The sequence below is a fragment of the Paenibacillus montanisoli genome (genome assembly GCF_003268025.1).
Classification (GTDB): Bacteria; Bacillota; Bacilli; order Paenibacillales; family Paenibacillaceae; genus Paenibacillus_Z; species Paenibacillus_Z montanisoli.
On record NZ_QLUW01000001.1, the window covers coordinates 805,970 to 1,267,342 of the forward strand.

Consider the following 461,373-nt stretch of genomic DNA (forward strand, 5'->3'; position numbering starts at 1 on the left):
CAGGCGTTTATTACGAAGGAAGCGACGCCAAAATTCAGCTGGAAACGCTTGATGCGCCGATCGTTTCTCCCGGTGAGAAGCGGATGCTGCGGTTCGACCAGCGCTTTGCTCCGCTCGAAGGAGGCATGCATTTTAATCTGCATAACAATGTCTGGGGAACGAATTTCCGGATGTGGTTCGAGGAAAATATGACGTATCGCTTTGTGCTTCGTATCGAGGATAAATAATGAACATCAAAAAAGGCGGCCCTTATATAAGGGCCACCTTTTACACGATCGCTTACAGCAATTCGCGGCGAAGCTGCTCCGCCGATTTCGGCGACAAGTAGCCGATCGGGAGATCGAAGATCGTTTTCGCGCCTTTGCTGCCTTCTTGGCTCAAGCGGTGGCCTGCGCGTGCGCATGCGACCAGAACGCTTGCCGTAAACTCAGGGTTGCTTTCCAGCTTCAAGCCGAACTCGATGATTTGCTTCGTGCCTTCGCCGGTGATGCCGCTGCGGATGACGAAGCCGCCATGCGGCATGCCTTGGTGTTCGGCAGCTAGCTGCTCTTCGGTGATGAAGGTTACAGTCGTATCGTAATCGGAGAAATAGTTCGGCATATTCACGATTGTGCTTGTGATTTCTTCCTTATTCGCGCCCTCTTCGGCGACGACGAAGCATTGTCTCAAATGCTTCTCGCGCGTAGCCAGCTCTGGCGTCTCGCCCGCGCGGATGCGGTCGATGACCTCTTCAACCGGCACCGTATATTGAACGCCCGCTTTGACGCCCGGTACGCGGCGGATGGCATCGGAGTGGCCTTGGCTGACGCCTTTGCCCCAGAACGTATAGTCCGTTCCTACCGGCAGGATCGCTTCCGCGAGCAAGCGATTCAGCGAGAAGAGACCTGGATCCCAGCCTGTCGAAATGATGCTAAGCGTGCCGGCTTCAACGGAAGCCGCATTCACCGCTTCATAAAATTCCGGAATTTTCGCATGCGTATCGAAGCTGTCAACGGTGTTGAACATGCGCGCGATAACCGGCGTTTGCTCAGGCAGATCGGTAGCCGAGCCGCCGCACAGAATCATCACATCGATAATGCCTTTGTACTGCTCGATTGCCGAAATATGCTCGAAGCGTACGCCTTCCGCGCCGCTCATTTGCTCGGGCTGTCTGCGCGTAAAGATCGCGGTAAGCTCCATGTCCGGATTTTGACGAATCGCTTTCTCTACGCCTCTGCCGAGGTTTCCATAGCCTACAATGCCTAGTTTGATCGTTTGCTGCACTTCAAAGTCCTCCCGAATTTGGATTCACATACTTATTTAAGATGTCTGATTTTCAGTATAAAGATATTACATAGAATGTAAACTAAAAGATTTGGAAAAAGTCGATTTTCATCGAAAAAGAGAGGTTCAGAGCCGCTCATATATTTCCCAGTTATCAGCACATAATACGTGTGAAAGGAGGATGGCTATGCTGCTCCAAGCTTCATGCGAAGATAACGTGAACGCCATACGCAAGGCGCTGCATGAATCGGACGATCTGCTCGTCCACGATGTATTGCTCCCGACTATCACCGGAAAGCTTCTCTTTTTAGATACGATCACCGATGCAAAGTTAATCCATGCGCATGTGCTTGATCCGATCAGCCGCAACACGGATCGGCCCGTGCTCGAACGCATAACGGCACGCGAAGTCCATACGAGAGAACGAATGGATGAGGTTCTCGAGGATCTGATCATGGCTATGCGGTGCTGCTCCTGCCCGGCGAGAGGAACGCCATATCCGTCGCGGCTAAATCGCATTTTCTCCGGTCGGTGGATGAGCCCGATAACGAGAAAATCGTCCGCGGCGCGCATGACGGCTTCATCGAGAACCTGAACGTCAACTTGAACCTGATTCGTTCGCGCATCCGAGCAAGCAGCTTGTCATCCGTACCTTCATGGTAGGTACCGAAGTGAAAACGAAGGTTGCCATTCTCTATATGAACGACATCGCCAATCCCGAATTGGTCAAGGAAATCACTAAGCGAATTAGCGCCATCAAGACGGACTTGGTCATGTCCCCTGGCTTCATTGAAGAATTTGTCGAGGATGCGCCGTTCTCGCCGTTTCCCCAACTGCTGAATACGGATCGTCCGGACCGGGCTGCGTATAACCTCATGGAAGGCCGCGTCGTCATGTTTTCGAACGAAAGTCCGACCGCGCTTGTGCTTCCCGTCACCTTCTTCGCGTTCTACCAATCGCCGGACGATTACAATAGCCGGTTCTTCGTCGGCTCGTTTTATCGTTTCGTACGGCTCGTGTGCTTTACGATTGCCATCACGCTGCCCGCCATCTATATCGGCGTCGTGGCTTTTCATTTCGAAACGCTGCCTATCAAGCTGCTTATACCGATTAAAGAATCGATTGAACAGATTCCGTTTCAGCCGCTGGTCGAGGCGCTGATCATGGAGCTGACGATCGAGCTGATCCGGGAAGCGGGCGTCCGGCTGCCGACCTCCATCGGTCCGGTCATCGGCATCGTCGGCGGTTTGGTCATCGGACAAGCCGTCGTCGAAGCAAATTTGGTTTCCAATGTCATGGTTATTATCGTCGCGATTACGATTACGGCTACGGCTTCCTTCGTCGTGACGTCGAACGAGATGGTGACGTCGCTGCGGCTGCTCCGGTTCCCGCTCATGATCTTGGCGGCTACGTTCGGCTTCATCGGCATCGTGCTCGGCCTATCCGTTCTGTTCATGCATCTGTGCGCGCTGGAATCGTTCGGCACGCCGTACTTTGCGCCTTGGTCGACCGGCCGCTGGGCGGATTTCAAGGATACGATTTTTCGGTTCCCGCTGTGGCTGATGGATAAGCGGCCGAAGGACAGCAGGTCAATCAAGCGGGTGCGCGAAACTTACTCCCGGGGATGGAAAACGGATGAAACGGAATAGAAGCCGCATCTCCCAGCTCCAGCTGTTTACGATGGTGGCGCAAATCATGATCGGCACGGAAGTGATTTCGCTTCCCCACAGCGTCCATGAGAATGCCAGGCAGGACAGCTGGATGGCCATTCTCATTGCCGGCGCGATCGTCCAGTTGGTCGTCCTGCTGCAATGGGGGGTTATGAGGAGGCATCCCGGGCTTACCTTCTTCGAGATCAGCGAGCATGTGCTGGGAAAATGGATCAGCCGCGGTATCGCGCTTCTCTATACGGGCTATTTCATGTTCGTCAATATGCTGTCTATGCTGAACACCTTTTCGGTACTCTACAAATGGGCCTATCCCCAAACGCCGAAATGGGTTACGCTCGGGCTTGTTCTGCTCGTTGGCGTCTATATGGGCAGGCAAAGCGTGCAGGCGATCGCGCGGTTCTTCTTTCTCGTGACGATTTTGCATCTATTTTTCATATTGATCCTGCTGCTATCGCACGGCCATGGTGATTGGCTGAATCTGCTGCCGGTAGGCCGTACGCCTGTTCCGTCCATCTTGCTTGGCGCCAAATCGACCCTGCTGGCGCTGCTCGGATTTGAAGTGCTGCTTATCGTACAACCGAAGGTGAAAGGGCAGCCGTCCAAGAAGCTTCGAAACGTATCGCTTTCGATCTGGTACGTCATTGCGATGTACATCCTGATCACGATGACCTGCCTCTTCTATTTATCCTCCGAGAGGCTCGATCAAGTACCGGAGCCAGTCATGTATATGCTTAGCCGTTTTACGGTCGTCGTGATTGAACGGCTGGATATGATCTTCCTGTCTTTCTGGATCGTATCGGCGGTTACCTCATTCGTAGGCTTCTTGTATATGGGTTCTGAGAGCGCGAAATTCGTTTGCGGCGGAACTAGCCGCCATAAATTCGTACTATGGGTAGGACTGGTGCCGTTCGTGCTTGCATTGGTGCAAAACAATCCGTTCGCGGTTGCGAATTGGACGCCTTACTTGGAGCTCTATGCCCTGGTAACGCTGGCACTGCTGCCGCTTGTGATCTTGGTCGGCTCGTTATTGAAGCAAGGCGGGGGAAGGGGGAAAGCGGCATGAAAAGAAGCCGGATTCCGTTTCTGCTTGTTTTGTCATTGTCAGTCCTGGCCGGCTGCTGGGATCAGCGCCTGCTGAAGGACAACCATTTGGTCATGTGCGGGGGGATCGATCCAGGGGAGGAGGGGGCGATCGAGCTATCGATGTCCACGTTCACTGGGAAGGCGGCTAAGGAGAAAGGGATCATCGAAACAGCCATCGGACATACCGTCCGCAATGCCCGTGCCGGGATCGACTTTAAAATCGAGAAGACCGCCGATAACTCGGAGCTCCAGATGATTCTATTGAATGAAGAGCTGGCAAGACAGAGCATCTTGGGTCCGTTAAATATATTGTACCGTGACCGGCTTTCGAACTTCGGGGCCAAAATCGCCATCGTAAAGGGATCAGCGAAAGCCGTCATGGAAGCCGTCGCGAAGAGGGATCCTTTGGTCGGGCCTTATTTGGCCGAGCTCGTAGTCAGTTTGGAGAAGGACTCCATCCTGCCGAGAGAGAACGTCGGCACGATCGGCGATATCATTCCGCAGCCCGGCAAGGATCTGCTTCTTCCTTATATAGAGCTTAAAGAGGGCGAAAGCCAGTTCAGCGGCACCGCTATTATCCACGATGACCGGATGACAGGGACGCTCCGTTCGGAAGAGTCGCTGCTTGCCGTGCTGTTCACGAAGGACAAGCCGAAAGTCGCCAAATTGACGCTAAAGGTAAAAGAAAATCAAACCCTTAAGTCGAACAACTACATGACGTTGGGTATCTTGAACGCGGATACGAAGATAAAGATAGGGGTCAAGGACAGGCGTCATATCACGGTTAAGCTTGACAATGCGGTGACTGCTTACGTACAGGAATATAACGGCAAAGACTTGAATGCCGAAACCAAGATAGCGGAATGGAACCGGAAGCTGTCGGAGCTCGTGACGGAGAAGGCGACAGCGGTCATCGAGAAGCTGCGGCAAGGCAACTGCGATTTGTACGGCATAGGGGCGCGGATTCGGGCCTTTCATCCGGAGGTATGGAAGAGCCTCGATTGGGAGAAGGATTTCCCCGATGTCCGGTTTGTAGTCAGCGTGAAGGTGAAAATCAATCATACGGGAAGCATTAATTAAGGCTGCCGATCCAGGCAGCCTTCATTGTTTAGATCAGCCGCATCAGCTCGATAAACTTGCCCGCGCTGCTCGACAGCGGCATGTTGCGCATGGTCATGATGCCGACGTGAGAAGGCGGCAGCGCCACGTCCAGCTGAATTTCGAAGAGCGAACCGTTCTCGAGCTCCTTGGATACGAACTCCCGGGTCACGTAAGAGATGCCGAGTCCTTTGCGCGCGAGCTCGATGAGCAAATCCACGCTGCCGACCTCGATCTCAGGCTTCAAGGTGATTCCGTAGCTCTGGAATAATTCCGTAATCGCCATTCGCGCACGACTGTTTCGCGAGAACAGGATGACGGGGTACTCCAACAGCTTATCCAGCGATAATACCATTCCCCTTAGCTCGGCGTAATGAGCCCCCGCAACGAAGCAGTCCTGCAGCTGGAGGCTCTCCCTTACCTCGAGCTGGGGATCCACGATCGGCATCCGCACGACGCCGAGATCGATGCGACCTTCCTTCAAGAACGAGATGACCTCCGGCGTCGTTCCGTGATTCAGATGCAGCCTTACGCCGGGATAGAGCCGGTGATAGTCCTCCAGATAAGGCAGAATATAGTGCTTGAACAGCGAATCGCTGCCGCCGATCCGCAGCTCGCCGCTGTCCAGATTTTTAAGCGCGGCCATCTTTTCCTCCGCCGTTGAAATCAGTATTTGCGACTGCTCGATATAGGAGTAGAGGATGGCGCCTTCCTGCGTAAGCGCAACGCCCTTCGGATTCCGGTAAAACAGCGTCAGGCCGAAGCTGTCCTCCAGCTGCTTGATGGCGTGGCTGACGCTCGGCTGCGTAATATACAGCGCTTTGGCCGCTTGGGTCAGGCTGCCGGTCTTCGCCGCCCAATAAAAAACCTTGTACAATTCGTAGTTATTGTTCATAGACGTGGTCTATAGCTCCTGTTAAATATATTGATTACTTATATGGATGCTAATCGTATTATAGTGGATCTAAGGCAATCAGGGAAGGAGCAAAGCAGATGGAAGCTATGTCACTTGTCTTATTTGGAGCAACGGGAGATTTGGCTAAACGGAAAATTTACCCGGCTTTATATAATCTATTCATCGACGGAAAGCTGCCGCGATCGTTCTCTGTCTTCGGCTTGGGCAGAAGAGAGCTGACCGACGAGACGTTCCGCTCGCATGTCGAGCAATCGCTGCGCGCCTTTTCGAGACGCGAGCCGCAAGATGAGGCGGTTACGCAGCAATTTTTGAACGCGTTCCGCTACAATGTGCTCCATATCGGCCGCTTGGAAGACTACGGGAAGCTGCTGTCGCGGATTGAGCGGCGGGAGGAAGCGCTCGGAGCGGCGCCGAACCGGATGTTCTACTTGTCCGTATCGCCGGAGTTCTTCGAGCCGATCGCAGCGAATCTCATGGAAAGCGGACTTGGCTCCGCGAAGGGCTGGAAGCGGCTCGTCATCGAGAAGCCGTTCGGCCACGATCTGCAGTCCGCCCGGGTGCTGAACGAGAAGCTAGGCAAAGCTTTTGCGGAGCATGAAATTTACCGGATCGACCATTATCTCGGCAAGCCGATGGTCCAGCGGCTGGAGACGCTGCAGCAGTCCAACCCGGTGCTGCATGCGCTATGGACGAACCGCCACATCGCCAATGTGCAAATTACGGCGAATGAGACGGTCGGCGTCGAGGAACGGGCCGCCTATTACGATCAGGCTGGCGCCGTGCGGGATATGTTCCAGAACCACATGCTGCAGCTCCTGACGATGCTGGCGATTCACCTGCCGAGCAACAGCTCCTCGGAAGAGGTGCGGCTGAAGAAGAAGAAGGTGATGGAGGCTTTGGTTCCGCTTCAGCAGGAAGATCTCGCTTCCTTGGTCGTCCGCGGGCAATATGCCTCCGGCGAGATTCAAGGGAAGCCGGTCATTGGCTACGCGGCCGAGCCGGGCATACCGGAAGGCTCCATGAACGATACGTTTATCGCCGCAAAGCTGCAGATCGACGATTACTTTTGGCGGGGCGTACCGTTCTATATTCGGACCGGCAAGCGCATGAAGGAGAAGTCGACGCGTCTCGTCATCGAATTCAAAGAGCCGCTAGCGAATCAGGCCGGCCATAAGGATGAACGGAAGCGGCCGAATTTGCTCGTCATTGAGATCAGCCCGAATGAAGGCATCACGCTGCAATTGAATATGAAGGATACGGGGCGGACGGGCGAGCTTCAGCCGATCCGCATCGACTTTCATGCGAACCAGCAGGATGTCCCCGAAGCGTATGAGAACTTGATCCGCGATGCGATGCTCGGCGATCCGACGTTCTTCGCGCATTGGGATGAGGTGGAGCTGGCTTGGAAATGGACGCAGCCGATTCTGGACGCATTCCAAGCGAATCAAGTTCCGCTTCACGCTTATGAAGCGGGGTCTTACGGACCGGCCGCGTCCGATGAATTGCTGGCGAAGGACGGCTTCCGTTGGCACTTCGATACCAAGCAAGAGCAAGAGCAAGAGCAAGACGATACCGAAACGAAAGCAGGAACGCACTATGCCTATAACGCAAACCATTGATCAGTTGGCTGTCGATACGATCCGGACGTTGTCCATCGACGCCATTAACGCCGCAAATTCCGGCCATCCCGGGCTGCCGATGGGGGCCGCGCCGATGGCGTACGCCCTATGGGCGAAGCAGCTGAGCCACAATCCGGGCCATTCACGCTGGTTCAATCGCGACCGTTTCGTCCTATCCGCGGGCCATGGCTCAGCCTTGTTGTACAGCCTGCTGCATCTGACGGGCTACCAGGTGTCGCTGGACGATCTCAAGCAGTTCCGCAAGCTGAACAGCAAGACGCCGGGGCATCCTGAGTTCGGGCATACGGACGGCGTGGATGCGACGACCGGACCGCTCGGCCAAGGGGTCGCGATGGCTGCCGGCATGGCGATGGCCGAAGCGCATCTGGCCGCGAAATTCAACCGCGACGGATTCCCGGTCATCGATCATTACACTTACGCGCTTGTCGGAGACGGCTGCCTCATGGAAGGCATTTCCTACGAGGCGATGTCGATGGCAGGGCATATGAAGCTGGGCAAGTTGATCGTGCTGTACGATTCCAACGACATCTCCTTGGATGGGGACCTGAACCTTTCATTCGGGGAAAACATGCGGAAGCGGGCGGAATCGGCGCAATGGCAATACCTCCGGGTCGAGGACGGCAACGATATCGAGCTCATCTCTGCGGCGATCTCTGCGGCGAAGCAGAATCTTGAACAACCGACGCTGATCGAAGTACGTACGGTCATTGGCTACGGCAGCAAGAAGGTGCAGGGCACGAACAAAGCGCACGGCGCGCCCCTCGGCAAGGAAGAGGCCAAGGCGACCAAAGAAGTGTACGGTTGGCCGCATGAAGAGGAGTTTACGGTTCCGGCTGACGTTAGAGCTCACTTCGACGAGCTGAAGCGGCAAGGAGCAGCCAAAGAAGAAGCGTGGAACGGCCTGCTGGCAGCTTATCAAGCGCAGCACCATGAGCTCGGCAATGAGCTTGTGGCCGTCATCGGGGGCGAGGTGTCCATCGACGCAGCGGACATGTTGACGTTCGATGCCGGCAAATCGATCTCGACGCGCGTAGCCAGCGGCAACGCCATCAATCATTACGTGAAGCTCGTCCCTTCGCTGTTCGGCGGAAGCGCGGATTTATCGCATTCCACTATGACGGATATTAGCGGCGAGCAGACGTTTGCCGTCAATGACTACGCGGGACGGAATGTCTATTTCGGCGTCCGCGAGCATGCGATGGGCGCTGCCGGCAACGGGATGGCGCTGCATGGCGGGGTTAAGCCGTTCGTGAGCACCTTCTTCGTATTCAGCGATTACTTGCGCCCTGCCATTCGTCTTGCAGCGCTGCAGAAGCTGCCAGTCGTCTACGTCTTCACGCACGACTCGATCGCGGTCGGGGAAGACGGGCCGACGCATGAGCCGATCGAGCATCTGGCTGCGTTGCGTACGATTCCGGGACTCACGGTCATCCGGCCGACCGACGCCAACGAAACGGCAAGCGCATGGGCCTACGCCTTGCAGCAGCAAGAAGGTCCGGTCGCGCTGGTACTGAGCAGACAGAACCTGCCGGTATTTGAAGCAACGAAGCGCAATGTCGAAGCGGTGGCCAAAGGCGGATACGTGCTGACGGAAACGAACGGCCAGCCGGATCTCATTCTGATCGGAACGGGTTCCGAGGTTTCGCTCGCCGCGGATGCTAAAGCGGAGCTGGAGCAAGAAGGCTTCTCCGTACGGGTGGTAGCAATGCCGAGCAGAGAGCTGTTCGACCGCCAGCCTGAGGATTACAAGCAAGCGGTGCTGCCGGCTTCCGTCACGAAACGGGTAGCCATCGAAGCGGGCATCTCGCTCGGCTGGGAGCGCTATGCGGGTCCAAGCGGCAAGACGCTGTCGATCGACACCTTCGGCGCTTCGGGTCCAGGTACGGAGGTTATGGCGTATTTCGGCTTCTCGGTAAGCAATGTCGTTCGTTTGGCGAAAGAGCTGCTGTAATCATAGGTGTTCATTCATTTCGATTCGGAGGTTGAGAGCGATGAAGTTTTTTATCGATACGGCAAACCTGGAGGACATCAAGAAGGCTTACAAGATCGGCATTCTGTCCGGCGTCACGACAAACCCATCCTTAGTGGCCAAGGAGGGCGTGAAATTCGAGGACCGCATTGCCGAGATTCTGCGCGCGGTGCCTGAAGTGGAATCCGTATCCGCCGAAGTGACTCCCGACGCGGTAACAGCCGAAGAGATGATCGCGCAAGCGGATGAGCTGATCAAGATCAACAATTACGACAAAAACATTACGATTAAGCTCCCGATGACGATCGCAGGCCTGGAAGCATGCCGCTACCTGGCGAATAAAGGCGTGAAGACGAACGTGACGCTGATCTTCACCGTCAATCAGGCTCTCTTGGCCGCCCGCGCAGGCGCTTCCTATGTTTCGCCTTTCCTGGGACGCTTGGACGATATTTCCGAAGACGGCGTGCAGTTGGTCGCGAAGGTTGCGGAGCTGTTCCGGATCCATCGTCTGGACGCGCAGATCATCGCGGCGTCCGTCCGCCATCCGGATCATGTCACGCGCGTCGCCATGGCCGGCGCGCATATCGCTACGGTTCCTTGGTCGGTGATCGAGCAAATTTCCAAGCATCCGCTGACCGATCAAGGGATCGACAAATTCGCGGCCGACTGGAAAAAAGCAGCGAAATAATAGTTGCCCTTGATGGGTGCAACACATTCCAAAAGAGGAAGTCCCGAACCTAATGGCACGGGACTTCCTCTTTTTTTCATGCGCAAGTAGGATATCGTTCGGACTATATACAAGCGCAATCCGCGGCGATATACTATGCTTGCGATACGAATTGTATCTAATTTCCAGAAGGAGTGATCTTCTTGAAGAAGCTTCTTACGGCTATTTTGCTCGCCTGTTTACTGGCCCTGACCTTAAGTATCGTTCCGGCGAATGCAGCTGCGGCTGCGGCGAACAAAGGTAAAATTTTGCTGCAGCTCGATGGAATTAACGGGGAATCCACGCTCAAGGGGTATGAGCGCTGGATCGAACTTACCGGCTCCTCCTTCTCGATCGTCAATCAAGGCACAGCTGCTCCCGGAGCTGGGAACGGAAGCGGCAAAGCGACGCTGTCGGACATTTATTTTACGAAAGCGACGGATGCTTCTTCGATTCCGATCATGATGAACTCGCTGAATGGGGTTCATATCCCGAAAGGCAAGCTGGTTTATCTCCGTACGGTGGCAGATGGGAAGCAAGTGCCTTACATGACGATATCGCTGGAAGACATCGTGATCAGCAGCTACTCCTTCAATGATACGAACGAATCGGTCTCGCTGCGCTTTAACAAGATCAAGTGGACCTTCTGGGCGACCGATGCCAAAGGCAAGTCCGTTCCGATCACGGGCGGCTGGGATTTGAAGCAAAACAAGGCTGCATAAGCAAGCATCATGAAACGAGCTGGACATGAACGGACAGGGGCTGCGGCTTCTGTCCTTTTTGCCATGCCATAAATTTCATGCTCATCCATAAATACGCGTCATTCTGCACATAATATCGGCAAAACATCAGCGGGTGGTGATCGCGTGTACCGCATCAAGAAAGGAAGTTATGAACCAGGCAAGCAGGATCAAGCCGAGGAATTGGCTGTCGGAACGATCGAGCAGCGGATCTCCCAGATTCAAACCTATTTCTCCAACACGGAAGATCTAATCGTACAGAAGTTTGATAATCAGATCTGTTCGATCGTATATGTCGAGTCTCTCGTGAAGCATGAATCCCTTCAAGCCTATTTTATGACGCCGATGCTGGAATCCGGCGACCGTGCGCTAGAGCAGCTCGTGCGCTCAACCACGGCGAAGCTGACGAACATCTATCAAATCGGCAAATGTATGCTGGAAGGCTGCTGCGTCCTTTTAACGGAAAACGAGCAAGCCGCTATTATCATACGTGTCCCGCAATCGTACGAACGTTCGATCCAGGAGCCCAAAGACGAGCAAGTGATTAAGGGGCCGCATGACGGCTTCATCGAGAACCCGGTCACGAATCTGTATTTGCTCCGAAAGCGGTTGAGAAATCCCAAGCTGAAGGTGAAGTACTTCACCATGGGCAAGTTGACGAATACGAAAGTGACGATGGTCTATATGGATCAGATCGCGCTGCCCAAGCTTGTAGCGGAGGCGGAGAAGAGGCTTTCATCCGTCGATTCGGACTACTTGTATTCCGTGGGCAATATCAATGAATTGCTTGAGGAGCATCCGATGTCGCTCTTTCCGCAGACCCTGCAGACAGAGCGGCCGGATCGGGCGGTATCGTACTTAATGGAGGGCAAAATCATCATTTTCGTGGCAGGCAATCCGAGAGCGCTGATTCTTCCCATCACGTTCTTCGCCTTCTATCAATCGCCGGACGATTACAACACCCGCTGGATTATCGGATCGTTCTACAGAATTATCCGGCTGATCAGCTTTGTGATCGCGATCTGCTTGCCGGCAATCTACATCGCGATCGTTACGTACCATTCGGAGGTGCTGCCGATCGGCATCCTCTACTCCGTCAAAGTTTCGCTAACGTATGTTCCGCTGCCGCCTCTCCTCGAGGCGCTTGTGATGCAGACGATTCTGGAACTGCTGAAAGAAGCGGCGATCCGGCTGCCCTCTCCAATTTCCCAAACCATCGGCATTGTAGGGGGGCTAGTCATCGGGACAGCCGTCGTAGAAGCACAGTTGGTATCGCATACGATGATTGTCGTCATCGGTTTGACGGCCATCGCCTCATTCGCTACGCCGATCAACGAGTTTGGGACGAGCCTGCGGGTGCTCGGCTTCCCGATCATGCTGGCGGCCTCGGCGTTCGGCTTCTTCGGCATCGCCATTATGCTGATGCTGGTCTTTATCCACCTGTGCAAGATCGAAACGTTGGGAATCCCCTATTTTGCTCCGTTCGGTCCGTTTGAAGGCAAAGAGAGCATCAAAGATATTTTTCTGCGGCTGCCATTATGGATGGTCACGCGTACTTCGCGAGATAAGGGGCAAGGCGGCACCAAACACTCATTGTTCGGAAGGTGGAAGCGTCCTTGAACAGTACGATCGACAGAACCCAGTTGCTATTCCTGATCATCAAGACGCAAATCGGAATCGGTCTATTGTCGCTGCCGGCTGAGATTCAAAGCTCGGCTAAAAGCGACTCTTGGATATCGGTTCTAGTTGCAGGCACAGTCATTCAGTTCATCCTTCTCGTCTATTGGCTGCTCCTCCGGAAATTCCCCAATGACAATTTAAGCGCTATTACGGTACGCATGCTTGGCCCCTATATAGGGAGAGCGATAAATGCCGTTTATTATGCGTTCTTCGTTTTCATCGCCGCGTATGCGAGCACGCTGTACGTCGAGCTCGTCAAAAATTGGATGCTTCCGCTTACGCCGGGGTGGATTCTGCTGCTGCTCATCATCGGGACGAGCCTTTACTTGGCCTACGATAACCTGCGCGTCATTGCGAGGTTCTTCGTTCTCTCGTCGGCGCTGTTCATCGTGCTGATAATGATTAGTATTTTGACCTTCTCCAATAACGTACATGTGTCGAACATTATGCCGATCGGCCAAACCGGCGTGCTGCAGATCTTGAACGGAAGCGAGAAAACGTTCTTCTCCATGCTGGGCTTTGAAGTGACGCTGTTCTATTTCTCGCAGGTTCAAGGCAATCGGAAGGGCATGTTCAAGGTTATTTCGTTGGCCAATCTCTTTGTGACCTTGTTCTATACTTACTTCGTCTTTATCTGCTTAATCGGGTTTAGCCCGGATGCGCTGGGGCATATGAACGAGCCGGTTCTGTATATTCTGAAAGGGCTGTCCTATCAGCTGTTCGACCGGATCGACCTGATCTTCCTGACGATCTGGATCATCCCGATGACGGTTACGATCGTATCGTATTTATGCGTAGCCGGCAAAAGCTTAACGACAAGCCAGTCTGCCTATCAAAAGCTGGTGCTCTTCAGCGGTGCGGCGGTTTTCGCAATCGGGTGGTATCTTTCGAAATTGGAAAGTTTGGAACCGTTTAATAAATGGCTGGAAAAAGCCTACTTCATTATGATCGCGGCGGTACCTTTACTGCTGTGGTTAGGGTCTTTCCTGACAACTGCCGGCGCGAAGGCGGAGTCGACATGAAGAGGGGGATTAAATTTGCGGCTTGTTTGAGCTTATTGCCGATGCTTCTGACAGGCTGCTGGGATATCCAGAATTTAACGAACAAGAAGCTGGTGAACGGGCTCAGCTTGGACTTAGTAGGAAATGATCAAATGATGGGGACGATCCGAACGATCGTTCTGGAGAGTAAGGGCGGCGGCCAGTTCGATGCGAAAGACGAGGTGATAAAGGCGGTCGGCGCTTCAGTCTATCTCATTGGCTATAAAATAGATAACATGCTGCCCGGCACCTTGGAAGCGAGCAAGACGCATGTCGTTATAATCGGGGAAGAGCTTGCGAAGAAAGGCGTCATGGCTCCGCTCGAGCCGTTTTACCGCAATCCGAAGTTTTTTCTGAAAGCGGATCTCATCATCAGCAAGGGAATGGCTTCCGAGGTGTTGTCCTTCAATAAAATCGATAACAGCCCGGTGGCCTTCGGCATCAAGCAAATCCTCCACAGTGCGGCACGCAAAACCGTAGTTCCTAAGCAGACGTTATATTCGCTCTGGAGCGAGGTCTCGACACAGGGCGAGGATGCAATCGTGCCGATGATTCGCAAGGTGAACGAGACAGCGTTGACCGTTGACGGCATTTGCTTGTTCGACGGAGATCGCTATTCAGGCGTAACGCTTGAGCGGGCGGACAGCACGATCTTGCTGCTCATGGACGGCACGCTGAATGCCCAAGCGACGATGAATATTCCGATTGAACAGGGAATGAGTACGATTCTTGTGCGGAAATTAAAGCGATCGATCCATGTGACCGCGAATGGATCTACGGGAAAGATTGAATGCTCGGTTCATGTTGACCTCTACGGGGCGATCGCAAGCTTGCCGAGCAGGATGGATCGTGAAATCGACCGTAAACAAGTGAACCAAGAAATGGCCGATTGGCTGAATAAGGAATCATCCGTCGTGACGGCCAAATTGCGTCAAGCGAATTGCGATGCGCTCGGCATCGGCAGAAGGTTGAGAGTGAAGTATCCGGAGCTATGGAGAAGCATGGACCGGGAGCAAAAGTATCAGAATGTCGTGATCAAGCCGAGCTTTACGGTTCATATCAACAGCACGGGAGTGTTGAACTGAGCTTTGCTATGCTTAATCCAGCGCCTTGACGGGATGCCGGGTTAAGCTTTTTTGGTGTGAGCGAATTTGCTTTTTTCAGCCTCCTTTCATCTTTTGCAGGTATAATCGCTTAATTACGACAAAAATGGAGGAGTAGACGTTGCGCATTCTATTGGCGGAAGATGACGAGACGCTTGGGGAGTTGACGGAGCACCAGCTTCGGCGGCGGTATCATGTCGTAGATTGGCTGAAGGACGGCCGAGAAGCGCGGGATGCGATGGGCCCGGGCCGCTATGACGCCTATGTGCTGGATTGGATGCTTCCCGGCGCTACGGGCATGGAGCTGATTCGGAACGCGAGGAGACTGGACGACCACACGCCGATCTTGCTGCTTACCGCGCGGGATGCGGTGCAGGATCGGGTGGAAGGCCTGCATGCGGGCGCGGACGATTATATGATCAAGCCGTTTGCTTTCGAAGAGCTGGAAGCGCGCCTGCTGGCTTTATTCCGGCGGCAAGAGCGAGCCATACAGTCCGAGACGCTTCAGGTCGGGGAGCTGGCCGTCCATTTGAACCGTCACGAGGTAACGCGCGGCGGTCAGCCGATTACGCTGACAAGGCGCGAATTTCAACTGCTTGCCTGCCTGGTGCGGCATGCCGGGCATTTGCTCTCGCGCGAGCAGCTGCTGGACCAGGTGTGGGGAGTCGGCGCTGAAGTCACGCTGAATACGGTGGATGCGACCGTCAAGCTGCTGCGCAAAAAAGTGGACGGGCCTCATCCGATCAAATACATTCATAGCATTTATGGCGCAGGCTACCGCCTGTCGCCGGCCGGCGGTGAGGAGCATGTTTAAACGGACGCAGGCTGCGCTGACGCGCCGGTTTTCCATGACGATCGGCATCATTTTGGCGCTTACGGTTTTGTTTGCGCTTTGGATGGTGCAGCACATGATCACCTCTTCTCAGAACAGCCAGCTACTGTCGATCACCAAGCAGTATGCCTCGGAGCTGAAGGGCTTGATAGACTCCCCCAAATGGGAGCTGTTGTACCAGGAGATGGGTAACCGTAATAAAATTAGCGCATCCTTCGCTCCGAGCGGGCTGCAATTGAACCAAATGGCTTGGCTGGTCAGCCCCGAAGGGGAGATTCTGCTCCAATCGTCCGGCAAGGACAGAGAAGTGATCCCGGATTTTCCGCTGATGCCCCTGCTTCCAAGCTTGCTTGGCAAGCCGGATAACACGTATGACAACGTGAATGCCGGCGATCGATCATTCCGGATCGGCGGCATGGCGATGAATGGCGCGTCCGCGGGCGAAGTTTACCGCATCATCGTCGCGCAGGAGGTCACAAGCGACGTCGCCTTATTGGCTCAATTACGTTGGGCGTTCATCGGCTTTGCCGCCGCCATGTTGATCTTAGGCGCCGCTGCCGGCTATGTGCTGGCCGGTCGTGCCATGGTTCCGATCGTGCAAGCCTATCGGCGGCAGGAGCAATTCACGGCGGATGCGTCCCATGAGCTGCGTACGCCGCTAAGCATTTTGCGCTCTTCCGTTGAAGTGCTGAACGAGCAGAGGGAAGCGCTGCCTGCTTTTCACCGGAAGGTGCTGGCCAAAACCGGCAAGGAGATCCATCATTTGATACGCTTAGTCGATAACCTGCTTACATTGGCACGGAGCGATAACGGCCGGATCGAGCTGATGAAGACAACCTTTTCGCTTCGGAATACGGTTAGGCAGGTTCTGGAGCAGCTGGAGCCTCTGGCCCAAAGCAGAGGGATACGAGTCAGGTGGAGCGCCGGATCCGATGAAGTATTCGTCTTTGGCGATGAAGTGCGGATCAGGCAGCTTGTCTTCATCCTCGCGGAAAATGCGATGCAGTACAACCGGGAAGGCGGAACGGTCACGATCGACTTCGCCGCCAGATCGAACGAAACTTCATTTATCGTTAACGATACCGGCATCGGCATATCGAAAGCGCATCTGAACGGCATTTTCGAACGGTTCTACCGGCTCGATCAAGCGCGCACGCGCCGCTCGGAAGGCACGGGCTTGGGACTTGCCATCGCAAAGCAGATCGTGCTTGCTCATCAGGGCAAGCTTCGCGTCGAAAGCGAGGAAGGGACAGGGACAACCTTTTATGTCACGCTGCCGATCGTTTCAGAGTCGTTTCAGAATGTGCCGTTACAATGAATTTGACCGCAAGAAGGCGGAATCTCAATGAAGGAGGTGTTGAAGTGATATGAAGAGGATGGGCTGGAAGTTAACCGCGGCAGCCATTGCGCTCGCCGTTGCCATTCCGGTGTCGGCGTACGCGGCGGACGGCTACGGCAGCAAGAAGCCGAGACAAACGGATATCGCCGCCGCTAAGGCCGGCAAGCTCGAGTTGGCCAAGAAGGAGAAGGCGGCAGGCAAAGAAGCCGGCTTTGACCCTTACAGGCTGGCGGAGCAGCTGGGGCTGGACAAAACAGCAATCGAGCAGGCCATGAAGGCGGGCAAATCGCTTGATGACATTGCAAGAGAGAGAGGCATCGAGGTGCAGCCGCTGATCGACCGGTTGGCCGCGGATTTGCTTGCCGCGATTAATGTGAAGCTGAGTTCGGAGCAGCTGACGGATGAAGAGAAGGCGAATATCCAGAAGAAGGTCAGCTTGGAAGCGCAGCGCATCTATACCACGCCGCTTGCAGAGCAGATGTCCAAAGGGAATCAATTGGAGCTGAACATGAAAGCGGTTCTCGATCTGCTCGGACTTGAGAAGCCCGAATTCGGCGAGCTGATGGACGCCGGCAAATCGATTAGCGCCATTGCGGCAGAGCGCGGGATTACGCGCGAGCAGCTCCTTGACGTCATCTCAGCCGATCTTGACCGGCAGGCCCAGTCGCTCATCGAGAGCAAACAATTGACGCAAGCGGATGTAGACAAAATGAAGCAGGTTGCGCTCAAGAAGATCGAAAGCTTTATAGACGGGGCGTCTACGGCAGAGAAGAAAAGATAGCGGGGCTTAACGACAAGTCCGGACTCATGAACTCCAGGCGTTATGAAGCGGTTGAATGGTGGGCATTTGGCTGCAATAACGCGTCCTTGGTTCGTGAGTTCCGGCATCCTCTTGGAGACTTATGCCATGCAAACAAGCTTAATCCGCCGCCCCGATCGGGCGGACTGGGTTAAGCTTGTTTTTGTGCCTCTAAATAATAAGTGCCGAGAGTCCAGAGGACATCATCGGCACGTTTGAAGCTAATTTTGTTTGCGCCCGCCGACATGGAGAATGGATGCGACGATAGCGTCATAATCAGTCTCCTGCAAGCCGTCTTTATAGCCGCAGGATTGACGGACGACCAGCTGCGTCGGCAGGATGATCTCGTTCTCATGCTTGCGCGCATTGAATACGAGCTGGGTGGCGATTGCCCCCATCTCGTATTTGGAATGGCTGATCGTCGTCAGCGCCGGCCGGATAATCGGCGAGATGTTGATATTGTCGAAGCCGACGATCGCAACATCCTCAGGCACCCGAATGCCGCTTTCGTGCAAGGCGCGAATGGCGCCGATCGCCATCTCGTCATTAGCCGCGAATATCGCGTCCGGCAGCTGTTTGCTGGCAATCATCAGCTTTACGGCTTGATAGCCTCCGGCTTCCACAAATCGGCCGAACATGCTGATTTTATTGGGTATGGGCAAATTGTGCTCCATAAGCGCGCGTTTGTAGCCGTCAAAACGGAGCGAATTGTCGAAAGCAACTGTAGGTCCGCTCAGAAATTCGATCTTGCTCCGGCCAAGCTTGATTAAGTGGGATACGGCATCATAGGCGCCTTGCTCATTGGTAATGAGAACATTGTGCACATAATCGCCTCTAAGCGCACGGTCAAGCACGACGATCGGAAAGGATTCCGATGCAACCTGAAGGATCAGACTGTCGCTGATCGCCGTTCCCATGATAATGGCGCCGTCGACGAATTGCTCCCGAAGGAAACGATGCGCAGAGCTGTTCTCTCCGCCGTAAGTGCTGCAGACGATTAAGTTATACCCGTTTGAAGCAACGACTTCCTGAACGCCTTCAATGACCTGGCTGTAGAACGGACCGCCGAGATCATTCAAGAAGAGGCCGATCGTTTCGCTTTTGCGTTTCTTTAAATTGCGCGCAGCGCCGCTTGGCCGAAAGCACAGCTCTTCGGCAGCCCGAAGCACTTTTCGCTTGGTCTCTTCGCTAATCTTCGTTGAGTTGTTCAATGCGTAAGAGACGGTCGAAACGGCGACTCCGGCCAGCTTCGCTACATCTTTTATTGTAGCAGACACATGTTACCCTCCCAGGAACAATCGCAAACTTATATCCAAATAGATAGATAAAGACGAATCATTTATTGCTGTCAATTATAAACGATCTGATGGCTTGTGTGCGGACGATCTATGCAAATTCTTTAATAATCAAACCTAAAACTTTAATTATTTCAAAAAGGTTGGAAAACAGTGTGTGTATAGTTAGCTTTATACAACCATTTATTAGCAAATTGCGCCTAAATATTCCCAAGCCTATAAATCTGGCATTTATTTCATTATACTAGAGTAGACAGCTAAAGACTAGCTTACAGGACGGAATGCATCTAATCAGCGTTTACGAGGAGGCCGACATGGAAGAGAATCGCAAATGGCAGGCTAAATGGATTTGGCCGCATCACCCGGGTCATGGTCCAAGCACACGGGTGAATGAACCGCAAATTGCCTATTTTCGCCGCAGCTTTACGGTATCCGATCCAAAGGACGCCCGTCTGACCGTAAGGGTTTCCGCTGACAGCCGCTACAGGCTCTGGTTAAACGGGGAGCCGGTTTCGAGCGGTCCGCTGAAAGGCGACATGAACACGCATTACTACGAGGTCATCGAGGTCACGGACAAGCTGAAGGCCGGCGAAAATATTTGGGCTGCCCAAGTGATCTACTATGCAGGCCGAACGGGTCCGGCATCGGTATGGCGTTCGGATATGGGCGCTTTTCTGCTGGACGGTCAGCTGATGGACACCGGCGGGCGGCTGCTTGAGGAGCTCAGCACGGACAGCCGTTGGCGGGCTTTGCGTCTCGGTGCGGAAGCATTCTTGTTCGAGAAAGAAACCTTCACGCTGTTCATAGGCGGCGGAGAACGCGTGAATGGCGGCATGCTGCCGATCGGTTTTGCAAGAAAGGATTTCGATGAACGGAATTGGACGAATGCGGAGATCGTCAGCCAAGTGCTTGACCCGATGTTTGGGCAATTGACCCGTTGGCAGCTGACCGAGAGAAGCATTCCGCCGATGAGGGAGACCGTCCGGCCCTTTACAAGAATAATGCAAGGACAGTGCGGGGCGCGGACGTGGGGGACAGGCGAATCTCCGGACAGCTTGATCGGCATGGAGCTGGCTCCGGGCGAGAAGCTGACGGTGGAGCTCGATACGTCGCGGATGACGAGCGGTTATCCCAGGGTCTCCTTTTACGGAGGCAAAGGAGCGCAGGCTGCCATTCTTTATGCCGAGTGCTATGAGTTCCCGCAGACCGGCAGAGGCCATGCACGGAACAAAGGGGTTCGCGACGAAATGGAAGGCAAGGCGTTGGTTGGCTTTGAAGATTATTATACGCTAGCGGGCGCGGGCGACTCTGGAGCGGCTATCCCTGAGAGCTATGAGCCGATTCACCGCAGAGGGTTCCGTTTTATCAGGGTGACGGTGCAAGCCGGGGACGAACCGGTCACACTGGCCGGAATCGACTATCGCCAAAGCGGCTATCCTCTGCAGGAACTTGCTGATTTCGACGGCTCGGACCCGACGTTCCGTCCGCTGTGGGAGATCAGTTTGAACACGCTGAGAGGCTGCATGCATGAAACGTACGAGGATACCCCATATTACGAGCAGATGCAATATGAGCTGGACAGCCGTCTGCAGGCACTGTTTACCTATACCGTCAGCGGCGATGACAGGCTCGGACGCAAAACGATCCGCGATTTCCACAGTTCGCTTCTGCCGAGCGGGATACTGCAAAGCCGCTATCCATCCGTCGACAGACAAGTGATACCTGGGTTCGCTTTATTTTGGCTCATGATGGTTTATGACCATTACAAGCATTTTGGAGATGCGTCGCTGGTCAAAGCTTACCGGCCTTCAATGGATGCCGTGCTCGGCTGGTTCGAGAACCGCAGAGAGGATAGCGGTCTTGTCGGGCAAATGCCGGATAGCTTCTGGTCGTTCGTCGACTGGACGGAAGCCTGGAAGGATAATGCAGGCGCGCCGCACGCCGCTCGTAAAGGTCCGATGACGGTATACAATCTGATGTATGCCGATGCGCTCGTGAAGGCGGCCGAGCTGAACGAATGGACCGGACGCAAGGAAACGGGAGCGGAGTACCGGGAACGGGCCGCTTCAATTCGGGATGCCGTGCGCCGCAGCTGTTGGTCGGAAACGCGGGGATTGTTCCGTGACGGTCCGAATGCGGAGGCCTACAGCCAGCATGCGCAGATGTGGGCCGTGCTGACGGGAACGGTGCAGGGAAGCGAAGCGAAGGAGCTGACCGAGCGGATGCTCGGCGATGCGGAGCTCGCGAAGATTTCGACGGCCATGTCCTACTATCTGTTCCGTACGCTTGCGTTAACGGGACTATATGAGAAGACGTTCAAGCTATGGGATGCATGGCGCGCGCAGGTCGATTTGCATCTAACCGCTTGGGTAGAGGACCCCGTTTCGGAACGAAGCGACTGCCACGCGTGGGGCGCGCTCCCGCTCTATGAATTCCCGGCGGAGCTGCTTGGCATTAAGCCGCTTAAACCTGGCTTCGCCGAAATCGGCATCGAGCCGATGCTTGGACCGCTTACCTGGGCGAAGGGGCGCGCTTCGACGCCTCAAGGTTTAGTGTACGTCCATTGGCGATGGGAAGACAGCCGGTTTACGATTGAGATCGATGCACCGGCCGGTGTACCCGTTACGGTTACGTTGCCGAATTGCGAGAACCGGGCTTTGCCAGAGGCGAGAGGGATTAAGCTCTCATGGGAAGCGGCGCTGTCATCGGGTACGAAGAACAGCTGATCAAACAGAAGCCTCCGGAACCGTGTAAACTGCGGTGCCGGAGGCTTTATTTATGCAGGCTAGGTTAGGTTCGCGGCCGGTGGTGCAGGGAAACGAAGCGTAAACGTCGTTTCCCTGCTGTTCGTTTCGAACGTGATGTTCCCGTCGTTCCGTTCCACAATCTGCTTGCAGATGGCTAGCCCAAGACCGGTCCCTTCAGCTTTGCCCGTAACGAACGGATCAAATAGGCTGGTTTGAATGACAGACGGGATTTCGGGCCCGGTGTTGCTGATGCGCACATAGACATGGCCGCCGTCAGCAAACGCCCGAATGGTAATCAACCGCTGGCGGCCACCCGAGTCACGCAGTGCGTCTATCGCATTATTAATCAAGTTGGAGAACACTTGGATTAGGGCGATTTTCTGGATATGGGCTTGCAGGCCGTCCTCCACATGTGCCAAGAGCTCGATGTTCTCATTGAGCAGCAGAGGATTGACAAGGAGCAGTGTTTTCTCAATCAAGCAGTTGATCGCTGTCAACTCGGGCGTTTCATCGGCGATAGGCTTGCGGGAGAAGCTGAGGAAGCCGGTAATTTGCATTTCGATGTTGCGGAACTCGTTGTCGATAATATCCAGATACTTCTCGATCGATTGGAGCTCGTTGGGCGAGAGCACTTTGCGGATAAGTACGATAAACCCTTTGATGGATGTTAGGGGGTTGCGGATTTCATGCGCCATGCTGGAGGCCATTTTGCCGATCAGGTTCAGCTTGTCCGCATGCATATCCTCGATCAGTTTATCCTGCTGCTCGATTCTTCCGCGCGCTTGATCGTAGAAATACCCGAGATCATTCAAGAAGAGGCCGATCGTTTCGCTTTTGCGTTTCTTTATATTGCGCGCAGTTTCGCTAGGCCGAAAGCTGAGCTCTTCGGCAGCCTGATGCACCCTCCGCTTGGTCCCTTCGCTAATCTTCGCTGAGTTGTTTAATGCGCCAGAGTCGGTCGGAACGGCGAGTCCGGCCGGCTTCGCTGCATTTTTGATTGTAGCAGACACATGCTACCCTCCCAGGAACATTCGCTAATTTATATCAAATAGATAGATAAAAAGACGAACTTTTATTTTGGTTGTCACTTATTATAAACGATCTGATGAGTTGTGTGCGGATGATCGATACAAGTTCTTGAATAATTAAACCATAAAACTTAAATTTTTCCGGAAATGGTTGGGGGGATAAAACAGAAGCCTCCGGAACCGTGTAAGCTGCGGTGCCGGAGGCTTTAAGTGTTTATGTAGGCTGAGCTAGGTTCGCGGCCGGTGGTGCAGGGAATCGAAGCGTAAACGTCGTTTCCCTGTTGTTCGTTTCGAACGTGATGTCCCCGTCGTTCCGTTCCACAATCTGCTTGCAGATGGCAAGCCCTAGGCCGGTGCCTTCAGCTTTGCCCGTAACGAACGGATCAAATAGGCTGGCTTGAATGACAGCCGGGATTTCGGGGCCGGTGTTGCTAATGCGCACATAGATATGGTCGCCGTCAGCAATCGCCCGAATGGTAATCAACCGCTGGCGGCCATCCGATTCGCGCAGCGCGTCGATCGCATTATTCATCAAGTTGGAGAACACTTGGATAAGGGCGATTTTCTGGATATGGGCTTGCAGATCTTCCTCCACATGCGCGGAGAACTCGATGTTCTCATTGAGCAGCAGCGGATTGACGAGGAGCATTGTCTTCTCGATCAAAGCGTTGATCGGCGTCAACTCGGGCGTTTCATCGGCGATAGGCTTACGCGAGAAGCTGAGAAAGCCGGTAATTTGCATTTCGATGTTGCGGAACTCGTTGTCGATAATATCCAAATACTTCTCGATCGTTTGGAGCGCGACGGGCGGAAGCATTTTGCGGATGAGTACGAAAAACCCTTTGATGGACGTTAAGGGGTTGCGGATTTCATGCGCCATGCTGGAGGCCATTTTGCCGATCAGGTTCAGCTTGTCCGCATGCATATCTTCGATCAGTTTATCCTGCTGCTCGATTTTTCCGCGCGCATGGTCGAAGAAATAGGAATATACAACCGTTTGGAACTGATCGATTCTGTAGACGACATCCGCGATCACGGACACCAATTCAGCGCGTTCCGCCTGAAAATCAGCGACGCTCTCAAAGAAAGCTTCCCTGAAGTATAACGAGCTTTGTAAAATATGTTCAATCGGCACTCGCTTTGCAAACAGGTGATCACACCACTTTTTATAGTCGTTAAACACCTCATGCTGCTCGATAGGTATATGTATGTCCGCGATTAGAATCACATAACGGGCGCACTGCTGACGAAGTTTCTCGGGATTGTAATATCCCGGAAAGGCATTCTCCATCCTTCTGATCCAGCTGTCGATTATGCAGCACGTGTGCGTTTCGAAGAATCGGATGATATCGCTCATGAATTCGCTCCAATGGTTTCTAATTCAACATGATATTAAGGCTATGTTTATTATTATTATTTAATCATGAATGCGCCGATTGCATCAATAGAATTAAATTCCATCTATTAGGGGTATTGTTTTACTCCCATTAGCTCAAGCCCTGTCTGGACCTGCGATAATCGCCAGGCGTCTGGCCGGCCGTCTCCCGGAACATGCGGATAAAATAATTATAGTCTTCGATGCCGATCGACTCCGCCACAACCGGAACGGGCAGCTCGCTCGCGGCCAGCAGCCTCTTGGCTTCCTCTACCTTCAAATGGCGGATATATTGAACCGGCGTTTTGCCGGTATGCTTCTTCAGGCAGCGGGACAGATACTCCGGGTTGAAATGAAACTCCTCCTCCAGAGACTCGGAGCGGAACGGCTCCTTCACGAATCGGGCCAAAAACGCCTCGAGCTTCCGGCTTAGCATTAGCGAGCGCGAGGCTTTCGTCGATTGTACGGTCAGCTGCTGCAGCTGTTCCAGCAAGCGGACGAGCAGTCCGTGCAGCCTGGTGGCGTTTTCCAAATTCAGCTTGCGCTGGATGTCCAGCATGTCGCGCAGAATCGGCAGCAGCGGCTTGGGGTCGACATTCGCCCACTTCGGCAGGAACATGAGCTGCCGGCGCGGCAGGAAGTCGGCGTCGGTGCCCGGCTCCAGAATCGAGGTCCACGGGATTTGCTGGCCTGCAATCGGGGCAGCCTGCAGCGGATGATAGAAGTGGACCCAGTAGATTTCCGAATCCTCCGTGCAGGGCCGATGGCCTACATGGGTGCGGCCGGGCTCCAGCAGCAGCAGATCTCCGGCTCCGATCGTATACGGCACCTGATCCTCCGTAATATAAATGGTTCCCTTCACGACGAGCAGCAGATCGTACATCGGGAAACTCCGCTCGAAATGCTGATTGCCCGGCCGCCAGACGGAATGGCCGACGGTGACGAATTGAGGCAAGGGCGGGATCGGAAGCTGCAAGCAGTCCATAAAGGCAGGTTCACTCCTGATTAGATCGATTTTGTGCTATAACAAGTCTATTCGATCTCTATCCGCATGCGCAATTCCTATGTAATAGTGTAGGAGATGAATGTTGAAAATAGGAGGAAACGTATGCGGTTCAGACAGGTCCATCTAGATTTTCATACGTCGGAAGCAATTCCCGGCATCGGCAGCCGGTTCTCCAAGGAACAATTTCAAGCGATGCTCCGCAAGGGGCATGTCGATTCCGTTACGGTCTTCTCGAAATGCCATCACGGCTGGGCCTACCATCCTTCGGAGGCAAACGAGCAGCATCCTGGCCTCGATTTTGACCTGCTTGGCGCGATGATTGATGCTGCGCATGAAATCGGCGTAAAGACGCCGGTCTATATTTCGGCCGGCCTTGACGAGAAGCTGGCTAGGCGCCATCCGGAATGGCTGTATCGGGATAAGGAGGAGCGTACAAGCTGGGCGAAAAACTTCATGCAGCCCGGCTATCATGAGTTTTGCATGAATACTCCGTATCTAGGCGTGCTGCTGAAGCAAATCGAGGAGGTCGTGCGCAATTACGATGCGGACGGCATCTTTCTCGATATCGTAGGCGTCCGTCAATGCTACTGCCAATACTGCGTAGCCGCGCTTCGCAGCGAAGGAAAGGATCCGCGGAGCGAAAAGGATGTGCTGGCGCTTGGCGAGCGGACCTACGCCCATTACGGCAGGGCGGTGAAAGAGCTGATCCACGGCATTAAACCGGACATGCCGATCTTCCACAACGGCGGCCATATCCGCCGCGGCCGGCGAGACTTGGCGCAGATGAACACGCATCTGGAGCTGGAATCGCTGCCTACGGGCGGGTGGGGATATGACCATTTTCCGCTGTCGGCCCGTTATTCCCAGACGCTTGGATTGCCGTTTCTCGGCATGACCGGCAAATTCCATACTTCATGGGGAGAGTTCGGCGGTTACAAACATCCGAATGCGCTGCGGTACGAGACTGCGCTCAGCATCGCAAACGGCGCGCGCTGCTCCATCGGCGACCAGCTTCATCCGGACGGCTTGATGGACGAAGCCACCTATGAGCTGATCGGGCAAGCTTACCGCGAAGTGGAAGAGAAGGAGCCTTGGTGCGCGGGTGCGGTTGGCGTTTCCGATGTGGCGCTTCTGTCGCTCGAGGCGGCAGGCGTGCATAATACGACAGGCCAGGCCGATTTCACGGGCCATTCCGATGCCGGGGCCGTTCGGATATTGCTGGAAGGCAAGATCCTGTTTGACGTGATCGATTTAGAAGCCGATTTCTCCCGTTATAAAGTGATTATATTGCCGGACGAGGTGCTGCTTGGGGACGCGCTGGCCGCTAGCTTGAAAAGCTATATCGCAGGCGGCGGCAAGGTGCTGGCTTCCGGACGGTCCGGCTTGATGAAGGACGGAAGCGGCTTTGGCCTTGATTTCGGCGTGGAATGGCTGGGCGAAAACCCTTACCAGCCGGATTATTTCCGGCCGGGTTTCGAGCTGAACAGCCTTGGCGGCGCCGCATTCATCTGTTACGGCAAGGGCCAGCGGATCGGCCTGCAAGGCGGGACAGCGCTGGGAAGACGGGAAGATCCTTATTTTAACCGGGATGTCTTCACGTTCTGTTCTCATCAGCATACGCCAAGCTCGCGCCAAGACGGCGGACCTGGCATGGCGGAAGGACCGGACGGCATCTATATCGCATGGAACGTGTTCGAGGATTACGGCACGAAGGGCAGCTTGATGTTGAAGGAGACGGTGCTCCACGCCTTGAACCGGCTGCTCGGCAGCGGCAAAACGCTTGAAACCTCGCTTCCGGCACAAGGCATTGTGACGCTGCAGAAGCAGCCGGCGGAAGGCCGTTATATCAACCATCTGCTATACGCTTCGCCGGTGAAGCGCGGTAACGGCATTGAAGTCATCGAGGATATATTGCCGGTGTACGATACGAAGGTGACGCTTCAATTGAAGGAAGAAGCGACGGCGGTTTATCTGGCTCCGCAGCGGACGGAAATCCCGTTTGCCCAGCAGGACGGCAAGCTAACCTATTCGCTCGAACGGCTCGATGGCCACCAGATGGTGATTATCGAAGTTGCGACCATGAATTAAGCATGGCTGCGACGGATGACAGCAGCGGGAACAGGCCGGCGGGCCTGTCCCTGCTGCTTTTTTTCATTTTCTGCGGGACGAGGGAAGGAATTCGCTTTGCGTGAAAGAAATAGATGCTTCAGGTAAAAAATGCAGAAGGGAATGAATCCGCATGAGGCTCGGAGGTCCGATCATCGCTAGTGAAACGCCGGATCCGCAGAGATGGGTCGCGGCGCACGCTGAGCGCGGCTATACGGCCGCTTATTTTCCGGATATTGAGGCTTCGTCGCATATCGAAGACTATGTTCGCGCTGCCGCCGGCGCTGACCTTCTCATAGCCGAGGTCGGCGCGTGGAGCAATCCGCTTAGCCGGGATTCAGAGGTTAGGGAGCAGGCGATTCGCTACTGCAAGAAGAAGCTGGAAACGGCGGAGCTTGCCGGGGCGCTGTGCTGCGTGAATATCGCCGGCTCGCGGGGCGAGCAGTGGGACGGTCACGATCCGGCTAATTTGACGAAAGATACCTTTGAGATGATCGTCGAAACCGTGCGCGACATTATCGATCATGTGAAGCCGGAACGCACCCGCTATACGCTGGAAATGATGCCTTGGATGTATCCGGACACCGTCGATAGCTATCTCCAGCTCATTCGCGCGATTGACCGCAAGGCTTTCGCTGTCCATCTAGATCCGGTCAATATTGTGACGAGTCCGCAGCTCTTCTACAGGAACGGAGCGCTCATCGAGGAATGCTTCGCTAAGCTCGGCCCTTATATTCGAAGCTGTCATGCCAAAGATATCGTGCTTGGCTCATCCATGGTTGTTCACTTGGATGAAACGCGTCCGGGACTTGGCAAGCTGGATTATGCGCAGTATTTGCGCCAGCTGGCGAAGCTGGACCGCGATGTGCCGCTCATGCTGGAGCATCTGGACAGCGAGGAGGAGTACCGGCAGGCCGCTAGCTATATCCGTTCCATCGCAGATGAGATTGGGGTGCGCTTCGGATGAGCTATAGGCACCGGAATTTGAGGCTTGTCCTATACTAGAGAGCTTGCCTGCGCTGATGTCCGTTACGATGTCAGCGCTTCTTTGATTTCGGCTTGGCGCCATTCTTCTTTCTTTTCTTCCGATTGGCGGACACCGGTTCATCGACAACGACGTCTTCGCCGTCGATTTCTTCTTCCGCTTCCTGCTCGGCCTCGTCATCATCTCCGATGATCGGCAGAATATCGGCGTTGCCGAACAGAATGGTGCCATTGTTGCGAATAATAATGACTTTCCCGATCCAGCAAGCCATCCCGATGTTCCGCCTCCTCCGATCCATACTGCTGGTCTATGATATGTAGGGTTCAGCCGGCCCGTATTGGCGCATGTCCGGTAGGCGCGAGAAAGGCTGCCCCCGGAGCCGCGGAGCGCGACCCGAAAGACAGCCTTATCTTACAACACCAATATCCGTGCGCCGTACTCCAGATGCTCCACCATGCGCCGGCTTGCTTCCTCAGCATCGCCCGCAAGAATGAGCTCAAAAATCTCCAAGTGATCGCGGTACGAATTCTCGATCCGGTTCGTATCCTTACGAAGCACCTTCAGTGCGATCTGAAACAGCCGGTCCTGCAAATTGTCCATCATTTGGACCATCTCCGTATTGTCATAGACAAGGGCGAGACGCCGGTGATACTCAGAGTCAGCATGCGTAAACTTCAAATAATCGTGCTGCGCGGCCGTCTGTTCTTGAATTTGCAGATTGGCACGGAACCATGCGATTTCATCCGGAGGCAGCTTGCGGCCGCTCAGCTTCCGAACGATATGTCCCTCCAGCGCGATGCGAAAATCGAAGAAATCCGCCACACGCTGCAGCGATAGTTCCGGCAGACTGAGCCCTTTGTTCGGAGCGATGTTGAGCAAGCCTTCAGCCGCAAGCTTCTCCAACGCGGAACGGATCGGCGTGCGGCTCATCTGCAGCAGCTCCACCAAATATTTCTCCGTCAACTGCTCGTTGGAGATGATCGTTCCTTCTAATATATAAGCGCGCAGCTGCTCATACGCTTTCTCCTTCAACGTTACTGATGCCATGGCCATTATCCTTTTCTTCTATAAAATGAATGGATTTCAAATAGGCGACGCTCTGCTCCATCCAGCTTCTCTCCAGCTCTGCTGTCCGTTCCACCGTTTCCGTGAACGGTGTCCACAGCTCAAGAATTGCCGAGGCGTCCGACTTCCCGTTCGCGGCGATCGATTCCCTCAGGAGCTCATAGTCGAGCCGCCCTGCGCCAGCCGGCGCCCCCAGAATCGTAAAGCCCAGCTGATGATCGACGCGTTTGATCTCGAAATCCTTGATATGCAAATTTGCAAGATAGGGGACAAGCCGCTGAATGACAACATCGGGACTCTCCAGCGCGCCGAAAGAGTTCACCGTGTCCAGGCAGCAGCCGACATGGGAGTGGTTTAAGCTCTCAAACAATTGTACCAGCTGCCGTGTGGTATGCAAGCCATGATTTTCAATCGCCAGCGTGATATCCGCTTCTTCGAATGCAGGAAGCACCTGGCGGATCTGCCGCTCCGCTTCTGCCAGATCCGGCGTCGTAATGATGGTCCGCACAATCGGCGAGTGCAGAGTTTGGGCGATTTCAAGGTAGGCAATAAGTAGCTCAGGCTCCGTTCCCCGCGTCCCTACTTCAATGGAAACCCGCTGTTCATCGGCGATTTGCTTTAGGCCTAGAAGCTCTTCTTCATGGAGCCGATGAAGCGGCAAATTGTCGGCGATTTGAACGAGGTCAAGCCCGCAGCTGCGGGTCAATTTCACGAGCCCTTCATGCGTAAGCGGATCTGCCGGACGTTCGTAACCGGGAATGCCGATAGCCCACGTGAAAGTGAAGGAGCTAAGTCCGAGTCTCATGCATACCATCCCCCTTAGCAGTAGTGAGCTTAGAATAACAGGAATTTTAAGCAGCGGCAATAAATATATATATATATTGTATACATTTTGTATTGAAATGCTGCGGGCCATTCCGTTATGCTGGTTATAGCTACTAATCTATGAGATCGAGGTGCAGGTGTTATGGCAATTCAACCGAATGAAGTAACGATTGCTATTATCGGTGCGGGCGGGAAAATGGGCTGCCGGATTACGGACAACCTGATTAAGACGGATTATCGGCTGTTGCTGTGCGAGCATGCGGAGAACGGCAAAGCCCGGATCGCCCAGCGGGGACTATCCATTTCTCCGAACGAAGAGGCGTTAGCCGCTGCCGATTTTGTCATTCTAGCCGTACCGGATGCCGTCATCGGCCCGCTGAGCGAGAAGATCGTGCCGCAGCTGCAGCCCGGCGCAACCGTGATTTTGCTTGACCCGGCCGCTGCCTACGCAGGCCAGGTGAAGCTGCGCGAGGATTGCACGTTTGTCGTGACGCATCCTTGCCATCCGGCTCTGTTCGAGGAGCAGGAGACGCCAGAAGCTCGCAAAGACATGTTCGGCGGCATTGCGGCGAAGCAGGATATCGTCATCGCGCTGCAGCAGGGCGACGAGGAGCGGTTCGCGCTGGCGGAGCAAATCTGCATCCGCATGTTCGCTCCGGTTGTCCAATGCCACCGGATTACGGTCGAGCAGATGGCGCTGCTCGAGCCGGCGGCAGCCGAAGTCGTAGCGGCTGCGGCAGCGTGCATTATGAAAGAAGCAATGGAAGAGGTGATCCGCATGGGCGTACCGGAAGCAGCGGCGAGGTCGTTTATGCTGGGTCATATCCAAATCCCGCTTGCTATCGCCTTCAATAATGTCAATCCGTTCTCCGATGCGGCGAAGATCGCGATTGGCTACGGGTATGACAAGATATTCAAACCGGATTGGAAGCAAGTGTTCACGAAGGAATCGCTTGATGAGGTGCTGCGACTGATGCTGCATCTGGATGAGAAGCCTGCCTTGAACTAATTCCTTCATATATATAGCATTTTATAGCATTTTTCTTGCATGCGGAAAATTGCACGAAACCCGCGTTCGAATACAACCTATTATCGGGTCTGTTGGACTCGAGCGTCGACGATAGGCTGGCCGATGCTTCATGAGGAAGGCATTACCGGCTTAGATCTTATTTTATTGGATGCTCTTAACCAGCAGGAGCCGCGTAAAACCAGCAGCGAGAATAACTTGATTAAGCTGAGTTTGACGTTCTTGGGCAAGAAGAGAGCGAAGAAGCATAAGTCGATTGAGCACTTCCGATTCGACATGCGTGCCGTACCATTTTTGTCGAATATATTTCCGGGGAAATGAAATGAATTTAACTTGACTTGACTTGAGATCAGCAGCGAGTTAGCGCGAGTTACGATGAACGGCCCGTCAGGAGAGAGGGACTCTTCTGACGGGTTTTTAGGTTGGCGATGAGAACGGGACCACGGGCACCTCTTCGCCGATATACCGGTGGGAGGAGCGAAAGAGGAGCTCCACAAGCACCTCTTGGCCGATAAACCGGCGGAATGATCGAAAGAGGGGCTCTACGGGCACCTCTTGGCCGATAAACCGGCGGGAGAAGCGAAAGAGGAGCTTCACGGGCACCACTTGGCCGCAAAACCGGCGGGAGGAGCGAAAGAGGAGCTCAACGGGCGCCTCTTGGCCGATAAACCGGCAGAAGGAGCGAAAGAGGAGCTCTTCAAACACCTCTTGGCCGATAAACCGGCAGAAGGAGCGAAAGAGGAGCTCCACGGGCACCACTTGGCCGCAAAACGGCGGAATGATCAAAGGAGGAGCTCCACGGGCACCACTTGGCCGCAAAACCGGCGGAATGATCGAAAGAGGGGCTCTATGGGCACCTCTTGGCCGATAAACCGGCGGAGTGATCGAAAGAGGAGCTCTACAAGCACCTCTTGGCCGATAAACCGGCGGAATGATCGAAAGAGGGGCTCTACGGGCACCTCTTGGCCGATAAACCGGCAGAAGGAGCGAAAGAGGAGCTTCACGGGCACCACTTGGCCGCAAAACCGGCGGGAGGATCGAAAGAGGAGCTTCACGGGCACCACATGGCCGCAAAACCGGCGTAATGATCGAAAGAGGAGCTCCACGGGCACCTCTTGGCCGCAAAACCGGCAGAAGGAGCGAAAGAGGAGCTTCACGGGCACCACATGGCCGCAAAACCGGCGGAATGATCGAAGGAGGAGCTCCACGGGCACCACTTGGCCGCAAAACCGGCGGGAGAAGCGAAAGAGGAGCTTCACGGGCACCACTTGGCCTCAAAACGGCGGAATGATCGAAAGAGGAGCTCCACGGGCACCTCTTGGCCGCAAAACCGGCGGGAGAAGCGAAAGAGGAGCTCCACAAGCACCTCTTGGCCGATAAACCGGCGGAATGAGAGAAAAGGATTGACGGACCATGCGGAGTTCAATACGATATTGTTGTATACAACATACAACAATATTAACTCGCAGGAGGCCAGGTCCATGAAGGTTCCGGAAGAACGACCGTCCCAGCAGCAGCGGCTATCCAAGCTCATCGTCACCAATGTTTGGGACCAAACCTATCAGGTGCTTAAAGAGCGGATTCTCGCGCGGCATTTCGGCGCAAACGAGAAGCTGTTGATTCCGGAGCTGGCCGAGCAGCTTGGCGTCAGCCGGACGCCGATCCGCGATGCGCTGAACCGGCTCGAAATGGAAGGGCTTGTCCGCACCGTATCCAAGGTAGGTACATTCGTCAATCCCGTGCTCGAGGACAATGTCAATGACATTATGGACAGCCGGCTCATGATTGACTGCTGGACGATCGACCGGCTCAGTGCCATGGAAGAGGATCAGCTTGCGTCGCAATTCGGCGCGCTGGATGAGATTATTCAACAAGCGTCGGATTCCTTTTCCGGCGGGAAAGCCGGCAATGTCGATCTGGAGCTGCAATCCAGCCTGGACCTGAGGTTTCATCTGGAGCTTGTCCGCATGAGCGGCAACTCGAAGAACGTGGAGATCTATAAGTCGCTCATGAATTATCGGTATTTGAATTTAGGGGTGCCGCATGTGACGCCGGACATGGCGAAGCAGGCCTTTCGGCAGCATCTGGCTATCTACGATGCGCTCCGAGCACGCCGTTTCGCGGCGGCGAAGTCGGCCGTTACGGCCCATCTGGCGTACTCGAAGCAAAATATTTTAAACGTTATTATCGAAAGTGGCGGGGAGATCTAGGCCCGGTCACGGCTGGCAGGCCGGAACAATTTTGTAAGCGCTACCGAAAACGGACAAAGGATGTGTTTCTCATGTTTGAAAATCCGCTCCCGCCTACCCAAACGAAACAGCCGCTGACGAGCTTGAAAGCGACCCGCCGCAGCACGGCGCCGGGCTGGGCTGTCAAGCAGCGGCAATTATTCGACCTTCTGAACGAATCTGCCAAACGGTTCATTGCAAAATATACGAGGCCGGACGGTACACTGATTTGGCGCTCCGATTGGCCAGGCATGGACGGCTCCGACGATCCGTACGAAGGGTTCATGAATCTGGCGCTGCTTCATGCGCTTGGCGGAGATGACTTCCTGCACGAGGCATCGCGCCGCATTTGGGAGGGCATTACGTGGCAGTGGACGGAGTACGGCCAAATTCACCGGGAGTTTGACGCTTATTACGACTGGATGCATCATGGCGAAGGCTATCTTTACGTCTACTTCCTTGGGCTCTCGGGTCCTGCCCAGCTGAAAGACAGGCAGCGCGCCGTGCGTTTTGCGAACATGTACATAGGCGAAGATCCCGAGGCACCGAATTACGATAAGGAGAAGAAGCTGATTCGATCGCCGCTGAACGGAAGCAAAGGCCCCCGGTTTACCGTTTCGGCCGAGGACTGGTCAACGCACCGCGGGATTCTGGACCATTATCTGGCCCCCTATGAGGATATCCCAGGCGTCGAATTCGCATCGCGCAAATGCCCTTGGAGCAACGACACCGTATATGCCCGTTTGATTGACATGATGAATGAGCGGATGAACCGCGGCGATGTGCCGCTCAATTTGAATGCGACCGGTCTGGTGGCGAATGCGTTCCTGCACACGGCTGACGACAAATACAAGCAGTGGGTGCTGGATTATTTGGCCGCATGGTGCGAACGGGCCGAGCGCAACGGCGGTTTCATTCCCGACAATGTCGGACTGAATGACGTGATCGGCGAATACAACGAAGGCAAATGGTGGGGCGGCTATTACGGCTACCGGTGGCCGCATGGCTTCGCGACCGTCATCGAGCCGATCGTGAATGCGGCCATGAATGCGGTGCTGCTTTCCGGCGATCGGGAGAAGCTCGGCCTCGCACGGCAGCAGCTGGACTTGAATTGGTCGCTTAGCAAGCAGGAAGGCGATAAAACGGTCGTTCCTTACAAGCGCTTCGACGCGGGCTGGACCGATTATCGCGAGGCGAGCGCCAGGTACCCGATCTATCTGTGGACCGTATCGATGGCGGCCGAAGACTTGGAGAGGATCAACCGCATTCCGAAGAGCTATAACTGGGATGAAGTGGTCATTCCGAACGTGTCCGGCAAGGATGCGTTGACGGGTCGGGACACGAAGCATTTTATCAGCAATACGGAGCCGTGGTTCCGGTATATGACGGGCGAGCTGCCCGACTACCCGGACCGGATCCTGGATGCGAATTTCAAGCTCATTGCGAAGCAGCTTGACCGGATGGATTCGCCGATGGGAGATCCTGCGCAGTGGTCGGCGAACTACAATGACGATGACTTCTCCAGCATTCATATTTGGCAGGAGCTGTGCCCGGTCTACATGGAAAGCCTTGTGCAGCTGACGCTCGGCGCGCCGATGCATATTTCGCACGGCGGCTTCCAGCACGGCAGGTTCCGCTACTTCGATGCGGACCGCAAGCAGGTCGGGCTTCCGCAGCATACGGCAGCGCTTGTCGAGCAGCTCAGCGACACCGCCGCCACGCTGCAGCTTGTGAACACTTCGTTGCTCGAGTCTCACACCGTCATTATCCAAGGAGGTACTTTCGGGGAACACGAGATTGCGACAGCTGAAGTGCTAGGAGGAGATGACGGCCCGGAGATCGTGGCGGTAGGCAGCAAATGGCTTCAGGTCGAGCTTGCCCCTGGCGCTTCGATCCGACTGGAATTAGGCATGAACCGTTATGTCAACCAGCCAACTTACGGTGGGCCATGGACGGAGCAGCCGGAGCCGCTGCTTTCGGGACGGAGCTTGTAGGACAGGAGAAATCGCAACGTATCGTAGCGTTATTCACCGGGTTTCGCAAGCAAATCACCTGATTTTTGCCCAAGAATGCCGCTGGAGTACGTTAGCCGCAAAATATCGCCGATTTCAGCCGAATAAGCGCTATTCAATTCGTTATTAGCCCAGCCGACAGCGGGGGATCTGTAATCAGCAAACGAAACGGACGGCCCGTACCGTCCGTTTTTTACGTTTTTCGGGACAGGCGTGATATAATAAGTAGGTCCACCATTTTTTGGAGGTTAACTAGACGATGAACATTACGATCACTCATGCAGCCATGACGCATGACAAAGAGAACGGCTACCGCGGCATTGTCCAATTCGATGCGGAAGGCCACAAGCACCCGTACGAGGTGACGCTGCAGTTGAACAGCATCCGCGGCACGACGTGGGATTACAGTCTGCGCTTTGCCAAGGATCCGGGATCTGAAGAAGAAATCAATCAAGTCGAAGCGGCGATCGAGCAGGACGATGATTTGTTCGACAGCTTAATCGACGCGGCGGCTCAAACGCTGCCGGAAGAAGAGGAGGAGCTATCATGATCGCACTAAATTTAACGGGACGCATCGCACTCGTCACCGGCGCAACGGGCGAGCTGGGCCGGGTCATGGCCCGCACGCTCGCCGCTTGCGGAGCGGACGTCGCTATTCACTACAACAGCAACGAGGCTAAAGCGTCGGAGCTGCAAGCGGAAATTACGGCAACCGGCAGACGCGCGGTCATCGTGAAGGCCGACATCACGAACCAAGCCTCCGTGCTCGCCATGAAAGACACGGTAACCTCAGCGCTCGGCGATGTCGATATCGTTGTCGCCAACGCCGTCATTCAATACGATTGGACGTCTGTCCTGGAACAATCGCCGGAGGACTACCGCAGCCAATTCGAATCGTGCGTCATGCAAAGCGTGTACCTGGCCAAAGCGTTCGCCCCGGCGATGATCGAGAAGAAGGCGGGCCGCTTCATCGGAATCAACACCGAGTGCTCGATGCAAAATTTCGAATCCCAATCCGCGTATGTCTCCGGCAAACGGGGCATGGACGGCGTTTACCGCGTGCTCGCCAAGGAAATCGGCAAGCATCAAATAACGGTCAATCAGGTCGCTCCGGGCTGGACGATTTCGGATATCGACCGCGCAAACGGAACCGAGCGCAACGAGGGCTACGAAAAGAGCGTCGCTTTGAAGCGTCGCGGAACCGACCAGGACATCGCGAATACAGTCGCGTTTCTGGCTTCCGATCTGGCCGGCTTCATTACCGGCGCCTATATCCCGGTATGCGGCGGAAATGTCATGCCGAGCATTTAGCACTTATTAGTCCCAATCGCGAAGAAGAGACCCTCCGGGGTCTCTTTTATTTTTAAGTTGCCAATTCTTCGAAACATGAAGTAAGCTTCCTCATGGATACTTCAGCGGGACTTTTTGACGATCTCGTGAACGGATCCGGCAGGGGATTCGCATTTTGTGCTTATCGAAACGTTTCACTTCTCGTAAAAAACATGTATATTAAAGATTAAGCAGAGGGGATCGTGTCTATGAACGCCAATGAAATGCTGCTGTTCTCGATCTTGCTTGTCATCGCCTCCGGCATGATTAATGCGATTTGCGGCTTCTTCACGAAGCGAAGCGGCGACAAGAACGTGTTTCTCGGCTCGATGATTGCGATAGCCTCGATTCCGCTCACGCCGCATCTGCTGATGGAGCTGTCGGCGAAACGTCTGCCTGCTGCCGCATATCTGCTCTTCGCGTTGTCGATGCTAATCGAGGGTATTAATGGCCTGCTGCTTGCAAGAGCGTACAAGTTCGGCGATTTGTCCCAGGTTTATCCGATCATGCGGGGAACCGGCGTTACGTTTACTCCAATTGTCGGCGTTCTGTTTTTAGGGGAGTCGCTCACGGTTTGGGGCTGGCTCGGAATCGCCGGCATCGTTGCGGGAATTTTCTTGCTAAGCGGCTGGAAGCCGCGCTCGAAAGCGGAGCCGTTATCCTTGAAGCCGGTGCTGTTCGCGTTCCTCGTCGGCTTGTGTATTACCGGCTACACCATCGTGGACAAAATGGCGCTGAAGTACATATCGCCGCTTTCGCTGCTGCAAATCGGTAATTTCGGCTTCGTGCTCGTTTTTTTGCCCACGCTGTTCAGGTGGAAACTGGTGAGGGCTGAATTTGCGGTCAACTGGAAATTCATAGCCCTAGCGGCATTATTCGCGCCATCCTCATATTTGCTGTTTCTGTTTGCCATGGATATGGCGCCCGTCTCGCATCTGGCACCGATCCGCGAAATCGGGACGGTATTCGCCGCGCTTCTAGGCGTTTGGCTGCTGAAGGAACGGCAAGGCTGGAAACGGATCGCAAGCGCCGCAATGATCGTAGGCGGCATTTGCCTCATCGGAATCGTTGGCTAACCGCCATTGATAATATGACTACCAAAGGAGTCGATTGAATCATGAAAATCAAATTGACCGAGCAAGAATTGGCCAGCGGCCAGCTTAGCCCGGAAATGCTGGAGCTTGCGGCCGAGCAAGTTCGCGTAAACGGCTATATCGTTTTCGAGAAAGTGCTTAGCGACGAGAAAATCAAAACGATTCGCGACGCATTCGACCCGGTCTTTGATGAGTTTATCGAGAAGCGCGGCTACAACACAGGTACGAACCGCGCGCAAATGTTCCTCCCGTTCATGGAGCCTTTCAACGACAGCGAAGTTATTGCTCATCCGATCGCGATGCAGGTTATCGGCAAAGTGCTTGGCAATGGCTTCCACTGCTCGTACTTCGCTTCGGATACGCCGATGCCAGGTTCGGATTACCAAGCGGTACACTGCGACATTATGCCGCTGTTCCCGGAACTGACTGTTCCGCTGCCGCCGTTCAGCCTTGTCTTGAACATTCCGCTGGTTGACGTGAACGAAGAGAACGGTCCGCTTGAAGTTTGGCCGGGCGGCACGCACTTGAACCCGGACAACGCGAACCACGATACGCTTGACGGCAGCATCAACCCGAACCTGCATATCGTACGCGCTGCGGAAGGCATGCTGTCGGAGAAAGTATTCATGCAAGCAGGCTCCATCGTCATCCGCGACATCCGCATGTGGCACCGCGGCACGCCGAACCGTTCGGACTACCGCCGTACGAACCTGGCGATGATCTTCAACCGGCACTGGTACAACAGCAGCTGCCATACGCCGATCCCGCGCGAGACATATGACAAGCTGTCGAAGAAAGAACAAGAAATTTACCGTAACTTCCGCATTGGCCAACCAGCAGCCATGCCTTGGGAATAAGAGAGGAGATTATTGATATGAGATTTTATTTGATCGGTGCAGGTGTCATCAACCGCACGCACGCAGAAGCGATTAACAAAATCGAAGGCGAGCAAGACATCGTCATTAAAGTAGCGGATCCGAACCCGGCGGCGCTTGCCGCGTTCGCGGAGCTTTTTCCGAATGCCATTACGTTCACGGACGCTAAAGAAATGCTGAGCGAAGAGCCGAAGGAAGATGACATCGTCATCGTCGGCACGCCTCCGTTCACGCACTTCCCATTGTCCAAGTTGGGACTGGAATCCGGGCGCCACACGCTTTGCGAGAAGCCGCTTGTCATGAACCGCGAAGAAGCGGAAGCGCTTCTTGAAATCGCAAAAGCGAATAACCGTTTGCTCGGCTGCTGCAGCGTTCGTTTCCTAGACGTGCCGAAGACCGAAGAAGTGAAGAGCATTTTGAACTCCGGCGACCTTGGCGAAGTGTACAAAATCTCGTTCGTATTCCGCGGGCAACGCGGCCGTCCTGGCGTGGAGTGGCAGCCGCAAAGCCGTTGGTTCCTGGATAAATCCAAGGCGGCAGGCGGTATCGTGATGGACTGGGGGCCGTACGACTTCACCATTCTGAACGATCTGCTTCAGCCTGAAAGCATTGAGGTTGCCGCTGCTTGGACAGCGAAGCCGGAAACGGAAATCGACCCGACGGATGTTGTTTACGACATCGAAGGCGCTGTCGGCGCTATGCTGAAATACCAGCAAGCAAACGGCAAATCGGTTTGGGTTCAATACGAGCGCGCGTCCTGCACGCACGGCGAGCCGTACTTCACCGTTGAGATTGAAGGCACGAAGGGCGCCGTGAAGTGGTCGCCGTATTTTGAAACCGATCAAGTATTGGTTAAATCCGATAAAAATGGTGAAGTTATTACGAAAGAGCAAACGATCGCTTACCCTGGTCCGATCGGCTACATGGATCACCCGGTTCACTTCTTCTACAAGAAAGTGAAGGGCCAAGAGTCCCCGGCTATCGTGAACGAGCAAGCCGTATTCAACTTCTCCGTCCTGGATTCGATCTATGAAAGCGCGAAGAACGAGCAACCCGTCGTGCTTAGGAGGAAATAAGCATGATCAAGAGCAAAGGGTTCTCCACCGGCCTTTACGGCTATCAGGTTGAATACTGGAAAAACAGCCAAGATCCGAACCTCGACGAAATCCTTCGCGCCGTTGCCGAAGCCGGCATGAATGCGGTCGAGCTCGACCCGACGCCGGACATGCTGGAGCTTGCGAAAAAGCATGGCTTGGCCATCTCCGGCGCCTATGTCGGCCTGCAGCTGCATGAGCCATTCGAGACGCTGAACATCGAAGAAACGGTCGTTCCAGTAGCGAAGCGAGTAGCGGAAGCCGGCGGTACTGATCTGGTCATCAACGCCGACCCGAAGGGCGGCTGGAATGAGCCGCAGCCGAAGACGGAAGAAGAATTCAAGCTCATCGGCGACAATCTGTCCCGCATCGCGGCTGCCGTCAGCGGTCTTGGCTTGAAAGTGAGCCTGCACAACCACGCATCGGATAAACATAACGCGGATGGCGACTTGCGCGCCGTCATCGAATATGCAAGCAAAGAAGTCGGCCTCTGCGTCGACACTGGCTGGGCGCATGTCGCCGGCTTGGATCCTGTGGAAATGCTGCGCATCTATCCGGACCGGATTTACGCGTTCCACTTCCGTAACCAATTCGGCCGCGTGCCGAGCGAAGATTTGACGGTCGGCGAAATCGACATGAAGCAAGTGATGCAAGCGGCATCCGATATCGGCTATGAAGGCTGGCTTACATTCGAGCTGTTGCATGAAGAAGGCACGGGCGCCAAGGGCACGCTGGCGGAGGCTACGGCGACTTCCATTGCATTCTTGAAGACCTGCATCTAAGATGATTGGTTTGAGTAGACCTTCGGTCGACTCAGCATTCATCTAGGAACTCGGATAGAAAGGCGGCTTTACGATGGATAGCAAACAAGCGAAAAAACCGTTCAAACTGGATGCGGAAACGGAATCCGCAGTAGAAGCGCTGCTTGCGCAAATGACGCTGCAGGAAAAGATCGGCCAGCTGACGCAGCTTGGCACCTTCGACGAAGAGTCCGACGGCGAGCTGATCGAAGAGGGCATGGTCGGCTCCATCCTGGGCGTTCGGGGCGCGGATACGGTCAACGAGCTGCAGCGAATTGCGGTTGAGGAGTCCAGACTCGGCATTCCGCTGCTGTTTGCGGATGACGTCATCCACGGCTACCGGTCGACGTTCCCGATTCCGCTGGCGGAATCGAGCAGCTGGAATCTGGAGCTGCTGGAGGAAACGGCCGCCATCGCGGCGCGCGAAGCTTCTTCGGACGGCATCAACTGGATTCTTGCGCCAATGGTCGACATAGCGCGAGATGCCAGATGGGGACGGATTGCCGAAGGCGCCGGGGAAGATACGTTCCTCGGCTCCGCGGTTGCCGCTGCCCGCGTAAGAGGGATTCAGCGCAACGATTGGACGGACCGTCCGCACATTATGGCGTGTCCGAAGCATTTTGCCGCATATGGCCTTGCCGAAGGCGGTCGCGACTACAACACGGTCGACGTATCGGAGACGCGCATGCGCGAAACGTATTTTCCTCCGTTTCAAGCGGCGCTCGACGCCGGAGCAGGCACGATTATGGCGGCGTTCAACGAAATTAACGGCGTGCCGGCTTCAGGCAACGGCTGGCTGCTCAAGGACGTGCTGCAGGGCGAGTGGGGCTTTAACGGCGTCGTCGTCAGCGACTGGGAGTCGGTCGACGAGCTCGTTCAGCACGGTTTCGCGGCGGACCGCGAACAGGCAGGCAAGCTTGCGGCGAACGCGGGCATGCATATGGACATGCACTCCCTGATTTTCCACGAGCACCTCGCCAACCTGATCGATAAAGGCGACGTCAAGCTTGAAGTCATCGACGATGCGGTGCGCCGGATCCTGCGCGTAAAGCATGCGCTTGGTCTGTTCAAGCATCCGTACGTAGACAACAAGCTGGCTGGCGAGTTCATGCTGCATGAAGAGCACGTTGCGTCGGCGCGCGAAATGGCGCGTCAATCGATCGTGCTCCTGAAAAATGAGAACGGCACGCTGCCGCTCCGTCAAGGCCTGAAGAAGCTGGCTGTCATCGGTCCGCTCGCGGATAATGGCGAGGCGCAGCTTGGCTGCTGGCGCGGACAAGGCAGACCGGAGGATACCGTTTCGGTATTGGCGGGCATCCAGTCGCTTGCTCATGAGCGTCAAGCCGAGGTTGTTTATGCGCCAGGCTCCGGCGTGCATGACGGAACGGCCGAAGCGTTAGAGAAAGCGGTTGAAGCGGCGAAAGCAAGCGAAGTCGCGGTGCTCGTGCTGGGCGAAACCGCGGACATGAGCGGCGAGAACAACAGCCGCGTGTCGCTTGAGCTGCCGGCAGCGCAGCAGCGACTGCTTGAAGCGATCCATGCGACCGGCGTTCCGGTGGTACTGGCTGTCGTTAATGGCCGGCCGCTAACGCTGGAGTGGGCGGATGCGCATATACCGGCGATCGTGAATGGCTGGCAGCTCGGCATCCAGGCGGGTCCGGCAATCGCGGACATCCTGTTCGGCGAAGCGAGCCCGAGCGGAAAGCTGACGGTTACGTTCCCTCGTCATACGGGACAGGTACCGATCTATTACAACGCGAAGAAAACCGGTCGACCGCATATGCGCCGTTACGCCGACAGCGATATTGCGCCGCTCTATCCGTTCGGCCACGGTCTGACCTATACGAGCTTCGGCTACGATGAGCTTCAGATCGAGCAGGCCGAGATTAAATTCGGACAATCGGTCAGCGTCTCCGCGAAGGTGACGAATACCGGCGATCGCGACGGCGTGGAAATCGTACAGCTGTACATTTGCGACGAAGCGGCAAGCGTAACGAGACCGGTGAAGGAGCTTAAGGGCTTCAGCCGAATTTCGCTGAAGGCCGGCGAGAGTGCGACCGTGTCGTTTACTTTGTCCGAAGAACAGCTCGGTTTCATTAACCAAGCGCAACAATTCGTCGTCGAGCCGGGCAAATTCAAAGTGTGGATCGGCCCGAGCAGCGCCGAAGGCTTGGAAGGCAGCTTCGAAATCATAGCATAGCGGAATCAAAAAAACCCCGTAAACACGGGGTTTTTTGCTGTTTTTATAGAATCGTTTCACTATTTCGGTCATTCGACAAAATATGCACAATACAAAGAAAAAATAAAAAAATGATATTTTCCGTGATGAAAGCCTTTTCACCTAGAAATGTTTATGCTATTATGTGTTTGTGAAACGTTTCTATTGCAGATATCACGAAGTCAGCTAAGGGATCATCTACAGCAAGATTATAACTGGAAAAGATACGTCAAGCAATGATGAAAGCGTTTCAAACGCGGGAAATGTGCACCATATTTTTGAAACGTTTCAAAAGCAAATAAGGTGGATTGATGATGGCTGCTACGATCAAAGATGTTGCTAAGATGGCCGGAGTTGCCGTATCAACCGTTTCTTACGCGCTGAATAACTCTCCTAAGATCAGCGAGGAGACGCGCAGAAAAGTGGTAAAGGCTGCAGAAGCGCTCAGTTATAGGCCAAGCGGCGCGGCACGGAACTTGAAGAAACGCAAGAGCGAAACGATCGGTCTTTTCTTGAACGATTTGGGCGGTCCTTTCTACAGTCAAGTCATAGAAGGTGTACAAGAGGTCGTTGCCTCCCATGATTACAATTTGATTGTTTGCAGTACATACGGCGGCGAGAACAGTTCCGCGAACCGTTTCCTGCGAGAGAAATTCGTAGATGGCGCCATCATCATGGGCTCAGCCATTCCGGATAGCTTGATTCTCCAGGTTGCGGCGGAATCGTTTCCGATCGTCGTGCTCGACAGGGAGCTGAAGGCGGATTACGTGCACAGCGTGCTTATCATGAATGAGCAGGGCGCATACGACGCCGTCAAGCATCTCATCAAGCTCGGGCGCCGCAAGATAGAATTTTTGAGCGGACCGCTTGCCGCTTACGATAACTCCAAACGGTATGAGGGATATAAGCGGGCACTAAAGGAACACAACCTGCCGGTCCCGGCGAAAATCAGCATGCAGGGACGGTACCTCGAAGCAGGCGGGTATCAAGCGGTAAAGGTCATGTTGGCAGGCAACCGGCTGCCGGATGCGATATTCGCAGCGAATGACGAGATGGCGATCGGCGCCATACGCGCTTTGCGCGAAGGCGGCGTCCGAGTGCCGGAGGATATCGCAGTAGTCGGCTTTGACAACATTAGTCTTGGACCGTTCGTCAGGCCAACGCTTACGACGATCGGCCATTCTAAATATGAAATGGGAGCGATTGCAACGCAGCTGGTGTTCAATGTGCAGAAGGATGAGAATTCCATTATGCTTCCGACGCAACTGGTCATTCGCCAGTCATGCGGCTTCAAACAACAGAACGACGATCAAGATGAAACGTCCATACTCCATGAAGGGAGGCGAGGGCTAGGCTAACATTCAACTGAAGCGGCGATTTTTGGCTGGTTGTGCTACTTGAGGTTTTACAACAAATTCATGAGCTGGGGGACAAGTCGAATGAAAATGAAAAAGAGTATGTCGCTTATGATGGTTCTGGCTTTATCGACTGCGCTGGCTGCTTGCGGCGGCGGCAACAATGCCAACAACACAGCGGAAACTAACACTGGCAACGCAACTACAACGAACGAAGCAAATACAGGCACTAATACTACGACTAATGAGCCGGCTGCGGAAGAGCCTGCAAAAACGGATGAAGTCGTTACGATCAAGTATGCAACTTGGGGCGATAAAGCGGATAACGGCGCAGAGATGAAGCGTATCAAAGCGTTTGAAGCGGCTCACCCGAACATTAAAGTCGAAATCGACAAATCGATGGACTGGCCTTGGGACGAGAAGCTGGCGGCGGCAGCGGCGGCTAACAAGCTTCCGGACGTAACGTGGCTGTTCAACGTGCCGCTCGCAGTAGGCAGCGGCTGGTTGGAAGATTTGACACCTTACTTAGAGCAAGATCCTGACTTCAGCTCGGACAAAATCTACGGCAATCTGAGCGACACAGGTAAATATAACGGCAAACAATTCGCATTGCCACATGGTCTCTTCTCGTGGGTAATCGTCATCAACAAAGATTTGTTTGCAAAAGCGAACATCCCGATTCCAGGTCCAAACTGGACGCTGTCCGAATTGGAAGAAATCTCCAAGAAACTGACGAACTTCAATGAGCAGCAATTCGGCATCGACGGCGCAGCAGGCATGGGCGACGTGCTGATCCCTAACTTCAACCCTTCCCTTGGCGCATCGACATGGGATGGAACGAAGTACAACTACACGGATCCAGCATGGGCTGAAGCTATTAACTGGGCGAACAACTTCGGCATGAAGGACAAATCGTCCCTGCAAAGCTATACGAAAGAGCAAAGAGACAAATGGTACGGCAAAGACATCAGCGGCTTCAACATCGGTAAAGTCGGCATGGTGTTCGACGCAACTTGGAGCTTGGGCTGGTACAAAGACAACCTGAAATTCAACTGGGACGTTCTGCCTGTTCCGGGCGTAAACGGTCAAAAAGCAGGTCTGGTAACAGACTACGCCGGCGTAACGAAGAGCTCGCAGCACAAGAAAGAAGCAGTTGAGTTCCTGAAGTGGATGACTTACTCCAAAGACGGCTGGTTGAACCGCATTAAAGACGAAGCGCCGCTTGCATCCATGCCGCTTGTCAACGATCCGGCAGTATGGGATGCATGGTTGAATCAAAAATTCGTAACGCCTGGTATTAAAGAAATCGTTAAAGCGATTCCGAACGGCGTACTTGAAACATTCAAATATCAACCTGGCTTTGCGGACTTCACTTCGAAAGTAAAAGACAAGTACAACGAGAAGTTCCAAAAAGGCGAAGCAAGACCTGAAGACGTTGCTGCTGAGCTTCAAGAGCAATCGATGAAGTACTATAACGAAGCGATGGAAAAAATCAACGAAGCAACAAAATAATTGCAAGTAATCACAATTTTTCCTCCCCATTCCCATGGGGAGGAAAAGTTGTTCTACTGGGGTGAAATCATGAAGTTCAAACCATTGTTAGCGATGATGACAGTACTATCTCTTTTGGCTTCCGCAGTAGTCCCTGCTGCTTTCGGAGGTCACTCCGTTGCGGCTGCCGAAGGGAATGCGGCGCCTGACAAAGAGAAGTCGGACAATGATGATATTTTGGGTGGACTGTTCGGCGGCGATAAGGGAGGCATTTCGTCCGGCGGCGGCACGACAGAGGACGGCGGAAACGGTCAAGCGGCCGATGAGGAAGAGGATTCTCCGGTCAAGAGGGTCGTTGAAGATTCCTACCGCGATATTTTGAAGGGCTGGAATGACCAAGGCATTAAAGACGCAAAGTCAAGCGACATTGTGATTCATCCAGATCAGTTCGTAACATCGGCCGGGCAAACCGCGCTGACGACGGATTCGAATGGCTATGACGAGCCTGTGTTTTCTTGGGGCGACGATATACCGTCCATTGAATTGAAAGTAACGGCTCCGCAAGAGGGCCTGTATCAAATTCGGATCGATTACTACTCGACCTCGGATAAAATTATCCCGGTTGAACGCGCGATCGAAGTAAACGGCAAGTACCCGTTCTTCGAAGCAAGACGTGTGGTGCTTCCTAAATTGTGGAAGGACGAGAACGAGAAATTCGATCGAGATGCGCTTGGCAATGAAACGCCTGCCACGCAAAAGCAAATCAAGCAATGGCAAACCGCTTCATTAATGGATGCAAGTTATTTTTCTGCGGAACCGTTGAGGTTTCATTTGAAGCAAGGTCTAAACAGCATTAAATTAACTAATTTGCGGGAATCGGCGCTCATCGGCAAAATTGTCATCAGCCCGCCTGCTATGCTGCCCTCGTATGAACAGTATGAGAAAGACCATCGTTTGCCTAAAGCGGACGAAACGTTGATCGTTGTGGAAGCTGAGCATCCACAATCGAAATCCGAGCCATCCATCCGCGCGATTGCCAGCGGCGATGCGAACGTCATTCCTCACCGTGACGGCAAAGTAACGCTGAATACGCTCGGCGGAGAAACGGTTGCTACGAGCGGAAATCCCGAAGAAAACGAGCAATCGTGGCAAATTCCCGGACAACGTGCGACATGGAAAGTGAAAGTCGATAAGGCAGGCTCCTACCAACTGGCCTTTAAGTATAAGCAAAACGCGAAGACGAGCATGCCTGTTTATCGAACTTTGATGATAGATGGTAAAGTGCCATTTAAAGAAGCAAATGAGTACGCGTTCCCTTATTCCAATGAATGGCGCAATGAAGTATTGACGGATAAAGACGGCAATCCGTATATGTTCGCGCTTGAGGAAGGCGAGCATGAAATTTCACTGATTTCCGACGCCGCTCCTTACGGCGGAGTCGTGCAAACGATCCGTAACGTTATGTGGGATATCAACACATTGGCGCTGGAAATCAAGATGGCGACAGGCAATACGATGGACGTGAACCGCGACTGGGACATCACCTCCCAAATGCCTGATTTGCCGAAGAAGCTTGAAGGCTTCGCCGATACGATTCGCAAACAGTACGATGAGCTCAAAGCATTGGCGGGGAGAAACCCGGACCAAGCGAGCAACTTCCTTGTAGCAGCAGAAACGCTGGATAATCTGGCTAAAGAACCGGAAAAAATCCCGTATCAATTTAACAGGTTGTCGGAAGGTTCCGGCTCCGTACTGCAAACGCTCGGCGTCATTAACGCGAAGCTGCCGAATCAGCCGCTTCAGCTTGACCGGTTCTTCGTATACTCGGACAGCAAACTGCCGAGCGAGAAGTCTAGCTTTTTCAAATCGTTCTGGAACAGCATTACTGCATTCTTCAAATCCTTCTCGACGGATTACTCGCAAGTAACCGCCGACGATAAGGAATCCTTGCAAATTTGGGTTAACCGCTCGCGTCAGAACGTCATGCAGATGCAGCAGTTGGTTAACTCGGAATTCACGAAGAAAACAGGCATTAAAGTAACGCTTTCCATTATGCCGGACGAAGGTAAGCTCGTGCTTGCCAGCGCCGCGGGCAATGCGCCTGACGCCGCGCTTGGCGTCAGCAACTATATCCCGTTCCGTCTGGCGGCGCGTGGAGCGCTTGCGGACATGAACCAGTTCCAAGGGTACGACGATGTGAAGAAACGGTTCTCCCCGGGGGCGCTGGTTCCGGTCACTTTCAACGACAAGGTTTACGCTTTGCCGGAAACGCAAAGCTTCTGGGTATTGTTCTACCGGAAGGACATTCTGGACGCGCTTAACATTCCCGTGCCGGATACGATGGAAGAAGTGAAGCAAATTTTGCCGGAGCTTCAGCGCTTCGGGATGAACTTCTATCTTCCGCTCTCGGCAACAGGCGGCTTTAAGCCATATAACAATACCATTCCGTTCATTTACCAGCATGGCGGCAAGCTGTACACGGACGACGGCACTCGTACTGCGATCGACCAGGACGAGGCGCTCGCCGGACTGAAGCAAATGACCGACATGTTTACGGTTTACAGCGTACCGCTGCAAGTGCCGAGCTTCTACAACCAGTTCCGCGACGGAAGCTTGCCGATCGGTATCGCCGATGCCGGTACGTACATTCAATTGACAGCCGCTGCTCCCGAGCTTGCCGGCTGGTGGAAAATCGCCCCTTACCCGGGCGTAAAAGGCAAGGATGGCGTCGTTAACCGGACAGCTCCGGGAACAGGCGCAACCGCAATTATGTTCAACAGCAGCAAGAAGAAGGATGATACGTGGAAATTCATTGAATGGTGGACATCTGAAGAGGCTCAGGTTCGTTTCGGTAACGACCTGGAAGCCATTTATGGTCCTACGTATAAATGGAATACGGCAAACCTTGCCGCGTTCAACCAATTGTCCTGGCCGAAGGAAGATATCGAAGTCATTCAAGAACAATGGAAGTGGCTGTGGGATATTCCGCGTTTCTTCGGTGACTACATGGTTGAGCGTGAAATCAGCGACGCATGGAACAAAGTCGTCTTCGATGGCTTCAATGCCCGCCGCGCGATGGAAGACGCCGTCATTAACGGCAATCGCGAAATTAAGAAGCAGCTTACGGATTTCGGCTATATGAAGAACGGGAAAGTGACGAAACCGCTCACAGTGCCGATCATGCCGAAGATGTCTGAAATGGCCAAAGAAGGTGAACAGAAATGAAGCCGGCAACAGTGAAAGCCATAAAAAATGAACTGAGCGCTTATGCGTTTATCAGTCCGTTTCTCATTATTTTTACGCTGCTCGTCGTCGTACCGGTCGTGTCTGCCATCTACCTGTCGTTTACGGATTTCAACTCGATCCAGACGCCGAAGTTTATCGGCCTGTCCAACTATGTAAACCTGATTACGCAGGACAACGCCTTTATGATGTACGTGCTTCCGAATACGCTTAAGTTCGCGCTACTGGTCGGACCGGGAGGATACTTGCTATCCTTCTGGCTTGCCTGGCTATTGGCGCAAATTCCGCGCAGATCGCGGACGGTGCTTGCTTTGGCGATTTACTCGCCTTCACTGACAGCCGCCGTGGCAATGGCGGTCGTTTGGCTCGTTATTTTCAGCGGTAACGCATCGGGCTATTTGAACAACTTCTTGATGAGCCTGTCCATCATAAACGAACCGATTCAATGGACTCAGTCGCCGCACTATCTGATGCCGATCATGGTTACCGTATCGCTCTGGAACAGTATGGGCGTCGGCTTCCTGGCGATGCTTGCCGGTATTCTCAACATTAACGGCGAGATGTATGAAGCAGGCTATATCGATGGCATTCGTAACCGTCTCCAAGAGGTGTGGTATATTACGATTCCGAGCATGAAGCCGCAGATGCTGTTCGGGGCCGTTATGGCCGTCGTCGGTACGTTCCAAGCCGGGGCGATCGGCGTACAGCTTTCGGGCGCGAACCCGACGCCGCAAAATGCCGGCCAGCTGATGATCAACCATATCGAGGACTACGGGTTCCTGCGTTACGATATGGGCTACGCTTCAGCGGTTTCCGTCGTATTGCTCATCATTGTTTACGGTTTTTCCAAGCTGTGCTGGCGTTTGTTCGGTGAAAACGACTAACCCCGCAGTGGATCACGAATTGGGAGAAGGTGACTTCGAGAATGGCTTCTTTTCATAGCAATAAAATCAATCCGGACCGGTTCAGTTTCGGGCAATGGAAGTTTTTTGCGTTTTTGATTTCGCTGTCGGTATTTATGATTTTGCCGATTATCTTTATCTTCTCGCAGGCTTTAAAGCCGGTAGACGAGCTGTTCCTCTACCCGCCTAAGCTATTCGTTAATCATCCGACATGGAGCAACTTTGCGCAGCTGTTTAGCGTCAGCAACGTCGCGGCCGTGCCGAAAACGAAATATTTGTTCAACAGCATTATCGTGACGGGGGCGGTCGTGTTCCTGTCCATCGTGCTCTGTTCGATGACAGGCTTCGCGCTGTCGAAGAAAGAGTTCAAGCTGAAAAAAGTCGTGTTCGAAGTGAACATCATCGCACTGATGTTCGTTCCGGCGGCTGTTACGATCCCTCGTTACCTGGTCATCGAGAAGCTCGGCCTTACGGACAACTTCTTGGGCCACATTCTGCCGATGCTGTCCTTGCCGGTCGGCGTCTTCCTGGTCAAGCAATTCGTCGACCAGATTCCGAATGCGCTCATTGAGGCGGCGCAGCTGGACGGAGCGAACGATTACTACGTGTTCCGCAAATTGGTTATTCCGATGATTATGCCGGCGCTTGCGACGGTATCGATTCTCGCCTTCCAATTGGCTTGGAACAATGCGGAGACGTCCTCGCTTTTCATGAGTAAAGAAACGCTGAAGACGTTCGCGTTCTACATGAGTACGCTAACGACGACGACCGCGATGGAAAACAATATCGCAGGTCAAGGTATGGCGGCCGCGGCCGCGCTTCTAATGTTTATTCCGAACTTGCTCATCTTCATCTTTATGCAAAGTAAAGTTATGGATACGATGGCGCATTCCGGTCTGAAATGAGGAGGAGAACAATGTCTAGATTCAGATGGCTCACACTTCTCGTTGCGGCTGCGCTATTGTTTGGTTCGACTACTGCTTATGCGGACTCGCCATATCCTACCTTCACGATCGATGAAGAAGGCCATGGCATTATGATGCAGAACGCCTATCTGCCGGTAGGCGCCATCGACGGGTATAGCATTTTTGGCGAAAATGAAGCGCTAAGCAACGGGAAAGTGGAATTGAAAAACCCGCAGGATATTTTTGTGGACAACCAAGACCATGTGTACGTTGCCGACACCGGCAACGCGCGAATTGTAGAATTGGATTCATGGGGGAACTTCATCCGCATCATCGGCGATGGGGATCTGAAGCAGCCGAAGGGCGTATTCGTAACGGATGAGAAAGAAATTTACGTTGCGGATTACGGCAAGCAAAGCGTCGTCGTATTTGATAAGGACGGCAAATTGAAACAGACCATCGGAAAGCCGAAGTCGAAGCTGTACGGCAAAGATACGCCGTTCAAGCCGCAAAAGGTTATCGTTGATAAACGCGGCAGCATTTACATTATCGGCGAAGGTCTCATCCAAGGTCTCGTCCGGCTGGACAAGGAAGGCAAGTTCCTTGGTTACTTCGGCGGTAACCGGGCAGGGTTCAACCTGCTGAAGACGCTGCAGCGCATGTTCTACACGAAGAAGCAGCTGAGCAAAATGACGCGCGAGATGCCGATCTCGCCGACGAACATTTCGGTTGACCAAGAAGGACTCATTTATACGAGTACGGCCGGCATTAACGGCGGAGCAATCAAGAAGCTGAACGTGGCGGGTAAGGATTTGCTGGGAGGCGCATTTTCCCTCAATCAGATTTCCGATATCACGACCGACTCGATGGGCAATATCTATGCGGTAGATGCCGGCGAGGGCATGATCCTGGAATATAACCGTGACGGCAACCTGATGTTCCTCTTCAGCTACAACGACACGGGCGAACAACGTCTCGGCTTGCTGCGTGCTCCGACAGGCGTTTCCGTGACGTCTGACGGCAGACTGCTCGTCTTGAGCGGCGAGCGCGGCAACATTCAGGTGTTCCAGCCGACGGCGTTTACGAAGCTGGTTCATGAAGCGCTTGGGCTTTACTTGGACGGCAAATATGTACAGAGCCGCGAGCCTTGGAACGAAGTGCTGCGCCAGAACAGCTTGTTCTCGCTCGCACACACGGGTATCGGCCTGGCTTACTTTAAAGAAGGCAAATACCAGGAAGCATTTGAGAAATTTAAGTTCTCCAAAAACAAGAAAGAATATTCCAACGCATACTGGGAACTCCGCCGCGAATGGATTATGAAACACGCGGTCGACGTTGCGGTTGGCTTTGCGATTGCCATTGCGGCTTGGATAGCGATTCGTTTCGCTTATCGCCGTTATCAATTCGGCAAGCCGGTCGTGGTCGCTTGGCTTAAGGTGACAAGACAGTGGTTTGTGGCGCAGCTGCTTCATATTTTCCGAATGCTGCGGCATCCGATCGAAGGCTACTATGAGCTGGAGCACAACAACAAAGCTTCAGTGGCATCGGCAACCGTCTTGCTTGCGATTTTGTTCGGCGTCCGGATGTTTGAGCTCTATACGACGAACTTCCTGTTCGCTTCCATGGAGCCGATACAAATCAACTTCGTCACCGAGCTGCTCAAGCTGCTCATTCCGCTGTTCGCGTGGATGATTTCCAACTATCTCGTCAGCGTTATCAATGATGGCGAAGGCAGCTTCAAGAACATTTATAAAGGGACCATCTATGCGCTGTCCCCTTACATTATTTTTGCAATTCCGCTGGCGATTTTGTCGCGGGCGCTTACCCTTATGGAAGGCGTCATTTATAACTACTCCTACAACTTCGTGATCCTGTGGTGCGTTCTTCTCATGTTCATCATGGTGAAGGAGATCCACGGCTACGAAATTAAGGAGACTGTCCGGAACATCGTTCTCACGCTGGTCGGCATGATCATTATGGCATTCGTCGCATTCATTCTGTTCGGCTTGTCGAACCAGGTGTGGGAATTTGTTTACTCGTTATTCCAAGAGGTGAATTTGCGTGTCCAATAAAAAGAAACCGATTGTCCTGGTCGCGGGTGCTGCTCTCGCAGCGTTTGGATTGTATCAGTTTGCATACGGAGCTACGGTAGAACATCAGTCCACCGAAGGTCAGAGCAAGATCGTTCTCAATAAAGAGGAAGGCTCATTCCCTTATCGCTCGAACAACTATACGATGCCGGAGAAACCTGCCGGCGTCATCGCAAGCCGCACCATTCCGTCCGACTATAAGAAGATCGGCGAGTCCGGCTCGCTGGAGCTTTATATGTCGAACGCATCGCTAGCCATCATGGTGAAAAACAAAGCGACCGGCTATGTCTGGGCTTCCACGCCAAACGACGCTGATCTGGAATCGGCCCAGCTGAACGAAGATTGGCAAACAGCCATCAAGTCGCCGGTTTTGCTCGAATACTACAATGCCGATGAGATGCTAAGCACTGGCAACTATTTGTCGCTCGGCGGCAAAGTCGACGGCATTGAGCCGATCGAGCAAGGGGTGCGCGTGAAGCTTTCGTTCGAATCCTTGAATGCGGGCGTCGCGCTCGAGGTCAAAATCGAGAACGACTCGCTCGTCGTCACGATCCCGCAGGAATCGATGTGGGAGAAGGGCGATAACAAGCTGGCATCGATCCAAGCCTTTCCTTTCCTCGGAGCGGTGCATAAGGCGGATATTCCGGGCTACATGTTCATTCCGGACCGCTCTGGCGCACTTATCCGTTTCAACAAAGCGCATTCCCGGTTTGACGAGCCTTATGTCGGCAAGATCTACGGCATGGACTACACGTCGGACAACCTGTCCGGGAATTCGGGCCGTACGTCGGTTCCGGTATTCGGGATCGTGCATGGCGCTGGACAAAACGGCGTCCTCGGCATCGTCGAGGACGGCCGCTTCAATGCCAAGGTCGTTGCATACCCAAGCGGTCTAAGCACGGACTTCTATTGGATAGCGCCGAAATTTGAAATTCGTTACGGCTACTTCCAACCGACGAGTAAAACGATGGGCGGCTACAATACGTTCCAGAAAGAGTCGCTGAAGACGAACCGTCAAGTCCGCTATAAGTTCCTGGGCGGCAATGAAGCGGACTATGTGGGCATGGCCAAGACGTACAGAACCTACCTGCAGGAAAAAGGCGAGCTTGTCAAAGAGAAGAAGACGAAGAGCAAAGAAGACGTTCCAATGCAGCTCAGGCTGCTGGGCGGAGAGACGGAAGCGAGCGCATTCGGCTCTAACGTCGTTGCGATGACGACGTTTGATCAAGCGAAGACGATCGTTGAGAGTTTGGAGAAGAACGGCATCAAGAACTTAAAGACGACGCTGGAGGGCTGGAATGACGGCGGCTTGAACGGCCAGCGTCCTGCCGAGTTCCCGGTCGAGTCCAAGCTTGGCGGCGCTTCGGGATTGAAGGATCTGAAGAAGTACTTGGAAAGCAAAGACGTTCCGCTTTACTTGACCAATAACTATACGATTGCCTTTGAAAATTCCGATTTGATCAATTTCAAGAAAGATGCGGTTCGGTCGATCAACAACGAAATTAACGAGTTCCCGTTCTTCGGCTGGGGTGACAGCGATTTCTTCGACGATATCATGGCGCGGGATATTAACCCGGCCAAATCGGTTGAATTCGCGAAAGACGATGCCGAGGATATGAAGAAGCTTGGCGTAGACGGTATGGCGCTCGACATTACGGGCAACGTTCTCGTATCGGACTATAACAAGAAGCAGCCGTTCACGCGTGAGCAAACCGCTAATGCGTACCGCGAGCTTGCCGCAAACTTCAAGGACAACTTGAACGAGCTAGCGGTTAATCAGGCGAACGACTATCTATGGAAATACACCGATACGCTGTTCGGAATGGGTTCGGGGTCTTCGCAGTACATGTATGAGACGGACACGGTTCCGTTCTTGCAAATCGTGCTGCACGGCTATATCGATTATTTCAGCTACTCATCGAATGCGGCTTCCAGTCCGCGCGAAGATACGCTGCGCATGATCGATTTCGGTCAATATCCGTCGTTCTTGCTGACGCATGAGCCGTATTGGAAGCTTAGAGACACGCCTTCGGTTGATTTGCTTACAACGCAATATACCGATTTGGAGCAACCGATCAAGGAAACGTACAATGCCGTGAACCAAGCGCTTAAGAAAGTGCAAGATGCTACGATCGAAGCGCGAGTCGTGCCGGATTACGGCATCTCGGCGGTCAAATATTCAAACGGTGTGGAAATCGTTGTTAACTATACGTCCAGCGACTACACATACAACGAAGTCAGCGTCAAGGCGAAGAGCTTCGCTGTCATCGGGGGGTGAGTAAGTTGAAGGTGAACAAAAAAATGCGGGAAGCGCTGACCGGATACGCGCTCGTGCTTCCTTGGGTGATCGGCTTCATCCTGTTTATGGCTTATCCGATCTACTACTCAGTATTTCTGAGCTTTCATAAGGTAACCATCAGCGCAGAAGGGATTGTTACCGAATATACCAAAGGGGACAATTACAAGTATGCGTTCTTGTCCGATCCGGAGTTCGTGGAGAAGCTGCTGCTGTTTATTAAATCGGCAGTAGGGATGATCCCGATCATTATCGTATTCTCGATGCTGGTCGCTCTTCTGATCAACCAGCCGATCAAGATGAAGGGACTGTTCAGGGCCATCTTCTTCCTGCCGGTCGTCATCACGAGCGGCGAGGTCGTCAACGAGCTCTTCAGCCAAGGGGCGACAGCGATTCCGCTCGTCGAGAAATACGGCATTATCGAGATCATTAAGGATAATTTAAGTCCGGCATGGTCGACGCCGATCATTGATCTCATTCAACAGCTCATCCTGATTCTGTGGTTCTCCGGCGTTCAAATCCTGATCTTCCTGGCGGGCCTGCAGAAGGTGAACAAACAAGTGTACGAAGCGGCTTCCATCGACGGCGCTTCGCCTTGGGTCAGCTTCTGGAAGGTAACGCTGCCGGCGATCAAACCGTTTATCGCGGTAAACATGATTTATACGACGGTCGACCTCTTCACGAACTCGTTCAGCGATGTCATTGAACTGATCAAGGCGAACATGTTCAACTTGACGACAGGCTTTGGCTATGCAACGGCGCTGGCTTGGATTTACTTCGGTGTCATATTTGTTTTCTTGCTGTTCATTTTGCTGCTGTTCCGCAACAACGACGAAGTGACCGTAAGAAGGAAGAGGAGGAGCGCTTAATGGAACAGATCAGAAAGCTGCAAAAATCCAACCTAATCGGCGCTTATCACTACGTCAAACGCATTTTGCTCGGAAGGCAGGGCAATGACGGCTTCGTATTCAAGTTGTTTGTTTACGGCCTCTTGATCAGCGTCGGGTTCGTCTATCTGTACCCGATCCTGTATCTCGTTTCGCAAAGCTTCAAGAGCTTGCAGGATTTGCTGGATCCGACCGTACTGTGGCTCCCGCAGAAGCTGTTCTTGGAGAACTTCACGCAGGCGTGGCACGTGCTTGATTACATGGATACCTTCTGGAATTCGGTCATGAACTCGGTTTTGCCGGCAATCGGACAAACCGTTTCCTGCGCAATCGTCGGCTACGGGCTTGCGAAATTCCGCTTCCCGGGCAAATCCATCGTATTTGCCTTGATGATGATTACGTTCATCGTTCCGAACCAGGTCGTTATGATTCCGCTTTACCTGATGTTCAACGAGTACCATATGCTCGGTTCCTCGCTTCCGTTTATCGTTCCGACGATTTTCGCGCAAGGGATCAAGGGCGTTCTGTTCATCCTGATCTATACGCAGTTTTTCCGGACGATTCCGGTATCGCTCGAAGAAGCGGCTCAGATGGACGGAGCGGGCTTTATCCGCACGTTCTTCACGGTCATCCTGCCGATCTCGACGCCTGCTATCGTCGTCGTTATGCTATTCTCGACAGTATGGCACTGGAACGAGACCTATTTGACCTCGCTGTACTTGGGCGATAGCATGACGACGCTCCCGCTGCAGCTGAAGACGTTTAACGACTCCTTCGCAAGGCTGTACGGAGGCGGGCAAACGGTCGGCGGTCAGCATCAAAACATTAATGAATCGATCCGCATGGCGGGCACGCTCCTTATCGTGCTTCCGCTGCTCATTCTGTATTTGTTCGCTCAACGCCGCTTCGTCGAAGTCGTTGATAAAACAGGCATCACGGGGGAATAAGCTTCGGCTGTTCTCCCTCCCCAATTAGATTAGTTAGGATGGTACTCCAACGTGGCTAATAAGTTGAAAGTCGCCGTTATCGGCGCAGGCGGTATTTTCCAATGGGCGCACTCCGAACCGTTGAAGAACCACCCGGAGCTTGAAATCGCAGCGATCTGCGATATCGACTTTGAAAAAGCGAAGGCGGCTGCAGAGCAGCACGGCATTCCGCAAGCATTCGCGGATTACCGCGAAGTGATCGCGATTCCTGAGATCGACATCATCGACATCTGCACGCCGAACCTGTTCCACTCCGAAATCGCGGTTGCCGCTCTTGAAGCCGGCAAGCACGTATTCTGCGAGAAGCCGGATGCGGTTAATCCTGAAGAAGCGATCCGCATGAAGGAAGCGATGGAGAAGAGCGGCAAGAAGCTGATGGTCATGCGCAACAACCGTTTCCGTCCGGCTTCGCAGTACATCAAGAAGTGGATCGAAGGCGGCAATCTTGGCCAAGCTTACGCAGGACGCTGCGGTTGGACGCGCCGCCGCGGCATTCCGGGCAAGGGCGGCTGGTTCACGACGAAGGAACTGTCCGGCGGCGGTCCGCTGATCGACCTGGGCGTACACTTCATCGACCTCGCGATGTGGTTCATGGGCAATCCGAAGCCGGTTTCGGTTTCCGGCGCAACCTACACGAAATTCGCGGACGCTGAAGACATCGCTGGCTCCGAGCACAGCAAATTCGGTTCGAAATCCGAAGACGAGGGCACGTTCGACGTTGAAGATTTGGCGATCGGCTTTATCCGTTTCGACAACGGCGCATCGCTGCAAATCGAGTTCAGCTGGGCATCGAACATCGAGCAGGAAGAGAACTTCGTCGAGCTGCGCGGCACGAAAGCCGGCTTCCGTTTCAGCAACGGCAAGCTGGGTCTCTATGGCGAAGACCATGGCGTCGTAACGGATACGGTTCCTCACCTGGGCCAAGACACAGGCGGTCACGGCGAGAACCTGTCGCACTTCATTGACGTCGTTCAAGGCCGTGTCGAGCCGATCTTCACGATCGACCAAGGCGTGGATATGATCAAAATTTTATCTGCTATCTATGAATCCGCCCGTACAGGTTCCGAAGTCAAACTGTAAGGGAATGCGTTGTACATGAGCGTACGGGACTGCCCTCGATGCAGAGGGCGGCTCCCGCTCATATGCGCATTAGGGATTCTTTTTTTTTTTATATTTGGGAATAGGGAATAGGGAATAGGGACGGTAGAAGCGAATAGGGATAATTAGAGTACAAAGGCTTGTCTGTATAAGGCATCTGCGAGAAACAGCATTCCATATACGTTAATCGGGAGGCTATGGGCATGAACATGAAATATTCCATTCCATCGTATTCGTTTCACGGGCTGCACAGCGAAGGCAAGATCGACCTCTTTGGCTATTTCGAAACGGTAAGGTACCGGTATCACCTGGATTCGGCGGATATTTGGAACATGATGTTTGAAAGCTACGACGAGGATTATATGCGCAAGCTGAGAGAAGCGTTGGATGAGAAGGGCATGTACGTAGCCAACCTTTGCGTGGATGCGGCGGAGGTCTGGGATGTGGACCCCGTAAAGCGCGAGCAATTTTACCAGAACGGCTTGAAAAACCTGCGTGCTGCGGTCATTTTGGGCGCGCAGACGGTACGGATCGACATGGGCGGCCGGGAACGCGAGATGAGCCCGGAGCAGTTCGACTACACCGTCATGCGGTACAAGGAATACGCGAAGTTTGCGGCGGAGCACGGCTTCATGGTCGGCCCGGAGAATCATTGGGGCTCCTCGCGGGTGCCCGAAAATATCCGCAAAGTGTACGAAGCGGTGGATCACCCGAATTTCGGCATCCTGCTTCACTTAGACAATTGGGAAGTTGACAAGGAGAACGGCGACCGTCTGTGCGCGAAGTATGCATTCCACACCCATCTGGCAGCCGGGGTGATCCCGGCCTGCGAAGAGAAGATTACCATTCTGCAGGAAGCCGGATATAAGGGGCATCTCGGCATCGAACACCATTCTGGCAAAAACGAATATTCGCAAGTGGCGTGGCAGTTCGCGGCGGCACGCAACACCTGGGCGCTCATGCAGGCGAAGCAAGTGGAGGTGCGTCAGGCGTGAGCAAGATCAGAATCGGTATTATCGGGGCAGGGCTGATCGGCAAGGATCATTTGGAGAAGTACGAGAATATCGAGGACGCAGAAGTGATTGCGCTCTGCGACACCAATGAGACGCAGCTGAAGAAGATGGCAGAGCAGTTCCGCGTTCAGCATACGTATACCGATTTCCGCGAGCTCATAGCGCGCGACGATCTTGACGCGATTGACGTCTGCTTGCACAACAACCTTCACGCGCCGATAACGATCGCCGCCTTGGAGGCAGGCAAGCATGTTTATTGCGAGAAGCCGATTGCCGGCTCCTACGCGGACGGTAAGCGCATGGTCGATGCTGCAAAGGAAGCAGGCAAAATGCTGCACGTGCAGCTCGCTTTCCTCTATCAGACCGAGACGAAAGCCGCCAATCTGCTAATCGAGGAAGGCAAGCTGGGCAAGCTCTATCATGCGCGCTCTACCGGGCACCGCCGCCGCGGCCGTCCGTTCGTGGACGGGTATGCGACGAAGGAATTCAACCGCAAAGCGACCGCTTCGGGCGGCGCGCTGTTCGATATGGGCGTGTACCGCATTTCTCAGCTGCTTTACTTGATGGGTTTGCCAAAGGTGAAGACCGTGACCGGCAAGACGTATCAGGAGGTACCGATGGATGAGGAGCGCCGGGCGATAAGCGGGTTCGACGTAGAGGAGCTGGGCGTCGGCTTCGTCCGGTTCGAAGGCGGGCTGACGCTCGATATCATCGAAGCCTGGGCCATCCATTTGAATGGCTTCGAGGGCAGCAGCCTAGTCGGCAATGCGGGCGGCATCCGGCTTCCGGGACATACGAGCCAAGGCAAAACCCCGTTCAGCTACCACACGCTGCTCAGCGATATGGACATGGATGCGACATTTGATCTTGGCTATGCGAATTACCGCTGGCACCAGCTCCGCGAAAATACGGATGCTTACGACTCATCGCAGCAGCACTGGGTTGCAGCGCTGCAGGGCCGGGTCGAGCTGATGCCGACGGCCGAAATCGCGCTGCAAACGATTCTGGTCAGCGAAGGCATCTATTTGTCCGACCAGCTGGAACGTGAAGTAACGGTAGAGGAAATCATGGCGGCGTCTAAGTCCGTTGCCATTAAGCTATAATGCAAACCACTATAAAACCAGTCACAGTCAGGAGAATCGAAATTCCACATGATTGAAATCATCAATAAACAAATCGTCATCGACGGCACTCCGCAGTTAATCATGTGCGGCGAGGTCCACTATTATCGGCTGCAGAAACACGAATGGCAGGACCGGATCGACAAACTGAAGGATGCTGGATGCAACGCGGTTGCTTCTTACGTTCCGTGGCTGTGCCACGAGCCGGAGGAAGGGCAGTTCGATCTGGACGGCAGAACGCGTCCGGAGCTGGATCTGGCGGGCTTCATCGACCTGTGCCAAGCGAACGGCCTTTACTTCTTCGTCCGTCCGGGTCCGTTCATTATGGCGGAAATGAAGAACGAAGGCATTCCTTTCTGGGTATACGAGAAATACCCGGAAGTGATCCCATATGGCTGGGACGGCGCTCAAGCGACGACACGCACGCTCGATTATATGGCGCCGAACTTCCTTGCGGCGGCACGGAATTGGTATGCCGCCGTCATGGCGGTTATCGCACCGCGCTTGCATGGCAAAGGCGGCAGCATCATCGGCGTACAGCTGGACAATGAAATCGGCATGCTCTCATGGGTCAGCAACTGCCCGGATTTGACGGAGCATGTCGTCGCGGATTTCGCCGCGTGGCTGGGCCGCACTTATGGGGAAGCGGAGCTGAAGCAGCGTTATCCGTTCAGCCTGGAGGAAGGCGCAGAACGGCTGAAAGCGATTCGCTCGCCTGAGGAATCCTATTCGGCGGAGCTGCTGCATGACCTAGGCTACTACATGCGCAACCGGTTTGCCCGTTATGTGGCGGCGCTTCGCGAGTATGCAGAAGAGTTTGGCGTGACTGGCGTACCGTTCATCGTGAACATTCACGGCACAGGCGGCGGCCGCGGCTTTACGTTTCCGATCGGCATAAGCCAGCTGTATGAGTCGTATACGCAAGGGCCGGGCTACTTGTCGGGATCCGATATCTATTTCGGCGATCTAACGATGAGCAATTTTCAGGACTTGTACCTCATCAACGGATTCATGGATGCCGTTCATCTGCCGGATCAGCCGCTTACCTCCTTGGAATTCGAATGCGGCGACGGCAACTACGGCAACAATTATGGCGGACGCTACGACGTATCGGCTGCCGATTTCAAGACACGGATGTGCATCGCGCAAGGCAACCGGATGATCAACTACTACCTGATGACCGGCGGCATCAATTATCGCATGGACCAGAAGATCGGCGACGGCAACGACCGCGTCGCATTTACCGGCGAGCGTCACGGCTTCGCGGCTCCGGTCAGCCCCGAAGGGGAGCTGAATTACACGTATCCGCGCATGCAGCGTGCAATCAAGACAATGATGGCCGTAAAGGATAAGCTCGCCGTCATGAACGAGGAGCGCGATGGCGTAGCATTCGCGTTCATTCCGGACTACTACATGACGGAATACCGCTATCCGAAGAGCGGCAGAACGAAAGAAATCGTTCAAAATATCGAAGCGAACCGTGCGTACGGCGGCTGGGAAATTATGGCCCGCGGCATGCTGCTGGCAGGCTACCGGTTCGGCTCCGTCGACATTCAGAATAAGCCGCTTGATCCGTCGGCGACGCCCGTGCTTGCATTGCCATGCGCCCGTTACTTGAGCGCAGCGATTCAGCGCAAGCTGGCAGACTACTTGAATGCGGGCGGCGGGCTGCTGCTGTACGGAGAGGTGCCGCAGTTCGATATGGAAGGGAAGCCGTGCACGATCCTGAGCGATGCGCTCGGTATCCAAGTAGAAGGCTTCATCCATAATGGACCGCACTCCTGGCCGTCCATCATGACGGAGGGCTGGGCAGCGGGCCGTCCGGAGGTGCACACGGGCTTCGCGCAGCGCCTTGCGCCGGGCGACGGCGAAGTGTTTATGCGCTTGTACGATTCAGGCGCTGTCTGCGGTGTGGAAGCGAAGGCCGGCCGCGGCCGCGCAATCGTCATTGCGGCGTCTTACAGCGGCGACGTGCCGCTGTTCAAGACCGCGCTTGAGCGTTTGGGAGTTGAGGCCGGCTTGACGCATGACAACCGTCATTATGGCATATTTACGACCTCGACCGCGAACGCCGAGGGAGAGCGGTTCCTGCATGTGCTTAATTTAGACGGCTTCGAGAAAGAGCTGAGCCTGTCGGAGCGCGGCACGAAGCTATTCGGCGGCCGCAAGCTTGCTGTCGGAAGCAAGGACGGCTATATGCTGCCGCTTGGCGTGTCGTTCGGCGATGTGCGAATCTCATATGCAACCGCTGAGATTAACGCCGTTTCTTCTGATGCGATTTCCTTCAGGCTGACGCAGCCGGAAGATGTAATCGCGGTTGAAACGGAGCGCGGCATTGCGCCGAGCGAGGATTACATCGTTGACGAGCAGGACGGTATCAAGCTTGTCGTTTCCCGCAAGCATGCGAAGATCGACGACAAACTGACTTTAAAATTTGTTTAATGATTGGCTGAAGATTGATCAACTTCGAAAACCCCGTGAAAACGGGGTTTTTTCGCGCTTTTTTGTTGAATCGTTTCACCGACATCACCCTTGAATATGAAAATAGTATCATATAAACCAGGCGGTTTTTCGAAAAAAATGGTGGTCAATCCTTTTCACCACCGAGACAATGTGCTAAGATGTTTTTTGTGAAACGTTTCAATTGAAAAAGCCTCTATAAGAAACGCTTGTCGCTACTTTGATGTGAAAATGAGTCAGAATACGTTTTTTGGTCATGAAAGCGGTTCATTTGGATCGTTTTTTTTACAAAAGTTTATCGAATCGTTTCAACAGTTAACTGCCAAATATTGAATGAATCGTCAATCTTGAGGATTTGGACATAATAACGGTGGTTAATACGCAACTGAACTAGGAGGATTTACCGATGGCAACGACAACAAGCAAACAAAACGCAAGGCGCGTAAAGCGCGGCGGATTAGAGAAGCAAAACATCATGATTCTGTATGTTTTCCTAGTCCCTGCGCTTGTCCTTACTTTCATCTTCGCGTATCTGCCGATGTTCTCCAACTACATCGCGTTTCTGGACTATGATTTCAATAAAGGCTGGTTCGGCTTCGGAAGTGAATTCGTCGGCTTCGACAATTTCGAGAAGTTTCTGACGGACGAGAAATTCTATAAGCTCATCGGCCGTACGCTTCTTTATAGCGTGACCATGATGGTCGCGACGTTCCCGGCCCCGCTTATTTTCGCGCTGCTGCTAAACGAGCTTCGCGGCGACCGGTTCAAGAAGATCGTGCAGACGACATCGTATATTCCCCACTTCGTATCGTGGGTTACGGTTGCCGGCCTGTTCTATATGTTCCTTACCGTTGATCCGACGGGTATCATCAATAACATTCGCCAAATGTTCGATCCGGCGGCAGAGCGCATTTCTTACATGCAGGATGCCAAGAACTTCCTGCCGGTGCTTGTTATCTCGGAAGTTTGGAAAGAAACTGGCTGGGGGACGATCCTCTACCTTGCTGCGCTGACGAGCATTGATCCACAGCAATATGAAGCGGCTCAAGTGGACGGCGCAAGCCGCTGGCAGCGTCTTATTTATGTCACTTTGCCTGGCCTCGTGCCAACGATGTGCATCCTGTTGATTTTCTCGCTGAGCGGTTTGCTGGCGACGAACTTCGACCAAGTGTTCAACCTGCAAAATAAAATGATCCGGATGGAGACCGATACGATCGGCGTGTACACGTACTATCAAGGTCTTGTAAGCGGACAGTATTCCTATTCGGCTGCTGTCGGTCTATTCCAAGGCATCGTGGCCTTCATACTGATCATGCTTACGAACTACACCACGAAGCGGCTTAGCAACGTAGGCATCATTTAAAGGAAGGGGTTTACCGGAAGTGAGAGTTAGAGCAAACAAAATTAAACGTACTGCTGGTGAGCGGTCCTTCGATTTTTTTAACGCCTTGATTATGGTCATTTGGGCCTTAACCGCGATTTACCCGTTCTGGTACATCCTGGTGATGTCCTTCAATACGGGAGCCGACGCGGCCTCAGGCCCGATCTGGTTCTTCCCGCGCGTCTTCACGCTGGAGAACTATGCTTTCGTATTCCAATATGACAGGCTCCATTCCGCGTTTATCGTCACGACGCTGCGCTGTATTATCGGTCCTGTGCTTTCCGTTATCGTAACGATGCTGGCAGCCTTCGCGCTTTCGAAGCGTTTCCTGCCTGGCCGCAAAACCATTTTGTTCTTCTTTATGATTCCGATGTTTATCGGCGGAACGATCATTTCCAACTATGTCGTTATTTCCAAGCTGGATTTGATCAATAACTTCTTGGTTTACGTGCTTCCGGGTGCGTTCGGATTTTTCAGCATGGTCATCATGCGCACGCATATCGAGGAGCTGCCGGCTGAGCTGCAGGAATCGGCGTTCATCGACGGCGCAGGGTATTTCCGGATTTTCGCGCAAATCATTTTCCCGCTTTGTATGCCGGTCGTTGCCGCATTCGCGTTCTTTGCCGTTGTAGGCAACTGGCTGGACTACTACACGAACCTGATTTACGTCACCGATCGCAGCTTGAGTACGCTTCAGTTCGTACTGTATGAAATCATTAACCGTGCTGAGGCTAATACGGTTATCGACTTTACGAAGACATCGGGGGCCGCGGCTCGCCGGCTTATGGCTCAGAAGAACAATACGGTTCCGACGCCTGAGGTTATCAAGATGACGGTCATGGTTGTCGTTACGTTCCCGCTGCTTTTCGTTTATCCGTTTTTCCAAAAGTACTTCGTTAAAGGGATGTTAACTGGGGCAGTTAAGGCTTAATCAGCCGCTGCCTTTCCATAGTTAAGCTTATCAACATCAAAGGGAGGCTTTACGGTTTTATGAAAAAACTAGTCATGCTAATGCTGGCTGTCCTGCTGGCAGTTTCGCTCGCCGGATGCGGCGGCAAAAACACTAACAACGCACCGACCACTGAGGGCGGCAAAGCGCCTGCGCCTGTGGATCCATCAACTTTCAAAGAGATGCACCTGGAAGTTCTTAGCCAATTGCCAACGAACCCGCGTAAGCCGGTTGAAGACAAACTGACGCCGATCTGGCGCGAGAAAACGAAGGTTATTCCGGATTTCGTTGAAATTCCGGCGAACACGGACTACAAGAGCTGGCTCCAAATGCAAATTCTTGCGGACACCGTTCCGGCTGTAATCGCGAACCAAAACGGTATCGCGGATGACTCCGACAACATGGAAATGTTGAAAAAAGCAGGCATGGCGCGTGAAATCACGCTTGACGAGATCAAAGCTTACATGCCGCTGACGGCAAAACGTCTGGAAGAATTGGGCGTTACGGTTGAGCAATGGTATAAAGCTTCCGTCGATCCGATCGATGGCAAGCTGTGGGCAATCCCGTCGCTGCCAAGCCCGCTGCTCAAAGATGAATATCGCAAAACGCCTTACGGTGATGCCCGTCTGGGTAACGGCGGTTACGGCGTTTGGTTCCGTGACGATATCCTGAAGAAAATCTATCCGAATGCCATGAGCGCGGATGAATTTAAAAAGCTTGCCGTTGCGAACAAAGGCAAATTGACGCTTGAGCAAGTCATGGATTTCCCGATGAATTCGCTTGACGATTTGTATGGCTACTTGAAGAAAGTTCAAGATTTGAACATCAAGGAAAACGGTAAAGTCATTACGCCGGGTCACCTGCAGCTGGATAACACTCGCGGCGCACTGCAATGGTCCCTGTTTACGGCTTCCGGTTTGTCGCTGAGCCAATCTTATCCGCTTGTCATCAATGAATCCAAGAACCTGTATGCGGACTACCAGTTGACGCCGGAGTGGAAAAACTATATCTCGTTCATGAATAAAGGCTTCAAAGAAGGCTTGTTTGGTAAAGAATTCTACATCCAGAAGAACGAACAGCGTGACGCGAAGGTGATCAACGGCGAATACGCGGTCGTAAATATGTGGGCTCCAATCGCCGCCAACCAAGAGAAAGTGAAGAAGGAAGGCAAAACATACGGCTGGAGATTCTACCCGATCTTTGCCCAAGAGCTTGATCCGAACAATCAAGACTCTGCGAACCAATACTTCCCGCTGACAACAAGATGGAACTCGAAAGCGATCAACCCGAAAAAAGTTACGGACGCTATGATTCCGCAAGTCCTGAATTGGATCGACTGGAACAACTCGCTTGAAGCTGCCGACCTGCGTGCTTGGGGTACGCCTGACATGTATACGGGCGATGGCATGGAGCGCCGTTACAAGCCGGAATTCAAGAAGGTTGAAGAATACAAGCTGATTGGTAAGCAAGATGAAACAGGCGACGGATGGTACTACGGCATCCAAGGTCAAGACAGCACAATGACGAACCCTGAAGTTTACGGTCTAGCGATGGCGGACGAAATGGGCTTTGTGTACACGCCGCAAATCGTTTATCCGTTCAGCGAAAGCAACTACGACCAAGCAACGATCGTGAACACGGCATGGCAGCAGCACAACATGAAGAACATGACGTTGCTTGCGGAGCTTCCGGTTGACGATGCTACGCAGCAAGCACGAGCTGAGTACGATCAGATCGCGAATGATGTGAACAACAACCTCGTATCTCCGCACAATGACGAGCTGGACAACCTGATCGTCAAAGCGATCACAAGCCCGGTCGCGGACTTCGAGAAAAACTACAAAGCTTACACGGATGTTCTATCGAGCAGCGATATCGCTGACGGTATCACGAAACAAAAAGATGCTTGGTTGAAGTATTACAAGCTTCGCGAAGGCTTCCTGAAGAAGCTGAACTAGTGTAAGAATGGGTCACGGCTCTAACCGATCGGTTAGAGCCGCAGCCTTGCCATCATACATGAATCTGAGAGGATGTTAACGATGACGAAGAAACTGAAAGTTGGCGTAATCGGCGCAGGCGGCATTTTCCAATGGGCGCACTCCGAACCGTTGAAGAACCACCCGGAGCTTGAAATCGCAGCGATCTGCGATATCGACTTTGAGAAAGCGAAAGCGGCCGCGGAGCAGCACGGCATTCCGCAAGCGTTCGCGGATTACCGCGAAGTGATCGCGATTCCTGAGATCGACATCATCGACATCTGCACGCCGAACCTGTTCCACTCCGAAATCGCGGTTGCCGCTCTTGAAGCCGGCAAGCACGTATTCTGCGAGAAGCCGGATGCGGTTAGTCCTGAAGAAGCGATCCGCATGAAGGAAGCGGAAGAGAAGAGCGGCAAGAAGCTGATGGTCATGCGCAACAACCGTTTCCGTCCGGCTTCGCAGTACATCAAGAAGTGGATCGAAGGCGGCAATCTTGGCCAAGCTTACGCAGGACGCTGCGGTTGGACGCGCCGCCGCGGCATTCCGGGCAAGGGCGGCTGGTTCACGACGAAGGAACTATCCGGCGGCGGTCCGCTGATCGACCTGGGCGTACACTTCATCGACCTCGCGATGTGGTTCATGGGCAATCCGAAGCCGGTTTCGGTTTCCGGCGCAACCTACACGAAATTCGCGGACGCAGAAGACATCGCTGGCTCCGAGCACAGCAAATTCGGTTCGAAATCCGAAGACGAAGGCACGTTCGACGTTGAAGATTTGGCGATCGGCTTTATCCGTTTCGACAACGGCGCATCGCTGCAAATCGAGTTCAGCTGGGCATCGAACATCGAGCAGGAAGAGAACTTCGTCGAGCTGCGCGGCACGAAAGCCGGCTTCCGTTTCAGCAACGGCAAGCTGGGTCTCTATGGCGAAGACCATGGCGTCGTAACGGATACGGTTCCTCACCTGGGCCAAGACACAGGCGGTCACGGCGAGAACCTGTCGCACTTCATTGACGTCGTTCAAGGCCGTGTCGAGCCGATCTTCACGATCGACCAAGGCGTGGATATGATCAAAATTCTTTCCGCGATTTACGAATCCGCTCGTACTGGCTCGGAAGTTAAACTGTAAGGCATGCTTCGGCATGAGCCCATATCGGCCGTTTAGGCTGGTATGGGCTTTTTCTATGGTATAGTAAGGAAAGGATGGCGAGGAGGAACGATGCGATGAGAAAGCTTGTATGCGTATATGATTTGGAGGAGAAGCACCGGCAGCGGATCCGCGAGGCCGCGCCGGGGTTTGAAGTGGTTTTTGGCGGTGACGCCGATGAAGCGGGGATGGCGGAGCATTTCGCCGACGCGGAAATTCTCGCGGGCTGGGATGACGCCGCTGCGGCCGCCGCGCTTCGGCCGGGGACGCCGCTGCGCTGGGTACAAGCATGGGGCGCCGGCGTGGAGCAAATGCCGTTCGCTTCCTTCGCGGAGCATGGCGTGCTGTTGACGAACGCTAGCGGCGTACATGCCAACGGAATTTCCGAGACGGTGCTCGGCATGATGCTGGGCTTTACCCGCAAGTTGCATTTGACGATGCGCAACCAGGTGGAGAAGAAGTGGGACTGGCTCGGCGGCCTCGGCGAAATTCACGGCAAGGTACTCGGCATCGTAGGCGTCGGCGCGATCGGCGAAGAGCTGGCAAGACTCGCGCAGGCGTTCCATATGCGCGTGCTTGGCGTGCGCAATTCCGTTAAGCCTTCGCCGTATGTGAATCAGATGTACGGTGCGGACGGACTGGACACGCTGCTCGCGGAAAGCGACTACGTCGTCGTCACGCTGCCGATCACGAAGGATACCCATCACCTATTTAATAGGTCGAAGTTCGCGTTGATGAAACCGAGCGCTTTCTTTGTGAATATTGGCCGGGGTGCGACGACCGTCACCGACGATTTGGTTGAAGCGCTTCGGACGGGAGTCATCGCGGGAGCCGGGCTTGATGTATTCGAGCAAGAGCCGCTGCCGTCCTCGCATCCGCTGTGGGAGCTGGAGAATGTGATTCTTACGCCGCACAATTCCGGCAACTCCATCTATTACACCGACCGCGCGGTCGCTATTCTTGTGCACAATTTAGCTTCTTATCTGAGCGGCGGCCGCCAGCCGATGCGCAATGAAGTGAGCTTGACCCATCAATACTAAGAAGTAACGGAGAGCTGGATGCAGCCATAATGCGAAAAGGAAAACGGTGGAAGGCGGTCGGTATCGTTGAACACGGTGGACATTTTTCAAGCCGAGCATCTTAGAACGCCATATAAGTTGGGGCGGCCGGTGCTGCAGGGCTCCGGCGTGCAGGGGAGATTCGATGAACGGGCGGTGGATTGCCCGTTTATGTTCGAGCATCGGGGCCAGTTTTATATGATGTATGTCGGCTTTGACGGCATCGGTTACCAAACGGGGCTTGCGGTCAGCGATAACTTGCTCGATTGGTTGCCGAAAGGGCTGATGCTGGAAAGGCTGGCGGACTCGTCGCGCTGGGATCATGTCGGCGCCGCCGGGTCATGGATGCTGCTCGAGTCGGCTTCGCTGGATGAGCCGCCGCGGCTGAAGAAACTGGACGGCAAGTATTGGATGATTTATCACGCCTATCCTGAGGCCGGGTACGAAGCCGGAGGCGCCGTCATGGGGCTGGCATGGTGCGAGGATGAAGAACTGCTGCAGTGGCACCGCTTGGAGGAGCCCGTTTTTACCTACAAAGATGGCGGCGCATGGGAGCAGGGCGGATTGTATAAATGCTGCGTCGTGGAAGCGGGCGGCAAGTACTGGATGTTCTACAACGCCAAAGGAAGCGGAGAGTGGCCATGGCTGGAGGAGACGGGCGCGGCTTATTCGGAGGATCTGGTCCATTGGACGCGCTATGACGGCAATCCGGTCATTGAGGTAAAGGAAGGCAGCTTCTACGGGCAATTTTTCAGCGATCCGTGCATCAAGTATGAGGGCGGCCGATGGGTCAATTTCGGCTTCGGCTTCGATGGCAAGCATGCTCAGGGTGCGCTCGCGGTTTCGGCGGATCTGCTGAGCTGGACGGTTTATCCGGAGCCTTGGATTCCGCGAGGAAAGCCGGGCGAGCTGGATGCGTCGCATGCGCACAAGTCATCGGTCATCCGCTGGAACGGCATGCTTTACCATTTCTATTGCGCTTGCCGGCCTGCGGCGGCGGGCGATCGCACGCTCATCGCGTATAGCGAGGAAGAGCGCGAGTTCCGCTGCATCACGGTTGCGACTAGCCGGCCGCTGTGAAAGGCAATTGGGCGAACAACGCAAAAGCAGCTGTCCCTCACGGGACAGCTGCTTTTTCTGCTACATATTCGCTCGCTGCGCGATTGGCTTTGCCTTGCGGAAAGAAGCCGTGCGCTCTGCGCGCATCACGAGCCGATAGACGATATCGGCCAGAATGATGCCGCCAAGGGCGTCAAAAATAACATGCTGTTTGATAAAGAACGTTGAGATAATAATAAGCGAAGACATGCCGTAAATCAGCGTCTGATTCAGACGGTTGCGGAAGTTGCTGCTGTGCAGAGCCTTCATCACCATGTAGCTGGAGAAGCAATGAATGCTCGGGAAGCAGTTGAACGGCTGATCTCTGCCCCACACATAGCCAAGCAGGCGTGTAAACGGATCCGTTCCATCGATCGGCGGCCGCGGGACCGTCGTCTGGAAGACGAGGTAGATGCCATAGCACATGAGCGCGCAGATGGCGTACGTAATGAGCGAGCGCCGATACACGGCCGGATCTTTGATGAAGAAGTAGATTAAACATATATAAATATAAAAAATCCATACGGAGTAAGGAAGCACGAACGCTTTGACGAGCGGAATCGCCCGGTCCAGATCCGTTACCAAGCTGTATACTTGGGCTCCGGGCCTATTCGTTAAAGCATATAGCCAGCCTAACACCGGAAAAATAAGCATGCTGGTCAATGGCAGAAAACGTTTCATTTGAACCCCCCATGTGAAAAAAACACGATGTACTCTAGCAACTCTTCTAGCAATCTTGTAATAATAAGATATTGTGAATACAGTTGCAAGCACCAAAAGCAAACAAATTTCGAGGCGGTTAGACAAAATGGCGAAAATTATGCTAGTAGATGATGACATTCATATCCGGGAGCTGGTTCGGCTTTATTTGAGCGACGAAGGGTACGACATCGTGGAGTTCGAGAACGGCGAGAGCGCTTGGCTCTATATCCAGTCGAATGCCGCGGACCTGATCATCATGGACATCATGATGCCGCGCATGGACGGCTACGAGCTGTGCAAGAGGCTGCGCGCAGCCGGCGACATGCCGATTCTGATGATCACGGCCAAGGGCGAATCGGAAGACAAAATCAAAGGCTTCCAGCTCGGTACCGACGACTATCTGACGAAGCCGTTCGATCCGATGGAGCTGGTGGTCCGGGTGAAGGCGCTGCTCAAGAGATATCGGATTACCGCATCACAAATGGTCACGATCGGAGACATCGTCCTTGACCGGATCGGATATCAGGTCATCTATAAAAACACGGATACTGCGGTTACCATCCCATTGAAGGAGTTTGAGCTGCTGTACAAACTGGCAAGCTATCCTGGTCAATTATTTACAAGGGCAGCGCTGATCGAACAGATATGGGGTTTCGAGTATGAGGGTGATGAGCGGACGGTGGACGTACATATTAAACGGTTAAGGGAACGTTTTGCAGAATATGAAACATCGTTTCGAATTGTGACACTTCGAGGGCTCGGTTACCGGCTTGAGGTGCTGAATGATTAAGTCGCTGTATGTCCGCACGGTGCTCGTATTTATCGCGGTCGTCATTGTCAGTCTGTTGTTTGCTTTTTTTCTCGCGACTTGGCTGTACAGCAACAGCATTAAATCGCTGGGGGAGGAGCAGCTGATCGCAACCGGCAAGCGCATCATCGAAATGATCCGGAAGGAGCCGGGAACCGGCGATTCCGCTCGTCTTGAAGAAGTGAAGAGCGACATTTTGCTGCCTGGATTAAAGGTCAACATCGTCGATGAGCACGGTGCTGTCGTGAAATTCAGCAGTGAAGTAAGCAGAGTCGCGCAAATTCCGATTACTTCCGAGCAATACGAGCATGTCATCAAAGGCGGCATTTACAGGGGCTTGGTGAAAGCCAAGGCCGAAGACCGGCATGGTCCGGACCAGCTCTTGATCGGCCTGCCGTTCGAATACCGTGACCGGTCATATGCCTTGTTCATATCTCCGGAAATTAACGAGCTGCTTGACGTATTCCGAAGAGTCATGCTGACCGTACTGGGCAGCGTGCTTGCGATGGGCAGCCTGCTGATCCTGCTCGCTTCGCGCTTTATCGTCAAGCCGCTTCAGCGGCTCACGCGCGCGACCAAACGGATGGCCCAAGGCGATTTCGGGATCGTGCTGCAATCGAAACGAAAGGATGAGCTCGGCGTGCTGACCGCCAGCTTCAATGAGATGGCCCGATCGCTACGAATGCTGGATGAGATGAGGTCTGATTTCGTTAATAATGTGGCCCATGAATTCCAATCGCCGCTCACGTCGATCACCGGATTTACGAAAGCGCTGCGGACGAAGCCGATGAATGAAGCGGAACGCCGGCATTATTTGACGATCATTGAAGAGGAAAGCCAGCGGCTGGCCAGGCTGTGCGCCAACCTGCTGCGCTTGTCGGTGCTCCAACAGGATCTACGTCCGGCGCATCCCGCATCCTACAGGCTTGATGAGCAAATCCGCAGGATCATTATCGCGAGCGAGCCGCAGTGGAGCGCCAAACAGCTCGAATTCGACCTGGAGCTGCCGGATATGACCATTTACGCCGACGAGGATAGTTTGGACCAGGTGTGGCATAATTTGATTAGCAATAGCATTAAGTTTTCAAAGGACAAAGGCAGCATTGGGATCACGCTTGAAGAACGGGACGGGATGGCCGTCGTTACGGTCCGCGACCATGGCAAAGGGATTCCGCCGGAGGAGCAGCAGCATATCTTCACCCCTTTTTACAAAGTCGATAAATCAAGGGATTATGCTGTCAAAGGGAATGGATTGGGACTGTCGATCGTGAAACGGATCGTCCAGCTTCATCATGGTAAAATCGGCGTAACGAGCGTACCGGATCAGGAAACGGCGTTCAGCGTGAAGCTTCCGCTGCATCCGGCCTGGCTTGGTTCGTAATTTTGTAACGCCCAGTACATATTCAGTTCAAATTTCTCCTGTATAGTAGCCTCTAGAAAGAGAAGAGGAGAGATCGCATCATGAGTTGGTTAAGTCGTGTCAGTCTGAAAAATAGCGTAGCGGTGGTTATTCTCTGCATTCTAGTGCTAGGGTTTGGCTTCTTCTCCGCAACGCAAATTAAGCAGCAAACGTTCCCGGACGTGGATTTCCCGGCTGTCGTCGTACAAGCCGTTTATCCGGGCGCCTCGACGGAAGAAATCGAATCCGAAGTGACGGTGCCCGTAGAAGAAAGCTTACAGGGGCTTAAGGGCTACGAGGCCTTGACGAGCACGACATCGGAAAATGTCGCGAGCATCATTCTCCAATATCCGTTCGGCTCGAATATGGGCGATAAGGTGAAAGATGTCGAGACAGCCATCGCCAAGCTCGACACCCCGGAGAAAGCGAAAGTGACGATCCAGCGGCTGAATATCAATGCGGCACCGATTTACGAAGCGGGCGTTTTCTCGTCGAAGGATGATCCGGCGGCGCTGCAGAAGGTGCTGGAGGAGCAAGTGGTGCCAAAGCTCAAGAAGGTAGCCGGCGTTAGCACGGTTAACTTGAAGGGCGTTGTTTCGCAAGAGCTTCGAATTGACGTGGATAAAGATAAAGCCGCGCAGCGCGGCATTTCGTTGAACGCGATCCAAACGGCGATTCAGCAGCTGGACTATGCGATGCCTCTTGGTTCGGTGACCACCCAGGACAGCACGTCGATTCCGATTCGGCTTGTCGGCAAATTAACGACGCTGAAGCAAATCGAAGATCTCGAGCTCGGCGGCGCAGGCGCGGGACAAGCGGCAGGCGCGGCTGGAATGCCTGGTGCGGGCGTAGGTGCTGGAGCGGGTGCAGGAGCTGTCGGTCAAGCCGCTGCGCCGAAGGTCAAGCTGTCGGATATCGCGAAGATTACAACGGTTTCGACGCAAAACGAAATAACCCGTTTCGACGGACAAGCCAGCTTCGTCGTACAGGTTGTGAAGACGCAGGACGCCAATACGGCGGAAGTATCCGATAAGGTGAAGGAAGCGCTGGATTCCTATAAGGGAAAAGCTGACCTGGACATTCACCTGATCCAGGACCAAGGCGCTGAAATCAAGAAATCGGTCTCCTCGCTGATTAAGGAAGGGCTGTATGGCGCGCTCTTTTGTGTCATCATTATATTCCTGTTTTTGCGCAATATACGGGCTACGCTGATTTCGATCCTCTCGCTGCCGATCTCGATATTCGCAACGATCGCGCTGATGAACGAAATGGGCTATACGCTCAATATCATGACGCTCGGCGGGATCGCGGTGTCGATCGGCCGGATCGTCGACGACAGTATCGTCGTCATCGAGAACATTTACAGATGGCGCCAAGAGAAGGGCCGCGAGATGAACGGCAAGGAGCTTGCGTACAAAGCGACTAAGGAAGTGATCGGCGCTGTAGGCTCCTCGACGATCGCAACGGTTGTCGTATTCCTGCCGCTAGCCTTCGTAACGGGCATTATCGGCGAGTTTTTCCGACCGTTCGCGATAGCGGTCGTGATCTCGATCGTCGCTTCCCTGCTTGTTGCCATGATGCTTATTCCGGTGCTTGGCGCGAAGTTCTTCAACCACATCAAGCCGCATAAAGAAGGCGGCAAATTTATGACCTTCTACGAAAAGCTGATTCGCGGCGCCCTGAACCGCAGAGCGCTGGTGCTTGTTCTCTCGATCGTGATTCTGATCGGATCGTTCGGTACGATTCCGCTGCTCGGCGTAGCGTTCCTGCCCGCGGGAGAGGTTCCTTCGATCGGCGTCGATTTGAAGCTGCCGACGCAAAGCACGATTGAGGAAACGAACGAAACGGCCCAGAAAGTGGAAAACTACTTGAAGGATTTGAAGGGCGTCGACAATTACCAGGCGTCGATCGGCGGCGCGGATAATCCGTTCGTCCAAATCGGCTCCAATGCCAACCGGGCGACGTTCACCGTTCAATTCAAAGAAGGAACGGTCATGGACACGATGATCGATGACGTCGGCGCCGATTTGAAGTCGCTGCTGGCTAAAGAAGCGCCGGATGCGACCGTGAATGTCCGTGAAGGCGTGCAGAACGGCCCGCCGGCAGGCAATAGCATTGACGTCAGCTTGTACTCCGACGATATGGCTTCGCTATCCACGGCATCGCAGCAGGTCGAGAAGCTGATGAGCTCGAATGCCGATATGAAGGATATCTCGAACAACTTGAAAGAAATTACGCCGAAATGGGTTATCTCATTGAACCAGACGGCTAAAGATTTGAATGTCTCGTATTTCCAAATCATGGCCGCCGTAAACGAGCAGCTGCGTCCGACCGATGTCGGTACGTACGAGCTGGATAATAAGAGCTGGGATATCACGATGTCGTATGCGCAGCAAATTACGTCGAAGGAACAGCTTGAAGCGATTACGATCCCTACGATGGCCGGCATGAAGCAGCTGAAGGAGCTCATAACTCTGACCGAGTCCAGCGCGCCGGTAGCCATCAACCATGAAGACGGCAAAATGTCGGCGAAGGTAACCGGCAACGTGAAGGATGCGAGCAAGACGGCAGCTGTTACCAAATCGATTACCGAAGATATTGACAGCTTGTCGCTGCCAAGCAACGTCGAAGTGAAAATCGGCGGCGGCTCGGATATGATCAACAGCGGCTTCCAAAGCATCGGCATAGCGATGGCGGCTGCAGTCGGGCTTGTGTTCCTCGTGATGAGCATGACCTTCGGCGGTTTGCGGACTCCGCTCATTATTCTTTCTTCGCTGCTCTTCGTACCGGTCGGTTCCCTGGGCGCGCTTCTGATCACGGGCCAATCGCTCACGATGAGTTCGATGATCGGGATGCTGATGCTTGTCGGCATCGTCGTCACGAACGCCGTCGTCCTGCTCGACCGCGTAGAGAAGAACCGCAAGGAAGGCATTCCGCTTCGCGAATCGCTTGTTGAAGCATCCAAGACAAGGCTGAGACCGATTCTGATGACGGCATGCGCAACGATTCTCGCGCTTGTGCCGCTTGCGCTGTCCGAATCGTCGACAAGCTTGATCTCCGGCGGTCTTGCGATTACCGTAATCGGCGGCTTGACGACGTCGACCATTCTGACGCTGATCGTTGTGCCGGTCATCTATGAAATTACGGGCAAACGCCGCAAGTTCGAAAAGGAATTGGATTTCTAAAATAAACAAAAAGAAAGCCTCCGGCTCTCCATTCTAACGCAAGGGAGAACCGGAGGCTTCTTTCGATTATTGCGGCGTTGCGGCCGCCGTTTCCGCATGTGCTTGCAGGGCGGCTTGGCGAATCCGATAGCGCCGGTTCACGAGCGAGTGAACGACGAAGAACATCGTTGATACCGCGGCCGTAATGACGGCAAGCCAAGCGACCGGCGTCAATTGGCCGATATCGTACAGATGGCCCATCAGGTAGGGACCGAGGACGCGGCCCGCGGATCCGATTCCGCCGGCAAGCCCGAGATAGAATGGTGCCTGCTTGCCGCCGTTCTCGCTGAGGAAGGCCGGAATGGCCGGGGCAATCAGCATCTCGCCGAATGTAGTGAGTACCATGCCGAGCACCATGCCCGGAAAGCTGTGCATCGTTAGGATGACGACGTAGCCAGCCAGGTAGAACAGCGCGCTTGCAGTCAGCTGGGCGGTGATCGTGCGTGCGCTCAAACGCTTGATCAGCGTAATAAGCGGCTGCGCGACGAAGATGAGGATGCCGTTCAGCGTCCAGAGGTAGCCGAACATTTGCTTAGGCAGTCCTTCGCTGATAATGAACGGCGAGACGCCGGTATTCCAAATGCTGTTCCCCAAGTTGATCAGCATGGTGCCAAGCGCCATGAACAGATAGATGCGCACATCGAGCAGCAGCGACCAAACGCTTGCGTTTTGCGGCGAGAGCTTTTTCAGCTTAACGGCGGAGGAGGAGTCGCCGCCCGTTCCGACGCGCTGCAAATAAAAGAGGAAGAAGATTGCAAATACCGCCGAGGTGACACCGTTCATCGAGAAGCTGAGCGAGTAGGAAATATCGGCCAGGAAGCCGCTGAGCGCGGTGCCGATGGCGACGCCGATATTGTTGGCGACATAGACGATATTGAACAGCTCGCCGCGCCGGTCAGCGAAGCGAAAGCCGATGAAGGCCTGGATCGCTGGCATGGACAGCGCGTTGAACAGCCCGATCAGCCCCATCATCGCGATGAAGATTGGCCACGAGTGGCTGAGCAAGGGAAGCAGCAGCAGTCCGGCGGCGTTGAGTCCGAGCGCGCCGATGATCAGCCGCTTCACGCCGAGGCGGTGGTATAGCGCGCCGCCAAGCAGCTGGCCGGCGATGCCGCCGAGCGATTGCACGAGAATGACGAAGCCGGCGTCGGCCATGCTTCGGCCGAGCTCGTCGAAGACGAACATCGTCACAAGCGGCCACATCAGCGCGCTGCCGACCGCATTAATCAGGCTTGCCGCCAGAAAAACTTTTATTTCTTTCGGATATTGACTAAGGATACGCATTGGTGTGTTCTCCTGTTGGGTATGATGAAATAGGGCAAGCTTCTATTATACGTCATTGCCGGCTGCCAGGGCACCAACGAAATTTACCACTTAAATCTGCTAAGGCGCAGCCCGCCAGCGTGACGGAGACATGCCGATATATTTCTTGAACACCGTTGCAAAATGCTGGCTCGTTTTGTAGCCGAGATCAAGCGCGACCGCAGTCACGTTGGCTCCAGGCTCCCGAAGCAGCTCGCAGGCGCGGTTGATCCGTATCCGGTCGATGTAGCTGGCCGGCGATTGGCCGTGCAGACTCTGAAACAGCCGGTAGAAATGCGACTCGCTGACACCGGCTAACGCAGCAAGCTCTTTATTGCTCCAGCGCTGCTCCGGCGCGGCTTCGATGCGGGCGGTGAGCGCGAGCATCACTTCCTTGAGATCGAGCGGCAGCTGACGGGCGTCAGCCGGCGGATAAAGCAGCTGCAGCAATATATCGACCAGATGGTGGCGTATCCGAAATGTCTCTGCGCCTTCTTCGAACAAGCTGCGGAGCCTCTGAAACTGTTCGCGCACGCGGCTGTCGACGGAAACCAGCCGGGGCAGCCGCTGCAGGGCTTGATGGATTTGCAGGCGTTCTTCATCCTGGAAGGACAGCCAGCTGGGCTCGAGCGCGGGGTCGATCAAAATAAACCACCAGATCGTGCAAGGCTCAATGAAATTCAGCTTCGGCCGGTGCCACTCCCCGGGACGCGTATGGAAGAACTGGCCTGTATAGGAGGGATAATCCACCTCGCCGACCTCCCAGGTCACCCTTCCATTCTCGACATACACGAATTCATAGCAGCCGTCATGCTGATGATCGGCCAGCGGGGAGGCTTCGTGAAACCGGTCGTAGCCCAGCATGACCAGCTCCGGGAGGATGTCGGCCCGGGCGGGGTAATAGCTGTGCGATTCCCAGCGGATCGGTTCGTTTTTCAGTTTAGGCATGGGGTTCAGCAGCTCCCTTCGTGTCTATTTGTCTCTATGTTTCTTATCCTATTTGATAGGTTTCAGGAAGTCAACGATGCCGCCAAGCGCTACAATGTAAACAGTTCCAATTATTTCGATGAGACTGAAAGAGGTGTTGACAGCAATGAACACTGTTATTGACTACACGATCACTGAAGAAGATAAAAAACGATTTGATACCGACGGTTATTGGATTAGTCCAAAGCTGATCGATGACGATACGATCGAAAGGCTCCGCGCGGCGCACGAACGTGTCTGGACCCGCAAATACGACGGCTTCGGCCTTCCGATGCACCACTATCACCCGTCCGATAATCCGCTTGCCATTCGCAAATTCGATAACGGCTGGTGGATCAACGATGAAGTCCGCTCCGTCGTCACCGACCGCAATTTAGGAAAAATGGCGTCCGAACTGCTCGGCGAGGACCATATCCGCCTTTGGCACGATCAGGTCATCTACAAGCCAGGCACGAACGGGCAGGAGACGACGGCAGGCAATGTCGGCTGGCACCAGGACTATGGGTATTGGCGCGTCAGCAGCACGCCTAATATGGTTACGGTATGGATTGCGCTGCAGGACACGGACCTTTCGAATGGCGCCATGATGACGATCCTCGGATCGCACAAATGGGGAGCGGTAGAAGGCAGCGATACCTTTTTCGAGCAGGATATGGGCAAGCTGAAAGCGAAATTCGCGACGCGGGACTGGGTAGAGGAGCCTTGCATCCTGAAAGCCGGCCAAGCCAGCTTCCACCACGCGCTTACGTTCCATGGCTCCGGCCCTAACGTGTCGAGCGATCCAAGACTGTCCGTTGTCGCGCATCTCATGCCAGGTCACACGTATTACCGCGAAAGCAGACAGCGCCATGACAACCTGCGGTACTTGAGCGCACGGCCAGTACCTGGGATGAAGTTCGACAACGAAGAATATTTCCCAACGCTGTATTCCAAATAACCGTCGTTCTTATTAACGACCGGAGCCTCCTTCGCAGGGCGGAGGAGCCCGGTCTTTTTTTGTTATATAATGAGCTGGCGAATTGTTCATATTCGGTTCATAAAGCTCGATTACAATGACTTCAGCAAAGGAGGCTGTGCAGTTTGAAACAGAAAGAAAGCAACAAGACATTAATCTTGATCGGCTTGATGATCGGGGTTATTTTCGCGGAGCTGGACGAAACGGTCGTTTCGACGGCGATGCCCACGATCATTCGCGATCTCGGCGGCTTAGCGCTGTACGGCTGGGTGGGCGGGGTTTACATGCTCGCCATGACGTCATTCATGGCGGTGCTCGGCAAGCTTGCCGATCTTTACGGACGTAAGCGGATTTATTTGCTCAGCATGGGCTTATTTATCGGCGGATCGATCATAAGCGGTCTGGCGCCGTCGATGGAGGTGCTCCTGATCGGCCGGGGCATCCAAGGAATCGGCGCAGGGGGCCTTATGCCCCTTGCGATGGTTATCTTCGGCGATTCGTTCCCCGTAGAGCAGCGGGCGAAGATCCAGGGGATATTCGGTGCGGTCATGTTTATCCCGCAGCTGGTCGGCCCGCTCGTTGGCGGCTATTTCGCCGAGCATATTTCGTGGCACTGGATCTTCCTCGTCAACATACCGGTCGGCATTTTGGCCGCGGTCATTCTATCGATGGGACTTCAGGAAACGAAAGCGGAGCGGAAGGTAAGCGTCGACTGGTACGGCGCGATTCTGCTTGTGACCGCGCTGATCAGCTTGCTGCTGACGCCGGTGCTGCACCAAACCGAAGGCTACGGCTGGACGGAGCCGATTATGCTGGCCCTCATAGCTGTCGGTCTTGTGCTGCTCGTGCTGTTCGTCTTCGTGGAATCCAAGGCCAAGGAGCCGATCGTTCCGCTTCACCTGTTTAAGAACCGCAATTTCGTCGTTCTCTCGTCGCTCGTATTCGTCTTTATTCTCGCGGCCATGGGCGCGCTCTCGTCATTCCCGTTCTTCGCGCAGAACGTGCTTGGTTTGACGCCGACAGCCGCAGGCTATCTCACGCTGCCGCTCATGGCAGGCGCCATTGCGTCCAGCGTTGTCGCGGGAAGGCTCATGACCAAGATGCCATACCGCACGATTTACGGGATATCGTTTATTTTGCCGATCGTTAGCTTCTACTTGTTCTCGACAACGCACGTGGATACGCCGATCTGGACGTTCATCCTATACTTCGTCATTCTCGGCCTCGGCTTCGGCACCTTGTTCGGCAATCAGCTCATCGTGCAGGAATCGGTTGAGAAAGAGCACAGCGGCATTGCGCTTTCGTCCGTCACCTTGTTCCAATCCATCGGAATGACAATCGGCTTCAGCCTGTTCGGCTCCGTGCTTGCGGCGAAAGTGACGTCCGGCCTGAAGGGACTGTCCGGCACCATGACGGATGAGCAGGCTTCGAAGCTTGGCGAAATCTCGACAGGCGCGATTCCGGCAGATATGGATCCGTCGCTGGTTGAACAGATCAAGGAAGTCTTCGCCGATTCCTTTACGCACCTCTACTGGATTTCATTCGTGCTTGCCATCGTGTCCTTCCTCATCTGTTGGGGCTTGAAGAAAGAAATCCTCGTTTCTAAGAAAGAGAATGAAGTGGTGAAAGGCAGCGAAAGCGCTGCTGAAGCGACAACCGTATGATGGAAGCGGCAGTGAAGAAGCTTGACCTGACGGACCACCGGCAAGCAGAGCAGCTGCTGGAGGTACAACTGCCCGCTTACCGGATCGAAGCCGAGCTGATCGGCTTCGACGGGATTCCCGGGCTGCGGGATACGGCCGATACATTGCGCGTGTGCGACGAAGTGTTCTACGGCTGCTTTGAAGATGGCGTTCTGGCAGGAGCGATCTCTTATAAGGCGGAGGACGGCATTGTCGATATACACCGCCTCGTCGTTCATCCGTCCTATCATCGCAGAGGGATTGGCGAGCGGCTGGTACGGTTCGTACTCGAGCAGTTCCGGGGACGCGTCACGGCGTTTATCGTCTCTACCGGTGCGGCGAATTTGCCGGCAAAGCGGCTCTATGCCAAACTGGGCTTCGAGGAGGTCCGCGATGTGGAAGCGGCGCCCGGCCTATTTATAACGGAGTTTCGAAGAAGAGGAGATTGCTGAGCTGATGCGGCCCGGCAGTCTTTTTTTCTCATTCTTAACTAAACGCTAACGTTCTGAACTGGGTGATGAAGTAAACACAGATGGCTGTATGGATGGCGAATATAAATAGCGCGCTCAGTTTAACAGAATATTTCATTAGATAGCGACGATACATAAAGGATAATAAGGTCATCAGCACACCGTAGACGATAGGGACAACAAAACTATAAAATACCTTTTCGGTATCGCTAATGTCACCAGGAGGGGCATCGGCTGCCGTGAAGCGTCCCATGGAAATCCATATCTTAAACACCCAGTAGAAAACGAATGAAGTCGTCAACGATACGGCGAGATAGGCTGCATGATTAACAAAACTTCTCAACATTTGACCTCCTTTATTGACCGTATTTCCATACCGCCAACTATTCTCTATCGCTGTCCAACTATCCTGCCTTATTTGTATAACGCGTGTTTCTGTGGCCGTAAGCCTTTGATTTGTGCTCTTATGAAAAAGTATTTATGGATAAGCCGTTTTTTTGTCTCTTTTTGGGTTTCGGTAAAGCGTACCGTCCTTTATACTGGTCTTAGTCTGCTCGTAACGGTGCTGGTGCCGTACCCGTGCAGACGTATATGCAGCAGGTCGTGCTGACCATCGTTCCGACGAAAATCACGACTGAGAACGTGAGCCAAATGACGAAGATGTCGGATGAAACGCTCAATTCATCAAAGGAATAACGCTCGGTTCTGTCAAAGAATAATTCCAAACAGTGAGGCGAAGATATTCATGGCTGTCAGTACGATTTCATTAATAACAAGAGTCGACGACTATGGGAATTGCGAGTCGCACAACCTGGCCATCGCGGAAAGCGTGAGGCACGGCATCGTGCGCAACGTCTCCGTGATGGCGACAGGCCCGGCGCTCGAGCACGCGGCGGCTTTGCTGGCCGGAGACCAGAGCATCTGCTTCGGTCTTCATGCTACGATGAACGCGGAATGGGATACATTCCGCTGGAAGCCGCTGCTTGCGGCGGAGGAAGTGCCCACGCTTGTGGACGAGAACGGCTATTTCAAGCAGCATCCGGGTCTGTGGCTGGCTGCTCAGCCGGATATCGGGCAGATTCTGAATGAAATGAAGGAGCAGCTGGACAAGCTTCGTGCGACGGGCTTCTTGATTTCGTATGCGGATACCCATATGGTATTCGAGTGGGCCGTTCCGGGACTTGACGCAGCAATCGACGAGTGGTGCGCGAAGGAAGGGCTGCTCAGCTACAGGCCTTACAGCGGCAGCCGGTTGCCGCAAACAGAGGCGGCGGGCGATCCGGTCGACCGGTTCGTTGACGCGCTGAAGCAAGCCCAGCCGGGTCAGTACTTGATCGTCGGCCATCCGGGCTATGACGACGAAGAGACAAGAGGCTGGGGCAACCGGGATTATCCGGGCGAGAAGGTCGCGCAGGACCGGCATTGGGAGCGGCTGATGTTTACGGATTCGCGCGCGCTGGAGGCCGTGCGGAGCGGCGGCGTAAAGCTGCTGCGCTATGATGAAGCTAACGCCGAAGGATAATAGAACAATAGAACGACCATACAGGAGGAGATTCGGGAAATGGCTGTAATTCATATGACTTTCTTTTCAAACGTACTTGGGATGACGTCCCCGGTTACCATTGTGATGCCGCAGGACGTGCAGCCGGGCGAGAAGCTGCCGGTGCTTTACCTGCTTCACGGCCTCAGCGACGACGATACGACGTGGCTCCGCCAAACGACGCTGGAATACCAGCTGGCGAAATACCGCATGGCGGTCGTCATGCCGAACGTGCACCGCAGCTTCTACTCCGATATGGCGCACGGCCGCAAGTATTGGACGTATATTAGCGAAGAGCTGCCGAAAATCGTCAAAGCGATGTTCCCGGTCTCGGACCGCAGGGAGGATACCTTCGCGGCGGGCTTATCGATGGGCGGCTACGGCGCGATGAAGCTGGCGCTAGCTTATCCGGAGCGTTTCGCGGCTGCGGCCAGCTTCTCCGGCGCGCTCGATGTCCGCGCGCTCGGGAATCTGTTCGAGGGCAGCGAATTCACCGATATTTTCGGCGATTTGGAAGGCGCGAAGGAGCATCGGGACGATCTGTTCCACCTGGCGAACGCTGCGGCGAAGTCCGGCAAAGAGCTGCCGGCGCTTTATCAATGCTGCGGAACGGAAGACTTCTTATACAATGACAATATCCGCTTCCTGAATCACATCAAATCGCTCGGCATCGAGCTGACGTATGAAGAAGAGCCAGGCCTGCACGAGTGGGGCTATTGGAACATGAAGCTTCCGCGCGTGCTGGAGTTTCTTACGACGGCGGCCGTGAAGAAGGATGCTGCAGTTTCGAAATAAACGATAGAAATCCCGCCTCCGGCGCATGCCGGGGCGGGATTTTTTAGCTAAGCGGGGTGGCGGTGACACATATCCAGATTTAACGAACCCAATCGTCCTTATTTGAGCAATATCAACGTTAATGAAGGGCCAACGCACCTCAGAAACGTTATTCCCGTCAATGAGTTCCCCAATCGCACCATTTTGGAGAAATAGCGTTGTTGGAGTTCGTTAGACCGCAGAATGCGGTGATTTGGCCGAAATAGCGTTACTGGAGTTCGTTAGCCAACCGAACGATAAAAACCCGCGTTTGAGATTCATACGCGGGTTTTTATTGTTTCGCCAAAAGACTATTGGAACAATATCTCCACAAGCAAGCCGGTTCCGGTTCCGCACGCGATCGAGTAGAACCCTTCTTCGGCGCGGATTTCGACCTGCAGGCCGTTTACCCGAGCCGATACTGGCGCGGTCTGCGAAGCAAATCCGTAGGTGCCGCCTTCAGGAAGCAGGATGACGGCACGGTCCGGTTGAACGTTCTGCCAGGTGACGGCTGCAGCGGAGACATACTTGTCTACCAGCCCGAAACCTGCGAATCCGTTGCGATACGGAGCGGCAGTGAACATCCGAGGCTTGCCGCGCTCGACTGTAAAACGGTGCGGCTCTTCCTCCGTCAGCGTCGTTGCCGTGCGGCCGAAATGCTCGTAAACGGCATACGCCTCATCCTCCAAACCCGTTATATCCGCCAAGCGGAGTTCGCCTTCAAGCGGCGCCGCATCCGCATGGATATGGAAAGCGGCGAGCAAGCCGCAATCGCCGGTGCGGCTCTGTATTTTAAGCGGCACCGCCGTCTCCGCCGGATTGACGAGCAGCACATCCTCTGTCGGCACGCCCGGCTTATCGGCGCGGAGCACGCGGCCGTCGGAGAGAATCAGAGGCAGCAGCGCGCTGGCGTTCGTCTCGCCGACCCGATCGCTGACATAAACCGGACCGCCGCTGATCGCGCGCAGCACGGCATGGTCGGTGCTGTCCTGGTGCGTCGTCCACCAAATATCCCAATCGCCCCAATAGAGCGTGCTGTGGTAGAACGAGTTGTACGCGTTCTACAGCGCATGCTCCCGGAACCATTCCGGCTTGCCCGGGTAGAAGTCGTCGCTATTGCGAGAAATGGCGGAGTTGACGCGGCTCCATACATTTTCCTGCGCCATGCCCATGCAGTTGATCAGGCGGCCGTCAAAGTGAAGCGAAGCCGACGCTTCAAGCGCCTCATGCAAGCCCTTGGCCGCCTGGCCGAGCGGCACTTGTCCCCGAACGAACTCGATGAGCGAGCTCTGGCTGTCGACCTTCAGCATATCGATGCCTTGCGCGGACAACCAGCCATGCCATTCCTTCCAGAAGCCGAAGCCGCGCTTCGCGTCCGTGCTTGGCAGCAAGCGGCCCGCGTGATCGGCCTGCAGCAGATCCTTATGCTTCAAGCTGATTTCGCCTTCGGGATCGACGCCATGCCAATAGCCGGTAAACGCATGCCACACGCCGACCCACATCACGTCATAGTCGTTCTTCAGCTTTCTTACCGTGCCGGCCAGCCCATCAGGAAATTTCGAGAGGTCCTCCCGGAACGAGACGAGCGCCTTCTCGCGCACCGGCGACCAGCCGTCGTCAATCATGACCCATTTGACAGGGACCTGTTTCGCTTTGAGTTCGTCGGCTTTCTCTTCGATTCCTTGCTGGGAGACATCATGATAGAACGCGTCCCATGTGCACCAGCCCAAGTATTCGAACACTTCCGGATAGCGTTTCGACTCGCGAAGGCGTATCGGTTCTCTCCGGGCGGCGAACACGGCTTCGGCCGCCTTCTCGACAACGGCGTACGGGTTTTCGCCCCGATGCGCGACAAACAGCAGCTCGCGGCCGGTGCGGAAGCCTTGATGAAGCGGGGAGACGACAAACTCAAACCCTTCCCCGTTGCCGCGCAGCGTCGTTTTGAACACATTGGAGCATTGCGGGAACAGCTGCGTGTAGCGGCCGTCCGCCTTCCAGAGCAGAGCTTGCGTCTTCTCGGGAAGCGCAGAAGTGCTTTTTGCAAAATAAGGCCTTGTCCACCACCATTTGTACCCGTTGTAATGGGCGAGGACGCCTTCAAGAGCGCCGGCCGGCTCGCCGACGGACAGCCGGATGCCGGCATCCGGCGCTAGCGTATGCGTGATGCCGAAAATATCCTGTTTGAGCTTTACGGACATATACGCGCTGACCGTATGCTCGTAGCAAACAAGCTCGAGCGTCAAGCTGCTTGTCCCTTCTTCATCTTGGAACGGCAGAAGGCAGGTCTCGTAATGGCCGAGCTCGTCCCGGCCGCGCTCGCCTTGGAGCCAGCCTTTCGTTTCATATATAGGGGTTATGCCGCTCTCATAAGCGACGGTTAATTCATACCGGTCGAATAACTGTTGTGGTTTCATCGGTTCGTCTCCTTTGGGCCGCTTCAATCGCGCACTGCAGTACGCAGCGTACATTGTAATCATAACGGATTGGCGCGGCGGCACAGGAGGGAAATAGGTCCGGCAAAGGTGGAAAATCGTCTGTTTTTGGCGATAACAAGGCGTGATTTTAGAGTATACAGCCACAATGAAGGATTTTATAATGAAATCAAATTGGTCGACCAATCGTCCAATTCGATGAGGCGAAGGAGAGGATGACGCGCAATGAGGCTTGTGACAGTCGAATTTGAAGGCGTACCCCGGGTAGGCGTCAGGAGCGGCAGCGAAGGCGTGGTTCTGACCGACTATGCAGACATGAAGGATCTCATTAAAGATGGCGAAGCGGGGCTTGCACGCGCGAGAGCCGCATTGGAAAGCGGTTTGCCGCGGCAAGGGCTGAAGCTGCTTGCACCCCTAACTGCGCCGAGCAAAATATTATGTTCCGGCATCAACTATGCCGCTCATTCCGATGAGGACGCCCATGCCAAGCTGCCAGCAGAGCCATCCGTGTTCTCCAAGCTGCCTTCGTCGATTATCGGGCCGAATGAAGCGATCATGATTCCGGCTCCGGACTGCCAGGCGGATTATGAAGTCGAGCTGGCTTTTATCATTGGCAAAACAGCGAAACATGTGCCGAAGGAACGGGCATTTGATTATATTTTCGGCTACACCGTTATGAACGATGTCAGCGAGCGGGCACGTCAATTCCGGCTGCAGCACGAGACGATCGGCAAAGGCGTGGATACCTTCTGCCCGATCGGACCCGAGATCGTGCTTCCGGACGAACTTGCGGACCCTTCGCAGCTGCGCATAAGCGCATACGTCAACGGGGAGCTTAGGCAGGACGCCCACACGTCGCAGCAAATTTTCAGCATTCCAGTCATGATCGAGTATTTGACAAGCATGTTCACTCTGAATCCAGGCGACATTATTTCGACCGGAACGCCTGCGGGGTGCGGCGCATTCATGAACCCTCCGCAATATTTGCAGCCGGGCGATCACGTCACCGTCGAGGTTGAAGGCGTCGGCCGGCTAAGCAATCCGGTTGCCGCTGGCTGGAAGGCATAACGAGAGGAGCTGCCCGAACATGATCCGAAATGTCGATCATATAGCAATCGCCGTATGGGATATTGACGAAGCTCTGCCTTATTATACCGATGTGCTCGGGCTTCCCCTCGTGCATGATGAACGGCTTCCGTCCGCCGGCGTGCGGCTTGCTTACGTGCAAGCGGGCAATGTCATGCTGCAGCTCGTGCAGCCGATCGGCGAGACCGCCATCCGCAAGCATTTGGAGGAGAAGGGCGAAGGCTTGCACCATATTTGCTTCGGCGTCGAGGATATTCCTCGGACGCTCGGCAGCTTGCCGGGAGAGCAGCATGCGCAGGTGAAGATGGGCGGCAGGAGCCGCCGGGCTTGCTTTATCGGCGCAAAGCCGAATGGCGTTCCGATCGAGCTGTCGGAGCTTGAGCCGTATGAAAGATAGCGACGAAAGTAGGCTTTTACGATGACAACGAATAACCCAAACGAATTGAGCTTCGAACCGATCGAGCGCAAGACGATGGTAATGGAAATAACCGATCGACTGCTTAGCTACTTGCTTTCCGGCAAAATAAGACCCGGCGCCAAGCTGCCGGCCGAGCGCCAGCTCTCCGAAGCGATCGGCGTCGGCCGCTCCTCGCTGCGGGAAGCGCTGAAGGCGCTGACCGTGCTAGGCCTGCTTGAGGTGCGGCACGGAGACGGCACCTATTTGAAACGGGCCGATTCCGAGCTGCTCCCGCGGGTGATCGAATGGGGGCTGCTGCTAGGCGAGAAGCGGACGATGGATCTGATCGAAGCACGCCAGACGATCGAAGCGGCGGTAGCGAGGCTGGCCGCGGCCAGACGGGATGAGAGGCAGCTGGCGGAGCTGAAGGAGATCGTCGAGCGGCTTGACACGACGGGCAATTCGAACAGCGTATTCGAAGCCTTTACCGAGTCGGATATCGCGTTTCACATGAAGCTGGCGGAGATTGCCGGCAATACGGTGCTGCGCGACATGCTGACGAGCATCCGCTCGCTGCTCCGCGTCTGGATCAAGAGCGTCGTCGCCTCAGAAGGCAGCACGAAGTTTTCTTATGAGGAGCATTTGGCCGTGTACCGCGCAATCGAGCAAGGCGATGCGGAAGCGGCTGCCCGCGCGATGGACGCGCATATGGATTCGGCATCATCGCGCCTAAAGCAGTTGATCGAGGCATGGAACGAGGAGCAATAAAGACGCTTTAAAGCGAGGTGCAGACGCGGTGAGCGAGATACGGGAGGAAGAGAAGGAGTTGGCGCCGGTCACGATCGTGTTGGATGACGATCCGACCGGGACGCAAACGGTTTCGGGCGTCACGGTGCTGTTGAAACCGGATTTCGAAGCGATCCGCGCGCAGCTGGCGGGGAAGCCGCAAGGCCATGCTCTCTATGTGCTGACGAATTCAAGGTCGCTGCCGGAAGCCGAGGCGGTCCGTCTCATTCGCCGAATTAAGACGGATGCGGAGCGGGCGGCGGCCGAAGCGCATACCGCCATTCGGTTTCTGCTGCGGGGCGACTCCACGCTGCGGGGGCATGTGTTTGCCGAGATCGAGGCGCTGGGCGGCGGCCTTGGGACGGCGCTGTTCGTGCCCGCATTCCCGGAATGCGGCAGAGTGACGCGCTGCGGCGTGCATTATTTGTTGACGGGCGAGACGTGGACGCCGGTTGCGGAGACGGAGTTTGCGCGGGACCCCGTTTTTGGCTATAAAAGCGCGACTTTGCAGGAATGGGTGCAGGAAGCTAGCGGGGGCCGGCGGCATTTGAAAGCGGTTACGGAACGTGAATATGCTGAGTCCGGAATTGCAGCCGCCATATGCCGCGCGCTTCGAGAAGCTGAGCCCGGTACTATTGTTATTCCCGATGCGGAATCGGTTGAGGACCGCTCCAAGTTGCGGAAGGGCTGCGAATGGCGGAAAAAGAAGGCGCCCGGGTCGTCGTGCGCAGCGCGTCAACGTTCGCCTCGATTCGCTGCGGCTTGAAGCCGCTGGCGCTGGATGCGGCAGGCATGCCGGGAAGCGGGCGGCTGCTGGTCGTTTGCGGCTCCCACACCGAGGCCTCCTCCAGGCAGCTGGAGCAGCTGGAGCGGCATACGGGCGAGAAGCCGATCGTGCTGCCGACGAAGCGGCTGCTTGCCGGGGAGCAGGCTGCCGTTGCGGAGGAGATCGCGGCTCGTGCCGTTACCCGGCTCAATGACGGGAAGCTGGCGATCATCGCAACGGAACGCGTGCGGCTCGCGGAGCATGGTGATTTGTCCGTCGGAGCGCTTGTGATGAAGGCGCTGACCAGCGTCGTTCGTCTGCTCGCACCGCATTGCGACGGCGTCATATCCAAAGGCGGCATTACCTCGGCGGATGTAGCGACGTCGGGACTTGGAGCGGACAGCGCGTTTGTAGCCGGCCAGTTGGAGCCTGGCATCTCGCTGTGGCGGCTAAGGCCGAAGCCCCAGAGGAGGATCGGCAGCGGCGAGCGGGAAATTCCTTATTGCGTTGTACCCGGAAATGTCGGAGATGATGGGACGCTGGTGCGGCTTACTCAGAAATATAAAAGTACCGGAGGTGCTTCACAATGAAAATCGCCGTAGTCGGGGCGGGAGCGATGGGCGGCATGCTGGCTGCCAAATTTGCCGCTGCCGGAAACGAAGTGACGCTGATTGACGTATCCGAACCGTTGATTCGGCAGGTCAATGAGCACGGACTTATAATCGATACGAAAGGGCAGGGCTGCGCCGCCCATATGCTGCGCGTCACGGCTTGTCCGGGAGATCTCGGCATCCAAGATGCCGTCTTCTTCTTCATTAAAGCGCATCATACCGCATCGGCGGCAGAGAACGCGAGGCCGATGATCGGGCAGAACACGGTTATTGTCAGCCTTCAGAACGGCTGGGGCAACGCGGATGTATTATCGAACGCATTTCCTGAAGGAGACATCGTCGTCGGCGTTACTTATCACAGCGCGACCGTGCTCGAGCTAGGAAAGGTCGGCCATACCGGCTTCGGTGCCACCTTTGTCGGTCCATATAGCGAAGGAGCGGGCATGGCTTCGGCAGAGAGAATCGGCACGCTGCTGAACGAAGCGGGCATCGAAACGGAAGCGACGCCGAACGTGAAGACGGAAATTTGGAAAAAGCTGATTTTGAACGCGGCGACGCTGCCGACCTCGGCGTTAACCGGCCTATGCGCCGGCATCCAAGGCGAGGAGGGACCGCTGCTTGAGCTGGTCGATGATCTTGCCGCCGAAGCGGTCGCTGTCGCGCAAGCGCTTGGCTATGACATCGACCGAGAGGAACGGATTGAGCGCATCCATACGGTGCTGCGGAATGCGGGCAAGGGGAAATCGTCCATGCTCCAGGATGCGGAAGCTAAGCGCAAAACCGAGGTAGAGGTCGTGAACGGCGCCATCGTTCGCGCCGCGGCTCAAACCGGCGTCCCGGTGCCGCTGAATATGGCGATGGCGGCCTTGGTTGCAGGACTCGAAAGGAGCTGGAGAGCGTGACGACAAGCATCCGATTCCTAGGCATGGCCGGCTATGAAATCGTCGGGCCGGATAAACGGATTTTGATCGATCCGTATCTATCCGGCAGCCCCAATGCCCCGATCAGTCATGAAGAACTAGAAACGCCGGATGTTATCCTCGTGACGCATGCCGCTTTCGATCATCTTGGCGATACGGCTGCCATCGCGATGCGGACCGGCGCCCCCGTCGTGTGCGGCGGCGATGTACGGGCTGCGCTATTCGAAGCCGGCATCCCGCCGGAGCAAGTGCAAGCGACGGTGTGGGGCATCGTCGTCGAAGTGAACGGCGTAATCGTGCGTCCGGTCGAAAGCCACCATTGGTCGCAGACCAGGCTGAAGGACGGACAGTACGTTTCCGGCGTCCCGATGGGCTTCATCGTGGAGCCGGAGCCTGGCATCCGCATTTATCATTGCGGCGACACCGCCATCTTCGGCGATATGAAGCTCATCCGCGACCTCTATGCCCCGACGATCGGCTTGATGGGCTGCAGCAATTCGCAGGCGCTGCTGGCGCGGGCGGTTCAGGCAGGGAAGCTGCTGACCGGCGAAATGTCGCCGAAGGAAGCGGCGATCGCTTCGGAATTCCTCGGGCTGAGGTATGCAATCGCGTCCCACTACTTGGATCTGACGAACGAGCAGGAGAAGCGGGAAGTCGATGACTTCCTGGCGCTTGTGCCGGAGCACGATACGACAGGCCAGCGGGAAGCAATGTATATGGAGGTTGGAGAGACGTTGTTTTTTGACGGCAAGGCTATTTGATTCTGATGGACGTCATCGAAAGCATCATAAGCGGTCAGCCGCTCCGGCTGCATGCTGATGCTTGATCCCCAAACGCGCCGGGCCGGCTGCTTGGTAACGAACAGCCAGAAGCTGCATGCGGATTGGACCTATTACCGGAAACTCTGGAACCTATATGCCGGACTGCCTGCCGAAGGAGGCCAAACAGGAGGATGACCTTGTGTTTAAAGTCGGATTAATCGGAACGGGATTTTGGTCGGAGAAGCATTTGAGAGCATGGCAGCGCATTCCGAATGCGCAAATCGCCGCGCTCTGCAACCGGAGCAAGGAGAAGCTGCTGCGCAAGGCGGACGAATACGGCGTACCGCATGACCAGCTTTACTCCTCCTTGGAAGAGATGCTGGAGCGCGCCGATATCGATATCGTCGATATCGTCACGCCGCCCGAAACGCATCTCGAGCTTGTGAAGCTGGCGGCCAAAGCGGGGAAACACATCATGTGCCAGAAGCCGTTCGCGCCGTCCTATGAGGAAGCGGAGGCGATCGTCGCCGCGGCGCGCCAGCACGGAGCCAGGCTGATGGTCACGGAAAATTGGCGCTGGCTGCAGCCGATCCAATTGATTAAACAGGTGATGGAATCGGGGGTGCTCGGTTCCATTCGGGTGGCCAGGTTTATCCATTCGGACTATTTTACAGAACGGATGAAGCCCGGAGCGAACTTGCCGCAGCCGTTCCTTACGAAGATGCCGAAGCTGATGTTCTACGAGATGGGCGTCCACTGGTACGATACGTGGCGCTTCCTGTTCGGCGACCCGAAGCGGCTGTATGCGGAAACGAGATCGTTCAGCCCGAATGTCGTCGGCGACGACTCCGGCGTCGTGACGCTTGGCTATGACGATTTTTACGGGTTGATGGACATTTGCTGGGTGACGAGGCGCGAGCTGACCGGGCCGATTATCGAGGAGCAGGTGGACGCAAGGTTCGTGGAACATTTCGTCATCGACGGAGACCGTGCGACCTTGAAAATGTACGGCAGCGAAGGAAAGATCGTCCTGATCGATAACGATGGCCAAGAGTCCGTCGTGGCCGAGCGGACGGAGCTCGATCACGAGGAGAGCCACTACCGGCTGCAGTCTCATTTTGTCGATTGCTTGACATCCGGACGGCCTTTTCAGACAAGCGGCGAAGATAATCTGCTTACGCTGCGGCTAGCGTTTGCTACTTACGAAAGCTCGGAGAAGCGGCAAGTGGTTCATTTCGACTGAAATTGGCCGGTTTGAAAGGCGAGAGGAGATTGCATGACGATGAAAGCCGCGGTATTCCGTAAACCTTATGAAATTGAACTGAGCGAAGTGGCAAAGCCGCAGCCGGGGGCGGGCGAGGTAATCGTCTCCGTGCGGGCGGCCGGCATTTGCGGCAGCGATTTGCACAATTATGACGGCTCGCATCCGTACGTCGTTTTTCCGGCGATCTACGGGCACGAGCTGTCAGGCATCGTCGCGGAGGTCGGCGGGCAAGTAAAACGCGTGAAGCCGGGCGACCGGGTCATTATCGAGCCCTCCATCCCCTGCGGCAGCTGCTACCCGTGCCGAAGCGGGAAATACAACTGCTGCGTCGCGATGAAATTCGTCGGTTCTTTCGGCGGGCAAGGCGGCTTTGCCGACTATGTCGCGGTGCCGGAGCGCTGCGTCCACTCTATGCCGGATGACATGGATTACCGGATCGGGGCGCTCTGCGAGCCGTTCACGATCGGGGCGCAGGCTGTGAAGCAGGCCGGCGTGCAGGACGGGATGACCGTGACCATCCTCGGCATGGGGCCGATCGGGCTGACGATCTTGATGCTGCTTAAACAGCTCTATGCCGTGCGCGTATTCGCCGTCGACGTCGTGCCGGAGCGCCTTCAGACCGCGCAGCGGTTCGGCGCCGACGTGCTGATTAATCCGCTGCACGAGGACCCGGTCGAGCGGATCGAAGAACTAACGGGAGGCGAGTACTCCAATGCCGTCATCGAGGTGGCGGGACTGAAGCGGACGATGGAGCAGACGATTCATTTGGTCAGCGCCGGAGGCCATATCGTAATTGTAGGGCTGACCTCCGACGACGTCAGCATGCCGGGCATCCTGTTTACGAAGAAGGAAGTCCAAATTCGCGGCAGCCGCAACAGCGTGGATCAATTCCCGTTCATTATCGATTTCCTGAACCGCAACCGCGAGCTGGCGGAGGCGTTCATCTCGGCGACGATGCCGTTTTCGGACATTGCCCGCGCGTTTCATGAAGCGAAAACGAAGCCGAACGCGTTTAATAAGATCATCCTTACGTTTGATGAAGAATAGCCGCCTGCGAGGCGAGCAAAAAGAACACGAATAAGCCCGGAAACTCGGCATGCTTAGAAGCATGCTCTTGGTTTCCGGTTTTTTTGTTTTTGTTTGAATTTCTGTATTCAAAAATAAACAAACATGCTACACTGGTTGTAATCGTACTCATCAAATCTATTCGGAGGTATTCACAATGGTACAAAGCTTGTGGGATCAACAGAAAGCATCGGAGCTGCAAGACGGGCTTTCTCAGCTGGTTTATCGTTCGAACATTATCGGCACGGATCGCCGCGTGTGCAATTGGGGAGGAGGCAACACATCGAGCAAGACGACGGTGAAAGATTTCCGCGGCCGCGACGTTGAAGTGATGTACGTCAAGGGCAGCGGCTCCGACCTTGCCACGATGAAAGCGGGCAACTTCACGGGTCTGCGCATGGACGATATCCGTCCGCTGTTCGAGCGCGACGAAATGTCCGACGAGGAAATGGTCGGCTACCTGGCGCACTGCATGATCGACAGCAAGCATCCGCGCGCTTCGATCGAGACGCTGCTGCATGCTTTCCTGCCGTTCAAGCACGTCGATCATACGCATCCGGATGCCATCATCAGCCTGTGCTGCGCGGATAACGGCAAGCAGCTGGCGAAAGAAATTTTCGGCGACCGATTCGTTTGGGTGCCGTACGTGCGCCCAGGCTTCACGCTCTCCAAAATGATCGCCCAAGGCGTGCTCGAGAATCCGAGAGCGGAGCTTGTTTTAATGGAAAAGCATGGGCTAGTCACATGGGGCGAAACGTCCGAAGAAGCCTACGCGCAAACGATCAAAATCATCAATGAAGCGGAAGCGTACATCGAAGCGCGCGTGAACGAAGAGAAGCTGTTCGGCGGCGTGAAGCATGCGGCGCTTGAAGCGGACGCGCGCAGAAGCATCGCGGCCCAAATTATGCCGGCGATCCGCGGCGCAGTCAGCGATGCGAAGAAAATGATCCTCACCTTCGACGACGCGGACGATGTACTCGCATTCGTAGGCGGCGCACGCTCGGCCGAGCTGTCCCAAGTCGGCGCGGCTTGCCCGGACCATCTCGTGCACACGAAGGTTGTCCCGCTCTTCATCGACTGGACGCCTGATGTCAACGACATCGACGGTCTCAAAGCCATCCTTAAAGAAAGCATCGCAGCGTATAAGAATCAATACAAAGCCTACTTTGAGCGCAACAAGAACGAAGGCGACGTCATGTTCGAAGCGGCTCCTCGCGTCATCCTGATTCCGGGCGTCGGCATGATCAACACCGGCAAGAGCTGGGCTAACTCCAAAGTCAGCGGTGCGCTCTATCACCGGGCGATCGCGGTTATGCGCGGCGCGACGGCGCTCGGCGAGTTCGTTTCTCTGAGCGAGAACGAATCGTACAACGTGGAATACTGGCCGCTTGAGCTGTACAAATTGTCGCTCGCTCCGGCAGAAGCCGAGTTCTCGCGCAAAGTGGCGTTCATTACGGGCGGCGCCGGCGGCATCGGCAGCGAAACGGCTCGCCGCCTCGTATCCGAAGGCGCGCATGTCGTGCTGGCTGATCTGAATTTGGAAGGTGCGGAGCGGGTAGTCGGCGAAATTAATACGAAGTACGGCGAAGGCCGCGCGCTGGCCGTGAAAATGGACGTGACGAGCGAGGAAGCGGTCATGGCGGCCATCGCGGAAACGTCGCTCACGTACGGCGGGCTCGACATCATCGTGAACAACGCGGGCCTGGCCACGTCCAGTCCGTTTGACCAAACCTCCTTGAAAGAGTGGAACCTGAACATGAACGTGCTTGGCACGGGCTATTTCCTCGTGGCGCGCGAAGGGTTCAAGCTGTTGAAGGAGCAGGCGGTCGGCGGCAACATGGTGTTCATCGCTTCCAAAAACGCAGTCTATGCGGGCAAGAGCGCATCCGCTTACAGCTCGGCGAAAGCGTTGGAAGCACACCTGGCGCGCTGCGTGGCGGCGGAAGGCGGGGAGTTCGGCATCCGCTGCAATACGATTTTGCCGGATGCGATTTTGCAAGGCTCCACGATTTGGAACGGCAGCTGGCGCAATGAGCGGGCAGTCGCTTACGGCATCGAGCCGGACCAGCTGGAGGAGTACTACCGCAAACGGACGACGCTGCTCGTCAACATTTACCCGCGCGATATCGCCGAGGGCGTTGCGTTCTTCGCATCATCCAAAGCCGAGAAGACGACGGGCTGCATGTTGACGATCGACGGCGGCGTGCCGGCGGCATTCACACGATAAGAGAGGTTGGTGCGGACATGTATCAAGCTAGAGGCGAGAAGCACTGGATTATTCCGGACGGCTATATTCCGCCGACGAGCAAAGGTTCACTTGAAAGCCACGAATCGATTTGCGTGCTGAACTGCGCATCCGAAGAAGCGCTGCTGCGCATGACGATCTTTTTCGAAGACCGTAATCCGCTGGAAAATATTTTGGTTGTTGTACCGGGCAGACGAACCAAGCATATCCGTACCACCACTCTCTCCTCGGGCGGCGCGTTCATTCCGGTGGGCGTGCCTTATGCGATCGAGGTTCAGAGCGATATTCCGATTATCGTCCAATACAGCCGCTTGGATGCGACCCAGGCGGAGAATGCGTTAATGTCAGTCATGGCTCATCCGCTAAAATAACCAAATAAAGGAGCAGGTGAAGATGGACCAAACGATACGCTCGAATTACGAAGCAGCCAAGGCGCTGTATGCAAAGCACGGCGTGGATGTGGATGCGGCGCTGGAGAAGCTGTCGCAAATCAAAATCTCGATGCACTGCTGGCAGGGCGACGACGTGCGCGGCTTCCTGAACAAAGACCAGGCGCTGACCGGCGGCATTTCGGTAACCGGCAACTATCCGGGCGCCGCGGGCACGCCAGAGGAGCTTCGCTCGGATCTGGAACTGGCGTTCTCGCTCATTCCCGGCAAGCACAAGCTCAATTTGCATGCGATTTACGTCGATACGGACGAGAAGGTGGAGCTCGATAAAATCGAGCCGAAGCATTTTCAGAAATGGGTCGATTGGGCGAAGGAGCAAGGACTTGGCCTCGATTTCAATCCGACCTGCTTCTCGCACGAGAAATCCAAGGACGGCTTCACGCTGAGCCATCCCGATCCGGAAATCCGGCAGTTCTGGATCGATCACTGCAAAGCCTCCCGCAAGATCGGCGCTTATTTCGGCGAGCAGCTCGGCCAAACCTGCGTCACGAACGTATGGATTCCGGACGGCTTCAAGGATACGCCGGCTGACCGGCTGGCGCCGCGCAAACGGCTGAAGGAAGCGCTCGATCAAGTATTCGAGGAAGAATTGAACCCGGCCCACAACCTGGACGCCGTCGAGAGCAAGCTGTTCGGCCTCGGCTCCGAAGCGTACGTGGTCGGATCGCATGAATTTTACATGGGCTACGGCATTCAGAACAACAAGCTGATTTGCTTGGATGCCGGCCATTTCCATCCGACGGAAGTCATTTCGAATAAATTGTCCGCGATTTCGCTCTTCACCGACGGCATCCTGCTGCATGTGAGCCGCCCGATGCGCTGGGACAGCGACCACGTCGTGACGATGGACGACGAGCTGATCGATATCGGGCGCGAGCTGGTACGCGGCGACCTGCTCGGCAAGACGCACATCGGCCTCGACTTCTTCGATGCGAGCATCAACCGCGTCGCGGCATGGGTCATCGGCACGCGCAACACGATCAAGGCGCTGATGAGAGCGCTGCTGGATCCGGTTGAGGCGCTTCGCCAAGCGGAGCTTGAGGGCGACTATACGACTCGTCTTGCTTTGACGGAGGAGTTCAAGTCGTACCCGTTCGGCGCTGTGTGGGACTACTACTGTTCGAAAAACGGAGTACCGGTGCGCGAAGAGTGGCTCGCGGAAGTGAAAGCGTACGAGCAAGCCGTGCTGCTGAAGCGGGGCGAAGCCGCAGCAGCGCCGGTTGAAGCCGAAACTAACGTATAGGAGGATGCCGCTTGCCAAGCATTCTGGCTTATGACCTTGGCGCGAGCAGCGGGCGGGCGCTGCTCGGCCGATTGAACGACCGCGCCATCGAAGTGGAAGAACTGCACCGCTTCGGCAACGACCCCGTCGCTGTCGGCGACCGCTTGCAGTGGGACATTCTCCGCTTGTTTCATGAGATCAAGCAGGCGCTGCTGAAGGCGAAGCTTGCCGGCGAAACGCCGGCAAGCCTCGCCATCGATTCCTGGGCGGTCGACTTCGGCCTGATCGGCCGCGGCGGCGAGCTGCTCGGCAATCCGTATCATTACCGCGATCATCATACGGATGGCGTCATGGAGCGGCTGAAGGCGAGCCTGACGACGGAGAAGATTTTCAGCCGGACCGGCATTCAATTTCTGCCGTTCAATACGATCTATCAGCTTGCGGCGCTGAACGAAGCGAACTCCCCGCTGCTCGAGGGTGCGGAGCGCTTCCTGATGATTCCGGACTTGCTTCGCTACTTCTTGACCGGCGAGATGCACAATGAATTTTCCAACGCGACGACGACGCAGCTGTACAATCCGCTTGATGGCGGGTGGGACAGGGAGCTGCTTGTGGCGATTGGAGTGTCGCCTTCGCTGTTCGGCGACGTTGTGCAGCCAGGCACGCGGGTCGGTCAGATTCGGGCTTCGCTTATGGATGAGCTCGGAATCGGTGCTATTCCAGTGTACGCTGCCGCAGAACACGACACGGGCTCGGCGGTTGCGGCGGTGCCGGCGCTGGAGGGGGATTTTGCCTATCTGAGCTGCGGCACTTGGTCGCTTATGGGTACCGAGGTCGATCGACCGATTATCAACGAGCTTGCGCAGGAGCTGAATTTCACGAATGAGGGCGGCGCGTACGGCACGTTCCGCTTGCTGAAGAACATCATGGGACTGTGGATTTTGCAGGAAAGCCGCAGAGCCTGGGAGCGTGCCGGCCAGTCGTACAGCTTTCCCGAGCTGGTCGCCATGGCGGAGAAGGAGCCGGCCTTCGGCGCGCTGATCGAACCGGACGACCCCATGTTTCTGCATGCGGGCGATATGCCTTCGCGAATCCGCCAGTATTGCGCGTCGACGGGACAGACCGCGCCGGAATCGCCGGGCGCGATCGTTCGCTGCATTCTGGAAAGTCTTGCGCTCAAATACCGTTATGTGCTTGAATTAACAGAGCGGCTGTCGGGCAAAACGTTCTCCGGCCTGCATATGGTTGGCGGCGGCATTCAGAATGCGCTGCTCTGCCAATGGTCGGCGAATGCGCTCGGCAAGCCGGTCTGGGCCGGTCCGGTCGAAGGCAGCGCGCTCGGCAACCTTGTCGTGCAGTGGATCGCGCAAGGCGAGCTGTCCGATATTTGGGAAGCGCGAAAGGTGATCCGGGATTCGTTCCCGGTTGTTAATTACGAGCCGCAGGAGCGGCAGCTGTGGGAAGAGGCTTATGGTAAATTCCGCGGGCTGACAGGACTGTAGCAATGAGGCGGAATTGACGGCCCGTGAATAGGGCCATCGTTTCCGATTACGTAAACGAATGTCCCGGGGATTGTGCCATCGTTTATGTTGCGTAACCGGAAGGTACGTTTCACGCTGCCTCCCGATTAAGCATTATAGAAGCAATTCGCGAGAAGAGGATGACTATGCTGGTTGCAGAGCGTTATGAGAAAATCGTAGGACTGGTAAACGAACGGGGGAGCATCCGGGTAACGGAGCTGAGCGAGCTGTGTCAGGTGACGGAGGAGACGATCCGCCGGGATCTGGACAGGCTTGAGCAAGCCGGACGGCTTCGCCGCTCGCACGGCGGCGCGGTAAGCGTGAAGGATTTGCCGCAGATGCAGCCGGAAATACCGTATGCGGAACGGGAAATTATGCACGAGGAGGAGAAACGGCGCATTGCGCAGGAGGCGGTCAAGCTCATACGCCCGAATGACCGCATTCTGCTCGACGCCAGCTCCACCGCATGGTATATGGCTTCGTATGTGCCGGATTTCCCGCTAACGGTGCTGACCAATTCGATCAAAGTGGCGATAGAGCTGAGCAGCAAGGAGCGCATCGAGGTCATCTCCACGGGCGGCCTGCTGGCGCAGCGCTCTTTGTCCTACGTCGGGCCGCTGGCGGAACGGTCGCTTGACCTTTACCACGTCGATAAAGTATTTCTCTCCTGCAAGGGCGTTCACTTGGACCGCGGAATCAGCGAGTCCAATGAGCTGCAGGCGCGCATCAAGCAGAAAATGATCGGCATGGCCGACGAAGTGATCCTGCTCGCCGACGCCAGCAAGTTCGGCGTACAGGCGTTCACGCATGTCGCGGAGCTAAGCGAGATCGACGCGATCATTACGGATCAGCGGCTCTCGCAGGACATGCGGGCACAACTAACGGAGCGGACGTTGATTGCGTTGTCGACGGTTTGAGCGTTATGGAAAAGGCTGTTTACCCGCTGGATGGCAGGTAAGCAGCCTTTTTATTGTGTTGCGTTTGGCACGAATTGCAGCATTTCTAGCTTGCCTGAAAGCCAGATCGCATGTTGCGGTGCTCTCTCGGTCACCACTATCTAGACAACCCTAGGCATTTTCCCATTGTCAACATGTCTGACAACCTGATAAAATGATATCACAACTATTTTGTAAGCGAGGTGCCTTCGAACGTGAAAGTGTCCTTATTTATTACTTGTTTAAGCGATGCCTTGTTTCCGCCGGTCGGCGAAGCGATGGTTCGGCTGCTGGCGAGATACGGCGTAACGCTCGAGTTTCCGGCCGTGCAAACCTGCTGCGGCCAGCCCGCGTTCAACAGCGGCTACTGGAACGAAGCGAGGGAGACGGCGAGCACGATTTTGGCTGCATTCGAGGATTGCGATTTCGTGATCTCTCCATCCGGCTCCTGCACGAGCATGATCCATCATTATCCGAAGCTGTTCGAGAACGACCCTGTCATGCTGGGGAAAGCGATCAAGCTCCAGCAGAAATCCTATGAGTTTACGCAGTTTCTCGTCCAGGTGCTCGGCGTGACCGACGTCGGCGCGAAGTTCCCGCATAAGGTTACGTACCACCCGTCCTGCCACGGAAGCCGGCTGCTCGGCGTGAAGGAAGAACCGCTCCTGCTGATGGAGCAGGTGAAGGGGATGGAGCTTGTCCCGCTTCCTTTTGCCAACGATTGCTGCGGGTTCGGGGGAACGTTCGCGGTGAAAATGTCGGATATTTCCGGCGCGATGGTCACCGAGAAGACCGATCACGTGCTGGAGACCGAAGCCGAGGTGCTCGTCGGGCTCGACATGGCCTGCCTGATGAACATTGCGGGCAATTTGCGGTACCGGAATAAGCCAGTGCGCGTCATGCACTTGGCGGAGCTTCTTTACGAAGGGGTGAAAGGCGCATGAGCGGAGCGGCACCTGCAGGCGGCAATACCGTAAAAGAGCGGGCGGATTTGGCGCTCAATAACGATTTTTTGCGAAAAGCGGTTCGGTTTACGACGGAACGGCTGCGTACGGGCAAGGAGAAAGCGGCCGAGGATCACGGCAACTGGGACGAATGGCGGGAGCGTGGGCGGCAAATCCGGCTTCATACGATCGCGCACCTCGATTATTATTTGAATCTGTTCGCGAACAACGCGCGGGCGAACGGCGTCCATGTGCATTTTGCCGAGACGGCGGCCGAAGCCGTTCGGATTTCGCTCGATATCGCCAAGCATGTTGAGGCGCGTTCGGTGGTGAAGTCCAAGTCGATGGTGACGGAGGAGCTCCATCTGAACACGGCGCTGGAATCGATCGGCGTCGAGGCGATCGAGACCGACCTTGGCGAATACATCATTCAACTGGCGGGGGAAACGCCGTCGCATATCATCATTCCGGCGATTCATAAGAACCGGTATCAAATCGCGGAACTTCTCTCGGTCGATGCCGGGGAAACGCTCGCGCCTGATACGCAGATTTTGGCGGGCTTCGTCCGCAGGAAACTGCGCGAGAAGTTTCTGGAAGCGGATATCGGCATGACGGGCTGCAACTTTGCCATCGCCGAGACGGGCTCGATGGTGCTGTTCGAGAACGAAGGCAACGCGCGGATGGTAACGACCGTTCCGAAGACGCAAATAACGCTGATGGGGATGGAGCGCATCATTCCGTCGTTCGCGGATTTGGAAGTCATGGCTACGCTGCTGCCGCGATCGGCAACCGGGCAGAAGCTTACCGTCTATATGTCCGGCATTTCCGGACCCCGGCGATCTGCAGACGCGGATGGACCGGAGGAAATGCACATAATCATCGTCGATAACGGCCGTTCCTTGCAGCTTGGCGATCCGGAGTTCCAGGAGCTGCTCAACTGCATTCGCTGCGGCGCTTGCTTGAACGCTTGCCCGGTATATCGCCATATCGGCGGCCATGCTTACGGCGGCACCTATAGCGGACCGATCGGCGCGGTGCTGACGCCAGCGCTGAAGAAGAACGTCGCGGAGTGGGACGATATCGCCAATGCGTCCAGCTTGTGCGGCGCGTGTTACGAAGCTTGTCCGGTGAAGATTCCGTTGCACGAAATGCTGGTCTACCTGCGCAGGCGGAAGCTAGAAGCCGGCCGCGGCGACAAGCTGGAAGCGCTCGGCATGAAGGGCTTCGCGAAGGTGATGAGAAGCTCGAAGCGGTTCAAGGCGGTATTGAAGCTAGGCCAACTCGGGCAAAAGCTTGTCGTGCGAGACGGCGGCATCTCACTGAAGGTCGGCCCGCTGAAGGGCTGGAACACGTACCGCGTCGCCCCTTCTCTCGCCGGCCAATCATTCCGCGAGAAATGGCCGACGATGGAGCAGGAGATACGGAATGGCTTGAAGGAAATGGACCCTGCCCTGAAGAGCCGCATGGAAGCGATTGTGCGGGACCGGGAAAATGGCGGCGGCGGTAAAGGAGGACACGGGCATCATGGCTAAATCAGAGCAGCATCAGGCATGGCTGGACGGACTGGATGCGCAGTCCCGCGCGAAGCAGGGCGGCTTCATCGACGGCATTTCGGCAAAGCTGAGACGTTCGCGGCCGGTAGAACCGCCGGCGCATCCGTTCCGGGGCGCACCGGATTTTTGGAACGCCTTCGAATGGCCTCTCGAGGAGCGGATCACCCGGTTTATGGATAATTTCAAGGCGGTTGGCGGGCATCCCGTCCGGCTGGCCGATATGGAAGCGGTGAAGTCGTTCATCGCCGGGAAAGCTTCGGAGATGAGCGCGAAGTATATCATTCGCCAGAACCAGCCGGAACTGAACGAGCTTGGCTTGGAAGCGGCGCTCCCGGATGCTAAAATCTCGGTATGGAACAGCGACCCTAATGAGCACTGGAAAGCGCGAGCCGCCGAAGCCGATTTTGGCGTCGTCGTTGCCGATTACGCGGCTGCGTATACGGGCTCCATTACCGTATTGTCCTCAAAGGATAAAGGACGTTCGGTCAGCCTGCTGCCGACCGTGCTCATGGCAATCATTCCTGCGGAGCGGCTTCATACTCGCCTTGGCCAAGTCTTGGTTAATTTTGATCGTATAGGACGCGAGAATTTGCCTGCCGGCATTCATTTTATTTCCGGCCCTTCGCGGTCGGCCGATATCGAGAACGACTTAACGATCGGCGTGCATGGGCCGGGCGTTGTCTACGCCATCATCGTCGGATAATCGTTCGGATCGAAAAAGAAGGGAAGCAATGCGATGGAAGTCACCCGTTTATCGAAACGCAACCATTATGAGGAAATCGCCGAACAGCTGAAGCGGCTTATAATCGAGGGGAAATTGAAGGTGGGCGACAAGCTGCCTTCGACGAAGGAGATGTCGGAGCAGTTCGGCGTCGGACGCTCGACCATGCGCGAAGCGTTAAGCGCGCTGAAAGCGATGGGCTACATCGAGATCAAGCAGGGCGGCGGCTGTACCGTCATCAGCAGTTCTCCGGCAGAGGTAGAACTGCCGGAGCTCCAATCGCTGCGGATGAACCGCGAGACGCTGCTGGAGCTGCTGGAGGCGCGTCAGTCGCTCGAGGTTTCGAATGCGGCCATCGCGGCTGTGAAGGCGACGGATGATGATTTGGCTGCGCTGCACCGGATCATGCAGGAGATGAAAGCCTCAGTAGGCAATGACAGCGAGGGAGAGCGGACTGACGTGCTTTTTCATGCCGCGCTTGCCAATGCGACGCATAACTCCATTTTGGTGCGGATGTTCGATTCCATCGTAAGCCAGCTCGAAATGACGATCCGCGAAATTCGCCGGGTCGAAATCTATGCGAACCGTTCGGTGGCGGAACGTTTATACCTTGAGCATCTCGCCATTTACGAAGCGGTGTCCAGCCGAAATGCCGATATGGCCGGCGAACGGATGAAGCAGCACCTGGAGCATGTTGTAAGCAATTTGATGAAGCACTTGTAGTGTGGGGGCCAGCTCGAACGGCTGTCCGGCGCGCTCCATCGGCGTGTCGGTGCCGTAACGGGAGGCGTAGTCGGCCATAGCTGGAAACGGTCAGCGGCGTCCAGATTGGGCCTGGCGCAACGCCGTAGAATCGGTACATTAGCGGAGTTGCTGGTGGAATATGGGGGGCCTGTAGTATGATGAAACAAAATAACGCCTATGCTCAAAAAGGAGCCCGATACCCATGTGCCGAAATATAAAGACGCTGTTCAATTTCGACCCGCCCGCAACCGAGGATGAAATCCACGCGGCCGCGCTGCAGTTTGTCCGCAAGCTATCCGGCTTTAACACCCCTTCGAAAGCGAACGAAGCTGCATTCAATACCGCCATCGACGAGGTTGCTGCGGTCGCTCAGAAGCTGCTTAGCTCGCTCGTCACGAACGCCGAACCGCGCAACCGCCAAATCGAAATCGAGCGCGCCCGCATTCGGTCGATTAAGAGGTTCGGTCCTAGCGCGAAGTAACCGAATAAACTATAATGGATCCATCTAGGTATAGTCCTGAAGCACAGGCTGTCCGTTCTCGAACATGACGTTCGAGCGGGCAGCCTATTTTATTTTGGAGGTGGGGTAACGATGTCTGTACAGGGGTTTGAGCAAGCATATAGTCGTATGATGGAGCAGGCAATGGAATGCGGGAGCGCAGAGCGCCGCCGCAAGCTGCAGGAGCAAGGCGGAGCGGAGAAAGCGCTGCTTGAGCAGGTATGGTGGCCTGCAGTTGGAAGCTTGTAGCATCTTCATCCGGAGTATGAGCTGTTGGATTTGCAGGGAGCGACGCGCTTCGCTGATTTTGCCTATCTGCCGCCGCTGCCTTATCGGGTTGCGCTGGAGGCCGACGGCTTCGGCCCTCACGCTCGGGATGTGAGCAGATGGCGGTTTGCGGATGATCTGAGACGTCAAAACCATCTGCTCATCGACGGCTGGCACCTGCTTCGTTTTGCTTACGATGACATCATGGAGAAGCCGCGCCGTTGCCAACAAACGGTGCTTATGGGACTGGCCAAATGGGGCGGCATCACCCATCAAGCCGAGCTGAGCCTGGACGTGTACGAGCGTGCGCTGCTTCATGTGATGCAGGAACTGTGGGGTGAAGTTACGCCGGCTGTTGCTGCGAAAAGGTTGGGAGTTACTAGAAGAACGGCAACCTCAAGCCTAAAATCACTTGAAAAGAAAGGGTTTCTACAAGCATTTGCTTCCCCCACAGGAAGGATTATGCGGTATAGATTAGCGGGCTCATTGTGGAACAACATGAAATAATCAATCTTCTTGATCCCTGGGAGCGAGAGAAGAGCCCGGAGGAAGCTACATAGACGAGAAAGGAGCGAATGGAGCTAAAGAAGAGCTTGGAGGGAGCTACATAGATGAGAAAGGAGCGACTGGAGCGAAAGAAGAGCTTGGAGGGAGCTACATTTACGCGAAAGGAGCGACTGGAGCGAAAGAAGAGCTCGGAGGGAGCTACATAGACGAGAAAGGAGCGACTGGAGCGAAAGAAGAGCTCGGAGGGAGCTACATAGACGAGAAAGGAGTGACTCGAGCGAAAAGAAGAGTTCGGAGATAGCTACATAGACGAGAAAGGAGCGACTCGAGCGAAAGAAGAGCTCGGAGGGAGCTACATTGATGAAAAAGGAGCGACTGGAGCGAAAGAAGAGCTCGGAGGGAGCTACATTGATGAGAAAGGAGCGACTGGAGCGAAAGAAGAGCTCGGAGGGAGCTACATAGACGAGAAAGGAGTGACTCGAGCGAAAAGAAGAGTTCGGAGATAGCTACATAGACGAGAAAGGAGCGACTGGAGCGAAAGAAGAGCTCGGAGGGAGCTACATTGATGAAAAAGGAGCGACTGGAGCGAAAGAAGAGCTCGGAGGGAGCTACATTGATGAGAAAGGAGCGACTGGATCAAAAGAAGAGCTCGGAGGGAGCTACATAGATGAGAAAGGAGCGACTGGAGCGAAAGAAGAGTTCGGAGGGAGCTACATTGACGCGAAAGGAGCGACTGGAGCGAAAGAAGAGCTCGGAGGGAGCTAACAGTGGTCCATCTCCCCCCCATTTTTGGTACCGCGACAAAAATGGTTTATACTGTATAAGAAACAAGCGATTATATGGCGCCAGCATTCGAGGAGATGCATGCCGATGCTCATTTATAACAACTTACTTACATTTTTGATGGTGGTCAACATCCCGCTCGCGATTGCGGTTATTTTCATGGAACGGCGAAATGTCGGCGTTACGTGGGCGTGGCTGATGGTGCTGCTCTTTCTGCCTGCGGTCGGATTCGTGGTGTACCTGATTCTCGGTCAGAACCTCAGCAAGAAAAAAATTTACAAGTTAAACAAACGGACGAAGGAAACGATCAACGCCTTGATCGAGAGGCAGCGGCAGGAGTTTCGCGACAACCAGATTGTGTTTAATGATCCGGCGGCAGCTAATTATGCGGATTTGATCTACATGAATCTGACCAGCGGCTTTGCGCTGTACACGCAGAACAATAAAGTAGAGATTTACACGGACGGCAATGCCAAGTTCGGTGCGCTGTTTGCGGATATCGAGCGTGCAAGCAACCATATTCATCTCATGTATTACATCGTGCAAAATGACGCGTTAGGCAACAGGTTGGTCGATGCGCTCACCGAGAAAGCCAAGCAAGGGATAAAGGTGCGCTTTCTGGTGGATGATATCGGGTGCTCCGCGCTGCCGCGCTATTTTTTCGATCGATTGAGGGCTGCGGGCGGAGAGGTCGCTTATTTTTTTCCGTCGAGAATTCCTTATCTCAACATCCGCGTCAATTACCGAAACCACCGGAAGCTGGTTATCATTGACGGGCAAATCGGATACATCGGCGGCTTCAATGTCGGAGACGAATATCTAGGCGTGGACAAAAGGTTCGGCAGCTGGCGCGACTCGCATCTGCGCATTACCGGCCATGCCGTCCTCCAAATGCAGGCACACTACATGCTGGATTGGAACATGGCTGCTTCGCGGCCGATCACGCGCGATGTGCTGGGGCTTTTTCCGCCGAGCGCGGGCATCGGGAACGCCGGCATCCAAATCGTATCCAGCGGGCCGGATCAGACACTGGAGCAGATCAAGAACGCCTATATTAAAATGATCAATGCGGCGAAGGAAACGGTTTACATCCAAACGCCTTATTTTATCCCGGACGAAAGTCTCTTGACCGCGCTGAAGATGGCCGTTCTCTCCGGGATCGACGTGCGCATGATGATTCCGAGCAGGCCGGATCACAAAATGGTCTACTGGGCCTCATACTCGTACCTTGGCGATTTGCTCAGCGAGGGCATGAAGTGCTACCTTTACGAGAAAGGCTTCCTGCATGCCAAAACGATCGTGGTCGACGGGCATGTCGCCTCAGTCGGTACGGCTAACGTCGATATCCGCAGCTTCAAGCTGAATTTTGAAGTGAATGCGATTTTATATGATACGGCGACTGCGGCGGAATTGAAGCGGATTTTTGAGGCGGATATGGCCGACAGTACCGAGCTAACCTATGAAGTTTACAAGAAGCGTTCGACGCTCCAGCGGTTCAAGGAGTCTTGCGTGCGCTTATTGTCCCCGATTCTATAAGTGGAACAGGCTATAAAAACAGGAGTGGATGGAGCCATGATGGACAAGGAAATGGTCATGCAATGGGCAAAAATGCTGATGAGCTACAAATTTGCTCTTGACGAAGTCAGCACGAAGCTAACGATTTTGAATGAAGAGCTTCAATTTATCCAACACTACAACCCGATCGAGCATGTGAAAACGAGGATCAAATCACCGGAGAGCATCGTCGAGAAGCTGCAGCGCAAGGGGCTGGAGGTATCCAGAGAGAACGCGGCAGAACATATCCGCGACATCGCGGGGGTGCGCGTCATTTGCTCTTTCACGACTGATGTTTACCGCGTCTACGATATGATTCGCAGCCAAGGCGACGTGAAGGTGTTGGAAGTCAAAGATTACATAAGATCGCCTAAACCGAACGGCTATCAGAGCCTGCACTTAATTATTGAAATCCCGGTGTTTTTGTCCGATCGCATCGAGCATGTGAAGGTGGAGATTCAACTGCGGACGATCGCGATGGATTTCTGGGCGAGCCTGGAGCATAAAATCTACTATCAATTCCACGAGGCCATGCCGACGTCTATCCGCGAACAGCTGAAGGAAACGGCCGATATGATCGGCGCGCTGGATAAGCGCATGCTCGGCCTCAAGGAAGAGGTGCAGCGCTACAGCGAATCAACGTTCCCGAAAGCATCGGCTATGACGCTGTCACCTCCGGCCCCGGTGCCGAATTTGAAGTGAATGTTAGTGTTGGATGAGGAACAAGCGGTACCCATGGGGGGCCGCTTGTTCTTTTTTGAGTTGTCTTGAAACTAGGCCGAACCCGTGCGGCAAAGCGGCGAAAGCGAGCCCAAGAGAGGTAACCGTTACCGCAAATTAGCGGCAAAGCGGAGAAAGCGAGCCCAAGAGAGGTAACAGCTACCGCACATGTGCGGCAAAGTCGCGAAGGCGAGGCCAAGAGAGGTAACCGTTACCGCACATGTGCGGTAAAGCGGTGAAAGCGAGGCCAAGAGAGGTAACCGTTACCGCACATGTGCGGCAAAGCGGCGAAAGCGAGGCCAAGAGAGGTAACCGTTACCGCACATGAACGGCAAAGCGGCGAAAGCAAGCCCAAGAGAGGTAACAGCTACCGCACATGTGCGGCAAAGCGGCGAAAGCGAGGCCAAGTGAGGTAACAGCTACCGCACATGCGCGGCAAAGTCGCGAAGGCGAGGCCAAGAGAGGTAACCGTTACCGCACATGTGCGGCAAAGTCGCGAAGGCGAGCCCAAGAGAGCCGTTACCGCACATGTGCGGCAAATCGGCGATAGCGAGCCCAAGTGAAGCTACCCCACATGAGCGGCAAAGCGGCGACAGGCTTAATCCAGTTTCAAGTTTAGTTTGGCCGAGCAACCCAAAATCACTAATTATTACATGAAAAACATAGAAATTGCCGCCTGTCTTTCAGGTACAACATGAGATAGAATGAAGGGAACGTTTGCACAGTCGCCAAACGAACCTAGCCGTAACTTGCAAGCGCTTCCAAATATTGTATTCGCATAATTTTCTATACTAAATTGTAACCGCTTTATTATAACTGTTTATTTGAAGGGAGGGCCGCAGCTATGTTTCGATGGTTGATTCGCACCATGAACGATTTGCAGCTGAGAACGAAGCTGATTTTATCGTGCATCGTCGTGGCATTCGTGCCCGTGATGATGGTCGGGCTGTTCTTAACCAGCGAGCTGCGCCAAATGTCGCTCGATAACGCGCTGGAGCAGACGGCGGCGAACGTCGAGCGGGTGAAGAAGCGAACTGCCGAGGTCATCAATGTCTCCTACGACATCTCCTACCGCATGTCCAATGACAGCCGGCTTGAAGGCATCGCAGGCAGCCAGTACGAGACCGTCTACGACGTGGTAAAAGCCTACAAGACATACCCGGATATCAAAGAGTATCTCCGCTTGTATAAGGAGATATCCAACATCCGGCTTTATATCGACAATAAAACGCTGCTCAACAACTGGGAGTTTATCCAGCCCACGCCGGCAATTGTCCGGACCCACTGGTACCAAACCGCGATTAACAGCAGCGGCTTGATCGGCTGGAACTACATCGAGGATGAGCGCGATCAAAAAAACTACTTGAGCCTGATCCGCAAGATCGATTTTCTCACTCAGCACAACACAGGCGTTCTCGTCATCAACGTCAACGGGCAAATGCTGAATTCGATCCTGAACCAGGAAACCTTCGAGACGATGCTCGTCGACAAGGATAACAATATCGTAGCTGCAAACCGCCCGGACCGGGTCGGCAAAACGCTGGCGGACATCCGGTTCGACCCGAACGTCATCGACCAGCAGAACGGGAGCTTCCAAGCGATCCTCGGCGGCCAGTCGTCACAGATCCAAATCGAGCCGCTCATTCCGGAGTCGAGCTTAAACGGCATCCGCATTATTTCCGTCTTCTCCATCGACAGCATCACGAAGGATGCTAACGAAATCATCGTGCTAGCGCTAATCGTCATCTCCATCGGTCTGGTTGTGGCAATCGGCCTCATCTACGGCTTCTCGATGCTGCTGTCCAAACGGATGCTGCGCCTCAGCAAGCAGATTGCGAAGGTCGCGACCGGCAATCTAGACATCGCGCTGGAGATCGACGGCAATGACGAGATCGGCCAGCTGTCCAGGCAATTTAACGCGATGGTGGTAAGCATCAACGAGCTGATCGGCGAGGTGCAGGAATCAAACCGCCAAAAGGTTCAAATACAATCCAGGCAGAACGAAATCAAATTTAAAATGATGGCGAGCCAAATCAATCCCCATTTTCTATTCAACGCGCTCGAGTCGATTCGGATGAAGGCACATTTGAAAGGCGAGAAGGAGATTTCCAACGTCGTCAGGCTGCTTGGCAAAATGATGCGCAAAAATCTCGAAGCCGGCAACCGGACCGTCCCGCTTCGCAATGAAATCGATATGGTCCGCTGCTACCTGGACATTCAGAAGTTCCGCTACGAGGACCGGCTGAATTATGAATTGCTTATCGATCCAACCGCCGAGCAAGAGCTGATCTTGCCGCTCATCATACAGCCGCTCGTTGAGAATGCCGTCATTCATGGCCTAGAGAACCGGGAGGAAGGAGGGCTTGTCCGGATCAAGGCTGTGCTGCTGGAAGGCATGATTCATGTGGAGGTCATCGACAACGGCGAGGGCATGTCCCGTGAGAAGCTGAAGGAACTGGATCGTACCTTCCAGGAACATGAGGACGGAGAGCGGGAAGGCAACCGCATCGGACTTAACAATGTGCATATGAGACTCAAGCTGTTGTACGGCGCGGATTACGGACTTGAGATTTGGAGCGAGCCCGGCATCGGCACAAGGGTACAATTTACGATTCCTATAGGAGGCGACAAATCGCATGCTGTTTAAAGTGCTGATTACAGATGATGAACCGACGATTCGCGAAGGCCTGAAAACGTTGATTGATTGGGAAGAGCTCGGCTTCGAGGTGGTCGGCACAGCGGCGAACGGCAAGGATGCGCTTGGCAAATTCGAAGGCTTAGCGCCAGATCTCATGATCGTCGACATCCGCATGCCCGGCATGAGCGGGCTTGAGCTGATCGAGCAGCTGCGAAAAAACGGCCATGCCGTCCATGTGATGATTTTGAGCGGCTACGCGGATTTCGAGTATGCGAAGAAAGCGATCACGCTGGATACAGACGGCTACCTGCTAAAGCCTGTCGATGAAGACGAGCTCGTTGACTATTTAAAGAAGCTGCGCGTGACGCTGGCCAGTGAGTCGGAAGCCAAGCAGAAGAGCAGCATGCAAGAGCAGCTGAACCGCGAATGGGTCGTGCAGTCGCTTCTGACGCCGGGGGGTCAAGTGCCGGAGGAAGATGCGCTAGCACGCGCAGACCTGATCTGGGACAGCTATGCCGTCCTGCTGTTCAAGCCGCTTAACGGGCAGGGCCAATTGCCCGCGCTCCGCAGCCGGATCGTCAGCCAATACGAAGAAACCGGCAAAGGTGTCGTTTTTATGTTCGAGTCCTGCGTCGGGCTTTTGCTCAAGGATAATCCGAAGCTGGAGCCGGTTCGAAAAGGGCTGCAGATATCGCTGCTGCAACTGAGCGATATCGAGTTTGCGGCTGCAGCAGGCTCAGCCGTGAAGAAGCTGGCTGATCTGCAGAGCTCCTTCGATGAGGCTGTGAAACTGCTGGAACAGCGATTCTTTTATGAAGAAGATCAGCTTTTGACAGGCAGCAGTGTGCCGATTAAAGCCCGCATGACAGCGGCAGATGGAGCGGCCATGGCCGAGCCGGAAGGAGAAGACTTCATCGTATACTGCGATGAAACAGCCGAGAAGCTGTATCTCGCCGTCGATATCGGAAATAAGGAGGCGTACGCCAGTTTGGTAGGCGCAGCCGGCAAGCATTTGCTGGAGCACGGCAGTAGTGAGCAGGAGCTGAAGGCGGCGATGGCCCATATTGTGACGGGCGTCATCAGCAAGCTGTCGCAGCGCGATCCGGAGCTGCAGTCGAGAAGCGGGGAGCTCTCGGCCGGTATTTTGGCGATCCATCAGACCGTGACCTATCGTGCGCTGGAGCGGCATGTGATCGATTTTGTCAGCAGGTTGAATCCGGGCGTGATCTCTGCAGGGACCGACAAGCAGGTGAAGAAGCTGCTCGATCTCATTCAGCGGAACTATGCGGAAAATTTGAAGCTCGAATCTCTGGCTGACGTCTTTAACTACAACAGCGCGTATCTTGGCAAACTATTCAAGAGCGCTACAGGCGAATATTTCAATACGTACGTCGATAAAGTGCGGGTGGAGAAGGCGAAGGAGCTGCTGGGACAAGGGATGAAGGTGTACCAGGTCGCGGAGATGGTCGGGTACTCCAACGTCGATTATTTTCACAGCAAATTCCGCAAATATGTCGGCAGCGCGCCTTCCGCGTATCGGAAGAGATGAGATTTTTACATGATTTTAAGAAAAATTGTTAGGGTATTGTAAACGCTTTAATTGGCTTAATATTAGGTCATACAGCAAGGGGGAGTTGCAAATGAACGTCCGTAAGTCAAGCTTCTGGCACAATTTAAAGCAATCGAAGTACTTGTATCTGATGTCGCTTCCATTCGTGGCTTGGGTGTTTGTTTTCAGCTACCTGCCGCTCTGGGGCTGGACCATGGCCTTCCAGAAATACAAACCCGCCAAATCGTTTTTCGAACAGGACTGGGTAGGCTTCTACTACTTCAAAGAATTGTTTCATGATGACATGTTCATCCAGGTCCTGCGCAATACGATTGCGATGAGCGTGATGGGGCTGATCGCCGGCTTCACCATTCCGATCATCTTCGCCATTTTGTTGAATGAGTTGAGGCAGCAGCTGTTCAAAAGATTCGTCCAAACGATCTCGTATCTGCCGCACTTCGTATCGTGGATCGTCGCCGCGGGTATCGTTACCAAAATGCTTTCGACCGATAACGGCGCAGTCAACGAGTTGCTGTTAAGCCTGCATATTATCAACGAGCCGATCCAATTCATGGCAAAAGGCAATTTGTTCTGGGGCATCGTAACGGCCTCGGATGTGTGGAAAGAAACCGGCTGGAATACGATCATTTACCTGGCGGCTATCGCCGGCATCGGGCCGGAGCTGTACGAAGCGGCAAGGGTGGACGGAGCAAGCAGGCTGCAGCAGGTATGGCACATTACGCTGCCGGGCATTCGCTCGACGATCATCATTCTCATCATTATCTCGATCGGCCACTTGATCAGCATCGGCTTCGAAAAGCAATTCCTGCTAGGAAACAATTTGGTTCGCGATTATTCCCAAACGCTGGATTTGTATGCGCTTAACTACGGCTTAGGGACGGGACGCTACTCATTCGGTACGGCGATCAATATTTTCAACTCCGTCGTCAGCGTCTTCCTGCTCTTTACGGCCAATGGCATTTTCAAAAAAATTACGAAAGAAAGCATTATATAAGGAGGCCGCAGCATATGAGAGCTCGTTCACTTTCCGGCAGCGGTACGCCTTGGTCAGACCGCATTTTCGATGTCGTCGTCTACGTTGCCGTCATATTCGTCACGATCTGCACTTTGTATCCGTTTCTAAACGTGCTTGCCCTGTCGCTTAACGATTCGACCGACAGCGTCCGCGGCGGCATTACGATCTTCCCAAGGGAGTTCACGCTTAAGAATTACTCGACGATCTTCGCTTTCTCGGGCCTGATCACCGGTCTTAAAATATCGATTCTGCGCACTATCGTTGGCACGCTGCTCGGACTTCTCAGCGCATCGATGCTCGCGTTCACGCTTAGCCGGGTTGATTTTCAAGGGAGAAAATTCGTATCGACGTTTCTGGCGCTTACGATGTACGTCTCCGGAGGCCTTATTCCATTCTATGTTCTGATCAAGGACCTGCACATGATGGGCACCTTCGCCGTCTACGTACTTCCCGGGTTGGTCAGCGCGTTCAACGTGTTCGTGATCCGCTCGTTCATCGACGGCATCCCGTATGCGCTGCAGGAATCGGCCAAGCTGGACGGAGCCAACGATTTTACGATCTACTGGCGCGTCATTCTGCCGCTCACGAAACCGGCACTGGCGACGATCGCGCTCTTCCTTGCGGTAGGCCAGTGGAATTCATGGTTTGATACGTACCTCTACAACGGTTCGAAGGACCATCTCACCACGCTCCAGTACGAGCTGATGAAGGTCATTCAGAGCACGACGACGAACGTCGATAACTTCCGCGGCCGCAACATGGTCGAGGTAATGGCGCAAATTTCGCCGGAATCGGTTAAGATGGCGATCACGATCATCGTAACGGTCCCGATTCTGATTGTGTATCCGTTCCTGCAGCGTTATTTTGTCAAAGGGATGACGCTTGGCGCGGTCAAGAGCTAACGGTATCAGCAGGTTTCCTGTTCATACAATAGATGCTTACTTTTCATTCAAAACGGGAGGGTTTGTAACATGCAAAGAAAGAAAGCCAAAACAGCTTCTATTCTCATGTCTCTGACACTGCTTGCCGGATTGCTGGCTGGCTGCGGAAGTACGAACAACAACGAGTCTGGTAACAATGCGGCGGCAACGGAAGGGAATGGGAATTCCACGAACGCCGAAGGCAGCAATACTGCAGCGGAAGACACGAAACCGATCACGTTCAGCTTCTTTGCCGAAGACCCGAATCCGAACTGGAACAACATGCAGGATGAAGTCAGCAAAGAGCTGACGAAGAAAACCGGCGTAACGCTGGATGCGGAGTTCGCGGTTGGCGACCCTGCGCAGAAGGTAGCGCTCATGGCGACAAGCGGCGAGTATCCGGACATCATCTCGGCAAAAGGCGATGTCGGCAAACTGGTCGATGCCGGCGCCGTAATCGATCTGACGGAACTGATCGACAAGTATGCGCCGAACATCAAGAAAGTATTGGGCGACTCCCTGGTCCGCGCTAAATATACGAATGAAGACCAAGCCATCTATGCGATCCCGACATGGGCGGCTGCCGACGAGCAGCGTTTCGTGGCAGGCGGCGGCTTCGAGCTGCAGCACCGCGTAGTAAAAGAAGCGGGCTATCCTGAAATCCGCACGGTTCAAGATTACGAGAACGTTATTAAAGCGTACTTGGACAAGCACCCGACGGACGAGAACGGCAACAAAAACATCGGCGTTTCGCTGAACGCGGACGACTGGCATATGTACATTTCCGTGACGAACCCGGCAGTTGCGACAACGGGCGGCTCCGATGACGGGGAATATTATGTCGATCAGAACACGCATGAAGCGATTTACCATTTCCGCCGTCCGGAAGAGAAGGAATACTTCCGCTGGCTGAACCACATGAACGATATCGGCTTGCTGGATAAAGAAAGCTTCGTTCAGAAGTACGACCAATATAAAGCGAAAGTGGCAACCGGCCGCGTGCTCGGTCTGATCGACCAAGACTGGGATTACAACGATGCTCAGCAAGCGCTGAAAACGGCAGGCAAATTCGATCAAACGTATGGCCACTATCCGGTTACGATGTCCAAAGACATCAAGGAAGCGTCGTTCTGGCCGACTGGCTTCATGGGCGGCTACGGCATCTCGATTTCCAGCACGAACCCGGACCCGGTGCGCACGATCAAGTTCCTGGATTACCTCGCTTCCGACGAGTTCCAAGTCCTGAACAACTGGGGTATTGAAGGCAAGCACTACAACGTCGTAGACGGCAAGCGCGTCGTTCCGCAAGAGGTGCAAGACCGCATCAACAACGATAACACGGCATTCACGAAGGAAACCGGTATCGGCTTCTATTGGAACATGATGGTTCACTACGGCGACGGCGCCAAAGACCCATCGGGCAACTACTACACGAAGAACTATCCCGAGCAGCTCGTCCAAGGCTACAGCGATGCGGAGAAAGAAACGCTGGCGGCTTACAAAGCGACGACGTGGAAGGATCTGTTCCCGAAAGAAGACGAGTTCCAAGTGAAAGCTTACGGTGCAGCATGGAATATTTCCGTACCGGGCGAAGATGAAGTTTCGATCCTGGCCAACAAGATGAAAGATATTACGTGGAAGCGGATCCCTGAAGCGATCCTGGCAAAACCAGCCGACTTCGACAAGATTTGGGACGCTTACATGGCGGATCTCGAAAAAGCAGGCGTGAAGAAGATGGAAGAAGGCTTTACGAAGTATGTGCAAGACCGCGTTGCTCTGTGGACCACGAAATAAGAGCAAGATGGAAGAAGCCTCTCGGTGCCAGGTTGGCGCGGGGAGGCTTTTTCTCTGTTCTTCTATGCAGTCAATCGTTCGTGGTTGGCTGCTCCCGGCGGCGGTATTCCTTCGGCGTTTGGCCGATATGCTTGCGGAACATCCGGTTGAAGAAGCTGACGTCATTGAACCCGACTTCGAGCGCGATATCGAGCACCTTGCTGTTCGACGTTCGGAGCAATTGCGCGGCATGTCGGATTTGGACCATATGCTTGTAGTCGAGCAGGCTGAGGCCGGTCGTCTCCTTGAACTTCGCCGTGAAGGAGGATATGCTCATCCCGCATAGCTGGCTCAGCTGCTGCAGGGTTAGCGGCTGGTAGTAGTGCGTCTCTACGAAATGGATGATGGAATCCATCCATTCCTTGTCGGAGACGGCGGAGGACTGCATCGATTTGCGGTTCTCATGATGAAACCGGCTGAGCCAAACCAAGCATTCGATCCAGCGCGTCTTGATGACCAGCTGATAGCCCTCCCGGCGCTGCCGGTATTCGTCGTAGATCGTTTGCAGATGCGATTGGATCTGGAGCTTCTGGCTCGGCTGGAGCGGGTGGAAGGGCACGAACGATTGGCTTTTTCTTAGAAAAGGCACCAGATAGAAGAAATTGACGAAGGAGGGCATTTGCTGCAGCACCTCCATCTCGCGCTGGAGAAACGACGCGTCGAACAGCACGTTATACACGGTCACTTCCTGCTCCTGAGAGCAGGTGTAGCTGTGATAGACCTGCGGCTCCAGCACGAATACGTCGCCTGCCGACAGCTTGTATGTGTGTCCGGTCATTTCGTGAATCGCGCTGCCCTCCAGCACAAACACCAGCTCGACGAAGTCATGCGTATGGGACGGAATGTGCTCGCCCTTCTGGATGGTGTACCTATGAATATGGAAAGGGAAATCATTCTGTTGAAAAAAATTCGCGCCTTTGTAAATCGTCATGAAGAGCCTCCTGTCGGAAGTTGCTTGCGACAACCGCTGTCGGACATGACTTTATTGTAGTCGATGAAGCGGGTGGAGGGAACTAGAGAGAGCAAAGCATCAGATGCCTACCGTCCGGTACGCCTTTTGTAGAGCATAGTGCCTGTGGCCGCGAGGACAAGCAAGGCACAGCCGCCAATGACATACAACCAGGTACGCTCGCTGCTTTCAGGGGCAGCGTCTTTCGCGGCTTCCGCAGGCGCTGCAGCGGCCGGCTCCGAGGCAGGTTCTTCTTCCGTCGCAGCTTCAGCTCCGGCGTCGTCGATATTCTCCTCGTCCGCAGGCTCAGCCGGCGCCGTTTGGGTAGAGACGCCTGTCAGCGCGGATGCCTGCTTCGTCAGCTTATAAGGGATAACCTCTCCGCTCCAAAAGTGCATCTTCAGCGTTACTTCTTCGCCTTCCTTGAGCTCATCCAGAAATTCCGGCTTGAGCTGGATAAGTCCTGCTTCATAGTTGGGCGTGAAGGCCACATTGAACTCCTTGAACGGTGTCCAGTCATTAGGGCCTGCATGGCTGCCGTCCGCGTACGTCGCTTCCATTGTCGCCAGGCGATCGCCGCTGAACTGCGTCGGAATGCCGAAGAGGGAGGCCGCTCCTTCCGAGCTTTGCATAATCGGCGTTTCGTAGCTAATGATACTCAACTTCCAGTCGGCGCCTGCGGAGAACGAGCAGTTCAAGATGGCGTTGATGCCGTTCGTTCCCTTCATCAAGCCGTTAAGCAGGTCCGCTTTCAAAATTAAATTATCGCCGTCAAGCTCATAATCCTTCCCTTGCTCAAGCGTATCCGCGCCATTCTTCAAGGCGGCGAAGGTATTGCCGTTCAGGTTCAGCGGTATGCGCGCGTCTTCGACCGCGGCATCCTTCTTGATGAAGACGGCGTCGGTCCCGGCCGTGGACGAGCGGCTCTTCAAACCCGCCATGATCGTGCGGTACAGGTCTTCATCCGACCACCGGTATCCCCGCCGGTCGTAGTGCTGGCCGTTATCCCACAGCAAGAGCGCAAAGCCTTTTTCCTTTCCGGCATGCACCGTCTGTTCAAAAAATTTTAGCACCTCGCCGTGCTCGATCGTCTCCAGCGATTTATCGAAGCCGAGCAGCCCGAATTCGCCGACGACGACCGGAATGCCTTTGACGGATAACGTGTTGTACACCCGATCGAAGGTGTTGGCAAGATCGGCTTTCGCCTCGTCGTTAAACGTCGTCGCGCCGGCGATGTTGACGCTGAACTGCCAGTAGCCGTAATAGTGGAACGTCGCGATAAGGTTCTTATCGTTCAGCTTCTCAATGGTCTTGAGCAGCTCGTCCAGCCTGTCGTTCTGCGCGGCAGAGGCTGCGATGGTCGGGAGCACGAGCGGGCGCTTCGCATTAAGGCCGCCCGATTTCCGCAATAAATGAACGAATGTCGTATTCAGCTCATCCAGCATCTCAAAATAGACCGGCGAATCCTTGTTCCAGTCTTCGGAGAAGCGAGGCTCATTCACGCTCTCGAACATGAGCTTCTCGGGATAATCCTTGAAGTGCGCGGCTACCTGCGTCCAGATCGCCGTGAAGCGGGCCAGCACCTCGTCATGCTGCGTCTCCATGCCCATCACCCAGCTGGAATCGTGATGGATGTTGACCATGACGTACAGTCCGGCATCCAGCGACCAGTCCACGACCTCTTGGATCCGTTGCATGAAGGCGGGGTCGATCGCATAGTCCGGCGCTGCACCTAAACGATGCTGCCAGGTTACGGGAATTCGAATGCTTTTGAAGCCCGCGGCAGCTATGGCATCGATCAATTCTTTTGTTACGGCCGGGTTGCCCCAGGAAGTCTCGTCGCCGCCTGTCGCGTCGAACGTATTGCCTAAATTCCAGCCGGGCTGCATGGCATCTACGACCTTTTGCAGAGCGCTCGGCTTCGCAGGAGCGGCTGCCGACGCGATTAAAGATGGGTTCAAACTTAGGGGGAGCATTGCAGAGAACAGAACAAACGCAACAAAGAGGCTTGATAGACGTTTCATGGCGACTCCCTTCGCAAATGAGCTTGTATTCGCTTTCAACCTATAGGAATAGTGTATAGCTTGTATGTAAATATTGGAAGGAAATCCTGTCCGGGAACGAAAAAAGAGACCGAGCTGCCTCGGTCCCATCGCTTGCCGCGCGTACTCTAACGGTTGCCACGCACGCTATTTAGCCTCAAAAGGCCCTTTTGAAAGGCTAACGGTTCTGAGCAACGCTATTTGGCGATTGGGGCAGCGAATTCTTCCGATTTGGGCCAAATAACGCCTCTGACGACCGTTAGATGTTAAGAAAGGATATTTTTGCGCAAATAAGCGCTGGAGCATCCGTTAGAATTTTTCGGGCGTTCTCTCATGCTACCGCGCTCACGCTATCAGTATAAAGACAAGCCCGCCAATTAAACGATGGCGGGATTCACAGCAATCTGAGACCGAGCTGCCTCGGTCCCAGGCTTTCTTTTAGATAAACACATCGAGCATTAAATCAATGGCCCGTTCTCCGTCGACGTCGAGACAAACCTGCACGGGCGAGCCGACGGCCGGCTTCCGCCGCAGATCGGCTACGGTCATCCCCAAGGTGTGCTCGCCTCTGCATTCCACCCTCATGTTCATTTGCTGGGTTTGCACGATGCCGGGCTCGATGGCAACGAGCACGGCCAGCGGGTCATGCATCGGCGCGCATTGGTGGAGTGCGTCCGATTGGCGGTAGAATTGAAAGTAATAGGACATGGAGCGGTTAAGAAAGCTCACAATCTCCTGGTTTTCCGCCGAACACGTTTGCTGCAGCATATCGAGATGCGACTGGTGAAGCAGTGTTTTCAGCGTTACGTCCAGACCTACCAAGGTGATGTTTAGGCCGGATTGGATGACAAAGTCCGCCGCTTCCGGGTCTCCCCATATATTCGCTTCGGAAGCGGGCGTGACATTGCCGGGTACGTGGACCGCGCCGCCCATGACATATAAGTGCTTGATTTTGGCGGGAAGCCCGGGATCGATTTTCAAGGCTTGGGCGACATTCGTAAGCCGCCCAAGCGCGACGACGATCAGCTCGCCCTCATGCTCGCTTGCGGATCGAACGATGAAATCGCCCGCCGCTTCCGGGATCGGACGCTGGACAGACTTCGGCAGCTCCACATCGCCGATTCCATTGACGCCATGCACATGCGTCGGAAATACGTCGACTTTGCGAACCAGCGGCTGAGCCGCACCTTGGCTGACTGGAATTTCGTTCTCCTTCCCGGCCAGCTTCAGGACGCGCATCGTATTTTCGGTCGCCTGCTCCACGGGGATGTTGCCGAAGATCGTCGTAATGCCGATGATGTCCGCTTTCCCGGACTTAATGCCGTACAAAATGGCAAATGCATCGTCGATGCCGGTATCGGCGTCGATGAGGATTGTCGGTTTGCTCAATCTAGTGTCCCTCATTCTAATAAAATTTTCCAACACTATATTTTACTGCACGATTTGATGTTTGTTCAACATAGTGTTTGAACATTGCGAGAATAACATACGGGATTGAACTTTTCGCTTAGGAACTCTACACTTATACGTATCTCTTCCATGCCTATTAAGGAGCTGAACTTTCGATGCCGCTTGATCGTGCTCAATTAAAACCCGAAGTCATCGCCTACCTCGACCGGATCGGCTATCAAGGTCCGTTGGACGGAAGCGCTTCGGCGCTGGCCGGATTGCAGGAGTGCCATCTGCACGCCGTGCCGTACGAGAATCTGGATATTGTTAACGGAATCCCTCTATCCCTTGAAGTCGATGCGCTGCATGACAAAATCGTCCGCCGCGGCCGCGGCGGTTACTGCTTCGAGCTGAATGCCTTGTTCGGCTGGCTGCTGCGGGAACTTGGTTATCCGGTCACCGATCTTGTCGCCCGGTTCTGGCGCGATGTTGAAGTGGTGCCGCCTAAACGCCGCCACCAAGTATTGAAGGTGGATGCGGAGGGCAGCGTCTACTTGTGCGATGTAGGCGTCGGCGGCATTGTGCCTCGCAGGCCAATTGAGATGGCTGAGCTCTTGGAGCAGGTACAGGGCGATGAATGCTACCGCCTGGAGCGGGATGCCGAATTCGGATGGTTCCTTTGCGAGCTGAAGCGCGGGGAATGGGTACGTATTTATTCGTTTACCGAGGAGCCGCAGCTTAAGGGAGACTTTACATTCGCAACCTACTGGTGCGAGAACGCTCCGGATTCGATATTTAGGCAAACCGCTATCGTGGCGATCCGAACCAAGGAAGGGCGCAACACCGTATGGGGCGGAGAGTTTAGAATATTCAACGGGGAAAACGTAACGGTTCATACGCCGGAAACGAAAGAAGCGTATAACGAAGCGCTTGCGCGCTATTTTGGCATCAAACTTTAATCATAGGAATGAAAGAAGGCCTCTGCCGGAGTCGATCGATTCTGCCGGAGGCCTTTTGTCGTCGTGTGCTAGAGGCGATGCTGGGCTTTCACTTTCCGCATGGCGATGAACCTGCGCAGGATGTAAAAAGCAAGCGCAGCGATGCCGCCGTAAAGCAGGATTGCGAACCCGTAATGATGAACGTAATGTTTGACCTGCAGCCAGCGGTCGCCGAGGATGAAGCCGATATAAATAAAAAGAACGCTCCAGGACAGCGCGCCTGTATAAGCGTAGAACATGAAGGTTCCGATTTTCAGCCTCGACATGCCGGCCATATAGGCGGTCACATGGCGCAGGCCGGGGACGAAGAAGCCGAGAATGAGAAGCAGATTACCGAATTTAGTCATCCAGCCTTGCGCGCGCTCGATTCTGGCATGGGATAGGTGCAGCTTCGGTCCGTATTTGAGCAGGAACGGATGTCCGAAGCGAAGGCCGATGAGGTAGCTGGCGGTGATGCCGGCTGCGGAACCTAGGAACGCGCAGACCACGACCAGCAGCGGATGAAGCGTTCCGTTGCCGGCGAGATAGCCGGAATAGGTCAAGAGAACTTCATCGGGGACGGGGACGCCTATGATACCGAGCGCGAGCGCTATCGATAATCCGATATAGCCATACCGGAAAATGAGCAATTCCAATAAATATTCCATGCTGCAAGCCTACTTTCTTACGCGGGTGACGCTTTTGTTATATGAAAATGAAGTTGTTTTATATTTCTTCCCTTCTCATTATGGACTATACTAGGGTCGAATCCATTTTATCGAAAAAGGTGGCTATCACAGTGACACGTAAATTGCGTTGGGGCGTTATCGGCTGTGCCGGTATTGCCGTCCATTCCGTTATTCCGGGCACGAAACAATCCGAAACCGGAGAAGTGACAGCGATTGCAAGCCGCGATCTGGCCAAAGCGGAAGAAACCGCTGCCAAGCTCGGCATCGCCAAAGCTTACGGAAGCTATGAAGAGATTCTAAACGATGCGGATATTGACGCGATCTATATTCCGCTTCCGAATCATTTGCATATGGAATGGTCTATCCGTGCTATGGAAGCCGGCAAGCACGTCCTGTGCGAGAAGCCGATCGCGCTGAACGCGGAGGAAGCGCAGCGTATGGCGGACACGGCGGCGAAATGCGGTGTTCATCTGGCGGAAGCGTTCATGTACCGCCAGCACCCGCGCTACCAGGACATCGCCGATATTATCGCTTCCGGCGAAATCGGCGAGCTGCGCGGCATTCACGGCACGTTTACGTTCAATAATGCGGCGGATTCGAAGAACGTCCGCTATCGCAGAGATTGGGGAGGCGGCTCGATCTATGACGTTGGCTGCTATCCGATCAGCGCGGCGAGACTGCTGCTTGGCGCGGAGCCGGAAGCGGCGACGGTGCACGCTCTGATTTCGCCTGAGCACGACAACGTGGATATGATGGCATCCGGCATTCTCGAATTCCCGAACAGCGTGGCGCTGACCTTCGACTGCGGCATGTGGGCTGCTTTCCGCAATACGCTCGAAGTCATCGGCACGAACGGGCGAATCGAAGTGCCTGAAGCTTACATTGGCAATCCGACATTCTATGTTCATTCCAAAGAAGGCAAGCGCGAGGTGACGCAGCCTGTCTTGAACCAATATGCGCTGCAAGCGGATGATTTTGCCCGCGTAGTATGGGGCGAGAAGGAAGCAACATTTACCCCTGCGGACGCAGTGGCCAACATGAAAGCTATCGATGCTTGCTTGAAATCCGCTTACTCGCGCACGCGCGTAAGCATCTAATTCTAATCATCGGCAATACGGCACTCATTTTTCACTTCCAGGAGGTTATTCGGCTATGAAACATATTTCGCTGCCAGGCGTTAAGCAAGGCATTTCCCAGCTCATCATGGGCTCGGACTATTTTGCGCCAGAAAATTACGAGCTTGTCTGCACCAATTTGGATGCGTTTACGGCAATCGGCGGCAATACGATCGATTCCGCGTTCATTTATTGCGGCGGCAAGAGCGAGCAGGCGATCGGCATGTGGATGGAAGACCGCAAAAACCGCGAATCCATCAATATTTGGACAAAAGGCGGCCATCCGAACCAACACGGGCCGCAAGTGAACCGGGAGGCGATCTATAACGAGCTGATGATCAGCTTGGAGCGTCTGCGCACGGATTACATCGATATTTATGCGCTGCACCGGGATGATGTCAACGTGCCGGTCGGCGAGATCGTTGAAATTTTGAACGAGCACATTGAAGCGGGACGCATCCGCACGTTCGGGGGCTCGAACTGGACGACTGCGCGTCTGCAGGAAGCGAATGCGTATGCGGCGGATCACGGCCTTCGCGGCTTCGAATTCAGCAGCCCGAACCTGAGTCTTGCGAAAGCGAAAGAACCTTATTGGGCAGACTGCATCAGCGTCGACGAGGAGATTCTCAGATGGCATGAGCGCACGGAGCTTCCGGTGCTCTCTTGGTCTTCGCAGGCGCGCGGCTTCTTTACGGGCCGATTTACGCCGGAGGACCATTCGGATCAAGACCTGGTGCGCGTGTTCTACAATGACGATAACTGGGAGCGTTACCGCCGTGCGGAGCAGCTGGGCAAAGAGAAGGGTTACTCGACGATCCAAATCGCGCTTGCGTACGTGCTGAACCAATCCTTCCAGACGGCTGCGATCATCGGTCCGCGCAACGAAGCTGAGATGAAATCCTGCCTGGAAGCGACGACGATCCCGCTTACGCAGGAGGAGATCAAATGGCTGGATCTGCGGACGCGCTAATCGAGCTGTGGCCGGAAGGAGCCCCGCTAGCCGCGGGGACTTCCGACGAAGACCGTCCTGCGCTAACGCCTTACCTGGTTGCGGGCAGCAAAAGCGCCGTGATCGTTTGCCCCGGCGGCGGTTACGGCATGCGGGCGGATCATGAAGGGGAGCCGATCGCGCTCTGGCTGAACAGCCTCGGCATTTCGTCCTTCGTCTTGCGGTATCGGGTCGCGCCGTACAAGTATCCGAGCGCGCTGCTGGATGCGCAGCGGGCGATCCGGTATGTACGTCTGCACGCAGGCGAATACGGCATTGACGCAGGACGGATCGGGATCCTCGGCTTCTCCGCCGGCGGTCATCTCGTTTCAACGGCAGGCACGCATTACGACGGAGGCAACCCGGAGGCGGCCGATCCGGTCGAGCGCATGTCGAGCCGGCCGGATTTGCTCATTCTATGCTATCCGGTCATTTCGATGCAGCCGCCATTCATGCATGAGGGATCGCGGATAAATTTGCTCGGCTCGGTACCGGACGCCGAACGGGTTCAGCTGCTCAGCAATGAGCTGCAGGTGACGCCTGATACGCCGCCTGCCTTTCTGTGGCATACGTCGGATGATGCTCCGGTGCCGGTCGAGAACAGCCTGCTGTTTGCGATGGCGCTGCGCCGTGAAGGCGTCCCGTTCGATCTGCATGTGTACGAGCATGGGCCGCACGGCATGGGGCTGGCGGCGGACGATCCGCATGTGTCCAACTGGACGACGGTTTGCGGTTTGTGGCTGAAACGGAACGGGTTTTAATCGATGGTGCCGTGTTCCTCTCCTGCCGTAAGGCGGGAGGGGAATTATTTTTTGCGGCGTGCAGGTGATTATCCCGCGAGGGCTATGGTAATCTAATGAAGAAGTCACCGCGTGTAAAGGAGAGTAGAAATAACGATGAGCGAGAATCAAGCTTTTCAAGGTACATATCAAGGGGAGCCGGCGGTATGGCTGCGATTCGGCCGATATGAGGCCGCGCTGCTGCCTGAGGTCGGCGGCAATCTGATCGCGTTTCGCGATGCGGAAAGCGGCATCGCCTATCTCCATGAGCCAACTATGGAAGAGATGGAGTCGTTTAAGGCGAGGCCATTCATTCACGGCATTCCGGTCTTGGTTCCGCCGAACCGCTTCGAGGACGGCAAGTTCCCGTGGAACGGACGCACCTACCAGTTCCCGGTCAACGAGCCTGCTACGGGCAACCATTTGCATGGCTTCGTGCATAGCGAGACATGGACGGTGGACGAATTCGGCACGACCGGCAGCGAAAGCTACGTGACCGTTTCGCTTCGCGTGGACGAGCAGAGCGCCGTCTATGCGTACTTGCCGCACAAATTCACGATGAAGCTCCGTTATTCGATCAGCGCGGACGGCTTGCACCAGCATGTGCTCGTACGCAACGACGGCGACGATGTAATGCCTTGCTTGTTCGCATTCCACACTTCCGTGAACGCGCCATTCGTACCGGGCGGATCGGCGAAAGATTATCGCTTGAAGCTGACGATCGGCGAGCGGTGGGAGATGAGCGAACGGATGCTGCCGACGGGCAATCACCAGCCTCTGACCGCGAACGAAGAGCTGATGAAGGGCGAGGGCGTGTACCCGTTCTTCGAATCGCTGGACAACCACTACACGGCAGTGGCGCAGAACGGACGCAATCGGATGGAGCTGACGGATACGAAGCATGGCCTCACGCTCGTATACGATGTTGGAACTTCCTACAAGCAGTGGATGATTTGGAATAACGGCGCGACGGAAGGCTTCTTCTGTCCGGAGCCGCAAATCAACCTCGTCAACGCGCCGAATGTGGACATGCCTGCCGATGAGATCGGCTTGTTCAGCTTAGCGCCGGGCGAGATTTGGGAAGAAACGGGACGCCTCTACGTGCGTCGTTAATTGGATTATGGCCCGCCTCGGCGGTCCAAGCCGTCTCATTGTCGGGGGCTTGGACGCTTGGGGCGGGCTTTGTTTGTTGGCCGGTGGCGTTGGTGGGGAGGTGGAGGCGGGAGTAATATGCAGCCGGGAGCACGAAAACGAGTTCTCACCACCAAAAATAATAGAAGCCAAGAGCACGAAAATGCGCTCTCAGCTTCGGATTAACTAGATATGTAACGGTGCTGCCACCGTCGCCTCTCCTTTGCGGACTGCAGACGGCGCCTTGTTGCGGACCTTCTTGAACACGCGGCCGAAGTAGGTCATGTTGGAGAAGCCCGCGCGCTCGGCGATTTCGGCCACCGGGTAGTCGGTTTCAAGCAGCAGGCGCTCGGCTTCCTGCACGCGGAGCAGCTGGATATATTCGACCAGCGTTTTGCCGGTAACCTGCTTGAAGATTTTGCAGAAATGATTCGGGCTCAAGTTGACCAAGCGCGCCGCCTCGCTTACGGTGATGGTTTCCCTGTAGCGGTCGCGCAGCGTCTGGAGCAGATGCGACAAGTCATGCGGCTTCTGCGTCCTTGGCGGCGATCCCGCGCTGCATTGCTGCGCATAGCGGAAATAGAGGCCGAAGATCCGCAGCAGCTCGGCCTTTACCAACAGCTCGTAGCCCGGCCGCTTGCTTTGAAACTCCTCAACCAGCCTTGCGAAGGAGAAATTCATTTCCTTGATGAACGGGTCGGACAACCGCATGGAGCTCGGCCATTTCAACTGCTGCTGCAGGTAAGGCACAAAATAATGATGCTCCGTAATATCCAGCCCGCTTCCGCGCACAAGCGCCTCATTGAACACGATGCTGACGAGCTCGGTCCCCGGCTCGAGCGGCACGGCCCCATGCAGCTGCTTCGCATTGACGAAAGCCAGCTCGCCTTTACTCAAGTGCAGGAACGATGCGTCGACCTGAACCTTCGCGCGCCCATCTTTAACATAGATCCATTCCATGTGGTCATGCCAGTGCAGATACACGTCCGTTGAGAAAAACACATTGATCGGAAACGTTTGATCGGGAATAAACGTCTTTTCTTTAAGCGGACTAACGGTCATACAGGCAAGCCTCCCATCTATACATACGATTCTACGTTAAAAGCAGCGTTCTGCGCCATTAGAATTAGTTAAGAATCCTATAAGAATCGTCTAATAATCGTAAGATCGTATGAATAGTTCGCAATTTCGTTTCTAGCCGCCCCCGCATTCTTTCGGTACGATATTGTCTAGTAAGCAAACCACCTCAAAGGAGGCGAGGAACCGACATGAACAATATACGCATTGGCACGCTAGTGAACGGCAGCACGGCGGCATCGGTCATACCGCAAATCATGCCGCATGGCTTCGAATCGTTCGGATTGACGTTTTGGCAAACGACGCAGGGGACGGATCTATCGGAACTCGCCAAGCGGGTACGTGAGCAGCTCGCAGGAAGCGATATCGTTATTTCCACGCTAGGCATATTTGGAAACCCGCTGACCGGTGCGGGCAAAAACGAAGATACGCTCGCCAGCTGGGAGCGCCTCATCGATGCGGCCGATGCCTTCGGTACGGATCTCGTGACGGGCTTCACCGGCCGCATGCCGGGCAGCATCGATGCATCCATGGCAAAGTTCGGCGAAGTGTTCGGCGAGCTTGCGAAACGGGCCGAAGCCCGCGGTGTCCGGCTCGCATTCGAGAATTGCGACATGGGCGGCACATGGGGTAATGGCGATTGGAATATCGCGCATAACCCGACCGCATGGGAAAAGATGTTCAACACGGTCCAAGCCGACAATATCGGTCTGCAGTGGGAGCCTTGCCATCAGATGGTCAGCCTGATCGACCCGATCCCTCAGCTCCGCAAATGGGTGGGGAAGATTTTCAACGTGCACGGCAAAGACGTCACAATTGCATGGGATGTCATTCGCGAGTACGGCATTCACGGGCCGCGTGAGTTCGTATGGCACCGTACGCCGGGCTTCGGCGATTCCAATTGGACCGACATCATTTCGATCCTGCGTCAGGCCGGCTACAAGGGCAGCATCGACATCGAGGGCTGGCACGATCCGGTCTATAGGGACGAGCTTGAGATGACGGGCCAGGTGCACGGCTTGAATTATTTGAAGCGCTGCCGCGGCGGCGATTTTATTCCAAATCCGGTTTAGAAGGAGCGCGAAATGTCGATGAAGCATCGTATTGTTGTAGCAGGCTGCGGGGGCATGTCCAACACGTGGCTGGATTACGCGATTCAGCGTGAAAATGCCGAAGTGGTCGGACTCGTGGACATCTATGAGGAAACCGCGAAGGCACAGGCGGCGAAGCGGGGCTTGCAGGTGCCGACGTTCACGGACCTGGCTGCCGCACTGGCCGAGACGCAGGCCAATCTCGTCTTCGACGTCACGATTCCGGCGAGCCATAAGGGGATCGTAACGACCGCCATGCGCGCGGGCTGCAATGTACTCGGCGAGAAGCCGATGGCGGAATCGTATGCCGATGCCGAGGAAATCGTAGCGGCCAGCAAGGAGACGGGCAGAAGCTACGCCGTTATGCAGAACCGCCGCTACATGAAGCAAATCCGCTCGTACCGCGACCTTCTGCAATCGGGGGCAATCGGAACGGTCGGCTCCTTGCACGCGGAATTTTTTCTCGGGCCGCATTTCGGCGGCTTCCGCGACCTGATGGACAATCCGCTCATCGTCGATATGGCTATCCATACGTTCGATCAAGCCCGCTTCCTAACCGGCGCCGACCCGGTATCGGTGTATTGCCACGAATATAACCCGCCGGGCTCGTGGTACAAAGGTAACGCATCGGCCATCTGCATCTTCGAGATGAGCGACGGCTCGGTATTCAGCTACAACGGCTCGTGGTGCGCAGAGGGGCTCAATACGTCATGGGAGTCCAGCTGGCGCGCGACCGGGAGCGAAGGCAGCGCGATTTGGGACGGATTCGCGATGCCATATGGCGAATGCGTCGACCGTACGCAGCCGGAGGCGTTCACCCTTGCGAAGAAGCGCGTCGAAGGGAAGCTGGAGTGGAACGGGCGCGAGGGCCATTTCGGCTGCTTCGACGAGATGTTCGCAGCCTTGGAGGAGAATCGTCCGGCCGAAACGGATTGCCGCGATAATATTAAGAGCGTCGCCATGGTGTTCGGAGCTGTGGAGAGCGCGAAATCCGGACAGAAAATCAAGCTTTAACCAACGAGAAATTCGATGCAGAGAGTCGGCCATTGGGCCGGCTCTCTTTTTGCTGCCTAGCGGTTAGCCAACGCCTATTCGATACATAATAATGGAAAATCATCCAGTCTGAGAGGTTCGCATGACTTCAGCTCAAGAGATTACGCCGCCGATGCTTGCCCGCACGCTGCACGAGTTCGAGGATTGCTGTGATTTAGTTCATCGGGTTATGCCCGGGCATGGCATTGATCTTCTCTATTTCGGTAACTTAATATCCGGCGATAGATTGAACCGGGATCTGCTAAGCCTGATCGAGACCTCGGATCAGGAGCAGCTGGACCGGTTTTTTCGCCAATCGCAATTCGTGCGCATGACCGACAGCAAGGAGCTCGTGCTAGGCATTCTCGCCGGACACGCCGCCTTTTTCTACAAAGGAGCGGCGTATACGGTCGACGTTGCGGGGGATGAGGGCAGGTCCGTCACGCCATCGGAAGTGGAAACCACGATTACCGGCCCGCACGACGCGTTCACGGAGCAGGCTAGCGTTAGCCTCGCGATGATCCGCAAGCGCATCAAGAGCCCTCATCTGAAGGTCATTCGGCTTTCGGTTGGGGAAGTGACCAAAGCGGATGTTTTCGTGCTGTACATCAAGGATATCGCGAATATGGACTATGTCAACGAGTTGAAGAAACGGATTGCGGATATTGAAGTCGACGCCGTGCTGGACACGAATATGCTCATCCAGCTGATCGACGACAATGCGTACGCGCTCTTCCCGCAAATGCTGACGAGCGAGAGGCCCGATGCCATCGCGTCCAAGCTGGTTGCCGGCCGCGTGGTCGGGATGATGGACGGGAGTCCGACGGCGTTCAGCATTCCGGCCTCCTTCGTGGAGTTTTTCTCTTCCTCGGACGATTATTACATGCGCTGGCTCATCGGTTCCTCTACGCGGATCTTAAGGTTTATCGCACTCTTCATTACGGTCATTTTTACGGCTCTTTACGTATCGGTCACAACCTATCATTACGAAATGATCCCGCAAAATCTCATTTTGACGTTGGCCGAGTCCCGCAGCCGCGTGCCGTTTCCGCCCGTATACGAGGCGCTGATCATGGAACTGACCATCGAGCTGCTGCGCGAAGCGGGCGCGAGGCTGCCGTCGAAAATCGGACAAACGATCGGTATCGTTGGCGGTATCGTCATCGGGCAAGCCGCCGTGCAAGCCGGTTTAACGAGTAACATTCTGATCATTGCCGTCGCATCGTCTACGATTGCGTCCTTCGTCATTCCGAACTACACGATGAGCGCATCGATCCGTCTGATCCGTTTCGGGCTTATCCTATTAGCGGGCCTCTGGGGAAATATGGGGCTTGCCATGGGACTGGCCGCCGTCATTATCCATTTATGCGGGATGACCAGCTTCGGCTCCTCCTATGTGACGCCGCTTGCGCCGAATCAGCCGGCCGAATGGAAGGACGTCTTCATCCGCGCGCCGTTTAGCAAGCTGAAATACCGTCCAACCCAGCAGCGAACAAAGAATAGGTTAAGATCCCAAATGAAGAGGTGAGCCGCTTGAATGTGAATGGGAACGGGATCATAACGGAGAAGCTTTCTTCTTTTCATCTCTCTGTTTTAGTGTTTATGACGCAGTTTGGCGTCGTCATCTTCGCGCTTCCGCAGATGCTCAGCAAAACCTTCGGGACAAACGGATGGGTCATGCTGCCTGCGTACGGAATCATGGTTATCCTCAATTTGCTGCTCGTCGGAGCGGTCTATAGACTTGGCAACGGACGGTCCATCTTCGCCATCCTGGAGCAGGCTATTCCCCGAGTTCTGTTAATGCCGCTTTATTTGTTTCTGGTAGCCGTATGGGCGATGCTGGGCTGTTTGGTCGCGAAGCAGTATGTGCTAATCTTCCAAATGATCGCATTTCCGACAACCAATCCGATGCTCTTTAAGCTCGTGATGGATATGCTGCTGATCTGGCTGATGCTCAAAGGGCTGTATAACATCTCGAAAGCGGCGACGCTGTTCTTCTGGTTCTCCGTGTGGATGATTTTGCTTGTCTTCTTCTTCTACGGGGAATTCAAGTTCTCGCGGTTGACGCCGTTTATTTTAAAAGGCGGAGAAGGGGGCTTGAGGGACTATGTTGGCATCTTTGCCGCCTTTCTTGGCTACGAGCTTTCCATCCTAACCTTTCAGTACACGGATGCCAAAACGAAATTTCTCCGTTCCACGATATACGGGAGTCTATTGACGACGGTGTTCTATACCTATATTTGTTTTGTCGCGTTCGGCTTCTTTAGTTTCCAGCAATTGAACAAAATGCTCTATCCGATACTGGATCTCATGGCCTTTATTAGATTTCCGTTTATTGAGCGGCTGGAAAACTTATTTTACGGCTTCTTTCTCTTTACCGTGCTGCTTACGGTCGTCATGTATCTATGGTCGGCGAAGGAAGCTTGCCAACGAATCGTTCCTAAGATCAAAGAAGGCGTTCTTGCGCCCGCGATCGTACTGACTGCCTACGTGATGGCCTTCTTTCCCGAGACGCTCAGCGAAGTTCAGGCGTGGCTCCAAGTGTTCAGCGAATTGGAATGTATCATCGCGATGGGCTTGCCGATGCTGCTGCTGCTCGTATTAGGTCTGACTAGGAAGAAGGCTTCGGGCACATGATGAAAGCATCAGCAAAGCTATTACCGGCATTGGTGCTTGCGGTAGTTATGACGGGGTGCGGTGATCAGCGCGTACTGGAGAAGCTCGGCTTCTCGCAAACGAGCAGCTATGATATTGCGGATCATGATTTGACGGAGTTTGCCGTTTCGATCCCAAGGGCGGAGCCCCAGGCGCAGACGAAGCGCGAAGTGTTAAGCGCCGTCGCGCCTAGCGGCAAAGAGGCCAGAATCAAGCTGGCCAGGCAGACGAATCTGCTGCTGGTCAGCGGTCAGCTGCGAAATACGTTATTTAGCGTAGCGATTGCCAGAAACGGCATGGAGAAGCTTCTGGATACGCTCGTACGCGATCCTTCCGTCTCCCCGCGTCTTAAAATATCGATCGTAAACGGGAACGCCAAAAAGCTTTTGGAGAAGGAATATAAACAGCATCCCGTTACAGGCAAATATATCGACGGGCTTCTCGAAAAGGAAGCGATTGGTCGTACGATTCCGCTAACAACGTTGTACTCGTTCACGCGCGATCTTTATGATGACGGCATCGATCCGGTAGCGCCCGTCCTGAAGGATGAGGGCGATCATATAAAAATCGACGGCATCGGGTTGTTTCGGGACGACCGGTATATGACGAAGATTCCTCCGAGCGAAGGGCTAGTATTCGCCTTCCTGCGCGGCAGCTTCAAACAAGGAGAAGTGAGCGTGCATCTAACGGAGGAGAAAAACAGCGCGAAGAGCGCCATCATGTTCAGCTCGATCCTGAGCCGCAGGAGCGTCAAGGTTCGCCGCGACGCGTCCGGAACGCCATCCATCCATTATCATATCAAGATGAAAGGCGCAGTACTGGAGTACACCGGTAACGCCTCATTGGCGGAGGATAGCGAGCGGGAACAAATCGAACGGCAAGTGGCGAAGGAACTGACAAGACGGGGAGAGGCGATCATCAAACACATGCAGCAAAATCGCGTTGACAGCCTGGGTATGGGCATTGCGGTGCGCAACCGGATGAGCTACGCCGCTTGGAAGAAGCTGAATTGGCCGGAAGTCTATCCAGAGGTTAAGGCTACATGCAGCTTTAACGTTTTGATCAACAATATAGGCAAGGTGGAGTAAATAGAAAAAGGCCGGATTCCTCGTTTCACTACGAGTACCCGGCCTTCGTCAATTAGTAGATATTCGGCGCTTCGACGACCGGATCGGTGTCCGCTTCATAGTCGACGCCTTCGGTTTCGAAGCCGAACAGCTGGAAAAACTCCTTGCGGTACCCTTCGAGGTCCGACAGCTGCTCGATGTTCTCGGTCGTAATCGCCTCCCAAATCCTCTCGACCTCCGCCTGCACGTCCTCGCGCAGCTCCCAATCGTCGATCCGGATGCGGCCTTCGTCATCAACCGGTACTGCGCCGCCCGCATACAAGCGCTCCGTGAACAGACGGTACGTTTGCTCGATGCAGCCTTCGTGCAGCCCTTTCTCTTTCATCACCTTGTACAGCGCGGAGATGTAAAGCGGCACGACCGGGATCGCGGAGCTGGACTGCGTAACCAGCGCTTTGCTGACCGTGACGAATGCGCGGCCGCCGATGGCTTGAAGCTGCTCATTGAGGTGCTTGGCCGTTGCCTCAAGGTGGTCCTTCGCTTGGCCGATGCTGCCTTCGCGGTAGATGGCTTGCGTAATTTGCGAGCCGATGTAGGAATAAGAGATCGTCGTTGCGCCTTCGGCCAGCACGCCGCCCTGCAACAGTGCGTCCATCCACAGCTGCCAGTCGTCGCCGCCCATGACGGTCACCGTTTCCTTGATTTCCTGCTCGGTTGCCGGCTCGATCGAAATGGACGTCACTTCGCCGGTATGGAAGTTGACCGTTTTGTTCGTGTAGGCGGAGCCGATCGGCTTGAGCACGGAGTTCGCCGTTTCGCCGGTCTTCGGATCCGTTCTGCGCGCGGATGCAACGCTGTATACGACCAGATCGACCTGACCCAGCTCCTTGCGGATCAGCTCGACCGTTTTCTGTTTCGTTTCGTCCATGAAGGCATCGCCGGTCACGCTGAACGATTTCAGCCCCGCTTGCTGCGCGGCCTTCTCGAATGCGGCCGAGTTGTACCAGCCTGCCGATGCCGTGCGGTTCGCCTTGCTTTCGCTTTGGCGGTACACGCCGACCGTATTGGCGCCCGCGCCGAATGCCGCGACGATGCGCGCCGCGAGGCCGTAGCCTTGGGATGCGCCGATGACGAGCACGTTCCGCGGCCCATTGATGGCCGAACGATCTTTTACATATTGGATTTGTTCCTGCACTTGGAGGGCGCAGCCCGTCGGGTGAGCGGTCGTGCAGATGAAACCGCGCGTTCTTGGTTTGATAATCATGGGAGTCGGTTCAGTTCCTCTCATACATAGGTATCGCATTTTTTGCAATGCTCAATGTTCTGATAGTACCCTTATTGAAGCGAAACCGCAACCTATCCGGTAATTTCTGAGAATTTTAAGCTAGTTGAAACGGTGCCCTCTGCTATAATAGCGATAGGAAGCTCAATATAAGGAGATGAATCCGATGGAGAAGCTAGTCAGTCCGATCGAAAACGCGGTGGACAGCGTTTTTGTCCATGTCACGGACCTTAGGCGCGCAGCTGAATGGTACAGCATGGTCATGGGGCTGCCGGTATTGGAAGAAAGGCTGAACGGCGGCAATGTCTACTGGCTGAAGCTGCAAGGCGGGACAGGCCTTATTCTGGACGATAACCGCAGCAATGCGGCGGATACGCCTCATGTCCGCTTTATGTACAAGACCGATGATATCGATGCGGCTCTCCGGTATTTGGAGGGGAAGGGGATCAGCACGCTGGGCGGCATAGAACGTCCGCACCCCGGCTTAGCGTTTATGCGGTTCATCGACCCGGACGGCAACGCCTTAATGGTGACGCAGTCCGATTACGTATCGGACGTCGTTGAACGGCTTCCGGATACGGACAGTCCGATTCAGAACCGATTCGGCGGCATCTTCCTGAACGTGACGGATATGAACCGGGCGATCCGGTTTCACAGTGAAGCGTTAGGGCTTCCTTATTCGGAAGTATCGGATCGGCAAGAGGACTCCATCTACGATCTGGAGATGAAGCAGGGCAGCGGCGTCCTGTTGGACAACAACCGCTATAGGCAAGGTGATACGTACGAAACGCTGTTTATGTTCGTAACGAAAGACGTGGACCGGTCTAAAGATTATTTGGCGGCGCATGGCGTGCCGGTGTTTACCGATATCGAACGGCACGGCGAGCTCGCTTTCTTCACCGTGAAGGACCCGGACGGCAATTTCATCATGATCTGCAGCGAAGTGAACGAATAATAGAAAGGCTGAGTTTGGGACCTTCTGTCCCTAGAACTCAGCCTTTTTTAGGTTTTCGAGCCTCCGCATGGATGGACAGAACCATAGATGAAAGCGCTTTTTTGTTATATATTTGTTATATGCATAAAAACTGGCTGATTCCAAGACTTGCACGATCGGAAAAGGGGACCTTCATCATGACGCTCTTTAGACGGATTCTTCAATATCGAGTATACCGGCGGCTCGTACTTTCGTATCTATTGCTTTCCATCGTAACGATCGCATTGTTGACTTCCATTCTGTACGCCATGTTCTCCTCAAGGGCGGTAGATGAGGTGGATTCCTCTTCGAAGCAAATGCTGGCGCAGGTCAGCTATACGTCGAACGTCGTGTATGACCAAGTCACGGATATTACGAGTCAATTGCTGAGCGATAATGAGATTATTTCCTTCCTCTACGCGAAGGAAGACAATAAGAAAACCAACTATACCGCTTACTTGTTCTTGAACCGGCTGCAGGGCATTTATCCTTTCATCAAGAACATCGGCTTGTACAATTTCACAACCGGCGAATACATCGATTTTCTAGGATTAACGCCCGATCCAAACATCTTAAAGCAGCTGGAGGGCAATTCAATCGGTTTCATTCCGCGCCATGGAGAAACGGTGACGAAAGCTCCGCTTCGCCTGCTTACCTTCCGAATTACTCCGGAAATTTCGTTCGCGGACAAGCCGAAGGGCGCGATTGTCGTGGATCTGGATGAAGCGTACATTCGCAATACGATGCAGGGCATAAGCGCTTCCACGCATGATGCGTTAACGCTGGTTATGGATGCAAAGGGGACCATTATCTCCCATTCCGATCCGCAGCATTTTATGGAAAATTTCAGCGGCAAGCCGTATATTCATCGCATCTTGAGCGATCAGAAGCAATCCGGCGGCTTCGTCGAGAAGATCGAAGGGCAGAAGCAGCTGGTCACGTACGTGAAATCAGCGAATCTGGACTGGTTTTTCGTTACTGTGCGTCCTTATGGGGAAATGATCTCGAACATCGAGGAGCTGCGCAACTGGACGATCTTGATCGCGGTGCTGCTCATTATTGCCGGAGCCGCGTTTTCGCTCCTGATTACGGGCAATATGTATAACCCGGTGAAGGCGCTGCTGGATAAAGTAAACACGACGGGGGCGGCCGCCGCGAAGCCGCCGCTTCGCGTCGATGAATATGAACTGCTGACCGATGCGTTCACGAATACGATCGAAACGGCCAAGTCGATGGAATATACGATTCAGACGTCATCGCAGGCATTGAAGGACAGCTACATCGCGCACTTGCTGAGCGGCAATACGAAGCAGCTGGCTGTCTCCGCCGAAATGAAGCGGGAGTGGGAGAGCCGGTTCTGCGGTCCGTTCCTTACGGTCATCCTGTTCAAAATAGACAGCTATCTGACCTTCCATGAACAGCATAACGCGATGGATCGCGGACTGATCCGGTTTGCTATCGGCAATATTGCCGGAGAGCTGCTCGGCAAACAGTATCGCGCCGATCCCGCTAATATCGATGGGGATGAGGTCACGTTGATCTTGCAAACGGATTCTCCCGATATCGAGGACCAGCTGGTATTGATTTTCGGCGAGATTCAAGATGCTTTGCGCCGCTACTACGCGATTAGCCTCTCGATCAGCATCGGCGACTCCTGCGCGTCACTAAGCGAAATTCGGCATTCCTATGAAACGGCGCGCACGTATATGACGTCGCGATTGTTCCTGGGCCACGGCTGCATGGTGGATGCCAAATCGGCACAGAAGCAGGCTGAGCGGCAGGATCGTTACCCTACCCACATCGAGAAACGGCTCCTCGACTCGTTAAAGCAGAGCCAGTCGGCAAAAATGAAGCGCGAAATCGAATCCTTCCTCGAGGTCTTAAGGGGCTGCACCTATTCCAGCGCGATGCAATACACGCATTTCATCGTGCTTGGCGTCATTAAGGAGTTCGAATATGTGACCGAATGGTGGAACGTCGATGCCGAGCAATTGTATCGTGCGACGCGTCAAATTCAAACGATGGAGACGATCGGTGATATCGAGCGGCTGTTGTTAAGCCTCTGCCAGCAAATTGTGGAGATTCTGGAGGAGAATAAGAAGAACACCTACGTCGTAAAAAATGCGAAAATCATTGAAGCGATCCAGCAGTTCGTCCAAGAGCGTTATGCAGAGCACGGATTGTCGCTTGAAGCGGCTGCAGACTATGTCGGCTTTTCAACGGGCTACATCGGCAAGCTGTTCAAAAATATGACCGGCACCACATTCAACGATTATGTTACGCATATCCGGTTAGAGCAGGCCAAAGTGCTGCTTGCAACGACGAGCGATACGATTGCAGGCGTAGGCGAAGCGGTAGGCGTCTATAATGTTTCGTACTTCACGACGCTGTTCAAGAAGAAATACGGCATTACGCCGTCGGTTTATAAGGAGCAGGCCTCCAACGTGGGTGCATAAGCGATAAAGCCCGGTTTTACTGGGCTTTATCGCTTTTTTGCTGCTTTTCAATATCGGTTTTTCAATAGCGAGTGCGCGATTTTGAAAGCTGTTTTTGGATTAGTGAAAGCAGAGCCGATAGTCGAAATTTACAGGCTCCATACGAAATGTTTATGATGTGGTCAGGAAATCGCTTCAGCAACGAATCAGGCAAGGGGGGCTATTCATGACAGGCTTTATACGCGAGCTCATAAGAAATAAATACGCCTATTTGCTGGTTCTGCCGGCAGTCGTGTACGTATTCATATTCTCTTATGCGTCCTATCCGTATCTGCTCGTCGCATTTCAGCATTTTGATTACAATAAAGGGTTATTCAACAGCGATTGGGCGGGCTTGGCCAACTTTCAATTCTTCTTTAAATCCAATGACGCGATGAGGGTAACCTGGAACACGATCAAGCTGAACGTACTGTTTCTTATATTCGTTACGTTTTTTGCGCTCATGCTTGCGATTCTCTTCAATGAGATCCGCAATAAGCTCTACATCAGACTAGCGCAGACGACGCTGATCTTCCCGAGCTTCTTATCCTGGATCATTGTCAGCTATATGATGTACAGCTTGTTTGCGACGGAATACGGCATCATCAATCAGACGCTTAAAGGGCTAGGCATCGAGCAGATGAACTGGTATTCCAATCCGAATCCGTGGCCGACGATTCTGGTCAGCATGAAAGTATGGAAGGATGCTGGAATGGCTTCCATCATCTACTTGGCGGCGATCACGGGAATTGACGGTTCCTTATATGAATCCGCTGATCTGGACGGTGCAACGAGATGGCAGAAAATGACGCGGATTACGCTGCCGCTCATCATGCCGACCGTTACGATTCTAACGCTGCTGAATCTAGGTAAAATCTTCTATGCGGATTTCGGCATGATCTACGCGATTATCGGCGATAACGGCGTTCTCTATCCCACGACGGACGTTATCGATACCTATGTATTCCGGGCGCTGCGCATGGTTGGCGATCCTTCGAATGCGGCTGCGGTAGGGTTATTCCAGTCGACCGTCGGGCTCTTGCTTGTCTTTGTGGCTAACTGGATCACCCGCAGATATTTCAAGGAAGGAGCGCTCTACTAAGATGACGACAATCGGCAGACGTTTCAGTCCAGGCGTAATCGGGATTTACTTGCTGCTTACGATATTCGCGCTCGCTTGCTTGCTGCCTATGGTGATGACCCTCGTCGTCTCGTTCTCGGATGAGAACAGCATCGTCAATAAAGGCTACAGTCTGTTTCCCGACGCATTTTCCCTGGACGGGTACCGGGCGATCTTCGCCAATAGTGAAATCATATTCAAAGGCTATGGCATCTCGCTCTTCATAACGGCCGTCGGCACGGTGCTGGCCCTTTTTTTAACGGCGATTGGCGCCTATACGCTGGCTAATCCGCAAGTCAAATACCGCAACCATCTGGCGCTTTTCTTCTTCATTACGACGCTGTTCAACGCCGGAATCGTGCCGTGGTATCTGATGGTGAAGAAGCTGGGGCTGCTGGACAACATTCTCGCTCTTATCATACCGTCTCTGCTCTTCAGTGCGTTTAATATGTTTCTCATTCGCAATTTCATGGAAAGCTTGCCCGATGCGCTTCGGGAATCGGCTTATATTGACGGCGCGAATGATTTGACCATCGCGTTCCGCATCTATATGCCGCTCAGTCTGCCGGCGCTTGCGACCATTTCGCTGTTCTACGCCATCGGGTACTGGAACGATTGGTGGAACGCCATCATGCTCGTCGACAACAAAGATTTGTATCCGCTGCAGTATATTCTGTTCCAGCTCCGTTCCAACATTCAAATGCTGGAAATGCTGCCGAAAGGCGCGGGCAATGAGTATACGATGCCGGCGGAATCGGTCAAGATGGCAACGGTAATCATAACAATCGGGCCGATTGCGCTCCTCTATCCGTATTTGCAGCGGTATTTTGTCAAAGGGCTTGTCGTTGGTTCCGTGAAAGGGTAGGGATGATATTTTCCTTGCAAAAGGTAAATATACAAGGCAATTTTCAAAAAAAAGGAGAGGGCAAAGATGAAAAAAGCTTCACTACTATTGTTGTCCTGCGTCATGTCTGTTGCTATGCTGGCGGGTTGCGGCAACAATTCGAATGATGACAGCGCAGCCGGCGATACAAGCAGCAATGCCGGCACCGATTCGGGCAACGCAAGTACGGACGACGGCAACAAAGCCAAAGACGAATCATCTGCAGAGCCTGTTACGATTAAATATGTGCTTCCCGGAACAGAGCCTAAAGAATGGCCGGCCGTTAAAGAAGAAGTCAACAAGAAGCTGCTGGCTGACGGCGTAGGCGTTCAAATCGAGAAGGAATACATCGATTGGGGCGCTTGGGAGCAAAAAATCAACCTGAAGCTGTCCACGAACGAAAATTTCGATATGTTCCACGTCATGAATGACTGGGTCGGTCTTGCAAACTATGCAGGCCGCGGCGCATTGAAGGATATTACGAAGGAAGTCGAAGAGTTCGGTCCGAACTTGAAGAAGCTGATTCCGGCATCCGTTTGGACCGGCGTAACGAAAGAAGGCAAAATCTACGGCATTCCTGCCTATTGGTATGAGTCGGCGATTGACGGATCGATCACCCTCAATAAATACTTGCTGAACAAAGCAGGCGTAAGCGCGGACATTCAAAACCGCGACCAATTGCTTGATGCGCTGGAGCAAGTGAACACGAAGCTGAATATGAAGCTAACCATTCCGATTCGCGGCGGCCAAGCGGGGCCGGCCGATATTTTCCAACGCACTTATGATGCTTATCCGTTCACGGTCCGCGATAACGTGGCGTTCATCGGTCAAGACGGCGTCGTGAAGAACTGGGTGGAAACCGAAGAGTTCAAGCAGGATGCGGAATGGTTCCGCAAGGCGTACGAGAAGAAGCTCATCAACCCGGACGTGCTCACCGTGAAACAAGAGCAAGTTCAAGATCAAATCAAATACGGCAAATACGCGTTCGTATTCGGAACGCCGGGTTCGCTCACCGATGCTCAGAAAACGTATCCGGATATTAAAGACGAAGATTTCTCGCTGTTCCGCCTGAACCCTGAGAAAGAGAATTTCCGCATGGTCAACGCGAAGAACGTCAACGTTGTTGCCGCGAACAGCAAGCACCCGGCGGAAGTGGTGAAGTTCCTGAACTGGCTGTACGACAAACAAGAGAACTATGACCTGTTCATGTACGGAATCGAAGGCAAAACGTATAACAAAGTCGGCGACAAAGGTCTTGATCTGATCTTGGATCCGAAAACCAATTCGCCGATTTATCTCCAGGATGACTGGATGATCGGGAACCTTAACCTCATCCGCGTGAACCAAACCTTGCTGGATGCAAACAAACAGCTGTATCGAGAGGATAAAAACGCGAAGACATTCTTCGCGGCAAACTTCTTCTTCGATCCGGCACCGGTTAAAGCCGAGATGGGGAACGTGCAAGCGGTGTATACATCCGACGTCACGCCGATTTATCGCGGCGTTGTAGACTACGATTCGCACATCCAAGCTGCGCTGGATAAGCTGAAAGCAGCGGGGATCGATAAAGTGCTGGCGGAATACCAGAAGCAGCTGGATGCCTTCAAAGCAACGGCGCCTGCAGAATAAGTTGAGTTAACGGATGGCTCCTATCCGCATTGGATGGGAGCCATTTAGTTTACATGCGGATGGAGGAGTCGACATGATCCGGCTAGTGAAAAGAGAATTGAAAACGTGCTGCGAGCTGCTCTCGGAATATGAAGACAGCGGCAAAACGGCTGCGAATCCGGTCAAGCTGCAGTTCGAAGGCGTAGGCAGCCGCGATGTATACAATATTGCCGCGCCTTTCGAGGATGAGGGCGAGCACGTTATCGCGGGCCGTGTGGAAGCCAGAGACAGCGAGCATGCGCAGCTTATGTTCTTTGTGGAGCGGGCAGGCGTGTGGACGCCCCGGGCAGGCGCGCCGGTATTCGCGCTGCAGGACCCGTTCCATACGCGCATTCATGGCGAGCTTGTGGTCGGAGGCGTGCAAATTTATCCGCATCCCGAGCGGCCGGATGCGCTCGCGTGGCGCACCGTCTTCTATAAAGGCGCCTCGATCGCAGATTTGCAGCTGTTTTTTACAGGGCCTAACGGAATGAAGGATTTGCGGCTTGTAGAGCTGAAGGATGGCTCGGTCGGCGTGTTTACCCGTCCACAGGGCGAGAAGGGCGGCCGCGGCAAGATCGGTTACGCCTGCGTGTCATCATTGAGCGGGCTGACGGTGGGGATCGTTGAGGGAGCTCCTCTGCTAGACGGCCAATTCGTCGACGCGGAATGGGGCGGAGCCAACGAGCTTCACCTGCTCGCGAACGGCATTGTCGGCGTGCTTGGTCATATTGCCTGCTTCGATGACCGAGGTGATCGCCACTATTATCCGATGGCATTCGGATTTGATCCCGTTTCCGGACGATTCACCGATATCGAGCTGATTGCCGTCCGAAACCGGTTCTTGGCCGGCGCGGCCAAGCGAACAGATCTGGTTGATGTGGTATTTAGCGGCGGTATAATCCGTAAGCCGGACGGAACGGCCGATCTGTATGCCGGCATTAGCGATGCGGAGGCACATCGGCTGACGATTGATGATCCTTTTGCGAAATATGAAGCGTTGGAGAAGACGTAAACCGAAAGAAAGCGGCAGCCTGGGACGAGATGCTCAAGTCCCTGGCTGCCGCGTTTTATTCCCATTATTTCTTCTGGACGACCGGCATCATCATGCCGTTGTCCATTCCCATCATGCTGACGCTGCTGCCATCGGCATCGTCGCCTTCGTACAGGTACACCTCGGTGCCGAATACAGGCTCCGCATAAGGGAGGTGCGTGCGGCCCCGGGCGAGAATTTGGCGGTAGTTGCCGGAATCGCCCTCGAAGCCGTCATGGTCCCATGGCACCCAGGAGCGGGCGTTGCAATAGTGGCACACATACGAGCGGCGGAAGCGGTCCGTCGTCTTGTTCGGATAGGACCGGTGAAGCAGATGCGAGTGGAAGAACAGCACGTCGCCCGGCTGCAGCGGCACGGAAATAGGCGGCGGATAGTTCGCGACCACCTTCGAAAGCGTGTTCACCTCGTCGTCGAGATGGCTGACGTTGCTCACGCTGTTTAAATTCGAGAAGGCATCCAGCGCGTGCACGTTGCCGCCGCCGATCTCGGCCGGCGGATAGATCGGCTCATGGTTGGAGCCCGGCACGACCCAGAGGCAGCCATTCTCTTCATCGGCATCTTCAAGGGCGATCCATGCGCCGATAAGCGTATCGGGATGCGTCTTGATATAGCATGCATCCTGATGCCAGCCTTGGCCGCCGCGGCCCGGCGGATTCAGGAACATCATCGATTGCACGGCATAGACATCCGGCCCGATGAGCGCCTCGGTGACGTCCAGGATGCGCGGGTTCAGCATGCCGCGCTCGGCGGCCGGCTCTTTGCGGGAAAGCATGTGCACGCGCGTCGCTTGTTTAAACTCTTCGCTCAACGGATCGTCACCGCCGAAATTGATGCCCGGATTTTTGTTCTGGTTACGCGTTTTTTCAGCAAGCTCATAGAGCTCGGCGATGTCTTCTTTTGACACAAGACCTTTGACGATCAAATAGCCATTGCGCTGGTAATGCGCATATTCTTCAACACTGACCAAGTAGCGGTCATCCCGTTCGCGGGACTTAGGCGTATAGTAGGTTGCCATCGTGTATATTCCTCCAGTAGAGAAGTTGATATGCTTTCATTTTGCTATAGTCCGAGAACGGTTTCAATGGAGCGAACACGATAATCGGTGTGTTTATTTGATATCCGGATTCACGACGACATGGCGGTTGACGAACGAACGGCCCGGATCGGCGCCAATGTCGGCATGCCGGAAGATCGGTTCCTTGCAGCGCTCCATATATTCAGTCGCGGTCATGCCGCGAATGCGTTTATACATTTTCGAAAAATGATGCTCGTCTCCGAAGCCGGCCAAGTACGCGATTTGCTTCACGGTCCCCGCCCCCTTCATCATCAGCTCCTCCGCGCGGTGCAGCCTGCGTTCGAGCAGCATACGCTTCGGAGAAATACCCACCGCAGCCACGAACATGCGAGTAAAATGCTCATGCGACCAGCCGGATTGCCTCGCGATGCTCTCGATCGTCAACGGCTCGGCCAGATGCTCCTCGATATACGCGATGCTGTTGGCGATTTGAACGGGGTAGCTGCTGACCGCGAACTCAGGCGTTTTGTCGGCGTAGGCGGCCAGCTCTTCCAGCGCGGCGGCGAGAAGCGCCGTCAGCCTGCGCCGCCAGTGGTGGGATTGATGGTTCGCCACGACGACGATCTGGCTCATGAGCGCGGCAACCAGGCTGATGTGCTTGGCCGGTACGATGTCATGGCTCCCGAGCAGCGCGGCAAATCGAGGATCCTTGTTTCGCAGCGAGTCATAGTCGAAATGGACGAATTGGTGCCGGACGTTACGCTCGCGGTCAAAGAGATAGCGGTGGGAGACGCCCGGCTGCGTCAGCAGGAAGCAAGGCGAATCGAGCAGCTGCGCCGTGCCTTCCACCTCGTAAACCGTATCAGTCCCCTCCGGAAAATAGACCAGCTCAAAGTCGTCGATCTTACGCGGACCGAGCGTGTGACCGCCGGCCTGCAAGATAATATCGCCGATGCTGTTGATGACCGGCCATCCGCTCTGATTAGGCGGCATGCGGAGCACATCCTTCCTTCGCTCACGCGCGGCTTGGCGCGCTAGCGGGCTCTTTGGGTTTATTATTGCCGAGACGCGGGGGGCGGCGCAATAGAATCCTTCTCGCGTATAGCTGCCTTTCTACGAATTTTGGAGTTGAAATTGTACACCGGGCGAGCTATAGTGAAAGTAGAGTAGGTTTATTATACAGAAGTTGGTTTACTATACAGAACTAGATGAGGCGATCAGCGTGTCTGAGGAACGCAAATACTGGGTGCCGGCCTTGGAAAAGGCGGATAAGGTGCTGGCTATGATTGCGAAGGATCCGGCCAAGCATAAGCTGATCGATTTATCGAAACGGCTTGAGATCAACAAGAGCTCGATGTTTTCGCTGCTCGGCACGATGGAGGCGCTCGGTTGGGTGAAGCGGGCGGCGGCAGGCGATACGTACGCGCTCGGTCACGCATTTGCCGAATTCGGCTCCTCGTACCTGAAGCAGTATGACCTGCATCAGCACTTCCAGGACGAAGCGGCTCCGGTTCGCGACCGGCTGCAGGAGACGGTTCAGCTGGCGAGGCTTGCAGGCGATCAAGTGCTGTACTTGGGCAAAATGGAAGCGGTATCGCCAGTTCGGCTGCATTCCGAGCCGGGCATGCGGCTGCCGGCCTATGTAACGGCGCTCGGCAAAACGATGCTCGCCCAGCTAAGCCGGGAAGAGCTGCTGGCACTCTATCCGCAGCCCGAGCTGACGAAGCTGACGCCCTATACGATCGGCCACCGCGACGAATTGTTCGCGCAGCTGGACGCGATCCGCGAGCAAGGCTATGCCATGGACGACCAGGAGTCCGTCATGGGCTTCCGCTGCGTGGCGGCGCCGATCCGTTCAGGCGGGGGCGAAATGGCTGCTGTCAGCTGTTCCATGCTGCTGCACCAGTGGGAAGTCAAAGCCGCGGAGGCAAGGGACGAGATGATCGGCCTGGCGGAGCGGCTATCGGTACCAACCAACACATAGGGAGATGAGAGAATGCGTCTGCAAAACAAAGTAATTCTCATTACAGGTTCGGGCTCCGGCATCGGCAAGAGCACGGCGCTGCTGTTTGCGCGCGAAGGCGCGAAGCTTGTGATCAACGATCTGTCCGAGCAGCATGGAACGGAAACGGTTCGTGAAATCCAAGAAGCGGGCGGGGAAGCGATCTTCATTCGCGCGGACGTCACGAATCCGGCTGAAGTTTCCGCGATGGTCGATCGAGTTATCGCGACATACGGCGTCATCGACGTCCTCTTCAACAATGCGGGCATCAGCGGCGTCGGCGTGCTGCATGAAATCGAGCCGGAAACGTGGGACCGCGTCATGAACGTCAATATCCGCGGCGTCTTCCTGCCAAGCAAATACGTCATCCCGCACATGATCGAACGCCGTTCGGGCTCCATCATCAATATGTCTTCCTGCATCGCGGAGATCGGACTTGCCCGCCGCGCCTCTTATGCCGCAACGAAAGGCGCCGTGCTTGCGCTTACGAAGTCCATGCAAGTGGATTACGCGCAATACAACATCCGCGTTAACGCGCTTCTGCCAGGAACCATCATGACCCCGTTCGTCGAAAATTACTTGAAAACGTCCTATGCCGACCCGGCTGCAGCCATCGAAGGGCTGAAGAAGCGCCAGCTGAGTGAAGAACTCGGTTTGCCGGAGGATGTCGCCAAGGCCGCCCTGTTCCTTGCATCGGACGAATCGTCGTTCGTGATGGGTGCGCCTCTCTACGTAGACGGCGGCGTCGTATTTGGGAAGAACGCTTAACAGCGGCATTATTTTCACAATAAACCATATTGGAGGGCTATCGAACTCATGAAACTCATTAGCATTTCTAAGCAAGGCCGCAACGCGCTTGGCGTCGTAACGGAAAGAGGAGTCGTGGATGTAGAGGCAGCGCTGCAAGCAGGAGCTGGCGGCCATAACGCTGAAGTGCCGTCGACTGTGACGGCCGTCATCGAAGGCGGAGACGCTGCATTGGCGTCGCTGCGCGGTTATATAGGTTCCCTGCAGCTCGCAGGCGGGGAATCGTTTCTTCGCCAGGAAAGCGAAATCGAATGGGGACCGTGCGTCACGCATCCGAACAAAATCATCTGCATCGGCCTGAACTACCGGAAGCATGCGGAGGAAACGAACGCGCCGATCCCGGCTTATCCGATTCTGTTCAACAAATTCAACAATACGTTGACTGGCCACCTCAAGGATATCGCGGTGCCTAAGGTGACGGAGAAGCTTGATTATGAAGCGGAGCTCGTCATCGTGATCGGCAAGAAAGCAAAATACGTGGCTAAAGAAGATGCGCTCAGCCACGTATTCGGTTACTGCGCCGTTAACGACCTGTCGGCGCGCGACCTGCAGCTTCGCACGCAGCAATGGCTGCTTGGCAAGTCGTGCGACGATTTCAGCCCGCTCGGGCCGTATCTGGTAACGGCGGACGAAGTCGGCAACCCGAACGACCTGTGGATCAAGTCGACCGTGAACGGCGAAGTGCGTCAATCGTCCAACACGTCGGATATGATTTTCCGCTGTGACGAGATCGTCAGCTATGTGTCGCAGCATATGACGCTCGTGCCTGGCGATATCATTCTGACGGGAACGCCGGAAGGGGTCGTGCTCGGTTTGCCGCCGGAGCAGCAGGTCTACCTGAAGCCGGGCGACGAAGTGACGATTGAGATCGAGAAGCTTGGCGCATTGACGAACCGTTTTGTCGCGGATGTGCAATAAACGAGAAAAGGAGTGCGCATGCACTCCTTTTCTCGTGGATTAACGAGGGGAAATCTCCGCCGTAACCGGATAATGGTCGGAAGGATAGCGGCCGTTATACGTCCGGCGGTCGACTTGAACCGATGCGACCGATGCGTTTGGGGTAACCCAGATATAGTCGATCGGTTCGCCTTCTTCGCCGCCTTGAAAGGCGTGGAATGTTCTTCCGATGTCCGCCGGATCTTCAAGTGATGCGTAAGCGTTAACGAGCCCCAGCTCATTCAGGCATGCGACGACATCGCTGTCCGGCTCGCAATTGAAATCGCCCGTCAAAACGGCGGGAATGATGCCGCCGAGCGCTGCGGATTGCTTCATCCGGTCGGCGATCAGCCGGACCCCGCTCGTTCTCGCTTCGGCGCTGACGTGATCCAGATGGGTATTGTAAACGATCCATTCCTGGCCATTCGCTTCGCGCAGCTTCACCCAAGTGCACATCCGGGGACATGCGGTATTCCAGCTCATATGCCCGAGCTGCTCCGGCTGTTCGGACAGACCGAAATGGCCGCTTTCCACCGGCTTCAGCTTGTCCGTGCGATAGAAGACGGCGCAGTATTCGCCGTCGAGCTCTCCTGTTCGGCTAATGCCCACCCAGCTGTAAGCCGGCAGCTGCGCATGCAGATCCTGCAGCATCGCATTCGTGCCTTCCTGTGTTCCGACGACGTCGGCATTCGCCTGCTTAATGGCTTCTGCCGCCTCCTGAATCCGGTACGGCCAAGCGTTGTCGCCGTCGCTTGCGACGTGGACGCGCAGGTTGAACGTCATGATTTTCATCGTTTCATATCCTCCAATCGGTATTGGCATGAATAAGGAATCGAACCAAAATATAACATGCAAGCGCTTCAGCCCACAACCGTTTTCATTCATTTAAATTGAGAGGTGCAGAAAAGCCATGATCAAAATCGATGCCCATCAGCATTATTGGAAGCTGGACCGCGGCGATTACGGCTGGTTGACGCCGAAGGCCGGCCCGGTTCTTTACCGCGATTATGCGCCGGAGGATTTGGAGCCCGCGCTGGCGCAAGCCGGCGTCGCGCGCACGATCGTCGTCCAAGCGGCGGCGACTCACGAGGAAACAGCCTACATGCTGCAGCTTAGCGATACGACGGAATCGATTGCCGGGGTCGTAGGCTGGTTAGATGTTCACGATCCGAATTGGCGGAGCGTCCTGGAAGGCTTCCGCAAGCATCCGAAGTTTGCCGGCATTCGCATCATGATTCAAGATATGCAGGATCCTTACGAGAGCCATCACCCGAATTCGCTGGAGGCGCTTCGTTACTTAGCGGAGATCATGCTGCCTGTCGATCTGCTCATCACGAGCGGTCAGCTGCCGGCTACGATCGAGCTGCTCCGGCAGGTGCCTGGGCTGCACGCCGTTATTGACCATATCGGCAAGCCGCAAATCCGCGAAGGCATCTTCGAGCCTTGGGCCAGCCTGATCAGCGAGATCGCGAAGTCGCATCCCGGCGTGTACTGCAAGCTGTCCGGCATGCTGACCGAAGCGGCGCACGACGATTGGAAGCCGGAGCAGTTTACGGCCTACGTGAGGCATATCGTCGAGGCGTTCGGGACGGAGCGCATCATGTTCGGAAGCGACTGGCCGGTCTGCCTGTTGGCGGGAAGCTATCAGGACGTATGCGACGTGTTGGAAGCGGCGCTGCCGTCATCGCTCAGCGAACGGGAGCGAGAGGCTCTATACGGCGGCAATGCGGCTTCATTCTACAAGCTGGCTTTGTAATAAGAATCGCAAAACCTTGGGGCAGCTAAAATCTTGATGACTAGCCTCCCAAGGTTTTTTTTCGTTTATCGGGCTGTGGGCGGTTGACAGTATCTCCTCTACTTCGTATAGTCGAAATGGACTATACGAGTATGAATCGGTTTTAAGGAGTGGTGAGGGATGGCCAAACGAAAAGTGACGAACATGCTGGCATTGGCGGTCCTGTCGCTGCTTAACGAACGGCCCATGCATCCGTATGAGATCGCCGCAACGATGAAGCAGCGCGGCATCCCTGACGTGATCAAGCTCAATAACGGATCGCTTTACTCGGTGGTGGAATCGCTGCTCAAGCACAAGTGGATCGTGCCGATCGAGACGCAGCGGGAAGGAAAGCATCCGGAAAGGACGATTTACGCGCCGACGGATGCAGGGGTTGCCGAGTTTCACGATTGGATCCGGGAGCTGATCGATTCGCCGGTGAAGGAGTATCCGCAGTTTCCTGCGGCGCTTTCGTTCATCGGACATATTTCGCCGAAGGAAACGGTGGCGCTGCTCGAGCAGCGGAGGGCCTTCCTGCAGAAGGACGTGGTGCAGCGCCGGGCCGGCAATGCGTTCGCGGTATCGAAAGGGCTTGCCCGCATTTTCATTATCGAGCAGGAGTATATCGTGAACCAGCTGGAAGCGGAGTTGGCATGGCTTGAGGCGTTCATTCGCGACATCAAGGGGGGCGGCCTCACCAAGCTTCAGGAGGGGGCGCAGGTATGGATCGATACGACGCCTGGTTCGGAAGACGGCAATCAAACATGACAGACTGGAAGTCTGGAAAGAGCAAAGACGATTCTAATGTGGAGGGAAAACGTCAAAATGATGGCACAACGAAACAATGTGGGAGTTGTCGTGGCAGGCTTGCTGCTTAGCATTCTCATGGCTAGCATGGACAACACGATCGTAGCCACGGCTATGGGGACGATCGTCCATGACCTTGGCGGCATGGACAAATTCGTCTGGGTCACTTCGGCTTATATGGTCGCCGAAATGGCCTGCATGCCGATCTTCGGCAAGCTGTCCGACATGTACGGACGGAAACGGTTTTTTATTTTCGGGATTCTCATGTTTATGCTCGGCTCCATACTTTGCGGTACCGCAAATACGATTATAGAGCTCAGCATTTACCGTGCGATTCAAGGGATTGGCGGCGGCGCGCTAGTTCCGATCGCGTTCACGATCATGTTCGACGCCGTGCCGCTTGAGAGCCGAGGCAAGCTGGGCGGCCTGTTCGGCGCCGTATTCGGCATGTCGAGTATTTTTGGTCCCCTGCTCGGCGCCTATATTACGGACTATATCGCATGGGAATGGATTTTCTACATCAATTTGCCGCTTGGCCTGATTGCCTTCGCCATGATCGCGTTCTTCTATAAAGAATCGGTCGAGCATACGAAGCAGCGGATCGACTGGGGCGGCGCAGCCACGCTCGTAGCAGCCATCATCTGCCTCATGTTCGCGCTTGAGCTTGGCGGCAAGGAGTATGCATGGGATTCGGCGATGATTCTCGGCTTGTTCGGAAGCTTCGCCGTCCTGCTCATCGCCTTCGTTCTTATTGAACGCAAGGTGGCGGAGCCGATTATTTCGTTCGGCATGTTCCGCAAACGGCTGTACTGGTCCAGCAATGCGATGGCGATGTTCAGCGGGGCGGCGTTCATTACCGCGTCGGTCTATATTCCGATCTTTATTCAGGGCGTGCTCGGAGGGAAAGCGACCAACGCGGGACTTGTTCTGCTGCCGATGATGCTTGCCTCCGTCGTAACGGCGACCGGCGGCGGTTTCCTCATGACCAAGATCACGTTCCGCTCCATCATGATCCCGACGCTAGCGATCCTTGCGGTCGGCAATACGCTTCTGACTACGCTAGGCGTCGATTCGAGCCGCTTTATCGTCACGGTGTTCATGATTTTGGTCGGTCTTGGCATCGGCGCTTCTTTTTCCGTCCTAAGCAATGCCGCAATCTATTCGTTCTCGCCAAGAGAACGCGGAGCGGCGAGCGCGACGCTGAACTTCCTTCGCTCGCTCGGCATGACCGTAGGCATTACCGTTTTCGGGATTATCCAAAGCCACGTGATGACGAACAAGCTGACGGCTGCGTTTTCAGGTGCAGAAGGCGGCGCGGCTCAGCTCCCGCCGGAGCTTGATCTAAGCGACCCGCGCGCGATTCTGACACCGGAGACCAGGAAGCTGATCCCGGCCGATGTGCTCGATAAGATCGTTACCGCGCTGTCCTCCTCGATCACATACACCTTTATGTGGGCGATCATCCCGTCTGTGCTGGCTCTCGTCTTCGCGTTCTTCATGGGCCGCGAGAAATTGGATGAGATGGCGCAGAGCAGTGAGTACGGCTCCCATTAATTTGTCAGTGCCGCCCGGCTTGGGCGGCATTTTTTTACCCCCGCAACAGCGGGCACACGATTAAGCCCGCCCATTCTTGTTCATATTGGATAGCATAAGGAGGATGCAATCCACTATGACAAAACGTTTGGCGGTCTTAATCATGGCCCTCGCCATAGCCGCCGCAGTTCCGAATCAGCGCGCGCTGGCCGATCCGGCGCCAGAGACCGTCTTTATCGATGAAAGCGGCTATGAAGGCGATCTGCTGGCATGCGTAAAGCTGATCAATTTACATCTCAACTACTTGAACGCCGGGGACAGTGCCGCAAGCAAACAAATACTGACCTCGGACTATAGGGCGACCTTCAGCGCATTTACGCCCGGCTACACCGTTTCGGATGCCAAATTGCGTAAAGTCGGGAAGACGGAATCCGGCGGATATGTCGCCTACGTCGATGTCGACAGCAAATTGAAGAAGAAGCCGATGATCGAAACGATCACCTATGAATTTAAACGCGAAAACGATGTCTGGCTGATCGACAAATCCGGCGGTTAACCCGCTTAATCGACGCCGGCGACCGACAGCTTAATCCCCCTCCATCTGGTACAGTAGGACTATCTGAGGAGGGGGAACTATGAAATCCGATTTGAAGGTATCGCTGAATGGCGGCATCCATCCGCTGCCGAATTCACCGCATTGGAATTCCTTCAAGGTGGCGGTGCATTTGGTCATCGCCATCGCTCTGGCATTCCTTGGCGCGTGGTTTCTGCCGAAGGGCTACAACCTGTCGGCCGTTATCGTCATGGAGCTGTACATGATCGCCGTCATCGGCAAAGGCAAGCTGGACCATCCGCTCGGCATTCTCATCAACGAACGGAACCTCATGAGTCTTTCCCGGCTGCAGATGACGCTTTGGACGGTGCTGTTTACATCGGCCTATTTTACGCTTCTCATCGAGAACATTTCACTGCATCCCGGCGAGCAGCTGCAGCTGCAATTCGATTCGACCGTGCTGGCGCTGATGGGCATCAGCAGCGTGTCGGCGATTCTAAGTCCGATGATCCAGGGCACGAAGAAGAACCGGGAGATCGACGCTAATTTGAAAGCGCAGCTCATTCAGGGCGCAGCCAATTGCTACAACAAGAGCACGGAAGAGATCGAATCGAGCATGCAGGGGACGCTGTACGCAAATCCGTCTTATAAGGACGCGCGGTTCAGCGATATTTTCGAAGGGGAAGAGATGCAGAACCACGCGTACATCGATGTGGCGAAGGTGCAAATGTTTCTGTTTACGATGATGGCGTTCCTTGTGTACGGGGCGACAATTTTCTCGCTTGTCATTACCCGCGATCCGGGAACGATTACAAGCTTTCCGGAACTGCCGGAGGAGTTCATTGGTCTCATCGGCATCAGCAACGGCGGATATTTAACGAGCAAGATCATCAATTTCACTAAATCGACCCCTACCTAAAAGCCTAACAGGATTACCTATGCGATATAACGAATCGAAGCCGTTTCTCCTATGCCTAGCAGGCGGGAGAGACGGCTTTTTGTCGTTTACAAGAGTCACATGGCACATTTTAACAATATGTTCACAAATCATTAACGGCTGGTTAACATTACCTGCTTCCTACTTTAACGGCTGCTTTACAATGTCTTCCTATAATCAAAACTGTACATAACAGGTTGACCACAAACCAATTTCAGAAGGGGATACGAGCTACATGTCCATGAAAAAAACGCTTATGATTTCCGCCCTGGCAGCGGCACTCGGCACATCGGCGGCAGGCGCGGCATCGGCTGCTGCAGCGCCGAATGCGACAACAGTCGACCTCATGATCAACGATCAAGCGATTCATGTTCGTTCGATTCAAGCGGGCAGCCAAGCGCTGTACTCGTTGCGCGATCTGGGAGCGGCGGCAGGCGCGCTGTTCGAAGTCAACGTCAAAGCTGGCGTAACGGCCTACTTCAACAACCAAGCGATTGAGCTTCACGCGGGCTCTAACGCAGCGCTCGTCGATGGTGAGCCTCTTGACCTGCTTCAAGCCGTGCAAAGCGTAAACGGCAGCTACTATGTATCGCTTGAAGATTTCGTGAGCGCATTCGGTCTTGACGCGTTCCAAGATGCCTCCGGCAAAATCTCCATCGACGCGATCGGGAAAGTCCATGCCGACAACATCCGCTGGTTGAACGCAGATCACCTGCTGGCGGCTCAACTGACGGAAGAAGGACGCATCGACTACATCGTGGACGCGCGTACGGGAGCATACAAGAAGCTGATTAACGCTGGCGATGCTTCCGAACTGACGGTTGCTCCGAATGGCCAAGCTGCAGCTTACACGAATAATGACGGTATCGTGTTCGTAATCGACCTAACGAAGAAGTTTTTGACGCCTAAAGCGATTTCGTCCGATAACTCGATCAAGCCTGAACTGGTCTGGTCGGCTGACAGCAAATCGATTTTCTTCCTGCAAGGCGATAAAGGCAGCGTCATCGCGAAGATGAACGTCGCTGACGGAAAGATCTCGAAAGTGCTGGATGATAAAGTCGATTACAAAGCCGGTTTGGCGGTTTCAGCGGACGGCACTAAATTCTATTACACGGTTACTAAGCCGGGCGCAGTAACGGCTGACGCTAATAAGCCGGTCGAGGAAGACGATGTTAATATCGACAATACGGGTACGGAGCCGCAAATCTACTACTTCGATGCTTCGGCAATGAAGGATGGCAAAGCTGTAAAGCTGACGTCTCTGACGGACGACAAAGTATTCGTAGGCGCAGCTGCAGATGGCAGCAAGGCTTACTATGTGAGCGTAGAAGAAAACAAGCCGTCCTCGCTCGTTGCCGTAGCGGCAGACAAAACGGTTACGAAAGTCATTGGCAATAAAGACGTGCTGCAAGCGACAATCGCCGGCGACAAGATCTATGCGCTGACGGATGCCGCCAACGGTGTGGAAGTCGTTGAAGTGACGCTCGCAACCGGCGCGGTTGCCAGCCTTGGCAGCGTGGAAGGCAACGTTAGCGAAGTCGTTGCAGCGGCAGGCACGCCGACTGCATTCGTGATCGATGATGCGGTGTATGTCAACTGGAACGGCACGCTTAAGAAAGTAACGATCTAATTCATACTTTTGTCCCAAAATGAGAGGAGATCTTACACAGATGAAAAGAAAATGGCTAAAAGGCATGGCACTGACTCTTATGGCGCTTGCAGTAGCGTTCGGAACGGTATCCTCCGCTGGCGCGGCAAGCAAATTGAGCGGCCGCATCGTAATTAACGGCTCCTCGGCGCTGCTTCCGCTGACGCTGCAAGCGGCGAACGAGTTCAAGAAGCTGAACCCGAAGGTCCGCATTTCCGCTTCGGCGGCAGGCTCGATCACAGGCCCGCAATCGGTTCGCAAAGGCATCGCGGACATCGGCGCCGTAGACTGGGATGCATCGAAGGATGTACCGGGCTTCAAGAAGTTTGACGGTCAAGTAGCTCACAAGGTAGCGGTAATTCCTTTCGCAGCGGTCGTAAATAGCGGCGTGGGCGTGAGCGGCCTGACGACTTCTCAACTGCAGGGCATTTTCTCCGGCAAAATCACCAACTGGAAGGATGTCGGCGGCTCCGACGCGGATATCATCGTCGTCAACCGCGCTTTCGGTTCCGGCACGCGCGTCAACTTCCAAATGAAGGCGCTGGCAGGCAAAGACTTCATGACGAAAGGCTCCAACTACAAAGAAGTCAAATCGAGCGGCGACATGAAAACGGCCATCGAAACGACGCCGAACGCGATCGGCTACATCGACCTCGTTTATGTAACCAGCAAAATGAAAGCCGTCAAAATCAACAACGTGGCACCGACGGAAGCGAACGTCATTAACGGCAGCTACAAGGTTTGGGGTTATGGCTACTACATGACCAAAGAACAGCCGACAGGCGCAACGAAAGCGTTCATCGACTATGTCCAAAGCAAGAAGTTCCAAACCGGATCGTTGAAGAAGCTTAAATTTATTCCGATCTCGGCCATGAAATAGAGGGTACAGCGGAGCCGGCTTATCGCAACCGAACTTGCGAGGCCGGCTCTGCGTTTGAACAATCGAAAGGAGAGCAGCGTCATGAGCATGATTGATATCCCGACTTCAGGCAAGGCGTCCGCATCAAGCGAACTTGGACGGAGCCTCGAAGCTTCGTCCGGCCGGATATTCAGCCGCAAATCGCGGCTTTCGTTCTACAACCGCACTTTCCGCATCATCTGCATCGCCAGCGCGGTCTTCGTCTGCATGATTTTATTCTCGATCCTGTTCCTGATGGGACGCACCGGCATTCTGACCTTTGACACCGTATCCGTGAAGGATTTCTTCTTATCGACGGAATGGGTACCGGAAAATGACCAGTACGGCGCATTTATCTTTATCTTCGGCACCTTCGCCTTAACGCTGCTGACCATGGCGATCTCCGTACCGCTTTCGGTCATTATCGCGATTTTCCTATCGGAAATGACGCCGGGTTGGCTGAAAACCGCGCTGCGTCCCGTGCTTGACCTGCTCGTCGGCATTCCTTCCGTCGTATACGGGTTTCTCGGCCTGACGGTGCTGATCCCGATGCTTCGCACGGTGACGGGCACGAATATGGGCGACGGCATCCTGGCGGCGGCGATCGTGCTGACGATCATGGTGCTGCCGACCATCAGCCGGATTACGGACGATTCCATCGTCGCCGTTCCGAAGAAATACCGGGACGCTTCGTATGCGCTGGGGGCCACGAGATTTCAAACGATCCTGAAGGTCGTTCTTCCCGCTGCCCGAAGCGGCATTATGTATGCGGTCATTCTCGGGATGGCCCACGCGATCGGCGAAACGATGGCGGTCGTCATGGTCATCGGCAATACGCCGCAGCTAGCGGATGCCCTATTCAAGCCGACATCCGTGTTGACGAGCAACATCGTCATGCAAATCGCGAACGTGCCTTTCGATTCGACGTGGAATGATGCGCTCTACTTGATGGGCTTTATTTTGCTCGTCATCTCGCTTCTTATGATCGTGATCGTACGCTTAATCCAAGGCAGAGGGGTAAAAGCATGAGCAAAGTGACCACCGCGGCTAATCAGTTTGCGGCTCGCAGAGGTTTTAACCAAATTGCTAACCGGCTGTTCACCGGCATCGTATGGCTGATCGGCATTTGCACGATCGTGTTTATTTGCGGCTTGCTGTTTCTGATCTTGAAAAAAGGGCTTCCGGAGCTCGACTGGAGCTTCCTCTACGGACTGCCGAGCGAAATGGAGGAGGGCGGGGGCATTGGACCGTTGATCTTCAACTCATTCTACGTGCTCGTCATCTCGCTCGTCATTTCGATTCCGCTTGGCATGGCGGCAGGCATCTATTTAGCGGAATTTGCGCCGGCTACGAAGTTCATTGCTTTTATCCGCATTTGCGTGGAAGGGCTCGCATCTGTGCCCTCGATTATTTTCGGTTTGTTCGGCATCGCCTTGTTCGTTGAGGCGCTCGATATAGGACTTACGATTATCGGCGGCGCGGTGAGCCTGGCGTTCTTGAACCTGCCGGTTCTGACCCGGGTAACGGAGGAATCGATCAAGGCGGTTCCGAAGGAACTGAAGCATGCTTCGTTCGCGCTTGGCAGCACGCATCTGCAAACCATCCGCCGCGTTCTTATTCCGGTTGCTCTGAACGGAATCATAACGGGGATCTGCTTGACGGCTGGGCGCGCTTTCGGCGAAAGCGCCGTGATTATTTTGACGGCCGGCGTATCCTCGTCGGGTGAAATGTGGGATTTCAGCTTGTACTCCCCAGGCGCGACGCTTGCCGTGCACTTGTGGTATGTGCAATCGGAGGCGATCGTTCCTGACGCGCAATTGATTGCCGAGAAGTCGGCAGCCGTGCTTGTGTTTGTCGTCCTGCTCATCAATATCGTCTTCCGCGTTCCGCTCTGGCTGAACGAGCGCAAAACGCGTTAACTATAGAATGCTTCGGCTTGAAAGGAGAGAGATCTATGTCGGTTTCTGTGTTGGAGCGGGAGATCGTTTCCGCCAGGGAGGAACAGGCTCAAGACCATGCTTTGCTGGCGCGGTTGATCCGGGAGGCAGCCATCGTGCGCGTGGCTCATACTTGCGAGGAAGTCATTGAACAATTCGCGCTAACGCCGGACCACGAGTGCGTTGTCGTATGCGATGAGGCCGATATGCCGATCGGGCTTGTGATGCGCGGCAAATTGACCATCATCCAGACGCACCGGTTCGGCAGAGAAATCTATTACGGCCGGTCCATTTCGAAGCTGATGGATGAGCAGCCGCTCGTCGTCAATGAAGGGATCTCACCGCAGGAACTGCTTGATCAGGCGCTGAGCCGCGAGGAGAAAACGCTCTACGACTGCGTTATCGTGACGGAGAACGACCGGTTCGCAGGTATTTTGACCATGGCGGACTTGTTGAAGCTGTCGCGGCTGCTGCAGAAGCAAATCGCTTGCGCGCAGATAAACATGATCCGCGGGGCGGAAGCGATGATCGGGGAGATCGACCGCTCGATCGTTTATGTGCAAGAAGCTTCGCAGAATGGCGAAACGATGTCCAAAGAAATGCTTGATTTAACGTTAAAAGGCAAGAACGAGCTTGATAAAGTCTCGCTCGCTTTTCATAATCTGACGAAGCGGACGGATGTGCAGGAAAGCCAGATCAGCGAGCTGCAGGAGCGAGCCGGATCCATCGACAAGGTATCGAAGCTTATTCGCGCGCTTGCGGACCAGTGTAACCTGCTCGCCGTGAATGCCTCAATCGAGGCTGCGCGCGCGGGTGAGCATGGGCGCGGCTTCGCGGTCGTCGCGGAAGAGGTACGTAAATTGGCTGCGCAGACGAAGCAATCGGCCGAAGATATTAATAGAATGATCAGCTCGATCATGGAGGCGGTTAAAGAAACCGTACATCTGGTCGGGCTCGGCAAGACGGAGACTGACGTCAGTCAGACCTATCTTAATGAAGCGGCGGACGTGTTCCGGCAGCTTTTTCAAGCGGCGGCGGGGAGCAGCAAGAGCTCCGCGGAAATCGGCCGGCTGGCGGATCAAGCTTGCTCGCAATCACAGAGCGTTACTATGCAGATGAAGCAGCTAATGGAAGATTTGCAGATGAAAGATTAACAATTTTAATACTGCGTTTACAAAACGAACATATTCGATAAACAAATTCGAGCTATCCTGTTCAAGGTAAGCCTGAATCGGACGAACGCGTCCACCAAGATGGAGGAAAATGCCATGCAATCCGTAGCATCTCAAACTTTGATTGATATTCATAAATTAAACCTGTACTACGGTCAATTCCATGCCTTGAAGGACGTCACGATGGACATTCCGGAGAAGGCGATCACGGCTTTCATCGGACCATCGGGATGCGGCAAATCGACGCTGCTTCGGACGTTAAACCGAATGAACGACATGATTCCCGGGACTCGGATCGAGGGCAAGGTTGCGATCGGCGGCGCAGATATTTACTCGAAGGAAGTCGATGTGGAGACGCTCCGCAAGAAAGTCGGCATGGTGTTTCAGCAGCCGAATCCTTTCCCGAAATCGATCTACGATAATATCGCGTACGGCCCGCGCCTCCATGGCATCCGCGGCAAGCAGAAGCTGGACGAAATCGTGGAAACGAGCCTTCGTTCCGCAGCGCTGTGGGATGAAGTGAAAGACTATTTGAAGCGTTCCGCGCTCAGCTTCTCCGGCGGTCAGCAGCAGCGCCTGTGCATCGCGCGCGCGATTGCCGTGAACCCGGATATTTTGCTTATGGACGAAGCGACTTCCGCGCTTGATCCGATCTCGACGCTGAAGATCGAAGAGCTGGCGCAGGAGCTGAAGGATAAATATACGATCGTGATGGTTACGCACAACATGCATCAAGCCGCGCGCGTTTCGAACCAGACGGTATTTTTCTTAAACGGCGAAGTCGTCGAGTTTGCCGAAACGGAGAAACTGTTCTCCAACCCGCGTGACCAACGTACCGAAGATTACATCAGCGGCCGATTCGGCTAATCTTGAAATTTAGAGGAGCGCATTTAAAGTCATGATGACGAAACGCAAAGAGTTTGACCATGGACTTGAAGAGCTGAATGAGCTCATCGTCGAGATGGGCCAGCGCGTCGAAACGGCGATCGCGAGGGCAATGGACGCCTTGGAAACGATTGATGTGGCGGCCGCGAAGCAAATCATCTCTGACGACAAAACACTGAATAAAATCGAAGAAAAGATATCCGAGCTCGGCGCGATGCTCATTGCCACTCAGCAGCCGGTCGCGAAGGATCTCAGACGCATCCTTGTTGCATTCCGCATTGCCTCCGATCTGGAGCGCATGGGCGATTTGGCTGTCGACGTAGCGAAGGCCGTCTTGCGGTTGGAAGGCCAAACGCTCATCAAGCCTTTGATCGATTTGCCGCGCATGACCCAAGTCGTAAAAATGATGACATACGAAGCGATTCAGTCTTTTGTTCAGGAAAATGTCAACATGGCCTACAAGATGGCCAAGGACGACGATCTAGTCGACGCTCTGTATTCGCAAATCATCCGCGAGCTGTTCTCGCTCATGATGGAAAATCCGAAAACGATCTCCCAGGCCACGCTGTTAAGCTTCGTTGGACGCTATATCGAACGTTTCGCGGATCACGCGACCAACATTGGCGAGTCCGTCGTTTATCTGGTAACAGGCACAAGGCCGGATTTGAATTCCTAACGAGCGGCAATCTTATTCCAAGCACTCGTTCCTTAAATAGCATGCCCCATGCAGCCGATTTGAAGCAGAGCATTACTTGCTTCAGGTCGGCTGTTTTGTTGATGTGGGTTGCTAAGGGGCAAAGCTTGCCTCTTATGTCGGCGAAACAGCCGAATATCGGAGCAAGAGAGGACGCAGTTACCTCTCATGTCGGCGAATCCGCCGAAAATCGAAGCAAGAGAGGAACCAGTTACCTCTCATGTCGGCGAAACAGCCGAATATCGGAGCAAGAGAGGACGCAGTTACATCTCAAGTCGGCGAAACCGCCGAATACCGGAGCAAGAGAGGAACTAGTTGCGGCGATCTGTGGCAGAGGGGGCAGCAAGTGCTCCTCTGTAAGCTCAATAACCGCCCAATTTGCAACCCTATGGCCGCAATGTTTTCGCTTCGTTTCAAAGTGTTAATAGAAGCCTTATTTTTTTACAATGCGTTTACAATCAGAAAATATCAAATTAATACGCAGCCTCTATTATAAGTCTTGTAAAACAAATAAACCGCGGTGGGGCGGAAGGAGAAATCAACTGAAATGAAAAAAGGATTGCTTATCGTAGTTGCACTAATGTTGACAATCGGTTTGGCGGCTTGCGGCTCGAAAAACACGGGAGAGAGCACCAACTCGCAAAATAGCGGTTCGACTAACGAAGCGGCAGCATTGAGCGGATCGCTTCTGGCAACAGGCTCCTCGGCGCTTCAACCGCTAGTTGAGCAAGTATCGAAAAAGTTCATGGAAGACGCTAAATTCGCAGGCATCACCGTTCAAGTTCAAGGCGGCGGCAGCGGCACGGGCCTTACGCAAGTAAGCGGCGGCCAAGCGGACATCGGTAACTCCGATATTTTCGCGGAAGAGAAGTTTACGGATGCCGATGCAGACAAAGCTAAAGAACTGGTTGACCATCAAGTTGCAGTAGTTGCGATGGCAACAGTTATCAATAAAGACGTAGCAGTTGACAACCTGACTAAGCAACAACTGGTTGATATCTTCACAGGTAAAGTAACGAACTGGAAAGAAGTTGGCGGCGCAGACGAGAAAATTACGATCGTTAACCGCCCAAGCAGCTCCGGTACGCGCAAAACGTTCGAGAAATACGCGCTTGGCACGAAATCCGAAGACGTTCAAGGTTCGATCCAAGAAGATTCCTCCGGTACAGTTAAGAAGCTCGTTTCCGAAACACCTGGCGCGATCGGTTACCTGGCGCTGTCCTACCTCGACGACACGGTTAAAACCGTGAAGTACGAAGGCGTTGATCCAACTGAAGAAAATATTGTAACAGGCACTTATCCGGTATGGGCTTACGAGCACATGTACACGAAAGGCGAGCCTAGCGAAATCGAAAAAGCATTCCTTGATTACATTACAAGCGATGCGGTCCAAAATGCAGACGTAGTAGAACTGGGTTACATTCCAGTAGGTAAAATGCAAGTGAAACGCGACGTGGACGGCAACATCACGAAGTAAGCAATAAAATAGCAACAGTCATTAGAGGTGGATGCGCTCCGCCTCTAATTGATTGTCAAGATACTGTTAGTCGAAGGAGAGATCAAGCATGGAGCAGCCCGCTGTTATGAATAAGAAACGTGTTCAGACGGGAAGTACAACTAGAGCATTCGCAAAACCGCATGTTATTGAAGAGTGGGTAGGCAAGGTCTATACGGCGCTTTGTATTTTGGTCCTCGTGATCACGATCGGCGCGATCGTCTATTTCGTTTCTTCCCGTGGTCTGGCTACGTTTTTTGTAGATGGCGTCAGCCTCGGCGGGCTGCTTGGCGGCTTGAAGTGGGAACCGGAAGGCGATATACCGCTTTACGGCGCATTGCCGTTTATTTTTGGCTCTTTCAGCACCTCTGTGCTGGCCGCTCTGATGGCCGCGCCGCTTGGCATGTGCGCAGCCGTGTTCATGACGCAAATCATGCCTGGCTTTGGTAAAAAAGTGCTTCAGCCGGTAATTGAATTGCTGGCCGGCATTCCATCCGTCGTATTCGGATTTGTCGGTTTGAGCGTAGTCGTTCCTGTATTGCGCGCTATATTCCCGGGTCAAGGGATCGGGATCGCGGCAGGCTCGATCGTACTGTCGCTCATGATTTTGCCTACGATTACGACGATTGCGACCGATGCGCTTGCCGCATTGCCGCGCGGTCTGAAGGAAGGCTCTTTTGCGCTTGGCGCCACGCGCTGGCAAACGATTTATCGCATCGTGCTGCCGACGACGCTGCCTTCTTTGTTAACCGGCGTCGTGCTGGGGATGTCCCGCGCATTCGGTGAAGCGCTGGCCGTTCAAATGGTCATCGGTAACTCGCCGCATATTCCGCACTCGCTGTTCGAATCGGCTTCTACGTTAACAAGCGCAATTACGCTTGACATGGGCAATACCGTAATGGGCTCCACGCATAACAATGCGCTGTGGTCGCTTGCGCTTATCTTGCTTAGCATGACGTTCGTGTTCGTATTCGTCGTCCGCTTTCTGGAAAGGAGAAATAAACGATGAACGCCAAAACTGCAGATCGCATCGCCACAGCGACTATTATCGGCGTAGCTTCTCTTATCGTACTGATTCTTGCGGGCTTGCTCGGCTTTATCTTGTTCCGCGGCGTCTCTCATATCAGCTTTGATTTCTTGACTTCTGTCCCCCAAACGATAAAAGCTGGCGGCGGGATTGGCCCCCAGCTGTTCAACTCGCTGTTCTTATTATTGTTGACCCTAATCATAACTATTCCGCTCGGCCTCGGCGCCGGGATTTATATGAGCGAATATGCCAAACCGGGACGCCTGACGGATTCGATCCGACTCGTTGTCGAAGTGCTGTCGTCCTTTCCGTCGATCGTCGTCGGTTTGTTCGGATTGCTCGTCATCGTAAACCTGTTCGGATTCGGGTTCTCGCTCTTCTCCGGGGCGCTTGCGCTCACGGTGTTCAACCTGCCGCTCATGGTGCGGATTACGGAGCAATCTTTAAAAGGAGTGCCGCGCGAGCAGAAGGAAGCAAGTCTTGCGCTTGGTCTGTCGCGCTGGAAGACGATCACTTCGGTCATGCTGCCGATCGCGACGCCGACGATCGTGACGGGTACGATTTTGGCCGCGGGCCGCGTGTTCGGCGAAGCAGCCGCACTGCTCTTTACGGCGGGCATGAGCTCGCCGCGCCTGGATTTCTCGAACTGGAATCCGCTGAGCCCCACCTCGCCGCTTAATCCGTTCCGTCCGGCCGAAACCTTGGCGGTTCATATTTGGAAAATCAACAGTGAAGGCCTTGCGCCGGATGCGGCTGAAATCGCCGCAGGCGCTTCGGCAGTACTGGTAATCACGGTATTGTTATTCAACTTCTCGGCCCGCTGGTTCGGAAGATACTTGCACCGCAGATTCACGGCGACCAAATAAGGAAGGGTGACGAACATGCATCAAGAAGGATTGTCAGCGAAGAATCTCCGCGTGTTCTACGGGGAGAAGGAAGCGATCAAGGGCGTTTCGCTCGACTTCGCTCCTCGTGAAGTAACGGCTTTGATCGGCCCTTCCGGTTGCGGCAAATCGACGTTTCTGCGCAGCCTGAACCGGATGAACGATACGATTGACGGCGTCCGCACGACAGGAGAAATTTGGATGGACGGAGAAAATATTAACGACCCGGGCGTCGATGTCGTTTTGCTGCGTCAGAAAATCGGGATGGTGTGGCAGCGTCCGAATCCGTTTCACAAGTCGATCTATGAGAATATTGCCTTCGGTCCGCGCTATCATGGAGTGCGAAACAAGAAGGAGCTGGATGCGATCGTTGAAGACTGCCTGCGCAAGGCGGCGCTTTGGGACGAGACGAAGGATCGTCTTCATCAATCGGCCCTAGCGCTCTCCGGCGGTCAGCAGCAGCGGCTCTGCATCGCCCGTTCGATTGCCGTGAAGCCGAAGGTGATTTTGATGGACGAACCGGCTTCAGCGCTCGATCCCGTTTCGACAGCGAAGGTAGAGGAACTGATTTCGGAACTGAAGCAGGAATACAGCATCGTTATCGTGACGCACAACATGCATCAGGCGGCTCGCGTGTCGGACAAGACGGCGTTCTTCTACATGGGTAAAGTGGTTGAATACGACGTGACGGATAAAATTTTCACGAACCCGTCCGAAAAAGCGACCGATGACTACATTTCGGGCCGGTTCGGGTAACGAAAGCTAAGGAGGCGCATCATGGTGATCAAACGGAAAGAGCTTGACGATGGATTGGTGCTTCTGAAGGAGAAGCTGATTGAAATGGGCAGCCGCGTCGAGCAGTCGCTGTCCGATGCGATGCAGGCGCTGCAGGATGTAGACGCCGATCGCGCCCGTGCCATTATCGCGGAGGATAAGAAGCTGAATCAGCTGGAAGAGAGCATCGATGAGCTCGGTGCCCGGATGATCGCTACGCAGCAGCCGGTAGCCAAGGATTTGCGCCGGATTCTGATCGCCTTCAAGATGGCCGGCGATTTGGAGCGGATGGGCGACTTGTCGGTCGATATCGCAAAAGTCGTCGTGCGCTTGGAGGGCCAGAAGCTGATCAAGCCGCTGATTGACTTGCCGCGCATGGCGGAGATTGCCGGACAGATGATTCATGAATCGATCGATTCTTACGTGCACGAGAATGTCAACCTCGCCTGCAAAATGGCGCAGGACGACGATCAGGTCGATGCTTTGTTCAGTGAAGTAATCCGCGATCTGTTCGAGCTGATGATCGAGAATCCTTCGACCATCACGCAGGCCGGGCTGATCAGCTTCGTAGGCCGCTACATCGAACGGATTGCCGATCATGCCACGAATATCGGCGAGAGCGTCGTGTATCTTGTGACCGGCAAGCGACCTGAATTGAATATGTAACGGTACCCGGATCCGGTGATCGCGTATATGCGCGGCGCCGGTTTTTTTACATGCAGTTAAGGCTAATTCATTCGAGCTTTCCTCTTCCGCTCATGCGGCCGGGAGTGGGAAAGCTTGTTTGCTTTATGTTATGATAGTCACTAGGAAAAATAAGGTGAGGTGTGCCTTTCGGATGGATAAATGGGTATTGATTGACGGCAACAGCATCATTTATCGGGCGTTCTTCGCCATGCCGCAGCTGACGAATTCGTCGGGCCTGCATACCAATGCGGTTTACGGCTTTACGACCATGCTGCTGAAGCTGCTGGAAGAAGAGAAACCGACCCATATGCTCGTCGCGTTCGATGCGGGAAAGGTCACGTTCCGTCACGAGGGCTACGCGGAATATAAGGGCGGACGGGAGAAAACGCCGCCGGAGCTGTCGGAGCAATTTCCGGTGCTGAAGGAGCTGCTCCGCTCCTTCGGCATCGCGCAGTATGAGCTCTCCGGCTTCGAGGCCGACGACATTATCGGCACGCTCAGCCGGATCGCCGACGAGAGCGGGATCGAGACGGTCGTTGTCTCCGGGGACAAAGATATGCTGCAGCTGGCTTCGGACCACGTGACGATCGCGCTGACCCGCAAAGGCGTGACCGATGTAGAGCGGTACGATCCGGCGCAAATTCAGGAGCGCTACGGGTTGACGCCGCTCCAAATTATCGACTTGAAGGGGCTTATGGGCGATACGTCCGATAACATTCCGGGCATTCCGGGCGTCGGGGAGAAGACGGCGCTCAAGCTGCTTCACGAGTTCGGCAGCGTAGAAGGCGTGCTTGCCAATACGAGCGAGATCAAAGGCAAGATGAAAGAGAAGGTCGAGGCGCATCAAGAGGATGCGCTGATGAGCAAGAAGCTGGCTACGATCTACCGCGAGGTTCCGCTTGAGAACAAAGCGGACGAGCTGGTCTATAACGGCTATGACGGAGCGGTGCTCGGCGACATGTTCCGCAAGCTGGAGTTTAAGTCGCTGATCGAGCGCCTTGATCTTCCGGAGGCTGGCGGAGCTGCAGCCGATGCCGATCTCGCCGAGGCGAACTATGCCGTCATGGCGGCAGGCGATCTAACGGCGGATGCGCTGTCCGCGCTGCTTGCGAACTCCGAAAGCTTCTACTTGGAGGCGATCGGCGACAACCCGCATCAGGCAAAGGTGATCGGGCTCGCCGTGGCAAGCGGCGACCGCATCGCCGTGCTGTCTTATGACGACTTGATGGGCGGGAAGCTTTCAACACCGATCCGCAGCTGGCTGGAAGACGCGAAAGCGCCGAAGAAGGGCTACGATCTGCATAAGGCCGAGCTCGCGCTGTCCTGGCTCGGCATCGAGCTGCGGGGCGTAACCTTCGATGCGCTGCTCGCCGCCTATCTGCTTGATCCGACGGAAACAAGCCAGACGCTTGCCGCGCTGATTCAGCGCCACCGGCTTGCGGCGATCCAGACGGATGAAACGGTCTACGGCAAGGGCGCGAAGTTTCAAGTGCCTGGCGCGGAAGTGCTGGCCGCCCATCTGGCCGCGAAAGCGGATGCGGTCCGCAGGCTCGTACCGCTGCTCACCGAAGAGCTAGAGAAAGGCCATATGAGCAAGCTGTGCTATGAGCTGGAGCAGCCGCTCGCCGTCGTACTGGCCGGCATGGAGAAGCAGGGCATCAAGGTCAACGCGGATGTGCTTCAGGACTTGGGCGCGGAGCTGGAGAAGAATGTGGCGCAGTATATGAGCGATATTTATGCGCATGCCGGCATGGAATTCAATATCAATTCGCCGAGACAGCTGGGCGAGGTACTGTTCGAGAAGCTGGGCTTGCCTGCGTGGAAGAAGACGAAGACCGGCTATTCCACCGACGCCGAGGTGCTTGAGAAGCTCGAGCCTTACCATGAAATCGTGAAGCTGATTCTCCACTACCGCCAGCTGGCGAAGCTGCAGTCCACGTACGTGGAGGGGCTGCTGAAGGAGATCCGCCGCGATACGGGCAAGGTGCATACGTTCTACCGCCAGACGATTGCCGCGACGGGCCGTTTGTCGAGCCAGTTCCCGAACCTGCAAAATATTCCGATCCGGCTCGAGGAAGGACGCCGCATCCGTAAGGCGTTCGTGCCGTCCGAGCCGGGCTGGCATATTTTAGCGGCGGACTATTCGCAGATCGAGCTTCGCGTGCTCGCGCATATTTCCGGCGACGAGAAGATGAAGCAAGCGTTTATTGATGATACCGACATCCATACGAAGACCGCGATGGACGTCTTCGGCGTCACCGCCGATCAGGTGGATGCGAATATGCGCCGACAAGCGAAGGCGGTAAACTTCGGCATCGTTTACGGCATCAGCGGCTTTGGCCTGGCGAACAACCTTGGCATCGCGCGCAAGGATGCGGAGATGTTTATCGCGCAATATTTCGAAGTATTTCAAGGGGTTCGGGCTTATATGGACAATATCGTCGCGCAGGCCCGCAACGACGGCTATGTGACTACGCTGCTCGAGCGCCGTCGTTACCTCCCGGACATTAAAGCGTCGAACTTCAACCTGCGCTCCTTCGCGGAGCGGACGGCGATGAACACGCCGATCCAAGGAACGGCGGCCGATATCATCAAGCTTGCCATGGTCAATATGGATAAAGAGCTCCGCGAGCGCGGGCTGCGCAGCCGCATGCTGCTGCAGGTGCATGACGAACTTGTATTCGAAGTGCCGGCAGAAGAGCTGGAGCTGATGAAGACCCTCCTCCCGCAGGTGATGGAAGGCGCGCTGAAGCTGGATGTACCACTGAAGGCGGACGTCAGCTACGGTGACAATTGGTACGAAGCAAAGTAATGCGGATAGCCTGAGGAACCCGCGCCGGATGGATCGGCGGCGGGTTCCTTTATTTGTTTCGAATTTGGTTATTTCCGACGTTCCATCCATGTTGTAAGCTAGAGGGGACGGGCTGCAGCGCTCCCGGCAAGAAGGAGAGAACACAGGAGGCCAATATGACGACAATTCCAAGCGATTATGTAGAACGCGTTTACGCAGGCTGGCTAGGCAAAGTGATCGGCGTGCGGCATGGCGGCAACATCGAACAGTGGACGTACGACCGGATCGCCCGGACGTTCGGCGAAATTACCGGGTATTTGCATCAGTTCAAAAATTTCGCGGCCGACGACGATACCAACGGGCCGATGTTTTTCCTTCGGGCGCTAGAAGATTACACCTACACGAGCGATATCACGCCGGAACAAATGGGACTCACTTGGCTCAATTACGCACCGGACGGCCACGGCTTCTATTGGTGGGGCGGTTATGGGAAATCGACGGAGCATACGGCTTATCAAAATTTGAAAAACGGCATCATGGCGCCGCGTTCCGGCTCCATCGAGCAGAACGGCCCTGCCGTCGCGGAACAGATCGGCGGTCAAATTTTCATCGACGTGTGGGGCTTGATCGCACCGGGCAATCCGGCGCTCGCTGCCGAGTACGCGGAGAAAATTGCAAGCGTTTCCCACGATGGCAACGGCAAGTACGGCGGCATGTTTATTGCGGCTTGCATCGCGGCTGCTTTTACGCATCGCAATGTGCATGACATGCTGAATGCCGGTCTAGCCGTCATTCCCGCGGACTGCGAATACGCCCGGATGACGCGGGCCGTCATGGAATACCATGCCGGGCAGCCGGAGAATTGGCGGGAGGCGTTCCGGTTCGTGGAAACGAATTACGGCTATCATCTGTATCCGGGCGAGTGCCATATCATCCCGAATGCGGCGGTCATCATTCTTTCCTTGCTGTACGGGGGCGGCGATTTCTCGCGCGCCATCAACATTTGCAACATGTGCGGGTGGGATACCGACTGTAACGTCGCCAACGTCGGCACAATGATGGGCGTGATGAACGGTCTTGCGGGCATTGACGCATCGTGGCGGAAGCCGATCAACGATTTTCTGTGCTGCTCCAGCGTCATCGGGACGTTAAATATGCTAGATATTCCTTGGTGCGCGGCCTACATCGCAAGCTTCGGCTACCGCATCGCGGGGACTGAGGTGCCGGAGCGCTGGGCGGGCGTTTTGAACGGCGATGCTCCGAGGTTCCACTTCGAGCTGCCTGGTTCTACTCATGCGTTCCGCACCGATGCGGATGACAGCGGCGCGCATGTCACGAGCTTCGTCGAGAATGTGACCGAAGCCGCGGCTAGCGGCACGCGGTCCCTGAAGGTCGTGTTCGACCGCGCTACAGGCGGCTACGGCTACCGGACCTATTACCAAACGTACTACCGGCCGCATGACTTCAACGATAGCCGGTACGACCCGAGCTTCTCGCCGCTGATCTATCCAGGCCAGACGATTACGGCAACGGTCATGGTGCCATCCTTTAACGGCGCGTCAGCTAAGGCGAGGCTGTATGTGAAGGACGGCAATGCGAATGTCCGCCATTACGGCGAGTCGGTCACGCTTGAGAAAGGCGAATGGACGTCGCTATCGTATGAGCTGCCTGCGATGGAGAACGTTTGTCTCGAAGAAGCGGGTATCGAGCTTGTGCCGACGGCGGGCTGGCATGATAATTTGGTCTATTACATCGACAGCATGCATTTCTCGGGCGCGGCGGATTACGCGGTCGACTTCCGTTATGAGCGCATGGAGCGCTGGCATGGCTTGCATCAGGAGGTCAGCCAGTTTACTTACCTGCGCGGGCTATGGGCATTGGAGAACGGGGAGCTGTCCGGCAGCTACAGCGGCGAGCCGGCGGAATGCTACACCGGCGACTTGAAATGGAGGGACTATAGCTTTGAAGCCGTTATCCATCCGCAAGCAGGCAACGGGCATTATTTGCTGTTCCGGGTACAGGGCGGAATCCGCTCGTATGCGGTCGGTTTGGCGGCGAGCGGCCGGATCAGCCTCTTGAAAAACGATAACGGTTATTCGGAGCTTGCTTCGGCTGACTTTGAGTGGGCGAACGGCCAGTCGTATACGGTCGCCGTCGAAGCGGTATCGAACCGGTTTTCCGTTTCGGTTAACGGGCAGACCGTGCTGCAGGCGGAAGACGAGGACAGGCCGTATTTGAGCGGCCAAGTAGGCTTCGCGAGCATGGGCGGCAGCCATACGCATTATAAGCGGTTTGCAGTGCGCGGATTGTAATCTTTTTTATGAAATCAGCCTATCGGCCGAAGCTTGTCTGGCCGATAGGCTTTTGTTGTTTTATATGTTGAACTAAAGATTTAGCAGAGCACATTAGAGGAGCGGGCGGAGTCGTTGTGAAGAAGCGTCAGCGTTCGCCTTTGTCACTCGTGGTTTCTACCTCTAAATCATTTATACAATCTAAGAAACCCGGGGGACAACAGCGATCGGAACAACGATCCGCACGCGCAGCGAAGAACGTTTTGCTCTTCTTTCGTTCAATCCCCCGCTTGCTAGGAGTTTGGGCCCGGCTGAGGTATAATTGAGGTCTGAACGAATGGCATGGGAGGAATGCGAGCAATGCCGGAATTACCGGAGGTTGAAACCGTTCGGCGGACGCTGAACGAACTGGTTAGGGGAAAACGGATCGAGCGGGTCACCGTCTCGCTTCCGCGAATTATACAGCGGCCGCAAGAGCCGGAGGCATTCGCCGCCGCGCTTGCCGGCCATACGATCCAATCCGTCGAAAGACGGGGTAAGTTTTTACGGATTTTGCTGGACGGACTCGTTCTGGTCTCCCATCTTCGAATGGAAGGCCGCTATGGCGTTTATCGGGCGGATGAGCCAGTTGAGACGCATACGCATGTCCGTTTCCATTTTGACGACGGCACTGAGCTTCGCTACAAGGATGTGCGCCAATTCGGCACGATGCATCTGTTTGCGCCGGGCGAGGATTTGACGCTGCCGCCGCTGAACAAGCTCGGCATCGAGCCGCTTGATGAAGCCTTTACGCTCCAAGCCTTCAAGAAGGCGCTCTCGAACCGCACGACCAAAATCAAGCCGCTTCTGCTGAACCAGGCATATATCGTCGGGCTCGGCAATATTTATGTGGACGAGGCGCTCTTCACCGCTGGCATCCATCCTGAGCGGCCGGCGGATACCATCAAGCCTGCGGAGTGGGTGAGACTTTACGAGGCGATACGCGCGACGCTCTCGCGGGCGGTCGATGTCGGCGGGTCGTCAATCAAATCGTATGTGAACGGCCAAGGCGAATTGGGCATGTTTCAGCACGAGCTGCTGATTTATGGACGCGAAAGCCAGCCGTGCCGCAAGTGCGGATCAAGCATCGATAAAACCGTGGTCGGCGGCCGAGGCACGCATATTTGCCTCCGTTGCCAGCCGCTTTCGAAGAATCGTCGTGTCGCGGCAGCCAAGTCGAACGTCAAATAAAGGCACTCCTTCGGGCAGCGCGCATATGATGTACCATTCATGTTTCTAGGCGAGTGCACAGAACCTGCGCTTTCGTCATCATGGGAGGGACATCAGGTTGGTCATACATGCTGCATCATTGCTGCTGCTGGCTTTTGCCGTAAGCTTGGATGGGTTCGGCGTCGGTATTACGTACGGGCTTCGGCGGATCCGGATCCCGGTGCCGTCGATCGTGATTATCGCGTTTTGTTCCGGCTTGGTCGTATGGCTGTCGATGCAAATCGGCACGCTGCTTACCGGTTATATGTCGCCCGTTGCGGCGAAGTGGATCGGTGCCATTCTGCTGATGATGATCGGAGTTTGGGCGCTTATCCAATATTGGAAACGCAGAAATGACGAGGATACCGGTTCTGAGCCCGAAGCTTCCGGCGGAAGCGACGCGCCTGGCTCGCTGATGGTTGCCGAGCGGATGTCGACGATCGTCATTTTGGAACTGAAGCGGCTCGGCATTGTCATACAAATACTGCGGACGCCGCAAATGGCCGACGTGGACCGATCGGGCATCATCTCCGCGTCGGAAGCCGTTCTGCTCGGGTTCGCCCTATCGCTCGACAGCTTCGGCGCAGGACTCGGGGCCGCGATGGTCGGCTTTAATCCACTGTTGACCTCGGTTGTGATCTCCGGCGCGAGCGGCGTCTTCCTGCTTGCCGGGATGCGTCTAGGCTTTCGGTTCGCGGCATGGCGCGGCATGCGCGCCTTGTCGGTGCTGCCCGGCCTTATGCTGATTGCAATGGGCGTCATGCGTTTAATGTAGGTGTAGGAACTGAATTTGAGGTGAATAAAAGTGAAATTGGGATTAACCGGCGGCATCGCATGCGGCAAAAGCACCGTCAGCGCCATGCTTGTCGCGCATGGCGCCAAGCTGATCGATGCCGACCAGGTCGCCCGGGAGGTTGTCCTTCCCGGAGAGCCTGCATTGGCAGCGATTGTTGCTGAATTCGGACAAGCCGTACTGAATGAAGACGGCTCTATGAACCGCGCCGAGGTCGGCAAGCTTGTATTCGGCAACAAAGAGCGGCTGGCCAAGCTCGAAAGCATCCTGCATCCCGCGATTCGCGAGCGGATGTGGGCGCGCATCCATACCTATCATGCGGAGAACCCGGCCCAACTGATCGTAGCTGACATTCCGCTGCTTTATGAGACTGGACAAGCTTCGCTGTACGATGCCGTCATGGTCGTTTACGTGCCGAAGACGGTACAGATTGAGCGGCTTATGCAGCGAAATTCGCTTTCAACAGAACAAGCGGAGCAGCGGATTGCGCTGCAATTGGATATCGAAGAGAAGAAACGGCTCGCTGATTTCGTCATTGACAACAGCGGCACAGTAGAAGAAACGGAGCGGCAGGTCGAGCGGTTTTTGCAAGAACAGGGGCTTCCTTTATGAAGAAATTACGAAGACGGGTTTTGCTCATTCTAACGTTGGCGTTCCTTGTGCTGCTGTTTGTTCGTTCCGAGTGGATGAGCCATTGGCTGTATCCGGTGCATTTTCGGCAGGATATTGTGATCAGCGCGGGAAATTATAAGCTTGAGCCGCATTTGGTGGCCGCTATCATACGAGTCGAAACCAATTATAAGACTGGGGTTGTATCGCGAAAAGGCGCCATCGGCGTTATGCAGCTCATGCCGGATACGGCAAATTGGATCATTCAGAGGGGCGGTTTCGGCAATGTGACGACCGAGGCGATCTCCAATCGGCCCGACATCAGCATTGAAATCGGATCCTGGTACTTGAATGCGCTGTACCAGCAATTCGACGGGAACATGTACACGGTGATCGCCGCTTACAACGCGGGTCCGGGCAATGTAAGCCGGTGGTTGGCCGACGGCAGGTGGGACGGCAGGCTGGAGACGGTGGAGCAGATCCCTTTCGGGGAAACAAGACACTATATACAGCGCGTCATTTATTATTATAATAAGTACAAGACCCTTTACCCGAATTTGCTCGAAAAATAAAAACTTTGGCCAGCCGCCCGCAGGCGACCAGCCAAAGCCCTTAGATTAAGCCTTTAATTATCGACCTGCAAGAGATTGTTCAGCGATTTGTACCAGTTTACGGGTAATGCTACCACCGATGGAACCGGCATCTTTTGTTGTGAGGTTACCGTAGTATCCATCTTGTGGAAGGGAAATACCCAGCTCCTGCGCGACCTCGTATTTCATTTGGTCCAGTGCGGCATTAGCTTGTGGTACAACTAATTGGTTGCTTCCGTTTGCCATTTTGTCGTTCACCTCCTTGCGGTTGGTAACTGTATTATGTGCGCTAACCGTTTTTTCATTACAGGTAACGTTTGGGAAACACTATTGTTGAAGATAACGCATTCACTTTGGACTTGTAGACGGAGGAACGAAAGACGATGAAATGTCCGTATTGCGACTATGCTGGGACGAAAGTGCTCGATTCCAGACCCGCTAACGAAAATAAATCGATACGCCGTCGCCGTGAATGCGAAAAATGCACGCGGCGGTTTACGACCTTCGAGATGGTGGAAGAAACGCCGCTGATCGTCATTAAGAAAGACGGCAGCCGTGAGGAATTCAGCCGTGACAAAATTTTGCGCGGCCTGATTCGTGCCTGCGAGAAGCGTCCGGTCTCGATCGACCAGCTTGAGATAATTGTGTCCGAAGCGGAGAAAGAATTGCGCACGACGGCGCAAGCCGAAGTGGCAAGCCGCGAGATCGGCGAGCTTGTCATGTCGCAGCTCTATCCGGTCGACGAAGTGGCGTATGTTCGGTTCGCGTCCGTATACCGCCAGTTCAAGGATATCGACATGTTCATGAAAGAGCTGAACAGCTTGCTGAACAAAGACCCTCAGTCTTAAACAGCGTATATAAACCTGCGTCTCCCGTAATCGTTAGGGGGGCAGCAGGTTTTATTTTGTATTGCCGAGTGTAAGAACAAAAAAAGGCCGTCCCAACTGTTCATTTGGGGCGGCCATTTTCATATTTGACGCAAGATCCGTTACACTATGCATTACTGGTAGTCCGCAGCTGTTTCCGCAAAAGTCGAGATAAGCAAGACGGCGACCTCATCGCCGATATTTCGGACGAGATGAGGGATGCAAGCATTCCAGCTGAAGGAATCGCCTTCCGCGAACTCCGCGGCATCCTCGCCTTGCTCGGCGTAGATTCGTCCCTTAAGGACAACATGGACCTCTTCGCCTTCATGGGCATGCGGTTCATTGCCTGTCGATGCGCCGGGAGGCATTTCGACGATGACCATTTTTACTTTATCCGTGCGGCTTAAATGTTCAACCTTCAGACGGCCGGGGCCGCTTGTCGTCTGCAATCGGGCGTCCTTGCGTACGATCTTCATTCGGTCATCCTTCTGAAGCAGCAAATAAGCAAGCGGTACTTTCAACGCTTTTGCGATGCTTTCCAGCGTAGCGATGGAAGGGGAGGTTTTATTCGTTTCGACTTGGCTCAAGAAGCCTTGGGACAAGCCGGTTTCTTCGCAAATTTGCGCAATGGTGATTTGCTTGCGCTTGCGGATTGCCCTTATGGAGGAGCCGATGTCCATTCGTTCATCATCCTTACGATAATTGTAGTTATACGTAACTTATTTTTATATTACCAATAACATCATTGACAGACTAGCCTAATCGGAATTATATTAGTTATATAAAAAATAAATCTCTATTTCTAATATTACCATAAAGGAGTGATCCATACTATGATGCCATCTTACTTTTTTGCGCATGGTGCGCCATCACTTGTATTGGAACGTCATGCTTATACCGATTTTTTGAAGCAAATCGCGGCAAATACGCCGAAACCAAAAGCAATTGTGCTCTTCTCCGCGCACTGGGAGGATGCCGTACAAACGGTTAGCGACGTTGAAACCTACAGCACGATTTATGATTTCTCCGGATTTCAGGATGAGCTGTATACCGTCACTTATCCCGCGAATGGCGATCATGTACTGAGCGAACGCATTCAAACCCTATTTGCCAAGCATGGCATCCCAAGCAAGACGGACGAGACAAGAGGGCTCGACCATGGAGCATGGGCGGTACTCAAGCTGCTCTATCCGGATGCCGATATTCCGGTCATCGCGTTGTCGGTTAATCGTTACCTGACCAACGAGCAGCAGTATAATATAGGAAAAGCAGTGGCGGAGCTTCGGGAACAGGATGTTCTTATTATTGGCAGCGGCGGCACGGTTCACAATTTGCGCAGGCTCAATTGGCATGCGAGTCAGGCGGATGAGTGGGCGGCTGCATTCGATCAATGGCTTCAAGATAAGCTCGAGCAATGGGACACGGCATCGTTATTCGAGTACGAGAAGCTGGCGCCTTATGCCCGAGAAGCCGTTCCGACGAATGAGCATTTCATCCCATTGCTGCTGGCCATGGGGGCTGGAGATGCGAACCGGGAAGCGAAGCTGCTGCACCGCAGCTATCAATTCGGCAGCTTGAGCCTCAGCTGCTGGCAATTCAATTAATGCGGAGAGAAGGCTGGCACGATGATCGCAGCGCCTAGGGCCGCAGCGGAACGATCGGTTATTTTTTCGCTTGCCGCCGTATATATAGTCGTGCAGCTGACGCACTGGGAGCTGCTCGACTGGATACTCGGAGCGTTGGTTTTCCTCGCCATCGCTGTGCTGCTGCCGCAATTGAAGGGGATCAACCTGATGTTGACGGGGGCTTTCGTGGCAGGCGGGGCGCTGCTTCTTCTGGCACAGCGAGCGGATGCGAGCGTGTGGTTCGACGCAGCGGGCATTAACGCCACCATTGTCACTTTGTTCGTGTTCGCCCCGCTCTTCGGCATCCCGGTGCGGCTGCCCGAATATGTAGAAGCCTTGAAGCGGTTCTATGAGACGAAAGCACGCAGTAGAACGGTCATGTTTCTTGGAACACAGGCATTAACGCAAATTATGGGCGTGTTTATCAATGTAGGCTCCATTCCGGTTGTTTATCATCTGGCATTCGTGAAGCCGAGACCAGCTATGGCTATGCTGCTAGCAGGGGCATTGAACCGCGGGTTCGCGGGGGCGATCTTCTGGTCGCCCTATTTTGCCGCGATGGCGCTTGTCACTTCCGCATTGGCGCAGGACTGGTCGGCGCTTTTGCCGTATTTGCTCGGTTTAGCCGTGCTCAGCCTAGTTGTCAGTTTAGCTGTGGACTGGCGTGGGCTGCGCGGTCAGCAAACCGAGGAGCTGCTGGCCGAGAATGAGGAGTCTATTCGTACGGATACTGCCGAGGCGCGGGAGAAAGGTGGCTTTCCGATCGGCCTTGCTTTGTATTTGGCAATGGCGATCATCGTTATTTTGCTGTTGGAGCGTTTGATCGCGCTTCCGATGACGATCATTACCTGCATGGCGGCCGTCGCGTTTCCGATGCTGTGGTGCTGGGCGAAAGGCGCCTGGAGCGCTTATCGGCAAGGCTTGGTTCACCATGCCGCCGTTACGCTTCCCGCGCTGAAGAAGGAGATTACGCTGTTTCTTGCGGCGGGCTTCTTCAGCGGATCCGTGGGAGCCGCCGGCTTCGGCGCGTTCGTTCCGAAGCTGCTTGACCCGCTGCCGCTTCCGATTGACGTGAGCTTCACCTTATTTGTGATAGTGCTCATCGTTGCAACCTCGATGCTCGGTCTGCATCCCATCGTATTTGTTACCGTCCTTGCTAATGGGATCGACCCGCTTGATGCGCACATCAGTCCGATTTACTTCGCGGTGCTGCTCCTTGGCAGCTGGGGGATTTCCAATCCCATATCTCCGGCTTCCGCCGTGAACAACTTGCTCGCCGGCCTGTTCAAGAAGTCGGTGTTCGAACTAGCGACACCCAATTACAAATTCGCCATAGGAATGGCGGCCGTCCTTACCGTTTATTTGTCGGTGATTCATCCTTAAAAAAGTCCCTTCCAAAGTTGGATAAGAAGGCTTGCCTAATCTCTCGCTCGCGTGCTATAATCCTTGAAGCAGCAGTAATAAATCGGGGCCATAGCTCAGCTGGGAGAGCGCTTGCATGGCATGCAAGAGGTCAGGGGTTCGATCCCCCTTGGCTCCACCAAATAAGAACTTCAACGCAACCTCACATGGTTGCGTTTTTTTATTTGGTGGTATGCCACGGGGGAGACCATCTCAACAATTTTAACGGTTGTGACAGCGCTTAATTTGCTTAAAATGCCCATTTTTATTTTCTAGCGGTTGCCAATGATCTTATTTGGAAATTATCACATAAGAATCGACCATTGCGCTGCAAATAACGTCAGTCATAACCGTTAGAGTTTCAAAAGTAGTCATTTTCACGAAATAGCCGCTCTGACAACCGTAAGAATTTGTTCTGAACCCATCATATCTTTACTTCTTCATTGGTTCCGCCAATCATGTCTTTTTTGAGAATCAAATAATCAATTTTTTTTGATTTATAGCTAGACATCCAATAAGATACCATGGTAAATTAAGTTCAAGATCAAATATCAAAAAAAGTTGATTAATATGAAGCGGAGGGTTACAATATGAACATGTATACTTATGCAGCTGAAAAGTTGATGCAACTGCGTCAAACTGAAGTGGAACGCGCATCTCGTACAGCTTGGATGTGGAACGATAAAAACAAAAGCAATCAATCGGCAATTGGAAAACTGCTCGCTAGCTGGATCAACAAGAAAGCCGAACTAGCAGACGCAGTAAGTGAAGCGTGCTGCAGCTGCTGCGCCGTTAATCCATAAAGAAGGTGATCTCTTGAAGAAAGAAATTCCTGTAAATGCAGTTACAGCATCGACAGTGTCATTTGAAAAATACGAACAAAAATTTAAAGCATTGGCAGATCAGAAGCGGCTGCAAATTCTATTTGAGCTCTGTCAACGCGGAAATACGTGTGTATGCGATCTGACTGAAATTGTTGAAATGCCGCAATCGAAACTATCTTACCACTTAAAGATCTTATTGGACGCAGGGCTCATTACAAAAGAAACAAAGGGGACCTGGAGTTATTACGAGCTTAATTCTGACGAAATCGGCGCGCTTCTTTCCGAGCAGTTGTGCTGCATTTTCAGACCTAACATAAAGTCGCCGGGTTGCTGCTAATATTTTTTTAAGCGAAACATCAAAAAAAATTGATTTATAAAAGGAGTGCTTGCACATGAAAATGCACGTAGCCATTAATGTCAGGAACTTGGATCAATCCCTGGAATTTTACAAAAAGTTGTTCAATGCAGAACCGACGAAAGTGAAAGAAAACTATGCTAAATTCGAACTGAATAACCCGTCATTACATTTTTCGTTAAATGTACGTCCTTACGATAATAAAGGCGTGTTAAATCATTTCGGCTTCCAGGTAAAAAACACAGAAGAAGTGCTTGCGGCAAAAACACGTTTGCAAGAAGCGGGATTGGTTTCCTTCGACGAAATGAATACGACTTGCTGCTATGCCGTGCAAGATAAAATCTGGGTAACGGATCCGGAAGGGAACCCTTGGGAAGTATTTTACACCAAAGAAGACAGTGAATTCGAAGCAGCGGAAGATCGTGCAAGCGTACCTGATGTTTGTTGCACTGTGCCTGCTCCGCAACCGGTAGTATTAGAAGACCTTAGGAGGAGAAATTCATGCTGCTAATTCGTGGTGCCCGTGATACGGATATCGAAAATATTCGTTTGATCTATAACCAAGGCATTGAGGACCGCATTGCTACCTTGGAAGGCGCTACAAAAGATGAAGCCTATATGCGTAATTGGTTCGAAACCCACCAAGGACGCTATCAAATACTGGTTGCAGAAGCAAATGGTGAAGTTGTTGGCTGGGCAGCGATCAATCCATACAGTTCACGATGCGCCTATGATGGCGTTGGCGATATCTCCGTTTACATTCATCGCAATTGGCGCGGAAAAGGCGTTGGCAGCCAGCTGCTTCAAAAGCTTGAAGAGGCAGGGAAAGAGTATAAATTCTATAAGTTTGTGCTGTTTACTTTCCCGTTTAACAAGCTGGGGCAAGGGCTGTACCGTAAATTAGGATATCGTGAGGTAGGCGTTTTTCATAATCAGGGCTTGTTGGACGGTAATTTTATCGACGTCATGGCAATGGAAAAACTACTATAAAACTGATTAGCTCGTCGGATATCCGGCGGGCTTTTTTATGTTTCCGTGATGGACACGAACAGCAAACTTCGACTTGCAACTTACTTTTGCAGGACCAACGAATCTAGAACAATAAAATGACTTGCTAGATAAGTAAACAGTATTGAAAGATAACCCTCGAATATATTTGAATAAGAGGTGGTTGCATGAGGCAAATTGAAACGGATGTATGCATTGTTGGCGGCGGTCCCGCGGGGATGATGTTGGCACTCCTGCTCGCGAAACAAAGAATGCGCGTCATTGTGCTGGAACGTAACGAAAACTTTGATCGGGAATACAGAGGCGAGGTGCTATTGCCGCGCTTTGTCCAGATGCTCGACCAATTAAATTTGAGGGACTACATTGAATCACAGCCCCATTTAAAGCTAAAAAATATTGAGCTCATGCAGACGAGCAAGAAGATCGCAGGGTTTAGTTTCTCGAACCTACATCCAAACTTTTCGTACGGGATGTGGATGCCTCAAACGTTTATGCTTCAAGCGCTTCATGAAAAATGCAAATCATTCCCTACATACTCCATTCTATTTCGTTCTGCCGTCAAACAAGTCATTAGGGAAGGTAATCAAATTAAAGGTGTGATTGCCTCGGATGGCAAAAACGAAGGAGTAAACATTAAAGCTAAAATCACAGTTGGATCGGATGGGCGGTTCTCTTCGATCCGTAAATTGGCAGGCTTTGAATTACAATATGAATACTATAAAAATGATATCGTTTGGTTTACGATTCCGCTTCCGCCTGGTCAGGAAAACACGCTGCGGTTTTGCTTAGCAGATACCATTCATTTAATGCTTCCGAAATACCCAAATCACATACAAGTTGGGCTCGTTTTCCGAAAGAATGCATGGAAAGAGACCCGCGAGCGGGGCCTCGAGACATTTAAGGATTATCTCCGAAAATTGAATCCGCTTTTTCGTAACTTTGCGGACGAAATCGAAGATTTCACCGCTTTTACCGTTCTCCAATCTCGGATCATGAATGTGAAGGAATGGGCGCAAGACGGTTGTGTATTAATCGGAGACGCAGCACATTGCGCCTCTCCAGTCGGAGCAATTGGTGTGTCGTTATCCGTGGCATCCGCGATTGTTTCTGCCGATATTATTTGGAAGTCTGTAAAGAGCGGAAACACATCTATTGCTTTTCTGCATCAAATACAAACCATTCGTCAGCGGGAGATCCGAATGGTTCATCGTTTGCAAAAGCGAGCCGAAGGCATTGTTATGGAACGTCCCCAACTTTTTCGAATGATGGCTTCAAACGTTGTCCCCTTTTTGAGTAACTCGTCCATAGCAAAGTTGGTTCAGCGTAGAGCGTTTTTCCTTTCTAGTCCATTGCCAATTGACCCAAGTTTTCGGTTCTTGAAGTGAGTTTTTCTATTGTAGGAGCCACCTCCGTCGTTTAGGAGGGGCTTCTCATTAATTTAAAAGTAAATCGCAACAACGAACTTTAATAGAGCTTTACAAAATATTAAAATATAATTCGTTGATTATATAAGCAAATCATTATATAGTTATTAAGTGATTTCAGCCGTTGCTGCTATAACTGCGAGTGATCGGCGAGTAAAGGGGAAATGGAGTTTGGATCAAATTCAAATGATGGCAGACCAATTTAAGCTGCTCGGGGATAAAACGCGTCTTACGATGCTTGCCATGTTAAAGGAGCGAGCGCTTTGCGTTTGCGATCTTGTTGAGTTTCTCGAGACATCACAACCGAATGTAAGCCAGCATTTGCGGAAATTAAAAGATGCCGGGCTTGTCAATGAAATGAGGAAGGGACAGTGGATTTACTATTCCCTAAACATTGACGACAAGCCATACATCGGGACGATTCTAAATCATATACCGTCCTTAAAAGAGAAGATGATCAACTTAAAGAACGACTGTTAAGAGCAATTGGAGGTTCAACATGGCGATTATAGCGTTTCTGATTTTTCTTGTTACCTTAACGTTTGTCATCTGGCAGCCAAAAGGGCTTAATATCGGATGGTCGGCAAGCGGCGGTGCAATTCTTGCTTTAATTTTTGGAGTCGTGGAGCTTGCCGACGTCGGCACCGTAACCGGTATCGTATGGAATGCAACGCTTGCCTTTGTCGCGATCATTCTGATATCGCTCATTTTAGATGAGATCGGGTTCTTTGAGTGGGCTGCGCTGCATATGGCACGGTTGGCTAAAGGCAATGGCAAGCTTATGTTTGTTTACGTAGTTCTCCTGGGTGCGGCAGTAGCTGCTTTCTTTGCTAATGATGGTGCCGCGCTTATTTTGACGCCAATTGTGCTTGCGATGGTGCGGGCTCTCAAATTTGACCAGAGAATGATCTTGCCGTTTATTATGGCCAGCGGTTTTATCGCAGATTCGACATCTCTTCCGCTTGTGGTTAGTAACCTCGTCAACATCGTGTCTGCCGATTATTTTGGCATCGGCTTTGTTGAATATGCCAGCCGGATGATGATTCCGAATTTGTTTTCGCTTTTGGCAAGCCTTCTCGTCTTGTTCTTATTCTTCCGAAAGAGCATTCCGGGCAACTATGATCTAAGTCAGTTAAAAAAACCGGTCGATGCCATTAAGGATAGGAAGCTGTTTCATCTTTCATGGGTTATCCTAGCGGTGCTGCTTGCTGCGTACCTAGTAAGTCAGTTCATTCGCGTTCCGGTTTCCGTCATTGCTGGAATTATCGCGATTTGGTTTATTCTTGCCGCGCGGCGCAGCCCAGCTATTCATACCTGGAAGCTCGTCAAAGGCGCTCCTTGGGCTGTTGTCATTTTCTCCATCGGTATGTATGTTGTCGTATATGGACTTCGCAACGTCGGACTGACTGATGCGCTTGGAGAGGTTATTCAAGTGATTGCAGATCAAGGATTATTCGTATCCACGCTCGGCACGGGCTTCCTAGCAGCGATTTTGTCATCCATTATGAACAATATGCCGACCGTCATGATTGACGCGCTAGCCATTAAAGGAACTGCTACTCAGGGCGTGATCCGAGAATCTCTGGTCTATGCGAATGTAATCGGTAGTGATCTAGGTCCAAAAATCACGCCGATCGGCTCACTGGCAACGTTGCTGTGGCTGCATGTTTTATCACGTAAGGATGTCAAAATCACCTGGGGCAATTATTTTAAAACAGGTATCGTTCTGACTGTTCCGACGCTCTTTATCACGTTGACGGGGTTGTATCTGTGGCTTCGCTTGATCCATTCAACAAGCATGAATGTTTGGATATTAATTGCCATTATTGCGGTCATTTTTGTTGTAATCGTAATTTTGATAAAAGCTGTGTTAGGTTCAAGAAGCAGCAAAGACTTTAATGAAGTTGTGAAAATCAAACAAATTCAAGATAAGGGAGATCATCAATGATGAACAACAAACCGCTTGTTTACTTTCTATGTACAGGAAATTCTTGCCGAAGCCAAATGGCAGATGGCTTTTTGAAAGCCCTTGGCGGCGACAAATACGAGGTGAAAAGCGCAGGACTTGAAGCTCATGGGTTAAATCCCCGCGCTGTCCAAACAATGAAGGAAGCAGGCATTGATATTTCGAATCACACTTCGGATGTCATTGACCCTGAGATCCTAAAGCAAGCGGATTACATCATTACTCTTTGCGGTCACGCCAACGATAACTGTCCGGTTGTACGCAATGACAAAGCTGAAAGATGGCATTGGGGCTTTGAAGACCCTGCCAAAGCAACAGGATCGGAAGAGGAGATTACGGCTAAGTTCCGTGAAGTTCGCGAGTCGATCATGAATCGCATCGCGCAATTTGTGAAAGAAGGCAAATAAGCGCCGCCAAAAAAAGGGAGATCACTCGCCCGTATGGACGAGTAATCTCCCAATATATTTACCCCGCCATATTATTCACGGCATCCGCAGGCGCATATACCGAAATATGGTCCACCTTTCCTGTGTCGGCCGAAATAATGAAGCGCAGCTCGAAGGAGTCGCTTGCTTTGTAGGTATAGATGGTGTCGCTGCCGTTTTTCGTGACTTTCTCTGCCTTGCCGAGCGCGGCTTCGATTTGCTCCAACGTCAACTTCTGCAGCTCCGGCGCATCGGAACGGACATCAAAAATCTGACTGCCTTTGTTGAAGCCGATCACCGCGTGCTTCTTTGCATAGGTCGCGTAATTGCCCTTGCCCGCGAAATCCGTTTTGTCGGATTTGCCCCAGTCCTTCTCGACGTCGTCGATCAGATTCTTGTCCGCGGCAAACGGAATGCCCTTCACTTTCCCGTCCTTCGCCAAATTCAACATCGCTTCGAGATCCCGGGCCGTCTGGCTTCCATCATTCGATGGCGATGATGAGTTGTCGGAAGAGCCGCCTTCGGCATTATCCGCCGGTTGATTCGAAGCATTGCCGCCGGTGCTGCCATTGGTATTCGCAGCATTCCCGTCACTGGATTGATCGTTGCCTGTATTCGTCGAATCCGCCGGAGGCGTGACGTTATTTTGAGTGTCAGTGTTGGTATCGTTGGCCGAATTGTTGTTGGAGCATGCGGATAGCATCATGGCGCCAATCAGCAGCGCCGCGAATGCGAGTAGTTTAACAGTTTGTTTCCTCTTCATTCGGTTCATCTCCATTGTGTTTTGGTGGTGAAGCTACACTCTCTAAACGAGCATGACCATGAAAATGTTTCAATCGTCAGCATACTTCAGGCTCTCTGATATTTTACAGCTGTACGACGTAGAGTCTCAGCCATTCAAACTCATCATTAACTAGAGGATTCCTTCGTTGCTTTGAATCCATTCAGCCTTATACTCGTTATATGCTCACCGATCATGAAGCGTAAGATGAAATTACGAAATCGTCAACTACTAGAAAAGGAAATTGAAATACTTCGACCGGATATTATTATTACTATCGGTAGACCAGCGAAAACAATCTTAGGAAATACTAAGTTTAATGGTACCCATCTCGTTATTTCCATCTTAATTTCATTAAGCAATATCATACGGGAGCTGCTCTTGAAAATTATCGCAATCAAATACTTGGAATACAACAAGCACTTAATCGATTGGAAAGGCTAGATAACTTACCTCGACCCATTAGTGATTTTACTATCAAGAGAATACAGGAAGCTTTGAACCGTGAAAACAATCATTTATTCCATATCATTGGACCGAGACAATGGCTAGATTGATTCGAAATGTTTTTATAGAAAACTTGCTCGTTAAACTAACGGGCACGATAGCACAACATTGAAAAGCTGCCGAACAACATCAGCTTGTTTAGCTTATGGGCAGGTTTGCGTAATCATTACGCGAATACTTCAAGCATGGGTATTTTGCGAAGTCTGCAATAAGACAGTCAACGGAAATTGCCCAATAATATAATGATCAGGTGATTTTTATGCTAGATAAAGTATTTAGAAAATTAAAGATGGAAGCATTAATAAAGAAAAACAATAATTAAACAGAAAACGATTACGGCACACTATTTATTGAATGTATTGATGCTCTGGGGAATGACGTAAAAATTTTTAGCGATGAACAATCAAAGTTGTATGTAAATGAGTTAGATAAAACATTTACATTCTTCTCTTGGGGGAAAGTTGATTGGAGTAACATTGAAAATAAAGAGTTGATAAATGGCCCTTCCGAAGTAATCAAATTTATTGAAAAAAACAAAAATAATCTATCCGATAGATACTTAATTATATGGGATAATGCAAGATACCCTGTTATTGAAACATCCCTTCAACAAATAATAAATGCATGGGTCAATGTGATTTCGGTTAGCTTCGATACTTTTAAATAACTTGATATTAATTGAAAATTATCACGAAGGAGAAATAACAATAGGATTGGGGAACATCCGATAACAATGTATTCCACTTCGGTTCTTTCGAAATGATTCATTCAGCTGACGGGTACGATAGTACGGCGATGGAACCGATCCATCGCTTGTTTTTGTTTCTGAACGCTCCGCTCAACTATTCTAGCTAATAGCTTGTCAATATTTAAAACTTAATGGATAAATTCCACGATGCTATACTGTAAAAAGAGCACGCCAAATAACCATCCTTTGCAGGATGGTAAGGTTTTCCTTAGAAGGTTAGTGTTGTTTGCTTAGCTCAGACGAAATGCTTCTTTGTTGGTTAGAATCGAGAAAATCCAGTGGATTAGCTTATTTACACAAGCAATTACTGCCACTTTAAACGGCTTACCCTCGGCACGTTTCTTGTCGTAGTAAGCTCTAAGCTTCTGGTTACGTGAGCTGCGCAGACCGCAGCGTACGGCCAGATATAAGGTTGTTCGCAACCTTCGTGAACCGCGTTTGGTAATCGTGTTTCGAGTTGCAGTAAACTTACCGGAAGAGAAAACACTTGGATCAACGCCGGCAAATGCAACGAGCTTCTTTGCATGATCAAATCGATCGATCTCTCCGACCTCAGCCAGAATTGTTGCAGCAATTCTAGTGCCAATGCCGGGTATCGATTGGATCAATTCATACTCATGTAATTCTGCAGCCAGAGCATCTATCGACTGTTCGAGTTTGGCTAGATGCTCTTGGTACTGTAGAAGGAGATTAATCAGCAGTTCCAGCGAGATGAGATGGCTTGAAAAAGCTGTTTCTCTGAAAGGGTTTCGTTCCGCAGCAGCCGCTAATTTCAGCGCTCGTTCAAGTGCCCAAGTGGAATTTGACCGTCCAGAAATAGATTGTATCGTCGCTGTGATGTCATTCAGGGACCTGTTCAGTACGGACGAAGAAGTAGGGTGGAGCGCCAGAAAGCGAAGGGAAACCTTCGAGTACAGATCTCCAAATACACCGCGGTATTCCGGAAAAACCTGATCAAGAACCGCCTGAAACTGCAGCTTCGCTTGCACATACATATCTGTTAAAGAATCATGCTGCCTTGTCAAATAGCGCAGATTCATCATGAATTGTCCCCGTCTTTTGTACGGCTCTAACTCTTCTTTGTAGAACAACTCCCCAAGTTGGTATGCGTCTGCACTATCCGTTTTCACTTTACGTAAATTATTTTTTTTGGCTTGATGTGAGATCAATGGATTAATGACGATATATAAATATTGATGCTCATTCACCTTTGGAAACATCCAGTCCAATAACAGGATTCATGTAGCCACTCCTTGTTTAATATTCGCCGGCAGCCCCTGACCTTCTTGTCTTCCACATTATCGCATGTGATTCGGGGGCTTGCCCCAACTAGCCTAATCGAGGTTTAACAAGCAGGGGGGATGAACGGAATAGCTCTCGGGATCTGAGTCCCACGGGCAGGAACGTTCGATCCCCGGCTACCGCAATCTTACGACCACATAAAAATGAGGTCGACCAGTAAGTTCTGGTGACCTCATAATACGAACGGGCAGGATAGTTCAACTAGTCACCGAATACTTATCTCAGGTTTTAAGTCGTAAAAGGATAAGGGTGAATTATGTGCCAAAAGATTACGTTTGGGGAATTTTCGTTGCTGATGCTTCAACTGGTTTTCCAAATTTCTTTCCAATAGGTATTTACTCCACACGTGAGTTAGCCATTAATGAAGTCGAAGCCTTGCCAAGAGATCACAATTATCAATTACTTCGAATGCCGCTAAATAATAACTTCGCATATTACCATAAAAAGAATGGTAAGTTGGTTGGGATAGATGCGATCCATCATGAACATTTTCATTTCAAAGATGAAAGTTAAACCGATTGGTTGTTACGCTAACGGGTACGAGAGCTCGCTCAAGAATCCAGGAAGGATTGAATATGCCAAAATTACAGTTTGAGAAAATGAAGTTAGAGGATGCTGAGGAAATAATAAGTTGGAGGTATGAAGAACCGTACCAAATCTACAACAATGAATCAACACCAGAATTGATTCAAGAAATGCTTAATAATTACTATACCGTTTATGGCGATGAGAAGCAGATCATAGGATTCTTTTGTGCAGGGAACTCGGCACAAGTTCCAAACGATTTCTATTCGTATTCCGAATCATATCTCGATATCGGGATTGGTATGCGGCCTGAGCTAACAAACAAGGGCTTAGGAACGGAATTCTTTTCGTTTGTTCTCGATTCAATGAATCAAATATTTGGGGATGTTGAATTACGATTAACAGTTACTTCTTTTAATCAACGAGCTCGACGATTATATCGAAAGTTTGGATTTAGTGAAGATGTTATTTTTATTAAAGGCTCAACTGAATTTATAATAATGAATAATGGGACATTGAACTACCGTGAAAGAACGATCTAACTTTCATGCTCTGTGGTGCAGCACAAGAGAGGCATGGATGGCTAATGGTTACGAAACAAAACAAAGAGCAGGCTGCCAACTTTAAATAGGCGGCCTGTTCCGCTAACGGAGTACGATAGTTAAACAACTAATACACTATTACATTTTATTCGGTGGGAACGTATAGCCATTATTTCTTTAAATGGTATATTTAGAATAATTCAATAAATCTATGAGAGATGGAATTATAATGAGTATTAGTTATAGAACAAATGGGGCTCTTCCGTACTGGATAATGAGCTGTATTGTACTGGGATTTGGAGTTTGGTTATTAGTGCATTACTATTCTAGGAAACTGCATAAGAAAAAACCAGAAGGACATGTCCTATTCTGGGGGATATTTTTATGGTTTTTTTTAAACGGAGTATGGTTAATGATTATACAGTTGAACTTATTTGATGATCATACTCAACTTACTTTGCTTGTTGTTGCACAAGTAATAGGGGCATTTTTGTGCACAATTGGTACTATCATTTTTAAGATAATTCAAAGAAAACGAAGAGAATAACCTGTGAAACAGGCATTACACTAACGGGCACATTAACTGAACGGACGACTCTATATTAGGAGCTGGGATTACACTAAAACCATCTTAGAAGGGATAACCTTAAAGTGAATAGCAAAATCGGATTCGTGTGTTCGTGCTGTGGTGAATTCCATGAAGAGCTTCCTATGAGTTATGGCAGCACTGCACCATACTATTGGCACGGTATAGATCATGAAGAGCGCAATGAGGATAGTGAACTGACTTCAGATCAATGTGTTATCAAGGGAGAATACTTCTTTATTCGTGGATGTATTGAGATCCCTGTTTATGAAGAAGATGCACCATTTATTTGGGATGTCTGGGTTTCACTGAGTGAGGAAAACTTTCTCCGCACCTGTGAGTTCTGGGAAGAAGAAGGAAGAGAAGCCAAATTGGAGCCGATGTTCGGATGGCTTTCAACCTCACTTCCTTGCTATCCAGAGACACTCAATTTACGAACCATGGTTCACACTAGGGAAGTGGGTACTCGTCCGTATATAGAACTTGAACTATCAGAGCATCCACTAGCAATTGAGCAGGCCGAAGGGATCAGGATGGCCCGTATTCAGGATATCGCGGAACTTATCTGCCGTATGAATAACGGAGAAAGAGAGCACAACGGAAAACAGGCTACCGATTAATCGGTGGCCTGTTGCGCTAACGGGCAGTTATGCGCAACATAACTACCATAAAACCCGTCTTAATTTCGATATGATTCTTTAAAGAGGGGGTACTAAATGAAGAAGATATCATTTGTTACACTACTGTTACTCCTATTTGTAATAGCGGTTATAGCGACAGGTTGCGGGAATACACCTACCGCGAAGGAGTCAGATTTGACCACAAAAAAGATGAATGAGTTCTATCCAGGGGACATTTCTAATGTCGAATTAATCGAGATCACTGATGGTGAGACTGGTGAGCGCAGGGTGTTTACGAATAAACAGCAAATAGACGAATGGATCAACCAAGTGAAGGACATGGATTTTGTCCCCGATCCGAATCAAGGGGAGAGAGATGGTTTTCTGTTTTCAGTATCTCTGTTCGAGGGACAAGAGAAGAAACTAAGCTTCACTACCAACTACTTGGGTGGGCACTATTACATTCACAAAGAGGAGTTATTAACTGCCATCAATGATTTTTATGGAAATGCGGACTATACAAAAAAACCATTAGACTAAACTAACGGGGACGATAACATAACGATAACAGGCAGCCGATATCAGGCAGCCTGTTCAGCTAACGGGCAGTTTTGCACAACATTGTTGTCTTCAAAAAAAATCAGATTTCCTCTTGAGCCTTACGTAACGTAATGATTTATAATGAACGAAACAGCAGGATATAAATTCGAAATCGAAGGAGAACGGACATGAGAAAACTCGTATTGTTCATGCATGTGTCGCTGGATGGGTATGCGTCGGATTCGAACGGAGGACTCGATTGGATTCCGTACAACGAGGAATTAGAGAAATACGCCGAGGAGATCGTAGCCGAAGTCGGAGCTCCCGTTTATGGACGCACGACCTATCGGATGATGGAGAGCTACTGGCCCACTGTGCTAGACAATCCGAATGCGTCGAGGCACGGTATTGAGCATGCCAAATGGCTGCAGGATGTTAAGAAGATCGTCATTTCCGGGACGATGGAAAAGGTGGAATGGAACAATACGATGCTGATCAAGGACAATATCGCAGAGGAAATCAAGGTTCTCAAGGAGCAGCCTGGCAAAAATCTCGTCATCTTCGGCAGCCCGGGAGCGGCGAAAACGCTGCTTGAGCTCGGCCTGATCGACGAATTCCTGCTTACAATTTGTCCGGTCGTCCTGGGCGACGGAAAATCGGTATTCGACGGCGGCGGCGAGAAAATCAAGCTCAAGCTACTGTCCAGCCGAACGCTCAAGTCGGGCATTATTGCGGCCCGCTATGAGTTGGAGAAATAGCTGTACAAAGGTGTTCCACTAACGTGTTACGAAAGTTCAGGAGCTAGCTAGACAGGCAGCTCCTTTTTCGTTTATTAAACTCCCTCGGTACGATTTAGTTTGCTCACGAATGCTCGCTTATTCGCAGGATTTCACCCTTGTCAGAAATCCAGAAAGATAGTAAGAGAACCATTGTTGCGGACCAGGACAACATGAAGGCGTGAGAAAATAGAGGGGGAGGTTATTACCCCATATCCTTCCATATACTGCACGCATTCTCCATGCCGCCCTTGGAGGTTTTCACTCCCATGTCTCAACGGGTCGTAGCCCTCTCATTCCTTCGTTACGCCTGTCCAAGGGTGGAGGCCGGTCTTGCTAACGGTACGGGTCGGTGCCCTTTGGTTCAACTGCATCCGGTACTCCGTGCTTTCTTTTGAAATCCCGCGAATAAGCCAAAATTCGTACAACGAAATAGTTGGATGTGCTTAAGCAGCTAGCTGTAGTGGCATCGTTTTTAGAGGATTGTAGGCTTCACGGCTGCGAGCCATGCCAACGAGAATGCGTGCTAATTTACCACACAGTTTCATAATGGACCTCATTTTCTTCATCTTCTTCACCTGCACATTGTGTGCGTGCATCGCTTGAAATTCCGGATTATTCATCACCAAACTCATCGTCATCATGAAGATAAACCGTCGGAGGCGAGAGCGTCCACGTTTGCTAATTTTCATCTGTCCGGTCCATTTGCCTGAGCTTGCTTCAGCGAGGTTGAGACCAGCATGACGCAGCAGGGCATTGCCGTGAACAAAGCCGCTTAAATCACCGGCTTCGCCAAGAATACCAGCGAGTGATATGGCACTAATCCCTTTGACAGCAAGCATCGCTTTAGCGAAAGGTATGCGATCTAATACGGTAAGGATCTCCTTCTCGACTGTTTTTAGCTGCTGGCAAGCAAGGTCGTACTCATCGAGTAATTGCTTTAAATGAAGCTTGTAAGCATGCGAGGCTTGTTTGGACCCAACAGAACGGCTAGCAAGAGAGGTGAGAGTTCTAGCCTTACGCTCACCAGAATGCCGTTTCATAAGGGTCTTCCAGCCTTTAATGATGTCTTGAGGCCGCAGCTTACTCAAATCTTCTGGTGTTGGAAAGAGACGGAGAGTAGCTAACGAGCCGGCGCACATCAAGCTCTTGAAGACTTGTCGTAGCTCAGGGAAAACAACGTCGACCCACCGATGGATTTGATTCTTTGCACTAACGAGTCTCGTCACGACAGAGTCACGGTTTGAGAGATAGACACGTAATTCTTCGAAGGCTTCAGGCGTGTTACGAATGAACGAGTAGTAACCGTTCTTTACCATATCCGCAATGACGAGAGCGTCTTTTTTGTCGCTCTTGGATGGCGAATTGTCTCGGTTTTCTTTGTTCTTCTTAACAAGATGAGGGTTAACGAGAACGACTTCAAACTGTTGCTCAGAGATCCATTTGGAGAGATTGAGCCAGTAGTGTCCGGTAGGTTCCATGCCAACAATGGCTGCCGTTAAACCATGTGTTGTTTGGAGCGAATGGATCCACCTAAGCAGGATGTGAAATCCTTCTTCGTCATTTGAGAAGGAAAGAGGGCTGCCAACAACAATTCTCGAAAGTTAACAGCACGTGCGACATGTGTTTGCTGAGCAATGTCGATCCCAACGACCAGATGGTTGGCGGTAATTTTTTCAATGAGTTGATTTTGCTTGTATTGCGATTTAAACTTCATAGTAGAGCGTCCTCCTGGATGATGGGATTTAAAGGGCTATGACCCGTTGCGTACTCCCATCGTACCGAGGCGCTTTTCTTTTTACAAAGACGAAATTAATCCATCTACAGGAATGCTAACGGGTACGATAGCGTAACAAAGACACGAAGGCAGCCGAACAAACTGAATCGGCAGCCTTCGTTTACTAACGGCAGGTTTGCGCGATGGAGAATGTATCATAAAAACATGACATATAAATTGGAACAACTTTGCCCTATCTACATACTACCATTGTTGATACAATGAAGCTCTAAGATGGGGGCAAAGAGAGGATAATCTTACAAAATGATAGATTCAGAGCAGGATAACTGGCGTAAAGAGATTTCAGTCTACGAAAGACCGGTGTTAAAGAGCAGTATTTGGCAGCTCGTGAACACGATTGGGCCTGTAGTGCTGCTGTGGCTTGCTGCCTATTGGAGCTTATCGCTTTCCGTTTGGTTGACCATCGGTTTATCAGTCGTCACCGGAGGATTTCTAGTTCGAACGTTTATTATTTTTCATGACTGCTGTCACAAATCATTCTTTAAGAATCGCAGAGCTAACGATATTGTAGGTACCATTACCGGAATTATGACTTATGTGCCATATCTCCAATGGAAGCACAGCCACACCGTACATCATGCGACCTGCGGAAATCTCGATCGGCGAGGGACGGGCGATATTTGGACCATGACGGTTGACGAGTATTTGAAGGCTGCGCCGCTGCGGAAACTGGTGTATCGGTTGTACCGAAGCCCCTTAATTATGTTTACAATCGGACCGGTATATATCTTTCTGATTGACTACCGCTTTAACCGAAAGCGTGCTGGCGCGAAAGAACGGTTTAATACCTATATGACCAATGCGGGCATCGCCGCCATTGCCGGACTGCTTTGCTGGGCCACAGGCTGGCAGGCGTTTATTCTTATTCAAGGAACGGTATTCTTCATTTCAAGTATGGCAGGGATTTGGCTGTTTTATGTACAGCACCAATTCGAGGAGTCTTACTACGAAATGGACGAGAAGTGGGATTATGTAAAGGCCGCAATGCAAGGAAGCTCATACTATAAATTGCCACGCATCCTGCATTGGATTTCCGGCAACATCGGGTTTCACCATATTCACCATTTTAGCCCCAGAATTCCGAACTACTACTTGAAAACCGTGCATCATGCCAATCCGCGCATGCATGATGTGCAGGAAATTACGTTGCTATCCAGTTTGGCATCTCTTAATTTCAGACTGTGGGATGAGACAAGCATGAAATTTATCGGATTCCGGGGATTGAAGCGGATGCGGCATGCCCAAGCTTCCGATGCGCTTTAGAACTTAACCACGGGACACGATAGCTTAATAAACTCAAGGAACGGCATCTGGCGTACTGTCTGCCGTGATAGTGAAAAGAGAACTGCATCATAAACGACGAAGGAGCTGCAACGCAGCTCCTTTTAACATCTTCACATTTTGTGATGTTCAATTAGCCTTCAACATATTTGGAAAATCAAGTAATGCTGGTACCAAATGACAAGAACTTGATCCGATAATTTAAAAAGCCCTCGATCCACGCGGACTTCATTCGGACAATGTTCTTGTCACCTGAGTCATCTCTATTATTATTTTTAATTCAGATGCCGCTATACCCGATGGCCGGCCTCGTATTCCTCATTGGCCCGGCCCAGCATCGTCTTCCAGCTATCAAAGTCGGTCTCCCGGTCGACATGCCGATCGAACAGCTCTTCGGGGATGTTGTCGACGTCTTCCAGGGTTTTAACGTCGAAGTTTCCCTTGCGGAGAAACTCGTTGAAACATTTGAAGGAAGAGTAGCGGCTCATGAAGGTCTCATGAAATAACATTTCAAAGGATACGTGATTCTGGACGCCTTCATTGGATTTCGCGCCTTGAAGCTCTTTCAGCAATTCATCAAAGGAAATCGGCTTGTTTCTTTTCTTCAGACCTATCACTCCTAAATCTTTTTATCCTTCATGATACCATACTTGTTGATTTGTATATTGTGCTGTGTTACTATAGTTTAATAAACACAAATCAAACCTTTAAATTCACATATTGAAAAGGGTTCTCGTTGTGCGGATGGTACCTTTTTCAATTTGTGATTTTTGTTTATACAAGAAAAACATGTTAATCAATCATTTGGAGGCATAGTTAATATGCAATCAGGAACAGTAAAATGGTTTAACGGTGACAAAGGCTTTGGTTTTATCGAGGTTGAAGGCGGTAGCGACGTATTCGTACACTTTTCCGCAATCCAAGGCGATGGATACAAGACCCTCGACGAAGGCCAGCGCGTTCAGTTCAACGTGACTCAAGGCAACCGCGGACCTCAAGCCGAAAACGTAGTTAAGCTGTAAATAAAGTCAAAAAAGCTGCCCTTAACACCGCGTTAAGGGTAGCTTTTTAATTAAAGGAGGGGATTCATATTGGCTTATCGTGGCAAACCGGTAGAAGATATTCCACATGAAGAAACTGTAATCTGGAGCTGTACGCATAAAGACTGCAAAGGATGGATCCGTGATAATTTCTCGTTTGCGAACGTGCCTGTGTGCTCGATTTGCCAGTCCCCAATGATGAGAAGCGTGAAGATGCTTCCGCCAATAATCAATACTAACAAAGGACGGCGCTGACACACCGCAGCCAGTCGCTTCGCCGTCACCCCTCCAGCCCATTTGTTCATCGCCGAACAAAAGGATTTGTGTCACTATTTTTTGATACAGATCTCCCCTCAATAAACAAAAGAACCCTATAAAATATGGATACTTAATAAGGGTGCTATTGTGTCGTTCTACAACATGGGCGTACAATAAAAAAATAAACTGTAACCCCTGCAACAGCATGTTTTCACATGCCTAAACGACACGCTCGGCAGCGCGCTAGGTTCGATAGGGCCGTATCAAAATAGAAAAGCTAGATCATTGCGCTAACGGGTACGATAGCAGAACAAAAGCAGGCTGCCGACGAAAATCGGCGGCCTGTTTCGCTAACGGGAAGCATAGCGCAACAGCTTATTGCAACATTATTTGATAAAGGTTACTCGCACATATAGAACGCGAACAAACAATAACGGTAAAAAATGTGAGGTTAACGTTTATATGAAATCAATGATTTTCTTATTGCTATCAACATTGTTTATAAGCGGTTGCTTTGCCTCTGTTGACCCAAAAGAAAAAGGTGCGGTTCAATTGGACGTACGGAAAATAACCCTCCAAATTTAGATTGGAAGGTTTTTCTTGTGTTGGTTGCTTAGGCCAAATTCAAGTCGATGAAGGTTTCTTTGCGTTTAAGCAGAGCAAATACCCAGTGTAGTAGCTTGTTCACGCAGGCGATCATGGCGACTTTGTAGGGTTTACCTTCAGCGATCTTCTTCTCGTAAAATGCCTTCATTTTCTTGCTGCCGGAGCGCCGCAAGCTGCAAAGGACGGCCAAGAATAAGGTGTGCCGGAGCCTACTGGAGCCTCGTTTTGTAATTCGATTGATCGTTGCCGTGAATTTCCCCGACATATGAACGCTAGGATCTACACCAGCGAAGGCAACCAGTTTCTTCGGGTGATTAAACCGATCGATTTCACCGATTTCAGAAATAATCGTTGCAGCGATTTTTTCGCCGATCCGGGGATCGATTGGATAATCTGATATTCTTCCAATTCATTAGCGAGGGCATCCATTTGCTTTTCCAGGGCGGTTAGATGCTCTCGATAATGAAGTAACATGCTTACGTACATTTCAAGACTAATGAGATGGCTGTGAAACGGTGCATTTCGAAAGGGATTCCGCTCAGCTGCAGCCAGCAGAGCTTCCGCTTTTGACCGTGCCCAGTTCTCAGATCGGCGCGTATACATAAGCGTGCAATCTTCTCCGTAACATTAGTTTTCCCGGCTTTAAGAGCAGCGTCTGAAGTCGGAAATGCCAACAACGTATTGAGCGATACCGCAGAGTGTAAGTCCCCAAAAACGCCTTTATACTCAGGGAAAACCTGATCTAAGACAGCTTGAAATTGCAGTTTGATTTGAATGTAGAGACCCGTAATTGCATCGTGCTGCCTTGTTAAGTTACGTAGGTTTAGCAGCTGAACGCCTCTAGTTTTGTGCCGTTCAAAGTCCTCTTTGTAGAACAGTTCACATAAAGCGTAGGCGTCAACGGCATCGGTCTTTACCTTGCGCAAGCTGGAGGCTTTCTTGGCCTGATAAGACAGCATCGGATTAACCACGACAAACAAGTAATTATGATCCTCCAAGAAACGAGTAACTGGAAGATGATAGTGACCTGTCGATTCTAAGATAACCATAGGCTTCTGATCTGTTTGCTCCTCAATTAAACCTAAGAACGAATGGAAAGCCTCTAAACCTTCACGAGTATGAGGGACGGTAAAGCTCTTACCGTAAGGCTGACCTCTGTCTAGAAAGCCTGGCCCTGGCTTTCTCCCTTAGCAATGTCCAGCCCAATTACTGGATTCATCGTTTGTATCACCTTCACTTCCTAAGATTCGCCGGTAGCCCCTGGTCCCGCTTGTAATGTCATAGCTTCGCTTGTTATTCGGGATCGATGTCCCAACCAGCCTCAAACATGTTTCTACAAGTAGGGGGTGAACAGTTTAGCGCACGGGGTCTAACCCCACGGGCAGAGACGTTCTACCCCGGCTACCCGTACTAAACCTCTTAAAGATAAAAGAGGTCAACCAGTAAAAACTGGCTGACCTCATAATACGAACGGGCAGGTTAATGTAACTTAAGGAATTTCCTACTGAATGCTGAATAATGGAGTATATGGTAACTTCGCGGTAACAAACCACACGAGAATCGAGGTTTTTATCAATTACCAAAAAGCATAAATGCGATAAGGAAGCCGGATTATAAGGGGTTTCAGGTTCTTTTAAAGTACGGAACAAAACAGTGATGCATCGCTGGCAGCGATGAGATCAGGAGTTCGATCCCCCTAGGCTCCACCTTAACAGATCCGTGCCCTTGCGATGCAAGGGCTTTTTGTCGTTTTACAAAAAAGTTGAGACGCGTTGCTTTAAGGTCCACAGCGTCTCTTTATTTTTCAACATCGTCAGGTTATCGTCAGCACAAAAACGCGTTAGATTATGTAGAATGACGAACCTGCGAAGGGCTGTTCGACAATATCGAAATTTGGTTCAGGGTATTCACATGTTGACCTGTTACTGCAGGCATTTTGCCGTGGTCACTGCGTCTGCGACAAATGCAAATTCCACAATCCTGTGAAATTCGCGTCGCTTGTGATAAAAATCACATTTCGAACGTCTAAATAGGGCTACGATAGTTTTAGAAAAGAATTAAGGGGGCGCATTCACATGAGTGATGTTAGAGCATACCGTTATGAGAATAAAACAGCAAGCGACTCCAGTAGTGTATATGACTAAATCGGTAAAAGCCGATACGATTCATCGATTGGTCCATGCTTTCTATAAATAAAAGTTCACACAACTACTAAGGAGTGAGATAAATGGAAGTTATGTTCATGATCATGGGATTCAACGTAGCAGTGATCGTTGTACTTGGCATTCTTGTAAAAGGCGCATTGGACATGGAACCGATTAATAAAACATATCCGACCGGACAAACCTTGAATGGAGGCGAGAAATAATGGATGCTATGGCCATTTACCTATATTTCTTCGGTATGCTCGCGTTGCTGCTTATCGGATTGCTTGTACCTGCCCACTATATAACCATTCCAAAAGACGATGAAAACGAAGGGTAATGAGTTGAAACTGAACAGAAAAACAATGGAGACTCTTTCGGGAGTCTCTTTTTTTTGATTTTTTTGCACTATATTGCAACAACACCATATATTTTTACTTGAAAATCATATTTATGTACATTGTTTTCGTTATAGTCAAGTGCGTAAAATGAAGCTATGCAATATTACATAATCTCACATGGGAGGGTAACATGGATAAAACAAAGATTATCATTGATACGGATATTGGCGATGATATCGACGATGCGCTGGCGATTGCGTTTGCGCTTGAATCGCCTGAATTGGAAATTATCGGAATAACGACGGTGTTCAAAAATGTTACGGCCCGGGCAAAAATAGCGGTTAACTTGCTCGAAAAGGCTGGACGGGCAGATATTCCCGTATATGCAGGCATTGGAAGCCCGATCCTCAACAAGGTGGACTTAAGCGAGATTCCGAACCAATACTCGGAAGAAAAAGAAGGACATGCAGAGGGCTTCAAGACAACGGCCATCGATTTCATCATCGATACGGTCATGAAATCGGATGGAGATATAACCCTGGTGCCGATCGGTCCTTTGACCAATATCGCAATTGCCATCCTCAAAGAGCCGGAGCTCAAACATAGGGTGAAAGAGATTGTGATGATGGGTGGTTGTTTCTACAGCCATCTAAGCGAATGGAATATCAGATGCGACCCGGAAGCCGCAAGGATCGTGTTCGAATCGGGCATCCCTATTAAGGCCGTTGGACTTGATGTTACGGTGAAATGTATTCTGACCAAAGAAAATATGGACCGGTTGTTGACCAGCCATAAACAATCGGCCGATTATATTCCGGAATTGATCGCAAGGTGGCAGAAGGTAACGGACCATTATCCGATGATGCATGATCCTCTGGCGATCTGCGCCGTGTTTGACGATCGCATACTGGAAATGCAGCAGGACGAGATTGTTGTGGAGACTCAGGGCGAATTTACGCGCGGGGCGACTTATAACAAAAGCGCGCTCTACTGGCGCGGAAACGCCGATCAGTCCGTCATCAAGGCTGCCAAAAATGTGGATGCAGAAGCTTTTATAAAACTGTATATGGACAGAGTGTGTTTTTAACACCGGAAATTGTAAGCCTTTTCAAACATGGCAAAAAGACGCATGAGGATCGCCAGAGACACTTTCATAACAGCTCCCTTTAAGGTGCTACGAATAAACAGGCTGCCTAGTTGGCAGCCTGTTGCTCGTAGAATCGGATGTGGAAGCTGTCTTGATCGGGATCGGAATTTGTACGAAGCACGAACTTGATTTTACAGGTTAGAAACTCTTCTTTTTGTATACGATGGTGAATATACGATCCGAGACAGGGCCATTTGGAGGATTCTGGAGGTTACTATCGAATAATAGTTTATAGTGTTAGAAAACGGAGGATTATGGATGAATGACATCGGCAGTATTGCTACGAAATTAAATATGGCCAGACAAGAGCTGCTTGATCTCGGTCTCCGAAATCCATTGTTGAATTATCGAACCTATAAAGCGCGCGGACTTGAAATCGTGAATGAAAAACCATCCGAGGTTTACCGGATTTTGGTTTCGGATAAAAAAAAGATGACGTTTCTGGAAGCAACGGAGAAAAAAACGGAGCTCGAGACATTCGAGCCGCCGCACGCAGGTGCATACATAGATGATCCAGACGATTCGGAAGCGGCTAAGGGTTATTTGGATTCCAAGCTGCAAACGAATTACAACGATAAACAGCTGCAAAGCCGGCTGCTCGCCACCTATACGGCCGCTAAAACTTATATCGAGGAGCAAGGCGTCAATATCCTGTATATGGCGCTGGGCATGCTCAATTGGTACGAATCCGATCACAGCCAGGAGGCGAGAAAAGCGCCCCTGCTGCTTGTGCCCGTTCAATTAGACCGGGTGAATGCAAGAGAACGGTTCACGGTGATCTACACGGAGGATGAAGTCGGACATAATATATCGCTTGCTGCCAAAATGAAGTCCGAGTTCGGACTTGCAATTCCTGTTTTTGACGAAGACATCATGGAGGTAAGCGAGTATTTTGAACTTGTTAAAAAATCGGTAGAAGCTCAAAAAAGATGGAGTTTGGATTGCGACTCTATCGTAATTGGGTTTTTTTCGTTTGGGAAGTTTTTGATGTATTGGGACCTGGATATGGAGCATTGGCCAGAGCATACCCAGCCTTTGGAACATGCTGTGCTGAAAGCCTTGCTGGAGGATGGGTTTCGGGAGCCGTCCTCCGCGTTCGGCGATGAGGAACATTTGGACCCCTATATGAATTATGAGGACAGCAATCTCATTAAGGATGCGGACAGCTCTCAGTTGATGGCCGTGCTGGACGCCAATCAGGGGCGCAATCTGGTTATTCAAGGTCCGCCTGGCACAGGTAAATCGCAAACCATTACGAATCTGATCGCTGATGCGATCGGGCATGGCAAGAAAGTGCTGTTCGTTTCTGAAAAAATGGCCGCATTAGAGGTGGTTAAGCGCCGCCTTGATGAAGCGGGCCTCGGCATCGCTTGCTTGGAGCTGCACAGTCACAAAACGAATAAAAAGCTGCTGCTGAACGACCTTGCCAATACGCTCCATTTAGGGGAGCCCCATAAAGAGCTTAGGAGTCAAATAGCCGTATTGGAGGAGCTGCGCAGCCGCCTGAATCGCTATAGCGAGGCGATGAATACTCCTGTTTCCAGCTCTGGCGTCACGCCATACAAAGCGTTAGGAGAACTCGTACATTATAAGACTAGCCTTGAAGAAATTGATTTTCCTAGAGTTCCAACCGATGGAATGACGGAATGGACGGAAGAGACTTTTCTCAAGCGGGAGGCTCTGATTGAAGAGCTGCAAAGCCTGATTCGTAGGATGGGCGCTCCTTCCGGGCATCTTTTTTGGGGGAGCCGAAAAAAGGCCTTCATACCGGGCGAGCTGGATCAGCTGAAAAAAGCGGCGGCGGACGCTGCTGCCGCTTGCTCTGATCTCATCCGGCAGTGTGGCGAAATTGTTGAAAGCACGCCCGCTCCTGAACCCCAGCATGTGGACGAAGTGCAATCGTTTCTGGATATTGCAGCAAGAACGTTGCATGCGCCCAAGCTGGATGAGGTGAATATCGCTTCAGAGAAATGGCTGAAGCTGAAGGACAGTCTTCACCGATTCGCAGCGAGCGGTACCAGGTATTCCGCGATTCGCGCGAAATACGATGAAGCCGTACTGCCCGCCGCATGGGATCAGGACGTGATGGGAATCAGGTATTCGCTGATCTCGTATCAAGACAAATGGTGGAGGTTCCTTTCCGGACGATACCGCTCCGCTAAAAATAAGGCGAAAGCCTTGTTGCGCAATCCCAAAGCCAATCAAGTGCCAGGCTTGACCATTGTCGATGCCATTGTTGAAGCGCAAAGCTGCAAGTCAGCCGTTATGGAAGGCGAGCCTCTTGCCAGGGAGCTGTTTGCTTCGTATTGGAACGGTGTGCAGACCGATTGGAACGAGCTGCAGCGCTTGATCGATTGGATGGTGGAGCTTCATCAAAGCGCAGCCGAACGGCTGCCGTCGTGGAGCATCGCATTCATCAGCGGGGCGGCTCAAATCCCTCATTTGAATCAGCTCGCGGCGGAAGTCCAGCACGCTTATGACGCGTGTTTGAAAAGCCTGAAAGAATTAAGCAATTTGCTTGAGCTCGACGGAGAAGTCCGCTTTGAGAATAAGCAGCCCTTGCTTAAGCAGAAGTTCTCGGTTTTGCGCGAATTGGTGCCGAAATGGGCGGAGCAGGCCGATGCCGTCCATGAAATCGCATCCTTTAATCATATCGCTGAGTTGTGCAGGCAAGAGGATATGCGTGAATTTGCAGAGCTGGCTGAATCATGGCGTTTATCCTCCGATTATTTGACGGATTGCTTCCGATGGAACCGGTATCGGACTCTGGCAGAGAAAGCGTTCGTGGAGCGGGAGGCTCTGGCTCATTTCGACGGCAGCAGGCACGACCAGGTTGTAAAAAAGTTCAGGGAGCTCGATAAGGAGCTCATTCTTCTCAACCGCTTGAAGCTGTCCGTCGCACACTGGAACAAGCTTCCCCGGCATGAAGGCGGCGGACAGCTCGGGATTTTGCAACGCGAGATGGCGAAGAAGACCAGACATATGCCGATCCGTAAGCTGATGCAGTCCGCAGGCAACGCCATACAAGCGATCAAGCCTGTATTTATGATGGGTCCGTTGTCGATCGCAGCCTTCATCCCGCCAGGAAGCTTGGAATTTGACTTGGTCATATTCGACGAGGCGAGTCAGGTGAAGCCGGTTGATGCGTTCGGCGCAATCATTCGAGGGAAGCAGTCGGTTGTCGTCGGTGACAGCAAGCAGATGCCGCCTACGAATTTCTTCGATTCCTTGTCCAAGGACGACGCGACGGAGGATGACGATTTCGTTAGCGACATGGAGAGCATTCTAGGCTTGTTTGTCGGGCAAAATGCGCCGCAGCGAATGCTGCGCTGGCATTATAGAAGCCGGCATGAATCGTTAATAACGGTTTCGAATCATGAATTCTATGACGACAAGCTCGTTGTGTTCCCAAGCCCTGATGCGGAAAAGCTCGATTCCGGGCTTATTTACCGCTACCTTCCGGAAACGGGCTATGACCGCGGGCGGACGAGGACGAATAAGCTCGAAGCCAAAGCCGTCGCGCTTGCCGTCATGCACCATGCGAAGCATTACCCCGGCCTATCGCTGGGAGTAGCCGCATTCAGCATGGCTCAGATGCAGGCCGTAATGGACGAAGTAGAGATGCTGCGGAGGTCGGACCAGGAGGCGGAGCCTTTTTTCCACGCTCACCCGCATGAGCCGTTTTTCGTGAAAAACCTGGAAAACGTTCAAGGGGATGAGCGCGACGTCATCTTCATCAGTATCGGTTACGGTAAAACCAATGAAGGGTATTTGGCCATGGACTTCGGTCCTCTGAATCGGGAGGGCGGGGAGCGAAGACTCAACGTGCTTGTCACTCGCGCGCGAATCCGCTGTGAGGTGTTCACGAACCTGAAGTCGGAGGATATCGACCTGAACCGATCCGGGGCAAGAGGAGTCAAGGCATTAAAGACCTTTTTGACTTACGCGGAAAAGGGTCATCTGGATATTCCCGCAGAGACGGGCAAGGACTTTGATTCGCCGTTTGAGGAGGCAGTTTACAAATCACTTGCCAATGCCGGATACAAGGTTCAAAAGCAGGTAGGGTCTGCGGGATTTTTCGTTGATTTGGCTGTCGTCGATCATGAGCAGCCCGGAAGGTATGTGCTTGGCATTGAATGCGACGGGGCTGCGTACCATAGCGCCCGCTCGGCCAGAGACCGCGACCGGCTGAGGCAGGAGGTGTTGGAAGGTCTCGGTTGGAGCATTCACCGGATATGGAGCACGGACTGGTTCAAGCAGCCGGAGCGGGAGCTTAAGCGCGCGGTGGAAGCCATTGAAAAAGCAAAGCTTGCGAGCAGGATGACCGTGCAAAGCAAAAGGCCCGAGAAACAGAGCGGCGACGAGCGGAAGCTCGTCATAAGGCGGGAGCCGCTCGAAGCCGTGAAGCCAATGGAGAACGACGTATCAAAATACGTGCACGCTAAACTGAGCATAGAGTTGTCGGGTAAGGAATTCCATGCGGTCCCGGTACCAATGATTGCGGCATGGGTGCAAGAGGTAGTCCGGGTAGAGGCTCCCGTTCACATAAGCGAAGTGATTAAGCGTATTTGCGAAGCGGCGGGGATCAAGAGAGCCGGGAACCGGATTCAAGCCGCAATCGATGAAGCGGTTCGTACGTTAGAGCAGAACGGATCCATACAAAAGCTCGATGATTTTTTATGGCTCCGGGGCATGCAGGAGGTTCCGTTACGGAATCGCGCGGAGTTGTCCAATAAAAAAGCCGGATTGATCGATCCGATGGAAATCGAGGCTGCCATCGATAAGGTGGTGGCGGAAAGCTTCGGCATGTCGAAGGATGAACTACCGCAGCATGTTTCGCAGTTGTTCGGGTTTTCAAGGTTGACCGAGGATATGCGGTCATTAGTTGAAAAGGTATTGGCGCAAATGACAAGCAGCAATAAATTGCAGGATAAAGAAGGTCAGCTGATCAAAGCGTGAGTCATCCTTTACCGATGAAGATGATGTGAGGTGAAAAAGATAATGGCGGTCCAAAACAAGTTAAAAGTCGGGGTGCTCGGTTGCGGCGTTATTTCCCAGGCCGCTCACTTGGAGGCTTGCGTAAGAGCAAACCATGCAGAGCTCCATGCCATTTGCGACGTCGCTCGGGATCTAGTGGAGAAAATGAGCGGTAAATATAACCCGAATCGTGCTTATTACGACTATGACGCGATGCTCGCCGACCCGGATGTGGAAGCTGTCGTGATCGGGATCGCGGATCAATTTCATGTCCCCATGGCGAAAAAGGCGCTATTGGCCGGAAAACACGTGCTCGTTGAAAAGCCGCTTGGCGTTACGATCGAGGAATGCGAGGAGCTTGAGGACATTGTACGAAGCACGAACTTGATTTTGCAGGTTGGCAACATGAAACGGTTTGATCCCGGCATCGCATACGCCCGGAACTTTATCCAACAAGAAATGGGCGAAATGCTTGCGCTGAAAGCTTGGTACTGCGATTCAACCTACCGATACGTTGTTACGGAAAACGTCATGCCTGTTATGGTTACCAGCGAGGCGGCCAAAAAGCCTGAAGGCAACCCTAAGCAAGACAAACAGCGCTATTACATGATGACGCATGGCAGTCACCTCGTGGATACCGCAAGATTTTTGGGCGGTGAAATCGAAAGCGTACATGCTTGGCATTCCGAAAGATTCGGTGCGCACAATTGGCTTTGCACCATTGAATTTGCGAATGGCACCGTTGGTCAGTTGGATCTGACCGTAGCCGTGCGCATGGATTGGCACGAAGGTTTTCAAGTGTATGGCGAGCATGGCAGCGTAATCGCCAAAACTTACAATCCTTGGCTGTTCAAGGCAAGCGAGGTGGAGGTTTTTTCGGCTAAAGACGGGTTGTATCGCAAACCGCTTGGAGCAGACGCGCATTTTTATAAGCTTCAGTTAGACGGCTTTGCTGACACCATTCTAAACGGATCTCCCATGATGGGTGCCGGGGTTCATGATGGTGTTCAAAACATGAGGGCGATGGTGGCGCTGGCAAGGTCGGCGGAAATGGGCGGCGGCAAAGTCAAATTATCCGATGTTTCAGGTGCAGTATGATGGAATTGGGGATCTTTGCGAAAACATTTCGTCGTAACTCGGTTGAAGACGTATTGGCAGCCATTCATGACCATGGTCTTTTGAAGACTCAATTTAATATGTCCTGCGCGGGGCTGCCTTCCATGCCCGATTATATTGACCCCAATCTTGCGAATTCGATCGGAATCGCATGCCGACGGCTTCATATAGAGATGTCAGCTGTTTCAGGAACTTTCAATATGGCTCATCCGGATGAAAATAAGCGCAGACAGGGGATTGAGCGTCTTCGCGCTCTCGCACATGCAAGCGGCGCCTTCGGAACGTCCGTCATTACGCTGTGCACGGGCAGCAGGGACCGTGACAATATGTGGCGGCTGCATCCGGATAACCGAAGCGCGGAAGCCTGGGCTGACATGATGCATACGATGGCCGCGGCAGTGGAGATCGCCGAGGAATATAACATTGTGCTCGGAATCGAGCCGGAGTTAGCTAATATTGTGTTCGATGCAAGAAGAGCTAGAGACCTGCTCGATGAGCTTCGTTCGCCAAGCGTGAAAATTGTAATGGATGCGGCAAACTTGTACAATCCAGCCTATGCCGGATCGATGAATGATCTCCTAAGCGAAAGCTTTGATTTACTAGGCGAACATATCGTCATTGCGCATGCCAAAGATATGAAGATGGATGGGCAATCGGAGTTTGTCGCTGCGGGTCAAGGCATGGTTGACTATGAACATTATTTGAAATTGCTTACTGAGGCTCAGTTTACCGGTCCATTAATCTTGCATGGTTTGCACGAGGATCAGGTAAAAGAGAGTTTATCCTATATTCGAGCTCGGATGCCTAATTAGCCTGAAACCCGACCGCTTTAAGCGGTCCCAGGTACATAATGTGGGTCAGCATCTGGGCAAGCTCGCGAGGAGATTGCTTGCGTCCGGTTTGAAGCCAGTGCAGGACGAAGCCCAACTGGGCGGACGCCATGTAGGCGATGAGGACATCGGGCGGAACGAGCACATCCTTGCGCCCCGTCGTGATTTTGGCGATTTTTTCGTTCATGCGTTCCTCGATCGTATCTTTCAGCAGCCGCGCAAAGGTCAGATCGCCTTTCGGGCCGAGCATGACTTCGAAGAAATCCGCTTGTGCGTCAAAGTACTCGTAAAGACGTACCAGCCCATCGTATACCTTGCCCTCGGATGCGGCTTTGAACAGCTCGCCAGGTTCGAGATGACTGACGATGGCCAACAGCCCTTGATGGAACTCGGCTTTAAGATGGTCGCGAAGATCAAGAACATCTTTGTAATGTAAGTAGAACGTGCCCCTATTAATGTTCGCCTTGCGGGTAAGGTCGCTGACCGTAATTCCCTCGTACCCTTTTTCACGGATTAGCTTCACGAATGCCTCGCGTAATAATTGCTTCGTTTTCAATTGCCTGCGGTCTAATTTGTCCGTCATGGGCGACAGCCTCTTTTCAAAAAAAGTTTGAAGATACTCGACAGGTCCACTGCCAGCTGTCTTCTAATCGACAGATTGCATGCAAACTGCGCATTGCAAACCGATTTCCCCTCATTATAATGAACAATGTGGTGATTAATGAACACTGTGTCCATTATAAATCAAGGAGGAAATAGCCGCATGTCCTTTTTTAAAATTAAATTCGTAGGTATCGGAATCGTCGTCGCTTTGGCCGTGCTGATGATTTTCGGATTGGCCTTAATGGGGTCTACGCTCGGCGCGAAGCCCAAGAACATCCCTGTCGCGCTCGTCGTGCTCGATCAGCCGGCCAAGCTGCCGGACGGCAACGAGCTCGATGTCGGTGCTATAGTGAAGGAGAAGTTGACCGGCATCGGAGAACTTCCGGTGAAATGGGTGGAGGTCGGTTCGGAAGCTGAACTTGAAGAAGGGCTCGCGAATCAAGATTACTACGGTGCGCTCGTGCTCCCGGCGGACCTGAGTGCGGGAATTGCGTCCTTGCAATCTCCGGCCCCGAAGCCGGCAACGGTGCGCATCGTGCTGAACGAAGGAACGAATGCGCAGGCCGTCTTGGCGGTCAAAATGATTTTGCAGCAGATGACAAGCACGATCAAATCGCAGCTTTCCAGCCAACTGCTCGGTCAAATCGGCCAGCAGACAGATCAAATACCCGTCGCCGCCGCGCAAGCTTTCCTTGCTCCATTTCAAGTGACGGAACAAGCGGTTCACTCGCCGGGGGATAACAATGCTAACGGCAATGCGCCGAACTTGATTGTGCAGATCATGTGGCTCGGCTGCCTCGTGACCGCTATTTTCATGTTCCTGTCGTCGCAAAAGCATCGCGCCGACGGAGCGAAGGGCATAGCGACGGTCGCTTCCCAGCTAAGCGCAGGTCTAGTGATCGTGACAGGCTTGTCCGCTTTCCTGCTATGGATGGCCCACACGTGGTATGGCATGGAGACGACTCATTTCGGGCAGGCATGGCTTTACCTATGGCTCCTGAGCGCGGCGTTCTTCCTCGTACAGACGGCGTTGTTCAACTGGATCGGGCTGCCGTCGATCGCGCTGCTCGTGCTTATCTTTTTCTTCTCGATGCCCGTAATCGGCATGCCGCCGGAGTTCATGTCGCAAGCAACGTCCGACTGGCTGTATTCCTGGACGCCGTTCCGTTACGCGGCCAACGGCTTGCGCGACATCCTGTACTTCGGCGGCGAAGGTGCGCTCGGATTGAGTTTGTCGGTACTCGTCTGGTTGGCCGTCGCCGGGTTCGTACTCGCCGCGTTATCGGCCTTCAAGCCGAAGACGGCCGAGCGAACAGCGACTTCGTCTCACCTATGACCCTTTCGGATGTCTAACTCCCCTTGTCTTCACTATATGAATTCATTCGAAAACCCTTGCGCAGCAAGGGTTTTTTGTGTTTTAGACTCAGAGAATGCAGCTTCGAGCAGGGAAGGAAAGCTCGGATACCTGCCAAGTGTGCGATTTTCGGTTCGCCCGGCGGTATCCGGCGAAGTTGTAGGTCGCATGGCGATGGCGTTGTTGGAATCGCGTCACGCGCTGCATCAATTACCGAAATTCGGCCGGGACTAGTTTACGTAACGTCTGTAATACTTCGTCTTGCGAACAAACCTGCATTGCGACATATAAGTCCAGGTGGTTTTCTTTTGCGTATGGCTGTTGTGGTTCTTTCTTCGGATGCAGACATAATGCCGTTTGGACACGGAATAGATACGATATCCCCTGCGACGACACCGCCAGATCCATCCGGAATCCGAGCCGGACTGTTTGAATTCGGGAAATTTGACTTGGTCCCATACCGATTTCCGAAAGACCAGCGTGCCGCCTTTGACGCTGCGCCGGTACTTCCATTCACCATAGCGACGGAAAATCATCAGCGCCTGCTTCGCTCTGAAGTAGATGAAGGCGGTGTGTTTGCCTACGATTGACGCTTTGCCGCGTTTGATCGCGCGTGCGGCTTCCCTCAAATACTGGGGGCCATAGTAATCGTCATCATCAAACTTGGCGATGAAGCCGTCCTCGGCTAAATCGATGGCATAGTTCAGGCATTGGCCAAGCTTGTATTCTTGAGGGAGTTGGATCACTCTGATTTCATTTTCCGGGTACTGGCTTGCACGCTGCTGATAGAGCTCGATATCCATGTCGTCGTTATTCAAAACGATGATCATTTTTTTGTTCTGCCAAAGCTGCCGGTCGTAGTTCTGGAATACGTTGTCCATGCATGATTGTCTCATCGTACAAGCGATCACAGTGATCATCTTATTCGTCATCTCCATTCGGCGCGGGTTGAAGAACGGCTTTGCGTTGGTTCCATAATGTATTTTTTTTGATTTTATACAAGTTATTATCGATGATTTTTTTGTACAGGCTTAGGAAACGATCCGTCATTATGAGGTCGGAGTAGCGGGTTCTGGCATAGCGCCTGCATCTGCGGGCCGCGGGCAGAAGACGTTTACGGTAGTTGACCTTCATGGCCATGCCGGATGTCGTATAGCACAGGAGCGATGGCAATCCTCTAAGCACCTCGGGAACGGCGCCTTTCCTGAAGCCGAGTACGGGGGTGCCGCTTGCAAGCGATTCAATAAGAACAAGTCCGAAGGGTTCATCCCATGTCGACGTGAACAGGACTGTGTGGGCATTGGCGAGCAGCTCGCGTTTGCGGTCTCCGCCCACGGGGCCAATATAGCGGATTTTATTTCCCAAATGCGGTTTGATTTTGGTATTGAAATATTGTTTGTCGTTCAGCGTGCCGGCAATGATGAGCCGCCTGCCTGTTTTCTTGGCAACCTTGATGGCCAGGTGGACGCCTTTTTCCTTGATCAATCTTCCCAAGAAGAGCAAGTATTTCTGTTTGGCTGCTTTGAATGAGTAATCCTCCATGCGAATGCCGTTGTAGACGGCGTAGCCTCTTTGATTCCCGTATTTACGCAGGATGAACCTGCTGACGTAAACCGGAATTTGCACGTTTCCCTTGACCCCTTTGGAATGGGATTGGCAGATGGTCGGAATCGGCGGATTCGCTTTCGCGACGATGCCGTAGTGATCGTGAATGATGTCCACGTCGGGCGGAAGGTTTTTGATGATGAAGTCCAGCTGCTCACTCTTATCATCCGATTCGTATTCGAACGTTTGGGTCGCGTTCGAGGTGGATCCTTTCTTGGCGAACAGAATCACCTCATGCCCCCGCCTGACCAGTTCTTCCGTTAAATAATGAACGTCGCGCTGCGTTCCCCCGTAATCCTTCGGCGGGACAGGAATCGTATTCGTCGAGATTTGAGCAATTTTCAAATGTCCCTCAGCTCCTTAGGTCAATATCTTCCCATAGGCATACCTTGTAGGATATGAGCGGACTCCTGTGCAGGGCACGGCACATTCATCAAATGCAGCGTCATTATTAACCGCATATGTCTATACCAAGTTGAAAATAGTTTTCATAGAATAGTAGCAGTCTTAGAAGAGGAGGGGAGGCTGTTGAAGGGATTGATTCTCTGTGCCGGGAAAGGAAGCCGTTTATACCCATTTACTTATAGTCAGCCTAAAACGCTTATTCCTGTGGCTAATACGCCCCTGCTGCAATTATCGATCGTGAAATTAGTGGAAATCGGAATAGATCAGGTGGGTATTGTTATTCATCCGTCTCAGGAAGCGTCCATTCGCGGGCAATTCGGCGAAGGAGAAGCGCTTGGCATCTCGATTTCGTACATCTATCAGCATGAAGCAAAGGGAATCGCTCACGCGGTTAAACAAGCGGAAGCCTTTATGTCGGATGAAGCGTTTCTGCTGCTCCTCGGGGATAATGTGATTTCTGCCCCGTTATCGGTTCTGAAGAAAGATATCGAGCTTGGCGGTGTACAAGCATCCTTGCTGCTCGCGGAAGTCGCGGTCCCGCAGGATTACGGCATCGCTGAAATCCGCGATTCGCGCATCGTCGGCCTGGAAGAGAAGCCGACAAATCCCAAGTCCAATTTAGCGGTAATGGGGGCTTACGCGTTTACGAAGGAGATCTTCGCCGCGGTCAGTGAAATCACGCCTTCCAAGCGGGGCGAGCTCGAAATAACGGATGCGATTCAATGGTTGATCGAGCAGCGGCATGACGTCGCTTACCATGTCACCGACCAATTGAGCATCGACGTCGGCACGATGGAGCGGTGGCTGCAAGCCAATCAAAAATTGCTGGACGCGGTAGCATCGAATAACCGGGTTCACAACTCCGCAAGGCTGGAGCGCTGCACGATCGTGGAGCCGGTATCGATCGGGAAAGACTGCGTACTGAAGGATTGCCGGATCGGCCCTTACGTTTCGGTGGGAGCGGGCTCCCTGCTGGAAAACTGTCATATCGAGGAATGCATCATTTTAGATGGGGTTCATGTAAAAGATCTCCCATTCCCGCTTAAAAATGTGATCATCGGCGATCATTCTATCGTCGCTGGGGTGCTTATAGATGAAGAGGTGAAGGAACCTTGAAAATATTGATTATCGGTACTGGATATGTAGGAGCTACAACCGCAATGGTGTTTGCGGAGATCGGCTGGCAAGTAACGGGACTTGATATCGATGCCGGAAAAATCGAACGTCTGAGGCAGGGACGCCTGCATTTTTACGAACCAGGCCTTGAAGAGCTGATTTCCAAGCATGTGCAAAGCGGTCGCTTACGGTTTACGACGGATAAAGAAACCGCCATCGCCGGACACGACGTTATTTTTCTTTGCGTCGGAACACCGTCGCGGCCGGATGGAAGCGCGGATCTTAGTTACATTCAACAAGCCGCCGAGGATATCGGGCGCTCTATGAACGGCTATAAACTCGTCGTTACCAAAAGCACGGTTCCGGTCGGCACGCAGGAGCAAATCAAATCGTGGATGAAAGCGGCGCAGCGGCAGCCCAGTCATTTCGATGTCGCTTCCAATCCCGAATTTCTAAGGGAAGGGAAGGCCGTGGAAGACGCGCTGCGGCCCGACCGTATCGTGATCGGCACCGACAGCACGAGGGCAACGGAGCAGCTTCAAACGCTGTATAGGTCTTTTACATGTCCTTGGATCGTAACCAAGCCGAGAACCGCAGAGCTTATCAAATATGCGTCCAATTCGTTCCTCGCAACAAAAATATCGTATATGAACGAGCTTGCGAGACTCTGCGACAAGCTGGAGGTCAACGTTAAAGAGGTTGCCGAAGGGATGGGCCTGGATCCTCGGATCGGGTCGAGTTTTCTTCAGGCCGGCCTGGGGTACGGAGGCTCCTGTTTTCCTAAAGACGTCTCGGAATTGATCATGACCTCAAGAAAGCATGAAGCGAATCTTCACATTTTGGACCAAGTAGTGGAGGTCAATCATACGCAGTTCGCTTATTTGCTCGACAAGGCAAGGTCGCGGCTGGGAGGCTTTGCGCATAAAAGCATTGCTATCCTGGGGCTTGCGTTCAAGCCGGATACGGACGATATTCGGGAAGCGCCGGCGCTGCGGATGATCGATCAACTGCTGCTCGAGCAAGCCAATGTGCGGTTATTCGATCCCGTCGCGCCTTTGCCGGTTCGACCTTCCTATGGGGTTGTGACGGTTTGTTCTTCGGCTGAAGAAGCATTACGCAGCGCGGAAGCGATCATCCTGTGCACAGAATGGCCCGAGTTCGGACAGTTGGATTGGGAGGGAGCGAAGGCGCTTCTCGCGGAGCCCAATTTCTTTGACGGCCGCAATATGATGGATGCTGGGCGAATGCGCGGATTCGGGTACTATTATCAAGGCATCGGCAATGATCATTGACTAGGAATCTTTTAGCTGCCGGAGTCTATATACCTATTTTTGACCTGTCTGCGATATTTACCTAGAAACACACTCGAAAAGTTGAATAGTTTGTAATACAACTTTAGAGGAAGGAAGCACGGAATGAAGCTGCTGATCATTGCGCCTGAACAAATTCCGGTACCGCCGCCAATCGGGGGTTCCGTTGAGAATTGCATCTTTCAAATCACAAAGGAAATTTCGAGTGAACATCAAGTCACTATCGTTAGCGTATTCCGAAAGTATCTTCCTCGTAAATCTATAGTAAACAATTCAACTATTCTGAGAGTAACCGGAGGGTCGAAGAAGACCTATTTAAAGAATGCGATTCAAAAAGTGAAAGGGAATGAGTATGATCTCATTCAAATTGACAACAGACCAAGCTTCGCGGGTGCTGTTCGAAAAGCATTTCCGAATACGCCGATCTCCGTCTTTATGCATTCCATGACGTTTGCCACGAGTCCGATGACGACAAAACGGAAGGCCAACGCTGATTTTAAGCACGCGAATCTAATTGTCGCCAATAGCGAGTCTCTGCAGAAATCATTAATCAATCGTTTTCCTGCTCATCAAAAGAAGATTCATTTCGTCCATCTAGGCGTGGATACGAAGAAGTATTACCCTCGAAACAAACCAAGTTCAAAGCCCTTTCACCTGCTTTTCGCAGGAAGGTTGATTCCAAGAAAAGGAGTCCTTACTCTGCTGAGAGCCTTTAAGATTGCCCGAAAAACCGTGCCTTCACTTAAACTGTCGGTTGCCGGAGGAACCGGCAGGCCCGCTTATAAGGCATTTCTGGTGAAAAAGGCACGCATCTTGAAAATTCCGGTTCAATTTAAAGGTAATCTGACTCGCAAGCAAATGCCGCTGTTTTATCGTTCCGGGGATTGTTTTATATGCCCCTCGCAAAAGCACGAAGCATTCGGTTTAGTCAATGTTGAAGCAATGGCGAGCGGAATCCCCGTCATCGCTTCCCAAATCGGAGGGATTCCGGAAATTGTCCAGCACGGGCGTAACGGCCTGCTGGTTCAAGAATACAGTAATCCTGCCGCATTCGCCGCTCACATCGTCAAACTCGCGAGAGATCCGGAACTGTATAGACGACTTTCCAGCCAAGCAAGAGAGGATGCGAAAAATCAGTTCAGTTGGAAGATTACCGCTACGAAACTAATGGAGACCTATAAAGAAAATCTAAAGTGTGAAAGGGATTGCGATGAGGAAGCAGAAGCAGCGGAGTTTAGCAATGGCGGCGTAATCAAGATAAGAATTTCAACGCAACTATAGAGGGTTGCGTTTTTTATTTGGCGCAGCCATCCGGTCTGCCATTCCGCACAAGTTAGGTGCTAGTAGAATCCATTTATTCATATTTTATAGAACTACAACATTAAAGAAAGGGTGTTACGTTAGTTGAAAAAAGTTAAGGTTCGTTTACGGCCCATTGTAAGGAATATAAACTTGCCTACTGTTTTGAAAACAGCCATACTTCCCGGTGACACCGTTGAGAGATTATTTATCGCGACCCAGTTAGGAGAGATTTATTACATAGGAAACGGAGATATCAAGACTTTTTTGGATATTCGTCCGCAAATCATAAAACTGGGTGCTGCTGGCGGTTATGATGAAAGGGGATTGCTGGGGCTTGCATTTCATCCTGAATTTTATTTTAACGGCCTGTTCTATCTTCATTATTCAAAAGCCGGAACGCAAGGACCAGGAGCGCTTCCCGGACCATTCAAGCCAAATCCTTGCGATCCCGGAACCTTAAACCTGAAGTGGACAAATAGAGAAACTCAGTATGATCATATTGATACCGTTGAGGAATGGATATTACAAGCGAATGGTCAACCTCAAAAACGTCGGACGTTACTTAACCTAAGAAGACCGTTTTTAAATCATAATGGTGTCAATAGCCTAACCTTTTCGCCTGAAACCAGACAACTTGTTTTAACGACAGGAGATGGCGGATCCGGGTATGATCCATTTAATTTAAGTCAGGATGATATGGAAATCGCAGGAAAAATAATTGAAATTGATGTCCTTAGGATTGCATTTATCGATAATCCACCCGTTGTCACGCGTTTTAATGAGCTTCCCTTGCCTGTCCAGGAAACGCTAACGGTAATTGCCAAAGGGGTTCGCAATATACCCGGTATTTCTTTTCAAAGGTTTAATAACCAGTATATCAAATATGCGGGTAATGTCGGACAGGATATGGTAGAGTCTATATTTACATTCGTTCAATATAAACCAATACCGGTTACTCAGCTTACTCAAGCTTTCTCTATGAATGCCGAACCTGACCAGGAAGGATTCATTAACTTTGGCTGGAGAGGGTGGGAGGGTGCTTTTCCTGCTTCGATTATACGCAGCTGCTCTGTAAATCCGGCTTTGGATGAGAAGATGATTGCGTATTTCAATGAAGCAGTAACAACTTCCGTGAGGCGTATTCAGCCTTTAACCTGTTATTTTCATAAAGATCCCAGGTCCGATAGGTTCGGAGGAACCGCGCTTACAGGAGTGCAGCCATATATGGGGAACGAAATCCCCGATTTAAAGGGCAGCGTCGTATTTACCGATCTTGCGCGGAGCGGATCCCCACCTCCCGTTAGAGGGGTCTTAGCTTATACCAGGGTAAGCACGGATTGTAAATTAAATGAGTTTAGTGTTATTGAAACCGATTATAATTATGGATCGCAATCCGCTTACTATGTAAATTTGGGAACGAATCTTGATCAATCCAGACTCTATTTAGGGGTCTATGGCTCAATGAAAGTGAACGATTATAACCAAGGTACCGTTTTTGAAATTGTGCCGTAATTAAAAAAGAGACGAGTGGATAGCAGCCCGCATCGTCTCTTTTTTTTTATCCACACGTTCACACTAGTACTTCATGCCGTTACCGGTCTAATGCCGACGGTCTACGCGATACTGGCATGACAGTGTCTATTCGAGGAGAAAGAGTCGAAACGCGTTTGGGTAGCTAGCCTTATTTAAAGTTTCTGCAGCAAAATGGATAATTTAGGAAGAGACGTTATGGCGGATCGTGCAGACATCTTATCTTTATGCCCCATTTTGTGCCGTTGGAGGGTTAAAAAATGTACGATTTATCGTTAATCGACCTCATGATTCCGTATCTTTTGCGGGGATCTGGATTTGGCCCATGGCACCCGGCGCTGGCCGCGCTCGCCGTTGATGAACACGAGACGGCCATTAGTCCGGAAGGAGTAGTCATTCGAGGAAGAGCGAGCTTCAAAGGGAGTGTTCGGCCCTTTGTCGATCTCGACAACATGCGCATTGGAGTCGAAGCGGAAAATAAGGAAGGCCATCCGCTGAACGATCCGGGGCGCCGAAATCCTTGGATGGATATCCGGGATTCGAAGATCGAATTCCAGCTGACGGCACCTCGCATCGCTTCTCAGAAGATTGCCCAGGCGGTAACCGCGCTTGCCGGCAATCCGGATTTCAAAGACGAGGCTGACCTTCTATCGACGCTTGGAGACGGAGCGGTTTCCGACTTTCCGAACACGGAATTCACGCTGGATCTCCTCCTCGCCGGGGTTGTCCTTCGGCCTCCATTTCTTCGCGGCGCGAAGCGTGGGGCAGACGGGCAGTTAATCCCGGATCCGCATCATGCGGAAGTAAAGTTTACGCTGCCCAAAGTCAAAGCGCGGCTCGCCCAAGGCTCCGGCGTTAATGATCCGCTCACCGCCGCAATCTTATCGGCCGGCGCGTCCGGACTCGACGATCCGGGCGACCTATCTACAGCCGAGTTGGTCACGATGGACCCGCCTTATGCGTTTATCGGCGATAAAGATATTGTCGGCTTCGGCTTTCGTTCAGCCGTTCTCGATTTATCCGACGGATTTACGCCGCCGGCTGTGTTGTCGCAATTCGGATACGACGAGTCCTGGCAGGGGCTGTATTTGCCCGAGATTCGGTTATTCGTTGCGCCAAGCGGGGCTAAAGACCTCGCGGTTGACGGCGGCGCCATTAACTTGCTGATCGGCTTTGGCCAATCTGCGGGGATAACCGGCGATTTTGATCTGACGGTTCTGAATCAAGGCGAAGGCGTATTGAAGCTTGGCGCACGATTCTACGATGCAGCAGGCAAGAGCTATGGGATTACGCGCAATGGCGACAAGAAGGCGAGCGTACAGCTGCCGGAACACACTCGCATGATTATAGATATCGACGGCGGACGAACGCCCTTTACCGCTTCGGCGTCCATCGACGGCGCCGTGCAAAATGGTCGAGAACACGACATCGATATGACGGGAAACACGGTGCAAAGAACCGTCCTGCTAAAAGCGACTGACAGCAGCGGAACGCCGAAGGAGGCGACGCTGGAGCTGACCATTACCCGATTGCAGATCGCAGCAGCTGTCCCAACCGAAGCTTCACTTAGCGACAAACCAGACTCCAATCCAGTGAAGATCGAGACGACTTCGATTAAACAAGGGACAAAAAGCGTCAATTCTCCAGTATTTAAAGTGATACAGGAAACAGGCACAACAGCCATTATCGGACTGGCACCGTCTGGAGCGGCTAAATGGACTGTCGGCGGTATTGCGGCCGGTACGGGTGAAACCGTAACCGTTAACGTTGCTCCGGAAGCCAATATCAGTGTCAAGGCGGAATTACCCGGACGGGCAGGCGTGGATTCATTCACCGCGTTTTACCGGTTCGATCATCCTCTACCCACAGAGGGGCCTGCGTACTCCCTTAATAAGGCAAACTCCCGGACTGAGCCCGCGCCTGACCAAGGCCCTACCGCATCATGGACAGCGGGATCCGATTCGCTCAGTGCTCTTGCAGGCATGCTCGAGAGCGTTCCTGCCGGCTCCAAAATCAAAATTGAAGGCTTCGCCAGCTTCGAAGGCCCCGATTCTACGCAGTCGCGTACGTATAACACGCTGCTCGCCCGGCGCCGCGCAGACGGCTTGCGTACGATGATCGAGAGCCTAGGGAAGAACTACGACTTTAATCCGGCTCCTGCAGCAAACATGACCGACTGGACCAAGCAAGGAACCGAGCTGGAAACGAGACGAAACTTCTGGAAAGCAACGGCTTCGTGGGATCCCGTAACGGCGGACGATATCGTTATTGAAGGCACCGTTTCCCGAAAGCCTTCGAATCCGGCGCCAGGGCCTGGCACCATACCGGGAAATGATCCGGTGCCTGCCGGCGCTCCGCCCGAACCGCCTTCCTGGTTCCATTTTCTGGGCGCCAAAGTTCGCATTGTCCGCAATCAATTCGTCGCGTGCGAAGTGTTCGGCAAGTTCGATTACCAGACCGCTGCCGAGAAGCGATTGCAAGACGGCGCAGGTCCGGGCACAACGATTCCGAAGTGGAAGGGCCTCGGCAGCCAAAATCCGGCGGATGGATTAATCGACGTTCGGCTCGTGGTCCAAATTGACGATGCGACCGATAAGGTCACCGTCACAGGCTATCTCGGAGCGGATCCAGCAGACCGGGACGGGCTGGCGCTGCTGGGAACCCGTCCGGATGATGATTTTGATCCAAACCCGCCGGATTATGGACTGAACTTCCTAGGGCTGTCCTTCCTATTCACGCCGTTATTGTCAGCTTTGGCAGGGGCTGCGGAGAGTAAAGGCGCCATTGTTCAGATGCCTTTAACGGCAGCGGGATATGGCGTTATTGCGGGAATCGCCGCAACCGACTGGTTCCGGACGGAGCGAGTCGTCTGGTATGGCGGCGAGCTTAAAGTCATTGCCAATGACAAGGGCGAGTGGTCGACTGCTCTTCTTCTCGATATTGAAACCGCCATTTCGATGGATCTGCTCGGACTCGTCAAAATCAGAAGAGACGCTCCGCTCTCGGTCCGATACAAGGCCATTGGCCTTCTCTTCGGCGCTCCTCCCGGCGAAGCTGCCTTCCAGTTTCGGCCGATATTTGATTCGTCGAAAGGGTACACCATCGACGTATCCAAGCCCGGCTCAATCGAGGTAGCGGATCCATTAGGCAGCATTTTACAAGTGCTCGGCGCAAAGGTGGCCCGCAATAACCCGCTCATCTTCGAAATCGATCTCGGTTTCGCGCTCGACCTCGGCGTGATTTCGATCGATCGGGCAAGAATCCGGGCTCAGGTCGACTCAGATCCGCCTCAATTGTCGATCACGGCCTTCGGTGCCGGAGTGGACATCCCGGGTGCCGTTCGAGGACGAGGCTATGTCGAGTTGAGCCCGGCTGGCATCAAAGGCAGTATCGACATCACGCTCATTTCGTTAAATGTACGCATAGCTGCAGGTCTCGCCATTGAAAAAGTGCCGGGAACGGATGTCACGGCCGTTCTTGTATCGCTGGATGCCGAATTCCCCGTGGCATTGCCGCTTGGAACATCCGGCCTGGGCATATACGGTTTCCTTGGTCTGTTCGCCATGCATTACGTGAGAGACGAAAGCGGTCTGGACGCCAATCAAGCTCCAGCTTTAGCTTGGCTGCGCAAGACCGGCGGAAATGTAGGCAATCCGCTCTATTGGAAAGCCCAAGCCGGCACCTGGGCTCTCGGTCTTGGCGCAGTGCTCGGAACGATGGGCTCCAGCGTGATTTTCAATATGAAAGGCATGCTGCTGCTGGAACTGCCCGGTCCGCGTTTGCTGCTCATGATGAAAGCCAATTTGCTCAAAGCGAAACCCGAGCTCGCCGGAAATGCGGAAGGGGCGCTGTTCGCCGTTATTGACCTGGATATGGGCAGAGGAACGATCGTCATCGGGATCAGCGCCGAATATGAGGTTGCGCCGCTTATTAAGATCCGGATTCCCGTCGAAGCGTTTTTCAATTTTAAGGATGTTGCCGATTGGCATCTCAATCTCGGTACGTTCAACGATATGGTTCACGCCGATATCCTTGAAGTTTTCGAAGCTACGGGCTATTTAATGATTTCCGGAAACGGAATCACCGGACATCCGGTACTGCCCGCGGTGAGCGGATTTTCAATCGCTACCGGGCTGCACGTATCGTTCGTCTGGGGCTCGAAGCCAGTAGGTCTTTATGCGGAGCTTGGAGCCGGATTCGATGCGATTATTGGCTTCGATCCGTTCCGGTTCAGCGGCATTCTGTACGTCCGGGGAGAGCTGAATCTATGGATCGTCAGCATCAGCGCCTCGGCAAGCTTGACGGTCCATATCGGGGAGGATACCGCAAACGATCAGATCGCGCACATTTCCGGCGAGATCAAGGGCGAGGTCGAGTTTCTCTTCTTTACGATCTCGGGCTCCGTTCCGTTCGAACTGGGAGAAACCGCGGTTCCGATACCTCCTCCTCCGCCGCTCGGGAAAGGGTTGAAACTGATAAGCCGTTCTCCCGCGCTTGTGGTCGGCACCGGCGTAGACCGTCCGATCGACAGCGGCATCGGCGATGCCATCGAATCCGATGTCGAGCCTGCGCCAGACAAGATGCCGGTGGTGCCTATCGATGCCATTCCGGTCATTCTCATGGCTGCTCCGCCGCTGTATGGAGGCGTGAAATTTAAGGATCAAGAACTGCAAGGCACGCCGTACGCAGCTGCATCTTCTTCTGACGGTTGGATCGCCCGCGGGGACATGTACTACAAATACACGCTGAAAACGGTGGAGCTGTCGGACGCTGTATCGGAAGGCAAGACTCCGGCAACCTGGTGGACGCCGAAATCCGGAGCAACCGCATTCGAAGCGCAGCTGGCGCTGCTCAGCTGGATTCCCGACCCGACTCCAAAAGCGATGACGTACGGCAGCCAATTGGAGGACTGGGTCAAAAGTTACTGGGGTACGATCTGCGTACCTGCCGCGCCTCCTGCGCCGGTAATGTGGACCTTCCTTCAGGAGGAGCTTGGGCCGACGCCTTACGGATGGCGGCTTGAAGGGAAAGCATGGCCGGATCCGCTAGGCACGATACGCTCGACTGCGCCGGATTTGGACATGAAAGTCGTCGAGCGCTGGCGGAGCGGAGATCGCAAGCTTGATCAGCTCCGCGGAGTCGTACCTGCCGAGGTGCAAGGGACGCCGGTGAAATGTCCGCCGGCGGCTCGGACTGTCGTACCGCGGGGCACGTCGCCGCAGCGGAAGCCGATCGATATTATCGGCGCCGTGCAAGGCGTCAAAAGAGCCGAGCCGGTGCAGCCGAAATGGCTGGGGACGTCGGACGTGCTGCGGCTGATCAAGAAGCGGGAGCCGGTCACGCGCGCGGATCTTCTAGCCTTGTCCACTCCGGCCGATCAGTTGGGGCGCACGGCAAATACGCGAATTTGTCAAAGCCGTGTGCTGGCATCGCCGGTGCTGGACGATTACTGGCGCTATGATCGCGGACCTCGGTCGGATCGCGATCAATACATTCAATCGGAATTGAAAGAAAGAGAGTATAAACCCGGCCTTGTCGATGCCGTCATTTGCCACACGGGCATAGCGGAATATACGACATTCTACTTGTTCATACCAAGAATGCTGCTAGAACAGCATTTGCTGCATGCGTGCGTATCGAACGGGAATGAAGAATTGCTGAACACGCATGTCGTGACCGGAGCAGACCTGATTAGCGCGGGTAATCCGTTGCCTTCAAAGTGGATGGATCCGAACGGGCCATGGTATTCGGATGTGTATCGCCTCATGCAGCATGAGACCTATCTCGGACGGTGGGGCTACGCAGGAGTACTTGTGACGGTAAAAGGTCAAGCGGAAGGGGACCGCATTCAAATCGGACTCAAGGATCCCAGCGAGGCGGATCTGCAAGAATTGAAGGCTCGTCCTTTCTATGTCGCGGCCATCGAGTCACAGGGCCAGCGTGAACTGCTGCGCAGCGATTATGATCATAGAGAACAAGGGAAGAAGCAGGGAGCCGCCGGCTCCGTTCTCAGTTCAGACGCGGCCGATTGGGCGCTGCTTCAGACGGACAAGACTTACTGCGTGACGATGACTTGGGAAGGCGAGCGTGAAAGAAGGCCGAAAGATAAAGCGCCGGAGGACCATGTATCGCTGCCGGTCAAGACTCAGAAATTTTGGTTCCGTACGGATGCAAACCCGCCTTTGCGCCTGGACCCTTGGATGCTGACCAGCACGCCGGATGAACGGGAGACTCATTTCTTCAGCGAAGGCGCTATCCGGCTGGTGTTTGCGACGCCGCAGGTCGTCCGTATGTACGAGACTTACGGGAAACGACTGCAGGTTAGACTCAAGGCTTCTTCGTACCGGCCGATCAAGTCCCCATTGGCACTGCCTCATCCGCTCGTACTGACCAAGGCCAATGTCAAACCGGTAGCCAAGAGCATCCTTGATCCGTTCGAGGAAGCGCTGGAGAAAGAGCTCGCCCACTCCTGCGTTCCGGTCGACCACACAAGATTCCGGCATTCCATGGTCGATATCGGGTATACGCTGGAGCGGTTTACGGATTACATCATGGAAGTCGAGATGGCGGATCATGATGCGCCTGAAGGGGCAGCCGGTCAGTCCATCTGGAAGCGTTCCTTTAGTACGGGCGGGTTCGGCACGCTGGAAGAGTTTGCGCAGTCGTTCTTCGCGGCACGCGTCAAGCATCGTTCCGTCGGCGCAGGCACGCTCCAAGCGGTCGGAACGTTCTTCGCAGCCCGCGATCCCGAAGGAAACGAGTTCGATTCGAAAATGATAGAAGCAGGTCTCGAACCGCTGGAAGTGCCGGATCATCCTGAGCTTGTCGTATTTTGGGAAACTTCTTCCGCCGCGCCTTCGCCGGCTGCCATTATGATTGACGCATCCGAGCCGTTATGGCGCAGCCGCATGCTGCCTCGCGAGGTGAAAGAGAGTTCGCCGGTTGGAAGCAAACGATACGAGATGGAGCGCGCATTATGGCTCGAACCGGTAGAGGTGCTTGGCGGAGCGTCAATCGTTCAACGAATCGTGCCGGCTCCGGGCGGCCAGAGAGCGCTGGTCATCCTGAAACCTGATTCGCGCGGCAAGCAGCTGAAGCTCGCTTTGCGAAAAATCGCGCAACCGGAGTCTTATCTCGACGGGTCCGGCGCAATGGACCAATTTGTAACGTTCGCGGAGCTGATCTTGTCCGGTGCTCCATGGGAGGAGGTGGACTGACATGCCATACATGTTCAATAACGCATTATTTAAAGCCGAAGGCGCTTTTCTGGACTGGGCTGTGATCGCTCGAAAGAACAAGGATCGTTATGCGGGCAATTCGCGGTACACCCTTCAGCTAAGGTGGATGCTCAGCAGCAAACTCGGCATGCCGACAGAGCCATTTACCGTTTGGCGAAGGTTTAGAGGCTTGCAGCATCCATCCACGCAGGTTGATTTCCGCACGGAGACAACGATCTGGCTGTTCAATCATACGATCGTGACATGGAACGAAGGACCAATGGTCGAGTTATCCGTCGATGTTACGGCTCCGGCTAATGGCGGTACGGTCTATGCTTACTCCGGTTCGCCGGTCATGTCTTGCGCGGTGGCCATCCATGAAGTGGCAGCCGGTAATTCTACGATCATCCTGAAAGGCTCTCATATCGATGGTCTAGTCGCTTCGGAAGGACTGCAAATTACGGCTATTCAAGGGATCGCGCAGGAAAAACTGAATGGGGAAGATGCGGGGTGGAAGCCGTATGAGCTTGTCGGTTTACCTGTCCCGCAGCATGAGTGGAACGGAATTGGCAATCATGCGATTGACCAGGGGATGATCGGAGCGTTGGTGCCGCCTCAGGATGCTGCGTTACAGCGCTTGGAGCGCGGCGCTCCGCAAGTGGGGTGGGCGAAGACGCTGCCGACGGGTGAACCTGCGCCCGTCTGGAGTCTTCCCAAATTTCCGGAGCTAGTATTGAAGGAAATAAGGCGGGATGTGCTGGATTCGATGAAGCCTGTCCTTCAGAATCCGCCTGACCGTCAGAACGGGATCCTGATGGATGTCCATCTGCCGCCGCCCCAGAACTCCTCGGGGAAGCAGATGAGCGGCGCGGGGAAGACAACGAAGGTCGCCCCGTTGCCGGCGCTGCTGATCGCCGGGGGAAGCGATCCTTGCCTCGCGCTTGCGCTCGGTTTCGGCACGGCTTATCCGGCCGAGCCAAGCGGCAGCGTTCGCGACCGGTTAGATCCGGGCAATAGTCTGCACTACGATTATATGATTACAGCTCGATGGGAAATGGGGCTTGATGGCCAAAGTGCGGTTCCGTATGAGATTGCCGCACTTGTCCCATCGCCTGATTATCCGCTCGATCCGCCGGTGCCCGCGAACCTGAAGACTGATCTGATGGGCTTCTTGCGGCCGCTTGCCTCCGATAACGATTGGCGCAGCTCCGTCAAAGTAAGCTGGGATCGGCCTGCGGATATGGAGCTATTCCGGCCGCGAACCTTTGCCTTTGTCCGCAAGAGCTTGGTGCCTGATGAACCGGTGATCCCGCTAATGAATGAGCGCATGAGCGGCGGCTATCGGCACCCCATTATCAACTATGCCGTAGCCGATCCGCCTCCTCCGGACTGGATGCAAGTCGCCGGCGTCGACCGGGAATGGCAGATTCCGTCCGCCACGGGAAGCAGGAGTCTTCGTCACGGGATTTGCCAGCAAGATATTTGGGGGCAATGGAGCGGCTGGGGAACGGTGGATTCGAGCGTGATGCAGCCGGAAGTAGATGACGTGCGAATCGTAACGGCAGCTCTGCAAGCCCATTATGTCGACGCTGCGGATCCCATTTGCAAAAATTCGTCCCTTACCATCGAATTTTTATGGGATTGGCGCATTCGCAGACCGGAGAAAATCGTCTTTGCCGGCCGATTGTATGCAGCCGCTCATCACGGAGACCCGCCGCCTGATTGGAGCGTCCCGCTTGGACTTCAGCGTACAATCGGGGGTGCAGATGGTCCGCTTGACATTCATTTTATCGGAGATGCGCCAAGCGCGGCAGGCGCAGCGATCGTCGGGTTGTCTGAAGACGGTGAGCAAATCGTTGGTTTCGGCCCCCAGCAAGGAGATGGCGCGCGGCGCTATCGGCTTGTCCTGTCGAATTTCGACCTGAACTTCAGTCTGGGCGGGCATATCGGTCTGGCGTTATGGGCGATGGGCCAAGAGAGAATTGCGCCTAAACGACTCGGCTCGTGGTCCAAGGATCCCAGCATCATTACCGTGTCCGACCCGCGTCCGCCCATCGTGGAGATACCGGTTGTCACGCTTGCCAGTTTGCCCGATGCCGCGGGAGAATGCCACGCGCGTCTTTCATGGACGGCAGCGTCGGGCAATGCCGCAGGGTATTACATCTACGAGTCAACGGAGACGAAGCTGTTAGTCGCAAACGGCAGAAGCGAACCGGATCAAGCGGCGACCCTTAGCGATCGTCTCGCTGAAATCCAGCAGCTGTTCGACGCGAATCCTTCACGCCAAGAGTTCACTCGCCGGAATGATCGGCCGATCATGGCGACCAGTACGGATGTCACGCTTCCGAAGGGGTCGACTGCGATTCATCTGTTTGTGATCATTGCCGTAAATGCCGGGCAGGTGGAATCCGAATGGCCGTCAGGCGCGGAGCCGCACAAGCAGCTGACTGCAATTGCCGCCCCGCGCATCATGAAACCGGCTCCGCCAATGCTGGAAGTGCAGCCGGTTCTTGACGATAACGTAGACCCGCCTGTCTATCGCGCCGAGATTAAGGTCATCTCACGGCCAGGGCCTCGCGTTCGAAAGGTCGAACTGTTCCGCGTTCGCGTAGACGACGCAGCAAGAGAATTGGGGACTATGGGACCGGCCATAGCCTCCATCGCGGATACAGGCGGGGGGTGGACGGTGACAAAGGAAGAGGACAGCCCGAACATTGAGAACGTTACCGGCAAAGACAGTCCCGCCGGGTCATGGAAGCGGGTATGGTACAGAGCGGCGGCTTGGTGCGATGCGGATCCGCAGCGCGGTTATTTGCAAGGCCGGTCGCTTGCAAGCGAGGCCGCCTGGATTGTTGTGCCGCCGCAAAATCCGCCGGATTTATCCGCGGTCAGCTCCGCATGGTCTGGAGAGGGAGCAAGCGGCGACGTGATTCTGAAATGGACCAGCAGCGCGCCGATTCATAAGACACCGCTTGGACATCATACGCTCCAAGTTCAAGCCAATGTACGCAAAGGAGCATCCTTGATCGACATAATGAGCCCTTTAGCCGCGCTGCCGGACAGCAAGCCGCTGGCAGGTTCAGGGGTTTGGGCAGATCAAGCATCTCCGAACCCCTATGCATACTTTGCCCTGATCCGCCGGCCTTCGGAGACCGACGCCGTCGATGTGCGGATTCAAATGACAGATCCGCTCGGCCGCATGAGCGAGCGACTCGTTCAAATTGCGCCCGGTTCCATCCTGCCGCCGCCGCTGATTACCGGCTTGAAGGTGACGAAGCGCATTTTGCCGCCTGGCATCGTATTGGAATGGAAAAGCAACGCACCGACGGATGACACCGGTTTTGGCCCGTATATGCTGAGCTTGACGGCAATTCCGGCTACTCTTCTGCGTCCGATTAAAGTGACGAAGCGATTGTCCGATATCCCGACGGGCAGACCGGGCTTGATCATCGGCAGAGGAACGTCCATGCAGTTGTTCCGCAACGGCAATACGTATACCGCATTTTGCAGCGTGCCTGTTAAGCAATTCAGCGTAGTGCTCACATCGCCGGATGGACGGACGGATCAAAAAACGATCGAAGTGAGGTGAAGCCGTGAACCCGATCCAGGTCTACACGCTCACGCCGGGAGCGGCACAACAATATCTTCAAAATGATGGCTTAGATGCCTTAGGTCTGACCGGAATAGCGCTCAGCCCGAAGTGGAGCACAGCATCTCCTGGAATAGCTGCTTATGATGATGCCGCGCTTACGCTGACATGCAGTACGGATCTGCTTGCACCGTTTCGCGGAATGCTCGAAGGCGCATTTGCGCCTGCGTTCGGTACACTCGCTGAAGCTATAACGAGTGATGCGACCGTCCTTAAGCTGCAAGCCGGAGACGGTGCCGGCTTTCCATCACCGACAGGGGGAGGCTCGGTCCTCCTCGCGTTGTATAACGCTGCCGGAACCAAGCGGGAAACGGTCGCTTGCACGGCGCGCGCAGGCGATCAACTGACCGTCGTTCGGGGGTTTAACGGCACTGCCGCTCAGGCGTTCTCCGCTGGAGATCAGCTTCGAATGCAGCTTGCGCGCGGAAAGAACTCGGCGCAGTTCACGCAGGCTAGCGGCGAACCGCTCCTGTCGGGATGCACGGTATTCCGCCTTCATCCGCAAGCCTATCTGCGGCTCGAGCACCTGATGAAGGCTCGTTTCGGCGAGCCTGCCGTATTGCCCGTGCCGGCTTGTATGGTCATTCGTAACAAGGAGCACTTCGAAACCGATCAGTTTATCGATGCGGGGGCGGCGCTTCCGTTAACGGGAACGATCTCGTTTCATGACAATCGGGGATTGATCATCGATCCGATCTATGTCGCCTCGGCGTTTACCGAGCTTATCCGGTGGCGAACCGCGCTTCAACCGGTTGGAGTGTCTGGCAGTATCGGCGATACCGGCGGTATCCAGGGCATTGCTTCCCTAGCAAGCACGACGCTGCTTCATTTCGTCAATCCGCACGGAGCGAATTTTCAACCGGCTGCAGAGCAGGCGACGATGGAATATGCGGACGGGGGCGGCAACCCGGTCGCCGATATTCCGGCCGGCTGTCTGCTCAAGCTTCCGGCTAACCACCGTATTCAAGCGAAACCCGGAGACGAGGGGCGTCTCCGGTGGGGCTGGGCGTTGAGCGGCGTCATGAAGCGAACGCCGTTAACTCCGCCGGCTCTGCCGGCAGGCGTAACGCTTGGAAGACCGTTTTACCGGGTCTGCGTCGTTGATTTGAATTGGCATCTGCTCGGAAACCGTACCGATGAAGAGGTACTCGGGGTACGAAAGGATGACGGCCGCATTCCGCCCGAACTGCTGCCGGTCGTACGCGATCAGGTCAACATCAACTATTTGGCCGACGGCCCAGACACGCTGGCGGAGAGCAAGCGAGTGCTTTCCCGCCCAAACCAAGGCATGGTCCTCGCCGTATCGATGCAGCTTGATCCTTCATTGCTTGTACCGGATAAGCCGGGTGCCACGGCACATTGGCCTGCTTACCCGGCAACGGCGGATCCGATCGGTAACGCGATCCCGGCCAGCCTTTCGGGGAAATTGAGCGCGGCTTTCGTTTCCGCCGGCTTAAGGGACGTCGTCGTCACCGTTACGGGAGTACCTGCCAAATCGCATGTGCGAATCTATCCCCAACAGTTCGTGGAGATCGCTGCGATCGCGGAAGAGCCGTCATTCCTTCGCGGAGACGGCGGTGCAAACATTGCTGGGGCGAATCCGGCGGATCCTCCGGATCGGGCAAGCATACTATTATCAAATCCGTTTAGGCTTGCGGAAGGCGGAGCGCGACCGGATCCGGCCGTGCTCACGCTTGATATTGTGATTACGCCGAGGGGAGCGTCACGCCGATTGTTCGGGGCAATCAACGTCGAGGTTGGAGCAGGCCCGATTTCAGTGCCGCCCGCACCATTCACAGGAGCCGGCGTCATGGGGACATTATTGACAAGGATGCAGGGAATAGGGCCTTCGCCGCTGTTCGGAGTGCCGCTGCCTGCTCCTCAGCCGGCAGGTCCGGCGCCAAGCAATTTCCTTGACTTGGTCGCCCGCCTTGCTGCCGAACCGTCGCCAAGACAATCGCCGCGGTTACCGACGATGGCGCGACACGAAACCATCATCGTAACGGGCACAACCGATCCGGGGGTTGCGCCAACGGGCACTTTGCTGTGGGAGGCCGTCCTGAGCGGTGCGAGGTGGGCAGGCGAGTCTCTATCCGCGAAGCATGATCAAGGGAATCCCGGCAATCCGGCCGGTCCCGACGTGCATGCAGCCGGGGTCAAGGTCTCGGGCGCGCTTGCCTATGATGCGGCTGTAGCCGCGCTGCGCAGAGTGCAGCCGATGATCCCGTGGCCGTCAACGGACGGCTTGAACCCGGGGTGGATAGCGGCATCCATGGGCGACAACTTCAATGTCCCCGATGATTCTGCCAATCTCATGAATACGGGCTCTGGCGTACTTCTCCGGACGGCAGCGGTCGCTTCCGAGACGCCTCTGCTCAGCGACCTCATCCCTCCCGCGGCTGGATTAACCGTGCAGCAACTGCTGAACAATGCGGCTGCCCGACTCGGCTTGGACGCCTCGGGTATTGCAATCAATATCCATAACGAGCCTCGCTTGCAGCAAGAAATCCGGCGCGAATTTTTCATATCCAAGCATGGCTTGCGGGATGCCCAATGGTCGCTGCTCCGCGCCTTTCACGAGGCTCGCGAGCTCATCTACATCGAATCGCCGCAGTTCGCGCGAACGGCGCGTCCCGGTGATGTTCCCGCAGTCACCGAAGTCGATCTCGTAGAAACGCTGGCAGAGGCGCTTACAGACCGTCCCAATCTGAAAATCATCCTATGCTTGCCGCGCCTAAGTGACTTCGCGGACCGCTTTAAAGGCTGGTCGCGCCAACATTTTAAAGCGCGCAATGAAGCGGTTGGAAAGCTGCGGGCCATTGCGCCCGATCGCGTTGCAGTCTTTCACCCGGTCGGATTTCCTGGACGCCAGGCAGCCATACGTACAACCTCGATCATTGTGGATGACGTATGGTCGCTCGTGGGCACGGCGCATTTTCGGCGCAGGGGCATGACGTTCGATGGCAGCGCATCGATCGCTTCGTTCGACCGGGAGCTTGATGCCGGTTATTCCAAAAAGGTGCAAGCGTATCGGCGCGCGCTGATGGCGCAAAAGCTGCGTGTCGCAGACCCGGCGAACGGTCAGCCCCTCACGGGAGACTGGGTACGGCTGGCGCATCCCGAGTCCGCCTTCGCTCTCGTGCAGGATCTTCTCGCGGAGGGAGGCCATGGCCGGATTCAGCCCTATTGGCCGGGACCGGCCGATAATGCGGTCATGGCGGCGACGGATCAAGTTGCGGATCCGGATGGCTCGTCGAGCGATTTATTTCTGCCGACCTTTGCAGGAATGTTGCAAGAAATCGGTGATTGAGCCCCTGTATAATTCATCCTTAAAAACCCTTGCGGCGCAAGGGTTTTTTGTTTTGACGATTTCATTCTTGACACCTGATAGCGATTTAGTAGAATCAGATGTATAAAGGATATTTTTTCCGTTTTCACCCTAGAAAGTGGATTATTATTTCGCTATTGCCTACGGACTGACAATTTTGAAGATGAATAAGAACGTTTACAAGGAGGGAGTCGAGTGGAGCGGGCTAGAATTCAAGGGCTTGTTGTTTCCTGTCAGGCTTTTCCCGGCGAAGCGCTGTTCGGTTCGGAGTATATGACCAAAATGGCTATTGCTGCATGCCAAGGAGGTGCTTCCGGCATTCGCGCGAATGGACCGCAGGATATTGCGGCGATCAAACAATCCGTTAGCGTGCCGGTCATTGGTTTGATGAAAAATGACTTGCCGGGCTTCGAGGTGCGCATTACGCCAACGTTGGAAGATGCCTTGATCGTGCATCGCGCGGGTGCCGATATCGTCGCGATTGATGCTACAAGCCGACCTAGACCGGACAATAGAAGTTTAAGCGAAACCGTTCGGAAGCTTAAAGAGCTCGGCATAACCGTTATGGCCGATGTTTCAACTTTTGAGGAAGGCTTAAATGCGGCAGCGTTAGGCGTCGATTATATCTCGACGACATTGTCAGGATACACCTCGTACAGCCGCCAAATCAAAGAGCCGGATCTAGAATTGGTGGCTCGACTTGCTTCGGCGGTCAGCGTGCCCGTTGCGGCGGAAGGCAGAATTAAAACTCCGGAAGAAGCGGCTGCCGCATTGCGGCTTGGCGCGAGCTTAGTCGTTGTCGGCGGCGCAATCACGCGACCGCAAATGATAACGGCCGCATTTGTATCTACGATGAATCAGCGGGAGGCCGTTTCCGAATGAAACCGATTCGAAAGCTGACGGGCGGATCAAGTATTTTACTGAAAATATCAAGCATGTATTCCTCATTTACTAGAGCGGAGCAAAAGGTAGCGGACGCCGTGCGTGAAGATCCGGAGGCGGCCGTACTCTCGACGGTTACGGATTTGTCTGAGAAATCAGGCGTTGGCGATACTTCGGTCATTCGCTTTTGCCGTAAGCTCGGCTTCCGCGGTTATCATGAATTTAAGCTATCGCTCGCTCAGGATTTGGTATATTCGCCTGTCCATTCGAACGATGCAATTGAGAACGGCGACGACTTCATGTCCGTCGCCAGGAAAATTACGCAACATCACACCCGGTACTTACAGGATACACTGGAGTTGATCGATGAGAGCGATTTGACGCGGTCAGTGGATCAGCTGACCAGCGGAAAAAAAATCTATATTTTCGGAGTCGGGAATTCGGGAATTACCGCTCTCGATGCGCATCATCGGTTTATTCGAATCGGGCTCAGCGCAGAGGTGCAGACGGAATCGCATATGATCGCGATGTACGGATCCTTGATAGGCGCTGACAGCGTCGTGCTTGGTATCTCAACCTCCGGAAGCACGAAGGATTTGGTTGATCCCATCAAACAAGCGAAGCGGAACGGGGCGACGATCATTTGCCTGACGAGCCATCTGAAATCTCCGATTACCCGGCATGCGGATACCGTGCTGCTGGTGCCTGCCATTGAATCGCCGTTCGAAGGAGGAGCGCTGTCGACGAAGATTACGCAGATTCACCTGATGGAGATCCTCACTAATCTGATCATGATGAGAGACAGAACCAGGGCAGATGAAGCGATTCGCCGAACCTCCGCTTCCGTGGCGGAAAAGCTGTATTAGAACCTAGAACAGGAGAAATGAAAAGTGGCGCATAAAAAAATAGGCATCATTACGCAACGGCAAAGTGATTTCACGGACATCCTCGCCAAAACGCCAACGATTCAGGTGCAACGGATCCCAACGGATGAAATACTAAACTATGATCTGGATTTATTTGATGCGCTATGCATCCTTGGCGGTACTGAAGAAGTACCCTTGGTGCTTGGCGCGTATGAGCGGATCAAGATTGAGGAGCAAATTGATAAAGGCAAGAAACTGTTTTGCGAGTTCTGCGGCAGCATAGCGGACTCTTTTATGCTTGAGCCTGCCTCGACACGCTTCAGTAGAATGGTCGTTGCGGCAAAAGACGAAACAATCCCCGGTCTTCTAGAAGGAGATATTCTGGACGATCAATGCAACGTACATACGAAGCCGCTTTTTGCCAATTCTCAAGCAGCGCCGCTTCTGGTTTCGAAGTCATTCGTTAACGCTCACCGCCATACCAAACTGGAAAAAGCGGATATTCAAGAGACGGTGAACTGGAGCTTGTGGTTTGAGAAATCCAACGTGCTCGTAGCAGCGTTCCGGCTATGTAACTTCAACCGCGCACGAATGGCTCCAATGGCGAAGTGGCACAGCTTGATGACCTATATTTTGGAGTGGATATGTGAAGAGACGGTTAGGATTGATGTGCTGGAACCGCCCTATCATACCGTACCTTTTGATCCGAACAAGGATTTTCGGGCTCAACTGGAAGCATCTGTAACGAACGCCGCCGCTTGGTTCGAAAATGCGGATCTTCTAAAGCAGAATGGCAAGCACGGCATACAAGAAGGACTAGGCACGGAGATTGATCCGAATGGCGATCAGAAGCGGTTGACGACCGTTCGTACCGATTGCGCTGGGGAAGCCGCATTGTTCTACTACATGCACTTTCTGTTGACGGGAGATCCGGCAAGTCTGGAACGTTCGGACAATCTGCTGACCTTCTGTTTCGAGGCGCTCCAGGTGAAAAGCGGACCATTCAAAGGCATGATAAGGTGGTCAGAGTTCGCATGGGGGACGTGCTATCAGGATGATGTCGCCAGAGTCTTGATTCCGCAGCTCTTGAAATGTCTATACGGCAATACGACCGAATATTTGGACGAATGTACGCAGGCGTTGAAGTTTCTGGTTGACACAACAGGGACTGACGGTACTCGCGTGTCCCGAACGGATCTCATCGATCTCGACGAAGAGAATATGAAGAAGCTGGCATCGGAGCCGGGCAATCTGCCGAGCGCCCATTACAACGGATTTTACTTTGGCGCTCTGCTGCTAGGCTGGAAACTTACGGGGAAGGAAGCATTTAAAGCGGCTGGGATCAAAGGCCTGGAAACGTTGATGTCCGTCTATCCGGAAACCAAGCGGGAACAGAGCGAAACCCAGGAGTTGTGCCGGCTGATTTTGCCGCTTGCTTGGCTGTATTGGGTAACGGGCGAGCACGTTCATCGGGATTGGCTCTATCAAGTGACAGAAGATTTGCAGAAATTCAAGCATTCTTCCGGGGGCTACCTGGAATGGGATACCGGTTATAAAGCTGCTTGCAGCAGGACCGAGAACGCGGAATGCTCGTTATTGGCGCACAACGGCGATCCGGTAGTCGATTTGTTGTATTCGCTTAACTGGCTGCCGCTCGGCTTCATTCAAGCTTACTTCGTCACTGGCGATCCATACTTCAAGCAGTTGTGGGAAGAAATTTCGCAGTTTATGCTTACTTCTCAAATTCACAGCGGGAATAAGCTTATACACGGCGGTTGGACGCGCGGCTTCGACGTGGAGCTCATGGAAGTGTTTGGAATTCCCAACGATGTCGGTTGGGGGCCTTGGGCGATGGAATCGGGCTGGACGGTTGCCGAGATCGGAACAGGTCTCATGGCCGGGCTGTTAGCAGATGAATTAAGCCTGCATTACCTAAATTCCGCTTCTTGAACATAGACCAATCCTGATTACTAGGAGGCACGCATTGTTGAGCAATCCAATCGAAAGCTTAAATACCGAACAGCGAAATCCCCGATCTGACGATCTTGATGTATTGTCTTCCCTTGAAATCGTGCAATGCATGAATATGGAGGATCGGCTTGTTGCTCCCGCAGTCGGTGAATGCCTGAACGTCATAGCAGAGGCGATTGATACGATTGCCCGGCGGATGGAAAGCGGAGGAAGATTGATCTATGTTGGGGCAGGAACAAGCGGAAAGCTAGGCGCGCTGGATGCTTATGAATTTCCGCCGACCTTCGGCGTCGATCCTTCTCTTGTGAAATCGCTTACAGCTGGCGAAGGTATATCTGGGCATCGCTCTCCGGAGGAAGCGGAAGATGATGAGTCGCTCGGCGAAACTGACCTGCAGCTTCTGCAGGTTGATGCGAATGACGCCGTAGTCGGCATCGCCGCCAGCGGTAGTACCCCTTATGTCGTCGGCGCGTTGCGCTATGCTCGATCAATTGGATGCGCAACAGTCAGCCTCGCTTGCAATTCGAATTCAGTCATCGGTCGAATCGCCGCTATCGCAATCGAAGTCGTCGTAGGGCCTGAAGTGCTCGCCGGATCGACAAGACTAAAGGCAGGAACCGCTCAGAAAATGGTACTCAACATGATTAGCACGGGTGTCATGTCACTTCAGGGTAAAGTGTACCGCAATTATATGGTTAACCTTGTTCCGAGCAACGAGAAGCTTCGAAAACGCGCAAGAGCGATTATACAGCAGCTTACTGGGGCTGACAAGGATGCAGCTGCCAAGGTTTATGAACAGTCCGGAAACGATATCAGCACAAGTGTCGTCATGTTGACTGCCGGAGTTACGGCTGAAGCGGCAGCCGAATATTTGCGTCAAGGTAAAGGTCGCATAAGGGAGGCGCTGCGGCTTGCTGGCGCGGCAGGTTAAAACCGGATGGCATATGGGGGACGGGGATCCGCATCTATGGGCGAAGTAATCGGAATCGATCTAGGCGGAACAAAGATCAAAGCTGGCATTATGGATGAGCAAGGAAATCTGCTTCGGAAACTGGACATGCGTACGCCCATCGAATTAGGGCGAGCGGGAATTCTTGCCGCTCTCGAACAATTAATCCAATCCTTGCGCAATGAGACCGGAGCGAGGATCGAAGCGGTCGGGATCGGCTCAGCCGGCCAAATCGATCGCTGCAGGGGGACGGTCACATTTGCGACAGAGCTTTTGCCGGGCTGGACGGGAACCAACATTAAGGAGCTGCTGCAGCAAGCGTGCGGCATTCCTGTCTTCGTCGAGAATGATGCTAAAACAGCCGCTCTTGGTGAACGATGGCTTGGTGCAGTGCGTGACCTTGCGCACTATATGTTTCTTACGCTTGGCACCGGAATCGGCGGCGCGATGATACATGAAGGAAAACTGCTTACGACCCCGTCAGGAGGAGCCGGCAATGTCGGGCATATGGTGCTGCATGCACAGGGATTCTCATGTAATTGCGGCGGGAGAGGTTGTTTTGAACAATATGCATCGGGTACGGCATTGGATGCCTCTGCCAATCGAATCGATCCGCGCTGGGACAGCCGCGTGTTGATGGAGAAGCTGTCGGTAAAGGATGAGCGGGCAGAACATGTCATCCTTCGATTTGCGGATGATTTGAGTGCCGGTTTGGTTTCCTTGCATAACATCTATGAACCGCAGGTATTCGTTCTTGGCGGCGGCGTGATGGATTCATATCCTTTATGGAAGCCGTATCTAGAGTCTTCGATTCGGAAGCGGACCCGCCACCCGATCATTATCGTTCCTGCAAGTCTTGGCAATGATGCCGGCATGATCGGCGCTGCTAGACTTGCTTTCGACGAAATGGCTCTATAGTAAAGCATGATATTAAGAGAGGGGAATCATGCATGAGTTTGTTTTACAAACCGCAGGATGGCTGGGCAGGAGATTTTATTCCGTTCTATAAGGACGGACGCTTTCAACTGTTTTATCTATTGGACTGGCGAAATTCAGAGCAATATGGAGAAGGAACGCCCTGGTATCTGATCAGTACGGACGATTTTGTCCAGTTTGAGGAGCATGGGGAAGTGATCCCGAGGGGCGGGGAGCATGAGCAGGATTTATATATCTTTACGGGCTGCGCCATCGAAGCGAAAGGACAATATCATATCTTCTACACGGGCCACAATCCTCATTTCATGCCAGAGGGGAAGCCGGCTCAAGCCGTCATGCACGCGGTGAGCGACGATCTGCTTCATTGGAGGAAGGCTGAGGAAGATACGTTCTTCGCGCCTGCCGAGCTCTACGAACCACACGACTGGAGAGATCCGTTCGTGTTCTGGAACGAAGAGGCCGAAGAGTATTGGATGCTGTTGGCCGCCCGGTTGAAGGACGGCCCCTCCAGAAGAAGGGGCTGCACGGCGCTGTGCGCATCGAAGGATCTCAAGCATTGGGAGGTGCGCGATCCGTTCTGGTCTCCTCATTTATATTACACCCATGAGTGCCCGGATCTGTTCCGCATGGGGGATTGGTGGTACCTCGTGTTCTCAACGTTCAGCGATAAATGGGTGACCCACTACAGAATGAGCAAATCTCTCCAAGGTCCATGGCTCGCGCCTGATGATGATGCTTTTGACGGTAGAGCGTACTACGCGGCCAAAACGTTCAGCGATGGCAACCGGCGTTATGTATTCGGATGGAATCCAACAAAATCGGATGATCGCGACGACGGCCAATGGCAATGGGGAGGAAATCTGGTCGTCCATGAAGTGATTCAGCGTCTTGACGGTACGCTGAGAGTGAGTATTCCGGAACAAATCGATCATGTTTTCAAGCGGGATTTGCCTGTCCCGTTTAAGCCGGGAATCGGCAAATGGGATATTGACGGGGATAGGCTGCAGAGTGCGGCAGCGGATTCGTTCTCATGCGCGATTTCGGGGGAACTGCCATCCTGCTGTAAACTCGCGGCTACGATCACTTTCTCGGAAAACACGCGGAGCTGCGGGATGATGCTGAGGTTCGATGATGACCTGGAGAATGGTTACTATATTCGACTGGAACCGGATCGTAACCGATTCGTCTTCGATTGCTGGCCCAGAAGAGGGGACGTGCCTTATCTTGTCGATCTTGAGCGCCCCATTACGCTGGTACCGGAAACACCTTATGAACTAAAAGTCATTATGGAAGATTCGATTTGTGAAATCTATCTAAATGATCAAGTTGCGATGAGCGCTAGGATGTATGATCATAAACAAGGAAAATGGGGCGTTTTTGTTACGGACGGAGAAGCCCGATTTAGTCATATCACGTTAAGCGGTCGTGAATAGAACCAAACGGTTATGCAACAAGAGCAAGCCCCCGATCGATATATGATCGGGGGCTTATTTCATGTTGTAGCTTATGCCTGCATTTTCTGGGCGGAGTACAGCTTGTAGTACCGGCCACGCCTCATGATGAGTTCGTTATGCGAGCCGCTTTCCGCAATCCCTTTGTCTGACACGTACATAATCTTGTCGCAGTTCTTTACCGTTGATAGACGATGCGCGATAATGAACGACGTTCGTCCCTTCAGCAATTCGTTCAAGCCTTTCTGGAGCAAGCGTTCGGTCTGGGCGTCAATGGATGAAGTCGCTTCGTCCAGAATAAGAATGCGCGGATTCGCAAGCAACGTACGAGCGAAAGAGATGAGCTGCCGCTGGCCCTGCGATAGCTTCGAGCCGCGTTCATTGACCTCGGTCATATAGCCTTTCTCAAACTCGCGGATGAAATCGTCGGCGCAAACCGTCTTGGCGGCGGCGATCACTTCTTCATCGGTGGCGTCGAGCCTGCCGTAGCGAATGTTGTCCATGATCGTGCCGGAGAAGATGAAGCTGTCCTGCAGCATTATGCCCATCTGGCTGCGAAGCGATTTGAGCTTGATTTCGGATAGATCATGGCCGTCGATGCGTATTTTGCCGCCCGTAATATTATAGAAGCGCGAGATGAGGTTAACGACCGTCGTTTTGCCAGCGCCTGTTGGGCCGACTAGTGCGATGCTTTCTCCAGCCTTTACGTCAAAGGAGAGGTTCTCCAATATATTCAATCCCGGATCATAAGCGAAGGTCACATCCTCGAAAGTGACCTTGCCCTTAATAGGCGGCAGCTCGCGCGCATTCGGAGCGTCGTTAACGGTTACCGGCTCATCAAGGGTTTCGAAGATGCGCTCCAGATAAGCGACGGCGTTGATAAAGCTGTTGTACAGGTTCGAAATATTCAGGATCGGCTGCCAGAAGCGCGCCGCATAGCTGCTCATGGCGAGAATGACGCCGAAGGTGACTTCTTCCGGCCCCAGTGCCAGCAATCCGACGAAATAAAGCGATGTAGTGACGATCGTCGCCAGGTTGTCTACCGAGAACGGGATCAGGAAGTTCAAATACATCGTTCTCATCCATGCATTGCGGTAATTGGTGGATAGTCGGGAAAAAGTGCCTTCGTTATGCGCTTCGCGGTTGAAGATTTGCGTCACGCGGATGCCGCTGATGCTCTCTTGCGTATATGCATTCAAGTTTGAGCTTTTGTTGGATACGGCTTGCCAGGCCCGGCGCTGTTTAGTCTTGATGAGCAGGATGATGCCAAGGAAAACCGGCAAGCCGCCTAGAATGACGAACGAAAGCTTGACGTCGACGGCAAACATGAAGATGGCAATGAAGAGCAGATTCAATATTTCCAATATTAAGTTGATGATCCCGTTGGATAGCACGTCGGATACGGAATTGACGTAGTTGACGACCCGAATGAGAATTTTGCCCTGCGGACGGTCGTCATAATATTGGAACGGCAGCTCCTGCAGGTGCTTGAATAAATCCGAGCGGATATCGAAAATAATATCTTGCCCCACGCGGGTCATCATGCGTGAGCGGATCGTGGCTAGGATGACGCTGACGACGATGGTAGCCAGCATGAGCAGCGACCATCCGATCAGCGCCTGGGCGTTCTTCGCGGGAATGGTCACGTCAACGACATGCTGCATGATGAGAGGCGCGGAGAGCGCGATGCCGGCCGACAGGGCGCTGAGCACGAAAGCGATGATCATCGGCTTCTTCTGCCGTTTGATGTAAACAAGAGCCCGCCGGAAGTGCCGGATGTTAAACGGGGTTTCCAGACTTTCGTCGATATCGAATTTATTTCTGGCCATGCGTCATCGCCTCCCTTCCAATGCCTTCGTTCTGCAGCATAAATACATCGTAATAGTAACCGCGTTTTGCCAGAAGCTCGGCGTGCGTGCCTTCTTCAATGACTCGGCCGTTATCCAGAATAAGAATCCGGTCCGCCTCCGCCGTCGTGGATACGCGCTGGGCGATAATGATCTTCGTACACGGGAAGTCCAGCTCCCGCAGACTCTTCTGAATATGCTCCTCCGTCTCCATATCGACGGCGGATGTCGTGTCGTCGAGGATCAGGATCGGAGGCTGCACGGCCAATGCCCGAGCCAGCGCGATCCGCTGCTTCTGCCCGCCGGACAGGCCGACGCCGCGTTCGCCGACGATGGTATTGTAGTCTTCCGGCATCTTTCTGATGAAGTCATGGGCGGCGGCGAGCTTGGCAAACTTCATGACATCTTCCTCCGGCATATCGGGATCGCCGTAGGCGATGTTGCCGTCAATCGTATCGGAGAACAACAGGACATCTTGCGTCGCCACGCCGATATTGCAGCGCAGCTCATCGAGCCCCAGCTTGCGCACATCGGTGCCGTCTACCAGGACGCGGCCATTCGTCACGTCATAGAAGCGCGGAATCAGGTTGATGAGCGTCGTTTTGCCGGAGCCTGTCGCACCCATGATCGCGATCGTTTCGCCCGGTTCGATCTTGAAGCTGATATTTTCCAGCACCGTCGCGCCGTCATACTTGAAGCTTACATTCTCGAACTGGATGCGGCCTTGGTATCGCCGTTTCACCTCGGTTTTATGCTCATTGACGATGTCCGGATTGGCATAATACACTTCGATGATCTTGGCAAGGCTTGCGAAGAAGCGTTGAATATCGTTAATGACGATGCCTATGCTGCGCATCGGGTTGGAAAGTCCCCATATCAGCGCCGAGAAAGCGGCGAACTCCCCGAAGGTGATGCGGCCTTCCATGACGAACAGGCCGCCGGCCAGCATCAGGATGACGGCAAAGCCCTGGGAGAAGATTTCCAAATACGGGAAGTAGTCCAGCCATACCATGGCTGCCGCCTTGTTGGCTACGGAATAGTTCATGCTCTTCTCCGTGAATTTCTTGATTTCATAGTCCTCGCGCGCGAATGCCTTGACGACGCGATTTCCGGCGATATTCTCTTGCGTGGTCGTATTCAGCTGCGACAAGCGCTCACGCAGATCGACATACATGGGACGCACGCGTCTGGCGAAAATAAACGCCACAATCCCAATCGGCGGCGACAGGATGAGCAGCCACAGCGTCAGCTCGGCGTCGATAAAGAAGAAGTAGACGACCGCTGCCGTAAAAACCGTCAACGATTCAATGATCGTCTTGATGATCCATGACAGCGAGTGACGTACCATTTCGAGGTCGCCGGTCATTTTGGTCATGAGATCTCCGGTGCGGTTGCGATCGTAATACCTCATGTCCTGGCCCTGAATTTTGTTGTACAGGTAAATCCGAACCCGGAACAACAGGTTCTGCGAGGCGCGTTCAAACAGCATCGTTGTGAAGTAGGCCAATCCCGTCCTCAACAAGGAAAAGCCGATCATCGCCAAACCCAGGCCGACCAGCAGCCCGCGCTCGGTAGTCAAACGCTGTGCCGCATCGTCCGAGGCGATGAATAGATCGACGATGCGCTGACCGATGTACGGGTTAATAATCGTTAGCGAGCAGCCCACGACCGATAGGCATAAAGCGAGAATATACCGTACGCGATCTCCCTTCAAATTGTGCCATAACCACTTGAATTGAAACATGCGATCACCGATTTCTCTATTAGTCTGTTGACAAAAACTATAGGAAAGTATAGCACATATTCGTAGACATCTAGTGGGAATTTTGTATTCGTTTGCACGAAATTTGTCGATCGAGGCGCAAATGGCTTAGATGCGAGAGCCAGTCCGGGTATTTTTTACTATTGATGATGGAAATGGATGAAAAATGACGGACAGGATTAACATAGACGATCAATATCCTAATGCGTATAATAAATAATAATAAATGAATACGGTTTCATTCGAGAGTTTCACACCCTATGTATGCGTATATAAACTTCCTTTAAGGAATGATGATACTTGAACCGTACATGGCTGCGAAAGATGATATGGTCTTACCTGCCGATATTCTGCATCATGTTCTCCTTTCTCTTCTTTGTTTTCTTTCAGACGCTCGTCGAACAAAACAACCGCAATACGAAAGCATCCACCAAAGTCTTCGCCAACCAGCTGCTCCAGTCGGTCGATGTCAGCTTAAAGACGCTGGACACGATGATGATCCGCGAGCTGGTATCCAGCAAACTGCTGAACGATTTTTTCCTTCAGAGCGGCAGCGATAACGTATTCCTGAACTATCAGATCGTCAATCGGATGCTTCAAATGCAGCAAGAAATGTCGATCATCGATTCCTATTATTTGGTCCGTTTCAAAGACGGCATCGTCTTCAGCGGGATGACGACGAACATGGATGACTTTAAAGATATCGCGTTCATCCGCAGCCAGATGCAGCACAATGACAAGCAGACCTCCACATGGAGCTCGATCCGGACCTATCGCGAGCTGCTTTCACAGAAGCCCAAACAAGTCATCAGTCTCGTTCGAAAGGTTTCCGTCGGCAGCGGCGCGGACGGGATGGTTGTGGTAAATGTCAGTGCGGCATCGCTGCGAAACATCATTAAAGACATGTACGATCCGAAGCAGGCGTTCGTCACGTTGTATGATCGAGATGGCCAGCCGCTGTTTATGCCGAGCGAGGCCGAGCAAACCGGCAAGGTGCTTGCCAGCCAGACGTCGGCGTACAGCGGGTGGACGGTAGAGAGCGGCGTCGTAAACGGGAAGGTCGTTTCCGCGATTTCGAATCTATCGAGCATTTGGCTGGTGCTGGGACTGCTGATTTTCCTGGCCGGCGGCGTTTCGATCGTCTACATAACGCGCAAGAACTACAAGCCGATCGAAGAGCTCGTATTCCGGGTTCAAGATCAGTTCGGAGCGGGGAAGCCGACGCTTGGAAGGCTGGCGGTGGATGAATTTACGTTCATTGAAACCGCGATCAACAATTTTGCCGAGCAGACGAAGCTGTTCCGCAAGGAAGCCGAAGAATCGGCAGTACGGAAGCAGAAGGCTATTTTCAGGGAGCTCATGCAGTCCGAGAGAGGCGCGCAAGCAGATGCGATTGATCTAACGGCGCTGCCAACGCACGACAAGCTGCGGGTATTCGTCATTGAGATCGATAATCCGGAGCATATGTTTCATCACTATAAAAGCCGTGACCAATCGTTATTCAAATTTGTCATCAGCAGCGCAGCCCATGAGTTGTTCACGCAGCATGGCGTTCCGATTTGGCTGGAGTGGACAACGCCGCTGCAAATGACGGGCATCTTGTTCTTGGCCGGCACATCCGACCAAGACGCCGAAACGATCTGCGAGCGCATAAACGCCTGGATCAACCAGCATTTGGCATTCTCGGTGACGATCGGGCTCGGAGAAACGGCTTCAGATGCTGCCAATGCAGGGGTTTCCAACAGACAAGCGCTGGAAGCATTGACGTTCAAAGCCGCGCTGGGCCACAACCGGGTCATTCATTATAGCGAGACGCAGCATGCGGCTACCCAGAAGGAAACGAACAAGCATCTGCAGGCGATCCATCGGCTCATCCAGCAATTCCGTCTTCATGAGGAGGGCTGGAGGGAGAGCTTCGACGAATTGTTCAACGGCATGAGATGCTGCTGCCTGCCGAGAAGCGAGATCAGCGATCTGTGCCGCTATTTTGTCGCTCATATGGATCTTCAGCTCTCTCAAGCTTCCAAAGATTATTACGATGTTTGGACGACCGAAGCATCGGCCTCTTTGCGCCACATTATCGAAGAGTTCGATACGCTCGAACAGCTGCAATCCCTGTTCGGCGTAACGCTGCAGAACTATGCGGATCAAATGGAGCTCTTGTACGGCAGCAGACTCCATCATCAGCTTCTGCAGGACATAAGAGCCTATATTGGCGTTCACTTCGCTAATCCCGAGATGTCCCTCGAATATCTCGGGGACAAATTCGGCATCAGCGCCAAATATATCAGCCAGCTCTTCAAAGACGAGTTCGGCGAAAACTTTCTCGATTACTTGTCCCAGCTGCGCATTTCGGAAGCGAAGAAGAGGCTCCTGGAAGAGCCGGATTCGATCCAAGAAGTCGGTGAGCGCGTCGGTTATTTGAATGCAGCGACGTTTCGGCGCGTGTTCCGTAAAGTGGAGGGGATATCCCCCGTCGATTTTCGCAAGCGTCATGCGATATAAAAATGATGTGAAATTCTCCTGTAAAACGATAAAAGCTGTCCGCGAGCAGAAGTGTTGCTTGCGGGCAGCTTCTTTATTTTACGGGCGGCAATCGGAAAGATGAGCGGTAACGGAAAGATGAGCGCTAGCGGCCGAAAAGCCAGTAACGGCGCGGCTTTGGAAAATTGATTCTAGGGTGGATTAGTGGTTGTTGTCTGCGCGTTTCTCGTCCTTTATCGTTGAAATCAATCAAGGCCACTACTTCAATTTAGGGGAGTGATGTGACAACATGCCTTCATCGACAGGCGTCATCGAAAGGGAGAAATCGCAAGCCCGCCTAAGCGGCACCTCGCTCCTGCTGAGGGATCGGGGCAAACGGGTGAAGCGGCATTGGCAGTTATACTTGCTTGTCGTGCTGCCGATTGCCTATTTGTTTATTTTCAAATATGTCCCGATGTACGGAGCCCAGATCGCATTCCGGGATTTCAGTCCGGTAAGGGGCATAACGGGGAGCGAATGGGTCGGCTTGGACAACTTTATCACGTTCTTCAAATCGCCGAACTTCTGGATGCTCATTAAAAACACTCTTATTATTAGTATTTACTCGCTGATCGTCGGGTTTCCGGCACCGATTATTCTGGCTCTCGCACTGAATGAGGTGCGGAGCATGCGGTTCAAACGCTTCGTGCAGATGGTGACGTTCGCGCCGTACTTCATCTCGACGATCGTCATGGTCTCCATGATTATATTGTTCCTTTCGCCAAGACTGGGTTTTGTCGATCACATTCTAAAGTTGTTTGGCATGGAGTCCGCTAACTTTATGGGGATTCCGAGCTACTTCAGCAGCATTTTCGTCTGGTCCAACGTTTGGCAGGGCATCGGTTACGGTGCCGTCATTTATCTGGCTGCGTTGTCCGGCATCAATACCGATTTGTATGAAGCGGCCAGAGTCGACGGGGCTTCGCGGATCCAGAAGGTGTGGCATATCGATATTCCGGGCATTATGCCCGCAGCGATCATTTTGCTCATCTTGAACGTCGGACAAATCATGAACGTGGGCTTTGAAAAGATTTATCTGATGCAGAATCCGCTCAATACGAGCACCTCGGAGGTTATCTCGACCTACGTGTATAAGATCGGTTTGCTTGGCGCGAACTTCAGCTTCTCGGCTGCCGTCGACTTATTCAACTCGGTCATCAATCTCATCCTGCTGCTGAGCGTCAATTATTTCGCTAGACGCGTATCAGACAGCAGCTTATGGTAGGAGGCGATCACCAGTGGCACGTTCAAACGCGATTCGAGAATCGTTCGGCGACAAGCTGTTTTTGACGGCAATATACGCTTTCTTGGCGCTCATTCTTCTGGCGGTGCTGTATCCGCTCCTCTATATTTTAAGCTCGTCCTTCAGTTCGCCTCAGGCGGTCATCAGCGGAAGAGTGTGGTTATTTCCGGTGGACTTCAGCTTGGCCGGCTATAAGGCGATCTTCTCCAACCCGCAAGTCATGACGGGGTATGGCAACTCGCTTTTCTACACTGTTTTTGGAGTATTAATCAATGTATGCATGACCGTCATGCTGGCTTATCCGATCTCCAGAACGACGTTTTACGGACGGCATGTCATCATGATCATCATGGTCGTTACGATGATGTTCAGCGGCGGCTTGATTCCCTACTATTTGACGGTAAAAAATCTCGGCCTCCTGGATACAAGATGGTCCATGCTGCTTCCGGGCGCATTGGCGGTCTGGCAGGTCATCATTGCCAGAACCTTCTTCCAGTCCAGTATCCCCAAGGAGCTTGGCGAGGCTGCCGAACTTGACGGCTGCTCGGACCTTGGCTTCTTATGGAGAGTCGTTCTGCCGCTCTCGAAGCCGATTTTGGCCGTACTTGTGCTCATGTATGCGGTCGGTCATTGGAATGCTTACTTCGAAGCGCTCATTTTCCTAAAATCGCAAAATCTGTTCCCGCTTCAAATCGTGCTGCGCAATATTCTGATCCTCAATTCCATCGATTCGAGCATGATGGTGGACGCCAACAAAATGGCCGCGATGCAAGGGCTGCGGGATTTGCTCAAATTCTCGCTCATCGTCGTCGCTACGGTACCGGTGCTCGCGATCTATCCGTTTGTGCAGAAATATTTTGTGCAAGGCATTCTGATCGGCTCGCTGAAAGGATAATCGGCCTTATTCGGTCCTGGAGGTGATGCCTGCGGTTAGCTGTATCGAAGCATGTGCGAGAAGAGAGAAGCATGATAAGATTGTAATTATCGAGGAGGCGTCTGTCTTGAACAAGAAGAGAAGCTCGAAAATGCTTGCTTTACTAGTCATGATCGCTTTAATCATCACGGCATGCAGCAGCAATGGCGGCAATGGAGGCAATGGAGGCAGCACTGGCGCGGATAACGGCTCGGGCAATAAGATTGATACCGGAGCAACCGTCACGCTGAACACGTTCGTCAGCGTTTCGCCCCGGATTGAGGATATCAATACGAATGCGGTAACGAAGCAAGTTGAAGAAAAACTCAATATTAAGTTTAAATTTGACGCAACGCCAAACGCTAATGCAGCAGATAAGAAGAAGCTGATGCTGGCGAGCGGCGATTATCCGGCTGTGTTCCTCTCTGGTAATTTCACGCAGGCGGAGCAAATCGACTACGGCAAGCAGGGCATTCTTATGCCGTTGAATGATTTGATTGAGAAATATGGCAATGAAATCAAGCGCGCGTTCACCGAGGATAAGGATCTGAAGGACGCGATCACGGCTCCGGACGGCAATATCTATTCGCTTCCGCACATTAACGACTGTTTCCACTGCTGGTATTCGCAGAAGCTGTGGATTAACAAAACGTGGCTGGACAAGCTCGGCCTGAAAATGCCGACGACGACGGACGAATATTACGAAGTGCTGAAGGCGTTCAAAACGCAGGACCCGAACGGCAACGGCAAAGCGGACGAAATTCCGCTGTCCGGCGCATTCAACACCTGGCACGGCATTCCTTCCAACTTCTTAATGAACGCCTTTATTTATGATAACGATGAAGACTTCTTCTACTTGAAAGACGGTAAGGTTCAACTGGCAGCCGCGCAGCCGGAATGGCGCGAAGGCTTGACTTATATCAATAAGCTCTTCGGCGATGGCTTGATCGACAAAGAAGCCTTTACGCAGAACATTGACCAATTGGCGCAAGTGGGCAACCAAGAAGGGGACAATGTAATCGGCAGCGTAACGGCGGGTCATATCGGTATGGCCTTCAGCTTGGCGGAAGGACAGAACCGTCATAAGGATTATGTAACGGTACCGCCGCTGCAAGGTCCTGGCGGAGTCGCGTTCGCAGGCTACTACAAGGCTTACGGTAACGGGCAGTTCGCCATTACGAATAAAGCTTCGGAAGAAGAGGCGATTGCGGCCATTAAAATGGCGGACTACATGTATTCCGAAGAATTTGCCATCTTGAACGAGTACGGCCCGGAAGGGAATTATTGGGATAAAGCGAAGGATGGCGAGAAGGATGTGCACGGCAATCCGGCCAAGTATACCATCAAGCCAAAATATTGGGATCTAAGCACGACGTTCAACGATACATGGGATCAAATGGGCATCACGAGACGTACGCGCGAAATCCGCGAGTCCTGGACAGCGCCGGCGGATATGTTCTCCCAGCAGGGCTATGAATTCCGTCTCTTCACCGAGACAGCGAACAATTACGAGAACAAGCAGCCGGAAGAGACGTTCCCGCTCACGATCTTCATGGATGAGAACGACGCGAAGGAAACGATTATGCTGCGTACGCAAATCAATGAATACGTCCGCTCCAATATGGCGCAGTTCGTAACGGGCTCCAAGAGTCTGTCGGATTCGGAGTGGGACAGCTATGTGAAGGGCTTCGAAGGCTTGAATTTGAACCACTATCTGGAAATCTACCAAAAGGCATACGACAACAAGAAGAAATAAGCCGACATGAACCGGCCGTGCGATGGGGACTCTCTATCGCACGGTTTTTTTGCCGTTTAAAGTACCAATTCATGGATGAAACTGAGAGTGATAAGACGCGTACTAACACTCATGCATCCAGACGATCGATCATGATGGTATAGGAGAATATTCGGATGAAGGAATGGCTTGAAGGTTGGCTCGTATGTTTCATTCTTATGATAATCGGCGGTTTTTTCTTATGGAGAACGTTGAAAGACGTCATCGGGCATGTTAAAAATTATAGAGTGGAGAAAGCCGAAAACAGAGTAGGTTGGTGGTATTTCGAGTGGCTATTTATCTTGGCAGATGCGATTTGGGGATCGCTTACCCGCCCTGCCGTATTTATTTCGTTGCTCTTTTTCTTGGTTGGAACGATTGGTCTTGTCGTGAATACGATCAAGATCATTGCCGGTTTGTTTAAATAGAATATCGCAGTGAATTCGACACGCTGATTCAGCGTGTTTTTTGATTTGGTGTATAATGGAACCAAAATCAATAGAGGAGTTCGAATCATGACGCGTGCCACCATATTGATCGCGGATGACGATACGGAAATTGCCGAGCTCATCGCGATCCATTTAGAACAAGAAGGCTATCGGACCGTTAAAGTATCCGACGGCGCCGCCGCGGTTCATGCGGTTCAATCCCAATCGATTGATTTGGCCATCCTGGATATTATGATGCCCAAGCTGGATGGACATGAAGTGACTCGGAAAATTCGCGAAACATACGACCTGCCTATTATTTTTTTAAGCGCCAAAACATCGGATTTGGATAAAATCACAGGCCTCGTCATTGGGGCGGACGACTATATGACCAAGCCGTTCAACCCGATGGAATTGGTCGCACGGGTAAAAGCGCAATTGCGCCGTTCCTTCTCATTAAATCAATCGAGGCAAGCCGGCAATCCGGTCGTGGAAGCAGGCGGCTTGATCGTGGATCCGGACAAACGCACCGTACTTCGTTATGGTCAGAACATCGAGCTGACCCCGAAAGAGTTTGATATTTTGTATCTGATGGCTCGTCATCCGAACAAGGTATTCAGCGCCGAAAATCTATTCCGGCAAGTGTGGGGAGAGTCTTACTACGGAAGCGGGAATACCGTCATGGTCCATATTCGCACCCTTAGAAAGAAATTGGGCGAAGCCAACCATTCATTTATCAAAACAGTCTGGGGAGTAGGGTATAAATTCAATGGATAGATGGCTGAGCAGCTTCAGGGCGAAAATGGTCTTGTTATTCGGGCTTAGCACGCTTGCGGCCGGTTTACTTACCTACTTGTTGTACAGAATCCTTCAGTATTATTATCGCACGACTGTTCAGTTTGAGGATTCCGCGGCTCGATGGCGCGACTTCATCCGAAACATCGGAGACCTGAATTTCTTTCTTATTTTCTTTATTCCGCTTTCGTTTTTGTTTTTCTTTCTGTTGACGAAGCCCTATGCAGCGTACTTTCATAAAATATCCGCGGGCATTCGAAGTCTTGCCGCCGGCGATTTAAATGCCCGGGTGGAGCTGACCTCCGGCGATGAGTTCCAGGACGTTGCGGAAGACATTAACAAGGCGATCGAACAATTGAAGCAAGCTGTCGAACGAGGAGAGTTCGCCGAAAGCAGCAAGGATCAGCTCGTCTTGAATTTGGCTCACGATCTGCGGACGCCGCTTACTTCCGTCCTAGGCTATCTGGATCTGATTCTCAAAAACGAACAGTTGACGGCCGAGCAAGTCCGGCATTACACAACGATCGCCTTGATGAAATCGCGCCGATTGGAAAAACTGATCGAAGGGCTGTTCGACATCACGAGAATGAATTACGGCAGGCTTCCCATCGAGAAACAACCTATCGACCTCTATGAGCTTCTGAGTCAATTAATCGAAGAGCTGTATCCCATCTTTGAAAATAACCATCTGACAGCCAGATTAACGGCTGAACCGAATGCAATGATCTTAGGCGATGGCGAACTGCTTGCGCGCGTGTTTGAAAATTTGCTTTCGAACGCGGCCAGGTATGGCAAAGACGGCCAGTTTGTTGATATTACCTGCGGTTTCGAGGATTCCGAAGCGGTCGTGCAAGTCGTCAATTACGGCCATGCGATTCCGAAAGAGGAATTGCCGCATCTGTTCGATATGTTCTATAAGGGAGACAAAGCGCGCACGCATCAAGAAGGCGGTACAGGCCTAGGCTTGTACATCGCCCAAAACATAGTGAAGCAGCATGGCGGTACGATAAGCGCCGAAAGCAGCTTGATTCGGACCGTTTTTGAAGTGCGGCTGCCGATTATGATTGATGTTTAAGAAAAATTTTATGTTTTCCCTGCTTCTTCTTAAACAATTTTCTCTATCTTAGTGGAACACAAGGCTAAGGAGGAATTGAAATTGAGGAAGCGGGGTTTTTTGCTTGTACTTTGTCTGATTGCCGGCTATGTAGTATTCCATCAGAAGCAAGAAGTCGAGATCGATCTGCCGGGCATGGGCGGCGCGTCCGAGTCAAACCAGGTGCCGGCTCAAACGATACAAGTAGGAAAAGAGCAAATTTACAAAGGAAATCTGGTCTTAATCAACAAGGATTACCCCGTCCATCCGGGAAGCGTCGAAACGGATATCGTCAACTTGTCCGAACGCAAGGAGCTTCTAAGCGGATTCGGGCTGCTTAATGATAAGATTCGGCTGCCGAGCAACGTGCTGCAAAAATTCACGGAAATGGTTTACGATGCCGGCAAGGAAGGCGTGAATCACTTTATCATCAGCAGCGGATATCGCGATCGCGCGGAGCAAAATGAGCTTTATAAGGAGATGGGGGCCGACTATGCCCTTCCGGCGGGACATAGCGAGCATAATCTAGGCTTATCGCTAGATATCGGCTCCACCCTCCAAGCGATGAACGAGGCTCCCGAAGGTGAATGGTTGATGAATCATGCTCCTGACTACGGCTTTATTTTACGGTATCCAAAGGATAAAACCGCGATAACCGGGATTCAATACGAGCCTTGGCATTTCCGCTATGTCGGCTTGCCGCACAGCAAGATCATGCAGGAAAAGCAGTTTGCGCTGGAGGAATATTTGGCGTTTCTCAAGGAACGTAAGTCCATCTTGGCGACCGTAAACGGGGAACGGTTTGAAGTCCGGTATATCCCTATTTCCCAAGACGAATCGATCCAAGTGCCGGTCAATCACCCATACGAATTGAGCGGTGACAATGGGGATGGAGTAATTCTGACCGTTCATCTCGACTCTTAGTTTTTTTATAACTTTTGTTGTAAATCGCGCCTTGTTGAGCTATAGTGAGGATAACTTAATATGACTACGGGTGCTGGATGAAGTCCGGCTGAGATTGGGAACGCATTTCCCTGACCGTTAATCTGAACCAGGTAATGCTGGCGTAGAGAACGTATCGAATCGTAACCATTCGTGTATTCTCGAATGGTTTTTTTCTGTTTTCGGGCCTGCTTTCCTTTGGAAAAGGAGAACATCGATGAGGAATTTCGAAATCTCGCAATTGCAGCAGCAAGTGGAAGAGAGACAGGAGGAGCTGTTTGCTCTATTGGCTGAGCTGGTCGCTTATCCCACGGTCAGCCCACCTGCGCGAAATACGCTGCAGGCGCAGCGGCATCTCGAGGAGCTGCTCCAAGAGCTCGGCTTCGAGACGGAGCTGTGGGAGGTATATCCCGGCGATCCCAATGTGACGGCGCTTAAGCGCGGCACAAAGAGGGAAGCCTTCTGCAGCCTGCTGCTAAACGGTCACATGGATGTAGCGGAAGTAGGAGATAGCACGGAGTGGCAAGGCGATCCGTTTAAGTTATCGGTGCGAGACGGCAGAGTCTACGGCAGGGGAACGGCCGATATGAAAGGCGGGCTTGCGGCCCTCTTATTCGCGTTGAAGCTGTTAACGGAAGCGGGCGTCGAGCTTAAAGGGGACCTGCACTTTCATTCGGTCATAGGCGAAGAGGCTGGCGAAGCCGGGACGCGCGCTTGCATGGAAAGAGGATGCGCTGCGGATTTTGCGGTCGTAGCGGATACGAGCGGCTTGGAGATTCAAGGGCAAGGCGGAGTCATTACCGGATGGGTGACGATACAGAGTCCCGTGACTTACCATGACGGCATGCGGGCGCGCATGATTCATGCGGGCGGCGGCATTCAAGGCGCCAGCGCCATCGAGAAGATGGCGAAGCTCATTGCCGGGCTTCAAGAACTCGAGCGGCATTGGGCCGTGACGAAGTCCTACCCCGGTTTCCCGGCAGGCTCGAATACGATCAATCCTGCGGTTATCGAGGGCGGCCGCCATGCGGCATTTATCGCCGACAGATGCGCCTTGTGGATAACGGTACATTTTTATCCGAATGAGGATTATGAAACGGTCGCCGCCGAAGTGGAGGATCATCTGCTCCGGATTGCCCAAGCCGATCCATGGCTGCGGAACAATCCGCCTGTTTTCCGGTGGGGAGGTCGTTCTATGATTGAGGAGCGCGGCGAAATCTTCCCATCGTTAGAGCTCGATATGGATAGCGAAGGGTTCAAGAGCTTGTTCGCGAACCACCAAGCGGTGCTGGGGGCCGAGCCTGCGTTTGGCATGAGCCCGACGGTTACGGATGCAGGCTGGCTGGGACGGGCCGGAATTCCGACGGTCATCTATGGTCCGGGGCAGCTGGCGCACGCTCATGCGGTAGACGAAAGCCTGGACATCAAGGAGCTACTTGATTATACGAAAGTGATGATCGGCTTCATCGCCGATTGGTGCAACCGGAAAATGCCGGAAGGCGATCTACATATGACGGAGAAGGCGGGGAAAACCAGTGAGCCGGTTTAGCGAAAGGCTGTACCAAGCGGCGCATGACATTTGGGCGAAAAGCCACGAGCACCCATTTTTAACGGAAATGAGAGAAGGGACGCTCGATCCTGAGCGGTTCATCTACTATCTGAAGCAGGATTATGTCTATCTGATCGACTACGCCAAGCTGTTCGCGATGGGCAGCATGAAGGCCGGAGACTTGGAAACGATGGTCAAATTCGCGGAGCTGCTTCATTCCACGCTGCATGTGGAGATGGAGCTTCACCGGCAGTATGCGGGACGCTTCGGCGTGACGCGCGAGGAGCTGGAGCAGACCCGTCCGGCTCCGACTACTGTCGCATATACCAAGTATTTGCTGGATGCCGCATCGCAAGGTTCGCTGGCGGAGGTGGTAGCCGCGCTGCTTCCGTGCATGTGGAGCTACCGGGAAATCGGGGTCGAATTCATGAAGATTCCGGGCGCGCTGGAGCACCCGCTGTACCGGGAGTGGATCTTGATGTACGGATCGGATGAATTCGGGGCGCTCGCGGATTGGTGCATTTCGCTAATGGATCGTCTAGCGGAAGGCCTGCCCGAACGGGAGCTTGCGCAGCTGGAGGAACGATTCCTTGTCGCGTCCAGGCTTGAATATCTGTTCTGGGATATGGCTTACCGGCAAGAGGAGTGGCCGGTTTGAGTTCAGCAGCGATGCAAGGGCAGCAGATCGCGTTGTCGGTGCGCGGGTTAAGCTACTCATTTCCAAGCGAGCCACCCTTGTTCGAATCGCTGGACTTCGAAATTAGTCAAGGCGAGTTTGTCAGCATCCTGGCGGCAAGCGGAATCGGGAAAACGACCCTCTTCCGGCTGTTGTCCGGCCTTCTTGTTCCTCAAGCGGGAACGATTGCGATCGGAGCGGCCGGCAGCTCGGCGGCAGCGGCGGCCAAGCAGGGCCGGGTCGGCTATATGCCGCAGAAGGACTGCCTGCTGCCATGGCGGACCGTACTGGATAATGCCGCATTAGGCTTGGAGCTGGGCGGGATCCCGAAACGGGAAGCCCGCCGACAAGTCAAGGAGCTACTGCCCGAGCTAGGGTTGGAGGGAACGGAAAGCAAGTATCCGCATGAGCTGTCCGGCGGCATGCGCCAGCGCGTATCGTTTGCGCGTTCGCTTCTGGCAGGAGGAGAACTGCTGCTGCTTGACGAGCCTTTCAGCGCCTTGGATGCGATGACGCGGATCCGAATGCAAGAATGGCTGCTGCAGGTATGGGAGCAGCATCGCAAAACGATTCTTTTTATCACGCATGATGTGGATGAAGCGCTGCTTCTCTCCGATCGGGTGCTCGTTGCGGCGCAATCGCCCATTACGGCTCTACAGGAGCTGCCCGTACAGCTGCCACGTCCCCGCAGCTATGAAGCGGCGCTGGACGAGACGTTCATCCGCTTGAAGCGGCAGCTGCTGGGATGGATTGGCATGAGTAGCCCGGGAGGTGGCCGGCCATGAACAGACGAGGTTCAGGGAAGCACGCTCATTTGCCGGTCCTCGCATTTGTGCTGCTGCTGGCTGCGCTATGGGAAGCCGGGACCAGCGTGTTTGACGTTCCGCATTACATCGTTCCGAAGCTGACGGATGTATTTGCCTCCATGTGGGAGAACAAACAGCTGCTTGGGAAGCATTTTGCGGTTACGCTGTGGGAGTCCTTGCTGGGACTTGGGTTATCCGTCCTATTCGGCACGCTCTCCGCAGGCTGGATTGAAAGCTCGGGCCTGGCGAAGAAGACGATTTATCCGCTGATCGTCGGCTCTCAAACGATTCCGATCATCGCCATCTCGCCAATCATGGTGATGTGGTTCGGCTATGAAATCTGGAGCAAGGTGGCCGTCGTCATTTTGTTCACCTTCTTCCCGATTGCCGTCAATACGGCCGACGGGCTCCGCTCGGCTGATCCCGACATCGGTTCGCTCATGCGGACGATGGGGGCTCGCAAACGCGACCTTTATCTCAAGTGGAAGATCCCGTCCGCAATGCCCGGATTTTTTACGGGCTTGAAGATGGCGGCCGCGATCAGCGTCGGCGGCGCTACGCTGGGGGAATGGCTTGGCGGGGAGAACGGCCTTGGCATGTACACGAAGCGGGCCTCCAATGTGCTGCGGGGAGAAGCCGTGTTCTCGGGGGTGCTTTTGCTGTCCGTCATGGGCATGATGTTGTTCTTTGCGGTTCAATGGCTGGAAAGAGCCAGCCTTGGTCATCGCAGAAGTGAAGTGAATAGGGGGAAATGAAGTGAAGGTTCGCAGATGGACTGGCAGCGCTTGGAAGTCCGCAATGGCTCTAGCGCTTGTATTACTAGGAGTGACGGGCTGTACGTCCGATAATAGGCAAGCAGATTCCGGGGAGACCGAAATTACGGTGCTGCTGGACTGGTATCCGAATGCGGTGCACACCTTCTTGTATGCCGCGCAAGAACTGGGCTACTACGAGGAAGCGGGCTTGAAGGTCAACTTGCAAACGCCCGCGGACACGAATGATGCGCTGAAGCTGGTGGCGACCGGCAAAGCGGATTTGGCGCTCAGCTACCAAATGCAGGTGGCCCTGTCCCGTTCCGAAGGGATTCCGATTGTATCGGTTGGCGCCGTTGTTCGTCATCCGCTCAATCAATTGCTCGTGCTGGATTCGAATGAAATTCAGAGCCCCAAAGATCTCGTCGGCAAAAAAATCGGTTATCCTTCCATCCCGCTCGACGAAGCGATCGTGAATACGATGGTCGAGTCAGACGGAGGAGACCCGTCTAAGCTGACGTATACCGATGTCGGCTGGGATCTGATTCCGGCCATGACCACGAAGAAGGTGGATGCCATTATCGGGGGCTATGTAAACCATGAGAAGCTGCTGTTAGAGAAGGAAGGCGAGAACATAACGGCCTTCGACCCTTCCAAATTCGGCGTGCCGGATTACTATGAGCTTGTGCTGACCGCAAGCGAAGAGGGGATCCAAAGCAATGGCGACGCAATCAAAAATTTTATAGAGGCCTCTGCCAAAGGGCAGGCGTATACCGCCAGCCACCCGGAGGAGGCGCTGCAGCTGCTGCTTAATAAGCAGAGCGAGGATTTCCCGCTCGATGCCGAAGTCGAGAAGCAAAGCTTGGCGATCCTGCTGCCGCTTATGGATGCTGGCGATCAGCCTTTCGCCAGCCAAACGGAACAATCTTGGAAGTCCGTCATCGATTGGCTGACGGAGCAAGGGCAGCTGAAGAATGAAGTCAAGGCTGCAGAAGCATTCCGCAATTTATAAGTCGAAGGGAGACGGGCAGGTGCAAGGACGATATTCAAGGCAAATGCTGTTTGCGCCGATCGGCGAGGCCGGGCAGCTGAAGCTGAAGGACAGCGCGGTGTGTATCGTAGGCATGGGCGCGTTAGGCACCGTGCTGGCTAATCACATGGTAAGAGCCGGTGTCGGCTTGGTGCGGTTCGTCGACCGGGATTACGTGGAGCAGAGCAATTTGCAGCGGCAAATGCTGTATGACGAAGAAGATGTGCGAAGCGGTTATCCCAAGGTCATCGCGGCCGAGAAGAAGCTGCGCAAGATCAATTCGGATGTCCGGATCGAAGCGATTGTTGCGGATGTCACCGTTCAGAATATCGAGTCTCTGCTTGAGGGAATGGATCTGGTGCTGGACGGCACCGATAATTTTCAAACGAGATATCTGTTGAATGACGCCTGCTTTAAGCTAGGGATTCCGTTCACCTATGGCGGAGCCGTCAGCTCGCGTGGGATGAGCGCGATTCTGGTTCCCGGACGCACCCCATGCTTGCGCTGCTTCATTCCTTCCGCGGATGGCGGCGGGCAAACCTGCGATACGATCGGCGTCATTGCGCCCGTGGTCGATATCGTCGCTTCCTATCAAGCGGTCGAAGCGCTCAAGTTTCTGGTCGGAGCGGATGGAAGCCGCCGAAACAGCTTGGTTACATTTGATTTGTGGCATAACCGCTATTATGAAATGAAGCTAGGGGAACCGGCGAACAACTGTCCCTGCTGCCAGTTAAAGCAATATCCGGCCTTGGATCCTGCAGAGCAGGACGCAGCCATCTCGTTGTGCGGGCGGGAAACGGTTCAACTGGCTGGAAGCGGGCCGCTCGATCTGGCGCTCTGGCGGGAGCGGCTCGAGCCTGCGACGGTGCAGGTGAGCTCGAACGCCTATCTGCTTCGGGCTGAGCTGCCGGAAGGAGAACGGCTTGTGCTGTTTCCCGACGGCCGCGTATTCGTTCAAGGAACGGACGATGTGGTTCGCGCCAAAACGTTGTATGCCCGTTATATCGGATCTTAATCGGGAGGAGATGTAAGGATGAAGGATTTTCGTTTATATGCCATCACAGGCGAGCAATTCCATCCGAACCGCAGCATGATCGAGGTCATGGAGGAAGCGATTGTTGGCGGCGTGGATATCATTCAGCTGCGGGATAAAACAAGCGGCAAAGAAGAGCTGCTGCAGAAAGCACGGGCGCTTCGAGAGCTTACCCGAAAGCATGGCGTGACGTTCATCGTGAACGATCACATTGATATCGCGCTGGAGGTTGACGCGGACGGCATTCATTTGGGGCAAGAGGATGTGCCGCTTAGCGAGGCAAGAAGGCTCGTAGGGGACAAAATCATCGGCATCTCGACTCATAAGCTTGAAGAAGCTTTGCAAGCCGAACGCGACGGCGCGGATTACATCGGTGTCGGTCCCGTATTTCCAACGAAGACGAAGGCGGATGTCGTGGATCCGGTAAGCACGTCGTATGTACGCGAGGCGGCGCAGAACATTCGCATTCCTTTCGTCGCCATCGGCGGCATTAAACTGAGCAACGTCGACGAAGTCATCGCTGCAGGCGCGACCAGAATCTGTGCGGTCAGCGAGATTGTCGGAAGCAGCGATGTGCAGGGGACTTGTGCCGCCTTCCTCGCCAAGCTGAAGGGGTGAGCGTATGGAGCTTGTGATCAACGGAAAGAAGCAGGAGCTGGATGCGGAGACGATCCAGGACGTCATTAACCATTTCGGATTGACGGGCAAGCCGGTCGTAGTCGAGGCGGACGGGGCGGTTCTTACGGCCGCACAATGGGCGTCAGCCAACGTTCGGCCCCATATGCAAATTGAACTCGTGCATTTTGTGGGAGGAGGCTGACCAGTGAACCAAGATTTGCTGCGAATTGGCAACCGTGAATTATCATCGCGTTTTTTTATCGGTACAGGGCTGTTTCCGAATCCATTCGTTCAAAAGGAAGCGATCAAAGCTTCGGGCGCCCAGGTACTGACCTTTGCCGTTAGGCGAATAAACCTGGAGTCGACGGAGGATGATTCCATCCTGCAGCATGTGCAGCATGAGGATTTTATTTATCTGCCCAATACGTCCGGCGCAAGGACGGCGGAAGAGGCCGTTCGTATCGCCAGGCTGGCGCGCGCTTCAGGTTTAAGCGATTGGATCAAAGTGGAAATCAGCGCGAATGAACGCACGCTGCTGCCGGATCCGATCGAAACCTTGAAAGCGACGGAGGTGCTCGTTAAAGAGGGCTTTACCGTGCTTCCCTACATTACGGATGACCCGATCATGTGCAAGCGCCTTGAAGAGACGGGGGCTGCGGCCGTCATGCCGGGGGCGGCTCCGATTGGAACCGGGCTTGGCATTCTCAATTCCTATCATTTGAGCTTGATCGTCGAGGAGGCGAACGTTCCGATCATTGTCGATGCCGGCCTGGGATCGGTGAGCGATGTCGCCCAGGCGATGGAGCTCGGCGTATCGGCCGTCCTGATGAATACCCCGGTTGCCAAAGCGAGAAATCCCGTCGGCATGGCGCAGGCCATGAGAATGGGCATCGAAGCGGGGCGGCTTGCTTATTTATCGGGGCGGATCGAGAAGAAGCGTTATGCGTCGGCAAGCAGCGGCTATGATGCGTTTAAGTTGATGTAAGCAAGCACGCTTAGGAGAGTTGGGCTGAAAATGAAAGAAAGCATCGTCGTCATGGGAGGCGGAGTCATCGGTTTATCCTGTGCGTATGAATTGCGGAGACGGGGGCATCAAGTTACGGTTCTGGACATTCAGCGCTGCGGCGGGCAGGCTTCCGGCGCCGCTGCAGGCATGCTGGCTCCATATTCCGAGAATGTGGAAGGCTCCGATCCCTTTTTCCGCTTTTGCCTGGAAAGTCTGAGGCTGTATCCGGATTGGCAGCAAAGCGTGAAGGAGATTTCGGGGCAGACCTTTGAATACACGAACTCCGGAAGTCTCTATGTTGCGTACCATGAAGCCGACTTGCTGGCGCTTGAAGGCAGGCTCATGTGGCAGCGTCAGTTCGGGTCATCAGGCCGCATCCTGGAGGGAGATGAACTATTCCGTTTGGAGCCCCAGCTGTCGCGGAACGTAAGAGCTGCGCTTCATACGCCGGAAGAAAGCCATCTCTATGCGCCGCATTACGTCAAGGCGCTGGAGGAAGCTTGCAGACGCCTTGGAGTCGATATCTATGAAAATTTGGAGCAGCTGACCGTCGTCGAGTGGCGGAGCAAGATTGCCGTTCGATCGAAGGAGGGGCACACGTTCAGAGGGGATCGGCTGCTTGTCTGTTCCGGGGCATGGGCACAGGAGTTGTCCGACACGTTCGGCATTCAAATTCCCGTGTACCCGATTCGCGGCCAAATTTGCGCATACGCGGTAGACGTGAAGCCGGTCCAGCACATGGTTTTCGGCAATCAAGGGTACTTGGTAGCCAAAGAAAACGGTACTCTCGTATGCGGAGCTTCCGAGGATGTGGCCGGCTTCGATACATCCGTTACGGAGAGGGGCATCGAGCGGCTGAGAAAATGGAACAAGGCGATGTTCCCGTTTCTTGCGGACAGAATCCCGTTTCACCGATGGGCTGGCCTGCGCCCTTCTACGCTGGATGGATTGCCTCTGATCGGCGCTGCAGACGGCACGAACCGGGTTGTCTTCGCAGTCGGCCATTACCGCAACGGCATTCTGCTGAGTCCGGCAACCGCGATGCTGGCTGCCGATTGGCTGGAAGGGAAGCCGATCTCCGAGGACTATCGCGCGTTCTTGCCGGGGCGGTTTTCACACTCCTGAAGAGAGCGTTTTCATGGTACAATCTAAGCGACTGAAAGCCTGGTAAGGGCTGGATGCGAAGGAGGCTGTCGAATGAAACTATCTTTTACGACGCTTGGCTGTCCGGATTGGCCCTTGGAGCAAATTGTAGAGAGGGCAGCGGAATACGGCTTTGACGCCATCGATTTTCGGGGAATGGCCGGGGAATTGAATATTTATGAGCTCCCAGAGTTTTCGGATCGACTGGCTCATACGCGCAAGCTAATCGGAGATGCAGGCTTGCAGATTTCTTGCTTTTCGAGCTCTGTCCAGCTATTTTCCCGTGAACGGTTCGAGAGCCATCTCCATGAGATTTCAGCGTATGCTAGGCTCTGCGAACAGTTTGACACCCGCTATATCCGCGTATTCGGCGGAGGAATCGGCCATACGCAGCGGGAAAGCGCCATTCAAACGGTCGTCCATCATGTAAACGAAATGGCGAAGATCGTGAAGCCGGCCGGCGTGAAGCTGTTGATCGAAACGCATGATGACTGGATTGCCTGCGAAGAGTTGAAGGCTGTCATGGAACAGGTGGATGCCAAAGCCGTAGGCGTGCTGTGGGATGTGCACCATCCTTACAGAATGCTGGGTGAACAGCCGGAGGCTACCTGGGAGGCGCTGGGGAAGTGGATCGAATACACGCATGTGAAGGATTCACGTGAAGGAAGCGGTCCTGGTGATTATCAATATCGTCTGACCGGACAAGGCGATATTCCGCTTGATCGCATTTATAGTCTTTTGCGAAGTAAAGGATATCAAGGCTACTATACGCTCGAGTGGGAGAAGAAGTGGCATCCTGAGCTGGAGGAACCGGAAATCGTATTTCCCCAATATGTCGAGTATATGAGAAAACTGGCTCAGGAAGCATAAACGGAAGAAGGCACGATCGAATGTCGACATTCGGATCGTGCCTTTCTTTTATTGAGAAGTTACCCGCATGAACAGTTTAAAATCGGCTTGCGCGCCGCCGTCGTTTCATCCAGCCGGCGCACGACCGTGCCGTGTGGAGCTCCGATGACAAGTTCGGGCGTCGTTCGCGCTTCTTCGGCGATTTGTATCATCGTATCGATGAAGCGGTCAAGCGTTTCTTTGCTCTCGGTTTCGGTCGGTTCAATCATGATGCATTCCTCGACGTTGAGCGGGAAATAGATCGTCGGCGGATGGTAGCCGAAATCAAGCAGCCGTTTGGCGACGTCGAGCGTTCGGACGCCGTAGTCTTTCAGGCCGCGTCCGGACATGACGAATTCATGCTTGCACACGCCGGGATAAGGAAGCTCGTAATGCGAGGCTAGCCGATGCATCATATAATTGGCGTTCAGCACGGCGCATTCGGACACTTGACGCAGCCCTTCCGGTCCATAGGTGCGGATATAGGTGTAGGCACGGACCAGGATGCCGAAGTTGCCGTAGAATGCCTTGACCCGGCCGATCGATTCGGGACGGTCATAATCGAAGTAATAAGCGCCGTCGCTGCGGAGCCCTACGATCGGCTTCGGGAGGAAGGGAATCAGCTTGCTCTTCACCCCGACCGGTCCGGCGCCCGGTCCGCCGCCTCCGTGCGGCGTGCTCATCGTCTTGTGCAGGTTCAGGTGGACGACGTCGAAGCCCATATCGCCGGGACGGGTAATGCCCATGATGGCATTGGAATTGGCGCCGTCATAGTAGAGCAAGCCGCCGGCCTCATGAACGATGTGCGCAATCTCCATAATTTGCTCCTCAAACAAGCCGAGCGTGCTTGGGTTGGTCAGCATAAGCGCGGCGGTATCGCTGCTAACGGCTGTCCGCAATGCATCCAGATCCACCATGCCCCGCTCATCCGATTTGATCGTGATCGTATCGAAGCCGGCCGTGGTGGCGCTTGCCGGATTCGTGCCATGCGAGGAGTCGGGGACGATCACCTTGGTCCGCTTCTCGCCGCGGCTCTCGTGGTAGGCCCGGATCATCATGAGCCCGGTCCATTCGCCATGCGCGCCGGCTGCGGGCTGAAGCGAAACCTGATCCATGCCTGTAAGCACGGCTAAATCGTTCTGCAGCGTATATAAGAGTTCAAGGGCGCCCTGCAGGCTTTCTTCCGGCTGATAGGGATGGATGTTGGCAAAACCGCTGAGCCGCGCCGTATCCTCATTGATCTTCGGATTATATTTCATCGTGCAGGAGCCGAGCGGGTAAAAGCCGTTGTCGATGCCGAAGTTGCGCCTGGACAGCTCTGTGTAGTGGCGGATAACGTCGACCTCGTAAACCTCGGGCAGCTGCGCCGGCGTTTGCCTGAGCAGAGAAGCGGGAATATATGCGGCAGGCGCCGATTCGGGAACGTCGCAGGCCGGAAGCGAGTAAGCGATGCGGCCCGGCTTGCTTAGTTCGAATATGAGCGCTTTTTCCCCTGTATTCATGCGAATTCCCCCAGTTTGCTTGCAAAATGATCGATGTCCTCGCGCGTGCGTTTCTCCGTGACGGCAATAAGCATATGGCCCTTCAGCTCGGGATATGCGATCCCGAGGTCGTAGCCGCCAAGGATGCCGGATTTCAAGAGCCCCCGGTTGATTTCGCTAACGGTTGGTCCTTCATCCGGCAGCCGAATCACGAATTCGTTGAAGAACGGCGCGGAAAACGGCAGCGTGATCCCGTGCTGTTCGCTCAGCCGGGCGGAGGCGTAGTGCGCTTTCTGCAAATTCAGGTTGGCCACATCGATCAGGCCCTGCTTGCCTAAGGTAGACAGGTAGATCGATGCGCAGAGGGCAAGCAGCGCTTGATTCGAGCAAATGTTGGACGTCGCTTTCTCGCGGCGGATATGCTGCTCTCGCGCTTGAAGCGTCAATACGAAGCCGCGCTTGCCGTCGATGTCTTTCGTCTGGCCGACGATTCGGCCGGGCATCCTGCGCATAAGCGGCTCCGCAACCGCGAAGAATCCGCAGGTCGGTCCGCCAAGCGACTGCGAAATGCCGAGCGGCTGCGCATCGCCGACGACGATGTCGGCCCCAAGCTTACCCGGCGCTTCGAGGAGCCCGAGCGAGATCGGATTGGCGCTTACCACGAACAGGCCCTTTACCCCGTGAATAATGGGTTCGATCGCACCCAAGTCCTCCAGGCAACCGAAGAAATTAGGAGATTGAATGAGTACGGCCGCGGTCTCGTTCGTTACCGCAGCTTGCAGGGCATCCAGATCGGTGACGCCGTTCGCATAGCCGACCTCCACGATTTCGAGGCCGAGCCCCCGTGCCATCGTTCGAACCGTTTCGCGGGCCTCGGGGTGCACCGTGCGGGAGACGACGAGCCGGCTTCGCTTGGTTGCTCCGGCCGCCAATGCGCCTGCTTCCGACAGCGCCGTTACGCCGTCGTACATGCTTGCATTTGCCACGGCCATGCCCGTCAATTCGCAAATATAGGATTGAAATTCAAAAATCGCTTGAAGCTCGCCTTGGCTGATTTCCGGTTGATAGGGGGTATAAGCGGTATAAAATTCGGAGCGGGAGATCATGTGCTGGATGACAACCGGCTGATGATGATCGTAGATGCCGGCGCCTAGAAAGCTGGTGTATCTGCCGGTGTCTGCGTTACGGCCGGCTAAGGCCTTCATATGGCCCAGCAGCGAAAATTCATCCAGAGCAGGCGATATCGGCATGATGCCGCGGTAACGAATCGCATCCGGAATATCCCGGAACAGATCTTCGGTCGATGCCGCGCCGATTGTCGCCAGCATCTCGGCTTTGTCCTGCTCGGTCATCGGGATGTAGCGGTGTGGGGCTGTCATAGCATCAGTCCTTTAATAGGGAGTTTGACGGAGTCAAACTCTCTCAGATTGTAGGGAGTTTGACGGAGTCAAACTCTCTCAGATTGTAGGGAGTTTGACGGAGTCAAACTCTCTCAGATTTGTAGGGAGTTTGACGGAGTCAAGCTCTCTCAGATTTGTAGAAAGGGGATTTGACGACTTGGGCCTTGAGCTGCTTGCCGCGAATCTCGACCCACACCTCGGTTCCGAGCCCGGTGTAGCCGGCTTCGATTAAGGCAAGACCGAGGTTCCGTTTCAGCGTGGGGGATTGGGTGCCGGAAGTGACCTCGCCGATTGGTTTGCCATCCGCATAGACGGGATAATGGGAGCGGGGGATGCCGCGGTCGATCATTTCTATGCCGACGAGCTTGCGCGGTATCCCTTCCGTCTTCTGCTTAAGCAGCGCGTCGCGGCCGATGAAACTGCCTTTATCAAGCTTTACGAAGAAGCTCAATCCGGCTTCAAGGGGCGATATCCGAGCGGACAGCTCTTGACCGTAAAGCGGCAGCCGGGCTTCGAATCGGAGCGTGTCCCGTGCGCCGAGCCCTGCAGGGACGAGCCCGAAGTTCCCGCCTGCGGCAAACAGCGCCTGCCATACTTGACGTGCATGCTCAGCCGTTACATAGATTTCAAAACCGTCTTCGCCGGTGTACCCGGTTCGCGAGACGAGCGTTTTCACGCCTCCGACCGAAACATCGTCGGCAAAGCGGAACGGAGCCAGCCTGCCGCAATCGAAACGCTCCGCAGCCAAGGCCATGATCGCAGCCGCTGCAGGTCCTTGCAGAGCCAGCAGGGCAAGCTCATCGGATTTATTCTCAAGCGTCACGTCGCCGATCAAATGCTCGCGCATCCAATCGAAATCTTTGCCGATGTTGGCGGCATTGACTACGACCATGAATTGATCGGCCGTCATCCGGTAAACGAGCAGATCATCGACGACGCCTCCGTCCGGATAACACATTAGCGTATACTGCGCCTGACCGTCTGCCAGCTTCGAAACATCGTTCGTCGTCAGCCGTTGCAGAAAAGCCCCGGCGAAGCTGCCGGTTACAAGAAATTCGCCCATATGAGAGACATCGAAGAGGCCGGCCTGCCCGCGAACCGCGTCATGCTCCTTCTGAATGCCGGAGAATTGAACAGGGAGCTCCCAGCCGCCGAAATCGATGCACCGCACGCCGGGATAGTCCGCGTAAAGCGGATAAAGCGGCGTTCTCTTCAGTTCGATCGCCATTTCATAGCCCTCCTTTGCGTTTCTTCCGAATGCGAACAACCTAAAAAGGACAGCAGCAAAAAGGCTAACGACCGCAGCATGGCTGCTTGCTCGTTCTCACTCTTTGCTCTGTCCTTTGTACCTGAGAGTTACCCCGAACACAGACATACGCATACGTTCAGGTTTCCCCTTGGGTGACGTCGAAGCAGCGGTAACCGCCAATCGCGTTCTCTCCAGAGGTGCGTCCGGTAAAGGTCCTTTTGCCTGAGAGATTCACCTTTGATAAGGCTTACTCCTTCGGCGCCGCCGCTGTCATGCCATGCGGCAGTCTCTCCCGTTACTTTCATCCGCCTATTCGGTTTTCTTATTTAAGATATACACCGGCATGGGAGAAGATGTCAACGGGAAAAGTCGATTCCCTATAAGATTTGTCATTCATATTGACACAGGTTTGTTTGCTCCAGTAAGCTAAGCGTGTCTAAAGGTATAAGAGGCCATTTACATAGGCGACACCCATTCGACAGTTGTTCCAAAGGCAAGCCTGCAAGCGTTTGATAACGATTACGGGAGGATGTTGGACATGAGCACGGTTAAGCCAGGATTGGGGTATACGGAAGAGCATGAGTGGGCAGAGGCAGGCAGCGGATCGGTTAAAATCGGCATTACCGATTTTGCGCAAAACCAACTAGGGGATATCGTATTCGTCGAGTTTCCGCAAATCGGCCAGGCCGTGGAAGCGGGGCAGCCGATGGGCTCCATTGAATCGGTCAAAACGGTATCCGAGCTGTATAGTCCGGTAACGGGAACAGTGACGAAGGTAAACGAAGCGCTGCTTGATTCGCCTGAGCTCGTGAATTCGGATCCGTACGGCGAAGGGTGGATCGCTGAAGTCGAAGTGGATGGCGATGCGGGGGAGATTGTGAAAAAACTGCTCAGCGCCGATCAATATGAAGCCTTCAGTAAATAACGGGCAAATAAGGCCGGGAACCAGGGATGAGATGGCGGCGTGGAGATTCGTGCACACCGGAAACCGTTTCCCAGCCGAAAACATGGCGATAGACGAGGCCATCATGAACGCGCACCGGCAGGGGGAAGTGCCGCCTACAGTCCGTTTCTACGGATGGAATCCGGCAACGTTATCGATCGGCTGCTTCCAGCAAGCGGACAAGGAAGTAGACTTCGGCGCGCTGCGCGAGCTCGGTCTCGGGTTCGTCAGACGGGCTACCGGCGGTCGTGCCGTCTTGCATGATGAGGAGCTGACGTACAGCGTGATCGTCTCTGAGCGCTATCCGGGCATCCCGGCAAATGTGGCAGAGGCTTATCGCATACTGAGCAGAGGATTGTTAATCGGTTTCCGCAAGCTGGGGCTCGATGCGAGAATGACCGGACATGACGAAGATGGGGTGGAGCGCCCCTCTTCGAGAGCAGCGCTGACCGCGGCCTGTTTCGACGCGCCATCCAAATATGAGCTAGTCGTCGACGGACGCAAAATCGCCGGAAGCGCGCAAATGCGCGCAGGCGGCGTTATTTTGCAGCATGGCTCGATCCTGCTCGAGCTCGATGACGAGAAGCTCTTTTCGGTGCTTCGTTTCGCGAATCCGGACGTGAAGCAGCGCATGCAGACCTTATTCGGGCGCAAAGCGGCTGCGATCAATGACTGTTTCCGACGGAAAGGGATGCCGCCCGTAACGATGCCGCTCGTTGAACAGGTGTTCCGCGGCAGCTTCGCGGAAGGGCTGGGAGCCGAGCTCATAGAAGGCGGGCTGATCCCCGCTGAGGTGGAGCTGGCGGACCGGCTTGTAAGCGAGAAATATGCGAATGATAGTTGGAATTACCGCAGATAGGTTGAATGTTAGATTGGCGGGCTTGTTGGCGTGTGCGCGGCAGCATGAGAGAGCGCCTGAAAATTCTAACGGTTGCTCCATTGCTTATTTGCAGAATAATAGCCCTTTCTTAAACTCTAACGGTTGCCAGAGGCGTTATTTGGCCCAAATCGGAAGAATTCGCTGCCCAATCGCCAAATAGCGTAACTGAGAACCGTTAGCCTTTCAAAAGGGTCATTTGAGGTTAAATAGCGTGCGTGGCAACCGTTAGCGAATGCGCCGTAGCATGAGGCAATTTCGATTCTCGTTGTCATTCAAGATGTGGATGATTCCACGTTAGAAATCGACATACAAGCCTTGTGTCAGTCAAACATCCGGACTAGCGATTGATCCTAATTGCTTTTTTCGACAGCCTGAGGAAGACAGGGCGATAAGCCTCGTCTTCCTCTTCTTGTTTTCTATAGCGAATCGCGGTCGATGATGCTATAAGGGACATGCGTGCGCGAAGGGATGGATTCGCCTTTAATGCGATCGATCAGCATAGCGGCCGATCTTCGGCCGATCTCGTCGACCTGAAAATCGATCGTTGTCAGGTGCGGCGTGACATAATTCAAGATATCGATATTGTCGCAGCCCATGATGCCGACCTGCTCGGGAACGCGGATGCCGTGCGACTCCAGATACCTCAGCACGTCCAGCGCGTAGATGTCGCTGCTGCATAGAATCGCCAGCTTCTCTTGCGATTGCTGCACAAGGCGCAAGACGCTGGCCAAATAATCCGAATCCGACACGACGGTATGCCAGAGCTCCGGCATGACGGAGCAGGCCTCGACGAACCCCTTGTAGCGCTGCTCCGGCACGTAGATATTGCTCTTGCCTTTAAAGCGGAGAGGCGGGCTTACGTAAATAATCCGCCGGTAGCCTTTTCCTGCGATATGGTGCACGGCATCCTTGATCGCGTTCTTATCGTCAATCCAGACGTACGGAATCTTCGAGGAAACCCGGTTGCCGAAGGTGATGATAGGGACTCTTGATTTAGCGAGCAGCGCTTCGAAATTGGCGCCCATGCTGATCGGGGAGAGGGCGATGCCGTCCACTTTGCGGTCGAGGAGGCTATGGATGTACTCCGTCTCCAGCTCCTGGTCTTTGCTTGAGAGCACGAGGTAGATGAAATAACCTTGCCTCCTGGCTTCCGCTTCGAAGGAGATAAACAGCTGGGAGAAGATCCGGTTGTGAATGTCGAACAGCACGACGCCCAGCGTCTTCGTGTGGCCTTTCACTAAGCTTTGGGCCAGAAAATCCGGCCGGTAGCCATGCTCGGCCGCTACCTTCAAAATCTTCTCGCGCGTTTCTTGGCTGATGCCTGGCCGGTTATTCAGCGCGCGATCCACTGTTCCGCGGGTGACGCCGCATAGCTCGGCGAGTTGCTTGCTCGTTACCTTCATCGCATACGGTCCCCCAGACTTTAGATCTATTCATGTCCTAATCGTAACCTAGAACAGAAGAGCGGTCAATCAATACGTTCATGTGCACGGAGATCGAATGCGCTAGAAATCGAAGGTGTTTCGACAAAAAATTAAGCGTTTACAAACGCATGAGCCGCTGGTACAATGAAATCGTTCACGTGCACGGTGAGCAACACAATAGAATGCTATTTTTTTTATTCACTTCCGTTCACGTGAACGGAAGGGACACCTCAGATGATCGAAAGTATAAAGGTGGGTCTGACTCGTACATCCGCTGTAACCGGGCGAGGGAATCCATTTTATCTAATCGAGGATGGTGTTCGAACGTGAGAAAGATTCTAATGCTCTGCCTCATTCTTGTATGGTGCTTTACGCTAGCAGCATGCAGCTCCTCCAACTCCTCCAACAACTCAGATCCAGCCAGCGGAACGAACGATGAGAAAGCCGAATTAACGCTGGTATGGAGCAAGGGCGATGCCTCCGACGCGCAATTGAAAGATATTTTGACCGAGTTCAACAAGCTGTACCCGAACATTAAAGTCAACCGAATCGAAGTGATCGGCAGCTCCTGGGGCGATTATTTCAACAAAATCCAAACGATGATTGCCGGCGGCAATCCGCCGGACGTCATCCGCGTCGCCATCGAAGGCATTCAGATGTTCGCCAAGCAGGATCTCCTGCTGCCGCTAGATGAATATATGGCAGCCGATCCGGATGCGCTCGACAACTATGACGACATCCATAAGAAGCTGCAGTCTCCTTTTGTCATCGACGGCAAGACTTATGGCTTCGTATGGGATTGGAACAACGTCGTCATGCACTTCAATACCGACAAATTGAAGGAAGCGGGGCTGTCGCTGCCTCCGAAGGATTGGACCAAGGACGATTTCCTCACCTACGCCCAGAAGCTGACCACGGAGAAAGACGGCAAGAAAACGTACGGCTTCGCGATTCCGACTTATTACTTCGGCGCTTCCGCATGGCTGTTCAACAATGATGCCAGCGTGCTGGACGACGCGATGACGACTTCCAAGCTCGATGACCCGAACGCGATTGAGCTGATGCAGTTCTTCCAAGACCTGATCTACAAATATAAAGTCGCACCGGTGCCGAACCCGAAAGACGATGCGACCCAAATGCTCATGAACGGCCAAATTGCGATGATGTCGGCCGGTAAATGGCCGTTCTCTACTTACGCGAAGAGCAAGTTCACCTCCGTTGACGTGCAGTTCCTGCCGACCTTCAAGACGAATAAAGTCATCTTCGGCTCCGGGGCGTTCCCTGTGCTGAATTCGACGAAATATCCGGACGCGGCTTATAAGCTATCGGCATTCCTCGGAGGGGTATATTCGCAAAAAACGACGCTCTCCGATGCCTCCATTCCAACAAGGATCTCCGTCATGAAAGAAGTGCTGCCGAAGACGCCCGCGTCGAACTGGCAGGTGTATTCGGATAGCGCCGACATTGCGAAGGCGGTCGAATCGCCTGTTCAATACGCGGATGTCGAATCCATCTTCAACCGCTATATGGGACTCATCCTGGCGAATCAATCCGATGCCGCGACCGCGATGAAGAAGGCGAAGGAAGAGATCGATCAGGTGCTGAAGAACTAATCACGCATGGAAGCCGCAGCAGGCTCCGGCCTGCTGCGGCTTGACTTGTTCGCGAACGGAGGTATCGAGCTGGCATGACGAAGAAATCCAAGGATTTACTCGTAGGTTACTTGTTCCTGGCACCAGCGCTGCTTTTGTTTCTCGTTTTTATTGCCGAGCCGGTCATTGCGTCGCTCATTCTCAGCTTTACCAAGTACAATGTCATCACCCCGTCCAAGTTCATCGGCCTTGACAATTTCAAGGCCTTCTTCGAAGACGACCGTCTCGGATTGGTCTACTGGAACACGCTGAAATTCGTCCTGATTCTCACGCCGCTTCACGTCGTTCTGGGACTGCTGCTCGCGCTTGCCGTACAGCGGAAAATCGCCAAAGGACTGAAATATTTCTACCGGACCGTCTTTTATTTTCCGGTGTTAGCGACATCGGCGGCCGTAGCGACGGCGTGGTCCTTCATGTTCAACAAAGAATTCGGCATCCTGAATTATTTCCTCAGCTTGTTCGGCATCGAGGGCATTCCTTGGATGCAATCGCCGAACTGGGTGTATCTTGCGGTTGCGATCTACAGCTTCTGGAAATTTATCGGAAACGCCTTTCTCTACTACTTTATCGGACTTCAAAATATACCGGAAACGCTGTACGAAGCGGCGGAAATCGACGGAGCGGGCAAGCTGCAGCGATTCATGAACATTACGCTTCCGATGCTTTCCCCGATGCTCTTCTTCGTGCTGGTGACAACCTTGATCGGCACGACGCAAATTTTTGACGAGCCCTACCTGATAACCGGCGGCGGACCTGGCGATGCTTCCCGATCGGTCAATATGTACATCTACGAGATTGCCTTCCAAAAGCACCAGATGGGCTATGCGTCGACGGTGTCGATCAGCCTCTTCCTGGCGATTCTAGCCATAACGGCGCTGCAGTTCGGGTTCAGCAAGAAATGGGTTTCTTACGATCAGGAGTAGCGATGCTGTCTTAAGGAGGTGCACGCGAAGATGAACGGTGAGGCTAAAATGGCCGGAGTGCTGACAACGCGCGGGATTCGGATACATACTAGGCGCAGAACAATGCGCGGTTATGTGCTTGATGGCTTTCTGTTATTGCTTTCGTTTCTGATGCTGGCTCCGTTTCTATGGATGATCTCAACCTCGTTGAGGCTGCCGCAGGATTCCTTTTCGCTTCCGCCGGCCATATTCCCGACCGCTTTCAATGTAGAGAACTACGGCCAGGTATTCAAGCAGGTGCCGTTTACGAACTTCATTCTGAATAGTTTGGAGATCTCGCTGATCATCGTAGTCGGGCATATTTTCATATCCAGCATGGCGGCGTTTGCGTTTGCCAGAATTACGTTTCCCGGGAGAAATCTTATATTTATCATCTTTCTCGCGGGCTTGATGATTCCGGGGCAAGTGACGATCATCCCGCAGTTTATTCTGATATCCAAGCTGGGCTTGGTCGATACCCACTGGGCGCTCATTCTGCCCGCGCTTATCAATCCGCTTGGCATTTTCATGATTCGCCAGATGATGATGACGATCTCCTCGACGTATGACGAAGCGGCCTATATGGACGGCGCAAGCCGCATGTGGGTGTTTCTGAGAGTCATCCTCCCAATGGTGTTCCCTGCGGTCGCGGTGACCTCGGTGATGACGTTTATCGGAAACTGGAATGATTTCTTCCGGCCTCTGATCTTTTTGAACACGTTTGAGAAAATGACGCTCCCGCTCGGCATGACGGTGCTGAACGGAACGTTCGGCTCCGGCAATCTCTCCGCGATTCTTGCCGGCGTCACGCTGTCGCTTATTGTCCCGTTATTGTTCTATATGTTCGGACAGAAATATCTCGTCGAGGGCATAACCGCAGGAGGCTTGAAGATATAGCACAGTTGATACGATCATGAGGAGGCATGTTTGGGATGACGATGAAGCTGCTGAATGAGCTGTACAAGATGGATAAGGATTTTACGTATCGAGGCAGCAAGACGAACGAGATTTCGTTTCCGCTGGGCGGCATCGGTACCGGCAGTATCGGGCTTGCGGGAAACGGGAGATTGATCGATTGGGAAATCTTCAACCGTCCGAACAAGAACAGCTATAACGGGTTTACGTTCTTCGCGATCAAGGCGGAGCATCAAGGCGAGGTCAGGGTCGCCAAGGTGCTTCACGGCGATCTGCATCCGTCGTATTCAGGCACCGGGAAGGGGCGGTTTACAGGCTTTGGCTTCGGCGTGGAGCGGGAAAGCCTCTCCGGCTTCCCGCACTTCAAGTCGACGGCCTTTAAAGGCGAGTATCCGTTCGGCGAAATCGAATTCATCGATGACACGGTGCCGCTGCAGGTGAAGCTGTCGGCGTTCAATCCGCTCATCCCGCTCAATGACAAAGACTCGTCGCTGCCTGCGGCGATTTTTACCTACGAAGTAACTAATACGTCAAGCGAAACGCTCGATATAAGCTTGGTCGGCAATCTGACGAATCCGCACACGAAGGATGCTAGAAATGAATTCGCGGATTACGGTGCTTTCAAAGGGATCAAGCTGTTCTCGACGCATTACGGTCCGGATGAGAGGGCATACGGCGATCTGACGCTCAGCACCGATGACGACGATATTTCGTGGCAAACGTACTGGTACCGCGGCGGCTGGTTCGATAATCTGACGGTCTTCTGGAAAGAATTCGCCGCGCCGGGCCGATTCAAGGAGCGCAATTATAACGAAATTCGCGGGCTTGCCCCTGTCGCGACGCACAACAGCAAGGATAACTGCCTGCTGAGCAGCCACAAATCGCTTGCGCCCGGCGAGAAAGGAACGTTCCGCTTCATGATCACGTGGAGCTTCCCGAATTACGTCAACTTCTGGAATCCCGGCGCATGCGAGGATGGCACGCCATGCGAGCCTCCAAGCTGGAAAAACTACTACGCGACGCTGTTCGCGGATTCGACGGAGTCGGCAGCCTATGTGTGGAATAACTATGAGCGGCTCTACCGCGAGTCGCATTTATTTAAAGAAACGCTCTTCGGCTCCACGCTGCCCGATTACGTGGTGGATGCGATTGCGAGCAACATTTCAATACTCAAATCACCGACCTGTCTGCGGCTTACGGACGGTACGCTCTATGGGTTCGAAGGCGTCCATGCCGAAGAAGGCAGCTGCGAAGGAACATGCACGCATGTGTGGAACTACGAGCAGGTGACGCCGTTTCTGTTCCCGGCTCTTGCAAGATCCATGGTGAACGTGAAATATAAACATACCATGTACGACAACGGCAAGATGGCTTTCCGTATGATGCTTCCGGCCGAACGGACGCTGAAGGACGCCTCGGATTGCGCAGGCCCTCGAAGAGCGGCGGCGGACGGGCAGATGGGCACCGTCATTAAAGTGTATCAGCAATGGAAAATATCGGGGGATAACGAGTGGCTGAAGTCTATTTGGCCTAGAGTGAAGCAGTCGCTCGAATATGCTTGGGAGCCGACCAATACGGATTGGTGGGACCGGGATTGCGACGGCATTATGGAGGGCGTGCAGCATCATACGCTGGATGTGGAAATCTACGGCCCGAACGCGTATATCAGCGGGATGTACCAAAGCGCGCTGCGCTGCGCCTCCGAAATGGCGGAAGCAATGGGCGACGGAGCGGCCGTCAAGTATCGCGAGCTGTGCGATAACGGCCGCAAATGGGTAGATGAGCATCTATTCAACGGCGAATATTATCATCAGCTAATCGACCTTCAGGACGAGCGCTTCCCGATCGATCCGGAGCTTGAAGAGATCAAATACCAAATCGGCGAAGGCTGCCATATCGATCAGGTGCTGGGTCAATGGCATGCGCATCTCGTCGGCATCGGTTATGTTTTCGACCGTACGAAGGTGAAGAAGGCGCTGGAATCGATCTACGCCCATAACTTCATGGAGACGATTCGCGATTACCCGAATGCTTGCCGCATCTATTCGCTCAACGATGAGAAAGGCCTTCTTATTTCCACGTGGCCGAGAGGAAACAGCCCGAAGGTGCCGGTGCCTTATGCGGATGAAACGATGAACGGCTTCGAATATCAGGCCGCCTGCCATATGATCTATGAGGGCTTGCTGGAGGAAGGGCTGACGGCGGTGAAGGCGATCCGCGACCGTTACGACGGGGAACGCAGAAATCCGTGGAACGAGATGGAGTGCGGCAGCAACTATGCGAGGTCAATGGCTTCGTATGCGCTGCTTCTTGCGCTCAGCGGTTTTGAGTATGATTCGCTGAAGGGTCATATTGGCTTCAATCCGCAGTTGAATGCCGATGCGTTCAGCAGCTTCTGGTCCTTGAATTCGGCATGGGGCAATTTCAAGCACGAGCGCGGCACCATTCGGTTTGAAGTCAGCTACGGTACAATCGCGCTCAGCAGCTTCGGAAGCGAATTGCTGGCGGGCAAGAAGAAAGCAGAGGTCCAAGTGGATGGCATGCCGGCAGCCATCACGCGCAGCGGCAATACGATTCTTTTCGCCGAGCAGGTAAAGCTGGATGCAGGCAGCCAAATTACAATCGTGCTTAGCTAGCTATTAAGGGCCTGCCTGAATGGAGAACATTCCATTCAGGCAGGCTTTTCTTTTAGGTTAGAGTGGAAATATTTCCCTCTCTATCGATTCACTCTTTGCGATTCAAATTGATATACTTGGTCGTAATGATTTTCATAGAACCAATTGTAAACGCCAACTTCGATGGATATTACGCGGGGAGCGATCGCTTTGAAAAAAAATAAGTTCCAGTTGAAGAGGGAGGCTACCTATCAGCTGCTGATCGAAGCCGGGATGCTCTGCTTCTCGGAGAAAGGATATGCCGCTACGACGCTTGGCGATATCGTGGCCCGGACTGGGCATACGAAAGGCGCATTCTATGGCCATTTCGAGAGCAAAGAGCAGCTGTTTCTGGAAATACTGGACTATCAGCTCCAGCTTACGACCGGCTGGACGGATGTGCCCAAGGCGTATAGCCCTGCACACACAACGCTGGAAGAAGTCCTGATGATCACCCTTAAGCGGCTCGGCGAGATGATGAAAGGCGTTACGAATTGGATCGTTGTACTGACCGATTTTTACCAGAGCACGAGGCAGAATCCGGAGGTTCAGCGCAAGCTGAAAGAGAAGTACCGGGAATGGGTGGCCGGCATTGTTATTCTCATTAGGGTGCTGCAAGAGCGAGGTTGGATCTCCGAAGACAAGGATGTGCATCGGATCGCCGTCCAAGTCATCGCGTTAAATGAAGGCTATATTATCTATTCGCACCTATTCGACGGGGCCGATTCCAGGGCGCATTTGAGCGGATTGGTCAAACTCATGACCTAATACCGCAGCACTGATTTATAAGATTTCTTTAATTCTGTGAAAATGTTAATCCTACGGTCATAATCTGCTGTGATATAATCGTCCCCAGAAGAACCTTGGGTTATCAATCATCCTTATAAGCTGGGGAGGTACTCATGATCAGAACAGTTAAGCCGGTCAAAGGGCTTATGATTGCAATGATTTTGGCGTTACTACTGCTTTGGATCGGGCCGATGTCCATCGTTTCTGCAGGAGTGCCCGTGACCGTGACGATTAAAGTCAACGGCGAGACCGTAAAGCTAAACGGTTCGGCTATCATTGCGGAAGGCAGAACCTATGTACCGGTAGCTCGCATCGCGAAGAAATTCGGAGCGAAGCTGAACTGGGATAACGCGAATGAAGAATTATACATACATACGGCATTGAACGATACGGTTGTCCTGGGAAACGGGGTGCCAGTCATCTATTTCAACGATGAGCGCTATCGTATGGAAGCACCTCCACGTTTGATTGACGGCAAGCTTTATGCTCCGCTTCGCACGTTGGCGAGCATCCTGCATGCCCGTCTAAGCGCGACTGACAAGGTCATCGAGCTTAAGACGGTGCAACCGGCAACCGTTACCGAAGAATACGGCTTGGATGGCATCATTGCGCAGTACGGCAGCAGCAAGACGGGGCTGTTGAAGCGCAACGGTTTGCTCAAAACGGCTGAAGTTACGCCTGGAACCAAACTTAGCGTCGTCGTTCCTGACTTTCTCGGCAAACCGGCGAAGCCGTTTACCGAGGCTGATCTGAAGCTGTTGGCTAAGATTACGATGGTGGAAGCCGGCTATGAATCCTACCAAGGTCAGCTGGCCCTGGCGAACGTCATTTTGAACCGGGTGAAGAGCGGGAAGTTCCCGGATTCCATTCGCGGAGTGATTTACTCCGGCAGACAGTTTCCTCCGGCTCACAACGGCTTGCTTGATAAGAGCAAACCTCACGCCAGCGCGCTGCGCGCGGCCAAGGATGCGCTGAACGGCAAGAATAACATCGGAAACGCGGTCTATTTCTACAATCCGGCCGTCACGAAAGGCGCGTTCTGGAGCAGCCTGGACGTCGTAGCGACGATCGGCCATCACCGGTTTGCCTGTTAAGCAGTTAATTACACAATAAAGTCCACGCTTATCGCGTGGACTTTTTTTATTGCCCATCCAAGGGCGAATACAAATCCGTGACGCCGTAATTTTTGATATTCACTTTAATATGCATGCGGACATCGGCATTGGCGAAGGTTTGCCCCCATTCATCCTGTACGGGCTTCCATGCTTTATATTGGTAAGCGCGCGCGTAGCGTCCGAAGCCGAACGGGTCGATGGCTTTCTTCTGGCACCGCTCGACGATCGAATCGAATTGCCGCTCAAGATTCGCTTGGATTTTCTCCTGAAATTGGATCTGGCTTTGCTTGGCGAATTCTTTATTATCGGATTGGATCGAGGTGATGATAACGCTCATCTTTAAGCCCACATCAAACCTGAATTTTCCATTCGAGTAAGCGGTTTTTACTTTTTTCTTAAAGTTAACGATATCAAAGGAGATTTCGTTTCGAATCCCGCGTTGATCATCCGGAACAGCCTGATCCTCCTGAGGCTCATCCAAATTCAAGATGAGTGATGCGCCCCTGGGGTTTTGTCTCTGCATCACTAGGAACATCGTGCTCTCCATAATTGAGAAATGCTCCATCAGCTTTCCTCGCTTATTTAGCAGGGCTGTGCCGGTCACCACGACATCGTTCTGTTCTTTTTTTAGATACGTTAAAGAAGCAGTCATCCCTTTATCCTTCATTTGCCTGCGAAACTCCTGCAAATGAGTGACTACCGTATTATTCGTCATGTGCGCGGTATCGATCAGCTTTCTAATATGTAGGGACAGGCGAGGCTTATCGGCCGGCTTGAATTCGAATATATCCTTCACCTCGCCGTCTACGACAACGATCCGCGGGGTCTCGGTCAACTTCGGTACGCGGTAATATAAGTCTAATAGCGAAAACCAGTTTTGCTGCTCGAGCAAGCGCTTGCCAATCAGTACGGTTTGGAGCTTGCCGCCGGTCGTAATCCCCGTCAGGATGGAATCAAATTTGTTACGGGAGGCCCGAATCGAATTTGATTTCACCGTGATCGACTCCGTTTTCTCTCTGGCCTCCTTGTAGAAGACCGGACTTTGCGATGAAATGACCAGATTATTATCGGCATCCATATCAAGCCCGATCATGAGAGAAATGGAGGCGTCCTCCAGATTCATTTGGTCGTAGCAGCCGGGCAGCAGCAGCAGTGCCAATACGGCTAGCGCGATGCGGTAGAAGCGGGTCACCTGTAAGCCCCCTTACGGAAAATAGCGAAAACTTTCGTATATACAAGCAGGATAATCGGGAGGGCAAAGGCGAAGCCCCATCCCAATTTACCGAATATCTTGAGCATGGAGCGCAGTCCGATATTGGACGGTTTGTAGTACGTCGACAGGATGAGCACGATGGCTAGCGTTATTGCAGCATACCGCTTATGATCCTGCTTCCCTAACAGCCGGCTGATCCCAAATGCTCCAGCGAACAGATAATGGGTCCAGACTCGAATGATGAGGAAGGCATACCCTACCAAAACGATAATTTCGATGCGTTCCATGAAGCGGAATTCGATAATTTTTAATACTTTCAAGGTAGGGAACCGGTAAGACGTAATATCGTCGGGCGAGAAGAACAAGAAGCAAATCAGGATCACGCCCAAGTAAATGATCAAGGTGAGCAAATTGCCAATGACAATGCCTTTAACGGCATGCTCTTTATGCTTTAGAAATGGGTGCAGAATCAAGCCGATCTCGAACCCTAAAAAAGAAAGGCATGTCGTATTAACAGCTTGGAATACAGGCTGCCAACCATCTCTCAGCACCGGGAGCAAATTAAGCCAGTGCGCTTCTTTTAACGGATACATGAACACGATAAAGATCCATAGAAATCCCCAGAACGTAATCTCCGCATAGCGGGACAGCACTCTCACATTATTTCGGACAAGGTTGTAGGTGGGCAAGATAAACAAGAGCACCATTAAGAAATTCGGCGTATTGGGGAGAAACTCGATCTTAAAAAATCCGATCGAAGCGATAAACGTAATAAAAAAGCCAAATAAGAAGTAGAGAATGAAGCAGCAGTTCAGTATAGCGCCAAGCGGTTTTCCGAAATAACGCGGAAGGAGATCGTACACGGTGTCGTCGGGGTGTTTCTTCATTAGCTGCACGATAAACAAGCTGGCAATAACGGCCAACAGCCATCCGATGATAAGTGAGATCCAGCCGTCCATCCCGGCATAATTGGCCAAATCAGCAGGCAGCGCCAGCAAGCCGAATCCCAGCTGCGAACCGTGAATCATCATAATATATTGAATCAGCGTAATATCGTTCAGCGCGTATTTCTTCACCCTTACTCACCTCGCTTTGGTGCTTGCTTTCGTGACTGAACCGCTCTAGTGCTTAGCGGGCGCATGTTCATTTTCCAAATCGGCAGCCGGAGGAATGAATCTTTCCAATCGGCAAACCGGACCGGGCTGAAGGGGCTGAAGTAAGGCGTGCCGAGCGATTCGAGGGCGATCAGATGTCCCAGCAGCACCAGCATGCCGATACCCACTCCAAGCAATCCGTAGAAGAACGCGATCATCATCATCGGAAAGCGGATTAATCGGATCGCCGCCGACATGTCATTGTTCGGGATAATGAACGAGGCCAGTCCCGTCAAAGAAACGACAATGACCATGATGTTGCTCACGAACCCTGCTTGCACGGTCGCCTGGCCGATGACGATTGCGCCTACGATGCCGACGGTTTGCCCAATCGGCGACGGCAGCCGGATTCCGGCTTCCTTCAGCATTTCAAGCGTCAGCTCCATTATGAGCGCTTCAAGGATAGGCGGAAAGGGTACGACCGCCCGAGATTGCCCGATGGACAGCAGCAAACGCAGCGGAATGACTTCAAAGTTGTATGTAGTGGCCGCGATATAAAAGGCAGGCAGAAAGATCGTGATGAAGAAGGCCATAAATCGTAAGATCCTGATAAACGTCGAAACCTGCCAACGGACGCTGTAATCGTCGATGCTTTGAAAGAACATGGCAAAATTGGCCGGTCCGATCAGCACTTCCGGTGATTTATCGATAACTATAGCGAGCCGCCCCTGCAAGATTTGCGATGCCACGGAGTCCGGGCGCTCCGTCGTCGTAAATTGCGGGAACGGGGAATAGGGGTTATCCTCGATAAACTCTTCTAACTCGCCGCTGGAAAGAATGGCATCCGTGTCGATTCGATCGATTCGGTCGCTCAGTTCCTGCAGCACTTCCGGGTTGACCACATCCGCCAAGTATAAAATACTGATCCTCGTCATGCCGCGCCTTCCAACGCGCGTTTCTTTAATCTTTAGTTCCCGGTTCTGAATATATCGCCGAACCAGGGCGATATTCTGGCAATCCGTCTCCACGAAGCCTTGGTGGGCGCCCTTGAGCGAGGCTTCCATTTGAGGATCTTCGATCGCCCGCTGCGGCCAGCCATGCGTGTAGAATAGCTCGGCTGTCGCTTTGTCCTCCACGAATAAGACACTGCAGCCTTCCAGAACGGCCAGTTCGACTTGAGCTAAATCGGTTGCTTGCTTAATGCAGCCAACCGTCACGATATGCTCGATAAGAGGCTCGTCCGTTTCTACCGTATAGTGCATGAGCGGACGGAGCACATCGTTGTTGATGGCCATTTTATCCGATAAGCTGTCTAAATACATGAGCGTCGCCCGTTCTCCGGTCGACTTGATCAGGAGACGGCGGGTGATGAGTTCGGGTGAGAGGGTTAACAGGCTCTGCAGATCGGCGACGTTTTTATCCAGATCGGTGCTAAGCGGCTTGGGATCCTGATGCTTCGACACTTTTGGCGCTTGCGTGTTGGATTGCCGTTTGCCTCTGATAATGGTGCGTAACAAGCCCATTGCCGTTCACCTCCGGATGCTCATGTTCGATTATTTTGCGATGATTTGGAAAAGCTATGCATCCCTTGAAGCGTAGACGCCCCGTAGGAACAAAAAAAACCATGCCGGATGGCATGGTTGGTTAATCCATTTCTTATCTATGTCAATTTTCTATGTCAATTTTCGTTTGCTTCACGCTTTGTCCAGCACTCTTTTGTCCGCTTCATCATGGAGGGAATACGATAGAGAGGCGAAGTAATCCCGCTGTGCTTGCTCAAGCGCTTGTAATTGCTTCACCCGCTGCGCGGTCGCTTGCTCGCTAGCATAAGCTTCAGTGACGATCAGCCCGACGATAGCGATCAAGAATAGGAAACATGACGCGGCGAACTTCTTTTTATTAGGATTCATAAAGGAATACCTCCTCCGAATTGATCATCTGGCTGTCCGGGATGCCTACATGAATAGAGACGGCGGATCGATGGATAATGTTGCAGCGAAGCGATGAATTTGTTTGGGAAAATATAGAGGAATTCTTGTCGGCCGGCTTCCTGGATATGGGATAAAAACCGGGGCCGCGGGAAACGATACGGAGCAGGTGGTGAGTGTAATGTCGTCGTTTTCCAATCCTAAAATCAATCCGATACATGGTTATTTTCTATGTATAAGCGGCATTTTCTCGTTGAGCCAAATTGCCTCCCTTAACATCTTGCTCGAACAGGCTAAGCGCGATGCGCTCATCAGCACTGTAATTGGGAGCATGGCGTATTTCTTATATGCCTATTGGATTTATCGCATCGTAAAAAATCAACCGCCCAACCAATCCTTCCTGGATGTTCTTGAGTGCAAGTTGGGGAGCGCGATCGCTTGGGCAATAAGAATCTGGATTGCGCTTCACTTGTTCTGCGAGATTCTTGTCATTCATAAAAATAACGTCACATGGATCAAATCCATGATCCTTCCCTTTACGCCAATCTGGGCAATCTCATTCCCAATGCTGATCGTTTGTGCCTATTTAGCGGTCAAAGGCATCAAGCCGATTGCCATTACCTATTCCGTGCTGCTGCCGGCCATTACAATCTTTATCATATTCATGGCTGTGTCTACGCTAAAATACAGGCATTATGACCTTCTTCTGCCCTTTTTTAGCGAAGGGACCATGCCGATCCTGCAAGGCACAGTAACAACCTTACGATCAGGCATGCCCTTGTTTCTGTTATTGCTGCTGTCGCCTCATATTCAGGGCCGTTACAAATGGAAGCATCACGTCATATTCAATATCGTGGTCGTGTTTTTTTTTATTAACATTGTTGCGGGCTTGTTAACGACTTTCGGCCCCTTTGAAGCCGCTAAACAGCGTTTCCCTATCTTTACGCAGTGGAGGCTGGTCAGCATCAGCAGCTTCGTGGAGCACCTTGACTTTTTATCGATGTATCAGTGGCTCAGCAATTCCGCCATCATCATAAGCACAAGCATGTTTTTGTTTGGCGAGCTGCTGACCTCCAAACAGCGCCATAACAAAATCGCGATAGCGGCGTTTACGACCGTATTGTTCACCATCGTAGAGCTGCGGATCAACGATACCGATTTTTTGGCCTACACCCAAGCCTACTATTATCCGATATCGACCATTTCGATTCTCTGTTGGACGCTGATCGCTTCCATAACAACTAGAAGTAGAGGTACGTCATGAAGATCATCGATGCGAAAGAAGAGGATTTCCGGACGTTGTTCGCTAGCTGCTACGACGTAAAGATCGAGACGCGGGGCGGCGCTCTAATCATTTACTGCGACGGGATGATTGATGCCAAGCAGCTCAATGAACATCTAATTCCCCATATAGCCGAAATGATTCGTAACGGCGAGCTGAAGCGTGTAGACGGACACGAAGAGCTCCGTCAAATGGAACAGCGCGTATTTTCAGGCAGCGTCATCGTTCTTTATCCCGGCGAGCAGGGGCTTACGGTCTATGAAGCGGATCTTGCAGACCCGCCGAAGCGCCAACCGGAGGAATCGACCAGCGAAATCTCGATTCGCGGACCGCGCGACGGATTTACGGAAGAAGTGTCGACGAACGTTGCCCTTATCCGCAAACGGTTAAAAACCGCTTCGCTGCAATATGAACAGGTCATTGTAGGCAGGAGAGGTCATGTACGCATAGCGATCCTGTATATCAAAGATATCATCGACCCATCCTTCGTGGAGGAAGCGAAGCGCCGGATTTCCCGAATCGATGTGGATACCGTCATCGGATGCGCGCAGCTGGAGGAGTATTTAAGCGACTCCAGCGATTCGATCTTCCCGTTGGTGGATACGATCGGAAGACCCGACTTTGCAGCCGAGTCGCTGCTGCGCGGCAGATTCGTCGTCCTTTCGGACGGGTCTCCCATGGCGGTTATCGGGCCTTCGCAGCTGATGGAGCAGTTAAAGTCTCCCGAGGATGCTCATTCGAGTTACTATTACACGATTCTACAACGCATTCTGCGCTTAATCGGTCTATTAGCGGCCATGTTTTTGCCCGGCTTCTATATATCGCTCACTTGTTTTAATATCGACCAGATTCCGTTTCCTCTGCTAGCGACCATTTCAAATGCCCGGACCGGGATTCCTTATCCCGCACAGATCGAGATTTTACTCATTCTCGGCTTGTTCGAGCTGTTCCGCGAAGCCGGCATCCGCCTGCCGAAGCCGGTCGGCCAAACGGTAACGGTAGTCGGGGGGCTAATTATCGGCGATGCGGCGATTCGCTCCGGTCTTGCTTCGCCTTCGCTCTTAATGTTTACTGCGGTGACAGCGGTAGCTTCCTTTACGCTGGTGAATCAGTCCTTGACCGGTACCGTCACTTTGATTCGAATCTACATGATTCTGATCTCTTCCGTTCTTGGGATGTATGGGTTTTTCATCGGTTTAATTTCCGTGGTGGCGTACACCTCAACGCTGACGTCGTTCGGAACCTCTTACTGGTCACCGATCGGAGACCTCGATTTGAAGTCGTCCATACTGGCGGTGTTCAACCGGCCTTTCAAATCCAAATTGAAAAGGCCTGTCGAATTACATCCGATTGACGGCACATCACAGAGAGAACGTTCATGAAAGCAGCAAAGCTCCTCGTACTCTCGATCTGCTGCATGCTGCTGCTGTCAGGCTGTTGGGACAATAAAAATATTCAAGATTTGCTGTACGCTACCGCCATCGGGGTTGACTATAAAGACAATAACTATGAAGCTTACATCCAAATTGTATCCTTTAGCCATGTCGCCAAAGCCGAAAATGCAGGGGGGAACGGCGGTCCGCAAGTCTATGTTGGCAAGGGGAAAGGGAAAACGCTCTCGCTGGCGCTCGGCAAACTATACGATACGGTGCAAAGAAGACTGTTTTGGAGCCATGTCCGTGCGCTCCTATTCACGGAAAGCGCTATTCAAGCCGGGGGAGACGAGTACTTCGATAACTTGAAGCGTTATAGGGAATTCAGGTATACGCCTTGGATATTCGGCACGAAGGAATCGATCGAAGACATTTTGAAGACGCCGGCTTTTTTCAAAATGTCGCCGATTTTAACGATTCTTGGCACGCCGGAGGATAATTATATACAGCGATCCTTTATCAAACCGCTATTGGCGCAAGAATATCAGATTTACTTAAATGAGCCGGGCGACACGGCATTAGTTCCTACGCTTTCGATCGATAAATCAGCGTGGCAGACGGAGCGGAAACCCGAGCCGAAATTGAAAATTAACGGCGTGTTTGCCGTTCGGAAGCATGATTTTCAAGGATGGCTGGGGCAAAAACAATTGAGCGGGCTGCGTTGGATGACGAAGTCGACGTCAAGAACGGCGGTGGAGACCAAATATGCGGTTATATCGCTAGAAAAACCAAGGCCGAAAATAGCGGTCACGAAACAAGGCGGGAAGACGGTCTTTCATATTGCGGTGAAAGTCAGAGGCAATATCGTCGAATTATTGAGCGACAAAGCATCCGAGCAGGAGCTTGAGAAAGAAGCGGAGGAGCGAATACAACAAGAAATCCGCTCGACCTATGAAGCGGGCTTGAAAATCGGAGCGGATGTGTACAACTTCAGAAATGCCATGTTCAAGAAAAGATTCAACGATTGGAAAACCATACAGCTTACTCCTCAATCGCTTGATCGAATCGATGTTCATGTGAACATTCAACATACCGGCGAACTTCAGAAAAAAACATAACGGGATTCAGTATAAATTTCTTCGGCCAGATGCTATGCTCGGTTTAAGATAGCTTCCAGTTGTTGCGCAAATGGACATGGAAGGGGATTCAGAAATGGCAGCATCACCTGGCAAAGGCATTGCAATCGGCATTATCGGTCCGGAAGCGCTCGTAAGCCGGATCTTGAAGGTGCTGCAGGCGTTCCCCTCGTTTCGGCCGCGGCCGATGATCTATGAAGATGAATCGGAAGCGCCTGGATTGGCCGAAGCGCTGGAAACCGAAGTTGAAGTGATTCTCGTGTCCGGCCCTGTCGCGTACGGCAGAATCCGCGATCAAACGGACGTGAAGGTGGCGCTCCATCATGTGCCGCTTACCGACACGGGCTTTTACCGGGCATTGTCGCGGCTGAAGAATCGTCATGCCGAAGGCCGGCGGCTCCGCGTTTCCATCGATACCTTGAGTAAGCCGGAAGTAAGCAAATTATTGGGTGAGATTAACGAGACGCGCGTCGAGGCGATCCATGTTGATGGATCGATGTATGCGTCGAAAGATGCCTTGATTGCGTTTCATATGGCTGAACATGCGTCGGGAAAATGCGATGCCGCGATGACGGCCGACGAATCGGTCGCCCGGTCACTGACGAAGCTTGGCATTCCGAACGAGTGGATGATCCCGACGGATCAGAACATTACGGTCGCATTGGAACGGGCATTGCTTTCGACGGAGTCCCGCCAAAATCGGGAAGCCCAAATCGTCGTGGGCTTAATGAAGCTGGACCGGTTCGAGAACCTGGTGCATGGGCATGCTTCCGAGCACGGGGTCCAGAAGCTCCAGCTGGATATCCACCGCATGCTGCTGGATTATGCCGAGTCGCTGGAAGGCTATTTGACCCCGCTGGCGGGGGACGTATTTTTGTTCTTTACGACGAGAGGCATATTCGAGCGAGCTACCGGCGGCTACAAATCGATTCCGCTGGGCAAAAGCGTAAATGAGCGGTTCGGTCTTTCGCTCAGCATCGGCATCGGCTTCGGCCGCTCGGCGAGCGAAGCGGGGACGCACGCCAGAATGGCGCTGCGCAAATCGAAGGAAGCGGGCGGCGACACCTGCTTCATCGTCGGCGAGGATCAAACGGTAATCGGCCCGCTCGCCGTGACGGATCCTTTGGAGGCAGCGCTGTCGATCACGGATAAGGCGTTGCTCAAGCGTTCGGAGGATGCGGGGATGACCTCCGGTTACTTAAGCCGGCTGATGGCGCAAGTGGCTCGCACCGGCAAAACCGATTACATGGTTCACGAGCTGGCCTCCATCCTGGACGTTACGGTTCGCAGCACGCACAGGCTGCTGCTTCAATGGATGGATCATGGCTTAGTGAGGATTGCCGGGGTGGAGAAGGTGCCGAAGGGCAGACCGCGCCAAATCTATCGGCTTGCTTTTCTAGGGGAGAATGAGCAGATTTAAAGACGATTTATAGATTTGTCTTTTAATAGAACGCCCACTAAGATGGAAGTAAAGACCACTCCATCGAAGGGAGTTCAAGTCCAATGAAAACAGTCGAGCAACTGGAAGCGAAGCTGGCAGAACCGTCTGATGCGCTCATTCAAGACATCAAGCAAATCGAAGGGGATATTTTGCTGCTTGGCGCAGGCGGGAAAATGGGACCGAGTCTAGCCCGATTGCTGATAAACGCGATTCGAATCGCCGGCGTGAGCAAACGGGTAATCGGGGTATCGCGATTCTCGGAGCCGGGGCTTAAGGAGCGGCTTGAAGCGGACGGCGTAGAGACGATCGCCTGCGATTTGCTCAATGACGCGGAGCTCCAGCGTTTGCCGGACGTCCCGAACGTCATCTACATGGCCGGCAACAAGTTCGGCACGACCGGGAACGAATCGTTCACTTGGGCGATGAACGCGTACTTGCCCGGACGGGTAGCCGAGAAGTACCGGCATTCCCGGATCGTTGTCTTCTCGTCCGGGAACGTGTATCCGTTTACACCCGTCGGATACGGAGGAGCAAGCGAGCGGATCGCTCCGTCCCCCATCGGCGAGTATGGGCAATCCTGCTTGGGACGAGAGCGCGTATTCGAGCATTTCTCGAAAACCTATCGGATTCCGATGATCATTTACCGGCTCAATTATGCCATCGATTTTCGCTATGGCGTTCTGCTGGAGATCGCCCAATCCGTTAAAGCAGGCAAGCCGATTTCACTCACGATGGGCTATGCCAACGTGATTTGGCAGGGGGATGCGAACGAAATCGCCATCCGCTCGTTGCTCGCGTGCGAAGCGCCGACCGCTTTCCTCAACGTAACGGGGCCGGAGACGATGTCCGTACGCTGGGCGGCCGAGGAGTTCGGCAAGCGTTTCGGGACCGAACCCGTTTTCGAGGGAACGGAAGCCGAAAATGCGCTGTTGAACAACGCGTCGAAATGCCATCGGAAGTTTGGTTATCCGCGCGTATCGCTGCTGCAAATGATCGACTGGGTGTTCGAATGGGTGGAGGCGGACGGCGTGACGCTCAATAAGCCGACCCATTTTCAAGAGCGCAAGGGGAGGTTTTAACCGATGGTCATCCGCCGCAAACCGTTGTCTCCCGAACAGCATCAAGCGCTGCACGAAGGGCTTGTCATCCCGGCGCACCCGCTGGCGCTGGACGTGCACCGCCGGCTCTCTATCGCCCATCAGCGTGCCCTGACCCGGTATTACATGGCTGCCGGTGCGGGCGGCATCGCCGTTGGCGTCCATTCCACGCAATTCGAAATTCGCGATCCGAAATACGGGTTGTACGAGCAGGTGCTGCAGCTGGCTTCCGAAGAAGTCGAGCGCGCGAGACTGACGCGGCCCTTCATCAGGATAGCCGGCCTTTGCGGCGAGGCGGAGCAAGCGGTTCGCGAAGCGGAGACGGCGGTTCAGCTCGGTTACGATGCAGGACTGCTCAGCATGGGCGGACTGCAGCACTTGTCGGAGTCGGATATTCTGAAGCGTACGGAGCGAGTGGCGGAGATCATGCCGGTCGTCGGCTTCTACCTGCAGCCGTCCGTAGGCGGCAAAGTGTTCAGCTATGCGTTTTGGCGGGAGTTTGCGGATATTCCCGGTATTGTTGCGATCAAGCTGGCTCCGTTCAATCGCTATCAAACGTTGGATGTCGTTCGCGCGGTGTGCAGCTCGGACAGGCGGGACGACATCGCCTTGTACACCGGGAACGATGACAATATCATCAACGATTTGCTGACGGTGTACCGGTTTAACGTCAACGGGAGGCCCGTTGAAAAAAGAATCGCCGGCGGATTGTTAGGTCACTGGGCGGTGTGGACGAAGAGGGCGGTGGAGCTGCTTGAGGAGATCAAGAAAGCCCGCAGTCTAACGGAGGGCATCGCGCCGGAATGGCTGACGCGCAGCGTGGAAGTGACGGACGCCAATGCGGCGTTCTTCGATCCGGCACACGGGTTTGCCGGCTGCATTCCCGGGATACATGAGGTGCTGAGACGGCAGGGCTTGCTCCAAGGAACATGGTGCCTAAATCCCCGCGAAACGCTGTCGGATGGACAAAGCGAAGAAATCGACCGGATTTATCGCGATTACCCGCATCTGCACGACGATGATTTCGTCGAGAGGCATCTGATGCAGTGGCTGGCATAGAGGAGGGAGAGTCCTGGCGGCTCTCCCTCTTTGTCGTTTGTATATGAATATTCACGGTCTTGTGAACAGAATATTAATGGTTTCAACCGCTTGCTGGACACGGTCGAGCGCCTGCAGAATCATCGTTTCATCCAAGACAGAGGACTGGTCTCCCTGTTGGACCGGCTGCCGGTAGGCGATTTGTTCCATGAGCCGATCGTTGGCTTCAATCCGGTCGTCCGTCATCGCCTCCAGCGACTTCAAATACTGCTCATAATCGGAGCGCGCCGCGGATTTATACGGCTCTCCGCCCTTCAAGGCGACAAGGGCATCCTCGAAAAAATAGTTCATGTAAATGACGATCGGACCCGCGAGCAGGTGCTTCATGGTGTCCACCTCTTCCTGCGACGCGCCGACTTCATCGACCAATTCCCAAAATTGCCGCCTCGTTTCCGGCGTGAGATTGCCGCGGTTCCGAAGCACTCTCGCAATCAGCTCTTGAAAGATGTCTTTCTGATGGGCCGTCATGTTCTTGGAAAGATGCTTCATAGGTTCTTCGCCCGGTTCAGCGTTGTTAGCGGAGCTGCCGTTACATCCGGTCAGCATGACAAGCACAAGCAAGGATGCGATAAACCATCTCAGATAGACCGACTCCCGTCACAGTGGATTTGCTGTTCTAAGCTGAATTCCCAACATGTATATGCATGAAAAAACATGCAAGCACATGAATATTCATACGGAATGAAGGGGCGAAATTGTGGGTAGATTAACCAACGGAAATCATTGAGAAAAGGGTGGTAAAGTGGAGCAAGTGACAACGCTGTACGAGAAATTTGGCGGTGAGGACGTCATCGCTAAAGTGGTGGATTACTTCTATGGGCTCGTATTGGCGGATGAAACCGTGAATCATTTCTTCGAGAATACCGATATGGAGAAGCAGCGGAAGCATCAAACGAAGTTTATAAGCTTTGCCTTAGGCGGGCCGAACCAGTATTCGGGGCAATCGATGGCTAAAGCGCATGAAGGGATGAATTTGCAGCCGGTTCATTTTAACGCCATTGCGACGCACCTACATGATGCGCTTGCTCATTTTGGCGTGAGCGAGACAGACATCGATCAAGTGTTAACCCATGTTTCTTCGTTGAAGGACGATATCTTGTACAAGTAGGTTCAAAAAGCAAAGGGCAGGCTGCTTCAGCCTGCCCTTGTTCATTCAGTTTAGCGGGTATCGATGCCTCGCCCGGTTGTTCCGCAATAAAAATGCACGTGCGGGATCGACCCGTCAACGGTTGTGAAGCCTTCAAAGTAGTGGACATGTCCCCCTCCCGAAAGCGGTATGGCCGGTCCTGTTTTGCCTTTTATCGTATGCTTATGCCCGCTGTTTACGGACGTGATCGTGCAAAAATCGTGGCAATGCTGCACGCCTGAAGGCGCCGGCTCCGTCTTTCCCGCATAATGATGAAAGTGTCCGACCTCAACGGACGTATCGCCGGAAAATTCGTGTACATGCGTTGGCCTTCCGTCCCAACTGGTTATATACAGGATATGGGAGTGGTTCGGTCCGGCATCATCATGATTGACTATAAAGCCGGTAACTGGAATTTCCATCGTAATCCTTCTCCTTCCTTCACTATTATTTTTTATTTATATGAAAGATTGAGAGAGAAGGTTCGGCAAAATGACAGCGTTATGTCTTTATACAAGTCTTTTTATCGGGTGCAACTTTCTTTGCCAAGCTCTATTTTTTCACCCTAGTGAAAAAACGTTTCTCTAGACCCACTTCGATTTCGGCTGATATGCTAGACCAGCGAGGAAATGTGGAGGGAGCAGCGCAACATGGATCAGCAGTACAGATATGATAACTTGAAACTGGGCGAACGCGGAGCGATCATTAGCATCATCGCCTATATCTGTTTATCATCTCTTAAATTTATGGTGGGCTATATGTCGGACTCGGAAGCTTTGAAGGCGGACGGCCTGAACAATGCAACCGATATCGTTGCCTCGGTCGCCGTGCTGATCGGATTGAAAATCGCGCAGAAGCCGGCGGACGATGACCATCCTTACGGGCACTGGAAATCGGAAACCATCGCTTCTCTAGTAGCGTCATTCATTATGGCAGCGGTCGGGCTGCAAGTATTGAGCGAAGCTGGTATCGCCATGTATCGCGGAACGGAGGAAGCGCCGGACCTGGTCGCTGTATGGACGGGACTTTTCTGCGCCGCGGTCATGATTGCCGTGTACGGATATAATAAGCGGCTCGCTCTTCGAATCAACAGCCAAGCCCTGATGTCGGCCGCCAAAGATAACCGGTCGGATGCTTACGTAAGCTTGGGTACTGCAGTCGGGATTCTAGGATCGCAATTCAATCTCCCATGGCTGGATCCGTTGACGGCCGTTATAGTCGGACTGATCATCTGCAAGACCGCTTGGGATATTTTTCGAGAGGCGTCCCACCATCTTTCGGACGGCTTCGACGAGGGCGTGATTCAATCCTATAAGGATGCGGTGCTTAGCGTGGACGGGGTCGAAGACGTTAAGGAAATCCGGGCACGAAATTATGGCAGCAATGCCGTTGTGGACGTGATCGTGCTGATCGATGCGGAGCGGGAGTTTCAAGAAGCGCACGAAATCGCGACGAGAGTCGAGGATGAGCTCAAGAAATCAGCGGACGTATACGAGGTGCATGTCCATTATGAGCCTTCATAAGATACGAATCTCCGCAACTATGAAGAAAATGTAAAAAAGGCTGCCGAAATGCACGAATCGGCAGTCTTTTTGCATCATAACGCGAACTGCCATCATACAATACCCTATACGAAAAACAGCCGTTTTCTGAAAATCCTTAATCTGCAAAAAGGAGTATCCGAGAACAAAATGAGTGAACATAATAGCGAGAAGTATTTGTTGGAGAATGCCGCGGTGAACATTTTTATCCAAATCTACAATCAAAATTATAAGGATCAGTTAACCATACAGGTTCGGCAAGAACGGCCGGACGTGATTCTGGCCCATGCCGGTCAAGAGTTCAGCGGTCTGGAAATCACGCATTTGTTCTATGATTCGCAGCAAGCCAAGGTGCTGCTCGGAAGGTCCGAGGACGATTTCGACCGCATCGAAACGATGGATAAATCGATCGATACCTTGAACGAGTTGATAAAGAAGAAGGAACGCATCTATCGGGATTTGGGATTATCGCACGATCTCTCTCTGCTGATTCGAAATGCATCGCCGATTTACGGGATGACGGATTTTTTGAAGCACAAGGAATGCATCTACAAATCTTATGTATTTACGAATATCTGGTTCCTGTCCAGAGACGGGGACGGGGAGTGGCTGCTGACGGATTTGCTTCAACCATAGTCGTAAGCTTGATAACAGCATGAATGCGCTTAACGGCGTCAGGCGATGCCGGTGGGTTTGTTCGAATGCGTTATGATGAGCAATCAATAAAGGCGATAAGTACATAGGGTATACACTCTCGTCCTACTGATGGCGAGAGTTTGTTTTTAGATGGAAATCGACGATACTTAGATGAACAAGTCACAAAAGCTGACCCATGAGTTACACTCGAAGTACATGGAGTACATGAGCAAAAAATACGATTACTTCAATTCATAGGAGAGAGTTATGAAAGACGCGGTCGTTATGCGAGCAGAACAAATTGCCGTTGAATATTTGCAAGAGCGAGTAACCGAATCCTACCAGATCCTTGGCAAAGGCAGCGTTAATCAGGTTTGCGTTGTTAAGACCGGGAGCCGGACAGTCGTTGTCCGGATGAACGATGCAGGATCATATGCCGGCTTTGTGAAAGAAAAATGGTGCATCGAGCAATCGGCGGCCGTCGGCATTCCCGGACCCGAAGTGCTCTCCATCGGCATAGCGGAAAATACCGCCTACATGGTCCAAACTTTCGTTGCCGGCGATAACGGGCTAGACAGTGCGGTGCCCAAATCCCTTATATGGAGGCGGCTTGGCGAGTATGCTAGACGCTTTCAATCGATCCGAGTAAGCGGATTCGGAGAAGAACTGGTCGATCAAGTGCATGGGGTGTTCCGCTCGCCTCCACACCCAGGATCGGACGGCAGCTGGCTGGGATATGTACAGTACAACATCAATAGCTTGACGGAGAAGGATCAGCTTATCGAACTAGGCGTACTCACATTGGCAGCATCACGGAAAGTCCGAGCATTGTTCGAGAATTTGAAGCGAGCCACGTTCCGTTTCGGCTTAATCCACAATGATCTATCGCTGAAGAATACGATCGTTAATGAGGCTGGACAAGTCTATTTGCTGGATTGGGAAAACGCGGAAGTAAGCGCAGCGCCGCACGAGGATTTGATTGAATTGCTAAAGTGCCAAATGCTCGGCGGCAGCCCGGATCAGGAGGAATTCAAAGCATTTTTGGACGGGTACGGCCTAGGTGAGGAAGACCTCGCTGTAACGCGGCATCTCATGCTGCTGCGGGCTTTCGATAAACTGAGATGGGCGATCGACCGCAGTCCGGACCAGATTGAACCGTTTGCCGCTTATGCGAAGCAGGTGGTTGATATGGTGCTGGATTAAGCACGAAATCGTGCTCTTGGAGTGATTATGGAGCATAAAGAGCGCTGAGAGCACGAAATCGTGTTTTCATCTATCCTAAGCATGGATTCAAGAGGTCTCCGCCTCACTTCCGTGGACGCCTAAAATAACGATTTCCTGAATAGGATAAAGCGGCAGGACTTGGACGGCGGTCCGCGGGCCGCCGCTTTCGGAGCCCTGAAAGGGGGTAGGCGGAATGCAGCGTAAACGATGGGATGTCTTGGTCGTCAAAGGTCATGTGGTTTTGCCGGGCGGGACGGACCTGGTCGATATCGGGATAAGAGATGGCAAAATCATCAGCGTTGGGCCGGATTTGCCAGAGGCGGATGCCGAACGCGTGCTGTCCGCCGAGGGGAAGCACGTGTTCGCCGGCGTCGTTGATGCGCATGTGCATCTCAACGAGCCGGGGCTCGGCGCGTGGGAGGGCTTCGCGACCGGAACGGCGGCGCTTGCGGCCGGCGGCTGCACGGCTTTCATCGATATGCCGCTGAACGGCCTGCCGCCGACCGTGAACCTCCCCGCGCTGGAGCTGAAGCTTGCTGCGGCGCGGCAGGACGGCGCGCATGTGGATTACGCGCTGTGGGGCGGCCTTGTGCCCGGCAATGCCGGAGAACTCGCGGCTCTTGCTGGAGCCGGAGTCGTGGGCTTTAAAGCGTTCATGTCATCGCCCGGCGATACGGGAGAGGGCTGCTTTCAGCATGTGGACGACGCGATGCTGTTCGAAGGCATGCAAGCGATCGCGTCCTTGGGCGGCATCCTGTCGCTTCACGCGGAGAGCGAGCCGATCGTATCGGCGCTAGCCGCACAGAAGCTGGCGGCAGGCGATAGAACGATGCGGGATTATTTGGACGCGCGGCCGCCGCAAGCGGAGCTCGAGGCGGTGAAGCTGGCGCTCGATATGGCGCGCCGTACGGGCTGCAGGCTGCATTTTGTCCATATCAGCACTGCAGAGGCGATTGATTTGATCAGCGAAGCGAAGCGGGACGGGCTTGATGTGACGGCGGAAACCTGCCCGCATTATTTGGCTTTCACGGACGAGGATGTCATCCGCATCGGCGCCGGTGCGAAATGCTCGCCGCCCATTCGGTCCGCACGCGAACGCGAAGAGCTTTGGAAGCGGCTGGCTGAAGGGGAGATCGATTTGGTGGCCTCGGATCATTCCCCTTGTCCGCCTTCTATGAAGGAAGCAGAGAACGGAAATTACTTCGAAGCCTGGGGCGGCATTCTCGGTGCCCAAAGCACGCTGGAGGTTGTCGTGACGGAGGGCTGGCATAAGCGGGGGATTCCGCTCCATGTGCTCTCGCGGGCATTGTCGGCAGCACCGGCTGAACGGTTCGGATTAAACGTTTACAAAGGGAAGATCGAAATAGGGCTCGACGCGGACCTCGCTGTCGTCGATTTAAATGCTCCTTACGTGTTGTCAGCGGAACAGCTGCTTTACAAGCATCCCCACAGCGCATACGTGGGCTGCCGGTTTGGCTGCCAAGTGGAAATGACTTTGCTTCGCGGGAATATCATCTATAAGAGGCGGGCAGATACAGGCGAGGGCAAGATAGTTGGGACGGCCAACGGCCGAAGGCTATTGCCCGGCCGTCGTCCGTAACATTCTGCAGTGGGGGGATCGGCAGTGGAGGCACACGGCGAACGCTTGCATGCAGCAGACATCCTGTCGCAGTTAGCGGCTATAGGGCTTGAACCGGATGGAGGCATCACGCGGCTGCTCTACGATCCGGCTTGGCGGCAGGCCCAGCAGGCCGTGGCCCGCATCATGGGCGAGGCTGGGCTGTCTGTTTCGACCGATGCGATCGGCAACGTATACGGGAAGCTGGAAGGGACGGACCGCGACGCCCCCTCGTTCGTGACCGGCTCGCATATCGATAGTGTTCGCTTCGGCGGGCAGTACGACGGCGCGCTTGGCATTGCGGCAGGCATTGCGGCGCTTTCGAAGCTTAAGCAGAGCTTCGGCCAGCCCCGGCGGACGCTTGAGGTCGTGTCTTTTTGCGAGGAAGAGGGCAGCCGGTTCCCGCTTGCGTATTGGGGTTCTGGAAACGTGACGGGCTGCAAGCCATTCGCCGGAAGTCTCGAAGCCGCGGATGCGCAGGGCGTATCGCTGCGAGAGGCAATGGCAGGCGCCGGTTACGATCCGTCCGCTCACCGCGATTGCCGCCGAACGGATATCGAGGCGTTCGTGGAGCTGCATATTGAGCAGGGCGCGGTGCTGGAACGGGAGCAGCGCGAGATCGGCATCGTGAATGCGATCTTCGGGCAGCGACGGTACTTCGTCGATGTCGAGGGGCGAAGCGATCATGCCGGCACCACGCCGATGCAAATGCGCGAGGACGCGCTGGCTGCTGCTGCCGAAATGATCGTGCGGCTTCGCAAGGCTGCTTTGGAAACAGGGGACGGGCTTGTTGCAACGGTAGGCATGCTTGAGGTGTCGCCGGGCATCGCCAACGTCATTCCGGGCAATGTCCGGTTCTCGCTGGATATCCGGCACAGGGAAGAAACGGCGATCGAAGATTTCTGCGATCGTACCTTCCTATCCTTCTCGGCCATAGCGGCGCAGCATCGGGTCACCGCAAGGTATACTTGCTGGCTTTCCGAGCTCCCGTCTCCCCCGATGGATGCGGAACTAAGAGAGCGGCTAGCTCGGATTTGCGATGCGAGCGGTTATGCCCACTTGGAAATCAGCAGCGGGGCCGGGCATGATGCCGGCTTGTTTGCGCGGATCTGCAAGGCGGCGATGATCTTCGTCCCGAGCCGGGGAGGGATCAGCCACTCGCCGCTTGAATATACGGCGCCGGAAGAGATCGAGCGCGGCTGCGACGTGTTGACCCAACTGCTTTACCAGCTTGCTTACGGGGAGGAAGGCTTGTGACGGAGAAGCGCTATAGGGACTTATCGCCCTCGCCCCGCATTATACTGACTCCGGGTCCGGTCGAGGTCGATCCGCGCGTGTCGCGGGCTCTTTCGTATCCGATGCTTGGCCAGTTCGACCCGGAGTTTACGGCGCTTATGAACGAAACGATGCAAATGCTGCGCGACCTCTTCCGGACCTCCAATCGCTGGGCGTACCCGATCGACGGAACCTCCCGCTCAGGGCTCGAGGCGGTGCTGACGGGGCTTATTGAGCCTGGCGACCGGGTGCTCGTGCCGATCTTCGGCCGCTTCGGCTATTTGCTCGCGGAGCTGTCGGAACGGTGCGGCGCGGATGTGGTGACGATCGAGACGACATGGGGCTCCGTCTTCGATCCGGCTGAGGTAATCGAGGCAATTGATCGCGAGAAACCGAGTATCGTCGCCATTGTGCACGGGGAAACGTCCACGGGCCGCGCGCAGCCGCTCGATGCGATCGGCCGCGCATGCCGGAACAGAGATATTTTGCTCGTTGTGGATGCGGTTGCGACCATTGGCGGCATGCCCGTGGAGACGGATGCGTGGATGCTGGACGCCGTCATTGGCGGGACGCAGAAATGCTTGTCCGTGCCGTCCGGCATGGCGCCGATCACTTATAACGACCGGGTTGAAAGGAAGCTGATTCGCCGCAAGCGCATTGAAAGAGGGATTCGTCCTGAGGGCTATTCGGACGATGGAGATCCGGCCGCCTTCATCCGAAGCAACTATTTCGACCTGACGCAGCTTCAGGATTACTGGAGTCCTCGGCGGCTGAACCACCATACCGAGGCGACCGCCATGTTGTACGGCCTCCGCGAAGGGCTCCGGCTTGTTTTGGAGGAAGGCTTGGAAGCGCGCTTCACGCGCCACCGCCTTCACGAGCGTGCGCTCGTCGCGGGATTGGAAGCGATGGGGCTAAGCCGTTACGGAGACGACAGCTGTAAAATGACCGTCGTCACCTGTGTCCGCATACCCGCCGGTATAGATGGGGAGGCGGTGCGAAGCCAGCTGCTCGCGGACTTCGGCATCGAAATTGCCAGCTCCTTCGGGCCGCTGAAGGGGCAAATATGGCGGATCGGCACCATGGGCTACAGCTGCCGCAAGTCGAATGTGCTGCTCGGGCTGGCCGCGCTCGAAGCCGTTCTGCCGTTGCATGGGGCAGCCATCAACCCGGGCACGGCTGTCAAGGCGGCACTGGATCGCTACGCGGAAGCGGAAGGAGCTGCGCCGGATGCATAACGCGATGCCGCAATCCTATCGCTATATGGTGACTTCCCCGCATTATTTGGCCAGCCAGGTCGGGAGCGGCATCCTCCAACAAGGCGGCAACGCCGTCGACGCGTCGGTGGCGATCAGCGCCGCACTGGCGGTGGTTTACCCGCATATGACAGGTTTGGGCGGCGACAGCTTCTTCATGATCTACTCCGCGAAGGAGGGCAAGGTAGCCGGACTAAACGGCTCCGGCAGGGCGGCAGCTGCCGCGCATCCTGGCCTATTCTTGCAGGGCGGCGCATCACGGATGCCCGATCGCGGCGTGCAAAGCGCATTGACCGTCCCGGGCATGGTGGACGCGTGGTGGGAAGCTTGGTCCGCGTACGGCAGCGGCAGGCTCGCTTGGGCGGATTTGCTGAAACCCGCGCTCCGGTATGCGGAGGATGGCATGCCGATATCGCGCAATCTTCACGCTTGGATGGTGCGGGACGAGAAACTTCTGCGGGCGAACCCCGCCCTGCACGGCTTATACTTCGAATCCTCCACGGATACGCTGAAACCGGAAGGAGCCAAGCTTACACAGCCGATGCTGGCCAAATCGCTAAGAGCGATTATGGCGGGCGGCCGCGATGCCTTCTATAACGGGGCCTTGATGAAGGCGATCGTCGAGGCGGTCCGCAGAGACGGCGGCTTCTTGGCCGAGCAGGATTTTGCCGCGCACCGCAGCGAGTGGGTAGAGCCGCTGACTACGGCATACAGAGGGCTGATCGTCTGCCAAATGCCCCCGAATTCACAAGGATTTGCCCTGCTCATGATGCTGAACATGCTGGAGAAGATCGAGCTTTCCCGCATTCCTCGGCATTCTGCGGCATTCTACCATTTGATGGCTGAGGTAGTGAAGCGGGCTTTTCGCTACCGGGACCAGCATCTGACTGATCCGGCGTTTCATGAGATTCCATTGGACGAACTGCTAAGCGATGACACGGCGGAAGCGCTCGTCCGCGACATTCTTGGATCAACGTCTTCTCAGGCGAACGGCTTTACATCCGTACCTTCAGGCCAAGACACCGCGTACGCGGCAGTCGTTGATGAAGAAGGCAACGCCGTTTCATTCATCCAGAGCCTTTATTACGATTTCGGCTCGGCGTACGTCGCTGGAGAAACGGGCATTATTTTGCAAAATCGAGGCTCCTACTTCTCCTTGGAAGAGACGCATCCGAATGTGCTTGCGCCTGGCAAACGGACCTTTCATACGCTTATGCCCGGCATGGCGCTCAAGGAAGGGAAGCCCTTCCTGCTCATGGGTACGCAAGGGGGAGAGGGGCAGCCGCAAACGCAATTGTCGATCATTACCGGAATTGTGGATTACGGGTGCACAATCCAGGAGGCAATCGCATTGCCGCGGTGGGTGTACGGCCGGACGTGGGGCGAGGATTGCGACCGGCTGAGGCTGGAAAACCGGAATCTCGGCAATGCGGCGGAACGCTTGAAGAAATGCGGCCATCAGGTGGAAATCGTAGCGGAATGGGACGGAATCATGGGTCAGGCGCAAGGCATTCGGCTCGGCGAAGGCGGCATCCTTAGCGGTGCGGCCGATCCGCGGGGAGACGGCTTGGCTATCGGAGGCTGAGATGGTCAAATTTAAACTCCTGACCCGTAACGGTGTCAGGAGTTTTTTAGTCAGAGGAATGGCGTATCATAAATTTCTCGATCCGATGCTCATCGGTGATGAGCGGACAAGTATAGCAGTACGCATCGGTATCCCCGCCGGCTCGATAATTCATGCAGCAGGCTTTGCGAATTAGAATTTGGCGTCCTTCCTTCAGCGGATCTTCGACCTTCCTGAAGCTACAGGCCAACGGATTGACCGCGCGGCCCGGCAGCCATGCCGGATTCGATCTGCGGCTCGCATACGCGAACCACTGCTCGATACGTTCTGATAAGGTGCCGGAAGCGGATTCGAGCAGCCATTCCTGCTTCCAGTAGGCGAGCAAGTAAGCGATGGTGTGCCAAAGACCGACTCGCGAAACGCCGGTATGGTTCGCAACCGCTTCGATTACCGCCAAGGCATGCTCATGGAACAAATGGCGGAGATAAGCTTCATCTTGCTCGACTTCGCGTGGCAGCCCTGCGATTGAAGGTAACGGTTCCGCGCCAAGAACAAAAAATTTCAAATTCGTTCCGTGCAGTCCATAGCGAATATTGCTGAAGGACAGGTCGAAAGGATGACGGTTATGCAGCCACGCATAGACGGCACCGGCGATCAAGGAAGAATACCGTTTGAAGAACAGCATGCCGGCCGTCTTCCGGTCTGGCGCGTTCACGTTTTCGCCGAAGCGGTTAATCAGCTCTGCCAAACGATCCGCAAGCTCGTTGCCCTGCAACGAAAACGCAGACGAATCCGCCGGTGGCTCATCTAAATATAGGTTATGCCGGCTCGCAATCGGTGTCGGATCAAATGGAATCATCACGGTTTCTCCTGAGCATGAATAGTTGTATGTTCTCCAATTCTATGATAATTGTTCTCATTTAAAGTTGTCAACGAAAGCTTCGAATACGTACCCTGCGGCCGCCCCGTTATGATAGACTGATCATAGACTCGTTTTACAGAAAGTGGGGAATGAATCGATGGCCATTCACATCGCTTTGCTTCGCGGCATTAACGTCGGCGGGAAAAATAAGATCAAAATGGCGGACCTGCGCGAGGCGCTCGGCACAATAGGCTTGACTCGAGTACAAACCTACATCCAAAGCGGCAATATTTTGTTCGAGTCGGAAGAGCGGGAGCCGGCGCTCCGGGAGAGGATCGAAGGGCTGATCGAGCGGCAGTTCGGCCTGTCCATCAAGGTCGTTATGCGCACTGCGGAAGAAATGGCGGCGATCGCCGCGGGCTGTCCGTTTTCGGACGAGCAGATTGCGGCTGCCGAGGCTTCTTCGGAGGGAGAATGCCTCTACGTGTCGATGCTTCTGGAAGCGCCTCCAACCGAACGGGTTGAGAAGCTTCAAGGATACGCAGCTGCCGACGAACGCTTTGTCGTCTCAGGCCGCGATATCTATCTGCTGTTCGGCCAGAGCATCCGGAATTCCAAGCTTGCCGTGCAGGTGGACAAGCTTAACGTGCCCTCGACCGTTCGCAATTGGAATACGGTCAATAAGCTGCTCGCCATGGCGCAAGAGATGTCGCTCAGCCGTACATAATCAAACATTCAAGGAGGGGAATGCCCATGTTTCAATTATCCGAATATCCGCATCCGTCCCGAAGAACCGCAGTCGTAGCCGGAAAAGGGATGGTGGCCGCCTCGCAGCCGCTTGCTTCCCAGGCAGGCATGCGCGTTTTGCAGCAGGGCGGCAATGCGATTGACGCGGCCATAGCCGCCGCCGCTTGTTTGACGGTCGTCGAGCCGACGGGAAACGGCATCGGGGGCGATGCGTTCGCCATTGTGTGGTACAAAGGGCAAATGTATGGGTTGAATGCCAGCGGGGGAGCGCCGCAGCTGCTGACGCCGGAAGCCGTAAAACAGCGTGGATTCGCGGACGCGATGCCCGCAAGCGGCTGGCTTCCGGTTACGGTGCCGGGAGCGCCGGGGGCTTGGGCGAGTTTGGCCGGCCGGTTTGGCCGGCTGCCGCTCGCGAAGCTGCTTGAGCCGGCCGTCGAGTATGCGGAAGGCGGTTATCCGTTGTCTCCCGAGCTCGCGGTCAAGTGGGAGAGGGCCTACGAGGCTTGGCAGAAGAGAAACGGGGATGGCGCCTTCTCGGAATGGTTCCGCGTATTCGCGCCGAACGGCCGGGCGCCGCGGGCCGGGGAGGAGTGGAGGTCGCCTGATCATGCGCGCACGCTGCGTCTGATCGGGGAAACGAATGGCGAAGCGTTCTACCGAGGCGAATTGGCGGAGCTTATCGACAAGGCTGCAAGAGAGGGCGGCGGTTTATTGCGCAAGGAGGATATGGCGCCGTTCCAGCCGGAGTGGGTAGATCCGATCTCCGTTTCTTACCGTGGCTATGACATCTGGGAGCTGCCTCCGAACGGTCAAGGCATCGTCGCTTTAATGGCGCTTAATATGCTGAACCGGTTCGATCTCGCCTCCCTTGACGCCGAAACGCGGTTCCATACGCAGATCGAAGCGATGAAGCTGGCTTTTGCCGATGGGAAGCACTATGTAACGGATCCAAAGCATATGCGGGCGAGCGTGGAGCAGCTGCTGTCCCCTGAGTATGCCGCGCTTCGGGGCGGCTTGATCGGCGAAGAGGCGCTTATGCCCGAGCCGGGTCAGCTTCCCAAAGGCGGAACGGTCTATCTGGCCACGGCGGACGGGGAAGGGAACATGGTTTCGTTCATTCAGAGCAACTATCACGGGTTCGGTTCCGGCATCGTGGTGCCGGGGACGGGCATCAGCCTTCAGAACCGAGGCCACTCTTTCTCGCTCGATCCGGGTCATGCGAATGTGCTGGAGCCAGGCAAAAGGCCTTATCATACGATTATTCCGGGTTTTATCACGAAGAGCGGGGAACCGGTCGGTCCCTTCGGCGTGATGGGCGCGTTCATGCAGCCGCAAGGCCATCTGCAGGTAATCGCTAATCTGCTCGATCATCATAACAATCCGCAAGCCGCGCTCGATGCGCCGAGATGGCAGTGGATGGAAGGGAAAACCGTGGCGGTCGAAGCGGGGTTCCCCGCGGCGATTGCCGAGGAGCTCAAACGGCGGGGCCACGATATTTATACGCTGCCTGACCATAAGGCGTTCGGCTGCGGTCAAATCATATGGCGGGAGCCAAGCGGCGTCTTGATCGGCGGTACCGAGCCAAGGACGGACGGCTGCATCGCTTCCTGGTAGTAAGCAGCGGGAAACTGCGCCACTTGCGCGGTTTCCCGTTTTGGTTGAAATCCGGTAATAACGTTTGGGAAGGACGATCGTGACAATGAAGGAAATGAACGTAAACGGGATCATTCTGGATCTTATCGATAAGGGCTGCCTTCATCCGGCATCCAAATTAAAGGATCAAATGAACGGTACGACCGAGGGAAGAGTGTACTTAATCACGGTTGATGATGTACCTTGTTACGTCCTGAAGGCAGAGGATCCGCAATATTTGGCCGAGGTCGGGCAATTTCACGGCCTATACGCGGAAAGTCCGCTGCTGCCGAAGCTCCATTATCTCGCACCGGACCGGTCTTTCATCATCTATGAGTTCGTAGCCGGAACGATCGGGGATGCGCGCGGGACGAAGAAGGAATGGATGAAGAAATTGACGGTGGACTTGCTTAATCATTACCGGACGTTCGAGCGGCCGGATTCGTCAGAAGCATGGAGCGGCATGATCTTGGATGGTTTGCATTATGCAAAAAACGAGATTGGCGACCGGCTCGCCGAATCGGACTACGAACTTGTTAAATCCTTCGCGCTTGAGCGCCTAAGCAGCGGCCGGGGGCGAAGCGTGCTTCTTCACGGCGACTGCGGCGTCCACAATTTCGTATTCGACAAAGGCGCGCTGAAAGGCGTAATCGACCCTCAGCCGATGACGGGTCCGATGCTTTACGATTTCATTTTCGCCTTCGTATCTTCGCCGGATGATTTGAATCTGGAAACGCTGCTTCCGGCATTCGAACTGCTGCAGCATGAGCCGCTAGAGCAAGCGGAGCTCGTCCGGGAGGTTATGATCAGGCTTTATCACCGGATCGCGGTCTGCCTGCTTCACCACCCGCATGATTTGCCGGCGTATTTGCAGGCATGGCCATATTGGAAGGCGCTTGTTTGACATGTAACGACGATTTGAATATAGTTGTTATAGCAACTAAATTCATTCGCGGCGGTGAATCGTAACGTGTCCATTCAAGAAAGGCCTCCGTTTCAATCGGCCGGTTTTGCGATAGGGCTTGCTTATCGTAAGCTTTCGGCCTTGCTGCAGCAGCGGCTCGGCGAATATGACATTACGACGGAGCAGTGGTCGGTGCTTAACCAGGTCTACCGGACTCCGGGCATGATCCAGAAGGACATCGCGGATCGGGTAGGCAAGGATAAGCCTACAACGACGCGCATCCTGGATCTGCTCGAACGCAAAGGGCTCGTTCTTAAACAAGCGGGTCAACAGGACCGCCGTTCGTTTCTTGTCTTCTGCACGGAGCAAGGAGCGTCGGCGATGCGGGAAACGGCGCCGATCGAGGAGAGCGTAACCGCTGACGTCCGAGCCTGCATGTCAGACGAGGAATATGCGCTATTCATGAATCTTCTCATGCGCGTGCACCTGCATGCGAGCGAACGGCTCACCGCCGGCGAATCGCATCGGAGATCATGACATGATGGATAATAAAGCTAAATTATGGACCGTATCGTTCGTATCGCTTACGGTCTGTTCGTTTCTCTTGTTTCTCAATTTGCAAATGCTGCTGTCTTCCTTTCCGGCTTATGTAAAGAATGAATTTCATGCCGGAGATTTGCTGGTCAGCTTAGTGACGAGCGTATTTGCGCTGGCTGCGATTGTGACCCGTTTCTTAACCGCGTTGCTCATGCGGAAACTGCCGCGCGGCCTGCTGCTCATGGCCGGCCTGGCAATTGCGCTGATCTCGACCGGTCTCTACGCGCTTGCCGGTTCCGTCCATTCGCTGCTTGCCTTGCGTGTCCTCTACGGCATCGGGTTCGGAATGTCGAGCACGATTTTACCGACGCTCGTATCGCAGATTATTCCGGTCCGCCGGATGGGCGAAGGAATCGGCTATTTCGGCCTATCCACGAGCCTTGCCATGTCGGTCGGACCGACCATCGGACTGAACGTCATGAAGCATGCCGGATTCGGTACGTTGGGCATGCTCGGAACAGCCGTTCTTTCGCTCGCTTTCCCGATTCTGCTGCTTACCCGGGCTTCTTCCGCTTCGAAGACGGCGCAGCCGCAGCTGCAGGGGACTGCCAACAGCGCAGATAACGGTAAGCGCAGCCGGTTCAATCGCAGCTTGCTGCTGCCGATTCTGCTGAACGTGCTGCTTGCGATCACTTATAGCGGCTTGCTCAGCTTCCTCGCGTTGTTCGGCGAATTTGCGCATGTGGAGCAGGTCGGGCTGTTCTTCTTATTCAACGCGATAACCATAATAGCGGTGCGTCCGGTTTCCGGCCGCATCTTCGACCGCAGTGGGCATGCAGCCGTCCTTATACCGGCCGCGGTGCTTGTCGTCGTTAGCATGGCACTGCTTTCCTTCACCCATTCCATGCCGCTTCTGATTGTGTCGGCCCTATGCTACGGAACCGGCTTCGGCGCCATCCAGCCGACCATACAAGCATGGATGCTGCGCTCGTCCGCGCCGGAGCAGTACGGCCTGACGAACAGCATGTTCTACAATTCAACGGATTTCGGCGTCGCGATCGGCGCGCTCCTTCTTGGCGCCATCGCCTCTTTGACCGATTATGCGGTCATGTATCGTTTTTCGGCTTTGTGCATGGGCGTCTTTTTCGCCATCATTGTCTTGAAGCACTTGTCGCTCCGAGCGGCCGGGAGCCGGAAGCAGGTTGAATCGGTACGGTATTAAGACGGATTCGGATATGTTATCATTTACCATATGGATACCGAATCGATTTGCATCGGAGGAGAAGAGAAGATGAAGGGACGAGCATCGATCGCACCTTGGATTGCGGTTCCTCATGCCGAGGAAGCGCTGCGATTTTATAAAGCGGCATTCGGCGCCGCCGAGCTGTACCGGCTCGAAGAAGAGGAAGGCAAAGCGGTCATCGCGGAGCTATCCGTGCGTGGCGCGGGCTTCTGGATTCAGGAGGATCCGGAGGCGAGTGAGGCGAGCCAGAAACCGGACGCAAAAGGAGCGGTTCGGATGATCCTTACGGTGGACGATCCGGATTCGCTGTTTGACCAGGCTGTCGCGGCCGGAGCAACCGTGGTTGTGCCCGTCAATGAAGGCTACGGCTGGCGGATTGGGCGTATCGCCGATCCTTTCGGCCACCACTGGGAAATCGGGAAGCGGCTCTCATAACGGAACAAGCGGAAGGCCAAGCAACTTGAAAAAAGGGCTTGGCCTTCGCTTTTTCGCTATTTACAAACCGATGGTCGGTTTGTATAATAAAAGCAGCAAGGGAGGTTTTTCCAATGAAGCAAGAAGAACGCCGGGAGCAAACGACACGGCTATTGCTGCAGACGACGAAGAAGCTCATCCTCGAGAAGGGCTGCGCATCGCTAACTTTGAAGGACATCATGGAGCGGTCGGAGCTTTCGAAAGGAGCGATATTCCACTATGTGAAGAGCAAGGATGAGCTGTTTGCCTGGGTGCTGCAGGAACGGCTCGAGGAAACGAACAAACGGTTCATGAACGAGGTGGGACAGGAGAAGCGCGCGTTTGACGGACCGATGGACAGCATCGCGGCGAACTTCCATACGCTGGAGGACCCGGAGGATGTGACGAACAAGGTGTTTGTTTATCTGCTTGGCAAGGAAGAGGAGCCTGCGGTTAGGCAGGCGCTGAACCAGTTCTATGAACGGTCGGTTCTCCTGGCACGAGGCTGGATTGCCGCAGGTCAGGAACACGGCGTTATCCCGGAGACGGTGAATGCGGACAGCACGGCGGAGATGTTCGTCCTGATTTCGTTCGGCCTCCGCATACGCTCCACGTTCTCGATCTTAAGCGCCAGCTTCACGGCAAAACAGTTTACGTCTTTCATCACCGGAAGCTTGCATTCAACACCATAAAGGGAGGGCATTGTTAAGGATGGCACCTTTAATCGCATTGATTGGCTCGTGGCTTGTGTTTCGTCTCGCCGGCTTGCTCGGCTTGTCTTATTTCGATGGGTGGCAGCATCCTCTCCAGGCGGCGGTAGCCGTAATGCTGCTGCTGACCGCGTCGGCGCACTTCGGCAGCAGAAGGACGGATCTTGTCCGCATGGTACCCGAATCGCTGCCGCGGCGGGAAGCGATCGTATCCGTTACCGGCTTGCTTGAACTGGCGGGAGCGGTCGGCATTCTCATTCCCGTCTCCGCTCCCGCCGCATCCATCTGTTTGGCCGTGCTTTTCATCGCGATGTTCCCGGCCAATGTCCGCGCGGCCAGGGAGAAGCTGACGATTGGCGGCAGTCCCGTTCCGTCGCTGCCGGTTCGGACCGTTCTTCAGCTTCTCTTCATCGCAGCCGCGTTAGCCGCGTCGCCAATTTTGTAGGGAACCGGCGCTAGAAGCGCCAGCCGTTTCCAATGAATTGGCGTTTCTGGTTCGGGAAGCCATAGCCGGAGCCGACACCCTCTGATACGCCTTGAACCGCCTGCTTCGAGCCGACACCTTCTGATACGCCTTGAACCGCCTGCTTCGAGCCGACACCTTCTGATACGCCTTGAACCGCCTGCTTCGAGCCGACACCTTCTGATACGCCTTGAACCGCCTGTTTCGAGCCGACACCTTCTGATACGCCTTGAACCGCTTGTGCCCCAGGCTGATTGCAGTTCGCAGGCGGACCGATGAAGACCGTTTGCGTGATCGGGGCGAGCGTGTCTTTCACTTTGGCTTCGTTCAAACAATAGGTATGCGCAAGTATATCCGCCGGCGTCAGCCGCAGCAGGTCGGAGCCGCCGATGAATTGCGGTACAGGCGCGTCGAATATGGCGAGCAGATGGGTGTTGTCTGCGGTGGCTGCCTCATAGTGCCACCAGCCGTGCGGCACGTTGCCCACTTGACCGGGTTGCAGCGGGAAGTGAAGCAGCTCATTCGTAAACGGATTGATGATCGAGAGGACGATGGAGCCGGAGATCACGTAGATCAGCTCGGCTGCATTTTGATGATAGTGAGGCTCGACAATATTGCCTTTGCTCATGTAAATGTCGAGCAGCGACACGTCGACCAGCGTGTTTAGTTCTTGGTTGGAAAGCGTATTGATATAATTGAGGGCATCTTTTTTGAACGTCGTATTATTATTTACGTTGTACGTGAATTGGACATTTCGCGATGTGTAGTCCATATATGAAACCGTCATGGTTCTCCCTGCTTTCTGATCGTAGAGTAGGCGCATGGCATGGGTTATGTTATGACGGTTGCGGGAAGAACGTGTTTCCCTAGCCGGTGAATTCGTTCGAAAGTCGGTTTCACCGACTCTCGGCAGCATTTTAGCGCGGATTCGCTTAGGGAGAGTCGGTTATTCCGACTCTAAGTTCACAAGTGAGCATTCAAGCAACCTTCCCACCTTCTGAGAAAACACGCCGGCTCAGGCGTGTTATTTTTGCGTTATGGCTGCGAGCGTTGTATTGTAAAACGAGATGTTGAAGCACGGGGAAGGTGTTCATTCATGTGGAGGACATTAACGGCGGCCTTAATCGGAGGTATCGCATTCAAGCTGATGCATGCGCCGGTGCCGTGGCTGCTTGGCCCGATGATCGCCGTCTTGATTGGATCGGGCGTACTTGGCGGCACGTTACGCTGGCCGACGCAGCTCAGAAATGCAGGCATGATCATTGTCGGTTATACGATCGGGCTATCGATGACCAGAGAGGCACTGAAGGAGATGTCGTATCAGCTGCCGACGATGCTGCTCATGATCGTATTGCTGTTGCTATTTTGTACGGGGATAGCTCTGCTGGTATCGAAGCTTTCCAAGCTCGACTTCAAAACCGCCCTGCTCGGCAGCGTGCCGGGAGGTTTAACGCAGATCATTGCGCTCGCGGAGGAATCCGAAGGGGTGAATTTGACGATTGTTACGGTGACGCAGGTGATCCGGCTGATGATGATTATCGTCTGCGTTCCGCTTATCGTGTTCAATCCGATCTTCGGTGCACCGCATCAGGACAGCGCTTCCGAGCTGCCGATGACGGCGGGCTTATCGGCCGGATGGGGCGGCTTGTTCCCGGAGCTGCTGCCATTCGCCATAGCCAGCGTCGCATGCGCCGTCTTGGGCAGCCGGGTCCGGTTCCCGACGGCCTATCTGCTCGGGCCCGCGCTCATTACCGCCGTTTTGCAGCTTAGCGGCTTGCACGGTCCCGCGCTGCCCTCGCTTCTTATTGATGCCGCCCAGCTGATGATCGGCGCATACGTAGGGCTGCTGCTCAAGCCGCAGGAGCTGACGAACAAGCTAAGAACGATCACCCTTGCGATCGGCAGCGGGGCGCTGCTGCTAGCGGGCTCGTGTGCGTTCGCCGCTTTGCTGACGAAGCTGCAGCCGGTTTCGGTTCCGACCGCGCTGCTCAGCCTAGCGCCTGGGGGGATGGACCAAATGGGCATCATCGCGCATGAGATCGATGCCGATCTGTCGATGGTGGCGGGGTACCAGCTGTTCCGCACGTTTTTCATATTTTTCGCGGTGCCGCCGCTGCTCCGCCTGTTGTTCTCCTATTCTCGGACAAAGGCCGAGAAAGCGCGCCGCGCTGCAGAAGACCATTAAAAAAGGGAGCGCTGGCAAGCGCTCCCTTCAGGCAGTCGTAAAAGTTATTAGGATCAATCGGAATGCCACCAAACAAACGCTAACGGTTGCCACGCACGCTATTTAGCCTCAAAATGCCCCTTTTGAAAGGCTAACGGTTCTCAGATACGCTATTTGGCGTTTGGGGCAGCGAATTCTTCCGATTTGGGCCAAATAACGCCTATGGCGGCCGTTAGATTTTATGAAAGGGTATTTTTGTGCAAATAAGCACTGGAGCATCCGCTAGAATTTCAGGCGCCTTTCATGCTACAGTCGACAAGCCCTCCAATAAAACGATGGCGGGATTCTTTACAATCTGAAGGGAGCGCCAGCAAGCGCTCCCTTGTTATTTTGGATAATAAGTAAAGCCCGGGAATTTGACGACAGGCGACTCCTCCTTGCGGAGCGAATCGGTCACGGTGGACCCGATATGGAGATTTTGTTCCACCAGGCTCCGCGGGGTCAGCGCCATCCACTGGTTCAAGGAGATATCCGCATACCGATCGCTTCGGAATATTTCCAGAAACCACAGCGGGCGGGTGCCCGTGTTCTGAATATAATGGCCGTTCGCAAACGGCACATACCCGACGTCGCCGGCTCTGTAATCGAACGTCCGCGCGGTTCCGTTCCCGGAGAAGACAGTCATTCTCCCTTGGCCGGTCAAGTAATACTGCCATTCATCGTTGTTGGGGTGCCAATGCAGCTCCCGCATGCCGCCGGGCTCGATTTCGACGAGCGCAGCCGCGATTGTTTTGGAGGCTGGAAAATTGGCGGAGTCCACGATTCTTACGCTCCCGCCCGATGTCCGGACCGGCGACTGGGCGAGCAGACGGTGCTTAAAGCTGTGCGGTACCGTGCCATTAGGGGATTGAACCTCATCGGAGGCGATCGGTCCGGGAATGCCGTTTTGGAACATATACACTTGCTCGCGCGGAATCGCGTTAAAGGCGCTCGGCGGCACGCCGAAGTTGGCGGACAGCACGTCCTTGGGCGTATGGGCAAGCCAATCGGAGATCGACAAGGTGTTCAAGTCGGAGAAGCTGCCGTCGTCAAAGACAAGCAGAAATTCGCAGCCTTCCTCCAACCCTTGTATGGAATGCGGCAGACCCGCAGGAAAATACCACAGGTCGCCCGGGCCGACATCCGCGATAAAATTGCGTCCGTCCTGATCCATCGACGTAATTCGAGCGCCGCCCCAAATCATATACGCCCATTCCGCCTGCTGATGCCAATGCAGCTCCCGGACGCCGCCTGGCGTCAAGCTCATGTTAACGCCGGCGAGCGCGGTCGCAATCGGAAGGTCGCGCACCGTAATCTCTCTTGACCAGCCACCATGACTTAAGACCATATGAGTGTCGGAGAAGGACATTTTCAAATTTGGCATAAGCCCCGCATCCGTCGGAGGCGGAACCAGCATATTCGGGTTTTCCATATCACGCATAATGTCGCGGGGACCTCGATCAAGTCCGCCGGCCCCATCGCTTCTGAGCGGCTGCGGAATAGGGATCGGCTTTTCGTTACCCGGAAAAGGATTTCGCATCGCAAGCATACCCTCCGTTTCATTGCATTGCTAGCTTATCCTTCAATCTATGAGAAACAGCCCGGCGCTAGAAGACCATTTCGCCCCTATCCATGACAGGATTCCCTGTTATTCCCACTGCTGCAGCGGTATCATTAAACTTGTCTATCCAAGCTTAAGTGAAGCAGAGGAGGAAGTCCTTTTCCATGAAAGTTCGAACCTATAACGGCATCTATCGCGAGAGCTGGAACAGCCGCATCGCATTCCCGCTCGGCGGGATGGGGGCCGGCATGCTTTGCCTCGGCGGCGGCGGCGGCCTATCGCAAGTATCGCTGCGAAACTATCCCGATCTTCCGAACGAGCCCTATGTCTATTCGGCGGTTTGCATCAAGTCCGATGAGGGAAGCAGCATCGCGCGCGTGCTGGAAGGCCCGATCGCGAGGTGGAAGCTGTTCGGCTACCATCAGAAGGACGTCGATCCCGGCCATTATTTGCGGCATTACGGCTTGCCCCGCTTCAAAAATAGCGCCTTTACGTCCCGCTTTCCGTTCGCCACCGTGCGTTTGCAGGACGACAAGCTGCCGATCGAGGCGGAAATAACGGGCTGGAGTCCGTTTGCTCCGCTCCATGCGGATGACTCGAGCCTTCCGGCAGCGGCGCTGGAATATACGTTTACGAATCGCTCGGACAAACCGCTTGAGCTCGTGTATTCGTTCCATGCCAAGAACTTCATGGCGTCGCATGAAGATACCGGGGAGGTCCTTGCCGCACCGAATGGTTTCATCCTTCATCAGCCGGCAGCCAAGGACAGGCCGTGGGAGCAAGGGGCATTCTGCGCGGCGGTGGACGATCAACGCTGCAAGGTCAATTATGCCTGGTTCCGGGGAGGCTGGTTCGATTCGCAGACGATGGCCTGGCATGCCGTGGAGGCAGGCGAAATGCCTTCGAATCCGCCGATCACGGAAGGCAAGCCGAGTCCGGGCGCAAGCTTGTACGTACCGATTGCTTTAGCGCCCGGGGAACGGCAGACCGTCAAGCTGATGCTGTCCTGGTTTGTGCCGGAGACGGATTACCGCTACGGCGATTCGGAGCTGCCGGCGGAAGAGCCGTGCACCCATAAGCCCTGGTACGCCGGCCGCTATGAGAATGTGCAGGCGGTTGCGAGCGACTGGGCGCGGCGTTATGACGAACTGTATGCGCTGAGCAAGCAGTTCAGCGATTGTTATTACGATACGACGCTTCCCGCCGAGGTCATGGAAGCATCGTCCGCCAATCTGTCGATTTTGAAATCGCCGACCGTGCTCAGGCAGACCGACGGGAGATTATGGTCTTGGGAAGGCGTTAACGAGACGACCGGCTCCTGCCACGGCTCCTGCACGCATGTATGGAACTATGCGCAAGCGCTGCCTCATTTGTTTCCGGCGGAGTCGCGCGCGCTGCGGGCAACGGAGGTGAACGAGTGCCAGGATGAGCACGGCCATCAAAACTTCAGGACTCCGCTGCCGATCAGGCCGGCTGCGCACAATTTCCATGCGGCGGCCGACGGCCAATTGGGCGGCATCATGAACACATACCGCGAATGGCGCATCAGCGGCGATTCGGCATGGCTGAAGCAGCTGTGGCCGAAGGTGAAGCAGAGCCTCCGTTTTTGCATCGAATCCTGGGATCCCCGTCATCGGGGCGTGTTGGAGGAGCCGCATCACAACACGTATGACATCGAATTTTGGGGCGCTAACGGGATGTGCACGTCTCTCTATCTAGGCGCGCTGAAGGCAGCTTCGCGAATGGCGGAGCATCTTGGCGAATCGGCTGCTTTCTATGAAACGCTCTATGAAAGCGGGAGAGACATCATGGAAAATCAGCTGTTCAACGGCGAGTACTATGAACAGCATATCCAGTGGGAAGGCCTTCGGGAGCAGTCGCCGCTTACGATGGCGTCGATTAATATCAACTATTCGCCGGAGGCGGTTCAGCTCTTCAAGGAGGAAGGACCGAAATATCAGTATGGCAAAGGGTGTTTGTCCGATGGCGTGATCGGCGCTTGGATCGCGGAAATGTGCGGTTTAGGGGAGATTCTGGACCGGAATCAAGTGAGGAGCCATTTGCTCAGCGTGTTTAAATACAACTTCCGGAAGGATCTTACCGGGCATGCGAATCTGCAGCGCTCCGGATTCGCGGTAGGCGAAGAAGGCGGATTGCTGCTTTGCACCTGGCCGCACGGCGGTCAATTGAAGCTGCCGTTCGTCTACAGCAACGAGGTCTGGACGGGCATTGAGTATCAGGTCGCTTCGCATCTGATGCTGCTCGGCTGCGTGGAGGAGGGGCTCGAAATCGTCCGTACCTGCCGCGACCGGTACGACGGCACGATCCGTAATCCTTATGACGAATGCGAGTGCGGCCATTGGTATGCCCGGGCGATGGCTTCCTACGGTCTTATTCAAGGCATGACCGGCATCCGGTACGATGCGCCGGAGCGGACGCTTTACGTTTCGCCGTCGATCGGAGGCGATTTCCGGAGCTTCCTCTCGACAAGCAGCGGGTACGGCACGGTGGGAGTGCGCGGCGGGGAGCCGTTCTTCGAGCCGGTTTACGGCGAGGTTCAAATTGACCGTTTCGTGTACACGATGGAGAAATAGCGGGTGCGCCCGATCTGCTCTTAAAGCTCAAGATCGGCCTTCCCTGGCACTATGAAATAATAGCGTTTACAAAAAAAAACATCGCTGATACAATATGCTCGTACGCGTAAACGGCGATAGCTTCAAGCAAGATGGCCATTATTTTTTTTATCTATTCCGTTCACGTGAACGTACTGGGATTTTTGCGACGTTATCACTTGGGAAATGAAACTTGAACGAAACTTGAACCACCTACAAAACGGCAAGGGGTGTTGGGGACATGGTTTATACGAAGGAGCAATTATTCGATTCATCGGGTCAGCGCACATATCCGGGCGAAGCGACGGAAGCGCTGTTCGTGCTTGGCGGCATCGGCACGGGCAATATTTCGATCGGCAGCCGCGGCGAGTTCAGAGATTGGGAGATTTTCAACAAGCCGGGCAAAGGCAGTCTAATGCCGAACACCCATTTCGCGATTTGGGCGAAGCCGGAAGGAGGCAAGCCGGTCACGAAGGTGCTGGAGTCGCGCCTCAACCTGCCGCACAGCAAATCGCACGGCTACCATCCGGTCACCGGCGCCGGACTGCCGCGCCTTGAGAAATCGACGATGCGCGGGGAATATCCGCTCGTTTGGGTCGATTTTGAGGACAAGGAGCTGCCTGTTCAAGTCACGCTCGAGGCGTTTACGCCTTTCATTCCGCTGAACGTGGACGATTCCGGCATTCCGGGCGCATATTTGACCTATCAGGTGACCAATACGTCGGATAAGCCGGTTGACGTGACGATCGCGGGCTCGCTCATGAATCCGATCGGAGGCCTAGGCTATGATTCGTTCGGCAACCTGGACGTGCGCAATGCCGGCGGCAACCGCAACGAATTCCGCCAAGCGGGCAGCTTTAGCGGCCTGCAATTCTCTTCGGATGCATTCAGTGAAGGCGATTTGAACTATGGCAGCATGTCCCTCGTGACGACGAATCCGAAGGTCACCTGCAAGCGGGCTTGGCTGCGCGGCGCATGGTATGATTTTCTGCAGGAGTTCTGGGATGACCTTGCGGAAGACGGGCGGCTGAACGATCTTGGCTACGATACTCCTTCCGAGAAGAACCGCACCGACACCGGCTCGCTTGGCGTATATGAAACGTTGGCGCCGGGCGAGACGAAGTTGTTCGCGTTCGTGATGACGTGGCATTTCCCGAACCGGATCAACGGCTGGAACGAGCATATTTGCGTGAAGGAAGAGGGACGCGAAATTACGCGAAACTACTATGCCTGCCAGTTTGACAGCTCCTGGTCAGTTGCGGATTATCTTGTTGGCGAGCGGGAGCGTTTGACGCAGGAGACGAAAAAGTTCCACAGCGCCTTGTTCGGCGGTACGCTTCCGTCGGTTGTCGTTGATGCTATAGCGAGCAATATCACCGTGCTTCGGAGTACGACTTGCTTCCGGCATATTAACGGCCGGTTCTACGGCTACGAAGGCTGCTTCGACCAAGCCGGCTGCTGCGACGGCAGCTGCACGCACGTATGGAACTACGCGCAAACGCTCGCCTTCCTCTTCCCTGAGCTGGAGCAAAACATGCGCAGAACGGAGTTTCTGACCGAGGTGACTGCGGATGGCAAAATGAACTTCCGCGCCTTCCAGATGTTCGGAGCGCAATGGAACTGGCAGGGCCAGTCTGCGCCTGCGGCTGCGGACGGACAAATGGGAACGATTATGCGCGCCTACCGGGAGTGGAAGCTGACAGGCGACGATGATTTTCTGCGCGAGCTGTGGCCTGCCATCAAGAACACGCTTAATTACGCTCCGATTCATTGGGACACGGACGGCGACCTCGTGCTGGACGGCGTACAGCACAATACGTACGACATTGAATTTTATGGACCGAATCCTCTGACCGGCGTGTTCTTCTTAGGGGCGCTGCGGGCTGCGACGGAAATGGCTGCGTATCTCGGCGAAGAGGAGACGGCGAAGAAATATACGGCGGCGTTCGAAACGAGCTCGAAGCGGCTGGATGAGCTGACGTGGAACGGCGAGTACTACGTGCAGCGGCTGGAGGATGTGGACGCGTACAAGTATCAGCATGGGTTAGGCTGCTTGTCCGATCAGCTGCTCGGCCAGCAGCTGGCGCATTTGTACGGACTCGGCTACTTGCTGCCGAAGGAGCGGGTGCAAAGCACGATCCATGCGGTGTTCAAGCATAATTTCAAGACGGACTTCTACAATCACGTGAACTGTCAGAGGACGTATGCGCTGGGCGACGAAAAGGGCTTGGTGCTCTGCTCGTGGCCGAATGGCGGCCGTCCGAAGCTTCCGTTCGTCTATTCCGATGAAGTTTGGACGGGCATCGAGTATCATGTGGCGACGCATCTGATCTATGAAGGCTTTATTGAAGAAGGGCTGACGATCGTAAAAGCGGTGCGCGACCGCCAGGACGGCTACCGCCGGAGCCCGTGGAATGAGGTCGAATGCGGCCATCACTATGCAAGGTCGATGTCCAGCTGGGGATTGCTGATCGCGCTCAGCGGCTTCGAATTCGATATGGCCCGCGGCGAAATGAAATTCGCGCCGGTCGTGAATGCCGATGATTATACCGGCTTCTGGAGCACGGGCCGCGCTTGGGGCACGTACAGCCAGAAGCGAGATGCGAGTGGCGAGTTTGCCGTCGACGTGAAGGTGCTGTACGGCGATGCTTCCGGCGTGAAGGTCCATGCATGCGGGAAAGAGTTTACCCTATAAAGAGGTGATCGCGCATGACCGGCATCGAACAATTGCTTGAGACGATCGTTGAACGATTGAAGCCCGTTCAAGGGATCGAAGGCATCGTCCTTGGCGGTTCGCGTGCAATCGGGACGCATACGGCCGAATCGGATGTGGATATCGGCATCTACTATGCCGCGGAGAAGACGATCGACATTGCCGCGCTTGCCGCGGCTGCAACAGAGCTGGATGATTCCGGGCGTGAGGAGCTCGTTACGCCGATCGGCGGCTGGGGGCCATGGATCAATGGGGGCGGGTGGCTTCGGATCGGAGGTCTGGCCGTCGACTTCCTGTATCGCGAGCTTGATAAAGTGACCGAAGTGGCGCAGGCTTGCCGAAGCGGCAGCATTTCCGTCCATTATCAGCCGGGTCACCCGCATGCGTTTTGCAGTCCGATCTACATTGGGGAAGCGGCCTTGTGCAAGACGCTGTGGGACCCGAACGGCCGGGTTGCCGCGATGAAGGGCCTTTGCGCGGCCTACCCGGATGCGCTGCAGCGGGCCGTCATCTCCACATTCATGTGGGAGGCCGGCTTCTCGCTCGCCAATGCGCATAAGGGCGTGAAGCGCGGCGATGTATCTTATGTTTCCGGCCACTTGTTCCGTGCGGTGAGCTGTATGACGCAAGTGTTGTTCGCGTTGAACCGCACCTACCTGCTGAACGAGAAGGGCGCCGTCGCTTCATGCGACAAGTTCGCTCGCGGTCCGGCCAACTTTGCGGTACGCGTGTCGCGGAGTTATGCGATGCTTTCGCCTGAGCGAAGCGCGTTGAAAGCCGCAGTCGGGGAGTTGGAGGCGTTGGCGCAGGAGACAGAGCGACTCATAGCCGATGTAGGATAGGAAATCCGGGCAGGGGGAACCCTGCCCGGATTTTTACTTGACCATTTACAAAAAATTAAACCAAAATCCGTTGATTATATAATTGAATCATTATATATTAATGAACAAGATTTTGACTGCATGAGGAATGATAGAACCTGGAAGGAGGCTTTGAACGTGGACCAAATTCAAGAGATGTCTGATCAATTTAAGATGCTCGGAGATAAAACCCGGCTTACTATACTTGCCATGCTCAAGGAAGGGGCGCTTTGCGTATGCGATCTTGTCGGTTTCCTGGAGACATCGCAGCCTAATGTCAGTCAACATCTTCGGAAATTAAAAGATGCCGGGCTTGTACATGAAACGAGAAAGGGACAGTGGATCTACTATTCCCTTCAGATCGAAGATAAACCTTACATCGGAACGATTCTAGATCACCTCCCGTCTCTTAGAGAGAATATTGACAGCATAAAGAATAACTGCTGCGAGTAAATTGGAGGTTTAACCTATGAAAGTTTCATCGATCTGGGAGGTTCTCCGCGTATCCGCGAAATTAGGTCTGACTTCATTCGGAGGTCCGATCGCCCACCTGGGTTATTTCCATGACGAATATATTCGGCGCCGGAAATGGATGGATGATAAGAGCTACGCCGATTTTGTGGCGCTATGTCAGTTTCTGCCTGGACCTGCAAGCAGTCAAGTCGGAATCGGAATAGGCATTGTACGTGCCGGAATCGTTGGCGGGATCATTGCTTGGCTCGGTTTTACGCTGCCTTCTGTCATTGTCTTAGTTCTTTTTGCGCTCTTAATGCAAGGATTCGATCTTGCTCATGCAGGTTGGATTCATGGACTGAAAATCGTTGCCGTAGCTATCGTAGCCCACGCCATATTGGGAATGGGGCAAAAGCTTACGCCCGACAAGGAGCGGATTACGATTGCGGCTGCCGCTGCGACGCTCACGCTATTATGGCCTGCCGCATATACCCAGGTGATGATCATTCTAGCCGCCGGCTTGGTTGGGCTTTGGCGATATAAGAGGAATCCGGTTATTGGGGGTCAGACGATTCAGATCTCCGTCGGCAAGCCTTTTGCCCTCACCTGTCTTAGTCTGTTTTTTGGCCTCCTGCTTGCGCTGCCGCTCCTAAGACAATGGGTGAATAACGATTGGATCGCATTATTCGACGGTTTTTACCGCTCGGGGTCGCTGGTGTTTGGCGGCGGACATGTCGTGCTCCCTATGTTGGAGCGCGAGGTTGTGCCGACTGGTTGGGTCAGTCCGGCAGATTTCTTGGCGGGATACGGGGCAGCGCAAGCTGTACCTGGTCCATTATTTACGTTTGCGGGGTATCTCGGCGCATTGTCTCACGGAATTGCAGGGGCTGTTGTTGCGACCGTCGCGATCTTTTTGCCGGCGTTTCTCTTAGTAGCGGGCGTACTGCCGTTTTGGAACGGGCTTCGCGGCAGTTCAAAAGTTCAAGGAGCTTTGGTTGGGATTAACGCCGCGGTCGTCGGTATTTTGCTGGCTGCTTTCTACGATCCGTTATGGACGACGGCCATTCTGGCTCCCGCGGATTTTGCCTTAGCTGTCCTGTTATTCATCATGCTTGTTTTTTGGAAACTCCCGCCTTGGGTCGTCGTTGCTGCAGGTGCTGTTGGCGGAGTAATAATCGGATTGCTATAAAGTAAGGGTCGGTTGGAATACGGTTTTCCAACTTGCCCTTTACACATTTCTTGCCCACGAATTATAATGATAGTTACAGTGTGTATCACAGGACTGTCCTATTTAAAATGAAGGCATCAGCCTGTTTCAAGGCAATGGTGAAAGAAGGTACATGAGCGTTTCTGTATCCGTTTTCAAAATTGCGAAGGAGGTCAAACGCGATGAGACCGAGCAAATCAAAGCTCAGCTTGCTGCTGATCATGATTTCCATCATGTGCTTCTCGAGCATCGTCTACGCGGCACCCGATCCGACCACACCTGTTACGCCTCAGCAAACAACTCCGCCGATGAATACCCGCGCTTCGAAACCGGTTCCTACCTTTCCTAACGGGACGACGGTCACGCTCGGTACGAAGATCTCGCTCCAAACCTCCACGCAAGGCGGGAAAATCCACTACACAACGGACGGCGCCGATCCCACCCTGTCCAGCTCCTCCGGCCGCATCGTTGCGGTTGAAGGCGAGCCGGGAGAGACCTTCGTCATCAAAGCGGTCACCATTAAAGCGGGCTTGCAAACAAGCGAGACGGCCGTTCTCACCTACCCGATTTCCACCAAGCTGGCGCCGCCGTCGGCAAACGTTCCCAGCGGTTCGACCGTGAAGAGGGGAAGCTCCATTTCGATCGCCTCTCGCGTCCCATTTGCAAATACGGAATATACGTTGGACGGAAGCATCCCCGATTTTTCAACCAGCAGACGCGACAGCTCTAACATCTTGCTGAAGCAAGTTCACGGTGCCGTCGTTACGATCAAAGCCGTGACCCATTACGGACCATTCTACAAAGACGATAAAAAAATCGAAGCGTTCAGCGACGTCGCGACCTTCACTTACACCATTGACGGTACTTCGCCGACACCGAGAGCGAACTATCCGACAGGTACGATGCTAGCGAACGCTACCATTGTCGAGCTGCTCGATGACGGCACCTTCAACGAAGATTACTACTACACGACGGACGGCTCGATACCGACGGCAAGCAGCACCAAAGGCCGCTTCATAAAGGTCTCGGGAGCACTGGGGCAGAAGGTAACGGTCAAAGCGATTTCCAAAAATCGGGGAGCCGGCTGGATTGCGAGCCCGGTTTCCGCCTTCGAGTATACGATCGGTACGCCGGTTGCCGATCCGACCGCCGAATTGATCGACGAGCTGCTGACGCAAACGACCGCTACGGTGCGACTGCACAGCGATACGCCGGGCGCTTCGATTCATTTCCGAGCCTTTAAGGATCGGCCGGGGTTTGTCTATACTTCCGCTGAAATGATCGGCACGTCAGGCACGTTCGAGCGTCAGCCTTACGATCAGCTCTATATCGAAGCTTACGCGGAGAAGGAAGGCAGGGCTCGCAGCCGTACGAAAATCTTCTATTTCAACCTCCCAGGCCAGCTGGAGCAGCCGGTTGCCGATACGGCAAGCGGCACGGTAGTGCCGAATAACGGCACCATGAAGCTGAGCAGCGCGGAGCCGGGAGCAGCGATTCACTATACGACAGACGGGTCGGAGCCGACGCGAAGCAGTCCAATCGCCGTAAACGGCGAGGTGAAAATGACCGGTGCCCCGGGAACGCTATTCCTCGTCAGAGCCATCGCGGTGAAGAACGGGAAGATGCCCAGCTTCGTTGCGGCCTTTGAGTACATTTTGCAGCAGCAGGTAAGGCCGCCGACGCCGAGTCTGCCAAGCGGCTCAGCGGTGGTAGACGGCACGAGGCTGCAGCTTCAGCCGCAGACGCTAGGCTCGAATGTCTACTTCACGACGGACGGGTCGACGCCAACGACCGACAGCCTTAGCGGCGGCAGCGTCGTCATTACCGGAAAGCCGGGCAGCACGTTCACGGTGAAGGCACTCGCCGTCCAGGATGGGAAGGTGGACAGCGGCGTAGCGATATTCACCTATACGCTGCGGGAACCGTAAACCGGTCCTCTCGAAGCCCAGGCCTCTGATTGCATTCAGAGGTCTTTTTCTTATGTCGGGCGCGCGCTGAAGTCGACTTTTCAGATGCAGGCAAATTTGCTATCGTGGGAGAATGAACCATGAAGAACGCGTTATGCGGAAGGTGGATTTTACATGAACGTACTTTTATTCGGCGCAACCGGAATGGTTGGGCAAAGCGTCCTTCGGGAATGTTTGCTAGATCCTCTAGTGGCGAAGGTCACCGGCGTCGGCCGCAGCATCACCGGACAGCAGCATGCGAAGCTGCATGAAATCAAGCATATCGATTTGTTGGATCTTTCCGCCATTGAAGATCAGCTAACGGGCTTTGACGCTTGTTTCTTCTGCCTTGGCATTTCCTCAGCCGGCATGAGCGAGGCGCGATATACGGCGATCACTTACGATCTTACGCTTAGTATCGCAAAGGTGTTGGCGAGGTTGAATCCGCAAATGACGTTCATTTATGTGACAGGCAGCGGCACCGACAGCACGGAGCGCGGGCGCAGCATGTGGGCGCGCGTGAAAGGGAAGACGGAGAACGACTTGCTGAAGCTGCCTTTTAAAGCGGCTTATATGTTCAGGCCAGGCGCGATCTTGCCGAAGAACGGGGTTCGTTCGAAGACGAAGCTGTACCAAGCGATCTACGACGTCATGAGGCCGTTCTTTCCGCTGCTGGAGCGAGGCTTCAAAAATTCGGTCACGACCTCCGATAAGCTCGGACGAGCCATGATTAAAGTCGCGCGGCAAGGCTACCATACTCCGCTGATAGAAAGCAGCGATATCAATAAGCTTGGGTAATAGCTGAGGAAATTAGGAATCGATCCTCCCAATATCCTGCAGCTGTTTCCGACGCTTGGCTGAGTTTTGCCGCTTCGTGGTAAACTAGGAAGAAAAGCACGGGGAGATATCAGCATGAAAGCGATCAACTATGCCTTATCGGTCCTTCTTGTTGTCTTTAGCGCGACGGCATGTTCCATCTATGCCTCTCCTTCATCGCAGACGACGGCCGTGAAAGACATCGAAGCGGAATGGGCGTTTACGCAGGATGGCGGCCATCCTGATCAGCTTCTAATCCGTATTATTAACGGTGCCGAAACCACGCTCGATATTGCCATCTACAGCCTAACGAAGCCGGACATCGTCGATGCGATCAAGAAGGCGAAGAAGCGGGGCGTGAAGGTACGCCTTATTACGGACCGTACGCAAGCTAGAGGCAAGACGCAGAAGGAAGCGCTCAAGCTGCTGGGCAGCGCCGGCATTCCGATGAAGGTAAACAAACACAGCGGGCTGATGCATTTGAAAATGACGATTGCGGACGGCGAGAACGCGACTACGGGCTCGTTCAATTATTCGAAATCGGCAAGCACGGACAACGATGAGGTGTTGATGGTGCTGCGAAACAGCGAGGTCGCCAAGTCGTTCGCCGAGCAATTTCAAGCGATGTGGGACGATACGGAAGGCTTTGAGGCGATTACGCCGATCATTGCCGAGGATGCGCTGAAGGTGAACGGGACGGCAGACGGAACGGAAGCATCGGATGCGCCGGTCGCAGCGCAGCCGGATGGAGTCATTTATCGCAGCTGCGCGGAAGTGAAGGCGGCGGGCAAGGCGCCGCTGCGTAAAAGCGATCCCGGCTACAGCACCAAGCTCGATGGCGACAAGGACGGCATTGCCTGCGAGCGTTAAATGCAAGTCGACAAGGGCGGTGTCCGGTCTGATCCGGATACCGCCCTCGATCCGTTCATTGCCCGCGATGCTTGTAGGCGCGCGGGTTCACGCCATGCCGCTTGCGAAACTGATTGGCGAAGTGGTTGTAATTCTGAAAGCCGACATCGAGCGCGACCTCGGAGGCTTGGCGGTCGGTGTGCTCAAGCAGCAGCGCGGCTTGGTGGATGCGCATGTCGTTTAGCGAGTCGACAATCGACGAGCCGGTCGATTCTTTGTACAAATGAGAAAGCCTTGACGGCGACAAGCCGACCGCCTTGGCGAGCTCATCGATCCGGATCGGATCCTGCATGCGCGAGGAGAGCAGATGCCGGATTTCCTCGATGCGCGGATCGACCTGCCTCGACAGCCGCTGCGCGAGCAACAGCAGAATCTCCCGCATCGTATTCTCGCACAGCTCGTTCCAATAAGCGCTCCGTTCGATCGAATCGGAGACCAGGCGGCTGAACGACTGGAAGATCCGCTGCCTCGCTACGTTGCTGTCGGTCGAATGAATGAGCAGCTTCGCGTTCGGGAGCAAGCTCGTTTCCATGAACCGCGACGTGAAATGCGCCCAGAGGAAGTGCCAGCTGCTTCCCTTGCGGGTACCGTATTGATGGGGCACGCCGGGCTGCATCAGCGTCACGTCGCCGGTCTGGCAGAATCGTTCCTCTCCGTCGATTAGAAAATACCCGTCACCTGCAAGCGTATAGGTGATCAACCAATCGCTCATTCCCTCCAGACGTTTGACGGTGTATTGTTCCGGCTCATGGAAATGACCCGCTATGACGATGTTTCCGCCTTGTTGCTTTACATAGGAGGGCAGATCCCTGCCTTTCATGCTCATGCCTGACACGCTCCCGATTCCATCTCATTTGCATACCATTATAGCAGGATTGTAGGAGTAATTAGCAACATTCTTACTTCACGGGCAGCATCGAATTACCTACAATAAAGGTATTCCTAGAGTAGAATCAACAAGTATGGTAGGAGGAAGCGATATGCCACAAACGCTGCGTGTTCTCACGGAAGAACAGAAGATGCAATTCGATACGGAAGGGTATCTCATCGTGAAGGGTCTGTTCTCGCCTTCGAATATAGAAGAAATCGTCGAGACCTTTGACAAGATGAGCTATGAAACGATTCCAGGCTATTTCGAGCCCAATCTAGAGGCTGACGGAAGCGATCCGCTGCAGCGTTATCCGCGCGTCATGCATCCGCATCGCTTCAACGATACGTCCATGAAATACATGCTGCATCAGCCGGTTATGGAAATTCTTGCCGACCTGTACGGTGAAGAAGCCTACGCGGCGCAAAGCATGTTCTACTACAAGCCGCCGGGCTCGCGCGGCCAAGCGCTGCACCAGGATAATTTCTATTTGCAGGTTGAGCCGGGCAACTGCATTGCCGCTTGGACGGCCATTGATGAAGCGTACGAGGATAACGGCGGCTTGCTCGTCGTGCCGAAAACCCATGAACACGAAATTTCTTGTCCGGACAAAGCCGATACGAATGAGTCTTTCACGACTCATTACGTGAAGCCGCCGAAGGACGGCGTCGTCAAGCCGGTCATTATGGATAAAGGCGACGTGCTGTTCTTCAACGGCAATCTGATTCACGGTTCGTACCGGAATAAGACGAAGGACCAATTCCGCCGGGCGTTTATTTGCCATTATGCCAACTCTTCGGCTGCCAAGATCAACATGCATTACAATCCGCTTTTTAAATCCGACGGCACGGAAGTCATTTTGGAGGGCAACCCGGATGGCGGCCCGTGCGGCGTCGAGACGACCGAATTTTTCTATCATTAGTAACTGCAAGAAGAGCCGCGCTGCCTTTTGGCAATGCGGCTCTTTTGTGACACCCGAAGATATGCATAGTTTTTCGGTAAAGATGCGAAGCTAAATGGCAATCGCTTAAGCCATAATAAGAGCATACCGAAAACCACGAAATTACGAATGATAATGCTTAGGAGGCGCCGTCATGTCGAACATCGCAAACGGTCGATTAACACAGTCAGAAGTGGATTTTTACAATAAAAACGGATATACGCTGTATAAGAAACAGCTGTTCAGCGCGGAGAAGCAAGCGGAGCTATCGGCCATTTTCGAGGAGCAGTGGGAGTTGGTCGGCCGCCGCTTGAACAGCGAGCTTGACACGCCTCACTTCCGGGACGAGCGCCTGCTGAAGTTCTTGCTCAGCGACGAGGTGCTGGATTTGGTCGAGCCGATCATCGGGCCCAACATTGGCTTGTGGTCGAGCCACTTCATCTGCAAGGAGCCGCTCATTGGCAAAAAGACGCCTTGGCATGAAGATTCCGCGTATTGGAACGGCCGCTTGTCCCGTTACGACAAGATCGCAACGGTATGGCTGGCGATTGACCGCAGCTGGAAGGAAAACGGCTGCATGCGCGTCATTCCGGGCACGCACAATAACGGCTTCTCGGATTACGAGAATATCGATACCGACGATACGATCTTCACGACGCAGATCAAAAACATCGACGAATCCGATGCGGTCTACTTCGAACTGGAGCCTGGCGAGTGCTCGATTCACGATTCGCGGATCATTCACGGCGCAACGCCAAACAAGAGCCCGTACCGCCGCTGCGGATACACGATGCGTTATTTCTCGACGGAAGCGCGCGTCATCCCGGAGAAGAACGCCAATCATAAAATTTGGCTGGCCCGCGGTAAAGATATAGCAGGAAGCAACTTCGTTAACGTATAATACGCATAATTAGTGAATACAAATTCCGCAGCAGGCGAAAGGTGAAGTGAGATGAGCGTCTATAAAGGTCCGGAACGATTATTAAATGACAGCTATATGACATTGTCCGCTCCCTTCCGTTTGTTCAAGCATTCCATAGACGGACTGATCGACACGCATTGGCACGAGTTTTTCGAAATGGGCTTCGTCGTGTCGGGCAGCGGCACGCATGTGCTTAACGGCGTCCCTTCGCGGTTGACGAGAGGCTCGGCCTTTCTGCTGACGCCGGCTGACTTTCACAGCTTGAAGTCAGATCCAGGGGAGACGCTGCAGCTGTACGATTTTATCTTCAAGGAGCAATTCATTCGCGAGCCGCTCTTCGAGCTCCTCTTCGGCCAGAACACCGAGCACGCGTATTGGTATTTAGGCGATGAGATCGAAACGATCGAGCGCGAGTATGAGCGAATTTGGGATGAAACGCTGCACTGGCAAGCGGGAAGCGATCTGCTCATCCAGGGCAGCGTGGAGAGGCTGCTCATTGACCTGTCCCGCAAATGCAAGGGGACGGGGCAAGCGGCTCAGGCGTCGACGCCGGATTTGATGCAGCCGGTTCAATCGTCCGTGCGCAAAGCGCTCATCTACATCCAGCATCACTTCCGTGAAGCGATTCCGCTTGAGGAAGTAGCGTCTTACTGCGGACTGTCCGCCAACTATTTCAGCGAGTGTTTCCGCAAAGGAACAGGCACTACCTTCCAAAGCTATGTACAGGAGCTTCGCTTGCAGTTTGCCAAGTCGCTGCTCAAGACGACGCAGCTGCCGGTCACGGAGATTTGTTTCGCTTCCGGTTTCAATACGCTTCCGCATTTCGAGCGGGCGTTCAAGAAAAGGTTCGGTTTGCCGCCTAGACTGTTCCGCAAGCAATAATTTCACATGAAGAAGGTTCCACCCGGCCCGGCGCGTGCCCCCAGCAGCGCTTGGCCGGTTTTTTGCTGTGCGGCGACTCTAGCAAAATCGCTATTTACGTTTGAAATCGCTATACTAATGAAAGAGTTATTTCTACGCTCCGAAGCGGGCAGGCAGGAGGTATTATGGCACTCAGATTCTTCATTATACTAGCGGTATTTTTACTCTTGCAGGTGTATATCGGCTGGCATGTCGATTTGTTTATTGCGGCGGCTGGCTGGCATGTTCCGGGAGGCCTGTTCTGGCCGGTATTCAGCGTGGTATCACTCGGTTATCTCCTTGCGCGTATGCTGCGCAGGGTACTGCCGAGAGCAGCGGCGGACGGCTTGAAATGGATCGGCTCATACTGGATCGCGATTATCCAATACAGCGTACTTCTTCTTCCGTTTGCAGATCTGGCGGCTTGGGTGCTTCGCGAAGCAGCTTTGCTCTCTCATCGCGAATCGATTCTGTGGACGGGCGTTGCGGTCATCGCGGCTTTTTCGGTGCTATTGGTAAAAGGTTCCCATAACGCGTGGAGTCCGGTCGTTCGCAGTTATGAAGTGAATATTCCAAAGTCTGCTGTCGGAATCAGACAGCTGAGCATTGCAGCCGCGTCCGACCTGCATCTGGGTACGACGGTGGGCCGTCGCCATCTGCAGCGGCTTGTCGATCGCGTCAATGAACTGCAGCCGGATTTGATGCTGCTGCCGGGCGATGTGCTCGATGATGATGTTACGCCTTTCATTAAACACGGCTACGCCCGTAAGCTTGCGGAGATCAAAGCGACCTACGGTACGTACGCGATACTTGGCAACCATGAATATTATGGCGGCGGCATCACCGAATTTGTTCGGGCTATGAAGGAGGTCGGTATTCCGGTTCTGTTGGACGAGACCGTAACGATCGCCGATCAAGTGTACTTAATCGGGCGAAAGGATAAGACGGACCGGGGCCGGAAAAAGGCAGCGGAGCTTGTTGCCGGTCTAAACGGCGAGCTGCCGATTATCCTCATGGATCATCAGCCGGCAGCGATTGCCGAAATTGCGGATGCGGGCGTTGATCTGTCCGTCCACGGCCATACGCATCGGGGCCAGATGGCGCCGAATCACTTGGTAACTAAGCGGATCTTCGAGCTTGATTACGGTTACTTGCTCAAGGGGCGTCTGCATGCTTTTGTATCATCGGGGTTCGGTACATGGGGGCCGCCGATTCGAATCGGGAGCCGGAGCGAAATTCTATCGATCATCGTGAGGTTCGAATCTGAAAGTGACAACAAATAGTTGTTGGTTGCGCGCGATTAGGGGCGTATAATCGAGTCAAAGACGTATTAAACTGGGGAGCCTAACATGGAACTGGAACTCATTACGCCAATGCAGGAGCCGCCTGCGCGAGAGCCGTTCTGGAAGAGGCTAGCGGGCTGGCTGCTCGAACGGGGAAAACAAACCTTTCACTATGATACGCCGCTTTGGCGGTTTGCGATAATCGGGCTGTGGGTCGCGTGCAGCTCAGTACTCATGATTGCTGCGCTTGGCATGCCGACTGGGATTGGGGTATTGTTCGATTGCACCGTCGCGGTTCTGCTCGGCACGATCGTTACTGGTGCGGCAGGGATCATCGGCGCGTATGCGCTGACTCTGTGCTATGTTCCTTTACCTCGACTTACTCTTGCTTTTTACTTGAGTACTGGTGCGCTGATCTGGTATGTCTGCGACGAAACGAATATTGGCAATCCGCTATCGATCATATTGGCAGCTTGCATGGCTCTGATTGGGGCGGCGGTCGGACTGGTCATCGGCACGCTGGCTAGCAAGCGGGCAGGGCTGCTAGTGAAGTTCACGGTAATCGTTGCCGTAACCTTATCCGGACTTTCGTTCAACAAATGGCCGATGAATCAACCGCAAGCCGTTCCGGCGGCAGCTTTGGCGGATGCGGCGGATCAGCCTGCCGAAGAGGTGGAGCTGCTCGATGCAGACGATCCTTCGGAGCGCGGACTGTTCCGTGTGCGTAGTTTTACCTATGGCAGCGGAATCGATACGAGACGCGACGAATATGGTTCGAACGTTATGCTGACCTCCAACTCAGTAGACGCGTCGGCGTATATCAAACGCTGGAACTGGATGCGTTCGTTTTTCTGGGGCTTTGATCAGGAGGAGCTTCCCGTGAACGGCCGCGTATGGATGCCCGAGGAAAAAGGGAAATATCCGCTCGTTCTCCTGGTGCATGGCAATCATCTGATGGAGCAATTCTCGGACGGAGGCTATGCCTACCTAGGCGAGCTGCTGGCCAGCAGAGGATTCATCGCTGTATCGGTAGATGAGAACTTCCTGAACTATTCGGTCTGGGGGAACATTCCGAATAACGATTTTAAAGTCCGGGCTTGGATGCTGCTCAAACATCTGCAGCAGATTACGGCATATAGCGAGCAGCAGGGCAATCCGTTTTATCAATCGGTTGATCTGCAAAAGGTAGCGTTGATCGGCCATTCCCGAGGCGGACAGGCGGTAGCGATGGCGGCCGATTGGACGAAATGGTTCGCGGACGACAAATCGCTGACCGGCCTTAAAGGCATCGGCATTCAAGCCGTGATCGGCATTGCGCCGACGGATACCAACGTCGATAAGAAGAAGCCTCAGCTTCGCGATAAGTATTATCTGTCCCTGCAGGGCGCAAGCGATGGGGATGTGGATACGTTTAACGGCGAACGCCAATATATCCGTTCATCGTTCTCGCCGGATTCGGAGCGCTTCAAAGCGACGCTCTACATCGGCGAAGCGAATCATAGCCGGTTTAACACGGATTGGGGCACGATGGACGACAGCTTGCCCGGCGGCTTGCTGCTTCGCAACAGCGACATGATGCCTGCGGAGGATCAGCGCCAGGTTGCCGAAGTCTATGTCAGCGCGTTTCTCGAGGCGGCACTGCACGGGAAGAAGGAATATCAGCCGTTGTTCGCCGATTACCGGACAGGCGCCTCTTGGCTTCCGGAGGCAACCTATATGAACCGCTACGAGGATGGCAGCTTCATACCGCTGGCTCGCGCCGAAGAAGATTACAGGAAAGAGACGCTAAGCAGCGGCGCTGAGGCAAAAGCCGAACATCTGCAATGGACGGAGGAGGCTGCCAAAGACCGCGACAACAATGACAAAGGCAGCCGCGGCGTGGCGCTGCAGTGGAAGCAGGGAGATGGCAGCTACACGCTTGAGCTGTCCGAAGCATGGCGCGATAAACTTCGGGGAGAGGGCCAGCAGCTGCTATTCTCGATGACGAATCTAGAGCGGGCGCTAGTGGAGAAACAGGATGCCGGCACTGATGAAGGCCCAATACCGCTGCCGGCTATAGAGGTCGAGCTGCAGAGCAGGGACGGTGCGGCCGTTCGCTTGCCGCTCTCGATGTTCAAAGCGGTGACTCCGCTGCCGTACACGACGTTCACCTGGTTCCCGTGGATGGAGAAGAAGGTTAAGAACGGCAAATATAAAGTGCCTACGGAAGCGGTCTTTCAAACGTACAGCTTGCCTCTCGAGCGATTCGAAGCCGCTAACCCGGACTTCGAGGCTGCCGAGCTGTCTCGCGTAACGTTCTATTTCACGAGCAGCAAAGGGAAAGTGATGCTCGACGATATCGGGTTTAGCGATGCCGTAAATGACGTTCGAGCGGACGAATCTCAGTAAGGCCAACCAATTGACAGTAAACGGTTTCATTGTTAATTTAATGTTGGCTGTAATTCTAATTTCGGGCCGCTGAATAAATAACGCACTCATGATGGAGGGGTAAGCATGCTTCACGGGATTCCGAATATCATTTCTCCCGAACTGCTAAAGATTCTAATGGAAATGGGCCACGGCGACGAAATCGTCATCGGCGACGGCAACTTCCCTGCGGCCAGCCACGCGCAGCGTCTCGTCCGCTGCGACGGTCATCAGGTTCCTGAATTGCTGGATGCGATCCTGCACCTGTTCCCGCTCGACCAATACGTGGAGAAACCGGTATCGCTGATGCAGGTCGTTCCTGGCGACAAATCGGAGACGCCGATTTGGGATACGTTCGAGACGATTATCCGCGAGCGTACCGGTAAGTCCGATACGTTCGAGCAAGTGGAGCGGTTCGAGTTCTATAAACGTGCGCGTAACGCGTATGCGATCATCGCAACCAGCGAAAGCGCCTTGTATGCGAACATTATTCTTAAGAAAGGCGTCATCGCTTAACTGGCGCCATTCCCGCCCGGCATAGACCGGTCGCCCCGATTTCCTAATCGGCGGCGGCCGGTTTTTTTGCGTTCAAATTGGTAAAACTATGCCGAAATGGAAGGAGGGACCGCTGAGTCATGAATGAAAAGTCGCTTAGCTTCTGGCCGGTTTTCATGATGCTGACGCTATCGTTCGGACTTTCATCCCATGTGCTCGTGCTGCCGACCGTCTTGGATGTAAGCGGCAGGGACGCATGGATGTGCGGCATCATCGCCTTTGCCGTTGTCATGCCTTGGACCGCTGTCTTTGTCACCGGGACGATGAAACGGACGAAGCAAATCGATTTGCGGCAGTGGCTGCGGAAGCGGCTCACTCCTTTCGGCGCTTGGCTGTTGATTTTGCCGATCATCGTACTCTTGCTGCATACGAGCTTTCAAACGTTTATTACAACGACGTCTTGGACTTCGTTTACGTATTTGCCGCAAACGCCTCAGGTAGTCGTCATGATCTGTTTGATGACGTTGATCGGGTTCGCATCTTATAGCGGGCTGAGGGCAATCGCTTATTTGTCCTGCCTGCTGCTTCCGATGGTCGTTATCCTCGGCGATTTCGTCATGAGCGCAAATATGCCGTACAAAGACTACGCGCAGCTGCTGCCGATGCTCGAGCACGGATGGAACAAGCCGCTGCAAGGCGCTGTCTACGCAATCAGCTGCATGACGGAATTGTGGTTGCTGCTGTTCTTCCAGCATCATCTCAGCCGTCCGATCAAGCATTGGCAGCTACAGCTGCAGCTTGCTTTCATTGCGCTTCTGATGCTGGGACCTACAATCGGTGCCTTAACGGAGTTCGGACCTGCGGAAGCGGATAAGCTGCTCTATCCGGCATTTGATCAGTGGCGCCTCGTAAAGATCGGCAAGTATATCGAGCATGTCGATTTCTTCGCCATTTATCAGTGGCTATCCGGAGCCGTAATCCGGACATCACTCGGCTTGACGCTCGTGGTCGAACTGATTCCGCTGCGGAAGCCGAAAGCGCGGGCTATTTTTATCCTCCTGATCAGCCTGCTGTTTATCGTGACCGCCACGTATCTGCTTACAAACATACGGTTATCGCAGGCCCTTTTTTTCGAAACCGCGTTTATTATCGAGTTGATCATCATCATCTTCGTGTCGACTTGCATCTGGCTGTTATCGTTCACGGGCGTTCCGAAGGAGGGGGTGTTGTATGAGAATCCGAAGCAAGGGCAAGATGCCGGAGCAGCCAAATCCGACAATAACCTGTGATTGGCTTCACGAAGCTGTCCGCGGCTGCGGTGACGTGGAAGTGCGTTATCTGCAACGCGGAAAGGAAGGCTCCGACAAACAAGAGCATTATACGATCTGGTATTGCGTCGGCACGGTCGATTTTCACCTGTTGCAAACCTTGCTGGAGGACAGCGACGGCATCGGCGGGATAAGGCTGGATCCCGAGTCGAGCCCGCTGATTACCAGCTTGGACCCGGGCGAAGAGGGGAAAGTGCTGTTCAATATGCTGTTCTCCGGCCAGATCGTGCTCTGGAAGCAGGAGAATGGGCGGTTCTATGCGGTGGATTGCTCCAATCAGCCCAGCAGAAGCATTGAAGAATCTACGCTGGAACTGGCAATCAAAGGGCCGCGCGACGGATTCGTCGAAGATATTGAAACCAATATTGCGCTGATCCGCAAACGGCTGCGTACGCCGAAAATGCGGCTGGAGTGGTTTACGATCGGATCGGAATCGCAGACCACGATCGCGCTGCTTTCCATGAACGGCATAACGTCTGAAGCGGCCGTGAAGGAAGCGAGGAGAAGGCTGAACGGAATCGAGATCGCGGTGCTTCACGGTGCGGGCGAGCTGGAGGAGATCATCACGGATCGGTCGCTTGCGCTTGTGCCGCTTCTCGATTATGTCGGCCGGCCGGACTTTGTCGTGCAGTCGCTGATGAACGGCCGCTTCGCGATTCTGGTTGACGGCAGCCCGGCAGCGCTAATCGCGCCGGTTAACATTTCGTTGCTTGTCAAATCCCCGGAGGATGCGTACCAGCCCTTTTATTTTGTCGCCTTCGAGCGGACGCTGCGGCTGATCAGTTTCTTGTTTGCCGGTATGCTTCCCGGCTTCTATCTTGGGCTGTTGGCGTTCAACAACGACCAGCTCCCGTTCGCGCTGCTTGCGACCATAACGATGTCGCGCATTGGGCTGCCTCTAAGTCCGCAGATGGAGCTGATTATCATGATGGTCATGTTTGAAATATTCCGGGAGGCAGGTGTCCGTCTGCCGAGAGCGGTCGGGCAGACCGTCACCGTCGTCGGCGGACTTATCGTCGGCGACGCAGCGATACGAGCTGGACTTACTTCACCAACGATGCTTGTCATCACGGCCGTGACCGCGGTGTCTACCTTCACCCTGGTGAATCAGTCACTTAACGGTTCCGTCACGGTGTTCCGGTTCTTCATTATGTTTGCCGCCGCTTTTCTTGGGCTGTTCGGCTTCTTTCTCGCTCTCTTCGGAGTCTTGCTCTACTTATGCACGCTGGAGTCGTTCGGCCTGCCGTTCATGAAGCCGCTTGCTCCTTTCGAGTTTAAAAAGATGTTGACGGCCGTGTGGCAGCTGCCGTGGAAATACCGCGTCAAGCGCAGAGTGCCATGAGAAGCCTGAAAATAGGGCTAACGCTGCTGCTGGCGGCGGCGGTGGCGGTTATTCTAGGCGGCTGCGGAGATACGACCGACCTCAGCGGACAATCCTTTGTTACGGCGATGGGCATCGATTATCAGGAAGGCAAGTATGTCGTGAACGTCCAATTGATGGATTTCTCCTCGATCGCAAAGACCGAGAGCCCGAAAACAACCAAGCCTTCCGTATGGATCGGAATCGGCAAGGGCAATAGCATCAATGCCGCGACCAATCAAATCGCGGTTACGACCCAGAGCACGCTAAATTTCGATCAATTGAAGGTCGTCATCATCCGCGAGCCTGCCATGACCAAGATGAATGAAATTTTGGATGCGGTCAACCGGGTACGGGTGACCCGATATACGATTTGGATGTACGGTACGCGCGGAAGCATAATCGACCTGATGACCTCAAGCTCGTTTTTTAAGCTCTCTCAGATGTATAGCTTGATTTTCAATCCGCTTGCTGCGGTAAAACATAACAGCACGATGGCCCCGATTTCGATGCTGAAATTCGTAGCGGATTACAATGAAAACGCGGTAACCGCCCTGCTTCCGAGCGTAAGCGTGACGAAAGCGGTTTGGCATGAAAATGCGGCGCAGATCCCTGTCCAGCAGTTTGACGGCGTATTCGCCTTCAAAATGAAGAAGGAGATGGCTTATTTTACGATCAAGGAAGCATTAGGGACAAGATGGGTGAGCGAGCGCTTCCAGAAGGCGCATTATACGGTACAAGACGAAGCGCAAAACACGTCCGTCGTGTCGATTTTGGACTTGAAGGCAAAGAAGAAGGTCATAGCGGCTAAGAAGGGGATGAAATATGTCCTTCTAATCCAAGCGAAAGGGCAGCTGATCGAGCAAGGAGGGAATCAGACGGTGTCCCAAATCGAAGGGAAGGTCCGCAAACGGATCGAAGACGAAATCAGGCAGGCCTATGTGGCCGGAATCCGCAAGAAAGTCGACTTGTTTAATTTTGAAGAGACGCTGTACCGCTACCATAACAATGAATGGAAGAAAGCGGCGTCCAAGGGTAATTTCCTGCCAGGCGAGAACGAACTCGAGGTGAACGTTTCGTTCCGCGTTAAGCATGCAGGCGTTTTTGATGCCAATTAAGGGATACAAACTATATACGATTCACGGGCTTATGGACTTATGGACGGACAACCTCATACTCTCCGGCATATACTAATACGATGACGAACCACGAAGGAGAGCGAGGTTGTGCCGCACACGATTGTATGCAGCGTTACAGCTTTATTCGGTTCATTGCTTACCTTCTCGTTTGGCATGTGGCCGGAATCCTTAACCTTCCTTCTTGTGGCGATGGGTGTGGATTATTTAACGGGCATTTCGGCTGCAATCAAGGAGAAACGGTTAAACAGCAATGTAGGCGCATGGGGAATCGCGAAGAAAGGAATCATGCTGCTCGTTATCCTGCTTGCCCACAGGATGGACATCCTACTGGAGTTAAGCGGCGTCGCGATGGGCGGCGCGATCTATTTTTACCTGGCGAACGAGCTGATTTCTATCACCGAAAACTTAGGACGCATCGGCGTTCCGATGCCCGATAAGGTGCGTGAACTCATAGAAGTGCTGAAACGGAAAAAATAAGTATAGTCCGCTTCATTTGCGGCCATCCTGTTTGGGATGGTCCTTCTTTTTTGCGAATAAATAACATCGGCCTTACCTGCTTGCAACTTCAAATCCGCCTTGTTATAATGGGAACAAATGTTCCTATCGCAATGGCTTGGAGGGGTCAGCATGGCTGTAGATATGAATATGTCGTCACCGCCCGTTCAGATCGGCAAGGAGCTGGAGCTTGTGAAGCGCTATGTTCTGCTCGGCATCGTGAATCAAATTCTCGATCATGATATCCGGATCGTCGGGGCGACGGCAACGAAGCTGCCTCGGCTGTACGAGTCGATGATGAGGGGACTCCAGGACCGGGTACTGCTGGAGCTGGCTGCCATGCGCAGGCAGTTTCGGGAGAGCGGCATCGGCGTAGAGAAGGAGAAACGGAGCACGACAGGCCTCTCGGCCGCCTACAGCTGCATGGGCTACAGGCATTCGTTCTCGATGCCGTGGTCCTTCGTGAAGGCGGAAGCAGAGCGGCTGCTGAAGAGCTACTTGACGAAGTGATGTTCATCGTTTTGTCAAAAAGCCGAAAAAAGTTTATTTGTTCAACCAGTTTAAGGTTGAGAAGAACGGACGATCTTATGTAATATAGGGAGTAGACATTTGATGAAAAGGGGAGCAAGAGGCAATGCATAAGTGGATTATGTTCATCGTTTTCGCAGCGGCTTCGGTACTTGGCGTATATTTGCTGACGACTCAGCTTCCGGGCAAGCCGGTCGATGAAGCGGCATCTCTGCCGCCTGGCGTTACATTATTGAAAGTGGAAGCTTCCGCTGACTTCGTATTCGACCAAGAAGAATACAAAGTAAAGAAAGGCGATAAAGTTAAACTCAAATTGGTCAACAAGAGCGGCGTACATGGTCTTGCTATTCCTGACCTGGGCATCGATCTTCAAGGCGACAAGCTGGAACAAGAAGTGGTATTTGATAAGCCGGGCAAATACGAGATGCACTGTGCCGTTGCATGCGGAACAGGCCATCTTGACATGAAGTCTGTTCTAATCGTTGAATAACAAGCGAAATAAAAAAAAGGAGCCGCAAACGGCTCCTTTTTTAAATGTTGCAGAAGGTGTCCATAGGTTCTTCAGTCGTACGAACGGCGGCGGTTGCGGCCCTTGGCTATCGCCCAATCGACGATGTAACCGAGCAGCGCCCAGCTGGCGATCGTGAGCACGTACATAAGGTAAACGTTGACGTTATGGATGTCCACGACCATGTCCGCGATCCAGGCCGGAACGCTGAACATGAAGAACACCATGTTATGCGGATCGTAGCCCGTGGAGTTATAGAGGCATAAAGCGACGCCGATCAGCGAGGCTGTAATGGTTGCCGGATAGCGCATGCGTAAGATCCCCTTTTCTCGAAGATTGCCGATTGACGGCACCTTGGGTTATTATGTGACAAAAGGATGCTCCGCATCCAAACCACAATGACGAAGGAGCGAACTTATTATGATAACGCATATCGTATTGTTCAAATTGAAGGACGGCAGCCCGGAGAGCGTTGCGCGCACCGTGCAGGTACTTCGCAATATGGAAGGCAAGATCGACGAGCTCAAGCATATCGAGGTCGGAACGGACGTGCTTCATTCGGAACGCTCGTACCATATCGCTTTGGTTACGAAGTTTGAATCGATGGACGCGTTAGCCGCTTATCAGGTACATCCGGTACATAAAGAAGTCATCGCGCATATGGCGGAGGTCCGCGAGGCATCCGTAAGCGTGGACTACGAGAGCTAAGAAGAGGACGGCTTGGAGCATGGGTGACGTATTTGAAATGTTGACTTACCTGCTTGTCGTGATCATCAGCGCGGTCGTCATGACCGTCTGGTTGAAACGGAAAGCACGCAAGAACAAACGGCAATAACGAACAGGGGTTATGCAAGTATGTATTATGTAAACCGTGAGCAGCTGTCTGTACGGCTGCAGGTCATTCCTGAAGTAGCGGCCGCGCTGCGGCAGCTGGAAATGAATTGGGACGGCAGCTTGCTGCAGGGGCTAGCGCAGGAACGCGCCCTCCATCTGGCCATCGAGACCGTGACGGATATCGGCAGCTGCCTCATTGACGGATTTATTATGCGGGATGCAAGCAGCTATGAGGATATTGTTGAGATCATCGGGGGAGAGCAGGTGTTTCCGGCAGCCTTGCAGGAGACGCTGCTCGAGCTGGTACGGCTGCGCAAGCCGCTTGTCCAAGAATATTATGAATGGAACCGGGCTTCCCTTCATCCGCTGACAGCGACGCTGCCGGAAACGCTGACGGCGTTCAAATCCGCCGTTGAAGCCTATCTGGTGCAAGAGCTGGGCAGCTGACAGGCATCTCTTGTCGATTTACGAATCGGCCAAAATGCGTTACAATGACGTCATTAGAACGTGCTGTTCATGCTAAAGGTGGTGAGGGAATGGAACAGGATGGAACTCCGATGGGATTGCAGAAGGAGCAGCTGTTCAAGCAGGACGGCTCGACCCGGCAAACCGTGCTGACGCTGCTGAAGACTCACGGGCAGATGAATGCCGGCGAATTGGCGAAGCATCTGCAAATTACGGAAATGGCTGTACGCCGTCATTTGAGCACGCTCGAGCGGGACGGCTTGATCGCGCCGACGATTGTGCGCCAAGCTATGGGACGGCCGACGCATATGTTTAGTCTCACGGAGCAAGCCGAGCTGCTATTCCCGAAGAACTACCATGTGTTCGCTTTGGACTTGCTGGAGGAGCTGGAAGACGATCCGGATACGGCCGCGATTGTCGACCGCTTGTTCGAAGGCCGCAAGCGCAAGCTGTTAGAGCGCTATGCCTACCGGATGGACGGCAAATCGCTGGAGGAGAAAGTGGCGGAGCTGGCGTCGATCCAGAACGAAGGCGGCTATATGGTGGCGCTTGAAACCGATGAGAGCGGCATGGTGCTTCATGAGTACAACTGCCCGATTGCCCAAGTGGCGAATCGGTATCAGCAGGCATGCCAATGCGAGCTTTCGCTCTTTCAGCAGCTGCTCGGCACGGAAGTGGAACGTACGGAATGTTTGGCCAAGGGCGGCGGTAAGTGCAGCTATCGGATAGCGGGACAATAAGCATAAAGAGGGGTTAGGAATCGTTCCTAACGCCTCTTTTTTTTCGCGCTTTAGTGTCAAGTCAAGCCCATGCTAAGTATTATGACAGTAACAATTGGGCATTCGCCCTGGCAGCATGGTTGGGAGGTGTCCGCTCATGGCGGGTTATTGGCTTGAATTTGCAGCGGTTGCGGCGTTTGTTGTGCTTGTTGGCGGTATCCTGCTGTGGCTGAGGTCAACGGACCGCAAGCTGGCAAAGCTGCTCCAGACGGCAGAAGCGATGGAGCGGCATGCGAAGCAGACGGCTGACCAAGTTTGCGAGCTCCTGGTACCCGCGACGGCAACGGTCCGTACCGTGCAGAAGCAGATGGAGGGGCTGTCGAAGCTTGCGGAAGCGACAAAGCGGATCGGGGATGCGGCCAACCAGTTGTCCATCACCGTAAACCGGCTTTCTGAAGAGCTGAACGACACGGTGGAACGCCATGCCGCAAAGTCAGGCCCGAAAGTGAAGCACGGCATCACGGAAGCGCTCGATTGGGCCGAAGTCGGGTATGCGGTTTGGCAGTTCTGGCAATCGAAGCGAAAAGAAAACCGTACTTCTGCATGCTCAGGCTATGACCAAGGGCAGGATATGACTAACTGAACAGAAATACGTCCGCCTGACTTAAGCATACAGCGGAAGGCAGACGTACCAAAGGAGTGTAATGGATCATGGCTAAAAGTGGAAAAAGTTTTTTGTTCGGCGCGATCGCCGGCGGCGTAATCGGTTCCGTAACGGCGCTCTTGCTGGCGCCTAAATCGGGCCGCGAGCTCCGCAAAGATATTGCGGACGGCACGCAAGCCGTTTCCGAACGTACAGTACACATTGCCGGCCAAGTCGGCGATTCGACGGTACGCATCGCGAAGCAAGTTGGCAATGGCGTTTCGACGGCTGCTGTGAAAGCGAAAGATACGGCAAGCTCCGTCATCGATAATGTCCGCAGCTGGCGCTCGGGCGATAAAGATGAGTCGTTGTCGTTCATCGCCGAGAGCGCGGAAGAAACAAATGAGTTTGTACATGAAGCAGGCGAGTTTGCACAAGAAGTAGGCGAGGTTGCACAAGAAGCAGGCGAGGCTGTGCAGGAAACGGTCGCAGAAGGACAGGAGCAAGTCGAAGAGCTGGTACAGGAACGCAGAGAAGAGCTGCAACCAATCGGTTATTAAAACAAAGTTCAAAAAAGGCGTATGGAATCCACATTCCATACGCCTTTTTTACGTTTATCTGCCGCGGGCTTGAAGCCGGTACTCAGATGGGGAGTATCCGAACGTTTTGCGGAACTGCTTAGAAAAGTAGAGCGCGTCCGGATAGCCGACCGAAGAAGCCACTTGATCGATGGACAGATGTTTTTGCCCGTTCAGCAGTTCCTTGGCACGCTCCATTCTGACTTTCAACAGAAATTGCATAGGCGACAAGCCGGTCACGTGCTTGAACATTTTCGATAAATGCGTGCGGTGGTAGCCTAGGCTTCGAGACAGCTCCTCGATCGATACCGGCTGCGCGTATTGGTAGGACAGCCAGCGGACAGCCTGCCTGATTTGGCGGCCGATATCCGGAATGACCGCCTGCGCATGATTGGCCGGCAAGCTGCCGGCGTTTAAGAGGCCGAGCTCCTTCAGCAGCACGCGCAGCAAGCCGCTTGCCTCCAAATCGGCCAGCTCGGGGAACGGCGTCGTCTCGAGCGTGCCCCGGATTTTCCGGTAGAGCGACGCTAGCGGCCGCACGTCATCCCCATGCACGATCGGCCGCGAAGGCGAGAACCCGAGCGTGTGCAGCAGCTGCTCGGATAGATGGCCCTTGAATGCAACCCACATGTAATGCCAAGGCTCTTTCTCGTCCGCCCGGTAGGTGAACAGCTCGTCCGGAAAAATAATGAATGTATCCCCGCGTTTGCAGACATAACGGACGCCGTCGATTTCGAAGGTTCCCAGGCCGGACATGACGGTATGGACGAGATAGTAGTTATGAACGGCCGGTCCGATGTAATGGCCTCCGACCGGTCTGCCTTCGCCGCTAAAGAGCAGGGAAAGCTCGCCTTGCGCCGGCTGCGAATTATTGTAGTCGGTAAAGGAATAGTGACTCGGATCGGCATGGTACATGCCGGGCTCGTTTACGTTTCTGTCAGTCATGCGGATGCTCCTCGCCGTCATGTTTCAGGTATGTTCAGTGTAGTCGAAAAAACTACAAATGTACATATAAAACATGCTTTATTTCCTACTCAAACCGCCATTATCTGCTCTATAGTAGGGAATAGAAGAAGACATTAATCCGCTTCCAATGCGGCTATTTATCAAGGAGGATTACAATGCCGAAGATTACCTTCATCGGAGCAGGAAGTACCGTATTCGCGAAGAACGTGCTGGGCGATGTTCTGCACACGCCAGCGCTGCAAGGATTTGAAATCGCTTTGTTCGACATTAATCCGGAGCGCCTTTCCGAATCCGAAACGATGCTGAACCATATCAAGAACACGTGCGGAAGCACTTCGACGATTAAGGCTTATTCCGACCGCAAGGAAGCGCTGCGCGGTGCCAAATACGTCGTCAACGCCATTCAAGTCGGCGGCTACGATCCGTGTACGATTACGGATTTCGAAATTCCGAAGAAATACGGCCTGCGCCAAACGATCGCGGATACGGTCGGCATCGGCGGCGTATTCCGTAACCTGCGCACGATCCCGGTCATGCTTGACTTTGCCAGAGACATGCAGGAGGTTTGCCCGGACGCGCTGTTCCTGAACTATACGAACCCGATGGCGGTTCTGACGAACGTCATGAACACCTACGGCGGCATCAAGACGGTCGGCCTTTGCCACAGCGTTCAAGTGTGCGTAGACCACCTGTTCCACCACCTTGGCATGGAAACGGACGGCGTGAAATCGAAGATTGCCGGCATCAACCATATGGCTTGGCTGCTTGAAGTATCGAAGGACGGCGTCGACCTGTATCCGGAGATCAAGCGCCGCGCCCGCGAGAAGCAGAAAGAGACGCACTGGGATATGGTGCGCTACGAAATGATGCTCAACTTCGGCTATTATATTACCGAATCGTCCGAGCACAACGCCGAATACCACCCGTACTTCATCAAGCGCAACTATCCGGAGCTGATCGAGCGCTTCAACATTCCGCTTGACGAGTACCCGCGCCGCTGCATCGAGCAAATCAGCGGCTGGAAGAAGCTGAAGGCAGAACTCATCGGAAACAAAGAGCTGCAGCATAAGCGTACGCACGAATACGCGTCGTATATTTTTGAAGCGATCGAGACGAACGTGCCGTTTAAAATCGGCGGAAACGTTATGAATACCGGCTTGATCACGAATCTGCCGAAGGAAGCCTGCGTCGAGGTTCCGTGCCTTGTCGACCGCAACGGCGTAACGCCGACCTTCGTCGGCGATCTGCCGCCGCAATGCGCAGCGCTTAACCGCACGAACATCAACACGCAGCTGCTGACGATCGAAGCTGCGATTACGGGCAAGCGGGAGCATATCTATCATGCTGCTATGCTTGATCCGCATACGAGCGCTGAGCTTTCGATGGACGATATCAAAGCGATGTGCGACGATCTGATCGAAGCGCACGGCGATTGGCTGCCAGCCTACAAATAAGCGTCAACAAACCGACCAAGCCGCTCCGGCTGCATGGGCTGAATCTATCAGCTCCTGCTAAGGGCGGCTTTTCGCATTCTATTTTTCCATAATCGCCCGGTCTACTGCCATTTGTTGAACCTTGTCTGGATATGCGCTAAGATGTAGGTACCTTTTCGCCATCGTAGTCATATTCTATTGAAGTCCAGCCAAAACGTTCAAGAAAGCGGTGTGTCTGTGCAACAACCGATCGCAATATTGGATTCTGGCGTAGGCGGTTTAACAGTCGTCAAGGAAGTCATGCGTCAGCTTCCCCGGGAAAAAATCATGTATTTCGGCGATACGGCCCGTACCCCGTACGGCCCGCGCCCCGCTGAAGAAGTGGCTCGGTTTACAAGGCAAATCGTGGAGTATTTGATCCAATATCGTCCGAAAATGATTGTCGTCGCCTGCAATACGGCAACGGCCGTCGCGCTTGAGGATATCCGTTCCCGCGTTGCGATTCCGGTTGTCGGCGTCATTCATCCCGGCGCCCGCGCGGCCAACGGCCGTACGCAAACGGGCATTGTCGGGGTTATCGGAACGGATGGGACGATTCGCAGCGGCGCCTACGAACATGCGCTCAAGCAGTTATCTCCCAATATTGAAGTGATCAGCTTAGCCTGCCCACGTTTTGTGCCTCTTGTCGAACAGGGCAATTTCCGCTCGCAGGAAACGAAAGAAGTGGTGGAATCTTCGCTTGCCCCGCTGCAGAATCGCTCGATCGATACGTTAATTCTCGGCTGTACGCATTATCCGTTCTTATCGGAGACAATAGCGGAGGCCATGGGAAATCATGTAGCGCTCATCAGCTCGGCAGACGAGACAGCCCGGGAAATCAGCACCATCTTGCATGACCGAAACCGGCTGACGCGCGAAGGCGAGCTGCCGGTGCATCAATTTTTTTGCAGTGGAGATCCCCGCATGTTTAGAATCATTGCCCAGCAGTGGCTGGGTGAGCAAATCGAGTTGACACCTGTCGTGTGGCAAGTGCCTAATATCGTTTAGCCGATTCCGATAAGCGTAACGGAGCCGCCATCATCTATCTGCATCGCAGAGGAGAGGCGGCTCTTACTATGAACTGGCATTAGTAGCGCCAATTTGGCATAGCATGTGACAAAACCTGATTTGAGGTGGTTCCATGCTGCAGCCATACATTGTACAACCCGGCGATACGCTGCTGCGGATTGCCCGCAGCTTTCATATCAATTCTGAGTCGCTGCTTGCCGCGAATCCATTCTTAGCTGCTAACGAGCGGCTGGTGCCCGGCCTGGTGCTTGCTGTTCCATCGCAAGCATCAGTTTCCTACCGGGTCGGCGCGGACGATACGCTGCTCCGGATCGCGTCGCTTTTCTCCATCTCGATCCATGCTCTAATTGCTGCGAACAGCCAAGTCGACCTCACGCAGCTCTCTCCCGGACAGCTGCTATCGATCCCGGCTGCAGGCATAGGACGCATCGTGGACGGGCGCGCCGAATATGGCGCGCGCGAGCTGAAGGCGGATGCGAAGGCTTTGCTGCGGACGTATCCTTTCCTGCAGAGCAAGAGCATCGGCCAGAGCGTGATGGGAAAGCCAATCCTTGCGCTGCGTCTAGGTGAGGGGCCGGCGAAAGTGCATGTCAATGCCGGGATGCACGCGAATGAATGGATCACGACGCCGCTCTTAATGACGTTCGCCGAAGATTTGGCACAAGCGGCGACGGCAGGCATACGGATTTGCGGGGCTGATGCAAGGCGGCTGCTGCGCCAGGTGACGCTCTGGCTCGTTCCGCTCGTGAACCCGGACGGCGCGGAGCTTGTCCAGGAAGGGGCAGGCAAGGAGCATCCATATTATCATGATCTGATGGATTGGAATAACGGTTCGTCAAGGTTTACCAAGTGGAAAGCGAACATTCGCGGCGTCGATTTGAACGATCAATTTCCGGCCTTCTGGGAGGTAGAGGTAGCACGTCGCGATACAGCCGGCCCGGGCCCGCGCGATTATCCCGGTCCGAGCCCGCTTTCGGAGCCGGAGGCGCAGGCACTTGCTGCTTTTACAAGAGAAGAACAGTTCGACCTGGTTGTGGCGCTGCATACGCAAGGTCAAGAAATCTATTGGAATTACCGCGGTTACGAGCCGCCGGAAGCGGAGATGATTGCCCGCAGGCTTGGCAGGGCGAGCGGGTATAAGCCCGTGAAGCTCACAGGAAGCGATGCCGGCTACAAGGATTGGTTCATTCAAGATTTCCGCAAGCCGGGCTTTACCGTGGAAGTCGGGTATGGCGTAAATCCGCTGCCGGTTGCGTCTTTTCCCGAACTGTATGACGAGGTGAAGCCGCTGCTTGTCGCCGCTTTGGAGGCTGCCCTGCCTGATGTGCTATAATAGCGCATAAAGGAGGCGGTCTCTCATGCGCAAGTTGCTTTCGCTCCGCCACTGGCGGACGGTGTTTGTCCGGATCTTCCGTTTGATCGCCGCAAAGGAAGTCCGGCTCATGGACAAGCTGCTTTATCTCGTTCCGGTGCTGCTCTATTGGGTGCTGCCCGATATCCTGCCTTTTCTGCCGGTCGATGATATCGCGGTGACGATGCTTGCCGCCGAATGGTATACGCGTTATATGGAGCGCAAATACAGCGGTCGATTGAGATAGCGGTTGAACAATGGTCACCGTTTATTTACAATAGGAGAGATGAAGTAAATAGTCGGAACGCCGATCCTATGCGTCGGCTGCATCCATAAAGGAGATGAATTGGCGATGAAATGCAAAATTACGCGCAATGCCGCGAAGGTGCTTCGCGAAGAAGTGGACAAGCCGGAGAACGAGGGGAAGTTTCTGCGTGTTTTCATTACGCACTCGCACGGTGACCATGCCCACTACGGCATGAAGATGGACGAAGCTACGGACAACGATGAAATCATCGAGACGGACAAGGAGATCAAAGTACTGCTGGAGAAAGGCGTAGAGCTGTTGGACGGCGTAAGAATCGACTACTTCTACGTTCCTCAAGAAGGCTTCATGATTTCGAACCCGACTAAAGGCAACCACGGCGACCATTAATTCAGGACACGGTTAGGGAGAGATTCATGGCAACGAACGATATCCGCATTTGTGAAAAATGCAAGCATATCCGCGTCAAGACGATGCTGCCCAAGCTGCAGCAGATGGCACCGGACACGGAAATTCAGGTGGCATGCAAATCGTACTGCGGTCCTTGCTCCAGGTTCGCGTTCATCTTCATTAACGGCCGATATATTACGGCTCCGACCGAGGATGAGGCGATCGAGAAGGCTCGCAAATATGTGAAAAAATAAGCAAACCCCCGGCAGCTTCATGGATTGAAGCTTGCCGGGGGTTGTTTATTTTTAGGGGCGGTCACGGCCCGCTGCCTTCATGCAGCATCGGCACCAAATCATGCTCCACCACAAGGTCGGACGCCTGAAGTTCCTCCCGCGCTTTGGCGGCGCCTGCTTGGCAGGCCGCTGCGTCGGCGGCAGCCGCGCCGGTTGCGAAGGCGTAACATTTGCTGTGCTCGGGCAGCCCGTCTTCAGACGGCAGGTAAAGCACATCGCCGTCCGTGAAAGCGCCATTGCGGAACACGACCTGCTTGTTGGAGGACTGCTGCTCCTCCCGCTTGAGCTGTCCGGTGATGAGCGGCGTTCCGATCATCGCTTTATCGGCGCTCGATATGCCGAGCAGATGAAGCGCGGTAGGCGTTACATCAAGCTGCCCGCCGACTTGGCCGTAGGTTCCGGCAAGCGCATCGTCCGGCAGATGGACGACAAGAGGCACGCCTTTTAAGATACGGAACCGATCTGCCTCGTTTAAGGACTTTCCGAGAAACGATTCGAACGGTTCCCATTCCCGGATCGAATTATCGTGATCGCCATAAAACATGAAGATGGAACGGTCCCATAAGCCGGCTGTCTTCAATTCATCCACCAGGACGCCGATTGCGGCATCGGCATAATGCACCGCTTCTAAATAGTCGCCGAAGATCGTTCCCTTGAAGGTCCCGACATCCAATGTCTGCGCGGTCTTCGGCAGCGCATAAGGATGATGGCTCGTAAGCGAGATGAGAAACGAGTAAAAGGGCTGTTTCTCTTTCTTCATGAGGGCGACGGATTGCTTGAAAAACGACCGGTCACCGAGCGACCAGCCTAAAGGCTCGTCGATAACGAATGCATTTTTACTGTAAAAGGTATCGTAGCCCAGCTGATCGTACATCATGTTGCGGTTCCAGAAGCCGCCGTCATACGCGTGAAACACATTCGCCGTATAGCCGTGGTCTTTCAGCGTTTGCGGCATGCTGTCGTACGTGTGCTGTGCGTATCGGATAAAGACCGATCCCGTCGGCAAGGGCTGAAGCGACACATTGGCCGCCAAGTCCGCGTCGGACGTCCGTCCTTGCGACGTTTGATGATAAAAGTTGCTGAAGTAGAGCGAGGTACCAAGCAGCTTGTTGATGTTAGGGGTTACTTCGGCATTGCCGATTTTCCGGTTAATCACGAAGTTTTGGAACGCCTCGAGCTGAATAACGATGACGTTGCTCCCGTTGTATCGACCGTACAGCGCATCGCTTGTTTCAAGAGCCTTGCGATCGGCTTCGCGGTTATCGAACCACCGCTTCGCTTCTTCTTTCTGTTCCGCCGTGATGGTCATATCTTTTAACCAATGCTCGTTGGCATAGCGGTAGAGATCATAACCGTGGAAGCCCAGCACGCCGGTCACGTTGTATAGCGACATATTCCACCAGTTGCCGGTAAACAGCTCCGCCGCCCAGGTCGACTTGGCTTTATGGACGGGAACGTAGACGAGCGCGAAACCGATGAGGAACACGGCAAGTCCCGCCCCAAGCCGCCGAGCTGCCGTGGCGAGCAGGCTTCGCTTCACATACGATGGCTCGTTTATCCGGCTGCGGCGGCTTTTGCGCATGCGGTAGATCGTATGAACCGCTATCGGCACCAGGATGATCCAATCGACGAAGAACCCTATGTCCGGGGCACGCAGCAGTGAATCGATGCTCTCGCCGAGCGCGCCGACCTGGCCGGCCTGCATCAGCACCGGCACCGTTATGAGGTCTTGGAAGTATCGGAAGTAGATAAGGTCCGAGTAAATGACGGCCGTTAAGACGACATCGAGCGCAATGAGCGAGAGAATGCGGCCTCTTGCCGGAAGCCAGAGCGTCCAGAAGGAGGCTAACGCCAGCGTACCGACCGCGGTCATGACATCGTCGCGGATCATCTCCATATACGGCACATGGACGAGCTTGTCGAACAAAATGAGCTTAAACAGCATTAGGGCGACAAAGAGCAGGATATCAAGCGCGCCAATGACGGGAATAGCATAAAACGACGTCCGTCGGAGGCGCCGTTTTATGCTGCGGGAAGGTATGTTCATGGCATTCGAATTCCTTTCGATGCCCGACCGGCAGCTATGGCCGAGCTGGATTTTCCGGTTTGTTCCGTGGAGGCAGCGGACCGAAAAACTGATAGTACGCACATTCGATCCGGCCATTGAACAGCTTGCGTTTCTTGTCCGCTTTGCGGCCGATCGTCTCCTCGAACGTGCGCGATTGGGTTAATGCGAACAGGGACCAGGTCGGCAGGTAGAGGGCGCTTAGGCCAAGCTGCCGAATCGCTTTCTCGGCATCGTCCTCGTCGCCGAGCCGTGCGCCGTACGGCGGATTCGTAATGATGCAGCCGTAATCTCCTTCGGGCTTTACCCGGGAAACGGCAACTTGCTGCAGCTTGATTTCGCGGGCGAATCCGGCCTTCTTAACCGCTGCAGCGGCAATTTCCAGTGCTTGCGGATCGATGTCCGAGCCCGTTATCTGGAGCGGGATGTCGTCTTTGACCGAGTCGAACGCTTCCTCGCGCGCCTGCTCCCACAGCTCTTCCGAGATGATCGGCCAGCTCTCGCTGTTGAACGTGCGGCGCAGGCCGGGCGCAATGTTCCACCCGATCATCGCCGCTTCGATCGGAATGGTGCCCGAGCCGCAGAAAGGATCGTACAGCGGCCGCTCCGGGCGCCATCGGCTGAGCAGCACCATGGCCGCGGCCATCGTTTCCTTGAGCGGCGCTTCGGTCACCAGCTTGCGGTAGCCGCGTTTATGCAGGCCCGGGCCGGTCGTATCGAGCGTCAGCATGGCGTTATCGTTCAGCAGCCACACCTCGATGACGAAGCGCTGGCCATTGTCTTCGTGAAACCATTCCGTACCGTAGGAGGATTTCATTTTTTCCACGACGGCTTTCTTTACAATGCTCTGGCAAGCAGGCACGCTGGTCAGCTGCGACTTGTGCGAGCGTCCTTCGACCGGGAATTCGGCATCCTCCGGAATCCAATCCGGCCAATTGACGGCCTTCGTGCCTTCAAATAATTCTTCGAACGTGCGGGCGGGAAACTCCGCCATCTTGATCAGTACCCGGTCCGAGGTGCGCAGCCATAGATTGGCGCGGCAAATATCTTTTAGCCCGCCTCTAAAAATAACGCGTCCGTTCTCTACTTTCTGATCTTTGTAGCCTAAATCCATCAATTCGCGTGCGACGACTGCTTCAAGCCCCATAGGAGCTGTTGCAATCAGCTGCAGGTTGTCCATCTTCTGTATCACTCCGCCTTCACGACTCCGGTTGTGTCCGGTCCATAAAAATCATACAATCAAGTATAGGTCATCCTAGGGATTAATTACAAACTTTACATTCGCGAATATGGAGAGGAGTTCGAAAAAGATGTCGACGGAACAATACGTGGAACGGCTGCTTGGGGAAGATTCGGATTTGGCGCGCGTACATCGGACTATTCAGGAGAAGGGGATGCCGGAGATTTCGATCGCTTCCGGTTATGGGCGGCTGCTGACCATGCTTGTGCGCATGTCCGGGGCGAAAAACGTGCTCGAGATCGGAGCCCTAGGCGGCTACAGCGGTATTTGCCTAGCGAGAGGTTTGAAAGACGGCGGCATGCTCACGTCGCTTGAGCTGCTCCCCGAGTATGCGGAAGTGGCTAGGGGCAGCCTTGAAGCGGCAGGACTAGGCGATCGCGTCGAATACCGGATCGGCGACGCCAAGGAGAGCTTGGCAGTGCTTGCGGAGGAAGGACGCAAGTTCGATTTCTTCTTCATCGACGCGGACAAGGAGAGCTACCCGCTCTATCTGGATTGGGCGATCAAGCTTGCGAACCCTGGCGCTGTCATTACCGGCGACAACGCGCTGCTGCAAGGCCGGACGATCGACCCCGATAAGAACGGGCCGTCGGTGCTGGCGATGCGTGAGTTCAATGAAGCGATGTTGAGCGACGAGCGGCTCATCGGCACGCTGCTTCCGGCATATGACGGCTTTACGGTCGCGGTTGTGAAGTAGGAGTATTTCGCGAGATAAGCGTTATACGATTCGTTAGCTTAGGGAAAGGACAGCGCAGCTGTCCTTTTTTGCATGTGAGAGCACGGTATCGTGCTCAGCACAAGCTCAGCTGCCTTCTCCGCCAACCCGCGCACCACGCTTAGATATGAGCGTCCGCCTCACCCACACGGCGTTTAACAGGAACAGCCCCGCAGAGATCAGGAACACGCCGCGGATCCCGGTCCAGCCCGAGACCAGACCGCCGACGATCGGGCCGATCATGTTGCCAAGCGCCAGCATGCTGCTGTTCAAGCTGAAGGAGCGGCCTTCCATGCCGTCGGGCGTAAACCGGCGGACGAGGGCGTTGACGGACGGAATCAGTCCGCCCATGAAACAGCCCTGCAGCAAGCGAAACAGCAGCAGCTGCCAGACCGAACCCGCAAAGGCCTGCGGAATGAACAGCAGCGCAGCGCCGATGAGCGAGAGGCCAAGGATGCGTTCTTGTCCGATCCGGTCGCTCAGCCTGCCGAGCAGCGGGGATGCGAACATATTGGAAAGCCCGGCGGCAGAGCCGACAAACCCGGCCCAAAACGCAAGATTGACGGTTGTGCCGTGCAGCTCCTGCACATATAGCGGCATTAGCGGCATCGGGCCGATGTTCGCAAACTGCAGCAGGAACGTTACGCAGAACAGCGCCATCAGCTGCGGAACGGCGGAGAGCTTCCGGAAGCCTTCAACGACAGACATGGCCGGCTTGGCTGCTGCTTCTTCCCGGTTGAAGCGTTCTTTTACAATGATAAACGCAAGCATGGATGCCGCGAACAGGAGCGATCCGGTCAGGTAAAAGATCGGCCTGTAGCCGACCGCATCCGCGAGCAAGCCGCCCATGAACGGCCCAAGGATGGTGCCCGCAATGCCGCCGGATTGAAGCGTGCCCATCGCAAAGCCCATCCGATCCTTTGGCGTCGTTATCGAAATGAGCGAGACGGCCGCCGGGTTGAACCCGGAAATCGTCCCGTTCACCATCCGAAGCAGCAGCAGATGCCACGGGGATGTGGCGAAGCCCATCAAGATCATCACGATCGCCATGCCGAAGCCGGAACGGAGCAGCATCATTTTGCGCCCGTATCGGTCGGAAAGCTTGCCCCACAACGGTTGGAAGAGGAAGGCCGTGACGAAGTTGCCCGCAAAAATAACTCCCGCCCAAGTAGCGATCTCATGTTGATCGGTCAAGCCGATCCGCTCCGACTGCAAGTAAAGCGACATGAACGGAATGATCATCGTCATCCCGCCCATGACGAGAAATTGGCCGAACCATAGGACCGCCAGGTTTTTCTTCCACTGCTCCATTTCGTTTCTCCAATCGGTACCTTAAAAGTCATATGTTAATTATAACATAGTCATGAGCTAACATCGTCCAAAGCTCACATTGTCATATGTTTGTCAATGATAGAAGGATGCGGGCGGTTGTTACACTTCTGCAAAAAGGGCATAATGGAAACGTAGGGAAAACGATAGAAATGGGGAACTTCAATGAGCTACAACGACCGATTCATCCGCGCTTGCCGGGGAGAACAAGTCGATCGCTTACCCGTCTGGTATATGCGACAAGCGGGACGCTATGATCCCGATTACCGTAAAATAAAAGAAAACTATTCGCTGCTCGACATTTGCCGGCAGCCGGAGCTGGCCGCAGAGGTGACGCTCATGCCGATCAAGAAGCTCGGCGTGGATGCGGCGATTTTATATTCCGATATCATGAACCCGGTCGCTTCGATCGGCATCGATTTTGATATTGTAGCCAATGTAGGGCCGGTGATCGATAATCCGATCCGCTCGGCGGCCGACGTGGCGAAGCTTAAGCCGATCGACGTGGAAGGCGATCTTTCGCACGTGCTCGAAACGATCCGCATTCTGGACCGCGAGCTTGACGTGCCGCTGATTACGTTTGCAGGCGCGCCTTTTACAATTGCCAGCTATCTGATCGAGGGTCGCCCTTCGAAATCGTACATCCGGACGAAATCGCTCATGTATTCCGATCCGGCTGTCTGGTTCCAGCTGATGGACAAGCTTGGCGACATGGTCATTGCCTATCTAAGGGCGCATATCGCTGCCGGAGGCAAGGCGTTCCAGCTGTTCGACAGCTGGGTTGGCGCACTTGCTCCGCATGATTTTAAGAAATTCGTACTGCCGACGATCGAACGGATCTTCAGCGAGCTGTCGGACTTGCCGCAGCCGAAAATCTACTTCCCGGGCGTAGCCTCGGGCGAGCTGCTGCCGACGTTAACGAATCTGAAAGCCGACGTCATCGGTCTCGACTGGCGTGTGCCGATTGCGGAAGGCCGCCGCAGATTGGGCGGCTCCTTCGCCGTTCAAGGCAATCTCGATCCATACGTGCTGACGGCGCCGATGGACGTGATTAAGGAACACGCGAAAGCCATTATCGATGAAGGCATCAAGGAGCCCGGCTATATTTTCAACCTGGGCCACGGCCTATTCCCGGAAGCATCGCTGGAAAAGCTCCGCGAGCTGACCGAATTCGTCCACGAGTACTCGGCAGGCGCGCTTCAGGCCGTTCAAGGCAAGCAGGAGGAGCTAAGCCATGGCTAACGGCAAAATCGGCGTGCTCGTCATGTCCTACGGTACGCCCGAGAGCATGGACGGCATCGAAGAATATTACACGCATATCCGCCGGGGTCATGCCCCGACGCCGGAACAGCTGGCAGGGCTGACCGAGCGATACGAAGCGATCGTTGGCGGCGTATTTCCGCTTCGCGAGAATACGAACCGACAGGTCGCCGGCCTGCAGGCCGCGCTCGACGCGGCTGCTCCCGGACAATTCGGCTGCTATCAAGGCTTGAAGCATGCTCGGCCATATATCGAGGACGGCGTTGCGGCGATGGCGGCCGACGGCATCAAGCAGGCGGTAGCGATCGTGCTGGCGCCGCACTACTCGACGATGAGCGTCGGCAGCTATATGAAACGCGCGAAGGAGAAGGCGGAGGAGCTGGGCATTGCGGTGGCGGAAGTGGAAAGCTACCATGCCCATCCGAAGTTGATCGAAGCGCTTGCGACCCGGGTAAAAACAGCCTATGCAGCGCTCGAAGCTGCCGGTGCGCAGCCGATCAAGACGCTGTTCAGCGCCCATAGCCTGCCTGTCAAAATCCGCGAGATGAACGATCCCTACGAGCAGCAGCTGCTTGAATCGTCGGCGCTTGTGGCCGAAGGAGCAGGCGTGACGGATTGGGCTTTCACTTGGCAAAGCGCCGGCCGGACGCGGGAGCCGTGGCTCGGACCGGACATTCTTGAAACGATGAAGGAAACTGCGGAGGCCGGCTATAAAGGCGTACTGGCTGCGCCGATCGGCTTCGTGTCGGAGCATCTGGAAGTGCTCTATGACCTTGATATCGAGGCGCAGGCGGAAGCCGGGAAGCTCGGCATCAAACTGAAGAGGATGGACATGCTCGGCACTGATCCGCTTTATATGGAAACGTTGGCTGACTCCGTTCGGGATGCGGCCCGGGCTGCATTTATATAGAGAAGACAGAAGGGGTTGACTCGCTTGCGGGGGAATGGAAGGCTTGATCGCTTTGTCATTATAGGCGGAGGTATCAGCGGACTTAGCTCCGCTTTTTATTTGCTTAAAGAAGCAAAGCTGCGCGGACGCGGAGCGGCCATTACGATAGTCGACCCATCGGATCGCATCGGCGGCAAAATCAACACGCTGCGGCGCGACGGCTTCGTTATCGAACGAGGTCCGGATTCCTTTCTGGCGCGCAAAACGCCGATCATCGATTTGGCGTACGATCTGGGCATCGAGAACGAGCTGACGGGCACGAATCCGAGGGCGAAGAAAACGTACATCCTTCACCACGGCAAGCTGCATCCGATGCCTCCAGGCCTTGTGCTTGGCGTGCCGACGGAGATCGCGCCGTTCGCGAAGACCGGCTTGCTGACGTGGGGAGGCAAGCTTCGCGCGTTAATGGATTTCGTGCTGCCGGCCAGCAAGGAGACCGGTGACGAGTCGATCGGCGATTTTCTTTCGCGCCGGTTGGGAACGGAAGTCATGGAGCGGGTTGCGGAACCGCTGCTCGCCGGCATTTATGCCGGCGAGCTGCGCAAACTCAGTTTATCGGCCACGTTTCCGCAGTTCCGGGAAGCGGAGCGCAAGCACGGCAGCCTCATTCGGGGCATGCGCGCCAATAAGCGCAAGGGAGCTGCGGCTCCGGTTAGCGCGAGCCGCGTCCCTGCGGCGGTCAAGAACAGCATGTTCCTGACCTTCAAGGGCGGACTCGCCACGATGGTCGAAGCGCTGAATGAGGCGCTATCCGGCGTTGAACGGCGCTTGGGCGTGAAGGCTGTCGCGTTCCGGCAGAACGATCCCGATGAACACGGCACGGATTCACCGCCTTACGAGGTGCTGCTGAGCGACGGGGAGATCCTAGAGGCGGATGGCATCATCATTACCGCGCCAGCCTTCGACGCAGCGGATCTGCTGGAGCCGCATACGAACGTCGATGCGCTCCGGGCCGTCAACTATGTATCGGTTGCGAACGTCGTCATGGCCTTCGATAAGTCGAAGATCGGCATTGATTTTGACGGATCCGGCTTCGTCGTTCCCCGATCGGAGGGTACGACGATCACGGCTTGCACGTGGACCTCGGCCAAATGGCTGCATTCCAGCCCGGGGAACAAAGTGCTGCTGCGCTGCTATGTCGGCCGCGCAGGGGATGAGGCGGTAGTTGACCTGCCCGACGATGTATTGACGGATGCGGTCCGCCGCGACATCCGGCAGGTGATGGGCATTACGGCAGAGCCGCTGTTTACGGAAATTACGCGGCTGCATCGCTCCATGCCGCAGTATCCGGTCGGCCATCTTCAGGAGACGGCAAAGCTGCGTACGAAGCTGCGAGCCGAGAAGCCAGGCGTTTGGGTAACCGGCGCTGCGTTTGACGGCGTTGGGCTGCCGGATTGTATCCGCCAAGGGAAGGAAGCGGCTTCCGGCGTCTACAAATCGTTACTAGGCGAATATAAATAGTAGAAAGGGTCACACAGCGCAATGCTGTGTGACCCTTTCTTTGTAAGGCGAGCCGGGCTTAGGTCAATCTATCGGAGGACCGACTCTCCCTTCGCGCTCCGCCTGCTTTCGGTGCGCGATACGGCTGCTGGCAGCTGCCGCGATGGCGCCGACGATATCGTCGAGAAACGTATGGCACTGCGCGTCTTCTTTATCGTTGAGATGCTTCAAAATTCCCGGCTTCAATTTGTCTACGTAACCGAAATTGGTGAAGCCGATGCTGCCGTATACGTTGACGATCGACAAGGCCAAGATTTCATCGCAGCCGTAAAGTCCCTCATCGTTCTCGATCATTTCCTGCAGCGGCGACAGCAGCTTGCCTTCCTCGGCAAGGAGGTCAAGCTGAATCCCGGTCAGGATCGCATTCTGCACCTCACGCTTGGTGAGTACCGCTTCTACATACAATTCGCATTCCTGCAGCGTCAGATCCGGGTAGTAATCCTTCTGCAGAAAAAGGACCAACTCGGCGATTTGCGGCGTCTCCACGCCGCGCTTTGTGAGCCATTCCCTTGTCGTTTCCGCGATTTTAGCGCTGTTTAGGCTGTATGAACTGGATTTTGGCATCGCTGCACCCCTTGTCTCAAATTGGTGGACAAAACTGGTCTAATTGATTTGGAGGGCTCGTATATATAGTACTACAAAAGGCTAGCTTGTACCAAAAAGCTAAGCAAATGAACAATTCAAATGGGGAGGAAATGTATAATGAATCATTATCGACTGTTTCGCCGGGCAGCGCTAGCCGGTGCGCTCGCTTTGCCCATTTTGACGACCGGCTGCGGTTTATTTACTCAGCCTACCAGCGAATCGATCGACCCGCCGCAAAACAGCTCGCAAAATGTTAACGCCAGCATTGATACCGGACAAACCGTCGCACAGGGCGAGCAATCCCAAATGACGCTGTATCTGAAGGATCACAATGGACTCCTGGCCCCGGTTTCCGTTATGGCCAATCTTGGAGCCGATGAGAAAATCGGCCAGAAAGCGCTGGAAATGATGGTCGAAGGAAGCTCATACGAGAGCGAAATTCCGGACGGCTTCCAAGCGGTGCTGCCGAAGGGAACGACGATAAAGGGCCTTAATCTCGTAGCGGATCAGAAGCTTGCCGTCGTCGATTTTAACCAATCTTTTGCCGACTATAATATTGCCGATGAGCGTAAAATCGTCGAAGCGATCACCTGGACGCTGACAAGCCTGCCGGATATACAAAAAGTCGAAATCCACCTCGAAGGTCAAAAGCTCGCCGAGATGCCGCAAGACGGCATGCCGATCGATGAACAGCTGACGCGCGCGGTCGGAATCAACCTTGAGGCTGCGGAAAACGTGAATTACAGCCAGTCGACGCCGGTGACCATTTACTTCTCCGCTGTAACGCCGGATAACGAGCCATATTACGTGCCTGTAACAAGGCTTGTGAACCGCTCGAACAACAAGGCGAAAACAGCGATCGAGCAGCTCATCAGCGGACCGATTAACGATCTGCCGCTAAAAGCCGTCATGACGCCGGATGTGCTCGTGAAGAACGTGACGAAGAAAGACGGCATCGTCACTGTCGAGCTGCAGGATGACAGCTACCAGGCCGGTCAGCCGGAGCCGGCGGAAATGCTGCAGGCGGTTGTGCTGGCGCTCACCGAGAATACGGGGCTGAGCAAAGTTCAAATCAAGCTCAACGGCAAGACGGATTTTGTCGACACGGAAAACCGTTCCTATACGGAGCCTGTCAGCCGTCCTGAGTTTGTGAATGCGTTTAAAGGATAAGCTGGTAAACGGAAGACCTGCCCGGTTAAGCTGCGCTTGCGCTGCATCGGGCAGGTCTTTTTGCGTGACTGCGGGCGGGTGGCTCGCGGCAGATGCTTTTCAATCTTGATTTTGGTAAAATGAGTTAGATTGCGCTCGAAACGCGCGAAGACTGAGTTGGCATGTGAAATTGCTGCAGAAGAAGATGGAGGCTTATTACGATGAGAATAGATGGACGAGAGGCAAACGAGCTGCGGCCGGTGAGCATCACGCTCAATCCGAACAAATATGCGGAAGGCTCTGTGCTGATCGAGTTTGGCGATACGAAAGTGTTGTGTACGGCATCGGTCGAGGAGCGTGTCCCGCCTTTCATGAAAGGGCAGGGCAAAGGCTGGATCACGGCGGAATATTCCATGCTGCCGCGGGCTACGCAGGTGCGCAACCAGCGCGAGTCGGCGAAAGGAAAGCTGACGGGCCGCACGATGGAAATCCAGCGCTTGATCGGCCGCGCTCTGCGCTCGGTCGTTGATTTGCAGGCGCTTGGCGAACGCACGATTACGCTCGATTGCGATGTTCTTCAAGCAGACGGCGGTACGCGTACGACTTCGATTACAGGCGCATTCGTTGCGCTTGCGCTGGCGGTACATAAGTTGAACGGAGCGAACGAGTTCGCGAAATATCCGATTACCGATTTTCTCGCTTCGGTCAGCGTCGGCGTCATCGGGGACCGCACGCTGCTGGACCTCAATTACGACGAAGACTCCAAGGCGAAGGTCGACATGAACGTGGTTATGACCGGCACGGGCAAATTCGTTGAAGTGCAGGGAACGGGTGAAGAGTCTCCGTTCTCGCGCGAGGAGTTCAATGCGCTGCTGGCCAGCGCCGAAGCGGGAATCGCAAGTTTGATCGCGAAGCAGCGGGATGCGCTTGGTCTTATGGGCAGCCGGATCGGCACCGCGCGCGTATGAAGACACTTAGCGGAGACACGATCGTAGTCGCAACCAAAAATGCAGGCAAGGTGCGGGAGTTCGCGCATGCGTTCGGCAAGCTGGGCAAGCAGGTCGTCAGCATGTTCGATTATCCGAACCTGCCGGAAGTCGTTGAGGACGGTACGACATTCGCAGAGAATGCCCGTAAGAAGGCGCGGACCGTTGCGGAAGCGCTAGGCCTCCCGGTGCTGGCCGACGATTCCGGCCTTGAGGCGGCGGAGCTGGGCGGCGCGCCGGGCGTTTACTCGGCGCGCTATTCGGGCGAGGGCGCGACAGATGCCCGCAACAACGCGAAGCTGCTGGCGGAGCTCGCCGCGGTCGCGGAGCGGCGGGACCGGGCGGGGCAAGGGCTGGAGCAGCTTTCGGACGGAACGAAGCTGCTCAGCGAAGCGCGCTTCGTCTGCGCGCTGGCGCTGTACGATCCGGGAACCGGCGAATTTGTCGAGAGCGAAGGGTTCGTTAGCGGCTGCATCATGGACAGCCCGCGCGGGGACGGCGGCTTCGGCTATGACCCGCTGTTCTACTTGAAGCAGCAGGGCAGAGGCATCGCCGAGCTGACCACGGAAGAGAAGCAGGCCATCAGCCACCGCGGCTCTGCGCTCTCCTCGCTTCTCGCGAAGTTAGAGAGCGGCGAATAGACGGGGCATTTGAGCGGCACCACCGCGTGCCGAGAGCTTGAATTCGTACATTCGGCTAGCATGAAACTAGGCTGAAAGTCGGAAAATCCGACGCTCACCTCCAAACACAATGAAAAACCGGACTGAGAGTCGATCGTATCGACTTTCAGTCCGGTTTTTTTTATCCTGCTTTATCGGATAACGACCTTATACTCCCGCAGCCACATATCCACCTGCAGCAGGTACGCGAACAGCTGCGGACCGGACATCAGCTGGCCGAACCATGGCAGGTTGGTGCTGGCGGCTTCGGATTCCGCAAGCTCTCGGATTTTCTTCACGTTGATGAGCGATAACAGAGGGGAGGAGCCTTCGTTGATCACCTCGAGCAGCTGCTTGCGCACGGCATTCAAATAATTCGGGTTATGCGTCTTCGGATACGGGCTCTTCTTCCGGTAGAGCACGTCATGCGGCAGCACGCCTTCGAGCGCCAGGCGGAGAATGCCCTTCTCCCGGTCGCCGGCTGTCTTGACCTCCCACGGAATGTTGTACACATACTCCACGAGCCGATGGTCGCAATACGGTACGCGGACCTCAAGCCCGACCGCCATGCTCATCCGGTCCTTGCGGTCGAGCAGGGTAGGCATGAACCGTGTGATGTTCAAATAGGACATCTGTCTCATTTTACGAGCGGCGGCGTCTTCGCCGTCCAAATGCGGCACCTCGGCGATCGCATCCGAATACCGGTCCCCGATATACTCGAGCGGCCGAATCCAGGCAGCTACATCCTGCGAGAGCAGGTCAGCCCGCATGCCGGCTGCAAGCGACCATGGGAACGTACCCGCATTAAGGGCGTCCTCGCGGTGGAACCACGGATAGCCGCCGAAGATTTCATCGGCCGCTTCCCCGGAGATTGCAACGGTAGCTTCCTTCTTAATCTCCCGGCAAAACAGCAGCAGGGACGAGTCGACATCCGCCATCCCCGGCAAATCCCGCGCGAGCATCGCCTCGCGCAGAGAAGCTACCAAATCCGGCGTGTCGAACACCATCGAATGATGAATCGTTCCAAGATGAGTCGTCATCCGCTCGATCCACGGCGCATCCGCATTGGGCTGGAACGCATGGGCCTTAAAATGTTTATCGTTATCGACATAATCGACGGAGAACGTATGCACGACGCCTTGCCCCGTCTCATTGTAATAGTTGACGGCTAGCGATGTAAGCGCGCTTGAATCCAAACCGCCGGAGAGCAGCGTACAAAGCGGAACGTCGGATATGAGCTGCCGTTCCACCGTATCTTTCAGCAACTCGCCGACCGTCTTGGCGGTTTCCTGGACATTTTCCGTATGAGGCTTGCTTTCCAGCTTCCAATACGCACGGATGTTCAGCCCGGAACGGCTGTAGATCGCGCACTGGCCCGGCAGCAGCTCCGCCAGGTCGCGGTAAATACCGACGCCAGGAGTCCGCGCCGGTCCGACGATGAAGATTTCGGCGAGGCCCTCCGGCCCAACTTCCGGTTTAATAGCGGGATGAGCAAGCAGCGCCTTTGGCTCCGAACCGAACACCAGCCGCCCGAGCTGCTTCGCAAAGAAGAACGGCTTTACGCCCAGCCGGTCGCGGGCCATGAACAGATGCTGCTCTTTCGAATCCCACAACGCGAAAGCAAAGATGCCGTTGAACTTCTCTACGCAGGAAGGCCCCCATTCCATGTAGGCGACGAGCAGCACTTCGGTGTCGCAGGTGGTCGTAAAGCGCCGGCCGCGGCCTTCCAGCTCTTTTTTCAGTTCTAGCGCATTATACAGCTCTCCGTTGTAAACAAGGACATACATATCGTCATCCGACGTACGAATCATCGGCTGCGCACCGTTCGCAGGATCGATGACGGAAAGTCTCCGGTGGCCTAGCGCACAATGCGGCGAGATCCAAGTTCCGGAGGCATCCGGGCCGCGGTTTGCCAGCGTTCCGGTCATTTTCTCGAGAATGTTGGATTGTTTCGTCAGGTCATCGGTCCAATCGATCCAGCCCGTGAATCCACACATGGTGCTCATTCCTTTCTCATATGACTCAAAAACAGCGATACTAGGATGGTTATGCGAAAAATATGGATAAAATGTCTGTCCGCAGGGGGATGCTAGAGCAATGAAGGAGGGTGTTTTCATATGGTCAATGATCACGATGAGTCATATTACGCACGCAAACCATATTATGTGTCCGTACAGGCAGGCTCTATCTTAGAGGATCCCGAGGCAGCCGCTTACGAGCTGGCTATTACTGCGAATGAAGAGGAATTGAACCGGCTGCAAGAGCTGTTCGAAGAGTATGCGACGATGGATGAAGCGCAGACCGGGCATTTTTTCATCACGCCGTACAGCTCGGCATCCGATCGGCAAATGAATGCGGGCACCGACGGGATTCTCATCGATATCTACCGGCTCTTGTACGAGCTGGGTACGCCAGAGACGAAAAATCACATCGCCACGATGGGGCTGTTTCGTGAAGGGAGTTTGAGATGAACGTGACGGATGCACGCGTTAGACGCGCAACGGACCGCGAGGGCATTCACTGCTGCGAGGTGGAAGTGCATACGGATGATGCCGAAACGCCTGAGCTCCTCGCTTATTTCGGCGCGTCCTTTGATAACGACTACGATATGATTGCGGTCGTGAAAAACGATGCAAAGTCTGAAATCGATTGGTATGACAATAACATGCATACCGCGTTTACCGATGTGTCTGAGGAGCTGTTTGACACGCCGACGATGAAAACCGACTGGGGCAGGCGGGAGACGTTCAAGGAGCAGGTGCTTTCCTATCCCGGCATTCGCGCGGAGATCGGCCGGCTGATGGACTGGTCGTAAAATTTCCCGCCTCATTCGCTGTGGTCCATGTTACAATATTGGCATAGACGACCATTTTCACCGACCAGTCCGTGTAGGAGGCGAATAGCCTGATGGGAACGACATTAGTTCGAAATGCGACCATTGTCACCATGAACAAACAGGACGAAATTTTGGTTGGCGATTTGCTGATTCAAGATGATGCTATTGCAGCTGTGGGCGGTCAAATCACGAATTTCGATCCCGCAACGACGACGATCGTGGAAGCAAAAGGGAGGCTTTTGCTCCCGGGCTTCGTGCAAACCCACATTCATTTATGCCAAACGATCTTCCGTGGACGGGCAGATGATATGGCGCTGATGGATTGGCTGCGCACAAGGGTGTGGCCGCTGGAGGCCGCGCATGACGAAGAATCCGTCTATTACTCGGCGCTGCTAGGTATCGGAGAGCTGCTGAAGAGCGGGACGACGACCATCCTGGATATGGAGACAGTCAACCATACCGATTTCGCGTTCCAGGCTATGGCTAGCAGCGGGATTCGCGCTATCTCCGGCAAAGTAATGATGGATGACGGGGGAGACGTTCCCGCGGGCTTGCAGGAGAAGACGGCCCAATCGATCGCGGAGAGCACGGCGCTTCTGGAGAAGTGGCACGGTCATGACGGCGGACGGATCGGCTATGCGTACTGCCCGCGGTTTGTCGTCTCCTGCTCGGAGCAGCTGCTCAAGGAAGTGCGAGACTTATCGTTTCACTATAAAGTGCTTGTCCACACGCATGCGGCCGAGAACCGCGAGGAGATCGAGATCGTCATGCGCCGGCGGGGCATGCGCAATATCGTTTATTTGGACCACATCGGTTTGACTTCGCCGCGATTGGTGCTTGCGCACTGTATTTGGCTGGATGATGAAGAAAAAGATATTTTGAAGCGGACCGGGACCCGAATGACCCATTGCCCCGGCTCCAATCTGAAGTTGTCGTCGGGTATCGCATTAGTGCCGGAGCTGCTGGACCATGGGGTCGTGATGGGCATTGGGGCGGACGGGGCGCCATGCAACAATACGCTCGACATGTTTCAGGAAATGAGGCTGACTGCGCTTCTGCATAAAGTGCGATGCGGTCCTGAATCGATGAACGCCCGAACCGTGCTGCGGATGGCGACTATCGGCGGCGCGGAAACGATCGGCCTGGATCATCTGATCGGAAGCATCGAGCCAGGCAAGAAAGCGGACTTGGTCATGCTGGACTTGAACGACTTCCATACCTTTCCTTCCTATGAGGCAGATCCCTATTCCAGAGTGGTGTATGCCGCTTCCAGGGGGAATGTGTCCCAAGTTTGGGTGAACGGGAAGCTGGTCGTGGAGCGCGGCCGGGTGCTCACGATCGATAAGCGCCTCGTTCTGCGCGAAGCGGACCGGTCGATCGCGCGGCTGCTGAAGCGGATATAACAATAACAAAAACCGGCCCGAACGACATCGGAGGGATGTCTTGCGGGCCGGTTTTCATGTTTGTTACGGTGAAAATAAGTTAACCGTTCACGATTTCCCCGCCGTTGATATGCAGCACTTGTCCGCTCATATACGACGAGTCCTCGCAGGCGAGATAAACATAGGCCGGTGCAAGCTCTTCCGGCTGCCCCGCACGCTTCATCGGCGTGTCCGAGCCGAATTTCGCCACCGTCTTCTCGTCGAAGGTCGACGGAATGAGCGGCGTCCAGATCGGGCCAGGCGCGACGGCATTCACGCGAATGCCCTGAGCGACCACATTCATTGCAAGCGAACGGGTAAAGGCGACCTGCGCCCCTTTCGTAGACGAATAGTCCAGCAGATCCTTGCTGCCATGGTAGGCCGTAATGGAGGCCGTATTAATGATCGCCGAGCCTTGCTTCAGATGCGGCATGGCCGCTTGGGTCATATAAAACATGCCGAACACGTTCGTTTTGAACGTTTGCTCCAGCTGCTGCGGCGTAATGAGCTCAATGGACTCCTTCGGATGCTGTTCGGCGGCATTGTTAACGACGATATCAAGTCCGCCCAATTGGGAGGTCGTCTCATAGACCGCCTTCTTACAGAAGGCTGGGTCGCCGATATCGCCTGCAATCGTCAAGCATTTTCGGCCTAAGGCTTCGATCTTGCTTTTGATTTCGCTCGCGTCGCCGTGCTCATCCAGATAGACGATAGCTACGTCCGCGCCTTCTTTTGCATACATATACGACACCGCACGGCCAATGCCGCTGTCGCCCCCGGTGACGATGGCTACCTTGCCCGCCAGCTTGCCCGCCGGCTTATAATTGGCGGATTCAAACTGCGGCTTTGGCGTCATTTCGCTCTCAAGCCCTGGCTGTTGATTTTGGTGCTGAGGCGGGAACGATGACGGCCTCTGAGGTGATTGCTGCTGATTGGATGCCATTAACGCATACCACTCCTTTCAAGGGAATAGGGTGCGTCATTTGAGAGGTGTTCATTCAGCGAAAAAGCCTCCCGATTCCCCGAGCGGGGCTCGAATTCGGAAGGCTGGTTGCCGCGGTTTTAACGGACAGTCCGTTAGTAAATCAGAATCTTAACAAAAAAGCCTCAAAACCCGAGGCTGCTGGGTTTTGAGGCGATATGGATTTAGTCTTAAAGTTATGGCGTCCCAGGAGGGATTCGAACCCCCGACAACACGCTTAGAAGGCGTGTGCTCTATCCAACTGAGCTACTGGGACGCGTAAGTAAGATTATAGCATGCGTTTTCGGAAGATGGCAAGTAGGTTTTCGGAAAAAAATTTACGCAAAGTAAAAGTACAGCGAAAACCTCGATCCGTGAATGCTATTGAAAATAAAAAAGCCTTGTTGTGCAAGGCTTTCGTTGACAGATCGGGTGAAGGGAATATTCGGAATCTTTTTCATCTTGAGGATCACGATGTGTAAGGAGAATTCCGACGCTCGTCCTGTTGAGCCTTACCTATCAAGGCTCTAGGGGACGGTCGAACCCATTGAGGGTTCTCTTCCCAAACCTTTCATCATGTTATATATATCATTATGGAGCGGGTGAAGGGAATCGAACCCTCGCCTCAAGCTTGGGAAGCTGGCGTTCTGCCATTGAACTACACCCGCGCATATAACAGAGTAGTCAAATAATAGCACAGCACAAAATGGAAATCAACCGCTCAGAGTGATATAATCGAACTCTAACTATACATAATTGCGCATTGCTGCAGGCATTTTGACGAAGAAGGCGGTGATTCTATTACAAGCTCGGGCCCCTCGCAGGGTGACAATAAAGAGAATGTCTATTTATTTCCAAACATGCTGGACCAGTATCAGAACCAGCTGACGCGCATGCTGGAGTCCGAACAATATGGAGAAGCCAAAGAACTGCTTCGCTTCCTGCTGAATTGTCAGGGCGAAGAGAAGCGCCATTACGAAGAATGGAGCAATTTATTGGCCTGGCTGGAGGTCGCTTTTCCTTCCTATGAAGGCTCGAATAGCAGCATACATACGATTGATCCGAATGGCGGCGAGGATGAGGAATCGTTCCGCCAGGAAGCGCTTAGTCCCGCTGAATACGACGAAGAGTACGTGCAGCAAGTGCTCTATATCATGCAGCACCATCCGGTTCCCGATCAGCAAATTTTGGCGCTTGAACGGGCAGCTTACTTGCAGCACCCAACGGTTGACGAGACGATCATCACCTGGCTGACTGGCAATGCGCTGCATCCGGCACTGCAGTTTAAAGCGCTGCAATGCTTGAAGAAACGCGGCGTAACCGGCATCATCGGCTTGGAGCGGCTCGGCGAGCAGGTTGAACTGGAGATCGAAGCGACACCGCTTTCGATGGATGATTTTCCGCCGGTGGTTACAAGGGTCGTCGAGCGGGTAGAATCGGTAACGGAGGTTATCGAGGCGTCGCTGCCTCATTTTGCTAAAGAGCTGTGGAAAGAATGCCTGCAATGCTTATACGGAACGTCAGCCTATAACCGGCTGCAATCGGACGACGATGAAACGGTGGACTGTTACTCGGCCGCGCTTCATCAAGTGCTCGAGCTGTCACTATATGGAAGAGTGAATGACGACGATGTGCGGGAAACTTACGGAATTACGGATTCGCTTCGGTTCCGTTACGAGCAGGCATGCAGGTCGTTGCGGCAGATCGCACAATTTAAATTGGACGGTGATGACGGCTAGTCTTGAAATCGATGAAATTGTTGAGTATAATAGAATGGTTTATTACGGTGAAAGATCTGACGCATCAGCGTTATTTAATCTTGGAGGGGAAAGCATAACATGACAGCAACTTGGGAAAAAATAGACAAGAATCTTGTCTCCATCAACGTAGAAGTTGAAGCTGGACAAGTTAATGAAGCCATTGACAAAGCGTTCAAGAAAGTCGTACAGAAAGTAAACGTTCCTGGTTTCCGTAAAGGTAAAGTACCTCGCCCGATTTTCGAAAAGCGTTTCGGTGTAGAAAGCTTGTACCAGGATGCAATCGACATTCTGCTTCCTGAATCGTATGCAGCGGCATTGAAGGAAACAGGCGTTATTCCGGTTGACCGTCCTGACATCGATGTTGAGCAATTCGCAAAAGACCAATCTTTCAAGTACGTTGCGAAAGTAACGGTTAAGCCTGAAGTTGAGCTTGGCGAATACAAAGGCATCGAAGTTCCTTCCGCTGAAGCGGTAATTACAGACGAGGAAGTTGCAGCCGAGCTTGAGCGTTTGCAACAACGCCACGCTGAACTGACTGTCCTTGAAGAAGGCGCAGCTGAGAAAGGCGACATCGCGGTTATCGACTTTGAAGGTTTTGTTGACGAGGTTGCATTCGAAGGCGGCAAAGGCGAGCGTCACAACCTGGAGCTTGGCTCCGGCGCGTTTATCCCAGGCTTCGAAGAGCAAGTTGTCGGCATGGCTACAGGCGACTACAAGGACGTAGAAGTTACGTTCCCTGAGCAATACCACGCGGCTAACCTTGCAGGTAAGCCTGCTGTGTTCAAAGTGAAGCTTCAGGAGATCAAACGCAAAAACCTGCCGGCATTGGACGACGAGTTCGCGAAAGACGTCAGCGAGTTCGACACGCTTGAAGAGTACAAGCAAGACCTGAAAGCAAAGCTTGCTGAAAGAAAAACAAGCGAGAATGAAGCGGCTCGCGAAACGGCGGTCGTTGAGAAAGCGGCTGAAGCGGCAACGGTTGAAATTCCGGAAGCGATGATCGAATCCGAAACATCGTTCATGCTGCGCGACTTCGAAAACCGTCTTCGCTCGCAAGGCATGAACCTGGATCTGTACTACCAGTTCTCCGGTCAAGACGAAGCTGCTCTTCGCGGTCAAATGCACAGCGACGCGGTTAAACGCGTTCGCAACAACCTGGTTCTTGAGCAAATCGCGAAGAACGAAGGCATTGCGGTAAGCGAAGAGGATTTGAACGAAGAGCTTGAGAAGCTCGCGACGCAATACAACCGTTCGGTTGAAGAGCTTCGTTCGATCTTCACGGCAAACGGCAACCTCGACAACCTTAAAGAAGATCTTGTTCTGCGCAAGACGATCAAGTTCTTGCTTGACAACAGCAAAACAGCTTCTGTAGTTGCATAAGAAACGAATGGATAAGGCACGTATTCACGTGCCTTATTTTATCCTCACCGCGGCTTAGTAGCATGCGGCGGAAAGCAGTTACATACATATGTAGTTACCCGTATCGATTCAGGGAAAAGTCAGAAAAATGACATTACAACCGGAACATGTTAGAATAGGAAACGGATAAGAAGAAACGGATGACTCGTCCATGCTGTAAAGCAGGTTTCTTCCTATAAAAGTCGATGATGAAAGAAGGTTGATCGCATGAATCTGGTACCTATGGTCGTTGAGCAAACGAATCGGGGAGAGCGCTCTTACGACATCTACTCCCGCTTATTGAAGGATCGGATTATTTTTCTAGGAAGTGCGATCGACGACGATGTTGCCAATGCCGTCATTGCGCAATTGCTTTTCCTGGCAGCCGATGATCCGGAGAAGGACATCCATCTGTACATTAACTCACCGGGCGGTTCCGTTACCGCAGGAATGGGTATTTATGATACGATGCAGTTTATCAAGCCGGACGTTTCCACGATCTGCGTAGGCTTGGCGGCAAGCATGGGCTCGCTGCTGCTTACGGCAGGCGCCAAAGGCAAGCGCTTCGCGCTGCCGAATGCCGAAGTAATGATTCACCAGCCGCTTGGCGGCGTACGGGGTCAAGCTTCCGACATTAAGATCCATGCGGATTGGATTCTGAAGACGAAACAGAAACTCAATCAAATTTACGTAGAACGTACAGGTCAACCATACGATCGAATCGATCGCGATACTGACCGCGACTATTTCATGAGCGCGGAAGAGGCGCTGAACTACGGCCTGATCGACAAGGTCGTCACGTCTCTGTAGAAAGAAGCGAATCAACAAGAAGGGGTGAAAACTCATGTTCAAATTTAACGACGAAAAGGGCCAGCTTAAATGTTCGTTCTGCGGCAAGTCGCAAGATCAAGTGCGCAAGCTTGTCGCCGGACCTGGCGTCTATATATGCGACGAATGCATCGAATTGTGCACGGAAATCGTTGAGGAAGAGCTCGGTCATGAAGAAGAGCTTGATCTGAAGGATATTCCGAAACCGCGCGACATTCGCAACATTTTGGATCAATACGTCATTGGCCAAGAGCAAGCGAAGAAATCGCTCTCCGTAGCGGTATACAACCACTACAAGCGCGTTAATTCGCAGAACAAACTGGAAGACGTTGAGCTTCAGAAGAGCAATATTCTGCTTGTAGGACCTACAGGCTCGGGTAAAACGCTTCTGGCGCAGACGATGGCCAAAATTTTGAACGTGCCGTTTGCAATCGCCGATGCGACCTCGCTAACGGAAGCCGGATATGTCGGCGAAGACGTCGAAAATATTTTGCTTAAGCTGATTCAGGCAGCGGATTACGACGTAGAGAAAGCGGAACGCGGCATTATCTACATCGACGAGATCGATAAAGTGGCGCGCAAATCCGAGAACCCGTCGATTACGCGCGATGTTTCCGGCGAAGGCGTGCAGCAGGCGCTGCTTAAAATTCTTGAAGGCACGGTCGCTTCGGTTCCTCCGCAAGGCGGACGTAAGCACCCGCATCAAGAATTTATCCAAATCGATACAACGAACATCTTGTTCATTTGCGGCGGCGCATTTGACGGGTTGGAGCAATTGATTAAGCGCCGGATCGGCAAAAAAGTCATCGGATTCAACGCTGCCGGAGACGGCCAGAAGGATCTGAAGCCAGGTGAATACCTGTCGATGGTTTTGCCGGAGGACTTGCTCAAATTCGGGCTTATTCCAGAGTTCGTTGGCCGTTTGCCGGTCATTTCGACGCTGGAGCCGCTTGACGAGAGCGCGCTGGTACGCATCCTTTCCGAGCCGAAGAATGCGCTCGTGAAGCAGTACCAGAAGCTGCTTGAGATGGACAACGTGAAGCTCGACTTCGAGCCTGCCGCTCTTGAAGCGATCGCGAAAGAAGCGATTAAGCGCAACACGGGCGCGCGCGGCTTGCGGGCGATTATCGAAGGGCTGATGCTCGACGTGATGTATGAAGTGCCATCGCGCGATGACGTAAGCAGCTGCACCATTACAGAGAAGGTCGTTCAAGACCGGATCATGCCGGAGCTTGTTTCCAAGAAGGGCAAGAAGAAGGAAGAAAGCGCCTGATCCAATAACTAACACCTCAATGCTTCCACCCTTGCGGCGCACGATGCGTTCGCAAGGGTGGACTTTGACGTTCATGGGAGAGGTTACCTGATGTATTTGCGTAAAGATACCGTGCCGGTCAAAGTTGGTCCGCTTACGATCGGCGGCAGCGATGAAGTCATCATCCAGAGCATGTGCACGACCAAGACGGCCGATGTTGAGGCAACCGTTGCCGAAATATTGCGCTTGGAAGAAGCCGGCTGCCAAATTGTCCGCGTGACGGTCAACAACAAGGAAGCCGCAGAAGCGATCAAAGAAATCAAGAAACGGATTCATATTCCGCTTGTAGCCGATATTCATTTCGATTACCGCCTTGCGCTTGCCGCCATTGAGAACGGGGTGGAAAAAGTCCGAATCAATCCGGGCAACATCGGCCGGAGAGAGAAAGTCGAAGCGGTCGTTAAGGCGTGCAAAGAGAAGAAGATTCCGATTCGGATCGGCGTCAACGCGGGCTCGCTGGAGAACCATTTGCTGGAGAAGTACGGTTATCCGACTCCGCAGGCGATGGTCGAAAGCGCATTGTTCCATATTTCCATTCTGGAAGAACTCGATTTCCACGATATTATTGTATCGCTGAAAGCATCCGATGTGCCGATGGCGATTGAAGCGTATCGCATGGCAGCCGAAGTGATTCGTTATCCGCTTCATCTGGGAATTACGGAAGCCGGGACCCTCCATACCGGAACGATTAAGAGTTCGGCGGGCATCGGAGCGCTTCTGGCGATGGGCATCGGCAATACGGTCCGAATCAGCCTGAGCGCGGATCCGGTTGAGGAAGTGAAGGTAGCGCGCGAGCTGCTCAAAACATTCGGCCTCATTACGAATGCGGCTACGCTTGTATCCTGCCCGACATGCGGACGACTCGATATCGATCTGTTCTCGATCGCTAACGAGGTAGAAGAATACATCAGCAAAATCAAGGTGCCGATTAAGGTTTCCGTTCTCGGCTGCGCCGTTAACGGTCCGGGCGAAGCCCGCGAAGCGGACATTGGGATTGCGGGAGCAAGAGGCGAAGGCATGCTCTTCCGCTACGGTGAAATGATCCGTAAAGTTCCGGAAGCCGACCTTCTGTCCGAGCTGAAGAAAGAAATCGACGAGATCGTTCGCGTCTTCGAGGCAACCGGCGAGATTCCAGGCCGCAAGCATCATCCTGGACAGCATGTAAACGCCTAGGAAAGACGTTCAAACTTTACGTATTCATAGCGATTATTCCATCCGGCCGGAGGCAATACTGAACAGTATGAGCCCCGTAAGCCGGATTTTTTGTATGAAGAAATCGGCGTAGCCGGTTTTTTTCTTTTTCGCGAGGGCGGAGAAGGAAAGAAGCGGTTTATTGCCGTTAGTCTTCTTAAGAGAGGAGTAATTTGCCATGAATTTAAGTTTGATTTTGATGTTGATCCAGGTGTTCTTCGCCATTGTGATCGGCCTGTATTTCTGGAATTTGCTGCGCAATCAGAAAACGAACCGCACGGCCGTGGACAGGGAATCCCGGAAAGAGATGGATAAGCTGCGCAAGCTGCGTTCCGTTTCCTTGACTAAGCCGCTCTCCGAGAAAACCCGTCCGCAGTCCATTAACGATATCGTAGGACAGAAGGACGGACTGCGCGCGCTGAAAGCGGCGATGTGCAGCGCCAATCCGCAGCACGTCATCATCTATGGGCCACCGGGCGTCGGTAAAACCGCGGCGGCTCGTGTCGTCCTAGAAGAAGCGAAGAAAAATCCGTCTTCGCCGTTTTTGCCCGACGCGAAATTTACCGAGATCGATGCGACGACCGCGCGCTTCGATGAGCGAGGCATCGCGGATCCGCTCATCGGTTCCGTGCATGACCCGATTTATCAAGGAGCCGGGGCGATGGGGGTTGCCGGTATCCCGCAGCCGAAACCGGGCGCCGTAACGAAAGCGCATGGCGGCATGCTGTTTATTGACGAAATAGGTGAATTGCATCCGATTCAGATGAATAAGTTGTTAAAGGTGCTTGAAGACCGCAAGGTCTATCTCGAAAGTGCTTACTACAACTCCGAAGATAATAATATCCCGATGTACATCCATGATATCTTCCAAAACGGCCTGCCTGCCGATTTCCGGCTCGTCGGCGCTACGACGCGATCGCCGCAAGAGCTTCCGCCAGCGCTTCGCTCACGCTGCATGGAGATCTACTTCCGGCCGCTCTTGCCGGACGAAATTTCGCAGATCGCGCTGAACGCCTTGAAGAAAATCGGGCTTCCGCCGGCTCAAGAAGCAATCGACGTTGTGACTCGATATGCGACGAACGGCCGTGAAGCGGTGAACGTCATTCAGCTTGCCGCTGGACTTGCACTCTCGGAGAAGCGCGATTCGATTACGGCCGCTGATGTGGAATGGGTCGTCAACAGCAGCCAAATCCCGCCGCGTCCGGACCGCAAAGTGCCTTCCGCGCCGCAAGTAGGCTTCGTGAACGGACTGGCCGTATACGGGCCGAATATGGGCACGCTGCTTGAGATTGAAGTAAGCGCAATCGGTGCGCGGGCCGGAAAAGGCGTGTACACTATTACAGGCGTCGTGGACGAAGAGGAGCTTGGCGGCGGCAGCAGCCGGACGCTGCGCCGCAAGAGCATGGCGAAGGGCTCGATCGAAAATGTGCTTACGGTGCTTAGAAGAATGGGCATGAAGCCGGAAAATTACGATTTGCACATCAACTTCCCCGGCGGAACGCCAATCGACGGACCGTCAGCCGGAATTGCGATGGCGACTGCGATTGCCTCCGCGATTAAAGGCGAGCCGATCAGCAATAAGCTGGCGATGACCGGCGAAATGGGCATTCACGGCAATGTGAAGCCGGTCGGCGGCGTGCTGGCGAAAGTTGAGGCGGCTTTTCAGGCCGGTGCGGATACGGTGCTGATCCCACGCGAGAACTGGCAGGCGATCTTCGCCGATTTGCAAGGCGTGCGGGTCATTCCGGTCGACCATGTGGAGGAGGTCTTCCGCCACGTCTTCGGTACCGAGGATATTCAGGCGCAGTCTGCTTCCGCACAGCCGGCAGCCGATGTTTTCATCGCCACCGGCCTGCCCTATTTGCAGGCGGATTCCGTTGAATGATAAAATGGAAAAAAGCTCGAGACTTATGACCGAGATTATCGGTTACAAAAGCTCTGTGATGAAGCTTTTAAGACGGAGGTGCTGGAATGGGACCTGCTAAATGGAAAGGTCGTCGATTGCCCCTGCTGCCGCTACGGGGGCTGCTTGTATACCCCAGCATGGTGCTGCATCTGGACGTAGGCAGGGAGAAATCGGTACGCGCGCTCGACCGCGCGATGCTCGACGATCATATGATTTTGCTATGTTCGCAATCTGAAGTGAATATTGAGGAGCCGGCGCAGGAGGACATCTACCGCGTAGGTACGGCTGCAAGAGTAAGACAGATGCTGAAGCTGCCGAACGGCACGATCCGCGTACTTGTAGAAGGCGTGGTTCGTGCCGAGATCGTCGATTATTTGCCAAACGACGAGTTCTACGAGGTCACGATCAAAGAACTGCCGGAGTCGGAAACAACCGATCCGGAAATCGATGCGCTCATGCGGACGGTGCTTAACCAGTTTGAGCATTATATCAACCTGTCGAAGAAGGTGACGCCGGAGACGCTCGCTGCTGTTTCGGACATTGATGAGCCGGGCCGGCTCGCCGACGTCATCTCCAGCCATCTGTCGCTCAAGATAAAGGATAAGCAGGATATTCTCGAAACGATTGATGTGCGCGAGCGCCTCGAGCGTTTGCTGGATATTTTGAACAACGAACGCGAAGTGCTCGAGCTGGAACGCAAAATCAGCCAGCGCGTCAAGAAGCAGATGGAGAAAACGCAGAAGGAATACTACTTGCGCGAGCAGATGAAGGCGATCCAGAAGGAGCTAGGCGAGAAGGAAGGACGCGCCGGCGAAGTGGAAGAGCTTCGGGCGCAAATGGCGGAGTCCGGCATTCCGGATAAAGTCAAAGAGAAGGTCGAGAAGGAAATCGACCGTCTGGAGAAGATGCCATCGACTTCGGCTGAGGGCGGTGTCATCCGCAATTATATTGATTGGCTTCTATCTTTGCCTTGGAACAATCTGACCGAGGATGATCTGAACGTCTCGAAGGCGGAGGCCATTCTGAACGAGGATCATTACGGGCTTGAGAAACCGAAGGAACGCGTGCTTGAATATTTGGCGGTTCAGCAGCTCGTCAAGAAGCTGAAGGGGCCGATTCTATGCTTGGTCGGACCGCCGGGGGTAGGTAAAACTTCCATGGCGCGCTCCATCGCGAAATCGCTGGGCAGACAGTTCGTTCGCATCTCGCTCGGCGGCGTGCGAGACGAAGCAGAGATCCGCGGCCACCGCCGTACTTATGTCGGCGCAATGCCTGGACGCATCATTCAGGGCATGAAGACCGCAGGCTCTCTGAACCCGGTGTTCCTGCTCGACGAGATCGACAAAATGGCCATGGACTTCCGCGGGGACCCGGCTTCGGCACTGCTAGAGGTGCTGGATCCCGAGCAGAACAATACGTTCAGCGATCATTTTATCGAGGTGCCGTTCGATCTGTCGCATGTCATGTTCGTCACGACGGCGAATGCCATACACAATATTCCGCGCCCGCTCTTGGATCGGATGGAGGTACTGTACATCCCCGGCTATACCGAGCTCGAGAAGCTGCAAATCGCATCCCGCTACCTGCTTCCGAAGCAGAAGCGAGAGCACGGCTTGGAAGAGAATCAGGTTGTGTTGGATGAAAACGGCCTTCTGCAAATTATCCGAGAGTATACAAGGGAGTCCGGCGTTCGGAATCTTGAGCAGCAAATCGCAGCTATGTGCCGCAAGGCCGCGAAGGCGATCGTGTCGGATAAAAGCATCTTGCCGATCGAAGTCGATTCCGAGAAAGTCAAGGAATGGCTTGGGCCTCCGAAGTTCCGCTACGGCATGGCGGAAGCGGAAAATCAAATCGGCGCCGTTACCGGTCTCGCATGGACGGAGGTTGGCGGCGATACGCTCGTCATCGAGGTGACGGTGCTGCCAGGAAGCGGCAAGCTGACGCTGACGGGCAAGCTCGGCGACGTCATGAAGGAATCGGCGCAGGCGGCATTCAGCTATACGCGTTCCCGCGCAAACGAGCTTGGCATCGATCCGCAATTCCATGAGAAGAACGATATCCATATCCATATTCCCGAAGGCGCGATTCCGAAGGACGGTCCGTCCGCAGGCATCACGATGGCGACAGCGCTCATCTCGGCGCTTACGAACCGTCCGGTCGACAAGGAAGTGGCGATGACAGGCGAGATTACGCTTCGCGGCCGCGTCCTTCCGATCGGCGGACTGAAGGAAAAGTCCCTCGCCGCACACCGGGCCGGCATTAAGAAGGTGCTGCTCCCGAAAGACAACGAGCGCGACTTGCGAGATATACCGGAGAGCGTCAGAGCCGATCTGGAGTTTATCCCGGTCAGCTCGATGGATGAGGTTATCAAGCATGCGCTGACCAAGGCTGAAGCCGCGGCACCTACGCATTAGGAAAGCAGGTTGCACACAAGTGAAGATTACGAACGTAGAATTTGTTATATCCGCAGTAAAACCGCATCAATACCCTGAGGATGCCTTGCCAGAGTTCGCTCTGGCAGGGCGTTCTAATGTCGGCAAATCATCGCTCATCAACAAGATGATCATGCGCAAAGGTCTTGCGCGCACGAGCTCCCAGCCGGGCAAAACGCAGCAGCTTAATTATTATCGGGTCAATGACAGCGTCTATCTGGTCGACTTTCCGGGATACGGGTATGCGAGAGTATCGAAGGCGCAGCGCCAGCAGTTCGGCGAAATGATCGAGACGTTCCTCAGCGACCGCAAACCGCTCAAGATGGTTCTACTAATCATCGATATCCGGCACGAGCCCTCCAAGGATGACTGCTTGATGTACGATTGGCTAAAGCATTACGAGATTCCGGTCTGCGTCGTCACGACGAAGGCGGACAAGATTCCGAAGAGCAAATGGGACAAACACGTAAAGGCGATAAAGCAGGCGCTCGGCTTCCGCGGCGGCGACCGTCATGTGCTGTTCTCCTCGGAGACGGGGCTTGGCCGCGAAGCGCTTTGGGACATCATTAACGAGCAAATCGAAGTAACAAGCGAAGAAGCGGAAGAAACCGAAGAAGTTTCGATCGAAAATCGAGGATAACGCACAATAGCGACGACTCTTCGTAAAATCTCCTTGATTATTCAGAAATATGCGTGAATATCGCGGTTGAGCGGCAGGAATAAACCGCTTCTATCGGGTATAATATAGGTAACACCTGATTCAAAAACGCGTTACTTTAAAGAATTGAGGAGATTTTTATGGCTCAGCGGATAGCCACAGAGTATGTCAATGCTTCTCTGCAATTAACGGCTGAAGAGATGGCGCGATTTGTCCGGTTTTTTGAAGACCAGCATATTAAGCAGCAAGTGCGGGTACTCGATAACGGCAATCACGAGATGGTTCTCGAGGACGACGCAGGACGAGAAGAGGTCCGCTTAACTTTCGAACGCGAGCAAGATCGGTATGTATGTTCACTTTCTTGCCGCATCGTCCATCCAAAGCTTACGAACGCAATGCGCAAAGCGGTATCCATGTTCCGCGGAGATGCAGTCGTCAATCGCATTTATCCCAATTATACGATGATTTATCATTACATCGAAGGAACTGTTCGCAAAATTGTCGAAATTAAGAACAATGAGTCGAGAGTCATCTTTGAATTCAAGGATACGATCGGTCAGCTTGAAGCGACGTTCCGCGTGACAGACATCGAGAAGGAAATTGAAATCGTGCAAGGCGCGATCGACCAACTCCTTGATCTTCGCAATCAATGCACCGATCGCGAGCAAATTGCCATCATCGACGAACGTCTGGCTCGCCATTCGAAAGCGCTATTCATGATGGAGGCATAAACCGAAAACGTTCAAAATCATTTTAAAAAGCCGCTATTATGCGGCTTTTTTATTTGTCCAGAAAGCGCTGTTAATGGACACCATCAAGGCGTTTGCTACATACGTTGATAACTGGAGTTCGCCATGTGTTGTCAATTCGAGTTCGCCCAAAAAAAACTGTTGCATTTCTCAGCGATAGATGTTATTTTTATTTTCGTTGCAATGAATAGGAACCAGGATTCACTCAGGACATGGTAATGTTGCGAGAGGAAAGTCCCTCGGGCAGTGAATGACGTAGGTCCTAGCGGATGAAATTAATAAACATTTTATTCCTAGGAAGGGGGAACCGAAAGATGGAATACTCAACTTTCGGAAGACACGTTGCTGTTGACACTTGGGGTGTAGATTTCGACCTGCTCAACAACGCGGAATTTTTACAAGCCCAAATGGTAGAAGCTGCAGAAGCTTGCGGCGCTACAGTACTCTCAGTACAATCCAAGCAATTTGAGCCACAAGGCGCAACGGTACTCGTACTGCTGTCAGAAAGTCATCTTTCCATTCACACGTATCCTGAGAGAGGTTTCGCTGCTCTTGACTGTTATACTTGTGGAGAAACAGTCGATCCTCAATTGGCGATTGACTACATGATGTCTGTGTTGAAACCGAAGGTTATGCATGCGAAGAAGCTTGTTCGCGGCATGGGTGAATTGCAAGTCGTGGAAGCGGATATGAAGCAAGCTCAGCTTGTGTAACATTTTTAAATAGGATTTGAAGGAAGGTCGCGGATTTCATCCGTGGCCTTTTTTGATGCCTTACCTTACCCGTCGCGCTGCATTTTCAAACAATTTTCATATTTGCAGGGGTACATCATGTCTAACTGTGCTATACTAAATGATGAAAAACGATGGATGAAAGGCAGGTGAACGCACGTGCACATTATTGTTGTCGGATTGAATTACCGGACAGCACCGGTTGAAGTCAGGGAACGCTTTACATTCGCTGAGCGAGATCTGCCAGATGCTTTAAAGCAGCTGAAGCAAACGAAGAGCATCATGGAATGTGTCATCGTTGCGACCTGTAACCGTACGGAGCTGTACGCGGTTGTGGACCGTCCGACCTTGTGCGGCCATTACATTCGCAGCTTCATGGAGAAATGGTTCAATACGCCGAGGCAGCAGTTTACCTCGGATTTATATATGTATGAAGACGAGAAAGCAATCGACCATCTGTTCAGGGTGACTTGCGGATTGGATTCGATGGTCATCGGCGAGACCCAAATTCTCGGCCAAATCAAAAACGCGTTCCTGCTTGCACAGCAGCATAAAACGACAGGCACGCTGTTTAACTCGATCTTCAAGCAAGCCGTAACGCTCGCTAAACGCGCGCATTCCGACACTGCGATCGGCGAAGCCGCCGTATCCGTCAGCTACGCTGCGGTTGAGCTGGGCAAGCGGATCTTCGGGAATTTTGGCGGCAAGACCGTCATGATCGTCGGTGCAGGCAAGATGAGCGAACTGACAGCGAAGCATCTGTACGCAAACGGCGTTGAGCGGGTATTCGTCGTGAACCGGACTTATAACCGGGCCGTTCAATTGGCTGATAAGTTTAACGGCACGCCGCTTTCGATGGCAGATGCCATTTCGAGGCTGCATGAAGCCGATATCGTGATCAGCTCCACGGGCTCAGACGGCTACGTACTCGGCCGCGAGCAGGTTGCGGCTGCGATGCAGAAACGCAAATCGCGTCCGCTCTTTATGATCGATATCGCCGTACCGCGTGATCTGGATCCGGCTATTGCGTCGGTTCAGAACGTGTTCCTTTACGATATAGATGACCTGGAAGGCATCGTAGAGAGCAATATGGAGCAGCGCCGCGTCGAAGCGGCAAAGATCGAAACGCTGATTGCGGCTGAGCTTGACGCTTATCGCAGCTGGTACAAAACGCTCGGAGTCGCCCCGTTAATCCGTGCTTTGCAGGTAAAAGCGGCAGACATCCACGAGGAAACGATGGACAGCTTGGCCAATAAGCTGCCGGACCTCAGCGAACGCGAGCTCAAAGTCATCCGAAAGCTGACGAAGAGCATCGTCAACCAAATGATGCATGATCCGATTCTGCGCATCAAAGAGATGGCAGGAGAGAAGCGTGCCGACGAGGCGATGGATATGTTCGTGAAGCTATTCGCCCTGGAAGAGACGCTTGAACAAACGAAGAACAACGCAGAGCAGCGCAAGCCGGTTACAGCGAAAGAAGCTCCTGTAACGGCCGGGGATACGCTGCCAGTACTGAATAGTACGATTGCGGCAATGACTAGATAACTTGTTCAAAGTTTGCGGAGGCCTCTATGGTTACACAAAACTGGTTATATGATGGAATGCTGTATATCTATGCCCTGAGCCTCCTGTTTTACTTCTCCGATTTCGTCGATCGAAACCGGCAAGCGAAACGAGTGGGGACAGGGCTGCTTATTTTCGTCTGGGTGCTGCAAACGGGCTTTATTATTCATCGCATCATATCGCACCTGGACATGACGCTCATGTCATTGTTTGAATATTTGCTCGTTTTCTCCTGGCTGCTTATCACAGTTTCTCTTGTGATGAGCCGTTTTTTTCGAATGGAGTTTATCGTCTTCTTCGTCAATGTCATCGGATTTGCGGTGTTGACGATCAATCTGTTCGGGATTGGGACCGGCGCATCGTTGGAGCCGTGGGAGCTTGCGCATGAAATGCTGATCGTACATATCATTCTGATGATTGTGGCCTACGCCGCTCTTACGATCAGCGCTATATTTTCCGGCATGTACATGTTCTTGTTCGCCCGTTTGAAGGGCAAGCAATGGACGAAGCGGATGCAGAGACTGCCAAGCCTTGATGCGGCCGACCGTTTCATGTTCCGGGCAGCGCTCGTCGGGACGCCGCTCCTGACGATGTCGCTTGCCGTGGCCGTCGCTTCGATTCTTGTCGAAGGCCGATACGGCTTGCTGCTTGATTTGAAGGTCATTTCCTCAAGCATCGCTTTGATGATCTATATTTGGAATCTACTGGGGCATAGATGGTTCGACGGCTCGGGCTGGAAGTTTGCCCGGCTTAACCTGATCAGCTACGCGGTCATGCTGCTGAACGTGCTGATGAACCAAGCGTCAAATTTTCACGGCTGGTCATAATCGGCTGCGGGGAGCTGGCTAATCGATGACAATCTATTATCCCATAATGGTGAAGCTGCGTGGCAAGCTCTGCGTGGTCATCGGCGGCGGTGCAGTTGCGGCACGCAAGGTTCACGGCTTACTGGATGGCGGTGCGGACCGCGTGATCGTGATTGCGCCTGCCGCCTCGGCTGAGCTCCAAGCCCTTGCCGATACAAGGTGTATACAACTACTTCAAAGGGAATACAGAGAAGGGGATCTGCGGGATGCCTTTCTTGTCATTGCAGCAACGAATAACCGGCACGTGAATGAGGGGATCGCTGCAACGGCGGACAAGCTTGGGATCCTCGTCAATGCGGCGGATCTCGGTGAAGAGGGCGGTTTCGTAACGCCGTCCGTCGTAAGGCGGGGCGAGCTGCTGCTCGCGGTTACGACCGGAGGCGCAAGTCCCGCGCTTGCCGGGATCATTGGAAAGGAGCTGTCGCGGCAGTTCGGGACGCATTTCGGGGAAGTTGTCGAACGGCTTCGGCTTCTGCGCGCCCATGTTATGTCGAATATTCCGGATTCGGAGCAGCGTGCCGCTATATTGCGACAGGCTGCGGTAGAGGCTATGACGATCGGGGATGAAGGCGAACGGCGGGATACGTTTCCGCGTGAGCGAATAGAAGAGTGGATGATGAGGCTGCAGCAAGCGGCCGAGAGGAGCAGGTAGAGGATGACACAGAGAAACGAGGAACGAAGAGTTATCGTAGTCGGTACGCGCCAAAGCGCACTGGCTTTAACGCAGACCGGGCAAGTGATCGATCAGCTGAAGGCGCTTTGCGCGGAGCATGGTCTCCCCTATGATTTTGAAATCCGCAAAATCGTCACGAAAGGCGACCGCATCCTGGATGTAACCTTATCCAAGGTTGGCGGGAAAGGGCTGTTCGTGAAAGAAATCGAGCAAGCGTTGTTCGATAAAGAAATTGATTTGGCGGTGCACAGCATGAAGGACATGCCGTATGAGCTTCCGGCAGGGCTTATGAATGGCGCCGTTCCGAAGCGCGTCGATCCACGGGATTGCATTATCACGAACAATGGGTTCACATTCTACGATCTGCCGAAAGGCGCAAAGGTAGGAACCAGCAGTCTTCGTCGCTCCAGTCAGCTTAAGCATGCCCGCCCGGATTTGCAGATCGAATCGCTTCGGGGCAACATCGATTCCCGCATCAAGAAGCTGGAAACCGAAGGCTTCGATGCCATTGTCCTAGCCGCGGCAGGACTTCACCGGATGAGCTGGGAATCCAAAATTTCGTCTTATCTTTCCGAAGATATGTGCGTGCCGGCAGTCGGACAAGGGGCGCTTGGAATTGAATGCAGAACGGACGACGCGGATGTTCGCGATCTGTTGTCGCTGCTGAACGATCCGCTTACGGCACGGACTGTCGCCGCTGAACGGAGCTTCTTGGGAGCGCTGAACGGCGGCTGTCAAATTCCGATCGGCGCGCATGCCACGGTTATCGAGGGAGAGAAAGAAAGCGATTGGGTGTTGGAGCTTACTGGCATTGTCGGGTCACCGGATGGCAGCATTCTGCTAAAAGAAACGTTGCGCGGCAAGGATGCGGAACAACTGGGGCTACAAACTGCAGAAGCGTTGAAAGCAAAGGGAGCGGACCGAATTTTAGCAGAAGTTAGGGGATGAACGTTTTGCTGAAGGGGAAGAGCAAAGGGAAGGTCTACTTGGTTGGCGCGGGTCCCGGCGATCCGAAACTGATTACATTGCGCGGAAAAGAATGCATTGAGGCTTGCGATGTCGTGGTTTACGACCGGCTTGCCAGTCCGAGGCTGCTCCGGTTTTTAAAACCCGGCGCGGAAAAAGTGTACGTGGGCAAGCTGCCGGACCGGCATACGATGAAGCAGGAGGACATTAACCAGCTGCTTGTGGATTTGGCGCTTGAAGGGAAGATCGTTTGCCGGCTAAAGGGCGGCGATCCGACGGTATTCGGGCGTGTCGGCGAGGAAGCGGAGCTGCTGCAGCAGAACGGCATCGAGTTTGATATCGTGCCTGGCATCACATCCGCCATTGCCGTACCGGCTTACGCAGGCATCCCTGTTACGCACCGGGATTTGGCATCATCCTTATCGATCATTACCGGTCACGAAAGCCCGGAGAAGCTCGATCAATCGATCCATTGGGACAAAGTGACTCTAGCGACCGGGACGCTTGTTTTCCTAATGGGGGTAGCGAAGATCGGCTATATTGCCGAGCAGCTTATCAAGCACGGCAAGCCGGCGGATACGCCGGTCGCTCTCATTCGCTGGGGAACGCGCGTCGAGCAGCGGACGGTTACGGGGACGCTGGAAACGATCGAAGCGATCGTGCAAGCGGCCGATTTCAAGCCGCCGGCCGTTATCGTAGTCGGCGATGTCGTCAAGCAGCGCGAGAAGCTGCAGTGGTACGAGCGCAAGCCGTTGTTCGGTACCCGCGTGCTTATAACCAGGGCGAGGGCGCAAAGCAGCGATTTGGCGGAACGGATCGAGGAGCTGGGCGGCGAGCCGTGCGAATTCCCTGTCATCGAGACGAGATTTCCAGCCGGCGCGGAGACCGTCGCTGACGTAGAGCAAGCGCTTCGCGATGCGGAGCAGTATGATTGGCTCATGTTCACGAGCGTGAACGGCGTCGATTATTTCTTTGATTGGTTGAGCAGGCTTCGCATCGACATCCGCAGCTTCCACCGCGCACGGGTTGCCGCGGTCGGTCCTAAGACAGCCGAAGCCCTGGAGAAGCGCGGTCTGTTCGTCGATGTGCTGCCAGTCAAGTTCCAGGCCGACGAGCTGCTCGGAAGCCTGTCAGGGCAGCTAATTGAAGGACAGCGCGTGCTTCTGCCGAGAGGCGACCTGGCCCGTGAAGTGCTGCCTAGGGAGCTGAAGGCGAAGGGGCTGATCCCGGTTGAAATCGATGTCTACGAAACGGTGCTGGCGGATAACCAGGATCAAGAGACGCTGGAGCTGCTAAAGAAGCGGAGCGTGCATGTCATCACCTTTGCCAGCTCTTCTACGGTCACTAACTTATTTGAAGTGCTGCGGCGAGTGGGCGTGAGCGATCCGCTTGAGCTGCTGCAAGGCATAGATATAGCGTGCATCGGCCCGATTACGGCCAAAACCGCTGAAGAAGCGGGGCTTACGGTCACGATCCAGCCGGAGGACGCAACGATTGACGGGCTCATCGACGCGATCGCCGAGTCGCGGCTTGCGCTCCGCAACTAAGAAGGAGGCAGACGAATTATGGCTTTTCCGATTACTAGAAACCGAAGACTCCGCCAGTCCGGCGCCTTGCGCGCGCTTGTACGCGAGACGCATTTGTCGGTGGACGATTTTATTTATCCGTTATTCGTTACCCATGGCACCAACGTAAAGGAAGAAATTCCATCGATGCCCGGGGTTTATCATTTGTCGCTTGATCTGCTCAAGCAAGAAATTGATGCCGTCGTCGATTCCGGCGTGAAGGCCGTCTTGCTCTTCGGAGTACCGGATACGAAAGACGCTGTAGGTTCTTCAGCTTATGACGCTAACGGGATCGTACAACAGGCGACAAGAGCCATTAAGGAATGGACGCCTCAGCTTCTCGTCATCGCCGATACTTGCCTCTGCCAGTTTACCGATCACGGCCACTGCGGCATGATTCATCATGACCCGCGCACCGGCCATGCCGAGGTTCATAACGACAGTTCCTTGGAGCTGTTGGTGAAGACGGCGGTATCGCAAGCGGAAGCAGGAGCGGATATTATCGCGCCGTCCAACATGATGGACGGATTCGTCGGCGCCATCCGCGAAGGGCTGGACGATGCAGGCTTCGAGAACGTCCCGATTCTCTCGTACTCCGTGAAATACGCGTCCGCATTCTACGGTCCGTTCCGGGAAGCGGCTCATTCCACGCCGCAATTCGGCGACCGGAAGACGTACCAAATGGATCCGGCGAACGCACGGGAAGCGCTCCGCGAGGCGGAGGCGGATATCATCGAAGGCGCGGATATGCTGATGGTGAAGCCGGCGCTTGCGTATTTGGACGTGATCCGCATGTTGAAGGAGCACTTCGATCTGCCGGTTGCCGCCTATAACGTGAGCGCTGAATATTCCATGGTGAAGGCTGCCGCGGCGAACGGCTGGATCGATGAGCGTGCGGTCGTGCTTGAGACGCTGACAGGCATGAAGCGCGCGGGCGCCGACCTGATCATTACGTACCACGCGCTGGATGCGGCGCGCTGGCTGCGTGGCGAAGCATAAGAAAACATTGTAAAACACATTTTTACAGGCAGGTGCGAGAAAATGAGCGAACAGCAGCACAAAAGATCGGATGAGCGTTCCAAAGCAGCCTTTTCACGGGCGAAAACGGTCATCCCAGGCGGCGTGAATTCGCCGGTCCGTGCATTCAAATCCGTCGGCTTGAATCCGGTTTATATGGAGCGCGGCGAAGGCTACCGTGTCTATGACATCGACGGCAACAGCTATATCGATTACGTGGCGTCCTGGGGGCCGCTCATTATGGGCCACGCCCATCCTGCCGTCATCGAGGCGGTTAAGAAGACGGCAGAGAAAGGAACCAGCTTCGGCGCGCCAACGGAGCTGGAAACGTTGATGGCCGAGCTTGTTTGCGAGCGCGTGCCTTCCGTTGAAGTGGTTCGGATGGTCAACTCCGGCACGGAAGCGACGATGAGCGCGCTGCGTTTGGCGCGCGGCTATACGAAGCGCAGCAAGATTTTGAAATTCGAAGGCTCCTATCACGGCCATGCCGACAGCTTGCTGATCAAAGCTGGCTCAGGCGTTGCGACGCTAGGGCTGCCGGACAGCCCGGGCGTACCGGAAAGCGTAGCTTCGCATACGATTACGGTTCCGTATAACGACCTCGATTCAGTTAAGCTCGCATTCGAGCATTACGGCGAGGAACTCGCCTGCATCATCGTCGAGCCGGTTGCCGGCAATATGGGTGTCGTGCCGCCGCTTCCTGGCTTCCTGCAAGGGCTGCGCGACATTACGCAGCAATACGGCAGTCTGCTTATCTTCGATGAAGTGATGACCGGCTTCCGCGTTCATTTGAACTGCGCGCAGGGGTTGTACGGCATCACGCCGGACCTTACTTGCCTTGGCAAAGTCATTGGCGGCGGTCTGCCTGTCGGCGCTTACGGCGGTAAACGCGAGATTATGGAAATGATGGCGCCAAGCGGCCCGATCTATCAGGCCGGGACCTTGTCAGGCAACCCGCTTGCGATGGCGGCGGGCTATACCACGCTCAGCCTGCTTTCGCAAGAAACGTATGAGCACATGGAACGGATGTCCGTCCGGCTGCAGCTCGGCTTCGAGTCGAACGCTGCGAAGCACGGCATCCCATGCACGATCAACCGTGTCGGTTCGATGGTATGCCCGTTCTTCACGGAGCAGCATGTCATCAACTACGATACGGCGAAAACATCGGATCTGGAGCGGTTTAAGGCTTATTTTGCAGGGATGCTTGATCTTGGCATCAGCATCGCTCCGTCGCAATTCGAAGGGATGTTCGTCTCCGGCATCCACGACGAAGAGGCGATTGACGCGACAATCGCGGCGCATGACGAGGCGCTTCGCAGATTGTAAGAAGTTGTAGGAGCTGAGCGAGAATGGAGTCTTCCATTGGCTATGAACGCAGCGGCGAATGGCTGAAGCTGCCGGCGGAAACGCTGGCAAGCTTCGCCGCGGCCGCAGGCAATCCAGTTCGATTCATTGAGGCCGGGAGCCATCCGCACCATGTGCGGCAGTGGCTGCTGGCCCTTGGTTTATTTCCGGAAAAATGGCTGAACCGGTTATTCTCGATCGGCGGCATCCGGATGGAGGGCGGCAGTATCGAGCTGCGTGCTTTTATTCCGGCGGACGCCGGGAGCGATGCGATTCTCCGCATGCTAAGGCACGACGAGAGCAGCGGTATACTCCGAGCGCAGGCGCTTCATTTTGACGATTGGTGCATGGTGCTGGATAAGCCGGCGGGCATGCCCGTTCATCCGTCCGTACCGGGTCAGCGCGGCACGCTCGACGAAGAGGCTGCTCGCATCGGCCTGCTTCGCGGCGACAGCTTGCCGGCCAAGCACATCCACCGGCTTGACGATGATACGGCCGGACCGGTTCTCTATGCGCGAAACGAGCTTGCGCAGCTGCGGCTTGACGAGGCGATGCGGATGAAGGCGATCGGAAGGCAATATGTTGCGCTTGTGCAAGGCAGCCTTCGGCGAAGCCGCGGTACCGTCAACGAGCCGATCGGGAAAGACCGGCACCATAAGGCGCGCAGACGCGTGTCGCCCGGAGGCGAGCATGCCGTCACCCACTTTGAGACGATTGAGAGCTATAAGCGCGCAACGCTGGTCCGCCTTTGGCTGGAAACCGGCCGGACGCATCAAATCCGGGTTCACATGAGTCATTTGGGGCACCCGTTGGTCGGCGATACCCTCTACGGCGGAAGCGACAGCAAGCTTCGCCACCAGGCGCTGCGTGGCGAGCAGCTTTCGTTTCGGCATCCTTGGACAGGCGCGGAGCTGTCCTTGTCCGCGCCTGAGCCGGCGTGGTTCGCCGAAGTGCGCGTACGCTATGCCTCTCTGTGAAAATCGTAGTCATGCCTATCCATCCCCTGCCATATAGATAAATAGGGAAGAAAGCTGTAACCAAGCTTCTTGAGAAGGGGAAAGGAGGACGACGAGCGTGCCCAGTCCGTCTAATGGTTTGCGTTTTGACATTTATGAACGCGTACATCTGCCCGATGATGTAGCGGCGATCGACGAGCTTGACGAGGTCGAGCTTGTGCCGCGAATCGGGATCGTTCAGCAAGACGATCAGGTTTTGCTTAAGGGACACTTGCTTCTTACGGGGGTATATCGGGCGCAGGATGTGCCTTTAGCCGAGCAGTCCCTGGAGCACTGGATTCCTGTCGAAATTACGCTGCCGATGAATCGCATCCACCGGTTGGATGACATTTCCGTTGAAATCGATAACTTCGACGTGGATCTGCTCTCTACCCGGACGCTTAATATTACGGGAGTGTTGTCGCTCATAGGCATTGAAATCGAACAGTCGGAGCCGGAAGGAGCGTGGCAGCGCGAAGAGCCGATTACCGTCGTTCACAGCAGGGAATTCGAGGAAGCGCAGCCCGCCTTTACGCAGTACGAGTATGAGGTGCAGCAGCGGCTTGCCGCGGAGCGGGAACGGCAGGCCGAGCTGGATGCAGCGGCGCGGGAAGCCGAACGGCGCGAGGCTGCCGTGCGCGCGGCCGCTTTGGCGCGTGAGCAGGAGCGGCAGGCTGAGCTGGCCCGCGCGGCGGAAGAGGCCTTACAGCAGGCGCCGAACAGCGAGCCGGAGGAAGCGTATCAGGCGTATGCTCAGGATCTGGCAAACGAAGCCGCGCAGAATCCGTTCGTTCAAGATGCCGCCCAGATTCAGCCGCAAGTACCGGAGCAGATTCGCCCGCAGTTTGGGTCGGCATCACCGCCGGAAGTGCCGCAGCAATCGTTCGGCGACGTCTCCGCTATCGAGGTGGGGGCGGAACGCAAGCAATCGTTCGGCGACGTCTCCGCTATCGAGGTGGAGGCGGAACGCAAGCAGCCGCGCGTTGCGTTTGCCGGCAAGCCGGCTGCCGAAGAGAGCGAACAGCCTGCGGGCAGCGTTGGCTTCCGCTCGCTGCTGCAATCGAGCCGCAGGGAGCAAGAAGCGAGAGCGGCAGCGGAACAGGTCGCTGAGCGAGCTGCTGCGGAAGCCCGTAAAACGAGCGGCGACGACATCGAATGGAAGAACCTGTTCTTCGGCCGCAACGGCGAAGATCAATCATTCCGCAAGGTTCGCATCTGCATCGTCCAGCGCGAGGAGACGCTTGACGTCATCGCGGGACGCTATCAGCTGCAAGCACGGGAAATCGCGCTCTACAATCGTTTGTCCGATCAGAGCGTCAGCGAAGGGCAAGTGCTCTATATTCCGTAGAAGCACAGGCATATCGCGCCAGGTTAGGCCTCTTCAGGAATCCCTTGCCGGGGAACTGAAGGGGCTTTTTGCCGTTCAATCGCGTTTTCGACTAGGCGCGTATCTTGTCGGGATTGACGTGAACAATTGATAACGTGTATGATAGAAAAAATAGGGTTATACTCTAATTTATAATGACGTTGATGGGGAAGAGTGGCAGGAATGCCTTCAGAGAGCAGAACCGCTGCGCTGAGAGGTTCTGCAGGATATGAACTGCGACTGGTCGCCCCTGAGTTGCTGGCATGAACGAAGATCCTTCGTTAGTACCAGCCGGTTGCAGCCGTTATCTGTGTAAAGTTGTCGGATCAGGCGAACCAAGCGCCTCTCCGGAACAAAGGTGGTACCGCGGAAGCAAACCTTTCGTCCTTTGAATTAAGGGCGAGAGGTTTATTTTTTTTCGCTTATTCGGCATTATGGCATCCGGATACGGATGAGAAATACAGTGGAGGTAGAAAGGCTATGACACAGAAACAAGCAACGACTGAAATGCCGACGACTTACGATCCGAAGGCGGCAGAATCGAAATGGTATCCGTACTGGATGGAAGGCAAGTTTTTTGAAGCGGGCAAACGCCCGTCGGCAGAGCCGTACACGATCGTGATTCCGCCGCCGAACGTGACGGGCATGCTGCATATCGGCCATGCGCTCGATTTCACGCTGCAGGATATTATGATCCGCACGAAGCGGATGCAGGGCTATGACGCGCTTTGGCTTCCAGGGAGCGATCACGCGGGTATCGCGACGCAGACGAAGGTAGAGCAGAAGCTGCGCGAAGAAGGTCTGTCCCGTTATGACCTTGGCCGCGAGAAGTTTTTGGAGAAGGTTTGGGATTGGAAGGAGCACTATGCCGAAACCATTCGCGAGCAGTGGGCGAAAATGGGCTTCTCTCTGGACTACTCCCGCGAACGCTTTACGTTGGATGAAGGCTTGTCTCAAGCGGTTCGCGAAGTATTCGTCCGCCTATACGAGAAGGGACTTATTTACCGCGGCAAAAAAATTATCAACTGGGATCCGGCTGCCCGCACCGCCTTGTCGGATATCGAAGTTGAGCATAAAGAAGTGAACGGCCACCTGTACCATCTGCAGTATCCGCTCAAGAACGGCTCCGGCTTCATTACGGTCGCTACGACGCGTCCGGAAACGATGCTCGGCGATACGGCCGTTGCGGTTCATCCGGAAGATGAGCGCTACAAGCATTTGATCGGCGAGCTGATCGTGTTGCCGATTATCGGCAGAGAAATCCCGATTATCGCCGACGAGTATGTAGAGAAGGAGTTCGGCTCCGGCGCCGTTAAAATTACGCCGGCTCACGATCCGAACGACTTTGAAGTCGGCCTTCGCCATGACTTGCCTCAAATCGTCGTCATGGACGAGAGCGGCACGATGAATGCCGAAGCCGGCCCGTATAACGGCATTGACCGCGCGGAATGCCGCAAGCGCATCGTTGCCGACATGCAGGCATCCGGCGTGTGCATCAAAATCGAGGATCACGTCCATCAAGTCGGCCACAGCGAGCGCAGCGGCGCCGTTGTCGAGCCATATTTGTCGACCCAATGGTTTGTTGACATGAAGCCGCTTGCGGAAGCCGCGATTCAAGCGCAGCAATCCGGCAAAGGCGTTAACTTCGTGCCGGACCGCTTCGAGAAGATCTACCTGCAATGGATCGAGAACGTACGCGACTGGTGCATTTCCCGCCAGCTGTGGTGGGGCCACCGCATTCCGGCATGGTACTGCGACGCATGCGGAGCCATGCACGTAGCGCGCGAAGAGCAAAACGCCTGCTCCGCTTGCGGCAGCGATTCTCTTCGTCAAGACGAAGATGTGCTTGATACTTGGTTCAGCTCGGCGCTATGGCCGTTCTCCACGCTGGGCTGGCCGGAGCAGTCGGAAGATCTGAAACGATACTATCCGACGAACGTGCTTGTAACCGGTTATGACATCATCTACTTCTGGGTTGCCCGGATGATTTTCACCGCGCTCGAGTTCACGGATCAAATTCCGTTCAAGGACGTACTCATGCACGGTCTCGTTCGCGACGAGAACGGCAAGAAGATGTCCAAGTCGCTCGGCAACGGCGTCGATCCGCTTGAAGTAATCGAGAAATACGGCGCCGATGCGATGCGCTATATGATTTCGACAAGCAGCACGCCGGGCCAAGATTTGCGCTTCCGCTGGGAGCGGGTTGAGCAGGCGCGCAACTTTGCGAACAAAATTTGGAACGCGTCCCGTTTTGCGCTGATGAATCTTGAAGGCATCGCGGCTGCCGATATCGATATAAACGTGAAGCTGGGTACGGCTGACCGCTGGATTCTGCACCGTCTAAACGCTGCCGTCGCGGATGCGACGCGCCTGATCGACGCTTATGATTTCGGCGAAACGGGCCGCGTCCTGTACAACTTCATATGGGATGATTTGTGCGACTGGTATATCGAGTTCGCGAAGCTGAACCTGTACGGCCAGGACGCGCATGCGAAACGCGCGACGCAATCCGTTCTTGCATACGTGCTTGACCGCACGCAGCGCCTTATCCATCCGTTCATGCCGTTCATCAGCGAGGAAATTTGGCAGCACCTTCCGCATGAAGGCGAATCGATTACGCTGGCGCCATGGCCGGTTTACGATATAGCGCTGGAAGCTCCGGAGGCGGTTGCGGAAATGGAGCTGCTGATGGATATCATCCGCTCGGTTCGAAATATCCGTGCCGAGGTTAATGTCCCTATGAGCAAGAAGGTCGAGCTGCAAATCAAACCGTCGAGCGAGAGCGAAGCCGCGATCCTTGCCCGCAACGAGGAGTTCATCATCCGTTTCTGCGGCACGTCGAAGCTGACGATCAGCCTGGATCTCGCTGCACCGGACAAAGCGATGACAGCGATCGTAACCGGCGCCCAAATGTTCCTGCCGCTAGCCGGCTTGATCGATATCGAGCAAGAGATTGCAAGACTCGAGAAAGAAATCGCCCACTTGAACAGCGAAGTGGAGCGGGTGGAGAAGAAGCTTGGCAACGAGGGTTTCGTCGCGAAAGCGCCGGCCAAGGTGATTGAAGAAGAGCGAGCCAAGATGGCCGACTATGCGGAGAAGCGCGAGATCGTCAAAGCCCGCATCGCGGAGCTAAGAGGCTGATTAGAGAGAAGTCCGTTAGGAAGAAGGAAGAGAACGATGAAGGAACAACAGCAGCATGCGGCAGAGGGAACGGCACCGCTGGCCACGTATGAGGATGCGAGAGATTGGATCGAGGGGCTGGTCGCCTTCGGTATCCGTCCCGGGATGGAACGGATCGAGAAGCTGATGGAGCTGACGGGCCATCCGGAGCGCCGGCTCAAGTTCATCCATGTCGCCGGCACGAACGGCAAAGGTTCCGTCTGCGCTTACTTGACCAGCGTATTGCTTCGCTGCGGCTATGATGTGGGGACGTATACGTCCCCTTATATCACGAAGTTTACGAACAGGTTTCAATACAACGGGGCGGATATTCCCGAAGAGACGCTGCTCCAATTGGCAAACCGGCTCAAACCGCTCGTCGAGCAAATCGCAGCGACGGAGCTCGGTTCGCCTTCGATGTTCGAGGTGTCTACCGCACTTGCGATCCTCTATTACGGAACGGTAGCTTACCCGGACTTCGTCGTATGGGAAACCGGGTTAGGCGGCCGACTGGACGTCACCAACATCGTAACGCCGCTGGTGTCGGTCATTACGAATGTCGGACATGACCATATGGACATACTCGGCGATACAATCGAAGCGGTCACAAGGGAGAAAGCCGGCATTATCAAAGCAGGCGTCCCGGTCGTCAGCGCAGTCAGCCAGCCGGAGGCGGTCGCGATTATCAAGGATGCGGCGAAAGCGAAGAACAGTTCGCTTTATTTGCTCGGCGATCAATTCCGCGAGCATGTCCTTCAAGTGGCGGAGAACGAGCAATCCTTCCGTTTCGAGGGCTTATTCCGTACGATTGAGCCGCTGAACATCACGCTGAACGGCGCGCATCAACGGACAAACGCCGCAGTTGCGGTGATGACGCTCGAAATTATGCGGCAATACTACGCGCTCATTTTGGAAGACGACGATTTGCGGGAAGGTCTTCGCGCGGCTGCATGGCCAGGACGGCTTGAAATGATCGGCAGCTCGCCGCGGCTTCTCATCGACGGCGCCCATAATCCGGAAGGCGCTCAAGTATTGGCGGAGGCGCTTCGAGAGACTTACCGGTACGAGCGGCTTCATCTCATGATGGGGATGCTCGGCAACAAGAATCATCGTGACACGTTGCGGCATATACTACCTCTAGTGGATACGCTTGTCGTGACCGAGCCGGATTTCCGTAAAGCCCTGCCTGCGCAAGAGCTGGCGGAGCTTGTACAGGAGGTCCGTGATTCTGTTGGCCGATCCTTCGAGCTCATCGTAGAACCGAATTGGAAGCTGGCGCTGGAGCGGCTGAAGTCGCTCACAGGCGCGGACGATTTAGCGGTCGTTACCGGAACGCTGTATTTAATCGCCGACGTCCGCTCCCAATTGCTCTATAATAAGGATTCTGAAAAAGGTTGGTGAACCGTCTTTGAATACGGCAGAACACGTTCATTTCATCGGAATTGGCGGTTACGGCATGAGCGCGATCGCGCGCGTCATGCTCGAAATGGGCTATAAAGTGACCGGCTCCGACGTTGCCCGGCAAGAGCTTACGGAGAAGCTAGCGGCAAAAGGAGCCCGCATCTACATCGGTCATGAGCCGGAGCATGTGAGAGGGGCCGACCTGGTCGTCTATTCGACGGCGCTTCCTAAAGATAATGTGGAACGCAGAGCGGCGGAAGAGCTTAACATTCCGATTCTGCACCGGGCACAGATGCTTGCGAAGCTCATGAATAACGGCAAAGGCGTTGCTGTTGCGGGCGCGCACGGCAAAACGACGACTTCCTCCATGATCGCGCTCGTCATGGAGACGTGCCAGCTCGATCCAACCTATATTATCGGCGGCGAAATCGTGAATGTCGGCACGAACGCAAAGGCAGGCAAAGGCGATTATGTCGTCGCGGAGGCGGATGAGAGCGACGGCTCGTTCCTGCAATATCACCCGACCATGGCGATCGTCACGAACATCGAGCCGGATCATCTCGAAAACTATGACGGTGATTTCAATAAATTGAAGGCGGCATACGTGCAGTTTCTGAGTCAAGTGAAGCAGGGCGGCGGTGCGATCGTTTGCGCCGACGATACGAACATGCAGGCGATGCTGCCTGAGCTCGTTGCGGGTCCGCTTGGCAGCGAGGGCGTGCTGACTTACGGCATTGAGCAAGACGCGATCTACCGCGCAACGAATATTACGCTTGGCGACCGCAAAGCATCCTTCGACATGACGCGCCACGGGAAGCTTCTCGGCCGCATCGAGCTGTCCGTACCGGGACGGCACAATGTGTACAATGCGATGGCGACGGTAATTACGTGCATGGAAGCGGGGCTTTCCTTTGAAGCGATTGCGGGCGCGATCGTCGATTTCCGCGGGGCGAAGCGCAGATTCCAGGTGCTCGGCGAAGTGAACGACATTCTGGTCATCGATGATTATGCGCATCATCCGACGGAGATTGAAGCGACGATCAGCGCGGCCAAATCGACGGGCAAGCGGATCATCGCCGTATTCCAGCCGCAGCGGTACACAAGAACGTTCTTCCTGCTCGATCAGTTCAGCCGTGCTTTTACGGAAGCGGATGAAGTGCTGATTACGGATATTTATTCGCCGGCCGGCGAGCAGCAAATCGAAGGCGTGAACTCCAAGAAGCTGGTAGAGCTGATTCTCAAGAATAGCAATGCAAACACGTCCTACTATCCGACGAAGGACGAGGTGCTTGCAGTACTTACAGATAAAGTGAAGCCTGGCGACCTCGTGATTACGATGGGGGCGGGCGACATTTGGAAAGTGGCGGATTCGCTGGCGAAGACGCTTCGGGCGAAAGCATAAGCAAGCGTTCGGCATATAGAATGGGACGGAGCAGGCGATAGCCTGCTCCGTCCCTTTTTTATTTGCAGCGTGTTGGATTGAAGCTTTGTATGCATCCGCGATTGCATGGCAAGGGTCATATTCCTCTTAATTTTTTCATAGACTCTTACTAGATTATGCGGACAAGGAGAGAATGCGATGAGTACTAAAGGACGTATAACGTACCGTTTCGATAAGCAAAGCGGAGCCCGGCTGGAGCCGAAACAAGAAGAGAAGAAGGTCACGGAGGTCGTCCCCTATTTCCAAGAAGAGTTGAAATTCACTTCCGAGATCGGTTCTTGGAACAGTCCGTTTCAAAATGATGCCTATGCGCTAGAGCAGCTTATCCGCGAGGCAGACGGTCAATTCGCAAAAGGCGCAAAAGATCAAATTCCGTCTAAGCCTACCAAACAAGCCGCTTCTCAAACATACCCCGAGGTTGATGCGATGGATCAGTTTCCGGATCAGCCCGAACAGCCCGATACGATCTTGCTGGGCGATGAATACGAATATGAAGCCCCTCCTAAACGGGTGCAAGCAGGGCCGAAAGTCATTGATATGTATCCGATTCTGGACGCAGAAGAGGAAGAGCATGACTTGCGGAAACGCATGGGCTCGGCACCCCATACTTCGTTCGGTTCCTATATGTCCGGCGCCGGCCGCAGGCCGTCGAAAGGCCCGTCTTGGTTTAAGGTGTTCGCTTCCGTAACCGGCGCCATTGCGACAGGCGCTTTGTTCGGTTATTTCGTGCTGGCCTTGTTCACAAGCAATGGTCCGGCGAATTCGGATTCAACCTCGAATCAACCGGGTACAACAGTAAGTGGCACCATTGCGGATGGCTCCGATTCAGGTAAAAACGCTACTGCGTCTAATGATGCCGCGGCAGGGCAAACGGACGAAGGCAAAGATGGAGCCGCAGCCAATGGCGGGAAGGCGGACGATGACGCAGCTCAAGCGGCGATGATTCAAGTCAATGTGCCGGCAAGCTCGTACTACATGCTCCAATATGGCGTATTCAGCAATAAGGAAGGTCTGGATGCCGCGGTAGATGAGCTTGGCGCCAAGGGGCTTGCTGCAGCCTCGCTCACCTCGTCGGACGATTACCGCGTGTATGTGGGGATGTCGGCGGACCGGGATCAAGCGATGCTGCTCGGTCAGTTGCTGGACAATATGGAAGTGTATGTGAAGCAAATCGATGTTCCGGCGGTCAGCGCCATTTCGTTTGACGGGGAAGCTTCGGCGGTGGAGGCTTTCTTCAAGCAAACGAGCAGTCTGATCGAGAAGCTTGACCAGGTTACGATTGATAGGCTGAGCGCGGGAAGCGGATCCAAAGGCGAGGATGGCGAATGGAAGGAGCTGCACCAGCAATGGATTACCGCGGCGTCGGCCATGGAAGCGGGACTGAAGGATAAAGTGACCAAATCGAATTTGCAGCGGTTGACGCAATCGATCAACTCGGCTGCCGTTGCTGCGGAAGAATATGCGAAGAAGCCCTCCGACGCCTATCTATGGTCGATGCAATCTTCGCTCATGAAGGCCGTATTTGCCGAAAAAGCATGGTTTGAATCGCTGAATGCATTGTAAAGCGTTCACCGGGCGCGTATAATAAAGTGTACGTGTCAAAAAATGGTGAGGGACGTTGGAAAATGAAGAAAAACATCTGGGTATTGCTGCTTTTCATTTTGATCGGACTGCTCACGGGCGCCCTGGCGTCCCGTTGGCTATCTCAGGTGCCTGGTCTTTCATTTCTAACGAAAACATCGCCTGTTGTCTGGTCGCCGGCTGCAGATTTGCTTGTCCTCAGCTATTCATTTACGCTGAAGATCGAGCTCAGCCTACTTAGCATCATCGGCTTGATTATCGCAATCTGGCTATACCGCAAACTATAGGCAACGCGTTGCAAACGCATAAGGAGCGCTATAAATGGGAGTAACCCTTAATAGAGGTTCATCGAATGCGAGCCGGCTCGTGCTGGCTTCTTCATCTCCTCGCCGGCGGGAACTGGTCGCAGCACTGGACCTTTCCTTGCCGGTTCTCATTTTGTCTAGCGATACCGATGAGAGTACGCCGCCGGACTGGCAGCCTGCCCAAATCGTTGAGCAGCTCGGTTTGCGCAAAGCGAAGGCCTCCTCTGAACTGCTGAAGGACGAGCAGGCAGCCGACTCGCTGGTGATCGGAGCAGACACAATCGTCGTATTGGACGGCATCGTGCTGGGCAAGCCGAAGGATAAGGGGGATGCAATCCGCATGCTCACCGATCTCCAAGGCCGCGAGCATGAAGTGTTCACGGGCGTAGCTTGTTTGGACACTTCAACCGGTAGGGAGCTTGTCCGCCATCGCATGACGAAAGTTAAGATGAAACCTCTTGACCGAGCGACGATCGAACGCTATGTCGATTCCGGCGAACCGATGGACAAGGCCGGAAGCTACGGCATCCAAGGACTTGGCGCTACGCTCGTTGAGCGGATTGACGGCTGCTATTTCAACGTTGTCGGGCTGCCGCTGTCGCTTCTGTCTGACATGCTTGCTGAATTTAACATCCATGTTATCTAACTTACACTAAGGCAGGGAAACAGTCATGGAAGCACAGTCCTACGTATTGAAGGATATTTCCCCGAGCGACCGCCCGCGGGAGCGGATGCTTGCCGTCGGGGCCGAAGCGCTCAGCCACGCGGAATTGCTGGCCATTTTAATCCGCACAGGTACGAAACGCGAGTCAGCAGTGCTGCTTGCCTCGCGCATTTTGCAGGAGTGCGGCAGCCTGCGCGGGCTGGTCGATATGAGCGTTGCGGAGCTGACCAAGATCCGCGGGATCGGCGACGCTAAAGCGATCCAGCTGCGGGCAGGCATCGAGCTTGGCCGCCGCATTGCCAGAAGCGAACGGACCGAGCTGCCGGCCATTCGAAGGCCTGAAGACGCGGCGAATCTCGTGATGGAAGAGCTGCGCTATTTAAAGCAGGAGCATTTCGTCTGTTTGTTTTTAAACACGAAGAATCAGGTTATTTTAAAGGAAACGTTGTCGATCGGAACACTGAACGCGACGCTCGTGCATCCCCGTGAAGTATTCCGGGCTGCAATCAAATGCAGCAGCGCGTCGCTTATTTGCGTGCATAACCACCCGAGCGGAGATCCGACGCCGAGCGCGGAGGACATCGCGTTGACGCACCGGCTGATGGAGGCTGGCGAGCTTGTCGGCATCGAAGTGCTGGACCATTTGGTAATAGGTGACAATCGCTTTATTAGTTTGAAGGAGCTAGGCCACCTGTAATATAATAAGAAGTATTGTCTTGAGGAAGAAAGGAAGATTACAACTATGTTTGGTGGATTCAATAAAGATTTGGGCATTGACTTAGGCACGGCGAATACGCTCGTCTATGTGAAAGGCAAAGGCATTGTCGTGAGAGAGCCTTCCGTGGTTGCTCTTCGTACTGATACGAAAACGATCGAGGCCGTCGGCGAGCACGCGAAAAAGATGATCGGCCGCACGCCGGGCAATATCCGGGCGATCCGTCCGATGAAGGACGGCGTAATCGCAGACTTCGAAACGACCTCGACGATGATCAAATATTTCATCCGTCAGGCGCAGAAACAGCGTTCGTTGTTTCCGAAGCACCCGAACGTCATGGTTTGCGTCCCGTCCGGCATTACGGCGGTCGAACAGCGCGCGGTAAAAGACGCGACGGTTCAAGCAGGCGCGCGCGAAGCGTTCACGATTGAAGAGCCGTTCGCGGCGGCAATCGGAGCGGACCTCCCGGTATGGGAGCCTACGGGCAGCATGGTCGTCGACATCGGCGGCGGCACGACCGAGGTGGCCGTTATATCGCTAGGCGGCATTGTAACAAGCCGTTCGATCCGCATCGCAGGCGATGAGATGGACGAGGCGATCATGCAATACATTAAACGGATGTACAATTTGATGATCGGCGAACGGACGGCAGAGCAGTTGAAAATGGAAATCGGCTCGGCGCTCGCGACGGAGCGTCAGGAAACGATCGAAATCCGCGGCCGGGATCTCGTATCCGGACTGCCGAAGACATTGCCGATCTCTTCGGAGGAAATTTGCGAAGCGCTGTCCGATACGGTAGGCGCGATCGTGGATGCGGTGAAGATTACGCTGGAGAAATGTCCGCCTGAGCTGTCCGCGGATATTATGGACCGCGGCATCGTGCTTACGGGCGGCGGCGCGCTGCTGAAAAACCTGGACAAGCTGCTCTCCCGCGAGACGGGCATGCCTGTTATCGTGGCGGAAAACCCGCTTGACTGCGTCGCAATCGGCACCGGCCGCGCATTGGACAACATCGAGCTGTTCAAAACACGCGGAGGCCCAGTCTCCCGTTCCAAGCGTTAACATCCGCATAGTTGGTTGAGGGGAAAACGGATGAGCGACGCTGATCGGTTTGAACGAGCCATCGGGTCGTTCAGCATTCAGCGCGGAATGGGCGGGTGAAGAGAAGTTGTTTAATTGGATGCGCAATCGACGCATGTTTGTTTTGATGATCGTGTTTATCTTGTTCGTCGCGGTTATGGGCTTCTCGATCGGAGACCGGAAGAAGCTGACATGGCCGGAAAACTTCTCGCTTGATTCCACGGCGTTCGTGCAGGAATGGATCTACAGGCCCGCGGGCTATGTATCCGGCTTGTTCAAGGATTTGGCCAATCTGCATGCCATCTATAAAGAGAACGAAGAGCTGCGCAAAGTAGCGGCGGCTTATGCGAGAGACAGCATTAAATATAACTTCATGGACGCAGAGAACAAGCGGCTGCAGGAAAAGCTTCACTTTACGGAGCGGCAGAAGCAACTGTACAATTACGAGTATAAGATCGCGCAGGTCATTGCGGTCAATAACGATCCGTACTCGGAAACGATCCGGATTAATTTGGGCTCCAAGGACGGCATCAAGCCGAACATGGTCGTCGTGACGGATAAAGGCTTAGTGGGCCTCGTGAACCGGGTGGATCCCTTCTTCTCGTCGGTCATGCCGATCACGAAGCTTAGCGAAACGTCCCCGGATACGAAAGCGATTGCGGCTACCGTGCTCGGCAAAGAGACGGAGTCTTTCGGCATCGTAGACAACTTTCATACGGAAACCGGCAAGCTGACGATGTCGAGAATTTCCGAGCATGATCCGCTTGCCAAAGGCGATACGATCATCACATCCGGTCTTGGCAACGTGTTTCCAAGGGGAGTGGTCATCGGGACGGTTGATTCGAGCCAGGTCGGGGACTTCGGCTTGACCTATACCGCAACCATTACGCCGGCTGCGGACTTTGACCATTTGACGGAAGTGTTTGTCGTCGTTCAAATGTCGGATATGGGAGAGAGCGGGCAATGAGCATGCAGCGTATCGTTGGCGTCATGCTGCTTTTTTTCCTCTCCGAAGGCACGCTGTTCTACTGGCTGCTCCCAGACAGCATGGTTGGCCGGATCGTTCCTCATTTTACATTGGCGTTCGTCCTGTTCGCGGCGCTATACCGCGGCAGGCATACGGCGCTTATACTCGGCATCGCGTTTGGCATGCTGCAGGATTTGGCCTTCTATGGCCGGATCATCGGCGTTCATTCGTTCACCATGGGGCTGGTCGGCTATTTGACCGGCTTTCTGCTTGAGCGCAGAAGAAGCACGCTGATGATGGCTTTATTCATGATCTGCGTATCCACGCTTGTCTACGATACGATCGTCTATTTCGTCTATCGCGTGTTCCGGCTGACGGATCAAACCTTTGAATGGGCGGTCTCGCATCATATCGTGCCGAGCGTTTTTCTTCAAATCTTGTTCTCGCTCGCCATTTACGTACCTGCTAGACGATGGTTCGAGAACAGTGTAAGCAAGACCAATACCGAAGATGATGAAGAATAGCTTGGAGATTGGCACGCGAAGCAGGAAAAAGCACATCGTTGAAAGAATCGTATAGAGAAGGGGTGGGGACGAGCGTGGCCGAGAAGCAGCATATTACGATCAAAGGCGTCAAGGATGGTCTCATCTTCCTTCTTGACGACACTTGCGATTTTTCCGTGTTACTGGATGAGCTGCAGTTCAAATTGGAAAAGTCGCATCAACAGCTGCTGACAGGTCCTATCGTACACGTCCAAGTTAAGCTAGGCACCCGCCAAGTGAATGAGGAAGAGAAGGAACGGATTAAAGCAGCGATACGGAATCAGGGCAATCTGCTGGTACAGTCGATCGACAGCGAAGCACGCCTTGAGCCGAAAGCTGAAGACGGCAACAATTTAAAGGTGCTGACCGGTATTATCCGCTCAGGACAAACGCTTGAACATGACGGCAATTTGCTGCTGATGGGCGATTTAAACCCTGGCGGATCGCTGCTCTGTACAGGCGATATTTTTGTGCTCGGCGCCCTTCGGGGTCTGGCTCATGCCGGCTGTAAGGGCAAAGAGGATTCAATTATCGCGGCATCGCTTCTTAGGCCGACACAGCTTCGCATTTGCGAAGTGATCAGCCGTCCGCCTGACGAGTGGATGACCGGCGATGCGATGATGGAATTTGCTTATTTGAGCGAAGGCGTCATGAAAATAGACAAATTGACGCAGCTGCATCGGCTGCGAAAGCTGCCGGCTGTATTTCGGGCTTAGCAAGCATCGCATCAGCGTGTCACAAATTTGCAGCAGGACTGTTGAAGCAGTTCCAATGGCTGAATCGGGGAGAGTTGAGTCATGGGAGAAGCGATCGTAATCACATCGGGCAAAGGCGGCGTTGGCAAGACGACGACCTCGGCGAATATTGGAACGGCGCTGGCGTTATTGGGGAAAAAAGTGTGCATGGTCGACACGGACATTGGCCTTCGCAATCTGGATGTTGTCATGGGTCTGGAGAACCGGATCATCTATGACCTGATCGATGTGGCGGAAGGCCGCTGCCGGCTTAACCAGGCGCTTGTGAAGGATAAACGTTTCGAGGAGCTGTATATGCTTCCCGCAGCTCAAACGAAGGATAAAACGGATATATCTCCGGAACAGGTACGCGATATGGTTCTGGAGCTGAAAAAAGAGTTCGATTACGTCATTATCGATTGTCCTGCGGGCATCGAGCAGGGCTTCCGCAACGCCGTTGCGGGCGCCGACCGTGCGATCGTCGTCACGACGCCCGAGAATGCGGCTGTCCGGGATGCGGATCGCGTCATCGGGTTGCTGGAACAGACGCAAATACCGGCAAGGCTAGTCATTAACCGGATTCGAGCCAATATGGTGCGCAACGGCGAGATGCTGGATATCGATGAAATATGCCAGGTGCTCGCAATCGATTTGCTAGGGATCGTGCCGGATGACGAGAAGGTCATTCGTTCGGCGAATGCGGGAGAGCCTACGGTCATGGATCCGTCTTCGCGCGCAGCCATCGCATACCGCAACATCGCGCGCCGGATGCTCGGCGATATGGTGCCGCTCATGCCGCTTGAAGAGAAGGCCGGTGTCATGAAACGGTTCCGCAAGTTTCTTGGAATAGGATGAGTGCTGGGTGTTTACCAAACTGAAAAAAGTTGACCTTGGCATGCTGATCATCCTGCTTGCGTTCATGGTAGTCAGCACCTTGCTGGTGCACAGCGCGACCTACGGCAATCCCGATTACGCCAGCTATGACGTGAAGACCGTCATTTTTTACGGCTTGGGATTCTTCGTAGCGCTGACAGCGACGCTGTTCGATTACCGCTTGTTTCTAAAAGCATGGATGTTTCTATATGGCATAGGTATCGTACTGCTGATTGTCGTTTACTTCACAGCCGAAGAGATCAACGGGGCAAAAAGCTGGTTCGAGCTGCCGGGCGGACTTCAATTTCAACCGGCAGAGATGGTGAAGATCATTCTGATCATCACGGTTGCCTACTTGATGGGCAGAAGGCAGGGGGATACGCTTCGCGTGGGCCAGGACCTGCTGGTCGTCGCCTTCTTCTCGTTTATTCCGTTCGCGCTCGTCATGATTCAGCCCGACTTGGGCAATGCGATTATTTATCTGGTCATCGTGCTTGGCATGCTGTGGATTGGCAACGTGAAATATACGCATGTGCTGCTCGGCCTAGCCATTACGATTGGCGGGCTTATGCTGTTCATTCTCATGTTCAACACGTACAATAAGGAAATTCACGATTACTTGCAAGAGCATGAGAAGACGCATTGGTATGAACGGATCAACGGCTTCATCAACCCGGAGACGGCCTCCGACAAAGAGGTATATCAAGCCCAGAAGGCGAAGATCGCGATCGGTTCCGGCGGCTTGACGGGCGACGGTTACATGCAAGGCGAATCGAAGAACCGCAAGTTCATCCCTTATCCGTATTCGGATGCGATCTTTGTCGTCATCGGGGAGGAGTTCGGGTTCCAAGGCGCCGCCGTCGTTCTGATGCTCTACTTCTTATTGATTTACCGGATGATCATCATTGCGTTTCAGTGTTATGACTTGAAAGGCTCTTTCATCATCATCGGCATCGTTTCGATGTACGTCTTTCAAGTCTTCCAAAACATCGGCATGATGATCGGGCTGATGCCGATCACGGGCATCACGCTGCCGTTCATCAGCTACGGCGGCACTTCGCTGCTGCTCAATATGCTCTGCATCGGCCTTGTCTTCAGCGTCAAGGCGCATCAGGAAAAATACGAAATGGCCACATAGGAGGCCGTCATCTCATTTGTTGAGATGACGGTTTTTTTTTGTTGGCCGCGTGCTGCTCCTTTTTGCCGCTTGTACCTGCGCTTCAACATAACTAGTCCTATTAGCTCATATATATTAGCGATCAGAGATGGAGGGATTAGTGATGAGGCAAAACAATAGCATCCGTGAGCGCAGGCAAGAGCGTATTCGCCGGATTTTGGAACATAACAACCACAGCCAAGCGCTTCCGCCGCAGCCGCAGACTGCTCAACAGCTGCTGCCCCAAACGCGCCAGAACGCGGCGAATCAGCCTCAGCTTTTGCCGGCCAAGCCCCAACAGCTGCCGACTCAGCTGATGGAGGACGATCCGGAGCGGCTATGGAAAGCGAATCCGAATCCGTGGGAAAGCGCCGGCTGGCAGATCGCGCCGCTGCCAAGCAAGGATGTGCGCGCAAGCAAGATGGGCGGGCCGAAAGCGCCGAATGAGCGGGATTACCGGTTTATCGTCCGGGGCTTGTTTATTCAAACGGCGATATCCGCCGCCTTGTTTATGATTGTGTTTGCGCTGTTCAAACTGGATATGCCCATCGCTAAGAAAGGCCAGCAGGCCGTAACGGCTGCATTGACCGAGGAAATGAATTTCGATGCGGCGGCTGCTTTGTATAAAGATTGGTTCGCTGGCGCACCCTCCTTCATTCCTATGTTCGGCGACAGAGGCGGAGAGGAAACTAGACTGACCGAAGGCGCGGTTGAACTGCCAATCGTATCGCCGATCTCGGGCGGCTCGGTCGTCAGAACGTTCGCGGAGACGCTGAGCGGGGTCGAGCTGGCCGGCGAGCCAGGCCAAGAGGTGGTAGCCGCGGAGACGGGCCGCGTGCTGGTCGTATCCAATGACGGCGAGCTGGGCGAGACGGTCGTCGTGCAGCATGCCAACGAGCGCGTTACGGTATATGGTCACTTAGGACCGGTACAAGTCGCCGTAAACGACTGGATTGAAGCAGGTAAACCGATCGGCCGTCTGCCGGTCGCGGAAGAAGGACAGCAAAGCTTGCTGTACTTCGCAGTGAAGGAGAGAGGCAAATACGTCGATCCCGCGGACATCGTCCCGATTGATTAAGCTTGGAGGCATCAGGTGGTCCGTCCACCCGCTTTTCGTGCTGGTCATGCTCGCCTCCATCGTGACCGGCTATTTCGTCGAGCTGCTGACGCTGTTTGCCATCGTTCTCGTCCACGAGCTGGGCCATGTCATCACGGCCAAAGGGTTCGGCTGGAGAGTCCGGGAGGTGAAGCTGCTTCCCTTCGGCGGTGTCGCGGAAGTGGAAGAGGGCAGCGGGGTGCCGGCGAAAGAAGAAGCGCTGGTCGCAATAGCCGGACCGCTGCAAAACGTTTGGATGGCAGGCATCGCCTGGCTGTTCGGCGTACTAGGCATATGGAGTCACGAATGGGCGGCGTATATTTGGCAGGCGAACGTGATGATCGGGCTGTTCAACTTGCTGCCCATCCTGCCGCTGGACGGCGGCAAGCTGCTGCAAGCTGCGCTCAGCCGGATGCTGCCCTTCTACGGCGCGCTCGTTTGGGGAAGCCGGATCAGCATGCTATTCAGCGTGCTTATGCTGCTGTATGCGATTGTTCCTGCGATGATCGACAGAAACGCCGTCCATATTCACATGAATTTGTTCGCCGTGGGGTTGTTTCTGCTGCTCACCAATTGGACAGCTTATCGCAATATCCCGTTCTTGTTTCTGCGGTTCCTTACGAATCGTGCGCTGTCCGCGTCCCGTTCCATTGCGCGAGGCGTTTGGGCCGTGCCCATCATCGTCCCGAAAGGGTATACGATCTTGAACGCGCTGCAGCTGTTCAAACGGGACAGCTATCACCTCATAGTCATCATGGAGGACAAGGGAGATATTGTCGGCGTCCTGCCGGAGCAGCAGCTCGTGAACGGCTTTTTGGCCGACGGACGAGCCGACCGTGCAGTTTTGGAGCTTTTCATGTAATATAAGTATCAGTAAAGACCGACTGGGCAGGAGGTCAGAGCATGAGAAGAATGCTGGTACACAAACAGAGGGATTGGCTGCAAGTCGCCGTCGTGGACAACAACCGCCTCCACGAATATTACATGGAGAAGACCGAAGACGGCGGTCTGCTCGTCGGAAGCTTCTACAAAGGGAAGGTCGTCAACGTGCTTCCGGGCATGCAGGCGGCTTTCGTTGACATTGGGCTCCCCAAAAACGCGTTCCTGTACATCGACGATGTGCTGCATCCTCACCTGGAACGGCAAACGAAGGAGAAGCCTTCAATCAATCAGCTGCTAAGCCCCGGGCAAGAACTGATCGTACAAGTGATGAAAGAACCGTTGGGCGGCAAGGGCGCGCGCGTGACGACGCATTTTTCGCTGCCTGGCAGGTTTCTTGTCTATATGCCTTCCGCGGATTATATTGGCATATCCAAAAAAGTGGCGGGCGAAGCCGAGCGCTCCCGCTTGCGCATGATCGGCGAGGGGATCCGGCTGCCCGGCGAAGGCGTGATTCTCCGGACCGCCGCTATAGGCGAGTGCAGCGATGCGCTTCAGGGCGATGTTCAGTTTCTGCGCGAGCTCTGGCAGGGCATTCAAGCCCGCGGCATAACCGCTGCCGCCCCGGCTCTTCTTCACCGCGAGGCCGATCTCGTGCACCGGCTCGTCCGGGATTTGCTGACGGTCGAAATGGACGAGGTATGGATCGACGACCGAACCGCCTATGCCAAGACAGAAGCGCTCATGAAGCAGATGGCGCCAGCGATGATACCGCGGCTGCGGCTGTACGAGAAGCAGGGGCAAGTCTCGCTTTTCCAGCAATACCGAATTAACGAACAGCTGCATGACGCGTTTGTACGGCGCGTCCGATTAGGCTGCGGCGGCGACTTGGTCTGGGATCAGACGGAAGCGCTGACCGTCATCGATGTCAATACCGGCAAATACGTCGGTACGCGAGATTTGGAAGATACGGTCTTCCGCACGAATCTGGAGGCGGCGGAGCAAATCGCCCGGCTATTGAGGATAAAGGATGTCGGCGGCATCATTATCGTCGATTTCATCGATATGGAGAAGGAAGAGCACCGCGATCAAGTCATGCAACTGCTGGAGAGGCTCGTGCGCCAAGACCGGACGAAATGCCAGGTCGTCGGTTGGACAAGGCTTGGCTTGCTTGAAATTACGAGGAAGAAGGTCCGGGAGCAGGCCGTATCGCCGATCTTGCAGTCTGGCGGCACCTCAGGGCGGGTTTAAAGCGATTTTCACGATTTTGCAAAAACTAATTTACTTTAGGCGATTATCTGTGTTATTATATTATGGTGTCTGCAGATGAAATACGCTGCGTCATATACCGCGCAGAACAGGTCCTTAAGCTTGGCTAGAGCTTGTCTCGGCCGCACCTGCATCAGGCGAGTCTTCGATATAAGGAGGTGCAACAAATGTTTGCGATTATTGAAACTGGTGGAAAGCAATACAAGGTTCAAGAAGGCGACGTTCTTTACATTGAGAAGCTTGAGGCTGCTGAAGGTACAGAAGTGACTTTCGACCGCGTATTGGCTGTTTCCAAAGGCGAAGAGCTCGTAACTGGCGCTCCGGTTGTTTCCGGCGCTACTGTAACGGCTACAGTTGAGAAACACGGCAAAGGTCAAAAAATCATCGTTTATAAATACAAAGCGAAGAAAAACTACCGCCGTAAGCAAGGTCACCGTCAACCGTACTCCAAAGTAACGATTGGCAAGATCCAAGCTTAAGAGGTCTCTCAATGATTACGGTCACCATTGAACGGCAATCCGCCGTTGATCTTCGGATCGTATCGTTTGCAATCGAAGGACATGCCAAGTTCGCCAAGCCGGGCAAAGACATTGTCTGTGCCGGTGTATCGGCCGTTTCGGTCGGTACGGTGAACGCCATCGAAGAACTGGCGGGACTCGTGCTTCCGGCTTCGATGAAGAGCGGCTGGCTCCGGTCGGATATTCCGACGACGGCTGATGCGGTCTCTAACGAGAAAGCGCAGCTGCTGCTGGAAGGCATGATCGTGCAGCTTAACTCGATTGCAGCCTCGTACGGGAAGTTTGTGCAGCTTCGTCAACAATTTCGGGAATAAGGAGGGAACATCCATGTTGAAACTGAATCTTCAGCTCTTCGCTTCGAAGAAAGGTGTAGGTTCCACAAAGAACGGACGCGACAGCCAAGCGAAACGTCTCGGCGCTAAACGCGCTGACGGCCAAACCGTATCGGCTGGCAGCATCTTGGTTCGTCAACGCGGAACGAAAGTTCACCCGGGCAACAACGTTGGCATCGGTAAAGACGACACTCTTTTCGCGAAAGTGGAAGGCGTCGTGAAGTTTGAGCGTTGGGGTCGCGACCGCAAGAAAGTTAGCGTATACCCAGTCGCAGCTGCTCCGGTAGCGGCAGCGGAATAAGGAATCAACCCGGTCTGTGAGCAGGCCGGGTTTTCTTATTTTTTTCTAAAACAATTCTAGCTGGCAAGATGATCTTTCCACGTACTCGTGATATACTGTTAGGGCTAGGGAAGGAAAGAATAGGAAAGTAGGCTCGGTTCTCATGAATCGCATCGGAATGACCAAATTTTTCGCGGCGGCGTCCCTTTTGGTTCCGGCCGCTGCAATTATCATTTGGCCGGAGCAGCTATGGCTGCTGGCTGTGTTTACGGCCTGGGTTGTCCTCGCAGCTGGTATATGGGTTCACACCGAACGGACAGAACAAGAAGCGCGAATGGCGAGAGCGGTTGCCGCGATGCAGCAGGCGTCGATTCGAACGCTCAATCATCACCGCCACGACTGGATGAACGACCTGCAGGTGATATTCGGATATATACGGATGGGCAAAACGGATAAGACGATTCAGTACGTGGAACAGATAAGAGAACGAATGTTGGCGGAGAGCAAGATCGCAAAGCTTGGCATTCCGTCGTTAGTCCAATTTATTCAATCCTTCCGGACGGTCTCGCACTCCCTGATCATTGACGTCGATATTGATGGGGATGTCAACTTGGCTGAGATGCCGCTTGACGGGGAGCTGGCCGCGGAATCGATCGTCGGCATCATTAACGCGTACCGCTTTGCCGTGCGTCCGGGGGTTGGCGACGCTGACCGGCTCGTGATTCGCATTTCACGGGACGAGCATAAGCTGAGCGTGTCGTTCCACTGTGAAGGCCAGATCAGCGAATTGGACGATTGGAAGATGAAATGCAAGCGGGCGCTGCATAATTCGCCGCTGAAGCTGGCGGAGAACGGCCTGCAAAATGCAAATGTGAGGCTGCAAGCGCAGCTTGGGAAATAAACGGAGGCTTAGGCAATGTTTGTCGATAAAGCAAAAATATTTGTTAAGGGCGGCGACGGCGGGAACGGGATCGTTTCCTACCGCCGCGAAAAGTATGTACCGAACGGAGGGCCGGCCGGCGGCGACGGCGGCAAAGGCGGCGATGTGATCTTCCGCGTGGACGAAGGGCTTCGCACGTTAATGGATTTCCGCTACCAGCGCCACTTCAAGGGCCAGCGCGGCGAGCGCGGCAAAGTGAAAACAATGCACGGCGCTAACGCGGAGGATATGATTGTCCGCATCCCTCCGGGCACGGTCATCATTGACGACGAGTCGGATTCGATCATTGCGGATATGACGCAGCACGGCTCGGAAATCATCGTCGCCAAGGGCGGACGCGGCGGACGCGGCAACTGCCGGTTCGCGAGCGCAAGCAATCCGGCGCCGGATTTTGCCGAGAACGGCGAGGAAGGCGAGGAGCGGTGGATTACGCTCGAGCTGAAAGTCATGGCCGATGTGGGCCTGGTCGGCTTCCCGAGCGTTGGCAAGTCGACGCTGTTGTCGGTCGTGTCTGCAGCTCAGCCGAAGATCGGCGCTTATCACTTTACGACGCTGACGCCGAATCTCGGCGTTGTCGATGTTGGAGACGGACGCAGCTTCGTCATGGCCGACCTGCCCGGACTGATCGAAGGCGCGCATGAAGGCGTAGGGCTAGGCCATGATTTTCTGCGGCATGTCGAGCGTACGCGCATTATTTTGCACGTGCTGGATATGTCGGGCTCGGAAGGACGCGACCCGTTCGACGACTGGAAGAAGATCAATCAGGAGTTGGAGCTGTACAATTCGATTCTGGCGGAACGACCGCAAATCATCGTGGCCAACAAGATGGACATGCCGGAGGCGGAGGAGCAGCTGGAGCTGTTCCGCGAACAGCTTGAGGCGGAAGACGAAGTGAAGCACGAGATCGTGCCGATGTCCTCTTTGACCAAAAAAGGCGTGCAGGAGCTGCTGTACAAGGCGGCGGACTTGCTCGAAACCGTGCCGGATACCCGCTTGATCGAAGAGGTTAAGGACGTGGCGGAACGGAAGGTCTACAAGCTGGAGAAAGAAGAAGACCGCTCCTTCAAGGTGGGCAAGGAGAACGAAGGCTTCTACGTCGAAAGTCCGTTCATCGAGAAGTTCATGAAGCGGGTCAACCTGAACAATTCGTACGATGCGATCATGCGCTTCGCGCGTACGATGCGTCAAATGGGCGTCGATGCCGAGCTTCGCAAAATAGGCGCCAAGGATGGCGATATCGTCCGGATCGGCGAATACACCTTCGAATTTTTCGAAGGCAGCGATTTTTACTACCACGAATAACGAACGAAATGGACAGAGGCTGCTGCGGCGGCGTCAAGCGCAAGAAGCGCGGACGCCCCGCAGCAGTTTTTTTATTCTATTGGAGGGCAATTCAGGTATAATAGGGGGTATTGCTTAGCATTGCCTATTGCCGCATTCGTCAATTTTCGTTATAATGTCCTCTATGGAAGAACAAATGTCTTTTATAGGAGGACGGCAAGTGGAGGAACGATATTTTGTCGTCCGCGAGGACATGTTGCCGGAAGCGATCTTGAAGACGATTCAGGTAAAGGAAATGCTCCGGCGCGGCGAAGCGGCTACCGTCCATGAAGCGACGGAGCGAGTAGGCTTGAGCCGAAGCGCCTTCTATAAATACAAGGATGGCGTCTATACGCAAAATCAATTGAACCGGGAGGCGATCGTCACCGTTTCCATGGACCTCGACCATCGTTCGGGCGTCCTGTCCAAGGTGCTGGGCCTTGTTGCCGACACGGAAGGAAATGTGCTCACGATCCACCAAACCATCCCGCTGCAAGGGCTTGCCAATGTGATCATTTCAGTGGACACGTCGACGATGAATGGTTCGCTTTCCGAGCTTATCGAAGGCATCCGCAGGCATGACGGCGTACGTAAAGCTGCGATCATCGGGCAAGGATAGAGACATTCAAACTGGAGGAAAACAGAACAATGAAACCAATTAAAGTAGGTTTGCTCGGCCTAGGGACAGTCGGTACGGGCGTTGTCCGCATCGTGGAAGGCCATCAATCCGATTTGGAGAGTCAAGTCGGCTCGCCGATCGTGATCGAGAAAGTACTCGTTCAAAATAAAAGCAAGACGCGTTCCATCAGCATCGCACCTGACAAGCTGACGGAAGACGTTTGGGAAATCATCTATAATCCGGATATCGATGTCATCGTAGAGGTTATGGGCGGCATTGAGCTGACGAAGAATTACATTCTTGAAGCGCTGTCCCGAGGGAAACATATCGTTACGGCCAACAAGGATCTTATGGCGCTGCACGGCCCGGAGATTTTGGCGAAGGCGCAGGAGAACGGCTGCGATGTGCTGTATGAAGCGAGCGTTGCCGGCGGCATCCCCATCATTCGCACGCTGATCGAAGGCTTCTCGTCCGACCGCATTACGAAAATTATGGGGATCGTAAACGGCACGACGAACTATATTCTGACCAAAATGAGCAAGGAAGGCGCGGCCTATGCAGACGTGCTGAAAGAAGCGCAGGAGCTTGGCTATGCCGAAGCGGACCCGACTTCCGACGTCGAGGGCTTGGACGCGGCCCGCAAAATGACGATCCTCGCCACGCTTGGCTTCAGGGCTAACGTAGCGCTTGAGGATGTCGATGTCAAAGGCATTTCCCGAATCAGCCGCGAGGATATCCTATATGCAAAACGTTTAGGCTATGAAGTGAAGCTGCTCGGCATCGCCGAGCGTCAGGACGACTATATCAGCGTCAGCGTTCAGCCGACGATGGTCAAGATCTCTCATCCGATCGCGTCGGTCAATGGCGTATTCAACGCGGTTTATGTTTACGGCGAAGCGGTCGGCGAGACCATGTTCTACGGCGCCGGCGCAGGCGAGCTGCCGACGGCGACTTCCGTCGTGGCGGACCTTGTCGCAGTCGTGAAGAACCTGAAGCTGGGCGTGAACGGCAAGCAGCAGCAAATCGCTTATAAAGAAAAGAAGCTCAAAACCGACGAGCAAATCGCCTCCAAATATTTCATGCTGCTTCATGTCGCGGATCGCGCCGGCGTGCTGGCACGCATTACGCAAGCGTTCGCCGAGTATGAGGTAAGCTTGGAATCCGTGCTGCAGCAGCCGAACCCAAGCATTCCGGAAGCGGAAATCATCATCATTACGCATGATGCGAATAAAGCAGCCGCACAGAAGGTGCTGAAGGCGCTGGAAAGCATGGACGTCGTCAAAGAGATCAAGAGCGTTTACCGCGTAGAAGGCTAATTTTTATTTTCACATACAAAGGAGTTCTATCATCCCATGAGATATCTAGGCTTGCTCGAAACGTACAAAGACTATTTGCCGGTAAACGAAAACACGCCGATGCTGACGCTGCAAGAAGGCAACACGCCTTTGGTACGCGCTGAAAACTTGTCCGAGGAGCTCGGTCTGAATCTGTTCTTCAAATATGAAGGCCTTAACCCGACAGGTTCATTTAAGGACCGCGGCATGGTGATGGCCGTTGCGAAAGCGATGGAGGAAGGCAGCACGACAATCATGTGCGCGTCCACAGGCAACACTTCCGCGGCAGCGGCAGCCTACGCGGCGCGCGGCGGCCTGAACTGCATCGTGTTGATTCCAAACAACAACATTGCGCTTGGCAAGCTGGCTCAAGCGATTATTTACGGGGCGAAGGTCATCGCGATTAACGGCAACTTCGACCGCGCGCTTGAAATCGTTCGAGACATTACGGCAAAACACCCGATTACGCTCGTGAACTCGGTCAACCCTTATCGGATCGAAGGCCAGAAGACGGCTGCGTTCGAGGTCGTGGATCAGCTAGGCGGCACGGCGCCCGATTATTTGGCGATTCCGGTCGGCAACGCGGGCAACATTTCGGCATATTGGAAAGGCTTCAAGGAGATGCATGAGCGCGGTAGGATCAGCTCGCTGCCGAAAATGGTCGGCTTTGAAGCGGAAGGCGCCATGGCGATCGTGAAAGGCGAGCCTATTGCAGAGCCTGAGACGATCGCAACGGCGATTCGGATCGGCAATCCGGCAAGCTGGAAGACGGCAGTGGCCGCAGCGGAGGAATCGAACGGCCAGATCAACTACGTTACGGATGAAGAAATTCTTCATGCGTACAAGCTGATCGCCAGCCGCGAAGGGATTTTCGCGGAGCCGGCTTCGGCGGCGTCTATCGCCGGCGTGCTCAAGCTGAAACGCGAAGGCGCGTTCAAGGGCGGCGAAACGGTCGTCTGCGTCTTGACCGGACATGGTTTGAAAGACCCTAATATCGCCATTAAGAGCGTACAAGCGGAGCCGATCGTCGTTGACGATACCGAGGAAGCCGTTATGAACGCGATCCGTGAGCTCGAAGGTGCGGTAAAATGATGCATCGCCGGGTAATGGTAAAGGTGCCGGCCAGCACGGCGAACCTCGGGCCTGGCTTCGATACGCTTGGCATGGCGCTGTCTCTATATACATGGATCGAAATGTCGGTTTCGAGCGACGGCATCACCTCATTTGATTTGTACGGAGACGGGATGGAAGGAATTCCGACCGATAAATCCAATTTGATTTACACCGTGGCGCAGCAGGTGTTTGAGGCGGCTGGCGTCCAGGTGCCGGAGCTGCACGTCGCGATGTACAGCGATATTCCGCTGACGCGCGGACTGGGCAGCAGCGCTTCCGCAATTGTCGCGGCGTTAGTCGCGGCTAATGCGCTGATCGGCAGTCCGCTCAGCGAAGACAAGCTGTTCCAGATGGCCAGCGAGCTGGAAGGCCATCCGGACAACGTCAGCGCTTCGCTCTTCGGCGGTATCGTCGTAGCGGCTTGGGACGGACAGCGCGCGGAGAAGGTCAGGATCGAGCCTCACGCCGATTTGGACGTGCTCGTCGCGATTCCGTCGTTCCAGCTGGCGACGGAGAAAGCGCGGAATGCGCTGCCAACGCAAATTACGATGAAAGACGCTGTCTTTAATGTAGCGAGCAGCTCCTTGCTGGTGGCCGCATTTGCAAGCGGCAATCTGGAGCTGATCCGGTTTGCGATGCGGGATCGGCTGCATCAGCCATACCGCGCGGCGTTAATCCCGGGAATGGCCGAAATCTTGGAGCAAGCGACAGGGCGCGGAGCGCTGGGCGTTGCGTTGAGCGGAGCGGGACCGACGCTTCTGACGCTCGTTGACCGGAACAGCCCGCGCAAGGCGGAGCTGGAATCTTTTCTGATCCATACGCTTAAGGATCACGGCATCCATGCGGAAACAATGTGGCTGAAGCCATGCGTGCATGGGCCGGAGATCACCGTGAGCGAAGGTCAGCAGGCACAATCGTTCATGGAACGGATTAAAGGAGAAGTCAGGGCATGATAAGCGTAGCGTGTTTAACGAAGGGCTCGACATCCGACGAAGCGGCACGATATTTATTGAACGGCCATGGCGCCGACATTCATTATTCGTATCATCGCCTGATCGCCGATGTGTTTCTTTCGACGGCGGAAGGCAAAACGGCCTATTCCATCATTCCAATCGAGAATACCATCGACGGCTCCGTAAGCTTACATACCGATTGGCTCGTAGACGAAGTTAACCTGCCGATTCAAGCCGAGTGGGTCTATCCTTCCATTCAAAACTTAATCGGCGATGTGGACGAGCTAACGGAAGGCGGGGAGCTGGCGTACAGCAAAATCGTGAAGGTGATGAGTCATCCTGTCGCGATGGCGCAGTGTACGCAATATTTGAAACAGCATCTCCCGCATGCGGAGCTGGAGCATGTCAGCAGCACAGCAGAGGCCGTGCGGATCGTCAAAGACAATCCGGGCAGGGGCTGGGCTGCGATCGGGCAAGTATCCGCCGCCGCGGACAATGAGTTGACGGTACTCGAGTCGGCCGTTACCGATCACGATAACAATTTCACCCGGTTTCTGCTGGTAGGCCAGGAGCCGTTCACGCTTCGTGAATCGCAGAAGCATAAGACGAGCATACTCATTACGCTGCCGGAGGATTATCCGGGTGCGCTGCATCAAGTGCTTTCCGCGTTTTCGTGGCGCCGGATCAACCTGTCCCGGATTGAGTCGCGGCCAACGAAGAAGAAGCTGGGCAATTATTATTTTCTGATCGACATCGAAATGTCGATGGACACGATCCTGCTCCCGTCCGCTATCGCCGAGATCGAAGCGATCGGCTGCCAGGTTCGCGTTCTGGGAAGCTATCCGAGTTTTAAATATAGTTCGCCGGAGCAGTTGTAACTCAATTCTCGCGGAGGTGCGCATATAGTCATGGCAGAGCAAGTCATTTATCTGAATGGTGATTATGTCAGCAAGGAAAATGCCAAGGTTTCCGTATTCGATCATGGTTTTCTATACGGGGACGGCATTTTTGAAGGCATCCGGATTTACAACGGCAATATTTTCAAATGCAAAGAGCATCTTGACCGTCTTTACGACTCGGCCAAATCGATTATGCTCGATATCCCGCTTTCTTATGACGAAATGGAGAAAGCTTTGATCGAAACGATCCGCCGCAACGAGCTTAGCGACGGCTACATCCGTTTGGTCGTTTCGCGCGGCCCCGGCAATCTCGGCCTGGATCCGAAGCGCTGCCCGCAAGCGTGGGTCATCATCATCGTCGAGCAGCTCGCCATTTATCCCGCCGAAGCTTACCGCGACGGATTGGTGTCGGTGTCGGTGTCGCAGCGCCGCAACATCCCGGATGCGCTGAATCCGAAGATCAAGTCGCTCAATTACTTGAACAACATTCTTGTCAAAATCCAAGCGAACCTGGCCGGCGTAGGCGAAGCGATCATGCTGAACGCGCAAGGGTACGTGGCGGAAGGATCTAGCGATAATATCTTTATCATTAAGCGAGGCGTCGTTTATACACCGCCTTGTTACGTCGGAGCGCTTGAAGGCATTACGCGCGCGACGATTATCGAGCTGTGCGGCAAGCTTGGCTATACGCTCAAGGAAGAGCCGTTCACGCTGCATGACGTTTATGTGGCGGACGAGGTATTCTTTACCGGCACGGCCGCAGAGGTGATCGCGGTTCGCGAGGTGGACGGACGCACGATCGGCGGAGGCAAAGCAGGTCCGATTACGACGCATCTGCTGGAGGAATTCCGCAAGACGGTTGAAGTGGACGGCGTGAAGGTGTACGGATAAAAACAGATATCATCAAGCGGATAAAGTTGAAGTTTCCGCCAGGCGAAAGCCTGGTTCGGACTTCAACTTTTTTTTGTGCCGATGGGTGACACCCGCCTACCTCGTGCATAGGATGTAGGGATTGATAATGGGCGTTTACCGCGTCTGCCCAAGGCGTACAAACGTGACAGGAGGTTTTTGGCAAGTGAAAATCCATATTGTCAAGAAAGGCGATACGCTGTATCACATTTCCCAGAAATACAACGTTTCGCTGGAAGAAATCATCAAGCTCAACCCCACCATCACAAATCCGGACCAGATCGATGTTGGGATGAAGATCAAAGTGCCGGCATCTCATCATGGAAACATGGACATCATGCACCAGCATGTCGTTCAGCAGGGCGATACGCTGTGGAAGCTTTCGAAAGCTTGGGGAATTCCGCTCAGCGATATGATTAAAGCCAATCCGCAGCTGAAAAATCCGAACGTGCTGCTGACGGGTGAGGTTGTCAATATACCTAAGCCAGGATCGTCGCACCACATGAATGAGATGACCATGCAAGCTCAAAGCGACAGCAACAAGTCCGGAACCGGAAATCATCCGCTGCATCCGGCTTCCGTCATGCAGGGCGTTCAAGGCTTGATGGGCAAAATGTCGACCGCGCCGTTCATCGGCAAGAAATCGACAGGTCAGAAGCCGAGCACGATGCCGATGCCGATGCCGGTACCTGAAGTCCTTCCGGAGCAGGTGGCGCCAGCGCCTATGCCGACGCCGTTGCCGGAGCCAGTACCTACCCCATTGCCGGAGCTGCCGGTTATGGAGAAGAAGAAGTACCCCGTGTACAATTCATACGAACAGCATGTCGATCTGTTCAAGCAATACGGCGTTCCCGCAACGGAGGTCATGTCAGGATTTGATATGCAGAAGATGCCGGAGGCGGTGTCGCCGGTCATGACGGGCGGCTACGGCCATCCGACAGCAGTCAGCCCTGCTCAGGATATGAATTGGTGCCCGCCGGTCACTTCGCCGTGGGGTGCGCCAAGCTATGGCCATGGTCCGTCGATGGTGTCGCCAGTCGAAATGGGTCCGCACGGCGGCGGCTACGGCTTCGATCCGTCGATGGTGTCGCCGGCTGAAATGGGTCCGCACGGCGGCGGCTACGGTTTCGATCCGTCGATGGTGTCGCCGGCCGAAATGGGTCCGCACGGCGGCGGCTACGGCTATGACCCGTCGATGGTCTCTCCGGCAGGGATGAGCCCGCACGGCGGCGGTTACGGCTATGATCACTCGATGGTCTCTCCGGCAGGGATGGGCCCGTACGACGGCGGCTACGGCTATGATCAGTCGATGGTCTCTCCGGCAGGGATGGGCCCGCACGGCGGCTACGGCTACGATCCGTCGATGGTCTCCCCGGCAGGGATGGGCCCGCACGGCGGTTATGGCTTTGACCCGTCGATGGTTTCCCCGGCAGGCACGGGTCCATTTGGCGGCTATGGCTACGGCGCTCCTGTATCCCCAGCGGTAGCCGGCGCGTCGACCGGCAAGAAAAAATGCAACTGCGGCTGCCATGAGAAACGCGAGGATGAACTCGAGCTATTCGAAGAAGAATCGGTTCCGGCTTCCGAAAACAAATCCGCTGCTCCGCGCAAAACGGTGAAGAAGGCGGTCGTTCGCCAGACGCGCATCGTAAAGCCGAAGCGCCGCGGAAGCCTCCCTTGGATTAACCATTAATCTCGTGCCGCCCGGGCATCAATCGGAAGACTTTTCCGATGACGGCCGGGGCGGTTTCTTTTTTGAGCAAAGATGATGTGCATAATTCTCCAGTCCAGGTGCAACACTAGCAAAAAAGGTAAAAAGGGGAGTTCCTTATGTTGGAATTCAGCCTCTGGAAAAAGTTAAAAAAGAAGCTGCGGCGCACACGGCGGCCGATTTGGCAGCTGGGCTGTCTGCTTGCGGCTGCCATGCTTTCCTTCGCTGGCGCCCGTTCCGCTCATGCCGCGGTGCCGGATAAGCCGGCAGCCGGCATGCGGAGCGTGATCGAGGTGCTGGCGTCGCAATCCGAGCAGGTAACGGTCAAGCTGCACCGGGTTTATTTATGCGGCGAGGAGACGAAGGCGCTCGGCAGCATGACCTCGAAGGAGGCGCTGGGCTTGATGAAGGAGCATCCGGAATGGACGGCTATGCTGGATGAGCAGCGGGCGGTCGTGATGGAGGAGCGCATCGACGATCTATCGGAGTCCTGCAAGCGTAACGGCACCTTTGGCTTGGATAAGGCCGGTCATCTGTCGCTCTTTGACGGTTCGCCGAAGAAAGAGAAAGTGCTGCGGACTTTTTTCCAGTTGGACGTAAATTATATGGAAAGCAGCCTGCCGAAGGAACGGATCGATGAGCTGGTGAACGGCATTCGCATCACGGATAAGGACGAATTCAACAGCGTGCTTTCCACATTCAGCGATTATGCGGTCGACCGAAGCGAGAAAGTGATGAAACGCGACTTTTAGGCAAGGCTGGTTAGACGGCAGTTTGGACAAGCATCAGCTATGTGTAAGGGCGGCCCGTGCGTAACGGGCGGCCCTTTTTTCGTTTGCGGCGCAGCGCGAAAGACAAAACGCGTGTTCTCATTCTTCGGATCATTTGCTATAATGGATGGAAGCCAATTTTTGTCCAGTCTATTATTTGGCACGGAGGAGAGGAAGAGGCTTGCGCGTACTAGGAATTGACCCGGGAATTGCGATCGTCGGGTTTGGCTTCATCGACAAAATCGGGAGCAAGCTCGTTCCCGTTCAATATGGCTGCATACAAACGGAAGCCCACACGCCTCAAGAGGAACGGCTCAAGCAAGTCTATGAGTCTACCTGTGCGTTGATGGACCGCTATAAGCCGGATACGGTAGCGGTAGAGAAACTATTCTTCAATAAAAACGTCACGACGGCCTTTTCAGTCGGGCAAGCGCGTGGCGTCATGATCTTGGCCGCGGCCCAGCGGGGACTTCCGATTACCGAATATACGCCTCTGCAGGTGAAGCAGGCCATTGTCGGCTACGGCAAAGCGGAGAAGCGCCAGGTGCAGGAAATGGTGCGCATGTTTCTAAAGCTGAGCGCCATTCCGAAGCCTGACGATGTGGCGGATGCGCTGGCGGTGGCGATTTGCCATGCGCACTCATCCGTACTCACGCAAAAAATTAACGGGGAGAAGCGCTTATGATCGATTATGTGAGAGGACGCGTCGTCCACTTGGATACGGAATACGTCGTTATCGATGTGAGGGATATCGGTTATCGGGTGTTTACGCCGAATCCGTATGCGTTCGCCAAGAGCGACGATGTTGTTACGATCTATATCCACCACCACGTGCGAGAGGATGCGACGCTGCTCTTCGGCTTCTCGAACCGCGAAGAGCAAGCGATGTTCCGCAAGCTTCTGGACGTATCGGGCATCGGCCCGCGCGTAGCGCTCGGAGTACTGGCAGGCGGGAAGCCGGAGACGATCGCAGCGGCTATCCAGCAGGAGAATCTATCATTCTTGACCAAGCTTCCCGGCATCGGGAAGAAGACGGCGCAGCGGATGATTCTGGATTTGAAGGATAAGCTCGATATGATCCCGGGCGGCTTCAGCTTCGCCGCTGCCAGCGTCGCGCTGGATGATGCCGATACGAAGGGCACCTTATTCGAAGGCGGTCAGAACTGGCGTGAAGCGCGCGAAGCGCTGATGACGCTCGGCTATACAGCGGCGGAGCTTGACCGCGCTTGGCAAGGGATGAAGGATAAAGAGGTGCCGGACGAATCGGTGGATGCACTGATGAAGAGGGCGCTGCAGCAATTGTTCAAAGGCTAGCAGAGAGGGGTAAGCGCGAATGGACGAGAGGATTATTTCCGCCAACCTCATGATGGAAGATCAAGCGGTGGAGCTTAGTTTGCGTCCACGCTATTTGGCTGAATATATCGGTCAGACGCAAGTGAAAGAGAACTTGAAGGTATTCATCGAGGCGGCGAAGCTGCGCAAGGAAGCGCTGGACCACGTGCTGCTGTACGGACCTCCGGGACTTGGGAAAACGACGCTGTCCAACATTATCGCCAACGAGCTCGGCGTGAATTTGCGCACGACGAGCGGCCCTGCGATCGAACGGCCCGGGGATCTTGCCGCGCTTCTGACGAATTTGCAGGAAGGCGACGTGCTGTTCATCGACGAGATCCACCGGCTTCACCGGTCGGTGGAGGAAGTGCTGTATCCGGCGATGGAGGATTTCGCGCTGGACATTATGATCGGCAAAGGGCCGAGCGCGCGCTCGGTCCGCTTGGATTTGCCGCCGTTTACGCTGATCGGCGCCACGACCCGCGCCGGACTGCTGTCCGCGCCGCTGCGCGACCGTTTCGGCGTCGTCAGCCGGCTGGAGTTCTACACCGTTGACGAGCTTGCGTTCATTGTATCGCGGGCGGCTGAAATTCTCGGCGTCAGCGTCATCGGCGAAGCGGCGCAGGAGATTGCGATGCGTTCGCGCGGAACGCCGCGTATCGCGAACCGGCTGCTCAAGCGCGTCCGCGATTTCGCGCAGGTGCGCAACGACGGCATCGTGACGCATGAGCTTGCCCGCAGCGCGCTCGGACTCATTCAAGTCGATCCGCTCGGGCTCGACAGCATCGACCACAAGATGCTGCGCGCGATGATGACCATCTATCGCGGAGGCCCTGTCGGGCTCGATACGATCGCGGCAACGATCGGCGAAGAAAGTCAGACGATCGAGGATGTGTATGAGCCGTACTTGATGCAGATCGGCTTCCTGCAGCGGACACCGCGGGGACGGATGGTCACGCCGCTCGCATATCGGCACTTGGGGCTTCCCGTTCCTCAGCAGGCAGGGGGAGAACCGGGCGCTGATGGCGGAACAGAGGCCGGGAACTAGAAAGGCGGCGATGTACAATGGCTAGGAACCCACGAAGCAGGAACGAGAATAAACGTGAAAAGTTGATTGTCCTATACGACGGGAACTGCAATTTATGCCTTGGCACCGTCCGCAAGCTGAAGGAGCTGCAATCGACGGCGGATTTGCGGTTTATTCCGGTTCAATCGCTGGAGGAAACCTATGAAACGGTCCCCGGGCTGGCATCATTCGATCAGGCCATGCTGCTGACGAAGATGCACGTAGTCGAAGCCGATGGAACGCTGCATGCGGGAGCGGCCGGCGTCGTGCGGATTTTGCGAACCGTCAAAGGATTGCGGTGGCTAGCTTGGCTTTATCGCGTGCCGGGGCTAAGAATCGCGGGGGACGGCTTGTACCGGGTTATTGCGGCGAAGCGCTACGATTGGTTTGGCCGAGCCGATGACGGCTGCCACGAAGGCGCTTGTACGCTTCCTAAAAAAGAATAGACCGTGTGAAGGAGTGGAAGTTTTGCCGACGAAAGGCATAAACGCCGTTCAGGCGAACGAGGCGAAGGCGCCGCGAGTTCAAGATGCCAAGCGAGCCAGGCTGCCGAAGGCGATTCGTACGATGACGGTTCTGATGACCGGCGTGATGGCGCTATCCGTATGGACATCTGTACCGTCAAGAGGTGCGGCGGTCCCGAAGCTGGATAACATTCGTGTTGCGATCTTCGTGAATACGAGCAAATATAAGCTTGATACGGCCGCGGCCACGTTCAGCTCGGCCGGAGGGCTGCAGGTTGGGGTGCGCCAGCCATCGGGCGTCGTCCCGATGTTTCAAACCTCGCCAAGCGAGACCGTCAGGTTCGCGCTTGACGATTATAAGCCGCTGTTGCTTGAGACGACGGATTACATGACCGCGCTCTCCGCACTCAAGCGGCTGAAAGCGATGGGCGCATCCGGTTTGATGACGGCATCGGGCGATCCGCGCGGCAAGCTGTATCAGATCGCAGAAGGCTCATACGCCTCTGCCGCGGAAGCGAAAGCCGCGGGAGACCGCTGGCTGAAGGACGCCACGCTGGCGGGGCTTGCCGGCAAATCCGGGAATGCCGGACTGATCGGTCCGCTTCATTTGGAGACCGATACCGTCTACGCGTCGAAAGCCGAAGCGGTGCAGGCTGCCCAGACGTTCAGCGCATCCGGCGTGGAAGCTTATGCCGCGATGAAGCAGACCGGCAGCGCTCCGGGTATCTATACCGTCGTCGTCGGCGCGGAGAGCGATCAGACGGCGCTTAACCGGGCGAAGGCGCAAGCCCAGCAAATTAACGGGGCGCTATCGCTCCGGCAGACGGATGCAGGAGCTGCATATTTATTAATGCGCGATGATTATACGACGGCAGAATCGGCTTCGAAGCCTCCCGCGACGCTCTATTCGGTACCGGTTACGGGCACGAAGCTATGGCTCTCGGCCGACGCGCCGACAGGCATCAAGCTGATGGAGCGGTATAACCGGAGCTACCGCGGCTCGCTTGAAGTGAGCGGATTTAACAACAAGCTGGCCGTCATCAATGAGTTGCCGTTCGAGCAATATTTGTACGCGGTAGTCGGGGCGGAAATGCCTTCCTCTTGGCCCGCGGAAGCATTGAAATCACAGGCGGTGGCTGCCCGCACCTACGCGCTCTACCAAGGCTTCGGGTTCCAAATCGCGCATGTGGTAGACAGCACGCTGAGCCAAGCTTACGGAGGCATCGGCGCGGAGAAGCCGGCTACGATTGCGGCGGTCGATGCGACAAGCGGCGAAGTGGCGATGTATAACGGCAAGGTGATCGAGACGGTCTTCTCATCGAGCGCAGGCGGCGCAACGGCCGACCCGAAGGAAATTTGGGGGAGCAACGTCGATTATTTGAAGACCGTCCAAAGTCCGGACGAGTCCTCGGAGAAGGGGCTGTACCGCTGGTACCGGATCGTGCTTCCGAACGGATCGGTCGGGTATACGCGTGAGGATTTGTTGGACGAGACCAATCAAACTTCGATGACCGGCCATCCGATACTTCGCGTAAACACGGATGGCGCTAAAGTCCGGCCGGTTCCGCTCGTACAAGACAATGTGCCGGTCGTGGACCAAGCCAGCCGCGGAACGCTTGTCGTTCAGCTGGAGAAGGTATCGCAATCCAACGAGATGTCATGGGTTCGTGGAACCTATTCCTCCGATGAACTGCAAACTATGATGAACGGAAAGGTCAAGGTGCCGGGTAACGGCAAGATCTCGACGCTTGAAGTGAGCCAGAAAGGGCCGTCGGGACGTCCGACGGAACTGCTCGTAAACGGGCAGAAGCTGACGGTGAAATATCCGGATTTGTTCCGTTCCGCCTTCGGCGGACTGCCGAGCACGTTTTTCCGAATCGATGAAACGGCCCGTATGACGATAGCCGGCGGAGATGGCGAGATCCGGAATCGTCCGGCCGTGACCGATTCCGGTGCTATGTATTTGATCGGCGGCAGCGGCTCCGCGAAGGAATTGAAAGACCGCAACGTCTTCATTCTGAACGGAGACGGCGAGCTTCGCGCAGCGACGAAGGAGCCGGGCTTCCGTTTCGTAGGATCCGGGAACGGTCACGGCGTCGGGCTGTCCCAATATGGTGCCCGCGGATTGGCAGAGCTTGGGTATGACTATAAATATATAATGCAATACTATTACAAAGACGTAACGATCGTTAAGGAATGAGAACTCATTGATGAATGTAGCAGAATTTGATTTTGATTTGCCGGAGCATCTGATTGCGCAAACTCCTCTTTCGGATCGAACCTCCTCCCGGCTGTTGACCCTGAACCGCGCTACCGGCGAAGTGGAGCATCATACGTTTACGAAGCTCTCCGAGCTGCTTCAGCCTGGCGATACGTTGATTCTGAACGACACGCGCGTCATGCCGGCGAGGCTGATGGGCATCAAATCCGACACCGGCGCCAAGGTTGAGCTGCTATTGCTTAAACAGCTCTCCGGCGATCGGTGGGAGACGCTCGCTAAACCGGGCAAGCGGCTTCGGGCCGGCGCTCAGCTATCCTTCGGCGATGACGGGACAGGGGAGCCGCTGCTTCGGGCTACCATAATTGCAGAGGGAGAGCAGGGCGCACGCGAGATCGAGTTCCATTATGAAGGCATCTTCAACGAGCTGCTGGATAAGCTCGGAGAGATGCCGCTTCCGCCTTACATCAAGGAGCGGCTGAACGACCGCGAGCGTTATCAGACGGTCTATGCCAAGCACGAAGGCTCTGCTGCGGCTCCGACGGCCGGCTTGCATTTTACGAAGCCGTTTCTGGAACAGCTGCAGGCGAAGGGCGTCCACATCGGCTATATTACGCTTCATGTCGGGTTAGGCACCTTCAGGCCGATGTCGGTCGATACGGTGGAAGAGCATAAGATGCACGCCGAGTATTATGAGTTAAGCGAAGAAACCGCAGCGATGCTTCAAGCGGCGAAGGACCGTGGCGGCCGAATCGTAGCCGTTGGCACAACTTCCGCGCGAACGCTTGAAACCGTTGCCGCCCGGTTTGCGTATGAACGGTTGCAGGCTTGCAGCGGCTGGACCGATATTTTTATTTTTCCCGGCTACGAATTCAAGCTGGTGAATGCGCTGCTGACGAATTTCCACCTGCCGAAGTCAACGCTCGTCATGCTCGTAAGCGCATTGGCCGGGCGCTCGGCCATTATGAAAGCATATCGGGAAGCGATCGAACGGGAATACAGGTTCTTCAGCTTCGGAGACGCGATGTTCATTTACTAGGACAGAAAGAGGACGTAAACGAGTGGCAATTACATACGAGCTAATTAAGACATGCAAGCAATCGGGAGCGCGTTTAGGACGCGTACATACACCGCACGGCGTTATCGAGACGCCTGCATTCATGCCGGTAGGCACGCAGGCGACCGTGAAAACCGTCAGCCCGGAAGAGCTGAAGACACTGGACGCTCATATCATTTTAAGCAACACCTATCACCTGTTTATCCGTCCCGGGCATGAGATCGTGAAGAAGGCGGGCGGGCTGCACAAGTTCATGAATTGGGACCGTCCGATTCTGACCGACAGCGGCGGGTTTCAAGTGTTCAGCCTAAGCAATATGCGAAAGATCAAAGAAGAAGGCGTCGAATTCCGGAGTCACCTGAGCGGAGACAAGCTGTTCCTCTCGCCGGAGAAAGCGATGGAAATTCAGAACGCGCTCGGCTCCGACATCATGATGGCCTTCGATGAATGCGCGCCGTACCCGGCCGATTACGAGTACGTGAAGAAATCGCTGGAGAGAACGACAAGATGGGCGGAGCGCTGCCTGGCAGCCCATGCCCGTCCCGAGGACCAGGGATTGTTCGCCATTATCCAAGGCGGCATGTACGAGGATCTGCGCCGTCAGAGCGCGGCTGAGTTGACTTCCATGGATTTCCCGGGGTATGCTATTGGAGGACTTAGCGTCGGAGAACCGAAGGATCTCATGTATAACGTGCTCGATTGTACGGTTCCGCTGATGCCGGCTAACAAGCCCCGCTATCTGATGGGCGTAGGCTCGCCGGATGCCCTGCTGGAAGGCGCGATACGCGGCGTCGACATGTTCGACTGCGTGCTGCCAACGCGAATTGCCCGCAACGGCACGACGATGACGAGTTCCGGAAGATTGGTCATTCGCAACGCCAAATTCATGGAGGACTTCGGCCCGCTCGATCCGGAATGCAGCTGCTACACTTGCACCAACTACTCGCGCGCATACATTCGCCACTTGATCAAAGCGGATGAAACGTTCGGTATCCGGCTGACGACCATTCACAATTTGCACTTCCTGCTAGAGCTAATGCGCGGGGTGCGAGGGGCGATCATGGAAGACCGGCTGCTAGATTTCCGCAATGAATTTTTTGACAAGTACGGCCTGAACGATAACGATAAAGGATTTTAAGGAAAGGGGTGAATTTAATGTCAGGAGCAGCTTCCTTACTCCCATTCGTACTTATGTTTGCGGTCTTCTATTTCCTTCTGATCCGGCCGCAGCAGCGCAAGTCAAAGCAGCGTAACTTGATGCTGGGCGCGCTGAAGAAGGGCGACAAAATCGTGACGATCGGCGGTATGCATGGAACGATTATGGAGATTTCGGATGATGTCATTGTCCTTCGCGTCAACGATGCAACGAAGATCACATTTGACCGCAGCGCGATCAACACCGTCGTCTCGAGCAGCGCTGCAGCGGCTACGCCAGCTGCACCAGCGGTAGAGAAGAAAGAAGACGAGAATATTAAAGCTTAACAACCGTTTATGGAGTTGACGGTTGACAAGAACATTGTACGAAACAAGCCCGCGTTGCACGCGGGCTTGTTTCGTATTATTAGGCCAACCAGAAAATACGGGTTGGCCTGTTTTTGTTAGCACAGCTCGCAGCTTACGGAGACATAGACCGTTTATGTAGAGCAGCCCTTCAAGACCTACTCATATCTACTTAGTAGGAGCCTACCGGTCGCGTAAGATAAGTTTATTAAAAGCCGTTGTTAGATCAGAGATGATATCTTCCGGATCTTCCAAGCCTAGATAGAGACGTACCAAACTGCCGGAAGACTCTGGCATGGAAAGAACAGTAACCAAGCTTTCGTAGCCCCCCCAGCTCACGCCGATTCGAAAGAGTCTAAGCGAGTCCGCCCATTCTTGCATGAGATCAATCGATAGATCGGTTTCAAAAGATACGAGGCTGCTAAAGCCTTGCATTTGTCTTAAAGCAAGCTCATGCTGCGGGTGCGAAGGAAGGCCCGGATAATAAACGGTTCGAACGTGCGGAACGCTCTGCAAAAAGTGTGCCAGCTTGTTTGCGGTATCTTGATGCGTTTTCATTCTGACAGGCAGCGTTCTTACGCCTCGCATGGTAAGATCCGCGATTTGCGGTGTCATAATACTGCCGAGGCTGGTATACTCAAGCTTTTGAATCATTTCCTTTGAGCCGATTACAGCACCGCCCAGCGCATCGCTATGGCCGCTGATATACTTGGTTGTGGAATGGACGACCATGTCAATGCCGTATTTCAAAGGATTTTGGAACATAGGGGTGGCCCATGTGTTATCCACGATTGTAATGATGCCCGCTCTTTTCGCCAAGCTCGCGCAAGCCTGCAAGTCTTGCAGTTCATGAAAATAGGAGGTGGGAGTTTCCATATACAACAGGCTGGTATTCTCTCGTATGGCAAGCTCAATGTCGGTTATGGAAGTGCCGCTAACGAAGGTATTCTCAATTTCAAAACGTTTTAAGTAGGAGTTCAGAAAATGTTTAGCGGGAGAATAGGCATGATCGATACAAATCACATGATCGCCCGTTTTGACGGTCGACAAAATAGCAGTCGAGATGGCGGCCATCCCTGAGGTGAAGCATCGGGCTTGTTCGCCGCCTTCCAGCTTTGCGAGCATTTGCTCGAGAACGTTTACGGTCGGATTATTGACGCGGCTATAAATATAGGTGTCGGGCTGTCCGCCCATCGCGCTGATAAATTGTTTATAACTGGAATAGGTGAACAAGGAGTTTTGATAGATTGGCATTTTAACCGCACCGTAGTGTTTGGCATCATGCTCTTCATGAACGGCTTCGGTTGATTTTTTTAGTGAGTCGCGGGATGAAGACTGCAAGGTAATCCCCCTCGATAACAGAGTTTATCGAACATCCATCTAATGATCATATCGTCATACGTTAAAGCATATCACTTAGTATCATAAAGCAAGCCGGTTTCTGTTGTCAATCCGATAGAAGGAAATAAAAAGCACCCTGAATCGGTAAAGTTGTGCTAAACTAGTTCTCACAGGCACCCAAACGGCTTATAGTCAGACAATATGATTAACCGCCGAATAATTGTTGACAGTATACAAAAGTACGTGCTACCATGAAAACCATACAAGAGGGTAAATCTGGAAAGCGATTTGAAGTTAGTTGGCATCTAGTAAAATGATTCACTTTTGTAAGCGAATACATTTTATGTTTAGGAGGATTGGCCATGGCAGCAGAGCCCGCGATGGAAGCCCAGTCACATCAATTAACGAAGACGTCAGTCATTCCCAAAGCAAAGAATAAGATCCGTACGACAACCGGCGAGAAAATTTTTAACATTTGCAACATTACCTTACTTTTACTTCTTTGCTTGGTGACTCTGTATCCGTTTTGGTATGTTCTAGTGTTATCTTTCAATGTGGGAATAGACGCCGCCAAAGGACCGATCTGGTTTTGGCCTCGTGACTTTACTTGGGACAATTACAATTACGTGTTCCACAACCCGATGATAAAAAGCGCGTTCTTCGTGACGATCGGCAGAGCGATTCTCGGATCCCTGTTTTCAATCTGCGTGATGCTTCTAGCGGCGTTTGCCTTGAGCAAACGGTTTTTGCCCGGCAGACGCATGATCCTTTATTTTCTCATGATTCCTATGTTTATCAGCGGCAGTCTCATCTCCAACTATGTCGTTATGGTTAAGCTGGGTCTATTGAACAACTTCCTCGTTTATATCATCCCCGGCGCATTCTCATTTTTCTTCATGATTATCATCCGTACGTTCATTGAGCAAATTCCAGAAGGTGTCGAAGAATCCGCGATGATTGATGGCGCGGGATTCTATCAAATATTCATCAAGATTATCGTTCCTTTATGCAAGCCGATTCTCGCTGCGATGCTGTTCTTCTCGATTGTCGGCCATTGGTTGGACTTCGGTACCAATCTGCTGTATGTAAATGAGGAGAAATTGTATGTCCTGCAGTATGTACTCTATCTGGTCGTTATCGCTAACAAAGGATCAGATATGATTAATCTGATGCAATTCTCCGGAACGGTGCCTACAGTGAAAGACGCAGTGCCGACGCCTGAAGTTCTCAAGATGAGTACGCTTATGGTTGTAACCTTGCCGCTCCTGTTTGTTTACCCGTTCTTCCAGCGCTTTTTCATCAAAGGTATGATGGTAGGGGCAATCAAAGCCTAACTACAAGGGAAAAACGATACAAGCAGCTTGTTTTGACGCAAATCTATCAACCTTTCCGCGGAGGGACTTCCAGTGAAAGCATTGAAAAACTATTATGTACTCTACCTTTTCTTAATTCCGGCGCTTATTCTGACCCTATTATTTAATTACTTGCCGCTCTTCAGCAACATAATCGCTTTCATGGATTATGACATTTTTGCAGGGTGGATGGGATTAGGAAGCAAATGGGTTGGATTTAAAAACTTCGCCTTTTTAGGGGAAGGCTGGTTTTACGAGCTTCTTGTTCGAACGATTTACTATAACATTACCATATTGCTTTTCAGCTTTCCGGCATCAATCATCTTAGCCCTATTGTTGAACGAAGTGAGCAGTAATCTGTTTAAGAAGATTTCCCAATCGATTTCATACATACCTCACTTCGTTTCTTGGGTAACCGTCGCAGGTCTGACCTACATCTTTCTGAGCTATGACAATACAGGACTTGTTAACAATTTGATGACCACCGTTTTTGGGACCGAAAGAGCGGTATATATGCAAGACAACAACATTTTCCTGCCTCTCCTCATCATTACTCAGACCTGGAAGGAAATAGGCTGGGGAAGTATTTTGTACTTGGCCGCCATTACGATGATTGATCCTCAACTGTATGAAGCGGCTACGATGGATGGCGCCGGCCGCTGGCGGAGAATGTTCCATATCACGTTACCCGGTCTTATACCGACTACAGTCGTGCTGTTGATCTTCTCTCTGGCTGGGCTTATCGGCGGCAATTTCGACCAAATATTTAACTTGCAGAACCAAGTCATCCAGGATCAGACGAACACGATCTCGACATTCACGTACTACGAAGGAATCTTGGGAGCACGGTATTCATTTTCAACCGCGGTAGGATTGTTTCAAGGGCTGGTTAGTTTTATCCTACTGTACATTGCAAACTACTACGGCAAGAAAACAAGCGGGACTTCCATTATTTAATGGACCGATTTCGCAATCTTGGATTGTACGTAGAGTACCGGGCAAACAAGCTTTTTCAAGTGCGGATTGTATAAAACCATTTTAGGGGGATTGTCAACGTGGGGAAGAAGCTGCTGGGAATAACATTGAGTTTCGTTCTAGTATTTTCTGTGCTGCTGGCAGGTTGTTCGTCAAATAACAACACGAATGATGCTAAGGACAGTGCGACTAACAGTACTACGAATAATGCCAGCACGAATGATACCTCGAATCAAGCGAGTACCGATTCAAATCAAACGAGTACAAATTCGAGCGACCCGAATGATCCTGCCGCAAATTTCAAGCCGATTGAAATCACCATGCTGGGTGATCTTCCCGTAGGCGGAAAAACCGCAACGGAAGATGTATTAACCCCGATTTGGAGAGAAAAAACGAAGGTAAGCGTGAAGGTTGTCGGAGTTACGGCCGGGCAATCCGGCGATGAATTCTGGCAAAAGCAAATCGTTGCCGATACCTTGCCGGATCTGATTAACTTGTACGGCGTATTGGGCCCGCAATACAGCGCCTATAAGCTGATGAAACAAAACAATCAGCTGCGTGAAATCAAGAAAGAAGATATCGAGAAGTATATGCCTCGATTCAAAGCCTATCTGGAAAAAATGGGCGGCAACATCGATGATTTGTATAAGGATAACCTGGATGCCGACGGGAAAATGTGGTGGATGCCGAGCATGCCGTCGCAAGCAGCTCTTCCTACGTATCTAACAACGAAATGGTGGGCCAATCGAGTCGGTGAAAAGCCGTACTACCAGTATGTTCGTGACGATGTCTTGAAGAAAATTTTCCCGAATGCGAAAACCGAACAAGAACTAAAAGATCTGTATAACGCAAACGGCGCAAAACTGACTTATGAAGATGTGAATGATATCCCGATTCACAATCAAGCGGAGCTGCTTGACTTCTACAGAAAAGTTCAAGCCCTTGATATTAAGGTCGGAGACAAAAAGACGTACGTACATCCACAATCGAGTTCGCAGAACGTAAACTCCATCCTTTGGTCGATGTACTCCGCTACCGGCAATATGTGGTCTTTCACGGCAGAACGTTCAACTAAAGGCGACGTCATGACGTACATCCCGTGGACGAACGAATGGAAAGATTATATCAAAATGTGGAATACGATGTACCAAGAGAAAATTCTTGACCCTGGTACATTCGTGCAAAAAGACGATCAATTGAACGCCAAAATCATCAACGGCGAGTATGTTGTCTTTAATCAATGGGGACCAGTCAATGATGCAAGAGCATTGTCCAAGAAAGAGAATAGAGGCTACGGTTATCGTATTCTCTCCTTGTTCCCGGGGCATCAGCTGAACAATAAATACCAAGACCTTACTTATTTCCCTGCGAACCTTGATGGATCCGGCTTGGGCGTTGGCATCAATGCCAAGGTGTCGGATGAGAAGTACATTCAAATTTTGAATTGGCTGGATTGGAACATGAGTGAAGAAGCTGCCGAACTTAGAGCGTGGGGCCTTCCTGAATGGTCTACCGGAACAGGTGAAGACAGAAGATTCAAGCCGGAATACAAAGCGCTGGAAGATTGGGCCGTAAGGGGCGTTAAGAGCGAGAAAGACGGCAATTACTACGGCATGTATGACCCTCAAACCAATTCCAGCATCGGCGCTCAAGCTTGGAACGCGGAAACGTTCGGCGTTCAAGGTTTGTTCAATCCTTATCAGCCTGCATTCGTTTATCCAGCCGAACCGAATCCGGAAGTGAACTTGGATAACGTTGTGCTGCAGCTTAATTCCAAGTACCATAGCGATCAGCAAATTTTCTTCCATCAAGTCGGCTGGACTTGGGGCGAGCTGGATCCGGACGGCGCATGGGCGAAGGCCGATCAAACAAACGGCGTTTACAGTGATGCCGCTAAAGTTGCCGTCGTTCAAGCGATCATTCAAAAACCGGATAAATTCGATGATAACTACGCGAAATACATGAAAGTCATGGATGGCGGCGGCTTTAAAGATGAAGAGAAGAAGATGGAAGAGCGGTGGAAAACGCTCTACGCCAAAATGCTGCCTGAAATTGAAAAAGTAAAAAAGTAAAATCGAGCGCTGAGTAACCAAAAATAAGAGGAATAATTGTCTGATTCCGGGTGATTATTCCTCTTTTCTCCGTTTTACGGACGTTTATTCCTAATCATAACCAAGGTGGAGGTTGAGCATGAAGACTGTAACGCAAAATCGAGTGGCTGAAATCGTATTGTCATCGGTCAAATCGTATCAGGATCCGTTTAATGAGGTTCAAGTGAAAGCCGTTTTTACCGAGCCTAATGGGAATGAAAAGACGGTTTTTGGCTTTTGGAGCGGCGGAAATGTATGGAGGATCCGATATTCGTCGGCCCAAACAGGGCTTCATACGTACATAACGACTAGTTCTGATCCCAAAAACGAAGCGTTAAACGAGCAAACGGGCACGATTGAAGTCACCGCATACGAAGGGGACAATCCGTTATACAAACATGGCGCGCTGCGCAGCTCGGCGAATAAAACGCATCTTGAGCACGTAGACGGTACGCCTTTCTTCTGGTTGGCCGATACGTGGTGGATGTCGCTTACGAAACGTTTGGCTTGGCCTGACGACTTTCAGCTTCTTGTTAACGATAGAGTCAAGAAAGGCTTTACGGTTGTCCAACTGGTTGCCGGGTTATTCCCCGATATGAATCCTCTTGATCAAAGGGGGGCGAACGAAGCGGGGCTTGCCTGGAATGACGATTTCACGCGCATTAATCCGGCTTATTTCGATAAGGCCGACGAGAAGATCGGGCACCTGGTCGAGTCCGGACTCGTGCCATGTATCGTCGGATGCTGGGGATATTACCTGGACTACGCCGGAAAAGAAGCGATAACGAAGCACTGGGATTATTTATTGGCCCGTTATGGCGCATATAACGTCTTCTGGTGTATGGCCGGCGAAGCGTTAATGCCTTTCTACCTCTCGGAAGCCCATCATGATCCGGACAAAAACGCCGTGTATATTGAACAAATCCGCCAGGAATGGACGGAGCTTACGCGCTCGATCAAGAGCAAGGATCCGTTTCAACGCCCGATTACGATTCATCCGACCAATTATGGACATAAGATGGTGGACGATCCAGCATTGCTGGACCTGGATATGCTGCAGACCGGGCATTCCGGCTTTCAGGATTTCGATAATACGTACGAAATGATCAAAACAGCGGTAGAGAGCAAGCCGAGACTGCCCGTTATCAACAGTGAGGTTTGCTACGAAGGTCTAGGGGCAACAAGCTTCGAAGATATTCAACGGTATTTGTTCTGGTCCTGCGTGCTGAGCGGGGCATGCGGCCATACCTATGGAGCTAACGGCATCTGGCAGGTTAATTCCAAGCAGCAGATCTACGGCGCTTCTCCACATGGAGGGACCTGGGGAAATACGACCTGGGAAGAAGCCTATCAATTCAAAGGCTCTCTGCACGTAGGGATCGGCAAGAAAATTCTCGATAAATACAATTGGTGGGAGTTCGAGCCGCATCAGGAGTGGATCGATCATCCGGGACGTAAGCAGGTTAAGCCTTTTGCCGCTGGCATTGCCGGGCAAATCCGAGTTATTTTCCTGCCGTTTTTGGGCGGCTGCTCATGGAGCGGAGTCAAGATTAACGGGATTGAGGATGGCGTGAAATACGAGGCTTTTCATATCGATCCGATTACGGGCGAAGAATTCGAATTGGGCGAAGTGACCCCTGAAGGTAGCAGCTGGATGTCTCCTAAGCCTCGCGTGTTTCAGGATTGGATTCTCGTATTAAAGCGGAGAGCGTAATCATTTTCGGGATGGCTTAAGCTGAGGCGCCGGCTGGATCATGTTCAAGTTAGCGGAGGTGGAGATTCCATGGCCAAAGATTTAAAAGAACGTTACGAGGAATATAAGGAGCTAGGCTACACTGTTTTCGAGCGGCTTCACAGCAAAGAAACGACAGACGGCTGGATCAGAAAATACCATGAGCTTCAGCAGAATACGCCGAGGAACGCAGACGGAACCTTAACGACTTGGTTTGCCAGCACATGCGAGCTGGCTCCCTTGGAGATGCTTCCTATCGTATCGCATCCGGAGATACTAGATTTTGCCGAGATGGTTATGGGCCCCTTCGTACAGCTCGATAATTTAACGATTGCCGGTGGCGAACGTAACGTCAGTAAAGAAGAAGCGCGTAATAAGGTGGCGCTTTGGCATCGCGATCGCTGGGGAAAGGTGCCGACTACGGAGCGCTATGAAAGTCCGCTTTCGTGTAATGCGATCAGTTACATGGTCGATCTGGACGATGATTACGGCCCGCTGCGGGTCATCCCCGGTTCCCATCGGAAACCGATCACCCTAACAGACGAAGAAATCTTCGTCCCTCATAAAGATGAAGTGATTGTTTACGCAAAAGCCGGCGACGTCGTGTTTACCCATAATATGCTGCTCCATACCGGAACGCCGAATACAAGCGGGAAAAACCGTTATTTTTTCAGCGTGTACTATAACCGCACCTGGTTGAGACACACCGATAACCACAGCGGGCCGAACGTGCAGAAGATCGTTCAGCAAGCCCGGCTGCGCAATGACCATCGTACGCTGCGTTTGTTCGGCATAGACGAACAGCTTGAGAAACGGGCGAACAGCGGGTTTAGGGTGGCCGATGATATTCAATGGGCGGAATGGGCGGCGGCCGATAAGGCGGCTATCAAGAAATAGATAAGAGAGGGGACCTACGTATGGCGATTTCGCTGACGGAGCAAAGGAGACGTTATGCGGAGGACGGATTTGTCGTCATTTCTCTATTGACCGATACAGAAAAAGACGACATGCTTGCCACCTTTATGGAAATGCATGCCGCGGGACCGATTCCCGGCTGTTTCGCACCAGTGCCGAAAGAACAGGCCGACGGTGACATTCTCAAATTGTATCCGCGCATGATGCACCCTCATAAAGTAAGCGATAAAGTAATGGGCTACATGCTGCATCCGAAAATCATGGATGCCATCTCTTCGCTTTTGGAGGAGGAGCCCTTGGCCGGCCAAAGCATGTTTTATTTTAAACCTCCCGGGGCGAAGGGGCAGGCGCTTCACCAGGACAACTTTTACATGAAGGTGGAACCTGGGACCTGCATCGCGGCATGGGTAGCGTTAGATGACGCCGATGAAGCAAATGGCGGGTTGTATATCGTGCCGCAAACGAATACCCTCGATCTTCAGTGTCCGCACAAAGCAGATCCCGCATTATCCTTCACCCAAGACGAAGTGGACGTTCCCGACGGCTTGTCGCCCGTACCCGTGCGGATGAAGGCCGGCGATGTGCTTTTTTTTAACGGAAGCGTTATCCACGGCTCCTATCCCAATCAATCGAAAGACCGGTTCAGACGTTCGTTCATATGTCATTATGCCGGCAGCTCCATCACCCGAATCGGGTCGCATTTTGCGCCTTTGTATTCAAGGGACGGGCAGCAGGTTTCCTTGCAAGCGAACGAGGATGGAGGCCCGTGCGGCGGGGCCGAGTATAGGGAACTTCATTAATAGAAGAAAGTGAACGAGGGAGGCTAATCGGAATGTTCAACATTAAACAATTCGGTGCTATCGGTGATGGTATCCATGATGATACCGCTGCAGTCAAGGCGGCTATCGACGCCTGTCGGGCAGAGGGCGGAGGCATGGTCGTGGTACCTCCCGGTCAGTATTCGTGCACGCCACTCGAGCTGTTTTCCTATGTGAATTTACATTTGGAACCGGGCTCGGTCCTGCTTGCCAGCCCCGAAGTCGAGAACTATCATATCAACAACACTTCGGCGGCAAGTAGCAGAGCCGGACTAATCAGGGCGGTCAATGCGAAATCCTTTTCTATAACCGGCACGGGAACGATTCATTGTCAAGGCATGAAATTCATGGATGAGACGCGCCCTCGCGTCGGCGACCCGGGTACGCTGGATTACGTAGCAACCAGGACTCGGCAGAAAGAAAAGTTCAGAGCCATGGATCATGGCGTAGAGGACGGTCCCGCCCAGGAGCTCGAACGCCCGGGAAATCCGCTGCAGTTCATGCAATGCGAGAATGTCACGCTGCGGGATATCGTTATATTGGATTCGCCCAATTGGACCATCCATTTTCATGGCAGCAACAATATCGTTATATCGGGCATGACGATTAAGAACAATATCCTTATTCCGAATTCGGACGGCATTCATTTTCAAAACTGCAGCAATGTCCGGGTGTCCGATTGCTACATTGAATGCGGAGACGACTCTTTCGCGTTTACGGGCTATGGTCCCGAAGGCAGTTTGACGGAGAACGTGCTGGTGACGAATTGTACGCTTATCTCCCGGTCCTCCGCAATTCGAGTCGGTTACGGCAAATCGGATATGAAGAACATGCTCTTTAATAATATCATCATTCGAAATTCCAATCGCGGGATTGGCGTTTTCCAGCGCGATGCCGGGGCGATGGAAAATATCGTGTTTTCCAATATCGTCATCGAGACCCGCTTGCATACCGGTCATTGGTGGGGACACGGAGAGCCGATTCACGTGTCGTCGGTCAAGCATAACAGCGCAGAAGGCTATGGTACCTTAAAGCAAATTCGATTCAGCAACATTCTGGCAAAAGGAGAAGCCGGAATGCTGGTATACGGGTGCCCTGACAGCGTGATAGAGGACGTGGTATTCGACAACGTTCGTTTCGACGTTCTCCAGAGCAAGCTGGCGGATCGATACGGCGGTAATATCGACCTCAGACCGATCGACGATATCGAGTTCGGCGTGTTCGAGCATCATGAATGCGGCCTGTACGCCGAGAATGTCCGCGGTTTGAAGGTGCACAATTTCCAGCTGCATTGGGAAGGCGCTCCTGCTTCCTATTTCCAGCATGGCATCGAGGTTAAGGATTGCGAAGACGTAGTCGTGGACGGGTTCGCAGGCAAAGCGCCTCAACAGTCCGAGACAAGCCTGGCTTTCCATGCCGATCGCAGCCGAGGCGTAACAGTGAGAAATTCCGACGATGTCGGCCAAGACATCGTAACGGTTTAATCGTACGATTAGATTCAATGACTATATTCCGCATAGATGGAGTGAAACGACAATGAACGCAATCGGCTCGGACCGTAATTATGGATGCAGAATCAAAACCGATTTGATCTATAAAGGTTATGCCGCCGTCATCATGGAGAATGAAGTTTTCCGGCTTACCATGCTGCCCGGCAAAGGCTCGGATGTGGTAGAGCTGCTGTATAAACCGAGCGACACCGATTTCATCTGGTTTACGCAGCTCGGGCTGCGGCGGAAGGAGCCTATATTCGCGGACTATCAATCCCAGTATCAAGGGGGCTGGCAGGAAATTTTCCCGAGTTTGAGCGCTGACCATAACCATGAAGGGATGAATATGCCTAGATATGGGGAAGCCGCCCTGGTCGAGTGGGCCTATGACGTCGTACAGGATGATCCCGAAGCCATCGGCGTGCGCTTTTCTTATACGTGCAGAACGATGCCGCTGCGGCTGGAGAAGACCATCACGATGAAAAGCGGCGACGCCGGCTTTTCCATTTCGGAAACGGTCACGAATCTGTCGCCGGCGCCGCTGCATGCGGATTGGGGCCATCACATCACATTCGGCGAACCGTTTTTGCAGCCGGGTACGGTGATCGAGCTGCCTGCGGAGGAAATGCCGCGGTATGTTACGCCGGCGAAGGGGAGCCCTTACGAATTTTGCTGGTTCGATACGGTCACGGAAGGTAAGTACCGGCTTCTGCGCCCGGATGGGATAGGAGCGGAAGTGCGCTGGGACAAGGAGCGCTGGCCGTGTCTCTGGTTCTGGCGGGAGTTCGGCGGCAACAAGGGCGGGCCATACTATGGCTGCAACTACAATGTCGGGCTGGAAATGTTCTCATCCGCGCCCGCCCATAAGCTGATCGACAATGTGGAGAAGGGAACGGCGATCGCGTTCGAGCCTTATGCGTCGCATCATTCCGAGCTGCATTTTGCCGTCATTGATCAAAGAGCAATTTAACTCTGAATCTATCAGCTTACATTTGCTTTCGTATATCATCCTGTATGCAGAATGGCTGATCCGGCTTCTTTGCGAGCTGTCCGCCAGTTGATTTTACTGACATTATCCTAACCGTCTACACCGTAATCCGGGATAGACGGTGTTGCATCATAATTGGTTTTAAGATCCAATTATTTATGGTATAATGTGAGGATGAACTGGGAAGTGGAGTGTGAAGGATGATGCGGTCATCAATTTCCAAAGTTAAGCCTTTATATTCGCAAGCATACATTCTTTTGAAAAATTCGATTACCAATGGCGAATTCCAGCCCGGCGAACGGATTACCGAGCTTAGGCTTGCGGAAATGTTCGGAATTAGCAGAGGTCCTGTCCGAGAGGTGATCCGGATGCTGATTCAGGATGGACTACTCACCCAGAATGAAGGGCCGATACAGGTTTACAACCCTACAAAAGAGGATATCATCGAAGTTTTTTTATGCCGGGAATGTCTGGAAGCATTAGCGACTAGACAGGCTGCGCATCGAATGACGCCGGATATGAGGGATCAGCTTTTGTTGAACGTTGATAACACACGGAAAGCGATCGACGAACAAAATGCGAGCGAATTGTGCAGACTGGACCAACAGTTTCACGAGCTGGTTATCGAGGCTTCAGGCAATCGTCAATTAATCGAGCTTTCAAGCGTTATTCAAGCTAAGGTTGCGTATATGCGCAATCAAATTTTGTCGCACTTTTACCAGCATTTTATCGATACGGTCGATGAGCATCTGAGGATCGTCCAAGCCTTAACGGATGGCGATGCCCACAAGGCCGAGGAAGAAATGCGTCACCATATCGAAAAAGCCGTCGATGTTTATCGGCATTTGGCGAATTAACGCAATTGCAATGAGCTTGATCGGACAAACGATACAAGCTCTTTTTTATTTTCAATTCATTGTTGACAGTAGACATTGATTCCCGTTACTATGAAGATGTGCTAAGAGATCTGGATCATCTTGGAAATGAAAGCGGGTACTTTAGATTCGCATATCCAAGAAGTTTCGAAAGGTTTCTTAGTCTTTTTTTTTGGATATTTATTGTAGACAGTAGACATTCATGGGTAGGGGTGAACGAAATGAGTCTTGCGAAATCGATATTGGAAAGACAAGATTACCCGATCGTTTCGGTATGCGACCAAAACGGCCATATCGGCAATCCGGAGCTGATGCCCAAATTAAGCGACTCGCAGCTGGTTTCCATCATGCGCAAAATGGTGTTTACACGAACATGGGACCAAAGAGCGATTAGTTTGGCCCGCCAAGCACGCATGGGCTTGTGGGCGACCGTAGGCGGGCAGGAAGCCAGTATGATCGGCAGCGAGGCTGCGCTTAGGAAAGACGATTTTATTCTTGGCTCCTACCGGGATATCCCGCAAATCGTCTGGCACGGACTGCCATTATATCAATCTATTTTATACTCCCGCGGACATCAGAAAGGCTTTTGCATTCCTGAAGATGTTCAAGCATTGATGCCTCAGATCATTATCGGCGCTCAAATCATTCAGGCGGCCGGCATCGCGCTGGGCATGAAGAAACGGAAATCGGACAATATCGTGATGTCCTATATCGGCGAAGGCGGAACCTCGCAAGGGGATTTCTACGAAGGCCTTAATTTCGCCGGCGTGTTCCAAGTGCCAATGATCACGATGGTGCAGAACAATCAGTATGCGATATCCGTCCCGTTCCATAAGCAGACGGCTGCGGATACGATCGCGCAAAAAGCGGTTGCGGCCGGAATAACAGGGGTAAGGGTAGACGGCATGGATGTGCTGGCCGTATATAAAGTCGTCGAACAAGCGGCGGAACGGGCGCGCAGAGGCCAAGGTCCTACCTTGATCGAAGCGCTGACATACCGCTACGGTCCGCATACGATGGCCGGCGATGATCCTTCCCGGTATCGTACGAAGGAGGAAGTGGAGCATTGGAGAGAAAAAGATCCGATCACGCGCTTCCGCAAATATCTCGGCCGGAAAGGATTGTGGTCGGATAGGGACGAGGAGCTGATGATCGAGGAGGCCAAGCAAGCGATAACGGACGCGCTAAAACAAGCGGATGCAACGGAAAAAATGACGGTCGCCGGCTTGATCGACAGCATGTTCGAAAAGACGCCGCCTCACCTTGAGGAGCAAAAGCTCCGGTATATAACGAGAGGAGGAAAGTAGCATGGCCCAAATGACGATGATCCAAGCGATACGCGACGCGATGCGCGTCGAACTCGAAAGAGATCCCGAAACATTGGTTTTCGGAGAGGACGTAGGCAAGAACGGCGGCGTCTTCCGGGCGACGGAAGGATTGCAGGAGATGTACGGAGAAGAGCGCGTGTTCGATACGCCGCTCGCCGAATCGGGAATCGGAGGTTTGGCGGTCGGGTTGGGATTGCAAGGGTATCGCCCGATCGCGGAAATTCAATTTTTCGGATTCGTGCTCGAGGTGATGGATTCGATCGTAAACCAAGCGTCCAGAATGCGGTTTCGCTCGGGCGGAAGATTTCATAGTCCGATCACGTTCCGATCGCCTTTCGGCGGCGGAGTGAAAACGCCGGAAAACCACGCGGACAGCTTCGAAGGCTACATGCTCCAAACCCCTGGAGTCAAGGTCGTTATTCCCTCCAATCCATATGATGCGAAGGGCCTGCTCAGTTCGGCGATACGGGATAATGATCCGGTCATCTTCCTGGAGCATCTGAAGCTGTACCGTTCCATACGCACCGAAGTGCCGGAGGAAGCGTACACGATCCCGTTGGGTCAAGCGAATGTCGTTAGGGAGGGTGGAGACGTGACTATCGTCACCTATGGAGCGATGGTCCATGTTTCCTTGCAGGCTGCCGACGAAATCTTGAAGATGAAAGGCATTAAAGCGGAGGTTATCGACTTAAGGACGATTAGTCCGATCGATATCGAGACGATTGCGGCTTCCATCCAAAAAACGAATCGGGCCATCGTTGTCCAGGAAGCGCAGCGGACTTCAGGCGTCGCCGCCGAGGTAATCGCCCAGATCAACGAAAAGGCGCTGCTTCACTTGGAGGCGCCGGTGATCAGAGTGGCTCCTCCCGATACGGTGTATCCGTTCGCAGCCGTCGAAGACGAATGGCTGCCGACGCCTTCTTTCGTAGTGGATGCCATCATTCAAGTATTGGAGTTTTAATGCGGAACCACTAGAAGAGCGGCAAGCAAAGGAGGCTGGATCGTGCCGACGGTCGAATATAGATTGCCGGATATCGGCGAAGGCATTCATGAAGCCGATATAGTGAATTGGTTAATTAAACCCGGAGACCGGGTCGTCGAGGATCAAGTGATTGCGGAGGTCGAAAGCGATAAGGCGATTGTGGAAATCCCTTCGCCGGTCAATGGAACGATCCGCGCTATCAAGGTATCGGAAGGAACGAGAGTTAAAGTAGGCGATCTATTGGTCGACTTCGAGGCTGAAGGCGCGATTGAGGCATTGGGCGAATCGGCTGAAGCTCCTGAAACTGCATATGCGGCTCCCGAAGCGCAGGAAGTATCAAAGCTGCCTCAGGCAGCGGGAAGCGGGCAGGCATCAAGCAAGGCGATCGCTACGCCCAGCGTGCGGAAGCTGGCGAGAGAACAAGGGGTTGACCTGGACGATATCGTTGGAACCGGCAAAGACGGAAGAATTACAAGCGACGATATAATGCGCTTCGTTTCCGGAAGTGCACCGGCGGCTGCGCCTGCGCAGCAAATGATTGAATCAGTTCACGCGCGAACATCTGATGATCAGCCGGAAGTCTGGACGGCGACGGCACCTGCACAGCAGATGAATAAAACCATTCACGCGCAAACATCTGATGATCAGCCGGAGGTTCAAATGACGGCAGAGCAGCCTTCTGTCCGAATCGCTGCAGTGCCTGAATCGGATTTGCCTGAATCGACACCGCGCGAAGAGCGAATTCCGTTAAAAGGAATTCGCAAAGCGATATCCGAAGCGATGATTAAATCGATGTATACGGCCCCGCAAGCGACCATCATGGACGAAGTGGAAGTAACGAAGCTGGTGGAGCTCAGGGAAAGAATCAAGTCCCATGCCGAGAAACGAGCCGTTAAAGTGACTTATCTTCCTTTTTTAATCAAATGCGTCATTGCGGCCTGCCGGCAATTCCCGATGATGAACGCTTCGCTTGACGAGACGACGAATGAAATCGTGATCAAGCGAAATTATCACGTAGGCATTGCCGTAGATACCGAACAGGGCTTGCTCGTTCCCGTCGTCAAAGATGCCGACCGCAAAAATATATGGTCGATCGCGGAGGAAATGAACCGATTGATTACCGCAGGGCGGCAGGGGAAGCTGACTTTCGGGCAATTAAGAGGGAGCACCATTACGATTACCAATATCGGTTCGGCAGGCGGCATGTTCTTTACGCCGATACTCAACTACCCGGAGTCGGCGATCGTGGGCATGGGCAGAATCAGCGAGAAGCCGGTTGTAAAACAGGGGGAAATCGTCGCAGCCCAGGTGATGTCGCTGTCGATAAGCTTCGATCACCGAATTGTCGATGGGGCGACGGCGCAAAGCTTCTTGAATATGATCAAAACGATGATGGAGCAGCCCGATTTGATTCTGATGGAGAACTAACGTGCATTTCAATCCGTTTCTGGGAGGATGGACATGGCAACTGTTCAAAATTTCACGCCGGGGCTTGAAGGGATCATCGCATGCGACACCGCGATTTCATTCCTGGATGTCGAGCATGAGGAAATCGTCATTCGCGGATACGATCTGATCGAAATCTCCAAAAAGCTGAAGTACTTGGATCTGGTCTACTTATTGCTTGAAAGCCGGCTTCCTTCGGATGAGGAGCGCGACAATCTGGAGAGGGAGATCAAAGCGGAGTACGGGCTGCCGGAAAACGTGCTTGCGATCTTAAAGCTGCTGCCCCGCCAAATGGATGCGATGGATGCTCTGCGTACCGGTATATCCGCGCTTGCCGGCTTCGATCCCGAGCTCGAGGATCATTCGCCGGAAGCGAACCGCAGAAAAACGATCCGGCTGCTGGCCCGAATACCTGCCATCGTAGCTAACAGCTATCGCGCTGGGCAGAATTTGCCGCTGCTCGAGGATCGGCCGGAGCTCAGCTATAGCGCCAATTTTCTTTATTTGATAACGGGTACTACGCCGGGTGAACTGGAGGCAAGCATATTTGATCAATCGCTAATGGTTTACAGCGAACACGAAATGCCCAACTCCACCTTCACGGCAAGAGTCATCGCATCCACCTTGTCCGACATCTACGGAGCCGTTACGGGCGCAACCGCTTCACTCAAAGGTAAGTTGCACGGCGGCGCCAACGAAGCGGTCATGAGAATGCTGCTGGAGGCCGGAACGGAACACAAGATCGAACCGCTTATCATGGAGAAGCTGCGGAACAAGGAACGGATTATGGGCTTCGGTCATCGGGTCTATATGAAAAAAGCGGACCCCCGCGCATTGTTCATGAAAGAGGCGCTGCTGAAGCTTTGCGATGAAATAGGAAACTGGGAGCTGTACGATATGTGCGTCATTGGCGAGGAGGTCATAAAGCGAGAGAAGAAGTTATATCCGAACCTTGACTACTACGCAGCTCCGGTTTATTTCTTGCTGGGCATTCCTATCGACTTATATACGCCGATCTTCCTGTCGGCGAGAACGATTGGGCTCTGCTCGCACGTGATGGAACAGATCGGCAACAATCGTCTATTTAGACCGCGCGTCCAATATACAGGGCCGAGAAATTTGCATCCGTAATCTCACATAAAGGAGAGTATGTCAATCGTGAATGTGATCGCGCATGACTTAAAAGATAACAGAAGAATGAAATTGGACGAAGTAATTGCGGATATCGCCGACTATGTCGTGAACGGGACAATCGAAAGCAAGCTTGCTTACGAAACAGCGCAATACTGTTTGATAGACACGATCGGCTCCGGGATTTTGGCGCTGCGGTATCCGGAGTGCGTGAAGCATCTTGGACCGATCGTGCCAGGTACCGTCGTGCCGGGCGGCGTACGGGTGCCGGGAACGCAATTCGAATTGGATCCGGTTCATGGCGCTTTTAATATCGGCTGCATGATTCGCTGGCTGGATTATAACGACACATGGCTTGCGGCGGAATGGGGTCACCCTTCGGACAATTTGGGAGCGATACTGGCGACCGCCGACTATGTAAGCCGGCAGCGATTGGCTGAAGGAAAAGAGCCTATGTTAATGAAGGAAGTCCTTCAGTACATGATTAAGGCGCATGAAATTCAAGGCGTGCTTGCGCTCGAAAACAGCTTGAACCGGGTTGGGCTGGACCACGTGTTATTCGTCAAGATAGCTTCCACCGCAGTGGCTGCGGGGCTGCTGGGAGGCGACAGAGCGGAAATAAGCGACGCGGTCTCCAATGCATGGATCGACAATTCCAGCTTGCGTACATATCGGCATGCTCCCAATACGGGATCCCGCAAATCTTGGGCGGCCGGAGACGCCACGAGCCGCGCCGTTCGGCTGGCGCTGATGACGATGCGCGGGGAAATGGGATATTCGAGCGCGCTGTCCGCACCCGGATGGGGATTCGAGGATGTGCTGTTCAAAGGACAAAAGATTAAGCTCGCCCGTCCGCTCCGGTCCTATGTCATGGAAAACGTGCTGTTCAAAATTTCGTTCCCTGCCGAATTCCATGCGCAGACGGCGGTAGAGTGTGCGATCGAGCTGCATGAACAAGCGATCAGCCGATTGGATGAAATCGAAGAAATCGTGATCACCACGCAGGAAGCGGCGGTCCGCATCATCGATAAAACCGGCCCGCTGTATAACCCGGCGGATAGAGATCATTGCCTGCAATACATGGTGGCGATCGGCCTGCTGTTCGGTCATTTAACCGCCGATCATTACGAGGACCATACCGCCCAGGATGCCCGGATCGATAAGCTTCGGGAGAAAATGACCGTGCGCGAAGACAAGCGGTTCAGCCGGGATTACCTGGATCCGGACAAACGGTCGATCGCGAACGCGATCCAAATCCGCTTCAAGGACGGATCAACAACGAATGAAGCGGTATGCGAATATCCGATCGGTCACCGGAACCGGCGCGAAGAAGGTATTCCAAAGCTGATAGAGAAGTTTATTACTAATATGGAGACGCGCTTCCCCCGCAAAAAGGCCAATCAAATCGCGGAGCAGTGTCTCGATTTAACCCGGCTTGAGAATACATCTGTGACCGACTTCATGAAAATGCTGGTTATCTAGGATTGAGGTGAAGGGTTTGGTATGGATCGTTGAAGAGGAGAGCACGCAGCAGCAATTGTCAGACCGATTCAAAGCGCTGATTCAGTCTGATTCCATCCTGAAAATTCCCGGAGCGTATGACGGATTGACGTCGTTGATCGCCAAAAAAACCGGATTTCAAGCGTTGTATTTGTCCGGTGCGGCGTATTCCGCCAGCAGGGGGCTTCCCGATCTCGGCATTGTCGGATCCGAGGAGGTGGCTCGCAGAGCGCGGGATTTGGTGCGTGCTTCCAACCTTCCGCTGCTGGTAGACATCGATACGGGATTCGGCGGCGTATTGAACGTTGCGCGGACCGCGAGGGAAATGGTGGAGGCGAAAGTCGCGGCCGTTCAGATCGAAGACCAGGAATTGCCTAAAAAGTGCGGGCACTTGAACGGTAAAAAAGTGATCGATCCGGCGGAGATGGCCCAAAAAATCGCGATGATCAAGAAGGCGGCGCCATCGCTGCTCGTCATTGCCCGTACCGATGCGCGAAGCGTGCTCGGTTTGGAGGAGACGATCGCGCGCGCCAAGCTTTATGTGGAAGCCGGCGCGGACGGCATTTTTCCCGAAGCGCTCGCGGACGAGAAAGAGTTCCGGGCTTGCAGCAGGGAAATCAAAGCGCCTCTGCTGGCCAATATGACGGAGTTCGGGAAGACGCCGTACTATTCGGCGGAGCAATTTCAGCAAATGGGATACAGCATGGTGATCTACCCCGTCAGCGCGCTGCGGGTCGCCGCGAAAGCTTGCGAGCTGTTATTCGCCGAGATTATGAAAACGGGCTCCCAGAAGGAAATGGTCGACCGGATGCAAACTCGCCAGGAGCTGTATGAGCTGATCCAATACTTCCAATACGAAGGCTTGGATCAATCGATCGCGAAGACGATATTGCCCGAAAGTTGAATCCGACTATGTCAAGACAAGGAGCAGGCCATGATAATAGGTGATTCGATTCGAAAGTATGAACGGGAAATCGTGCATCATATTCAGGAGCTCATCCGCATCCGCAGCGTCGCTTCCGAGCCGCTTCCGGGGAAGCCGTTCGGGGAAGGAGTCGACAAGGCTCTGAGCTATATGCTGGAGTTAGGCGCATCCATGGGATTTGCCGTCAAGAACGTGGACGGTTATGCAGGGCATGCCGAATACGGAACCGGCGAAGAGCTGACGGCCGTACTGGTTCACCTGGATACCGTTCCGGAAGGCAGCGGATGGAGCTGCGGACCGTTCGACGCCGAGATCCATGAAGGTAAAATCTACGGACGCGGCGCATCCGATAATAAAGGCCCTGCCGTTATTGCCTTATTCGCGCTTAAAGCGTTGAAGGATTCAGGGATCGTTCCCGAGAGACGGATCCGGATCATATTCGGAACGAATGAGGAAAACGGGATGACCGACATGGATCATTATTTTGCCAAGGAGCCTCTTCCGGACTATGGCTTTACGCCTGATGCGTGCTATCCGATCATCAATGCGGAAAAGGGAGCATACGTGATCAAATTGAAACAATCACGAAAGGCTGCACGGCATCAAACCCGTTTATTGACTATAGCAGGCGGAACCGCCGCCAATGTCGTCCCGGAGCTTTGCCGCGCCTTGCTATCGCTGGAGGAGGACGGCGAAGCCGAGCTTGCTCGCATCCGGCTGCTTGCGGAAACAAATTCGCAAATCGAGCTTGGCTCGATGAACGGACCGGTGCTTGAAATCATGGCCGCCGGGAAGACCGCCCACGGAGCATCGCCTTCAGCCGGCATTAACGCCGTTGCGCATATGGTCGACTTTCTGATGCAGATAAGCGACATCTCCTCGGATGAGGATTTTCTTCGTTTTATTCAAGAGGCCATCGGCTTCGAAACGTTCGGAGAATCGCTCGGTATCGCATGCAGCGACCCCGTTCACGGCGAATTAACGCTTAATCTTGCGAAAATCCGCCTTGATGAGAGAGAGGCGGAAGTGACGCTTAACATACGCCATCCTGTAACGATCAGCGGAGAGGATGTCCTGGCAAAGCTTCGGCAGCGGGTTGGTCATGCCGGGATCGAGATGGAGGTAGCGGGCTACAATCAAGCTTTATTCGTTGCTCCGGATCATCCCTTGATCCGGATGCTTAGCCGCGCTTATGAAGGCGTTACGGGAAAACCGACGGAGCTGCTCTCGATCGGCGGCGGCACCTATGCCAAAAAAATGCAAAACCGGGGCGTAGCTTTCGGAGCGGGAGTGGGAGGCGGCGCGCATCAGCCCGATGAATTCATTCCGATCGCTGAAATGATGGATCACGGCGTAATCTGCTTGCAGGCCATTTTCGAATTATCCTATCTGGAGAAGTAAAAACAAAAAGCTAATGTATATAAGAGGCGCGCGAGGCGCCATACATTAGCTTTTTCTTAATTTATTCGTTTGGTTGCTGCATGCGCAGAACGGCCAGCGATCCCATCGGGTCCCAAGGCGCCAGCTCGACCGGCTGTTGTTCGAACGCTTGCGCCAGCTCCGGGGATAAATATTTTTTATGGATAACGACTTGATACATGAACTGTTCGAACCAGTCATCGCTCATGATGAAATAGCCGTCTTTGCCCGGTTCGCAGCCCCAGCTGTTCTGAACCTTCCAGCGGTTGGGCTTTCCGTTCACGAGGTTAACCCCGGTGAACACCATTGCATGGGTTAATACGCTTTCCCGGTAATCCAGACGCTCTTCCTTTGTCAGACGCAGCACCGTATGCAAGGCCGCTTCATAGTGGTATAGGGCCGTATCCATAATACCCGTGTCGCGGTCGGACATCTGCCCGACGTCGCATCCGAACCAGATCGGTTCCCCGTCCTGAAGCTGGTTGACGGCAAGCTGCTTCAACACGCCGATGTCGACGTTCAAATACTTGACCTGCCTGCCGCTATGCACGTTGCCCAAATACTGCACCGTATATGACTTGCCATACGGTTTATCCTTGGTAGGCGCATGGATGACGCTGACGTACTCTCCTAGATCGACGCCGATGTATTGTTGATAGAATTGCTGCGGAGTGAGGTCGGCGTCCCGGGTGAACGCTTTGTCTTTATCGCGGTATTCGAAATCGAATCGCTCCGGCGGTTCGCCGAGACACAGACATAATATCCTGTAAATATCGTTCAGCATGAGTTGTTTTTGGGATGCGAGAGCGGAAAGATCGGCGCCTTCAGCGCGCTGCTTCCGCAAAGCCGCCGCTTGCTCCCTTAGCTTGACCGTAAGCAGCGCGTTCATGACGCCGGATTGGCTGCTATGGAACGTTTCCGGCATGACCTCTTTCGGCACGACGCCGTATTTCTCGATGAGGCTGACATACATATCCCACTGACCGCCATCCTGCACCGGAGCCATAAGCAGCCATGAAACAAGCCTGCTGTCCGTGTCCTCGTCGATTGTCTCCAGTATGCTCTCTAGAAAGAAATTGGCTTTCTCGAACTTGTCCCAAAACATGAGATGGTTTTGCGAGATTTCGAAATCATGCAAGTTGCATCTTTTCGCAACGATCTCGCGCAAAATGTTCAATCCCGCAAACATCCAGCAACGTCCGCTTTGCTTTTGATGCGTCACCTTGCCGGTCGGAATTTCAATCGAGAAATGATACTTCATATCAATCAAGGAACGATGATTGATCGCGACATTTCGAATTCCGTTTTTGATAATGGCGTTCTGAGAGACTTGGTACTGAACATTGTTCCGGTAGTCCGTTTTGAATGCTTGAAGCATCTCCTGCGAAATCGCTTTCTCATTAGACATTGTGCACATTCAATCCTCTCATAGTAGGTTCGTTGCCTCAATAATAGTGTAATCGCCGAATGCGCCTAAAAGAATAGTATTCCAGAAAAAAGTATACTTTTGACAAGGTGTTTAATTCCAATAATGGATATTTAATACAAACTGTCAAAATAATTACAAACGGAGGGGATAAGATGCTGTCCCAAGCGCAAATCGAACATTATAGAACTTTCGGCTATCTATTAATGAAAGGTCTTTTTTTCCCATCGGAAATGAAAGCGATTTCCGATGCGTTCGATCATGTTCTTGCTTCCGATCGGCAGGGCCGGCCCTTTTCGGGTGAAAAGCGGCAAGCTGTGCTCGGCTGCATAGAAAAACATCCCGTTCTTACGGATTTGGTAAAGGACGACCGGATTTATGAAGCGATCGAGCAGCTGCTCGGGAAGCAGTTCATTTGGATCGGATCGGACGGCAATCTGTATGTGGGGGATACGACCTGGCATCCGGATAACGGGAATTTCGACTATGACAGAATCAAAGTCGCCTTCTACTTGGACCCTGTCCGTACGGATACCGGCTGTCTGCGCGTCCTTCCCGGCTCGCATCATGCCGAATTTCATCGGATGCTGCCGCCGGCGCTCTTCGAGAACAAGCTTGAAACCGAACCGCGGAACGTTCCGTTCTTCCCGCTGGAATCGGATCCTGGCGATGTCGTCTTGTTCAATCAACGGGTTTGGCACGCCGCTTTCGGAGGCAAAACGGGAAGACGCATGCTGACAATGAATTTCGGCGAAAATCCGGCGACCGAGAAGCAGCTTGAAAACGTGATTTCCATGTATCAAGGCAATTTGCACAATATCAAGATCATGCAGTACAGCCAGACCGGCGAAATGTACGGCCGTTCGTTCCTGAACCATGACAGCCCGCGAATTCAAGCGATGACGACCAAGCTGCGCGAATTAAATATGATTTAATACACGATAACGAATAGAAAAGGGTGAATAAAAATGAACAGATGGCAAGAAACGGAGTTTCACGATCAGTTCTACATGACCATGCACAGTCCTAGAGGAGCCAACGCTTCTTTTGCGCTCGGAGCAAAGGATGACGGGGGCGGGTTTTTGCATGATACCGCAACGATCCCCGAGCAGGAGATCTTCATTGGCGTGAAAAAAGGCAATAAGATTACGTGCCTTCCCTTCTTCAAGCAAGCCGATTCGAACGGGGAGGAATTATACGATCAAGGCGCGGAAGCCAAGAAGTACGAAAATCTGCTGTTAAAATATGATCCGTCCGTCGTTTCCAGGAAGCTCGGCTTTGCGACCGACAGCTGGACCGCCCCCGGTATGAAGCTTGAAATCGCAACGCCCGTAGACGGCGTGCCGGAGCCGGGCAAAGCTACGGCTGCGGAAATCAAGAAAGCGATCGTGCCCGCGATCCCGGTCAAATTGACGATCGATAACAGGGATGGTTCGGAAACGGCACACGGCATTTTTGGCCTGAAAGATTTAAGAGGGTTCTATTCGGCGGCGGACCGCTCGCCAAGCGAACTGCTGGGCATCATTACGGCGGACGGCTACGGCTTTGCCATGGATGCCGCCAAATATGAGGGAAAAGTGACGATGGTAGGGGATTTCGGTCCGAAAGAGCTATTTTCAAGGGTTCGGCCGGAGCTGTACAGACTTGCTCCGATGGGCGGATTTATTGTCGAGGTGCCGCCTGGCGAAACGGTTACGGTAGATTTCGTGCTGGGCTGGTATGATGACGGCTTTGTAACCAGAGGCGAGAGGACATGCAAAAACTATTATACGAACTATTTTTCCAGCATCAACGAGGTGTTCCAATATGCTGTCGGCATAACCGACGAGCTATGGGCGGAAGCGCGAAACCATGACCGCCGCCTCGAAGAAAGCGATTTAAACGAAGAGCAGCAATTCCTTCTGGCCCAGGCGATGCACTGCTACTATGCCAGCACCATGCTGTTCGACGATGGAGGCCGCGCGAGATGGGTCGTTAACGAAGGTACCTATATGATGATGAACACGTTCGACCTTTCCGTTGACCATCTGTTTTACGAAACGAAATACAACCCTTGGGCGGTAAAAAACCAGCTGGACACGTATGTCGACGAATACAGCTATTACGATACGGTCCACTCCATGGACGACCCGTCGATCTCTTACCCGGGTGGGATCGCCTTTACTCATGACCAGGGCGTGTTCAACACGTTTTCGCCGGCCGGCTATTCCGCATACGAGCTTACGAACAAAGACGGCTGTCTCTCTTACATGTCTCACGAAGAATTAACCAACTGGATTCTGAGCGCGGCGGTGTATTTCCATGCTTTCGGCGACAAGGAGTGGCTGGAAAGAAGAAAAGGAGTGATCGCGGACTGCCTGTACTCGTTATTGAATAGGGACCATCCGGATCCTTCCCAGAGAGACGGCATTATGGATTTCGATTCGGACCGCTGCGGGGTATCGGCCGAGATCACCACGTATGATTCGCTCGATGCCAGTTTGGGGCAATCAAGGCGGAATCTCTATTTGGCGGTGAAGTGCTGGGCTTCCTACCTGGCAATTGAAAGACTTTTAACTTCCGTCGATCAGCCGATTTATGCGGCGGCCGTCAGAGAAGCCAAGGAAGCGGCGATGATATGCGCCAAAACCATCGTCAGCTACTATGACGAGCAGCTGGGCTATATTCCGGCGCTTCTTGACGGCAAGGACCGGTCCGCGATTATTCCGGCGATCGAAGGGCTTGTATACCCCGACCAGTTCGGGATGTCCGAAGCGCTTGCTTACGAAGGGGAGTACGGCTTTTTCATTCATACCTTAAAGAAGCATTTCACAGGCGTCTTCAAGCCCGAGCTGTGCCAATTCTCGGATAACGGATGGAGACTCTCCGCCACAAGCATCAACAGCTGGATGAGTAAAATTTTCGTCTGCCAATATGTCGCAAGAAATATACTCGGCATCGATTTCGGCGACGATCAAATCGTTCACGACCGGGCGCATGCGCATTGGTGGAAGGTCCCTTGCCATAAGTGTCCCGGCATCGATCAAATTTTTTGGGGCTACGAATTCGGACGGGGCTTCCACTATCCGAGAGCGATAACGGCCATCCTTTGGCTGAATTGAAAAAATACGATGATGTGCGGGAGGATTTATGACCGGAACAAGTCAGAATGTTGTAACCGAGCTTATTCTCCAAGCGAATAACGAGTATCGGGATCCGTTCAATGAAATTCAGCTTTATGCCGTTTTTATGACGCCCGACGGCAAAGAGAGAAGAATACCCGGTTTCTGGGGCGGCGGTCAGGTGTGGAAAATCAGATATTCTTCGGAACAAATCGGACAGCATTCCTATACGACGGTTTGTTCCGATCCGAGCGACTCCGGTTTGCATGGTCAGACCGGGGAGTTCCGGATTTCTCCATACGAAGGCAATAATCCTCTATTTAGACACGGATCCTTAAGAAGCTCGGCGAACAAAAGATATCTGGAGCATAACGACGGCACGCCGTTTTTCTGGTTGGCCGACACCTGGTGGATGGGACTTACGAAACGGCTGGAATGGCCGGATGACGTCAAGCTTTTGACCCAGGACCGTGTTGACAAAGGATTTACCGTCGTGCAGCTCGTTGCAGGCTTGTTTCCGGACATGGATCCCCTGGATGACAGAGGGGCGAATGAAGCGGGCCTTGCTTGGAACGACGACTTCACCTGCATTAATCCCGCGTACTTTGACCATGCCGACAACAAGATCGCATGGCTCGTAGAATCAGGTCTTGTCCCATGTATCGTGGGCTGTTGGGGTTATTATCTTGATTATGCGGGAAAAGAGGCCATTACAAAACATTGGGACTATTTATTGGCCCGATACGGCGCCTATAACGTCGTCTGGTGCGTTGCCGGGGAAGCCGTGATGCCTTTTTATAAACACGAGGCTCATTATGACCTCGAGAAACGGGAGAAATACATCAAGTATATCCGCCGCGAATGGACCGAGGTAACCCGCTATATTAAGGACAATGATTCATTTGCCCGTCCTGTCACCATCCATCCGACAAATTTCGGACACGATATGATCGACGAAGCCGAGCTTCTGGATCTGGACATGCTGCAAACCGGACATTGGGGCTACCACGAATATGACAATACGGTAGAAATGATCAGAGAATCCGTGCGGAGGCAGCCGAAATTGCCGGTCATTAACGGCGAAGTCTGTTACGAAGGTTCCGGAGGAACAAATCTGGAGGATACGCAGCGGTATTTATTTTGGACCTGTCTCCTAAATGGAGCTTGCGGCCACACCTATGGCGCGATGGGGATATGGCAGATGAACGCGAGAAAGCAGCTTTACGGGGCTTCTCCGCACGGCTTGACTTGGGGGAATGCGCTATGGGAGGACGCTTATCGCTATAAGGGTTCCTTCCAGGTCGGTATTGGCAAGAAAATCGTCGAGAAGTTTCGCTGGTGGGAGTTTGAGCCGCATCCAGAGTGGATTAACCATCCTGGCCGCAATAATTCCCGACCTTCCGCCGCCGGAATTCCCGGACAGACCAGAGTTGTTTTCTTGCCGTGCCTGGGCGGCTGCGTATTTGAAGGATTCGTCATCCTTGGGTTAGAGGACGATGTAAAGTATCGGGCGTATCACATCGATCCGGAAACCGGCGAAGAGTTTGACTTGGGAGAAGTCATACCCGGAGCGAACAAAGACTGGAAGTCGCCCGCTCCGAAGACGTTTCACGATTGGCTTCTTGTATTGCAGCGAGAAAATATGAGTTAGCAGAGGAGAGTGAACTATGAATTCCGCTTTCGATAGAGTGCTCGAAACGTGCATAACCAAGCTGGAGCGGGGAGAGCTCACCAGCGAATCGTTACGAGAGGCTTTCAAGGAAATAATCTCTGAAAAAAAAATAAAGCAAAGCATTCTGGTATTGCTCGCAGGCTCGACGTCGCTGTATTCGACAGTTCACAGCATGTTCATGTACGAGAACGGCGTCTTGTCGGACGGACCGGTCGATTCGAAGGAATGGCCCTACCAAAAGGTTTCCGATGCCATAGACGACGGCTGGCGCTTGATCCAATTTCCGACGCCTCCTGCCATTTTCCTGGACCAAAAGCAGCGATTCGTTCCTTGTGAATTCGTATTAGAGAAGATCGTGGAGGTGTACCCATGAGGCCCATTAAGCCGACCTTGACGGATGAAGATGTCATCCAATTTTGCTTAAACGGCTATATCATGTATGAAGGCGTAATTCCGGAGGAAATCAATCGCCAAGTGTACGCTTATTTGGAGGAGCACGATTCCGGTGAACCAAGCGAAATCTTGAAGCAGCCCTTTTTCATTGACGGCGTTCTGTTGAACGAAACGGTGGCGGGAGCGGTGCGTTCGCTCCTGGGAGAGAATTTCATGCTGCCTCACCTCATGAGCAATCATCGATCCGTAAAACCGCGGGAATCGTTAGGCGGCTGGCATTGGGACGCAGGCGCGATCATCAGTCCGCCTACCGTAAATTATTTGCAAGTGTTTTATTTGCCGCAGGACGTCACGCTGGATATGGGACCGACCGCCTTTCTGCCCGGCAGTCACCTGATCAATTACGATACGGCTTATATGGCCCATTACGGAAATTTCAGAAACCAGTTTCTTACCGTTGCCCCTGCCGGTTCCGTGCTGATTACCGCTTATCCGATCTGGCACCGGGCAACGACGAAAACATCAACCGCTACCCGCAATCTATTAAAATATAACTATTGGCGCACGGTGCCTCCTACGCGGGATTGGATTACCGATCCTAACTTCGATCCCATTACCGCGGACTATAAGGGAGGGGATGGACGCAGGGGCTATACCGTATTCTCCCAGCCGCGTGTCAGTATTGAGCCGGTAAACGTTGCCGCCGAGATGTTTAATTGGCTGAGCGGCACGTTGGACCAATACAGACTGGTTGGCGCTCAAGGCTGGCCGCTCGAAACGGAAAAGGGCTATGATCCGGATTATACCCGCAAATTGGTCAATACCTACAACAATCTGGCAATCGAGATGAAGGATTACAAGCGGCCTTAACCTATTACCGCAACTAATGAGGCTGTTGAGAAACCAAGGCCATTGATGGGATGCCTTGGTTTCTTTTTTGTGTTTGGCGGAAAAATGCACGTTGGCACTGTGCACGTTGCACTTTGCACAGACTATACTTATGCTAAAGAAGATCGCCAACTACCTGTCCAAGCAGGGTGGTTAAGTCGATCTTGTCGTTGTTTGATGTAAGCCTTGGTCTAAGTTTCTTTAGGCATGCAACAGACAAAGCCAAAGCCCCGGAAAGGGGCTTTGGCTTTGTCTGAGGCTGTCCCGCTTTTGAGACAGCCCCTTTTTTCTACAATCGAACGGCGTCCGAAGCTGGACCACCGTTATCTTCCAATTTTCTTGCGGCTTCGAGTTCGGCCGTCCAGTCCAAATGCCGGAATTCGGCGGCCGCCTCATCGTTCTCGAACCAATTGATGAAGTCCGACCATAGCGCAGTCGTCCAGGCCATATCGATGTCCGCCGTTGTATATACGCCTTGCTTCAATCGGATGAAACCGAACATATCCCGTACATGGGATTTCTCCGCATTCACGACGGTAGACTCAACCAAGTGAGGCGGGATGAAGACAACGCCAGCCGGCGTGGCGAGTACAACGTCGCCTGGCAGGCAGATCGCCCGGCCGATCCGGGTAGGGACATTCATGCCGACCATCGTTACGTCGGCGATACCGGTAGGATCGCTGCCGCGGTAGAATACGTTAAAGTTCTCGTTCTCGATTTCCACAATCTGCTGGTTGTCCCGGATGCCTCCCCATATGACCGCTCCGCCTCTTTTTGTGCGTGAGGCTATGGCAGTGGAGAGGTTGCCTCCAACATAAGTGCCTTGGAATATTTTATCGAACAAATCGACGACAACGACATCGTCTTCCACCAAGGAATCGATGACCCATTGATTGAAGAAGCCTTTTCTGCCTTCCTGTTCGATTCCGTATTGCATCAACGTATCGTTCAGGTCGGGGCGTTTAGGCACTAACACGGCGGTAACCGCGCGGCCTACCATGACCTTATCCGGGTGAATAATTTTGAAATCGCCTTCGAATTGATTGGTATAACCTTGCTCCCATAAAGGTCCCCAGGCTTCTTCCAGCGTAATGTTGCGTATGCGGCGGAGAAGATTGTCAGATACTTTCGGGCGGCCATTGGAGAACCGCTCCCCCTCCCAAAGCGGGGTAAGCTGGATAATGTCTTCTGGATTGTCGAATTTCATATCGAACACCTCTTCTCATATTATTGAAAGATTAGAAAGATTGGAAGAATTAGCTCCAAAGTCTGTCGGAAGACCAGTAGTTGTTCCAAGTGTCGGTCGGTTCCCACAAGCCGGGAATTTCAGGGTGAAGATGCTGAGCGATGACTTCGTCGTTAAGGTCTTCGATCCCGAGACCAGGCGCGTCAGGTACGGTAATGAATCCGTTCTGAACGAGCGGCTTAGGAAGCTTGCTGATGATAAGATCGTCCCACCAAGGGATATCGAACGAATGGAATTCAAGCGCCAGGAAGTTTTCCGTAGCTGCCGCGGCATGAACGGCGGCCAAGCAAGCGATCGGGCTTTCCGCCATATGGATGGCCATGGCGACGCCGTATTCCTGAGCCATGTCGCCAATCTTCTTCGTTTCCAAAATGCCGCCGGAAGTAAGGACGTCCGGGTGAATGATGGATACGCCGCCCGCTTCGAGCAAAGGCTTGAAATTTTCCTTGAGATAAATATCTTCGCCCGTACAGATCGGAGTGGAGACCGAATTCGCCAATCGTTTGTATTGTTCCGTGTATTGCCACGGAATCATGTCTTCGAGCCATGCCAGATTGAACTTCTCGATCCTGCGTCCGAGCTTGATTGCGTCTTCGACGCCGATATGTCCGAAGTGGTCGACGCAGAGCGGAACTTCGTAGCCGATGTGCGAACGAACGTCAGCTACATATTGTTCCAGCATGTCCAAGCCTTTTTCCGTGATGTGGATGCCGGTAAAAGGATGGGCGATATTGTAAATATCGTATACGCGGTTGCGCAGATTGCGAAGCTCGAGCTCGGACAGCTTCGACGTATCTTCGTGGTAATAAGCGTTGGTCAGCGCATTCATTTCCTCTATGAAACCGAGCGGAGCGCTAATCGTGCCTGGTTCGTGAACAATCTGTTGAATCCCGAGGTCCATTTTCAGGAACGTAAAGCCGCTCTCCATACGCTTTTTCAGAGCCTTGCCCATACCGTTGCCGCCCTCTTTGTCAATGGCGTCCGTATCGCAGTACATCCGGATTTTATCGCGGAACTTGCCGCCCAGCATCTGGTAGATCGGAATATTGTAGGCTTTGCCGGCCAGATCCCACAGCGCGATCTCGAGACCGCTCACGCCGCCGCCTTGCCGTGCATGGCCGCCGAATTGCTTGATCCGACGGAACAGCTTGTCGATGTGGCATGGGTTTTCGCCGATCAGACGGCTTTTCAGCATTTGCGCGAAAATTTTCTCGCCCATGTCGCGCACTTCGCCGAATCCGACCAAGCCTTGATTCGTATAGACCTTAATTAACATGCAGTGCATTGGAGCGCCGGCAATATCGGCGAAACGGATATCGGTAATTCTAAGCTCGGAAGGATTCGAATGCGTTTTGACATGGGCTAAAACGGAATCGTACTGTTCAGTCATGGACATGTAAAACACTCCTCATATAGGAAAAATGGATGAAGATCTTCTACATCAGCATGCTCGCGCCGTCGATCCGAATGGAGGCGCCCGTAATATATTCAGCTTCTTCGGATGCGAGGTAACAAATCATGGCAGCGACATCCGCCGGCATGCCAACCCGGCCGAGCGGAAATCTTTTAATAAAATCATCGGGCTTTCTCTCGCGCTCCAGCTTTTCCGCTTCTTCAGGGGTGATAATCGATCGCGTTTCGCTTGTTCCGGGCTTCCCGACATCAATGGCGCCAGGTTCGACCGTATTCACGGTGATACCATACTTGGCAAGCTCGATCGCGGCTTCTCTTCCAAGCATGGTGATCGCGCCCTTCGACATCGCGTAGACGACATCGAAGTCGGTCGGTCTTTTTCCGTGGACGGAGGAAACGTTAATAATTCTTCCGGATTGCTTCCTCTTCATGTAAGGGATGACGGCTTGCATGCACTGCCAGTACCCTTTGGCGTTGGTGCGCATAATCCGGTCGTAGGTGTCTTCGTTATGATCAAAAAATCCGAAGTTAAGCTGCAAGGCGGCATTATTGACAAGAATATCGATTCCGCCGTAATGGCCGGCTACCTCTCGAATGAGATGGTCGATATCGCTCTTCACTGCCACATTGGCCTTCACGATAATCGCTTCGCCGCCTAAATCTTCGATTTGCTGCTTCGTGTGAATTGCTCCTGCATCGCTGGCATTATAATGAACGGCAATGCGGGCTCCGCGTCTTGCAAGCTCGATGGCGATCCCTTTGCCGAGTCCTTTGCCCGATCCGGTAACCAAGGCGATTTTACCGGCAAGATTCATTGTTCCATCACCTCCTTTAAGGCTGTCGCACTATTGTGGTTTTTTCATTCTGAAATCCAGATAATGGAGCAGGAAGCCGCCGTCAAACCGGATGTTGGCGCCGTTTACATACCTTGCTTCGTCGGAGCATAGGAAGAGGACAAGATTGCCTAAATCATCATGGGTGCCGAGAACGGCATTAGGGACTTTGTACTGATAGGAGTCGTAAAGGGCGGAAATGTCGCTTTTGAATCGTTCGTTATCGCCTTCGACAGGCCCCATTTGAATCAGATTGACGTTGATGCCGTGACGGCCCAGAACAAGCGCCGCTTCGCGGGCGAGCAGAGCAACCGCGCCTTTGGACGCGCTGTAAGCAAATGAGGAACCCGTCGGTTTACTGTCGTGAATGGAGCTGACATATACGACCTTCCCCGATTGTCTTGCCGCCATGAGTTTCCCGGCCGCCTGCGTGCAGATAAACGCGGACTTGGCGTTGGCATCCATGATTTCGTTGAACAATTGCTCCTCGCATGTTTCGATGAGGGCAGGCTTTACGACGTCGCTGTTGTGGACGAGAATGTCGATCGGGCCTAATTGCCGCTCCGCTTCCTCCAGCATCGGAACGACCTCCGAGCTTTTGCAAAGATCCACTTGCACGATAACGGCTTTCGACTCGCCGGTTTCTAAGCTCGCCGGATTCGTTTGATTCTCCGAGCCGGCGGCGGAGGTGTTGAGAATGAAATGAGCGCCTTCGGCTGCCAGACGGTTTATGATCGCTTTTCCTGAGAGGCTGTCGGCGTCTGTAATAAAAACGACTTTATTTTTTAATTTCACAGCTCACGCCCTCCCTTTGAGAGTAATAGCAGTGATCGGATCGCAAATCGGTTCCGATCCGCCAACCGGTTACAACGGCTTATAATCTTTCATTTCCTTGTGCAGACGGAACGAAGCTTCCACCATATCGTGCGTGAATGCCCGATCCCCTCTATTACTCTCCAGAGGAAAGCCTTGACCGCCGCTCAACTTAAACTCATCGAGCTTGCCGCACAGCCAATAATACATTTCCGCTACCGCCCAGGATGGTTCCAGGCTGACGGGAATGGGGGAGTTGAACGTATACCAGCCGGTATTCTTGCCTTTGTAATTCGCCGTGTGCGGATCGAAATTAGGGTCTATCACCCAATCCCTCTCAGGAGGCACCGTGCGCCAATAATTATATTTCAGCAAATTGCGAGTAGCGGCCGCTGGTTTGTCCGTCGCGCGATGCCAGATCGGATAGGCGGTGATGAATACCGAACCGGCAGGCATGGCCGTGAAAATTTGATTGCGGAAGTTGCCGAAGTGACACATCCAATTCGTCGGAAGCGGAATGAGATGCGTTCCCGGCAGGAGTGCCGTAGGCCCCATGGCCATCGGCGTATCTTGGGGATAATAAAACACCTGGAGCGTGAACAGAGACGGCGGGCTGCTTATCGATCCGGCATCCATATGCCAGCCGTTCGTGATTTTCCTTGCCCCTTCGGCCCGGTGGTTAACCATCAGATGCGGCAACCCGAAATTTTTGCCCAAGAGGGAACGGACGGCGCCCGCAACCGCCGGATTCAACAGAACCTCGTTGACAAAGAAGCTCTCATCCAGAATGGAGTTCACGATAGAGGACGGATGCTCATTCAAATAGTCAAACGTTCGCCGGTTGGTCTCGTCGGGAATGACGCCTTCCAGCATGATGTATCCGTTTACGCAAAAATCAATGATTTCCTGGTCGGTGAGCGAAGGCTGGATATCGTTCAACATACGACCTCCTCGATTTTTTCGAGAACAAATTCGCAAGGGATATATCTCAATTTTCCATCTTGAGGGAGCGGGAAAGAGATCGGAAATTGAACGACCCGCCAGCCGTCAAGAATCGCATCGGAAACGGTTTGATAGGGCCATTCGGCCGGATCGGCCGGACCGTCGGAAATGACGCCGTTCTCATATAGAGACATGGATTGGATGGTTGCGCTAACCGCCGAGCCGACCGCGACTAGAAATAATAGCTTTTGTCTCGTATTCCTTCCAGCAGTGAACGCTTCCGCCAGCTCTTGTTCGGTCAGTTCTCCGTTGCGCAGCTTCAGCAGGCATCGTTCTTGGATGGAAGTAATCGATAGTTTCACAGATTCACCTCCTTCAGATGATCAGACGTTATGATATTTACTATGCTAACCTATATTTTTCCAGAGTTCAAGAAAAATGTTTACTGTTGACAACGCAACGAAGGCGTTTTACATTAATGTGTAAAATGCAATGAGCGGGAAATGGGATGGTCTACTTCAGTAGCTTATGTCATGCGGGAGGCGGACATGAAAGGGAACTGGATCTATTACGCTGGTTTAGTAGCCGTCTCCGCCATATGGGGATCCAACTACGCATTTACAAGATATGTACTGGAGTCGCTTGATCCTGTCTTATATACGTTCATACGCTTTGTTATCGCACTCCCTCTATTTTTCATTTTGTTAAAACTGCGGGAAGGCAATGTGAAGATCGAAGCAAGGGATGCAGGGAAAATCGCGTTAGCCGGGTTGCTTGGCGTTACCATCTTGGAGTTCTCCTCGATCAATGCCATCAAATATACGACGCTGACCAATGCCTCCTTGCTCTCAACAGCGCCTTTGCCGATTTTTGTAGCGCTTTTCTCGCTGTTTGCGAACGAAACGATGACCGCCCGCTTATTGGTTGGAGGCGGAGCGGCTATTACGGGAGTATGCCTCATTATTTTGGGAGGCCATGGAAGCTTCGACCTAAACTCCCATTATATGCTCGGAAACATGCTGGCCTTGAATGTAAGCATCGTAGGCGCCTTGTATTCCTTGTTTTCGATGTCGCTTATGAGGAAATATTCAGCGCTTCGAATGACGTCATGGTTCATCTTATTCGGCACGATATTCATGATTCCTTTTACATGGAGCTCGTGGGAGAAAGTAAATTGGGCAGAGCTTGCCGCACCTGTCTATGCGGCATTGATTTATAATGTGCTGCTCTGTACGGTCCTATCATTCGTAATCTGGAATATTTGCATGAAAAAACTCGGTGCGACCAAGGCCAGCTTTTTCCGCTATATTACTCCCATGGCAGCGGCAATTGTCGGGTTTCTTATCTACCGGGAGCCGAGCGGAACGCTGCAGCTTATCGGCGCATTCATTATTTGCTTCGGCTTAATTTGGATCAATACCGAGAAAGCAGCGACTGTTATTCACAAGAAAGACGCCAAGGCGTAAAAACTGGCACATGCAGCGCGATCTCTCGCGCGTGCGAAAAAGGTTGCGATTGCGATCCCCTCATCGGTTTTAGTGTTCGATTGTGTATGCTAAAATAAAAAGAACAGCGAGAATCGAGATGCACACATATACAGGGTGAGGGATCGGTAATGTCGGAGACACTTAAAGAGAAAATGCGTAAAAGGATGCCGGCTTACGGCACGTTTGTTTTTGAATTTTTCGAATCCGGCGTTCCGCTTATCGTAAAGCAAGCGGGGGCCGACTTTATCGTTTGGGATATGGAGCATTCCTCCGTTTCTTTGGACAGGCTTAAACCTTTGCTTACGATCTGTCGATCGGAAGGTATTGTTCCTATCGTTCGCGTGCCAAATTCGGAGCGCCATTTTGTATCCCGAGTGCTGGATATCGGCGCGCAAGGCATACTTGTTCCGATGGTGGAATCAGTAGAGCAAATGATTTCCGTCATCACTTATGCCAAATACAGTCCGATCGGTCTGAGGGGAAGCGCTTTCGGACTGGCGCATGACAGGTACGAGTATGGTTCCGTGCCGGAAAAAATGAAAATGCTCAACGATTCCGTCATTCTTCTGCCCTTAATCGAGTCAAAGGCGGGGGTCGAAGCAGCCGAAGAGATCGCCGGTTTGAGCGAAATTGACGCATTGTGGCTCGGACCCCTCGATCTGGCGCATTCGTTAGGGATTCCGGGTGATTACGACCATCCGCTATTTCGCGAGGCGGTGCTTCACATTTCAAGGGCTTGCGAGAAAGCGGGAAAGACCTTCGGCATCGTTTGCAATGAAACCGATGTGGACTTCTGGTATTCTTTCGGGGCAAGATTATTTTCCTATTCTGCCGATGTTTGGCTGCTTAGGGATGCTTTAAAGCGGGGGTTGACTACTATTCAAGCTTCGATACCCGGCGGACAACCTGATTAGGTTGTCCGCTTCATCAGACCGGAAATTTCTGTATGCAAACGTCAGACCATTTGATAAAATGATGTTAGTCACACGGTATCTCCGCTTGAGAGGGTTTTAGGCGGGACACCTCATCTCTTTAGATGGAAAAAAACGGAAGTATTAAGCGCTGCTTTAGCGAATGTTCGGGAACATTTATAGGCGACAGTTCCCGCTGTGGTTACGATACATGTAACCATTGAGTGTTCCTCATTTGGAAGGCGGAAGCCGGAACGTTGGAAAGTATTGATAGATTACTAGAAAATCATACTGAAGCTGTTGGAGGTATTTAGACTATGATACGGAACAAAGTGACGCAAGTGGAGAGAAAGACGGTTGCCCAGAACATTTTGCAGCAGTTGATCGAACTCATTATGAACGGAACGCTTGCGCCTGGGGAGAAGCTGCCGACGGAGTTTCAGCTTATGGAAATGTTCGGCGCAGGCCGCAGTTCGCTTCGCGAAGCGATCAAGGCTTTAGCAGCGCTGGGCCTGATCGAAGTGCGCGTGCCGGAGGGGACGTTCGTATCTGCAACGATGGGCGGTTTTTTTACGAAACAATTGGCTCTCGTCTCGAAAATCTCTTTCGACAACATCGTGGAATTAATCGAAGCACGCATCAAGATTGAGACCGATCTGGCGGAATTGGCAGCATGGAAAAGCACGGAAGAGGAGTTGAAAGAGCTCCACGACTGCCTCGAATTGATGAGAACCGCCGAGAACAACGTTCAGTTTACGCAAGGGGATTTGCAATTTCACATACAGCTGGGCAACATGGCAAAAAACTCATTCCTAATTCATGTTTTGCATATTCTGCATGATATTACCGCCACTTGGATTATGAAAGTCATACAGACGGAATCGTCAAAGAAGCTGGCGGTTTCTCAGCATGAGCGCATATACCAGGCAGTTGCATCCAAGGATCCGGCTGCTGCCGGCCAAGCGATGACCGAGCATTTGGAATCCGTTAGTGCCCTGCTGCTCGAAGTGCGTGATAAGGAATTGAAGCAAGTTAATTCACAGCAGGAATGACATTCAACGGTTGAGAGGAGAATTGCTCTTTCTCAACCGTTTTGTTTTTAATTTTTGCATTGACAATAGGAAACTTAAGGCAGTATCTTAAATAATATCATATGGTCAGATGTTAAGACTAAAAAGGAGGAGAAGGCATGTCGGCTGTTAAATATCAACCGTTTATTGATGGTCAATTTGTTTCATCTTCATCGTGGGACTATATATCGGTCATTAATCCGTCTACGGGGGAAGCGCTTTCGCAAATTCCAGAATGCACATCGGCTAATGTTCGGTCTGCTGTTAACGCGGCGGAGCGCGCCCAGAAGTCTTGGGCCAAGACGCCCGCGATCCAACGTGCCGGCCATTTGCGCAAAATATCTCAGAAAATCCGGGAAAACGTGAACTTTCTCGCACGGACGATTTCGGCTGAACAAGGCAAGACCTTAGGTCTCGCCGAAGTCGAGGTTAATTTCACAGCCGATTACATCGACTACATGGCGGAGTGGGCGCGCCGGTACGAGGGAGAGATTCTGCAGAGCGATCGTCCGAACGAAAACATTCTCATGTTCAAACAACCGATCGGCGTCATCGGCGGCATCCTGCCATGGAACTTCCCATTCTTCCTGATCGCCCGCAAGATGGCTCCGGCACTTATCACGGGCAACACCATCGTGATTAAGCCGAGCGAGGAAACGCCGAACAACGCATTCGAATTTGCGAAGCTCGTTGCTGAAACCGACCTGCCGGCAGGGGTCTTCAATCTTGTATCAGGCAAAGGCGAAACTGTCGGCCAGGAGCTATCGGCGAATCCGAAGATCGGCATGATTTCCTTTACTGGCAGTGTTGAAACCGGTTCCAAAATTATGGCGGCGGCTGCCAAAAATATTACGAAAGTATCGCTTGAGCTCGGCGGCAAGGCGCCTGCCATCGTCATGGACGACGCGGATCTCGATCTTGCGGCGGAAAGCATCAAAGATTCCCGAATCATTAATTCCGGCCAAGTGTGCAACTGCGCGGAGCGCGTATACGTGCATGAAGCGGTGGCCGAACAATTCGTAGCGAAGCTGACGGCAGCCATGCAGCGCGCTAAATTCGGCAATCCGCTCACTGAGCCGGATGTGGACTACGGGCCGCTGATCAACGCGCAAGGGCTCGCGAAAGTGGAGCGGCTTGTCGCCAGCGCGGTCGAAGCGGGCGCGAAAGTCGTGACAGGCGGACGCAGGGCCGACCGCCCGGAAGGAGCTTATTACGAGCCGACGGTACTCGTGAATGTGACGCAAGATATGGACATTATCAAGAAGGAAACGTTCGGCCCTGTCATTCCGGTCGTCACGTTCAAGAATCTGGACGAAGCGATCGAGCTCGCGAACGAAACCGAATATGGCCTGACCTCCTCGATTTACTCCCGCAGCATCGACGTCATAATGCGGGCCAGCAATGAACTGAAATTCGGAGAAACGTACGTGAACCGCGAGAATTTCGAGGCGATGCAGGGCTTTCACGCCGGTTGGCGCAAGTCCGGGATCGGTGGTGCGGACGGCAAGCACGGGTTGGAGGAATATTTGCAAACCCATATGGTGTATATCCAATACGATCTTAATAAGAAATAGGTGAAGGCGTGGGCAAAGTGTGGAATGTTTGTATCGTCGGGTTAGGTTATTGGTCGGACGTTCATTTCCGGGGATGGCAGTCCGTTCCCGGCGTGAACATCTCCGCGATCGTCGACCTCGATTCAGCGAAGCTGAAAGCGAAGGCGGACATGTACGGCTATAGGCCTGAACAGCTGTTTACCGACCTGGAGGAAGCGATGAACCTCGTCGACATCGATGTCATCGATATCGTGACCCGTCCCGACTCCCATCTCGAGCTCGTCTCCAAGGCCGCGATGAGAGGAAAGCACGTATTGTGCCAGAAGCCTTTCGCACCGACGCTTGCGGAATGCGAAGAGATGGTGCGGATCTGCGAAGAGGCCGGCGTCACGCTGATGATAGCGGAGGGCTGGCGTTGGCATTCGCACTACCGAAAGCTCAAAGAAATCGCGGATAGCGGCGCGCTTGGCGCGATCAATTTCGCGAAAATCGTGGCGAAATGGTTCTTCACGCCGACCTTCGGCGATCCGGCCAAGATGACGCAGCCTTACTTCAGAGGGATGGAACGCCTGATGCTGTATGAAATGGCGCCGCACTGGATCGACGCTTACCGGTATTTGTTCGGTGATCCGAAGGCGATGAATGCGTTCTATACGCGGGTATCTCCTCACATTATCGGAGACGATCTCGCCGTGCTGCTCTTCCATCACGAAGGAATGACCGGGATGCTGGAGGCGGGATGGGCGTCCCGCGAGTTTGCGGGCAGCTCGTTCGAGCAGCCGGCAGGCGAGAATCTGATGGAATACGTGTGGATCGAAGGCAGTGAAGCCGGACTCAGGCTGACCGCGGACGGAGTCATGGAGCTAATCGATGCAGACCGAACGGTTAGGCGGATTGAGTACGAGCCGCACAATCTGCAGCTTAGCCACAACCGGCTGCACCGGCATATGATCGAGGCCTTGTCCGAAAGCCGGGAACCGGAAACGTCGGGAAGGCGATATTTGAACGTGATGCGAATCATAGAGACCGCTTATGAGAGCGGCAGAAGGAGCGATCCCATTGGCTAAATACTTTTTTATGTACCAATGCAGGCCTGGTACCGAGGCCGAGTACGTCGAACGTCACAAGCAGGTTTGGCCGGGTGTCGTTCAAGCGTTGAAAAATGCGGGGTTCAGCAACTTTATTACGTTCATGAAAGGCAACCAGCTTTACGCGACGATCGATAACGATGGCGATTTCCGCACCGCATGGGCGAAATTTCAAGCAGACCCCGAGACGCAGCGCTGGGAGAAGTATATGTCCGAGATTCTCATCACCGATGTGACGCAAGGGGAAATGGAAGTCATCGACAATGTCGTTTTCAGAATGGATTGATACGGGAAGGCGGATGATGGCATGAGAACATTTAAAGTCGGGTTGTCGCGCGACTTTCTGAACGCCGAAGGCCGCAACGCTTTCGGAGAAGAAGGGATCGAGACGCTGCAATCGCATGCGCATTTGGAATACGGTTATTTCGATGAACACCGCGATCCGGTCGGGGCCGATCAGATCGCCCCGTGGAACGGCATCATTTCATTAACGCCGAAGTATACCGCTGAAACGCTGAAGGGCGCAGACGATTTGCTCGTTCTTGCCAGGTTTGGCGTCGGTTACGATAACGTCGATGTCGAGGCTTGCACGGAAGCAGACGTCGCGCTTACGATCACGCCGAACGGCGTACGCAAGCCCGTAGCGTATTCCATCATGACCCATATGCTTGCACTAGCGCACCAATATCCGGTAAAGACCCGGCTGGTGAAAGAAAACCGCTGGAATGACCGGATAAACTATCCCGGCAAACGCATTACCGGCCAAACGCTTGGTTCGATCGGGCTCGGCAATATC

402 protein-coding genes, 3 tRNA genes, 6 pseudogenes, 2 riboswitches and 1 other annotated feature (2 of these 414 only partly in view) are annotated in these 461,373 nt (G+C 53.6%); of the genes and pseudogenes, 342 read left to right on the forward strand and 69 right to left on the reverse strand.

Features of this window, described 5'->3' with window-relative positions; translation table 11 throughout:
- Positions 1–227 carry the end of a DUF5054 domain-containing protein gene (locus DL346_RS03525; RefSeq protein ID WP_112880684.1) on the forward strand. 1,867 nt of this gene lie to the left of the window's left edge, so 227 of the gene's 2,094 nt are visible here — the last part of the coding sequence; the start codon falls outside the window, past its left edge; its stop codon occupies positions 225–227.
- 52 nt (positions 228–279) lie between these two features.
- Here the strand turns inward: DL346_RS03525 and DL346_RS03530 are convergent, their stop codons facing one another.
- Positions 280–1,263, reverse strand: coding sequence for a diaminopimelate dehydrogenase (locus DL346_RS03530; protein ID WP_112880685.1), 984 nt, complete (start codon positions 1,261–1,263; stop codon positions 280–282).
- A 187-nt stretch (positions 1,264–1,450) separates the two neighbouring features.
- On the opposite strand from DL346_RS03530, the gene DL346_RS29385 reads away from it, so the two are divergent.
- The 4 genes and pseudogenes from DL346_RS29385 (at position 1,451) to DL346_RS03550 (ending at position 5,096) form a co-directional block, all read left to right on the forward strand.
- Positions 1,451–1,858: a hypothetical protein gene (locus DL346_RS29385; RefSeq protein WP_240633013.1), complete on the forward strand. Its 408-nt coding sequence runs from the start codon at positions 1,451–1,453 to the stop codon at positions 1,856–1,858.
- Positions 1,759–2,912 (forward strand): annotated as a pseudogene (locus DL346_RS03540) (spore germination protein). Before DL346_RS29385 ends, DL346_RS03540 begins: the two are co-directional and overlap by 100 nt.
- Positions 2,899–3,996 carry a GerAB/ArcD/ProY family transporter gene (locus DL346_RS03545; protein ID WP_112880688.1) on the forward strand — a complete coding sequence of 366 codons (1,098 nt, stop codon included), beginning with the start codon at positions 2,899–2,901 and terminating at the stop codon, positions 3,994–3,996. Before DL346_RS03540 ends, DL346_RS03545 begins: the two are co-directional and overlap by 14 nt.
- Positions 3,993–5,096 (forward strand): Ger(x)C family spore germination protein, encoded by a 1,104-nt coding sequence (locus tag DL346_RS03550; RefSeq protein ID WP_112880689.1) that lies wholly within the window; start codon positions 3,993–3,995, stop codon positions 5,094–5,096. Before DL346_RS03545 ends, DL346_RS03550 begins: the two co-directional genes overlap by 4 nt.
- Positions 5,097–5,124: 28 nt before the next feature.
- On the opposite strand, the gene DL346_RS03555 is transcribed toward DL346_RS03550, so the two are convergent.
- Complete coding sequence (locus DL346_RS03555) at positions 5,125–6,009, reverse strand: LysR family transcriptional regulator (protein WP_112880690.1); 885 nt, start codon at positions 6,007–6,009, stop codon at positions 5,125–5,127.
- A gap of 98 nt (positions 6,010–6,107) precedes the next feature.
- On the opposite strand from DL346_RS03555, the gene zwf reads away from it, so the two are divergent.
- The 10 genes from zwf to DL346_RS03605 all read left to right on the forward strand — a co-directional run bounded on the left by zwf (position 6,108) and on the right by DL346_RS03605 (position 17,860).
- Positions 6,108–7,649 (forward strand): glucose-6-phosphate dehydrogenase, encoded by a 1,542-nt coding sequence (gene zwf, locus DL346_RS03560; RefSeq protein WP_112880691.1) that lies wholly within the window; start codon positions 6,108–6,110, stop codon positions 7,647–7,649.
- Positions 7,633–9,621, forward strand: a complete 1,989-nt coding sequence (gene tkt / locus DL346_RS03565) for a transketolase (RefSeq protein ID WP_112881762.1) — start codon at positions 7,633–7,635, stop codon at positions 9,619–9,621. The genes zwf and tkt overlap by 17 nt, the downstream gene beginning before the upstream one ends.
- 40 nt (positions 9,622–9,661) lie before the next feature.
- Complete coding sequence (gene fsa, locus DL346_RS03570; RefSeq protein ID WP_112880692.1) at positions 9,662–10,327, forward strand: fructose-6-phosphate aldolase; 666 nt, start codon at positions 9,662–9,664, stop codon at positions 10,325–10,327.
- A gap of 182 nt (positions 10,328–10,509) precedes the next feature.
- The gene (locus DL346_RS03575) at positions 10,510–11,067 is read left to right on the forward strand and encodes an Hcp family type VI secretion system effector (RefSeq protein ID WP_165822356.1); all 558 of its coding nucleotides are present in this window, start codon (positions 10,510–10,512) and stop codon (positions 11,065–11,067) included.
- A 144-nt stretch (positions 11,068–11,211) separates the two neighbouring features.
- Positions 11,212–12,705, forward strand: coding sequence for a spore germination protein (locus DL346_RS03580; protein ID WP_165822357.1), 1,494 nt, complete (start codon positions 11,212–11,214; stop codon positions 12,703–12,705).
- Entirely contained in the window at positions 12,702–13,787 is a 1,086-nt protein-coding gene (locus DL346_RS03585; protein WP_165822358.1) for a GerAB/ArcD/ProY family transporter, read from the forward strand. Before DL346_RS03580 ends, DL346_RS03585 begins: the two co-directional genes overlap by 4 nt.
- Positions 13,784–14,890, forward strand: a complete 1,107-nt coding sequence (locus DL346_RS03590; protein ID WP_165822359.1) for a Ger(x)C family spore germination protein — start codon at positions 13,784–13,786, stop codon at positions 14,888–14,890. Before DL346_RS03585 ends, DL346_RS03590 begins: the two co-directional genes overlap by 4 nt.
- Before the next feature lie 139 nt (positions 14,891–15,029).
- The gene (locus tag DL346_RS03595) at positions 15,030–15,722 is read left to right on the forward strand and encodes a response regulator transcription factor (RefSeq protein ID WP_112880696.1); all 693 of its coding nucleotides are present in this window, start codon (positions 15,030–15,032) and stop codon (positions 15,720–15,722) included.
- Positions 15,715–17,058, forward strand: a complete 1,344-nt coding sequence (locus DL346_RS03600; RefSeq protein WP_165822360.1) for a sensor histidine kinase — start codon at positions 15,715–15,717, stop codon at positions 17,056–17,058. Before DL346_RS03595 ends, DL346_RS03600 begins: the two co-directional genes overlap by 8 nt.
- Positions 17,059–17,107: 49 nt before the next feature.
- A complete protein-coding gene (locus DL346_RS03605) occupies positions 17,108–17,860 on the forward strand; it encodes a hypothetical protein (protein ID WP_112880698.1) in 753 nt (250 codons plus the stop codon).
- A 239-nt stretch (positions 17,861–18,099) separates the two neighbouring features.
- On the opposite strand, the gene DL346_RS03610 is transcribed toward DL346_RS03605, so the two are convergent.
- Positions 18,100–19,155 (reverse strand): LacI family DNA-binding transcriptional regulator, encoded by a 1,056-nt coding sequence (locus DL346_RS03610; RefSeq protein WP_112880699.1) that lies wholly within the window; start codon positions 19,153–19,155, stop codon positions 18,100–18,102.
- A 332-nt stretch (positions 19,156–19,487) separates the two neighbouring features.
- Between DL346_RS03610 and DL346_RS03615 the strand changes: the two genes are divergently transcribed.
- Positions 19,488–21,899, forward strand: a complete 2,412-nt coding sequence (locus DL346_RS03615; protein WP_165822361.1) for an alpha-L-rhamnosidase-related protein — start codon at positions 19,488–19,490, stop codon at positions 21,897–21,899.
- Positions 21,900–21,958: 59 nt separating this feature from the next.
- Here the strand turns inward: DL346_RS03615 and DL346_RS03620 are convergent, their stop codons facing one another.
- The 3 genes from DL346_RS03620 to DL346_RS03630 form a co-directional block, all read right to left on the reverse strand.
- Positions 21,959–22,930, reverse strand: a complete 972-nt coding sequence (locus tag DL346_RS03620; protein ID WP_112880701.1) for a sensor histidine kinase — start codon at positions 22,928–22,930, stop codon at positions 21,959–21,961.
- A gap of 232 nt (positions 22,931–23,162) precedes the next feature.
- On the reverse strand, positions 23,163–24,305 hold the full coding sequence (locus DL346_RS03625; RefSeq protein WP_112880702.1) for a sensor histidine kinase: 1,143 nt from the start codon (positions 24,303–24,305) through the stop codon (positions 23,163–23,165).
- Between the two features lie 130 nt (positions 24,306–24,435).
- Positions 24,436–25,308: an AraC family transcriptional regulator gene (locus tag DL346_RS03630; protein ID WP_112880703.1), complete on the reverse strand. Its 873-nt coding sequence runs from the start codon at positions 25,306–25,308 to the stop codon at positions 24,436–24,438.
- A 123-nt stretch (positions 25,309–25,431) separates the two neighbouring features.
- Between DL346_RS03630 and DL346_RS03635 the strand changes: the two genes are divergently transcribed.
- Together DL346_RS03635 and DL346_RS03640 are read left to right on the forward strand one after the other, a co-directional pair.
- Positions 25,432–27,417, forward strand: a complete 1,986-nt coding sequence (locus DL346_RS03635) for a beta-galactosidase trimerization domain-containing protein (protein ID WP_112880704.1) — start codon at positions 25,432–25,434, stop codon at positions 27,415–27,417.
- Positions 27,418–27,568: 151 nt separating this feature from the next.
- Complete coding sequence (locus tag DL346_RS03640; RefSeq protein ID WP_112880705.1) at positions 27,569–28,402, forward strand: sugar phosphate isomerase/epimerase family protein; 834 nt, start codon at positions 27,569–27,571, stop codon at positions 28,400–28,402.
- 70 nt (positions 28,403–28,472) lie between these two features.
- Here DL346_RS03640 and DL346_RS03645 read toward each other — a convergent pair whose 3' ends face one another.
- From DL346_RS03645 to DL346_RS03655, 3 genes are all read right to left on the reverse strand, one after another.
- Positions 28,473–28,691: a hypothetical protein gene (locus tag DL346_RS03645; protein ID WP_112880706.1), complete on the reverse strand. Its 219-nt coding sequence runs from the start codon at positions 28,689–28,691 to the stop codon at positions 28,473–28,475.
- A 140-nt stretch (positions 28,692–28,831) separates the two neighbouring features.
- Positions 28,832–29,467, reverse strand: coding sequence for a GntR family transcriptional regulator (locus DL346_RS03650; RefSeq protein WP_112880707.1), 636 nt, complete (start codon positions 29,465–29,467; stop codon positions 28,832–28,834).
- Positions 29,433–30,290 carry a sugar phosphate isomerase/epimerase family protein gene (locus DL346_RS03655; RefSeq protein ID WP_165822362.1) on the reverse strand — a complete coding sequence of 286 codons (858 nt, stop codon included), beginning with the start codon at positions 30,288–30,290 and terminating at the stop codon, positions 29,433–29,435. The genes DL346_RS03650 and DL346_RS03655 overlap by 35 nt, the downstream gene beginning before the upstream one ends.
- 162 nt (positions 30,291–30,452) lie before the next feature.
- Between DL346_RS03655 and DL346_RS03660 the strand changes: the two genes are divergently transcribed.
- On the forward strand, positions 30,453–31,319 hold the full coding sequence (locus DL346_RS03660; protein ID WP_112880709.1) for a phosphogluconate dehydrogenase C-terminal domain-containing protein: 867 nt from the start codon (positions 30,453–30,455) through the stop codon (positions 31,317–31,319).
- Positions 31,320–31,358: 39 nt separating this feature from the next.
- Positions 31,359–31,658, forward strand: coding sequence for a hypothetical protein (locus tag DL346_RS03665; protein ID WP_133257479.1), 300 nt, complete (start codon positions 31,359–31,361; stop codon positions 31,656–31,658).
- A gap of 96 nt (positions 31,659–31,754) precedes the next feature.
- Here the strand turns inward: DL346_RS03665 and DL346_RS03670 are convergent, their stop codons facing one another.
- Positions 31,755–32,123 (reverse strand): hypothetical protein, encoded by a 369-nt coding sequence (locus tag DL346_RS03670; RefSeq protein WP_112880711.1) that lies wholly within the window; start codon positions 32,121–32,123, stop codon positions 31,755–31,757.
- A gap of 695 nt (positions 32,124–32,818) precedes the next feature.
- Between DL346_RS03670 and DL346_RS03680 the strand changes: the two genes are divergently transcribed.
- The 28 genes from DL346_RS03680 (at position 32,819) to DL346_RS03815 (ending at position 70,427) form a co-directional block, all read left to right on the forward strand.
- On the forward strand, positions 32,819–33,547 hold the full coding sequence (locus tag DL346_RS03680) for a GntR family transcriptional regulator (protein ID WP_112880713.1): 729 nt from the start codon (positions 32,819–32,821) through the stop codon (positions 33,545–33,547).
- A 71-nt stretch (positions 33,548–33,618) separates the two neighbouring features.
- On the forward strand, positions 33,619–35,559 hold the full coding sequence (locus tag DL346_RS03685) for a DUF8034 domain-containing protein (protein ID WP_112880714.1): 1,941 nt from the start codon (positions 33,619–33,621) through the stop codon (positions 35,557–35,559).
- 277 nt (positions 35,560–35,836) lie between these two features.
- On the forward strand, positions 35,837–36,127 hold the full coding sequence (locus DL346_RS03690) for a hypothetical protein (RefSeq protein ID WP_112880715.1): 291 nt from the start codon (positions 35,837–35,839) through the stop codon (positions 36,125–36,127).
- Positions 36,127–36,888: an SDR family NAD(P)-dependent oxidoreductase gene (locus DL346_RS03695; RefSeq protein WP_112881764.1), complete on the forward strand. Its 762-nt coding sequence runs from the start codon at positions 36,127–36,129 to the stop codon at positions 36,886–36,888. The genes DL346_RS03690 and DL346_RS03695 overlap by 1 nt, the downstream gene beginning before the upstream one ends.
- A gap of 227 nt (positions 36,889–37,115) precedes the next feature.
- Positions 37,116–37,982, forward strand: coding sequence for a DMT family transporter (locus tag DL346_RS03700; protein ID WP_112880716.1), 867 nt, complete (start codon positions 37,116–37,118; stop codon positions 37,980–37,982).
- A gap of 41 nt (positions 37,983–38,023) precedes the next feature.
- Positions 38,024–38,857 (forward strand): phytanoyl-CoA dioxygenase family protein, encoded by an 834-nt coding sequence (locus DL346_RS03705; protein WP_112880717.1) that lies wholly within the window; start codon positions 38,024–38,026, stop codon positions 38,855–38,857.
- Between the two features lie 17 nt (positions 38,858–38,874).
- On the forward strand, positions 38,875–39,951 hold the full coding sequence (locus tag DL346_RS03710) for a Gfo/Idh/MocA family protein (protein ID WP_112880718.1): 1,077 nt from the start codon (positions 38,875–38,877) through the stop codon (positions 39,949–39,951).
- A gap of 2 nt (positions 39,952–39,953) precedes the next feature.
- Positions 39,954–40,751, forward strand: a complete 798-nt coding sequence (locus tag DL346_RS03715; protein ID WP_112880719.1) for a sugar phosphate isomerase/epimerase family protein — start codon at positions 39,954–39,956, stop codon at positions 40,749–40,751.
- Positions 40,752–40,824: 73 nt separating this feature from the next.
- Positions 40,825–42,969 (forward strand): beta-glucosidase BglX, encoded by a 2,145-nt coding sequence (gene bglX / locus DL346_RS03720; RefSeq protein WP_112880720.1) that lies wholly within the window; start codon positions 40,825–40,827, stop codon positions 42,967–42,969.
- A gap of 332 nt (positions 42,970–43,301) precedes the next feature.
- Complete coding sequence (locus DL346_RS03725; protein ID WP_112880721.1) at positions 43,302–44,345, forward strand: LacI family DNA-binding transcriptional regulator; 1,044 nt, start codon at positions 43,302–43,304, stop codon at positions 44,343–44,345.
- Positions 44,346–44,426: 81 nt separating this feature from the next.
- A complete protein-coding gene (locus DL346_RS03730; protein WP_165822363.1) occupies positions 44,427–45,854 on the forward strand; it encodes an ABC transporter substrate-binding protein in 1,428 nt (475 codons plus the stop codon).
- Positions 45,855–45,923: 69 nt separating this feature from the next.
- Positions 45,924–49,058 (forward strand): extracellular solute-binding protein, encoded by a 3,135-nt coding sequence (locus DL346_RS03735; RefSeq protein ID WP_133257480.1) that lies wholly within the window; start codon positions 45,924–45,926, stop codon positions 49,056–49,058.
- Positions 49,055–49,960, forward strand: a complete 906-nt coding sequence (locus DL346_RS03740; protein ID WP_112880724.1) for a carbohydrate ABC transporter permease — start codon at positions 49,055–49,057, stop codon at positions 49,958–49,960. Before DL346_RS03735 ends, DL346_RS03740 begins: the two co-directional genes overlap by 4 nt.
- A gap of 41 nt (positions 49,961–50,001) precedes the next feature.
- Positions 50,002–50,883 (forward strand): carbohydrate ABC transporter permease, encoded by an 882-nt coding sequence (locus DL346_RS03745; RefSeq protein ID WP_112880725.1) that lies wholly within the window; start codon positions 50,002–50,004, stop codon positions 50,881–50,883.
- An 11-nt stretch (positions 50,884–50,894) separates the two neighbouring features.
- Positions 50,895–52,955 carry a YIP1 family protein gene (locus DL346_RS03750; protein WP_165822364.1) on the forward strand — a complete coding sequence of 687 codons (2,061 nt, stop codon included), beginning with the start codon at positions 50,895–50,897 and terminating at the stop codon, positions 52,953–52,955.
- A complete protein-coding gene (locus DL346_RS03755; protein ID WP_112880727.1) occupies positions 52,945–55,251 on the forward strand; it encodes a DUF5696 domain-containing protein in 2,307 nt (768 codons plus the stop codon). The genes DL346_RS03750 and DL346_RS03755 overlap by 11 nt, the downstream gene beginning before the upstream one ends.
- A gap of 11 nt (positions 55,252–55,262) precedes the next feature.
- A complete protein-coding gene (locus DL346_RS03760) occupies positions 55,263–56,138 on the forward strand; it encodes a carbohydrate ABC transporter permease (RefSeq protein ID WP_240633093.1) in 876 nt (291 codons plus the stop codon).
- Positions 56,138–57,103: a carbohydrate ABC transporter permease gene (locus tag DL346_RS03765; RefSeq protein ID WP_112880729.1), complete on the forward strand. Its 966-nt coding sequence runs from the start codon at positions 56,138–56,140 to the stop codon at positions 57,101–57,103. The genes DL346_RS03760 and DL346_RS03765 overlap by 1 nt, the downstream gene beginning before the upstream one ends.
- Positions 57,104–57,154: 51 nt before the next feature.
- Positions 57,155–58,222: a Gfo/Idh/MocA family protein gene (locus DL346_RS03770; protein ID WP_112880730.1), complete on the forward strand. Its 1,068-nt coding sequence runs from the start codon at positions 57,155–57,157 to the stop codon at positions 58,220–58,222.
- Between the two features lie 221 nt (positions 58,223–58,443).
- Positions 58,444–59,235 (forward strand): sugar phosphate isomerase/epimerase family protein, encoded by a 792-nt coding sequence (locus DL346_RS03775; protein ID WP_240633014.1) that lies wholly within the window; start codon positions 58,444–58,446, stop codon positions 59,233–59,235.
- A complete protein-coding gene (locus tag DL346_RS03780; RefSeq protein ID WP_112880731.1) occupies positions 59,232–60,356 on the forward strand; it encodes a Gfo/Idh/MocA family protein in 1,125 nt (374 codons plus the stop codon). The genes DL346_RS03775 and DL346_RS03780 overlap by 4 nt, the downstream gene beginning before the upstream one ends.
- Positions 60,357–60,404: 48 nt before the next feature.
- Positions 60,405–62,816, forward strand: coding sequence for a beta-galactosidase (locus DL346_RS03785; RefSeq protein ID WP_112880732.1), 2,412 nt, complete (start codon positions 60,405–60,407; stop codon positions 62,814–62,816).
- 424 nt (positions 62,817–63,240) lie between these two features.
- Positions 63,241–64,197 carry an ABC transporter permease gene (locus DL346_RS03790; protein WP_112880733.1) on the forward strand — a complete coding sequence of 319 codons (957 nt, stop codon included), beginning with the start codon at positions 63,241–63,243 and terminating at the stop codon, positions 64,195–64,197.
- Positions 64,198–64,216: 19 nt separating this feature from the next.
- Complete coding sequence (locus DL346_RS03795) at positions 64,217–65,146, forward strand: carbohydrate ABC transporter permease (protein ID WP_112880734.1); 930 nt, start codon at positions 64,217–64,219, stop codon at positions 65,144–65,146.
- 59 nt (positions 65,147–65,205) lie between these two features.
- The gene (locus DL346_RS03800) at positions 65,206–67,122 is read left to right on the forward strand and encodes a type 2 periplasmic-binding domain-containing protein (protein WP_112880735.1); all 1,917 of its coding nucleotides are present in this window, start codon (positions 65,206–65,208) and stop codon (positions 67,120–67,122) included.
- Between the two features lie 81 nt (positions 67,123–67,203).
- Complete coding sequence (locus DL346_RS03805; protein WP_112880736.1) at positions 67,204–68,271, forward strand: Gfo/Idh/MocA family protein; 1,068 nt, start codon at positions 67,204–67,206, stop codon at positions 68,269–68,271.
- 95 nt (positions 68,272–68,366) lie between these two features.
- On the forward strand, positions 68,367–69,329 hold the full coding sequence (locus DL346_RS03810) for a D-2-hydroxyacid dehydrogenase (RefSeq protein ID WP_112880737.1): 963 nt from the start codon (positions 68,367–68,369) through the stop codon (positions 69,327–69,329).
- 75 nt (positions 69,330–69,404) lie between these two features.
- Positions 69,405–70,427, forward strand: a complete 1,023-nt coding sequence (locus DL346_RS03815; protein ID WP_240633094.1) for a glycoside hydrolase family protein — start codon at positions 69,405–69,407, stop codon at positions 70,425–70,427.
- Between the two features lie 60 nt (positions 70,428–70,487).
- Here the strand turns inward: DL346_RS03815 and DL346_RS03820 are convergent, their stop codons facing one another.
- Positions 70,488–71,126 (reverse strand): phosphatase PAP2 family protein, encoded by a 639-nt coding sequence (locus tag DL346_RS03820; RefSeq protein WP_165822365.1) that lies wholly within the window; start codon positions 71,124–71,126, stop codon positions 70,488–70,490.
- A gap of 127 nt (positions 71,127–71,253) precedes the next feature.
- Here DL346_RS03820 and DL346_RS03825 point away from each other — a divergent pair, with 127 nt between their 5' ends.
- The 3 genes from DL346_RS03825 to DL346_RS03835 all read left to right on the forward strand — a co-directional run bounded on the left by DL346_RS03825 (position 71,254) and on the right by DL346_RS03835 (position 76,539).
- Positions 71,254–71,937: a response regulator transcription factor gene (locus tag DL346_RS03825; protein ID WP_112880738.1), complete on the forward strand. Its 684-nt coding sequence runs from the start codon at positions 71,254–71,256 to the stop codon at positions 71,935–71,937.
- A complete protein-coding gene (locus DL346_RS03830; protein WP_112880739.1) occupies positions 71,930–73,336 on the forward strand; it encodes a sensor histidine kinase in 1,407 nt (468 codons plus the stop codon). The genes DL346_RS03825 and DL346_RS03830 overlap by 8 nt, the downstream gene beginning before the upstream one ends.
- Before the next feature lie 80 nt (positions 73,337–73,416).
- Entirely contained in the window at positions 73,417–76,539 is a 3,123-nt protein-coding gene (locus tag DL346_RS03835; RefSeq protein ID WP_112880740.1) for an efflux RND transporter permease subunit, read from the forward strand.
- Between the two features lie 66 nt (positions 76,540–76,605).
- Here the strand turns inward: DL346_RS03835 and DL346_RS03840 are convergent, their stop codons facing one another.
- Together DL346_RS03840 and DL346_RS03845 are read right to left on the reverse strand one after the other, a co-directional pair.
- On the reverse strand, positions 76,606–77,862 hold the full coding sequence (locus tag DL346_RS03840; protein ID WP_112880741.1) for an MFS transporter: 1,257 nt from the start codon (positions 77,860–77,862) through the stop codon (positions 76,606–76,608).
- A 99-nt stretch (positions 77,863–77,961) separates the two neighbouring features.
- Positions 77,962–78,828 (reverse strand): helix-turn-helix transcriptional regulator, encoded by an 867-nt coding sequence (locus DL346_RS03845; RefSeq protein WP_112880742.1) that lies wholly within the window; start codon positions 78,826–78,828, stop codon positions 77,962–77,964.
- A gap of 145 nt (positions 78,829–78,973) precedes the next feature.
- On the opposite strand from DL346_RS03845, the gene DL346_RS03850 reads away from it, so the two are divergent.
- The 3 genes from DL346_RS03850 (at position 78,974) to DL346_RS03860 (ending at position 81,956) form a co-directional block, all read left to right on the forward strand.
- Complete coding sequence (locus DL346_RS03850; RefSeq protein WP_112880743.1) at positions 78,974–79,804, forward strand: phytanoyl-CoA dioxygenase family protein; 831 nt, start codon at positions 78,974–78,976, stop codon at positions 79,802–79,804.
- A 143-nt stretch (positions 79,805–79,947) separates the two neighbouring features.
- Positions 79,948–81,486, forward strand: a complete 1,539-nt coding sequence (locus DL346_RS03855) for an MDR family MFS transporter (RefSeq protein WP_240633015.1) — start codon at positions 79,948–79,950, stop codon at positions 81,484–81,486.
- Positions 81,483–81,956, forward strand: a complete 474-nt coding sequence (locus DL346_RS03860) for a GNAT family N-acetyltransferase (RefSeq protein ID WP_240633016.1) — start codon at positions 81,483–81,485, stop codon at positions 81,954–81,956. Before DL346_RS03855 ends, DL346_RS03860 begins: the two co-directional genes overlap by 4 nt.
- A 34-nt stretch (positions 81,957–81,990) precedes the next feature.
- Here the strand turns inward: DL346_RS03860 and DL346_RS03865 are convergent, their stop codons facing one another.
- Positions 81,991–82,320: a hypothetical protein gene (locus DL346_RS03865; protein WP_112880744.1), complete on the reverse strand. Its 330-nt coding sequence runs from the start codon at positions 82,318–82,320 to the stop codon at positions 81,991–81,993.
- Positions 82,321–82,719: 399 nt separating this feature from the next.
- Here DL346_RS03865 and DL346_RS03870 point away from each other — a divergent pair, with 399 nt between their 5' ends.
- On the forward strand, positions 82,720–83,496 hold the full coding sequence (locus DL346_RS03870; RefSeq protein ID WP_165822366.1) for a ChbG/HpnK family deacetylase: 777 nt from the start codon (positions 82,720–82,722) through the stop codon (positions 83,494–83,496).
- 39 nt (positions 83,497–83,535) lie between these two features.
- Positions 83,536–84,309 carry an alpha/beta hydrolase gene (locus DL346_RS03875; RefSeq protein WP_112880746.1) on the forward strand — a complete coding sequence of 258 codons (774 nt, stop codon included), beginning with the start codon at positions 83,536–83,538 and terminating at the stop codon, positions 84,307–84,309.
- A gap of 329 nt (positions 84,310–84,638) precedes the next feature.
- On the opposite strand, the pseudogene DL346_RS29390 reads toward DL346_RS03875, so the two are convergent.
- Positions 84,639–86,804 (reverse strand): annotated as a pseudogene (locus DL346_RS29390) (Sip1-related alpha-galactosidase).
- Between the two features lie 180 nt (positions 86,805–86,984).
- On the opposite strand from DL346_RS29390, the gene DL346_RS03890 reads away from it, so the two are divergent.
- The 19 genes from DL346_RS03890 to DL346_RS03975 all read left to right on the forward strand — a co-directional run bounded on the left by DL346_RS03890 (position 86,985) and on the right by DL346_RS03975 (position 104,727).
- The gene (locus DL346_RS03890; RefSeq protein ID WP_112880749.1) at positions 86,985–87,827 is read left to right on the forward strand and encodes a fumarylacetoacetate hydrolase family protein; all 843 of its coding nucleotides are present in this window, start codon (positions 86,985–86,987) and stop codon (positions 87,825–87,827) included.
- Between the two features lie 19 nt (positions 87,828–87,846).
- The gene (locus DL346_RS03895) at positions 87,847–88,242 is read left to right on the forward strand and encodes a VOC family protein (protein ID WP_240633017.1); all 396 of its coding nucleotides are present in this window, start codon (positions 87,847–87,849) and stop codon (positions 88,240–88,242) included.
- Between the two features lie 21 nt (positions 88,243–88,263).
- Entirely contained in the window at positions 88,264–89,010 is a 747-nt protein-coding gene (locus DL346_RS03900) for a FadR/GntR family transcriptional regulator (protein WP_112880750.1), read from the forward strand.
- Positions 89,011–89,038: 28 nt separating this feature from the next.
- The gene (locus DL346_RS03905; RefSeq protein ID WP_112880751.1) at positions 89,039–89,794 is read left to right on the forward strand and encodes a four-carbon acid sugar kinase family protein; all 756 of its coding nucleotides are present in this window, start codon (positions 89,039–89,041) and stop codon (positions 89,792–89,794) included.
- A complete protein-coding gene (locus DL346_RS03910) occupies positions 89,722–90,384 on the forward strand; it encodes a nucleotide-binding domain containing protein (protein ID WP_112880752.1) in 663 nt (220 codons plus the stop codon). Before DL346_RS03905 ends, DL346_RS03910 begins: the two co-directional genes overlap by 73 nt.
- A complete protein-coding gene (locus DL346_RS03915) occupies positions 90,381–91,307 on the forward strand; it encodes a ketopantoate reductase family protein (RefSeq protein WP_112880753.1) in 927 nt (308 codons plus the stop codon). The genes DL346_RS03910 and DL346_RS03915 overlap by 4 nt, the downstream gene beginning before the upstream one ends.
- Positions 91,304–92,086 carry an MBL fold metallo-hydrolase gene (locus DL346_RS03920; RefSeq protein ID WP_112880754.1) on the forward strand — a complete coding sequence of 261 codons (783 nt, stop codon included), beginning with the start codon at positions 91,304–91,306 and terminating at the stop codon, positions 92,084–92,086. The genes DL346_RS03915 and DL346_RS03920 overlap by 4 nt, the downstream gene beginning before the upstream one ends.
- 51 nt (positions 92,087–92,137) lie before the next feature.
- On the forward strand, positions 92,138–92,281 hold the full coding sequence (locus DL346_RS28930) for a hypothetical protein (protein WP_165822304.1): 144 nt from the start codon (positions 92,138–92,140) through the stop codon (positions 92,279–92,281).
- 4 nt (positions 92,282–92,285) lie between these two features.
- Complete coding sequence (locus DL346_RS03925; RefSeq protein ID WP_240633018.1) at positions 92,286–93,329, forward strand: Gfo/Idh/MocA family protein; 1,044 nt, start codon at positions 92,286–92,288, stop codon at positions 93,327–93,329.
- A 33-nt stretch (positions 93,330–93,362) separates the two neighbouring features.
- A complete protein-coding gene (locus DL346_RS03930) occupies positions 93,363–94,397 on the forward strand; it encodes a zinc-binding alcohol dehydrogenase family protein (protein WP_240633019.1) in 1,035 nt (344 codons plus the stop codon).
- A gap of 175 nt (positions 94,398–94,572) precedes the next feature.
- Positions 94,573–96,642, forward strand: coding sequence for a bifunctional aldolase/short-chain dehydrogenase (locus DL346_RS03935; protein ID WP_112880755.1), 2,070 nt, complete (start codon positions 94,573–94,575; stop codon positions 96,640–96,642).
- Positions 96,643–96,659: 17 nt separating this feature from the next.
- Entirely contained in the window at positions 96,660–97,031 is a 372-nt protein-coding gene (locus DL346_RS03940) for a sensory rhodopsin transducer (protein WP_112880756.1), read from the forward strand.
- A gap of 22 nt (positions 97,032–97,053) precedes the next feature.
- The gene (gene rhaA / locus DL346_RS03945; RefSeq protein WP_112880757.1) at positions 97,054–98,352 is read left to right on the forward strand and encodes an L-rhamnose isomerase; all 1,299 of its coding nucleotides are present in this window, start codon (positions 97,054–97,056) and stop codon (positions 98,350–98,352) included.
- Positions 98,353–98,363: 11 nt separating this feature from the next.
- Positions 98,364–99,833, forward strand: a complete 1,470-nt coding sequence (locus DL346_RS03950; protein ID WP_112880758.1) for a rhamnulokinase — start codon at positions 98,364–98,366, stop codon at positions 99,831–99,833.
- Positions 99,834–99,997: 164 nt separating this feature from the next.
- Positions 99,998–100,768, forward strand: a complete 771-nt coding sequence (locus tag DL346_RS03955) for a DeoR/GlpR family DNA-binding transcription regulator (protein ID WP_112880759.1) — start codon at positions 99,998–100,000, stop codon at positions 100,766–100,768.
- Between the two features lie 233 nt (positions 100,769–101,001).
- The gene (locus DL346_RS03960; protein ID WP_112880760.1) at positions 101,002–101,730 is read left to right on the forward strand and encodes a (Fe-S)-binding protein; all 729 of its coding nucleotides are present in this window, start codon (positions 101,002–101,004) and stop codon (positions 101,728–101,730) included.
- Positions 101,727–103,262: a LutB/LldF family L-lactate oxidation iron-sulfur protein gene (locus DL346_RS03965; RefSeq protein WP_112880761.1), complete on the forward strand. Its 1,536-nt coding sequence runs from the start codon at positions 101,727–101,729 to the stop codon at positions 103,260–103,262. The genes DL346_RS03960 and DL346_RS03965 overlap by 4 nt, the downstream gene beginning before the upstream one ends.
- Positions 103,255–103,986 carry a LutC/YkgG family protein gene (locus DL346_RS03970; RefSeq protein ID WP_112880762.1) on the forward strand — a complete coding sequence of 244 codons (732 nt, stop codon included), beginning with the start codon at positions 103,255–103,257 and terminating at the stop codon, positions 103,984–103,986. The genes DL346_RS03965 and DL346_RS03970 overlap by 8 nt, the downstream gene beginning before the upstream one ends.
- A 33-nt stretch (positions 103,987–104,019) precedes the next feature.
- Entirely contained in the window at positions 104,020–104,727 is a 708-nt protein-coding gene (locus tag DL346_RS03975) for a FadR/GntR family transcriptional regulator (RefSeq protein WP_112880763.1), read from the forward strand.
- Here the strand turns inward: DL346_RS03975 and DL346_RS29850 are convergent.
- A pseudogene (locus tag DL346_RS29850) lies at positions 104,608–104,860 on the reverse strand (hypothetical protein); the annotation flags it as partial. The gene DL346_RS03975 and the pseudogene DL346_RS29850 overlap by 120 nt on opposite strands.
- Positions 104,861–104,950: 90 nt before the next feature.
- On the opposite strand from DL346_RS29850, the gene DL346_RS03985 reads away from it, so the two are divergent.
- The 10 genes from DL346_RS03985 to DL346_RS04025 all read left to right on the forward strand — a co-directional run bounded on the left by DL346_RS03985 (position 104,951) and on the right by DL346_RS04025 (position 117,015).
- Entirely contained in the window at positions 104,951–105,229 is a 279-nt protein-coding gene (locus DL346_RS03985; RefSeq protein WP_112880764.1) for a DUF2277 domain-containing protein, read from the forward strand.
- Positions 105,230–105,340: 111 nt separating this feature from the next.
- A complete protein-coding gene (locus DL346_RS28935) occupies positions 105,341–105,496 on the forward strand; it encodes a hypothetical protein (protein WP_165822368.1) in 156 nt (51 codons plus the stop codon).
- Positions 105,497–105,520: 24 nt separating this feature from the next.
- Positions 105,521–106,021 (forward strand): helix-turn-helix domain-containing protein, encoded by a 501-nt coding sequence (locus DL346_RS03990; RefSeq protein ID WP_112880765.1) that lies wholly within the window; start codon positions 105,521–105,523, stop codon positions 106,019–106,021.
- A gap of 870 nt (positions 106,022–106,891) precedes the next feature.
- Positions 106,892–108,340, forward strand: a complete 1,449-nt coding sequence (gene cls / locus DL346_RS03995; RefSeq protein ID WP_112880766.1) for a cardiolipin synthase — start codon at positions 106,892–106,894, stop codon at positions 108,338–108,340.
- Between the two features lie 36 nt (positions 108,341–108,376).
- On the forward strand, positions 108,377–109,060 hold the full coding sequence (locus DL346_RS04000; RefSeq protein WP_240633020.1) for a GTP pyrophosphokinase: 684 nt from the start codon (positions 108,377–108,379) through the stop codon (positions 109,058–109,060).
- Between the two features lie 862 nt (positions 109,061–109,922).
- Entirely contained in the window at positions 109,923–111,725 is a 1,803-nt protein-coding gene (locus DL346_RS04005; RefSeq protein WP_112880767.1) for a sensor histidine kinase, read from the forward strand.
- Positions 111,715–113,265 (forward strand): response regulator transcription factor, encoded by a 1,551-nt coding sequence (locus tag DL346_RS04010; RefSeq protein WP_112880768.1) that lies wholly within the window; start codon positions 111,715–111,717, stop codon positions 113,263–113,265. Before DL346_RS04005 ends, DL346_RS04010 begins: the two co-directional genes overlap by 11 nt.
- A gap of 91 nt (positions 113,266–113,356) precedes the next feature.
- Positions 113,357–114,280: an ABC transporter permease gene (locus DL346_RS04015; RefSeq protein ID WP_112880769.1), complete on the forward strand. Its 924-nt coding sequence runs from the start codon at positions 113,357–113,359 to the stop codon at positions 114,278–114,280.
- Positions 114,281–114,294: 14 nt separating this feature from the next.
- A complete protein-coding gene (locus tag DL346_RS04020) occupies positions 114,295–115,203 on the forward strand; it encodes a carbohydrate ABC transporter permease (RefSeq protein WP_112880770.1) in 909 nt (302 codons plus the stop codon).
- Positions 115,204–115,272: 69 nt separating this feature from the next.
- Positions 115,273–117,015 (forward strand): ABC transporter substrate-binding protein, encoded by a 1,743-nt coding sequence (locus tag DL346_RS04025; RefSeq protein ID WP_112880771.1) that lies wholly within the window; start codon positions 115,273–115,275, stop codon positions 117,013–117,015.
- Between the two features lie 70 nt (positions 117,016–117,085).
- Here DL346_RS04025 and DL346_RS04030 read toward each other — a convergent pair whose 3' ends face one another.
- The 3 genes from DL346_RS04030 to DL346_RS04040 all read right to left on the reverse strand — a co-directional run bounded on the left by DL346_RS04030 (position 117,086) and on the right by DL346_RS04040 (position 121,434).
- Positions 117,086–117,985, reverse strand: a complete 900-nt coding sequence (locus DL346_RS04030; protein ID WP_112880772.1) for an AraC family transcriptional regulator — start codon at positions 117,983–117,985, stop codon at positions 117,086–117,088.
- 107 nt (positions 117,986–118,092) lie between these two features.
- Positions 118,093–120,027 (reverse strand): cellulase family glycosylhydrolase, encoded by a 1,935-nt coding sequence (locus tag DL346_RS04035; protein ID WP_112880773.1) that lies wholly within the window; start codon positions 120,025–120,027, stop codon positions 118,093–118,095.
- Positions 120,028–120,483: 456 nt separating this feature from the next.
- Positions 120,484–121,434, reverse strand: coding sequence for a nucleoside hydrolase (locus DL346_RS04040; protein WP_240633021.1), 951 nt, complete (start codon positions 121,432–121,434; stop codon positions 120,484–120,486).
- Positions 121,435–121,610: 176 nt separating this feature from the next.
- Here DL346_RS04040 and DL346_RS04045 point away from each other — a divergent pair, with 176 nt between their 5' ends.
- Positions 121,611–122,393, forward strand: coding sequence for an arylamine N-acetyltransferase family protein (locus DL346_RS04045; RefSeq protein WP_112880775.1), 783 nt, complete (start codon positions 121,611–121,613; stop codon positions 122,391–122,393).
- 68 nt (positions 122,394–122,461) lie between these two features.
- Here the strand turns inward: DL346_RS04045 and DL346_RS04050 are convergent, their stop codons facing one another.
- Positions 122,462–123,079: a DedA family protein gene (locus DL346_RS04050; protein ID WP_112880776.1), complete on the reverse strand. Its 618-nt coding sequence runs from the start codon at positions 123,077–123,079 to the stop codon at positions 122,462–122,464.
- A gap of 131 nt (positions 123,080–123,210) precedes the next feature.
- Here DL346_RS04050 and DL346_RS04055 point away from each other — a divergent pair, with 131 nt between their 5' ends.
- From DL346_RS04055 to DL346_RS04070, 4 genes are all read left to right on the forward strand, one after another.
- Positions 123,211–124,197, forward strand: a complete 987-nt coding sequence (locus tag DL346_RS04055; protein WP_240633022.1) for a Gfo/Idh/MocA family protein — start codon at positions 123,211–123,213, stop codon at positions 124,195–124,197.
- Positions 124,198–124,252: 55 nt separating this feature from the next.
- The gene (locus DL346_RS04060; protein WP_112880777.1) at positions 124,253–125,185 is read left to right on the forward strand and encodes an aldo/keto reductase; all 933 of its coding nucleotides are present in this window, start codon (positions 124,253–124,255) and stop codon (positions 125,183–125,185) included.
- Positions 125,161–125,964 carry an alpha/beta hydrolase gene (locus DL346_RS04065; RefSeq protein WP_112880778.1) on the forward strand — a complete coding sequence of 268 codons (804 nt, stop codon included), beginning with the start codon at positions 125,161–125,163 and terminating at the stop codon, positions 125,962–125,964. Before DL346_RS04060 ends, DL346_RS04065 begins: the two co-directional genes overlap by 25 nt.
- Before the next feature lie 135 nt (positions 125,965–126,099).
- On the forward strand, positions 126,100–127,095 hold the full coding sequence (locus tag DL346_RS04070) for an aldose 1-epimerase (RefSeq protein ID WP_112880779.1): 996 nt from the start codon (positions 126,100–126,102) through the stop codon (positions 127,093–127,095).
- Positions 127,096–127,299: 204 nt separating this feature from the next.
- Here DL346_RS04070 and DL346_RS04075 read toward each other — a convergent pair whose 3' ends face one another.
- Positions 127,300–128,175 carry a helix-turn-helix domain-containing protein gene (locus tag DL346_RS04075; protein WP_112880780.1) on the reverse strand — a complete coding sequence of 292 codons (876 nt, stop codon included), beginning with the start codon at positions 128,173–128,175 and terminating at the stop codon, positions 127,300–127,302.
- 206 nt (positions 128,176–128,381) lie between these two features.
- On the opposite strand from DL346_RS04075, the gene DL346_RS04080 reads away from it, so the two are divergent.
- The 5 genes from DL346_RS04080 to DL346_RS04100 all read left to right on the forward strand — a co-directional run bounded on the left by DL346_RS04080 (position 128,382) and on the right by DL346_RS04100 (position 134,056).
- Positions 128,382–129,263 carry a sugar phosphate isomerase/epimerase family protein gene (locus tag DL346_RS04080; protein ID WP_112880781.1) on the forward strand — a complete coding sequence of 294 codons (882 nt, stop codon included), beginning with the start codon at positions 128,382–128,384 and terminating at the stop codon, positions 129,261–129,263.
- Between the two features lie 12 nt (positions 129,264–129,275).
- Positions 129,276–130,295: a Gfo/Idh/MocA family protein gene (locus tag DL346_RS04085; RefSeq protein ID WP_112880782.1), complete on the forward strand. Its 1,020-nt coding sequence runs from the start codon at positions 129,276–129,278 to the stop codon at positions 130,293–130,295.
- Positions 130,296–130,416: 121 nt separating this feature from the next.
- Entirely contained in the window at positions 130,417–131,841 is a 1,425-nt protein-coding gene (locus DL346_RS04090; protein WP_112880783.1) for a spore germination protein, read from the forward strand.
- A gap of 11 nt (positions 131,842–131,852) precedes the next feature.
- Positions 131,853–132,950 (forward strand): GerAB/ArcD/ProY family transporter, encoded by a 1,098-nt coding sequence (locus DL346_RS04095; RefSeq protein WP_240633095.1) that lies wholly within the window; start codon positions 131,853–131,855, stop codon positions 132,948–132,950.
- Positions 132,947–134,056, forward strand: coding sequence for a Ger(x)C family spore germination protein (locus DL346_RS04100; protein WP_112880784.1), 1,110 nt, complete (start codon positions 132,947–132,949; stop codon positions 134,054–134,056). Before DL346_RS04095 ends, DL346_RS04100 begins: the two co-directional genes overlap by 4 nt.
- A 52-nt stretch (positions 134,057–134,108) precedes the next feature.
- Here the strand turns inward: DL346_RS04100 and fabV are convergent, their stop codons facing one another.
- Positions 134,109–135,299, reverse strand: coding sequence for an enoyl-ACP reductase FabV (gene fabV, locus DL346_RS04105; protein ID WP_112880785.1), 1,191 nt, complete (start codon positions 135,297–135,299; stop codon positions 134,109–134,111).
- A 184-nt stretch (positions 135,300–135,483) separates the two neighbouring features.
- Here fabV and DL346_RS04110 point away from each other — a divergent pair, with 184 nt between their 5' ends.
- The 6 genes from DL346_RS04110 to DL346_RS04135 all read left to right on the forward strand — a co-directional run bounded on the left by DL346_RS04110 (position 135,484) and on the right by DL346_RS04135 (position 143,429).
- Entirely contained in the window at positions 135,484–136,272 is a 789-nt protein-coding gene (locus DL346_RS04110; RefSeq protein ID WP_165822369.1) for a VOC family protein, read from the forward strand.
- A gap of 176 nt (positions 136,273–136,448) precedes the next feature.
- Positions 136,449–138,746, forward strand: a complete 2,298-nt coding sequence (locus DL346_RS04115; protein WP_165822370.1) for a helix-turn-helix domain-containing protein — start codon at positions 136,449–136,451, stop codon at positions 138,744–138,746.
- Between the two features lie 205 nt (positions 138,747–138,951).
- On the forward strand, positions 138,952–139,866 hold the full coding sequence (locus DL346_RS04120; protein WP_112880788.1) for an ABC transporter permease: 915 nt from the start codon (positions 138,952–138,954) through the stop codon (positions 139,864–139,866).
- Position 139,867: 1 nt separating this feature from the next.
- Entirely contained in the window at positions 139,868–140,749 is an 882-nt protein-coding gene (locus DL346_RS04125; protein ID WP_112880789.1) for a carbohydrate ABC transporter permease, read from the forward strand.
- 66 nt (positions 140,750–140,815) lie between these two features.
- A complete protein-coding gene (locus DL346_RS04130; protein WP_112880790.1) occupies positions 140,816–142,396 on the forward strand; it encodes an extracellular solute-binding protein in 1,581 nt (526 codons plus the stop codon).
- A 73-nt stretch (positions 142,397–142,469) separates the two neighbouring features.
- Complete coding sequence (locus tag DL346_RS04135; RefSeq protein ID WP_112880791.1) at positions 142,470–143,429, forward strand: MTP-1 family protein; 960 nt, start codon at positions 142,470–142,472, stop codon at positions 143,427–143,429.
- Positions 143,430–143,493: 64 nt separating this feature from the next.
- Here DL346_RS04135 and DL346_RS04140 read toward each other — a convergent pair whose 3' ends face one another.
- Both DL346_RS04140 and DL346_RS04145 read right to left on the reverse strand, forming a co-directional pair.
- Positions 143,494–144,483, reverse strand: a complete 990-nt coding sequence (locus tag DL346_RS04140; RefSeq protein WP_112880792.1) for a phytanoyl-CoA dioxygenase family protein — start codon at positions 144,481–144,483, stop codon at positions 143,494–143,496.
- 93 nt (positions 144,484–144,576) lie between these two features.
- The gene (locus DL346_RS04145; protein ID WP_112880793.1) at positions 144,577–145,476 is read right to left on the reverse strand and encodes an AraC family transcriptional regulator; all 900 of its coding nucleotides are present in this window, start codon (positions 145,474–145,476) and stop codon (positions 144,577–144,579) included.
- Positions 145,477–145,705: 229 nt separating this feature from the next.
- On the opposite strand from DL346_RS04145, the gene DL346_RS04150 reads away from it, so the two are divergent.
- Genes DL346_RS04150 through DL346_RS04160 form a run of 3 tightly spaced genes read left to right on the forward strand, consistent with a single transcriptional unit; the run spans position 145,706 to position 148,210 of the window.
- The gene (locus DL346_RS04150) at positions 145,706–146,467 is read left to right on the forward strand and encodes an IclR family transcriptional regulator (protein ID WP_240633023.1); all 762 of its coding nucleotides are present in this window, start codon (positions 145,706–145,708) and stop codon (positions 146,465–146,467) included.
- 12 nt (positions 146,468–146,479) lie between these two features.
- Positions 146,480–147,253, forward strand: coding sequence for an SDR family NAD(P)-dependent oxidoreductase (locus tag DL346_RS04155; RefSeq protein ID WP_112880794.1), 774 nt, complete (start codon positions 146,480–146,482; stop codon positions 147,251–147,253).
- A 48-nt stretch (positions 147,254–147,301) separates the two neighbouring features.
- Positions 147,302–148,210: a fumarylacetoacetate hydrolase family protein gene (locus DL346_RS04160; protein ID WP_112880795.1), complete on the forward strand. Its 909-nt coding sequence runs from the start codon at positions 147,302–147,304 to the stop codon at positions 148,208–148,210.
- A gap of 39 nt (positions 148,211–148,249) precedes the next feature.
- On the opposite strand, the gene DL346_RS04165 is transcribed toward DL346_RS04160, so the two are convergent.
- Entirely contained in the window at positions 148,250–149,020 is a 771-nt protein-coding gene (locus DL346_RS04165) for an endonuclease/exonuclease/phosphatase family protein (protein ID WP_112880796.1), read from the reverse strand.
- A 118-nt stretch (positions 149,021–149,138) separates the two neighbouring features.
- Here DL346_RS04165 and DL346_RS04170 point away from each other — a divergent pair, with 118 nt between their 5' ends.
- The 23 genes from DL346_RS04170 to DL346_RS04285 all read left to right on the forward strand — a co-directional run bounded on the left by DL346_RS04170 (position 149,139) and on the right by DL346_RS04285 (position 174,237).
- Positions 149,139–149,984, forward strand: a complete 846-nt coding sequence (locus tag DL346_RS04170) for an amidohydrolase family protein (protein WP_112880797.1) — start codon at positions 149,139–149,141, stop codon at positions 149,982–149,984.
- A 159-nt stretch (positions 149,985–150,143) separates the two neighbouring features.
- Positions 150,144–150,770, forward strand: coding sequence for a PadR family transcriptional regulator (locus DL346_RS04175; protein WP_112880798.1), 627 nt, complete (start codon positions 150,144–150,146; stop codon positions 150,768–150,770).
- A gap of 57 nt (positions 150,771–150,827) precedes the next feature.
- On the forward strand, positions 150,828–152,363 hold the full coding sequence (locus DL346_RS04180; protein WP_206098468.1) for an MDR family MFS transporter: 1,536 nt from the start codon (positions 150,828–150,830) through the stop codon (positions 152,361–152,363).
- Between the two features lie 115 nt (positions 152,364–152,478).
- The gene (locus tag DL346_RS04185) at positions 152,479–152,898 is read left to right on the forward strand and encodes a hypothetical protein (RefSeq protein ID WP_112880799.1); all 420 of its coding nucleotides are present in this window, start codon (positions 152,479–152,481) and stop codon (positions 152,896–152,898) included.
- A gap of 79 nt (positions 152,899–152,977) precedes the next feature.
- Positions 152,978–153,814 carry a hypothetical protein gene (locus DL346_RS04190; RefSeq protein WP_112880800.1) on the forward strand — a complete coding sequence of 279 codons (837 nt, stop codon included), beginning with the start codon at positions 152,978–152,980 and terminating at the stop codon, positions 153,812–153,814.
- A gap of 253 nt (positions 153,815–154,067) precedes the next feature.
- The gene (locus tag DL346_RS04195; RefSeq protein ID WP_112880801.1) at positions 154,068–155,462 is read left to right on the forward strand and encodes a stalk domain-containing protein; all 1,395 of its coding nucleotides are present in this window, start codon (positions 154,068–154,070) and stop codon (positions 155,460–155,462) included.
- 40 nt (positions 155,463–155,502) lie between these two features.
- A complete protein-coding gene (locus DL346_RS04200; RefSeq protein ID WP_112880802.1) occupies positions 155,503–156,360 on the forward strand; it encodes a phosphate ABC transporter substrate-binding protein in 858 nt (285 codons plus the stop codon).
- 87 nt (positions 156,361–156,447) lie between these two features.
- A complete protein-coding gene (pstC, locus tag DL346_RS04205) occupies positions 156,448–157,407 on the forward strand; it encodes a phosphate ABC transporter permease subunit PstC (protein WP_112881778.1) in 960 nt (319 codons plus the stop codon).
- Positions 157,404–158,297, forward strand: coding sequence for a phosphate ABC transporter permease PstA (gene pstA, locus DL346_RS04210; protein WP_112880803.1), 894 nt, complete (start codon positions 157,404–157,406; stop codon positions 158,295–158,297). Before pstC (DL346_RS04205) ends, pstA (DL346_RS04210) begins: the two co-directional genes overlap by 4 nt.
- Positions 158,298–158,332: 35 nt before the next feature.
- Positions 158,333–159,469, forward strand: a complete 1,137-nt coding sequence (locus DL346_RS04215) for a methyl-accepting chemotaxis protein (RefSeq protein ID WP_112880804.1) — start codon at positions 158,333–158,335, stop codon at positions 159,467–159,469.
- Positions 159,470–159,583: 114 nt separating this feature from the next.
- On the forward strand, positions 159,584–160,354 hold the full coding sequence (gene pstB / locus DL346_RS04220) for a phosphate ABC transporter ATP-binding protein PstB (RefSeq protein WP_240633024.1): 771 nt from the start codon (positions 159,584–159,586) through the stop codon (positions 160,352–160,354).
- A 34-nt stretch (positions 160,355–160,388) separates the two neighbouring features.
- Positions 160,389–161,048: a phosphate signaling complex protein PhoU gene (gene phoU, locus DL346_RS04225; protein ID WP_112881779.1), complete on the forward strand. Its 660-nt coding sequence runs from the start codon at positions 160,389–160,391 to the stop codon at positions 161,046–161,048.
- A gap of 565 nt (positions 161,049–161,613) precedes the next feature.
- Entirely contained in the window at positions 161,614–162,543 is a 930-nt protein-coding gene (locus DL346_RS04235) for a phosphate ABC transporter substrate-binding protein (protein WP_112880807.1), read from the forward strand.
- Positions 162,544–162,649: 106 nt separating this feature from the next.
- Positions 162,650–163,570: a phosphate ABC transporter permease subunit PstC gene (gene pstC / locus DL346_RS04240; protein ID WP_112881780.1), complete on the forward strand. Its 921-nt coding sequence runs from the start codon at positions 162,650–162,652 to the stop codon at positions 163,568–163,570.
- Positions 163,567–164,454 carry a phosphate ABC transporter permease PstA gene (pstA, locus tag DL346_RS04245; protein ID WP_112880808.1) on the forward strand — a complete coding sequence of 296 codons (888 nt, stop codon included), beginning with the start codon at positions 163,567–163,569 and terminating at the stop codon, positions 164,452–164,454. The genes pstC (DL346_RS04240) and pstA (DL346_RS04245) overlap by 4 nt, the downstream gene beginning before the upstream one ends.
- A gap of 15 nt (positions 164,455–164,469) precedes the next feature.
- Positions 164,470–165,228 (forward strand): phosphate ABC transporter ATP-binding protein PstB, encoded by a 759-nt coding sequence (gene pstB, locus DL346_RS04250; protein WP_112880809.1) that lies wholly within the window; start codon positions 164,470–164,472, stop codon positions 165,226–165,228.
- Between the two features lie 24 nt (positions 165,229–165,252).
- Positions 165,253–165,912: a phosphate signaling complex protein PhoU gene (gene phoU / locus DL346_RS04255; protein WP_112881781.1), complete on the forward strand. Its 660-nt coding sequence runs from the start codon at positions 165,253–165,255 to the stop codon at positions 165,910–165,912.
- Positions 165,913–166,084: 172 nt separating this feature from the next.
- Positions 166,085–168,745, forward strand: coding sequence for a DNA polymerase I (polA, locus tag DL346_RS04260; RefSeq protein WP_112880810.1), 2,661 nt, complete (start codon positions 166,085–166,087; stop codon positions 168,743–168,745).
- Between the two features lie 155 nt (positions 168,746–168,900).
- Entirely contained in the window at positions 168,901–171,036 is a 2,136-nt protein-coding gene (locus tag DL346_RS04265; RefSeq protein ID WP_112880811.1) for an ADP-ribosylglycohydrolase family protein, read from the forward strand.
- A 339-nt stretch (positions 171,037–171,375) separates the two neighbouring features.
- Complete coding sequence (mutM, locus tag DL346_RS04270; protein ID WP_112880812.1) at positions 171,376–172,245, forward strand: DNA-formamidopyrimidine glycosylase; 870 nt, start codon at positions 171,376–171,378, stop codon at positions 172,243–172,245.
- A gap of 97 nt (positions 172,246–172,342) precedes the next feature.
- Positions 172,343–173,038 (forward strand): sporulation membrane protein YtaF, encoded by a 696-nt coding sequence (gene ytaF / locus DL346_RS04275; RefSeq protein WP_112880813.1) that lies wholly within the window; start codon positions 172,343–172,345, stop codon positions 173,036–173,038.
- Between the two features lie 30 nt (positions 173,039–173,068).
- On the forward strand, positions 173,069–173,668 hold the full coding sequence (gene coaE / locus DL346_RS04280; protein WP_112880814.1) for a dephospho-CoA kinase: 600 nt from the start codon (positions 173,069–173,071) through the stop codon (positions 173,666–173,668).
- Positions 173,665–174,237, forward strand: coding sequence for a lytic transglycosylase domain-containing protein (locus DL346_RS04285; protein ID WP_112880815.1), 573 nt, complete (start codon positions 173,665–173,667; stop codon positions 174,235–174,237). The genes coaE and DL346_RS04285 overlap by 4 nt, the downstream gene beginning before the upstream one ends.
- 57 nt (positions 174,238–174,294) lie before the next feature.
- Here the strand turns inward: DL346_RS04285 and DL346_RS04290 are convergent, their stop codons facing one another.
- Positions 174,295–174,501 carry an alpha/beta-type small acid-soluble spore protein gene (locus tag DL346_RS04290; RefSeq protein WP_112880816.1) on the reverse strand — a complete coding sequence of 69 codons (207 nt, stop codon included), beginning with the start codon at positions 174,499–174,501 and terminating at the stop codon, positions 174,295–174,297.
- Positions 174,502–174,638: 137 nt separating this feature from the next.
- Between DL346_RS04290 and nrdR the strand changes: the two genes are divergently transcribed.
- Positions 174,639–175,103 carry a transcriptional regulator NrdR gene (gene nrdR / locus DL346_RS04295; protein WP_112880817.1) on the forward strand — a complete coding sequence of 155 codons (465 nt, stop codon included), beginning with the start codon at positions 174,639–174,641 and terminating at the stop codon, positions 175,101–175,103.
- A gap of 152 nt (positions 175,104–175,255) precedes the next feature.
- On the opposite strand, the gene DL346_RS04300 is transcribed toward nrdR, so the two are convergent.
- Positions 175,256–175,801: a helix-turn-helix domain-containing protein gene (locus DL346_RS04300; RefSeq protein WP_112880818.1), complete on the reverse strand. Its 546-nt coding sequence runs from the start codon at positions 175,799–175,801 to the stop codon at positions 175,256–175,258.
- 153 nt (positions 175,802–175,954) lie between these two features.
- On the opposite strand from DL346_RS04300, the gene DL346_RS04305 reads away from it, so the two are divergent.
- From DL346_RS04305 to arsC, 11 genes are all read left to right on the forward strand, one after another.
- Positions 175,955–176,725, forward strand: coding sequence for a DODA-type extradiol aromatic ring-opening family dioxygenase (locus DL346_RS04305; RefSeq protein WP_112880819.1), 771 nt, complete (start codon positions 175,955–175,957; stop codon positions 176,723–176,725).
- A gap of 21 nt (positions 176,726–176,746) precedes the next feature.
- On the forward strand, positions 176,747–178,129 hold the full coding sequence (locus DL346_RS04310; protein WP_112880820.1) for a hypothetical protein: 1,383 nt from the start codon (positions 176,747–176,749) through the stop codon (positions 178,127–178,129).
- 84 nt (positions 178,130–178,213) lie between these two features.
- Positions 178,214–178,289, forward strand: a tRNA-Ala gene (locus DL346_RS04315).
- 448 nt (positions 178,290–178,737) lie between these two features.
- Positions 178,738–178,950, forward strand: coding sequence for a hypothetical protein (locus DL346_RS04320; protein ID WP_112880821.1), 213 nt, complete (start codon positions 178,738–178,740; stop codon positions 178,948–178,950).
- Between the two features lie 55 nt (positions 178,951–179,005).
- A complete protein-coding gene (locus DL346_RS04325; protein ID WP_112881782.1) occupies positions 179,006–179,308 on the forward strand; it encodes an ArsR/SmtB family transcription factor in 303 nt (100 codons plus the stop codon).
- Positions 179,309–179,363: 55 nt separating this feature from the next.
- The gene (locus tag DL346_RS04330) at positions 179,364–179,837 is read left to right on the forward strand and encodes an ArsI/CadI family heavy metal resistance metalloenzyme (RefSeq protein ID WP_112880822.1); all 474 of its coding nucleotides are present in this window, start codon (positions 179,364–179,366) and stop codon (positions 179,835–179,837) included.
- The gene (locus DL346_RS04335) at positions 179,828–180,316 is read left to right on the forward strand and encodes an arsinothricin resistance N-acetyltransferase ArsN1 family A (protein WP_112880823.1); all 489 of its coding nucleotides are present in this window, start codon (positions 179,828–179,830) and stop codon (positions 180,314–180,316) included. Before DL346_RS04330 ends, DL346_RS04335 begins: the two co-directional genes overlap by 10 nt.
- 185 nt (positions 180,317–180,501) lie before the next feature.
- On the forward strand, positions 180,502–181,719 hold the full coding sequence (locus tag DL346_RS04340; protein WP_112880824.1) for an FAD-dependent monooxygenase: 1,218 nt from the start codon (positions 180,502–180,504) through the stop codon (positions 181,717–181,719).
- A 210-nt stretch (positions 181,720–181,929) separates the two neighbouring features.
- A complete protein-coding gene (locus DL346_RS04345; RefSeq protein WP_112880825.1) occupies positions 181,930–182,238 on the forward strand; it encodes an ArsR/SmtB family transcription factor in 309 nt (102 codons plus the stop codon).
- A gap of 19 nt (positions 182,239–182,257) precedes the next feature.
- Positions 182,258–183,706, forward strand: coding sequence for an arsenic transporter (locus tag DL346_RS04350; RefSeq protein WP_112880826.1), 1,449 nt, complete (start codon positions 182,258–182,260; stop codon positions 183,704–183,706).
- Positions 183,706–184,131, forward strand: coding sequence for an arsenate reductase (thioredoxin) (arsC, locus tag DL346_RS04355; protein ID WP_206098496.1), 426 nt, complete (start codon positions 183,706–183,708; stop codon positions 184,129–184,131). The genes DL346_RS04350 and arsC overlap by 1 nt, the downstream gene beginning before the upstream one ends.
- Positions 184,132–184,189: 58 nt before the next feature.
- Here the strand turns inward: arsC and DL346_RS04360 are convergent, their stop codons facing one another.
- Positions 184,190–184,912: a YjgB family protein gene (locus DL346_RS04360; RefSeq protein ID WP_165822371.1), complete on the reverse strand. Its 723-nt coding sequence runs from the start codon at positions 184,910–184,912 to the stop codon at positions 184,190–184,192.
- A gap of 874 nt (positions 184,913–185,786) precedes the next feature.
- Between DL346_RS04360 and DL346_RS29855 the strand changes: the two genes are divergently transcribed.
- Complete coding sequence (locus DL346_RS29855; RefSeq protein WP_420849535.1) at positions 185,787–186,104, forward strand: CDI toxin immunity protein; 318 nt, start codon at positions 185,787–185,789, stop codon at positions 186,102–186,104.
- A gap of 311 nt (positions 186,105–186,415) precedes the next feature.
- On the opposite strand, the pseudogene DL346_RS04370 reads toward DL346_RS29855, so the two are convergent.
- Positions 186,416–187,393, reverse strand: a pseudogene (locus tag DL346_RS04370) (IS110 family RNA-guided transposase); the annotation flags it as partial.
- A gap of 352 nt (positions 187,394–187,745) precedes the next feature.
- Between DL346_RS04370 and DL346_RS28765 the strand changes: the two are divergent.
- The 5 genes from DL346_RS28765 to DL346_RS04390 all read left to right on the forward strand — a co-directional run bounded on the left by DL346_RS28765 (position 187,746) and on the right by DL346_RS04390 (position 191,058).
- On the forward strand, positions 187,746–188,000 hold the full coding sequence (locus tag DL346_RS28765) for a hypothetical protein (RefSeq protein WP_133257482.1): 255 nt from the start codon (positions 187,746–187,748) through the stop codon (positions 187,998–188,000).
- Between the two features lie 62 nt (positions 188,001–188,062).
- The gene (locus tag DL346_RS04375; RefSeq protein WP_240633025.1) at positions 188,063–188,554 is read left to right on the forward strand and encodes a GNAT family N-acetyltransferase; all 492 of its coding nucleotides are present in this window, start codon (positions 188,063–188,065) and stop codon (positions 188,552–188,554) included.
- 651 nt (positions 188,555–189,205) lie between these two features.
- Positions 189,206–189,760, forward strand: coding sequence for a DUF2199 domain-containing protein (locus DL346_RS04380; RefSeq protein ID WP_112880830.1), 555 nt, complete (start codon positions 189,206–189,208; stop codon positions 189,758–189,760).
- A 96-nt stretch (positions 189,761–189,856) separates the two neighbouring features.
- Complete coding sequence (locus DL346_RS04385; RefSeq protein ID WP_112880831.1) at positions 189,857–190,300, forward strand: Rho GTPase-activating protein; 444 nt, start codon at positions 189,857–189,859, stop codon at positions 190,298–190,300.
- Positions 190,301–190,488: 188 nt separating this feature from the next.
- A complete protein-coding gene (locus DL346_RS04390; protein ID WP_112880832.1) occupies positions 190,489–191,058 on the forward strand; it encodes a dihydrofolate reductase family protein in 570 nt (189 codons plus the stop codon).
- Between the two features lie 464 nt (positions 191,059–191,522).
- Here the strand turns inward: DL346_RS04390 and DL346_RS04395 are convergent.
- A pseudogene (locus DL346_RS04395) lies at positions 191,523–192,793 on the reverse strand (IS110 family RNA-guided transposase).
- Positions 192,794–193,117: 324 nt separating this feature from the next.
- On the opposite strand from DL346_RS04395, the gene desA reads away from it, so the two are divergent.
- A complete protein-coding gene (desA, locus tag DL346_RS04400) occupies positions 193,118–194,137 on the forward strand; it encodes a Delta(5) desaturase DesA (RefSeq protein ID WP_112880833.1) in 1,020 nt (339 codons plus the stop codon).
- Positions 194,138–194,445: 308 nt separating this feature from the next.
- Here desA and DL346_RS04405 read toward each other — a convergent pair whose 3' ends face one another.
- Positions 194,446–194,772: a hypothetical protein gene (locus DL346_RS04405; protein ID WP_420849510.1), complete on the reverse strand. Its 327-nt coding sequence runs from the start codon at positions 194,770–194,772 to the stop codon at positions 194,446–194,448.
- Between the two features lie 204 nt (positions 194,773–194,976).
- Here DL346_RS04405 and DL346_RS04410 point away from each other — a divergent pair, with 204 nt between their 5' ends.
- Entirely contained in the window at positions 194,977–195,177 is a 201-nt protein-coding gene (locus DL346_RS04410) for a cold-shock protein (RefSeq protein ID WP_112880834.1), read from the forward strand.
- A gap of 69 nt (positions 195,178–195,246) precedes the next feature.
- Complete coding sequence (locus tag DL346_RS04415) at positions 195,247–195,450, forward strand: cold-shock protein (RefSeq protein WP_112880835.1); 204 nt, start codon at positions 195,247–195,249, stop codon at positions 195,448–195,450.
- A gap of 616 nt (positions 195,451–196,066) precedes the next feature.
- Here the strand turns inward: DL346_RS04415 and DL346_RS04420 are convergent.
- Positions 196,067–197,278 (reverse strand): annotated as a pseudogene (locus tag DL346_RS04420) (IS110 family RNA-guided transposase).
- A 1,008-nt stretch (positions 197,279–198,286) separates the two neighbouring features.
- Between DL346_RS04420 and DL346_RS28940 the strand changes: the two are divergent.
- The 5 genes from DL346_RS28940 (at position 198,287) to DL346_RS04440 (ending at position 206,596) form a co-directional block, all read left to right on the forward strand.
- Positions 198,287–198,427: a hypothetical protein gene (locus tag DL346_RS28940; protein WP_165822372.1), complete on the forward strand. Its 141-nt coding sequence runs from the start codon at positions 198,287–198,289 to the stop codon at positions 198,425–198,427.
- 307 nt (positions 198,428–198,734) lie between these two features.
- Positions 198,735–199,631, forward strand: a complete 897-nt coding sequence (locus DL346_RS04425; RefSeq protein WP_112880836.1) for a nucleoside hydrolase — start codon at positions 198,735–198,737, stop codon at positions 199,629–199,631.
- A 318-nt stretch (positions 199,632–199,949) separates the two neighbouring features.
- Positions 199,950–204,650 (forward strand): DUF3320 domain-containing protein, encoded by a 4,701-nt coding sequence (locus DL346_RS04430; protein WP_112880837.1) that lies wholly within the window; start codon positions 199,950–199,952, stop codon positions 204,648–204,650.
- Positions 204,651–204,692: 42 nt separating this feature from the next.
- Positions 204,693–205,766: a Gfo/Idh/MocA family protein gene (locus DL346_RS04435; RefSeq protein ID WP_112880838.1), complete on the forward strand. Its 1,074-nt coding sequence runs from the start codon at positions 204,693–204,695 to the stop codon at positions 205,764–205,766.
- 122 nt (positions 205,767–205,888) lie between these two features.
- The gene (locus tag DL346_RS04440; RefSeq protein ID WP_276311507.1) at positions 205,889–206,596 is read left to right on the forward strand and encodes a sugar phosphate isomerase/epimerase family protein; all 708 of its coding nucleotides are present in this window, start codon (positions 205,889–205,891) and stop codon (positions 206,594–206,596) included.
- Here the strand turns inward: DL346_RS04440 and DL346_RS04445 are convergent.
- Positions 206,589–207,197: a TetR/AcrR family transcriptional regulator gene (locus DL346_RS04445; RefSeq protein WP_112880840.1), complete on the reverse strand. Its 609-nt coding sequence runs from the start codon at positions 207,195–207,197 to the stop codon at positions 206,589–206,591. The two genes, DL346_RS04440 and DL346_RS04445, sit on opposite strands and share 8 nt — an antisense overlap.
- Before the next feature lie 180 nt (positions 207,198–207,377).
- Between DL346_RS04445 and DL346_RS04450 the strand changes: the two genes are divergently transcribed.
- Complete coding sequence (locus DL346_RS04450; protein WP_112880841.1) at positions 207,378–208,553, forward strand: YhgE/Pip domain-containing protein; 1,176 nt, start codon at positions 207,378–207,380, stop codon at positions 208,551–208,553.
- Positions 208,554–208,801: 248 nt separating this feature from the next.
- Here the strand turns inward: DL346_RS04450 and DL346_RS04455 are convergent, their stop codons facing one another.
- Together DL346_RS04455 and DL346_RS04460 are read right to left on the reverse strand one after the other, a co-directional pair.
- Complete coding sequence (locus DL346_RS04455) at positions 208,802–209,491, reverse strand: glycosyltransferase family 2 protein (RefSeq protein WP_165822373.1); 690 nt, start codon at positions 209,489–209,491, stop codon at positions 208,802–208,804.
- 1 nt (position 209,492) lies between these two features.
- Positions 209,493–210,521: a glycosyltransferase gene (locus DL346_RS04460; protein ID WP_112880843.1), complete on the reverse strand. Its 1,029-nt coding sequence runs from the start codon at positions 210,519–210,521 to the stop codon at positions 209,493–209,495.
- 183 nt (positions 210,522–210,704) lie between these two features.
- Between DL346_RS04460 and DL346_RS04465 the strand changes: the two genes are divergently transcribed.
- The 13 genes from DL346_RS04465 to DL346_RS04525 all read left to right on the forward strand — a co-directional run bounded on the left by DL346_RS04465 (position 210,705) and on the right by DL346_RS04525 (position 237,070).
- Positions 210,705–211,697, forward strand: a complete 993-nt coding sequence (locus tag DL346_RS04465) for a sugar phosphate nucleotidyltransferase (RefSeq protein ID WP_165822374.1) — start codon at positions 210,705–210,707, stop codon at positions 211,695–211,697.
- Positions 211,694–212,989, forward strand: coding sequence for a UDP-glucose dehydrogenase family protein (locus DL346_RS04470; protein WP_112880845.1), 1,296 nt, complete (start codon positions 211,694–211,696; stop codon positions 212,987–212,989). The genes DL346_RS04465 and DL346_RS04470 overlap by 4 nt, the downstream gene beginning before the upstream one ends.
- A 123-nt stretch (positions 212,990–213,112) precedes the next feature.
- Positions 213,113–214,288 carry a glycosyltransferase family 4 protein gene (locus DL346_RS04475; RefSeq protein WP_112880846.1) on the forward strand — a complete coding sequence of 392 codons (1,176 nt, stop codon included), beginning with the start codon at positions 213,113–213,115 and terminating at the stop codon, positions 214,286–214,288.
- Positions 214,289–214,411: 123 nt separating this feature from the next.
- Complete coding sequence (locus DL346_RS04480) at positions 214,412–215,821, forward strand: PQQ-dependent sugar dehydrogenase (RefSeq protein WP_112880847.1); 1,410 nt, start codon at positions 214,412–214,414, stop codon at positions 215,819–215,821.
- A 278-nt stretch (positions 215,822–216,099) separates the two neighbouring features.
- The gene (locus DL346_RS04485; protein WP_112880848.1) at positions 216,100–223,056 is read left to right on the forward strand and encodes a hypothetical protein; all 6,957 of its coding nucleotides are present in this window, start codon (positions 216,100–216,102) and stop codon (positions 223,054–223,056) included.
- A gap of 1 nt (position 223,057) precedes the next feature.
- The gene (locus tag DL346_RS04490; protein ID WP_112880849.1) at positions 223,058–226,645 is read left to right on the forward strand and encodes a hypothetical protein; all 3,588 of its coding nucleotides are present in this window, start codon (positions 223,058–223,060) and stop codon (positions 226,643–226,645) included.
- Between the two features lie 4 nt (positions 226,646–226,649).
- Positions 226,650–230,015, forward strand: coding sequence for a phospholipase D-like domain-containing protein (locus DL346_RS04495; protein WP_112880850.1), 3,366 nt, complete (start codon positions 226,650–226,652; stop codon positions 230,013–230,015).
- Positions 230,016–230,228: 213 nt separating this feature from the next.
- Positions 230,229–230,915: an N-acetylmannosamine-6-phosphate 2-epimerase gene (locus DL346_RS04500; protein WP_206098469.1), complete on the forward strand. Its 687-nt coding sequence runs from the start codon at positions 230,229–230,231 to the stop codon at positions 230,913–230,915.
- Entirely contained in the window at positions 230,912–231,781 is an 870-nt protein-coding gene (locus DL346_RS04505; protein ID WP_112880851.1) for a MurR/RpiR family transcriptional regulator, read from the forward strand. The genes DL346_RS04500 and DL346_RS04505 overlap by 4 nt, the downstream gene beginning before the upstream one ends.
- A 24-nt stretch (positions 231,782–231,805) precedes the next feature.
- A complete protein-coding gene (locus tag DL346_RS04510; RefSeq protein WP_112880852.1) occupies positions 231,806–233,731 on the forward strand; it encodes a hypothetical protein in 1,926 nt (641 codons plus the stop codon).
- Positions 233,732–233,768: 37 nt separating this feature from the next.
- Positions 233,769–234,683: an N-acetylmuramic acid 6-phosphate etherase gene (gene murQ / locus DL346_RS04515; RefSeq protein WP_240633026.1), complete on the forward strand. Its 915-nt coding sequence runs from the start codon at positions 233,769–233,771 to the stop codon at positions 234,681–234,683.
- A 36-nt stretch (positions 234,684–234,719) separates the two neighbouring features.
- Positions 234,720–235,619: an ROK family protein gene (locus DL346_RS04520; RefSeq protein ID WP_165822375.1), complete on the forward strand. Its 900-nt coding sequence runs from the start codon at positions 234,720–234,722 to the stop codon at positions 235,617–235,619.
- A gap of 32 nt (positions 235,620–235,651) precedes the next feature.
- Positions 235,652–237,070, forward strand: a complete 1,419-nt coding sequence (locus DL346_RS04525; RefSeq protein ID WP_112880855.1) for a glycoside hydrolase family 32 protein — start codon at positions 235,652–235,654, stop codon at positions 237,068–237,070.
- Between the two features lie 71 nt (positions 237,071–237,141).
- Here DL346_RS04525 and DL346_RS04530 read toward each other — a convergent pair whose 3' ends face one another.
- Positions 237,142–238,917, reverse strand: coding sequence for an ABC transporter ATP-binding protein (locus tag DL346_RS04530; RefSeq protein ID WP_112880856.1), 1,776 nt, complete (start codon positions 238,915–238,917; stop codon positions 237,142–237,144).
- Entirely contained in the window at positions 238,904–240,679 is a 1,776-nt protein-coding gene (locus DL346_RS04535; RefSeq protein WP_112880857.1) for an ABC transporter ATP-binding protein, read from the reverse strand. The genes DL346_RS04530 and DL346_RS04535 overlap by 14 nt, the downstream gene beginning before the upstream one ends.
- A gap of 318 nt (positions 240,680–240,997) precedes the next feature.
- Here DL346_RS04535 and DL346_RS04540 point away from each other — a divergent pair, with 318 nt between their 5' ends.
- From DL346_RS04540 to DL346_RS04630, 19 genes are all read left to right on the forward strand, one after another.
- Positions 240,998–243,202 carry a helix-turn-helix domain-containing protein gene (locus DL346_RS04540; RefSeq protein ID WP_112880858.1) on the forward strand — a complete coding sequence of 735 codons (2,205 nt, stop codon included), beginning with the start codon at positions 240,998–241,000 and terminating at the stop codon, positions 243,200–243,202.
- A gap of 268 nt (positions 243,203–243,470) precedes the next feature.
- On the forward strand, positions 243,471–244,445 hold the full coding sequence (locus tag DL346_RS04545) for an ABC transporter permease (protein ID WP_112880859.1): 975 nt from the start codon (positions 243,471–243,473) through the stop codon (positions 244,443–244,445).
- A 13-nt stretch (positions 244,446–244,458) separates the two neighbouring features.
- Positions 244,459–245,358 (forward strand): carbohydrate ABC transporter permease, encoded by a 900-nt coding sequence (locus tag DL346_RS04550; RefSeq protein WP_112880860.1) that lies wholly within the window; start codon positions 244,459–244,461, stop codon positions 245,356–245,358.
- 106 nt (positions 245,359–245,464) lie between these two features.
- Positions 245,465–247,132 (forward strand): type 2 periplasmic-binding domain-containing protein, encoded by a 1,668-nt coding sequence (locus DL346_RS04555; protein WP_338066286.1) that lies wholly within the window; start codon positions 245,465–245,467, stop codon positions 247,130–247,132.
- A gap of 155 nt (positions 247,133–247,287) precedes the next feature.
- Positions 247,288–247,578 (forward strand): hypothetical protein, encoded by a 291-nt coding sequence (locus DL346_RS04560; RefSeq protein ID WP_112880861.1) that lies wholly within the window; start codon positions 247,288–247,290, stop codon positions 247,576–247,578.
- Positions 247,579–247,665: 87 nt separating this feature from the next.
- A complete protein-coding gene (locus DL346_RS04565) occupies positions 247,666–248,355 on the forward strand; it encodes a response regulator transcription factor (protein ID WP_112880862.1) in 690 nt (229 codons plus the stop codon).
- A complete protein-coding gene (locus DL346_RS04570) occupies positions 248,348–249,448 on the forward strand; it encodes a HAMP domain-containing sensor histidine kinase (protein ID WP_112880863.1) in 1,101 nt (366 codons plus the stop codon). The genes DL346_RS04565 and DL346_RS04570 overlap by 8 nt, the downstream gene beginning before the upstream one ends.
- 81 nt (positions 249,449–249,529) lie before the next feature.
- A complete protein-coding gene (locus tag DL346_RS04575; RefSeq protein ID WP_338066287.1) occupies positions 249,530–250,390 on the forward strand; it encodes a M15 family metallopeptidase in 861 nt (286 codons plus the stop codon).
- A 235-nt stretch (positions 250,391–250,625) separates the two neighbouring features.
- Positions 250,626–251,957, forward strand: coding sequence for an acetylornithine deacetylase (locus tag DL346_RS04580; RefSeq protein WP_112880864.1), 1,332 nt, complete (start codon positions 250,626–250,628; stop codon positions 251,955–251,957).
- On the forward strand, positions 251,944–252,615 hold the full coding sequence (gene tenA / locus DL346_RS04585) for a thiaminase II (RefSeq protein ID WP_112880865.1): 672 nt from the start codon (positions 251,944–251,946) through the stop codon (positions 252,613–252,615). Before DL346_RS04580 ends, tenA begins: the two co-directional genes overlap by 14 nt.
- Positions 252,603–253,418 carry an ABC transporter ATP-binding protein gene (locus tag DL346_RS04590; protein WP_420849511.1) on the forward strand — a complete coding sequence of 272 codons (816 nt, stop codon included), beginning with the start codon at positions 252,603–252,605 and terminating at the stop codon, positions 253,416–253,418. Before tenA ends, DL346_RS04590 begins: the two co-directional genes overlap by 13 nt.
- The gene (locus DL346_RS04595) at positions 253,415–254,194 is read left to right on the forward strand and encodes an ABC transporter permease (protein ID WP_112880866.1); all 780 of its coding nucleotides are present in this window, start codon (positions 253,415–253,417) and stop codon (positions 254,192–254,194) included. Before DL346_RS04590 ends, DL346_RS04595 begins: the two co-directional genes overlap by 4 nt.
- Position 254,195: 1 nt before the next feature.
- Entirely contained in the window at positions 254,196–255,203 is a 1,008-nt protein-coding gene (locus DL346_RS04600) for an ABC transporter substrate-binding protein (RefSeq protein ID WP_240633028.1), read from the forward strand.
- Positions 255,204–255,246: 43 nt separating this feature from the next.
- Positions 255,247–256,236, forward strand: coding sequence for a ThiF family adenylyltransferase (locus tag DL346_RS04605; protein WP_420849536.1), 990 nt, complete (start codon positions 255,247–255,249; stop codon positions 256,234–256,236).
- Between the two features lie 18 nt (positions 256,237–256,254).
- Positions 256,255–256,872: a thiamine phosphate synthase gene (gene thiE / locus DL346_RS04610; protein WP_112880868.1), complete on the forward strand. Its 618-nt coding sequence runs from the start codon at positions 256,255–256,257 to the stop codon at positions 256,870–256,872.
- 4 nt (positions 256,873–256,876) lie between these two features.
- Complete coding sequence (thiS, locus tag DL346_RS04615) at positions 256,877–257,074, forward strand: sulfur carrier protein ThiS (protein WP_112880869.1); 198 nt, start codon at positions 256,877–256,879, stop codon at positions 257,072–257,074.
- A 3-nt stretch (positions 257,075–257,077) separates the two neighbouring features.
- Positions 257,078–257,857, forward strand: a complete 780-nt coding sequence (locus DL346_RS04620; protein ID WP_112880870.1) for a thiazole synthase — start codon at positions 257,078–257,080, stop codon at positions 257,855–257,857.
- A gap of 30 nt (positions 257,858–257,887) precedes the next feature.
- Positions 257,888–259,003: a glycine oxidase ThiO gene (gene thiO, locus DL346_RS04625; RefSeq protein ID WP_112880871.1), complete on the forward strand. Its 1,116-nt coding sequence runs from the start codon at positions 257,888–257,890 to the stop codon at positions 259,001–259,003.
- Positions 259,004–259,075: 72 nt separating this feature from the next.
- The gene (locus DL346_RS04630) at positions 259,076–259,891 is read left to right on the forward strand and encodes a sugar phosphate isomerase/epimerase family protein (RefSeq protein WP_112880872.1); all 816 of its coding nucleotides are present in this window, start codon (positions 259,076–259,078) and stop codon (positions 259,889–259,891) included.
- A gap of 59 nt (positions 259,892–259,950) precedes the next feature.
- On the opposite strand, the gene gcvPB is transcribed toward DL346_RS04630, so the two are convergent.
- From gcvPB to gcvT, 3 genes are all read right to left on the reverse strand, one after another.
- The gene (gcvPB, locus tag DL346_RS04635) at positions 259,951–261,411 is read right to left on the reverse strand and encodes an aminomethyl-transferring glycine dehydrogenase subunit GcvPB (protein WP_112880873.1); all 1,461 of its coding nucleotides are present in this window, start codon (positions 261,409–261,411) and stop codon (positions 259,951–259,953) included.
- Positions 261,408–262,769, reverse strand: coding sequence for an aminomethyl-transferring glycine dehydrogenase subunit GcvPA (gcvPA, locus tag DL346_RS04640; protein WP_112880874.1), 1,362 nt, complete (start codon positions 262,767–262,769; stop codon positions 261,408–261,410). The genes gcvPB and gcvPA overlap by 4 nt, the downstream gene beginning before the upstream one ends.
- A gap of 139 nt (positions 262,770–262,908) precedes the next feature.
- Positions 262,909–264,018 carry a glycine cleavage system aminomethyltransferase GcvT gene (gene gcvT, locus DL346_RS04645; protein WP_112880875.1) on the reverse strand — a complete coding sequence of 370 codons (1,110 nt, stop codon included), beginning with the start codon at positions 264,016–264,018 and terminating at the stop codon, positions 262,909–262,911.
- 106 nt (positions 264,019–264,124) lie between these two features.
- Positions 264,125–264,236: riboswitch (glycine riboswitch) on the reverse strand.
- 3 nt (positions 264,237–264,239) lie between these two features.
- Positions 264,240–264,344, reverse strand: a riboswitch (glycine riboswitch).
- Positions 264,345–264,577: 233 nt separating this feature from the next.
- Here gcvT and gcvH point away from each other — a divergent pair.
- Positions 264,578–264,964, forward strand: coding sequence for a glycine cleavage system protein GcvH (gcvH, locus tag DL346_RS04650; protein WP_112880876.1), 387 nt, complete (start codon positions 264,578–264,580; stop codon positions 264,962–264,964).
- Positions 264,965–264,995: 31 nt separating this feature from the next.
- On the forward strand, positions 264,996–265,841 hold the full coding sequence (locus DL346_RS04655; protein WP_112880877.1) for a lipoate--protein ligase family protein: 846 nt from the start codon (positions 264,996–264,998) through the stop codon (positions 265,839–265,841).
- Positions 265,842–266,278: 437 nt separating this feature from the next.
- On the opposite strand, the gene DL346_RS04660 is transcribed toward DL346_RS04655, so the two are convergent.
- Positions 266,279–267,265, reverse strand: coding sequence for a LacI family DNA-binding transcriptional regulator (locus DL346_RS04660; RefSeq protein ID WP_112880878.1), 987 nt, complete (start codon positions 267,263–267,265; stop codon positions 266,279–266,281).
- A 347-nt stretch (positions 267,266–267,612) separates the two neighbouring features.
- Here DL346_RS04660 and DL346_RS04665 point away from each other — a divergent pair, with 347 nt between their 5' ends.
- The 6 genes from DL346_RS04665 to DL346_RS04690 all read left to right on the forward strand — a co-directional run bounded on the left by DL346_RS04665 (position 267,613) and on the right by DL346_RS04690 (position 275,331).
- Positions 267,613–268,899, forward strand: a complete 1,287-nt coding sequence (locus DL346_RS04665; RefSeq protein WP_165822376.1) for an ABC transporter substrate-binding protein — start codon at positions 267,613–267,615, stop codon at positions 268,897–268,899.
- A gap of 74 nt (positions 268,900–268,973) precedes the next feature.
- Positions 268,974–269,861 (forward strand): carbohydrate ABC transporter permease, encoded by an 888-nt coding sequence (locus DL346_RS04670; protein ID WP_112880880.1) that lies wholly within the window; start codon positions 268,974–268,976, stop codon positions 269,859–269,861.
- A gap of 30 nt (positions 269,862–269,891) precedes the next feature.
- Positions 269,892–270,776, forward strand: coding sequence for a carbohydrate ABC transporter permease (locus DL346_RS04675; RefSeq protein ID WP_112880881.1), 885 nt, complete (start codon positions 269,892–269,894; stop codon positions 270,774–270,776).
- A 35-nt stretch (positions 270,777–270,811) separates the two neighbouring features.
- Positions 270,812–273,430, forward strand: a complete 2,619-nt coding sequence (locus DL346_RS04680) for a GH116 family glycosyl-hydrolase (RefSeq protein WP_206098470.1) — start codon at positions 270,812–270,814, stop codon at positions 273,428–273,430.
- A 189-nt stretch (positions 273,431–273,619) separates the two neighbouring features.
- The gene (locus DL346_RS04685; protein ID WP_165822377.1) at positions 273,620–274,216 is read left to right on the forward strand and encodes a TetR/AcrR family transcriptional regulator; all 597 of its coding nucleotides are present in this window, start codon (positions 273,620–273,622) and stop codon (positions 274,214–274,216) included.
- A 134-nt stretch (positions 274,217–274,350) separates the two neighbouring features.
- A complete protein-coding gene (locus tag DL346_RS04690) occupies positions 274,351–275,331 on the forward strand; it encodes a cell wall hydrolase (protein WP_112880883.1) in 981 nt (326 codons plus the stop codon).
- A 46-nt stretch (positions 275,332–275,377) separates the two neighbouring features.
- Here the strand turns inward: DL346_RS04690 and DL346_RS04695 are convergent, their stop codons facing one another.
- The 4 genes from DL346_RS04695 to DL346_RS04710 all read right to left on the reverse strand — a co-directional run bounded on the left by DL346_RS04695 (position 275,378) and on the right by DL346_RS04710 (position 279,569).
- Positions 275,378–276,544: a Ger(x)C family spore germination protein gene (locus DL346_RS04695; protein ID WP_112880884.1), complete on the reverse strand. Its 1,167-nt coding sequence runs from the start codon at positions 276,542–276,544 to the stop codon at positions 275,378–275,380.
- Positions 276,541–277,641 carry a GerAB/ArcD/ProY family transporter gene (locus tag DL346_RS04700; protein WP_112880885.1) on the reverse strand — a complete coding sequence of 367 codons (1,101 nt, stop codon included), beginning with the start codon at positions 277,639–277,641 and terminating at the stop codon, positions 276,541–276,543. Before DL346_RS04700 ends, DL346_RS04695 begins: the two co-directional genes overlap by 4 nt.
- 2 nt (positions 277,642–277,643) lie before the next feature.
- Positions 277,644–279,182: a spore germination protein gene (locus tag DL346_RS04705; protein WP_112880886.1), complete on the reverse strand. Its 1,539-nt coding sequence runs from the start codon at positions 279,180–279,182 to the stop codon at positions 277,644–277,646.
- Between the two features lie 171 nt (positions 279,183–279,353).
- Positions 279,354–279,569, reverse strand: coding sequence for a hypothetical protein (locus DL346_RS04710; RefSeq protein ID WP_112880887.1), 216 nt, complete (start codon positions 279,567–279,569; stop codon positions 279,354–279,356).
- 199 nt (positions 279,570–279,768) lie between these two features.
- Between DL346_RS04710 and DL346_RS04715 the strand changes: the two genes are divergently transcribed.
- The 6 genes from DL346_RS04715 to DL346_RS04740 all read left to right on the forward strand — a co-directional run bounded on the left by DL346_RS04715 (position 279,769) and on the right by DL346_RS04740 (position 286,975).
- The gene (locus tag DL346_RS04715; RefSeq protein WP_112880888.1) at positions 279,769–280,851 is read left to right on the forward strand and encodes a GerAB/ArcD/ProY family transporter; all 1,083 of its coding nucleotides are present in this window, start codon (positions 279,769–279,771) and stop codon (positions 280,849–280,851) included.
- A complete protein-coding gene (locus DL346_RS04720) occupies positions 280,848–282,251 on the forward strand; it encodes a spore germination protein (RefSeq protein WP_112880889.1) in 1,404 nt (467 codons plus the stop codon). Before DL346_RS04715 ends, DL346_RS04720 begins: the two co-directional genes overlap by 4 nt.
- On the forward strand, positions 282,248–283,360 hold the full coding sequence (locus DL346_RS04725) for a Ger(x)C family spore germination protein (RefSeq protein WP_112880890.1): 1,113 nt from the start codon (positions 282,248–282,250) through the stop codon (positions 283,358–283,360). Before DL346_RS04720 ends, DL346_RS04725 begins: the two co-directional genes overlap by 4 nt.
- Positions 283,361–283,454: 94 nt before the next feature.
- Positions 283,455–284,798, forward strand: coding sequence for a hypothetical protein (locus DL346_RS04730; protein WP_240633029.1), 1,344 nt, complete (start codon positions 283,455–283,457; stop codon positions 284,796–284,798).
- Between the two features lie 83 nt (positions 284,799–284,881).
- A complete protein-coding gene (locus DL346_RS04735) occupies positions 284,882–285,898 on the forward strand; it encodes an NAD-dependent epimerase/dehydratase family protein (protein ID WP_112880891.1) in 1,017 nt (338 codons plus the stop codon).
- A gap of 3 nt (positions 285,899–285,901) precedes the next feature.
- Entirely contained in the window at positions 285,902–286,975 is a 1,074-nt protein-coding gene (locus tag DL346_RS04740; protein ID WP_112880892.1) for a dihydrodipicolinate synthase family protein, read from the forward strand.
- Positions 286,976–287,026: 51 nt separating this feature from the next.
- Here DL346_RS04740 and DL346_RS04745 read toward each other — a convergent pair whose 3' ends face one another.
- A complete protein-coding gene (locus DL346_RS04745) occupies positions 287,027–287,503 on the reverse strand; it encodes a hypothetical protein (protein WP_133257483.1) in 477 nt (158 codons plus the stop codon).
- Between the two features lie 262 nt (positions 287,504–287,765).
- Between DL346_RS04745 and DL346_RS04750 the strand changes: the two genes are divergently transcribed.
- A complete protein-coding gene (locus DL346_RS04750) occupies positions 287,766–288,122 on the forward strand; it encodes a group I truncated hemoglobin (protein WP_112881792.1) in 357 nt (118 codons plus the stop codon).
- A 50-nt stretch (positions 288,123–288,172) separates the two neighbouring features.
- On the opposite strand, the gene DL346_RS04755 is transcribed toward DL346_RS04750, so the two are convergent.
- Positions 288,173–288,562 (reverse strand): YmaF family protein, encoded by a 390-nt coding sequence (locus tag DL346_RS04755; protein ID WP_112880894.1) that lies wholly within the window; start codon positions 288,560–288,562, stop codon positions 288,173–288,175.
- A gap of 228 nt (positions 288,563–288,790) precedes the next feature.
- Here DL346_RS04755 and DL346_RS04760 point away from each other — a divergent pair, with 228 nt between their 5' ends.
- The 7 genes from DL346_RS04760 to ggt all read left to right on the forward strand — a co-directional run bounded on the left by DL346_RS04760 (position 288,791) and on the right by ggt (position 297,275).
- Positions 288,791–289,663: a cation diffusion facilitator family transporter gene (locus tag DL346_RS04760; protein ID WP_112880895.1), complete on the forward strand. Its 873-nt coding sequence runs from the start codon at positions 288,791–288,793 to the stop codon at positions 289,661–289,663.
- A gap of 168 nt (positions 289,664–289,831) precedes the next feature.
- Complete coding sequence (locus DL346_RS04765; RefSeq protein ID WP_133257484.1) at positions 289,832–290,317, forward strand: hypothetical protein; 486 nt, start codon at positions 289,832–289,834, stop codon at positions 290,315–290,317.
- A gap of 267 nt (positions 290,318–290,584) precedes the next feature.
- Complete coding sequence (locus DL346_RS04770) at positions 290,585–291,520, forward strand: aminoglycoside phosphotransferase family protein (protein WP_112880897.1); 936 nt, start codon at positions 290,585–290,587, stop codon at positions 291,518–291,520.
- Positions 291,521–291,734: 214 nt separating this feature from the next.
- Positions 291,735–293,141: an allantoinase AllB gene (allB, locus tag DL346_RS04775; protein ID WP_112880898.1), complete on the forward strand. Its 1,407-nt coding sequence runs from the start codon at positions 291,735–291,737 to the stop codon at positions 293,139–293,141.
- 24 nt (positions 293,142–293,165) lie between these two features.
- Complete coding sequence (locus DL346_RS04780) at positions 293,166–294,416, forward strand: Zn-dependent hydrolase (protein WP_112880899.1); 1,251 nt, start codon at positions 293,166–293,168, stop codon at positions 294,414–294,416.
- Complete coding sequence (locus DL346_RS04785) at positions 294,413–295,672, forward strand: pyridoxal-phosphate-dependent aminotransferase family protein (RefSeq protein ID WP_240633030.1); 1,260 nt, start codon at positions 294,413–294,415, stop codon at positions 295,670–295,672. Before DL346_RS04780 ends, DL346_RS04785 begins: the two co-directional genes overlap by 4 nt.
- On the forward strand, positions 295,665–297,275 hold the full coding sequence (gene ggt, locus DL346_RS04790) for a gamma-glutamyltransferase (RefSeq protein WP_112880900.1): 1,611 nt from the start codon (positions 295,665–295,667) through the stop codon (positions 297,273–297,275). The genes DL346_RS04785 and ggt overlap by 8 nt, the downstream gene beginning before the upstream one ends.
- A gap of 46 nt (positions 297,276–297,321) precedes the next feature.
- On the opposite strand, the gene DL346_RS04795 is transcribed toward ggt, so the two are convergent.
- Positions 297,322–298,113 carry an IucA/IucC family C-terminal-domain containing protein gene (locus DL346_RS04795; RefSeq protein WP_112880901.1) on the reverse strand — a complete coding sequence of 264 codons (792 nt, stop codon included), beginning with the start codon at positions 298,111–298,113 and terminating at the stop codon, positions 297,322–297,324.
- A 160-nt stretch (positions 298,114–298,273) separates the two neighbouring features.
- Here DL346_RS04795 and DL346_RS04800 point away from each other — a divergent pair, with 160 nt between their 5' ends.
- From DL346_RS04800 to DL346_RS04835, 8 genes are all read left to right on the forward strand, one after another.
- On the forward strand, positions 298,274–298,843 hold the full coding sequence (locus DL346_RS04800) for a DUF1697 domain-containing protein (protein ID WP_112880902.1): 570 nt from the start codon (positions 298,274–298,276) through the stop codon (positions 298,841–298,843).
- A 20-nt stretch (positions 298,844–298,863) separates the two neighbouring features.
- Positions 298,864–300,477 (forward strand): gamma-glutamyltransferase family protein, encoded by a 1,614-nt coding sequence (locus DL346_RS04805; protein WP_112880903.1) that lies wholly within the window; start codon positions 298,864–298,866, stop codon positions 300,475–300,477.
- 85 nt (positions 300,478–300,562) lie between these two features.
- On the forward strand, positions 300,563–301,399 hold the full coding sequence (locus tag DL346_RS04810) for an aminoglycoside phosphotransferase family protein (RefSeq protein ID WP_112880904.1): 837 nt from the start codon (positions 300,563–300,565) through the stop codon (positions 301,397–301,399).
- Between the two features lie 66 nt (positions 301,400–301,465).
- Positions 301,466–301,936 carry a MarR family winged helix-turn-helix transcriptional regulator gene (locus DL346_RS04815; protein WP_206098471.1) on the forward strand — a complete coding sequence of 157 codons (471 nt, stop codon included), beginning with the start codon at positions 301,466–301,468 and terminating at the stop codon, positions 301,934–301,936.
- 1 nt (position 301,937) lies between these two features.
- Positions 301,938–303,158: an MFS transporter gene (locus DL346_RS04820; protein ID WP_112880906.1), complete on the forward strand. Its 1,221-nt coding sequence runs from the start codon at positions 301,938–301,940 to the stop codon at positions 303,156–303,158.
- A 69-nt stretch (positions 303,159–303,227) separates the two neighbouring features.
- Complete coding sequence (locus DL346_RS04825) at positions 303,228–303,614, forward strand: VOC family protein (protein WP_112880907.1); 387 nt, start codon at positions 303,228–303,230, stop codon at positions 303,612–303,614.
- Positions 303,615–303,727: 113 nt separating this feature from the next.
- Positions 303,728–304,324: a TetR/AcrR family transcriptional regulator gene (locus DL346_RS04830; protein WP_112880908.1), complete on the forward strand. Its 597-nt coding sequence runs from the start codon at positions 303,728–303,730 to the stop codon at positions 304,322–304,324.
- Between the two features lie 19 nt (positions 304,325–304,343).
- The gene (locus DL346_RS04835) at positions 304,344–304,787 is read left to right on the forward strand and encodes a DoxX family protein (protein WP_112880909.1); all 444 of its coding nucleotides are present in this window, start codon (positions 304,344–304,346) and stop codon (positions 304,785–304,787) included.
- A 10-nt stretch (positions 304,788–304,797) separates the two neighbouring features.
- Here DL346_RS04835 and DL346_RS04840 read toward each other — a convergent pair whose 3' ends face one another.
- Complete coding sequence (locus tag DL346_RS04840) at positions 304,798–305,592, reverse strand: cupin domain-containing protein (protein WP_112880910.1); 795 nt, start codon at positions 305,590–305,592, stop codon at positions 304,798–304,800.
- A gap of 309 nt (positions 305,593–305,901) precedes the next feature.
- Here DL346_RS04840 and DL346_RS04845 point away from each other — a divergent pair, with 309 nt between their 5' ends.
- Positions 305,902–306,990, forward strand: coding sequence for an AbrB family transcriptional regulator (locus DL346_RS04845; RefSeq protein WP_112880911.1), 1,089 nt, complete (start codon positions 305,902–305,904; stop codon positions 306,988–306,990).
- 364 nt (positions 306,991–307,354) lie between these two features.
- On the opposite strand, the gene DL346_RS04850 is transcribed toward DL346_RS04845, so the two are convergent.
- Positions 307,355–308,548, reverse strand: coding sequence for an oxalate decarboxylase family bicupin (locus tag DL346_RS04850; protein WP_112880912.1), 1,194 nt, complete (start codon positions 308,546–308,548; stop codon positions 307,355–307,357).
- A gap of 185 nt (positions 308,549–308,733) precedes the next feature.
- Here DL346_RS04850 and DL346_RS04855 point away from each other — a divergent pair, with 185 nt between their 5' ends.
- The 8 genes from DL346_RS04855 to DL346_RS04890 all read left to right on the forward strand — a co-directional run bounded on the left by DL346_RS04855 (position 308,734) and on the right by DL346_RS04890 (position 320,046).
- Positions 308,734–311,163, forward strand: coding sequence for a GH116 family glycosyl hydrolase (locus DL346_RS04855; RefSeq protein WP_112880913.1), 2,430 nt, complete (start codon positions 308,734–308,736; stop codon positions 311,161–311,163).
- Positions 311,164–311,422: 259 nt separating this feature from the next.
- Positions 311,423–313,876 (forward strand): GH116 family glycosyl-hydrolase, encoded by a 2,454-nt coding sequence (locus tag DL346_RS04860; RefSeq protein ID WP_112880914.1) that lies wholly within the window; start codon positions 311,423–311,425, stop codon positions 313,874–313,876.
- A gap of 14 nt (positions 313,877–313,890) precedes the next feature.
- The gene (locus DL346_RS04865) at positions 313,891–314,736 is read left to right on the forward strand and encodes a nucleotidyltransferase domain-containing protein (RefSeq protein ID WP_112880915.1); all 846 of its coding nucleotides are present in this window, start codon (positions 313,891–313,893) and stop codon (positions 314,734–314,736) included.
- Positions 314,737–314,892: 156 nt separating this feature from the next.
- Positions 314,893–315,207, forward strand: a complete 315-nt coding sequence (locus DL346_RS04870; protein WP_112880916.1) for an ArsR/SmtB family transcription factor — start codon at positions 314,893–314,895, stop codon at positions 315,205–315,207.
- Between the two features lie 16 nt (positions 315,208–315,223).
- Complete coding sequence (locus tag DL346_RS04875; RefSeq protein WP_112880917.1) at positions 315,224–316,396, forward strand: chromate transporter; 1,173 nt, start codon at positions 315,224–315,226, stop codon at positions 316,394–316,396.
- A 200-nt stretch (positions 316,397–316,596) separates the two neighbouring features.
- Positions 316,597–318,342 carry a chitobiase/beta-hexosaminidase C-terminal domain-containing protein gene (locus tag DL346_RS04880; protein ID WP_112880918.1) on the forward strand — a complete coding sequence of 582 codons (1,746 nt, stop codon included), beginning with the start codon at positions 316,597–316,599 and terminating at the stop codon, positions 318,340–318,342.
- A gap of 153 nt (positions 318,343–318,495) precedes the next feature.
- A complete protein-coding gene (locus tag DL346_RS04885; protein WP_112880919.1) occupies positions 318,496–319,158 on the forward strand; it encodes an NAD-dependent epimerase/dehydratase family protein in 663 nt (220 codons plus the stop codon).
- 114 nt (positions 319,159–319,272) lie between these two features.
- Positions 319,273–320,046, forward strand: coding sequence for a phospholipase D-like domain-containing protein (locus DL346_RS04890; RefSeq protein ID WP_112880920.1), 774 nt, complete (start codon positions 319,273–319,275; stop codon positions 320,044–320,046).
- Between the two features lie 55 nt (positions 320,047–320,101).
- Here the strand turns inward: DL346_RS04890 and DL346_RS04895 are convergent, their stop codons facing one another.
- Positions 320,102–320,911, reverse strand: a complete 810-nt coding sequence (locus DL346_RS04895) for a helix-turn-helix domain-containing protein (protein WP_240633031.1) — start codon at positions 320,909–320,911, stop codon at positions 320,102–320,104.
- Positions 320,912–321,065: 154 nt separating this feature from the next.
- Here DL346_RS04895 and DL346_RS04900 point away from each other — a divergent pair, with 154 nt between their 5' ends.
- From DL346_RS04900 to DL346_RS04955, 12 genes are all read left to right on the forward strand, one after another.
- Complete coding sequence (locus DL346_RS04900) at positions 321,066–321,875, forward strand: phytanoyl-CoA dioxygenase family protein (protein ID WP_112880921.1); 810 nt, start codon at positions 321,066–321,068, stop codon at positions 321,873–321,875.
- A 172-nt stretch (positions 321,876–322,047) separates the two neighbouring features.
- Entirely contained in the window at positions 322,048–322,794 is a 747-nt protein-coding gene (locus DL346_RS04905) for a phytanoyl-CoA dioxygenase family protein (RefSeq protein WP_112880922.1), read from the forward strand.
- A 51-nt stretch (positions 322,795–322,845) separates the two neighbouring features.
- The gene (locus DL346_RS04910) at positions 322,846–323,697 is read left to right on the forward strand and encodes a helix-turn-helix domain-containing protein (RefSeq protein ID WP_112880923.1); all 852 of its coding nucleotides are present in this window, start codon (positions 322,846–322,848) and stop codon (positions 323,695–323,697) included.
- A 164-nt stretch (positions 323,698–323,861) separates the two neighbouring features.
- Positions 323,862–324,998 carry a metallophosphoesterase gene (locus DL346_RS04915; protein WP_112880924.1) on the forward strand — a complete coding sequence of 379 codons (1,137 nt, stop codon included), beginning with the start codon at positions 323,862–323,864 and terminating at the stop codon, positions 324,996–324,998.
- 66 nt (positions 324,999–325,064) lie between these two features.
- A complete protein-coding gene (locus tag DL346_RS04920) occupies positions 325,065–327,386 on the forward strand; it encodes an alpha/beta hydrolase (protein WP_112880925.1) in 2,322 nt (773 codons plus the stop codon).
- Positions 327,387–327,491: 105 nt separating this feature from the next.
- A complete protein-coding gene (locus DL346_RS04925; RefSeq protein ID WP_112880926.1) occupies positions 327,492–327,920 on the forward strand; it encodes an RbsD/FucU family protein in 429 nt (142 codons plus the stop codon).
- Between the two features lie 119 nt (positions 327,921–328,039).
- A complete protein-coding gene (locus DL346_RS04930) occupies positions 328,040–329,188 on the forward strand; it encodes a GerAB/ArcD/ProY family transporter (protein ID WP_112880927.1) in 1,149 nt (382 codons plus the stop codon).
- Complete coding sequence (locus tag DL346_RS04935) at positions 329,130–330,569, forward strand: spore germination protein (protein WP_112880928.1); 1,440 nt, start codon at positions 329,130–329,132, stop codon at positions 330,567–330,569. Before DL346_RS04930 ends, DL346_RS04935 begins: the two co-directional genes overlap by 59 nt.
- Entirely contained in the window at positions 330,566–331,705 is a 1,140-nt protein-coding gene (locus DL346_RS04940) for a Ger(x)C family spore germination protein (RefSeq protein ID WP_112880929.1), read from the forward strand. Before DL346_RS04935 ends, DL346_RS04940 begins: the two co-directional genes overlap by 4 nt.
- A 108-nt stretch (positions 331,706–331,813) precedes the next feature.
- Positions 331,814–332,203, forward strand: a complete 390-nt coding sequence (locus DL346_RS04945; RefSeq protein WP_112880930.1) for a phage holin family protein — start codon at positions 331,814–331,816, stop codon at positions 332,201–332,203.
- A gap of 150 nt (positions 332,204–332,353) precedes the next feature.
- On the forward strand, positions 332,354–332,731 hold the full coding sequence (locus DL346_RS04950; RefSeq protein ID WP_112880931.1) for a YhjD family protein: 378 nt from the start codon (positions 332,354–332,356) through the stop codon (positions 332,729–332,731).
- A 124-nt stretch (positions 332,732–332,855) separates the two neighbouring features.
- The gene (locus DL346_RS04955; RefSeq protein ID WP_112880932.1) at positions 332,856–333,239 is read left to right on the forward strand and encodes a cupredoxin domain-containing protein; all 384 of its coding nucleotides are present in this window, start codon (positions 332,856–332,858) and stop codon (positions 333,237–333,239) included.
- Positions 333,240–333,310: 71 nt separating this feature from the next.
- On the opposite strand, the gene DL346_RS04960 is transcribed toward DL346_RS04955, so the two are convergent.
- Entirely contained in the window at positions 333,311–333,568 is a 258-nt protein-coding gene (locus DL346_RS04960) for a hypothetical protein (RefSeq protein ID WP_112880933.1), read from the reverse strand.
- A gap of 109 nt (positions 333,569–333,677) precedes the next feature.
- Here DL346_RS04960 and DL346_RS04965 point away from each other — a divergent pair, with 109 nt between their 5' ends.
- From DL346_RS04965 to DL346_RS04985, 5 genes are all read left to right on the forward strand, one after another.
- Positions 333,678–333,965, forward strand: a complete 288-nt coding sequence (locus DL346_RS04965; protein ID WP_112880934.1) for a Dabb family protein — start codon at positions 333,678–333,680, stop codon at positions 333,963–333,965.
- A gap of 147 nt (positions 333,966–334,112) precedes the next feature.
- Entirely contained in the window at positions 334,113–334,538 is a 426-nt protein-coding gene (locus DL346_RS04970) for a DUF86 domain-containing protein (RefSeq protein WP_112880935.1), read from the forward strand.
- 89 nt (positions 334,539–334,627) lie between these two features.
- Positions 334,628–335,296, forward strand: coding sequence for a helix-turn-helix transcriptional regulator (locus DL346_RS04975; protein WP_240633032.1), 669 nt, complete (start codon positions 334,628–334,630; stop codon positions 335,294–335,296).
- Between the two features lie 136 nt (positions 335,297–335,432).
- A complete protein-coding gene (locus DL346_RS04980) occupies positions 335,433–335,918 on the forward strand; it encodes a DUF948 domain-containing protein (protein WP_165822378.1) in 486 nt (161 codons plus the stop codon).
- A gap of 68 nt (positions 335,919–335,986) precedes the next feature.
- The gene (locus tag DL346_RS04985; RefSeq protein WP_112880937.1) at positions 335,987–336,478 is read left to right on the forward strand and encodes a YtxH domain-containing protein; all 492 of its coding nucleotides are present in this window, start codon (positions 335,987–335,989) and stop codon (positions 336,476–336,478) included.
- 54 nt (positions 336,479–336,532) lie between these two features.
- On the opposite strand, the gene DL346_RS04990 is transcribed toward DL346_RS04985, so the two are convergent.
- The gene (locus DL346_RS04990) at positions 336,533–337,441 is read right to left on the reverse strand and encodes a helix-turn-helix transcriptional regulator (RefSeq protein ID WP_240633033.1); all 909 of its coding nucleotides are present in this window, start codon (positions 337,439–337,441) and stop codon (positions 336,533–336,535) included.
- Between the two features lie 176 nt (positions 337,442–337,617).
- Here DL346_RS04990 and melA point away from each other — a divergent pair, with 176 nt between their 5' ends.
- The 6 genes from melA (at position 337,618) to DL346_RS05020 (ending at position 342,223) form a co-directional block, all read left to right on the forward strand.
- Positions 337,618–338,916, forward strand: coding sequence for an alpha-glucosidase/alpha-galactosidase (gene melA / locus DL346_RS04995; RefSeq protein WP_112880938.1), 1,299 nt, complete (start codon positions 337,618–337,620; stop codon positions 338,914–338,916).
- A gap of 216 nt (positions 338,917–339,132) precedes the next feature.
- A complete protein-coding gene (gene racE / locus DL346_RS05000) occupies positions 339,133–339,942 on the forward strand; it encodes a glutamate racemase (RefSeq protein WP_112880939.1) in 810 nt (269 codons plus the stop codon).
- Between the two features lie 133 nt (positions 339,943–340,075).
- Positions 340,076–341,296, forward strand: a complete 1,221-nt coding sequence (locus tag DL346_RS05005) for a M14 family metallopeptidase (RefSeq protein ID WP_112880940.1) — start codon at positions 340,076–340,078, stop codon at positions 341,294–341,296.
- A 25-nt stretch (positions 341,297–341,321) separates the two neighbouring features.
- On the forward strand, positions 341,322–341,561 hold the full coding sequence (locus tag DL346_RS05010; protein ID WP_112880941.1) for a hypothetical protein: 240 nt from the start codon (positions 341,322–341,324) through the stop codon (positions 341,559–341,561).
- Between the two features lie 105 nt (positions 341,562–341,666).
- Positions 341,667–341,969, forward strand: a complete 303-nt coding sequence (locus DL346_RS05015; protein WP_112880942.1) for an iron-sulfur cluster assembly accessory protein — start codon at positions 341,667–341,669, stop codon at positions 341,967–341,969.
- A gap of 26 nt (positions 341,970–341,995) precedes the next feature.
- Entirely contained in the window at positions 341,996–342,223 is a 228-nt protein-coding gene (locus DL346_RS05020) for a YuzB family protein (RefSeq protein ID WP_112880943.1), read from the forward strand.
- A gap of 61 nt (positions 342,224–342,284) precedes the next feature.
- Here the strand turns inward: DL346_RS05020 and DL346_RS05025 are convergent, their stop codons facing one another.
- A complete protein-coding gene (locus DL346_RS05025; protein WP_112880944.1) occupies positions 342,285–344,309 on the reverse strand; it encodes an LTA synthase family protein in 2,025 nt (674 codons plus the stop codon).
- Between the two features lie 34 nt (positions 344,310–344,343).
- On the reverse strand, positions 344,344–345,507 hold the full coding sequence (locus DL346_RS05030) for a THUMP domain-containing class I SAM-dependent RNA methyltransferase (RefSeq protein ID WP_112880945.1): 1,164 nt from the start codon (positions 345,505–345,507) through the stop codon (positions 344,344–344,346).
- A gap of 130 nt (positions 345,508–345,637) precedes the next feature.
- Between DL346_RS05030 and DL346_RS05035 the strand changes: the two genes are divergently transcribed.
- Positions 345,638–346,264, forward strand: a complete 627-nt coding sequence (locus DL346_RS05035; RefSeq protein WP_112880946.1) for an O-methyltransferase — start codon at positions 345,638–345,640, stop codon at positions 346,262–346,264.
- A 105-nt stretch (positions 346,265–346,369) separates the two neighbouring features.
- Here DL346_RS05035 and DL346_RS05040 read toward each other — a convergent pair whose 3' ends face one another.
- Positions 346,370–347,593 carry an MFS transporter gene (locus DL346_RS05040; protein ID WP_112880947.1) on the reverse strand — a complete coding sequence of 408 codons (1,224 nt, stop codon included), beginning with the start codon at positions 347,591–347,593 and terminating at the stop codon, positions 346,370–346,372.
- Between the two features lie 183 nt (positions 347,594–347,776).
- Between DL346_RS05040 and hemE the strand changes: the two genes are divergently transcribed.
- Genes hemE through hemG form a run of 3 tightly spaced genes read left to right on the forward strand, consistent with a single transcriptional unit; the run spans position 347,777 to position 351,281 of the window.
- Positions 347,777–348,853 carry a uroporphyrinogen decarboxylase gene (gene hemE / locus DL346_RS05045; RefSeq protein WP_112880948.1) on the forward strand — a complete coding sequence of 359 codons (1,077 nt, stop codon included), beginning with the start codon at positions 347,777–347,779 and terminating at the stop codon, positions 348,851–348,853.
- Positions 348,846–349,781 carry a ferrochelatase gene (gene hemH, locus DL346_RS05050; protein WP_112880949.1) on the forward strand — a complete coding sequence of 312 codons (936 nt, stop codon included), beginning with the start codon at positions 348,846–348,848 and terminating at the stop codon, positions 349,779–349,781. The genes hemE and hemH overlap by 8 nt, the downstream gene beginning before the upstream one ends.
- Positions 349,782–349,805: 24 nt before the next feature.
- Positions 349,806–351,281 carry a protoporphyrinogen oxidase gene (gene hemG, locus DL346_RS05055; RefSeq protein ID WP_112880950.1) on the forward strand — a complete coding sequence of 492 codons (1,476 nt, stop codon included), beginning with the start codon at positions 349,806–349,808 and terminating at the stop codon, positions 351,279–351,281.
- A gap of 63 nt (positions 351,282–351,344) precedes the next feature.
- Here the strand turns inward: hemG and DL346_RS05060 are convergent, their stop codons facing one another.
- A complete protein-coding gene (locus tag DL346_RS05060) occupies positions 351,345–351,884 on the reverse strand; it encodes a phosphatidylglycerophosphatase A family protein (protein WP_112880951.1) in 540 nt (179 codons plus the stop codon).
- 138 nt (positions 351,885–352,022) lie between these two features.
- Here DL346_RS05060 and DL346_RS05065 point away from each other — a divergent pair, with 138 nt between their 5' ends.
- From DL346_RS05065 to DL346_RS05075, 3 genes are all read left to right on the forward strand, one after another.
- Positions 352,023–353,075, forward strand: a complete 1,053-nt coding sequence (locus tag DL346_RS05065; protein ID WP_112880952.1) for a GerMN domain-containing protein — start codon at positions 352,023–352,025, stop codon at positions 353,073–353,075.
- A gap of 200 nt (positions 353,076–353,275) precedes the next feature.
- Positions 353,276–354,022: a ribonuclease PH gene (gene rph, locus DL346_RS05070; protein WP_112880953.1), complete on the forward strand. Its 747-nt coding sequence runs from the start codon at positions 353,276–353,278 to the stop codon at positions 354,020–354,022.
- On the forward strand, positions 354,019–354,681 hold the full coding sequence (locus DL346_RS05075) for a non-canonical purine NTP pyrophosphatase (protein ID WP_112880954.1): 663 nt from the start codon (positions 354,019–354,021) through the stop codon (positions 354,679–354,681). The genes rph and DL346_RS05075 overlap by 4 nt, the downstream gene beginning before the upstream one ends.
- A 170-nt stretch (positions 354,682–354,851) precedes the next feature.
- Here the strand turns inward: DL346_RS05075 and asnB are convergent, their stop codons facing one another.
- Entirely contained in the window at positions 354,852–356,696 is a 1,845-nt protein-coding gene (asnB, locus tag DL346_RS05080; RefSeq protein WP_112880955.1) for an asparagine synthase (glutamine-hydrolyzing), read from the reverse strand.
- A 120-nt stretch (positions 356,697–356,816) separates the two neighbouring features.
- Here asnB and DL346_RS05085 point away from each other — a divergent pair, with 120 nt between their 5' ends.
- The 3 genes from DL346_RS05085 to DL346_RS05095 all read left to right on the forward strand — a co-directional run bounded on the left by DL346_RS05085 (position 356,817) and on the right by DL346_RS05095 (position 358,938).
- The gene (locus DL346_RS05085; RefSeq protein WP_112880956.1) at positions 356,817–357,170 is read left to right on the forward strand and encodes a hypothetical protein; all 354 of its coding nucleotides are present in this window, start codon (positions 356,817–356,819) and stop codon (positions 357,168–357,170) included.
- A 2-nt stretch (positions 357,171–357,172) separates the two neighbouring features.
- Positions 357,173–357,514 (forward strand): hypothetical protein, encoded by a 342-nt coding sequence (locus tag DL346_RS05090; protein ID WP_133257487.1) that lies wholly within the window; start codon positions 357,173–357,175, stop codon positions 357,512–357,514.
- Positions 357,515–357,606: 92 nt separating this feature from the next.
- Positions 357,607–358,938: a 5'-deoxyadenosine deaminase gene (locus DL346_RS05095; RefSeq protein ID WP_112880958.1), complete on the forward strand. Its 1,332-nt coding sequence runs from the start codon at positions 357,607–357,609 to the stop codon at positions 358,936–358,938.
- Positions 358,939–359,017: 79 nt separating this feature from the next.
- Here the strand turns inward: DL346_RS05095 and DL346_RS05100 are convergent, their stop codons facing one another.
- The 3 genes from DL346_RS05100 to DL346_RS05110 all read right to left on the reverse strand — a co-directional run bounded on the left by DL346_RS05100 (position 359,018) and on the right by DL346_RS05110 (position 360,585).
- Positions 359,018–359,899, reverse strand: coding sequence for an SDR family oxidoreductase (locus tag DL346_RS05100; protein WP_112880959.1), 882 nt, complete (start codon positions 359,897–359,899; stop codon positions 359,018–359,020).
- A gap of 218 nt (positions 359,900–360,117) precedes the next feature.
- Positions 360,118–360,194, reverse strand: a tRNA-Arg gene (locus tag DL346_RS05105).
- A gap of 317 nt (positions 360,195–360,511) precedes the next feature.
- Positions 360,512–360,585: transfer RNA gene (locus tag DL346_RS05110), tRNA-Gly, on the reverse strand.
- Between the two features lie 192 nt (positions 360,586–360,777).
- Between DL346_RS05110 and DL346_RS05115 the strand changes: the two genes are divergently transcribed.
- The 56 genes from DL346_RS05115 to yajC all read left to right on the forward strand — a co-directional run bounded on the left by DL346_RS05115 (position 360,778) and on the right by yajC (position 420,416).
- Entirely contained in the window at positions 360,778–361,656 is an 879-nt protein-coding gene (locus DL346_RS05115; protein ID WP_112880960.1) for a hypothetical protein, read from the forward strand.
- A gap of 99 nt (positions 361,657–361,755) precedes the next feature.
- Entirely contained in the window at positions 361,756–363,057 is a 1,302-nt protein-coding gene (gene tig, locus DL346_RS05120) for a trigger factor (RefSeq protein ID WP_112880961.1), read from the forward strand.
- Positions 363,058–363,303: 246 nt separating this feature from the next.
- Complete coding sequence (gene clpP, locus DL346_RS05125; RefSeq protein WP_112880962.1) at positions 363,304–363,885, forward strand: ATP-dependent Clp endopeptidase proteolytic subunit ClpP; 582 nt, start codon at positions 363,304–363,306, stop codon at positions 363,883–363,885.
- A gap of 34 nt (positions 363,886–363,919) precedes the next feature.
- Positions 363,920–365,176, forward strand: coding sequence for an ATP-dependent protease ATP-binding subunit ClpX (gene clpX / locus DL346_RS05130; RefSeq protein WP_112880963.1), 1,257 nt, complete (start codon positions 363,920–363,922; stop codon positions 365,174–365,176).
- A gap of 90 nt (positions 365,177–365,266) precedes the next feature.
- Positions 365,267–366,388 (forward strand): flavodoxin-dependent (E)-4-hydroxy-3-methylbut-2-enyl-diphosphate synthase, encoded by a 1,122-nt coding sequence (gene ispG / locus DL346_RS05135; RefSeq protein WP_112880964.1) that lies wholly within the window; start codon positions 365,267–365,269, stop codon positions 366,386–366,388.
- Positions 366,389–366,584: 196 nt separating this feature from the next.
- A complete protein-coding gene (lonB, locus tag DL346_RS05140; protein WP_112880965.1) occupies positions 366,585–368,291 on the forward strand; it encodes an ATP-dependent protease LonB in 1,707 nt (568 codons plus the stop codon).
- 86 nt (positions 368,292–368,377) lie between these two features.
- A complete protein-coding gene (lon, locus tag DL346_RS05145; protein WP_112880966.1) occupies positions 368,378–370,726 on the forward strand; it encodes an endopeptidase La in 2,349 nt (782 codons plus the stop codon).
- Between the two features lie 19 nt (positions 370,727–370,745).
- Positions 370,746–371,384 (forward strand): ribosome biogenesis GTP-binding protein YihA/YsxC, encoded by a 639-nt coding sequence (gene yihA, locus DL346_RS05150; protein WP_112880967.1) that lies wholly within the window; start codon positions 370,746–370,748, stop codon positions 371,382–371,384.
- A gap of 158 nt (positions 371,385–371,542) precedes the next feature.
- Positions 371,543–372,133 carry a non-ribosomal peptide synthetase module gene (locus tag DL346_RS05155; protein ID WP_112880968.1) on the forward strand — a complete coding sequence of 197 codons (591 nt, stop codon included), beginning with the start codon at positions 371,543–371,545 and terminating at the stop codon, positions 372,131–372,133.
- 332 nt (positions 372,134–372,465) lie between these two features.
- Positions 372,466–372,864: an adenosylmethionine decarboxylase gene (speD, locus tag DL346_RS05160; RefSeq protein WP_112880969.1), complete on the forward strand. Its 399-nt coding sequence runs from the start codon at positions 372,466–372,468 to the stop codon at positions 372,862–372,864.
- A gap of 177 nt (positions 372,865–373,041) precedes the next feature.
- A complete protein-coding gene (hemA, locus tag DL346_RS05165) occupies positions 373,042–374,427 on the forward strand; it encodes a glutamyl-tRNA reductase (protein ID WP_112880970.1) in 1,386 nt (461 codons plus the stop codon).
- 26 nt (positions 374,428–374,453) lie between these two features.
- Positions 374,454–375,272 (forward strand): cytochrome C assembly family protein, encoded by an 819-nt coding sequence (locus DL346_RS05170; protein ID WP_112880971.1) that lies wholly within the window; start codon positions 374,454–374,456, stop codon positions 375,270–375,272.
- 25 nt (positions 375,273–375,297) lie between these two features.
- The gene (locus DL346_RS05175; protein WP_112880972.1) at positions 375,298–375,963 is read left to right on the forward strand and encodes a precorrin-2 dehydrogenase/sirohydrochlorin ferrochelatase family protein; all 666 of its coding nucleotides are present in this window, start codon (positions 375,298–375,300) and stop codon (positions 375,961–375,963) included.
- A 3-nt stretch (positions 375,964–375,966) separates the two neighbouring features.
- Complete coding sequence (gene hemC, locus DL346_RS05180) at positions 375,967–376,932, forward strand: hydroxymethylbilane synthase (RefSeq protein WP_112880973.1); 966 nt, start codon at positions 375,967–375,969, stop codon at positions 376,930–376,932.
- On the forward strand, positions 376,929–378,497 hold the full coding sequence (gene cobA, locus DL346_RS05185) for a uroporphyrinogen-III C-methyltransferase (RefSeq protein WP_112880974.1): 1,569 nt from the start codon (positions 376,929–376,931) through the stop codon (positions 378,495–378,497). Before hemC ends, cobA begins: the two co-directional genes overlap by 4 nt.
- Positions 378,498–378,515: 18 nt before the next feature.
- Positions 378,516–379,514 (forward strand): porphobilinogen synthase, encoded by a 999-nt coding sequence (gene hemB, locus DL346_RS05190; protein WP_112880975.1) that lies wholly within the window; start codon positions 378,516–378,518, stop codon positions 379,512–379,514.
- Between the two features lie 42 nt (positions 379,515–379,556).
- The gene (gene hemL / locus DL346_RS05195; protein ID WP_112880976.1) at positions 379,557–380,858 is read left to right on the forward strand and encodes a glutamate-1-semialdehyde 2,1-aminomutase; all 1,302 of its coding nucleotides are present in this window, start codon (positions 379,557–379,559) and stop codon (positions 380,856–380,858) included.
- A 23-nt stretch (positions 380,859–380,881) separates the two neighbouring features.
- A complete protein-coding gene (locus DL346_RS05200; RefSeq protein ID WP_112880977.1) occupies positions 380,882–381,853 on the forward strand; it encodes an RluA family pseudouridine synthase in 972 nt (323 codons plus the stop codon).
- A 97-nt stretch (positions 381,854–381,950) separates the two neighbouring features.
- The gene (locus DL346_RS05205; RefSeq protein ID WP_133257488.1) at positions 381,951–383,219 is read left to right on the forward strand and encodes a LysM peptidoglycan-binding domain-containing protein; all 1,269 of its coding nucleotides are present in this window, start codon (positions 381,951–381,953) and stop codon (positions 383,217–383,219) included.
- A 170-nt stretch (positions 383,220–383,389) separates the two neighbouring features.
- Positions 383,390–383,629 (forward strand) — a binding site (T-box leader).
- An 88-nt stretch (positions 383,630–383,717) separates the two neighbouring features.
- Positions 383,718–386,378 carry a valine--tRNA ligase gene (locus DL346_RS05210; RefSeq protein WP_112880979.1) on the forward strand — a complete coding sequence of 887 codons (2,661 nt, stop codon included), beginning with the start codon at positions 383,718–383,720 and terminating at the stop codon, positions 386,376–386,378.
- Positions 386,379–386,414: 36 nt separating this feature from the next.
- Positions 386,415–387,797 carry a bifunctional folylpolyglutamate synthase/dihydrofolate synthase gene (locus DL346_RS05215; protein ID WP_112880980.1) on the forward strand — a complete coding sequence of 461 codons (1,383 nt, stop codon included), beginning with the start codon at positions 386,415–386,417 and terminating at the stop codon, positions 387,795–387,797.
- 7 nt (positions 387,798–387,804) lie between these two features.
- Complete coding sequence (gene murC / locus DL346_RS05220; RefSeq protein WP_112880981.1) at positions 387,805–389,199, forward strand: UDP-N-acetylmuramate--L-alanine ligase; 1,395 nt, start codon at positions 387,805–387,807, stop codon at positions 389,197–389,199.
- Positions 389,200–389,376: 177 nt separating this feature from the next.
- Positions 389,377–390,801, forward strand: a complete 1,425-nt coding sequence (locus DL346_RS05225) for an SPOR domain-containing protein (protein WP_112880982.1) — start codon at positions 389,377–389,379, stop codon at positions 390,799–390,801.
- A 62-nt stretch (positions 390,802–390,863) separates the two neighbouring features.
- The gene (locus DL346_RS05230; protein WP_112880983.1) at positions 390,864–391,106 is read left to right on the forward strand and encodes a DUF4321 domain-containing protein; all 243 of its coding nucleotides are present in this window, start codon (positions 390,864–390,866) and stop codon (positions 391,104–391,106) included.
- Between the two features lie 34 nt (positions 391,107–391,140).
- The gene (locus tag DL346_RS05235; protein WP_112880984.1) at positions 391,141–391,770 is read left to right on the forward strand and encodes a Maf family protein; all 630 of its coding nucleotides are present in this window, start codon (positions 391,141–391,143) and stop codon (positions 391,768–391,770) included.
- A gap of 25 nt (positions 391,771–391,795) precedes the next feature.
- Positions 391,796–392,485, forward strand: a complete 690-nt coding sequence (gene radC, locus DL346_RS05240) for a RadC family protein (protein ID WP_112880985.1) — start codon at positions 391,796–391,798, stop codon at positions 392,483–392,485.
- Positions 392,486–392,530: 45 nt separating this feature from the next.
- A complete protein-coding gene (locus DL346_RS05245) occupies positions 392,531–393,565 on the forward strand; it encodes a rod shape-determining protein (RefSeq protein WP_112880986.1) in 1,035 nt (344 codons plus the stop codon).
- 118 nt (positions 393,566–393,683) lie between these two features.
- The gene (mreC, locus tag DL346_RS05250) at positions 393,684–394,550 is read left to right on the forward strand and encodes a rod shape-determining protein MreC (RefSeq protein ID WP_112880987.1); all 867 of its coding nucleotides are present in this window, start codon (positions 393,684–393,686) and stop codon (positions 394,548–394,550) included.
- Entirely contained in the window at positions 394,547–395,074 is a 528-nt protein-coding gene (gene mreD, locus DL346_RS05255) for a rod shape-determining protein MreD (RefSeq protein WP_112880988.1), read from the forward strand. The genes mreC and mreD overlap by 4 nt, the downstream gene beginning before the upstream one ends.
- A gap of 74 nt (positions 395,075–395,148) precedes the next feature.
- Entirely contained in the window at positions 395,149–395,808 is a 660-nt protein-coding gene (locus DL346_RS05260) for a septum site-determining protein MinC (protein WP_112880989.1), read from the forward strand.
- A gap of 81 nt (positions 395,809–395,889) precedes the next feature.
- Positions 395,890–396,681 carry a septum site-determining protein MinD gene (minD, locus tag DL346_RS05265; protein ID WP_112880990.1) on the forward strand — a complete coding sequence of 264 codons (792 nt, stop codon included), beginning with the start codon at positions 395,890–395,892 and terminating at the stop codon, positions 396,679–396,681.
- 7 nt (positions 396,682–396,688) lie between these two features.
- Complete coding sequence (locus DL346_RS05270; protein WP_112880991.1) at positions 396,689–397,837, forward strand: FtsW/RodA/SpoVE family cell cycle protein; 1,149 nt, start codon at positions 396,689–396,691, stop codon at positions 397,835–397,837.
- 142 nt (positions 397,838–397,979) lie between these two features.
- Positions 397,980–398,933 (forward strand): M23 family metallopeptidase, encoded by a 954-nt coding sequence (locus DL346_RS05275; protein ID WP_165822379.1) that lies wholly within the window; start codon positions 397,980–397,982, stop codon positions 398,931–398,933.
- Positions 398,926–399,813 (forward strand): site-2 protease family protein, encoded by an 888-nt coding sequence (locus tag DL346_RS05280; protein ID WP_112880993.1) that lies wholly within the window; start codon positions 398,926–398,928, stop codon positions 399,811–399,813. The genes DL346_RS05275 and DL346_RS05280 overlap by 8 nt, the downstream gene beginning before the upstream one ends.
- Before the next feature lie 41 nt (positions 399,814–399,854).
- Complete coding sequence (locus tag DL346_RS05285) at positions 399,855–401,081, forward strand: Rne/Rng family ribonuclease (protein ID WP_112880994.1); 1,227 nt, start codon at positions 399,855–399,857, stop codon at positions 401,079–401,081.
- A gap of 185 nt (positions 401,082–401,266) precedes the next feature.
- Positions 401,267–401,578 (forward strand): 50S ribosomal protein L21, encoded by a 312-nt coding sequence (gene rplU, locus DL346_RS05290; protein ID WP_112880995.1) that lies wholly within the window; start codon positions 401,267–401,269, stop codon positions 401,576–401,578.
- 11 nt (positions 401,579–401,589) lie between these two features.
- A complete protein-coding gene (locus DL346_RS05295) occupies positions 401,590–401,931 on the forward strand; it encodes a ribosomal-processing cysteine protease Prp (protein ID WP_112880996.1) in 342 nt (113 codons plus the stop codon).
- A 13-nt stretch (positions 401,932–401,944) separates the two neighbouring features.
- On the forward strand, positions 401,945–402,250 hold the full coding sequence (gene rpmA / locus DL346_RS05300) for a 50S ribosomal protein L27 (protein WP_112880997.1): 306 nt from the start codon (positions 401,945–401,947) through the stop codon (positions 402,248–402,250).
- A 142-nt stretch (positions 402,251–402,392) separates the two neighbouring features.
- A complete protein-coding gene (locus DL346_RS05305) occupies positions 402,393–403,130 on the forward strand; it encodes a Spo0B domain-containing protein (protein WP_112880998.1) in 738 nt (245 codons plus the stop codon).
- Positions 403,131–403,145: 15 nt separating this feature from the next.
- Positions 403,146–404,471, forward strand: coding sequence for a GTPase ObgE (gene obgE / locus DL346_RS05310; protein WP_112880999.1), 1,326 nt, complete (start codon positions 403,146–403,148; stop codon positions 404,469–404,471).
- Between the two features lie 199 nt (positions 404,472–404,670).
- The gene (locus DL346_RS05315) at positions 404,671–405,108 is read left to right on the forward strand and encodes an ACT domain-containing protein (protein WP_112881000.1); all 438 of its coding nucleotides are present in this window, start codon (positions 404,671–404,673) and stop codon (positions 405,106–405,108) included.
- Between the two features lie 29 nt (positions 405,109–405,137).
- The gene (locus DL346_RS05320; RefSeq protein ID WP_112881001.1) at positions 405,138–406,424 is read left to right on the forward strand and encodes a homoserine dehydrogenase; all 1,287 of its coding nucleotides are present in this window, start codon (positions 405,138–405,140) and stop codon (positions 406,422–406,424) included.
- Between the two features lie 36 nt (positions 406,425–406,460).
- Entirely contained in the window at positions 406,461–407,534 is a 1,074-nt protein-coding gene (thrC, locus tag DL346_RS05325) for a threonine synthase (protein ID WP_112881002.1), read from the forward strand.
- Complete coding sequence (gene thrB, locus DL346_RS05330) at positions 407,531–408,508, forward strand: homoserine kinase (protein WP_112881003.1); 978 nt, start codon at positions 407,531–407,533, stop codon at positions 408,506–408,508. Before thrC ends, thrB begins: the two co-directional genes overlap by 4 nt.
- Positions 408,505–409,386 carry a prephenate dehydratase gene (pheA, locus tag DL346_RS05335; RefSeq protein WP_112881004.1) on the forward strand — a complete coding sequence of 294 codons (882 nt, stop codon included), beginning with the start codon at positions 408,505–408,507 and terminating at the stop codon, positions 409,384–409,386. The genes thrB and pheA overlap by 4 nt, the downstream gene beginning before the upstream one ends.
- Before the next feature lie 30 nt (positions 409,387–409,416).
- Positions 409,417–410,298: a branched-chain-amino-acid transaminase gene (gene ilvE / locus DL346_RS05340; protein WP_112881005.1), complete on the forward strand. Its 882-nt coding sequence runs from the start codon at positions 409,417–409,419 to the stop codon at positions 410,296–410,298.
- 184 nt (positions 410,299–410,482) lie between these two features.
- Positions 410,483–412,009, forward strand: a complete 1,527-nt coding sequence (locus tag DL346_RS29715; protein WP_276311508.1) for a LysM peptidoglycan-binding domain-containing protein — start codon at positions 410,483–410,485, stop codon at positions 412,007–412,009.
- Between the two features lie 137 nt (positions 412,010–412,146).
- On the forward strand, positions 412,147–412,779 hold the full coding sequence (locus tag DL346_RS05350) for a BofC C-terminal domain-containing protein (RefSeq protein WP_112881006.1): 633 nt from the start codon (positions 412,147–412,149) through the stop codon (positions 412,777–412,779).
- Positions 412,780–412,978: 199 nt separating this feature from the next.
- Positions 412,979–413,482 carry a crossover junction endodeoxyribonuclease RuvC gene (ruvC, locus tag DL346_RS05355; RefSeq protein WP_112881007.1) on the forward strand — a complete coding sequence of 168 codons (504 nt, stop codon included), beginning with the start codon at positions 412,979–412,981 and terminating at the stop codon, positions 413,480–413,482.
- Entirely contained in the window at positions 413,479–414,111 is a 633-nt protein-coding gene (gene ruvA, locus DL346_RS05360; protein ID WP_112881008.1) for a Holliday junction branch migration protein RuvA, read from the forward strand. The genes ruvC and ruvA overlap by 4 nt, the downstream gene beginning before the upstream one ends.
- A 19-nt stretch (positions 414,112–414,130) precedes the next feature.
- Positions 414,131–415,177: a Holliday junction branch migration DNA helicase RuvB gene (gene ruvB, locus DL346_RS05365; RefSeq protein WP_112881009.1), complete on the forward strand. Its 1,047-nt coding sequence runs from the start codon at positions 414,131–414,133 to the stop codon at positions 415,175–415,177.
- A 17-nt stretch (positions 415,178–415,194) separates the two neighbouring features.
- The gene (locus DL346_RS05370; protein WP_112881010.1) at positions 415,195–415,641 is read left to right on the forward strand and encodes a thiol-disulfide oxidoreductase DCC family protein; all 447 of its coding nucleotides are present in this window, start codon (positions 415,195–415,197) and stop codon (positions 415,639–415,641) included.
- A gap of 22 nt (positions 415,642–415,663) precedes the next feature.
- Positions 415,664–417,859, forward strand: a complete 2,196-nt coding sequence (locus DL346_RS05375) for a SpoIID/LytB domain-containing protein (protein ID WP_240633034.1) — start codon at positions 415,664–415,666, stop codon at positions 417,857–417,859.
- 10 nt (positions 417,860–417,869) lie between these two features.
- A complete protein-coding gene (gene queA, locus DL346_RS05380; protein ID WP_112881011.1) occupies positions 417,870–418,916 on the forward strand; it encodes a tRNA preQ1(34) S-adenosylmethionine ribosyltransferase-isomerase QueA in 1,047 nt (348 codons plus the stop codon).
- 22 nt (positions 418,917–418,938) lie between these two features.
- The gene (gene tgt / locus DL346_RS05385) at positions 418,939–420,072 is read left to right on the forward strand and encodes a tRNA guanosine(34) transglycosylase Tgt (protein ID WP_112881012.1); all 1,134 of its coding nucleotides are present in this window, start codon (positions 418,939–418,941) and stop codon (positions 420,070–420,072) included.
- A 17-nt stretch (positions 420,073–420,089) separates the two neighbouring features.
- Positions 420,090–420,416, forward strand: a complete 327-nt coding sequence (gene yajC, locus DL346_RS05390) for a preprotein translocase subunit YajC (protein ID WP_112881013.1) — start codon at positions 420,090–420,092, stop codon at positions 420,414–420,416.
- A 201-nt stretch (positions 420,417–420,617) separates the two neighbouring features.
- On the opposite strand, the gene DL346_RS05395 is transcribed toward yajC, so the two are convergent.
- Positions 420,618–421,775, reverse strand: coding sequence for a trans-sulfuration enzyme family protein (locus tag DL346_RS05395; RefSeq protein ID WP_240633035.1), 1,158 nt, complete (start codon positions 421,773–421,775; stop codon positions 420,618–420,620).
- Between the two features lie 362 nt (positions 421,776–422,137).
- Between DL346_RS05395 and DL346_RS05400 the strand changes: the two genes are divergently transcribed.
- The 16 genes from DL346_RS05400 (at position 422,138) to pepV (ending at position 441,723) form a co-directional block, all read left to right on the forward strand.
- Entirely contained in the window at positions 422,138–423,109 is a 972-nt protein-coding gene (locus DL346_RS05400) for a carbohydrate ABC transporter permease (RefSeq protein WP_112881015.1), read from the forward strand.
- A 72-nt stretch (positions 423,110–423,181) separates the two neighbouring features.
- The gene (locus DL346_RS05405) at positions 423,182–424,084 is read left to right on the forward strand and encodes an ABC transporter permease (protein ID WP_112881016.1); all 903 of its coding nucleotides are present in this window, start codon (positions 423,182–423,184) and stop codon (positions 424,082–424,084) included.
- Positions 424,085–424,182: 98 nt separating this feature from the next.
- Positions 424,183–426,174, forward strand: coding sequence for a type 2 periplasmic-binding domain-containing protein (locus DL346_RS05410; RefSeq protein WP_112881017.1), 1,992 nt, complete (start codon positions 424,183–424,185; stop codon positions 426,172–426,174).
- A 118-nt stretch (positions 426,175–426,292) separates the two neighbouring features.
- Positions 426,293–427,906 carry a glycoside hydrolase family 140 protein gene (locus tag DL346_RS05415; protein ID WP_112881018.1) on the forward strand — a complete coding sequence of 538 codons (1,614 nt, stop codon included), beginning with the start codon at positions 426,293–426,295 and terminating at the stop codon, positions 427,904–427,906.
- A 69-nt stretch (positions 427,907–427,975) separates the two neighbouring features.
- Positions 427,976–428,821, forward strand: coding sequence for a phytanoyl-CoA dioxygenase family protein (locus DL346_RS05420; RefSeq protein ID WP_112881019.1), 846 nt, complete (start codon positions 427,976–427,978; stop codon positions 428,819–428,821).
- Between the two features lie 20 nt (positions 428,822–428,841).
- Positions 428,842–429,639: a phytanoyl-CoA dioxygenase family protein gene (locus DL346_RS05425; protein WP_112881020.1), complete on the forward strand. Its 798-nt coding sequence runs from the start codon at positions 428,842–428,844 to the stop codon at positions 429,637–429,639.
- Between the two features lie 32 nt (positions 429,640–429,671).
- A complete protein-coding gene (locus DL346_RS05430; protein WP_112881021.1) occupies positions 429,672–431,141 on the forward strand; it encodes a glycoside hydrolase family 28 protein in 1,470 nt (489 codons plus the stop codon).
- Positions 431,142–431,193: 52 nt separating this feature from the next.
- Positions 431,194–432,117, forward strand: coding sequence for a DUF4432 family protein (locus DL346_RS05435; protein WP_112881022.1), 924 nt, complete (start codon positions 431,194–431,196; stop codon positions 432,115–432,117).
- Positions 432,118–432,335: 218 nt separating this feature from the next.
- Entirely contained in the window at positions 432,336–432,992 is a 657-nt protein-coding gene (locus DL346_RS05440) for a GntR family transcriptional regulator (protein ID WP_112881023.1), read from the forward strand.
- 239 nt (positions 432,993–433,231) lie between these two features.
- Positions 433,232–434,317: a pyruvate dehydrogenase (acetyl-transferring) E1 component subunit alpha gene (pdhA, locus tag DL346_RS05445; RefSeq protein ID WP_112881024.1), complete on the forward strand. Its 1,086-nt coding sequence runs from the start codon at positions 433,232–433,234 to the stop codon at positions 434,315–434,317.
- Position 434,318: 1 nt separating this feature from the next.
- A complete protein-coding gene (locus DL346_RS05450) occupies positions 434,319–435,299 on the forward strand; it encodes an alpha-ketoacid dehydrogenase subunit beta (protein WP_112881025.1) in 981 nt (326 codons plus the stop codon).
- Positions 435,300–435,341: 42 nt separating this feature from the next.
- Positions 435,342–436,748 (forward strand): dihydrolipoamide acetyltransferase family protein, encoded by a 1,407-nt coding sequence (locus tag DL346_RS05455; protein WP_112881026.1) that lies wholly within the window; start codon positions 435,342–435,344, stop codon positions 436,746–436,748.
- A gap of 33 nt (positions 436,749–436,781) precedes the next feature.
- The gene (gene mmgD, locus DL346_RS05460) at positions 436,782–437,897 is read left to right on the forward strand and encodes a citrate synthase (RefSeq protein ID WP_112881027.1); all 1,116 of its coding nucleotides are present in this window, start codon (positions 436,782–436,784) and stop codon (positions 437,895–437,897) included.
- A 66-nt stretch (positions 437,898–437,963) separates the two neighbouring features.
- Positions 437,964–439,379, forward strand: a complete 1,416-nt coding sequence (locus DL346_RS05465) for a bifunctional 2-methylcitrate dehydratase/aconitate hydratase (protein WP_165822434.1) — start codon at positions 437,964–437,966, stop codon at positions 439,377–439,379.
- A gap of 16 nt (positions 439,380–439,395) precedes the next feature.
- Positions 439,396–440,301, forward strand: coding sequence for a methylisocitrate lyase (prpB, locus tag DL346_RS05470; protein WP_112881029.1), 906 nt, complete (start codon positions 439,396–439,398; stop codon positions 440,299–440,301).
- Between the two features lie 30 nt (positions 440,302–440,331).
- Positions 440,332–441,723 carry a dipeptidase PepV gene (gene pepV, locus DL346_RS05475; RefSeq protein ID WP_112881030.1) on the forward strand — a complete coding sequence of 464 codons (1,392 nt, stop codon included), beginning with the start codon at positions 440,332–440,334 and terminating at the stop codon, positions 441,721–441,723.
- 61 nt (positions 441,724–441,784) lie between these two features.
- Here the strand turns inward: pepV and DL346_RS05480 are convergent, their stop codons facing one another.
- Positions 441,785–443,149, reverse strand: coding sequence for a C1 family peptidase (locus tag DL346_RS05480; RefSeq protein ID WP_112881031.1), 1,365 nt, complete (start codon positions 443,147–443,149; stop codon positions 441,785–441,787).
- Between the two features lie 173 nt (positions 443,150–443,322).
- Here DL346_RS05480 and DL346_RS05485 point away from each other — a divergent pair, with 173 nt between their 5' ends.
- The 5 genes from DL346_RS05485 to DL346_RS05505 are packed head-to-tail and all read left to right on the forward strand — an operon-like array spanning position 443,323 to position 449,203.
- A complete protein-coding gene (locus DL346_RS05485; RefSeq protein ID WP_112881032.1) occupies positions 443,323–444,102 on the forward strand; it encodes a phytanoyl-CoA dioxygenase family protein in 780 nt (259 codons plus the stop codon).
- A 33-nt stretch (positions 444,103–444,135) separates the two neighbouring features.
- The gene (locus tag DL346_RS05490; protein WP_112881033.1) at positions 444,136–446,268 is read left to right on the forward strand and encodes a glycoside hydrolase family 52 protein; all 2,133 of its coding nucleotides are present in this window, start codon (positions 444,136–444,138) and stop codon (positions 446,266–446,268) included.
- A 28-nt stretch (positions 446,269–446,296) separates the two neighbouring features.
- Positions 446,297–447,919: a glycoside hydrolase family 140 protein gene (locus tag DL346_RS05495; RefSeq protein WP_112881034.1), complete on the forward strand. Its 1,623-nt coding sequence runs from the start codon at positions 446,297–446,299 to the stop codon at positions 447,917–447,919.
- A 16-nt stretch (positions 447,920–447,935) separates the two neighbouring features.
- Positions 447,936–448,313, forward strand: coding sequence for a hypothetical protein (locus tag DL346_RS05500; protein WP_112881035.1), 378 nt, complete (start codon positions 447,936–447,938; stop codon positions 448,311–448,313).
- Positions 448,310–449,203, forward strand: a complete 894-nt coding sequence (locus DL346_RS05505) for a phytanoyl-CoA dioxygenase family protein (RefSeq protein ID WP_112881036.1) — start codon at positions 448,310–448,312, stop codon at positions 449,201–449,203. Before DL346_RS05500 ends, DL346_RS05505 begins: the two co-directional genes overlap by 4 nt.
- Positions 449,204–449,510: 307 nt before the next feature.
- On the opposite strand, the gene DL346_RS05510 is transcribed toward DL346_RS05505, so the two are convergent.
- The 6 genes from DL346_RS05510 to DL346_RS05535 all read right to left on the reverse strand — a co-directional run bounded on the left by DL346_RS05510 (position 449,511) and on the right by DL346_RS05535 (position 454,830).
- Positions 449,511–450,428 (reverse strand): RraA family protein, encoded by a 918-nt coding sequence (locus tag DL346_RS05510; protein ID WP_112881037.1) that lies wholly within the window; start codon positions 450,426–450,428, stop codon positions 449,511–449,513.
- A gap of 49 nt (positions 450,429–450,477) precedes the next feature.
- The gene (locus tag DL346_RS05515) at positions 450,478–451,863 is read right to left on the reverse strand and encodes a mandelate racemase/muconate lactonizing enzyme family protein (protein ID WP_206098473.1); all 1,386 of its coding nucleotides are present in this window, start codon (positions 451,861–451,863) and stop codon (positions 450,478–450,480) included.
- A gap of 40 nt (positions 451,864–451,903) precedes the next feature.
- Entirely contained in the window at positions 451,904–452,695 is a 792-nt protein-coding gene (locus DL346_RS05520) for an SDR family NAD(P)-dependent oxidoreductase (RefSeq protein ID WP_112881038.1), read from the reverse strand.
- A 30-nt stretch (positions 452,696–452,725) separates the two neighbouring features.
- On the reverse strand, positions 452,726–453,508 hold the full coding sequence (locus tag DL346_RS05525; protein WP_112881039.1) for an SDR family NAD(P)-dependent oxidoreductase: 783 nt from the start codon (positions 453,506–453,508) through the stop codon (positions 452,726–452,728).
- A gap of 69 nt (positions 453,509–453,577) precedes the next feature.
- Positions 453,578–454,468, reverse strand: coding sequence for a phytanoyl-CoA dioxygenase family protein (locus DL346_RS05530; protein ID WP_112881040.1), 891 nt, complete (start codon positions 454,466–454,468; stop codon positions 453,578–453,580).
- Positions 454,462–454,830, reverse strand: coding sequence for a hypothetical protein (locus tag DL346_RS05535; protein WP_112881041.1), 369 nt, complete (start codon positions 454,828–454,830; stop codon positions 454,462–454,464). The genes DL346_RS05530 and DL346_RS05535 overlap by 7 nt, the downstream gene beginning before the upstream one ends.
- 186 nt (positions 454,831–455,016) lie before the next feature.
- Here DL346_RS05535 and DL346_RS05540 point away from each other — a divergent pair, with 186 nt between their 5' ends.
- The 7 genes from DL346_RS05540 to DL346_RS05570 all read left to right on the forward strand — a co-directional run.
- Positions 455,017–455,934 (forward strand): DMT family transporter, encoded by a 918-nt coding sequence (locus DL346_RS05540; protein ID WP_112881042.1) that lies wholly within the window; start codon positions 455,017–455,019, stop codon positions 455,932–455,934.
- A gap of 149 nt (positions 455,935–456,083) precedes the next feature.
- Positions 456,084–456,869: an HpcH/HpaI aldolase family protein gene (locus DL346_RS05545; protein WP_112881043.1), complete on the forward strand. Its 786-nt coding sequence runs from the start codon at positions 456,084–456,086 to the stop codon at positions 456,867–456,869.
- A 314-nt stretch (positions 456,870–457,183) separates the two neighbouring features.
- Complete coding sequence (locus tag DL346_RS05550; protein ID WP_112881044.1) at positions 457,184–457,918, forward strand: FadR/GntR family transcriptional regulator; 735 nt, start codon at positions 457,184–457,186, stop codon at positions 457,916–457,918.
- 137 nt (positions 457,919–458,055) lie between these two features.
- Positions 458,056–459,510 carry an aldehyde dehydrogenase gene (aldA, locus tag DL346_RS05555; RefSeq protein ID WP_112881045.1) on the forward strand — a complete coding sequence of 485 codons (1,455 nt, stop codon included), beginning with the start codon at positions 458,056–458,058 and terminating at the stop codon, positions 459,508–459,510.
- 17 nt (positions 459,511–459,527) lie between these two features.
- Complete coding sequence (locus DL346_RS05560; RefSeq protein WP_165822380.1) at positions 459,528–460,556, forward strand: Gfo/Idh/MocA family protein; 1,029 nt, start codon at positions 459,528–459,530, stop codon at positions 460,554–460,556.
- Positions 460,549–460,863 (forward strand): L-rhamnose mutarotase, encoded by a 315-nt coding sequence (locus DL346_RS05565; protein WP_165822381.1) that lies wholly within the window; start codon positions 460,549–460,551, stop codon positions 460,861–460,863. The genes DL346_RS05560 and DL346_RS05565 overlap by 8 nt, the downstream gene beginning before the upstream one ends.
- A 21-nt stretch (positions 460,864–460,884) precedes the next feature.
- A protein-coding gene (locus tag DL346_RS05570; protein ID WP_112881048.1) for an NAD(P)-dependent oxidoreductase crosses the window boundary here: on the forward strand, positions 460,885–461,373 show its beginning. 546 nt of this gene lie beyond the right edge of the window; only the first 489 of its 1,035 coding nucleotides appear in the window; the start codon lies at positions 460,885–460,887; its stop codon lies off the right edge, out of view.

Excerpts from the sequence above, each read along its gene's own strand:
- DL346_RS29385 (WP_240633013.1), top strand. The coding sequence starts at position 1,451 with ATGCTGCTCCAAGCTTCATGCGAAGATAACGTGAACGCCATACGCAAG.
- DL346_RS03545 (WP_112880688.1), top strand. The coding sequence starts at position 2,899 with ATGAAACGGAATAGAAGCCGCATCTCCCAGCTCCAGCTGTTTACGATG.
- DL346_RS03550 (WP_112880689.1), top strand. The coding sequence starts at position 3,993 with ATGAAAAGAAGCCGGATTCCGTTTCTGCTTGTTTTGTCATTGTCAGTC.
- DL346_RS03555 (WP_112880690.1), bottom strand. The coding sequence starts at position 6,009 with ATGAACAATAACTACGAATTGTACAAGGTTTTTTATTGGGCGGCGAAG.
- zwf (WP_112880691.1), top strand. The coding sequence starts at position 6,108 with ATGGAAGCTATGTCACTTGTCTTATTTGGAGCAACGGGAGATTTGGCT.
- fsa (WP_112880692.1), top strand. The coding sequence starts at position 9,662 with ATGAAGTTTTTTATCGATACGGCAAACCTGGAGGACATCAAGAAGGCT.
- DL346_RS03590 (WP_165822359.1), top strand. The coding sequence starts at position 13,784 with ATGAAGAGGGGGATTAAATTTGCGGCTTGTTTGAGCTTATTGCCGATG.
- DL346_RS03600 (WP_165822360.1), top strand. The coding sequence starts at position 15,715 with ATGTTTAAACGGACGCAGGCTGCGCTGACGCGCCGGTTTTCCATGACG.
- DL346_RS03605 (WP_112880698.1), top strand. The coding sequence starts at position 17,108 with ATGAAGAGGATGGGCTGGAAGTTAACCGCGGCAGCCATTGCGCTCGCC.
- DL346_RS03615 (WP_165822361.1), top strand. The coding sequence starts at position 19,488 with ATGGAAGAGAATCGCAAATGGCAGGCTAAATGGATTTGGCCGCATCAC.
- DL346_RS03625 (WP_112880702.1), bottom strand. The coding sequence starts at position 24,305 with ATGAGCGATATCATCCGATTCTTCGAAACGCACACGTGCTGCATAATC.
- DL346_RS03630 (WP_112880703.1), bottom strand. The coding sequence starts at position 25,308 with ATGGACTGCTTGCAGCTTCCGATCCCGCCCTTGCCTCAATTCGTCACC.
- DL346_RS03635 (WP_112880704.1), top strand. The coding sequence starts at position 25,432 with ATGCGGTTCAGACAGGTCCATCTAGATTTTCATACGTCGGAAGCAATT.
- DL346_RS03640 (WP_112880705.1), top strand. The coding sequence starts at position 27,569 with ATGAGGCTCGGAGGTCCGATCATCGCTAGTGAAACGCCGGATCCGCAG.
- DL346_RS03645 (WP_112880706.1), bottom strand. The coding sequence starts at position 28,691 with ATGGCTTGCTGGATCGGGAAAGTCATTATTATTCGCAACAATGGCACC.
- DL346_RS03650 (WP_112880707.1), bottom strand. The coding sequence starts at position 29,467 with ATGGCATCAGTAACGTTGAAGGAGAAAGCGTATGAGCAGCTGCGCGCT.
- DL346_RS03655 (WP_165822362.1), bottom strand. The coding sequence starts at position 30,290 with ATGAGACTCGGACTTAGCTCCTTCACTTTCACGTGGGCTATCGGCATT.
- DL346_RS03660 (WP_112880709.1), top strand. The coding sequence starts at position 30,453 with ATGGCAATTCAACCGAATGAAGTAACGATTGCTATTATCGGTGCGGGC.
- DL346_RS03665 (WP_133257479.1), top strand. The coding sequence starts at position 31,359 with ATGCGGAAAATTGCACGAAACCCGCGTTCGAATACAACCTATTATCGG.
- DL346_RS03680 (WP_112880713.1), top strand. The coding sequence starts at position 32,819 with ATGAAGGTTCCGGAAGAACGACCGTCCCAGCAGCAGCGGCTATCCAAG.
- DL346_RS03685 (WP_112880714.1), top strand. The coding sequence starts at position 33,619 with ATGTTTGAAAATCCGCTCCCGCCTACCCAAACGAAACAGCCGCTGACG.
- DL346_RS03690 (WP_112880715.1), top strand. The coding sequence starts at position 35,837 with ATGAACATTACGATCACTCATGCAGCCATGACGCATGACAAAGAGAAC.
- DL346_RS03700 (WP_112880716.1), top strand. The coding sequence starts at position 37,116 with ATGAACGCCAATGAAATGCTGCTGTTCTCGATCTTGCTTGTCATCGCC.
- DL346_RS03705 (WP_112880717.1), top strand. The coding sequence starts at position 38,024 with ATGAAAATCAAATTGACCGAGCAAGAATTGGCCAGCGGCCAGCTTAGC.
- DL346_RS03710 (WP_112880718.1), top strand. The coding sequence starts at position 38,875 with ATGAGATTTTATTTGATCGGTGCAGGTGTCATCAACCGCACGCACGCA.
- DL346_RS03715 (WP_112880719.1), top strand. The coding sequence starts at position 39,954 with ATGATCAAGAGCAAAGGGTTCTCCACCGGCCTTTACGGCTATCAGGTT.
- bglX (WP_112880720.1), top strand. The coding sequence starts at position 40,825 with ATGGATAGCAAACAAGCGAAAAAACCGTTCAAACTGGATGCGGAAACG.
- DL346_RS03725 (WP_112880721.1), top strand. The coding sequence starts at position 43,302 with ATGGCTGCTACGATCAAAGATGTTGCTAAGATGGCCGGAGTTGCCGTA.
- DL346_RS03730 (WP_165822363.1), top strand. The coding sequence starts at position 44,427 with ATGAAAATGAAAAAGAGTATGTCGCTTATGATGGTTCTGGCTTTATCG.
- DL346_RS03735 (WP_133257480.1), top strand. The coding sequence starts at position 45,924 with ATGAAGTTCAAACCATTGTTAGCGATGATGACAGTACTATCTCTTTTG.
- DL346_RS03740 (WP_112880724.1), top strand. The coding sequence starts at position 49,055 with ATGAAGCCGGCAACAGTGAAAGCCATAAAAAATGAACTGAGCGCTTAT.
- DL346_RS03745 (WP_112880725.1), top strand. The coding sequence starts at position 50,002 with ATGGCTTCTTTTCATAGCAATAAAATCAATCCGGACCGGTTCAGTTTC.
- DL346_RS03750 (WP_165822364.1), top strand. The coding sequence starts at position 50,895 with ATGTCTAGATTCAGATGGCTCACACTTCTCGTTGCGGCTGCGCTATTG.
- DL346_RS03765 (WP_112880729.1), top strand. The coding sequence starts at position 56,138 with ATGGAACAGATCAGAAAGCTGCAAAAATCCAACCTAATCGGCGCTTAT.
- DL346_RS03775 (WP_240633014.1), top strand. The coding sequence starts at position 58,444 with ATGAACATGAAATATTCCATTCCATCGTATTCGTTTCACGGGCTGCAC.
- DL346_RS03785 (WP_112880732.1), top strand. The coding sequence starts at position 60,405 with ATGATTGAAATCATCAATAAACAAATCGTCATCGACGGCACTCCGCAG.
- DL346_RS03790 (WP_112880733.1), top strand. The coding sequence starts at position 63,241 with ATGGCAACGACAACAAGCAAACAAAACGCAAGGCGCGTAAAGCGCGGC.
- DL346_RS03800 (WP_112880735.1), top strand. The coding sequence starts at position 65,206 with ATGAAAAAACTAGTCATGCTAATGCTGGCTGTCCTGCTGGCAGTTTCG.
- DL346_RS03805 (WP_112880736.1), top strand. The coding sequence starts at position 67,204 with ATGACGAAGAAACTGAAAGTTGGCGTAATCGGCGCAGGCGGCATTTTC.
- DL346_RS03810 (WP_112880737.1), top strand. The coding sequence starts at position 68,367 with ATGAGAAAGCTTGTATGCGTATATGATTTGGAGGAGAAGCACCGGCAG.
- DL346_RS03820 (WP_165822365.1), bottom strand. The coding sequence starts at position 71,126 with ATGAAACGTTTTCTGCCATTGACCAGCATGCTTATTTTTCCGGTGTTA.
- DL346_RS03825 (WP_112880738.1), top strand. The coding sequence starts at position 71,254 with ATGGCGAAAATTATGCTAGTAGATGATGACATTCATATCCGGGAGCTG.
- DL346_RS03830 (WP_112880739.1), top strand. The coding sequence starts at position 71,930 with ATGATTAAGTCGCTGTATGTCCGCACGGTGCTCGTATTTATCGCGGTC.
- DL346_RS03835 (WP_112880740.1), top strand. The coding sequence starts at position 73,417 with ATGAGTTGGTTAAGTCGTGTCAGTCTGAAAAATAGCGTAGCGGTGGTT.
- DL346_RS03840 (WP_112880741.1), bottom strand. The coding sequence starts at position 77,862 with ATGCGTATCCTTAGTCAATATCCGAAAGAAATAAAAGTTTTTCTGGCG.
- DL346_RS03845 (WP_112880742.1), bottom strand. The coding sequence starts at position 78,828 with ATGCCTAAACTGAAAAACGAACCGATCCGCTGGGAATCGCACAGCTAT.
- DL346_RS03850 (WP_112880743.1), top strand. The coding sequence starts at position 78,974 with ATGAACACTGTTATTGACTACACGATCACTGAAGAAGATAAAAAACGA.
- DL346_RS03860 (WP_240633016.1), top strand. The coding sequence starts at position 81,483 with ATGATGGAAGCGGCAGTGAAGAAGCTTGACCTGACGGACCACCGGCAA.
- DL346_RS03865 (WP_112880744.1), bottom strand. The coding sequence starts at position 82,320 with ATGTTGAGAAGTTTTGTTAATCATGCAGCCTATCTCGCCGTATCGTTG.
- DL346_RS03870 (WP_165822366.1), top strand. The coding sequence starts at position 82,720 with ATGGCTGTCAGTACGATTTCATTAATAACAAGAGTCGACGACTATGGG.
- DL346_RS03875 (WP_112880746.1), top strand. The coding sequence starts at position 83,536 with ATGGCTGTAATTCATATGACTTTCTTTTCAAACGTACTTGGGATGACG.
- DL346_RS03890 (WP_112880749.1), top strand. The coding sequence starts at position 86,985 with ATGAGGCTTGTGACAGTCGAATTTGAAGGCGTACCCCGGGTAGGCGTC.
- DL346_RS03895 (WP_240633017.1), top strand. The coding sequence starts at position 87,847 with ATGATCCGAAATGTCGATCATATAGCAATCGCCGTATGGGATATTGAC.
- DL346_RS03900 (WP_112880750.1), top strand. The coding sequence starts at position 88,264 with ATGACAACGAATAACCCAAACGAATTGAGCTTCGAACCGATCGAGCGC.
- DL346_RS03910 (WP_112880752.1), top strand. The coding sequence starts at position 89,722 with ATGGCGGAAAAAGAAGGCGCCCGGGTCGTCGTGCGCAGCGCGTCAACG.
- DL346_RS03915 (WP_112880753.1), top strand. The coding sequence starts at position 90,381 with ATGAAAATCGCCGTAGTCGGGGCGGGAGCGATGGGCGGCATGCTGGCT.
- DL346_RS28930 (WP_165822304.1), top strand. The coding sequence starts at position 92,138 with ATGCTGATGCTTGATCCCCAAACGCGCCGGGCCGGCTGCTTGGTAACG.
- DL346_RS03930 (WP_240633019.1), top strand. The coding sequence starts at position 93,363 with ATGACGATGAAAGCCGCGGTATTCCGTAAACCTTATGAAATTGAACTG.
- DL346_RS03935 (WP_112880755.1), top strand. The coding sequence starts at position 94,573 with ATGGTACAAAGCTTGTGGGATCAACAGAAAGCATCGGAGCTGCAAGAC.
- DL346_RS03940 (WP_112880756.1), top strand. The coding sequence starts at position 96,660 with ATGTATCAAGCTAGAGGCGAGAAGCACTGGATTATTCCGGACGGCTAT.
- rhaA (WP_112880757.1), top strand. The coding sequence starts at position 97,054 with ATGGACCAAACGATACGCTCGAATTACGAAGCAGCCAAGGCGCTGTAT.
- DL346_RS03955 (WP_112880759.1), top strand. The coding sequence starts at position 99,998 with ATGCTGGTTGCAGAGCGTTATGAGAAAATCGTAGGACTGGTAAACGAA.
- DL346_RS03965 (WP_112880761.1), top strand. The coding sequence starts at position 101,727 with ATGAGCGGAGCGGCACCTGCAGGCGGCAATACCGTAAAAGAGCGGGCG.
- DL346_RS03970 (WP_112880762.1), top strand. The coding sequence starts at position 103,255 with ATGGCTAAATCAGAGCAGCATCAGGCATGGCTGGACGGACTGGATGCG.
- DL346_RS03975 (WP_112880763.1), top strand. The coding sequence starts at position 104,020 with ATGGAAGTCACCCGTTTATCGAAACGCAACCATTATGAGGAAATCGCC.
- DL346_RS03985 (WP_112880764.1), top strand. The coding sequence starts at position 104,951 with ATGTGCCGAAATATAAAGACGCTGTTCAATTTCGACCCGCCCGCAACC.
- DL346_RS28935 (WP_165822368.1), top strand. The coding sequence starts at position 105,341 with ATGTCTGTACAGGGGTTTGAGCAAGCATATAGTCGTATGATGGAGCAG.
- cls (WP_112880766.1), top strand. The coding sequence starts at position 106,892 with ATGCTCATTTATAACAACTTACTTACATTTTTGATGGTGGTCAACATC.
- DL346_RS04000 (WP_240633020.1), top strand. The coding sequence starts at position 108,377 with ATGATGGACAAGGAAATGGTCATGCAATGGGCAAAAATGCTGATGAGC.
- DL346_RS04005 (WP_112880767.1), top strand. The coding sequence starts at position 109,923 with ATGTTTCGATGGTTGATTCGCACCATGAACGATTTGCAGCTGAGAACG.
- DL346_RS04010 (WP_112880768.1), top strand. The coding sequence starts at position 111,715 with ATGCTGTTTAAAGTGCTGATTACAGATGATGAACCGACGATTCGCGAA.
- DL346_RS04015 (WP_112880769.1), top strand. The coding sequence starts at position 113,357 with ATGAACGTCCGTAAGTCAAGCTTCTGGCACAATTTAAAGCAATCGAAG.
- DL346_RS04020 (WP_112880770.1), top strand. The coding sequence starts at position 114,295 with ATGAGAGCTCGTTCACTTTCCGGCAGCGGTACGCCTTGGTCAGACCGC.
- DL346_RS04025 (WP_112880771.1), top strand. The coding sequence starts at position 115,273 with ATGCAAAGAAAGAAAGCCAAAACAGCTTCTATTCTCATGTCTCTGACA.
- DL346_RS04030 (WP_112880772.1), bottom strand. The coding sequence starts at position 117,985 with ATGACGATTTACAAAGGCGCGAATTTTTTTCAACAGAATGATTTCCCT.
- DL346_RS04035 (WP_112880773.1), bottom strand. The coding sequence starts at position 120,027 with ATGAAACGTCTATCAAGCCTCTTTGTTGCGTTTGTTCTGTTCTCTGCA.
- DL346_RS04045 (WP_112880775.1), top strand. The coding sequence starts at position 121,611 with ATGCCGCTTGATCGTGCTCAATTAAAACCCGAAGTCATCGCCTACCTC.
- DL346_RS04050 (WP_112880776.1), bottom strand. The coding sequence starts at position 123,079 with ATGGAATATTTATTGGAATTGCTCATTTTCCGGTATGGCTATATCGGA.
- DL346_RS04060 (WP_112880777.1), top strand. The coding sequence starts at position 124,253 with ATGAAACATATTTCGCTGCCAGGCGTTAAGCAAGGCATTTCCCAGCTC.
- DL346_RS04065 (WP_112880778.1), top strand. The coding sequence starts at position 125,161 with ATGGCTGGATCTGCGGACGCGCTAATCGAGCTGTGGCCGGAAGGAGCC.
- DL346_RS04070 (WP_112880779.1), top strand. The coding sequence starts at position 126,100 with ATGAGCGAGAATCAAGCTTTTCAAGGTACATATCAAGGGGAGCCGGCG.
- DL346_RS04075 (WP_112880780.1), bottom strand. The coding sequence starts at position 128,175 with ATGACCGTTAGTCCGCTTAAAGAAAAGACGTTTATTCCCGATCAAACG.
- DL346_RS04080 (WP_112880781.1), top strand. The coding sequence starts at position 128,382 with ATGAACAATATACGCATTGGCACGCTAGTGAACGGCAGCACGGCGGCA.
- DL346_RS04085 (WP_112880782.1), top strand. The coding sequence starts at position 129,276 with ATGTCGATGAAGCATCGTATTGTTGTAGCAGGCTGCGGGGGCATGTCC.
- DL346_RS04090 (WP_112880783.1), top strand. The coding sequence starts at position 130,417 with ATGACTTCAGCTCAAGAGATTACGCCGCCGATGCTTGCCCGCACGCTG.
- DL346_RS04100 (WP_112880784.1), top strand. The coding sequence starts at position 132,947 with ATGATGAAAGCATCAGCAAAGCTATTACCGGCATTGGTGCTTGCGGTA.
- fabV (WP_112880785.1), bottom strand. The coding sequence starts at position 135,299 with ATGATTATCAAACCAAGAACGCGCGGTTTCATCTGCACGACCGCTCAC.
- DL346_RS04110 (WP_165822369.1), top strand. The coding sequence starts at position 135,484 with ATGGAGAAGCTAGTCAGTCCGATCGAAAACGCGGTGGACAGCGTTTTT.
- DL346_RS04115 (WP_165822370.1), top strand. The coding sequence starts at position 136,449 with ATGACGCTCTTTAGACGGATTCTTCAATATCGAGTATACCGGCGGCTC.
- DL346_RS04120 (WP_112880788.1), top strand. The coding sequence starts at position 138,952 with ATGACAGGCTTTATACGCGAGCTCATAAGAAATAAATACGCCTATTTG.
- DL346_RS04125 (WP_112880789.1), top strand. The coding sequence starts at position 139,868 with ATGACGACAATCGGCAGACGTTTCAGTCCAGGCGTAATCGGGATTTAC.
- DL346_RS04130 (WP_112880790.1), top strand. The coding sequence starts at position 140,816 with ATGAAAAAAGCTTCACTACTATTGTTGTCCTGCGTCATGTCTGTTGCT.
- DL346_RS04135 (WP_112880791.1), top strand. The coding sequence starts at position 142,470 with ATGATCCGGCTAGTGAAAAGAGAATTGAAAACGTGCTGCGAGCTGCTC.
- DL346_RS04140 (WP_112880792.1), bottom strand. The coding sequence starts at position 144,483 with ATGGCAACCTACTATACGCCTAAGTCCCGCGAACGGGATGACCGCTAC.
- DL346_RS04145 (WP_112880793.1), bottom strand. The coding sequence starts at position 145,476 with ATGCCGCCTAATCAGAGCGGATGGCCGGTCATCAACAGCATCGGCGAT.
- DL346_RS04155 (WP_112880794.1), top strand. The coding sequence starts at position 146,480 with ATGCGTCTGCAAAACAAAGTAATTCTCATTACAGGTTCGGGCTCCGGC.
- DL346_RS04160 (WP_112880795.1), top strand. The coding sequence starts at position 147,302 with ATGAAACTCATTAGCATTTCTAAGCAAGGCCGCAACGCGCTTGGCGTC.
- DL346_RS04165 (WP_112880796.1), bottom strand. The coding sequence starts at position 149,020 with ATGAAAATCATGACGTTCAACCTGCGCGTCCACGTCGCAAGCGACGGC.
- DL346_RS04170 (WP_112880797.1), top strand. The coding sequence starts at position 149,139 with ATGATCAAAATCGATGCCCATCAGCATTATTGGAAGCTGGACCGCGGC.
- DL346_RS04175 (WP_112880798.1), top strand. The coding sequence starts at position 150,144 with ATGGCCAAACGAAAAGTGACGAACATGCTGGCATTGGCGGTCCTGTCG.
- DL346_RS04180 (WP_206098468.1), top strand. The coding sequence starts at position 150,828 with ATGATGGCACAACGAAACAATGTGGGAGTTGTCGTGGCAGGCTTGCTG.
- DL346_RS04185 (WP_112880799.1), top strand. The coding sequence starts at position 152,479 with ATGACAAAACGTTTGGCGGTCTTAATCATGGCCCTCGCCATAGCCGCC.
- DL346_RS04190 (WP_112880800.1), top strand. The coding sequence starts at position 152,978 with ATGAAATCCGATTTGAAGGTATCGCTGAATGGCGGCATCCATCCGCTG.
- DL346_RS04195 (WP_112880801.1), top strand. The coding sequence starts at position 154,068 with ATGTCCATGAAAAAAACGCTTATGATTTCCGCCCTGGCAGCGGCACTC.
- DL346_RS04200 (WP_112880802.1), top strand. The coding sequence starts at position 155,503 with ATGAAAAGAAAATGGCTAAAAGGCATGGCACTGACTCTTATGGCGCTT.
- pstC (WP_112881778.1), top strand. The coding sequence starts at position 156,448 with ATGATTGATATCCCGACTTCAGGCAAGGCGTCCGCATCAAGCGAACTT.
- pstA (WP_112880803.1), top strand. The coding sequence starts at position 157,404 with ATGAGCAAAGTGACCACCGCGGCTAATCAGTTTGCGGCTCGCAGAGGT.
- DL346_RS04215 (WP_112880804.1), top strand. The coding sequence starts at position 158,333 with ATGTCGGTTTCTGTGTTGGAGCGGGAGATCGTTTCCGCCAGGGAGGAA.
- pstB (WP_240633024.1), top strand. The coding sequence starts at position 159,584 with ATGCAATCCGTAGCATCTCAAACTTTGATTGATATTCATAAATTAAAC.
- phoU (WP_112881779.1), top strand. The coding sequence starts at position 160,389 with ATGACGAAACGCAAAGAGTTTGACCATGGACTTGAAGAGCTGAATGAG.
- DL346_RS04235 (WP_112880807.1), top strand. The coding sequence starts at position 161,614 with ATGAAAAAAGGATTGCTTATCGTAGTTGCACTAATGTTGACAATCGGT.
- pstC (WP_112881780.1), top strand. The coding sequence starts at position 162,650 with ATGAATAAGAAACGTGTTCAGACGGGAAGTACAACTAGAGCATTCGCA.
- pstA (WP_112880808.1), top strand. The coding sequence starts at position 163,567 with ATGAACGCCAAAACTGCAGATCGCATCGCCACAGCGACTATTATCGGC.
- pstB (WP_112880809.1), top strand. The coding sequence starts at position 164,470 with ATGCATCAAGAAGGATTGTCAGCGAAGAATCTCCGCGTGTTCTACGGG.
- polA (WP_112880810.1), top strand. The coding sequence starts at position 166,085 with ATGGATAAATGGGTATTGATTGACGGCAACAGCATCATTTATCGGGCG.
- DL346_RS04265 (WP_112880811.1), top strand. The coding sequence starts at position 168,901 with ATGACGACAATTCCAAGCGATTATGTAGAACGCGTTTACGCAGGCTGG.
- mutM (WP_112880812.1), top strand. The coding sequence starts at position 171,376 with ATGCCGGAATTACCGGAGGTTGAAACCGTTCGGCGGACGCTGAACGAA.
- DL346_RS04285 (WP_112880815.1), top strand. The coding sequence starts at position 173,665 with ATGAAGAAATTACGAAGACGGGTTTTGCTCATTCTAACGTTGGCGTTC.
- DL346_RS04290 (WP_112880816.1), bottom strand. The coding sequence starts at position 174,501 with ATGGCAAACGGAAGCAACCAATTAGTTGTACCACAAGCTAATGCCGCA.
- nrdR (WP_112880817.1), top strand. The coding sequence starts at position 174,639 with ATGAAATGTCCGTATTGCGACTATGCTGGGACGAAAGTGCTCGATTCC.
- DL346_RS04300 (WP_112880818.1), bottom strand. The coding sequence starts at position 175,801 with ATGGACATCGGCTCCTCCATAAGGGCAATCCGCAAGCGCAAGCAAATC.
- DL346_RS04305 (WP_112880819.1), top strand. The coding sequence starts at position 175,955 with ATGATGCCATCTTACTTTTTTGCGCATGGTGCGCCATCACTTGTATTG.
- DL346_RS04310 (WP_112880820.1), top strand. The coding sequence starts at position 176,747 with ATGATCGCAGCGCCTAGGGCCGCAGCGGAACGATCGGTTATTTTTTCG.
- DL346_RS04320 (WP_112880821.1), top strand. The coding sequence starts at position 178,738 with ATGAACATGTATACTTATGCAGCTGAAAAGTTGATGCAACTGCGTCAA.
- DL346_RS04330 (WP_112880822.1), top strand. The coding sequence starts at position 179,364 with ATGAAAATGCACGTAGCCATTAATGTCAGGAACTTGGATCAATCCCTG.
- DL346_RS04335 (WP_112880823.1), top strand. The coding sequence starts at position 179,828 with ATGCTGCTAATTCGTGGTGCCCGTGATACGGATATCGAAAATATTCGT.
- DL346_RS04340 (WP_112880824.1), top strand. The coding sequence starts at position 180,502 with ATGAGGCAAATTGAAACGGATGTATGCATTGTTGGCGGCGGTCCCGCG.
- DL346_RS04350 (WP_112880826.1), top strand. The coding sequence starts at position 182,258 with ATGGCGATTATAGCGTTTCTGATTTTTCTTGTTACCTTAACGTTTGTC.
- arsC (WP_206098496.1), top strand. The coding sequence starts at position 183,706 with ATGAACAACAAACCGCTTGTTTACTTTCTATGTACAGGAAATTCTTGC.
- DL346_RS04360 (WP_165822371.1), bottom strand. The coding sequence starts at position 184,912 with ATGAAGAGGAAACAAACTGTTAAACTACTCGCATTCGCGGCGCTGCTG.
- DL346_RS04375 (WP_240633025.1), top strand. The coding sequence starts at position 188,063 with ATGCCAAAATTACAGTTTGAGAAAATGAAGTTAGAGGATGCTGAGGAA.
- DL346_RS04385 (WP_112880831.1), top strand. The coding sequence starts at position 189,857 with ATGAAGAAGATATCATTTGTTACACTACTGTTACTCCTATTTGTAATA.
- DL346_RS04390 (WP_112880832.1), top strand. The coding sequence starts at position 190,489 with ATGAGAAAACTCGTATTGTTCATGCATGTGTCGCTGGATGGGTATGCG.
- desA (WP_112880833.1), top strand. The coding sequence starts at position 193,118 with ATGATAGATTCAGAGCAGGATAACTGGCGTAAAGAGATTTCAGTCTAC.
- DL346_RS04410 (WP_112880834.1), top strand. The coding sequence starts at position 194,977 with ATGCAATCAGGAACAGTAAAATGGTTTAACGGTGACAAAGGCTTTGGT.
- DL346_RS28940 (WP_165822372.1), top strand. The coding sequence starts at position 198,287 with ATGGAAGTTATGTTCATGATCATGGGATTCAACGTAGCAGTGATCGTT.
- DL346_RS04425 (WP_112880836.1), top strand. The coding sequence starts at position 198,735 with ATGGATAAAACAAAGATTATCATTGATACGGATATTGGCGATGATATC.
- DL346_RS04430 (WP_112880837.1), top strand. The coding sequence starts at position 199,950 with ATGAATGACATCGGCAGTATTGCTACGAAATTAAATATGGCCAGACAA.
- DL346_RS04435 (WP_112880838.1), top strand. The coding sequence starts at position 204,693 with ATGGCGGTCCAAAACAAGTTAAAAGTCGGGGTGCTCGGTTGCGGCGTT.
- DL346_RS04440 (WP_276311507.1), top strand. The coding sequence starts at position 205,889 with ATGCCCGATTATATTGACCCCAATCTTGCGAATTCGATCGGAATCGCA.
- DL346_RS04445 (WP_112880840.1), bottom strand. The coding sequence starts at position 207,197 with ATGACGGACAAATTAGACCGCAGGCAATTGAAAACGAAGCAATTATTA.
- DL346_RS04450 (WP_112880841.1), top strand. The coding sequence starts at position 207,378 with ATGTCCTTTTTTAAAATTAAATTCGTAGGTATCGGAATCGTCGTCGCT.
- DL346_RS04455 (WP_165822373.1), bottom strand. The coding sequence starts at position 209,491 with ATGATCACTGTGATCGCTTGTACGATGAGACAATCATGCATGGACAAC.
- DL346_RS04475 (WP_112880846.1), top strand. The coding sequence starts at position 213,113 with ATGAAGCTGCTGATCATTGCGCCTGAACAAATTCCGGTACCGCCGCCA.
- DL346_RS04485 (WP_112880848.1), top strand. The coding sequence starts at position 216,100 with ATGTACGATTTATCGTTAATCGACCTCATGATTCCGTATCTTTTGCGG.
- DL346_RS04490 (WP_112880849.1), top strand. The coding sequence starts at position 223,058 with ATGCCATACATGTTCAATAACGCATTATTTAAAGCCGAAGGCGCTTTT.
- DL346_RS04505 (WP_112880851.1), top strand. The coding sequence starts at position 230,912 with ATGAAACCGATTCGAAAGCTGACGGGCGGATCAAGTATTTTACTGAAA.
- DL346_RS04520 (WP_165822375.1), top strand. The coding sequence starts at position 234,720 with ATGGGCGAAGTAATCGGAATCGATCTAGGCGGAACAAAGATCAAAGCT.
- DL346_RS04525 (WP_112880855.1), top strand. The coding sequence starts at position 235,652 with ATGAGTTTGTTTTACAAACCGCAGGATGGCTGGGCAGGAGATTTTATT.
- DL346_RS04530 (WP_112880856.1), bottom strand. The coding sequence starts at position 238,917 with ATGGCCAGAAATAAATTCGATATCGACGAAAGTCTGGAAACCCCGTTT.
- DL346_RS04535 (WP_112880857.1), bottom strand. The coding sequence starts at position 240,679 with ATGTTTCAATTCAAGTGGTTATGGCACAATTTGAAGGGAGATCGCGTA.
- DL346_RS04545 (WP_112880859.1), top strand. The coding sequence starts at position 243,471 with ATGCCTTCATCGACAGGCGTCATCGAAAGGGAGAAATCGCAAGCCCGC.
- DL346_RS04560 (WP_112880861.1), top strand. The coding sequence starts at position 247,288 with ATGAAGGAATGGCTTGAAGGTTGGCTCGTATGTTTCATTCTTATGATA.
- DL346_RS04565 (WP_112880862.1), top strand. The coding sequence starts at position 247,666 with ATGACGCGTGCCACCATATTGATCGCGGATGACGATACGGAAATTGCC.
- DL346_RS04570 (WP_112880863.1), top strand. The coding sequence starts at position 248,348 with ATGGATAGATGGCTGAGCAGCTTCAGGGCGAAAATGGTCTTGTTATTC.
- DL346_RS04580 (WP_112880864.1), top strand. The coding sequence starts at position 250,626 with ATGAGGAATTTCGAAATCTCGCAATTGCAGCAGCAAGTGGAAGAGAGA.
- DL346_RS04595 (WP_112880866.1), top strand. The coding sequence starts at position 253,415 with ATGAACAGACGAGGTTCAGGGAAGCACGCTCATTTGCCGGTCCTCGCA.
- DL346_RS04605 (WP_420849536.1), top strand. The coding sequence starts at position 255,247 with ATGCTGTTTGCGCCGATCGGCGAGGCCGGGCAGCTGAAGCTGAAGGAC.
- thiE (WP_112880868.1), top strand. The coding sequence starts at position 256,255 with ATGAAGGATTTTCGTTTATATGCCATCACAGGCGAGCAATTCCATCCG.
- thiS (WP_112880869.1), top strand. The coding sequence starts at position 256,877 with ATGGAGCTTGTGATCAACGGAAAGAAGCAGGAGCTGGATGCGGAGACG.
- thiO (WP_112880871.1), top strand. The coding sequence starts at position 257,888 with ATGAAAGAAAGCATCGTCGTCATGGGAGGCGGAGTCATCGGTTTATCC.
- DL346_RS04630 (WP_112880872.1), top strand. The coding sequence starts at position 259,076 with ATGAAACTATCTTTTACGACGCTTGGCTGTCCGGATTGGCCCTTGGAG.
- gcvPB (WP_112880873.1), bottom strand. The coding sequence starts at position 261,411 with ATGAATACAGGGGAAAAAGCGCTCATATTCGAACTAAGCAAGCCGGGC.
- gcvPA (WP_112880874.1), bottom strand. The coding sequence starts at position 262,769 with ATGACAGCCCCACACCGCTACATCCCGATGACCGAGCAGGACAAAGCC.
- gcvT (WP_112880875.1), bottom strand. The coding sequence starts at position 264,018 with ATGGCGATCGAACTGAAGAGAACGCCGCTTTATCCGCTTTACGCGGAC.
- gcvH (WP_112880876.1), top strand. The coding sequence starts at position 264,578 with ATGAGCACGGTTAAGCCAGGATTGGGGTATACGGAAGAGCATGAGTGG.
- DL346_RS04655 (WP_112880877.1), top strand. The coding sequence starts at position 264,996 with ATGGCGGCGTGGAGATTCGTGCACACCGGAAACCGTTTCCCAGCCGAA.
- DL346_RS04660 (WP_112880878.1), bottom strand. The coding sequence starts at position 267,265 with ATGAAGGTAACGAGCAAGCAACTCGCCGAGCTATGCGGCGTCACCCGC.
- DL346_RS04670 (WP_112880880.1), top strand. The coding sequence starts at position 268,974 with ATGACGAAGAAATCCAAGGATTTACTCGTAGGTTACTTGTTCCTGGCA.
- DL346_RS04675 (WP_112880881.1), top strand. The coding sequence starts at position 269,892 with ATGAACGGTGAGGCTAAAATGGCCGGAGTGCTGACAACGCGCGGGATT.
- DL346_RS04680 (WP_206098470.1), top strand. The coding sequence starts at position 270,812 with ATGACGATGAAGCTGCTGAATGAGCTGTACAAGATGGATAAGGATTTT.
- DL346_RS04690 (WP_112880883.1), top strand. The coding sequence starts at position 274,351 with ATGATCAGAACAGTTAAGCCGGTCAAAGGGCTTATGATTGCAATGATT.
- DL346_RS04705 (WP_112880886.1), bottom strand. The coding sequence starts at position 279,182 with ATGGGCTTGTTACGCACCATTATCAGAGGCAAACGGCAATCCAACACG.
- DL346_RS04710 (WP_112880887.1), bottom strand. The coding sequence starts at position 279,569 with ATGAATCCTAATAAAAAGAAGTTCGCCGCGTCATGTTTCCTATTCTTG.
- DL346_RS04715 (WP_112880888.1), top strand. The coding sequence starts at position 279,769 with ATGTCGTCGTTTTCCAATCCTAAAATCAATCCGATACATGGTTATTTT.
- DL346_RS04720 (WP_112880889.1), top strand. The coding sequence starts at position 280,848 with ATGAAGATCATCGATGCGAAAGAAGAGGATTTCCGGACGTTGTTCGCT.
- DL346_RS04725 (WP_112880890.1), top strand. The coding sequence starts at position 282,248 with ATGAAAGCAGCAAAGCTCCTCGTACTCTCGATCTGCTGCATGCTGCTG.
- DL346_RS04730 (WP_240633029.1), top strand. The coding sequence starts at position 283,455 with ATGGCAGCATCACCTGGCAAAGGCATTGCAATCGGCATTATCGGTCCG.
- DL346_RS04735 (WP_112880891.1), top strand. The coding sequence starts at position 284,882 with ATGAAAACAGTCGAGCAACTGGAAGCGAAGCTGGCAGAACCGTCTGAT.
- DL346_RS04740 (WP_112880892.1), top strand. The coding sequence starts at position 285,902 with ATGGTCATCCGCCGCAAACCGTTGTCTCCCGAACAGCATCAAGCGCTG.
- DL346_RS04745 (WP_133257483.1), bottom strand. The coding sequence starts at position 287,503 with ATGAAGCATCTTTCCAAGAACATGACGGCCCATCAGAAAGACATCTTT.
- DL346_RS04755 (WP_112880894.1), bottom strand. The coding sequence starts at position 288,562 with ATGGAAATTCCAGTTACCGGCTTTATAGTCAATCATGATGATGCCGGA.
- DL346_RS04760 (WP_112880895.1), top strand. The coding sequence starts at position 288,791 with ATGGATCAGCAGTACAGATATGATAACTTGAAACTGGGCGAACGCGGA.
- DL346_RS04765 (WP_133257484.1), top strand. The coding sequence starts at position 289,832 with ATGAGTGAACATAATAGCGAGAAGTATTTGTTGGAGAATGCCGCGGTG.
- DL346_RS04770 (WP_112880897.1), top strand. The coding sequence starts at position 290,585 with ATGAAAGACGCGGTCGTTATGCGAGCAGAACAAATTGCCGTTGAATAT.
- allB (WP_112880898.1), top strand. The coding sequence starts at position 291,735 with ATGCAGCGTAAACGATGGGATGTCTTGGTCGTCAAAGGTCATGTGGTT.
- ggt (WP_112880900.1), top strand. The coding sequence starts at position 295,665 with ATGCATAACGCGATGCCGCAATCCTATCGCTATATGGTGACTTCCCCG.
- DL346_RS04795 (WP_112880901.1), bottom strand. The coding sequence starts at position 298,113 with ATGATTCCATTTGATCCGACACCGATTGCGAGCCGGCATAACCTATAT.
- DL346_RS04800 (WP_112880902.1), top strand. The coding sequence starts at position 298,274 with ATGGCCATTCACATCGCTTTGCTTCGCGGCATTAACGTCGGCGGGAAA.
- DL346_RS04805 (WP_112880903.1), top strand. The coding sequence starts at position 298,864 with ATGCCCATGTTTCAATTATCCGAATATCCGCATCCGTCCCGAAGAACC.
- DL346_RS04810 (WP_112880904.1), top strand. The coding sequence starts at position 300,563 with ATGAAGGAAATGAACGTAAACGGGATCATTCTGGATCTTATCGATAAG.
- DL346_RS04820 (WP_112880906.1), top strand. The coding sequence starts at position 301,938 with ATGATGGATAATAAAGCTAAATTATGGACCGTATCGTTCGTATCGCTT.
- DL346_RS04825 (WP_112880907.1), top strand. The coding sequence starts at position 303,228 with ATGAAGGGACGAGCATCGATCGCACCTTGGATTGCGGTTCCTCATGCC.
- DL346_RS04830 (WP_112880908.1), top strand. The coding sequence starts at position 303,728 with ATGAAGCAAGAAGAACGCCGGGAGCAAACGACACGGCTATTGCTGCAG.
- DL346_RS04835 (WP_112880909.1), top strand. The coding sequence starts at position 304,344 with ATGGCACCTTTAATCGCATTGATTGGCTCGTGGCTTGTGTTTCGTCTC.
- DL346_RS04840 (WP_112880910.1), bottom strand. The coding sequence starts at position 305,592 with ATGACGGTTTCATATATGGACTACACATCGCGAAATGTCCAATTCACG.
- DL346_RS04845 (WP_112880911.1), top strand. The coding sequence starts at position 305,902 with ATGTGGAGGACATTAACGGCGGCCTTAATCGGAGGTATCGCATTCAAG.
- DL346_RS04850 (WP_112880912.1), bottom strand. The coding sequence starts at position 308,548 with ATGCGAAATCCTTTTCCGGGTAACGAAAAGCCGATCCCTATTCCGCAG.
- DL346_RS04855 (WP_112880913.1), top strand. The coding sequence starts at position 308,734 with ATGAAAGTTCGAACCTATAACGGCATCTATCGCGAGAGCTGGAACAGC.
- DL346_RS04860 (WP_112880914.1), top strand. The coding sequence starts at position 311,423 with ATGGTTTATACGAAGGAGCAATTATTCGATTCATCGGGTCAGCGCACA.
- DL346_RS04865 (WP_112880915.1), top strand. The coding sequence starts at position 313,891 with ATGACCGGCATCGAACAATTGCTTGAGACGATCGTTGAACGATTGAAG.
- DL346_RS04875 (WP_112880917.1), top strand. The coding sequence starts at position 315,224 with ATGAAAGTTTCATCGATCTGGGAGGTTCTCCGCGTATCCGCGAAATTA.
- DL346_RS04880 (WP_112880918.1), top strand. The coding sequence starts at position 316,597 with ATGAGACCGAGCAAATCAAAGCTCAGCTTGCTGCTGATCATGATTTCC.
- DL346_RS04885 (WP_112880919.1), top strand. The coding sequence starts at position 318,496 with ATGAACGTACTTTTATTCGGCGCAACCGGAATGGTTGGGCAAAGCGTC.
- DL346_RS04890 (WP_112880920.1), top strand. The coding sequence starts at position 319,273 with ATGAAAGCGATCAACTATGCCTTATCGGTCCTTCTTGTTGTCTTTAGC.
- DL346_RS04895 (WP_240633031.1), bottom strand. The coding sequence starts at position 320,911 with ATGAGCATGAAAGGCAGGGATCTGCCCTCCTATGTAAAGCAACAAGGC.
- DL346_RS04900 (WP_112880921.1), top strand. The coding sequence starts at position 321,066 with ATGCCACAAACGCTGCGTGTTCTCACGGAAGAACAGAAGATGCAATTC.
- DL346_RS04905 (WP_112880922.1), top strand. The coding sequence starts at position 322,048 with ATGTCGAACATCGCAAACGGTCGATTAACACAGTCAGAAGTGGATTTT.
- DL346_RS04910 (WP_112880923.1), top strand. The coding sequence starts at position 322,846 with ATGAGCGTCTATAAAGGTCCGGAACGATTATTAAATGACAGCTATATG.
- DL346_RS04915 (WP_112880924.1), top strand. The coding sequence starts at position 323,862 with ATGGCACTCAGATTCTTCATTATACTAGCGGTATTTTTACTCTTGCAG.
- DL346_RS04920 (WP_112880925.1), top strand. The coding sequence starts at position 325,065 with ATGGAACTGGAACTCATTACGCCAATGCAGGAGCCGCCTGCGCGAGAG.
- DL346_RS04925 (WP_112880926.1), top strand. The coding sequence starts at position 327,492 with ATGCTTCACGGGATTCCGAATATCATTTCTCCCGAACTGCTAAAGATT.
- DL346_RS04930 (WP_112880927.1), top strand. The coding sequence starts at position 328,040 with ATGAATGAAAAGTCGCTTAGCTTCTGGCCGGTTTTCATGATGCTGACG.
- DL346_RS04935 (WP_112880928.1), top strand. The coding sequence starts at position 329,130 with ATGAGAATCCGAAGCAAGGGCAAGATGCCGGAGCAGCCAAATCCGACA.
- DL346_RS04940 (WP_112880929.1), top strand. The coding sequence starts at position 330,566 with ATGAGAAGCCTGAAAATAGGGCTAACGCTGCTGCTGGCGGCGGCGGTG.
- DL346_RS04950 (WP_112880931.1), top strand. The coding sequence starts at position 332,354 with ATGGCTGTAGATATGAATATGTCGTCACCGCCCGTTCAGATCGGCAAG.
- DL346_RS04955 (WP_112880932.1), top strand. The coding sequence starts at position 332,856 with ATGCATAAGTGGATTATGTTCATCGTTTTCGCAGCGGCTTCGGTACTT.
- DL346_RS04960 (WP_112880933.1), bottom strand. The coding sequence starts at position 333,568 with ATGCGCTATCCGGCAACCATTACAGCCTCGCTGATCGGCGTCGCTTTA.
- DL346_RS04965 (WP_112880934.1), top strand. The coding sequence starts at position 333,678 with ATGATAACGCATATCGTATTGTTCAAATTGAAGGACGGCAGCCCGGAG.
- DL346_RS04970 (WP_112880935.1), top strand. The coding sequence starts at position 334,113 with ATGTATTATGTAAACCGTGAGCAGCTGTCTGTACGGCTGCAGGTCATT.
- DL346_RS04975 (WP_240633032.1), top strand. The coding sequence starts at position 334,628 with ATGGAACAGGATGGAACTCCGATGGGATTGCAGAAGGAGCAGCTGTTC.
- DL346_RS04980 (WP_165822378.1), top strand. The coding sequence starts at position 335,433 with ATGGCGGGTTATTGGCTTGAATTTGCAGCGGTTGCGGCGTTTGTTGTG.
- DL346_RS04985 (WP_112880937.1), top strand. The coding sequence starts at position 335,987 with ATGGCTAAAAGTGGAAAAAGTTTTTTGTTCGGCGCGATCGCCGGCGGC.
- DL346_RS04990 (WP_240633033.1), bottom strand. The coding sequence starts at position 337,441 with ATGACTGACAGAAACGTAAACGAGCCCGGCATGTACCATGCCGATCCG.
- melA (WP_112880938.1), top strand. The coding sequence starts at position 337,618 with ATGCCGAAGATTACCTTCATCGGAGCAGGAAGTACCGTATTCGCGAAG.
- DL346_RS05005 (WP_112880940.1), top strand. The coding sequence starts at position 340,076 with ATGCTGCAGCCATACATTGTACAACCCGGCGATACGCTGCTGCGGATT.
- DL346_RS05010 (WP_112880941.1), top strand. The coding sequence starts at position 341,322 with ATGCGCAAGTTGCTTTCGCTCCGCCACTGGCGGACGGTGTTTGTCCGG.
- DL346_RS05015 (WP_112880942.1), top strand. The coding sequence starts at position 341,667 with ATGAAATGCAAAATTACGCGCAATGCCGCGAAGGTGCTTCGCGAAGAA.
- DL346_RS05020 (WP_112880943.1), top strand. The coding sequence starts at position 341,996 with ATGGCAACGAACGATATCCGCATTTGTGAAAAATGCAAGCATATCCGC.
- DL346_RS05025 (WP_112880944.1), bottom strand. The coding sequence starts at position 344,309 with ATGAACATACCTTCCCGCAGCATAAAACGGCGCCTCCGACGGACGTCG.
- DL346_RS05030 (WP_112880945.1), bottom strand. The coding sequence starts at position 345,507 with ATGGACAACCTGCAGCTGATTGCAACAGCTCCTATGGGGCTTGAAGCA.
- DL346_RS05035 (WP_112880946.1), top strand. The coding sequence starts at position 345,638 with ATGTCGACGGAACAATACGTGGAACGGCTGCTTGGGGAAGATTCGGAT.
- DL346_RS05040 (WP_112880947.1), bottom strand. The coding sequence starts at position 347,593 with ATGGAGCAGTGGAAGAAAAACCTGGCGGTCCTATGGTTCGGCCAATTT.
- hemE (WP_112880948.1), top strand. The coding sequence starts at position 347,777 with ATGAGCTACAACGACCGATTCATCCGCGCTTGCCGGGGAGAACAAGTC.
- hemH (WP_112880949.1), top strand. The coding sequence starts at position 348,846 with ATGGCTAACGGCAAAATCGGCGTGCTCGTCATGTCCTACGGTACGCCC.
- DL346_RS05060 (WP_112880951.1), bottom strand. The coding sequence starts at position 351,884 with ATGCCAAAATCCAGTTCATACAGCCTAAACAGCGCTAAAATCGCGGAA.
- DL346_RS05065 (WP_112880952.1), top strand. The coding sequence starts at position 352,023 with ATGAATCATTATCGACTGTTTCGCCGGGCAGCGCTAGCCGGTGCGCTC.
- rph (WP_112880953.1), top strand. The coding sequence starts at position 353,276 with ATGAGAATAGATGGACGAGAGGCAAACGAGCTGCGGCCGGTGAGCATC.
- DL346_RS05075 (WP_112880954.1), top strand. The coding sequence starts at position 354,019 with ATGAAGACACTTAGCGGAGACACGATCGTAGTCGCAACCAAAAATGCA.
- asnB (WP_112880955.1), bottom strand. The coding sequence starts at position 356,696 with ATGTGTGGATTCACGGGCTGGATCGATTGGACCGATGACCTGACGAAA.
- DL346_RS05085 (WP_112880956.1), top strand. The coding sequence starts at position 356,817 with ATGGTCAATGATCACGATGAGTCATATTACGCACGCAAACCATATTAT.
- DL346_RS05095 (WP_112880958.1), top strand. The coding sequence starts at position 357,607 with ATGGGAACGACATTAGTTCGAAATGCGACCATTGTCACCATGAACAAA.
- DL346_RS05100 (WP_112880959.1), bottom strand. The coding sequence starts at position 359,899 with ATGGCATCCAATCAGCAGCAATCACCTCAGAGGCCGTCATCGTTCCCG.
- DL346_RS05115 (WP_112880960.1), top strand. The coding sequence starts at position 360,778 with ATGCTGGACCAGTATCAGAACCAGCTGACGCGCATGCTGGAGTCCGAA.
- tig (WP_112880961.1), top strand. The coding sequence starts at position 361,756 with ATGACAGCAACTTGGGAAAAAATAGACAAGAATCTTGTCTCCATCAAC.
- clpP (WP_112880962.1), top strand. The coding sequence starts at position 363,304 with ATGAATCTGGTACCTATGGTCGTTGAGCAAACGAATCGGGGAGAGCGC.
- clpX (WP_112880963.1), top strand. The coding sequence starts at position 363,920 with ATGTTCAAATTTAACGACGAAAAGGGCCAGCTTAAATGTTCGTTCTGC.
- ispG (WP_112880964.1), top strand. The coding sequence starts at position 365,267 with ATGTATTTGCGTAAAGATACCGTGCCGGTCAAAGTTGGTCCGCTTACG.
- lonB (WP_112880965.1), top strand. The coding sequence starts at position 366,585 with ATGAATTTAAGTTTGATTTTGATGTTGATCCAGGTGTTCTTCGCCATT.
- lon (WP_112880966.1), top strand. The coding sequence starts at position 368,378 with ATGGGACCTGCTAAATGGAAAGGTCGTCGATTGCCCCTGCTGCCGCTA.
- DL346_RS05155 (WP_112880968.1), top strand. The coding sequence starts at position 371,543 with ATGGCTCAGCGGATAGCCACAGAGTATGTCAATGCTTCTCTGCAATTA.
- speD (WP_112880969.1), top strand. The coding sequence starts at position 372,466 with ATGGAATACTCAACTTTCGGAAGACACGTTGCTGTTGACACTTGGGGT.
- DL346_RS05170 (WP_112880971.1), top strand. The coding sequence starts at position 374,454 with ATGGTTACACAAAACTGGTTATATGATGGAATGCTGTATATCTATGCC.
- DL346_RS05175 (WP_112880972.1), top strand. The coding sequence starts at position 375,298 with ATGACAATCTATTATCCCATAATGGTGAAGCTGCGTGGCAAGCTCTGC.
- hemC (WP_112880973.1), top strand. The coding sequence starts at position 375,967 with ATGACACAGAGAAACGAGGAACGAAGAGTTATCGTAGTCGGTACGCGC.
- cobA (WP_112880974.1), top strand. The coding sequence starts at position 376,929 with ATGAACGTTTTGCTGAAGGGGAAGAGCAAAGGGAAGGTCTACTTGGTT.
- hemB (WP_112880975.1), top strand. The coding sequence starts at position 378,516 with ATGGCTTTTCCGATTACTAGAAACCGAAGACTCCGCCAGTCCGGCGCC.
- hemL (WP_112880976.1), top strand. The coding sequence starts at position 379,557 with ATGAGCGAACAGCAGCACAAAAGATCGGATGAGCGTTCCAAAGCAGCC.
- DL346_RS05200 (WP_112880977.1), top strand. The coding sequence starts at position 380,882 with ATGGAGTCTTCCATTGGCTATGAACGCAGCGGCGAATGGCTGAAGCTG.
- DL346_RS05210 (WP_112880979.1), top strand. The coding sequence starts at position 383,718 with ATGACACAGAAACAAGCAACGACTGAAATGCCGACGACTTACGATCCG.
- DL346_RS05215 (WP_112880980.1), top strand. The coding sequence starts at position 386,415 with ATGAAGGAACAACAGCAGCATGCGGCAGAGGGAACGGCACCGCTGGCC.
- DL346_RS05225 (WP_112880982.1), top strand. The coding sequence starts at position 389,377 with ATGAGTACTAAAGGACGTATAACGTACCGTTTCGATAAGCAAAGCGGA.
- DL346_RS05230 (WP_112880983.1), top strand. The coding sequence starts at position 390,864 with ATGAAGAAAAACATCTGGGTATTGCTGCTTTTCATTTTGATCGGACTG.
- DL346_RS05235 (WP_112880984.1), top strand. The coding sequence starts at position 391,141 with ATGGGAGTAACCCTTAATAGAGGTTCATCGAATGCGAGCCGGCTCGTG.
- radC (WP_112880985.1), top strand. The coding sequence starts at position 391,796 with ATGGAAGCACAGTCCTACGTATTGAAGGATATTTCCCCGAGCGACCGC.
- DL346_RS05245 (WP_112880986.1), top strand. The coding sequence starts at position 392,531 with ATGTTTGGTGGATTCAATAAAGATTTGGGCATTGACTTAGGCACGGCG.
- mreC (WP_112880987.1), top strand. The coding sequence starts at position 393,684 with ATGCGCAATCGACGCATGTTTGTTTTGATGATCGTGTTTATCTTGTTC.
- mreD (WP_112880988.1), top strand. The coding sequence starts at position 394,547 with ATGAGCATGCAGCGTATCGTTGGCGTCATGCTGCTTTTTTTCCTCTCC.
- minD (WP_112880990.1), top strand. The coding sequence starts at position 395,890 with ATGGGAGAAGCGATCGTAATCACATCGGGCAAAGGCGGCGTTGGCAAG.
- DL346_RS05275 (WP_165822379.1), top strand. The coding sequence starts at position 397,980 with ATGAGGCAAAACAATAGCATCCGTGAGCGCAGGCAAGAGCGTATTCGC.
- DL346_RS05285 (WP_112880994.1), top strand. The coding sequence starts at position 399,855 with ATGAGAAGAATGCTGGTACACAAACAGAGGGATTGGCTGCAAGTCGCC.
- rplU (WP_112880995.1), top strand. The coding sequence starts at position 401,267 with ATGTTTGCGATTATTGAAACTGGTGGAAAGCAATACAAGGTTCAAGAA.
- DL346_RS05295 (WP_112880996.1), top strand. The coding sequence starts at position 401,590 with ATGATTACGGTCACCATTGAACGGCAATCCGCCGTTGATCTTCGGATC.
- rpmA (WP_112880997.1), top strand. The coding sequence starts at position 401,945 with ATGTTGAAACTGAATCTTCAGCTCTTCGCTTCGAAGAAAGGTGTAGGT.
- DL346_RS05305 (WP_112880998.1), top strand. The coding sequence starts at position 402,393 with ATGAATCGCATCGGAATGACCAAATTTTTCGCGGCGGCGTCCCTTTTG.
- obgE (WP_112880999.1), top strand. The coding sequence starts at position 403,146 with ATGTTTGTCGATAAAGCAAAAATATTTGTTAAGGGCGGCGACGGCGGG.
- DL346_RS05320 (WP_112881001.1), top strand. The coding sequence starts at position 405,138 with ATGAAACCAATTAAAGTAGGTTTGCTCGGCCTAGGGACAGTCGGTACG.
- thrC (WP_112881002.1), top strand. The coding sequence starts at position 406,461 with ATGAGATATCTAGGCTTGCTCGAAACGTACAAAGACTATTTGCCGGTA.
- thrB (WP_112881003.1), top strand. The coding sequence starts at position 407,531 with ATGATGCATCGCCGGGTAATGGTAAAGGTGCCGGCCAGCACGGCGAAC.
- pheA (WP_112881004.1), top strand. The coding sequence starts at position 408,505 with ATGATAAGCGTAGCGTGTTTAACGAAGGGCTCGACATCCGACGAAGCG.
- ilvE (WP_112881005.1), top strand. The coding sequence starts at position 409,417 with ATGGCAGAGCAAGTCATTTATCTGAATGGTGATTATGTCAGCAAGGAA.
- DL346_RS05350 (WP_112881006.1), top strand. The coding sequence starts at position 412,147 with ATGTTGGAATTCAGCCTCTGGAAAAAGTTAAAAAAGAAGCTGCGGCGC.
- ruvA (WP_112881008.1), top strand. The coding sequence starts at position 413,479 with ATGATCGATTATGTGAGAGGACGCGTCGTCCACTTGGATACGGAATAC.
- ruvB (WP_112881009.1), top strand. The coding sequence starts at position 414,131 with ATGGACGAGAGGATTATTTCCGCCAACCTCATGATGGAAGATCAAGCG.
- DL346_RS05370 (WP_112881010.1), top strand. The coding sequence starts at position 415,195 with ATGGCTAGGAACCCACGAAGCAGGAACGAGAATAAACGTGAAAAGTTG.
- queA (WP_112881011.1), top strand. The coding sequence starts at position 417,870 with ATGAATGTAGCAGAATTTGATTTTGATTTGCCGGAGCATCTGATTGCG.
- yajC (WP_112881013.1), top strand. The coding sequence starts at position 420,090 with ATGTCAGGAGCAGCTTCCTTACTCCCATTCGTACTTATGTTTGCGGTC.
- DL346_RS05400 (WP_112881015.1), top strand. The coding sequence starts at position 422,138 with ATGGCAGCAGAGCCCGCGATGGAAGCCCAGTCACATCAATTAACGAAG.
- DL346_RS05415 (WP_112881018.1), top strand. The coding sequence starts at position 426,293 with ATGAAGACTGTAACGCAAAATCGAGTGGCTGAAATCGTATTGTCATCG.
- DL346_RS05420 (WP_112881019.1), top strand. The coding sequence starts at position 427,976 with ATGGCCAAAGATTTAAAAGAACGTTACGAGGAATATAAGGAGCTAGGC.
- DL346_RS05425 (WP_112881020.1), top strand. The coding sequence starts at position 428,842 with ATGGCGATTTCGCTGACGGAGCAAAGGAGACGTTATGCGGAGGACGGA.
- DL346_RS05430 (WP_112881021.1), top strand. The coding sequence starts at position 429,672 with ATGTTCAACATTAAACAATTCGGTGCTATCGGTGATGGTATCCATGAT.
- DL346_RS05435 (WP_112881022.1), top strand. The coding sequence starts at position 431,194 with ATGAACGCAATCGGCTCGGACCGTAATTATGGATGCAGAATCAAAACC.
- DL346_RS05440 (WP_112881023.1), top strand. The coding sequence starts at position 432,336 with ATGATGCGGTCATCAATTTCCAAAGTTAAGCCTTTATATTCGCAAGCA.
- pdhA (WP_112881024.1), top strand. The coding sequence starts at position 433,232 with ATGAGTCTTGCGAAATCGATATTGGAAAGACAAGATTACCCGATCGTT.
- DL346_RS05450 (WP_112881025.1), top strand. The coding sequence starts at position 434,319 with ATGGCCCAAATGACGATGATCCAAGCGATACGCGACGCGATGCGCGTC.
- mmgD (WP_112881027.1), top strand. The coding sequence starts at position 436,782 with ATGGCAACTGTTCAAAATTTCACGCCGGGGCTTGAAGGGATCATCGCA.
- DL346_RS05465 (WP_165822434.1), top strand. The coding sequence starts at position 437,964 with ATGAAATTGGACGAAGTAATTGCGGATATCGCCGACTATGTCGTGAAC.
- pepV (WP_112881030.1), top strand. The coding sequence starts at position 440,332 with ATGATAATAGGTGATTCGATTCGAAAGTATGAACGGGAAATCGTGCAT.
- DL346_RS05480 (WP_112881031.1), bottom strand. The coding sequence starts at position 443,149 with ATGTCTAATGAGAAAGCGATTTCGCAGGAGATGCTTCAAGCATTCAAA.
- DL346_RS05485 (WP_112881032.1), top strand. The coding sequence starts at position 443,323 with ATGCTGTCCCAAGCGCAAATCGAACATTATAGAACTTTCGGCTATCTA.
- DL346_RS05490 (WP_112881033.1), top strand. The coding sequence starts at position 444,136 with ATGAACAGATGGCAAGAAACGGAGTTTCACGATCAGTTCTACATGACC.
- DL346_RS05495 (WP_112881034.1), top strand. The coding sequence starts at position 446,297 with ATGACCGGAACAAGTCAGAATGTTGTAACCGAGCTTATTCTCCAAGCG.
- DL346_RS05500 (WP_112881035.1), top strand. The coding sequence starts at position 447,936 with ATGAATTCCGCTTTCGATAGAGTGCTCGAAACGTGCATAACCAAGCTG.
- DL346_RS05505 (WP_112881036.1), top strand. The coding sequence starts at position 448,310 with ATGAGGCCCATTAAGCCGACCTTGACGGATGAAGATGTCATCCAATTT.
- DL346_RS05510 (WP_112881037.1), bottom strand. The coding sequence starts at position 450,428 with ATGAAATTCGACAATCCAGAAGACATTATCCAGCTTACCCCGCTTTGG.
- DL346_RS05515 (WP_206098473.1), bottom strand. The coding sequence starts at position 451,863 with ATGTCCATGACTGAACAGTACGATTCCGTTTTAGCCCATGTCAAAACG.
- DL346_RS05520 (WP_112881038.1), bottom strand. The coding sequence starts at position 452,695 with ATGAATCTTGCCGGTAAAATCGCCTTGGTTACCGGATCGGGCAAAGGA.
- DL346_RS05530 (WP_112881040.1), bottom strand. The coding sequence starts at position 454,468 with ATGTTGAACGATATCCAGCCTTCGCTCACCGACCAGGAAATCATTGAT.
- DL346_RS05540 (WP_112881042.1), top strand. The coding sequence starts at position 455,017 with ATGAAAGGGAACTGGATCTATTACGCTGGTTTAGTAGCCGTCTCCGCC.
- DL346_RS05545 (WP_112881043.1), top strand. The coding sequence starts at position 456,084 with ATGTCGGAGACACTTAAAGAGAAAATGCGTAAAAGGATGCCGGCTTAC.
- DL346_RS05550 (WP_112881044.1), top strand. The coding sequence starts at position 457,184 with ATGATACGGAACAAAGTGACGCAAGTGGAGAGAAAGACGGTTGCCCAG.
- aldA (WP_112881045.1), top strand. The coding sequence starts at position 458,056 with ATGTCGGCTGTTAAATATCAACCGTTTATTGATGGTCAATTTGTTTCA.